Source organism: Cryobacterium sp. TMT2-18-2 (assembly GCF_004402245.1).
In the GTDB taxonomy this organism is placed as follows: domain Bacteria; phylum Actinomycetota; class Actinomycetes; order Actinomycetales; family Microbacteriaceae; genus Cryobacterium; species Cryobacterium sandaracinum.
The window spans coordinates 1-413843 of the sequence record NZ_SOFU01000036.1 but is presented as its reverse complement, the minus strand read 5'-3'; the positions used below and the strand labels follow the sequence as shown (position 1 = coordinate 413843).

Below are 413843 nucleotides of genomic sequence, written 5' to 3'. Positions count from 1 at the left end.
TGGAGCCGTTCGGCGACCCGGGCTTGAGCCCAACCGTCGTTCACGACGAGCTGAACCAGCTTCAGCCGGCCTCCCGGGGTCAGCGGGGCGTTGGCATGAGTAACGTAAGAGATGAGCGCCTCCGTTGCATCGTGTTGAGTGTGGTAACCCAATCGATACTGGAGGTCCTCACCTTTTTAGCTCACGCCACGCTCACAACCTGTATGGGAACAACATCTAGGCCGCGAAGTCACCATTTGTTGCCCAGCTCTCTTGCAGCGCACCGGCACCGATCACCCAGCACCTGGCTCGGGGTCTCGCTCTTGATATGGGTGTAGGGCTGGCCGTGGGTCAGATCCATGGATATACGAACAGCGCCCGGCCCTGACGCGTGATAACCCTTGGGACTTCGTCATTGCCCATAACGACTCGAAGGGCGCGGACCGTGCCGATATCCGGATGACGGGTTGTATCGGCCCAGTCACCGTCAAAAATTTGCGGTAGAAACCTGACGGGGTTTCCCCTCATCTTGACTAAGTTTCCCCGGCCAGCTTCATCGACCGGCACCTCCTGCGGTGAAAACTTCTGGCTCTCGACGAACCTCTGAATTATTTGATCCAGTTGATTCAAAGTCCTATCCATCAGTTCGACCTTTCAATCATCAAGATCCCAGCGTCGACGAGGGTAGTTACGTCGCCGAGCTTGCGAGCATCCTCGAGTAACGAGCCGTAGTTGGGGCCGAAGCCTGGTGTGAGCAGATACTCAACACCAGGAATCATGGCGGGGATCGCGGCACTCTGCAGAATAATCTGATCAAGCAAGGAGTACTGGGCTACAATCATCCGTCTCTTCTCATGCACCTCAAAGGTGGCACCGCGGTATTCCAGCCACTCGTCGGCCACGAGACCGATAAGCACGCTTTGAACGTCGGTTCCCGGGGCGGAGTGGTCCGCGATCTCCTTGGTGAGGTTTACTTTATTCACGCAACCCTCGTAGACCCGAAGGGTGACGTCAAGCGGTGTGACTATCTTAGATTTCTGCATTATTCGCCGGAGTCGCACAGGGATGGAACGAAGTTGGAAGAAGTCGTCGGTGTCGGCCGCGAAGAGCAGGTGCGTCAGGTCCTTCCGGAGAGAGGAGCAGTAACCTGCTCCATCCACGAGCTCGACAAAACGAGCATCGGGGAACAAGCGTGCAGCGTAGGCACGCGCTGCACTTGCCTGATCAACGTTTTTGTGGGACACGGATCCCGAGTCACCCGCATAGAACTGAGACTGGACGAATATTCGATCGGTCGCGCCTGGCTTGAAACAAGGTATGACGAAATCGAATCCCCGAGTCTTGTCATCGGTGACAGGCTGCAATACCCGAGTTCCCTGATCGCCGTTCACGACCAGCCAATCTGAAAGTGCAATCGCTGTCACATCACTGACATTGAAATGCATTCCCGGTTCCAAGCCCCAGACCAGCAAGGACTGTCGGACGAATGCTTCGGGGTCGTGCCCCCCGGAAGCTGCCACCGATCCACGCACCTGGAATGCAACCAGCGGGGCGAGAAGTAGTGCACCGCCACCATCCGCCACTTCTTCTGCATGGCCAAACGCATCGACCAGTGCCGCGAGTTGAGAGACGTCGGTCTCGTGGGCGAGAAGAAAATCCATGTACTCGGCGATAAGGGCGGCTGCAACCGCTCTGTCACGCTGCTGAAGGCGCACGGCCATTTTTACAATGTCGACACTCTTTATCGTGAACGGCACCGCTCCATACTTCACACCGCCAGCCCTGGCCATGGGGAATCGCTCGCCATGTCGTTTCCGGAAAGAGATCGGGTATTGACACTTGACGGCGTTGTCTGACTTTGCAGTTGCCAGGTATATCGCCGTTACCAGTGCCGCGAGTCTTTCTTCAGCAATAGCGGCGTCTGGTTCCGCAAGACACGATTCAATTTCTGCCCGCACTGACTCGGCATGACCCGAACCGTTTCGCGCCGTGTGCCAGGAAAGGGCTGCCATAACCCCGACCAACGAGGCTAGTTCATCTCGGAACTTATCGGTTTGCCTAATATCGCCAAGACTCGGTGTCACCCATTGGTCAAATTCTGCAATTATTTCTTCGCGCGAAAGAATAACATCTGGCAACCACATCTAGCTTTTAGAACCTGCCCTCTACGCGGCTATGTCGCGTACCTCAGCCTCGCATATTGCAAGTACCGTCGAAGCGATCTGCTCCGCCAACAACGGTGGCACCGCGTTTCCAATGAGCCGATATGCATCGACCCTATCGATCCCTGCCTCCTCGAAGCAAAACGAGTCCGGGAACGTCTGAAGGCGAGCGACTTCTCGGACCGTGAAGGCTCGATTCTCGACCGGATGGACGAAGAAACGCGGGTTATGGAAGTTAGTCAACACCGTGGGTGAAGGTTGGTCCGCAAGTGGTCGCTTATAGATACCTGATGCAAACATCGCCCCCGAAACCTCCCATTTTTCCCCCAAACGCTTCAAGAACTTGCGTGCGACGAGCGCATCCAGCTCAAACGCCATCAGATCAGAGCCCACCAGTTCCCGAAGCGTGTCCAGGGATAACGGATTGCCATTCGGAATGGAGCCATACTTTCGATGGCGACGATTCCTAACGACTGTTTCCAGAATGGTGCGTTCCCGGGCTGTGGTAGGTCCGAAAGCCTCTGGGATGTCCCATGTACGAACGCTGTTCTGATCGTGGCGGGCGTTGCATAGTTTCTGCCCGGGACCAATGGCCCGGATGATGGTCAAGTTCTTCTTGTTTACGACTGTCTCCATCTCATGATCGGGCATGCCGGGCCTCAGAGAGTCGATTGCGTCTGCGATCGATCGAGGCGAAAGTAGATTTGAGGCCCAGCTGGGATAGTCGTAATGAATGACCTTTTCCCCGTTCCGATTCAGCCAACGGTGAGTGGCGATAGGCCAAGGTATGTGCTGGTCCTGTGAGGCATCATCAAGGACACCGATGATCACAACTCTCCGTCTGTGCTGGGGGATACCGAACCATGCGGCGTCAACGACCTTCCACTCAACTTTGTAGCCCACCTCTGCGCAGTCCGCCACGATCTGGCGCAAGAAAGAGCCTTGAAAATTTTGCGCCAGGCCATCAACATTCTCAGCAACGAAAACCCTCGGTCGGAGAACCCCCAGGGCAGTAATCATTGCCTTGTAAAGCTGGTTACGAACGTCGCCTTGCAACTTTGGACCAGCCTTTGAGAAGCCTTGGCAAGGAAAACCGCCCAACAGCACATCGCACCTGACCAGCTTTCTCAGCCGGTCATCGAAAGTTGCATCAGTTACGTCCAATAGCTCCGCATCGTGACCCAGGTTGTACCTGTACGCACGCACGGCAGCTTCGTCATTGTCCGACGCGAAAGTGATATTGAAACTCGGGTTTTGAAACCCGAGATCGAGGCCCCCGCACCCCGAAAAAAGACTGACGACATTCAACGGTTCCATTCCTGAACTCTAACGTTTCGCCCTGACATACCCGGTCCGAACCGGCTCCCAGTAGCCTCGCGGCCAAGACAAACAACACGGCAAGCCCCCACGGGCCGTTCTTTCGGGTCAGAGCAAATCGATCAAGCTAGTTCCCGACACATGCACGAGGAGAGCGCCGGTTGACCCTTGACAAGGGTGTCATCACGGGAGGTACGGGCCCAGAACGCGGGCCGTGGTGAGGGCGAGCTTGCGGTCGATGTACTCGTAGGCCGGCATCAGTTCGGTCGCGCCCATCACTGTGTGGATCACTCCGGCCGCATCGAAGATCGCGATCGGCTCGAGGTTGCGCAGCAACGCCCAGAACGGCTGGAAGAAGTGGATGCCGCGTCCGGTCGCCACAACCTGCTGGAGCGCCGCTCGCGCGTACGCATCGCGCGCCTCGAGCGCGGTCGGGAACGACCGGAAATACGGGCAGTCGGGGTCGTCAGTCGGCATCATCGGGGCCGGCACTGCGTACCACTCGTGCCGGTCGTCGACCGCGGTGGCGAGCGCACTGGCGATCACCCGGTAGGTGAGCGACCGCGGCGTGGTGACCGGCGTAGCCTTCGGGATGCCGAGGCCGGTCGCCACCTCGATGCGCTTGACGGTCTCGTGCGGGCTGATGGCCGCCATCATCCCGATCCAGCTGATGCGGGTCACGACGCCGTTGACCAGGAACTTGCAGCCGCCGACGAGATCCCACTGGATTCTCATGCCGTCCTGCTCATCGTGCACGATCACCAGGCGGCCGTCGCCGGGGACCTCATGGCCCGAGATGCGCAGGTGCGGATGCCGCCGCACCAGTTCGCTCGCGATCCACCACACCTGCGCGGTGAGGAAGCGGTCGGCGGGCGGGTTGTACTCTTCGAAGCCGTCGCCCCCGTCTTCGCCGTCGTCGTCGTTGGTGACGAAGTTGTTGCCGGAATCGTTTGATGCCGCGTCGCTCATGCTGTTGTCTCCTCGGTGGTCACGTGTGCAGCGGCATCCGTCTCTGGGAATGGTTCGGTGTCGGTGGCGCTCAGCCGAACGATGGCCTCGCGCAGGAACCGCTTCGGCGCCGCCGCGGGCAGCGCTGACACGATCTCGGCGAGCGCCCGCCCGATGGGCACGCCCCGGTGCAGGGCCGCATAGAGCGCTGCGACCGACGGGGTGCGGCTCTGCGCCTGCGCGCAGTGCAGCAGCACCGTGTGTCCCTCCGCCCGCAGCGCGGCGATGGCGTTCACGGTGTCGACGAGAACGACGTCGAGATCGGGGTTTTCCGCGGGGTCGTCCTTGTCGATCAGGCGCACCTGCAGGTGATGACGGATGCGCGCCGGCACCTGCCTGCTGCCCACCCGGCAGAGCGAGACCACCGCGTCGATCTCGTCAGGCAGGGTGTCGAGCGCCCCGGCCGCGCCGAGCCAGGTGCCATCGTCGTGGGGGTGGCGGATCAGCGTGGAGACGTCACCGAGGTAGGCGTAGTCGAAGCGTTCCGGACGTGTGAGAGTCATGCGTGCCCCCCGGCGATTTCCAGCTGCGGGTGGGCGGTGTTGGTTCATCTGGTCCCCTTTGATTCGGGTTTTGATTCGATCAAACTTGATCTATTCCCAACATAGATCAACCCTGCGACAATTAGCTAGTGACCGCAATTAGAGACAGTTCAGACAAGCTTCTGACCGACTATCCGCGACCGTCGGTGGCGGTGGACACGGCGGTACTCACGGTGAAGAACGGCGCGCTCTGCGTGGCGCTCGTGCAGAACAAAACGGGCTGGCGGCTGCCGGGAACCTTTGTGCACGAGCGGGAGACGCTGGCGGAGGCTGTGCTGCGGTCCCTGCGCGATAAGGCCCGGATCGAGGGGCTGCGCCCGCGCCAGTTGCACGTCTTCGATGACCCCGACCGGGACGACCGGGGCTGGGTGATGTCGGTGGCGCATTTTGTGGTGGTGCCGGAGGCATCCGTCGCCCAGGTCGACCTGACCCCCGTGGCCGAGGTGCACGGCCCGGTGTACGACCACAAGACGATCATCGAGATGGCGGTGGGCACCCTGCGCGGGTCGTATCGCGCGTTCGCCGACCCCGAACGGCTGCTCGGGCCAGAGTTCACGCTGCTCGAGCTGCTGCGGCTGCACTCGGCGATCGCGGGCGAGCCGCTCGGCAAGGACACGTTCCGCCGGCACATGCTGGGGCAGCTGGTGGAGACGGATGCCTACCAACAGGGCGTGGTCGGCAAGCCGGCGAAGGTGTTCCAGCACGCGGCGGGGTGAGGCGGCCTGCTCCTGGCAGCGCCGTGAGATTCCGACCGGATGGACCTCGCTGACCACAGACTCAGAAATGGTGCGCGTGTGATGCATACAGGGTTTCGACGAGCACTGCGGTTTCGCTCCCAAGATTCCTGATCATTGCGGCCCGCCCGTCAGGACGGCGCCGAGCACGGCCGGCAGCAGCAGCCACGCGCCGAAGGCTGCGGCGCAGAGTGCGAGTGTGCCGCTGAAGCTCCACACTCTCCGCCGGGTTCGCGCCGCGAGAACCTCGGCATCGAGCGCGTTGAAGCGAGCCAGCACGTTTTCCGTGGGCGGGAACAGCGGGGCCGGCCACGTCGCCGGGTCGTCGATGATCGCGGCAAGCTCCGCCAGGTCACCGGCGTTCAAGACCACGGGACGCTTCACAAGCCAGCGGCGCAGGCCAGCGGCGGCGGTGACTTTCACCTGTTCCGGCTGCACCTTGACGGTCAGCGACTTGGGGTTGACCAACGCGAGCACGGGTTGCGCGGCGGGGAGCAGCGGCATCCGTTCTCGCAGCAGTTTTGTGACCCGACCTGCCTCGGATTCGGACTTGGAAATGTAAGGATGCCTGTGCCCGGCCACCATGATGGTGCGCCCGGCCACCCAGACGGTCTTGCCCGCGTGGTGCTTCGTGTTGATCGTGAAGATGCCGCCCGGGCCGATGACGATGTGGTCGATGTCCGAGCCCTTCTTGCCGATCGGCAGGGCGTGGAAGGACGTCCACTCCGGAGGCAGAGTCGCGAGGATCTGGCCGACCACGATCTCGCCTTTGGCACCCAGATACCAGCTGACGCTGTCGCTGCGCAACGGAGAGTTGCCGCAGAGCCGCGCGAACGTGCTGCTCGGTGGCGTATCGGCGTGCAGCCGCAGCAACTCCTCGATGACCGCCTGGGCCGCAAACTGCTGCCTCATTGTTTGCGCGTGAATAGTCATCGTTCCCCCGTTCCCCCGCGTCGAATCTAGCGGTTGGTGTGGTCTGGTATCGCGTGGGCGGCATCCCCAGAACGGGCTCGCAACGCCAGCCACCCAACTCTGAGAGACTGACTGGCGGGGGGACTGGCGCGATGCTCGTCACCGGCATCGACCCAATGAGGAGCAACGGATGGCTGAGCAGTCCCGCGAACGAGTCGGCGTCTACCTGGACTTCGACAACATCGTCATCTCGCGTTACAACCAGTTGCACGGCAAGAACCAGTTTGCCAAAGACAAGGCGCGCAATCACGTGTCGTCGAATCCCAGGGCCGACGCTGAGGTGACCGCGCGCATCCACCAGGCCATGATCGACGTGGGCGCCGTGCTGGATTATGCGTCGTCGTTCGGGTCAGTCGTGGTCAGCCGCGCCTACGCCGACTGGTCGGCGGCGGTCAACGCGAGGTACCAGCGCCAGCTCACCGACCGCGCTGTCGACCTGACGCAGCTGTTCCCGACCGTCTCGTCGCTGAAGAACGGCGCAGATATCCGGTTGGCCATCGACGTCGTCGAGGACGTGCTGCGGCTCACCGACCTCACCCACGTCGTCATCGTCGCCGGGGATTCCGATTATGTCCCGCTCGCCCAGCGCTGCCGGAGGTTGGGCCGCTACGTCATCGGCATCGGCGTGTCCGGCTCGACGAGCAGTACTCTCGCGGCCGCCTGCGACGAGTTCGCCGACTATGACTCCCTGCCCGGTGTCACGAGTGCGGCCACGCTGATTTCTATGCCGACTGCGGCTCCGGCCTCGGCTGCGGCCCCGCCCGCGCCCCCGCCAGCGCCCCCGATCCCGCCGGCCAAGGAGGTTCCATCCAAGAAGACGGATGCCGCCGCATCCGTGGCTCCGCTTCCTCCCGTTTCGGCCGCAGTGCCCGCACCCACAACCGATGCCGCGGCCACGCCCACGGCCAGGAAGGCGGCGACTCCGCTGCTGCTGCGAGCGATGGAGCTGCTGGCAAAGAACGACCAGGAGTGGCAACACGCATCGGCGCTGAAGCTCCAGATGAAACGAATGGACCCGTCTTTTCAGGAGCGGGCGCTCGGCTTCACCCAATTCTCCGATTTTCTGAAATCTCGGTCTTCGGTCGTTGAGGTCGAGCAGAAAAGTCCGGCCAGCCCGGTTCTGCTTCGCCTGCGAGCCTGAGCCGGAGCCGGACGGTCTCTCACCAGCGTCGAGAGGGGTCGCCGGTGCCTCAGAAGACGAGCCCGTGCCGCTGCATCAGGGGCATGGTGCCTCGAAGTCGACCTCGCAGCCGTATTCGGCCGCCAGCGGCGGGAGCGTCACCGGGTCGTACTCGCCCCCCGGTTCGGCCAGCTGGCGGAAGAGCTGTTCGATTCCGCCAGGCACGATCAGCTCGAGCACCCGCAGAGGCTCTTCGCCGGCATTCCAGAAGGTGTGCCAGCGACCCCTCGGCTTGAAGACCAGGTCGCCCGGCGAGGCAACGACTTCGTCGCCGTCCTCGAAGACTCCGAGCCGCCCGGCAAGCACGAGACTGTATTCGTCTTCCCGGCTGTGCCGGTGGATCGGTGCCGCGAGGGTGCGCGGCGCCAGCAGGTGTTCCACGACCGCGATAGCTCCAACCGAGTCAGCACTGTCAATGAGGTACCGGTCCAGAGCGCTGGCGTCTCCGGTCGACTCGATGTCGCGGGCAGTCTTCACACGGATGCCGGCCGACCCGGCTCGGTTCACGTTCATGATTCCTCCTCCTAGTGCGGGGACAGCGGGGTTGACGCGTACAGTGCGAACGCTAGGCCGCCCCCAGCCGATTGGATACCGGGATGGCGCCCCGGTTGAGGTCATTTACGACCCGTCACGGGCGCGCTCAGGTCAGCGCAAGCGTGCTCTTGCACCGCGGATACCTGCGGCATCCCAGGAACGGCCCGCGCTCGCCGGTGCGCTCAGCCATGAACGCAGGGCCGCACCACCCGAGGGTTAGGCTGCAACGTGTGATATCAGCAGCCGTGCCCACCGCCACCGAACGGCTGCCGGAGCGCGCAGCCGTGATAGACCTCGACGCGATCAGACACAACGTTCGCCACCTCGTTGCGCTCGCCGCCCCAGCCCGGCTGATGGCGGTCGTCAAAGCGGACACCTACGGTCACGGGGTTCTCCCCGTCGCTCGCGCGGCGCTCGAGGCGGGAGCGGAGTGGCTCGGCGTGGCACACATATCGGAGGCACTGGCACTCCGCGCTGCGGCCATCCCGGTGCCGGTACTGGCCTGGCTGAACACCACAGACAGCGACTTCGCCGCGGCAATCGCCGCGGACATTGATCTCGGATGCTCCGGCTGGGAGTTGCCGCTCATCGCCCTGGCCGCGCAGCAGCAGCAAAAAACCGCACGCATTCATCTCAAGATTGACACCGGTCTGGGCCGCAACGGCAGCACCCCCACGGAGTGGGCCGACCTCGTGGCCCGCGCCCGACAGGCGGAAGCCAGCGGATCTGTGACCGTCGTGGGCATCTTCTCGCACCTCGCGGTGGCCGATGAACCCGACCGCGTCGAGACCGACGAACAGGTTGCGGCATTCACGACGGCCGTTGCTGTGGCGCAGGAGGCGGGGCTGAGCCCGATGGTGCGGCACCTCGCCAACAGCGCCGGCACGCTGTCCCGCCCCGACACGCACTTCGATCTGGTGCGGGCGGGGCTGGCCATCTACGGCCTGTCGCCGTTCGCCAACCAGACCTCGAACGACCTCGGATTGCGCCCGGCGATGACCTTGCGCACGCTCGTATCGGTGTGCAAAGACGTTCCCGCCGGACAGGGCGTCTCCTACGGGCTCAACTACCGCACCACGGCCCCGACCACGCTCGCCCTGATTCCATTGGGCTACGCCGACGGCATTCCACGCAGCGCCACGGGAGGCCCGGTGCGAGTCAACGGCGTGACCTATCCCGTGGTCGGGCGCATCGCCATGGACCAGATGGTCATCGACCTCGGTGACGCCGCACTCGTGGCCTCCGGCTCGTCGGTGATCGGTGCCGAAGCGGTGCTGTTCGGCCCCGGCGACGACGACGCATCCGTTGACGAGTGGGCGGCGGCCGCCGGCACCATCAATTACGAAGTGGTCACCCGCATCAGTCCCCGCGTGCCCCGCGTCTACCGAAACGTCTGAGACCAATCCGGGCAGGCCCGTCAGAGGCGCGGACGGCCAGCCCAGCGGTCGGCCTTGAGGGCCAGGTGCAGCTCAAGGCGCGCCTGCCCGCCGAGCGGGTCGACGCCCAATGCAGAACGGATGCGTCCCAGCCGGTTGTAAATACTGGTTCGGTGCAAATGCAGGTGCTCTGCGACCTCGGCCACAGACCCGTTCTTGTCGTAGAGCATCTCGAGCACGGGTAGCAGTTCCCCGTTTCGGTCGAGTGCCCGGAGTTCGGAGAAGAGCGCTGACTCGGACGGCAACACGTCTCGACTTGCGACGGCCAGGAATTGGTAGACCCCGGTAGCGCGAAACGATACGAGCGTGCCGAGCTGGGTATCAACCCTGGCCGCTTGCACGGCGCTCCGCGCCTCGGAGTAGGCACCGGGCAGCCGTCGCAGGTCGGTGAAGGGCTCGCTCAGCCCGATCAGGGCGGGTGCAGCCACCTGCCCACCGCGGCGGGACACCTCGAACTCAAAGCGCATTCGAACCTCGGACAGGTCGAAGCCGTCAATCTCGTCGTGGAGCAGCAGAACGGCATGCGTTTCGGTGCCGGCCGAGAACAGCACGGTATTGATGCCAAGCGTGGCATAGAGTGCGGCGAGACGGTGCAGCAGGCCGCTCTTGGCGGGGTCGCGCTGCGCGTTGTCACCACGCTCGAGCAGCGCGGCGAGCCGCCAGGGTCCGCGCCCGTGCACACCAGGCCAACCGTCCACCGCCACGCCGGCATCGCGGTCCCCCAGGCACGCGGCGAGGAATTGGGCCTCGTCGGTGCGCCGCGCTTTATAATCGGCGCTGGAACGGTTGAGCAGCATCTCTGCGAGGGCGTCCATCTCCGGGCGGATGAGCCGCAGCTCACGCAGAATCACCTCGGGCGTTTGCTCGTCGTCGAGCTGGAGGACCCACAGATACCCCACCCGGAATCCACGTGCCAGCAGCGGCACGCACACGCGGCCCAACATTCCGAGGTCGGCGTTGGCCGGCACGGGCACCGGCTTCACTGCCGAGGCGATACCGTGGCTGAGCTGCCAGGCGCTGACATCGGGCGGAACAACCTTGCTCAGCAGAAAGTTCGTGCGCACTCGGTCGGCCGTGGGTTGATGCGCGCTATACGCGAGCAGCCCGCCGTCGAGGTCTTCAAGCGAGAGAGCCCGGTCAATTCGCGCGGCGATGTTGACCACTGCTTGGTCAATATCGGCCGTTTTCATAGATTCAATCTAACGGAGCAGCGTGGACGTCAGGAGACGATCGACGCACCTGGGCGCTACAGATGTCGAGCCGACTGCGGGGTGTCTGCACGATGAATCCGCCCCCGACCACCGGCCTCGGGAAAGACAAATACCTGCGTAAACGGCAATTTTCTGCCTTGTGCACCGCGCGACGGAGTTGCCCTCGGCCTCCGTTGTCCCCATGGCGGAGCCGGGGCGGCCTTTAAATCCGGGTTTATCATTTTAAAGCTGACCAAAGTCGATCAGCAGGCGTCTACAAGAAGCAGGAGTTCCCCATGATCATTGGCGTTCCAACCGAAGTCAAGAACAACGAGTTCCGCGTGGCCATCACCGCCGCCGGAGTGCACGAAGCCAAGATTCACGGCCACACCGTGCTGGTACAGGCCGGCGCGGGAATCGCCTCCGGCTTCGCTGACACCGACTACGAAGCCGCCGGTGCAACCATCGTCAAGACCGCCTTCGAGGTGTGGGCCAGCGCCGACATGATCCTCAAGGTGAAAGAGCCGATCGCGGCCGAGTACTCGTACTTTCGTGAGGGCTTGATCCTCTTCACCTACCTGCACCTCGCCGCCGAGCCCGCCCTCGCCAGCGCCCTGCTCGAGTCCGGCGTGACCGCGATCGCCTACGAGACCGTGCAGAAGGCTGACCGTTCACTGCCGCTGCTTGCCCCGATGAGCGAGGTTGCCGGACGCCTCGCCGTTCAGGTCGGCGCCGCGTCGATGACCCGACCGGGTGGTGGCCCGGGCATGCTGATGGGCGGGGTGCCCGGGGTGCGGGCCGCCAAGGTGACTGTGATCGGTGCCGGCGTCGCTGGCTCCAACGCCGCCGCCATGGCCATCGGGATGGGCGCTGACGTCACCATCCTGGACATCAACATCGACCGCCTGCGCGAACTCGACGCCCAGTACGCCGGACGTCTGAAGACCATCGCCTCGAACGCCTACGAGATCAACCGTTCCGTCACCGAGGCCGACCTCGTGATCGGCTCCGTGCTGATCCCCGGCGCCAAGGCCCCCAAGCTCGTCACCAACGAGCTCGTGTCGCGCATGAAGCGGGGCTCCGTGCTCGTGGACATCGCGGTCGACCAGGGCGGCTGCTTCGAAGGCACACACGCCACAACGCACGAGAACCCCACCTTCCCCGTGCACGGTTCGATCTTCTACTGCGTCGCCAACATGCCCGGCGCCGTTCCGCAGACGTCGACCCTCGCGCTGACGAACGTGACTCTGCCCTACGCTTTGTCGATTGCCGACCGTGGCGTGCGTGCAGCATTCGAGCGGGACGCCGCCCTTGCCGGTGGCCTGAACATCGCCGCCGGAAAGGTCGCGAACCGCTCGGTCAGCGTCGCCCTCGACCTACCGCTCACGGATTGGACCGACCTCGTCTCAGAGGTCGAGCTCGCGCTGGTCTAGCAGCACTGGTCGCGGATGCCGGGTACGGCCTGATCGGTCGGCCCCGGCATCCGCGACCCACAATTTCTGCAGAGATCGGTGACCCCGACACTGTGCCCATTGCCTGGACTACAAGGAAGTATCTCCGATGTCGCAAGTGAAAACCAGCACGCATCCAGCGCCGAACGCGCAACCACACCTGGCACGATCGCTCTCGAACCGTCATATCCAGCTCATCGCCATCGGCGGTGCGATCGGAACGGGCCTGTTCATGGGCTCGGGGAAGACGATCTCCCTCGCGGGGCCGTCCGTGATCTTCGTCTATATGATCATCGGCTTCATGTTGTTCTTCGTCATGCGGGCCATGGGCGAGTTGCTGCTCTCCAACCTCGAATACAAGTCGTTCAGCGACTTCGCCGGTGACCTGCTCGGGCCGTGGGCCGCCTTCTTCACGAGCTGGACGTACTGGGTGTGCTGGATCGTCACCGCCATCGCCGAGCTGATCGCGATCGCGCTGTATACGAGCTTCTGGTGGCCCGATCTGCCGCTATGGATTCCGGCGCTCGTGGCGGTAACGATTCTGCTCGGCTTCAACCTCACGAGCGTCAAGGCGTTCGGCGAGACCGAGTTCTGGTTCGCGCTGATCAAAATCGTGGCAATTGTCACGCTTATCGTCGTGGGCCTCGTGATGGTGTTCACTCAGTTCCAGTCCCCCAACGGCACCCCGGCGAGTTTCACCAACCTGTGGAACGACGGCGGGATGTTCCCGACCGGCCCGATGGGGTTCATCGCCGGTTTCCAGCTCTCCGTGTTCGCGTTCCTCGGGGTCGAGCTCGTGGGCACCACGGCCGCCGAAGCGCAGCACCCGGAGAAGAACCTTCCCAAGGCAATCAACTCCATTCCCATTCGCATCATGCTGTTCTACGTTCTCGCCTTGATCATGATCATGACGGTCACGCCGTGGCGTGAGGTCCGCGCCGATGTGAGCCCGTTCGTGGCGATGTTCGCCCTCGCAGGGCTCGGCGGGGCCGCGGCCGTGATCAACTTCGTCGTGCTCACGAGCGCGACATCCTCAGCGAACTCCGGTCTGTATTCAACATCCAGAATGCTTTTCGGGCTGTCGGTCGAGGGCACGGCATCGGGGCGGTTCCAACGTCTGACCCGCCACAAAGTGCCGGCCAACGCCCTGCTGTTCTCGTGCATGTTCCTGCTCATATCGGCTGTGCTGCTGTATTCGAGTTCATCGATCATGGCCGTGTTCACCGTGGTGACAACAATGGCGTCGGTGCTGTTCATCTTCGTGTGGACCATCATCGTGGTGAGCTACATCGTGTATCGCAAGCGCCGCCCGGCGCTGCACGCAGCATCCAAGTTCAAAATGCCCGGCGGCGTGTACATGAGTTATGTCCTGCTCGCGTTCTTCGTATTCCTGATCTGGGCGCTCACCCAGAAGACGGATACGCTGCAGGCGTTGGTCGTGACGCCGGTGTGGTTCATCGGGCTCGGCATCGCCTGGCTCATCATCCGCCGTCGCCCCGAAATGGCCGCTAATCAAGAACTTCACCGGGCGAGTGTCGAGGCCGATCGGGCTTTGGCGCTCACCTTCCGCGACTGAGGGTCGAGACGAGCCGGTCAGTCCGAGGCAGCGCGGTGCTCAGCCGGCGTCACAGGGGAGACATCCGCATGTACTGCAGCCTGTCCGCCTCCCGCCGGGCGTCCCGGAGGAGCCTCACCGTTCGCAGCACGAACCCGATCAGCGCCAGCACAGTGGAGACCGCGACCAGGTAGAGGGAAACCGTGACAATGAGGGCCGGCCTCTCCATTTCCACTCCGGGGTAGCCGGCTCCGAACTGCCACAGGGCGTATCCGGCACCGGCAAGCAGAACCACCAGGCCCAGGCTGCCCAGGAACAGCTTCGGGCCGTCGCCTCGCAGAAGCTGCACGATTCCGTCCAGGAGGAACGACGCCGCGAACGGCAGACACTCCGTGCCCATCAGGATCCCGCAGTGCGCCACGACCAGCGCCCCCGTTGCGAGCAACACATTATCCGAACTCACGCTTCAGTCCCCCAACTGATTGGCTCTACTGCAAAGTTCAAGCCTAGGTAGGGGCGCGCCGCGAAAGATGGCTTTGGCCTGCTTTTTTGTCCCCAGTGGGGGTGTCGCGGCAGTGAATATGGATGCGTGCGGCAGGTCTGGAACAGACTCCACACCGGTTCGGAGGCTCCTGATTCGCCCTGCCGAAGCCGTGAGGGGTCACAAATCGACCTTCAGTCGACTCAGGAAGGTCGATTTGCGACCCCTCGCAGCCGTCTTCAGCCACCGTGGCGGTTGGCGCTATCGAAAGTCGGTGACTTTGGGCCGCCGCTAACGTCATGGAGATGCGGCGAACACCTCGTCAAGCGTGACCAGTTCGTTCCCGCCGAAGTATTTTTGTACGTCGGCGGGACATTCCACGGCAGCGATAGAAGGGGGCATATAGACATCAACCCGGTCGCCCACGAACTCGACCTCGATGCTGACGCAGACCAACACGTTGGCAACCCTCGAATTGAATCCACTTCCGGTGGAGCTTTGCCCCGATGCGGCGTAGCTAACCAGCACCTTCGGGTAGGACATTGATCGATCGACTACCGCGCCGAACGCCGCTCCGCGAGCCCAACCGGGTGTCTGTTCATCTGTGTCTTCGCGGATTGTGGCGAACGCCGGCTTGGGCCAGACGTCTCCTGTGGACACCGCATCCAAGTAGCTGTCGAGGTTGTGGCCAATGGCGCTTTCGATGGCTAGGGCGGAGACCTTCTCTATGGTGATCCTGGCCTCAAACATTGCCTCCTCTCGTATATTCGGACGCGAACCTGAGCACGCCGAAAGAGGGAGGATCAGGCACAAAACGAGAGCGGTCTCAACAACCCGTCGTGAATGCCACGGTGCATGTGTATCTCTGCTTGACAATCGATCTCCATTTTTCGCGGTGGGGCATCAGTAATGCGGCGCCTGGATGGTGCTTGGTGTTGATCGTGAAGACTCCACCCGGGCCGAATCTAGCGGGCGTGGCACCGCTGGCTACATCCCCAGAACGGGCGGGCCGTCCCTCGTGACGCGGACCTGGGGATCTTCAGGAAAATGTAGGGCAGCCTGGCGCACGGTAGAACGTAAGCCAGTTTCCGCAGGGTGCGCCTCGGCATCCGTCACGCGGCTATTTCTGCACCAACACCCTGGTCAGTCCTGCTGCTCCGGAGCCCGTCACACCATCGGGGCCGGCCTCCGCATCGGCCGACGACCGGCGCTTCGGGCGCCCCCACGCTCCGCGGCCCGCGATCGCGAGCAGCGCCGGCACGAGCACCAGCATCACGACGAGCGCGTACACGGCGATGGACATCGCCAGGCCGAAGCCGAACATGGTCACGGTGCGCTGGTCGTTGAGAATGAAGCTGCCGAAGACGACGACCATGACGGATGCCGCGGCCAGGATCACCCGGGCCGTCGCGGCCAGGCCGTCACGCACCGCCCGGTCGGCGTTTCCCGTGCGGGCGAGCTCCTCCTTGACGCGGCTGAGCAGGAACACGGTGTAGTCGGTGGACAGCCCGAACAGCACCGCGAACAGCATCACCGGAACGAACGATTCCACCGGGCCGGAGGACACCCCGAGCAGGCCGGCGGGCCACCATCCCCATTGGAACACCGCGACGACCGGGCCGTAGGCGGCACCGACCGCGAACAGGTTCATGATGACGGCCATGGCCGCGATGAACGGTGCCCGGAACTCGATCAGCAGAACGATGAAGGCCAGCACGACGACGATCAGGATGAACCAGCCGATCTGCGCCAGGAGCGTGTCGGCCAGGTCGATGCTGGTCGCGGTTGCCCCGCCGACGTGGGCGGCCGCGCCCGGTGCCGCGGCCGGCAGCACGGTGTCGCGCAGGTCGTGCACGAGGGTTTCGGTGGCGGCGTCATCCGGCGAGCTGGTGGGGATCACGGTGAACAGCGCGGTCGTTCCGTTCTCGGCCAGCCGCGGGGGTGTGAGCGCGCTGACGCCATCCGTTGCCGCCAGTTGCGTGTGCACGGCCATGCTTGCGGCCTGGCTCTCGGGCGGCGTGGAGTCGGCGCCGAAGTCGACCGTGACCAGGAGCGGGCCCGCCCACCCGGCGCCGAAGCCGTCGACGATGAGGTCGTAGGCCTTGCGCGGGGTGGTGTCGGCGGCCTGGGATCCACCGTCGGCGGTGCCGAGGCGAAGGGACAGCAGCGGCAGGGCGAGAATCGCCAGCACGAGCACGGCGGCGAGCGCCGAGACCCAGCGCCGACGCTGGATGCCGCCGACCCAGCCGCGCCAGCCGGAGGCGGGCCGCGGGTGGGAGGTGCTCGGGGCATCCGTCGCGGCATTCGTCACGGCCGTCTTCTTGCGGAGCTTGCGCACCCGCACGCGGTCCAGGTTGGTGCCGAAGATGGCCAGCAACGCCGGCAGCAGGGTGACGGCGGCGAGCATCGTGGCACTTACCACGATGGCGCTGGCCAGCCCGAGGGAGGAGACGAACGGGATGCCGATGGCGTAGAGGCTGAGGATGGCGATGATCACCGTGGCGCCGGCCACCAGAACGGAACGGCCCGCGGTGGTCATGGCCGCCTCGATGGATGCGTTCGGGGCCAGGCCCTGGGACATCCCCTCACGGTGCCGGGTGACGATCAGCAGGGCGTAGTCGATGCCCACGCCCAGGCCGATCATGGCGGCCACGATCGGACCGGACGTGCCGATGGTCACCGTCGAGGCGATCATGGTGATCGAGGCGAGCCCGATGCCGAGGGCCATCAGTGCGCTGACCAGGGTGACCAGCATCGCGAAGACGGAGCCGAACACCAGGAGCAGCACCAGGGCGGCGGCGAGCAGCCCGTAGGCCTCGCTTCCCGACGGCCCGGACTCGGCCTGGGCGGCGGGGCCGCCGAATTCGACCTGGACCCCGGCATCCTGCACGCCGTCGAAGGCCGCCTGCGTCTCGGCCAGCGTCTCGACGGGGATGTCCTTGGCCCGCTCGGTGAACTGGATGGTCACCATCGCCGTCATTCCGTCTTCGGAGACCATCGGCTGCGGAGGGCCGTACGGTGAGCGCACGGCGGCGACACCGTCGAGGGCGGCCAGCTCGGCCACGGCCCCCTCCACCGCGGTGCGGGTGGCCGGAGACGTGACGGGCTCCGCGGCATCCGTGCTGTGCACAATGGCCTGCATGCCGTCACCGGACAGTTCCGGGAACTGCTCGCGCAGGGTGTCGTAGGCGGCCTGCGAGTCGGTGCCGGCGAGGGTGAGGTCGTTGCTGAAGGTGCCGCCGATCGCCCGGCTGCCGACCAGGGCGCCGAGGAGCAGCACCAGCCACAGTCCGACCACGATCCAGCGGTGCCGGGTTGATATGCGAGCGAGTGCAGAGAGCACGGAGAGTCCCATCACGGTTCATCGAGTCCGGCAGCACCATTCGGGCTGCTGATCTGAGACTAAATGAAATGAGACAGCGTTGTCTAGTTTTGTGCCTGGGAGTTCTTGTTGCCTGTCGTCTTGTTGTCGGTCATCTTGTTGTCAGTCGTCTTGTTGTCGGTCGCGATGCCGCCGACCAGGGTGCGGAAGATGAGGTCGGACACGTCGGCGTCGGAGTGCTTCGTGGTCGGCGCGGCCCGAACGGCGGCGATGAGCAGGGAGGCCATGGCCGTGACGATCCACTCCGGTGACAGGTCGGAACGGATGTCGCCTTCGAGCTGACCGCGCTTGACGACGTCGACCACGGGGGCGAGCACCTGGTCGCGCTGGGTGAGGAATCGCGGGCTGGCGTCCGACGCCTTCATCAGGATGATGCGGAAGCGCATCCCGTGCTTGCCCAGCGCGCCGATGACGCGCCGGAGCACCTCGAGCGCGTTCCCATCGTCGAGGCGACACGCGAAGAGGGTCTCCGACGCGCGGGTGAGGGCCTCCGCCTGGATCGCCTTGAGCAGGGTCTGCCGGTTGCTGAAGTGGCGGTAGAGGGTGGCGCGGGTCAGGTTCGCGGCCTGCGCGACATCCGCCATCGATGAGTCGGGGTCGCGGGCGAGCACGTCGGCCGCCGCCGCAAGGAGGGCCCGCTGGTGGCGTTCCACGTCGATGCGCGGCACGGCTGGCTGTTTAGGGCTGGGCATGGAACCTTTCCGGGGAGTGCGTCGCTGTCGAGAATACGCGACGGGGGCATCCATGGCGGGCTGGGCCCTCGATCTGCTGGCCTGCTGTCGAGGTGCCGGTCAGTGTCCACTCGGACACCCCGACACCGTCGTTGCACACCCAGTGCCGGTCGTCACCGTAGTGCACATCGGAGATGCCCTCGAACCGCTTCGCAAGCCCCGGCTGCGCCTCCCACCAAGGCACGGACGCTCCCCCGCCAACGCGAAGCGGCTGCTCGAGAGCATTGCGCCGGCAAAGCGGCCGAGCGCCCGTTGGCCGAGTGAATCTCGTACTGGTCTCGCCGAATCACGGAGGAGCACCGCCTGGTCTATGCCGTGGAAGAGGAGCGGATCGTCGTGATGGCGACGAAGTATCACCACTCGGGGCGGTCGGGCATCCGTGCTGGTCAGAACGGGACTGGTCAGAACGGCGCATCGTCCGGCGGCAGTGGCCGGGCGGGTCTCGCCGTACGGGGAGGAGTCCACTACTCACCCGGTGGGGCGATCGGGGTGGCCGGCTGTACTTCGCCACGTATGCTCGCCATCCACGGTTCTACCGCCCAGGACGTTTCCGTCTTCCACCGATGCGGCGCCATGCGGCGCCATGCCGATGACACTATCGGCCGCACGAGCCCGGCCCTCCATACTCATGGCGTAGTCGAGATATTCCCCTCAGTGGCACGTGGCTCCTCAGCGACGCGAACTATTCATCTGAACGCCACGCGCCGTGTTCGGGGGCGCAGTTATCACCCCTAGTCTGGGGTTAGACAGATTCGATTCGTTGGATTCCAGCTCAGTGGGGCGCACTTTCTCGTGCGCGATGCCCGTCTTTCCTTCGCGGCTGGAGAGGTGCATTCCCGGCACACTTCCGCCAGTGAGCGAAACCCGGCCATCGTTCCGGGGACCGCCATGTTCAGCGGCCCTGCCCTCGCGTCCGCGCTCGCGGATGTGTCTCACGGGAAAGGCAATCACCATGTCCACTTTCACTAAGAAACCACACTCCGGCATCCGTCGTTGGCTGCCGGCAATGCTTTTCGCAGTCGCCATCGCAGGCGTCGGCACGGCCGGCCTCGGCACCGCGGGCGCCACCCCGGCGTCGGCAGCCGTGCCCATCGGGTCCGTGCGCGCGCCGATCGCGCTCGGCTCCGCCGGCACCTTCGCCATTCTTTCCCAGACTGGTGTGACGGATGTCTACGCGTCGGCGGTCAACGGAAACGTCGGCGCCAGCCCGATCACGGGTGCCGCCATCCACCTGAGCTGCGGCGAAGTGCAGACCGGCATCATCTACACGGTCGACGCCGCCGGCCCGGCCTGCGCGGTCACCGACCCGGCCTACCTGAACACCGTCGTCGGCGACATGGGCATCGCCTACCAGGATGCCGTCAGCCGCGGCCAGGCTGACGCGATCGACTTGGGCGCCGGTGAGATCGGCGGCCTCACGCTGAACCCGGGCCTCTACCAGTGGACCACCGGAGTCACCATCTCGAGCGACGTCACCCTGACCGGCGGCCCGAACGACGTGTTCATCTTCCAGGTCGCCGGCAACATCAGCGAGGCTAGCGCCAAGCAGGTCACCCTCGCCGGTGGAGTACAGGCGAAGAACGTGTTCTGGCAGACCGCCGGCTCCGTGTCAATCGGCACGGCGGCGCACTTCGAGGGCGTCGTGCTCTCCAAGTCGCTCATCGCGGTGAAGACCGGCGCGACGGTCAACGGTCGCCTGCTCTCGCAGACCGCCGTCACCCTGCAGATGAACACGGTCACCCAGCCCGCACTCTAGCGCGCACTCCGCGCCGCCAGGTTCGTGGCCGCACCGGACACCTGTGTCAGCCGCCCGGCCGCACTCGTCCGGTGCGGCCACAATCAGCTGCTTGGCGCCGTCACCGGCTGGCATCCAGCGAACACCGCTGCAGCGGCCAACCTGATCGGATGCGCGCTAGCCGCGGCTCAGCCGATGACTTTTCACCGTGCACAAGTTCTCCTGCGGTCGTGGCGCGTGGTGTGGAAGCGGGCGCACGGTAGAACATGCGCCCACTTCCATAGGGTGCGCCGCGGCATCCGTCACACGAGCCTGGGCGCCGTTGGCGTCACTCGACGATCTTCCAGAAGGAATCTTCGCGGGTGATCTTGGCGTGCTCGTGGAACTCGAGCAGGTCGAGCCCGCGCACCTCGATCTACTGGCCCGCGGTCGAGGTTCCGGTCAGCGTCCACTCGGACACCCCGACGCCGACGCCGTCGTTGCCCACCCAGTGCCGGTCGTCGCCGTAGTGCACATCGGGGATGCCCTCGAAGCGCTTGGCGAGCCCTGCCCTGACCGCCTCTTTGCCCACGAACCGGTCGCCGCGCGGCTTCGCACCCCTCGGCAGGGAGAAGACGCAGTCGTCGGCGAAGTAGCCCATGATGGCGTCCAGGTCATGCCGGTTGAAGGCATCCAGAAAGCCATTCAGCACTTCGCGTGTCACTTTGTCGCTCATGTGAACCTGCCTCCTCGTGTGCCGTGCGAGCCCACCGGGCTCGAGCGATGAATCTGTGCGAGCGTAACCAGCGACGCGCAATGCTTCAAGGACGCGCAATGCTTCAAGGATTACGCCCAGACTGCGCCTCCCAACACGGCTCGGATGCTCCCCCGCCAACGCGACCCGATCGCGGCGAGGTATCGCTACTAGGGGCGGTCAGGCATCCGTTCTGGTCAGAGCCGTGCCGGTCAGAACGGCGCCTCGTCGGGCAGTGGCGGCCGGGCGGGTCTGGACGTTCGGGGAGTTGTCGGGGGCGCACCCGGTGGGGCGATCCGGGTGGCCGGCTCCGTCACGAACTCGCGTCCGGACGGTGAATTCCAGGTGAGGATGCCGCCGGGTTCTTGTTTCACCGTCCACCCGGTCTCGGTCTTCAGCGCGTGACAGCCCGGGCAGAGATGGGCCAGGTTGTTGTGGGCGGTGTGACCGAGGTCTTGCCACTCATGGGTATGGTCGAGGTCGGCGGTGCGGGCCGGCTGATTGCAGCCGGCGAAGCGACAGGTTTCGTCGCGTAATCGGAGGAACCGCCGGAGCGCCTTCGGAACCTTGTACCGTTCGCGGCCGACCGAGAGCACGATCCCCGTCTCGGGATGGGTCAGGATGCGCGTGAAACTCGGCGCTCGCGAGGCCAGGTCGCGGGCTGTGTCGGGGTCGATCGGCCCGTAACCCTCGAGGTAGCCGGGTTCTTCGCTGTGGCCGAGGAGCGTCATCACCGGGACGGTGATCTGAACCGTGGCACGGATGCCCTTGCCGATGCCCGACGGGGTCACACCGTCGATCAGCAGGTCGCTGATCACGTCGGTGCGCACCTGGGTGAGGGACCGCTGCTCCCCCGGCCCCATCAGGCTGAGGGCGGCGTCGTTCGCCCGGGCGAAGATGGCGTGCACGGTGTCGGCGCTCGTGGTCACGGTCAGGGTCGCCATGCCGTCGGGTTCCGCCTGAAGATAGGAGGTGCGCTCCGCGAAGGATTTCTCTCGCCGGGCGGTGATGGATTCCGGGTGCAGGCGCTCGCGGAGCACGCGGGCCTTGTGCTTGAGCTTGGCCGCCGTCAGGGTGCGCGCGGCCGGCAGCAGCGCCTCCTCGAAGGCGGGTAGCGCCGCTTCGGGCACCGAGCAGGCCTGCCCGATCAGCACCTGGGCGTGACGGTAGCTGATCTCCCCGGCCTGCAGCGCCGCCCGGGTGCCGGGCAGGTCTTCGGCCAGGGCCCGGGACTCGGCGATCAGGCTCACTGCGGTGGGTTCGGGGATGCGCAGGGTGCAGGCCAGTTCGCTGGAGAATTCACGCCGGGCGATCTCGTCGGGCTCCCACCGGGCACCCGCTCGGCGGGGTGTTTTTGCGGCAAACTTCTCGCTGAAGCGGCGGGCCTCATCGATCATGTCGGCCCGCTGCGCGAACCCCCGCGCGAGACCCCGGTCGACGGCGGCGATCGCGTCGAAACGCGAGCCGAGCTGCGCCTGTGGGGTGCTCACCGAGGGGGTCATGGCACTCACGTTACGGGGTACCACTGACATTCTTTGAGGGTTTCTCAGTGGCTCGAACAAGCTGGTCAAAGTATTTTTGGGGAGGGATTGTCGGCAGCGACGCCCGCCTCGCCGGGCGGCTCGGCGAGGCCCTACGGGTGGAGACTGGCCGCCGCGACGCGGCCCACGGCATCCGTCACCTGGTCCAGCAGCCGGGAGGCGATGTTCCAGCGCTGCCAGTAGAGCACCACGTCGATCGGATGCCCCGGGGCCAGTTCCACGAGCCGGCCGTCGCCAATCTTGGTGAGGCATTGTTGCTCGGGCAGCAGCCCCCAGCCCAGGCCGAGCACCACCGCACGGGCGAAGTCGGCCGAGGTGGGGATGTGGTGACGCGGGACATCCGCGGCCCGGCCGCCGATGCTGTGCAGGAACCGGTGCTGCAGGTCGTCGCGACGGTCGAAGTTGACCATCGGGGCGGTGTCGAGACCGGCGAGGTCAGGACCGGCGAGGTCTGGCCCGGCGAGGTCTGGCCCGGCGGTGTCTGGCCCGGCGGTGCTTGCCACACCGCCCAGCTCGGCCTCGACGAACCGGGGGCTGGCCACAGCCCGATAGCGCATCGAGCCCAGCCGCGCCGAGCTGCACCCTTGCACCGCCTCCGCCGTGGAGGTGACCGCCGCCATTACGGCACCTGAACGCAGCAGCGAGGTGGTGTACTCCTGCTCCTCACGGTAGATATCGAAGACAGCGCCGCTGTCGGTGGGCACGGCGGCGAGCGCATCCAGGAACCAGCTGCCCAGGGAATCGGCGTTGACCGCCAGCGCCAGCGAGGTGCGGCCGCCCCTCTGCAGGCCCGCGCCGAGCTCGGTGGCCACGTCGCTCTCGAGCAACTGCACCTGCCGCGCATGCCGCAGCACGATGTCGCCGGCAACGGTGGGCAGAACCGGGTTCACCCGCTGGACCAGCACTTGACCGGCATCCTGTTCCATGGCCTTGACCCGTTGCGAGACAGCGGATGCCGTCAGCCGCAGCCGCTGCGCCGCCGCCTCGAACGTGCCCTCCTCGACGAGCGCAACCAGGGTGTGCAGGTGGTCCAGCTGGAACGCCATCATTAGCCTCGCTTAGGTATGCTTCGAAGGTTTAGCTGTACTGCGTGTTGAGCGCCTCCTAGATTTGCCACCATGGACCTCGCCACCACCCTCCTCCCCGCGCTGCTCGGGTTCGGCACCGGACTCGCCCTGATCGTCGCGATCGGCGCCCAGAACGCCTATGTTCTGAGGCTCGGGATCGAGGGGCGCACGCGCACCATCCTGCCGGTGGTGCTGATCTGTTCCATCTCGGATGCCGCGCTCATCTTCGCGGGAATCCTCGGCATCGGCCTGCTGGTGGAACAGACCCCGGTGGCGCTGATCGTGATCCGGGTTGTCGGGGCCGCGTTCCTGCTGGCCTACGGGGTGTTCGCCGCCGTACGGACCTTCAAACCGGGCTCCCTGGTGGCGAATGCTTCGCCGACCCCGATCGGCACCAAGGTGGCGGTGGCGACCATGCTCGCACTCACCTGGCTGAACCCGCACGTCTACCTGGACACCCTGATCTTCCTCGGGTCGGTCGCCAACCAGCAGGGCGAGGCCGCCCGCTGGTGGTGGGGCGCCGGCGCCATCACGGGCAGCTTCGTGTGGTTCTTCAGCCTCGGCTTCGGTGCCCGCCATCTGCGGCGGTTCTTCGCCCGCCCGCGTTCGTGGCGCATCCTCGACGGTTTCATCGCCGTCGTGATGCTCTCGCTCGGGGTACGGATGGCTTTCGGGGTGTAGCGGCGCCCGGGGTAGGGGTTTGTTTGCCGCCCGCCGCGCCGCCGCCCGTTCCACACCGCCCGCCGCCCGCCGCCCGCCGCCCGAACGAATTCGACGGAGATTTTGGCTCAAACGCCCGAAAAAGGCACTTTCAGGCACGTTTGGGCGAGAATCTCCGTCGAATTCGTTAGGGGCTGGGCGGGGGAATGGGTCAGGGGAACGAACGGGGAGTCGGAACACGGACGAGCTACCGCGCGCACCAGACCCCGGCCTGCATCGTCGCCGTGACACACAGGCCCGCGTCGAGCACGATCAGGTCGGCGCGGAGGCCGGCGGCGAGCCGACCGCGGTCGGGGAGGCCGATCATGTCGGCCGGGTTCTGGGTGGCCGCCCGCACCGCGACGGCCAACGGCACTCCGGCGGTGTGCACGGCGTAGCGCACGGCTTCGCTCAGGGTCAGCACGCTGCCGGCGATCGTGCCGTCGGCCAGGCGCGCCACGCCGTTGGCGACGCTCACGTCGAGGCCGCCGAGCTTGTAGGCGCCGTCGTCCGCGCCGGCAGCGGCCATGGCATCCGTGACGAAGACGGGCCGCGACGGGCTTTCGATGATGAACCGCACGACGGCCGGATGCAGGTGCACGCCGTCGGCGATGAGCTCGGCGAAGACGTTCGGGTCTTCAAGCAAGGCGAGAGCCGGGCCGGGCTCACGCTGGTGAATCTGCCGCATCGCGTTGAATACGTGCGTTCCTGCCGTGGCCCCCGCCGCGATCGCCTGCCGCGTCAGGTCGTAGTTCGCGTCGGTGTGCCCGATCGCGGCCACGGCCCCGTGGCCCGCGATCTGCGTCACGGCCGCGAGCCCGCCCTCCAGTTCAGGCGCGATGGTGACCATGCGCACGGTGCCTCGCCCCGCCCGCATCAACCGGTCGACGGTCTCAGTATCAGGCTCGCGCAACAAGCTCTCGTCGTGGGCCCCGCGGTGAACCGGACTCAGCCACGGGCCCTCCAGATGGATGCCGGCCAGCACTCCCCGTTCGACCAGCCCGGCCAGGGCTGCCACGGTGCGCTCGAATGTGTCAAGGGGACCGGTGACGAGACTGGCCATCATCGTGGTCGTGCCGTGAGCCCGGTGGGTCGCGGTGATCCGCGCCACGGCGGCGTCGGTGTCGGCGTCGTTGAAGCTGCTGCCGCCGCCGCCGTGCGTGTGGATGTCGACGTAGCCGGGCGCCAGGGTGCTCTCCGCGAAGACGTGGTCGGGCGCGCGGGGCGGCTCGCCCGCGCCGCACGCCACGATCCGTCCCGCACGGATGTCCACCCACCCCGGCGTGTGCACCGCATCGGGTGCGATCACGGCCCGGGCAGCGAGGAGCGTCGAGTCGACCTGGGTGGGTGCGGGCGGGGTCATGAGGGTGTCTCCAGGAGTCAGCGAGTTGCACGGAACGGGGTGAGGAAACGCGTCAGGATTCGCGGCGCGTCAGATCCCCTGCCAGGCGTGCTTGTTGGCCCAGGCGTACTTGTAGTAGGCGAGGTTCTCGAGCCGGGAGGCGGCGGCCTCGTCGACGATGACCGTCACATGCGGATGCAGCTGGATGACGGATCCCGGCTTGCTCGACGTGATCGGTCCCTCGACGGCGGCGGCGATGGCATCCGCTTTCTCCTCGCCGAAGGCCAGCAGAATGAGGTGCCGGGCCCGCAGAATGGTGCCCAGACCCTGCGTCATGCAGTGGATCGGCACGTCGTCGGGGGATGCGAAGAACCGCGCGTTGTCAACGCGGGTCTTCTCGGCGAGGGTCTTGATGCGCGTGATCGACGCGAACGACGACCCCGGCTCGTTGAACCCGACGTGCCCGGTACGGCCGATGCCGAGAATCTGCACGTCGATGCCTCCGGCGGCGCGAATGGCTGCCTCGTAGTCGACGCCCGCGGTCTCAATTGTGGCCAGGTCGCCGTTCGGCACCTGGATGTTCCCGGGGGTGAGACCGATCGGCACGACGGCGTCGCGGGTGATCACGGAGCGGTAGCTTTCCGGGTGGTCGGCCGGCAAGCCGACGTACTCGTCCAGTGCGAAGCCGCGCACCCGAGAGACGTCCATCGGGTTCTCCGCCAGCGACGCGGCGAGCGCCGCATAGACCGAGAGCGGGGTCGAGCCGGTGGCCAGACCCAGCACCGCGTCGGGCTTCCGGGTGATGAGTGCGCGAATGGATGCCGCCGCGAGCGTTCCCGCCGCGGCCTCACTGTCAACAAAAACTACTTCAGCCATTATTCGTGCTCCAGACTCTGGATTGTGTGGACTAGACCGACGTCGAGGAGGCGGAGTCCGGCGCACTGGCGTCGGGCACCTCGTCGTCGCCGCGGCCGGGGGTCTTCAGATTCCACTTGCGGATCACGAAGCGGAACAGGAAGTAGTAGATCGCGCCATACGCCAGCCCGATCGGGATGAGCAGGAGCGGTTTCTCGGCGAGGCCGAAGTTGAGCACGTAATCGAACAGACCCGCGCTGAAGCTGAAACCGTCGCGAATGCCCAGTGCGTTCACCAGAGCCATCGACGTCCCGGTGAGGAACGCGTGGATGACGAAGAGGGGGAACGCCACGAACATGAACGAGAACTCGAGGGGCTCGGTGACGCCGGTGAGCATGGCGGTGAGGGCACCGGAGAGCATGATGCCGCCGACGATCTTCTTCTGGGACGGCTTCGCCTCATGCCAGATGGCGAGGGCTCCGGCGGGCAGGGCGAACATCATGATCGGGAAGAACCCGGTCATGAAGGTTCCGGCGGTGGGGTCGCCGGCGAAGAACCGCGCGATGTCGCCGCTGGCGCCGTTGTAGTCGCCGATCACAAACCACACCACGGAGTTGAGGATGTGGTGCAGCCCCACGGGGATGAGCAACCGGTTGGTGGTGCCGTACAGGAAGCCGCCCCAGATGTCGTTGGAGGTGACGACATCGCCGAAGGCCGTCAATCCGCCGGCGAAGGCCGGGTAGACGAAGCTGAGGAGAACGCCGAGTGCGAGCGCCACCACGGCGGTGATGATCGGGACGAAGCGTCGGCCACCGAAGAAGGCGAGATAGCTGGGCAAGGAGATGCGGTGATATTTCTGCCAGAGCACCGCAGAGACGATACCCATCAGGATGCCGCCGAGCACGCTGTAATCGACGAGAACCTGGGGGTCACCCTCGGCCGGCAGCCCCAGCACGAGAGGCGACATCGCCTCACCGACCTTGGAGAAGACGAGATAGCCGACCACGGCCGCGAGGGCGGTCGAGCCGTCGGACTTCTTCGCGAAGCCGATCGCGACGCCGACCGCGAAGAGCAACGGGAGGGCACCGAACAGCGCCCCGCCCGCCGAGGCGATGACGGCTCCGCCCGTTTCGAAGCCGGGAATGGCGCCGAGCAGGTCAGGCTGACCGATGCGGAGAAGCAGCCCGGCGGCAGGCAACGCCGCGATGGGCAGCATCAGGCTGCGGCCGACTCGTTGAGCCTGGCCCAGGCCCGGTATTTTTCGTCGCGTCCCGGCGTCTACGGTGATGCTGGACATGGATTTCCTCCTGTGATGGGTGTGGTGAGTGGGGCCCGGCCTCATGCCGGGCCGGAGTTCAGAGCTGGTGCTGGAGATTCAGGGTCATGTGAATCTGGTATCGATCGCCGCGGTACCAGGACGTGACGTACTCGATGGCGGCTGACCCCGCCGACGAGGTGCGCCGGAAGACGATGAGCGGCGCCCCCGCGGTGACGCCCAGCGTCTCCGCGAGTTGGGGACCGGCGGCATCCGCCCAGACCGCCTGCTCGGCGTTGTCGATGCGCAGGCCGTATTCGGTCGCGAACGTCGCGTACAGGGAGCGGGTGAGGTCTTGCTCGCCAAGATTCGGCAGCAGCTCCGCCGGATAGTAGCCGCGTTCGAGGGCCATCGGGGTGCCGCCGGCCAGCCGGAGCCGTTCGACGACCTGCACCCGGGCGCCCGCGCCGAGGCCGAGTGCCGCCCGCACATCGAGCGGTGCCTCGATCAGCGCGGTGGCCAGTAGGAGTGTTGCCGGAACAAGACCGCGACGGCGCATGTCCTCGGTGAAGGAGGCCAGGTGCAGATCGCTCTGCACACGCTCGCCCGCCACGAAGGTGCCCTTGCCCTGGATGCGGTAAAGCAGACCCTCCTCGACCAGCTGACGGATGGCCTCCCGCACGGTCGACCGGCTGACGCCGTATTTCGCCATCAGCTTGCGCTCGGGCGGAATCGCGGCGTGTGGAGCCAGGGTCTTCTCGACCAGATCCTGCAGGATCGAGCGCAGCTGCGTTTGCTTGGACACCGGCCCGGCTGCGAGCATTGAGTTCTCCTCCTGAGTCTGGCTCATGGCGTTGCCTTTCACTTGTTGATCGGTTCGGTCGGCGTCGAGCCCGAGTGGTGTAGTACCACTTCCACTGAGTGGTCCGTACTGGTACGATCCAATAGTTAGATCATGAAGGCAGGGCACCCCACTTGTCAACACCGAGTGCGGCCCGGGCCTTCGATCGAATCGCAGTCGATGAGCCCGTCGCAGTGCCCACCACAGAAGGAACAGAAGATGACTAGCAAAGCCGCGCAGATCCTGGCCGCCCTCGGCGGAAAAACCAACATCGTCGAAATCGAGGCGTGCATCACTCGCCTGCGCACCGAGGTGACCGACCCCGCGGTCGTGAACGAGGCGGCGCTCAAGGCCGCCGGAGCGCACGGTGTCTTCCGTTCCGGCACCATTGTGCAGGTCGTCGTAGGCCCCGAGGCCGACAACCTGGCCGAGGACATCGAGGACCTGCTGTGATCGTTCTCTCCCCCGTGCCCGGCCGCGCCGTGCCGCTCGCCGAGGTACCCGACCCCACCTTCGCCCAGGCCATCGTGGGCCCGGGCGCCGCGATCGACCCGCCGCGCGGCGTGGTCGACGCCATCGCCCCGATCAGCGGCACCCTGCTCAAGGTGTTCCCGCACGCCTACGTGATCGTCTCCCCCGACGGCCTGGGTGTGCTTGTGCATTTGGGAATCGACACCGTCGAACTGCACGGCGAGGGCTTCACCCTGCTCGCACAACAGGGCGACCACGTCTCTGCCGGCGACACCATCGTCAGCTGGGACGTGTCGGCGATCGAGGCCACCGGGCGCAACCCGATCGTGCCGGTGATCATCCTCGAACAGAAGGCGGAGAACATCACGCTGGCGGATGCCGTCACGGCCGGCGCCCAGCTCGAGTCGGGCGACGTCTTCCTGACGGTCACCCGCTGACCGTCCACCGCTGACCGTCGACCGCTGACGCATCCGCCGGGGGATTCATGGCGCTGGCGCTGGTACTGGTGCTGGTACTCGTGCTCATCGTGCCGCCGCCCGCGGCTCGCCTGCGGCCAGGTCGGAGGTTACGCGGGAGGCCGCGTCGCATATCTCGGAGAGCAGCACCGTCAGGCGCCGCCGGCACCCGTTTCCGGACGGTCGTCGCCGTGCTCGGCGTTGGCTCCCCGGGCCAGCACGAACATCAGGGACGACAGCCGGTTCAGGTACCGAGCGGTGAGCGGGTCCACGGAGGTCGGGTGCAGGTCGATGGCAACCCACACCGCTCGCTCGGCACGGCGCACGACGCCACGCGCCTGGTAGAGCAGTGCGGCTGCGACCGTCCCGCCGGGGAGTACGAAGCCGCTCAGGTCGGCGGCCTGCTGCGCAAAGTGATCGACGGCACGCTCGAGCCGGACACGGTGCGACTCGCGGATGCGTGCCGGTGCCGGCTCAGGGTCGTCGAGGGGCACGGACAGGTCGGCCACCAAATCGAACAGGTCGTTCTGCACGCTGGCGAGCGTACTGGTCACCTCGATGGGCAGGCCACCGGCAGCCATGGCCAAGCTGACGGCCGCGTTGGCCTCGTCGCAGGCTTCGTAGGCGGCGACACGCACGTCGGTCTTGGCCACGTCGCCGTGCCGGCCGGAGGTGGTGCGGCCGGAATCGCCCTTGCCGGTGTAGAGGGCCGGTTGGGCCGGTTGGGCCGGTTCGAATTCTCCGAGGTCAGCCATAGCGGCCACGATAGTAATCGCCGCGCCATCCGCGTCGCGTTTAGGCGAGCCGCAAGCAGTTTTCTGCTCGCACCTTCGGCGACAGTGACGTGACGGGAACTGTCCGATCGACGGGTGTTCGATCACCGAGGAGCGATATGTCCAAGGATTCAGCAGATGGTATCGAGTCGGAGCTCGGCGACGCGGTCAGTGAACCGCACCGAGAGGGCCTGGCCACCATCGACAAAACGGTTTCGGCGTTTCCGCCGGCATCGTCGTGGCGATCTGTCTGGTCGGGGTGCTGTTCACCGAGACCGTGGGCACCGTTTCGGCATCGTTGGTGCTGGCCTTCGGGAGGTACGGCAGCATTCCGCGCTCCCGAGAGGGGCAGAGCACCGAGTTCTCGACAGTCTCCTGGGTGTCGATGATGTTCAGTGCAGGCATGGGGATCGGTCTGATGTTCTTCGGCGTGTACGAGCCGGTCACCCACCTGGCGACGCCGCCACCGTTCGTCGACGCGCCGGCGAACAGCCCGGAGGCTGCCAACGCGGCCATGGCCTACACCTTCTTCCACTGGGGTCTGCATCCGTGGGCGATCTACTCGGTGGTCGGCCTGGCCCTGGCCTACTCGACCTACCGGATGGGCCGCGGCAACCTGATGAGCGCCCCGTTCCAGGCCCTGTTCGGCAAGGAGCGGATCGAGGGCAAGGGCTGGGGCAAGCCGATCGACATCCTGGCGATCATCTGCACCCAGTTCGGTTCGGCGACCTCACTCGGGCTGGGAGCGCTGCAGATCGCGGCCGGTGTCTCACTGCTTGGTTCCGGCCAATTCGAGGAGGATCCCGGAACGGTCGTGCCGATCATCATTATCTGCGTGCTGACCGTGGGGGTCGTGTTCTCCGCGGCGAGCGGGGTGGCGAAAGGCATCAAGTGGCTGAGCAACACCAACATGGTGCTGTCGGCCCTCCTGGTCGTGTTCGTCTTTGTGGTCGGCCCGACCGTCTTCATCCTGAACCTGTTGCCGTCGTCGATCGGCGCCTATCTGACCGATCTCGTACCGATCTCGTACCGATGAGCTTCCACTCGGCGGTGTTCGGCGGCGACGACTGGTTGGCGAGCTGGACGATCTTCTACTGGGCGTGGTGGATCTCTTGGACCCCCGTTCGTAGGCACCTTCATCGCCCGGATCTCCCGTGGCCGCACCATACGTGAGTTCATTCTCGGCGTGCTTCTGGTGCCGACGGGGGTCAGCATCCTGTGGTTCGTCGTCTTCGGCGGCACGGAGCTGCACCTGCAGCTGAACGGTGTCGACATCGCCGGCACCGGCAGTGCGGCGGCCGGCTTCTTCGCGGCGTTGCAGCAATATCCGTTCTTCATCGGCTCGGCTCTCGTAGTGATGGTGCTCACAGCCGTGTTCTTCGTCAGGGGGGGGAGGATGCGGGCGCTCTCGTGCTCGGGACGCCGTCGAGTCGCGGTCGTAAGGAGCCCTGGAAGCCGCTGGTGATCCTCTGGGCGATCCTCACCGGCGCCGTCGCTGCGGTTCTGCTGTTCGTGGGCGGGCTGGGTGCCCTGCAGACGTTCACCATCCTGGCGGCGACCCCGTTCGTTCTGATCATCATCGGGCTGTGCGTGTCGCTCCATGTGGATCTGCGTCGTGACCCGTTGCGCCAGCGCACCGTCGGGCCCGTGCGCACCTCCTCGGAGGCGCTCGGCGCGGTCCCGTTCACGAATCCGACCGCGGAGAGCACAGACCCGGGCGTACAACCGGATGCCGCGTCACCCCTCGACCCGGATGGCCATCGCCCCTGAGACCGGCCTGTTATTGCAGGCCGATCGCTTACGCCAGAGACGTGAGCGCCTGCAGGAACGCGGTGTTCGGATGCGCGTGCGGCAGGACATCCGTCACCTCGCGCAGCGCCTGCTCGATCGGGATCCCGCGGTGTCTCGCAGCGTAGAGCGCACCAACCGCGGGCGTGCGACTGACCGCTTGCACGCAGTGCACGAGCACGGTGCGTCCCTCGGCGCGCAGGGCCGCGATGACATCGACGGTGTCCGTGAGCACGAAGTCGAGGTTGGGGTTGGCCTTCTCCGCGGGCTCGTCGATCAGCCAGACCGCGACCTTGTTCTCAGCGCGGATGCGGCCGGGAACCTGTGTGCGGCCGACCCGGCAGAGCGACACGACGGCGTCGATTTCCACCGGCAGGTCACCCAGGATACCGATCGCACCGAGCCAGACGCCGTCGTCGTGCGGGTGCCGTACCAAGGTGGAAATGTCGCCGGAGGTGGAGTACGGCAGGTGATCGGCGGTAGGCCAGGTGGTGGCGGCACGGTCCTTGCGGGACCGACGGTCGAGTACGGCCACGTCGCGGGGCTTGGCTGCACCAGGCTCGTTCCGGTCGGTGCCGGCCCGGTCGCGGCGCTCGGCCAGCACCGGGGACCCCGACACGCTCGACCACCGGGATCGCCCACCGTTCGAGCGGGCGGCCAGCACACCGCGGCGCACCAGTTCGTCGGCGCGCAATCCGCCCGGCCAGCCGTGCACGATGCGGCGCCAGGCGGCCGGCACCGCGGATGCGCCGTAGCGCGCCCCGAGCAGCCCACCCGCGATCGCGGCGACCGTGTCGGTGTCGCGGCCGCCACGCACGGCGATCTCGAGGGCGTCCTGCAGGTGCCCGGCGGGGGTGGCGGAGACGGTTCCCGTGCCGGAAGCGCCACCCGGCGCGCTCCGCGGCTGAATGATCGCCGACCAGGCCGCCTGCAGCGCCTCCACGACCCAGCCGTTCCGGCCGAAGTCGGAGGGAACGCCGGCCTCGGCCACGACGAGACGGGCCTCCCAGAGCGCGCGGCGGTCGGCGGGCAGGGCGTCGAGGCCCACCCGAACGTCGAGGGCGCCCTCGAGCACCGCGTGCCGAATGGCCAGGCACCAGAGCACGCAGGCGTCGCCGGCATCCGTTTCATAATGGGTGAGCGTGCTGATCGTGCGGGCAACGCCGGCGAGCGCCACCGGGTCGTCGAGGTAGGCGAGCGCTACGGGCGCCGTGCGCATGAGCGAACCGTTGCCGCCGCTGCGGCCGTGCCGGTCGTGATGGGCGCGGGCAACGACGCGCACCGCGGATGCCGTGGGCTCGGTTCGGGAGAGCACCGCGCGCAGCTGGTTGCCCACGTCCGGTGCCGTGCGGGCCCACTCGACCCAGGCAGCCACGATCTCGTCGAGCACGGCCTCGTCGCGGAGGTCCTGACCGGCCGCGATCGCGTTGACGATCGGCACGGCCATGGAGGTGTCGTCGGTCCACTCTCCGGGAGCCCAGTCGAACCCGCCGCCGCCCCTCATCGTGACCACGGCGTCGCTCGCGAGCGGCGGGCCGAACTCGTAGCCGGCGCCGAGGGCGTCGCCACAGGCCATGCCCAGCAGAACGCCGGCGGCGCGGTCCAGTTGTGCGGACGTCAGTTTCAAGCGTTTCCCCCGTGCAATCGTGCGATCGTGCAGCCAATGAAGTCGGGCTCCGGCAGGCCCGTTTTCCGGGCCCCCGAGGCACAAACCCCCGCGTCGAGCCTACGGGCGAAACGCCGCATCCGTCGCCGCCGCGTTCGAGGGTCAGTGCCGGCCGTGAATCGGGGGTCGTCCGTTTCCCCGCCCGCGGCCCTGCAGCACCTCCGCCCCTAACGAATTCGACGGAGATTTTGCCCATAAACCCTGTTTTCGGCCTCAAACCGACCCTTTTCGGCAAAATCTCCGTCGAATTGGTTCAAGGCCGGGCACGGGACTCCGGATGGGGGCTCCTCGGGTTCTACGCCGCCGACAGCACCACGGCGATAATTATCTGGTCCCGGCCGGAATCCTTGGCCTGGTAGAGGGCCGCGTCGGCGCGCGCGAGCCAGTCCGCCACGGTCTCGCCCGGGGAGAGTTCGGCCAGGCCGACGCTCGCGGTGCAGGCCAGATCGGGCGCCAGGGCACCCCAGTGGTAGCCGCGAACGGAGGCCAGCAGGCGCTCGCACGCCTGCTCGGCACGGTCCAGGGTGGTGTCTGCGAAAACGAGTAAGAACTCCTCGCCGCCCACGCGCACGGCCAGATCACTGTCCCGGGTGACGGCGCGCAACAGGGTAGCCATGGCGTTCAGCACCTGGTCGCCGGTGGCGTGCCCGTGCTCGTCGTTGACCCGCTTGAAGTGATCCATGTCGATCATGGCCACGCAGATCGGTTGCCGGGTGTCGCGGGAGCGCCCCATCAGAGGCGGCAGTTGACGGTCGAGCGCCCGGCGATTGGGCAGTCGCGTCAGCGGGTCGGTGTTCGCCTGGTGGTCCAGATCGTCGGCACGGATGCGCAGCCGTGCCGCATCCAGTTGCGACCGCTCCGCCTCGTGGCGGGCCTGCTCGATCCCCAGGGTGTTGATCAGCATCTGGGACTGGATGCCGGCCGTCTCGGTCGTGCGTTTCAGGATCAGGGCGTGCAGCTTCTCGAAGTGTCCGAGCGCCTGCTCGAACCGGCCGGACTCCTTGTGCATCTCGAACAAGGCCTGCTGCAGCTTGATGTGCAGAGCCGGATCGTCGTCGAGGGCGGCGACCAGCAGCTGGGCGTTCATCATCGCGGTGGCCCCGTCGAGGTCACCCTCGGCCCTGGCCACCTCGGCCAGCTGCGCGTCGTTGTTCTCCTCGAGACTGCGGAACCCGTGCGCCTTCGCCAGACGGCGCGCCCGGCCGGCCTGCTCGCGGGCCTCTTCGTGCTCGCCGAGTTCGATCAGGATGCTGACCAGGTTGGTGCGGGCGATGCTCTCGTAGAAGTTGTGCCGTTGGGCGTGGGCCACGGCCACGGCCTCCCGCACGAGCAGGAGGGCCTGCTTCAGACCTATCTCCACGTTCATGCCCTGTGCGCTCTGCCGCTGAGCCTGGATCAGGCAGGTGTCACCGAGGTTGTTGAGACCCACGAACCGCGCCTCGGGGTCGTCGATCGTGCGCGCCAGGCCCAGCGCCTGCCGCCCCAGTTCGAGCGCCCGTTCGGACTCGCCCATGCCCTCGTGCACCATCGACGAACGGCTGAGCGCCCAGAATTCGGCCAGGGCGCTACCACTGCCGCGGGCCGTCTCCACTGCCGCGAGCACGTGGCGCAGCGCCGGTTCGTAGAGCCCCGTGTCGCTGTAGGCCAGCACCAGGGTGCAGTGCACCTTGGACTGCCGCAGCAGATCGCCGGTGCCGTCCAGGAACTCCAGCGCCAACAGTCCCTGCTGAACGGATGCCTCATAGTCGCCCAGTCGCAGCCGATGCAGCGCCAGCAGTTCACGGGCCCGCGCCTGCTGCAGCAGCGTCGCCCCGGTCCGGGCCAGCACCGCCTCGGCCTGCCCGACACCGTCGAGATGGCGCCCGCTCGCGCTCGATCGCTCGCAGTCGGCGAGGACGTCGTCGATCGAGGATTCGGGCGCCGGCTCTGGCGCCGGCTCTGGCGCCGGCGCTGCGTGAGGCGCTGCTGGTCGTGGCAGGTCGATGGCCGGTTTTCCCCCTGAGTCGTGTGCGGCATCCTGGTCTGAATGCATGTTCAGTCCCCCAACTGTTCGCGCTCAGAATGAACCTAGCAGTCGGCCTGCCTCAAAAAACCGGTTCTCGAGGGCATCGAAGATGGCGCTCCGCCCCAAAACGAGGCGCAGGCACGCCGACCCGCGGGGCACTCAGGGTGCCGACCTAGGATGAGATCATGTCCGACCTCGCCGCTCCCCCTGCTCCCGACGCCCAGCGCCTCACCATGTTCGGGGCGGAGTGGTGCGGCGACTGCCGCCGGTCGAAGAAATTCCTCGACGCGCGGAACGTCGACTACGACTACGTCGACCTCCTGCTCGTGGGGGACGGCGCCGACCGTGCCCTTGCGATCAGCGGCCGCACCCAGATCCCGGTGATCCTGTTCCCGGACGGCACCCACGTGGTGGAGCCCAGCGATTCGATGCTGCATGCGAAGCTGACCCAGCTCGGCAGCATCCGCTAACCGGCTCGCTTGCCCTCTCCGCAGCGGAGGCCGGCTCGCCTGTCCGAGTGCCCGCGCCCGGTTCAGGGGAAGTAGTCGGCGAGCACGTGCGCGGTCACGAGCGCGAGCTTGCGGTCGAGCCGCTCATACAGGGGCATCAGCGCCGTCGCGCCCGAGGTCGTGTGCACCACCCCGGCAGAGTCGAAGATCGCGATCGGCTCGAGGTCGCGCAGCAGCGCCCAGAACGGCTGGAAGAAGTACACGCTGCGACCGCCCGCCTCGAACTCATCGAGGGTCATCGCGACATACTCGGCCCGCGCCCGAACGGTGGAGGGGAAGTCGCGGAAGAACTCGCATCCGGGGTTCTCCGGATCTTCGTCGTGCAGCATGGGCGCCGGAACCGCGTACCACTCGTACCGGTCGTTGGTCGCGGTGGCCAGCGCGCTGGCGATCACCCGGTAGGTCAGCGCCCGGGCGGACGTGGCCGGTGTGGTCTTCGGGATGCCGAGTCCGGTCGCCACCTCGATACGCTTGACGATCGTGTGCGGGTTGAGCGCGGCCAGCATCTGGATCCAGCTGATTTTCTGCACAACCCCGTTGACCAGGAATTTGCAGCCGCCCTCGAGGTCCCACTGCACGCTCATGCCGTCCTGCTCGTCATGCACGATCAGGAGGCGGTCGGCCTCGTCGACCTCCACCCCGGAGATGCGGAGATGCGGATGCCGCCGCACCAGTTCGCTCGCGATCCACCACATCTGGGCGGTGAGGAAGCGGTCCGCCGGCGGGTTGTAGACCTCGTAGCCGTCGACCTCGCTCTCGCCGACGCCGCCGCTGTCGCCGCTGTCGCTGCCGCTGACGCCCCCGCTGTCGCCTCCGCTGACGTCGCCGCTGTCGCCTCCACTATTACCGCCGCTATCACCGCTGTCGCCGCCACTGTCGCCGTCGCGGCCGGGCAGAAAGTTCTCGCCGGAATCGTTTGACTCTGCATCACTCATAGTCGCGTCCCTCCACTCGATGCGGCTCTGCCCGCTCATCATCGTCGATCCGGGCCCCGAGCGAAACTCCCCGTTCGAGGTCGGTCGGCGCACGGGGTTCCTGCACAGCCGGACCCGTGCGGTGATTCTGCACACGCTGCGTCGGCCCCGAGGTCCCGACCCCGGCCCGCTCCTACGGTACCGGCATGACCACCGCCGAGAGCCGTTCCCGTTCCCGTCACCGCTTCTTCGCCGATTCCGTGGGCGCCTACCTGCACGAGATCGGCCGTGTGCCGCTCCTGACCCAGACGGATGAGATCGAGCTCGCCCAGCGCGTCGAGGTCGGGCTGCTCGCAGCGGAGAGACTCTCACGGCTGCGACCGGGTGCTTCCGACGAGGGGGCCGCCGACCTCGGGGACGAGCTCCGCTGGCTCGCGGCCGACGGCGGGCGGGCCATGAAGCACCTGATCTGCGCGAATCTCCGGCTGGTGGTGTCCGTGGCCCGGCACTTCACCGGCCGCGGGCTCGACCTCCTCGACCTGATCCAGGAAGGCAATCTCGGCCTGATCCGGGCGGCCCCGCGTTTCGACCACACCCGCGGTTTCAAGTTCTCGACCTATGCCACCTGGTGGATCCGCCAGAGCATTCAACGCGCGCTGGCCGACCAGGCCCGAACCATCCGTCTCCCGGCCTACCAGGTCGAGGCGCTCACCGCCCTCAACCAGGTGCAGCACCGGCTGCGGCAGCGGTTCGGCCGCGACGGCACCATCGCGGAACTCGGCCAGGCCAGCGGGCTCACCACGCAACAGATCCTGACGCTGCGAAACCGCACCGGCCAGCCGCGGTCGATCGACGCCCCAGTCTGGGCCGACCTCGGCAGCGGCCTCGAGAACGTGCCCTTCGCCGACACCATTTCGGATGCCACGGCGCTCGACCCGTGCGACGCCGCCGGCCGCACCCTCCTGCTGGAGCGCCTCGCCTGCCACCTCGCCCTCCTGCCCGACCGCGAAGCCAGCGTCCTGAGCATGCGGTACGGCCTCGGCGGCGACATCGCGAGGCCCCGGCGGGAGATCGGAGCGCAGCTCGGTGTGTCCAACGACCGGGTGCGGCAGATCGAGCTTCAGGCCCTGGCCCGGCTGCGGCCTCCGTTGGCCTCCGGGCGGGTTCCCGCGCGGGTCAGCGCCCGCGCGGAGACGACGGAACGGGCCGTCGGCAGGTTCGCGGCAGCATCCGTTTCTCGAAGTGCTTGACGGCGAATCCTCCGCGAGCGTACCGTCGAACTGTTGCCCCGGACCCCGGCGACCGCACTGGAAAAGCCGACTGAGGGGGTTCGATGTTTGGGAACGCGGGGGCACAACCGCCGACGGATGCCAACGGCCGGAATTCGAGCTCCGAGGCGTCGTCCTCGGTGCCGCCGGGGCTGGCGTGTCCCGCAGAGAGCAGCATCTCCCTGGTGAACGACAATTCGGTCGGGAACTGGCTCGAGGACCTGCCGGAGCGTTCCTGGGATGTCGGCCCGGGAGAGTAGTCCCGTCGGCCCGCCCGAGGCTGGGAATGAATCCACAGAAACATGTGTTTGCATAGAAGTCGGCGTCACGCCGGACTGCGCAGGTCAGAACGCGCATGCCAGACCCGACGCCAACAGCACACCGACCAGCTTCCCGCCAGAAAGGGACCCCGTGACTCCGCACACCTCCGGACTGCACCACGTCACCGCGATTGCCGGTGCACCGCAGCGCAACATCGACTTCTACGTGACCGGCCTCGGCCTGCGGCTCGTGAAGAAAACGGTCAACTTCGACGACCCCGGCACCTACCACCTCTATTACGGGGATGACGCGGGCCGCCCGGGTTCGCTGCTCACCTTCTTCCCCTGGACGGGCATTTCCAGCGGGCGCCCCGGCTCGGGCCAGTCCACGTCCACCGCGTTCTCGGTGCCGGCCGGCAGCCTCGGCTGGTGGGCCGGCCACTTCACGCAACTCGGCGTCGAATCCGAATTCGTGCGCCGCTCCGCCGACGAGGAACGCCTCTCCCTGCGTGACCCCGACGGCCTGCAGCTGGATCTCGTGGCCTCGTCGACGATTGATCCGCGCAATCCCTGGGACTCGGCATCCGTGCCCGCCGAGTACGCGGTGCGCGGCCAGCATTCCTCGGTGCTCACCGTCGCCGACCCGACCGGCACCGTCGAGGTGCTCACCCGCGACCTCGGCATGCACGTGATCGAGGAGACAACCGACCGCATCCGGGTGGGTGCCGGCGACGGAGCCCCCGGCAACATCGTGGACATCCTCGCCGACCCGAACGGACAGGTCGGCCTGACTGCCGGCGGCAGCGTGCACCACATCGCGTTCCGGGTGCCGGACAAGACCACGCAGGAGCAGTGGCGCCAGGAACTCGTCGCGCGCGGCTACGGCGTGACGGCGATCCTCGACCGGCAGTACTTCACGTCGATCTATTTCCGCGAGCCCGGCGGCGTCTTGTTCGAGATCGCGACGGACACCCCCGGCTTCGACATCGACGAGCCACTGCTGGAACTGGGCCGCTCGCTCAAGCTGCCACCGTGGCTCGAGCCCAGCCGGGACCAGATCGAGCGCGCCGTCGTTCCGATCACCCTGCCGAGCGAGAACAACCCGGCCCTCGTCGCGGGGAAGCAGGACCCTCGATGACCGAGCAACGCGACTCCCCACAGACCGATCTCGACTGGGTGCACGTTTTCCGGGCGGGTTCGTCGACGGCATCCGGCGACTCGGGCCCGCCCGGCTCAGACCCGACGGATGTCTCCGCCCCCGTGCTGTTGATGTTGCACGGCACCGGCGGCGATGAGCAGGAGATCCTCGCCCTTGCCGACACGCTCGATCCCGGCGCGACCGTGCTCGCCCCGCGCGGGCGCGTCACCGAGGGCGGCATGCTGCGCTGGTTCCGCCGCCTCTCCGAGGGCGTGTTCGATGTCGAGGACGTGGTGCTGCGGGCCGGAGAACTGGCCGGTTTCATTGCCCGGGCCCGGCAGCACTACGACCTCGGCGGGCGCCGCATTATCGCCGTGGGCTTCTCCAACGGGGCCAACATCGCCCTGGCCACGGCCCTGCTGCACCCCGACGTTCTCGACCGGGTCGTCGCGTTCTCCGGCATGTTCCCGCTCGACGATCGCCCGCTCGCCACGGACCTCGTCGACACGACGGTGCTGATGCTCAACGGACGCTCCGACTTGATGGCCCCGCTCGCGAGCGCCGACCGGGCCGCCGCCACCCTCATCGGGCGCGGCGCCCAGGTCGACCGCGAGCTGCGCGACGGCGGTCACGGCATCGCCGCCACGGATGTCGCCGCCGCCCGAGCCTGGCTGGCCCGCCCCCTGCAGACCCGCGCGTAGGCCTGCCGTGAGGGAGCAGCCCGTCGGGCCGGGACTCGATTTCGAGTATCGAACGCAGCGACAGCGCGTGCTCTTCGGCACCGGGCGGGCCGGCGAACTGCTCGCCGAGGTGCTCGGCAAGGTGCTCGGCGAGCAGCCGGCCACGGTGCAGGCCGGCGGCACCGGCACCGGCACCAGCACGGGGAGCGTGATCGCTCCGGCGGGCATCGCGGGTGCCAGCGGCACCCCCGGCGCCCCGCGCGTGATGGTGATCGCGACCCGGCGGGAACTGGAGCGGTCCGCGGCGGTGCTCGCCGGTATCCGTTCGGTGCTGGTGTTCGATGAGATCGTGCAGCACGTTCCGGCGGAGTCGGCCGAGCGCGCCCATCGGGCGGCCCAGGCGGCTCGCATCGACGTGGTCGTTGCCCTCGGCGGCGGGTCGGCGATCGGGTTGGCCAAGATTCTCGCGTTGCGCAGCGAGCGGACCGGCGGACTGCCGATCGTGGCGGTGCCCACCACCTATTCCGGTTCGGAGGCCACGGCGGTCTGGGGGCTGGTCGAAAACGGGGTGAAGACCACCGGGTTCGATCTGAGGGTCCTGCCCGGCACCGTGATCTACGACGCCGACCTCACGCTGTCCCTCCCCCGCGAGCTGAGCGTGTCCAGCGCGCTGAACGCCCTTGCCCACGGCGTCGACGCCCTCTGGGCCCCGGGCGCGAACCCGGTCAGCGCGCTGCTCGCCGCTGAGGGAATCCGGATGTTGGCCCACGCACTGCCGCGAATCGCCGTGGCTCCCGGGGCCGGCCCGCGCACCGCGGAAGCGGCCGGATCGGACACATCGGGGAGCGATCCGGTTCTGGGGGGCGGCGGCATCCACGGAGCTCTGGCCGGCCGGAAGGATGCCCTCTATGGCGCGTACCTGTCGGCGAGCGCGTTCTCCAGCGCCGGTTCGGGTCTGCATCACACGATCTGTCACGTGCTGGGCGGGACCTTCGGGCTGCCGCACGCGCAGACGCACGCGATCGTGCTGCCGCATGTGGTCGCCCTCAACGCGCCCGCCGCCACCGAGGCCGAGGCGCAGATAGCCGCCGCCCTGGGCTCCTGCACCGCCGTCGAAGGGTTACTCGCCCTGCGGGACAGCCTGCACGCACCGACTGCGCTGCGGGACTTCGGGTTTCAGGAGTCGGACATCGCCCGGGCCGTGGTACTGATCCTGCCGGCCGTCCCCGCGTCGAACCCGCGCGCGGTCACCCCCGACGACCTGACTCTGCTGCTGCGGAATGCCTGGTCCGGCGCCGCCCCGGGCGGGCGCTAGCCGCTGGGCGCGGGCGGCGCGGGCCCCGCCGACGCTCCCATTTGCCGCAGACACCTGCCGCGCTAGGCTGCCAGCGGGAAAAGGGAGACACGATGAGCAACACGGAAAGCGGCGACGGTGCCGAGCGGTACAACACCAACCAGAACGGGTCCGAGCAGAGCATGGTTCCCGTCGAACGGACCCCCGCGGAGGCCGCCGACCGCCTCTCGAGGAAGTTCGCGCAGGAATCGAGGCTGCGCATCCTGCGGAGCAAGGCCGCCGTCGCCCGGTCCGAAGTCGACGCGCTGGCTGCCGTGCACCTCGACCCCGACACCCTCGAGGACCTGCTCGACACGGCCAGCCCGCGGGCGGCCGAACGACTGCGCACATCCGAGCACGAGATCAGCGTGCGCGTCGCCGACGCCCGTCAGAAGGCGGAAGCCGCCGAGGCAGCATACGAGCAGGCCGTGCTCGACGACTTCGACGAGGCCGAGCGCTAACCACACCGAACACGTCACACGCAGACGGATGCCGCACACCGGCATCCGTCTTCTGCTGCCGCCTCTCGCCCGCGACAACGCGCCCTCCACCACCGCGACCCTCCGACGGCGTGTCCCGTGTCCGGCGCATCCCTCCGACGCCGTGTTTCGTGTACAGCGCGTCCCTCCTACGCCGTGTCGTGGTCCCGCTCCGCCTGCGCGATTCGGCCCACCGTTTTAAGGAAGCTGTCCGGGTTGAGCGAGATGGAGTCGATGCCCTCCTCCACCAGAAAGGCCGCGAAGTCGGGGTAGTTGCTCGGCGCCTGCCCGCAAATGCCGATCTTGATCCCGGCGGCGTGGGCCTTGTGTATGGCCTCGCGGATCATCTGCTTCACGGCGTCATCGCGTTCGTCGAAGAGGGCGGCGAGGTCCTCGGCGTCGCGGTCGACGCCCAGCACCAGCTGGGTGAGGTCGTTGGAGCCGATCGAGAAGCCGTCGAACCGGGTGGCGAAACGCTCCGCCAGGATCACGTTGGCCGGAATCTCACACATCATGTAGATCTGTAGCCCGGACTCGCCGCGCACCAGCCCGTTCTCCGCCATCACCGCGAGCACACGGTCCGCCTCGGTCACGGTGCGGCAGAACGGTACCATCACGATCACGTTGTCGAAGCCGATCTTCTCCCGCACCTGCTTGATCGCCCGGCACTCTAGGGCGAAGCCCTCCCGGTAGCGCTCGTCATAGTAACGGGAGGCGCCACGGAAGCCGAGCATCGGGTTCTCCTCCGAGTGCTCGAAGACCGACCCGCCGATCAGGTGCGCATATTCGTTGGTCTTGAAGTCGCTCATCCGCACGATCACGGGGTCAGGATGATACGGCGCGGTCAGCTTCGCGATACCGAGCGCGAGCGCCTGCACGAAGTATTCCTTCGGGTCCATATATCCCCGGGTGAGCTCCTCGATCTGACGGATGGCGGCCCGGTCGGTGACCCGCTCCGGGTGCACGAGCGCCATCGGGTGGATCTGGATCAGGTTGTTGATGATGAATTCCATCCGGGCCAGCCCCACGCCGTCGGCCGGCAACCGCCACCACTCGAAGGCGGCGGCCGGACTCGCGATATTGACCATGACCTTGGTGCGGGTCTTCGGCACGGTGCCAAGGTCGATCTCCTCGGTTTCAAAAGCCAGCTTGCCCTCGAAAACGTAGCCCTCGTCGCCCTCGGCGCAGGAGATCGTGATCATCTGGCCATCCGTGAGCGTGTCGGTGGCGATCCCGGTGCCAACGACGGCCGGCACGCCCAGTTCGCGGCTGACGATCGCGGCGTGGCTGGTGGGACCGCCGTGGTCGGTGACGATGCCGGCCGCGCGGGTCATGATCGGCACCCAGTCCGGATCGGTCATCTCGGTGACCAGGATGGCGCCGTCGACGAACTTCTCGATGTCGGCCGGGTCCTTGATCACGCAGGCCACGCCGCTCGCGATGCTGTCGCCGATCGCGACCCCGGTCACCAGCAGCGGCCCCGTCTCGGTCCGGGTGCTCACCGTGAACCGGGTGCCGCTCGCCTGCGAGTGCACGGTCTCCGGGCGCGCCTGCACCAGGAACAGTTCGCGGGTCAGGCCGTCTTTGGCCCATTCCATGTCCATCGGCCGGCCGTAATGGTTCTCCACGATCACGGCCCATCGGCCCAGCTTCACGATCTCCGCGTCGGTCAGCACGAACGCCTGTCGCTCGCGATCGGGGGTGTCGATAGTGCGGGTGCGGGCGCTGCCGCCCTTGGCGTAGACCATCTTGCGGGCCTTCTCGCCGAGAGTTTTCTCAATGATGGGCGTGGCGCCGGGCTGGTCGAGCAGCGCCTTGAACACCAGGTATTTGTCGGGATTGACCGTGCCCTGCACCACCGTTTCGCCGAGCCCCCAGGCGGCGCTGATCACGGCCACGCCCGGGAAACCGGTGTCGGTGTCGATGGAGAACATCACCCCGGAGCCGCCGACGTCGGCTCGGATCATCCGTTGCACGCCGATCGAGAGCGCCACCTCGAGGTGGTCGAATTTCTTGACCTCGCGGTAACTGATCGCTCGGTCGGTGAAGAGTGAGGCGTAGCAGCGGCGGCAGGCGTCGAGCAGATCGCGCTCACCCGTCACGTTGAGGAACGTCTCCTGCTGGCCGGCGAAGCTGGCGTCGGGCAGGTCTTCGGCGGTGGCGCTGCTGCGCACGGCCACGGGCAGGTTCGGGTGCCCAGCCTTCTCCGACAGTTCCCGATACGAGGCACGGATGCCGTCGGCGATGTTCGCGGGAAACTCACCCCCCAGGAACAGCTCGCGCAGGGCCTCGCCCGTGACGCGCAGCGAGGCGCGGCCGTCGTGGAACAGGTCGAGCTGGCGCCGCAGTGCCGGCTCGATCCCGTTCGCCGCGATGAACGCGCGATAGGCGTTCGCGGTCGTCGCGAACCCCTCGGGCACCTTCACGCCATCGTCGCTGAGGGCGCGCACCATTTCGCCCAGCGACGCGTTCTTGCCGCCGACCTGCGGAATGTCACCCAGTCCGATCTCGTTGAACCACACCACACTGCTCTCGAGCATTGTTCTTCCACCCCTCTGTGAGTTCTGCGACCCGGTGATCTGTGGCCCTACGGCCGCGTGGCCGCGTGGCCGCGTGTCACGCGGATTGTGCCACGTGGTGGCAACCTACTCCCCCCGAAAGTGTCTCCGGCTCGTTGAACCGCGCCCCGAACGAATTCGACGGAGATTTTGGCAAAATCCATCCTCCACACACCGGAAAGCCGGTTTTCGCCGGCATCTCCGTCGAATTGGTTCGACGTCGGGCAGCCGTGCTTGTCAGGCTCCGCAGGCCTGCGGGCTCGCGGAGAACGACAGTTCCGGTCGAGTTCGGCCCGCAGACCTGTCGTACTCGACCGAAGGTGTCGAAGTCGGCAACGGATGGCCAGAGCCGCACTGCACCACCACCGCCGCCGCCGCCGACGCACCACTGCCACGCCACTGCCGCACCACTGCCGGCACTGTCAGTGGCTCCTGAGACTCTGAAGTACTCCCCCACGAGGGAGCCTCAACCAGGAGGTACAGATGACTGATCCCAACTACACCGCTCTGCTTCTCGTGATCGACCGGAGCGGCTCGATGTCCGGCATCCGTGACGACATGGTCGGCGGCCTGACCGCGATGCTCGCCGCACAGGCCGCCGAGCCGGGCCTGCTCACCGTGGATATCGTGACCTTCGACGATGAAATCGAGCACACCCACACCCTCGCCGACCCAAGCGATATCACCGTCGAACTCGACCCGCGCGGCATGACGGCGCTGCACGATGCGATCGGCATCGCCGTCACGGAGTTCGGCGAGACGCTGCGGGCGCTGCCCGAGCACGCGCGTCCCGGCACCGTCCAGGTCGTGGTTGTGACCGATGGCGGCGAGAACTCGAGCAGCGAATACTCCGCGGATGCCGTGCGCGCGCTGATCAACCGGCAGACCGAATCGTACAGCTGGGACTTCGTCTTCCTCGGCGCCAACCAGGACGCCGTTCTCACCGGGGCCGCACTCGGCTTCGACGCCGCCAGCTCAATGACCTTCGCTGCCGCTTCGGGCGAGGTCGCCGCGATGAGCGCGAACCTCGGTCGCTACGTGACGGATGTGCGCAAAAAGGAGAAGCGCGGCTTCACCTTCGAGGAGCGCACCGAAGCCGGAGGTGATGGCGTGTAGGCAACGATTGGGTGAAATTCGGGGGGCCGACACCCCTCTTGGCGGAGGGCGTGAAAACTACCCCTAATCTGGGGTTCAGACAGATTCGATTCGTTGGAAGCGGTCCCGTGGGGCGTGCGATGGTGTGCGTGGAGGACGCCTGTTTGCCGTGAGACCGGGGGCTCTATTCGGGGTGAAGTCGGCCCTGACAGGCCCTGCCGGCGCGAAGAAACCCGACGTGTAGCGTCGGGGACCACTCCCACAGTGGCCCTGCCCCAGACCCGCATCGTGCGGGACTGGCGAAAGGAAGGACCACCATGTTCCACTTCCACGAATCATCCGTCCGCACGTCCCTAGCCCGCGCATCCACGGCCCGGAAGCGAGTTCTGGCACTGCTTGTCGTCGTCGCCGTGGTCGGCGTCGGCAGCGCCGGACTGGGCGGAGCGGCCGTCGCCGGCTCACTCCCCCAAAGTCCCGTCGAGCTCGGCACGGCGGACTCCTTCGCGATCCTGTCGAAGACCGGCGTGACGAACGTCTACGCGTCCGCAGTCAACGGCAACGTCGGGGCCAGCCCGATCACCGGCGCCGCGGTGCTTCTGACCTGCCCTGAGGTCATGACCGGCACCATTTTCACTGTCGACGCCGCCGGTCCGCCGTGCGCGGTGACGGACCCGAGCTTCCTGAGCACATCCGTCGGTGACATGGAAATCGCCTATTCCGACGCGGCTGGGCGCACGAACCCCGACTTCATCGACCTGGGTGCCGGCGAAATCGGCGGTCTCACTCTCAAGCCCGGCCTCTACAAGTGGAACACCGACGTGACCATCTCCAGTGACGTGCGCCTCACCGGCGGCCCGGACGACGTCTTCGTGTTCCAGATCGCCGGCAACATCGACCAGGCCTCAGCCAAAAACGTGACCCTGCTCGGCGGAGTGCAGGCCAAGAACGTGTACTGGCAGACCGCCGGTGCAGTCTCGGTCGGCACCACCGCGCACTTCGAGGGCACGATCCTGAGCAAGACCATGATCGCGATGAAGACCGGCGCGTCGATCACCGGCCGGTTGCTGGCCCAGACCGCCGTCACGTTGCAGAGCAACTCTGTGACGAAGCCGGCCCTGTAACCACCGGTCGGCCGTCTTCGGGAACCGGTTCGGCGGCATCCGTCGTCGCCCGGTTCTCGGAGACCAGGCCACAACCGCCCGCGCGGGTGTGGCTAACTCAGGAGAAACCGCCAACGCGGCCGAAACTTTGCCGCGTTTCTGGGGCTGCCGGGCAGCATCCGCCCGCATCTCCTGAGTTGGCCACGAACGCACCGGCTCCGCTCACGACGGATGCCGATGGGCGGCTCACGGGCGGCGTCGGAACCCCGCGCGGGGCTTACGCCGCTGCGCTGGAGGCGCGCCACGGGCGCAGCGGCGCAGCACCCGCGCAGCACCCGCGCGGCACCAGCGCACCACCCGCGCAGCAGCAGCGCAGGTCGAACAATTCGAGCACGAGCCTGGGCGCGGTGACCCACCGGATCGGCGGCGCAGCAGCCACAACCTTCCAGCCTCGGCGATCGGAACGGCGAAGCGGCCCGGTTGACCGGGAGGGGCCCGGCGTGTACGGAGGTCCTCGGCGGCGGGTTCTGTTGCCGGTCCTTGATTCTGCGGATGTGCGGTTCAATGCCTGCGTCGGTGCAGTCATCACGGGTGGTGTTCCCGGGTGAGCCGGTCGTTCTCGGATCGGCGGGCCGGGCTTCTCAGCGCGGGCCGTGCCAAGGTGTGAAACAAGCATGCGATCGGGAACCGAACCCGAATCGATTCCCGATCGCACTGCCAGATCAGGACGAGATCCCTAATCTCGCCCGGCTTCCACCGTTTCAGTCGTGCGCCTACCCAAGGGGACGACAAAACGGAGGTGTGTCCACCGCGCCACGAGACGACAGAGACGCGGCTGAGCGGCCGCATCTGGTGTCGGCCTCGAGGGAGGTGAGGTTCATCTGGGGCGGTTCCTTTTCATTCGGTAGGCCGGCTGACCCGAGGGTTCCGTGCCTTTGCGACCCCGCCTCACGACGGGTGTGCCCTTGCGATTGACGTGAAAGTGACCGTCTCTCCAGCGACCAGTCGGTCACCTGAGAAAAACTTATCAGTCAGGTTCGGCGCGCAACCGGCGAGGCTAAACTTTTCGCCGCTCAAGAGCCCCCCAAATCGAGGGGTGCGTCCGGCACAGACTCGGGGTGACGGATGCCGAGGCGCGCTTTCCCGGCGCCGATGTCCTAGCACCGGGCGGAGGCCCGGGCTAACGTTGCAGGCGTGGGCGGAGCCGCTCACACTGCTCTGTTCGTAATGCCAAGAGGGGGGTCTCCATGACAGTCACCACAGCCGATGCCTACGTCGCCGCTGCGAAAACAATCGCCACAACCGCACATCTGGGCCAGGTCGACAAGCTCGGCGCCGCCTACATCAACCATCCCCGTCGCGTTTCCGAGCGCCTCAACGATCCCCTCGAGCAGGCCACCGCTTGGCTGCACGATGTGCTCGAAGACTCGAACATCACCCGCCACGACCTGCTCAAAGCGGGCATCCCGGGTGGTGTGGTCGAGGCCGTCACTGTGCTCACCAGAACGGATGTCGTCAGCGACGCCGACTACTACGCCGGCATTCGCGCAAACCCGATCGCTCTCGCCGTGAAGCGCGCCGACATCGCCGACAACCTGGAGCCCTGGCGGGTGGAACAGTTGGACGCGAGCGCGCAGAAGAGGCTCGCGGCGAAATACGGGTCGGCGCTGGCGGCGCTGGGTTAGGCCGGCTCGGGGCTCCCCGCTGCGGTCGAACCGCGCTGCGGTTGTCTCACGCTGCGGTTGACTCACGCCGCGGGTTGACCCCTGCTGCGGGTTGACCCGCGTCGGCCTCAATGACGTCATCCAACACTGTCGGCGGAGTGCCGGTGACGCAGTGAACCCCGTGCACCAGCGGGTAGGAATCCGTCCGGACGAGGGGCTGGATGCAGTCCGTCCCGGTCGAGGCCTAGGCTTCCATGTCGTCGTGGGTGACGATGCGGCCCAGCTCGATGCCGCCATCCGGGAGCTGCCAGAAGTGCATTCGACGCGCGGCGGGGGTGTTCTGCTCGATCGAGACGCGCATGCAGCGGGCGCCGTCCCAGCGCAGCAGGTGCGGGTCGGCCGGCCCTGCGCCCTGGCGCAGCGCGTGCAGGTGCCGCCCCTTGAGGGTCTTCACCCGGCCGGTGAGCACGTCGACGGATGCCTTGAACGCCTTGGCCAGCTGCCCGTCGTCGAGCCCGGCGAGAGATTCGGTGAACCGCTCCCCCAGCACGTAACTGTGCGGCAGCTTCCATTCCTCGCGGTCCGACTCCGGAACCCGGTCGACCCAGGCGAGGAGGATCTCATGCCGCACCCAGCCGGAGGGTTCGTCCCAGGCGGCTCGCCGCGACTCGTATTCGCTGACCGTGGAGTGGGCGGGGACGGTGCGGCGGGATTCGCGCAGCATCCGTCGTTGGGCCCGCTGGTCGTCGCGCAGTTCCGCGACCGTGTGGCGCAGGGTGGCGAGTTCGACGAGGGCATCGCGCAGTTGCAACTGTGCGGAGCGGGCCTGCTCGCGCAGTTTGGCGAGGTCGGAATCGGTGGCGCCGGCCTCGGAAAGCTGATTCTCGAGCCGCACGATGCGGGACTTGGCCTCGGCGAGGGACAGCTGGGTCGATTGCAGCGCGGAGTGTGGCGCGGGAACGGGCGTGGGCGTGACCCGGAACGGGATGGCCCCCGTCGTGGCCGGACGCAGGGCGTGCACGCGGCCCGGACCCGGCGACGGGCGCGGGTGAAGGCGGTCCGATGTCGGGCCTGCCGTGATCAGGACCGTGACCCCGGAGACGCCGGCAGCATCGAAGACCCCGGCAGCACCGGAGAGACCGGAACCAGCGGAGAGACCGGAACCACCGGAAATGCCGATACGGGCGACCCCCGCGGCGCGGCGGGCCGATGCGGAGGCACCCACGAGCGCGGGCTGGCTGTCGAGTTCGACCACGGCGGCGGCGTCTTCCTCGACCTGAGGCAGCAGCGGACGATTCTCCTGCAGCCAGGGAGGTCCGTTCCGCACGGCACACAGCGACGGCAGAACGGTTTCGTCGTCGTCGACGTCGCTCAGGCACAGGTGCAGGGCACCGCTCGGCAGGTGGATGACCCGGGCCGCGACGACGTCACCCTCGGAGAGCAGGGCATCGACCTTGTCGAGCGGGTTGGCCGAGATATCGGCCCGGGTGATCGTGAGCGCCAGGTGCGGGTGCAGGGCCAGAACCGCTCGCTGCGCACTGACCTTCTGCACCAGAGCGAGCGTGATGCTGCCGTGCGGGTAGCGCTGTGCGATCGTGGCCACGGAGGGCGGCTTGATCTCGACATTGAGACGATGGGTGGGTGCGTCGAGCGCGCCCTGGATGCGCTGACCGGTCTGCAACGTCCAGTCGAGGGGCACCGGCGGGTAGGTCAGCTCCTGCCAGACGGTGGCCATGCCACCGCCGTCGAGTTCGATCAGTGCCCGGGAACCGCCCAGCATGAACCCCTTGACGGTGCCGTCCACGGTGATGACGGATGCCGGGGCGAGCGCGAAGAGGCCAGCCTGATGCGCGTGGGCGAGGGCATCCGTCACCAGCTGATCGGTGGCGTGCTGCGGGTCGCCGTGCGTGAAACGAAGCCGGGAACGGGCCAGGTCGGCAAACGCGTCGCCGACGGGGTAGGAACGGCCGGCGCTGCCGTAGACCTGGAACTGGGCCGGGAGCAGGTCGCCGAGCTGGCGGGTGAGCTCGCCCGTCTCGATCAGGAAGACGCGCGCGACGTCGCCGATCTGGCCGGCGAGTTGGTCGATTCCGATTTCGGGCAGGGTGGTGCCGAACGGCGACGACACCACAACCCAGGGACGATCACGGCCCGCATCGTGCAGACCGTTGGCGAGTTGTTGCACCGCGACGCTGGACTGCACGCGGGTATACACCACTGACTCCCCTTCCAACCTTCGTGAGAGGCTGTGCCTAGAGGGTACGCCTGTCGCCTGTGAGAATGACCCCGAGCGTTAAGGTTCAGGGTGTAGAGAGCCCGATATCACCTGTTGTCCCCCGGTCTCACGGGGACGCGAGTATCCCCACGACCATCGTCGTCGCCGAGTTCAGCACGATGAAGGCGGCCACCGCTGCCACCGCCAGCTCGAGCGGCAACAGCACCGTGCGCTGCAGAGCTGCGGCGCGCACCGCGGAGTCGAGCCGAGAGAAGCCTTCGATCAGGCCCTCGCCCGAACCCAGCGGAACATCGATCCACATGTCGGGGTCGTCGAGCAGTTCGATGACGCGCAGGCGATCCGCCGGGCCCAGCACGATCGGCAGGGACGTCAGCCACGGAACGAGCTCGGCGGCATCGAGAACAGTCACCGGCTTCGGCGATGACCGCACGTCGATGCTGCGCGCACCGACGAGGACGACCAGGGGGATCACGGGGGTCGGGAGCGGGCGGCGGTCTTCCAGCAGCGTCGTGACCCGTTCCGCCTCGAATTTCGCGTGACGCAGGTAGGGCACCGGCCGGCTGTCCACCAGAACGCTGCGTTCCTCCACGAGCACGCGCTGGCGGCGATGCTGTTTGGTATTGATGGTGATGACGCCGCCGGGGCCCACCAGCACGTGGTCGATGTCCCAGCCGTGTCCGCCGATCGGCAGCGCGTGGAAGACCGCCCACTCCGGCGACAGCGTCGCCAACTTTTCGCCGACCACGATCTCGCCCTGGGCGCCCAGGTACCAGCCCTCACAGTTCACGCCGAGCGGAGAACGCCCCAGAAACCGGGCCCACAGGGTTCGTGGAGGAATGCCGCTCTGCTCGCGCAGCAGCTTTTCGATCATGAACTGGGCCGCGAAGCGCTGGCGCATTCTGGTACTTTCCAACGTCATCTTTTCTGGTCCCCCACCGTCGATTGTAACGGCTCACCCCAACGGGTGGCACTCCCTCTGGGGGCGGGCCTGAACCGGCCACCTACGATGGTCGGATGGTAAATAACATGAGGGTCGTGCAAACCCAGCTCGGGCTGCTCGAAACCCACATCAACACGATCAAAGAGGACGCCGCGGCACCCCGCGGGGTGGAGGAGTCTCTGGTGGCCATCTGCACCGCGCTCGACGCGCTGACGGACGAGTTCCGCCGCCGCCTGCCCGAGTAGGCCCCCGCTTCGGGAGCGTCGTTCCGGCTCAGGCCGTCGCGAGCGCGGCTTCGATGAGCCGGAACACGACGTAACCGGCCGCGATGGTGCCCGCCGCGGCGAACAGGACCCACAGCATCCGTCGGATGCCCGCGGATCGCACCCGCGTATCGAGCGCCGTGAACCGCTCACGCACATCATCGGGAGTGGTGTCGGGCAGCACGTGCCACACGTGCGGGCTGTCGAGAAGGTCCGCCACCTCCTGCACCTCACCGGCCGACAGCACGGGGTGGAGCCTGACCAGCCACCGGCGCAGTTCGTCCGCGTCGAGCACTTTGACCTGCTCGGGCTTCTGCTCGATGGTGAGCAGCCGAGGCTCTACGAACACGATCACCGGCTGCACGGGCGCGACCAGGGGCATCCGTTCTCGCACCAGGCTCGTGACGCGCTCGGCCTCGGATGCGGCGTTGTGCAGGTACGGTACGGACTCGCCGTCGACCCGCAGCGTGTCCCGAGCGACACGGATGTCATTGCTCGGGTGGTGCTTCGTGGTGATCGTGAAGATTCCGCCGGGTCCGATCACGAGGTGGTCGATCTCGGCGGTCGAGGAGCCGACGGGCACGGCGCGCAACACCGTCCACTCGGGTGGCAGCGTCGCCAGGATGGAGCCCATCACAATCTCTCCTTTGGCCCCGCGATACCAGGACATGCTGTCAGCGCCGTGCGGGGACAGGCCGAAGAACCCCGCGAACCGCGACCGTCGGGGCACGCTCCCCTGAACCCGCAGCAGCTGCTCTGTGATTGACAGCGCCGCGAGGCTCTCCTGCAACGTGGCACTGTCCAGCGTCATCGCAATCCCCTTTGCTGACTCGAATCTAGCGACCGGGGACGGGGAGCACGCAGTCCCCGAAGGGGGGTGTCGACGGCGTGGCGACTGGCGCACCGGGTTCGCCCGCGGTCCCGGTGCCGATGCGGGTACCGGTGCGGCCTACGACCAGACGTCGCGGTGGTCCGTGGCGAACTGCCGGAAGGTGGTTGCCGGATCGCCCGAGAGCCGCCGGATCACCCGGTTCGGACACGCGGAAACCCCCAGGCGCACCACCCGGTAGATCATCTTCTGCACGGCGATGAAGTCGGCCTCTGCGCCCTGCACGGCCAACCGGGCGAGGTAGTCATCGACGCTCGGCCGCGCATAAACGATGCGCCGCCCGAGCACCGCCGAGAGGATGTCAGCCACCTGGTAGTAATCCAGCGACTGCTCGCCCGACAGCGTGTAGGCCCTGCCGAGGTGCCCCGGCTCGGTGAACACCCGCGCGGCGACGCGCCCGATGTCACGGGCGTCGACGAACGCGGTGCGCGCCCTGGCCGCCGGAAGATAGATCTCGCCGCGCTCCCGGATGCCAGCACGGTACACGGTCGACAAATTCTGCATGAAGAAGTTCGGCCGTAGAAACGTGTACGGGGCGCGCCGACGCCGCAGGTGCTTCTCCACGGCGTGGTGCGGAGTGGCCGGGTTGAACTGAACACCCTGCAGGGAGAGAAAGACGATCTGGCGGATGCCGTGCGCCAGCGCCGTGTCGATCACCGGGATCAGGGTGTCCGCCACGTTCGCGATCGCGGGCGGGCGCAGCAGAAACAGCCGGTCGACTCCGGCGAAGGCGCCGGCCCAGCCGGTCGGGTCGGAGAAATCGAAGGCACGGGGCGTGCCGGCCGGTGGGTTCAGGGCGAATTCGGAGCCGGCCGGGTTCCGCACCGCGGAGATGACGCTCTCGCCGGTGGACGCGAGCGCCGCGGCCACGGCCCGGCCGACGGTTCCGGAGGCACCGGTGACGAGGATGCGGCCCATCAGATGCCTTTGGAGTTTTCGCGAGCCGGAGTGGGAGAGGAGCCGGACATGAGTCACGCCTTTCGTCGAATGCATTTAGTTTAGCGACTAAGGCAAATTGACACGGTGGAGGGCGCGGTGGAGGGCGCGGTGGAGGGCACGGTGGAGGGCACGGTGGAGGGCACGGTGGCCTCCAGGCCGCCCGGAGTCCCCCAGACTGGGGGTGTGAATGCAATCAGGGTGCCCGGAATCCGACAGTCAACCTGGATCGCGGCTGCGGTGGCCGCCACGGTCGCCGTGGGTGCCGGCGCTGCCGGAATCGCGGCCGCCACGGGTCTCGGCGACGACGAGACCACCCTGACCGACACCGAGCTGGCGCGTGCGAGTCGCGCGGCCCTGACCGAGGTCGGGCCTGCCACGGTGACGGATGCTCAGCGCGGCCCCGCCCTGTCTCCCGCGCTTTCCGCGTCCTCCGAGTCCTACACGGTCGACACCCGGCTTCCGAACGGCGTCGAGGTCGCGGTTCAGCTCGATGAGACCTTCACGGTCGTGTGGGTGAGTGCGCCCGGCTGGAGGGGCGACGCGGCATCCGTGGCCGAGCCCCGGGTGCTGACCGCTGCGGAGCTCGCAAGCGTCGACCGCACGACTGCCGGACAGGCGGCCCTGGCCGAGGTCGGCAGTGGCACCGTGACGGACTTCCGCCGCAGCCGAGCGCTCGACCACGCCTTCGAGGTGGAGGTCACCCTCGACGACGGAACCCAGCGGGTCGTCGAGCTCACCGAGCGCAGCCAGGTCGTGAGCTCCGACCGCCCGACGCTGCGCTGAGCTGCGCCGCCGGATCGGTACGAATCGTTAGCTCGCAGATGGTGACAAGGCGACCAATGACGAAGTACCGTTGCGGAGTAGGTCCGAAACGGCGTATGTCGAACGAATCAACAGTGACGTTGGCCCCCGCACCAGCGGCTCCACCTGAGTGAGGTTCCTCGGGTGGCGCCGCGCGTCTTGCCGGGGCGCGTGCTGGGTCGCGTCCGCTGGGCGTCACCGCTCGACGAGGATCCCGTCCTCGTCGCAGTAAATCGTGCGGCCGGGGGTGAACGTCACGCCGGCGAACCGGGCGACGGCATCCGTGACTCCAGCGCCGGCCTTCGAGCTCTTGCGCGGGTTGCTGCCGAGGGCCTTCACGCCCAGCGGCATCGCTCCGATGGCCACCCGGTCGCGGATCGCGCCGTTGATCACCACGCCGGCCCAGCCGTTCTGCACCGCGAGGTCGGCGATCATGTCGCCCATCAGCGCCGTGTTCAGCGAGCCGCCGCCGTCGATCACGAGCACCTCGCCGGCCGCGGGCGTCGACAGCACCGCCTTGAGCAGGGCGTTGTCCTCGAAGCAGGTCACGGTGCGAATCGGGCCGCAGAACCGGGCGAGACCACCCAGGTTCAGGAACTGGAGCGAAACGGATTGCAGGTCTTCCCCGCGCTGGTCGTACAGGTCGGCGGTCAACAGCAATGGTGTCCTCCAGGAGTTCGGTGCGGTGCAGGTTTTCTCCCTCAGGCTAGCGGCTCGCTCAGGCGCGTTGCGCTGCGGGTGGCACTGCGGGACATCCGTCGACCGTCAGGTCTGGAACCTGATGTCGGTGACGGATGCCGTGACACCGGCCAGCACATCGGGCAGCACCTCCACGCCGATGCCCGGTCCCGTGGGAACGCGCAGGTGCCCGTTCTCGAGCACGAACGGCGCGGTCAGGTCCTGTTCGTAGTATCGACTGGAGGCCGAGGTGTCGCCCGGCAGCACGAAGTTCGGCAGCCCGGCCAGGGCCACATTCGCCGCCCGGCCGATGCCGGTTTCGAGCATCCCGCCGCACCAGACCGGCACGCCGTGCGCGGCCGCCACATCGTGGATGCGACGGGCCTCCAGGTAGCCGCCCACCCGCGCCGGCTTGACGTTGATGATGCTGCAGGCACCGAGGGTGATGGCCGTCGCCGCATCCCGGGCCGACTCGATTGACTCGTCGAGGCAGATCGGGGTTCTGATCCGTTGCGCCAGGTGGGCGTGGCCGAGCAGGTCGTCCTCCTTCAGCGGCTGCTCCATCAGGAGCAGGTCGAAGGGGTCGAGCCGGGCGAGGTGGCGGGCATCCGCGAGGGTGTAGGCGGTGTTCGCGTCGACCTGCAGCAGCATCTCGTCGCCGAAGCGTTCGCGCACGGCGCGCACCGGTTCGAGGTCCCAGCCGGGCTCGATCTTGAGCTTGACGCGGAGGTAGCCCTCCTCCAGGTAGCCGGCCACGGCCTCGAGCAGCTCGTCGATCGAGTCCATGATGCCCACCGACACCCCCGCCGGAACCGCGTCGTGCACGGCGCCGAGGTAGCCGCCGAACGAGACGCCGGTCTCCTTCAGTTGCGCGTCGAGGATGGCCGTTTCCAGCACGGCCTTGGACATCGTGTGCCCCTTCACCGGCTCCAGTGCCCCGGCGACGCGCTCGGCGGTGAGCCGGTCGCCGAGCCCCTGCAGCCGCGGGATCAGGTGGTCGCGAATGACGAGGTCGCTGCCGTCGAGGAACTCCGAGCTGTAGAGCGGACTCGTATCGGCGGCGCACTCGGCCCAGCCCTCGGCATCCGCGGTGGTCACCCGCACGATCGTGACCGCCCGTCCGGTCGACGTGCCGAACGAGGTGCGGAAGAGCCGCACGAGGGGAATGTGCACGCGCCGCAGTTCGATGTTCTCGATTTTCATGCCAGTTCCTTCGGTACGAGGGTGACCCGAGGAGCCGGTCTCCCCGAGGCGAGTGCTTCGATGAGGGTACTGCCCGGGGCTGGTGTTTCGGTGCCGCAACCCGACCGCAACCGGGTGAAACCTGCCACGACCTGCACCGCCCACCATGTGCGCCGAGAGTCGCCGCGTCTCGGTGCGCTGACGGCCCGGGTGACGGATGCCTGGTCAGTGACTATTCAGCGGTTGCAGTCGACCGCGTCGACCGTGAAGAGCGCGGCCTGCTCCGGGGCGAGCAGCGGCGCGGGCAGCCCGACGAGAGCGAGCACAGCCCCGGTCAGCGTCACTGAACCTTCGGCACCAAAGGCACCGGCGGCACCGGACGAGCCCGGCTCCGCCAGCCAGGCCGGCGGGGCATCCTGGATCGTGCGCGGGGGCGCGCCGAGCGAAAGCGGTGCCACCCGGTAGCGCCGCTCGGGCGCGAGACCGGGGAACCGCATCCGCTCCGGTAGCGCCGCGCGCGGGGCGGCGAGCGCCACCTGGGCGAACAGGGCCGAGTTCTGGTCGGGCGACACGACGCCGTGCAGCTCGAGGGCCGGGTCGCTGGGGTCGGCCCGAACGACGACACCGGAGTGCAGCAGCGGCCGCAGCTGCTTGTAGCGGGCGATCCAGGTGGCGATCTGCACCCGCTCGGCCTCGTTCGCGCGGGTCAGGTCCCACTCGATGCCGGCGCTGCCGAACAGGGCGGTCGCCAGCCGGAAACTGAGCTCGGAGGTGCGCCCGGTGGTGTGTGCGGTGGCGGCGCCGAGATGCCCGCCGAGGTACTCCGGTGGTAGGAGCACGCTCGAGTACCGCTGGATCTGCTGCCGCTCGAGCGGGTCGTTGGTGTCGCTGGTCCAGACCCGATCGACGCGCTCGAGAATTCCGAGATCGACCCGGGCTCCCCCCGACGCGCAGGACTCGATCTCGACGCCCGGGTGCTCGGCACGCACGGCATCGATGAGCCGGTACAGCGCCACCGTCTGCCGGTGGGAGGAGCCGGCCAGCAGGTCGCGATTGTGGTCCCACTTCAGGTAGGCGATGGGGTACTCGTTGAGCAAGGCGGTAAGGCGGGCGAACACCCAGCCGAAGGCATCCGGGTTGCCGAGGTCGAGCACGCGCTGGAACCGCCAGGTCAGCGCCGGCGACGAAACACCGACGGATGCCGAACCAGTACCGGCCCCAGAACCACCGACACCAGCCGCGTCCACCCCGCCGAGCACCCACTCCGGGTGCGCGCGGGCGACGTCCGAGTCGGCGCTGACCATTTCGGGTTCGACCCAGAGACCGAAGTCCATGCCGGCCGCGTGCACATGCTCGATCAGCGGGTGCAATCCGCCGGGCCAGGTGACCGGGTCGACGAACCAGTCTCCGAGGGCCCGCCGGTCGTCCGAGCGGCCGGTGAACCAGCCGTCGTCGAGCACGAAGCGCTCCACCCCGACCACGGCCGCCGCGTCGGCCAGGCGGGCCAGGGTCGGCAGGTCGTGGTCAAAGTACACGGCCTCCCAGGTGTTCAGCACGACCGGGCGGTGCCCGGTGATGGTCGACCAGGAACGGACCCACGGATGCAGCCGAGCCGAGAGCCCGTCCAGCCCGGCAGCCGAGTACACGGCCACCGTCCACGGGGTGGTGTGGCTCGCACCGGGAGCCACTCTCAGCTCGCCGGGAGCCAGCAGCTCGCCGCTGCCGAGCGCCGAGTAGCCCAGCGCGCTGTTCTCGGCCCAGACGTGTTTGTCGCCGCTCCAGGCCAAGTGGGTGGCCCATACCTCGCCGGTGCGGAAGCCGAACCCGGGCGTTCCGGCCGCCATCAGATAGGAGTCGTCGTGGCCGGGGCGGCCGTGACGGGACTCCCGGCTCCACACGCCGTGGCCGAGCGTACTGCGCTGCGGCCGACGCTCGTGGGTCCACAGCCCGGTGAAGTCGAGCAGTTCCCCGGCGCGGTCGGGCACCGGCAGGATGACGTCGAGCGAGCCGAGCTCGAAGGGTGCGGAGGCAGGGTCGTCACCGGTGTTGGTGAGGGTGTGGCGCAGTCGCAGCACACCTTCGACCGAGAGTTCGAGGTCGGTGCGCACGGCCACCCGGGCCGCGGTATCCGTCAGAAAGATCGTCAGGACTTGTGTGCCGGGCAGCGTGCGGCCGGAGGCAGACGGCACGCCCGGACGCACACCGCCCGACTGAACCTCGGTGAGGCGCAGGTCGAGGGCCACGCCGCCGCGCCCACCGGGCCGGAACCCGCTCACGCCCGGACGCCCGCTCCAGCCGGCCGCGAGGGTGGGCAGTAACGAGAGCCGTAGGGGCACGTCGATCGAACTCGGCGAGATGGCCGGCACGGATGCGTCGGCCAGCGTTTCCAGCAGTTCACCGTTCAGGTCACCCAGGTCGGCGCCCCAGTGCACGATGACGGGCACGCCCGTGCCGCGGGCATCCAGCACAAGGCTGGTGCCCGCGGCACGGAGGTAGGGAATCGACACAGTGGAGCTGATGCTACTTGGTGACCGGGATCGACTGAGCCTCGAGAGCGTCGATCGTGCTCTGCTGAGCGCTCGTGAGAGCATCCGTCAGAGTTCCGCTACCGGTGACGGCACCCTTGAAGCCGTCGGAGGTGTCGTTGTAGACCTGCGTCATGGTCGGGCCCCAGATGAAGTCGGGCGAGACATGACCGGATGCCTCGGCGAACACGTCGTAGATGGCCTGGCCTCCGTAGAACTCGATGCCTTCCTTGAGGGCCGGCAGTTCGAGGCCGCTCTTGGCGGCCGGGTACAGGTTGGCCGACTTGTTCAGCATCGTGAGCGCCTCGTCAGAGGTGTTCAGCCACAGCGCGAACTGGGCCGCCTCGTAAGGGTGCTCGGAGCCCTTGAAGACTGCGGTGGACGAGCCACCCCAGTTGCCGGCGGCGTTCTCGCCGGCAGCCCACTGCGGGGAGAGGGCGACGGACCAGTTGCCGGCGGTGTCCGGAGCACCGCTGGCGATGGAGTTCGCACCCCAGGCTGCGGAGTTCCAGGTCCAGTTGGATCCGGTGTTGTAGGCGTTGTTCCACTCGTCGGTCCACGGCGGGTTGGTCGAGACGAGGTCGCGGTCGATCAGGTCCTGCCAGTAGTCGGCGACCTTGACGGACTCGGGGCTGGTCAGGTCGATGGTCCAGTTCTCGCCGTCGTTCTCGAACCAGCTTCCCCCGGCCTGCCAGACGAATCCGGCGAACTGGTTGATGTCGCTCTGCGAGAAGTTGGTGATGTAGCCGCCGGTGGCGCGCACGGCTTCGGCGGCAACCGCGAATTCTTCCCAGGTGGTCGGGATCGCGATGTTGTTGGCGGCGAAGAGGTCGGCACGGTAGAACATCGCCATGGGCCCGGCGTCCTGCGGCACCGCGTAGGCCGCGTCTTCTTCACCGAAGTTGACCTGTCCCCAGGTCCAGTCCACGAAGTCGTCCTTGGCGTCGAGAACACCCTCACAGGCGGCGAGGTCCATCAGGCCGTCCTGCACGCGGAAGTTCGGGAGGGCGTCGTATTCGATCTGGCCGAGGTCGGGCGCGTTGCCCGCCTTGAGCTGGTTGAAGAAGTTCTGGTACGTGCCGCCGTTCCCGTTCGGGCCGGTCTGCACCTTCACCTGAACGTCGGGGTTCTCCTCATTCCAGACTGCGGCGACGTCTTCCATCCCGGGGATCCAGGTGGTGAACGTGAGGTCGACCTTGCCCTCGGAGGGTTCGCAGGCGGCGGCGTCGCCACCGCCGGACGACGTGCTCGAGCCCGACGCACAGCCGGTCAGAACGACCGTTGCTGCGGTGAGCAAGGCGACGGCGGCTGCTCTCTTCTTGATCTGCATTATTCTTCTTTTCTCTTGGGGGTGGGGGTGGTGCAGCTAGGGGGGGTGAGGTCGGCTACTTCACCGAACCGGCGCTGAGGCCGTTTCGCCAGAAGCGCTGGAGGAGCAGGAAGATGATGATCAGCGGGATGATCGACAGCAGGGCGCCGATCAGAACGTAATCGCGCAGCACGGGGATCTGGTTGACCTGCGAGTTCCAGGCGTAGAGGCCGAGCGTGACCGGGAACAGGGTCTCGTCGCGCAGCATGATCAGCGGCAGGAAGAAGTTGTTCCAGATGGCGACGAACTGGAAGAGGAAGACGGTGACCAGGGCCGGCACCATCATCCGCACCGAGACCGTGAAGAAGGTGCGCAGTTCGCCGGCGCCGTCGAGGCGGGCGGCCTCGATCAGTTCGTCGGGAACGCTGGCCGACGCGTAGATGCGGGAGAGGTAGACCCCGAACGGGCTGACCAGGCTGGGCAGGAACACCGACCAGAACGTGTTGGTCAGGCTGATCTGGCTGAAGATCAGGAACAGCGGCAGCGCCAGCGCCGTGGCGGGCACGAGCACCCCGCCGAGCACGACGTTGAAGATCAGTTCGCGTCCCGGGAAGTTGTACTTGGCCAGTGCGTACCCGCACATTCCGGCGATGAGCGTGCCCACGAGGGCGCCGCCACCGGCGTACAGCGCGCTGTTGAGCATCCACTTGAGGTACACGCCGTCGCGGTAGGCCACCAGGTTTCCGATGTTCTCGAACAGGGAGAAGTCGGCGAACCAGAGCGGGTTCGTGCTGTTGAACTGGGATCGGTTCTTCGAGGCCGCGACCAGCAGCCACCAGATCGGCACCAGGAAGTAGAGCGTGAACACGCCCATGACGACCATGGCGCTGACCCGGGCGAACGGGCTCTCGCGCTGGGCGCGCGGTGCCTTCGCCTCGGTTGAACGGATGCCGCGAGCCGGCTTGGCGGGGGTGGTGGGGGTCAGGGTGCTCACTGGGCTTCCTTCCGCTGGGTGAACTTCAGGAACGTGAAGGAGAGGATGAACGTCGCCAGGGCCAGCACAACGGAGAACGCGGCGGCCAGGTTGAAGTTCGGGATCGACGAGGTGGAGTACACCGTCAGGTTCGGGGTGAACGTGCTGGTCACGGCCGAGCTGAAGCTGCGGAAGACCTGCGGTTCGGCGAGCAGCTGCAGGGTGCCGATGATCGAGAAAATGGCGGTCAGGATGATCGCCGGCATGATCAGCGGAATCTTGACCGACCAGGCGATGCGCAGCTGGCCGGCGCCGTCGAGGCGGGCGGCCTCGTAGAGTTCGGTCGGGATCGCCAGCAGCGCGGAGTAGATGATGAGCATGTTGTAGCCCACGAACACCCAGGTGACGACGTTGGCGATGGCCCAGAGCACGAGGTCGGCCGAGAGGAAGTTGATGTTCTCGGTGATGGCGCGAAACGGCGACAGATTGGGTGAGTAGAGGTAGCCCCACATGATCGCGGCGATGACGCCGGGGACCGCGTAGGGGACGAAGAACGCCAGCCGGAAGAATTTCTTGCCGCGCACGAGCGGCGAGTCCAGCAACAGGGCGAACAGCAGCGCGAGACCGAGCATGATCGGCACCTGCACGGCGCCGAAGGCGAGCACCCGGGTGATCGACTCCCAGAACGGCCCATTCTGGAACACCAGGATGTACTGGGTCAGTCCGCCGAAGACCTCGGTGGCCTGGCCGAAGGTGCCCTCGCGCTCGATCACGAGCAATGACTGGTAGATCGCGTAGCCGATCGGGACGAGGTAGAACAGGGCGAACAGGGTGCCGAACGGGAGAACGAACGCGAGGATCGCGCCCGTGTGCTGCACGCGGGGCTTCGCTCCGGGGGCCCTGGCTGGCTTGGCGGCGCGGGGCCTGTTCCGGGCAGCGCTGCCCGGGGCATCCGTCAGGGGAACGGCAGGTGCGCTCATGATGAGGGGTCCTCTCTAATCACGCGGACGGCTCCGGCCGGCACGCGCACGATTCGACCGACGGGTTCGTCGGTGACGAGCTCGTGGCCGGCGGCCGGAAGCTCGACGTCGCCCGAACCGTGGTTGATGATGAACAGATAGCTGTGGGTGGAGCCCACGCGGCGCACGACCTCGATGGCTCCGGTGCGCTCCGGGCCGACCGCGGTGACCCGGGCCTCCTGGGAGATCGTGCGCAAGACGTCCCGCAGGCCGTCGGCCTCCAGCGCGGTGGCCACGTACCAGGCGGTGCCGCCTCCGTGCCGGTTGCGGGTGATGGCGGGGATGCCGGGCAGCGGCCCGTCGATGTAGCAGGCGACGACCTCGGCGGTGTCGACGCGCAGGCGTTCGCTCCACAGGCTCGCGGCGGCGCCGGTGTCGAGAGCGAGAACGTGGCCGGGCAGCAGCGGAGAGAACTCCTCCACCGTGATGCCGAGGATCTCGCGGAACGCGCCGGGGTAACCGCCGGTGCGCACCCGGTCGTCTTCGTCGACGATGCCGCTGAAGAAGGTGATCAGGGCGTGGCCGCCGGCGGCGACGTAGGCGTTGAGATTGTCGGCCTGCGCGTCCGAGACCAGGTAGAGGCACGGGGCGACGACGAGGCGGTAGCCCGAGAGGTCGGCATCCGGGGAGACGATGTCGACCGTGACACCGAGTTCGTGCAAGGCCGTGTAGGCGGCGTGCACCTGGTCGAGGTAGCGCACCGCGTGGGAGGGACGGGATTCACCGTCGCCGGCCCACCAGGATTCCCAGCTGAAGATGATTGCCGCATCCGCGACGACCCGGCTGCCGGTGACCTCGGCAAGACGATCCAGGGTTGCGCCCAGGGCCACGACCTCGCGCCAGAGCACGGTGTCGGTACCGGCGTGGGGCACCAGGGCGGAGTGGAATTTCTCCGACCCCTGCGGGGAGGCGCGCCACTGGAAGAAGCAGATGCCGTCCGCGCCGCGGGCGACGTGGGCGAGGGAGTTGCGGGTCATTTCGCCGGGCGCCTTGGCCAGGTTGTGCGGCTGCCAGTTCACAGCACCGGCGGCCTGTTCCATCAGGAGCCAGGGCTCACCCTGGGCGAGCCCGCGGGTGAGGTCCGCGGCGAAGGCGAGCTCGGTGGCCGGGTCGGCGAGGCGGTGGTCGAGGTAGTGGTCGTTGGCGACGATGTCCATGTCGCCGGCCCAGGACCAGTAGTCAAGGTTGCGGATGTGCGCGGTGACCATGAAGTTGGTGGTCACGGCCACGTTCGAGTGGCGGCGCAGCACCGCGCACTCGCGGCGATAGTAGTCGAGCAATTCGGCGGAGCTGAACCGGTGGAAGTCGAGCACCTGGCCGGGGTTGTGGCTGGACAGCGTGAGCCGCGGGGTGAGGATCTCGGCCCACTGGCCGTATCGCTGGCTCCAGAAGGAGGTACCCCAGGCTGCGTTGAGAGCATCGATGGTGCCGTAACGCGTCTGAAGCCAGAGACGGAACGCGGCGGCGGTGTCGTCGCAGTAACAGAGCGCGTTGTGGCAGCCCAGTTCGTTGGACACGTGCCAGAGGGCGATGGCCGGGTGGTGGCCGTACCGCTCGGCGACCTTTTCGACCAGGGCCAGCGCGTGCTCACGGAACACGGCCGAGCTCGGGCACCAGGCCTGGCGACCGCCGGGGAAACGGGTCGTGCCGTCGTGGGCGACCGGAAGGATCTCGGGGTGAAGTGTGGTCAGCCACGGCGGTGGCGACGAGGTGCCGGTGCCGAGGTTGACCCGGATCCCGTTGGCGTGGAGCAGCTCGATGATCGTGTCGAGGGTGGCGAAGTCGTACTCGCCCGCACGCGGTTCGAGGTGGGACCAGCCGAAGATGTTGATGGCCACCAGGTCGACGCCGGCCTCGCGCATGAGGCGCACGTCCTCGGCCCAGATCTCGGGACCCCACTGCTCCGGGTTGTAGTCACAGCCGTAGGCGATGCCCTCGTGCACGAACGGGTGGGCCGGGGCCGCACCGTTCGAAGTGGCTGCTCGCGAGTTCATGTGCTCCCTGACTGTGGCGTGCACTTCGTGGTGACGACACCGTGGTGACGACTCTGTGCTGACTGTTCTGTGAACGTGCACAGAGTCGGGAGCAAAACTCGCCGCTGGGTTTTCTGTGAACGTACACAGAGTATGTATCCCCCGTCGGTCGTGTCAAGCGCGGAGCGTGTGCGGGAGCGTTACAGTTATCGAATGGTGACAATCCCGTCTCGACGCAAACGCGCGACGATCCACGACGTCGCCGTGGAAGCCGGAGTCTCCCGCGGCACGGTCAGCCGGGTCGTGAACGACGAACCCTACGTCTCGGCGTCGGCCCGCATCGCCATCGAGGCGGCCATCGAGAAGGTCGGCTACGTGCCGAACAACGCCGCCCGAAGCCTGGTCATGCAGCGCTCGGAGGCCGTCGGTTTCATCGTGCACGAGCCGCACTCCCTGTTCCTGGACGACCCCAACATCGGCGGAATCCTACTCGGCGCCAACACCGTGCTCTCCCGCGCCGACTACCAGATGGTCAGCCTGGTCATCGACTCCCAGCGCGACACCGAGCGCGTCGCCCGCTACCTCAGCGGCGGTTTCGTCGACGGGGTCGTCATCGTCTCCGCCCGCCAGGAAGACCCGATCACCCGGGTGATCGAGAAGCTGCGCCTTCCGGCCGCCTTCGTGGGACATCCGCCCGACCTGCGCCAGCTTCCCTTCGTGGGCATCGACAACCGGGCGTCGGCGCGCGCCATCACCGAACGCCTCATGCAGACCGGCCGCACGCGCATCGGCATGATTGCCGCCGCGCTCGACCGAGACTCCGGCGCCGACCGTCTGGCCGGCTTCACGGATGCCCTCGGCGACCGCTTCGACCCGGCTCTCGTGGCCCGCGTTCCGCTGTACACCTTCACCGACGGGGCCCTCGGCATGCGTGCGCTGCTCGAGCGTGACCCGCTCATCGACGGCGTGTTCGCCGCCTCCGATGCGGTCGCGGCCGGAGCCATGGAGGCTCTGCGTCATGCCGGGCGCACCATTCCCGGAGACGTCGGCATCGTCGGCTTCGACGACAGCTCCTGGGCGCTGCGCACCCAACCGCACCTGTCCACCGTGCACCAGCCCGCCTTCGGCCTCGGTGAGCGGGTGGCGGAGTGCGTGCTGGGCCAGTTGCGCGGCGAGGAGCAGCCGGTCGGGGGCATCCTGCTCGAGACTCCGATCGTCTGGCGTGACTCCGCCTGAATCGGAGGTTGGCGGCGCAGGGCTACCGGCAGCAGCGGGCTTCGGGCTGGCCGGAGCACTCCGGCTGCGCGTCTCTCCACCGCGCGTGGCTAACTCCCCCCGCGCGTGGCTAACTCAGGAGAATGCTCGGGCCGGTTAGGGGCATCCGCGTGTTTCCGTGGGCTTTTCGGTGCACGACGGATGCCCGCGCTGGATCTCCTGAGTTAGCCACAGCGCGGGTCGGTGAACGGGCCGGGTGGGCGACGGATGCGGGCTCGCCTGCGGCGGGGCACACTGGAAGCATGGTTCGCAAGCAGGCCGTTGTGCGCGGGATGGTGCAGGGAGTCGGGTTCCGCTACTACACCCAGACCGAGGCGCGCCGACTCGGGCTCGCGGGGCATGTGCGCAACCGCGGGGACGGGGCGGTGGAGGTCGAGCTGGAGGGCGACGCGACAACCGTCTGGGTGATGCTCTCGTGGCTGCAGCACGGCCCGCCGTCGGCCCGGGTCGAGGCGGTCGAGGTCACCACGATTCCGCCGCTCGGCGAGACCGGGTTCCGGATCGGTTTCTGAGCGGAACGGCTGGCTGAGCGGCGGCATCCGGTTGACACCGAGGTCAGCGGGCACCCGACCGGCTGGCGTAGCGTGGGAGCATGTGCGCGCGAGCTGCCGATCCCGCTCGGACGGATCCCCCGAAGCGCGTCCACGCGGCGGCGACGAAATCGGGCGTGCACGCTCTCCCTGCGGCACCCGTTCGCCGGGCCCTCTCCCGAACCTCTCGGACGCCCCCCGTGCACACCGTGCGCCGCGGGTTCGGCATCGGCCGCCTGCTCCTCGCCGGCCTGGGCGTGGTGGCCCTCGCCGGCTACTTCGATTATGTGCTCGGTTTCGCCACGTTCCAGATCTACAACTACTTCAGCTATTTCACCGTGCAGAGCGGCATGGCCGCGATCGTCGCCTTCGCCGCCGCCGCATTCGTCGCATTTCGGCACACGACCGACCCACCCTGGCTGAACTGGTTCCGGTTGCTTGTGACGACCTACATCACCGTCTCCGGGATCGTATTCCTGACCATCGTCATCCAGTCCTCCTCGCTGGACTACACGATCGAGGTGCCCTGGTCGAGCCAGTTGCTGCACTTCTGGATTCCCACGATCGCACTCCTTGACTGGCTGACGGATGCCGGCAAGGCCCGCCTGCCCTGGAAAATCCTGGTCTGGGTTCTCGTGGTGCCCTCGATCTGGGGAGTGTTCACGCTCATCCGCGGGTCGATCGTGGGGTGGTACCCGTATTTCTTCCTCGACCCGGTGCAGGTGCGCGGCCCACTCGAGACCGTGATCTACTGCCTGGTCGCGCTGCTGCTCTTCACCGCGATCGCCGCCGTACTCACGGCCACGTCGCGGCTGCCCCCGCGAGCGCAGGAACGCGAACCTACAGCGGCGTGAAGGTGTATCCGCTGGTCAGGTGCTCGCCCTGGCAGGCGCCGCAGTAGAGCACGCCGGATGCCTGCATCGCGAGAACCCGGGGTGTGCACTGCACGACCTTGGGGCCGCAGCACGGAGAGACCACCAGGTAGGCGCCGGGGGCGGTGGGTTGGTGCCCGCTCAGGCCACGAATGTGGTGAGTGCCTTCACCGGGTTGGTCAGGGTCGAAGTCCAGAAGGACGACGGATTCGAGGTCGATGTCGATGAGGATATCCATGGGAGCACAGCAATCACACGGTCACGCAGAAAAGTGGAGCAGTCGCGGGCGGGGGTGGTGCATCCCGGTGACGACCGCGCTGGGATGGCCGGCGGAACGAGCCCGGCCTGGACCGGGGGTATTCACCCGTCAGAATCCGTCGGCAAGGCCAGTCAGGGTAACGACTGGACCTCTGGGCGCTGCACCACGACGGGCTGCGACTGCATGAGAACGTGCCCCCGAATGGGAGCCAGAATTCATCGACTGGACGTTGGCAGGACGATACACCACGAATCTCAGAATTGTGACGGGCCGACAATCGCGAGGGGCTGGCCCGGGCTTCGGGGAGCGGCGTGGTGAGACCTACTCCGGGGTCGGCTTGTCGGTCGGCACGGCCGAGTGGAACGGCTCGAGGCTGCTCAGGGCGGCGGCGAGGAACTCGTCGTCGTCGACCTCCGCGAGGCGCAGAGCGGTCTCCGCCGCCACCAGGCCCACCAGCACCGGTTCGCCGGTGAGCGGAACCATGTTGATCCAGACGCGGAAGTCGTCGTCGCCGCCGACCGTGGACCAGAGCGGGGCATCCGTGTCCCAGAACGGCTCGTCGAATTGCAGCCAGATCTTGTCGAGCGTGCCCATGCCCAGGGCCGATATGGCGCCGCGGTGCGTGAAGGGCAGCGGCGGGTCGAACTCCATCACCGTGGTCTTCAGCACCCCCAGCGGCACGGTGACGACGACCCGGTCGGCGGAGAGCGACTCGCCGGTGCCGAGCCGGAGGCTGGCGCCGGCGTCGCTGTAGGCGATCTTGGTGACCACGCTCGACCCGAGCACGTCGATGCCGTCGCTGAGGTCGGTAAGCAGGGTGGCGAAGCCGCCCAGCACGATTCGGTCCTCGCCGGGGTCGGTGTCGGGGTCGGGGTCGGCCTGACGGTTGGCGTCCGAGTACCAGGAGGACTGCTCCGGAACGGGGGCCCCTGCCTGTGGGTTGAGCACCACCGTGATCTGGTAGTCGAGCCAGTCGGCGTCGGAAACGCCGGTGTCGGCATCCGTCGTCGAGAGCTTGGAGGCCCCCGAATCGGCGAGGGCCTGCGCGATGGACACGTCGGTGGGCTGCTCGGCGGCCCAGGCCAGCGCCGTGGCGACCGCCTGAGCGCCGGTGTCGGGCACCTCCACGACCGTGCCGGCCGCGGTGCGGGCCTCGGGCGGATCGGTGAAGGGAGCCGTGGCGACGCCGCGGTCGGTGAGGTCCTCGTCGAGGGTGGTCTGGCCGGTGCGCCGGACGAAAGCCGCGCCGAGCTCGATCGGGAATGGCCAGTCCTTGTCGGTGACGGTGTCGATGCGGCCGCCGATGCGGTCGCGGGCCTCGACCAGGAACACGTCGAATCCGGCGTCCTGAAGGTCTCGGGCCGCGGTGAGTCCGGCGATTCCGGCGCCGATCACGGCGATGCGCTCCCCCTGGCTCGCCGCTGCGAGCACGTCGCGGGCGGCGCGCTTCCCGGAATCGCGGGCGCCCTGCACCGTGCCCGGTGCGTCGATGGAGGTGGCCTCACCGGCGAAGAACAGGCGGTCGTCGACGGGCTGGCCGAGCGCGGCGCGCTGCTCGGGCGTGGCCCCTACCGCGGGGTAACTGTAGGAGCCGCGGGCGAACGGGTCGGCCGACCAGGATGTGCGGCGCATGGCCGCCGGCTTCGGCACGAGCGAGGGTGTCGACGTCGGCTTGGGCGTGACGGATGCCGTGGGCCGCGGAGTCGGCGTCACGCACGCGGTGAGCGCGACCAGGCTCAGGCCGGAGACCGAGCCAAGCAGAAAGGTTCGTCGTTTCATCGCTGTGTCGGAGCCAGGTATGGCGCCGACGTCCTCCTCTCCGCGCGGGCCGGGCAGTACGACCAAGCTACCTCAGAGCGGGGGGAAGTGGCCGGTCGGGGGATGGGGGTGGGGGGTTGGGGTGCGCGCACGTTACTGCGGAGATTGTCGCGACACGCGGCATCCGGCGCCCTGAAATGCGGCGTGTCACGCAAATCTCCGAGTTTGCGTTCGCCGGTGACGCGCCGGCGGTCCAGCGTGCGTCGGGGGCGGGCGGGGTCCTCGTCAGCACGTCAGCTCACAGCACGTGGGGCGGCAGCAGACAATGGCAGCAGACGATGGCAGCTCACAGCGCGAATCACAGCGCGTCAGGCGAGCGGATGCTGCAGAAAGCCGTCCTCGAGCAGCTCCCGCACGCGCGGGAGCAGGTCCGCGGCGAGTTCGCTCTCATCGACGTCGAGCAGCTGGGCCAGCGCAGCGACGATCGAGCCGACGTCGAGCTCACCGTCCGAGGCGCCGACCAGGGCGGCGAGGCCGGTGTCCAGCGCGATCGACCGGCCGAAGCCGGTGCCCTGATGCAGCGTCAGCAGGGTGGGGTCCTCCTGGCCGGGCCAGTAGTGCCGTTCCTCGGTGACATCGGATGCGACGGCGAGCCGCGCGCGGGCGAGGCCGGCGTCATCCGTGGCCGCGTGCCAGTCGTGGGCGGCGAGGCAAGCGGCAAGATGGCTACCCATGCCTCCCGGATTGTGGCCGAGGGTGCCGGGGAGGCGTTCGAGCCGACGGAAGGTGGGGGTGCCGGCGGCCGGGCGGCGCAGCAGCATGTAGCCGAAGCCGACCTGGCTCACGCCGCGCGCCTCGAAGTCGTCCAGCCAGGCCCCGTAGAGAAGGTCGAAGTCGGCGGTGTCGGCGCGGGTACCGCCGTCGCGGATCCACGTCTCGGCGTAGAGCGTGGGAGCCTGCACCTCGCGTTCGATGATCCAGGCGTCCAGTGCGGCGGCATCCGTGGCCGGCGCGGTCTCCTGCTGGCCCCCGTGCGCACCCTCGGCACCGGCCCCGGCGGCGTGCCCGGCCCCCGCGGCACCCTCGTCCCCGGCGACACCCTCGGCCCCGGGCGTGTGCGAATTCGACGGAGATTCTGCTCCCAGAGGGACCATACGCGCCGAATTCGGGCTGTTTGGGGCAAAATCTCCGTCGAATTCGTCAGGGCGCAGCGGGGCGGAAGCTGGCGATGAAGGGGATGCGACGGGGGCGACGGGGGCGACGGGAGTGACAGGGGCGTCGAGCCAGGCGGCCAGACGCTCGAAGGCATCCTGGTCGGCGTGGTACTCCCAGTTCCCGAGCAGCTGGGCGACGCCGCCGGGGGTGAGATGTTCGGCAGCGCCGCGCACGACCGCCTCGACGAGCGCGTCGCCGACCAGGCCGCCGTCGCGGTATTCGTAGGCCGGCACTCCCGGCACACGCGGGGTGATCACGAACGGAGGGTTGGAGATGATGTGGTCGAAGCGCTCCCCCGCAACCGGTTCGAACAGGCTCCCGAGGCGAAACTCGATATTCCCGATCTCGTTCAGCTCCGCGTTGAGCGCGGCAAGATCCAGGGCTCGCACCGAGATGTCGGTGGCTACCACCCGGTCGGCGTGCCGGGACGCGTGCATGGCCTGGATTCCGCATCCGGTGCCCAGGTCGAGGGCGCTGGCCACCGGGGTCGGGAACAGCAGCCCGGTCAACGTGAGGGATGCCCCACCCACCCCGAGCACATGGCTTTCACCGAGCGGGTGGCCGAGTGCGAGCTCTCCCAGGTCGGACACGATCCACCAGCTCCCGGCGCCATGCGCGTCGACGAAGCTGTAGGGCCGCAGTTCGAGGAGCGGGCGGAGGGTTCCGGCCGCGACGGATGCACCGGAACCAACAGGGCCGACGCTCGGAAGGACATCGGCAACGACACCGGCGTCGACGGATACCACGAGGCCGAGCTCCTCGGCCCCGGCGGCACCCAGCGCGGGGAGGGCGGCATCGAGATCCGCACGGTCGACGGGCAGGCCGAGCACGAACAGGCGAGCCAGTGTGGCGCAGGGTTCGGCGTGCCCGAGCCTCTCCCGGAGACCGTCCAGCCCCCGCAGCGCCGGGACCCGCTGGTTGCGGCGCAACGCGGCATCCGCTTCGATCCCCCACAGGCCGGTGAGGGCCGAGACCGAGAAGTTGGCGGCGGCAAGGTCGGCGCGAAGCCGGTCGATCGGTGCAGAAGTCACCCGTCTATTCAACTGCACGGGCTGCTGCACCGGCTGACGGACCTGCTGCGCTACCGGCGCTCCTCCGCCACGCTGTTACCACCGTCGACGACGATTGTCTGGCCGGTGACGTATGACGCGCCGGGCGAGGCCAGCCAGGCGATCACGGAGGCCACCTCGGCAGCCGTGCCGCTGCGCCCGACGGGCACGAGCGCGCCCTCGACTGCCTCGCTCTCCAGCTGAGACCCGGTCTCGATCCAGCCCGGCGCGACCGCGTTGGCGGTGATGCCGAGCCAGGCCTCATCCACGGCGAGCGCCCGGGTGAGCCCGGCCAGACCGGCCTTCGCGGCAGCATACGTCAGGTCCCCGCGCGACGCCATCACCGGCCCTGACACGCTGGAGACTGTGACGATGCGCCCCCAGGCCGCCGCGTGCATGAAGCCGATCACGGTGCGCGTGGCGTGGAAGGCGGTCGATAGGTTGATCGCGAGGCCGCGGTCCCACTCGTCCGGCAACGTGGTGCTCACGTCGCCGTGCAGCATCTCGGCGTCGCCGACCGCGACCATGCCCGCGTTGTTCACCAGAATCGTGGGCGCCAGCCCAGCGGTCGCAAGGGAGTCGGCGAGCACCAGTGCGCCGGCCTCGGTGTGCAGGGTGCAGACGATGCCGGATGCCCTGATGCCCCGTTCCGTCAGCTCGGCCGCTCGCTCGTGCACGCGTTCGGTCGTGGCGGTGAGCACGACGTGTGCACCGAGCTCACCCAGCATCCGTGCCGCGGCGAATCCGATCCCGGAGGCGCTGCCGGCCCCGGTGACCAGGGCCGTATGACCGGCGAGGTTCCACGCGTCGGGCAGGGCGAAAGCGAGAGGGACTGGGACACCGACAGAAACAGGGAGTCCGACAACCTCGGGGAGCGTCATGGCGCCATGCTAGCGGCTACCGCGGCACGTCCATCGGGATAGCGGCGAACTCGCGCACGACCAGCCGGGGCGTGACCATCCGGTGCCGGGGTTCGGCCGACTCGGGGGCTCCGTGCACCTTGCCGCCGAACTCTCCTGTGAGCAGTTCGAGCACTCCGGCGGCCACCTCGTCCACTGCTTGGTCGACGCTGGAAAGCCCGATCGCGGCGGCGATGGGGGTGTTGTCGTAGCCGATGACCGGCACACGCTCGGGGTTCGCGATCATCGCCCCGAGGGCGAGCGAGTCGCTCGCGCAGAGCACGGCATCGATCTGGCCGGCGTTCTGCCGCAACTGCTGCATGGCCGCGGTGCCCTGGCTGACGCCGTCAGTGGTGACGATCTCCAGCCCGGCCAAGTCCCGCTCCGAGACGTCGCCGCGTTCGATCATCGCGTCGTACCAGCCTCGTCGGCGATCGTCGCCGGTGCCCGACGGGCTGGGCCAGCCGATGTAGGCGATGCGCCGGGCTCCGGCCTCTTGCTGCGTGCGCGTGGCGGCGTGCAGGCCGGACCAGCCATCCACATCCACCCACAGGTGCTGCGGGTCGTTCATATCGTCGACTCCCCACGGCCGCCCGAAGGTGACGAAGGAGATGCCGTTCTCGATCAGCCATCGGGTGCGTGGGTCGCCGGCGAACGTCGACGTGAGCACGAAACCATCGACGTCCGCTCCGTCGTTCAGGCGCCGGAACTGGATGATCTCGTCTTCGGGGCTCGTGGCCGTGAACAGCAGAACCCGCAGCCCCTGCGCGTCGGCCTGCTCGGTCACGGCGTGCAGAAACCGGTCGAGCACCGAACCGGAGATGCCGTCGATCATCGGATCCAGCCGGATGCCGATGGTCGAGCTGCGCCGCGTGCGCAGCCGGCGGGCGGAGGCGTGCGGCCGGTACCCGAGCTCGGCGATGGCAGCCTCGACCCGCTGGCGGGTGTCGGTGCGCACGATGCCGGGCGAATTCATCACATTCGAGACGGTCTGCCGGGAGACGCCGGCCGCGAGCGCGACATCCGTCACCGTGGGGAACCCACCCATCGCCGCTCCTGCCCCACGCCTTTGCCGGACGCGCCTGCCCCCGTGAATTGAACGATCAAATATTGTTCTGCACAGAATACCGCGTCTCGAGGGATCGCGGAAACACGGTGATTAGATCGATCAAAAGAAAAGTTTGATCGATCAAATAAATTCAGCTATCGTGACCTTTACACAAGCAAACGCGCATCGATGCGCGACTCAAGGAGAAACAAGATGCAACGACGCAACTCCCGCTGGCTGATCGGAACCGGGCTCGCCGTGGCCGGCGCCCTCACCCTCAGCGCGTGCGGTTCCGGATCCGGCTTCGGCGGCGACACCGCCGATTCGGGCGGAGAACTCACGAGCGATTCCACCCAGGGGCTCAACATTCTGATCGGTTCCAGCGGCGACGCCGAGACCGCCTCCGTCAACGCCGCCGTGGCCGCCTGGTCCGAGACCTCTGGCACCGACGCCAAGGTCAGCGTCGCCAGCGACCTCAACCAGCAGCTCGCCCAGGGCTTCGCGGCCCAGAAGCCCGCCGACGTCTTCTACCTGTCGACGGATGCGCTCGCCGGCTATGCCTCGAACGGCTCGCTCCTGGCCTATGGCGACGATCTGGCCAACAAGGACGACTTCTACCCGAGCCTGGTCAGTTCCTTCACGTACGAGGGCGACTTCTACTGCGCGCCGAAGGACTTCTCGACCCTGGGTCTGATCATCAACGACGACCTCTGGGCCCAGGCCGGGCTGACGGATGCCGACATCCCCACCACCTGGGACGAGCTCGCGGCCGTCAGCAAGACGCTCACGACCGACAGCCAGGTCGGCCTCGCCCTCGGCGGCGAATACGCCCGTCTGGGCGCGTTCATGGCCCAGGCCGGCGGCAGCCTGATGAGCGAAGACAACACCGAGGTCACCGCGAACAGCGCGGAGAACGTCGCGGGCCTCGAATACGCGCAGACCCTCCTGAACGACGGAGTGATGAGCTACGCCAGCGAAATCGGTGCCGGCTGGGGTGGCGAGGCGTTCGGCAAGCAGCTCTCGGCCATGACCATCGAGGGCAACTGGATCACAGGCGCGATGAAGAGCGACTTCCCCGACGTCAACTACACGGTCGCGGAGCTGCCTGCAGGCCCGGAGGGCCAGGGTACCCTGCAGTTCACCAACTGCTGGGGCATCGCCGCCGACAGCCCCAACCAGGCCGGCGCGCTCGAGCTCGTCGAACAGCTCACCAGCAAGGACGCCCAGCTCACCTTCTCGGAAGAATTCGGCCCGATGCCTTCTATCAAGTCGGCCGCCGAAGACTGGAAGAGCGCCAACCCCACCCTGGTGGCCTTCCTCGACGGCGCTGACTACGCCACGGGCGTGCCCAATGTGAAGGGCGCCGCTGACGTCACGAGCGACCTGAACGCCCAGCTCGAGTCGCTGAAGACCGGGGACGCGCAGGCGATTCTCGATTCCGTGCAGAACAACCTCGAAGCACTGCTGAAGTAGTCCACCATGTCGACGCCTGCACGCACGGCTCGCCGCTCCGGTATCCGGGGCGGCGAGACCGCCTCGGGGTGGCTCTTCACCGCCCCGATGATCATCCTGCTGGGCTTGTTCCTGGTCATCCCGGTGCTGATGGCCCTCTGGGTCAGCTTCTCCGACTGGAACGGCCGCGGCAGCCCCTTCAGCGGCACAGTATCGTTCGTGGGCCTCGACAACTACTCCGCCCTGGTCGGCGGCGGCGGCCTGGCCGAACAGGACTTCGGCACGGCGCTGCGTAACAACGCCTGGTACGTCCTCCTGGTCGTGCCGGCCCAGACCATGCTGTCGCTGCTGCTGGCCGTGCTGGTCAACCGGCAGATCCTGCGCGGCCGCGGCTTCTTCCGCACCGCGTTCTACTTCCCGTCGGTGACCAGCTCGGTGGCCATCACGGTGCTGTGGCTGTTCCTGTTCAGCGCCAGCGGCGCCGTCAACAAACTGCTGGCGTTCATCGGCGTCAACGGACCGAACTGGTTCAACGACCCCAGTGGCGTGCTGCACAACATCCTCGGAGCGTTCGGCGTCGAGACCGGCCCGGCCGCGCTCACCGGCAACACGTTCCTCGGGATCTCTTTCTGGGAGTGGCTCGCCGGGCCATCCGTGGCCATGAGCGCCTTCATCCTGATGGCCGTGTTCACCACCAGCGGCACGTTCATGCTGCTGTTCATCGCCGCGTTGCAGAACCTCAGCGGCGACGTCGTCGAGGCCGCCATGATGGACGGCGCCAACGGCTGGCAGCGGTTCTGGCGGGTCACCCTCCCCCAGCTGCGGCCGACCCTCTTCACCGTGCTCACCCTCGGCCTGATCGGTGCCTGGCAGGTCTTCGACCAGATTTACACCGGCACCCAGGGTGGACCAGGCAAGACCACGCTCACTCCGGCCTATCTCTCCTATCAGGCCGCCTTCACCAACCAGGCCTGGGGCCAGGGCGCCGCGATCGCTTTCATCCTGTTCGTCATCATCGTGGCCTTTACCCTGTTCCAGCGCGCTCTGCTGGCCGAACGCAAGGTCTCCAACCGGCGGATGCGTCCGTATCTGCCGATTCCGACATCCGGAGGTTCGAAATGAGCACCACGGTGAGAACCCGCGAGCGCACCGTCTCTCCCTCCCGACGTCTGCGCGCCCTGGGCCGGGAACAGTTGCCGAACCGCCAGATCGCCGGCCGATCGCTGCTGTACGCGATCCTGATCGTGCTCGCGATGATCTACATCGCCCCGTTTCTGATTCAGGTCGCCACCTCCTTCAAAACGGATGGCGATGCCGCCAGCAATCCCATATCGCTGCTGCCGCAGACCTGGTCCACGGCCGCGTACGAGAGGTTGTTCCTCAACTCGGACTTCCCGGTCTGGTTCCAGAACTCCGCCATCGTCACCGTCCTCGTCACCCTCGGCCGCGTCTTCTTCAATTCCCTGGCCGGTTACGCCCTCGCGCGGCTGCACTTCCGGGGCCGCACCGTGATCTTCGCGCTGCTCATCGCCGTGATGAGCGTGCCCGGGGTCGTGCTCCTGATCCCGAAGTTCCTGGTCATCAACCAGCTCGGCATCTACGACACCTACGTTGCGATGATCGTGCCGCTGCTCACGGATGCCGCGGGCGTCTTCATCATGAAGAACTTCTTCGAGTCGATTCCGGCGAGTGTGGAGGAGCAGGCCCGCATCGACGGGGCCGGCACCTTCCGGGTGTTCTGGTCGATCGTTCTGCCGATGGCCCGGCCAGCCCTGGTGACCATCATCATCCTGTCGTTCCAAGGGTCCTGGAACGAGCTGTCCCACTTCATCGTGGCCACGCAGTCCCCCGAGCTGACGACGCTGACCAAGGGCGTGGCGTCACTGGCCTCCGGGCAGCTCAGCCAGGGCACGCAATACCCGCTCAAGCTGGCCGCGGCGGCGATCATGACCATCCCGGTCGCGGTGATGTTCTTCATCTTCCAGAAACGCATCATGAACACCACCGATGGGGCGGTGAAGGAGTAGTCCTCCTCTCCACCCTTTTCCTCCCGTTCCTTCACTACTTCCATTCCTCCCGTTCCTTTTGTTCCTTCCGCAGATCCGCACCACAACCCCTCTGGAGTCGTACCTCGCTTATGTTCTCTCACCCCGTCCAGCCTCTGCTCCATGACTCCGCCATCGTTCTGGCGGCCCCGACCCAGGCGTGGTCGCGGTCCGACGGACAGACTGACAAACCCATCCACGGCTTGTACCACGCGGACACCCGGATCCTCTCCGGCTGGTCCCTGCTGGTCGGCGGCCGAACCGGCGAAGCGATCGGACACGCCCAGCGCGGCGCGGGAGAGGTCACCTTCACGTCGCTGCTCCGTCACCTCGACGACCGCACCGCCGACCCCCGACTGCGGCTCGAAGTCACCCGCACGGTCACCGCGGGCCGCCTGACCGAACGGATCGAGATCATCTCGGGACTCGAGCAGGCTGTCGACACGACAGTGTCCGTGCGCCTGACGCCCGATTTCGCCGATATGCAGACCGTGAAGGCCGGCCTCGCGGGGGCCGCCGAGCGCGACGCTTTCGGGGGCGTGGACCTGCCCGCGGCACCGGATGTCGTTGTGACGGAGGCGAGCGGGGGCATCCGTCTGTCGACCGACACCGTGGCGGCGCTGGTGGGGGTGAGCGACGACGGGGTGCTGACCGGCTCGACCGCCGAGGCTGACACCGAGGTCACCGGCACCTGGTCGGTCACCGTGCCCGCGAAAAGCAGCGTCACCGTGGAGTGGACCGTCGAGATCGCGCACGCGGCCACCGTGGTGCAGGCCGCAGCGGGGCTGCCTGAGTGGTCCGGGGTGTCGGTGCGCTCCGGCGATGCACGCCTCGGCCGCTGGGTGGCACGTGCGCTCGACGACCTGACCGGTCTGCGGATGGCCACCACGACGAGTCCGGCCGAGCCGTTCCTGGCCGCCGGCGCCCCCTGGTTCTTCACCCTGTTCGGCCGGGATTCCCTGTGGGCGGCGCGCTTCCTGCTGCCGCTCGGCACCGAGATCGCTGGCTCCACGCTGCGCCTGCTCGCGCAGCTGCAGGGCACCAAGAGCGACACCGAGACCGCGGAACAGCCCGGCAAGATCATGCACGAACTGCGCCCCGATGTGTACTCGATGCCCGGCGAGAGCCTGTCGCTGCCGCCGCTGTACTACGGCACCGTCGACGCCACCCCGCTCTGGATCTGCCTGCTGCGCGACGCCTACCGTTGGGGTTTGGCCACCGAAGAGGTCGAGGCTCTGCTGCCTGCCCTCGAAGCGGCCCTCGGCTGGATGCGCGACTTCGGCGACAGCGACGGCGACGGCTTCCTCGAATACGTCGACATCACCGGCCACGGCCTCGCGAACCAGGGCTGGAAGGACTCCGGCGACTCGATCCAGTGGCGCGACGGCAGCCTCGCCGATGGACCGATCGCCCTCTGCGAGGTGCAGGCCTACGCCTACGAGGCCTATATCGGCGGCGCCGAACTGCTCGACGCCTTCGGCAGGGCCGGCGGCGACGCCTGGCGCGCCCGGGCGGCCGCGCTCCAGACCCGGTTCCGGGACTCGTTCTGGATCGACGCGCCCGCCGGCCGCTACCCGGCCGTCGCCCTCGACGCCTTCAAGCGCCCGGTCGACACCGTGACCAGCAACATCGGCCACCTGCTCGGAACCGGGCTGCTCTCCGCGGAGGAGTCCGCCCTCGTGGCCGCCCGGCTCGTGTCCCCGGAGTTGAACTCCGGCTACGGTCTCCGCACGATGTCGACGGACTCCGTCGGCTACTGGCCGCTGAGCTACCACGGCGGCTCGGTGTGGACCCACGACACCGCGATCGCGATCGCCGGTCTGGGGCGCGCCGGTTTCGGCGCCGAGGCCGGCATCCTGATCGAGGGGCTGCTCGCGGCGGCCGAATCATTCGACTACCGCATGCCGGAACTGCACTCGGGCGACGCGTCCTCCCTGGTTGCCGCCGCGGTTCCCTACCCGGCCGCCTGCCGCCCGCAGGCCTGGTCGGCGGCGGCGGCGGTCTCCGTGCTCGGCACCGTGCTCGGCCTGGAACCCGATCCGGTCACCGGCCAGGTCACCTCCACCCCGATCATCCCCGCGATCGTCGGCGACGTTGCAGTGCGCGGCCTCCGGACCCCACCGGCCAGCGTCGGCTAGCCGCGGCCCGGCCCGGCCCGGTCGGCCCGGCCGGTGCGGCCCGTCGCGGCCCGGCCTGTGCGGCCCGGCTCTGCGCACACCCAGCTGAGCCTTCCATTCCGTGGCTAACTCAGGAGATTCCACGAGCTGCGGTTCCAGCTCCGCAAAGTTCCGCATGAATCTGCGGGCAGGCCGCGCCGTGCGCTCGTTTCTCCTGAGTTAGCCCCAACGACCTGCCCGACCGGGCCAGCCCCGCCCGGCCCGCACCACCCGGCCGGCCCGGGTCATCCGTCGCCCCGGTGCATAACTCCTACAAATTCTGGTGCGTGCCCGGAACCTCCCAGGCGTTCCGGGCATCCGTACCGCAGCTCCGCCGAATTGACGGAGTTGTGCACGAACCGACCTGCACCCCGAATCGGGCAGCAGCATCAGCATCCGCGCACACGTTGTGGCCAACTCAGGAGACTCCGGCGAGCGGCGGCCACGCCCGCGCAGATTTCCGAATATTTGCGCGAAGGGAGGCCCTCGATCGGGGTGAAGCGTCGCCCTGTTCCATCCAGTCGGAACCTGCAGCGGCCAGAGTTGTGTGGGTTGTGCGTGTCCCCCTACGACGACGGGCGTCCCCGACAGGATCGCGATTGGGCCATCAGGGGGGTGTTCGAGAAGAAAATGGCAAGAATTGAGTATTATGGGCGGCAGTGCCCGGCTGAGTCGGCCACGTCCCGCTGAGAGGTGGAGAGATCTTCACAAGCGGTTCGCCACCCTTGTAATCGAGTGCGTGACAACCATGCGCGGAAAACGAATGCGCGGGCACGATCTTCCCCGAGAACCGACAGGAACATGACACTCAGCCCAACCCGCTAGCCCAGGTCCGTCGCCGTCCGTATGCTTCAAGAATGACAGACTTCAGCACAGGCGACCGGGTGAGTTGGGCAACGTCTCAGGGGCGAACTCAGGGGGAGGTAATCGAGAAGAAGACGAGCGATTTCGACTTCGCGGGCAAAACGTTCCACGCCTCGAAAGATGACCCTGCGTTTATCGTGAAATCTGAGAAGACGGATGCCGAAGCTGCGCATAAAGCCAGTGCCCTTCGCAAGCTGTCGCCACGTTAGGGACAACTGAGCGCGCGGCCGCCACCAGGTGAAAACGGAGCCGGAGTGCCCCTGGAATGTTGAAGAAATCGTCGGCCCTGGAAAACTCAGGCTTGGCCCGTGGCGAATCTAAATACGGTTTTGAACAACTGAACAAAGGACCAGCGATACCGATTCACGCGGCGGCGCCGGGGTAGGCCTGCACGGTCAAACTCGGCTCAATGTCTCTGACAACCTGCCAAGCGCTGCGAGCGTCGCGTCACCTCAAGCGGTCGAACTCTGGTGTGAGGTCCGGACTATCTCGAGTCGTGGGTTGGTCTTCAGGCAGCGTCAGGCCTGCACATCTCCGCGCCATCCACCATCATCGGTTCCCTTCGCCTCGATGAACTCCTTAAAGTTCGTGAGGTCTTTCTTAATGGCGTGATTGTCGATACCGAGAGCGGCCCCAGCTTTCTCAAGCAGCCCTGTCGCCTCCCAGTCAAGTTGTACCGTCACCCGTGTCTCGTTCGCGGCCAACTTATGGAACGTGACAACTCCCGCGTGGTCAACCTGGCCGCCGGTGCTGTTCCAGGCAACACGCTCATCAGGGTGCTGCTCAGTTATCCGAGCCTCAAACACGCGCTCCACGCCGCCGACTTTAACCTTCCACTCGGTGAGAGTGTCGGTCACCTGCGTCACGGATTCAACAAAACTAAGAAACTTTGGAAACTCCTCGAATTTTGTCCACTGGTTGTACGCGACGGTAACGGGAACGTTGACGTCGACAGTCTCGATGGCGTTGGGCATGATGACCTCCTAATGCGAATTCGACGGATGAAATAGATTCTGCAATCCCATTCACAGTACCGAAGGTTAATCCAAGGGCAACCCCGGGTAAGGAACATCGCCTCCCAGCGTGTACTCGTCAAAGCAAAGTCCCTCGAAACTTCCCGGTCAAGTCAGGCCATCTCTTACCGACGACATCGAGCACCTGCGTGTCCATCTCGGCCTTGATCGCGTCGTTCTGATGGCTCACTCAGCGGGAACAAGATTGGCCCTTGCCTGCGCGGCGCAGTTCACACTCAGTGTTGCCAGGTTGGTGCTGATCACTCCTCCGGCGGCATATCTCGTCGATGAGCCGTCCGATGCTCACACGCTCATTGGGAAGCGGCGCGGAGATCTGCTTTTCGAGGCCGCTTTCGCAGCTTTGGAAGCGGGGCGCCAGACGGTTGACGATGACGGCTTCAACGCCTGGCAACAGGAGTCGGCGCCGGCCGGATACGCAACCTGGGGTCGCAACAGAACGATCCCACGGCGTCAGTCAGCGGAGGACGGGCGCGGGCAATGAGTTGTTTTCCTGCGATGGTCACCAGAAACGATCGCGATAAGGGCACCGATCACCAAGATTATGATCAGCGCCGCATGCGGGCCCAATCGACTGCTGACCCAGCGGGTAGCCCGCGCGAGGAGACGGCCAGACCAGGTCCGCTCGATGGGGACGGTACCGCCGTGCTGCACCAGGGGGGACGATGTCTTTACCGAGCTGATCAGCAGGACTCGAACACTTTCGTGTAACACACACGCCATTCATCGCCGGATCGAAGAGTCGCCGCGCGAAAGTATGGCGGGCCGATCACCTGCGCGTTTTTGACTGAGCGTCGGGGAGATCGTCTCCGCCGGCCATGTTTGAGGGACCTCTCCCCGTCGTCGGGCAGGGGCTGCCCTCGATTCCGGCCGAGGTCGTAATCCGGGCGTCTGCGGCGGAATGGGCAGGGCAAAAACAACGAGAACTGGGAGCAGCGAACGCGGTCCGTGTGGTTGGGTCCCCTGATAGAGTCAGCCGACGTATGGGCGTTTGCTCATCATGCAGGCAAACCCGGCGCGAGCCGGGGACGCAGAGCCACGGGGACACACGCTGTCAGCCGGGCTACCGAACAGCAAAGGCCACGCGCATGCTCATGGAAGCTGGGCCGCCCTCGCCCGAGGAGGCGACTGTTGCCGTTGAAGAGCTCTCGGCTGTCTCGCGGCGCAACAATGTAACGGTGAGTGGTAACCCGAACGGACGTGCGATCGTGTTCGCACACGGCTTCGGGTGTAACCAAAGCGCATGGCGACTGGTCACCCCGGCCTTTCTCGCGGACTACAAGGTCATCGTGTTCGACCACGTTGGAGCAGGCAGTTCCGACGCATCTGCCTACAGTCTCTGGAAATACGACTCGTTGCTCGGGTACGCGGACGACCTGCTCGAGATCCTTGATGAGCTGGACGTGACCGACGTGGTGTACGTCGGTCACTCTGTCAGCGCGATGATTGGTGTGCTCGCCGCGAACCGTGACCCGTCCCGCTTCGGCGCTCTCGTCCTGATCACCCCATCCCCTCGATACATCAATGCGCCGGGCTACGAGGGCGGATTCGAGGTCGAGGACATCAACTCAATGTTGGATGATCTGGATTCGAACTATTTCGGCTGGTCGTCGGTCATGGCACCACTGATGATGGGCAACCCGGACCGACCGGAGCTAGGAGATGAGCTGACGGAGAACTTCTGCAGCACCGACCCGACGATCGCCCGCCATTTCGCTCGTGTCACGTTCCTTTCCGACAACCGGGAGGACCTCCCCCTGGTCACCAGGCCGACTCTGATCCTGGAATGCACCGCCGACATCGTCGCTCCCGCCGCCGTGGGGCGCTACGTTCACCAACAGATAGCAGGGAGCACCCTGGTCACTCTCACAGCCACCGGCCACATCCCTAACCTGTCGGCACCCGACGCTCTAACGGATGCCATTCTTGCCTACCTGAAATGACTGACGGTGGCGAACGTGGGGTCGAGGGCATATTCGAGGACCTCTACGAGCACGCGCCGTGCGGGCACCTCTCCACAACGATCGACGGCATCATCATCCGAGTCAACAAGACTCTGCTGAAGTGGACGGGGTATCAGCGCGAAGAGCTCGTCGGCCAGCCGTTCGTCTCGTTCCTCCGACCCGGCAGCCAGTTGATGTTCGAGACTCGATATCTCCCGGTGCTCCACCTGCGAGGTGAAGTGAAAGAGGTGGCGGTGTCGTTCCGGCACGCGAACGGCACCGCGCTGCCAATGATGGTCAACAGCACTGTGACCACCGATGAAAATGGGGAACCCGTCACCATCCGGACGGCCGTCTTCGATGCCAGCGAACGCCAGGAATACGAGCGAGAGCTCCTCGCCTCCCAACGCAAGGCGGAGGCGTCGGAAACTCGGATCAGGGTGCTGCAGAACGCATCGAAAGTGTTGACCGGAGCCACTACCGACACCGCGCTGGCGTATCAGCTGACGAAGATCATCCGTGAGGCATTCGCTGCGTCTAACGTCTCGATGTACCTCCTGAGCGCCGAGGGGAAGCTGGACCTGACATCGGGAAATCCGGCGCTGGGACTGCTCGATCTGTCCGGCGACGGACCAGCCACGGTACTGGCCCGCACCGAGGACACGATGATTCTTTCGCGCGCTGATCCCATGGCCAAGTCATCAGGGCTCGCCGAAGTGATGCGAAGCGCCCAGGTGGAGACACTCGTGTCCGTGCCGTTGTCGGAAGAAGCATCTCCGCTCGGTGTCCTGATCAGTTCCTTCGCACGTTCAAGAAGTTTCGAAGCGGACGACATCGGGCTGTACGAAGCACTCGCACGTCAGTCCGCCCAGGTGCTGACGCGCATCCATCTCCACCAACGACTCGAACGACTAACACTCATCGACCAGCTCACGGGCCTTGCCTCCCGTCGCCTCATTCAACAACGCCTCAGCGACGCGGTGACCCTCTCACGACTCAACCGCCGTTCGATAGCACTTCTCCTCATCGATCTCGACGGTTTCAAACTCATCAACGATGAACTGGGACATGCCACCGGTGACAGCGTGCTCAGCGAGATCGGCGCCAGACTGTCGTCGGTCGTCCGTCACGGCGACCTCGTAGGCCGACTCGGCGGGGACGAGTTCGTGGTCCTTTGCGAGGACGTGAAACCCGAAGAGGTGGACCGTGTCGTCGAACGACTCCATGCCGCCCTCCGCGAGCCGCTCACCGGGCGCGCGAGCCAGAAACGGGTCACCGGGAGTATCGGCACCATCCTGTATCTCGGCGGAGTCCCGGATCACATCCCTCCCGACCTGATACTCGAACAAGCCGATGAGGCGATGTACCGGTCCAAGCGCGCGGGGAAGAACCAGGACACCACCGTCATAGTCGGAGACATCTCGCCCGCGGAGAACCACCCGATCCTCTAGTCGGCGACACGGTGTGCTCATCAGAGCTCGATCCCGTCACCCGGGCCTGTCCCGCCCTCGTCCACCCCTGTCAGTGTCAGGGCACCTCCAAGAGCCATGCCAGCGAGTGTCAAGGAATGAAGAAACCGACGATATCTGACGTCAGTTCTAGACTCCGACCTGACGTCCAGCTGGGGTGCACTCCAACGAGGCGTGTTCATCGGGCGCCCCCCTGATCACCACCATCTCGCCCTGAGTACTTCAATATTAACGTTTACATGCGATTGATGAAGCATGAAATCTCGTGACGTGCTTCGTACCGCGCAGGATCTTGCCTCCTCACAGTGACGTTTGGTGACCACACCGCAGGCCCGTCGTCTTGGTGCTACTGCCGCTCAGCTGGCCAGGTTCTCGGAGCACGGCGCCCTGGTGCGGCTGCAGCATGGCCTGTATGTGGTTGCCGGTGTCCCCGCAGCCCGAGGAATCGATTTGCCCCGCGCCATGCACCTGCCATCCCCGTCCTGGACCACCGGTTACAAAGCAGAAATGCGACAATTCTCAGCAATCCCCCAGGCCTGTCACGACTTCGACGCCGCACTCGAATTCACTGCAGCATGCCTGAACCCGCTCCTGAACGGCGAGATCATCTCCGGTTCATGGGACGCCCAAACAAGACTGTGGCGGGACTCCACACCAACATCCCCCTAGCCGGTATCTCTCGGTGCGGCTGACCAGAGACCGGGCCGCCCGGCGGCGGCGAGCTACAGCCAGCGCATGGTGAAGGCGCGGGCGAGCACGGCGCTGGCGGGCGGCGCCGCGAGGGCGCGCACGAGGCCGTTCCGCGCGCGCAAGCGAAGCCCCTGCACGGGTCCGCCCATCGCCATGTTGAAGTCGGCCTGCCGGGCGGCCATCCGAGCGCTGCGCCGGCGGCGGCGGTCGTAATCCCCGAGCACGCCTGAAGCGGCCTCCGGATCCCGCAGCGCCCGTTCCAGCGCCGGGGCCAGCTGCAACGCGTCGAGCCAGCCGAGGTTCATGCCCTGCCCGCCGATCGGGCTGATCTGGTGCGCCGCGTCGCCGATGAGCACGACCCGTCCCGCTACAAGACTCGTGGCGAGGCGCTGCTGCACCGAGAAGGCGCTGGCCGCCGCGGTCGTCGGAGGCAGCTGCGTGCCGGTGCGGGCACGGATGAGCGCAGCCAGGTCGTCGGACGTCGCATCCGTCTGCAGGGTCGGGGTCATGGCCACCCAGCGGCGCCGGCCTCCCGGCAACGGGAACGACTCGACCACACCACCCCGCTCGAAGAAGAGCACGGCCTCCCCGGGATGCTCCCCCGTGTCGGGGTAGTCGCTCATCAGGTACGTCTCGCCGCCGGTGCGCGCGGTGCAGCGGATGCCGAGTAGGTCGCGCACGAGACTGCGGGCGCCATCGGCGGCGACCACGTAGCGAGCCTCGAGAATCTCGCCGCCCGTCCCGACCGTCCCGACCCCCTCGACCGTCCCACTCGTCCCGCCTGGCTTCACCGTCTCGACTGTCGTAGCCGTCTCGACCGCGACCCGATCACCGCGCTCCGACACCCCGGTCACCGTTACGCCGCCGCGCAGCCGGCCGGGCGCGAGTTCGGCGAAGCGCGCGCGCAGCACGGCCTCGGTCTCGAACTGAGGCAGAGAGATCACGCTTTGCATCCGGTCGACGGTTTCGGTGAACGCCAGCCGGCCCAGCGTGCGCCCGTCCGAGCGCACCACGCCGCCGCGGATGCGCACCGCCCGGGCCAGCACCTCCTCCGCCACACCCAGTTGATCCAGTGCCCGCAACGACGGCGGGTGGATGCCGATGGCCCGGGATCGCAGCGACGGCTTGCCGCGCTGCTCGATCACCTCCACGTCGACACCGCGCACCGCCAGCAGTCCGGCGAGCAGGATGCCCACCGGTCCCCCGCCGACCACGATCACATCCCGAACCCGTGCCTCGCTGTCGTTCGCCTGCCCCCGCTCGTGCACGTGCGCGCCTTCCGGTTCCCCCGATCGAGAGCGCCCGTTGCGCCGGTCCCTCCTGACCGGAAAGGACACGCTCGCCGACGCCGTGTCAGCAAGAACCGACCCAGACGCCGACACGGCCGACGCGAGCCCGGCAGACGCCGGTCCGGCCGGCACCTCCCGGCGCAGCACGAGGCGCGACGGATGCTCCCGCGTCACCTGCCACCCGGGCGGCACCACCTCGCGCAGCTCGGCCGCCGTAAAACTGCGGCGAATGGAGGTGAGCCCGTCGTCGCGGATGAACGACCGGCGAAAGAGCGGCCAGGTGCCGAGCCCGAAGCCGAGGTACGCGAACCGGCTTCGTTCGATGTCGGCGTGCAGCACCCGGTGCGCGGCGAGCCGTTCCGAATCGGCGAGCAGTCCGCCGAGCTGTTCGCCGGTGAGGTGGTGCAGCACATGGTTGGAGACGACGACGTCGAACCGGCGTCTTTCTGCGACGAGATCGGAACTGAGCGCCCGCCGAAACGTCAGTCCGGGCAGAGGGGGCAGGCTCGTCGCGTAGGCGTGCGCGCGGGCATCCGGGTCAACGGCCGTGATGCGCAGGCGCAGGCCGTCCCGGGCGGCCCAGCGGGCCAGCGCCCGCGCCACGTCGCCGCCGCCGCAGCCGACGTCGAGCAGGGTGTTCTCCCGGGTTTTCGACAGCAATGGCCGGATGTCGCGCCGGTACATCCCGCGCCACCCCGACACCACGGCGTTCACAAACCGGAAGTTCGCGTAGGTGCTGGCAAGTTTGTCGGGGTCGCAGTCGGGGTCGTCCATGAGCTCGACGGCGTCACTCGCGCGCCGGCGCAGCGACGGAACGCGCAACGACGAGACGCCCAGGAAGGGTCGACTCCGCGACGATCGGCGCGCCGAAGCGAAATGCATCGACGGGATGCCCACTTCCGCTACCCGGCGGTGACGGTCATCAGCCCGGATTCGACCGTGAGCCCCGGGCCGAACGCCATCGCGCAGACCCGCTCGCCGTCATCCGTGGCCGGGGAGTCGAGGATGGCCTTGAGCACGAACAGGATCGTCGCGCTGCTCATGTTGCCGAAGCTGCGGAGAGTCTCCCGCGAGGGCACGAGCTGCGCCTCGCTGAGCCCGAGTTTCGCCTCGGTCTTGTCCAGGATGCTGCGCCCGCCCGGGTGGATCGCCCAGTGCGCTATCGCGGTGGCCGGTGTGGTGACCAGGACGACGTCAACCGGGGCGACCAGGGTTGCGACCGACCCGGCCGAGACACCCTCCGACACTCCGGCAGGCAGGAGCGGCGGCACCCTGGAAGGCACCAGCGCCGGCGCCAACACTGCGCTGAGCGCGACGTCCCGCGCGAAGAGGGGCGCCAGCGCCCCCTCGATGTGCTGGTCGATGATGTGCGGCACGTAGGTGCTGAGGATCATCTCGAACCCTTCGTCGCCGATCTTCCAGGCCATGTCCCCCTCTCCGATAGGCGTGATCACGGTCTCGAACAGGTCGAGGTTGAGGGCCTTCTCACCCGCAGCGGGGGCGCGGGAGCTGACGATCCCGGCCGCAGCTCCATCCGAGAACAGCGAGGAGGCGACGATCGTGTCCGGGTCGTCCGAGGTGCGCAGGTGCAGCGAACACAGCTCGGCGCTGACGACGAGCACGACGGCGTTCGGGTCGGCGTCGACGAACTGCTTCGCCGTGCGTAGGGCGGGCATCGACGCGTAGCAGCCCATGAAGCCGAGGTGGTAGCGCTGGGTCGCGGGGTTCAGGCCCAGCTCGCGCACGAGCATATAGTCGGGTCCCGGAGCGTAGAACCCGGTGCACGACACGGTCACCACATGCGTGATGTCCGAGGCCTCGATGCCGGGGCACGCCTCGAGGGCCCGCCGCCCGGCCTCGACGAACAGCTTCGTCGCCTCCACGATGTAGAGCTCGTTGCGCACCCGGGTGCTCGGCTTGAGCAGCTGCTGCGTGGCGGCGTCGAAGAACTGGGGATCGGACGACGCGCCGTCGAGGGTGAGCTCGTCGATGACGGTGTGCCGGGTGTCGATCCCGGACAGGTTGAACGACGCGGTCACCAGGCGCTGGGCCAGGCGACTGAGTCCCGGCTGGGCGGCGAAGACGTCGCGCACCTGATCCTGGATCAGTACTGTCGGGGGGACCACGGTCTGGAGCGCTCTAAGAGTGACGGACATAGCCCCAGTGTTACACGTGGGCACGGCCCGGCACACCCCCGTAAATGCCGTCAGATCAGGGCAGCGGGGCGAACAGACGGATGCCCGTGAGCCCGATCCCGAGCCCCGCGGCAACGATCGCGGTGACGCCGCCGATGTACGCGACGAGGGTTCCCGGGGTATCGCCGAACGCGCGGAAGTACGTGACCAGGAACGCGGCGACCGCGACCGCGGCGAAGGGGATCAGGATGCGTCGCTGCAGGCGGTCGACTCTGGGCGGGCGGGCGTTCTTCCCGCCGCGCGGCGCAGCGCCCATCGACCACGGGCCGCGGGTCAGCACCAGGCCGGCCACGCAACCCCAGACCGCCACGACGAGCAGGGCCGCGATGACATCGCTGGGCCGGTGCCAACCGTTCGCCAGCGTGGCGACCCCGGCCAGGATGGCGAAGCCGGAACCGCCGAGGGCGGCGAGGCCGCGCGTGCGGGGACTCGCGACCAGGAAAACGGCGAGCGCGGATGCCGCCGCCACCGTTGTGTGTCCCGAGGGGAACGAATTGCCGTCGTAGCCCTCCACCCCGAGGTCCGGCCGGGTCAGGAGCATGATCTTCAGCAGCTGAGTGCTCAGCACGGCGGCCAACGCTACCCCGCTGGCCACGATCAGGGTCCTGACGTTGCGCCGAACGACGGTCACCACCCCGGTGAGCAGAAGTCCCGCGATGACGGAGACCAGCGGAACGGCATCCAGCAGCTCCTGCGCGAGCGGGGTGACGCTGCGGCGTCCGAACTCCGCGCCGTCGAAGGCAAGCTGGTCCATGGCTTGGCCGGAGAGGGTGCGCACGAAGTAGAGGTAGAGCCCGGCGAACAGGATGATTGCAACGAACGCCCCCACCAGGTAGCGAACGGGGCTGATCGACGAAGAGGTGCGCACGCTCTAGCTTCGCACGCGGCGGCGCGGTTGACTCCGTTCGGTATCGGCGTAGCTTCTGAAAGATGGTCGGGAAAAAGCTGGGGCAGGCACGGGTCGCCCGAAATTCGCGCAGAAAGAGCGAAGCACAGATCGGCGGTTTCACGGGTCTGGAGGGAGACTTCGGGGCGGAACGGCGTCGCGCCACGGAGGCCGCCCACGAGCACACCGGGCCCTACGAGGACGACAGCTTCGACAAGTCGGTCTTCCCCGATTCGACCTCGGGTCTGACCCATCCCTAGGTGAGCCACCTCGTCCGAGCAGCCGTTGCCGGTGCACGAGGGCACGAAGAAGACCACGTCCTGATCTCGCGGTGACGACGGGCCCGGAAGTGAAACCTCCGGGCCCGTCAGTGTGTTCGCGCTCCATTCACCTAAGGTTCAGCCCATGCTGCTTAAATAATCAGAGTAGAGTCGGCGAACTCAACGAAGAGTCCTTAGCCCCAACGAATGGATGCTCCGTGAACATTCGAACGGCCGAATACCCCAGGCCGGATCATTTTCTGCTCCACCTCAGCGACACCCACCTGCTTGCGAACGGCGGTCGCCTGTACGATCAGGTCGACAGCACCGCCCATCTCGCGCAGCTGTTCGCGGAGGTCGAAGCCTCCTCCGGTCGACCCGACGCCATCATCATCACGGGCGACCTGGCCGACAAGGGCGAACCGGATGCCTACCGGGCCGCTCAACGGATCGTCGAGCCAGCCGCGGCGCGGCTCGGTGCCCGCGTCTTCTGGGTGATGGGCAACCACGACGATCGGGCGGCATTCCGCACCACGCTGCTGAACGAGCCGGCGACCACAGAGCCGATAGACCATGTCGACTACATCGGCGGCCTGCGCCTGATCACGCTCGACACCTCCGTTCCCGGCCACCACCACGGCGCCGTGACCGACGACCAACTGCGCTGGCTGGCCGGTCAGCTGAGCGTTCCAGCGCCGGACGGCACCATTCTGGCCATGCACCACCCGCCCGTGCCGAGCGTGCTCGACCTGGCCGTGTCGGTCGAGTTGCGCGGCCAGGCCCGTCTGGCACAGGTGTTGCGCGGCTCGGATGTGCGCAGCATCCTCGCCGGGCACCTGCACTACTCCTCGACCGCGACGTTCGCGGGCATTCCGGTGTCGGTGGCGTCAGCCACCTGCTACACCCAGGATCTGAATGTGCCGGTCGGCGGCACGCGCGGCCGCGACGGGGCACGCACCTTCAACCTCGTGCACGTGTTCGCGGACACGGTGCTGCACTCGGTCGTTCCGCTGGGCGACTACCCGGCGCTGGACTACATCGACGCGACGGAGAGCGCGCGCCGGCTCGCCGGCGACGGCATCCGGATCATGCCCGCGGGTACTCTGCCAGCGTTCCGCGAACCCCCGATGACCACACCGATCCCGGTTCTGCACTAGACGGCGGCGTGTGCCCGGCCTGGCCGGGAACGAGCTGGTTCTCGCGTTCCCAGGGGGCGACGATCGGGAAATAACGTTCGAGGAAGTCGGTCACGGCAGCGCGGCGAACCTCGTCGGAGATCTCCGGGTTGCTGCCGTCGTTGAGGCAGAACATGTCCTGGTCGCGGCGCTTGCGCAGGGCGTTCATCTGACGCAGCGCCAGCTTGAGCGTGGTTTCGATGTACAGCGAGCGCGCCTGGGTCTGCTCGACCGCCCGCCCCGTCATCAGCGCGTAGTAGTGGTACAGCGAGTTCGTGACCGAGATATCGGTCGCGGAGCGGAACTGGCTGGCCGCGGTGCGGGCGAAATCGTCGGGGAACTCCGCTTCGAGTTCCTGCATCACAGTCCTGCGGAGCGGCGCCGCCGTGTGCTCGAGGTGCCGCGTGGTGACCTTGCCGAAGCGATCACGCAGCAGGGCGCGGTTGACCCGGGCGCCGTTCTCGAACCCACTGCGGCTAATGTTGTTCTCGCCGAGGCCGATCCGGGTGGATGCCTCGATGAACTTGGTCACGCCGCCCGGCGAGAAGAACAGCTCCGGTCCGACCGGGCGGCCGAAAAACATGTCGTCGTTGGAATAGAGGAAATGCTCGGCCAGTCCGGGGATGCGGTGCAGCTGACTCTCCACGGCGTGCGAGTTGTGCGTGGGCAGAACACTCAGGTCGGGGAAGAAATCCTCGCTGCGCATGATGGTGACGCGCGGGTGCTCAGCCAGCCACACCGGGGCCGGCGAATCCGTGGCGATGAAGATGCGGCGCACCCAGGGCGCGAACATGTAGACGCTGCGGAGGGCGTACTTGAGCTCGTCGATCTGGCGGAAACGGGCATCCGAATCGTCGCCGTCACCGACGACATAGGCCTGCATGCGCTTGGCCCGTTCACGCTGGAAATCACTGGACGAGCCGTCGACCCAGGAGAAGACCATGTCGATGTCGAAACTGACGTCGCTGGCGAGGTCGTCGAACATGTGTTGCAGGGTGCGCCAGGTGCGCCCGAAGAGGTCGATCGTGGTCTCGCGGGCCTCCGCACGCGGCAGACGTGCCCGCATCAGCGAGTTCTCGACGGGCGCGACGATCTCATCGTCGCCGAAGTGCCAGAGCTCGAACTGGAAGGCCGTCTCGGCGCCGTAGCGCAGGCGGCCGATCGGCTCGATGCGCGGTCGGTAGACCCGGAAGACGGATGACTCACGCAGCGTCGTCAGGGCGCCGTCCGCCAGGAGCAGGGCCGGGGTCAGATTCCCGTCGAGGGGCTTGGCGTAGAAGGGTTCGTTCGCGAAAGCCTCCGCAAGGATGCGGGTGAGGTTCTTGCGGCGTTTGCGGTCGACCGCGATCACCGGGCGGTCCCCGTCGCCGCGCACGAGCAGGAAGTCGATGCCGGCCCGTTCGAGCGCGTCGCGGACCGCGAGGAGGTCCTTGACCATCGACTCGTGGGGGGTGAAGTGACCGTTGATCAGGTTGATCTCGCCCTTGCGCACGACCACGTCATCACGGTCGAAACGGCGGGTGCGCGGGTCGGGTGAGAGCAGCACGAGCTCGGGTTCCTGACTCAGCGTCAGCACGGGCAGGTTGTCTGCCGGTTCGTTCGAGGAGCGACGCTCGGTTTCCGGGCGATCGAACGTGGCCATGGTCCTCCTCGAGAAGAATTGGGAACGCTCATTCACGAGGCAACCACACGCAGTGCCGGGGAGAGTGCGTCCGTTGATGCCGGACAGCAACGACCGGTTCAGAGACCGGAGCGAAGCAGCCGGCGGAACGCGGTGGCGCCGCTCCTATTCTACGTCTTCTGCGTCCCCCGCTCGCCGCGGTGACGGGACCGCCCGGTGATCGCGGTCGAGCTTGTGCGCAGGCTCTCCTCGTCGTGGCCGACGGCTGTCAGCCAGGAGGTACCGAACGCCAGGCGGGAGTACCCGATCGCGCCGACGACCATGCTGGACGCGGTCGCCAGGAGTCCGGCCCCGATGGTGATTTCGGGGACCATCGCCGGAGTCCGTCCGGTCGTCGGCGCCGACCGGTGAGGTCGGCTGGTATGAGGTCACCGGCTTGAGGATACCGGCTTGAAGTCACCGGCTTGAGGTCACTGCGGAGGCCGGACGGCCGGCGCGATTTCCGCTCAGGTGCCGGGTCAGGCGGACGGGTCAGGCCTTGTCGATCAGATAGTCGGCCAGGATCCGGGCGTGGTTCACCATCGGGTCCCGAGCACCGTAGAGCAGCGTGGTTGTCGTTCGCGTCTCCTCGTCGCGGGCGATGAGCGTGCGGAGTTCCTGCACGGCCGCCGTCGTCTCGGGCGCGGTGTCGAGTTCGGCCCGGTAGCGCACCGCGAACTCGTCCAGCCGGGCCCGGTCGTGGTTCCACCACCGGCGCAGGTCCGGGCTGGGCGCGATCTGCTTGAGCCAGGCGTCGAGCCGGGCTCCCTCCTTCGAGACGCCGCGCGGCCACAGCCGGTCGACCAGAACCCGGGTCCCGTCGGTCGCGGAAAGTTCGTCGTAGACCCGCTTGATCTGTATACCCATCTGTCCATTCTGTTCCCGGCGCGGCCACCGGCCGACCAGTCTCCGTCCGGTCAGGCCATCGGCAGGTCGGCCGGATCGGTGATGGGCAGGCGGCAGACGAAGTCACGGCAGAGGTAGGCCGTCGGCAGACCCTGGTGTGCGACCCGGTCGCGGAACAGTTCGAAGCCGGCGTCGGCGAAGGCCTGCGCCTGGACCTCGGTGACGGATGCGACGAGCCCGCTCCCGCGTCGGCGCACCGCGTCGAGCAGTGCGGCGGGTTGCCCGGGGGCGGCCCCGTCCGGCCCTGCCCCCGGCCCGACCACGTCCGCCCCGACCACCACGAGTTGTTCCACGGGGCCGGTCAGAATGCCGGACAGTCGCAGGGCCGCCCCGAAGGCGAGCGGGCGTTCGAGCGCGCGCTCGGCCAGGGCCGCCATCGCGGCAACCGCGGCCGCGCGGTACCGGTCGTCGCCGGTCAGCAGGTAGAGCAGGTTCGCCGCCTCTGCGGTCGCCGTGATCCCGGACGGATAGGCCCCCTCCGACGGGTCGACGTCCAGGGCGAGTCCCTGCGCGGCAAGCACCGGGTCGGGCCCGTCGGGAGCGCGAAACGGCATCCCGCCGGCGTTAGTGCCGAGAGTGACAGTGCCGGCGGTGGCGGCGTCGGTGGGAGCACTGGTGCCGGGAGTGCCGGTGCTAGGGATGTCGGCGGCGGGCGGTACCGTTTTGGCATCCGTTCCCCCCAGCGTGCCGTCGATGAGCCGGCGCGCGGCCGCGGCATAGCGCACCTCGCCCGTGGCCAGAGCAAGCTCGAGGAGACCCTGTGCACACATCCCGAAGTCCTCCAGGGTGGCCTGAGCGGCAGACGTGCGCCCCGCGATGGAGGCCCGCACGAGGCTTCCGTCCCGGCGCAGGTGACGCGTGAGCAGGTAGTCGGCGGCCCTCGCGGCCGCCGTCGTGAGGTCAGGATCAGCGAGGGCGAACCCGGCGCGGGCCAGGGCTCTGATGGCAAGGCCGTTCCAGCCGGTGAGCACCTTTTCATCGAGCGCGGGAGGCTCCTCCTGCAGCCGGGCGTCCTCGTCCAGGGTGTAGTAGACGCCTTCGACGCGGCGACCGGCAACGGTGCTCTCGGAGTCCTGCGCGCTGGCGAACCCGCCGCCGGGCAGGCGCAGCACGGTCGTGAGGAACCCGGCGACACCCTCGGCGACCGTCTGCGCCCATTTCTCGCCGGTGAGCTGCCAGGCCTGGGTGTAGAGGTCGAGCAGCTGCGCGTTGTCGTAGAGCATCCGCTCGTAGTGCGGGTCGCTCCAGTCCCGGTTCACGGCGTAGCGGAAGAAACCGCCCTCCACCGGGTCGCGCAGGGGCGAGGCACCCATGCGCTTCAGGGTGCGCAGGGCGAGGGCCTGCGCTTCCGGAGCCTGGCCCACGGCGCCCGGCCGGCCGAGCAGAAACCCCAGCACCGGCGCTACGGGAAACTTGGGCGCGCCACCGAATCCGCCGAAGCGGGGGTCTTCCAGGCCCACGAGTTCGACCTGGACCCGGTCGAGCGCGGCGGGGCTCGGTAGCGCTCCGCCGTCACCCCGCTGCACGGCGGCGGCCGCGAGCGCCTCGGCGACGAGGGACGCGCTTGCGGTGACCTCGGCGCGGCGGTTCGTCCAGGCATCCGTCACCGCTTCGAGCACCTGCCGGAACGACGGATGCCCCGGCAACGGCAGCGGCGGAAAGTAGGTGCCGGCGTAGAAGGCCTGCCCGTCGGGGGTGACGAACACGTTGAGCGGCCAGCCGAGCCCGCCCACGAAGGCGCTGGCCGCGGCGAGGTAGCTGGCGTCGACCTCGGGATGCTCCTCCCGGTCGACCTTGATGCTCACGAAGTGCCCGTTCAGGTAATCGGCGAGTTCCGGGTCGCTAAAGCTCTCCCGGGCCATGACGTGGCACCAGTGGCAGGTCGAGTAGCCGATCGAGACGAGCACGGGCAGATCGCGCAGCCGAGCCTCCACGAAGGCCTCCGAACCCCAGCCGTACCAGGCAACGGGATTGTCGGCGTGCGAGCGCAGATAGGGGCTGATTGCGTCGACGAGGTGGTTGGACATGCCTCCATTGTGCCGCTGTCCCCGGCCCGACGCTCCCTGCGTCTTTCTTCAACGAACCTGAGCGGAGCAGGTCAGGGCAGGTCAGAGCCGGGCGGCCGCCAGGTCGACGGCGAGGGTTCTGCGGGCGCGGCGCTGCACGCGCATCCAGACGAAGAAGCCGGCGAGGGTGAACGCGCCGTAGAAGATGTAGAGGATGGCCGAGGCGTAGTAGCCGGCGCTGAGCAGCAACGGCACCCCGACGATGTCGACCACCACCCAGATCAGCCAGAACTCGGTCCAGCCCTTCGCCATGCCGTACGTGGCCAGCAACGAGCCGGTGAAGATCCAGGCATCGGCCCAGACGGGCTCGAACGAGCCGAGCGCACGGAAGACCGGCGTGAGCACCAGGGTGCCCGCGACGAGCCCGAGTCCGAGCAGGATGCGCGCGCGAGCACCGGCCCAGTGCGGGGCCACGGCAGCCTGCGCGCTCCCCCGACGATGGGTGGACCACTGGACCCAGCCGAAGATCGACACGACGATGAACATGATCTGCCGCCCGGCCTGGCCGAGCAGATTGATCGGGTTGGGCGTGCCGAACACGGCGCCGAGGAACACCGTGAACAGCAGCACGTTGCCCGCGATTCCGATCGGCCAGGCCCACACCTTACGGCGCATCCCGCCGACGGCGCTCAGGATGCCGAAGGCGTTGCCGATGATCTCGCGCCAGAGAATGGTCTGGGTTCCGATCTGCAGCTGTGCGTCGAAAAGCCACTCGATCGGGTTCATCCGTCATCTTCCTCGCCGGGCGGTTCCCGCCCTCCCCAACCTAACCCTCCTCCCGGGCCGTTATTCCCAGTGGCGGCGGGGCAAAGCGAGACGGCGCGAGGCGGAGCGCGTCAGTTCACGTCGTCGGGCTGCGCGCTCACTCGGCCGGCGGACTCGGCTCGGCCCACTCACTTCCGAGGTGCAAGTGGCACAGCTCGGGACCCACGAACGGGCGCAGCCCGACCTGGTCCGGGTCGTGGCCGAGCTCGCGGGCGACCCCGCGCACGAGGCCCAGGTGCACCGAGCAGATGACGTCGGGGGCGTCCCGCGCATCGGCGCGAAACGGGCAGGCCAGCAGGGTGATCAGCGGGGCGGAAACGTCGGCGACACCGTCGGAGGCACCGGCGTCCGCCGCGGACTCGGCTTCCGCAGCCGGAGCCGGCTCCACCGCCGAAACCAGCTCCGGATCGAAGCCGAGCCGGTCGAGGATACTCAGCAGCGGCGCGATGCCCTCTGCGGCGCTCCCCCGCAGCTCGTCGGCGTAGCTCTCGGCCCAGGTCTCACCGGCGCGGATCGCCCGGGCCCGCCCGCTGTCGGCGTCCTCGGCGAGCGCGGTGGCCAGCACCCGGCTCAAATCGTGCTGGGCACCGCCTTCCCGGGCGGCGGGTCCAGCGGTGAAGAGGATTCGCGGGCGGCCACGCGTTCCCGCGCGCCCGACGGCGCGCCGGATCAGGTCGGCGTTCTCGAGCTGATCGAGATGGAACCGGGCGGTCGTCACGTGCAGCCCGATGCGCGCCGCGACCGCGGCGGCGTCGAGCGGGGTGGCCGATCCCATCAGGAGGTCGAGCACTTGGCGGCGCGCGTCGGAGGCAAGGGCGGCGTGCCGGTCCCCCGTCCCTTCGTCGTTGATCATTCTTTGATGCTAACATCGTGCGGTTAAAAACGCGCCGGTACATCCACAGCCGTCGGGCCGATCACCAGGCGAACCCGGGCAGCATCCGTCGTTCACCGCGAGGTCATACGATGGAAGGCTCATGATCCCCGTCGAAGTCACCTTCCCGCCCGAGCTTCCGGTCAGCCAGCGCCGGGAGGACATCGCGCGCGCCATCCGTGACAACCAGGTGGTCATCGTCGCCGGCGCGACGGGTTCCGGAAAGACCACCCAGCTGCCGAAGATCTGCCTCGAGCTGGGCCGGGAGAACATCGGCCACACGCAGCCCCGCCGTCTCGCCGCGCGCACGATCGCTGAACGCATCGCCGAGGAGCTCGGACAGGAGGTCGGCCAGACGGTCGGCTACCAGGTGCGGTTCACCGACCAGGTCGGCCCGGACACCCGCATCAAGCTGATGACCGACGGCATCCTGCTCAACGAGATGCATCGCGACCGTCTGCTGCGAAAGTACGACACGATCATCATCGACGAGGCGCACGAGCGCAGCCTCAACATTGACTTCCTGCTCGGCTACCTGCGGCAGCTGCTGCCGCAGCGCCCCGACCTCAAGCTCATCATCACGTCCGCGACGATCGACCCGCAGAGCTTCGCCGAGCATTTCGCCACGCCCGACGGCACGCCGGCCCCGATCATCGAGGTCTCCGGGCGAACCTACCCGGTGGAGATCCGCTACCGGCCGTTGGTCGCCGAGGCGATGGACGGGGACGACGACGACACGACGGATGCCGCGCCCACGGTGGACAGGGACTACATCGAGGGAATCTCCGCCGCGCTCGATGAACTCGAACGGGAGTCCAGCGGCGACGTTCTGGTCTTCCTCAGCGGTGAGACCGAGATTCGGGACGCCGCGGACGCCCTGCAGGGCAAGTACGCCTCCTCGGGGCGCACCAGCCCCACCGAGATCCTGCCGCTGTACGGGCGGCTCTCCTCCGCCGACCAGCACAAGGTGTTCCAGCCGTCGAAGGTCGCCGGCGTGCGACGCCGCATCGTGCTGGCGACAAACGTGGCCGAGACCAGCCTGACCGTGCCGGGCATCCGTTACGTCATCGACGCCGGGACCGCCCGGATCAGCCGGTACAGCGTGCGCTCGAAGGTGCAGCGGCTGCCGATCGAGGCCATCTCGCAGGCCTCCGCGAACCAGCGCTCGGGCCGAAGCGGCCGCACCAGCGACGGTATCGCCATTCGCCTCTATTCGGAGGAGGACTTCACCCGCCGGCCCGAGTACACCGAGCCGGAGGTACTGCGCACGAACCTGGCCGCGGTCATCCTGCAGATGATCTCGCTGGGCCTCGGCGACATCGCCGCGTTCCCGTTCCTCACCCCGCCCGACTCGCGCGGCATCAAGGACGGCCTCGACCTGCTCGCCGAGCTCGGCGCGGTGGCTGCTGTCACGGCCGGCCACAAATCCGGCATCTCCAAGCCCGGTATCTCCACACTGACCCGCATCGGCCAACAGCTCGCAAAGCTGCCCATCGATCCTCGGTTCGGACGAATGGTGATCGAGTCCAAGACGCAGGCGGTGAGCCGCGAGGTGATGGTGATCGTCTCCGGGCTCACCATCCAGGACCCGCGCGAACGGCCCCTCGAGCGCCGCGCGCAGGCCGACCAGCAGCACGCCCGGTTCACCGACCCGACGAGCGACTTCCTGAGCCTGCTGAACCTCTGGAACTACCTCGAGACGCAGCAGAAGGAGCTCGGTTCCAGCGCCTTCCGACGCCTCTGCAAGAACGAGTTCCTCAACTATCTGCGCGTGCGCGAATGGCAGGACGTGTACAAGCAGTTGCGCCAGATGGCCAAGCCGCTCGGTCTCCACATCGGGGATCCCAGCGTGAATCCCGATGGGATCCACCGTTCGCTCCTCGCCGGTCTGCTTTCCCACATCGGTCTCAAGGACACCGCCAAGAAGGACTACATCGGCGCGCGCCAGCAGCGTTTCGTGATCTTCCCGGGCTCGGCGCTGGCGAAGAAGCAACCGAACGCCGTGATGAGCGCGGAACTGGTCGAGACCAGCCGCCTGTTCGCCCGGATGAACGCGGTCGTCGACCCCGCGTGGGCCGAGCCGCTCGCCGGCGACCTCTGCAAGCGCAGCTACTCCGAGCCGCACTGGGAGAAGAAGCAGGGCGCGGTCGTCGCCTACGAGCGGGTCACCCTGTACGGGGTGCCGATCGTGCCGCGCCGCCGGATCCAGTTTTCCCGGGTCGACCCGGCGTACGCTCGCGACCTCTTCATCCGGCACGCGCTCGTCGAGGGCGAATGGGACCTTGACCGAATCGACCAGCGCGTCACGGCCTTCGACCGGGCGAACACGAGCCTGCGCAAGGAACTCGCCGAACTCGAGGAGCGCACGCGGCGCCGCGACATCCTGTTCGACGACGAGGCCGTGTTCGAGTTCTACCAGAAACGCATTCCGGCCGACGTATGCTCGTCGCGCACGTTCGAAACCTGGTGGCGCCAGGCGCGCACCCAGACGCCCGATCTGCTCACGATGACCGCCGAGGCACTGGTGCCCGAGGACGCGCCGGAGATCGACGAGGCCGTGTTCCCGCCGATCTGGCGCCAGGGCGACCAGAAGTTCGCGCTCGGCTACCGGTTCGAGCCCGGTGCGGACGACGACGGCGTGACCGTGCAGATCCCGCTGGCTCTGCTCGCGAGGCTCTCTCCCACCGGCTTCGACTGGCAGGTACCGGGCCTGCGCGCCGACCTGGTGACCGCACTGATCAAGTCGCTGCCGAAGAGCATCCGTCGCAACGTGGTGCCGGCGGGGGACTGGGCCAAGCGACTGTTGAACGAGTTGCCGCCGGCGCCGGGTGAGGTCTCGGTCGGGGTGTCGGGCCTGGGCGAAGCCACCCGCGGCTCCATGTTCGACCGCGACGATGTCCCCTTCACCGAGACGCTCGCCGCCCTGATCCAGAAGCTCACCTACGTGTCCGTGAAGGCGAACGACTTCGAGCTGGTCCGGGTTCCGGCCCACCTTCGCATGACGTTCCGTGTCGTGGACGAACGCGGTCGCCCGAGCGCCTCCGGCAAGGACCTGCTGGAGCTGCAGCGCCGGCTCGGCACCCAGGCCCGCGAGAGCGTGGCCGCGGCATCCGCTGCCACCCCCACCAACGCGATCGAGCGCTCCGGCCTCACCACCTGGGACTTCCCCGAGCTGCCCAGGTTCCTCGACACCAAACAGGGCGACAACACCATCCGCGGTTACCCGACCCTCGTCGACGAGGGCACCTCGGTGGCGATCCGCATGATGAGCACGGAGGCCGAACAGGCCCGCACCCTGCCCGGCGGGGTGCGCCGACTGCTGCTACTCGCCACGCCCTCCCCGGTGGCCTACGTGCAGCAGCACCTCACGGGGGCCGAGAAGCTCAGCCTGGCCACCAGCCCGTACCGCAGCACCCAGGCGCTGTTTGACGACTGCCTCGCGGCGAGCGTCGACGACGTGCTGTTCCGGGTGAAGCCGGGCGGTCAGGTGTTCATGCGCGCCGAGTTCGACACCATCCGCGACCGGGTGTCCGGCGTGGTGATGGACTCCATGTTCGACACGGTGGGCCTCGTCGCCCGCATCCTCGCCGCCGCGCGCGTCGCCGACAAGGCGCTCAAAGCCTCCACCAGCATGGCCCTGCTGCCGGCCCTGACGGATGCCCGCGCGCAGCTGGCCGGGCTCGTCTACCCCGGTTTCGTGAGCGCCACCGGCCTCGTGCAGCTGCGGCACCTGCCACGCTACTTGGCCGGCATCACCGCCCGCATCGTGAAGCTCGGCGACAATCCCAGCCGCGACCGGGTCTGGATGAACGAGAGCCAGGCAGCCACCGGACGGTTCGAGGATGCCGGCGGCAGGATCCCCTTGCAGGCGAACGCGGCCGCCAATCTGGTGCGCGGGCGCTGGCTGATCGAGGAGCTGCGGATCAGCCTCTTCGCCCAGGAGCTCAAGGCCGCCGAGCCCGTGTCCCTGCAGCGGATCCACAAGGCCCTGACCGGCTGAGGTCTCCGTCGTTCTCGGTATCCGGCACCGCTGCGCTGGATCATCGGTAGCCCACCTGCCCGAAGTCAGCGTTGAGATGGTCCTCCCAACGATCCCTCATCGATACGGTTCCGGGCGGGGCTCCTAGCGGGGCTCCATTAGGAGGCGTATATAACTACGATATATCTCTAGTTTTTTCTAGGCTAGCATGGTTTATTTGTTCACAATGAGGTAAACTCGGGTTTGTGATCAACCTCCTGGAACACCCCGAAGCGGACGCCGCGCACGGCCTGTCCGCGGCGGCTCGGGCGGTCGCGGAGCTGCATGCTCTCGCGGCGGGGCTCGGGGAATCCCTGCGGTGTTCGGCGGTGCGCGGTCTCGACGACGACGGCCTGCTGCAGGTGACCGCGGCGGTCGAGGTCCTCGGCCGGCGAGTCTACGCGCTGCGGGTGGCGGCCGCGGCGGAGGTCGCCGACCGGTGCCGGCCCGAGCTCGGCACCGGGCAGCTCTCGGCGAAGCGGGGCTGCCGCACCGCCGGAGAACTACTCGAGCGCCTGACGCTCGTCTCCGGGCCGACCGCGGGGCGACGGATGCGGTTGGGCAGGCAGCTGCGCACCGATCGCTCCCTCGGCGGCGAACCGCTGCCGCCCACCTTCCCCGCCACGGCCATCGGCCTGGCCACCGGTGCCATCGGCGTCGACACGGCCGACGCGATCCTCACCGCGTTGACGCCGACACTGCGGTGCACCGACCTGGACTCGGTACAGGCCGCGGAGAGCGAGCTGGTCGCCTCGGCCACCGGCACCAGCTCCGAAACCCCGGTGCCGGCGTCGGCGGATGAGATCCGGTTGCAGGGTGCGGTCTGGAGGGCCGTGCTCGCACCCGACGAGTCCCCGCCCAACGACCACGCCCTGATGATGCGCGGGATCCGGCTCGGCCGCGAACGCGACGGCATCGTGCCGGTCTCGGGGCGTTGATGCCCAAGATCGCCGGCAAGCTCCGCCGCCTCTTCGACGCGTACCTGTCGCCGCACGAGCGGGACGGTCGCCTTCCACCAGGCAGACGCAGCCGACCGAGAGGCAGAACGGGAGCAGGCGCCGCACGAGCGGGACGACCGTACGCCCGACCAGCGGCGCCACGACGTGCTCGCCGTGATCCTCGACGTCGCCTCCCGGGCCGGGGAGGCCCCGACCATCGGCGGCGCCCCGGCCACGGTCCTGGTCAATGTGCGGGAACAGGACCTGAACGCGGACTTCAGTCAGGGCCGCGGCGTCGGCTGGATCGACGGCGTCGACACCCCGATCTCGATCAGCGCCGTCACAGACCTGATCAGCACCGGCGGACAACAGAAAGTCGTCATCACCGACGAGGGCCGCATCATCGCCCTCGGCTCACCCGAACGGTGCTTCACCGCCGCGCAACGCCGGACGCCAGGGCGGGTCGCCAGGGGCTCGACAGACATCCGCTTAGGCTGTAGGCATGGAATTCCGCTATCTCGGTTCATCAGGCCTGAAAATCTCCGAAATCACCTACGGCAACTGGCTCACCCACGGTTCGCAGGTCGAGAACGACATCGCCACGCAGTGCGTGCATGCCGCGCTCGACGTGGGGATCACCAGCTTCGACACCGCCGACGTCTACGCCAACACGAAGGCGGAGTCCGTTCTCGGCGACGCTCTCAAGGGCCACCGCCGCGAAAGCCTCGAGATCTTCACCAAGGTCTATTGGCCGACCGGCCCGCGCGGCCACAACGACGTCGGGCTGTCCCGCAAGCACATCATGGAGTCGATCAACGGTTCTCTGACCCGGCTGCAGACCGATTATGTCGACCTTTATCAGGCCCACCGCTTCGACACCGAGACCCCACTGGAGGAGACGATGCAGGCCTTCGCCGACATCGTTCGGCAGGGCAAGGCGCTCTATATCGGCGTCAGCGAGTGGACCGCCGCGCAGCTGCGAGCCGGCCACGCCCTCTCCCAGGAGTTGGGCTTCAGCCTGATCTCGAGCCAGCCGCAGTACTCGATGCTGTGGCGCGTCATCGAAGACGAGGTCGTGCCGACTTCGCGCGAGCTCGGCGTCGGCCAGATCGTCTGGTCCCCCGTGGCCCAGGGTGTGCTCACCGGCAAGTACAAGGCAGGCCAGGCCCCGCCGGCCGGCTCGCGCGCCACCGACCTCAAGGGCGGCGCCGACATGATCAGCCGCTTCATGAACGACGACGTGCTCACCCGGGTGCAGAAGCTTGAGCCGATCGCCGCCGACCTCAACCTGTCGATGGCGCAACTGGCTGTGGCCTGGGTGTTGCAGAACGACAACGTCTCGGCAGCCCTCGTCGGAGCTTCCCGCCCCGAGCAGGTGCGCGAGAACGTCGAGGCCGCGGGAGTGAAGATCCCGGCCGAGAGCATGAGGCAGATCGACGAGGTACTCGGCGACGTCGTGGAGCACGATTCCGCGATGACCGCGGCTACCGCACCGCAGAGCCGCCCGGCGTAGGGCAGGCTCGGCGTCACACTGCTCGGCCCGAACGAGAATCGCCGTTCGTACCGAGAGTCGCCGCCACTGCGGGGACTCTCGGTACAAACGGCGACGGTCGCTGCGGTGTTCCTAGAGCAACATTCCTAGAGCACCGTTTCTAGAGCACCTTCGACAGAAACGCCTGCGTGCGGCGGTGCTGCGGGTTCGTCAGGATCTCGTCCGGGTCGCCCGCTTCGACGACCACACCGCCGTCCATGAAGACGAGCGAGTCGGCGACCTCCTTGGCGAAGCCCATCTCGTGGGTGACCACGATCATGGTCATGCCCGATTTGGCCAGACCCTTCATCACGTCGAGCACCTCGCCCACGAGCTCAGGGTCGAGCGCGCTGGTCGGCTCGTCGAAGAGCATGAGCTTGGGTTCCATCGCGAGTGCGCGGGCGATCGCCACCCGCTGCTGCTGCCCACCCGACAGGTGCGCCGGGTAGTAGTCGGCGCGTTCGGCCAGACCCACCCTGGCCAGCAGATCGAGAGCGCTCCGCTCCACCTGGGCCTTCGGCAGCCCCTTCACCCGGATCGGCGCCTCCATCACATTCTGTAGCGCCGTCATGTGCGGAAACAGGTTGAACCGCTGGAACACCATGCCAATGTCCCGTCGCTGACGGGACGCTTCCTTGGGCGCCATCTCGTAGAGCTTGCCGTTGGTCTCCCGGTAGCCGATCAGCTCGCCGTCGACGCTGAGCCGACCGGCGGAGAGCACCTCGAGGTGGTTGATGCAGCGCAGGAACGTGGACTTGCCCGACCCACTGGGCCCGACCAGGCACATCACCTCGCCACGCTTCACCTCGAGGGAGATGCTCTTGAGCACCTCGTTCGAGCCGAAGCTCTTCGATACCTGCTCGGCCAGAACCATGGGGGGAATCGTGACGGATGCCCCGGCCTGCGTGTTCACGTCGGTCATTTCACGCCTCCGGGGTTGGCTGGTGGATCGTTCTCGCGCGGCGGTGCGATCACCGACGGCTGCCCGGAACCGATGACGGGGACGACCCCGGTGAGGGTTCCCGTTCCGGTGCCGACGGCATCCTTGCGATCCGGCTGCCGGTCGCCCACGCCGCGGGCGAACCGCTTTTCGAGGAAGTACTGGCCGACCATCAGGATGGACGTGAAGAACAGATACCAGATCGAGGCCACGATCAAAAGCGGGATCGGGTTGAACGTCTCCGCGGAAATATCCCGCGACCGGGTGAACAGCTCGAAGCTGAACGGCACGGCGGTGACGAGCGACGTGGTCTTCAGCATCGAAATGACCTCGTTGCCCGTCGGCGGGATGATCACGCGCATCGATTGCGGCAGGATCACCCGCGTCATGGTCTGCGACCAGCTCATTCCGAGCGCCGTCGCAGCCTCCTCCTGGCCGCTGTCCACGGCCAGGAGGCCGGCGCGCACGATTTCAGCCATGTAGGCCGCTTCGTTCAGGGCCAGCCCGATGATGGCGATGGTGAACGTGCTCAGTGCCGCGTTGGTCGAGAAGGACACCCACGGGTCCATGAACGGGATGCCGATGTCGATGCTCGAGTAGATCAGCGAGATCAGACCCCAGATCGTCAGCTGCACGTAGACCGGGGTGCCACGGAAGATCCACAGGTAGAACCAGGCCAGGCTCTTCACCACGGGGTTGGGCGAGAGCCGCATGACGGCCAGGATCACCCCGAGGACGATCGCGATGACCATGGAGTACACGGTCAGCTGCAGGGTCACGACGGCCGCCTGCGAGATGCGGCGGTCGAAGAGGTACTTGCCGACGGCGGGCCAGTCGTAGGCCGGCCGGAGCGCGGCGTCGACGACGATGGAGACGAAGACCACCACGAGCAGAATGGCGAACACCATCCTCCACGGATGCCGCAGCTTGATGGCCTTGATCGGCACCGATGGGGCCGGTTCCGCGGGCGGGCGGGTTGCCCCGCCCGCTTTCGGTGGAGTCGTGGTGCTCATACGTTATCCGTTCGACGCGGCGTTGATCGTGATCGTCTCGATCGCACCATCCGCGACGCCCCACTCGTCGAGGATGTCACCGTAGGTGCCGTCGTCGACCATGGACTGCAGCGCAGCCTGCACGGCCTTGGTCAGCTCGGAGTCCTTGGCGACCACGATGCCATAGGGCGCCACGTCGAAGGTCTCTCCGGCCGGCTGCAGCTTGCCCTCGGTCTGGGCGATCGCGTAGAGAGTGACGGGCGAGTCGGCGCTGAGCGCGTCGGCCTGGCCCAGCACGACCGCGTTGGTGGCCTGGTCCTGGGTGTCGTACTTCAGCTTGTCGATCGCCGGCTTGCCGGCCGCGACGCAGGCGTCACTCTTGGCCGGCACTTCGTCGGTGTCCTCATATGTGGTGGCCTGCACGGCGACCTTCAGCCCGCAGGCGTTGTCCGGGTCGACGTCGTTGCCGACGGCCGAAGCCCACTGGATACCGGCGACGAAATAGTTGACGAAGTCGACCTGCTTCTCCCGCTCGACGTTGTCGGTGAAGGAGGACACGCCGATATCGGCCTTGCCGCCGGTCACGCTCGGAATGATGTTGTCGAATTTCGCGACCTGGAATTCCGGCTCCAAGCCGAGCTTGGCTGCGACGGCCTCAGCGATCTCGATGCCCCAGCCGATCGGCTCACCGGCTTCGTTCTTGAACTCGTTGGGAGCGTAGGTCGGGTCGGTCCCGATGACGAGCGTGCCGGAGTCGGCGACCTCGGAGGGAAGCATCGCGGCGGCGGCGTCGTCCACGGCGATCTCGCTGGCGGAGGAGTCGGCCGTCGCTCCGCCCGTGGTGTCCGTGGAGTTGTCCACGCAGCCGGTGAGCAGGAGTGCCGTGACGGCGGCGAGAGCCGGGAGCAGGTATTGAGCGCGCATTGCGTAACCTTTTTCGTGGTTGTCGGATGTGTCTGGTTCGTCTTTGAGGTCCGTTAACGGAATTCGACAAAAGCGAGCATATAACAGCACGCTCACGCGGATTCCGTGCGCAGATAACGTTTTGGGCCAGCCCTACTGAGCGTGGACAGGCTTCCCCGTGTCTCAGTATGACCGGAAGCGTGTTTCGCGCGGATTTCGCGCCCGCGGGTCGCCCGTCGCGACCGGGCGGCCCGGCAGGTTGGACCATTGCGACCACGAGCCGGGGTAGAGCGCCGGTGAGAACCCGGCGATGGCCAGAGCGGCCGCCTCGTGCGCGGCGGTGACGCCGGAGCCGCAGTAGACGCCCACCGTGCCGCCCGCCGTGACTCCGAGCGCCTCGAACCGGGCGCGCAGTTCGGCGGCCGGGAGGAAACGCCCGTCGAGGGTGAGGTTGTCGGCCGTGGGCGCGCTGATCGCGCCGGGGATGTGGCCGGCACGAGGATCGACCGGCTCCGTGTCACCGCGGTAGCGCTCCGCAGCGCGGGCGTCGAGGAGCGCGCCGGTCTGCGCGAGCGCGGCGGCGGCATCCGTGTCGAGCACAGGCAGCACCCCGTCGGAGAGGGTGATCGTGCCCGGACGGACCGTTTCCGCGCTCAGCTCTGTTGCGGCCAGTCCGCCGGCCGCGAGCGGCAGGCCGGCAGTGCGCCAGGCGGCGAGCGACCCGTCGAGAAGCAGCACGTCGCGCACCCCGGCGTGACGCAGCAGCCACCAGGCACGGGCTGCCGTCATCCCGCCCAGGTCGTCGTAGACCACGACCGTGTCGCCGTCACGAAGCCCCCAGCGGCGCGCGGCTGCCTGCAGGGTCGCACGGGTGGGCAACGGATGCCGCCCGTCGGCCGGTTCGCCGGGCCGGGCCAACTCGGTCTCCAGGTCGACGTACACGGCGCCGGGGATGTGGCCGGCCCGGTATTCGTCCGGCCCGGGCGGGCCACCCAGCTTCCAGCGCACGTCCAGCACCCGAACGTCGCTTCGGCACTCGAGCATGGCTGCCAATTCGTCGGCCGTGATCAGTATTCGCACGCGCTCACGCTACCTCGGCGGACGTAGACTTGAGTAAGTGAGCAGCTATTGGACCCTTCTGAAGACTCCGGGCGTTGCTCGCGTCATCGCGGCACAGCTGACCGCTCGGTTCCCCTTCGGGATGCTGTCGCTCGCGTTCCTGATCCACATCGAGCAGGTCTTCGACTCCTACGGCGCCGCCGGCCTCGTGCTGGGCGCCATGAGCATCGGCCAGGCCGTCGCCGGGCCACTCACCAGCCGCCTGATGGGCCGCTGGGGCATGCGTCCGGTGATCACGGCCACCCTCGTCGTCTGCGCGACCTCCATCGTGACAATGGCTCTGGTCAGCATGCCCATTTACGTTCTGATGGCCGTGGGGCTCATCGCCGGGTTGTCCACACCGCCGATTCAGCCGGCCGTGCGCACCATTTACCCGAAGATCGTCAACTCCCGCCAGCTCACGCCGCTGTTCTCGCTCGACGCGTCGGCCCAGGAGATCATCTGGGTGCTGGGCCCGGTAATTGCCACGTTCGTGGCCATCCAGGTCAGCCCGGTCGCCGGCATCCTGCTCGCCGCCATCTTCCTCATCGGCGGCGGCGTCTGGTTTCTGGTGCTGCCCGAGGTCGGCCGGGTGCGCATCCCCCGTAGCCGCCGCAAACTCGGCGTCGTTCTCAAACGCCCGGCGGTCATGCTCAGCACCATCGTCGGCTTCATGCTGGTAGCCGCCTGCGCCTCCGTCGAGGCGGGTGTGGTGGCCGCGTTCGGGCACGGCAGCGCGGACTCGGGCTGGGTGCTCGGCATCTTCGCTCTCGGCTCGCTGATCGGCGGGCTCGCCCTCGGCCACGCCCCGATCGGCCCTTGGGCGTTGGCCGCACGGATGCTCATCGTCACCGTCGGCCTCGGTCTCGCCACCCTTGGGCTCAGCTTCTGGTGGCTGGCAGCCACCCTGCTGCTGGCGGGAATCGGAATCGCGCCGGCCTTCGCCGTCCTCTTCGGCATCGTGTCCGCGAGCGTCAAGTTCAGTGACACCGCGGAGGCCTACGGCTGGGTGGGCACCGGCCAGCTGATGGGCGCCGCCCTGGGTTCCGCCATCGCCGGTTTCATGATCGACCAGAGCGGCGCCACGGCGGCCATCGCGGTCGCGGCCGGCTTCGCGGGCCTCGGCACGATCATCCCCGCGCTCGGCCGGCGTTGGCACCCCGACCTCCGCGGCCGCGATGCGAGCCCGCTCCCCGACACCGCACCGATCCAGGTGCAGGTCTCCTAGCCGCCATCGCTCATCGCGCGGTGAACCGTCACCATCGCGGGGTTGAGCGTCGCGCGCACCCCTCAATCGTGTCGTTTCACGCCTCGGCGCAGGAGGACGAGGTTAGATGGGAGGATGACGCTTTCACCGGTACTTCCCCTGCATGACGGACACGGTATCCCCCAGCTCGGGCTCGGCGTGTACAAGATCGCGGATGCCGCGGCGGCCGACGCTGTGCAGGTCGCCCTGGAGGCCGGTTACCGCCACATCGACACCGCGGCGCTCTACGACAACGAGACCGGCGTCGGCCAGGGCGCCGCCCGCTCCGGCCTGCCCCGTGAGGACGTGTTCGTCACCACGAAGGTCTGGAACGACCAGCACGGCTACGACACGACCCTGCGCGCCTTCGACGTGAGCCTCGGCAAACTCGGCTTCGACTACGTCGACCTCTATCTGATCCACTGGCCCGCACCCCGCCAGAACCGCTTCGTCGACACCTGGCGCGCCCTCGAGACGCTGCGCGCCTCTGGCCGCGCCCGGTCGATCGGGGTGTCCAATTTCCAGCCGCACCACCTGGACCGCCTGCTGGCCGAAACGGATGTCGTTCCGGTCATCAACCAGGTGGAGCTGCACCCGTGGCTGCAGCAGTCCACCGTGCGCGAGTACGACGCGGCCCACGGCATCCTCACCGAGGCCTGGTCGCCGTTGGCCCGCGGCCGCGCGATCGGCAACGAGACCCTCGACGCCATCGGCGCCCGGCACGGCAAGACGGCCGCACAGGTGGTCATCCGCTGGCACCTCGAGCTGGGCAATGTGGTGATTCCGAAGTCGGTGACACCGGTGCGCATCCGGGAAAACTTCGACGTCTTCGACTTCACACTCACCGCCGGCGACCATGCCGCGATCGCCGCCATCGACGACGGCCAGCGCACCGGCAAAGATCCCGACGACCTGGACTGAATCTCAGCTCGACCCGGAGCGGTGCCCGCGGGTCGCGCTCAGGGCCCTGCGTCCCTCTCCCGCGCCCCTCTCCCGCGCCCCTCTCCCGCGCCTCTGACGAATTCGACGGAGATTTTGGCTGAATCCCGCCCAAACGACACGAAAACCGGCTTCAACCCAAAAATCTCCGTCGAATTGGTTCGCCGGAGCCGCAGTGCCTTGCGACAATGCCGCCTCCACAGGTCCGCGCGAGAGTCCCCGTTCCGGTCGAGAGCGACCCGCGGAACGGGCACTCCCGACCGGACAGGTGCTACCAGCGGCGGTGGATCTGGTCGCGCAGCATCCGGTCGTAGATATCCTGCACGCCCTCGTTGAACCCGACGCTGAGCGGGGCGACCGAACCGGCAGCGGCGTTGCCGCGAGCCTGCTGCACCGATCGGGCCCCGGGGATGACCGAGCTGATGCCGTCAATCTGGGCGACCCAGGCCAGCGCGGCCTGCGCGGGCGTGAGCTCCTCGGTCAGGGAACCCACGAGCGCCGCGAACTCCGCGGCGGCTGCCAGACCGGTCTCATAGTCCACACCGGAGAAGGTCTCGCCGACGTCGAAGGCGCTGCCGTCGCGGTTGTAGTTGCGGTGGTCGTTCGCAGCGAAGGTTGTCTCCCGGGTGTATTTTCCGGTCAGCAGGCCGCTCGCCAACGGAACGCGGGCGATGATGCCCACACCGGCGGCGCGCGCGGCCGGCACGACGGCCTCGAGCGGCTTCAGCCTGAACGCATTCAAGATGATCTGCACGCTGGCCAGGCCGGGCCGTTGGATGGCTGCGAGAGCCTGGTCGCAGGTCTCGACGCTCACCCCGTAGCCGGCGATGGCGCCCTCGGCGACGAGTGTGTCGAGCGCGTCGTAGACCTCGTCGGATTCGATCACGTCGCTCGGCGGGCAGTGCAGCTGCACGAGGTGCAGGGTGTCCATGCCGAGGTTCGTGCGGGACCGGTCGGTCCAGGCCCGGAAGTTGGCGAGCGTATAGTTCTCGGCCAGCTGGTCGACCCGTCGGCCCATCTTGGTGGCCACGGTGATGCCGGCGGCGGCGCTGCCGGCCAGGAATCGACCGATGATCTGCTCGCTGCGGCCGTCGCCGTAGACGTCGGCGGTGTCGAAGAAGGTGACGCCGGCGTCGACGGATGCCGCGAGCACCGCGGTCGCGTCGGCCTCCGACACGTCACCCCAGTCCGCTCCCAGCTGCCAAGTGCCCAGCCCGATCACGGAGACGGTTCGGCCGGTTTTTCCGAGGGTTCGTGTGTCCATTTCTCCAGCCTAGCCACGGAAGCTATAGCGGAAGCAGCGACCGACGGGGCAGCATCCCCGGACAAGGCCCCAGCCCCGACATTGTCGTCCGCGTCGATGACCCGGGCCAGTGCCCGGGCGAGCCGCGGACGGATGAGATGGTCGTTCGCTTCGACGCGGTGCATGGTGACGTGGCGCATCCGTTCGATCACCGTCATGGAGCCGGTCGCGATGAAGGCGTCCAGCACACCGTAGACCACGTCGACCGGCACCTGCACGGCCGCGATGTCGCTGACCACGGTCTGCGATTCGATGCAGTGCTCCAGCGATTTCACGAACGGGGTCCAGTTGCGCTCCGTCAGCTCGAAGATGCCCTTCGGCAGCAGTCGTGCGATGATGGCCGCGTTCGCGAGAGTGAACTCCTTGTTCAGCCGCAGGAAGTCGTAGGCGCGCAGGTAGGCGTTCACCCGGGCCCGCACCCAACGGTCACCGATGTCGGTCGGCGACAGGTAGACCGGCGGCCCCACGAGCACCACCCGGGACACCTGGGTTCGACGGGACGCGCGGGTGCGGGGCATCGCCGTCATCCGCGCCGCGATCAGGCTGCCGAGGGAGTGGCCCACCAGGATGAACGGCTCGCGGAGCTTCAGCGACCGGATCGTGGTGGCCAAGGCCTCGACGTGGTCCTCGAGCCGGTACTCGCACCCCTCGGGGATCGGCGATTCGCCGAAACCCAGGATGTCGACGGCGATGACCCGGTGCCTGGGCACAAGCAGTGGCACCAGTTCCCGGAACGTTTCCGAGGAGGAGGCGATGCCGTGCACGAGGATCACGACCGGACCGGTTCCCTCATCGATCGCGATATGCAGCAGCGGCGGGCGTGACCAGCCGAACCGTTCGCAGAGGGTCGCCCACCAGGTCATGGTTCCAGTATCGCCGTGAACGGCGTTCCCGATCCATTCGGCGACCGGTGTAGGCGGCGCATGCACGCGACGCGCGCGCCGCATGCCGAGACTCGATTGTGATCCAGAGCCGGCGACAGCGGTCGTACAGTGGGGCCATGAAGCGTTTACCCGCGATCGCCGCGGTACTCCTCAGTACACTGCTGCTGGCCGGATGCTCCGTGCCCGGCGTTTCCACCGACTCCGGCGGCTCCGCCACGTCCCCGGGCCTCGCCGAACCGGGCGTCGTCAATCCGGGGACCGTCACACCCGGCGCCGAACCCGGCGCCCCAGGCGAGTCTCTCGACTCGCGCACCTTCCCGGACGGCAGCACGGGCGAAATCGCCTCCAGCCAGCGCGACGTGATCACCACAGGGATGGTGTCGATCACCGTGAAGGACCCGATCGCATCCGTGCAGGATGCCGTCACCATCACCGAGCAGGCCGGTGGTCGGATCGACAGCCGCACCGAGAACCCCGCCACCGGCAACCAGCCGGCGAGCGCGAACCTCACCCTGCGCATCCCCTCGGATGAGCTCGACCGCACGCTGGCGGAGCTGAAGCAGCTCGGCACCGTCAACTTCGTGTCGCTCAACGCGTCGGACATCACTCAGCAGACCCAGGACCTCGATGCCCGGATCACCTCGCTGCAAACCTCGGTCGACCGGTTACTTGCCCTGATGACGAGCGCCACGAACACGACCGACCTGATCGCCGTCGAGAACGCGCTGGCCGAGCGGCAGAGCGAGCTCGAGGGGTTGCAGGCGCAGCGGGACTACCTGTCCGACCAGGTCGATTTCTCGACCATCACGCTCGACCTGTACTCGACCGGCACAGTGGATCCCGGCACCCCGGACGACTTCTGGGATGCCATCGCGGCCGGCTGGAACGCCCTCCTGACAGCTCTCGGTACCGCGATCGTGGCCATCGGCTTCGCGCTGCCCTGGCTGCTCGCTCTCGGACTGGTCGCAGCAATCGTCTACCTGGTGATCCGGTTGGCACGCAAGCGGCGCACGCCTGCGTAAACTTATTTGGTGTACACGACCGCCGAACTCTCCCCGCTCGGTGACGAGCTTCTCGAACGTATCCGTTCTCGTGCCGCGACGCATGACCGGGACAATACGTTCCCCGCCGACGATCTCGCCGACCTGATCGCCTCCGGTTACCTCCGCTCGCTCGTGCCCGTCTCCCATGGTGGCCTCGGGCGCAGCGTGCAGCAGGTCGCCGACGACCAGATCCGGCTCGCCGCCCACGCCCCGGCCACGGCCCTCGCCGTCAACATGCACCTCGTCTGGACGGGCGTGGCTCTCACCCTGCATCAGCGCGGCGACGACAGCCTCGCTTGCGTGCTGCACGGCGCCGCCGCAGGCGAGATCTTCGGCTTCGGCGTGAGCGAGCCGGGCAACGACCTCGTGCTCTCCGATTCGATCACGACGGCCGCCCCGCAGCCAGACGGCGGCTACCGGTTCACCGGCACCAAGATTTTCACCACGCTCTCCCCGGCGTGGACCCGGCTCGGCACCATGGGCATCGACCGGGACTCCGTTGACGGCCCGAAAATCGTCTGGGCGTTCATCGACCGGGGCGACCCGGGCGTCAGTCAGCAGGATGACTGGGACACCCTGGGCATGCGGGCCAGCCAGAGCCGCAGCACCGTGCTCACCGGCGCATCCGCCCGCCCGGAGCAGGTCTTCCGGCGGCTGGATCCCGGGCCGAACCCTGACCCGCTGATCTTCGCGATCTTCGCCAATTTCGAGATCCTGCTGGCGGCCGTGTACACCGGCATCGGCCGGCGCGCGGTCGAGCTGGCCGTGCTGGCGGCGAAGCGGCGCACGTCGCTCAAGCACGACGGCCGAACCCTGGCGCAGGACCCGGACATCCGTTGGCGCGTCGCGGAGGCCGCGATGATGATGGATGGCCTGTACCCCCAGCTCGACGCCCTCGCCCACGATCTCGCCACTCAGGCCGACCACGGCCCGCAGTGGTTCCCGCTCCTGTCGGGCCTGAAGTATCGCGCCACCGAGACCGCGCGCCTGGTCGTCGACCAGGCGCTGCGGGTCAGCGGCGGCTCGTCGTACTTCGCCGGGAACGAGCTCGGGCGACTGTACCGCGACGTTCTGGCCGGGCTCTTCCACCCGTCCGACGCCGAATCGGCGCACGCCACCGTGGCTGCCGCCTGGCTGGGTCCGCTCGATGTCTGATGTCACCCGCGCGATCAACGTCTTCGACAGCGCCGCCTACACCCGCTCGGTCCTCGACCTCACCATGCGGCTCGCGGAGGTCATCTTCGCGGCCGGTGCCGGAGCCGAAGACGCCACGGCCGCCATGGAGGCCATCACCCGCGCCTACGGGCTGAGGGGAACCGAGGCCAACGTCACGCACACGATCATCGCGCTCACCCACGAGGACCCGGCCACGCACGAGTCCATCACCCGGAGCCGCAACGTCAAGTACCGCTCGCTCAACTACAGCAAGCTCGCAGCCACCTCCGAGCTGATCGCCGAGATCCTCGACTCGCCGCCGGACGTCGCCGATGCCCGCAAACGCCTGGCCACCATCGTCAGCGCCAAGCCGCAGGTACCGGCCCTGTACCGCCGGCTGGGCTGGAGCCTCGTCGGAGCCGGGGCCGCCGTGCTCATCGGCGGCGGGCTGGTCGTCTGCGTCGCCGCCTTCGTCGCCACCTTCTTCATCGACCTGATCACGACCTCGCTCGACCGCCGGCAGGTTCCCGTGTTCTACCAAAACGTGGTGGGCGGGGCGATCGGGCCGCTTGTCGCCGCGATCGTCGCACTCATCGACACCTCCGCGAATCCGTCCCTGGTCGTCATCGCGACCATCATCATGCTCCTGGCCGGCGTCACCACCTTCGGCGCGGTCCACGACACACTGTCGGGCTTCTACCTGACCGGCACGGCACGGATGATGGAGGCCCTGTTGATCACGGGCGGCCTGGTCACCGGCGTGGCCGGGGCGTCACTACTGGTGGCCCGCTTCGGGTTCCAGTTGCGCGTCGATGCCAACCTCACGCCGACCCTGGCCGACGTGCCCGTGATGCTCGCCGCCGCCATGGTCATCGTCGCCGGTTTCGGCCTCGCCGTGCAGGTGCCGTGGCGGGCGTTCTGGGTGGTCTGCCTGCTCGGCGCCGTCGCAGAGCTGCTCTATCTGGGTGGGGCGAGCGCCGGCTTCGGCCTGGTCTGGTCGTCTGCTCTCAGCGCCATGGGTGTCGGTCTGCTGGCCGCGATCGCGGCCCGGATCGTGCGCACTCCCCCGCTGGTGATCGTCGTTTCCGCGCTCGTCCCCCTCGTTCCGGGGCTGATCCTGTTCCGCGGCCTGCTGCAGCTGTCCGACGGCAACATCGACGGCCTACTCAGCATGCTGACCGCCGGTGCCGTGGCCGCCGCGCTGGCGGCGGGCGCCATCCTCGCCCAGTACGTGGTGCAGTTCGTCTGGGGTCCGGCGCGCAGGCTACAGCGCCGCTTCGTGGGGCCGCTGATGGCTTTGCCCATTCGGCTTGGCCGCGGCCCCGGCACCCGGATCTGACCCGGTGGACGAATCAAGCGGTTCCGGCTAGTTGGGAATATCCGCTTCGCCCTGCAGGTCTTCGATCTCCTCCTCAACGAAGCGGTAAGGGATCGGTTCCTCTGTTTCGTGGCCGATCCGGAAACGGCGGCGCACGGTTGAGCCGTCTTCCGTCTCCTCAAGCACGACCTCCTGCTGATACTCGCCGTTCACGTACTCGAGTTTCCGGGGCGTGCCGGCGGCGATCACGTTGGGTCCGTAGAAAATGGCCTCGTAGGTGGTCATGTCGCTCATATTTGGATCCCTTTCTCCGGGTGGAGACGTCTGCCTCCCTGGCGGGGCGCGTCGGTCTCAGCCTACGGCCGGGCGCGCAAGTTGCACAGGGCCGGGTGCCGGTGCGAGCGGGAAGGTGCCGTTTCGCGGCAACCCGCGTAGGGTCGAAGTCACGGTGCCGCTGGGGCTCGGTTCGAAGGAGTACACATGGCTGACAAATCACCCAAGAAGGACGCATCCAAAAAGGTTGCCGGCAAGTCCTTGAAAGAAAAGCGTGCCGACAAGCACGCGAAGGCGAACGAGACGACCGAGAAGGCCCGCAAGGCCTAGCGCCTGCTCCACGAATAAACTCAGGGTGTTGCCGCGCTAGCCGCGGCAACACCCTTTTATAGTCCGAAAGGACCTGCCGATGACCCTTCCCGTTATGGACACCCAAGTGGGCTACCCGGCCGGGCAGACCGAGGGCACCGCGACGGTGCTGCACGTCGAGCCGCTTCCGACCGGACTGCTTGCCGTGCTCCTCGACACCACCCCCGTGCACCCGGTCGACGCAGGCTGGCCCGACCAGGGTCCCGACCGGGCCGTGCTGCGCGCCCAGGGAATCGAGCTGCCGGTGCTGGACTGCGTCGTCGGAGCAACGGACGGGTCGGCGCTGCACCTCGGCCGGGACATCCCGGTGCCGAAGGGAACACCCGGCTGGGCGTTCGTCGTGGCTCACATCGTGCAGCCCCATGCCGCGCTGGTCGAGGGGCAGCCGGTCGACGCCGTCGTCGACACCGGCTACCGGCGGCGAATGTCCGCGGGCCACACCGCGTGCCACCTCGCCTCCCTCGCCCTCAACCTGGCTCTCGCAAACCGGTGGAAGAAGGACGTGCGCACCGACGCCCTCGGCAGCCCCGACTTCGACGGCACCGCGATCGACGTGTCCCTCATCGGCGAGAACGGATCCGTGGACGCCTACCGGCTCGGCAAATCCCTGCGCCGCAAGGGCTTCGTCACCGAGGAACTGGCCGACCAACTGGCCGAGATCGAATCGATGCTGAACACCGCTCTCGCCGGGTGGGTGGCTACGGACGCAAGCGTGCGCATCGACCGGGACGGCCCACTGCTGACCGACCGCCGGTACTGGGTCTGTGAGCTGCCGGTACACGACGTGCGCATCCCCTGCGGCGGCACCCACGTTTCCTCCCTGACCGAGCTCGGTGCTGTGCGCGTGGCGCTGTCGACAACCGACGTGGAGGGCACGACCGTGCTCACCATGGAGACGTTCGTCGGCCGATCGGCGCTCGGCGGCTGAGGCCGGTGCAGGTCGGCACGTGAACTCGGCCTGGATCAGAAACTTTCATTTCGGAGATTTTTGCGACACGCCGTTCACCCCGGCGCAACACGCCGCATGAACCGAAACGTCCGCGTTTGGCGACGGAATGGCTCGTCGGCCTGAAGACGAGAACAGAAAGACGAAGACAGAAAGACCGTGACAAAGAAGAAGGCCCCCGGTTTCCCAGGGGCCTGCGACTGACGATTATCACTATCTCGGTGGAGCTAAGGAGATTCGAACTCCTGACCTTCTCATTGCGAACGAGACGCGCTACCAACTGCGCCATAGCCCCCAACCGCTTATGCAGAATATCACGCGCGGCGACCGAGTTTCGCCGAACCGCCCGCTAGAGCCCGAATCCGCCCGGGTTCGGTCAGCCGACGGCGCGGCGACGGCGCAGCACGTCGTCGAGGTCGCTCATGCCGGGGGCGGTGTCTCCGACGACGCCCATCGACGCGAACCGGCTCGCTGCGGGCACGACCGGAGCGTTCTCGCGACCGGGCACCGCACGCGTGAGCGGGGTGACGGCCACCTCGAGGGCCGCGGCCCGGCGGGCGAGTTCAGCCTCTGCGGCTACCTTCCGCAGCTCGGCGGCGGCATCCACGGATGCCATCGCCGCCTGGGCGACGGATCCGCGCGACAGGTGCATCGGCCGAGGCAGCGGCAGCGGCGTCCAGCTCGGGGCGACGACCGGCGTCTCCTCGAGGTGCACGGACTCGAAGGCCTGCCCGACGCGGGCGGAGGGGGAGCTGACCTCTGAGCCATTCGCGGCGGCGGCGTGCTGGTGGGCGCGGCGAGATGTGCGGGCGAGGCGCGACAGCGCCCCGACAGCGAGCGCGACCGTGGCCAGGCCGCCGAGGACTGCGGTCCAGGCTCCGCCCGCTGCGACCGCGACAACCCCGGAGACGAAGAAAAGGATGCCCCCGAGCAGGATCAGGGAGGTCAACGCTCGCACCCGGCGCAGACGCAGAGCGCGAGCGCGACCCGGCGAGCCGGCCACAACCGCGGCACCGGCGGCGCCGGCACGCACGGCGGAAGCCTGGGCAGCGACCTCTCGGGCGGCAGCGGCACGATTTATGGCGGCCAGGGCCGCGGCGGAGCGCCGGGCGGACGCGGCGGCATCCGTCACCGCCTTCGCCTCGGCTCGGGCATCGTCTTCGGCCTGGGCCAGCAGCTTGCGTTGGTTCAGGACGGTTCGGGCGTTCGCTTCGAGCCGCACCTGCTGGGGCACCTCCGACGTTTCCGCCAGAATGCGCAAGGTCTGCTGCAAGCGAACGGCGTTGCGCTCGGTGGTGAGGTACTGGCGTCGGCGCGCCCAGGTCGGCATGAGGTAGGTCACCCACAGGGCAGCCGCGACCGCAATCATCACTCCCCCGCCCAGGACCTCGCTACTCATAGTCTCTAAGGTAGGAGGGCCGTAGCCACGCGGTGATGATTATCGAGGGTGTGTCACGGGCAATTCCCGCACTCATCGGTCACTCACCGTCAACGGATGCGCGGCCGCGGCCCGATCGACGTCCGTCACCCGGGCGGCGTCGGCCGGCACCTGGCCGAACTGCCAGCGATGCAGCACGCCCTGGCGCACCTCTTCGGCCACCAGCCCGAAGCAAAAATGGTCGCGCCAGTCGCCGTTGATGTGAATGTACCGGCGGCGCAGACCCTCGTAGCGGAAGCCGAGTTTCTCGACGACCCGCAGCGAGGGCACATTCTCGGGTCGGATGCAGATCTCCATGCGGTGCAGCCCGAGCTGGCCGAAGCAGTAGTCGGTGGCCAGGGCTACGGCTGTGGGCGTGATCGCCTTCCCCGCGAATTCCTCGCCCACCCAATAGCCGATGGTGGCCGACGACAGGGAGCCCCAGGTGATCGACGACACGTTGAGCTGGCCGGCCAGCTCGCCCTGGTGTTCGATCAGGAACGGCAGCCCGCTGCCGACACGTGAGTGCGCAAGCAGGCTGCGGATGCTGGCGCGGGTGTCGAAGGACATCGGCGCATAGGGACTGGTGGCCTCCCAGGTGCGCAGCCAGCCCCGGTTTTCCATCAGGGAACGGTCGAGGTTGCGGTCGTCGCGCAATCGAATCGGTCGCAGTGTGACGGGACCCTCATGAAGCGTCGGTATTGCGATCGCCACAGTGTGCCCGTCTACTCAGTGCCGAAATGGTGTTTCCTTAATCTACCGCGCGTGTTCTAGTCGAGAGTGGCGACGAACTCGTGCAGCCAGGGCCGCAGGTCCGGTCCGAGGTCCTCGCGGTCGACGGCAAGTTGCACAATGGCCTTGATGTAGTCGAGGCGGTCGCCGGTGTCGTAGCGGCGGCCGCGGAAAATGACCCCGTACACGCCGCCGCTGGTGGCCGGGTTCAGCGCCATCTCCTGCAGCGCGTCGGTGAGCTGGATCTCGTTACCCTTGCCCGGCTGGGTGCGCTCGAGCACCTCGAAGACCTCGGGGCGTAGCACATAGCGGCCGATGATGGCCAGGTTCGACGGGGCATCCTCGGTGCTGGGCTTCTCGACCAGCCCGGTGACCCGCACCACGTCGGGATCGTCGGTGGCCTCGACCGCGGCCGCTCCGTAGAGGTGGATCTGGGAGGGCTCCACCTCCATCAGGGCGATGATGCTGGTATTGCGCGTGCCCTGCTCGGCGAGCATTTTCGCCAACAGCGGGTCGCGCTCGTCGATGATGTCGTCACCGAGCAGCACCGCGAACGGTTCGTTGCCAACATGCATCTTGGCCCGCAGCACCGCGTGGCCGAGGCCCAGCGGGTCACCCTGGCGTACGTAGTGGATGTCGGCCAGGTCGGTGGCGTGGTTGACCTTCTCCAGTCGGCTGTGGTCACCCTTTTTCTTCAGGATCGCCTCGAGTTCGGTCATGCGGTCGAAGTGGTTTTCCAGCGCGTTCTTGTTGCGCCCGGTGACCATCAGCACGTCGGTCAGGCCCGCGGCCACGGCCTCCTCCACCACGTACTGGATCGCTGGTTTGTCGACGACCGGCAGCATCTCCTTCGGCATGGCCTTGGTGGCCGGAAGAAAACGAGTGCCCAGTCCTGCAGCAGGAATGACGGCTTTGGTAATTGATGTCCCCATGGTCCCTACGATATCGGCATCTAGGATGAGATATATGGATTCCGATATCGGTCACCGAAAGCGCGCGCTTCGCGCCGAGCTGCGGGAGCGCCGCCAGAACCTGACCTCGGTCGAGCGGGATGCCGCCACGGCCGGATTCACCCAGAATCTGCAGAGCATCACCCTGGATCTGTCGGCCCGGTCCATCTCCTGCTATCTGTCCTCCCGCAACGAACCGGACACCCGCCCGTTCGTGAACTGGGCGGAGGCCCAGGGCATCCGGGTGCTGTTTCCGGTATCCCGCGATGACGGACTCCTCGACTGGACCGTCGGCGAGGACCAGACCGAATTCGAGGGTCTCTCGGGCGCCCCCGAGGCAGGCGGCAGCCTGTTGGGCCCGATCGCGATCAATGACGTTGACCTCATCATCGTGCCGGCCGCCGCCGTCGATGCAACCGGCCTGCGCATGGGCTGGGGTCGCGGCTACTACGACAAGACCCTAGGCTCGATGGAGAAGTGCCCGCCGGTGTATGCCGTCGTCTTCGAGAACGAATACGTCGACGAGGTGCCCCGCGAGGTTCACGACCAGCCGGTCGACGGCTTGGTCACCCCGACGCGCATCATCGCGTTCTGATCGGCCCGCCCCCTACTTCCTGTTCAGCGAAAGCCATTTCATAATCGGAGATTCCGGCCCGTGGGCCGGTCCCCCATCGGAGTTCCAGTGCCTACCTATTCCTACCGCTGCACCGAGTGCGACACCGCGTTCGACATCCAGCAAGCATTCACCGACAACTCGCTCACCACCTGCCCGACCTGTGCCGGCAAGCTGCGCAAGGTCTTCTCGTCCATCGGCGTGACCTTCAGCGGTTCCGGCTTCTACAGCAACGACGCCCGGTCGGATGCGAAGCGCTCGCTCGAGCGCTCGTCGAAGACCCCAGACAAAAAGTCAGACAAGAGCTCAGACGCGAAGTCGGGCGATTCCGGCACCGGTTCCGGCTCCTCCAGCGAGAAGTCCGCGGCCCCCGCGAGAGACAGTTCCGGCCCGAGAAAAGTCGCAAGCACCAGCACCAGTAACACACCCGCGCCCGCGCCCGCCGCGAAGGCCTCCTAGCCCCAGCACGTCAGAGCGTCAGCACACCAGCACACCAGCACACCACTCGCCTGTCCCGGCGCCGAGACCTCACCGGAGTATCACCATGATTCAGGGCTTCAAAGAATTCATTATGCGCGGCAACGTCATCGAGCTTGCTGTTGCCGTGGTCATCGGCGCGGCGTTCACCGGGGTGGTCAGCGCGATCGTCACGGGCATCTTCAACCCGCTGATCGCGGCGATCTTCGACTCGGAGAGCCTGGCGGAGGCGATGGTCATCGGCCTTCCCGGCGGGGGCGGTCTGTCGTTCGGACTCGTGCTCGCCGCGGCCATCAACTTCCTGCTGGTCGCGGCCGTCGTCTATTTCGTCTTCGTGATGCCGCTCAACCACCTCAAGCACGCGCAGGAGCGTCGCCGTGCAGCCGGGATTCCCTCCACCGCCGATGCCGCCGCCCCCACAACGGAACTCGACCTCCTGACCGAGATCCGCGACCTGCTGGCCGCCGGCGCGACGCTCGACCAGGGCTCGAAGCACACGCTCTAGCTGGCTGAGGCCTCATCGCCTGGTTACCGCTCTCGGCAAACCAAATCTGACCGGCCCCGGTTGACGCTGCTCAGTACAGGTGGAAGGCCGCGTCCGGAGCGTGTGGCGGATACCGAACGGTACAAGCGCTGCTGCACAGCGGGCAGGGGTCGTGGCCAACTCAGGAGATCCGTCCGGCCGGGTCGGGCATCCGCGCCGGTTCCGCACTGCTCCGCGGCGGCTCGTGAATGCGGCCGGCGGATGTCCTGAGTTAGCCACACACACACACACACACACACACACGGACTCGGGCTCGGGCTCGGCGGGTCCATCGCCCACGACGATGAGGCCTCACTCATCCACGGCAGTCACCAACTCCGTCCCTTCGGCTACCAGTGCGGCGGGCGGTCCTGACGGAGCCGTTCGTCGTTGACGCCGCGGGTTCCCGGTCCGGTGGGATCGGCGGGCACGATGCCGCCCTCCTCGCGCAGAACCGGTGGGTGCGGATCAGGGTCGGTGTCGGGCGCGGGCGTCAGCCGAGCACGCCGGGACGTGCCGGCCGATTTGACGACGAATTGCCGGGGAACGACGGATGCGTCCAGGTGGCCGACCTTGTCCCGGTGGTCGAACTCGTCGAGACCATCCCGCTCGGGTACGCCGCGCTCAGGCACCAGGTCGGCGCACCGGACCGGACGAACCACGCCCCGTCGAACCTGGCCCCGTCGAACCATGCCCCGTCGAACCATGCCCCGTCGAACCCTGCGCGGCCGAGCCATGCGCGGAGGATCCGGCAGCCGCCGACGGCACCGACAGGCCGACGAGTGCCGCCACGCGGGCGGCCACCGCGTCCGGGTTGCTGAAGAGTTCGAAGCTGTGCACCCGCAGGTAGTGCCAGCCGAGGCGGCGCAGCACTTCGGGGCGGAGCCTCAGGGACTCGCGCAGGCTCGACCGGCCGACGACGGCATCCGTTTCGACGACGACGGCACGGCCCGCGTGCGAGCCGGCGAGGGCCAGCTTGCCGCGGTGGCCGAGCGACACGGTGAGGCCAAGCCGTTCCAGGCGGCGGGCCAGGTCGACCAGCATTGCCTCGCTCACGTCGGGAACCTGTGCCTCATTGCGGCGCGCCTCGGTCTCACTGAGTACCTGCGAGAGCGCGAGGATGCCGTGGCGCTGGCGATCCTCGTCGATGTCGGAGGGGCGGAAGCAGGAGACGATGTCCATGGCCCGGCGGGCGCGGGTCATGCCGATGGCCAGCAGCCGCTCGCCGCCCGGTTCACCGAGCGAACCGAAGTTCGTCAGGAGACGGCCGTGCGGGGTGCGGCCGTAGCCGATGGAGAAGATCACCCGGTCGCGGCTCTGCGCCACGGCCTGCTCGAGGGTGAGCACAGTGAATGGCTCGGCCCGGTCTTTCAGGATGAAGTCGGAGAGGTCGGTGCGCTTGGAGAAGGCGGACAGCACGGCCTGGTGCACACGCACGGAGTGCCGCGCGCTGGCCGTGATGACCATGAGTGATTCCTTCGGGCGCTTGACGGCGTGGTCCATGACGAGTTCGACGACCTTGGCCACCTCGGCGTCGACGCTTTCCACGGCCCCGGAGTCGGCGTCGGGCATGCCGTGCCCGCCGGCCACGTAGTTGATGGTGAGGCTGCCGTGCCCGAGGTAGCTGCCCGCCCAGGGCAGTGAGTCGATGCGTCCGCCGTAGAAGCGGTGGTTGACGAGTTCCGCGAGGTCTTCGCCGCCGGCGCGGTAGCTGCGGGTCAGGGTCAGGGTCGGCAGCAGCTCGCCGAGGCGGGCCAGGGCCGAGTCGGCGTGCAGGGCGTCGACGTTGGTCTCCTGCTCGACGCGGTCGTCGGCGGCGGCCGTGATGCCGGTCTCGAACGACGACGGTGTCTGCGTGACCGGGTCGCCGAACGCGACGATCTGCCGGCCGCGACGGATGGCGCCGACGTTCTCGGCCAGGGTGGTGGCGCCGGCGTCGACGAGCAGTACGGTGTCGAAGCTCATCTGGTCGTCGAGTGCCGCCACCTCGTAGGGCGAGGCCAGCCAGACCGGGGCGAGCACGCGGCCCAGGTGTGGGGCGGCCTTGTGCAGGCGGGTGGGGGTGGCCCGGTCGGCGCGCAGCAGGCGCCTGAGGTTGTCGGCCTCCTCGGGCCAGTCGACGACGCCGATCTTCCAGGTCTCGGCGAGCAGCCAGGCGAGGAGCTGCCCGGTGGTCGAGGCGTGCGCCTCGTCGACCAGGCGGAAGTCGGCCTCGAGCCGGTCGAGAACCTGCGTGTTGGCGTTCAGGAGGGCCTTGTCGCCGCTGAGCATGCTCTCGAGCACGGACTGCCACCAGGCGAGTTCGAGCTCGTCGGCGACGTCTCTCTCGGACACGTGTCGCTGGGACAGGTCGGTCATCAGCGGGTCGAGATTGTGCGCGCGCAAAGTCGCGAGCAGCGCGGTGCGCTCATGCAGGTTCGCCAGTACCTCGCTCTCGGCGGCCAGGCCGGAGATCACGTAAATGAGCTCCTTCACCGGGCGGTTCGACAGCTGACGGGTGGTTCCGGCCGCTCCGAGCGGAATGTCGAGGCTCGCGAGGTCTTCCGAGACGCGCTGGTAGGCCACGTGCACATCCGAGATACCCACGGGCACCTCGGGGGTGACGCCGGCGACTACGAAGCGCTGCCACAGGGTGCGCTGCTGCTGGATGCGGCGCAGGCTCTCGTTCATGTCGCTCACGTGCACGCCGGGGCGCAGGTATTCCACAGCGAGCTTGCGCAGACGGCGACGGTTCGCGCCGGTCATCTCGGGCGACTCCCGGCGAGACGCGGTCGCGGAGATCAGTTCGGTCAGGGACCGGTCGAAGACAGCCGGCTGGAACTTGTCGAGCGTCTCCCGGATGTCGAGCAGCAGCCGCAGGTAGACGCCGAGCTCGGCGATGGTCTCGAACGGTCGCAGTCGGGTCTGGCCGACGAGTCCGGCGGCACGCTCGAGTAGGCGCGGGAGTTCGATCTGGTTGACCCGTTTGGCCAGCTGGTGCGCCGCCGAGGCGTCCGCGGTGGAGGTGAAGGAGGCTCCGTACCAGGGCGAGTCGCCGGGTCCGTAGCGGAATTCACCGAGTGCAGCCGCCTTGATCAGGGTGGCGGCGGCGGTCGGCCGACCCTGCGCCAGGCGTTCGAGCGCGCGTCGGTCGAGCCTGGCCGTGGTCGAGGGAGGTGAGGGCAGCTGCGCGAGGCGTGCCAGTTCACCGAGGGCGTCGAGAACGGACACCCCGAGCGCCGGGTCGCGGCGGGTGAGCGCCGACCGGTAGTCGAGCAGCACCTTGCGCAGGCGCACGAGCGCGTCGTCGACGTCGCCGACCATGGGCTGGGTGGCCTTCTCGTTGCGGGTGATCGACTGGATCAGGTCCCGGCGCAGGGTGCGGGGGGTCACGGCGACCCCGGGCAGCCCGACCTGCACTAGGCGGTGCGCGATACCGTCGAGGCTGGAGCGGCGGGCGCTGACAACGAGCACGCGCTTGTGCTGAGCGATGAGCGAGCCGATCGCGTTCACAATCGTCTGCGTGCCTCCGGTGCCGGGAAGGGTCTTCACGACGAGCGAGTTGCCGGCCGCGATCTGCGCGACGACGTTCTCCTGCTCGGAGTCGGCGTCAAGCAGAAGGATGTCGGTGGCCGGTGGCCGGGAGTCCTGACCGATCGGGACGACCGGGTTGTACGCGGTCTCGATGGCACGCCGGGCGTTGGTGTTGCCACCGATCGCGTCGAGCAGCGGATGGTCCAGACTGGCCGCATCGGCGGCGAGAGCGCGGCCGACGTCGGCGAACACGGAGGCCACGAGGCGCGGTACCACGTTGAACCAGGGCAGGTGCGAGGTGAGGCCGCGCAACCGGTCGATCACGGGCTGCGGTTTGAAGGCGCCGTTGGTGACGGCCAGCGCCACGAACGCATCGGCATCCAGAACGATCTCGAACTGGTCCTTCAGCGCGCGGCCCAGTTCCGGGTTGAGGAACGGCTGGCCCTTGAGCTTGAGTTCGAAATCGCGGCCGTAGCGGCGGATGGCGAGGGGGCGCAGTAGTACGGGTGCGCTGTAATTGACATCGTTGTGGCACCACTCGGCTAGGCCGATGGCCAGGTGCACCGATTCGATGCCGCGCATGGAGCGCAGTTCGATGCCCTTCTGGGTGATCTCGCCGGCCGCCAGACGCGCGTTGCGCAGGGCCAGCTCGTCGCGGATCAGGTTGGAGAGCAGAGCCGTCTTGCCGGTGATGAACTGGGGCAGACCGCCCGGATGGGTGGCGCTCAGTTCGATCCGCGTGCGGGGTCCGTCGCTGAAGTGCAGCAGCGGGGAACGCCCGCCCACTTCGGCGAGTTCGTCGCGCCAGCGCTGCCAGACCGGGTCGGCCACATTGCCCACGGTGAGGGACGGATCGCCCAAGCTGACCGCGTGCGGAGCCGCGGAATCGTGCGGGTCGGCGGGCGGAGCATCCTGAATCTCCGTCAGGATGCCGTCGTCATCTAGTTTCTTATCGAGGCGCCACACACTCGACACCATAAGCCAAATCCCTCCGATTCCCCGGCAGGCGGCCCGGAATTGCACGGATTCAGCCCCGAATTGTCTTAAAGCGGGGCTTCCGGATCCGCGTGCGGCCGTCAGCGATTCGGCTCGCCTCGGCGAGAATGGTGCAATGAAACTCCCCCTCGTCGAACTCCACCTGCACATCGAGGGAACCCTCGAACCGGAGCTGCTCTTCGAGCTGGCCGCGCGGAACGCGGTGACTCTGCCGTGGGCGTCGTTGGCGGAGCTGCGCGCCCAGTACGACTTCGCCGACCTGCAGTCGTTCCTGAACCTCTACTACCGGGCCCTGGACGTGCTGCGCGAACGGATCGACTTCACCGACCTGACCCGCGCCTACCTGGCCCGCGCCCGCACGGCCGGGGTGCGGCACGCGGAGCTCTTCTTCGACCCGCAGGCGCACACGAGCCGGGGCGTCCCGCTGGTCACCGCCCTAGCGGGGGTGCGCGACGCCTTGGACCGGTCGGTCGACGAGTGGGGCATCAGCACGAAGCTAATCGTGACGTTCCTCCGGGACCGTCCGCCCGCCGAGGCCCTGCAGATCCTTCGAGAGATTCTCGCCGGTGGGGTGCCGATCGACGGCATCGGGCTGGACTCGGCCGAGGTCGGCTATCCCCCGGAGCTCTTCACCGAGGTCTTCGCTCTGGCCCGCGAGAACGGTTTGCGCCTCGTGGCGCATGCGGGCGAGGAAGGACCGCCCGACTACGTCTGGCAGGCTCTCGACCTGCTCGGGGTGGAACGCGTCGACCACGGCATCCGCAGCCTGGAAGACGAGGTGCTGCTTGACCGGCTTGTGCGGGACCGCATCCCGCTCACGGTCTGCCCGTTCTCGAATGTGCGGCTGCGCGTGATCGACACCCTCGCCGATCACCCCATCGTGCGGATGCTCGACCGCGGGCTGCTCGCCTGCATCGCCTCCGACGACCCGGCCTACTTCGGCGGCTACATCGACGACAACCTGGCCGCGGTCGATGCGGAGTTCGGCCTGGGACCGGACCGGCTGGCCCTGCTCGCACGGAACGGGATCGAGGCGTCGTTCCTGACGAACGGGGAGAAGGCGGCCCTGGCTGCCGAGGTCGATGCCTGGCGTGCTGCCCAGCCGGCGCCGGCTACAGCCATCCGTTCTTCTTGAAGACGCCGAAGAGGCCGACGCCCATCGCGAGCATCAGGGCGAGTGCGAACGGGTAGCCGAACACCCAGGTGAGCTCGGGCATGTGGGTGAAGTTCATGCCGTAGATGGTGCCCACGAGCGTGGGAGCGAAGAGGATGGCCGCCCAGCTCGAGATCTTCTTGACCTCTTCGCTCTGGACGAGGCTGGTCTCGGACAACCGCCGGGTCTCCTCGTTCTGGCGCTGGGTGACAAGGGTGCTGTGCACGGTGAGGGCATTGTCGAGGAGCTGGCGGAACGCGTCGCCGCGCTCGACAACCCGCAGGGTGTGGTCGAGCACGTCGCGCAGGTGGTGGCTGAGCTCCGCGGGGACGTTGTAGGTGGTGAAGCCCTTCTGCAACGACTCCAGCATGCCCACGAGCGGCTGCGTCGCACGCTGGAACTCGATCACCTCCCGGGAGAGGTCATAGATGCGCCGGGCGACGGCCTGATCGCCGTCGAAGAGCTGGTCCTCGATCTCGTCGATGTCGTTCTCCAGCCCGGCGACGACCGGCCCGTACTCGTCGACGATCTGGTCGAGGATGGCGTAGAGCACGGCCTCCGGCCCGAGGGCCAGCAGCTCCGGCGTCTTCTCCATGCGCTCGCGCACCTGTGCGAGGTCTGGCGACTCGGCATGGCGGATGGTGGCCACGAAGTCGGGGCCCACGAAAACGTGCAGCTCACCGAACTCGACGCGTTCTTCCTGGTCGAGGTAGCGGGCCGGACGCAGCACGACGAAGAGGATGTCGTCGAAGCGTTCCAGCTTCGCCCGCTGGTGGCCCTTCAGCGCGTCTTCGACCGAGAGGTGGTGCAGGCTGAATTCGGCCGCGACCGAGCGCACCTCGTCGGGTGAGGGCCGGTACATCCCGATCCAGGCGAAGCCCTGGTGGGCCTTCATCACCTCATAGGTCTCGTCGAGCGTCGTCGGGTTCGCGGCCCTGCGGCCCTTCACATATACAGCGTTGTCGATCAGTGCCACGCGCGCTCCCTAACTACCAGATACCAGTGTCGCACCGGTAACGCCCGACGCTGACCGGCACCGGCGGCGGCGGGCGGTACGTTGGGGGCGTGAACCCTGAACCAGACGGTGACGACGTCGTCATCGTCATCGCTCCCCGCGGGGCCACGGATGCCGCAGACCGCCGGTTCCTGGCCGCCGCGGCCGCCGTGGTGCTCGGCGTCGATCCACTCTTCGTGCGCATCGACCGGCGCTGCTCGCACTGCGACGGCCGGGACCACGGCCGGCCCCAGGTGGCGGTTCCGCCGGGCACCACGTCAGGCTCCCGCGCCGCCTCCCACCCTGCCTCCCGCCCGCTGCACGTCAGCCTCAGCCGGGCCGGCAGGTGTGTCGCGTACGCCCTGACGTTTCTCGGGCCGGTCGGGATCGACATCGAGAGCGTCGCGGATGTCTCCCGGGCCAGGTTCGACGCCGTCGCGTTCGGACCGGCGGAGCTCGCCGTCCTGGGCGAGCTGTCGGGCGTCGACGCCGCCGAAGCGCGGGCCCGGCTGTGGACCGCGAAGGAGGCCGCACTGAAGTGCACCGGCGACGGGCTCCGGGTGGACCCCCGCGACCTCACCATCACCCTGCCGGGCCGCCGAAGCCCGGACGCACCGCGCCTCGCTGGCTGGCACGGGGCCCGCGTCCCCATCGATGCGATCATGCTCCGTGGCGTCGAGCCCGGCCCGGGACTGGTCGGAACAGTGGCTGTGCTCACCGAGGGCGTGCTCACCTCGGGCGAGCCGACCGTTCGCCTGGTGCCGGCCGCGGACATCCGTCACGACGCGAACGCGCCGGCTTAGAGCTTGGGCAGGGCGCTCCGGTAGATCCAGCGGTCGACGATGCGTCGGATGTCGCTGCTGTCGGTGTGCACGGAGAAGAACTCGACGAGGTCATCGGTGGAGATCCACCCGTGGCGGCGCGCCCGCGTGTAGGCGCGCACGGCGCCGAAGAAGGCGTCGTCGCCGAGCGACCGGCGCACCGCGTGCAGGGCCAGGGCGCCGCGCTTGTAGACCCGGTCGTCGAACATGGCGTGCGGCCCCGGTTCGCCGATGACGATGTCCCGCGGCAAGGCCTCGATCTCGGTCCGGTGCACGGCGGCACTCGCATCGGCCGTTGGTCCACCGCCGGCCTCCGCCCACAGCCACTCGGCGTAGCAGGCGAACCCCTCGTGCAGCCAAATGTCCTGCCACCGCACGACGGTCAGGCTGTTGCCGAACCACTGGTGGGCCAGTTCGTGGGCGATCAGCCGGTCGCTGCCGTGCGCACCGTCGACGTGGTTGCGACCGAAAATGGCAAGACCGTGGGCCTCGAGCGGGATCTCCAGCTCGTCGTCGGTGACCACGACCGAGTAGGCGTCGAACGGGTAGGGACCGAAGAGGTCGGCGAAGAGGGAGATCATCTCCGGAAGTCGGGCGAAGTCCACCGCCACCTCGCGAGCGAGGTTTGCCGGGAAGAAGATGCGTTGGGCCACCGGGGCGGCGGCGGCGTCGGCGCGCCGGTAACGGCCGATCAGCACCGTGGCCAGGTAAGTGGCCATCGGCTCCTTCACCTCGTAGGTCCAGCTGGTGCGGCCAGACCGGCTCGTGCGCGCGATCAACGTACCGTTCGCCACGACCGTGTAGGGGTCCTCGCAGCTGACCCGGATGCGGAACGAGGCCTTGTTGCTGGGGTGGTCGTTGCAGGGGAACCACGACGCCGACCCCGTGGGCTGGCCGGCCACGAGCACGCCGTCGTCGAGTTCCTCCCAGCCGACCTCGCCCCAGATGCTCTTCAACGGATGCGGCGCGCCGCGATACCGCACGGTCACCTCGAACAGCGCCCCGGCCTCGATCGTCGCCACCACCGTGATGGTGAGCTTGCGCGCGCTCTGGCTCACCTTCAGCGCCCGCACCCCGTCGACGGTGACCCGGTCCACAGTGAGACCGTCGAAGTCGAGGCTGAACCGGTCCAGCCTCATCGATGCCCGGGCCTGCACGGTGGCCGTGGCCCGCAGCTGATTGGTGGCCACCCGGTAGTCGAGGTTCAGGTCGTAGTGCAGGGCGAGGTAACCGCCATTCCCGTTGCCCGGCAGGTACGGGTCGCCCGCGGTGGCGGCGCCGTGGGTCGGAGCCCCTCGAACGCCGGCCGGGCCGAGCGCGGGTGTGGGTGGCAGCGGGGTGAGGCTCTGAGTGGGGCTCTGAGTGAGGCAATGAGCGGGGCCTGAGGGTGGTGGGGTGCGAGGCATGGTGGGCATCAAGTCTGCCACGGCAGACGGCGCCACGGCGAAATGGGGTTGCCCGACCACACCGACCCGGCCGGCACGCGTTCCCCGCGCATCACCAGCGAGGCAGGCCCCACAGTGGCGCCCTCCTCGATGTCGGCAGCCGGCAGGATCACGCTGTGCGGCCCCAGCGTGGCGCCCGCCGCCAGGGTGACCCTGTCCAGTTGCATGATGCGGTCGTGGAACAGGTGCGTCTGCACCACGCAGCCCCGGTTCACGGTCGCACCGTTTTTGATGCTCACCAGGTCCGCCTCCGGCAGCCAGTAGGACTCGCACCACACGCCGTACCCGATATGCGCGCCGAGAGTGCGAAGCCACACGGCGAGTGCCGGCGTGCCGGCCGCCTTCGCCGCGAACCAGGGTCGGGCGACCATCTCGACGAAGCTGTCCGACACCTCGTTGCGCCAGATGAACGACGACCAGAGCGGATGTTCCGTGGCGTCGATCCGGCCCACCAGCAACCACTTCGCGGCCGTGGTCACCAGGGCGGCGACGGCCCCCGCGGCCAGCAGCACCAGACCCGAAAGCGCGATCGTCCACCCCAGGCCGACCGTGAGCCAGAGCGCATCAAGGGCGACGAGCACGCCGAGGGCGATCAGGACCGTGACGATGACCGGCACGATCCGGAGCATCTCCCACAGCGCCCGCATGGTGACGAGCCGGACCGGTGGGTGGAAGGTGCGGGCCTCGTCGACATCCGTCACGGTGCGGCGCAGCCGTTCGGGCGGGTTGCCCAGCCAGGACGACCCGCGTTTCGCCTTCCGCGGCGTGCTGGAGAGCACCGCGACGAGCCCGTTGCGCGGCACCGTGCGGCCCGCGCCCGCCATGCCGCTGTTGCCGAGGAACGCCCGGCGGCCGATCTTGGCCGGCCCGATGTGCAGCCAGCCGCCGCCGAGTTCGTAACAGGCGACCATGGTGTCGTCGGCGAGGAACGCGGCCGGGGCGATGGTCGTCAGGGCGGGGATGAGAAGCACGGTGGAGGCTTCCACGCCGGCGCCCACCTTCGCGCCGAGCAGGCGCAGCCAGATCGGGGTGAGCAGGCTCGCGTAGATCGGGAACAGGAGCGTTCGGGCGCCATCGAGGATGCGCTCGGTCATCCAGACCTGCCAGCCGATCCGGCTGCGCACGGGGTAGTACCCCTCCCGCAGGCCCACACCGAGCAGCCGAACGGAGCCGAGCACCAGCAGCGCGTAGACCAGCCCGGCTGCCACGACCGCGAGCGGGATGGCCAGGGCGGCCCGCGCGGCCGCGTCGGCCAGGGTAGCGGCGTCGCCGATGGACGCCCCGACGATGAGCGCACCGACAAGCACCGCGATCGCGGGCAGGGCCGTCATGGCGATGGCCCCGGTCGCGAAGGCGGTCAGCCAGCGGGTCCCGCGCGGCGGGCGCTCGGCCGGCCAGGAGCCGCGGGCGGCGCCCATGCGGGCGGCCGGGGACCCGGCCCAGCGTTCACCCGGCGGCACCAGTCCGGAGACGGCCGAGCCCGGTTCGATTACGGCGCCCCGCCCGATGTCGGCGCCGCCGAGCAGTGCGCTGCGGGAGCCGACCGTGGCGCCGGCGCCGATCCGCACCGGCCCGATGCGCAGCACGTCGCCGTCGATCCAGTAGCCGGACAGGTCGGTCTCGGGTTCGATGGCTGCCCCGGCACCGATGTCCAGCATCCCGGTTACCGGCGGCAGGGAATGCAGGTCGACGTCGGTGCCGATGCGGGCGCCGAGGGCCCTGGCGTAGTAGCTGATCCAGGGGGCACCGGCCAGGCTCACGGCATCCGAGAGAAGTGCCACCTGTTCGGCGAGCCAGAGGCGCAGGTGCACCGATCCGCCGCGCGGATAATTGCCCGGCTCCACGCCGCGCAGCAGCAGCCGGGCGGCGACGACGGAGATGGCCATCTTGCCGGGCGGGGTGACGAAGAGTACGAACCCGAGCGCCACCCACCACCAGGAGATGGTGGGCGCGAAGGAGGCGCCTGCCCAGCCCGCAAGCAGGTTGTTCGCCGCCGCGAGGTAGACCAGCCAACGCGCGCCGACCAGCACGTGCAGCGGCACTCCCAGCAGGGTGATGGCGAGGCGGCTGCGCCGGGGCACCGGCTGAACTTCCCGCACGATACGCGCCGCCGCGGGTGCGCGTCCGTCGAGCTCGTCGGCGAGGGAACCGATCCGGGGGTAGTCGTAGATGTCGGAGACTCGGGTGTCGGGGAACCGCTCGCGGATGGTCGACACGAACTGGGCCGCGGAGAGCGACCCGCCGCCGTGGGCGAAGAAGTCCGCGTCGGGGCCGTCGGCCGACACCCCGAGGATGGCGGCCCAGCCGGCGGCAAGCCACGCCGCCGTCGGCGAGAAGGTCTCCGCCTGCTCACCCCCGGTGGCGGGAAGGGGCCAGGGCAGGGCACCGCGGTCTACCTTGCCGGAGGTGCGCGTGGGCAGCTCATCGACGACGTGCAGCAGCGGCACGAGCGCGGCCGGCAATTCTTCGCGCAAACGGATGTTGGCGGCCGCCCGGTCGAAGAGGGCCCCCTCCACCTGGGCCAGGTAGCCGACCAGGATCTGGTTGCCGGCCGGGGTTCTCTGCACGACCGCGGCCGCTCCGGCCACCCCCGGGAGCGCGCGCAGGGCCGCCTCGATCTCGCCGAGTTCGATACGCCGGCCGCCGAGCTTGACCTGGTCATCGGCACGGCCGACGAACACGAGACCCTCGCGCTCGTAGCGCACCAGGTCGCCGCTGCGGTAGGCGCGGTGCCAGCCCAGCTCGGTATGCGGGGCGTACTTCTCGGTGTCCTTGCCGGCGTCGAGGTAGCGGGCCAGCCCGACCCCGCCGATAATGAGTTCCCCGGTCTCGCCGTGGGCCACCCGGGCACCGGCGGCATCCACCACGGCAAGGTTCCAGCCGGCCAGAGGAAGCCCGATCCGCACCGGCCCGCGGCCGTCGAGCAGGGCGGCGCAGGCGACGACGGTGGCCTCGGTCGGGCCATACGTGTTCCACACCTCCCGGCCGCGCACGGCGAGGCGCGAGGCGAGCTCGGGTGGGCAGGCTTCGCCGCCGAAGATCAGCAGCCGCACCCGCTCCAGCGATTCCTCCGGCCACAGGGCCGCGAGGGTCGGCACGGTCGACACCACGGTGATGCCGTGCTTGATCAACCACGGGCCCAGGTCGACCCCCGAACGCACCAGGGAGCGGGGCGCCGAGACGAGGCAGGCACCGTTCCGCCAGGCCAGCCACATCTCCTCGCAGGAGGCGTCGAAGGCCACGGAGAGGCCGGCCAGCACCCGGTCCGCGGGACCGATCGGGTCGGACCGGAGGAACAGGTCGGCCTCCGCGTCGACGAACGCGGCGGCGGAGCGGTGGGTCACCGCCACCCCCTTGGGCACCCCGGTGGAGCCGGAGGTGAAGATCACCCAGGCATCGTCGTCGGGGGCCGGCATGGCGCCGATCGTGCCGGCGAGGGCCAGGTCGTCCCCGGGCGCCAGCATCCGTTCGGCGAACATCTCCGCGTCGATGCCGGTGCGCACTTCGAACACGCCGCGCGCCCCGATCACGCCCACGACCCGGGCCTCGCCGAAGACGAGCCGGGCGCGTTCCTCGGGGTCGTCGGCATCGACGGGCACGTAGGAGGCGCCGACCAGGAGGGTCGCCAGAATGGAGAGATACAGTTCCCGGGTTCCCGACGGGATCCGGATGCCGACGGTGTCGCCGCGGCGCACCCCACGGCGACTGAGCTGCTCCGCCTGCTCGGTGACCAGGCTCACCAGGTCCCGGTAGTTAATCGCCCCGTCGACGTCTTCGAGGGCGAGCGCGCCCGGATGACGGCCGGCGGTCGCGAGCATGATGTCGACCAGGGTTCGGGCCGGTGCCGCGCGGTGTCCGGCCTCGAGCACGTCCTGGCCGGGCTCAATCGGGGTCAGGGTCACGCAGGCTCCTCGTCCAGGTCGCGGTGCCAGCCACCGCGCGCCACCAGTTTAGAACCCGCAGGTAACAGGGAGGTGTCCGTGCACGGTGACACCGGCGATGGGTGCCGCGACGCGTCAGATCAGACCGTGGCGGCGGAAGGCGTTCCAGACGCCGTCGCCCTGCACGGAGGTGGTGACCTCGTCGGCGTAGGCCTTGACGGCATCCGAGGCGTTGCCCATGGCGATGCCGACCCCGCAGACCTGCAGCATCTCGATGTCGTTGCTGCTGTCACCGATGCCGAGGGCGGATGCCGCGTCGAGGCCGAGCCGGTCGAGGAGCCGCAGGATCGTGGAGCCCTTGTTCACACCATTCAACGTCACCTCGCCACTGCCGCGCCCCATGTGCGGGATGGTTCCGGTGATGACATGGAAGTCTCCGCTGAGCGCGTCCGACACCCGGTCGTACGCCCGGAGGTCGCCGGCGAGGAACACCGACTTCGCGATGCCCGTGAGACTGAAGGGGCGCACATCGACGAAGGCCTTCAGCGCCGGGTGTGCGACGGCACCGGTGACGGATGCCGTCGCATAGCCGGCTCCCGTCTTCCGCTTTTCGTCGGACGCGTAGTACTCCGCGAAGCGGTCATGCACGCCGGGGCTCGGGTACAGCTCGTCAAAGGACTGTAAGTAGAAGTCGTACCCTGACTCCTCATAGAAGCTGATCATCCGGGCCACGGCCGCTTCGGGCATCGTGCGTTCGATCACGAGCTCATCGCCGATCTCCGCGAACCCGCCGCCGGAGCTGATGAAACCGTCGAATCCGATGTCGCGGATCGCGGGGTAGATCTCCACGGACGCCCGTCCGGTGCTGAGGTACACCAGGTGCCCGTTGTGCCGGGCGGCGCGCACCGCGGCGATCGCCGACTCCGCGATCACCGAGCCCGTCTCCATGAGCGTGCCGTCGACGTCGACGAATGCGATGCGGGGGGAAATCATGAGGTGCTCCAGACGAGGTCGTCTCCGGGACGTTGCATCATCGGAGACGACCGGAGCGGTGTGATCGTGCATAACGACGCTATCTGAGATTGAGTTCCATGCTTCACGACGGCACCCGCTCTGCCGACGACCACGCACACTCGCCTGACGAAAAGTGGCATTCCTTTCCGATGACCCTCGTCAGGTGATTACTGTTGATCCGGGGGTGCACCCCGCCTTCGGGGGCCCTCCTTCGGAGACACTGGATCTGAAGGAGATGGCCATGGTGAGCAAGACTCCGAAAATAGAGGAAGCCGACGAGAGCCAACTCGAGGTCAGTAAGCCCAAGGAATGGGCCGCAGGAATCCCCGGCGTAGTGCATTCCCTCGTGCCGGCGCTCGAGCACATGGGTGTCGACCGCACCCGGAAGACATTGCTTGCCATGAACCAGAAGAAGGGCTTCGACTGCCCCAGTTGCGCCTGGCCTGATCCGCACCACCGCAAGGCGTTCGAATTTTGCGAGGAGGGCGCCAAAGCGGTCACCTGGGAGGCGACTCCCGTCGTCATCGGTCCTGACTTCTGGGCCGAGCATTCCGTGAGCGACCTGCGGGGACGAAGCGAGTACTGGCTTGGCATGCAGGGCCGACTGACCGAGCCTGTTTACAAGCCCGCCGGCGAGGACCACTACCGCCCCATCCCCTGGGACGAGGCAATCGACCTGGTCGCCACGAAGCTCAACGCCCTGGCCTCCCCGGAGGACGCGGCCTTCTACACCAGCGGCCGCACGTCCAACGAGGCGGCGTTCCTGTACCAGCTGTTCGTGCGCGGTTACGGCACCAATAATCTGCCGGACTGTTCGAACATGTGCCACGAGTCCTCCGGCTGGGGCATGGGCCAGACGATTGGCATCGGCAAGGCAACGGTCACCTTTGACGATTTTGCGGCGGCGGACCTGATAATTTTGATGGGTCAGAACCCGGGCACGAACCATCCCCGAATGCTCAACGAGCTGGAGGCCTGCAAGCGCAATGGAGGCTCCCTGGTCGCTGTGAACCCCCTTCCCGAGGCAGGGCTGAAGCGGTACAAGAATCCGCAGACAGTTCGCGGCGTCGTCGGCAAGGGCACCGAATTGGCCGACCAGTTCCTGCAGATCAGGCTTGGCGGCGACATGGCCCTGCTTCAGGCCGTTTCCAAACGGGTACTCGAGGCTGAGGCCAGGAACCCCGGCACGGTCTTAGACCACACGTTTTTGGCGGAGCACTGCGAAGGCCTTGAAGACCTGAAAGAGCACCTTGCTCAGCTCGACGAGCAGGAGGTGCTCGAGGCGACCGGTTTGCGGATCGAGGAAATCGACGAGCTCGCCGAGCGTTACCTGAAGGCGGACAAGGTCATCATCACCTGGGCCATGGGTATCACGCAGCAGAAGAAGGGGGTCGCCACCATCAAGGAGATCATCAACCTGCTGCTGCTGCGCGGCAACATCGGCAAGCCTGGGGCCGGCGCGTCCCCGATCCGCGGCCACAGCAACGTCCAGGGCGACCGGACCATGGGCATCTGGGAGCAGATGCCCCCGGCGTTCATGGACGCCCTGGGCAAGGAGTTCGACTTCGAACCTCCGCGGCAGCACGGTGCCGACGCCGTGGAAACGATCCGTCGCATGCAGGAAGAAAAAATCAAGTTCTTTCTGGCCCTCGGTGGAAACTTGGTGGCGGCGATTTCGGACACACACGCAGCGGAAGCGGCGATGGAGAATTGTGACTTCACCGCCCAGATCTCCATCAAGCTCAACCGGTCTCACACCGTCACCGGCAAAGCAGCCCTCATCCTGCCCACGATGGGCCGGACTGAGATCGACGTGCAGGAGACCGGCACGCAGTTCATCTCCGTCGAGGACACCGTGTGCGCGGTGCACGCGTCCTGGGGCAGTGTGGAACCTGTGGCCCACACACTCCTGTCCGAAGTCACGATCATCTCTCGGCTTGCCAAAGCGACCCTCGGTGACAGGATCAACGCCGACTGGGACGGCTTCGAGAAGAATTATGACTTGATCCGCGATCACATTTCCCGGGTCGTGGAGGGGTGTGAGAACTACAATGAGCGGGTCCGGGAAGACGGCGGCTTCATCATGCCGAACGGCCCGCGCGATTCCCGCACCTTCAACACACCCACGGGCAAAGCCGTGTTGACCGCGAACGACCTGGAGCCGGTGGAACGGCCCATGGGGACCCTGATTCTGCAGACCCTGCGTTCCCATGATCAGTGGAATACGACCATCTACGGGTTCAACGATCGATACCGCGGTATCCGGAAGGGCCGCGACGTCATCATGGTCAACGCCGAAGACATCACCGAACTCGGTTTAGCCGACGGGCAGCTGGTGGACATCGTGGGCGAGTACAAGGACGGCAAGGAGCGCGTACTGCGAAAGTTCCGCGTGGTCTCCTACCCGACGCCACGCGGGTGCGCCGCTGCTTACTATCCGGAGGCAAACGTCCTGGTGCCGCTCGATCACGTCGCGGATGGCAGCAACACGCCGGTCTCGAAGGCGGTCATCGTTCGCCTCAAGCCGTCCGGGACCGTGCCTGAACCGGCTGGTCCGGCGGCGACGACCAGTGCCGGGACAGTCGCTCCGGCCTAGCGCCCTTACTGGGCTGAGTCCACCCAGCCCGTGTTGTCCGGGCCGCCCTGAGTGCCATCGGCCACGAGCCCGTGGACCTTCTTCAGAGCGGTCTCAACGGCGGACTGAACGTTCTTCTTGCCGCTATTGGTTGCCTGTCCGGCAGCGAAGCCCACAATGAAGGTACTGACGGGCCCGGCGGAGGGACTCACCGACCGTGATTCCTCGGCCAGCTGCAGGATCGCCTGGGTGTCGACTTCGAGGTCCAGGAGCTGCAGGGCCTGCGTCAGCCGTCGACTCCACTGGGCCAGGGCGAGCTCTTCATCGGATGAAAGGGTCATCGGTTCTCCTCATCTGGTGGCTCATCCCGGAAGGCCCCGAAACAGCATCCGTCAAGACTGGCACCGCCGGCGGCAATGCACAACGCAGGACGCAGGGCGGTGGGTGACGACGTCCTCCACGGCGAGCGGGTCGGTCGGTTCTTCTCCAACGCCAGGTGCACACCGGCCAGACGCCCTCCATTCCCACGACACATATGGTTTCGTGGGCTTGTGGATTTCGGGGTTGGTCACCGCCGTGATCTAGACCTTTTTCGGGGCTCGCCTGGTGAGTGCTTTCACTGCTGCTTCGTCGCTTCGGGGTCGTCACTCGTCTTGCTTTTCAGCCGCAGACGTCGGCCGATCGTGATGTCCTCGCGTACCTTGTCGGCGGCCTTGTCGCTCTTGCGGGTGTCCCGCGGCGGCAACTGAAGTTCTTCTTCTGCGGCGATGCCCGCCTGCAGCTCACGGCCCCGTTCCAGCTCGGCGTCTAATTCGGCACCGAAGAGCAGGGCGAGGTTGGCTATCCATAGCCAGAGCAGGAACACCACGATACCGGCCAGGGAACCATACGTGCGGTCGTAGTTGGAGAAGTTGGTGACGTAGAGGCCGAACAGGAATGAGGAGATCACCAAGGTGAGGAATGCGAGTAACGCACCCAGGCTGATCCACCGGAACTTGGGTTGCTGGGCGTTGGGAGTTGCGTAGTACAGGATTGCGATGATCGATACGGCGGCTACCGCCAGGATGGGCCACTTGATGACGGACCAGACGAACTGGACGACCGGCCCCAACCCGAGAGCGCTGCCGAGCGCATCGGTGACCGGACCCGACACGATCAGAACGACAAGCGCCACCACTATCAGCAGGATGCACACCACGGTCACGCCCAGCTGCATCGGGCGCAGCTTCCAGAACGGTCGGCCCTCGTCGATCTCGTAGATGCGGTTCATGGACCGGCTGAACGCGCCGACGTACCCGGATGCCGACCACAGCGCCAACAGGATCCCGATGACGAGGGCGACGCCGGCCGCCGGCGACGCGCTGAACTGCTCGAGCGGGCCGCGCAGAGTGTCGACCGTGTCGCCGGGCGCGACCTCGTCAACGAGCGACAGGATAGAGTTCGTCGAGTTTGAACCCTGACCGAACACTACCAGGAGCGAGACCAGCGCAATCAGTGCGGGGAAGATCGACAGTACGGCGTAGTAGGTGAGGGCGGCGGCGAGGTCGGGGCACTGGTCTGCCGTGAACTCCCGCAGGGTCTTGCGCAGCACATACCGCCAGGACGGCTTGGCGATCTCGCTCAGCGAGTCGGGTTTGCGGGAATCGTCAGGCGCCGGTGCTCGCTCGCATTTTTTCGCGCGCGCTATTTCCAACCGTGGGTGCTCTCCTCGGCTTCGCCAGCGATCGATTCGTGCGCGCATCCGTTGCGCCGCCGCTGAGTGAGTGCGATTAGTTTCATTGACTCCGGGAAGGACTTCAAGCCAATTCTGCACATCAGGTCAATCACACTATTTCCGTGACGAAACGCGAATTTCCCCGTCTCTAAAGGAAGAAGTCGACCGCTCCGTGGAAACGTCGTCACACGGGCTATGTGCTGGCCGGTCGGCATCGACGGATGACTCGTGGTGCCCCTGGAGGGATTCGAACCCCCAACCGTTTCCTTAGGACGGGACATGGAATTGCGGCCCCTGCTTATCCCGTAGACCCCACGGCATAAGGGATGCATCGGGTACCCGGGTAATGCGATGTCCTGGAAGGACACCATTGGCGCCCCTCATTGTCCCCACATTTAGGACTGGTAAACGTGGGATTCGATCGGCAGCAGACGCAGGGCATTAGAGCAATAAAGCACTTCCAGGTCTGGCGAATCAACGCATAAACCTAGGCGGCTGTTCCAGCCCTGGCGCAACATGCTGGCCTTCACGAGGTGCCCAACGGTCGAGGCTCAGCTAACCAGATTCTGATGAGTCGAATAGTAGGCGTGGCGAGAATGGTCGGATTGGCCAGTGAATCCCTTAAACGCACCGAGTTTGAACGTAGCCTCACCGGCGGCTTCTGACTCCTCAAGCTCAAAGTCCCGCCGGATCGCGGTCAACTTGCTCTCAAGGTGGGCCTGATTGTCCTCGCTCAGCGCCCGTAGCAACTCGCTCATCGGGACGGCCGAGCCACGGGCGAGCGCTCGATAGATAGGGTCATGGACGTCCGTCGAAAGCTGGAGGTCGACTTGCTGGACCCCCTCGTGACGCAGCGCTGACACGATACTCCGCCCTACCGCCTCTGCGACGGGCGGTGGAAACGCGTTGCCGATTTGACGATATTTTGACGTCTTTCCGCCAAAGAATTGCCAGCCATCGGTGGCCCGCCAGCCTTGCACACGAGCCGCCATCTCCAGCGTCAGGCGCGGCATCACTACTTTCGAAGACAACGAGCTGGCCGACGGTGGATTGTCCGCGATCCCCTTGCCGTCGACGTGCAGTCGCGCCCAAGCCGCTTTCGCTCTTGTCGGCCCGAGGTCGGCGCCGCCGTGCCGCTTGCTTCCGCCAACCAAAGTCGGCCCCACGGCGTTTGCCAATTCTCGCCACTCATCCGCGTGCTTCCAGCCATCTGCGGCCATTAGATCGTGGAGAGCGGAGCCAACTGTCACCGGTTCTGAAGCTGGTTCCGGCCACCTGAAATATGCGGCATCGTCGGGTCGCATCGCGACAAGTACGAACCTAGGCCGCAATTGCGGCACTCCGAAATCAGCTGCCTGAAGGAGTCGCCAGGTCGCGACATATCCAGACTCGCCGAGACGGTCGAGAATCCGTTGCCGGTACGCCGAGAACCGGGCCGATGAGAGCCCTCTGACGTTCTCCAGCAGCACCGCGCGAGGACGAATGATTGAAACTTGTTCAATTGCCCACGCGAACAGGTCGCGTTCGTCGCTGGCTCCAAGTTGTTGCCCCGCAATGGAGAATGGCGGACACGGAACGCCACCGGCGAATAGGTCCACACCCGAATAATCCTCTGGCTTCCAAACGTTCCGATCGGCAACGTCACCGATCGCGACCTTCCATCCACGCTGTCCAAGGCTAGAAGCAGCTACTGGATCCAGCTCCACAGCTAGATCATGTCGAAAACCTGCTCGGTGAAGCCCGAGGGATTGACCGCCCGCGCCCGCACAGATTTCGACTAACGAGAAGGTAGATTCCTTACTAATGGCCACGCCCCATGGTAGCTGTGACCAACGACTACGTGACGCGATCGACACGAACATGCGCACCTTCACGGTGAAGACATGTCGCGCGTTGTCGTAACCTGCTCCCGGAGGACAAAATGAACGAGGCACCTACGCTAGACATCACCCCTGATCCCAAGGTACTCCTCGCCTTGACGCAAACGCCATTGCGCCCAGTCGATGCTTTGTGCGAGCTGATTGACAATGGGATCGACGCCTTCGCCGCAGCCCGCAATGAAGGACATGAATTGCCTCACCGGCTGATCGAGGTGAGCATTCCTCCGGCTGCTGCGATCAGGCGAGGCGAGGGCGCAATTCGTGTTTACGATCGTGGTGCGGGACTAGATCGAGAGGGACTCGAAAATACACTTCGGGCTGGCTTCAGTGGCAAGAATCGGTTTGACACCCTGGGTTTGTTCGGAATGGGATTTAACATCGCGACCGGCAAGCTAGGGCGCCGAACAGTGGTTACAACGGCACGGACAAGGGACGACGTCGCACTCCGCGTCACGCTGGACTTGCCCACCATTGTTAGCCAGCGATCGTTCAACGTCCCCGTCGAAACAATTCCGAAACCGGTCGGATTCGAGCACGGCACCATGGTTGAGATCGATCATTGGTGGCCAGATGGCGACGCCAATGCTGGCTTTGCCGCGCAGCTTGCCGGGGCGAATCGCGTAAACCTTCGGCAGCAACTCGGCCGCCGATACGCAAGCATCTTGCGGCAGTCGACTGCGAACACAGTCCGCATAATCGTAAACCAAGAGCCTCTGACTCCGTTCGAACACTGCGTGTGGTCTGCGGAACGATTTGTCGAGCGCAAAGGCTGGGGAAACATTCCGGCGCGCATTGAATTCAATGAGGTGATCCATTCACAACGCAGGTGCTTGCGAGACGGATCGATAATTCCATCGGACGCTCCGGCGTGCCTCGAATGTGACGCGCAAGAGTTTCGAAGCGTTGATGAGCGAGTTCGCGGATGGGTGGGCATTCAACGGTTTGATGACAACAACAAGTTCGGAATCGACCTAGTTCGCAACGGTCGGACTATTCGCGTCGCCGAGAAGGAGGGGTTCTTCAACTACCTCGATCGCGTGGGTGAAAACGTCAAGGAGTACCCGACGGATCAGCAGACCGGCCGTATCGTCGGTGAAATCCATCTCGACCACATACCAGTGGATTTTCAGAAGCAAGATTTCCAGCGAACGACTGACGAATGGGAGAGGGCTGTTCGCTTCATTCGGGGTGAGTCGTTACTGCCCAGCAACTGGGCGGAATCCGAGTCCAATCTGAGCCCAGTGTCACGCTTGTTTCAGGGATATCGCAAGGTTCGAACACCTGGCCGCGCGGATATGTATATGGGTCGCTGGGATGAGGCGGCCGGCAAAGCTGTTCGAATATCTCGGCAAGTCGAGGAAGATTTCTATGCTCGCTTTCTGAACCACGAGGTTGGCTACAACGACGACGCCAACTGGTGGGAGCTTGTCGAGTCGGCATCAACAATGCCCACAATGGATTTGCCGGAATGTGCCCACTGCGGTTACCAGAACCTTCCAGCCGCCGAGGTCTGCGAAGGCTGTGACGCGCTCATCCGCGCAAAGGCATGCATAGCTTGCTCGAAGATGATCCCGCTCAGCGCGATACTTTGCCCCTTCTGCGCGACTTCGCAAGTCCCGGAGGTGCTCGAGCCTTGGCGGTGCGAGGTGTGCGGCGCAACAAACGTGATGGAGTCCGACTCTTGTTTGAAATGCGATGCAATAAGGGGTAGCCAGGATCCAATGTCGTTTCAGTTGCTGACCACGACTAGCGACGAAGACGACAGCTACTCCTTCATCGGGAAGACGTTCGCTATGTCCGACGGTAGGCAAACCGAGCCGTTGACCGTTGTGGGGTATCGCGCGCGCGAGTTGAAACCTTCATGGGACGGTCTATCCGTGCCCACCGTTGCGTTTCGTAGTCCTGGCAAAATTCATGTATTCGTTCATGAAGCACACCCTGCGTTCAGTCGGCTCGGTGTCAAACCGCAAGAACTGATCGCAACCGAGGCAGCGCACTACTTGTGGACATTGCGCAGTGACCTCGCGGGGCAACCAGGGCATTCGGTAGCGGCGATAACTGCCACCATTTTGAGTAGCGTGTGGGCGGATGAGTTGGCTGCCAGTCCTGAATCGACGGTGGACGGCATCCGCTCGTTGTTCGACCGTGTCAGCGAGCGTTTACAGCTTGCCGATGACGTGGCGGACTTTTATGGTGAGCTCGATGAATATGAGCAGCGAGAGCTAGCAGATCGCCTCATCAGCGTGGGTCGGCTCGGAGAGCTTGGTGAGCTAATCCGTACCGGCGGCTACATTCGATTTGCGGGTCCAAGCGCGATCGCTCGGCACTTCAAGTATCACGGCGACTCTTGGTTTGGTTTTATCTGGGACGAGACACTTCCTAGTGAAGCATCGGTGGGCGCAGCCGCGGCGACGGCTAGGGAGCAAATAGTCGGGATCTATCTCCGATGCCTCGAAGATTGCGCTGCATATGCGCGGTTCGCCTACGCAGACAGTCTCGTGGTGGCACGGGCAGAGGCGTCGCGTGTGTTCCTAGAGGCGCATATCTTGTGACGGAGTTCCTGAGTGACTGGGCGCTATCGACAACTTCGTGGCAGGCGTACGAACGGGCCGTGACCCGGCTGCTGCCGCTACTCGGCTACGAACACGTTTCGCTGATCGGTCAATCAGGCGACGGCGGAGCAGACGTCCTGGCTACGAAAGCCGGCAAGCGATGGTTGTTTCAGGTCAAGAGGTATGCACAGCCCGTTGGCCCGGAGGTAATCGACCGCACCATCGCCGCCGCTCGAACATATGACGCCGACATTCCGGTCATCGTTAGCCGAAAAGGCTTCACGCAATCTCTCATCGATCAGCGCCAGATGCTGGCTTCGCAGGGCGTCAATGTCCAGTTATGGGATGACGTGACATTGAGACGCAGATTCGGTCTGGTCGATGTCGAACCCCTCGCGCACCGCGAATCCTCGTCATTTGGCTTGCGTGATTATCAGGCTCAGGCCTGCGACCGAATCGTTGGAGATTGGCAGCGCACTGAGTCGACCTCTTCACTGGTCGTTCTTGCGACAGGGTTGGGCAAGACATTTGTAGCCGGAGAGGTGCTTCGGCGACTATCGATCCTGAAACCCTCGCTGCGCGTACTCGTCCTCGCACACACCAACGAGCTCGTGTATCAGCTCGAACGCGCGCTCTGGCCGTTCTTACGTGCAGACCAAGCGACCGCAATCGTGAATGGCATCGAAAGACCTGCCTGGATGGACCTTGGACGATTCGACGTTGTTGTGGCGTCGCGCGACACGATGGCCAATGCAGCTAGCAACAATGTTGACTTGCCTGAATTCGACTTGATTATCGTGGACGAGTGCCATCACCTTGAGTCCGCAACCTATGACACCTTGTTGGAGTCTCTTGGAACCACGCTTCCGCACGGCCCCCACTTGATCGGACTCACTGCTACTCCGTGGCGGCCGGGAGGTTCGCATCTCGCGAAGTGGTTCGATGGTCCTGTGGTTAGCATCGACCTGGTTGAGGGCTTGAGGTCGGGTTTTCTTGCCAACGTGAACTACCGCATGTACACGGACAACGTCAATTGGGATGGACTTCGTGCGCTGCGCGGAGACAACTTCTCGCCGCGTGCGATCAACCGAACACTGTTCATAGATGAGTGGGACGACGCGGTCGTGAAGCGCACGAGCGAAGCGTGGGCGGAAATAGAACGCCCGCGGGGCATTGTATTTTGCGGCACGGTATCGCACGCCGATCGTATGGCGGAGCGCATCAACAGTCTCGGGTTCACTTCTGCCCGAACACTGTACTCGCGAGGAGCTGATGGGCGCGCGGTGGGTCCAATCGAGCGGAATCGAGTGCTGTGGGATTTCGCGGATGGCAAGATTGGGATTTTGTGTGCAGTTGACGTCTTGAACGAGGGTGTGGACGTACCTGATGTGAATCTAATTGTCTTTCAGCGGGTTACGCACAGTCGTCGCATCTTTGTTCAGCAGCTCGGCCGTGGACTTCGATTAGCTCCTGGGAAGGCGTCAGTGGTTGTGCTCGACTTCGTGTCAGACATCCGTCGTTTTGCTGCCGGCCTTGAGCTGCAAAAGTCGATCGACGGGCACGGGCCACGGCCGGGCAACGAGGTACGCGTGCGACTGCGCAACACTGTGGAGTTCTTTCGAGCTAGCGAACCGGACCTGTCGGCTGAAGTATTCTTACGCGAATGGCTGGGTGACCTAGAGGAAGTCGAGGAAGCGGGTGAGGACACGAGCATCTTGAGGTTCCCGCCAGAGTTCCCTGCAGTTGGTGCCCCCCGGTGAGCGTGGACTGGGGAAAGTCGCGCCACTCAGCTATCACTGCAACGAGGATCCTACTTGAGCTGATGGAATCCTCCGACGCGGACCATTCCCGCCTCATTGCCGGCTACCTCGATGCGAAACGCCAATTGGCGCTTGCATTTCAGGCCTTTGTGATCGAAGAAGGGGCAGACGACGAGCCATTTGTCGCATTCGCGACGCGTCTTGAGGTGGCCGCTACGGCGGTCTATCCGCGAGTCCCGGCCCGATACCGAAATGTGGCGGGATTCGGAGCGGCTCATCGGAGATTGTTTGGCTACCTTGCGGAGCGCGAGGATCGGGATGTTCCAATCGAAGAACTCCGGCTCCTGACGCGTGACGCGGTACACACTGAACGGCGGCTTCGTGAGCTTCGTGACCTAGGCGCGCTCGTTACGATGTCGGAGGTTGGCGGCCAGCGTACCTGTCGAATGCAGCTTCCGACCGACCTAAGTGCCGCCGCACATCAATGGATAGCCAGAAAGATAAATGCCGACGGGTCCTTGGACGAGGTTGCCAAGAACGATCTCCTTCACGTCCTCGATTCCCCAAACTAGATTCCTTCAAGCATTTCAGCCAGGTCGTCATCACGTCGCCCTCGCAAAGCCGAGATGAGTCCTGCAACTCCCACATCCGCGCGCAGGCCTATCGACACGGCGAGCTTGCCGAGCGGCGAGCCCTGGCTGTCGGCGCTCAAGCCAGCTGTGGCGAGGATTTCGTCAAGAATATTCACTGCTGGTTTGCGCGGTTCGACGTGGAACGAAGCGTCATCAGAGAAGATCAGGAAGATGTCCTCATCGGGGCTGAACTGAGTAATGAGTCTGCGGATGCTTCCGAGCGTCGGCTGGGATGATTTCCACGACACGAGCTGTTCACCATCCGTCGTGGCGAACATTTTCGACGTGGCACGCTCAATGCCAAGTGCGCGTGCGAGGGCCGATGGTAGTGGACAACCGCTACCACGCAAGTGGTCTGACGTTATCCTCGTCCGCAGAATCCAGCACCCATCGCCTCGATGCAATCGGGGTGTCTGCCATACGCTCCTTCCGCTCAAGTCCATATCCTCCGATGTCAAACGTCGGACTTGTCCGTTCTCCATTCGATATGGATGCGAATTCCCGTAAATAACCACGCTGCTGGCGCTGACGCTATATCGAGTGGTGAGGGTGTCCACGAGGTCGGACAATGAAATCTGGCCCCCTTTCGCGTCTACTTCGACTCCAATCAAGTCTCGAATTGACTTGTATTGGGATAGTCCCCACTGCGCTAAACCCCATGCGTCCCGATTCACCCGCACGAAACGAGGGTCCAGGCTGAGAGCATTCTTGGCGCTCCGAATCGAGCGTTCGATATCCAGTCGCGCTACTATTTCGGCTCCCGACATAGGGTGGCCCTCTGCCTCCAGCACAACTGCGGCGCGGTCTGCGATGCCAGCCGAACGAGGAAGTAGGTACCCCTCGAGTTCAACAAAGCCGCAATATGAAAGCCAATCCGCTTGCTCTTGCTCGCTCAATCTCCGCACACCCTCGTCCGACTCGATCAGACGAGAAACTGTGGTGTACCCGGTGTCGGTGGCTAATTCACGTAGTTGAGTGTGAGTTCGATCGACTTGTGCGCCAACGGATGGTATTCCGCACCATCTGTCTCTTATTTCGTATGAGTCGTCGAGGCGATCTAGCACTCGCCAAACCGGCTGGTTGGCCTGGTCCACCGTTTCGCGCATCGCCGGAAGGCTACTCAGCAATCCGCCGAGCGAGGAAATCGTTCCGATGTGCTCACGGATCGCGTCGCTGAGACCGGCGAGGAGCCCTGCAGATGAGTCCTCTCGAAGACCCAAAAATGCCCGTACCTCAATTTGACGTACTCGTTCTCGCGTTATCCCAAATGCGACGCCCAAGGCGTCTAGTGTCATCGGTGAATCAGAAAAATTTCGATCACGTAGAAGCTGAATCTCACGCGGATCCAGGTTGGCTAGTGCGGCGCCAATTAAATCTGCGGCCGACTCGGGCGCGCTTTCGAAAACATCACTCGCTGTGACCTGCGCTAGTCGGTGGCGCGCATGTTCGACAGCGCTCGGTTCTGCCATCGATGGGTCGCGCTGGAGGAGCGACGAGTGGGGACGGCCAACGAGGAAGTTCCATTTGGCTAAATCACGGAGGTCGCTCGCAATCTGTCGAAGCCAGCCCAGAGATGCATCATTTTGTAGATTCACATTTGTCTGATGTTCGCGAACCGCGGCAATCAGCAACCGAGACACAAGGTCCTGCACTGAACCCACGCCGACGTTTCGCCAGTTGAGAAGGTCAGCAACCGAGACTGCAGAAATGTCAGAAAGCGTGTCGCACCGCCTGTCGCTCAGTGCGTTTGTCATGCGCGTGCCGACGTTCAGCTCCGCTAGCAGTAGGTCAGTTGCCAAACCAGGAACAAGCTTTCCCACCGTGACACCCGACCGCAACTCCACCAGCTCCCGAGCAATGAAATTCAAAAAATCCTCGACCTCGGGTGACTCGTCAATATCTGATCCAGACTCTAAGATCGCGTGAGCTCGACGTCCGGCGACCGGTAGGCCGGCAAGCCACGGAAACAAATCGGTCCAATAGTTCGCCGAAGAAGACAGCTTTGCCGCACCCACGTACTGACTCGTCACTACTTCTCACAACTCCTTTTCCGTAGCCGGACTGAAGCGTCTGCAGCATCCAAGAGGAAGTTGGAACGCAGCTCAATCAACATTTGAGGAGCGTTGAGCAATGGCTTCGTGGTGCTCCACGTGATCGACCAATATTTGTTCGACCGACTTGCCGACTAGCGCCAGCGTCGCGACATTCACGTGTACTGGGCTACTCGCGGTAGTGAAGGGCGAATCCACGAAGAAATCGACCAGCTGCATTTGCGAACGGTCAGGAATGTTCACGGTGTAGGTGAACAGCACACCACTTGACGTCAATAGGTCAAACATTCGGCCTCCCAGAGCGACCATCGTTCATAACGATACCGGCGTAATGACGCTTCAGATTGCGTTGGCCCATGCACCGGCGCGGTGTTCGATGCCGACGGTGGTGCTCCAGCGGACTGCACACGCGTATGGCATCCAGGCGACGAGTCCGGCTTTGGCCTGCAGTTGAATGATTGGGTAGTGGGACAGAACCGGATACTCCGAGGTCAGAGTATGTCGTCGTGACGTCAACGGTGGCCTGTAGTGGACACGGTGTTATGCGGCTTTAGCGAAGACCGCGTTCCGCTTTGAGTATTGCAGCTCGAAGTCGACAGGGCTGACATGGCCGAGGGAGGTTTTTTTTGGGAACGCCCGGTCCAGTTTCAGGTCGGCGTTCTCTTTGCGTAGCCGCAGTAGTTCGGCCTTCTCGGTCTCCGTAATCCCGGCTTCGCCGTCGTCTTGGCTGGCCTTGAACATGTTCACCCACCGGCCGAGGGTAGCTTCGATGACGCCGAGCTCGCGGGCGACGGTTGACGCTGCCCGACCGGTGATCACCAGCTTCACGGCCTCGTCTTAAAACTCAAGAGTGAACTCCCGGCGTGTGTTTCCCATGATGAACATTCTCTTTTGAGAGGTATCCACCAACCGGGGTCAGGGCCAAAGGCAGAGCAGTTAGAAATCGCCCTGCACGAATTCGCCCTAGCTATCCGTCACTACTTGGGTGTCGACGAAGAACTTGGAGTAGGCAACTACCAGGTCATCCAATCGCATTAGCTGTCTTCACTCTTGGCCTAGTCCTTACGCCAGAACAGGAACATGGGCTCAGTTGGGTAACTTTGGCTGACCGAGACGAGTGTCCAACCTCGCACGCGGGTGCTGGATAGCAGGTAGTCCACGTCATAGCCGTGTACGGGTGCGGCAATAGTAATGACCTTGTGCTCCATGTGGTGAACGTACCCGGAAGCTACGGAACCAGGTAAGCGACGTTGCAAGACGGACAGTACCAGTACGGCGACTCCGCAAAGCCAGCGACTTCTAGGCGGTGCAAGCAACTCGGACGATTCAATTTCATCCACGCCGGACACCATACTCAGCCAGGTAGCGCGCTGCTACAGTTCGGTCTGACCCCGATTCCCAGCCCCTCACCCACCATTGAAGCCGTTATCGCTGGATAGTCACCACCCTCGCGAGGGACACTGCTGACTCAACGGCCAGTCAGGCGAGTACGCCGATCTCGTCCTCAGGAGGCATTCGCATGCCAACGGCATCCTGAACCGCCTTCAGACCCAAACTCGTCACAGATTCATCCGCCGACTCGAACCCTGGTTGCCAAGCGCCACCTTTCGACTCAACGATCAGACGAGCGACCTGTGCAGCCGAAGAATTCGCGGACGGAAGATCGACTGCCTCCGCGACGCGGTGAAGAAACTCCACCGGAACGGCATCCTTCGGATCTATGGCGGGAGGCTCCAACCTGAGATTCGCTGCGATGTCGTCAAGTAGCAGGGCCCGGAGCCGGAGAGCGGCCCACCGCGGCTGCTTCCGCGTGCCCTTATTCATCGTCCAACCTTGGCGCCTGGCTTTCGTCAACAGGTTCGTTAACCATGCCGCGTCCAAGGGTTCGTTCCGCACCAAGCTGAAATGACGCTCGATCTGAAAGCGGTCCGCCTCACCGACGCTGTCGAGGAACTGAGTCAGGTTCCGCATGTCGGGGTCGTCAGGCACGTATGACCGACGCAAAGCGTCGAGGCTCTCGAGAACTGGGGAGAGAGCTTTTTGGAAGCCCTCAAAGTCGAATTGAGACGCGAGCGCCAGAACCCTCTCGTCAAGGTCTGGCTGATGGCCCGTGCTGAGTGTCACCAGATCCGGATAGATGCGAACTTTATCGGGGCCGGGGGGCCGATACTCCCTCTGCAATGTTCGACCCGGGTTGGCAAACCACTCGGCCCGCCGGGGAAGCGCCTCAAATCTGATGGAAACGACTTCGTCAGTGAAGGAGTCGATTGAGACACGTTCAACCTTGTAGCCAGCCCCCCACCATGCGCTGATCTGGGGACGACCTTCAATCTTCGCGCCGCTTCCCGCCCACCACGATCTGCCCTTCCGCGCGCTATCGGGCAAGCCCAGCTCGCCAGCATCAAGAAGAAAGCGGTCAATCTGGGTTAACGCATATTCAGGACGATCCCTGGCGTCGGCCGCGAGCACCTCGTAGAACGACGAATATCGACCACCAAGTGCTGGAGCGCGATAGTCGTCAAGATCCGGCGACTGTCCCGCATCAACGGTTAATCGGGGAAGCCTTTTCTCGATACTCGTTAGATTCTCCAGCGTGAGGAAGCGCAGGCGGTTCCCGATCGCACTGGCACGGACCGACAGATCGATTCGACGTGCCAAGAGTCGCGGATCGTCGATGACCCAACCACCCGCGAACTCCAACCGAAGTGCGTCGCAGAGCCTGACAATGACACCGAACGAGAAGGGGGTGAGCCCGTCCAGCATTCGCTCAAGTTCCAGTTGAGACAAGGAGACGGACCACACGAGGTGGGTCTTGACCTCTTCCACGGTGCGGCTAACTTCCCGAGCTATCGACTCAATAATATTTTGGAAGCGTATAGCGACAATGTGGCGTCGCCTTTCTCGGCAGCGATCGACCGCGCGGCTCGCTGCTTCGAGATAACCATTAGCGTCGGCTAGATGGTGGCTTGGGAGTGCTCTCTTCAACAGCTCCTGGTCTTCTTGCAAGGCGGCGGCGAACGGATCGGAGCCTGGCCGGTGGTCCTCGGTTGGCCAGAGCCAGGCGACGATCGAGGTACCTTTTTTCGAGCCCAGCAGTTCCGTGTCCGCACGCACTTCATCATCCGGAGGCCACATTCGATCGAGGTAGGCAACCTCATTTTGGAAGCGGAGAAGTCGTTGAGGGTCAGCGACTACGTCATCCGGTGTCATGGTGGCATCCTATCCTGCGCATATGTGTCGCTAGTAAGGAAAGTGTGATACTTTCACCTGAAAAGTTATCTTGCACATATCGTGTGCTAATAAGGAGAAGGACCATTGATCGCGACCATGACGATGACTAGAGATGCTAGGAGGGCTAGGTCGGGGTACCTCCCGAGCGAGCCCGGGCGGTTTGCCGCGATCATCGACCTCGAAAACATCGCGATCCTGCGAGATGGTCGCGTTTCGCAGGACGAAATGAAGGTCCTCCTGAGCGCCATCGGTGCACACGTTTCCGGAATGCCCGTCCGTGTGGCAACTGGAATCAACATATTGCGCCCCTACATGGACCTAGTTGACCTCCAACGTTGGGGGCTGACACTCGTCCGGACAGAACCCAACGCTGCTGACGACGCACTTTGCGAGGCAGCGCGCGACTTTGTTCGCTGCGGTGGCACGGACATCGTTGTCGTTAGCGGGGATCACTCATTCATCCCGCTCTCTGCGCACGCCAATCTTCACGTCATCAGCCACGCCGACCATCTCAGCAACTCCCTTCGCTTGGCCGCGACGACGGTGAAGTACCTCCCCGATCTCCGGGCTGAAGCCCGGGCCGCAAGCTAACCGGGCCACTGATGGCAATTTTTACGTTCGGCTCGGCACCTGACCTCCAACCGAACTCCGCTTCTCCTCAAAAGAATGGTTCACCATGACTCGCTCCAACTCTTCTCGAACTCTGGTCACCACGCTCACAGCTCTAAGGAAGCAGGCGATTCGCTTCCTGCCAGACCCTGCGGTTCATGATGCGTGGCGCGAGGCGGCGAGCACCTGCTCAGGAGTTCCCGACTCAGTCGTGGGGGCCGTGAGATCGGTTGCGACGGCCGTCGCCTCGGTCGCGACGGCCGGCAGGGAGACCGCCGCATCCTGGCGACGGCATGGTCGGACTGCTCCTTAGGTGCACCACCAAGACTGTCTAGTCGTCGTCTGAGGGGAGTTTGGCAGCGCGTCTTCCAGACGGCAACGCATGCTGACTCCACAATTACTATTCACCAATCCATGCCGAACATGACCGTGATGCACATTGCCCCGGTGTAGTCGAACGGGGCTGCGACGAGCAGGAGTTCGACGGCCTCGGCTGTCTTCGCGGAGCCGCGGCCACGGAATGCACGTACCTGGAACGGGACATGACTGCCGGGGTTGCGAAGTGCGTGGAGAGTGGCAGGTCCAGCCATGCCGAGCACGTCAACAGTGCCGTTTGGACCGGCAGGCGGGCAGTCCCAATTCTTGATGTCTTCCAGGACGTCCCTGGTCAGGAGAACTCGAACGGCGATATCGCGGGTTTTCTGCTTCATAGTTTTCTCGATTCTGGTGAGAGTGGCATCCTCCTCCAGCCAGACTGGGGCGAACCCCTTGCAGAGGCCCGTCCCGGTGTCGCCGAGATGGAAGGTGAGAAAGCCGGTCGGCTACCTCACGGAGTACAGGCGCGGCAGGAAGTCGAACAGTGGCTGAAATGGGCGACGCCCCTCCTGCCGTGTCCGATAGAGCTGTCGTCTCGGACACTGAGGCCCCAGAGAGGTGGGGCGACGGGGATTCGTTAATGCGACGGGTGCAGTAACCACGTTCGTACCCCAGTTATGGGCTCATTCATTCTCGTTGCATCCGCTCGCCCGTAGTCTGGGGCCGGTGCTCGGCGACGGCGTCGAAACATGCTGAAGGGCCGACAGTGAACAGACGAACTCCCGAAGATTACCCGGAGTATCTCGAGTGGAAGCGGCGCCGAGATGCGGCGGGTTCTTCGGACCCAACCAGACCGCAGAACACTGCGCTGCCGACCGTCCATCCGGCGCCTCTGAACCTGTCAAACCATGTCCCGCCACGCGGACTTGCTATTGATCAAGATCCGAACCGTACGGCGATGCTCACTGTGACGGGGGCGCCGGGACATCATCCCATTGACGGAGAGACGACCTTCGACCAGTTCAAGGCATCCCTCGGCAACACCTACGCCCGCGGCGTGCTGGGGTTCACAATGAATCAAGCAGAGGCGAACTGGGTCCTCTCGTCTGACACGATCGCGCATGCGTACTACACCAAGTGGCGGGCCGACCCGCTGACGGTCAAGCAGGCTGACTCCCGTGTTACGCCGCCTGTCGCGGACAAGGCCGCTTGGGCTGCGGGTCCCAGCCGCACAATAGCCACCGCCGGTTTGACGCCGGCTTGGTTCACAGACCCGAGCGGTGCACCTCGAATACCCACCACGTCACAGTTTCAATCAGACGACTTGACCTTCGGGCGCGCAGTCACAACTGTTTTCGCAAAGTACGCCCAGTTCGGAGGGATAGCTCGGCGATCCGAATACTGGTGGTGGTACCTGTTCGTCAACTTGGTGGGCGTCGGCACCCTCTTGATCGACAGTTTCGCGACATTCGGAGCCCTGACCGCACTCTGGCTCCTCAGCACGATAGTCCCGAGCCTCGCGGTGGCAGTCAGACGACTCCGTGACACAGGTGTTGCGTGGCCAGTCCTCCTGCTGTCATTCGTGCCCTTTGGCGGGCTGGTCTTGGTCATTTTCTTGTGCCAACCAAGCCAAACAGCGTCGCTAGTGCGGCGCCTCTCCTAATATCAGTGGGCGGTTGCCGACCCGGAGCGAGATCGCGATCACGCCTGTTTAGGCCGACGCCGCGCATGTACTTCACATGCCCACCAAATCAGACCCCCGTGCCTTCAACGCCTTCCGCATCACGACGACCACCGAAACGATCATCTTCCTTCGTCATGATGCTTCCGCCCGCTCTGAGGCCTCCATCGGCGAGACCGAGCCGTACCGAGCGTGCGTCGGCGTCTCTTTCGAGCTCGGGGAGCCCGCTGCCCTGAACTGGGTAGGAGGCCGAGGCTTCACCGGGGGCCTGGTGCTCAGCGTCGAGCAGGTGCCCGGCCCGTTCTTCGTTCCGACACCATGATGGATGACGGGCTCGGCCCGAGCCGGGCGGATATTTCCTCTCCCCGCTTCCAGTACATCGGGGTCACCGAACTGGAGGTCATGAAAATCCGGCTCCACAATGACGGCACCATAACCGGCGGCATCCAGCGTCTCCGTGGCGCTATGGGCCCACACGCCAGCTACATCGGACACATTCTCCCGCTCCTCCTATTTGAGATGGTGGTGGGTGAGGTGGGCTGGCTGCGGTTCAAACCGCGTCGGCCTTGGGTTGGTGAGGAGCTCACAGCCGTGACGCTCGCCCCGGTCCTCTGGATCGATGCTCAACCGCTCCCCTATTGACAGTCGGCGCCGGTGACCTGCGACTGGCGGGAGTCCCTCGCGTGGATCTTCGCCAGCGCCTTATCCGGAGTGGTCTCGCCGGTGAGGATCCGGCGTGCACGATCCATCGCTTCAGCCGAGGGGAAGTGGCCAGCCAACTGCTAGATCTTCTGAATCGCGACGAGCCGTGCCGCAACTTGAGGTGGGGTTAGGGCGGCCCGATCATGTCCGGCGGTGGTCATGTTCTATTTTACCTCCGCTGGCATCATGCGCGGGGGACGGGGGCTGCCGCGGTGTACCTGATCGAATGGAGGCCACCCAGCGAAGTTGGCGTAAGTGGCTGGCCGCTGCCGCGCGTGTAGCAGGCAGGGAAACCCTGACGTCCCTTTCAGACCCCGGCCTCTACGCGGGCATTCTCGCGGTCATCGAGATTGGTACTCACGGCCTCGGGCACCTCTGGACCGCCGTTGTGTGCATCGCGGCCGACCCCGGCACTCAGATACTCGGATGGTTGGGTGCTCTGCTCAGGCGGCTCGTGCTGCACCTCAGCAAGCGGCAGGTGCGGATTGCGGCCGGCTTTGGGATCGACCGCCCCGGGCTGCCGGTGTAGCCTGCGGGTCATGGAACACACTGACGGCAGCAAGCCGCGCCACCTGCCAGTGGCCGATGAGGCGTGGGGCGATGCCGTGGAGCTGACCGGTGATGAGCCGTGGCTCTCCACCGAGCCGCAACTCGGGCTGGATGGCGAGCCTGAAGGCTAGACGCCCAGGCCGCGAGACGTCTAACGTATGCCCCGGAACGCCGGGAATGCCGAGAGCAGCAAAAGTCGAACCAGGACAGAGACACCGAGTGATGAATGCCGTCACGCGAAGTTTCGGCCGTCGTAGAGAAACCAATGCAGCTCAGCTCAAAGAGCACGCCAAGCTGAGCTGCATCCCTCTCAGTCCTCGTTCGGCAGCAGGATGGTGATGCAGGGGTCGCCGGACCGGTTGTACGGCTGTGCGACCACGTGGAGGCAGATGCGCTCCCATGACAGTGAGGTGCTGATGCGACCATCCGACGTGCGGTTTTCGATGCGGTGCATGGTGTAAGGGAAGCGCTCCCCAGGAGCGTTGAGAGCGTTGAGTGCCTGACGCTTGGCCATCCAGAGGACGTCGTACCCACGCGTGTCTTCGGTTTCGTTTAGCCCGCGCTCCCAGAGGACCGCGTCCTCATAGGCGGCTCGGGTCAACACGACCGGCAAGTCATATAGGACTTCGGCCGCCAGCGGCTTCGGAAGACGAACGAAGGTGCCGTCCGCAACTGCGTCGGCCGGCGTGAATGAGTACACGACGGGGCCAAACTCGTCGAGCTTCGGGTTGGAGCGAAACTTCACGCCACGTCCGACGCGTGCAGTTGCACGCAAGTTGGTTTCGATTGAGAGGTGGTTGGCCAGTTCCTGAGTGCCGCCCACGAGAATAATAATTGTCATTTTTGGTGCCTCGCTTGTTCGATTACGGTTATCCGCCTCAAGCCAGGGCGGGGCGAACCCCGTTAGAGGCCCGCCCCGGTGTAGCCGAGTTGGAAGCTGAGGGAGCCGGTCGGCTACCTCACCGAGTACATGCGCGGCACGATGTCGAAGAATGGCAGAAATCGGCAACGTCCCTTCTGCCGTGAACAATGAAGCTGTCCGTTTGGGCCGTCTGAAAAGCCACCGAGACTCGCTCGCTCCCGAATCCGCGGGGCGCCTCGCATTCGTCATAGGAAACGAGTGAAGCAATGGTGGCGGCTGCGGTAACCACACGCGCACCCCAGTTATGGGCGCATTCAATCCCCGTGCCTCAGCTCGCCCGTAATGTGGGTCGGTGGGGGGCGACGGCCTCGAACTCAGTGAAGGGCCGACAGTGGATAAACAAACTCCCGAGGATTACGCGGAGTACCTCGCGTGGAAGCAGCAGCGTGAGACGGGGGGAACCGGCGACCGAACACGACCGCAGAATCCGAACCATGAGGCCACACTCCGTGCAACGGGGACACCGGCACGTCCCCCTGTTGGAGGCTGGACAACGTTTGACCATTTCAAAGCATCTCTCGGCGATGAACATGCCCGCGGCGTGCTGGGAATCAAAATGAATCAAGCGTTGGCGGACCAGATCCTGTCATCTGAAACGAACGCCTGGGCATACTATTCCGGGTGGCGCGCCGACCAGCCGACCGTGCAACAAGCCGGTGCCCGAGTTTCGCCGCCAGTCGCTGAGCAGGCCGCTTGGGCTGCGGCTCGGGCTGACCTTGCGCTGCGTCCGACTGTGACAGTGGATCCCGGCAGGACGGTGGGAGCTAACCCAGCTAGTGCACCTGCCAAGAAACATGACAGATTCAAGTCCTTCAAGTTCGGATTCGGGTTTGCAGCGCTCTTCCTTCTTGGATTCGTGTCATGGGGCGCCCAGTTCGTCGCCGCATCTACCTTCGGCATCACCGAATACTTCCGTTGGGACTTTCGCTCCACCGGTGGCCTGATCGCAGTCATCGCCGGCATCGCAATGTGGGCGAAGTGCCGGAGCTGGGAATCTTGGAGGAAATGGATCTGGCTCCCAATCCTCATCACCGTCACTCTCGCGTTCATTTATATGGGCTCCGCGGCGCAAACGATTGCACGCGAAGAAGAGATCCTGCAAAAACAAGAGTTACGTCAGGAAGAGGACGCGCGCCAGGCCGAGATCGCCCAGGCTTGCGAGGTTCTGTCGCAGCAGATCGACGCCAAGGCCAGCGAGATCGAACGTTCGCGGTCCGAGAGCGTGGTGAAGCGACCCTCTTGGGCTACCTCAGAACGCCCCTCCTGGGCTACAGCACCCACCAGCGGGGCCGACGAATTGGCCGTGATGGAGATGCGCGCTGAGTACGACGCGTCATGCTAGGCGCCACCCGCCACGGGCAGCACATGGCCTTGGAGGGGTTTGGCAATACGCCCTCATGGGAACGCCCTGTTCGGCGGCTCAACGCCCGAGCGACATTGGATGCGCTGGGACCCGTTTGTTTAGGGGCCTCCCCAGGGGCCGTCAAATTCAATTTGACCTCCGAGGGCATCATGCGCGGTGGTCGAGCGACCGGTGCAGCATGCGGCACATTGAACGCGTCGAAAAACGCACAACGCCCCACCTGCCATCGAAAGATAGGGCATGGTGCGAGTGTGTTGAGCTCACCGGGACGGAACCGTGGCTCACAACAGAGGATCTAGGACTGGACGACCAAGCGTTCTTCCGTTCGATCTCCTGCAGCTGCTCATTTATGGCTCGACTAGCGCGACATGTGACGAGCGCAGCAGGTGCGACGGTCGACCGGCAACTCACCGACAGCATCTTGGCTTGCGGCAGCAGCACCGGTAAGAACGCAGCCAGCGCTGTCCTCACACAGTCTCGCCGAACAACTCCTGGGGCAGTGCCGCAAGCGGTCGGCCAGGGGAACGCCAACCCCGACGCGGGAACTAGATCCTCACACGAGCCCAGTTACTTTTGGCCGACTTCAGATCTGCTCAATCTCGGCATCAAGGGCACGTGAACGGCTTACCGTTGCCGACATAGGACACTGAAATTGTCTGTTCCGCACCCTCCACCACGTTTCCAACGTTGTCCGTGACGGTCGGGGTCAGGAACATCGCGGAACCAGCCGGAAAGTTGCGGCATTCGGCAAGGTAGCTGATACTCCATCTTCCTTGGAACTTGGTTCCCGACACCAAACCGGCTGAGAGTGGTCCGGAGCTTCCTGTGGGAGTTCTGACGCGGAGGGCCACGTACGACACCCCCTCCGCTGCTGTGACATCGGTATATATGTTGACGGTTATCTGCGGCGACTGAAACTGCAAACCAGGGAAGGCGCCCGTGCGGGTGATCGTCGGTGGACCCAAGGGCTGAGGTGGTAGGTCAACGGGTACCGCCGGGACCGGTGCGGCCGGGACCGGTGCCGCAGGGACCGGTGCCGCAGGGACCGGTGCCGCAGGGACCGGTCCCGCGGGTACCACCGGCTGTATTGCGGGTTGATCTTTGGGCTGCGGCGCTGCAGCTGGTTCGGACGCGGGTTGGGCGGTCGATTCCTGCCCGGTCACGGTGTAGGACGAGATCCCATCGGTGGAGGCCGCCCCCGAGCTGCATCCCGTCAGCGCGACCAGAACTGTGGCCGCAAAAGCCCACGTCGCCGCGCGCGAAATTCGCCGTTCAATCGCCACTCGCTCTCGCTCTCGGGCAAGATCGTGCAATGGCTGGTTTGTCATGGGTAACCTTTCATCCGTGCCCGGAAGCTATTGGTGTGCGATGTCTAAACGACGTCCGGTGCGTAAACGGGACGTTACGCAGAGCAGACGGTAGGGCGGCGAGTATCCGCGCCAAGATCTTCACGAGGCGGCATAATCCATTGGGATAGGTATTGGCATCTTCCTCAAGTGGAACCGGGCGACTCCGAAGAGTCGCCCGGTTGTTTCACTACTCAGAGGAGAGCCAGCCGCGGGGGTTTCGCTGCCACGGCGTGCATGCGCGGCACACACCTGAACTCCGATAGAAGTCACCTACCCCGCATCGCGACCGGTTACATGGCGCCATCACGCGAGCCGATGATCCTGACCACGGCTCGCGTTCAAAGCGGAACGTGCTCGACTCGGGTACCGCACCGCTGGCACGTCGGTGGCGCAATGGAGACCATGTCCGTCCCGGCGTGGAAACACTGGCGGCAGTCGTACGAGATGTAGGACTTTTCGTCCGAGGGGCCCGGGACGCTCGGAGGGCGCAGGTGCGGCCACGGCCAGTAGGAGGTTGCCTCCCGATGAGCGAGTGCGAATTCCTTGGCCAGTTCCCAGTAGTCATCTGCCAAGGCACGGTTGTGGCGCTGCGCCTCGCTGAATCCGACGTAGACCTTGGCGTCCAAGCGAGCGACGGTTTCCCGGAGCTCGATGGTGCGCGAGTTCATGGCCTGAAGCTTGGTGATGTGCGCTTCGATGTCACTTTGCATCTTTTCTCTTTCTGGGTTGGGTTGCGGTTGGGCACAGGTCGTCATGTCGAGTGGGCGAAGGTCATCGTGCTGTCATAGGTCCGCGTGAAGCCTGCATCCGTCGAGAGACGCACGAGTGTGAGAAGCCGCCGCGACGCGCCAGGTGACTCCAGACCTTGTACAAGCTCGGTGACTATTCCTCTGGCAGGGCGGACTGCGAGAACTGTTATGTCACTCCCGAGGTCGGAATCCATCAAGCTTCCCAGGGTGCGGGGCATGGTCTCCTGCGGCTCTTCTCTAGCGGTGTTGTCGCGGCTGACATTCCACGGCTCCGCTCGCGGCGTTCTGGATACCGGAACTTCGAGGGGTCGTTCACGACGGTTCTTGATGGTCTCGGCCCTAAGAGTCCACGACTGGGTGTTAACGCAGCGCCGCGGCACATTGCCGACGTCGAGACCGAAAACTTCTCCTATGCCATATGCAATCGAGCCGAGCCCATCATCGATCGCGGAGAGACTGAAACCACCGTGGCCGAAGCAATCGAGCGTTACTCGGACTTCGTGCTGGACGTGACTACCGAGCACACCGAGCCGAACTACAGCAACCGGGTGATCGGCGTCGTTCAAGACGGAGATCCTGGCGCAGAACGTGACGGTCCTGCCAGCCAGCGTCCTGGCGCAGACGTCGTTTTCAACTGCTTCGAGCCCCTCGGCGAGGATGTCGTAAACCATGTGCTGCTCACTTCCAATCGAGTCTTCCGGGAGGACGTTGCTCCCTTGGTTGGTAGTGGGGTGAGCGGCACCGGAAACGCAACGTCAGGACAGAAAGTCTTTGAGAATGATTTCCAGGGCTGCGAGAGCGCGCTTGCGCCTAGCCCGGACCGCCTGCTCGGAGATGCACAGGACCTTCGCCGCCTCCGCACTGGTCAGGTCCGCGTCGATGACCAACGCGAGGACCTGCTGGTACATTGCGCTCAGGCTCCTGACGGCCGCCCGAATGTACAGCTTTTCCTCGATCGAGAGCGATGAGGGAGAGGCGGCGAGGCGATCTCGGAGAGGAGCGTTCTCACCGTCGTCATGATCGAATGAGACCGTTTTGGACCAGGCACCAGCGGCAGCTTTCTGAGCTTCCGAACCACGCGGCGTGGCGCTCACCAGATCGGTGGGGATGGAGACGTGACCGTGCATCTCGCCTGCCTGATCTCGAATCGAGCCCCAGATGTCGTGCTTGGCATACGCGACGAAGGGACCCTTTCGAGGGTCGAAGGTCAGAGCAGCCATCGCCGCTCCGAGCCGGGCTGCCTGCAGGAGGTCTTCTCTTTCCAGCTGCGGGTTGGCGGCAGTCCAGCGAGCGACTGCCTTCTTCACGGCGCCTTCAGCGTACGAAGCGAGTCCCCAAGCAACGGGCGGAATGGCCGGTTCCGGCTCGCGGTCACTGCTGGCGCGCGCATCGTTGCGCTCCTTTCGAGCCGAACGCTGCGACGCTGTTTCGTGCGGGCCGGCGGCCTGGATTTTTGCAGCCAGTTCCGCTGCATGCTCCGCGGTGAGGATTTCTTTCGACATTTTTGTGTCCCAATGCGCCGGGGTTGGACGGCGTCAGAAGGGAGACATGCGGCGAAAGTGCGGGAAGAGCTTCGGAAAAGGGCAAATTCAGAAATCACCTTCTGAAGGGCGGTGCCGCCGGCGAAGCGCCGCCGGCATGCTGCGTAGGCCCGCGGCAACGCAGAACGGCCCGTCCACCAGTGAGATGGACGGGCCGTTCGGTTTGGGCGTTTAGGAGTTCTTCTCAGCTTCGGATCCCCTCATCGCCATGAGTGCTGTACCTGGAAGGTCCAGCAGGTCCGCAGCAACGACGTAACCGCGCTTTCGGTTCAGCCCAAGTGGGACGGGGCTCTTGCCTCCCGGATCGGTCCCGGCGACCACGACTGACGCAAACCCGGCGTCGACCTGCCCCATAGGCACGGTGGCGACGGCCGTGAATCGCTTCAGATCTTTGATGGCGGCGCCGTAGAGAAGGACGTACTTCCCATCCATCGAGATGAGCCCGGCTGCCGTTCGCGAAGGTACCGCCTCGTGATCCCCGTACTGGTTCCGGCGTACCGTCCAGCCCAGCCGACGGGCCTCATCGAGAACGGGCACGCCGCCGGTTGCGAGTTCGAGGTACACGTTTCCCGCGGCGATCGCGTCCCGGACTGCGCGAACCAGAGTGCTTGCCGGGTTCGTGTTCCGCGCCCGCTCCCCCGATGACTCGGCGAGGCGGGCCACCACGACGTTGACGTCCGCCATCGTTGGCAGGAGATCGGCAATACCGGCCTCTTTTGCGAAGGCCAGGAACCGCGACCAGCCGGTAGCGATGACCGCGGCCGTCTCTGCCGACCGGCCGCCGGTCTTCTGCATCAGCTTCGCTTTGAGTTCGTCGTTGGCAGTTGTCCACTCGGCGAGGCCGCGAGGTAGCGCATCGATCTGCCGGGCGAGCCAGGAGACGTACGCACCGAACAGTCTGTTGGCGTCGACCGGACGGGACTTCCGCCATTTGTCGATGGGAGCGTCACCCATCGGAAGCATTGCGACGTCCCCACGGCCTTCTTCCAGCGCGATGGAGACGACTCGGGAGGCGATGCCCTGCTCCTCGCTGAGGGCCTCGCCGGAGACAATTGATGTCGTCGACGCGTCTGAGGAGCCTCGGAGGCCACCGTTCTGGGTTCCCTTGGCCTCGCCGGACACCGCAGTGTAGGAAGCTTGCAACACCCGAGCCAATGCAGCCTTGACGCGGGCAGCGTCCGTGGGGGTCTCGGGGACGCGGTAGTCATCCCAGAATCCCGTCGCCGAGGACAAATAGGAGGCGAGGACGCCGCAGCCGGAGGCAGAAGACGAGATCAGTGTGCCGCCCGTCCACCCCGCACGCCAAGCCGGCGTGAGAAAGGACTGCATCGCTGACAGCAGCAGCGTTTTCCCCATGTCCGGCGGGCTTGCGATCATCAGTGTGGCCCGGCGGCTGAGGCTGAGCGGGGCACTCGCCATCATTCCGAACCCAGCCAGCGCGACGGGCGCTTCAGGGTTCGGACTCAGCTTGATGAACTCAGCCAACGCCAGCGCACCTTCACGCAGCTCCTCAGCGGTCGTTGCGATTTGACGCCACCCGTGCGCCTCATGCGTCGAGGTCAGCGAATCGATGTCCGACTTACCCGGAACGCCAACCGCCAGGCCAAGCACAGGCCCTATTCCGTTGACCGATCCGCCGGGCGCAGCGTAGGTGACGCCAGCACGAACGCCGATCTCGCCGACGAGCCAGCCCATCGTCGTCAGTTCCTGGATCCGTGTGGCGGTATCGTCGGAGCCGAGCTCACGGAGCACGTTCGCCAAATGTTCCTTCTTGGTGCTGCCGATCGGCAACGCCACTCCCATGTCGAGGCGCTGCACGACCGCGGCCGGGTTGGTAGCGTCCTCCGGCGAAAAACCGGGAGCCGAGCGGACAACACGGTCGGCCCGGGCAATGGTGACGGTAACCATCTTCTCGCCGCTCTCGACGGGCACACCGTTCTTGATCGTGGCGCGGGATACGACCATCGAACGCCACGGGACCCAATCACAGATCTTGGTGGCCTTCCACGCCACTTTGCCTTTGTTGTCGACTGTTTTCACCATCTCGTAGACCCCGTGGTCGTCCCCTTCCCACAAGCGGACCTCGACGTTGTTGGACAGCTCGAAGGTCGCCGACGTCTTCGTCTCAATGGCCGAGGCGACGGTGAGTTCTGCCTTCGCGGGCTGACTCGGGGGGCTTGAGTCTGGACGAACTGCGGCACTCTCCGGAGCAAGGACGATCACGGTGCCAACTGGCGTGGGCAGCGTTTCGTAGGTGGCTAGGAGTGCGTCCAGGGTGGCCCGCTCGGTGGCGGCGGCCGACCGGTGGAGGGCAGGCTGCGTCGGCTCCTGCACGACGACGGCGGCTGGCAGGGCGTGGTCGTACTCCGGATCGTATGGGGGGGCGTCGGAGTGCGGGATTCCGTCGTATGAGGTAGGTGCCGGCAGCGGGAGCGGGCCCGCCGAGGAGACGGGCCTGACTACTCCGAACGCTTCCGCGACTTTGGGGCGCATCGCCGCGTGAACTGCGTGCACCAGATCTGCGTTGACCCACTCACGGTCGAACGGGCGGATAAGGGCAGCGGCTTCCTTATACCCGCCGATTGAGTGCGCGAGTACGTCGAAGCTGGTGTAGGAGTGTGCGTCGTCGTCCAGGCCGAATGCGGCCTGCGCGGTCGACGAGAAAAAGGTCACGCGCTGCACGTCGCCAGATTCGAAGAAACGGCCGGAGTCGCGGTCGGCAATATCGCCGGAGGCGTCCGGCATGGACACACCTGATCCACGTAGATTCGCGCCGAAAACTTCCTGAAGGAAAGTGTCGACTGGGAATGCAGCCGCGAACAGATCGCCCAGACGCGGTTCGGCATTCGGGTCGCGCGGGGCTGGCAGGGTTGATGAGCCAGCGATTGAGCGGTTACGGATGGCGGCTGCGGCATTGGCGGGGAGGGGCGGGTAGATGTTCAGGAGATCCTGATGGCTGTACACGGGGCCGCTGGCCGTGACCAGTGTGACGGCCCGCGGTTCCACGCCCTTGGCGTTGACGGTGCCGGCCGGTCGAAGTACCTGAGTGAGGGTGGCAAGGGGGCCGGCGTCGATGTTACGGCCGCGAGCAGCACCGGAGGCCAGCCAGAAGGCTTTGTGGCGGGCAATGAGCTCAGCACCTTCGGCGGAGTGCGGGTCGATGGGCGTGTCCAGGGCGAACCACCAGTGAAAGCCGCCGCCGCTGTCTACGGAGACGGTCGGGGCGGGGAGCTCGCCCAACCACTCTTCGACCTCGGCGCGGGTTGGGTTGCCGGACACTCGGTGTTCCCCGTCGGCGGTATCGATGTCTACGACCAACGCGACGAGCCCGAGCACGTCCGACTTCTTCCCCCGGCCGCCGGCGATTGCAACTTGTGCATCCATGATTCCGACTGAAACCCAGGTGTCGCCGCCCTTGGCCGCCTCACGCTCGATGAGCTTCCACGCGGACTCGGCGTCACCAGGAACGGCAAAGCCTGCCGTGCGGAAGACGCTGGACCCTGCGCTGCGCGCGCAGATGCTGATTGCGGCGCCGGCAGGGTAGGCCTCAGCGTGGCGGGCGTATATGGCGTGGTGGTGCGCAAGCCAGTCGGCCTTGCACAAATTGGTGGTGCTCATCGTCTTGTACCCCTAGGGCTCGTTCTTCGTGCCGGTAGCAACCGGGAGCTGATCAGCTCGACGAGTAGTGGCGGAAGAGCAGCAGGAAACGCAACGGCGGTACCGAGAACTTCTGGCGGGTCTGGCCAGGGATTGCCGGGGATTGGACGATTGGCCAGCATCGGCCAGGGCCTGCCCAGAGGCAGATCGGGGCTATGACTGGGATGCGAGAGCAGGTACGTGACAATGCCCGGAAAACGGAAAAAGGAGAGACCCTGAGGGAAATAGCCACGAAGACGTAGAGAGGCAAAACGCTCAGAGAGGCCTATCTACTTACATAGAACTGGTCATATATCTCTAAATGTCTCTGCATCCCAGTCATAGCGCGGAACTGGGCCTGGCCAATCGCTGGCCAATCCCCGGGCATCTCCGGGCAGTGTGGCCAGCGAAGGCGAGTGGCCGGCGAGGCCCCTGCCACCCAGATACTCGATCGCACACGCGCGAGCACCTATATGCGCATATGCGTTGCGTTCCGACCGCACTTTCCTCCACTACCCCAGTGAGCATCAGCTCTCCCCATTTCGGTGCCGCCATCCAGAGGAAGAACGAATGGATACCAAGACCGCAAGACCAATACCCAAGTCCCACCCGATTCACCCAGCCCCGCGCGGGGTCGCCCTCGACCAGGCGATTCATTCGCTCCTGATCGTTCAGATGGCCGCCGGCAGTCGCATCGCCGCCACCGAGACGACTCAGACCATCGCCCGCACTGCCCGCAACAACTTGCTCACCGCCTACACCCCATGGATCATCGACCTGGCCACCCTCGGCCGGCACGGCTTGCAGGGTTCGGATGACCGGGCGGGCCAGGCACTCCTGGCGTGTGTTGAGGTGATCGGCAACTACGACCCGACCACGAACGTTCCACTGCATTCCTACCTCCGGGCGAACGCCGCACTTGAAGGGGAGGCGGTGGCGGGGGCTGAGATGCCCGCCGATCATCTCAACCGGAAGCAGCATCGACATGCAGCGAAGGAGGACATCACGATCGCCCGTTCCAAATCGTCGAGGAGGCCCATCAGCAACGACGCTCTCACGTTTGCCGACCTCCTCCCAGGTGAGCATTATTGGCCGGCAGAGGAAGCTCCTGACGATGAGAAGCGGACTGCTGTGGCCAATGAACTGAAGAGGATTTCTAAGTTCCACCGCGCCCTGCTCGTGGATCGATGGGGGTTGGAAGGCGGCATGCCACGCAGCCTGAAAGACCTGGCCGCCTCCCGTGGGATCACCGTCCGCGCCGCCAGAGTAGCTGTGAATCAGGCGGAGAAAGCCCTGGCGGCAACAGCCCCGAACCTTCACGAATACCTGAACCGCGCTGACGAGGAGGGGCAGGCGGCAGCGTGAAGGCTGCGCTAACCGCACCTCCGGGGCTGAGGCCGTCACCGCACGGTGCATCGTTGGAATCTCGATATCTCAGTGCAAGAAGTTGCTGTCTCATGTTGCGATTCAGCCCCCTGTCACACCACTACCTGTCAGAGCCTCGCCGGTTCCCCGAACAGCCGATGAACCTGACCCAGAAGGAATGCAATGCCTAACTCGTCCGAACGCACCACCGCCCCCATTACTCCGAACATGCCAAACATCAGCCTCGAAGCCCGGACCCCGGCAAGCGATCCCTTTCTGTCGGCTTGTTTGTCCTGGGTCACCCGCCAGGCGATGTCAGGCAGCCTCGGTAGTCAAGATTCAAAGGATGCGGCCGCCGAGTCGTATCTGACTTTGTTGCTCGCGATGAACGGTTTCAAGCAGGCCTCAGGAATCCTGCTCGGTGCGTGCCTGCGATCATGGGGAGCACTCGTCGAGGAAGGGCCACAGGGATCAGCAGCAATCCAACGATCCGCGGTGCAGGACACGGCCATCCGGGACGAGGACGGACTCACGTTCGGCCATGCTCTTTCCCAGGGAGCTCATCGCACCTCTAGCGTCGAAGCGCGCACAACTCCCCACGAGCCCAAGGGAGAGCATCCCCTGTACGCATCGATCCCGGCAACCCAATCCCGCAAGATCCAGCGATACCTCGAAGAACTTGACGCCGCGTCGCGTACGAATCTCGAGCGCCACCTCAAGAACCCTGCCGTATCGAGCACAACGATCTGTGATTCGCTGCGTGGAAACGGCTTCGTCGTTGGCAGAACGACCATCAAGGAATACCGCCGCCAGATGGCAGGCCGCATTCGGAGCTAGCCGGATATCGCTCAGCGACCAGCGGAAGCAGTGAAGATCAACCTCGACGTGCATCGCAGCCCAATGCCCGAGGCGATCAGCGGTGCTTCAGCTCGTCCCGGCCGCCCACCCCGGCGCGCAGACACTGTGGTATCCCTGCGCCACAAACGCGTCGAAGAGCGGCAACCGGCAGTACACGCAGGGAGGGTTCGTAGCCTGTTCCTCCACTGATCGAACACCGGCAGCTCTCATCTGGGCGGCGATTCTCTCCGCTTTCGTCTGAACGGTTTCCGCTGTGCTCAACACGACGTTGACCTGTCGCATCACGCTAAGCCGTGATGTCTCCGCGCGTTCGGTGGCGATCCGCGTGATCTTCTCAGCCAAGGTTTCCGGCGGAATGAACTTACCCCCGACGAGTTGGTCCGGGCGCGGCGGAAGGCGCACGGCGAACCTTGCATTCTCTTTGTCAGACCCAGGCACCAGCTGCTGTCCGCTGACATGCCCGGACCTGCTGAGCGAGACGAGCCATTCACGGACCACGGTCTCCACATCCCACAGCCGCATTCCGGGTATCGACAGGTGTTTCGCGCACTCCGCCGCGGTGACCGAGAAGCCGACCGGTCGACCGTCGATGAAGTCCGCAGCCAGCGCGGCCTGCCACTGTCCGCGGGGCAGAGGGATGCCTGCTCCCCACACTGGTGTCACGTTCAGGTGTGCCGGCCACTGGCCGCCAAACCGGGCGAGGGTGCGCGCGTAAAGTTCGCTGGCCTCCCACTCCGGTCGCAGCAGCTCGGCCATGGCCGCCGCTTCAGCACGTCTCCGCTCATAGTCAGCGGCCCTGGCAATCTTCGCCAACCTCTGTATCTCGGCGGCGGCCTCAGCCTGCGCTTGGCGCTCCGCCTCCTGTTGCGCCGCCAGGAGGCGGAACGCGGCGACAGCGTCACGGTTCCCGGCCAGTTCCTCGAGCCGGTCACTGGTGAGTCCCGTGCCACCGAGCCTAAACACGTTCAGGTCGCTGAGGTCCAGGTAGCCGACGCCACTGGTGGCCGGGACATCCACGGATCGGTCACCGGCACCGCGCGCTTGAACAATCGCTGTACCCAACTGCCCGGTGTACGCGTTGATCCAGAGCAGCGGCAGCCCCGCCTCTATGACCTGCTCATGGGTCGGGTTCAGGAGCACACCGCCAGGCTCGCGTCGGGCGGGGGTCAGCTGATCCCCGTGATGGCCGAATAACCACACATCCTGGATCCCTTGCGCCTTGTAGGAGTCGTGGCGCGCTTGCCATTTTTCCGGGGATAGACCGGCGTACTGAATCTCAACGGCGATCCGAATGCCCGTTGGGTGCGTGATCATGACGTCCGCGCGCCGCTCCCCCGCGCTGTTTGAACGCTCCTCCTTCTGCACACGACACTCCGGGTACTTGCTGCGAAGCCAGACAGCGACGAATTCTGAGGCCTGCATGTGAAAGACACCTTCGGGCCCGTGACCGCCGGCCCCCGGGAAGTGCCGGAACCCATCCCGACGGTGTTTCCGGCTAACCGTCATCAGTCGGGGTGACCCGCACTCACGGATCGGACACCGCAGGTGCAGAGCCGTGAACTTCCGCTGCTCCTCCGCTTCACCGTCGGGGAGCAGGAACAGGGCACCGGACTCCGTATCGCGCGCGAAGATGAGCCGAACTTCACCGTCCTGGAACTGAGCGAGAACCTCTTTACTATGGGCCACAGACGCAGAGTATCGGGCGGCACCGACCCGGGTGAGTCACCATCATGCCGGGTCTGCAACCGGTGTCACGGCCGAGACGACTAGCGGCGCCCTCCGCGCCGATCTTATGCGCGGCCTATTGGCTATCCACGTCTGCAATCGGTCCGGCTCCGGCCGGGCGATCCGTGCGTGCCGCGCGGCAGCAGATGGCCCTTCCCTCGTCCGGGATTTGGCAACCGCCGCGCATGCAGTAAGTGCACGGACACCACCCTTCAGAAAAAAGACGGCTGCCGCGCATGCAGTAAGTGCACGGACACCACCCTTCAGAAAAAAGACGGCTGCCGCGCATGCAGTAAGTGCACGGACACCACCCTTCAGAAAAAAGACGGCTGCCGCGCATGCAGTAAGTGCACGGACACCACCCTTCAGAAAAAAGACGGCTGCCGCGCATGCAGTAAGTGCACGGACACCACCCTTCAGAAAAAAGACGGCTGCCGCGCATGCAGTAAGTGCACGGACACCACCCTTCAGAAAAAAGACGGCTGCCGCGCATGCAGTAAGTGCACGGACACCACCCTTCAGAAAAAAGACGGCTGCCGCGCATGCAGTAAGTGCACGGACACCACCCTTCAGAAAAAAGACGGCTGCCGCGCATGCAGTAAGTGCACGGACACCACCCTTCAGAAAAAAGACGGCTGCCGCGCATGCAGTAAGTGCACGGACACCACCCTTCAGAAAAAAGACGGCTGCCGCGCATGCAGTAAGTGCACGGACACCACCCTTCAGAAAAAAGACGGCTGCCGCGCATGCAGTAAGTGCACGGACACCACCCTTCAGAAAAAAGACGGCTGCCGCGCATGCAGTAAGTGCACGGACACCACCCTTCAGAAAAAAGACGGCTGCCGCGCATGCAGTAAGTGCACGGACACCACCCTTCAGAAAAAAGACGGCTGCCGCGCATGCAGCAAACGACTTCGACACCGAGTTGCGGTCGCCCATCAGTCAACAAACCATGGAAAGGCAACACCAATGAGTTCAATCACCCCCAGGCCCGCCACGATGCACGAGCCCGAAACGTCCGACGAGCAGAACCCCACCACCGGGTCAATGTACGACGCAGACGGCTACGACAAGGCTGGCCGTTCCAGCTACGGGTACGACCGCGCCGGATTCTTCGGCAACGGGTGGAACGTCGACGGCACCAACCGCGACGGCAACCACTTCGACGCGAACGGCTTCAACGAAAACCACATCCACCAGACAACCGGCACCTACATCGACCCCGACGGCAAGAGGTTCTACGACTACTTGCCGGAACTCGACGCCAACGGCTTCGGCCACGATGGGTTCAACGTCGCAGGCATCAACGTCCGTGGCTTCGACCGTTACGGCATCCACCAGCAGACCGACACCGAATACGACCCGGCTGGCTACGACTATGAGGGCCTCGACCGTGGCGGCTTTGACGAGCGCGGCTACTACTTGGATTTCTACAGGACGCCGGGCCGGTCCGAGGACTACGAAATCGGTTCGCACAGGGACACCCGAACGGACTTCTCCCCGGACGGGTTCTGCATGTCTGGGCTGGACGAGAACGGCGTCGACTCAACTGGGGTCTTCTGGGGCTGCGAGTAAGGCAATGCGCGGTCATCGGCAGTAATTTGCCGAGACCTCGACCGCGCACCATGCCATACCGACAACAAAGTGGTGACTTCGACAACTCGTTGAATTTCACCGCGACCAACAAACTCGCTCAACCAGAAAAGAAGGCTCAAAAATGACCACTATTCCGCTCACCAATTTCCCCGACTTCGCCGACGTACGGAGGAGGGCAATTGCCCGATGGATTACTCACTACAGTGTCCAGCCGGGTTCCGACCCGGTTACGGCGTTCGTGCTGTCCTGCGACAGTCTCCTCACGGCCGCGCTTGCCAACGGGCCGCAGTTCACAGAAGACGAGGCTCTTGGAATGCTCGCCATGTATCAGGGCACCACTCCCTCAGCGTTCATCTTCGGGACGCTTCTCGCACAGGACATGCAGGATGACCCTGATATCTACGAACCCACGGCCCAGCTCATGGCGAAACTCAGCTCCCTCACGCTCACACAAGACTGGGCGCTTCGGCAACTGCTCGCCGTCCATGAGGAACGTCGACGTAATGAATCGGGACTCACACTCCAGGAGCTCGGCTTCCCAATCAAGTAGTCGGAAGTGAAGTGGTGGGGCGCAAAAGCGAGGCCTGGCGCGCCCCACTATTCTTCGGCGGTTGGTGCCTGAAGAAGATTCCTACGGATGTTGCCGTGATCCAGCGCACGTTCGCCACCGACCCTACGGAACCCGCCTACTGTCCAATTCGGAATCGACGGGCGAGGAGGCATCCAGATGCCCTCTCAGCGGTCGGCTCCGCGGATCCGGTGCAGAGTTGAGCTGAGGTACCCATGCCGCGCTCTGTCTGGATTGCCCGCCGACTTCTGACCGGCGGACCAGGATATGGACATTGTTAGAGGCTGATCTCTATCAAGACCGGATCGGCCAAGGTCAGGTAACGCAGATTTGGTCAACGGACGTCTCAACCTCAGCTTCGACGCGTTCCGCAAGATTGGCAGCCTGTCCTACGACCATCACGCGGACCTGCTCGGCCAAGCCCGGCCCCACGGCGAGACGATCTCCCAGGAGCTCGATTCAGAGTAGCTGCTCGGGTTTACGAGGCACCGTCTCGCCGCTGCAGCGAGCTGCGTTCGTCTGCCGGCGACCGTCTCAAGGCCGCTGGTCGAGGGTGGCGCGACGGCGCGACGCGTGGCGGGTGACCGCAGCAGCGACATGCACCACATCGGACAGGTCAGGCTTAGCTCGCCCACTCATCCGGCCATCCCGCGCGCTTGAGCGGGAATTTGTCTGCCGGCATTTCCAGACCCGTACGCACTTCGTTGCTCGCGTCCCGCACCATCTCGAAATAGTCTCTGTCGGTTCCGATGACCGTCCAGTGGTTCCCGGCCTCATCGTCGCAGAAGAGCATGTAGTGGTCAGACGCCGGCAGGCCAATTGATTTGGAGATCTTTGGGTTTGCAGCTGCGAATTCGCGGGGTGTGAGTGCCATTATTTGAGGCTAGCGGTGTTTGTCCTGTCGACCTCTTAGTCCACGGTCGACCCTGACCTGGATCCTGCCGGTCACCGCATCCTTTCACAGTCCACGATTCGCTTGACAGTTTCTTTTCAGCGGCTGCCACCACACCACATGAGCGGCTGCTCGCGATGAGATCGACGAGCGACTGTGGATACAAAATGGCGGCGGAGTCATGCAAAATCCCCGGTTCACAGACGTGCGCCCCGATGTCACGCACGACGAAAATCGGGCTGAAAACTCATGCCACGCAAAAATTGTTCGAGGCGGGCCTCCGCACCGTGAATATCGCCCACCCGGTCGCATTCCGAGGTGTCGGTACTCCCTCCTCTTTTCGAGCACCTCACGCATTTCAACTCAGTCATGCTCACCCAGACGTGATCTGCCCGCTCAACGACCTCATACGACGACGTAATCCCCTCGTCAATTCCTGCCGACGATGACCCGCACCCGAACCTCCGCCCGCGCGCTTCATGTATCCGGCATGCGCCCCGTCCCGAACCCTGACCGATGTGCACCTCACGGGTTCCACCAAGGATCGCGCCGCGGGCAGACCGTCGCGCCAGTCCGCCCGCCGTGGCTACTCCGTGCGTGAAAGCGGCTTAGCGACAGACCCACACCGCATCTCCCCGCCAGCAGCGTTCCGCCGCACATCGGATGCCGAAACGTTGGACGGGGCCTACGCGGTAAGGGCCGCGCCAGGAGAACCGCGCCGCCCGCAAGAAGGCCATCGATCAGGGCAACTCGCCGGCGGTGGGTGTTGCGGGCCGGGAAACGTGGAGTGCAGCGTTGCTCGGAGGAGGTGAGCAAAGATGCGAGTGGGCGTATTGCGGAAGGTTGAACGGGACGACTCGCGTGCCGGCTTGCTGCCCCCGGCGAGGACGCCGGAGCGAAGCGGAGGTGGGTGGCGAGCGGCGCCCGCCAGGGCGCCGCGAGGGTGCGGTACCAGTTGCGGTCGGGCAGCCTTCTGGTCTCGGTCGCGCTTCGACGTACAGCCACAGTATTCGCCTCCGTGCGGGTCCGGCCGACGCTCATTCTGTCGGCCCTCAGCCCGGCGACCCCGCTTCGTCATCGCCCTATCCCTGCCTTGCCGCTCCATCTCCACGACCTCGACACCGTCACCGCGATCGCGGTCGTGTGCTTCGTCCCACAAACGCTGCCCTGCTGTCACGGGTCAAACGAATGCGACCGCTTGCCGGTCAATGGACCGCGCTCCGCATGACTAGTTTTGTCACATGACGAACGTGATCATGTATTTCAGGAACGACAGCCGACCAAAGGCGGAGAGAATCCCCGGTGATCGCAAGAACGAATCGCCCGCTGAGGGCAGTGCCGAATTAAGCGTCAAGGACGCTGTCAATTTGCCACGTGTCGGCGAGATGGTCATTTTTTGGTTTAGGGGGCTCCACAACGACAGCGGCGTACCTGGAGAGGAAGTCATGGTGGATTTCAGCGACGGAGCCACCGTGGAGAGCGTGGAATGGTCTCTCGATCTCGACGAAGTCTCGATATTCCTTTCCACCTGCCTGAAAGAAGCCGAGTTCAACAGTGCCGCGGAAGTGGGCCAGTGGACTCTACATGTTCACTAGTCTTCGCGTGATTTCTTCGATGATCCTTCCCTCCTTCGGAATCCGACTACCGGCGGCTTGGAACTCTTCGGACCCCGTCAGCCATCCCTGCCGGTGCTTGGCGGGAAGCGAACACACGACCCGTTCCATCCGCGTCCCTATCCAAAGTCCGAGGTTCTCGGAGTGGGTGTGCGCGAACCTGCAGAACTGCCCGAACTACGGCAGGCGCTCCCCATGCTTTTTCAAGGCCAGGGAGCACCGTCACCGCTGACGGGTCATTTCATCTCAGCGCTCCCTGCGCGTGCCGGCGTTCGGCTGTCGTCACCCAGAACTCCGTCATCGACGGTTTGAACACCTCGGCACCTGCATAGCCCGCGGCCCTAGCATCGGCCTGGTCCACGCCGCGAACCAGGAGTACGGCGTTGTTCCTGCCGATGGTGGGGCAGTGGCCCGAACCCGACGTTGCCCGGAATCCACCTTTCACCAGGGAGACGTCACGGCCGAGGGACGGCTCGTGACCGTGCTCCAGCTGCTCGATGATGACACGGTCAGCGACGGTGATGACACAGGCGTCGGCCCGGTCGGAAATGTCGATGAGGATATCGACAAGCTGCGGGATTGCCTCGGATGAGCTGAGGACCGACACCGTGGATTCCGTGGTGGCGTCTGCCATAGCGGCAGTCTCGGTCTGAAGGGGGAGATTGAACATTGTGGTTCCTTTGTTAGGAGGGGGTGTAGAGCAAGTCGCCTACTCTCTCTCTATGCGCGGCACTGAGAATCGGCTGGAACCAGATCGTTGAGGACGAGTGTCGCGTGACAGCCCAGTCTGGAGCGGTCCGACAAATGCCCATGTCTGATCACTACCTGCTGTCGCTGCTTGCCACCGACACGGTCGCAAGACGGGCGGTGCAGCGTCCATTAGCGCTTTCCGGCATGCGGGCAGGCGTCTCCCGCTCAGTCACTTTTGGAACTTTCGACGCCACGGTTGGCGGCCCTCGACCCTGTTGGCCCCAAATTGGAGTCTGTTGACGACGCCTCGAATCGTTGTAGCCTCGCAGCTGTGCCTCGCCGAGGCACCAGCACAATTAGGAGCATGATGGCAGGCGACTTCGATCCAACCACCGCACCGGCTTACCAGCAGGGAGCCGCAATGTCCGGCACGCCGGCCGGGACGACCCTCGTTCGGGATCAAACCCACGAGGAAATCGTCCGCAGCAGGCTTGCGTGGATCCAAGCGGGAATCTGGGTCATCGCAGGCGGTGTGATTTTGAACTTTGTTTCTGGCTTCATCATTGGGTTCGCAGCTTCCTACCGCTGAGACCAACGAAACGCGAGCGATGCCCACCACCGCCGACATTGCCAAGCGCTTCACTTTCCTCCTCCACTTGGTGAGTATCGGGAAAGTCGGACGCTGCGCCAGAGGTGGTCTAGGTATAGACGCGTCACGTCGGCGACGCGATCGCTAACGTGGCCGCCGACCTGCGCTCAACGGGACGATTGGACTGCTCGAGCTCTTCAACGACTCGGCGCTGAAGCTTAACAACCCTGAGAGCGTCGAGAAGCTCGCCCCTTAGGCGTCGGATCAAACTCAATAGTTTCGTGGACCCGCGGCAGCGGGGCCTCAGAGTCTGGGACCGAATGCTGACCTCTAGCACTCTCAGGTGGCGGACCGTGGGCGCTCGAAGGTAGCGGCATGAGGCTGTGGGCGTTGGTTCCGGCCACCGGGATCTGTCGTCAGCGGCGTCAACGACGCGATAAAGCCTTTTCCCGCGTCGGCCGCCACTTGGAAGAGCCAATTTCATCGACCACGATCAAATCGATGGGGATGTTGAGGACAACGACACGGCCGGGTGGATCGGCGAGCCCTTGGGGAACTGGCACCCGCGCTCCCATTTTTGGGGGTGTCGCCGACTCCATAACCCGCGCTGAGCGACGATAGCCTCACAGAAGACCCATCAATCCGGAGGCCAGGGATGTCGAATCCACGAATGCAAAGTCGAAGCTTCAGAGTTGTGGGCGCGGCTGTCGTCGCGGTGCTTGCCCTCGCCGGGTGTTCAAGCCCAACACCGACTGCAATTTCCGCCGCGCCGGCAACAGGTGAGACCCTCTTTGGAGGCGGTTACGACCTCACGGTTCCCAGAGGCTGGTCCGTGCCCAAAGACGTGACGCTACCCGACGATGTAGACGTGATAGCTGCGGACTTGGCGGATGCAGACGGCTTCGTGGATAATGTCAACGTTATAGTGTCCCCGGCAGGGGGAATGACGCCCGACCAGGCGGAGTCGAGCGCTGTCGACGAGTTTGAGGGCGCAGGCGTGAACGTGACAATACGCGACCGAATCATGGTCGCCGAGACTGAATCCGTTCACCTTTCAGCCAAGGGGTCTATCAACGGAGCAGACTACCAAATCGAGCAGTTCCACATCCCGGTCACTGATTGGAATACGTTCGTCGTTACGTTCTCCTTCAGCCCGACCGTGTCTGAAGCGGACAGGAACAAGCTTTCGGAATCGGTACTGGCGACTTGGTCCTGGACTTAGAAGCCACACTTAAACGCCGCGGACCACGCGCCTCCTCTAACGAGGTTTGAGAAGATCCGAAGTTGATTGCTCAGTCTCCCTGCGTGCGTCGGCTCATCTCCGGCGCCCATAGACTCTGCCCATGCCCTGTATGCGTGATGATTTAACACTGGTCATTGCCGACATCGAGGAAGCGCTTCAGGCGATTCCCGACTCCTCTCTCGCCGGCGCAATTCTCGACCCTCCATACGGTCTGGGCTTGAGCGGAGTGAACTGGGATCGAAGTGTGATCGCTTTCGACGCAGGCTTCTGGGGCCTAGTGCGGTCCAAGCTCGCTCCGGGCGCGACTCTCGCCGCATACGGGCATTCCCGGACCTTCGCGAGGCAGAGCACTGCCGTCGAGGACGCCGGGTTCCAAATCGTTGATCACCTTTCCTGGGCCAAGTCCTTCTCACACGCGACGTCGAGCCGTCACATTGACTCAGAGCTCCGAAATATCGGTGTCACCGATCAAGTCGCCGACCGATACGCGGGCTGGGAAACTCAGCTTCGCGGCGCTTTCGAACCAATACTGATCGCCCGGAACCTCGGACCAAGAGACTCTCTCATCGGGGCGATCGCTGGCGGCGGGGCTGGCGGCTTCAACGTCGGTGCCTCGCTCATCCCCGCAGACCCTTCCGAGAATAGGAGTAGGCGGAACGGGCGTGTGGGCGAAAACACAAACCGCTCAATTCGACGTCCCGATGGCTCAATGTCGGTGGCCACTGAAGGTGGACGCAAGACGGGGAACCTGATCCTGGAGCACAACGAAGCTTGCTCGATATCTGCGTGCTCGCCCGGCTGCCAGGTCACGCTCATCGACGCCCAAGGCCGCGCCAAGTACGCGCCGGGGAAAGAGCTTCCAAGCCGGTTCTTCACGCAAATTAAGTATTCGCCGCGTGCGCACTCATCAGAATCCCCCCGGCCAGAGGGCGTAAGGGGCCACCCGACGGTGAAACCGATGAATCTTGTCAATTGGCTCTGCGGCCTCATCGTGATGCCAGGTGAAACCTACCTGGATGGCTTCGCCGGCTCCGGCGCGATCTCCGAAGGGATCATCCGCGCCGGGGGTCGCTCCTTGGCAATCGAACGCGAGCCCGAGTATGCCGAATTAATCGAGTACCGCTTCGCAGCGTTGGACAGCGCTGCTAACTAGTTCATTTCTCGAGCTGCCGCGCATGCATCAACTCCTACCCCTTGGAGGTACAAGATATGCATTTCTCGGTAACCAAACGAACTCTCGACGTCCAGTACATCGACGTCGAGTACGACTTCTCCAAGACAGAGGATGTCCTAGTCTTCCGGCGGCCTGAAATTTCAAGGGCCGAGAGCCTGGTGAATAACCCGCGCGGGCCGAAGGGCGGTCGACAATGGGCGCCACCCGTGTTTCTTCCCAGTTTCGAGCGCTGATGGGCGGCGAAGCGCAAGACCTCAATCGTCTCAGGGACCGCGTAGCGGAAGTTGTCGCAATGAGCGGACACAGCGACACTCGTACTAGGCACGAGCAGATCGACTGGATCACCGAGGCAGCCTTGCGCGCTGTCGCCGGCATACATCCTGACTCTCATGAAATGGCTGAACTGGCCGTCGCACTCCTCGACCTTGAACAGGCTGAGGAGTGGGAACGTTGGTACTCCTGAACACCTGAACGACTCAGCAAGGCGCCACTGTTAACGCCGACTGAAAACAGGGCCACTTCTGCCAACTGAAAACAGGGCCACTCTCGTGTGGTTCTAGTGTGCCGTAGCCGCCGCGGGTTGGTGTTGCTTGAGCCGGTAACTGTTGCCCTTGAGGCTGATTACGTCGGCGTGGTGAACGATGCGGTCGATCATCGCGGAGGCGATCGTGAGGTCGCCGAACACGTCGCCCCAGCGGGCGAAGGGCAGGTTGCTCGTCATGATCAGCGAGGCGTGTTCGTAGCGGGATGACACGAGCTGGAAGAACAGATTCGCGGCGTCTTGGTCGAAAGGGATGTAGCCCACCTCGTCAACGATGAGCATGCTGTAACGGCGTAGCCTGATGAGCTCGGCGGCGAGTTTGCCCCGTGAGTGGGCTTCTTGGAGTCGAGTCACCCAGCCCGTCGCGGTGTCGAAGAGGACCCGGTGGCCGGCCTTGGCGGCCTTGATTCCGATGCCGACGGCGAGGTGTGTTTTCCCGGTTCCGGGTGGTCCAAGGAGGACGACGTTCTTCGCTTCGGTGAGGAACACGCTCGTGCCCAGGTGCGCGATCAGGTTTCGGTCGGCGGAGGGCTGATGGTCGAAGTTGAAGTCCTCGAGGGTCTTGTGACCCGGGAACCGGGCGGCCTTGATCCGCAGCGCAGCCCCGGAGGCTTCGCGTTCGGAGACCTCCTTGGAGAGCACCGCGGCGAGGTATTCCTCGTGAGACCAGCCCGCGTCGCGGGCCTGATCGCCCAGGCGTCGGAAGGCTTCGCTGATCCGTGGCGCCCGCAGCGCGCGGGCGTAGTACTCGATCTGCGAGGCCGCTTCCGAGCCGGTCATGACGCGACCGCCAACACGGTCGGCGCGGCGTCGATGTCAACGCTGAAGAGCTCGTCGTAGCGGGCCAGTGAGGCCATCTCGACGACGGCCGTGATCGTGGGCCGGCGGGCGCGTTGGGCTTGGAACTGGGCGCGCAGCTCGGCCGCGCGGCGGACGTGTGCCGGGTCGGTGACGGTCAGTTGCCGAGCCCACTTCCGGCGATGCTCGGCGATGAGGACCCCGTCGTGGTGGACGGTCACGCGCTCGAGGCTCGCCGCCACGTCAACAACCCGGCCGATCATGGTCGGGTCGACGGAGTAGTCGTTGCTGAGCGCGCGAACGTAGTAATCCCTTGGGAGCCGGACGCTGTTGCGGAACATCACCTCCGGCGCCATCGGCGGCAGTCCGCGCATCGCCGCCCGATCGATGCGGACCAGGTCTCCTGGTCGCCCTCTCCGCGACCGGGAGAGACGGTTGTTCGCGATGGGGAGCCAGCCGGCCAGCTGCTGATTGAAGTCATCGGGAGAAGTGAAGGCGCGACCCGACATGAAGCGGCTGCGGAAGAAGCGGTTCATCCGCTCGACCATGCCCTTGGACTCGGGATCGCGGGCCTTGAGGAGCTTGATCTGCGTGCCAAGGGTGCCGGCGAACGCGGCGGCGGGATCGGTGAGTTTTCCGCGCCCGATGCCGGTCTCGTTGTCCCAGGTCAGCCGGGCGGGAACAGCCTCGGCCTCCTGCAGCAACGACCACATCCCGCCCAGCAGATCCGGCGTCGTCCGCGAGGGCAACATGCGGGCCTGGATGAATCCGGAGAACGTCGACGTCATCACCAATACCGGCGGCGCAGCAGCCTGGTCATGGCCCAGCGGCAGGTCTTCGTGCGGGAACCAGAGATCACACTGGACCTGGAATCCGGGCGGGTGCACCAGCCGATCCGCGGGATCCGGCACCGCATACTCCGGTCGGAGCTCGGCGATCTTGGCCCGAAACAGCGACGGTGACCCCGACCAGCCCACCCGCTCGGCGGCGGTCGCGGCCGGCATCGTTGGCGTTGCCGCGAGCAACACCCGCACCTGGCCGGCGAACGCGTCGAAGCTCGACCCCGTCGGCTCACGCTGATACGTCGGCGACCGATTCACGCCCAAGGCCCGATCTACGGTTCCCCGGGACACTCCGACCAGCCGCCCTATCTCCCGCTTCGAATGCTTCCCCGTCGAATGCAGGTGGCGAATCTCTGCCCAATCATCCAATTTGATCACCTTCCATGATGGTTGGTGGCCCTATTTTCAGTTGGCGTTTCTGGCCCTGTTTTCAGTTGGCGTTAACAGCCACTGGAGCAAGCGCAGCGAGTGCTGGAAAATGTGCTGACCAGGCCGCCGGGGCGGGACAGGCCATTGAGCAATAACCGTTCAGCGCGGAAGGCACGGTGCCATGGCATGCCGACAGGGCAGACCACGCACTCCGGGCGGACACCCGCCGTGTAGTGCCCGAACGGATCCGGCCGAACCAGCGCGGATTACGAAAGGCAAGTGACGACCGACCAAACAGAACGAGGCCTTTGGACGTTGGAGAGCGAACTTCTGACGCAGAGGACTAAGCCCAACACGGCGGTTTGTTCGCGTACTAATTTCGCGACTCCTCGACACCGCGCACCCCAGCGATGAAGCGCACAAGGCGGATACGCCGTTTCAACCGGTCCCGGTCGGGGTACCTCGTTTTGGGCTCACCCTCGTAATGCGATCGCTGGGACCAGTACGGAGCCAGCCTGCACATCAGACAGCTTTCCCAGGCCTCAGTCGTGCCGTGGATCAGTAGGTAGCAGCAGCGTGGGCAGTAGAGGGCATCCATACCCAGTACATGCGCGGCACTTCATCAGTTCCTGCCACGACGGACACGAGCCCAGAACCGGCGGAGGTCAGAAACGAAGTTAAAACGTGCGCTTCGCAGCCGACCGAGTCGACGCTCGGTGTCGTGGCGGATTGCGGACCGGCCGCCCGGTTCGCGATCACTGTTAAGCCAGCCTGTCTCGATGGCATCGCGCCAACAGAAGCCGAGGGGTGCAGGGTACCCGCACCGGCGACAGCCGCCGCGGCGCTCTATTTGAGTCACGACCGAAGAACGGTGCGTCGTCGCGCCGTACAGGTCGGAGCCGTCGGAGACGACTATGCAGAAGGGGCTACCCACCGCGATCGGGCCGAGCCGCGTGAGACGCACGAAACGGTCGTCATAGAAGGCGGCGCCGGAACCTGGGGCCAGGATTCGGCGCCAGTACAGCGTTTCCCAATCCTTGATTTCGTGGGAGGCACCGCCCACTGTGGTCACCAACCAGTGTCCGGGTCCATCGATCGAGGCATGGGGTTCAGGTTTTCCTGTCATGCCTCCTACACGCGCGGGACGGTTCGATTGCCGGCGCGGTCAACATGCCGCGCATGGAGCAAGTATGACAAACGAACACGCACCTAGTTTCTGGATGACCGGTGATCTCACGGATGGCGAACTGAGGGTGGCGGATTCCCCGGCCGGCCTGATCGCCTCTCTCCTCGAAGGATACGGAGCGCTGCCGCTCATGCCAACTGGCGGCGGAGAGCCGGGTCAAATGTTCCTGACGTGGAATCAGATTAAGCTGCACGACCGGTTCGCGTATGCCTGCCAAGTGGCAACTGAGTACCAAGCACGGGCCTTGGTCGCCGCTGAGCAAGCGGGCGAATGGTCCTTGGGCGGAGAGTCCGATGAGAACATCGATCGTCTCTACACGACCCGCAGCCGTGTACCTGACAACAGTCCGTGGCCCCAAGGCAACGTGCGTCTCCTAATCGTTCATCCGGTGCTCGAAGCTGTGGAATGGGATCCACCGGTCACCAACCGAAATTTGGTGATCATCGACCCCCGGACTGAGGTCAACCTTCTGCGCGGTCTCGAGGCTTGCGGCGCGCTCAGTTCAGCTGGCCGGCTCGACCTGCACAGTCGATATAAGCATCCCTTGGGATTGTGAGAGGAAACGAGAATTATGCCTGATCCCAAGCTATTTAAAACGAAAACTATATACTTAGCGTCGCTAATCAAGAATCGATGCCGCGCATGGGAGATGCGAACCAGCAGACGCTGGTCCCAAACCCCAACCGAAAGACCCACCCATGACCCAGGTATCCACAACAACAGCACAGGAACCATCACCATTCCTCACCGAAGCTCAGGCCGCCGCCCGCATCGGCGTCGTGCCGAAGACCCTGCGCAACTGGCGCTCGGCCGGCACCGGCCCGACCGCACTCCGGCTTGGCCGCTCCGTTCGGTACCACATCGACAGCCTTGACGGCTGGGCACTCGGACAGGCTGCCTGATGGGCCGCCCTTCATTGGTAATCGGCGAACGCGGAGAAATCTCGTTCAGCGGTGAAAAAGGTAAGTACCGAGCGCGCTGCCGCTACCGCGGCGGTGATGGCAAGACTGTCCTGATGGAACGCACGGGGCCGACCAAAGCTTCTGCTGAACAGCGACTCAAAGACGCAGTCAAGGGCCGGGCGAGTTCAGGTGACGCAGACCTCAACAGTGAAACAACCATCGAGGCACTGATGCACACCTGGTGGCCGTGGAAGCTGGAAACTACAAAGCTCAGCGAAGGGTCTAAGGGCAACTATGCCGACGTAATCAACCGAATCATCGTGCCCGGACTCGGCAAGGTCAAGCTACGGGAAGCGACCACCGGCCGCATGGACCGCTGGCTGGTGAAGGAGCGCCGGACGCGCTCCGGGCAGGCGGAGATTGCACGCACGCTCCTCAACCAGGCATTCACGTTCGCAGCCCAACGCGACGCGGTGACCGGCAACCCCATCGCCAACGTCAGCAAGCCCATCACGACCAAACCCGTTCCACGCGCCCTGACCACGGACGAACTCGTATCGCTCCGCGACGCGGTCCGCGGTATGCGTCAGAACACTTGGCTCGCTGACGCCTTCGAAGCACAGCTCGGTCTGGCTGGGCGCATTGGCGAGGTTGCCGCGCTCATGGTGGAGGACCTCGACCTCGACCACGCAGTCAGCCCGCGCGTCCACATCGTCGCGACCGTCATCACGCCGAACGGAAAGAAGCACTCACGGCAGCTGCACACCAAAGATGGTGAGGACGGCCGTCGCACGGTCATCATCCACGACTGGCTGGTGGACATTCTCCGTAACCGCGCACTGCTCGCCGGCCCCAGCGGCCTGCTCTTCGCCTCGCGGAATGACACGCTGCTCGACCCTCACAACATGCGGGAGAGCTGGAGGAACATCAGGGACGGGGCCCGCCTCGGCTGGATGAAGCCGCACCACCTGCGGAAGACAACGCTCTCTAAAATCGCCGAGGTATTCGACTTGGAGACGGCGAGCAAGTTCGCTGACCACAAGGGAACGGATGTGACCACGCGGTACTACATCGAAAGGGCCGTCGTCGCGGGGCCGGATGTCCGCACGGCGTTCACAGATTTGGCACCGAAGCCGCACCTTCGGCTTGTTGAGAAGGCCTTATAGAGTGAATTTTTGAATCGTTTACCAAGGGTAAAAGTGGGATGCAGGGAAAATCCGGTGAAATTCGGACCCTGCATCCCTTTGTTTGTGGTGCCCCTGGAGGGATTCGAACCCCCAACCGTTTCCTTAGGACGGAACTGCTCTTCCGTTGAGCTACAGAGGCTGGCCACTGAAGTTTAGCGGTTGTCTGCCGGCGCCGCAGCGCACCGCTGCGACGCGCTTACGTCGGCGGGTACAGGAAGAGCGGAACCTCACTGGCCGACACGGTGCGCGTGTTGTACGCATGACTGCCGTTCCAGTTGTATTCCTCGAGAATGACCGAGCCGTCGCTGTTGACCGACTGCACGTAGGCCACGTGGTTGTAGTTGAACCAGGCGACCGCGCCGACGACGGGAGTGTCGCCGGTGGCCCAGCCCTGATCGGCCCAGGCGCTGGCCCAGTTGCTCGCGTTGCCGCCGCTGGGGGTGAGCTTGCTCCAGGTCCAGGTCCACGGGGAGCCGGTCGACCCGGCGTCGCGGTTGAGCCGGTATGCCACGAAGTCCACGCATTCGCGGTAATAGTAGCCGAGCGGAGACAGTCCGCCGCCCTGGGTGTCGGTGGCCCGGTCGAACCACGGGTAGTCGTCGCCCTTGGCGCGCACGCTGTATACGGCGAAGTCGGTGGCAGCCGATCGGGCGGCCTCGGCGGTCTGCTGGGCGGCCAGTGCACGCTTGGCCTCGGCATCCCGCTGGGCGAGTTCCTCGCTCGTGGTCGCCGTGAAACCGTCGCGAGCGACGGTGATGGCTGCGGCGCCACTGTCCACCGTGACGCCCTGCGTGTCGGCAACCCGTGACGTCGATGAGGCGGTGTCGCTCGCACCGGGCGCGAACGCATACGCCGGAAGGCCGGCGGTGAGGAACAGTCCCGGAATGGCCAACAGGGTCACCGCGATTTTCATGGGCCGTCGGCGGCGCGACCGCGGCACCGGGCGGCTGACGGCCGGAGCGACCCGAGGCGAAACGACCTGATTGAGCCGGTTGCTCCGCGTCACGATCGACGCCTTTTTGAGATCCAGAATCTTGGTTTCCGCCACCCCAACCGCATCGGGAATGCGCACAGCCACCGGCGCGTCCATACGCACCGAAATGTTCACGGTGGCGTCGGCTCGAGCCTCTGCCGCCTCACGCTGCGCACGCAGTTCGCGGCGCGAGAGCGGAAAAATCGGGGTCTCCGGCGAACCAGAAGTGCCGGGTACGCCGGATTGGGGCAACAGATGATCCTCTAACACACCGAGATCGAGGTTCGGCGCTCCTCAACCCTAGGCGACGGCGACCAGGAAGTCACCTTCTGGCGTTACATCCCTGTTACATTCGCGGGTCAGGCGGCAGGAGCAAGGAATTCATCCCACTGCGGCAACGGCCGCTCCGCGCCGCGCACCACCCAGGTCGTGCCGACCGGCAATCCCGGGTGGAACAGGAGTTTCCAGCCCATCTCGGCCGGCGTCCGGTCGCTTTTGAGGTTGTTGCAGCGCAGGCAACAGGCCACGAGATTGTCCCAGGTGTCCCGGCCGCCGCGCGACCGGGGCATTACGTGGTCGATCGTGCTGGCGGTCTTGCCGCAGTACCCGCAGCGATGCTCGTCCCGGCGCAGCACCCCGCGACGGCTGACCGGCACGGCCCTGGACCGAGGGATGCGCACGTAACGCGTGAGCAAGATGACGCTCGGCCGCTCCCAGGAACCGGAGGCGGCACAGATCGGATGCCCCTGGTCGGCCTGCACGATCGTTGCCTTATGATTCATGACCAGCACGAGTGCTCGTTTGAAGGACACCACGGCAAGGGGCTCATACCCCGCATTGAGGACCAGTGTGCGCATGCGTTCCCTTTCGAAAAGGGCTGGACGGCTTCCAGCCATTCGAACTACGACAGTCAGTGAGAAGGAGCGAACAGGCAAACAAAAAGGGCGCTGTCACCATGACAACGCCCTACCGGCCACACGATGTCCCTGACACGCGCAACTCAAGTTTGCTCGACTGCTCTGCCGCAGCGCAGAGCGGCAGCGCACATCCATGGTGTGGATCGTGCGCCGCTCGCGCATGGGCTCTCCCGAAGACTCGCAAAACATCAGAGCAACAGGTTAACCCACATTCGGCGCCACCGCGAAGTGCGGGACGCCGAATGTGCTAGGTGTTACGAAACATTCATCTGGCGGGCGGGCGGCTCGGACCTCCGGCAGGCTCAGATGCCGAGCCGCACGATGTAGTACGAGCTGGTCCAGATCGGCTGCACGCGCACGGCCGCCCCCTCATACGGCGCGTGCAGGATGTTGCCGTTGCCTGCATAGAACCCGTCGTGGCCGTCCATGATGACGAGGTCACCCGGCTGAGCCTCAGATTCGGGGATTCGGGTGCCCGCCGCCCCCTGCCCGGTCGAGGAATGTGGCAGCGAGATGCCGAACTGCGCGTAGACGTACATGATGAGCCCGGAACAATCGAAGCCGGCCGGGGTGGCCCCGCCGTAGACATAGGGAACACCCTGGTAGCCGGCCGCGACACTGTAGACGGATGCCAGGTCGAACTTCGGGTATGCCGGGGCAGCCAGGTAGTCGGCCGACGACGGGCCGGAATACGACGCGGCGTAGGAGGTCATCGCGGCCGCGGCTTCCTGTCGGCGCCCCTCGGCGGCCGCTGCCTCGGACGCGGCAACCGCCGCCGCAGCTGCGGCCGCTGCCGCCGCCAGCTCCTCGGGGGTGGTGGCCGTGAACCCGTCGCGCGCGACGCTCACAGTATCGGCCGCGGCGCCGACCGCCACGGACTGCGCACCCGATTGGGTCAACTCGGCCGAGGCCGTGGACGCGTACTCCGCTTCGGTCGGCGCGAACGCATACGCCGGGATGGCCATGGTCGCGACGAGGCCGCCGGCGAGAGTCATGAACACGATGTTCGCCACGGCGCCCCGGCGGCGTGACCGCGCGCCGGAACTGGGGCTGGCGGCCCGATAGTGGCTGAGCTCGGCGTGCTCGGCGTCGTTGGGGAGGGAAGCGCGGGTGATGGAACCGCGGGTGATGAACCCGGTGGTGGCTATCGAGTTCGGGGCTCGACGGAAAATCTTCTTACCTAATGCGGCCAAAGTGTTTACCTCCGGCGCCTCGACAACACTAGGTAGTTGCCCCGTCCACTGCGCTCGTCGCGTGTGTGAGGAACGAATCAAGAGACGGGAAAGAAAGGCGTCTTGATTCGTGTCCGGCGACCGGAATCTGGACTGTGGACGGATCCAAGCTAACTGACGCCCATCCGTTTGTCACGCCGCAGGCCACATTTTCTAACATATTGATAACAAAATCGTGGGGGCGAGGGCACAACGACAACGGGGCCGGAGGGGTCCGCCGAATGGCTAGGCGACCGCTGCCGGTGTGGCGACGAAGATGTGGCCGGCGACCTCGTTGGGCAGTTCCAGTCCGTCCTCGAACCCATGCACCTGCACGAGCACATAGGAGCCCACGGCGGAGAAAACCCCCGTGGCCCCGGGGAGCACACCGGAGTTCTTCAGCTGGGCCAGGAGCTCGGGGTCGACCTGAACGGGTTCGCCCAGACGGCGCACCACGGCGGCGACCGGTCCGGCAGTTCCGGCGACCAGGTCGACAAGGCTCGTCACCCCGGCCATGAACGCGACGGCCGGCGAATCGCCCAGCTCATCGAGCCCGGGGATGGGGTTGCCATACGGAGACTCGGTCGGGTGATCGAGCATCTCCAGGATCTTGCGCTCCACCCGCTCACTCATCACATGCTCCCAGCGGCATGCTTCGTCGTGGACGAATTCCCACTCGAGCCCGATTACGTCGCTGAGCAGGCGTTCCGCAAGCCGATGTTTGCGCATCACATGCACGGCCTTACTGCGCCCGTCGACGGTGAGCTCGAGATGCCGGTCGCCGGAGACGACTACGAGACCATCCCGCTCCATCCGGGCCACGGTCTGCGATACGGTCGGCCCGGAGTGCCCGAGGCGTTCCGAGATGCGTGCCCGGAGGGGAACGATGTGCTCCTCTTCGAGATCGAGAATCGTGCGGAGGTACATTTCGGTGGTGTCGATGAGATCCGTCATGCCCAGCGCTCCTCTCGGCTCGGTACGTACTGCCCAACCTTATCGCCGCGAGAGCGGCCGTTAGAATCGCCCTATGTCGAACCTGAAAATTCCCACGGAACTTCTGCCCGATGATGGACGATTTGGCTGCGGCCCGTCGAAAGTCCGAAAAGAACAACTCGAACACCTCTTAAAGTTCAGCGCGAGCGTGATGGGCACCTCCCATCGCCAGGCACCCGTCAAAAACTTGGTCGGTCGCATGCGCACCGGCCTCGCGGACCTCCTTCGCGCCCCGGCCGGTTATGAAGTCATTATCGGCAACGGCGGGTCCACAGCGTTCTGGGACGCCGCCGCGTTCTCCCTTATTCTCCGCCGCAGCCAGAACCTCGTCTTCGGCGAGTTCGGCGGCAAGTTCGCCGCGGCCGCGGCCGCTCCGTTCCTCGAAGCGCCCGACGTGGTCAAGGCCCCGGCCGGATCGCGCAGCGAGTTCGTCGTGACCGAGGGTATCGACGTCTACGCCTGGCCCCAGAACGAGACCTCGACCGGCGTCATGGCTCCGGTCACCCGCGTGGTTGCCGACCCCAACGCCCTGACGGTGATCGACGCCACGAGCGCGGCGGCCGGTATCGACTACGAGGCCGACCAGGCGGATGTCTACTACTTCGCGCCGCAGAAGAACCTCGCCTCCGACGGGGGCCTGTGGATGGCGCTCTTCTCCCCCGCCGCAATCGAGCGCGTCGAGCAAATCGCCGCGAGCGGGCGCTACATTCCCGAGTTCCTTAGCCTGAAGAACGCGATCGACAACTCGCGCCTCAACCAGACTCTGAACACTCCGGCCGTGGCCACGCTTCTTTTGATCGAGAACCAGCTCGACTGGATCAATGGAAGCGGCGGCCTGGCGTGGGCGTCCGCGCGCACCCTCGAATCGTCATCCGTTCTCTACGACTGGGCCGAGAGCGTGCCGTTCGCGACGCCGTATGTCACCAACCCGGAGCACCGCTCACAGGTGGTCGCGACGATCGACTTCGACGACGCGATCGATGCCGCCGCCATCGCCAAGACCCTGCGCGCCAACGGGATCTCCGACACCGAGCCCTACCGCAAGCTCGGCCGCAACCAGTTGCGGGTTGCCACCTTCACCGCGATCGAACCCGAAGACGTGCGCCAGCTCGTCCGCTCGATCGAGTTCGTGGTGCAGAACCTGGGCAAGTAGGCCTCGGCATGCGGCTCTGGCTGAGAGACAGTGAGCGTCGGCCAGACCCGCTGCCGGCTCGAACGGATGCCCGCAAGGCTTTCCTTGCGGGCTCCGCCGGCTGGCTAGTGGCGCTCGCGCTCGCGCTCGTCTTTCGGGGCGAACTCGCCGCCGCCGGAGTGGGCTGGTGGCTCTGGGCTGCCCTCATCGGCCTCGGTCTCGGCCTGCTCGGGATTGTCTGGGTATGGTTCCGGCGCCGTTAGCGCCTCACCGAAGTCGATCCCGTCAAGCACATCTTCGCCGCGGTCTTCGTCGTCGTCTGACTCGTCGTCTGACTCGTCGTCGTCGTCCGATTCGTCATCATCACCCAATGCCTCAGCGACGGCCACGGCCACGGCCAGTTCCTGGGCCGTGCGGTAGTCGGCCAGGCGGTCAGACCACGGCACCCACTCCGGCGCGATCAGGGCGTCGTCGCCCGGCGTGAGCTCGGCTTCCAGAACCGACGGCTCGGAGTTCTCGTCCACCCGGGCGAGGGTGACCGTCCAACGCCAGCCCGGGTAGCCGGACAGGTTGCAGTCGAACAGCAGCGAGAGCACATGCTCGCCTTCGACAAAATGGCCGAGGGGTTCGCCGATGCTGTCGGCCGGCGTGATCTCTAGCAGCGCGGTGCGCGCCTGGTCGACCGCGGACAGCAGGCGCTCGTCGGCAGCGACCTCAGGCATCGAGTTCCTCCGCGACCTTGCGCAGCATGGCCGCGATCTTGTGGCTGTGGGTTTTGTCGGGGTAGCGGCCGCGACGCAGGCTCGCTCCGATGCCGTCGAGGAGTTTCACCAGGTCCTCGACGATGACGGCCATGTCGTCAGCCGGCTTGCGGCTGAGTTTGACCAGGCTCGGCGGTGCCTCGAGAACGCGAACGGACAGCGCCTGAGCGCCCCGCTTGCCGTCGGCGATGCCGAATTCGAGCTTCGTTCCTGTCTTGACCGTGACTCCGGCGGGCAGTGCAGAAGCGTGGAGAAAGACCTCGTGGCCGTCATCGGAGGTGATGAAGCCGAAACCTTTCTCCTCGTCGTAGAACTTGACCTTGCCGGTGGGCATCTGGACCTCGCTGGATTCCGGGCGCGCGGAATGCGCGTCAACCACCCTCAGCCTATTCGGTCGGACCGGTTCCCGCCCCGTATCCTTGAGACTGTGACCAATCGAACTCCACCCGCCGTGAGCCGGCTCGAACGCATCCTTGCTTACATGGTTGCGGGTGTGGTGGGTCTGTCCATCCTCGCGTTCCTTGCCGTCATCCTCGGCACAGCGGCCGGGGCCGGGGCGGACAACGGTTTCGGCCAGGGGGTCTGGCCGGCGGTGCTTGCTTTGCCGCTGTTTGGATTGCCTCTCGGATTCGTGCTGATCATCGTCCTCATGGTGATGTCCGGCACGCGTCGCGCTCGTGAGGCACGACAGAATAAGGAGTAGCAATGCTCACACTCGCTTCGCGCCTTCGGGCGCTAGATGACGCAACGTTGCGTCGCACGATCGACATCCGCATGGTCTCGGCCACGGGCATCCGTGATTTCTTCGACCTGGCCGAGGCTCTCCTCGAGCCGGTCGCGATCCAACGGGTGCTGGCACGGCTCGACCGGGCCACCCTCGCCGTTCTCGCCGTCGCCGGTGAGCTCAGCCAGGGAACGGAGGTCGGCACGGCTGCCACGCCGTCGCTGTTCGACCTCGCCGAGCGCCTGTCCGAACTGGCTGGTTCGCCCGTCGACGTGGCCGAGGTCGCCGGCCGTGCCGCCGAACTGGACTCACTCATGCTCGCGCGCCTGACCGACGGGCGGTTCAGTCCGTACCCGGCGGTGGCCGCGCAACTGCTGACCTGGCCGGACCGGAGCCTGCCGACCGCGCTCGAGCTGGCTTCGACGCCCGCACCCGCGGCGCTGGCCAGTATCGACGCCACCGATACCCGCTTCACAGACCGTCTCGCGGCGGAGCGTGCCTTCGCCGCGGTGTCCTCCATCGCCGAACTGGTCTCCGAGCTCGCCCGCGAGCCGGCCAGGGAGCTCAGCCGGGGCGGGCTTGGCCTGCCCGACACCAAGCGCCTGGCCGCCGTGATGGGAGTCGAACTCGAATTCGTGCCCTCCTTCGTCGCGACCGCGGCCCGAGCCGAACTCATCGCCCATTCCGACGGCTACTGGAATGAAACCGAAGCCGGCGAGGCCTGGCTGCTCGAGAGCACCGCCCGCCGCTGGGCCACCCTGGCCGCCGCCTGGCATGCGGCCCTGCCGCCGGATGTGCGCGGGATCCTCGCCCGCCGGCCCGGCGTGTCCTGGGGCGACGTGCTGCGCAGCTTCGTGGCCTGGCTCTACCCGGCCGGTGGCCAGTGGATGGACGACCGGGTCACCGAGTTCGCCGAGGACGCCGAACTGATCGGCATCACCGCCCACCAGATCACCAGCCCGGCCGGTGCTTCGGTGCTGGCCGGCGACCTCGAGGCGGCCGTCGCCACCATGGCGGCCGCGCTGCCGGCGACCGGCGGTGCAGTGTACCTGCAGAACGACCTGTCGATCGTGTCCCCCGGACCGCTCGCTCCCTCGATCGACAGCCGCCTGCGTGGGCTCGCCGACGTGGAGAGCCGGGAACTCGCCCTGAGCTACCGCATCAACGCCAACTCCGTGAACCGCGCCCTGGCGGCCGGCGAAAGCGCGGAGTCACTGCTCGATTTCCTGCGCACGGTCTCCCTGACCGGCATCCCACAGCCCGTCGACTACCTGATTCGGGAATCCGCCGCCCGCTATGGGCGCGTGCGCGTCGGCCCGACGGAACCGATGGAGTCGCCAGCCCAGGCCTATGTCCAGTCCGACGACGCAGCCCTGCTGAGCACCATTGCCGTGGACCAGACGCTCGCCTCCCTCGGCCTTGTGCCTGCCGAGGGCAGCAGACTGACCAGCCGGTTCCCCTCCGACGTGGTCTTCTGGGCGCTCAGCGATGCGCGCTACCCGGTCGCCGCGGAGGACGGCACACATGAGATCGTGCACCTGCGCCGCCACCAGCTCGCTCGGGTCGTGCCGGTGGATGCCCCGGATCCGGCCGTCGCCCTGGTCGAGAGGCTGCGTGCCGCCGATGGCGGAGAGGGCCAGGCAGCGGATGCCTGGCTCGCCCGCCAGCTCGACTTGGCGATCAAGGCGAAGCAGACCGTCGTCGTCAGCATCGCCATGCCCGGCGGTGTGGTGGTTGACTATCTGCTCGAGCCGGCCAGTGTGGGCGGCGGGCGCTTCCGGGCCAGGGACCGCCGCGCCGACATCGAACGCACGCTGCCTCTGTCCAGCATCATCAGCATCACGCCGGCGCCGTAGGTGCGGGCCTTCACGCTGACCGGGCGTAGGATTAACGGCTATGTCTGATGGCCCACTGATCGTCCAAAGTGACCGTACGGTTTTGCTCGAAGTCGCCCACCCTCTCGCCGAGGATGCGCGCCACGACCTGGCCGTGTTCGCCGAGTTGGAGCGTGCCCCCGAGCACATCCACACCTACCGCATCACCCGGCTGGGGCTGTGGAATGCCCGCGCCGCGGGGCACGACGCCTCCAACATGCTGGCCACGCTCGAAAAGTACTCGAAGTTCGCCATCCCGCAGACCGTCAGCGTGGACATCACCGAGACGGTCGGCCGGTATGGCCGGCTCATCATCGAACGTGACGCCGAGGGTCAGCTCATCCTGCAGAGCACCGACCAGGCCGTGCTCACCGAGATCGCCGGGGCCCGGCGCATCGCGCCCCTCCTGATCGGGCATCCGTCGCCGGACTCGTTCCTGGTCGAGCCGTGGGCGCGCGGCCAGCTCAAACAGGAACTGGTGAAACTGGGCTGGCCGGCCGAGGACCTCGCCGGCTACACGCCGGGAACGCCGCATCCGATCGGTCTTTTGGAAGACGGTTGGGCGCTCCGGGACTACCAGAACAAGGCCGTCTCCAGCTTCTTCGACGGCGGCTCCGGCGTGGTCGTGCTGCCCTGCGGGGCCGGAAAGACGCTGGTCGGCGCCGGGGCCATGGCCACCGCCAAGACCAACACGCTCATCCTCGTCACCAACACGGTCTCTGCCCGTCAGTGGCGCGACGAACTTCTCAAGCGCACGACCCTCACCGCCGACGAGATCGGCGAGTACTCCGGGCAGGTCAAGGAGGTCAAGCCGGTCACGATCGCGACCTACCAGATCCTCACCGCCAAACGGAAGGGCGAATACGCGCACCTCGAGCTACTCGACGCCATGGACTGGGGCCTCGTCATCTACGACGAGGTCCACCTGCTGCCGGCCCCCGTGTTCAAGCTGACCGCGGAGTTGCAGGCCCGCCGCCGCCTGGGCCTCACCGCCACCCTGGTGCGCGAGGACGGCCGCGAGGGCGACGTATTCAGCCTCATCGGCCCGAAGCGGTTCGACGCACCCTGGAAGGAGATCGAGGCCCAGGGCTTCATTTCCCCAGCCTCCTGCTTCGAGGTGCGCATCGACCTGCCCCAGTCCGAGCGACTCAGCTATGCCGCCGCCGCCGACGACGAGCGCTACCGGATGGCCGCGACCGCACCCGCGAAGCTCGAAGTCGTCAAGCGCCTGGTGGCCAAGCACCCCGGAGAACGCATCCTCGTGATCGGCCAGTACCTCGACCAGATCGACGAGCTCGCCGAGGCCCTGAATGCCCCCAAGCTCACCGGTGCGACCCCTGTCGACGAGCGCGAGCGCCTCTACCAGGCCTTCCGGGTCGGCGAGGAGAACCTGCTCGTGGTGTCAAAGGTCGCGAATTTCTCGGTCGACCTGCCGGAGGCCACCGTCGCCATCCAGGTCTCGGGTTCCTTCGGCTCACGCCAGGAGGAGGCGCAGCGCCTCGGCCGGCTTCTGCGGCCGAAGGAGTCAGGCCTGTCCGCGAACTTCTACACGCTGGTGGCCCGCGACACCGTCGACCAAGACTTCGCCCAGAACCGCCAGCGCTTCCTCGCCGAACAGGGCTACAGCTACACGATCCTTGACTCGCAGAATCTGGACGCGCAGGTCGTCGCCGTCTGACCGGCGGTGAAACGGCCGGTCAGACGCTCGGAGAGGACGCCCTCCGGCGGGCATAGCGCAGGAAAAGCATGTCCCCGGCGGTCAGCACGTGCAGCAGGGACATCCCCCGGGTGATGGCGGCGGCACCGGCGGAGATCCGTCCGGCCGGGCCGCCCTCGAGCACGGGGCTGACGGTGAGGCACAGCTCGTCGACGCAGTCGGCGTCGATCAGCGCACCGAACAGGTTCGGCCCACCCTCGCAGAGCATCTGCGCCAGACCGCGCCGAGCCAGCTCCGCCCGCATCAGCCGCGGGTCCACGGCGGCCTCCCCGCAGACCAGCACGTCCGCCACCTCTGCGAGCTCTGCGCGTCGCCGCAGCGGTGACGTCGCGTGCGTCACGACCAGCGGCCGCACGGCGGCGTCCGCGAATAGCGCGTGGCTCGGTTCGAGGTCCAGCCGTGAGGACACGATGGCGACGGGCAGCTGCGCCGGAAGTCCGTGCCGGACCCGCCACGCGGCATCCGCGGGGCCCTGACGGATGCCGACGTACCCCTCGGCGCGCACCGTGCCCGCACCGACCACGATCACGTCGGCGAGCATCCGAAGGGTATCGAAGACGAGCCTGTCGTCGGCGTTCCCGAGCCCGCCGCTCACGCCCTCCCGGGTGGCGGCGCCGTCGAGGCTGGCGATGAAATTCACTCGCAGGTGGGGCAGAGTGCGGTCAGGCACCCGGTAACGGATGTTCAGCTCGTCACGATCCAGCATCATCTGGCCAGGTTGTGGCGCACGTACGCCGGTTCGCGGAAGCCCAGGATCGCCTCGGTCATCCGCACGGCGTCGACCGCGGCGACGACGTTGTGCATCCGCACGATCCGGGCGCCCTGCAGGATGCTGTAGACGGCGGCGGCGAGCGATCCCGCGATCCGGTCGCCCCGCTCACGGTTCAGCGTCTCCCCGATGAAGTCCTTGTTCGACACGGCGACCAGAGTGGGGTAGCCGAGCGCGGTGATCTCGCCGAGCCTCCGGGTCAGCTCGAGCGAGTGGTAGGTGTTCTTGTTCAGGTCGTGCCCAGGGTCGACGATGATGCGGGATGCCGGGACGCCGCGACTGCGGGCCAGCTCGACCCGTTCATCCAGGAAGGCTGCGACCTCGTGCACCACGTCGCCGTAGGTGGGCCCCGGCCACGGTGTGCGCGGCGGCGCGAGGCTGTGGGTGATCACCAGCGTCGCGTCGCTGTCCGCGACGACATCAGCCATGGCCGGGTCGTGCACCCCGGTGGTGTCGTTGATCACGTGGGCGCCAGCGGCCAGGCTGGCGCGCGCTACGGCGGGATGAAAGGTGTCGACGGAGATGACGACGCCCGAGCCGCGCAGGGCCTCGACCACCGGGACGACCCGGTCGATCTCCTCCTCGATCGGAATGGCCGGGCCGGGCGCGAATTTCGCCCCGCCGATGTCGACCCAGTCGGCGCCGTCCAGGATGGCGCGCCGGGCGGCCGTGACGGCCTCGTCAAGAGCGAAGGTCGCTCCCTTGTCGTAGAAGGAATCCGGCGTGCGGTTGACGATGGCCATCACGGCCACCTCACGGGAAAAATCGAACAGTCTCCCGCCGATCAGTCGCCGTGGATGGAGCAGGTCGGGCAGCGCCGGGCCAGGTCGAGTGGTCACGTTGTCCATGTCAGGTCCTTCAGTCGGGTGCTCCGGCGAGAAGTTCGTCCAGTTCAATGCTCTCATCCGCGAGCCGGGTCGTGTCGACCCGCACCTCCGTCCGGATGAAGCGCTGCACCGTCTTGTTGACGTCCCACACGTTGACGTTCATGCCGGCGACGACCCTGCCGTCCAACACCCAGAACGCGATGAATTCCCGCCTCGCCGGGTCACCGCGAAACACGACCTCCGCATCCCGTGCAAGTGCGCCGTACCCCGAGTACTCCATCCCGAGGTCGAACTGGTCCGTGTAAAAGTACGGGATCGCGTCGTAGCTGACCGCCTGGTCAAGCATCGAGCGGCCGGCCGCGGCGCCGGCCCGCTCGGCGTTGTCCCAGTGCTCGACGCGCAGATGGTGCCGCAGCACCGGGTGGAAGACCGTGGCGACGTCACCCACCGCGTAGACGTCCGGGTCGATGGACCGGAACGCCGCGTCGACGACGATGCCGTCGTCGACGGCCAGGCCCGCGTCCCGGGCCAGGTCCGTGTTCGGCACCGCGCCGATGCCGATGACGACGACATCGGCCGAAACGACCTCGCCGCCGGGGAGTCCTACTCCGGTAACCCTCCCCTGCGTCCCGATCAGTCGTTCGACGTTGGTTTCCATCCGCAGATCCACCCCGTTCACGCGGTGCAGCTCCGCGAACACCGACCCGACCTCGTCGCCGATCACCGGGGCCAGCGGCACGCCGTCCCGCCCGAGCACCGTGACGGTGTTGCCGTACCCGCGGGCGGCCGCGGCGACCTCGAGACCGATCCAGCCGGCCCCGACGATCACGACCCGGCGGTTTCCCGGCTCCAGCTCGGCTCGCAGCGCCTGCGACTCGCCGACCGTGCGCAGATGGTGCACCCCGGCCAGGTCTGCGCCCGGGCCGGGAAAGCGCCGTGACGACGCCCCCGTCGCGAGGAGCAACCTGTCGTAGCGCACCGATTTGCCCTCCCGCAGGGTCAGCTCGTGGGTGTCGAGCGCCAGCCCGGTCACCCGGGCACCCAGCCGCACGTCGATGCCCCGCTCGTCGTACCACGGTGCCGGGTGCACGTCGATCGTGTCCCGGGCGGCCCGCCCGGCGAGGTAGTCCTTGGAGAGGGGCGGCCGCACGTAGGGGTAGTCGGTCTCCCCGGCCAGCAGGACGATGCTCCCGTCGAACCCCTCGGAACGGATGGCCTCGGCCGCTCTGGCCCCGGCCAAGCCGGCCCCCACAATCGCAAAAGTCGGAATGCTCATTCTGGTCTCCCCACGCCGCGGCAGTCTGGTTTGCTTCTCAATGTACTCGCCAGCGCGCATACCGGGCATTTTCAGTAAACCTTCAGCTAACGCGCAGATACTAGCTTTATGACTGACGGCCCCCGCATCCTTATTGTCGACGACGAACCCAATATCCGGGATCTCCTCACCACCAGCCTGCGCTTCGCCGGATTCGCCGTGCGAGCCGTCGGAAACGGCGCCCAGGCGATCTCCGCCGTCCTCGAGGAAGAACCCGACCTCATCATCCTTGACGTCATGCTGCCGGATATGAACGGTTTCGGAGTGACCAAGCGCCTGCGGTCCGCCGGCTACACGGCCCCGATCCTCTTCCTCACGGCGAAGGACGACACCGAAGACAAGATCACCGGCCTGACGGTCGGCGGCGACGACTACGTCACCAAGCCGTTCAGCCTCGACGAGATTGTGGCCCGGATCAAAGCCATCCTGCGCCGGACCATGCACGCCGACGAAGACGCGGTCATCCGCGCCGGCGAACTCACCATGGACCAGGACACCCACGAGGTCCTGGTCGGCGACGCCCCCATCGAACTCAGTCCGACCGAGTTCAAGCTTCTGCGCTACCTCATGCTGAACCCGAACCGGGTCCTGTCGAAGGCTCAGATCCTGGACCATGTCTGGGAGTACGACTTCAACGGAGACGCCGGCATCGTCGAGTCCTACATTTCTTACCTCCGCCGCAAGGTGGACGCCCACTCGACCGAACCCCTCATCCAGACCAAACGCGGCTTCGGCTACATGCTCAAGGCCGCCAAGGCGTAGTCACAGGCTGCGCTCATACACTGGCCTCCTATGCATCAGTCACTCATGGAGCGGTGGAGCCGCATTTCCCTGCGTTCCAAAATCACGGGCGTCACGGTCCTGATGCTGACGCTCGGCCTGCTCGTGTCCGGCATCGGTACGATGGCCATGCTTCGCCAATACGTGATCCAGCAGGTCGATTCGCAGCTGCAGATCGACGCCCAGTCCGCCTCGAACAGCTATTCGGCGGCGGCTCTCGGTCAGGGCACCACAGCCGTGGTCTCTTCGGACTACTATGTCGCCCTGTATGACGAGCACGGCAGCCTCAAGGACCACACCTGGCGGGATGTCCCGCGCAGTGAGCTGCCGATCCTGACCGCACCGCTCGATCTGCAGACCGTGATGGAACTCGACGGCAAGACGATGACTCTGGTCGACTCGGCACACGACACCGAGTTCTTGGCGGTCGCCGTGCCGCTCGTGATTTCGCCGCAGGGAACCCTGGGCACTCTGGTCATGGCGGTCTCGTTGAGGCCGACCGAGAACACCATGGCCACCTACCTCACCATTTTCCTGGGGTTCGGGCTCGGGGTCGTGTTGGTGGGCGCCCTGCTCACCCGGCTGCTGGTGACCACTACCTTTGCACCACTGCGAGAGGTGGAGCGCACGGCCGCGGCCATCGCCGATGGCGACTTCAGCCAGCGGCTCGGCGGTGCCACGCCCAACACCGAGGTCGGACGCCTCAACCGATCGCTCAACACCATGCTGAGCCGCATCGACCGCCTCTTCAAGGACCGCGCCCGCACCATCGACCAGATGCGCCGATTCGTCGGCGACGCCAGCCACGAGCTGCGCACTCCCCTCGTTTCGGTGCGCGGCTACGCCGAGCTCTACCGAATGGGTGCCCTGCAGACCCCGGAAGAAATCGCACAGGCCATGGAGCGCATCGAGAAGGAAGCGATCCGCATGGGCGGCCTCGTCGAAGACCTGCTCGAGCTGGCCCGGCTCGACGAGACAAAGCCCCTTGCCCTCGCGCCGGTCGACCTGATGCCGCTCGCCCGTGACGCAGCCCTCGACGCCATGGCCTCCTCCCCCGGTCGCACCATCACCGTCGTCACTCCGATCCCCGCCGAGATCGAGGACAGCACCGAACGCCCCGCCATCGACCTCGCTCACTCGACGGGAGAAGTCCCCTCCGCTGCCGCACCAGGTTCGAAGCCCGACGAGCCGAACCACCCGGCGGGCGGATCCGTCTCCTTCGCCGGGGCAACCCTGGCGCGGCTGCGCACCCGCAAACCACGCAAAGCGGATGTTGCGCCGCCGGCTCCGGAACAGACTCCGGTGACCGAGCCCGCCACCGTGCAGGCCGTGGTGATGGCCGAGGAGAACAAGATCCGCCAGATCATCACGAACCTGATGGGCAACGCGCTACGCTTCAGCCCGACGGACAGCCCGGTCGAGCTCGAGGTCGCAGTCGACCGCCGAAACCAGCGCGCCTCCATCGCCGTCATCGACCATGGTGAGGGTATCCCGCCGCAGATCAGGGAGAAGATCTTCCAGCGGTTCTGGCGTGCGGACACCTCCCGTGCACGGGAGACCGGCGGCAGCGGGCTCGGCCTGGCGATCGTCGCCTCGATCGTCGCCAGCCACAACGGCACCGTCCAGGTCGTGGACACCCCCGGCGGCGGAGCAACGTTCCGGGTCTGGTTCCCACTGGCCTGTTCTCCGAGCGCGCCCCAGCGCGTCGCCCCCGTCATCACGTCGTAGCACGTGCGGTGCCATCAAACCCTTGCGGTTCCTCCCCCGCCGTCCGGGGGGATGACTTGTCAGGGCACAACGGCAGCCAACGGAAGCGGCTGCAGGCGCCTCCGTAGTCTGATCGGCATCTTCCCCTGCCGAAAGGACCCCCATGACCCGCTATCAGGTCGACAGCGAAGCAGTGCTCCACACCACCTCCGTGGCGCGCGCCACGATCGGGCGCATCCAGGGCGAGGTCGCCGGGCTCATCACCCAGCTGACCGCACTGGAGGGCTCGTGGACGGGCCAGGCAGCCACCGCGTTCCAGGCGGCGGTCTCGGACTGGCGCGCCACCCAACACCAGGTGGCCCAGAGCGCGGAGGGATTGAATCTGGCCCTGAACCAAGCGGGCCAGCAGTACGCCGAGATCGAGCAGGCCAACGCGCGCCTCTTCCTGCGTTAGCCGCGACCGCCTGCGCATTGTCCGCTGTATTGACGACGGCCGTTTTAACGATGCCTGCATTAACGACACAGGGCCCCTCCCGGAGGAGGCGCCCTGTGTTGTGAAGCGGTGAAGCGGTGAAGCGGTGAAGCGGTGTGGACCTAGAAGTCCATTCCGCCGCCCTGGTCGCCGGCCGGAGCAGCGTTCTTCTCCGGCTTGTCGGCGACTACGGCCTCGGTGGTGAGGAACAGTCCGGCGATCGACGCTGCGTTCAACAGCGCGGAACGGGTGACCTTCACCGGGTCATTGATTCCGGCGGCGAGCATGTCGACGTACTCACCGGTCGCGGCGTTGAGGCCCCAACCGATCGGCAGGTTGCGCACCTTGTCGGCAACAACACCCGGCTCCATGCCGGCGTTGAGGGCGATCTGCTTGAGCGGAGCGTCGATGGCAACCTTGACGATGTTCGCTCCGGTTGCCTCGTCGCCGACCAACTCGAGCTTCTCGAACGCGGTCTTGCCGGCCTGGATCAGCGCAACGCCACCACCGGCGACGATGCCCTCTTCGACGGCAGCCTTCGCGTTGCGGACGGCGTCCTCGATGCGGTGCTTGCGCTCCTTGAGCTCAACCTCCGTCGCGGCGCCGGCCTTGATGACTGCGACTCCGCCGGCGAGCTTGGCGAGACGCTCCTGGAGCTTCTCGCGGTCGTAGTCGCTGTCGGTGTTTTCGATCTCGCTGCGGATCTGCTGGACGCGTCCGGCGATGGCTTCGGGGTCTCCGGCGCCTTCGACGATGGTGGTCTCGTCCTTGGTGATGACGATCTTGCGCGCGTTGCCGAGAAGGTCAAGCGTGACGTTCTCAAGCTTGAGACCGACCTCTTCGCTGATGACCTGTCCACCGGTGAGGATGGCGATGTCCTGCAGCTGGGCCTTGCGACGGTCACCGAAGCCGGGAGCCTTGACGGCGACCGACTTGAAGATTCCGCGGATCTTGTTCACCACGAGCGTGGCCAGGGCCTCGCCGTCGACGTCCTCGGCGATGATGAGGAGCTGCTTGCCGGTCTGGATGACCTTGTCCACGATGGGGAGCAGGTCCTTGATGTTGGAGACCTTGGAGTTAACGATCAGGATGTAGGGGTCTTCGAAGACCGCTTCCTGACGGTCGGGGTCGGTCACGAAGTAGGCGGACAGGAAGCCCTTGTCGAAGCGCATGCCCTCGGTGAGCTCGAGCTCGGTGCCGAGAGTGTTCGACTCCTCGACGGTGACAACACCCTCCTTGCCGACCTTGTCGATGGCCTCGGCGATGATCGCGCCGATTTCGGCGTCGCCGGCAGAGATCGATGCGGTGGCCGCGATCTCTTCCTTGGTCTCGACCTCTTTGGCGTTGGCGATCAGCTCGGCGATGACAGCAGCCGTGGCCTTCTCGATGCCGCGCTTGAGGCTGATCGGGTCTGCTCCGGCCGCGACGTTGCGCAGGCCCTCACGAACGAGCGCCTGAGCCAGGACGGTGGCGGTGGTGGTTCCGTCGCCCGCGACGTCATCGGTCTTCTTGGCGACCTCCTTGACGAGCTCGGCACCGATCTTCTCGTAGGGGTCGTCGAGTTCGATCTCCTTGGCGATGGAGACGCCGTCGTTGGTGATCGTGGGGGCACCCCACTTCTTTTCCAGCACCACGTTACGTCCGCGCGGGCCGAGGGTGACCTTGACAGTGTCAGCGAGGATGTTCAGGCCACGCTCAAGGCCGCGACGGGCCTCTTCGTTGAAAGCAATGATCTTTGCCATATGTGTTTCTCGTCCCTCCCGGACGTTACCAAAACGATGATGGGTTGGCACTCAAACAGAGAGAGTGCCAAGTCGATTCTGGCACTCTGGGGTCGAGAGTGCAAGTGAACGGCAGGGTGCTGCTGCTACGGCTACGGGACCAGCACGACCGTGCCTCGGTCCGACGGCACCAGCTCGATCCAGGTGTTACCGGCGGCGAGCCGAATCGTCACGCCGAAGTCATCGACAAGACGGATGGGGGCGGTTTGGTCGGCCTTGGACCAGACCGCATGCACGGACTTGCCGCCGGCCGACACCCAGGCTTCCCCCGAACCGATCATTGTCGTCGTGGGAACATCCCCGTAGGTGCCGTCGATCGCGACCCGCAGGACCAGGACGTTGGTCGCCCGCAGCTGCTCACCGGTGGCGTCGAGATCAGGGGCGCCCTCCTGCGAGCGCAGGTAGGCAGCACTGGCCGCATCCCACGTCCAGCCGGGCCAACGGGCGGTGGAGAAGGTGGAGTTGATCGCCGCGACAGGGGCGCCGTCGACGGCCGCGGACGATCCCTGCACGGTCGCGGAGTAGGCAAATTGCTGGTTCGGCGGCGGCACGGTGGCGTTCCGCGCGACGAGCGCTGAGGCCTGGAGGGTGACGTTGTGAGGGGCTTCCCGGTCATCCGAACGCGCGAAGAGACCGGTGTCGTCGGTATCGAAGGCGGCGCTGACGACATCCGTCGCGTCCATCAGGTCGATGAATTTCTGTTGGCCGCCGGAATAAGCCGCGATCCCGCCGAAGGGCGCGATGATGTCCGGGTCCATGGGTCGGATCGATCGCACCGGCCCGACGAGTTCGGGCACGTCGGAATGCCAGACCGCGACATAACGGGTCAGCCCGCCCTCGACCAGTTCTTCAAAGACGATGTCGGCGCGCTCGAGAGAGATCTGTGGCCTGGCCGCTTCGTGGTTGTCGATCTTCACCGAGAGGGCCGGGTTCTGGAGGCTCCCGGTCGGCACACTCGTGCCGCGCAATGGGGCGACCGCCGGGTCTGCGGCCGACTCGAAGGTGGAGTTCCAGGGCGTGCCGGTTGAGCTTGCCGACGGCTTCGGCGCGTCACTGGCGCATGCCGAGACCAGCAGAAGTGCCGGCAGAAGGACGACCCCGAGCATCCGGATGGACCGAATTCTCGGTGCCGCACTTCGTCGCTGCGCTTGAACCACTAGTTTCGCTGTCACGCCCCCAACCTAACGCGGCTGCACTGCCGCGCACACTCACCCCGGAGCGACCCGCCCCTTCGGTCGACCGCTGGGGCCTCCCCCGCTGGATCAGATCGGACGAACCGCTTCTGCCTGGGGCCCCTTTGCCCCTGTACCCAGTTCGAAGATGACGTGTTGTCCCTCTTCCAGAACCTTGTAGCCGTGCATATCGATGGCCGAGTAGTGGACGAAAACGTCCTGGCCACCTCCATCGACGGTGATGAAGCCGAAACCCTTTTCAGCGTTGAACCATTTGACGGTTCCGTTCGCCATGTGTAACTCCTTGTTGCTGAATTCGTCGACACGCGCCCGTTGGCCGTACCGGGCCTGGCGCAGGGATTGCGTCCATTGCATTCGCCCGATGGAATACGTCTCCTGCGAGAACGCCCGGGCAAACACGATGAAGGACCATTTCTCAATTTACGGAAGCTCCGGAAGAACGAAAGGGGGTTGACGCGCGAGCGCCCGACGTATAAGCGACGGCTATTCGGCCGGCTCGTAGTCGGCGCCGACGACAACGGTCAGGTCCGCCGCGGAATCGGCGAAATCGCTTGAGAGCAGCACCTCCGAGCCGGGCAGTGACTCCGCGACTCCGCGGGCCGCTCCCTCCAGGGCCGCGTCGGCGTAGTAGACCGTCGTGGTCTGCACATCCTCCGTGCTCGCGTTGTCCAACTCTTCGATCGTCCAGCCCTCCGCCTCGAGGACATCGCCAACGGACCGGGCGATCCCCTCACCAGCGGTCCCGTTCAAAACGGTCACGGTCGAGTCAGGGTCCACGGTCGCGGCCGGCGTCGGCACCGACTCCGACGCCGACGCCGACGCCGACGCCGGAGTGTCACTCGGAGTGGCGCTCGGCTCGGCCGCGCTGTCAGTACTCGTCGCGGTGCCCGGCAACTCGAAGTTCAGGTTGTTGTTCAGGACGGCCAGGCCGACGACTCCGCTGCCGACCAGCAGCACGGTTGCACCGAGAGACCACCACACCGCAACCCAGCCGCGCCCTTTCTTGCCGGGCGCGCGGTGGGCCCCCACCCGCTCCAGGGAATGCGGGAGGTGGTCGAAGCGGTCTTTCGCGTAGGAGTTCGGCATCGTGAGGCTGGTCAGATCCTTAGTGGGCGGTGATGAGACACGGGCAGGGTGCGGGTCAGGGAGTCAATCGGTGGACTGTAGCGACCGGCTCTCCCGCGCCTGCGACCGGGCGTCGCGCATCCGCTGCAGGCGTTTCACCAGCATCGGGTCGTGGGCCAGGGCCAGCGGCGAGTCGATCACAGCGCCCAGTAGTTGATAGTACCGGGCGGCCGAGAGGGCGAACTCGGCCCGGATCGCCTGTTCCTTGGCACCGGCGTGCTGCCACCCCTGCCGCTCGAAGGCGAGGATCGACCGGTCGCGGGCGGACAGGCCTGCCGGGGAGGAGGACTCCGAGGCAGGCTCCGCGGGAGTCGACGAACCGGGAGTTCCGTCCACGTGCCACCTCCCTCGATCTCTGCAATCCTATTTGTCGATGCCTGCGTACTCGCTGGGCCGTTGTGCCGTGCTGTCCACGGTGGAAAAACCTGCCTGCCTCCCGATCGAGGAATACCGCCGCGGTCTGGCGAGTTTAGTGTTGGTACGGACAGATTTCGGCCTCTCCGGGGTCGAGCAGGAAGGAATGGAACATGGACTACGAGGTCGAGAAGTCGGATGCGCAGTGGCGCGCTGAGCTGAGCCCCGAGCAGTACGCCGTACTTCGCGGCGCCGCCACCGAGCGGGCGTGGGCCGGCGAGCTCCTCGATGAGGGCCGCTCCGGGATTTACACCTGCGGGGCTTGCAATGCCGAGCTGTTCAAGAGCGGCACGAAGTTCGACTCCGGTTGCGGCTGGCCGAGCTTCTACGAATCGGTGCGTCCCGAGGCCGTTGAACTCCTCGAAGACCGAACCCTCGGGGTTGTGCGCACCGAGGTGCGCTGTGCGAAGTGCGGCTCGCACCTGGGCCACGTCTTCGACGACGGATTCGGAACGCCCACCGGCGACCGGTACTGCATGAACTCCATCTCGCTCAATTTCAAGCCGGTCGAGTAAGCGTTGTCCGACCTCCTCGATACGGTCGGTCATCGACGCTCCCACTCCAAGGTCACCGGGCAGGTGCCGAGCCATGCGGAACTGCTGCCTGTGGTGGCTGCCGCGGCCCGTGTCGCCGACCATGGCGCTCTGCGCCCGTGGCGGCTGATCGAGTTGCGCGGTGACGCGCGGCGTCGCCTGGGCGAGGCCATGGTCGAGGCCGCCGGGCTGAACGGCACCGAAGCCGCCAGGCTCGCCGCTAAGCCGCTGCGCGCCGAACTTCTGATCGCCGTGGTCGCGAGCCGTCGCGAAAGCGACACGGTGGCGGTCTGGGAACAGGACGCCGTCGCGGCGGGTGTCGCCCACATGCTGAGCCTTCTCCTCGCCGCCCAGGGCTGGGGCGTCATGTGGCGTTCCGGCGCCCTGGCCCGCACGCAGCCGGTGAACGACGCCCACGGCCTCGCGGCCGCGGAAGAATTGCTCGGTTGGCTGTACGTCGGGGGCATTCCGGCCGATGCAAAACCGGGCGTGCGCTCACCGATCGATCCGACAAATTTTCTCAGCGCCCTCGAGGACACCGTCACCGAGAAAACCACGATCTGAAGCGATGAAAGTAGAGGGCCGGCCACGGGACTTGAACCCGTAACCCCCACTTTACAAGAGTGGTGCGCTACCAATTGCGCCAGGCCGGCATGAGGCGATCGACGCCTCGACTCACCATCCTAAATGACGAACCCGTGCTGCGCCGCCATCAAAGCGGGGCGCCTACCCGGCCGGTGCCGGCTCGGGGGTTGGCGTCGAAGTGGAGTAGGTCGCGCCGGCCGCCTGTAGCACGAAGGCGGCGAACTCCCTCGGGTCGTCGAGTGCGCCGACGTACTGCTTTCCGTTGACGAGCACGGTGGGTGTGCCGGTGATGGCCTCGACCTCGGTGTTCGGCAACGGACCGGACAGAGCCCGGTCCGTGGATGCGATGACCCACGATTTGAAGGTCGTGTCGTCAATGCACTCGTTGATCTGCGACACCCGGTCGCTCACGCCGGCGTCCTTCACGAGGCCCTTGATGGCCGCGTCGTCGTGACCGGCGGTGCCCTCCTTGGGCTGTTCCTGGAACAGGATGGCGTTGAAGTCGTAGAAGTTTGCGGGGGCGTAATTGGCCACACATGCGGCGGCGTTTGCAGCCCGAAGCGAGTATTTCGTGCCGGAGGACTTGTGGGTCAGGATCGAAACCGGGTGGATCTCCACGGTCGCGGCACCCGACGTGACCCACTGGCTGATCTGGTCACTGTTGGCGGCCTCAAACTCGCTGCAGAACGGGCAGAGGTAGTCGGCGTAGACGCGGATGTCAGCCACCGTGCCGGTCGCATCCGGCTTGGACGGTATCGGCTTGGCCTCGGGCTGGAGCGCGGAGGTCGTGACCGGGGTCATCCCCTCGGAGATCAGCACGCCGTCACTGGCCATGTTCGCCGGACCGGGGCCGATGGGGGGAATCGAGTTGATGATGACCACGGCGATGACCGCGGCAATGGCGACGCCGGCGGCGGCGATTCCGCCGCGCAGGGCGACCCGGTAACGGCGGTCCTTTTTCTTCTGCTCCTCGCGGATCCGCTTGGCCTTGGTGCGCACCGCGTCACGTCGCTGATTCTTAGAAGGACGGCCGTCGCCCGATCCGCCAATAGTCATGAATGCTCGCTCCGAGTAGTTAGTGCAGAGGCAAGCCATTTGCGAATGCCTCCCAAATAGTAGGTCCCCTTTCTGGGAAACGGCCAGACGGGGCCTGCGGGCGGGCTCCGCCGCAGAATTCCCGCCGTCGCCGCGATCCCCCGACATGACATACTGAGGAAGTTGACCTGTCGCACATGACGCGTGGCAGGCGTAGTAACCCATCACAACGGATCGTCCGGCACGTACCTGCCGGTGAAGGAGAAATCAACCATGGCTTCAGTCACGTTCGACAAGGCGACCCGCCTCTATCCGGGTTCCTCTATTCCCGCCGTTGACAAGCTCGACCTGTCGGTTGCCGACGGCGAGTTTCTCGTGCTGGTCGGCCCGTCCGGCTGCGGCAAGTCCACGTCCCTGCGCATGCTCGCCGGCCTCGAAGAAGTCAACGAAGGCAACATCTTCATCGGTGAGCGCAACGTGACGGATGTCCCGCCGAAAGACCGCGACATCGCCATGGTCTTCCAGAACTACGCTCTGTACCCCCACATGACGGTCGCCGAGAACATGGGCTTCGCGCTCAAGATCGCCGGAGTCAACAAGGATGAGCGCGCCGCCCGCGTTCTCGAGGCCGCCAAGCTGCTCGACCTCGAGCCGTACCTGAGCCGCAAGCCGAAAGCTCTCTCCGGTGGCCAGCGTCAGCGCGTCGCCATGGGCCGGGCCATCGTGCGTCAGCCCCAGGTGTTCCTGATGGACGAGCCTCTGTCGAACCTCGACGCCAAGCTGCGCGTGCAGACCCGCACCCAGATCGCTTCGCTCCAGCGCCGCCTCGGCGTCACGACGGTCTACGTGACCCACGACCAGACCGAAGCCCTCACCATGGGCGACCGCATCGCAGTCCTCAAGGATGGCGTGCTCCAGCAGGTCGGCACGCCTCGCGACCTGTATTCGAAGCCGAACAACGTCTTCGTTGCCGGCTTCATCGGCAGCCCGGCCATGAACCTGTTCCTGGCCGACACCGTCGACGGCGGCGTCAGGTTCGGCACCGCCACGATTCCCGTGCCCCGCGAGACCCTGGCCGGCTCCACCGGCACGAAGGTCACGATCGGCGTTCGCCCCGAGGACATCCACCTGTCCACCACGCATGGCGAGGGCCTCGAAGTTGCCGTCGACCTGGTCGAGGAGCTTGGCGCCGACGGTTACCTCTACGGCCACTCCACGGTCGAGGGCAAGCGCACCGATATCGTCGCTCGCGTCGATGGTCGTTCGCACCCGTCCGCCGGCGACACCGTTTACCTCACCCCGACGCCGCACCACATGCACGTGTTCGACGCCGAGACCGGCCTGCGCCTCGGTGGAGCAGTCGCCGACTAGGCACCCGCTCGTCAACGAACGGCCGGATGGAGCATGATCCATCCGGCCGTTTTGTCGTTCCCCGACTGTGGAGCACACCGGTAAACTCGACGGATGAGCGGTTCACTCAACATCACATCGGCCACTGCCGATCCAGCCCTACTTGACCTTCCCTGGCACCTCCCGCTGGACGCCTGGCCGAACGAGAACATCGCAGCGTTGCCCAAAGGCATCTCGCGCCACCTCGTGCGCTTCGCTCATTTGAGCGGCCGTGTCGTCGCCATCAAGGAGACCACCAGCGAGATGGCCAAGCGCGAGTACGAGATGCTCCGTACCCTGCAGGGCCTGGAAATTCCCTGCGTCGAGCCGCTCGCCGTGATCACGAACCGCACCGATGACGACGCCGAGCCGCTGAACTCGGTGCTCGTCACCCGGCACCTCAAGTTCTCGCTCCCCTACCGCGCGCTCTACTCGCAGACCCTGCGGCCCGACACCGCCACCCGGCTGGTCGACGCCCTGGCCCTGCTGCTGGTACGCGTGCACATGGCCGGCCTCTTCTGGGGCGATGTGTCGCTGTCCAACACCCTCTTCCGCCGTGACGCCGGCGCGTTCGCCGCCTACCTGGTCGACGCGGAGACCGGGCAGCTCTATCCCGGCGGGCTCTCCAACGGCCAGCGCGAAAACGACCTGGAGATCGCGCGCGTCAACATCGCCGGTGAGCTCATGGACCTCGAGGCCGGCGGCCGGGCGGCCGACGAGCTGGACCCCATCCGGGTCAGCAATGGGATCGTGGCCGCCTACCGGCTGCTCTGGAAAGAGCTCACCGGGTCGGAATCCTTCTCCAGCTCCGAGCGCTGGCGCATCACGGAACGCGTCGAACGCCTCAACGACCTCGGGTTCGACATCGAGGAACTGGCCATCAAGACGGACAACACGGGTACGACCGTGCGCATCCAGCCGAAGGTCGTCGACGCCGGCCACCACCAGCGGCGCCTGCTGAGGCTGACCGGGCTCGACGCCGAGGAGAACCAGGCCCGGCGCCTGCTCAACGACCTCGACTCCTACCGGGTCTCCTACGGCGACCCGGAGGCCGACGAGGAGATGCTGGCGCACGAGTGGCTGGTGCGCGTCTTCGAACCCGTCATCCGGGCCATTCCCCGCGATCTCAAGGGCAAGCTGGAGCCGGCCGAGGTCTTCCACCAGCTGCTCGACCACCGCTGGTTCATGGCCCAGAACCAGTCCAGGGATATCCCGCTGGCCGAGGCCGTCACCTCCTACGTCAAGGACGTACTCCGGCACCGCCGCGACGAGGCCACCGTGATCGAGCCGGCCACCGGCGAGATCACGATCCCGATCGACGTGACCGACGATGAGACCGCCGCCCTGGCGGACGCGGCCGAGTCGGCCGCCGACGACGAGGCCGACTGGCGCCTCAAGGTCTGATCCGACCGGCGTGCCGCCGGGTCCGTGTAGCCCGCCGAACCGTGAGAAAAGCCCGCCGATTGTGGGATTAGGAAGCTTTTCTCGCGGTTCGGCCTACCGGGCGGGCGCCCGGCGGATCGGGTTAAGAGGCTGCGGAGGCGGCTGCCGCCGTCGCGGCGGCTACCTGCTTCGCGACCTTGGCGGCCTTGGCGGCCGCGCGCAGTCGGGAGACCTCGTACAGTGTCACGCCGGCCGCGATCCCCGCGTTGAGGGATTCGGTCGAGGCGCTGATCGGGATCGACACAATCGCGTCGCAGGTCTCGGTGACGAGGCGGGACAGCCCCTTGCCCTCGCTGCCGACCACGATCACGATGGGGCGCTCGGCGAAACCGATGCCGAGCTCGGGCAGCTGGGTGTCGCCGTCGCCGGCGAGTCCGATGACGAGCACGCCGCGCTCCTTGAGCGCCTTGAGCGACTGGGTCAGGTTGGTGGCCATGGCGACGGGAAGTCGGGCAGCGGCTCCGGCCGACGTCTTCCACGCCGATGCGGTCACGCCGACGGACCGACGCTGCGGCACGATCACGCCGTGTCCGCCGAACGCGGCCGTCGAGCGGATGATGGCGCCGAGGTTGCGGGGGTCGGTGATGCCGTCGAGGGCGACGAAGAGCGGCTTGTGGCCGCGGCTGATCGTCAGTTCCAGCAGCTCGAGGGGCTGGGCGTACTCGTAGGCCGGCACTTTGAGCGCGAGACCCTGGTGCACCGAGTCCCGGCCCGCCAAGCGGTCGAGCTCCGGGCGCATGACCTCGAGGACGGGGATGCCGCGGGTCGTCGCGAGGGTGAGGACCTCCTTCACCCGTTCGTCCATTTCAATGCGCGTGGCGATGTACAGGGCCGTGGCGGGGATCTTCGCCCGCAGCGCCTCCAGTACGGAGTTGCGCCCGGTCACAACCTCATGCTCGTCGATCTGCTTGGCCCGGCGGGTGGACGCTCCGCCGCCGCCGGTGTTGCCGGTGGTGGCGCTGCGCGGCGCGCTCTTGGGACCAGCGGAGCCGCGGCTGCGGCCGCCGCCGGCCGCGACGAAGCGGTCCTGGGCGAGCTTGCGTTTGCCGGCGGGGTGGTAGGGGCGGTCTTCCGCTTTGGGCGTGGGCTTCTTGCCCTCGAGCGCCTGGCGTCCCTGGCCGCCGGAACCGACCTGTGGTCCCCGGCTGCCCTTGCGCACGGCCCCGGTGCGGGACTTACGGTCTGTGTTCTTCATCAGTCAAAACTCCAATGGGCACCCGAGGGGGTGTCTTCGATGGTAATTCCGGCGGCGACGAGCTCGTCCCGGATACGGTCTGCGGCCGCATAGTCGCGGCCCTGCCTTGCGATTTCGCGATCGTCGAGCAGGCGCTCGACGAGGGCGGTGAGTGCGATCATGGCCGGTTCGTCCGTGGCCACGGACCAGCCCGGTGAGAGCGGGTTGATGCCGAGAACCTCACTCATGGCGAGCACGTGACCACGCGCGGCGGCGGCAGCGTGCAGATCTTCGGCGTCCAGCGCCGCGTTGCCGGTACGCACGGTGTCGTGCAACACCGCCAGAGCCTGAGGCACGGCCAGGTCGTCGTCCATGGCGGACGCGAATTCGTCCGGGACGATCTCGACGCCGGATCCGGCGAAGCGGGTGTCCGCCAGGCGGCGGTCGGCGCGGTCGAGGAAGCTCTCGATTCTTTCGAGGGCCGCTTCGGCCTCCACGAGGGAACCCTCGTGGTAGTCGATGGTGGAACGGTAGTGGGCCGCCCCCAGGTAGTAGCGCACGACGATGGCGCGCGCCTGGTCGAGCAGCTCCGTCGCGAAGACCGAGTTGCCCAGCGACTTGGACATCTTCTGCCCGTTCACGTTGACGAGACCGTTGTGCACCCAGTAGCTCGCGAAGCCGTCGCCGGCGGCGGCGGACTGGGCCAGCTCGTTCTCATGGTGTGGGAAGCGCAGGTCGAGCCCGCCGCCGTGGATGTCGAAGTGGGAGCCGAGGTAGCGGGACGCCATGGCCGAGCACTCGATGTGCCAGCCGGGACGGCCGGCTCCCCACGGGGACGGCCAGGAGGCGGACTCCGGTTCATCGGCTTTGCGACCCTTCCACAGGGCGAAGTCGCGTGGGTCGTTCTTGCCGCGCAGGTCGGCATCCGCTGCCGGTTCCATGTCGCCATGCCGCTGGCGGGTGAGGTCACCGTAGTCGGGCCAGCTCGCCGTGTCGAAGTAGACGTCGCTGGAGGCGTCATCGGCCGGGTAGGCGTGCCCGAGTTGGATCAGTCGGGTGATCAGGTCTTGCATCTGCTGGATGCTGGCGGTCGCCCTGGGTTCGTAGCTGGGGGCGAGGATGCCCAGCCGCTGGTAGCCGGCGGTGAACTCCAGCTCGTAGCGGTAGGCGAGCGCCCACCACTGCTCGGCGCCCCCGACCGCGTGGGCCAGAATTTTGTCGTCGATGTCGGTCACGTTGCGCACGAAGGTCACGTCGAAGCCGCGGTAGGTGAGCCAGCGGCGCAGCTGGTCGTAGACGAGGGCGCTGCGCAGGTGGCCGATGTGGGGCGAGGACTGCACGGTGGGTCCACAAACGTAGATACCCACCGCGCCGGGCGTGAGGGGTATGAAGTCGCGGAGGGCCTGGGCCCTGGAATCGTAGAGTCGCATGGTCACGCTTCCCAGCTTAGGTCAGGGTCTGCCGGGGGGTCGGGGAGAATGAGCGCCGTCGCGATGGCGGCGAGGCCCTCGCCGCGACCGGTGAAGCCCAGGGCATCCGTCGTGGTCGCCGACACGGCGACCGGCGCCTTCAGCAGCGATCCGAGCAGCGCCTCCGCCTCCGCCCGGCGCGTGCTGAGTTTGGGCCGGTTGCCGATGATCTGCACCGTGACGTTGCCGACCCTGAACCCGGCGGCCGCCAGCAGGCGCAGGGTCTCGCCGAGGAATACGTCGCCGTGGGCGTCGACGAGGCGCGGATCGGATGTGCCGAAGACACCACCGAGATCGCCCAGCCCGGCGGCGGAGAGCAGGGCGTCGCAGATGGCGTGCACGGCGGCATCGCCATCGCTGTGCCCGGACAGTCCGCGCTCCCCCGGCCAGTGCAGGCCGGCGAGCCACAGTTCGGAGTCGTCGTCGAAGGCGTGCACATCGAGCCCGGTGCCCACGCGGGGCGCGGTGTCGGTGCGGGGCGCGGAGTGGGCCGGCATGCGTCCGCCGAGCAGGGCCTCGGCCCGGCCCAGGTCCCACGGGGTTGTGATCTTGAAGGCGAGGGGGTCCCCGGCGATCACGCTGACCGGGTAGCCGGCGGCGGCCACCACGCCCGCGTCATCGGTTGCCGCGAGCGACGAGCCGGCGGATGCCGCGGCGGCCGCGGCGGCGAGCATCTCCCTCGGGAAGCCCTGCGGGGTCTGCACGGCCGAGAGTGCGGCGCGGTCCACCGTGCCCAGGATCTCGCCGGCAGCGGAGATGTTTTTGATGGTGTCGACCACGGCCAGGCCGGGAACGATGCCGTGACCGGTGGACTGCACCGCGTCGACGACGGCGTCGCAGAGCGCGGCGGGCGTGAGGGCGCGCGCGGCGTCGTGAACCAGGACGGTGCGCACGCCGGGGTGCACCGCGGCCAGGCCGCGGTTCACCGATTCCTGTCGCGTGGCGCCGCCGGCCACCACGTCGACGGATGCTGCCCCGCCCGCCCTCGAGGCGACCCGGCGAGCGTGGGCCAGGTGGGTGTCGGGCGCGACGACGATGACCTGCACCGGGTCCCGCATCGCGAACACAGAGGCAAGCGCGCGTTCGAGCAGGGTGCGTCCGGCCAGCGAGACGAACGCCTTCGGCTCGGCGTGCCCGAGCCGGCTGCCACTCCCGGCGGCGACGACGATGACTGCGACCTGGGGCGCGGGGGTTTCAGTCATATCTGGAGGCTATCTGGTGAGGTCGGCGACGAATAGACGCGAGACGGTGAGTACGAAGCGGTGCGGGAAGTGGTGCGGGAAGAACTGCGGCATGAGACCGCGTCGGCGCGGGCGTCAGAGGCACGAAATACGAAAGGCGGCACCTCGCGGCGCCGCCTTCCCTCGAAAGCAAGTCTGGTTACGTCGGTTCTGATTCTGCCGATCCGGCTATGCCGGTTAGGACGCCAGGACCTCGTCGAGGACCGTGGAGGCCTTCTCTTCGTCGGTCTTCTCCGCCAGTGCCAGCTCTGAGATAAGAATCTGACGGGCCTTGGCCAGCATCCGCTTCTCGCCGGCGGAGAGGCCCCGGTCCTGATCGCGGCGCCACAGATCACGAACGACCTCCGACACCTTGATGACGTCGCCGGATGCGAGCTTTTCCAGGTTGGCCTTGTACCGGCGCGACCAGTTGGTGGGCTCTTCGGTGAAGGGAGCGCGCAGCACCTCGAACACCTTGTCGAGACCCTCTTGACCGATCACATCGCGAACGCCGACCAGGTCGACGTTCTCGGCGGGCACCTCGATGGTCAGATCGCCCTGGGTGACATTCAGCTTCAGGTACAGTTTCTCTTCACCCTTGACCATGCGCGTCTTCACCTCGGTGATCGTCGCAGCACCATGGTGGGGATAAACGACAGTTTCGCCAACCTCAAACAGCATATGAATATCCCTTCAGCAACGTCGAGGATACCACAGCGGCCAGTGGTAGGGTGCGCCGCGCCCGGGCGCGCGCGGCTCAGCCCGACGGGAGCCGGTAGGCTGAAGGGGAAAGCTTAATGTGCAGCGTTTGGCCGTCAGGCGGAACGGTGATCTGTTGGAGGCGTTGTGAAAGCTCGTATCATCGTGTCCGTCGTTGTGGCGGCCGGCATCCTTCTGGGGACCAGCGGCTGCAATCTGCTGGCACCGCAGTCGACGACCGCGAAATACGACGCAAGCGACGGAGTCAGCGGCAATGTCGGCGACCTCGCCATCCGCAACGCCATGCTCCTGTCGGACGACGGCAACATCGCCAACCTCGTGGTCACCGTCGTCAACTCGGGCGATTCGGCACACAGCCTGAACGTGCAGTACGACGATGGCACCGAGAAGTTCACCCAGGAGGTGAACGTGGACGCGAACTCCAGCGTCACGTTCGGCACACCGGATTCCCCGACCGTCACCGTCACGGCCGACGTCGCGCCCGGGTCGCTGTTCCCCGTCTTTTTCCAGTACGGCAACGAGACCGGCGTCGAGGTTCTCGTCCCGGTACTCGACGGCTCGCTCGAGGAGTACTCGACCCTGCTGCCGACCTCCGCCCCGTAGGGCGAGGCCGACCGGCCGCTCCGGATCGCGGGACGCATTTCCGCGCGGGCGTGCTTGTCGCGCCCGGCCTCAGGCGTCGAAGCGGTAGCCCAGGCCGCGCACGGTGACCAGCATGGTCGGATCCGAGGGGGCGGCTTCGATCCGCGACCGGATCCGCTTGATGTGCACGTCCAGGGTCTTGGTATCCCCGAAGTAGTCGCTGCCCCAGACCCGGTCGATCAGCTGACCTCGGGTGAGCACCCGGCCGGCGTTGCGGAGCAGGAACTCCAGCAGCTCGAATTCCTTCAGCGGCAGGTTCACGATCTCGCCGGACACTGTCACGGTGTGCCGCTCGGTGTCCATCCGCACGGTGCCCGCCGACAGCAGGCTCAGGTCCTCCCCGACCTCGTCGGTGCGGCGCCGGGAAACGGCACGGATGCGGGCGAGCAGTTCCCGGGTCGAATACGGCTTGGTGACGTAGTCGTCGGCGCCGAGCTCGAGCCCGACCACGATGTCCACCTCGGAGTCCTTGGCGGTCAGCATGATGATCGGCACAGACGACCGCGTGCGAATCTCCCGGCACACCTCCGTGCCCGGGATGCCGGGGAGCATGAGGTCGAGCAGAATCAGGTCTGCGCCGGTGCGGTCGAACTCGCTGATGGCGCTCGGACCATCCTCGGCGACGGTGACCTCGTACCCCTCCCGCTCGAGCAGGAAGCTCAGCGGCTCACTGAGCGCGCTCTCGTCTTCGACCAGAAGGATGTGGGTCATGGGGTGTCTCCTATCGCCGCCGAAGCGGGGTGCGGCGCCTCCGGGAGGCGGATGGTGAAGGTCGAACCGCTGCCCGGCTGCGACCAGACGCGGATGTCGCCGCCGTGGATCTGAACGATGTGCTTGACAATCGCGAGGCCGAGGCCCGTACCGCCGGTGTGCCGCGACCGGGCCTGGTCGACCCGGAAGAAGCGTTCGAAGATCCGATCAAGATCGGCTTCCTCAATACCCACGCCCTGGTCGGTGACGCTGATCTCGACGACTCCGGCGTTCTTGCGCACCCCGACCCCGACGCGGGAACCCTCTGCTGAGTAGTTCACGGCGTTGGCCACGAGATTGTGCACGGCCATCACGAGGAGCCGCTCGTCGCCGCTCACCTCGGCCCCCGATTTCTTGCCGAGGGCGATCGTGATCCGGTCCGCCTCCGCGGGGACCCGGCTCTGGTCCACCGCCGTGGCCACGATGACGTCGACGTTGACGATCTCGGGCTCGGTTAGGGAATCCTGCGCCTGCAGGCGGGACAATTCGATGATCTCCTGGGTCAGGCGGCTGAGGCGACCGGACTCAGTGGTGAGGCGGTTCGCGAAGCGGCGCACCTGCGCCGGCTCGTCCGCCGCCTGGGTGAGCGCCTCGGCCAGCAGCCCCACGGCGGCGATGGGGGTCTTCAACTCATGGCTGATGTTGGCGACGAAGTCCCGGCGCACCTCGTCGAGCCGGAAAGCCTCGGTGCGGTCCTCCGCCAGCACCAGGACGTACCGTGTTCCCAGCCGGGCCAACCGCACCCGCACCCGCATGCTGGCATCACCGAAGGGCCCGCGGGAGAGGACGAGGTTTTCCGAGATCGGCTCGCCGGAACGGCGCACCTGGCTGATCAGGTCCAGGAGCTCGGAGTGCACCATCTGCCGATTCCAGACCAGTCCCATCGACACCGCGGCCTGGGATGCCTTGATCACGTTGTTGGACGGGTCGACGACGGCACCGGCCGTCTCCAGCGCGTCGAGCACCTGGTCGATTCCGTCGGGGACGGCCGGGTTCACGACCTCGGCGGCGCGCCGACCGTGGCGCTCGGCCACGTGCAGCAGCGTCATGAAACCGGCCCCGACAGTCAGGCCGAGGGCCAGCGCCAGAAGCACAAGCCCTGTCGATTCCATTCATCCAGAATACTGACGTTTATTCCGGGTGGGTGACAGGGCCGTCCCGGCGCGCAAGCTACTTTAGGTAGAGTTCAAGACCACGGCACCTGCCGTTAACCTCCCTCCCCCATGATTCGGTGGGGCCAGGTGGGTCTCACGTGTCTGCGTGTTACGCGCGCCCAGGAAGGACCACACACCATGCGTGAAGTATTCCAGCAGGAACTCGCCGAAGTGCAGGATCGCCTTGTCGAGATCTCCCGACTCGTGGCGATCTCCATCGACAAGGCGACGCGCGCCTTCAACGAGTCCGACGTCGGTCTGGCGGAGGAAGCGATTTCCGAAGACGAGAAGATCGACGAGCTGACCATCGAACTCGACGAGCTGGCCATCACGATCCTGGCCCGCCAGCAGCCGGTCGCACGCGACCTGCGCATCGTCGTCAGCGCCCTGCGCATCAGTGCGTCGCTCGAACGGATGGGCGATCTGTCCACGCACATCGCCCAGCTGGCCCGTTATCGGTTCCCCGACAAGGTCGTGCCGAAAAGCCTGCGCGCCACCTTCGCCGAGATGGGCACGCTCGTCACGGCGATCGCGCACATGCTCACCGCGCTTCTGACCAATGAGGACATGAAGCTGGCCGAAACCATCCGCAACGAAGACGACAAGGTCGACGCGCTGCACCTCAGCGTGTTCGACGCCGTGCTCGGGGCGACCTGGAAGGGCCAGGCGGCCGATACGGTCGACTCCACCCTCGCCAGCCGCTACCATGAGCGCTTCGCCGACCACGCGGTCTCGATCGCGAAGAAGGTGCAGTACCTCGGCACCGGCGCCTGGCAGCAGAACACGAGCGCCTAGAGTCCAGGCGTTCCGGCCTCATGAGGAACGAGAAAGCCCCGGAAGCAGTCGCTTCCGGGGCTTTCTCGTTCCTGGTGGGTTGGACGCTACTTCTTGTTTCCCTGGGCCGCAACGGCGGCGGCACCGGCGGCGGCAGCCTCGGGGTCCAGGTAACGGCCGGGGCCCAGCGGCATCATGTCCGCGCCGAGGCGGTAGACCAGCGGGATGCCGGTGGGGATGTTCAGCTCGGCGATGTCCGCGTCGCTGATGCCATCAAGGTGCTTGACCAGCGCACGCAGCGAGTTGCCGTGGGCGGTGACGAGAACCGTCTTGCCCGCACGCAGGTCGGGGGTGATGTCGGATTCCCAGTAGGGCAGCATCCGGTCGACGACGTCGCTGAGGCACTCGGTGCGGGGCAGGTCGTCGCCGAGCGCCGCGTAACGCGGGTCGTGCGCCTGAGACCAGCGGGAATCGTCGGCCAGCACGGGCGGCGGAACGTCGAAGGAGCGGCGCCACAGCTGGAACTGCTCGGGCCCGAACTTGGCGAGGGTCTCCGCCTTGTCGAGGCCCTGCAGGGCGCCGTAGTGGCGCTCGTTGAGCCGCCAGGAGCGCTTGACGTCGATCCACAGCCGGTCTGCCTCTTCCAGAGCGATGTTCGCGGTCTGGATGGCGCGGGTAAGTAATGAGGTGTGCAGGATGTCGGGCAGCAGGCCCGACTCGGCGAGAAGCTCGCCGGCGCGCTTTGCTTCGCCCGCGCCCTGCTCGCTCAGCCTGACATCCACCCAGCCGGTGAAAAGGTTTTCCTGATTCCATAGGCTTTGGCCGTGACGGAGAAGGATGAGATTGTATGCATCTGACATGCGTCCAACTCTACCGACGTGGCGAGCGCGCCGGGGCTGGGTCGCCGGCCCGGGTCAGTGGCCGGCGTCAGTGGCCGGGCGTCAGTGGCCGGGCGTGCGGATGCCGAGCCGGGGCAGGCGCGGGATATCGGCCACCGAGCCCGCCGACTGAGGCACGATCACCTCCTGTGCGGCCGCGACGAGGATGTCCTGGGAGGCCACGTACAGGGTGACCGTGGCGGGAACGGTGCGCTTCACCGTGGCGAGCGCGATCGGGCCCAGCTCGTAATGGATGGCGCTGGAGGTGATCCGGCCGATCCCGCGGTGCTCGGTGGTTCCATCGGCCAGCTGCTTCACGGCCTGCACCTCGTCCCCGTGCACGGGGAGCACCGCGTCGGAGCCGTCCAGGTGCAGCAGCACCAGGCGGCGGGGCGGATGCCCGAGGTTGTGCACCTTGGCCACGGTCTCCTGGCCGCGGTAGCAGCCCTTGTTCAGATGCACGGCGCTGCGCAACCAGTCGAGTTCGTGCGGCAGGCTCTTCTCGTCGACCTCCGTGGCCCGCCGCGGGCGCCACGCCGCGATCCGGAGGGCCTCGACGGCGAGGAGGCCGGCCGCGGCGACCCCTCCGTCCCGCACGGCGTCGCGCAGAGCCGGCAGGGACGCGCGGGGGACGAGGGTCTCGGCCCAGTGCCACGCGGCGGCCGGGTGCACCGGTCCAGGCGCGTACTGGTATCCGCCCGCGGAGACCTGGGTCCAGGGGTCGTGCCACACCAGAGGCACTCCGTTCGGCGCGGCCGGTGTGAGCGGCAACACCGACGGGTCACCCATCGACCCGATCACGGCGTAGGCGAGAGTGTGGTCGACGACCTGCACCCGCAGTGTGAAGCGCATCGTGTCGAGCCAGGCGTGCAGCCCGGGCAGTTGGGCTGCCTCGACCAGCAGCCAGGTCTCCACCCCGTCGTCGATGACGGCCATGGCGTATTCGACGTGGCCGTTCGGGTCGAGCAGGAGCGTCTCGGTGGACTCCCCCGGCGCCAGGCGGCGCAGCTCCTGGCTGGAGATGGAGTTCAGCCAGGTCAACCGGTCCGGGCCGGCGACGCTCAGCACGCCGTGGTGGGACAGGTCGACGACGGCTCCGCCGGCGAGGAGCCGGCGCTGCTCCGTGAGGGGTCCGCCGTAGTGCGCGGCCACGCCGGCGTCGATGCCCTCGGCCTGCACCGCGCCGTCGAGTTCGAGCAGCGGGGATCTGAGCGGCGAGGACGGGAGAGGGGACACAGGTGCATCGGTCATGGGAACTCTTTCCAACGGACGGTTCGGCGCCGGGGCGCCCGGATGTGAGGCGCAGGGATGCCCGTTTACTCGACGCGCTTGAGGCGGCCGGACGCGTGGGTGCGCAGGCTCTGACCTAAGGCGGCCATGTCCCAGGCCCAGAGCAGATGACCGTCGACCAGACCATAGAGCCTCGTCGCCGCCGAGTAGGGTTTGGCACCCTGGGTGCGCATCACGGCATCCGTCGCTAAATCGATGCGCGGACCCTTGACCTGGCCGAGGTAGATTTCCGCGACTCCGCCGGGGTGCACGATGGTCACGTCGATATCGAAGCCGTTGTCGGCGTTGCGGAGGGTTTCGACCGCCGCTGCGGTGACGAACGGATGCTCACCCACGGCCGGCAGCAGACCCGGACCGGGATCGCCGAGCCCTTGGGCACGGCTCAGCCGCCAGTACCCGGTTTCCGTCATCAGCGGCGTCGACTCACCGCCGTCGGAGTCGGGCGTGGGCTCGAGCCAGGTGTAGGAGCTGTAATTCAGGTGCGGCAGGCCGTCGTGGCTGAAGCTCAGCCGGTGACCGAACTCCCGGCTGACGGACTCCTCGCCGATCTGGTAGTCGATGACTCCCGAACCTTCCCACACTCCGAGGAGCCACGACAGCGGCACGAGTTCGGAGGGGAGCTGAGGGGGCAGCTCAAACATCGAGGGCTACCGCTGCCCCCGGTACAGCTTGAACAGAACCAAGCCGGACACCCAGGCGATCGACAGGCTCGCCAGCGCGAGCAGCCCCAGGAAGAAGATTTCGATAGCGAGGATAGACATGTCCCTTATTCTAGCCCGCTCGCGCGCGATAACCCCTCGGCACGCCTCAGCAGAACCACATGAGCACGGGCTGACGCAGATCAGAGTCAGAGGACCCCGGCGAGAGCGAAGATTCCGGTGGCGGCGGCGAGCACGGCCACGGCCCCGACGAGGCTGGTCGTCACCCGGTCCACGTAGCCTTCTTTGCGTCCGGTCGCGAGCTGTACGCTCAGGGTTCCGATCGTGCAGCCGGCGAAGGAGAGGCTGATCCAGATCAGATGTTGGCCGGGCAGAGACAGCCATCCGGTCAGCACAGCGCACGCGAGCGCGAACAAATACACCACGACGACGCTCTTCCACTGCCAGCTCACCCTCTCATTCTGCCCTGCCCGGGACCCTTTCCGCGGCACGCTAGGATTGAGCGCACAATCCTTGGAGGGTGAGTGTGGCCCAGTTGTTGATCCTGACCTCGGCGGTCAACAGTGACGTTCTTCCCGCCCTCGCCCTGCTGTCACACGGCGCGCGCACCATCCCCGCCCAGCCGGACCAGCTCGTGACGGCGCCCGACGCCGACCTCATGCTCGTCGATGCCCGTTCCAATCTGATGGCGGCCAAGTCGCTCTGCCAGATTCTGCGTACCACGGGAAACTCCGTTCCGCTGCTGCTCGTGATCACGGAGGGCGGCCTGGCCGCGGTGAGCCCGGACTGGGGCGTCGACGACGTCATCCTCGAGACGGCCGGGCCGGCCGAGGTGGATGCGCGCATCCGTCTCGCCGTCGGGCGCGTGCCCCGCGCGGAGGAATCCGCCACCATCCGCGCCGCCGGGGTCATCATCGACGAGGCCAGCTATTCCGCCAAGGTGCACGGCCGGCCGCTGGACCTCACCTACAAGGAATTCGAGCTCCTGCGCTTTCTGACCGCGCATCCGTCGCGGGTCTTCACCCGGGAACAGCTCCTCAGCGAGGTCTGGGGCTACGACTACTTCGGCGGCACCCGCACGGTGGACGTGCACGTGCGACGGCTGCGGGCCAAGCTCGGCGACCAGGAATCCCTGATCGGCACCGTGCGCAACGTGGGCTACCGCTTGAATGTGCAGGAGCAGGACGGTACCCGTGGCATTCATCCGGTTTTCGCCTGATCTGACGGATGCCGCCTTTGCGGCCGAGTTCCACCGCGTCAGCGCCGCCGCCACCCAGGGCGACGGCTACGCGCCGTTCAACGAACAGTCCCTTTTCGACGTGGCCGCGGGGCACCGCGCCCCGTTCCTGGTCGTGGAGAAGGACGGGAACGTCGTCGTGGGTGCGGGCATCCTCGGCGCCGGCGAACTCGACCTCGTCGTCGACCCGGCCCGACGCCGGCACGGGCACGGCGCGGCCGCCCTGGCCGAAATCCTGGCCGCCGCGCCCGGGGAGCTGACGATCTGGTCGCACGGAGACCACCCCGCTGCCCGGGCGCTCGCCGACCGGTTCGCTTTCACGGCCGAGCGCACCCTGCTGCAGCTGCGGCTGGACCTGACGGCGGAGTCAGCCGGCAGCGCGCCGGCCGAGCCCGGGGTCCCTGACCGCACCGGCATCCGTGCCGCCATCCGGATCGACGCGTTCCGGCCCGGACCGGACGACGCGGAGTGGGTGGCGCTGAACGCGCTGGTGTTCGCCGCGCACCCGGAGCAGGGGTCTCTGACCGCGAGCGATCTGGCCGCCCGCTGTGCCGAACCGTGGTTCTCGGCCGGTGATTTCCTGGTGGCCCGCGACACCGGCTTCGGCACCGGCACCGGCACCGGCACCGGTACCGGTCGGATGATCGGCTACAACTGGTTGAAGGTCGAGTCAGGCTCCCCGGTGGGTGAGATCTACGTCGTCGGCGTGCACCCGGATGCCGCCGGCCGCGGCGTCGGCCGCCGTCTCATGCTGGCCGGGCTCGATCGCCTCCGCGAGCGCGGGTGCCGTACCGCGGACCTGTATGTGGAGGCCGACAGCGCCGCCGCGGTGGCCCTGTATCGTTCGCTCGGGTTTACCGAGCGAACGATCGATGTGCAGTACCGTCGGAGCCCGCGTTGACCAGTGTTCATCCAAGATCGTCGCATTCGCGCGGTCTGCAGTGTCAAGATGGTTGAATGGACGGCGACAACATCCAGACCGACTCGGGCCTGGGCAGCGACTTTGACGATGATTTCGATCCCCTGATCGGCGTGAACGATCCGGCGCTCCCCACCGAGCGCTACCTCGACCGGGAACTGAGCTGGCTGGCCTTCAACCAGCGGGTGCTCGAGCTCGCGGAGGACTCCGATCTCCCGGCTCTGGAACGGGCGAACTTCCTGGCCATTTTCGCCAGCAACCTCGACGAATTCTTCATGGTGCGGGTCGCCGGCCTGAAGCGCCGCATCCTCACCGGGCTGGCCGTGCCGACCAACATCGGGCGCGCCCCGCAGGACGCCCTCTCCGACATTTCCACCACGGCCCACGTTCTGCAGGCGCGGCACGCGCACGCCTTCCAGGACCTCGTCAGCCCGGCCCTCGCCGAAGCCGGGATCGACATCGTCAACTGGGACACCCTGGACGACGCCGACCGCCGTTCCCTGCGCGACTACTTCTCGAACCAGATCTTCCCGGTGCTGATGCCCCTCGCGGTCGACCCGGTGCATCCATTCCCCTACATCTCCGGTCTCTCGCTGAACCTCGCGGTCCGGGTGCGCAACTCCAAAACCGGCAAGCAGGAGTTCGCCCGGCTCAAGGTGCCCACCATGCTCCCCCGCTTCGTGCGCGTGGACCGCCGCGAGAAGGCAGACAGCGTGCGCTTCATCACGCTCGAGGACCTGATCGCGAACCATCTCGGGGACCTGTTCCCGGGCATGGACATCCTCGAGCATCACGTCTTCCGGGTCACCCGCAACGAAGACGTCGAGATCGAAGAGGACGAGACCGAGAATCTGATCAAGGCCCTCGAGAAGGAGCTGCTGCGCCGCCGGTTCGGCCCGCCCATCCGTCTCGAGATCACCGAAGACATGGACGAGGTCACCCTCGGCCTGCTCGTGCGCGAGCTGGACGTCACCGACCAGGAGGTGTATCGCCTGCCGGCCCCGCTCGACCTGGGCGGCCTGTTCGACCTGCGGATCGACCGCCCGGACCTTCGCTACGTGAAGCACGTGCCGACGACGGCCGTTCAGCTGCTCGCCCCGGAACCGAACGCGGAACCGGACATCTTCAGCGCCATCTCGCGCCGGGACATCCTGCTGCATCACCCGTACGAATCGTTCGCGACCAGCGTGCAGGCGTTCCTCGAGCAGGCCGCGGCCGACCCGGACGTGCTCGCCATCAAGCAGACCCTGTACCGTACCTCGGGTGACAGCCCCATCGTCGAGGCGCTGATCGCAGCCGCCGAGTCGGGTAAGCAGGTACTCGCCCTGGTGGAGATCAAGGCCCGCTTCGACGAACAGGCCAACATCACCTGGGCCCGCAAGCTCGAGAAGGCCGGCGTGCACGTGGTCTACGGCCTCGTGGGCCTGAAGACGCACTGCAAACTCGCGCTCGTGGTGCGGAACGAAGACGGCGTTTTGCGCCACTACAGCCACATCGGCACCGGCAACTACAACCCCAAAACCAGCCGCCTCTACGAAGACCTCGGGCTCCTGACCGCGGACCCGCAGGTGGGCAAGGACCTCACCCGCCTGTTCAACGAACTCTCCGGCTACGCGATCGAGAAGAAGTTCAAGCGCCTGCTGGTGGCGCCGCTGCACCTGCGCCGCGCCCTGCTCAAGAGTATCGCGACGGAAACCGCGGCCGCCCAGGCCGGCAAGCCGTCGGGCATCCGGATCAAGGTGAACTCCATGGTCGACGAGGCCATCATCGACGCCCTGTACCGGGCCAGCCAGGCGCGCGTGCCGATCGAGATCTGGGTGCGCGGCATCTGCAGCCTGAAGCCCGGGGTCCCCGGGATGAGCGAGACCATCAAGGTGCGCTCGATTCTCGGGCGATACCTGGAGCACTCCCGGATCTTCTCGTTCCACACCAACGGTGACCCGCAGGTCTACATCGGCAGCGCCGACATGATGCACCGCAACCTCGACCGCCGGGTCGAGGCGCTGGTGCGCCTCGTCGACCCTGACCACCTGACCGAAATCGACGCCCTCTTCACCCGGGCCATGGACGACCGCACCTCATCGTGGTGGCTGGACAGCTCGGGCGAATGGACGCGCCACCACCTGGACGGCTCCGGCCATCCGCTCGACGACATGCAGAACAGGCTCATGCAACAAATCTCCCTCCGCAAGCGCCCGACGGGGCGCCGATGAGCGACCCTGCCATCTACGCTGCGGGCGCCGTCTGCTGGCGCCTGATCGACAGCAAGATCCACGTTCTCCTGATCCATCGCACCGTGTACGGCGACGTGACCATTCCCAAAGGGAAGGTCGACCCAGGCGAGACCCTGCCGCAGACGGCCGTGCGCGAGATCGGAGAGGAGACCGGCCTCGCCGTGGCCCTCGGCGTGCCACTGGGCATATCCGCCTACTCGCTGCTCAACGGCCGCGAGAAGATCGTGCACTACTGGGCCGCGGAAATCACGCCCGAGGCCATCCAGCACTCGACCTTCGTGCCCAACGGCGAGGTCGCGGCGATCGAGTGGGTCACCATCAAGAAGGCCCGCACCTACCTCAGTTACACGCCCGATGTGGAGATCATCGACGCGTTCGCCAAGCTCGTCGACACCGGTGTCACCCGCACCTTCGCCCTGATCGCGCTCCGCCACGGCAAGGCCGTGCAGCCCGGCAGCTGGGACGGCCCCGACTGCAGCCGGCCGCTGACCGAGCGCGGCGTCAAGCAGGCCGCCGCCATCGTGCCCACGATCACCGCCTGGCAGCCCCTGCGGATCGTGTCGAGCACGGCGACCCGCTGCGTGACCACCGTGGCCCCGCTCGCGGCGGCCACCGGCATCCAGATCAAGCGCACCGAACGCTACAGCCAGGACGCGTTCGAGCAGGGCCTGGCGGATGTCCGTTCCGGCATCGGCAAGCGGGTGCGGTCGCGGAAGACTGCCGTGATCTGCAGCCACGGGCCGGTTCTCCCCGAGATCCTGCACGAGATCGCGCTGGCCACCGGCACCACCCACGGTGCGTACATCTCCGACGCGGCGGCCCTCGACACCGGGTCGTTCTCGGTGGTGCACCTCTCCGCCGACAATCCGAGCGCGGGAATCGTCGCGATCGAAACACACTCGCCGGCCCTCTGACCACGGTATTCGGTGCATGCCCCGCTGCTTCTTTCGGCCTGCCCCGCCGCGTTCACCTTCCGTTAACCTTTTCGCAGGGGTGTCGTTAACCAGGCGGAATATGGTCACGGTGAGGCCAGCACCGGCCTCGAACCAGCAGTCACTTGTTATGAAGTCAACCCTCGAAAGGGATATCTGTGAATTTCATGCGTTTTGGCCGACCCGCGGTCATCGCCGTCGTCGCCGCACTGGCACTGTCTTCCTGCGCCGCGAACGAAGGCGCCGCACCGGAGTCCGACTCCGCCAGCGCCCTCACCGGCACGATCAACGCCGGCGGCGCGTCCTCCCAGGGCTCAGCCCAGGAAGCCTGGATCTCAGCGTTCCAGACCTCGAACCCGGACGTCACCATCAACTACGACCCGTCCGGTTCCGGCGCAGGTCGCGAGGCGTTCATCGCCGGTGGTTCCGACTTCGCAGGCTCCGACTCCTACCTGAGCGACGACGAGCTCGCCGGAACCTTCGGTTCCTGCGCAGCGGACACCACCGCGGTCGACCTTCCCGTCTACATCTCGCCCATCGCCGTGATCTTCAACGTCGATGGGGTCGACGACCTCAACGTCGACGCCGACACGCTGGCCAAGATCTTCTCCGGCGCCATCACCACCTGGAACGACCCGGCCCTGGTCGCCCTGAACGAGGGCGTCTCGCTCCCGTCGACCGCGATCACCGCCGTGCACCGCTCGGACGACTCGGGCACCACGAAGAACTTCGCGGACTACCTTGGCCAGAATGCCCCGGACGTGTGGACCGAGAAGGCTTCCGATACCTTCCCGTTCCAGACCGGTGAGGGTGCGCAGGGCACCTCGGGTGTCGTCGACGCCGTCACCAACGGCGTGGGCACGATCGGCTACGCCGACGCGTCGCGCGCCGGAGACCTCGGGGTCGCCAAGCTCAAGGTCGGTGACGAGTTCGTCGCGTACAGCGCCGAAGCCGCCGCCGCCGTCGTCGACGGTTCGCCTCTCGTCGAGGGCCGCGAAGCCAACGACCTCGCGTTCGACCTCAACCGCATGACCGACAACCCGGCCGAGTACCCGCTGGTCCTGGTCAGCTACGCGATCGTTTGCACCGAGTACGCCGACCCCGCCCAGGCTGAGCTCGTCAAGGCCTACGTCGGCTACATGGCCAGCGCCGAGGGCCAGGCCGAAGCGGAAGCATCCGCCGGCGCGGCACCGATGACGACCGAACTTCAGGACAAGGTCGCAGCGGTTCTCGAGACCATCAAGTAGCACCTGCTTCACCGTTCCTCAGCTGCCCGATCCGGGACTCGCATGGCTTGCGAGCTCCGGGTCGGGCAGACTGGGGTTCGTGGCCTGTGACCCGAACCTCTCTTTCTCAGCTTTCGCCCCAACCCTCCCAGGGAGATACCCGGCATGACGACCGCAGTAGAGCGACCCTCGCTCAAGGCCAAGGAACGCCCCGGCGACCGCATCTTTTCCACGAGCACGATTGTGGCCGGCAGCCTCATCCTGGCGATTCTCGCCGCCGTCGCGGCCTTCCTGGTCGTGCAGAGCCTGCCGGCCTTTCTCGCCGACCCGGAGGAGTTCAAGGGTGACACCAGCAACTTCTGGTCGTATGTCTGGCCGCTCGCGTTCGGCACACTCTGGTCGGCGTTCCTCGCGCTGATCATGGCCGTGCCCGTCGCCATCGGCATCGCGCTCTTCATCTCGCACTATGCCCCCCGCAAGCTCGCGCAGGGCCTGGGCTACCTGATCGACCTTCTCGCCGCCGTGCCCTCCGTCGTCTTCGGGCTGTGGGGCATCGGCGTGCTCGCTCCGCTCGTGCAGCCGTTCTACACGAACCTGGTCGAGTGGTTCGGCTGGATCCCCCTCTTTGCCGGCCCGGTTTCCGGCACCGGGCGCACGACGCTCACGGTCGCCATCGTGCTGGCCGTCATGGTCTTGCCGATCATCACGGCGCTGTCCCGGGAGATCTTCCTGCAGACCCCCGTGCTGTACGAGGAGGCCTCACTGGCCCTCGGCGCAACTCGCTGGGAAATGATCACCATGGCCGTGCTGCCCTTCGGCCGCGCCGGGATCATCTCCGCCTCGATGCTCGGCCTCGGCCGGGCCCTGGGTGAAACCATGGCCGTCGCCATGGTGCTCTCACCGAGCCGGGACGTCATCTTCCAGCTTCTGACCTCGCAGAACCCCACCACAATCGCCGCGAACATCGCCCTCAACTTTCCGGAGGCGCACGGGGTCGGCGTCAACATTCTGCTCGCGACGGGCCTCATTCTCTTCGTCATCACGCTCGTGGTGAATATGATCGCCCGCGTCATCATCAACCGCCGCAAGGCATTCTCCGGAGCGAACTGATGAGCCTGACGACCACGAACACGGCCGCGCCCCTGACGAACTCCCTCACCGCGGGCAAGCTTCCTCGGCACACCTCTCTGGCAGTGCTCCTGGCCAGCTGGCTGGTCACAGGCGCGTTTTTCTTCGTGGTGATGCTCTCCGGCGCCGCCGAGGGATTCAACGTCGTCGGAACGCTCTTCTTCGGCACCGCCGTCTACTGCGTCGCCATCTACCTGCTCTCGTACTTCGTCGAGGGCGTGCGCAAGGCCAAGGACCGCCTGGTCACCGCCCTCGTGACCGTGGCCTTCGTGGTCGCCCTGCTGCCGCTCTTCTCGCTCGTCATAACCACCCTGGTCAACGGACTGCCGGCGTTCCTCACCCCGAGCTTTTTCACGCAATCCCAGCGCAACGTCGTGGGCGAGGGCGGCGGAGCCTTGCACGCCGTCATCGGCACGCTGCTGATCACCGGTGTGGCCACGCTCATTTCGGTGCCGATCGGCCTCCTCGCAGCGATCTACCTCACCGAGTACGGCCGAGGCCGGCTCGCGCGGGCGATCACGTTCTTCGTCGACGTCATGACCGGCATCCCGTCGATCGTCGCGGGACTCTTCGCGTTCGCCCTGTTCTCTCTCCTGTTCAACGACCCCGGCATCCGTTTCGGATTCGGCGGCGCCATCGCCCTCACAGTGTTGATGATCCCCGTCGTCGTTCGTTCGAGCGAGGAAATGCTGAAGCTTGTTCCCAACGAGCTGCGCGAGGCGGCATACGCGCTCGGTGTGCCGAAATGGCTGACCATCGTCAAGGTCGTGCTGCCGACATCCCTCGCCGGGATCGTGACCGGGATCATGATCTCGATCTCCCGCGTGATCGGTGAGACGGCGCCGCTGCTGATCATCTCCGGGTTCACGGCCAGCATGAACTACGACCTGTTCAACGAGCGCATGATGACCCTGCCCGTGTTCGTCTACACCCAGTACGCCAACCAGGGCGCAGACACTCAGTCCTACCTCGACCGTGCCTGGGCCGGCGCTCTGACGCTCATCTTGATCGTGATGCTATTGAACCTGGGCGCGCGCGTCATCGCCAAAATCTTCTCCCCCAAGCTCGGCCGCTAGGCTCCACCTCCCGGCCTCGGCCGTCTGATCCAAAGGAATGCATGTCCAAGCGCATTGAAGTCAACGACCTCAACGTCTACTACAGCAAGTTTCTGGCTGTCGAAGACGTGTCGTTGGTGATCGAGCCTCGTACCGTGACGGCCCTGATCGGCCCCAGCGGATGCGGCAAGTCCACGTTCCTGCGCACGCTGAACCGCATGCACGAGGTCATCCCCGGGGCCTACGTCACGGGCGATGTACTCATCGACGGCAACAACCTCTATGGCCCGGGCGTCGACCCGGTGCTCGTGCGCCGCCAGGTGGGCATGGTGTTCCAGCGCCCGAACCCATTCCCGACCATGTCGATCGGCGACAACGTGCTGGCCGGCGTGAAGCTCAACAACCGCCGGATGGCCAAGTCCGACGCCGACGATCTGATCGAGAAGTCGCTGCAGGGCGCGAACCTCTGGAAAGAGGTCAAGGACCGCCTCGACAAGCCCGGCTCGAGCCTCTCCGGAGGGCAGCAACAGCGCCTCTGCATCGCACGCGCGATCGCGGTGCAGCCCGACGTCATCCTGATGGACGAGCCGTGCTCGGCCCTCGACCCGATCTCGACGCTGGCGATCGAGGACCTGATCGAGGAGATGAAGGCCGACTACACGATTGTGATCGTCACTCACAATATGCAGCAGGCATCCCGGGTCTCCGACCGCACCGGATTCTTCAACATCGCCGGCACCGGCAAGCCCGGCAAGTTGATCGAGTACGACGACACGACCACGATCTTCTCCAACCCGAGCGAGCAGGCCACCGAGGACTACGTCTCCGGCCGCTTCGGCTAGGCCCGGTTCCGTGCCTGGCGCGCGAACAGCACTGCGCCCTGGCTCCGTGCCCCGAACGAATTCGACGGAGATTGGTTAGCACGCGGGCTGCCGGGCGACGGGCTGCGGCTGGTGCGTCAGACGGTGCGGGCCAGCAGGGCGGCGTTGAGGGTGCGGGTGCGCTCGGAGTCGACGGGCATCGGTCTGCCATCGAGTTCGGTCACGTGCACGGCCAGGCGCAGGCTGGAGAGCAGCCACACGGAATCCGCCGACCGTAGCTCGTCGACGCTCACGTCGCGGTATTCCGTGCGCTCCCCTGCGGCCCGAAGATGCTCGAACGCGCTCTGTTGGGTGGTGCCGTGCAGGATTGCTCCGCTCGGCAGGGGAGAGACGTAGACGTCGCCCCTGCAGAGCATCACGCTCGAGGTGGGCCCCTCGAGCACGAAGCCGTCGTGGGTGAGGAAGATCGCGTCGTCGGCGCCGCGGCGGCGGGCCTCCCTGAGGGCGGCCATGTTGACCGCATAGCTGAGCGTCTTCGCGCCCATCAGGAGCCAGGGCGCCTGCTCTGCGACGCCGTGCGGGTAGCCGCGGTCCAGCGTGACCGCCCGGATGCCGTCCTCGCGGACGACGGCGAAGTCGGGCGCAGGTGTCGCGTGAAGCCAGGCCGTGGGTGCCGGGCCGGAGTCGACACCGCGGCTGTAGACGAGTTTGAGCACGACTTCACCCTCGTGCGGGACGCGGTCGACCACGTGCGCGATCGCGGCCCGCCACTGGGCCGTGTTCGGCTCGGGCAGCTCACAGGTCGCGGCCGAGGTGCCCAGCCGGGCAAGGTGTGGGCCGACCGCCTGCGGGTGGCCGCCGACCACGCCAAGGGTCTCGAAGACGCCGTCGCCCCGCTGGGCGCTCAACTCCCCCACCCGCAACGCCGGGGCGTCCGAGTCCACCTCGTGGAACGTGTCGTCGAATTCCGTCTGCGGCGCGTCGGCGGGAACCGGGTCGAGGAGCAGGGTGAAGGGCAGCGTCATTCGCCGAACAGTCATTTGACGAGCATAGAGGATCGGGTCAGGAACAGGTCAGGATCGGGGTCGGGTCGGGATCGACTCAGCTCGAGCAACTCAGGAGCTCTGGATGGCGAGGATCGGGTCGCTGGTGGGCTGCTCGGAGCCGCCCTTCGGCTCGACCGTGACGCCGATCGTGTCGCCGGCGGTGAGGCTGCCGTCGAGCACGCGCCAGACGGTGCCGGTGCCGGACGAGTCGAAGATTCCGGCGGGAACCGCGCCTGAGCCGCCGATGTACCAGAGCTGGTAGTCCCGGTCGGACGGCAAGTCAGGCAGGTCGTCGACCAGGAGCGCTGAGAGTCCGCTCTCTTCGGACCAGACCAGGGTGGCTTCCTGACCGTCGGCGGTGGTCGCCGACGCGCGCTGGATGTCAGCGGCCGCCGTGATTTGCACGAGACCGGCCGCCTGGTCCTGTTCGAATTGGTCGGACTCCAGGGATTGGCCGGCGAAGGTGCCGCCCGCGAAGAGGGCGACGGCCGCGGCGGCCGCCGCGAGAACGCCGACGGGTCGCTGGAACCAGCGCAGGCGGGCGCGCTCGGTGGCGCTGCCCGCTGCAGTGGCGCCCTGGATCGGCGCGGGATCGACGCGCGGTGCGGGGGTGGCCGGTGCCGTCTGATCTGCCGGCCGGGGCGCGAGCTGCGGCGTGGCGGCGAGTTTAGCCATCAGGGAGGCCCTGAGTCCGGCCGAGGGTTGCACGGGGGCGGCGGCAAGGCCCAGCGCCACCGCGGTGTCACTCAGCTCGGCCGCCTCGATGCGGGCCGGCTCGGATGCCTTGAGGTGCTCCTCGTAGACGGCGGCCTCTTCCGCGCCCAGGGCGTGGAGGGCGTAGGCGCCGGCGAGCTCGCCCGGGTTCTGCGCGGCGGCGCTGCGGGGGTCGTCATTCCGGTTGTTGTCACTCATGACGCCACTCCCAACTCGTCGCGCAGGCGGATCATGCCGTCGCGCAGCCTCGTTTTCACAGTTCCGAGTGGGATCTGCAACCGCTCGGCGACTTCACTCTGGCTGAGGCCGCCGTAGTAGGCGAGGCTGATCGCCTGGCGTTGCAGTTCCGTCAATCTGGACATCGCTTTTTCCACCCTTTCGTGCTCGATTCGTACTCCGACCGTTTCGGACACCTCGTCGTAGGCAACCGCAAGATCCCGGATGCCGATTTTGATATCCCGGTCGCGGCTGGCCTGCGACGACCGAATCCGGTCGATCGCCCGGCGGTGCGCCATGGTCAGGATCCAGGTCGACGCCCCGCCGCGCTGGGCCTCGTACCTCGTCGCCGTCTGCCAGATCTCCAGGAAGATCTCCTGCGTCACTTCCTCCGACTGCGAGGGATCAACCAGCAGACGTCGAACGAGACCAAGAACACGCGCGGCCATCCGGTCATACAGCTCTCCAAATGCTCCTTCGTCTCCCTGCGCCACCCGGCCCATCAATTCCTCATGGGAGACAGGAACAGTCCCCTCCCGGTTGACGTTGAATTCAGCACTCATGAGAACAAGCATCTCAGGTCTTGTCCACGTCCATGGTTCGACGCGGAGCCCGAATCGGATTGGTGTGTCACAACAGGCGGAGGGAGAGTGAAGGCCGGACCGCAGAACGCCTCTCGGCGCGAGGCCGCTCACAGCGGCGAATATTGGAGCCCGGGGTTACTGCGGCCCGACCAGAGACCAGTGTAAACGACTCGGATGCGGATCGCGCACCCGGCGGGACGGCTCGCGGCCGATCAGTCCACACGGGTCAGGTGGACCGATCAGTCGGACGGGTCAGTCCAGCGAGTCACTGCGCCAGAGCCGGGCGCAGGAGCCGAACTCCTGGGCGGTGGTGGAGAACCGGAGGGCGCGGGTGGTCAGTTCGGTGGACCGGAGCGGTTCGGTCGTCTCCAGGTCGTCCGCGACGCTGGTGCAGCCGACGGAGACGACGCGGCAGAACGCCGCTGCGCGGTCGAGTGCCACGGCGAAATCCCCGGTGAAGATCCCCCGCAAGATCTGGTCGGCCAGGACGATGATCTCCGCCGTGCCCGTGGGCACTGCCGCCCCGGCGACGACCGGGTCGATCGCCACGGTGACCTCGGTTCCGCGCTGGTAGAGGAACGCCGTGCCCTCGGGATCCTGGCGGATGAGCAACCGCACCAGGTAGATCCGCCAGAGTGCCCCGGGCAGGCTGCGCGGCGTTGCCCGCGACCAGAGTTCGGCCACCGCGTCGACGCCGTTCTCGTCGGTGTAGGTCACGAGCCGCTCGACGATGTCGGGGTCAGGGTCGCTGCGCACGCGGGCCAGAAGCGCGTGCGCGGTTTCATGCGCCACCCGGCTGATCATTGCCGGGTCTTCGCCCCCCTGGAAGGACTCGAATTTGCTGCCGGAGAACTGGGTCGGCTTGTGGAAATTCTCGGCCATGGCATCCTCCTGGGCTCGGTTTCGTGTTCGCTGTGGGCACATCCGTCTCGTCTGCAGAAAACCCTCTCCCACGGTACCGAGAAAAACGGATCCGGAATCCCCTGTACATTATTAACCGCGGGCCTCTAGCTCAGTTGGTAGAGCAAAGGACTTTTAATCCTTGGGTCGTCGGTTCGAGCCCGACGGGGCCCACTCTCAGGATCAGCGTCGGTGCAAACCCGGGTCTCGGCGTGTCGCCCGGGCCCGGCGTCGACTCCGGACTCCCGGCGAGCACCCAGCGATGATTCGGGCGGCGTTCGGGTAGCTCCTCCATACTTCTCTGACATGGTGCCGGCATGCCCGATGCCGACGACCTGAGAAGGAGGCCCCGTGGGCAGAGTGAATGAAGAAGTTGAAATCGAGACCGGGATCATCACCCGATACCGGCGTCACCCCAACGGACGCGGACTGGTGTCCCCCAGCGCGCGCGTGCATCCCGAGGCGTTCGTGTCCCGAACCGCCTACGTGGAGAGCGGTGCGCGGGTTGGGGCGGAGGCGTGGATCGGCCCCGGCAGTTGGATCGACCTGGGCGCGGTCATCGGTTCTCACGTGTTCATCGGCCAGAATGTGCACGTCGGCGCGGACGTCGTCGTCGGCAGCGCCGCGCGGCTGGGCAGCTATGTGCGGATCGGTCGCGGGGCACGGCTCAGCCCCGGAGCGGTCGTCGAACGCGATCTGCGGGTCCCGGACAAAGCCGTAATCGGCGCGGCCCCGCGCACGCGCCTGTCGCCCGGATCGGCACCCGCCGGTGTCGCCCACGCCGCCTAGGGGCGCGTTCACGAGCGTGTTTACGGGCGCGTTCGCTACTCGGCGGTGAAGGGGCTTGCGAGTTCTCGCTGCACCATCAGCGCCAACTCCCGCAACAGCACGAGGTCGACGGTTCCTGCCGCCCTCGGCTCCGAGTCGAACACGCAGAGGGCCCCGATGAGCTCCCCCGACGGCGACTCGATCGGGAATCCGGCGTAGAACCTGATCTGCGGCTCACCCACCACGAGTGGATTGCCTCGGAAGCGCTCGTCGAGGAGGGCATCCGGGATCACCATCGCCGCGGTGCCCTGGATGGTGGTCGCGCAGAACGAATTGGACCGCAGTGACTCGGCATCGGCCACGCAGATGCGGGCCTTATGCCACTGGCGATCGCCATCGATCACCGTGAGCGCCGCGGACTGGGTGCCGAACAGGGTGCGCGCCAGTGCCGCGATGCGGTCGAAGCGCTCCTCCGGTGGGGTGTCGACGATCCCGAGCTGGTCGACCGCGAGCTGGCGCCGCGCCTCCTTCGCCCTCGCCTGGTCGTCGGAGGGCACCGGTTCGGCGTCAGGGGTCGGGACCCGGTCGGCGCCGAGGAGCGGCGCCATCCGGGAGGCGAGAACGTCGGCCCAGTGCGCATACGTCTCCGTGGACCGGTACCGGCCCGGCGGCGGCGTCGGCGCCGCACTGGACGGCACGAACAGGACCTCGTCGCCGCAATCGGCAACGAGCCGTACCGTCACCCGGTTCAGGAGGCGGCCGTGGTGCTCTGCCAGATTTCCCAGCCTGGAATCGAACACAGGGATCGACCGGATGGGCTGGATTCCCGCCACGATGATGCGGGTGCTGCGGGACGATGACGCCGTGAGGAACCGGAGCAGATTCGCCAGATCGCGCCGCCAGGCCCGGAGGGAAACCAGGTTCACGGCCTCGTTCACGCCCAGGACCAGCACGATCGCGTCGAACCGGGTGAGCCGCACCCCGGTCAGCTCGAGGAGGGCCGTGGCGACGGTCATGCGGGGATTGACGATGAGGTCGACGTCGACCCCGCGGCCGGTCTGCGCGGACAGGGCGCGGGCGAGCGAGCCGGGTAGTGCCAGGTTGTGGCTCATGACCCCGCGGCCGACCGCCAGCCCCGAGCCGAGGATGAGGATCCGGTCGGGATCAATGCCCGCGGAGTGCGCTTGCGGAGCATCCGTGGGCATGGGGACATTGCCGAAGCCGCGCTCGGACGCGGCGGCCCAGGTGCGCATGGCGGGAGCCAGCGCCCATCGTATAAGTTCCCGCACAGATGCCCCTTTGTTGCTAAGACACAAGGGTGTATCCAAGACCGGATTTCAAGTATCCCCCATTCGGGGCGGGAGTACAGGGCCGCGTTACACCAGTGCCACAACGGCCTGGGCGAGCGCGAAAATGACCAGGCCGGCGAGCGCGCCCACCACGGTGCCGTTGATGCGGATGAACTGGAGGTCCTTTCCGATCTGCAGTTCGATCTTCTCGGCCGTCTCGGCCGCGTCCCACCGCGCGACGGTTTCCGTGATCACCTCGGCGATCTCGTGCCGGTACCGGCGCACGATGTAGCTTGCACTGTCGGCCAGCCACCGGTCGATGCGGGCGCCGAGGGCCGGGTCGGTGGACAGCCTCCCGCCGACCTCCATGACGGTCGAGCGGATGCCCGTGCGCAACCCGCTCGAGGGGTCGTTCAGAGCCGCCGTCAGGGAGACCTTCGCGGCCTCCCAGGTTTTGCTCGCGAAATCGCGCAGCCGGGCGCTGTCGAGCAGGTCGAGCTTGAGCGCCTCCACCCGCTCGATCATCGCCGGCTCGTGCTGCAGGTCGTCGGTCACCTCGACGAGGTAACGATCGATGGCCTGGCGGAGCGGATGCGCGGCATCCGCACGCACGGTGGCCACGAAGGCGAGCACCTCCCGGTGCGCCTTGTCGTCGACCAGCTTGTCGACGAAACCGGGGAGCCAGGTCGGCAGACGCTGGGACACGGCCCGCCCGAAGGCCTCCGGATGCTCCAACAGCCAGCCCTCGGCCCGTTCCAGCAGCAGGTCGACGGCGGCGTGCTGCTGCCCCGATTCGACCAGCCGCGCCCCCACGTGCCCGATTGTCGGACCCCATTCCGGCTTCAGCAGGTTCTCGCGGGCCACGGTTTCGATCAGCTCCTGGATCGCGTCGTCGCTGAGCAGGTTGAGCAGGCCGGCGCCCGCCACCGCGACCTCGTCGGTGAGCCGACGCGAGTTCTCCTCCTGGGAGAGCCACGCGCCGAGCCGACGGGACGCACCCAGCGACTCGAGCTTGCCACGGATGACCGCCTCGGACAGGAAATTCGTCTCGACGAATTCACCCAGGCTGGCACCGATCTCGTCCTTGCGGCTAGCGATGATGTTCGTGTGCGGAATGCGCAGGCCGAGCGGGTACCGGAACAGGGCCGTCACGGCGAACCAGTCCGCTATGGCGCCGACCATGCCACCCTCGGCCGCGGCGCGCACGTACTGCAGCCACGGGTAGCTCTCCTGCAGCGCGAACGAGGTGGCGAACACCACCGCCATCAGGACGAGCAGGCCGATGGCGAGCCGCTTCATGCGGATCAGGGCCGTCAGGCGTACGGCGTCCGGCAGGCTCAGCGGCGGCCGGGCGGCGCCTGCCACCCGTGCTGCACGGGGACCGGTCTCGGTCTGGTTGTTCTGCACCATCTTCTCGGCCATCCTCCCAGACTGCCGGATCGCGGCCGGGGAGGGAAACCCCGGCTCCCCTCGACCCCGGCGCGCCGAATACTCAGCAGTGGCAGTGTCCCTCTTCGACGGGCGTCGACGGCGGCACATCGAGCACCGGGCTGCGGTCGAAGAAGCCATCGGGCCTCAGCTTGAATCCGGCGGTGTCCACGGGCATGATCGGCCAGTCCTCGATGCGCGGATAGTGGGTGAGGCCGAACGTGTGCCAGAGCACGATGTCCTGGCCGTCGATGTCGCGGTCGGCTTCGATGTAGGCAGGCAGGCCGGCGCCGCCCGCGTGCTGATTGACGAAGTCGCCGGTCGGGTAGCGCTCGTCCTCGGCGTACCGGGTCACCCACAGGTCCTTGGTCGCGAAGGCCGCCCGGCGGGCCACGGACGAGTTCTCGTCGGCCAGCAGGGTCGGCTGGCCCTCCGGGTACAGCTTGTACCCGACCGGTTCACCAAGCCGGTTCAGCACGTTCGGGTTGGAGACGAGCCAGGTGCGCCCGCTGCGCATGTCGGCCTCGCGAACCCCTTCGGATTCCCGGGCCAGGAGGGTGCGCCGACGCGTGAAGGCGTTCCCGCGCTCGTTGCCGGGCCCCATCGGCACGCGCACGGCCTCCTCCTCCTCGACCCGGTTGGTGTTGCCGTCAAGGGCCATGTCCAGGCGGGCGCTGAACAGGTGCTGGTGGAACGGCGCACCCAGACCCGGGGCCAGCTCCGAGGCATACGGATAGTCCTTGCCGGGGTAGGCGCTGGTGAACACGACGCCGGTGGCCTTGGCCTCGAGCTCGATCGTGCCGTCGAGGTAGAGGTACCAGTAGAAGCCGTAGTCGTAGTTGCCCACGGTCGTGAAGAAGGAAATCACCAGGCGCCGGTTGCGTCGGGTGTATTCGATGCCCGACCAGAGGTCGCTGTGTTTGGCGAGGATGCTCCAGTCCTCCTCGTGCATGCAGATGCCGTTCCGGATCGTGCGCGGGTTGCCGAAGCCATCCGTGATGACCGGGCTCAGATAGGTGATGTCGCCGAGGCAGTCGCAACCGAGTTCCAGCGAATTGGCGTACTGGCCGACCAGGTACTCGCCCGTGTCGAAGTAGTTCTGCCAGGACCGCACGGGCGCAGGGTCTCCGTAGGGCACGACCATCTCCGCGATCGACGCCCGATTGATCACAGACCGCCGGACTCCGTTGTCGTCAAAGCCGATGTTGTGCAGCACGACCCCTTCACGCACGTCGAAGCCCACATCCAGGCTCCACTTCTCCCACTCGACGTGGTTGCCGCCGGTCACGGTGAAGCTTGGACCCTCCGGCTGGGTGATCTCGATCGGCTTGAGCGTCTCACGCAGCGGCCCGGTCAACACGGGATCGGTGTAGTTGCCGTGCTCGGCCGGGATCGGGACGACGCCGAAGTCGATCACCTGATCGACGGTCCTGCTGACGATGTCCACGTAGGCGACAAGGCCGTCGATGGGGTGCGCCCAGGCGCTGTCCTCGGGGAAGTCCTGTACGAAGGCGAGGCCGCGCAGGATGCGACGGCCCTTCTCCTCCGGGTATTCGAAGACCCCCGCGGACAGCGGCGCCACCCGCACGGTGGCCACGTCGAGGCCGCGGTCGGCCAGGGCCATGAGCCAGCGTTCATCGTGGGTGAGCAGTTCCTCGACCGCGGCGAATTCCTCCTCGAGCACCGGGAGCTCTCCGGTCACCGCGGTGTCGAGCACGACCACGGACTCGACCGACTGCCGGGTGGCGGACACGGTCACGTCCCGGGGCGCGCTGCAGCCCGACACGTCGTGCAGGAATACCCGGAACCGCCGGTCGCACTCCCCCGCGGCGCCGCGGGGCGGGTCGAGCAAGCCCAGATAGGCCACCCGGATGCTCTCATCGAGCAGGCCGGCATCGGCCAGAAGACTGCGCACCGAGAGGATCTCCTCCGCGGACGCGAGGGCGTACGCGGCGGTGACTGCGAGTGAAACGGAAGTCATGGTTACCCTTTCCGGGGCTGTGAGCGGCCGGATGGAGGCATCCATCCGCAATCTATTTTCTATAGTTGTAGAACCATAGGCGGTCGCTAAGCTCGCTGGCAAGGGCTTTTTTTGCCCGATGCAGCGGGAGGGCAGTATGCCGAAGGTTGTCGACCACGACCGGCGACGAGTGGAATTGGTCGAGGCGACCTGGCGGATCATCGCCCGCCACGGCATCGAAGGCGCGACCATGCGGGACATCGCCGCCGAGGCCGGCTTCGCCAACGGCGCCCTGAAACCGTATTTCCCGACCAAGGACGACCTCCTGGCCTTCGCGTTCAGCCACGTTTTCAGCCAGACGGGCCGGCGCATGACCGACGCCACCGTCGGCAGCTTCGGGCTGGGCGCTCTCCGGGCCTACTGCCTCGAAATCCTCCCGCTGGATGACATCCGGGTCAGCGAGGCCCGCATCGTCATCCCGTTCTGGCAGAAGGCGTTGACGAATGCCTCGAAAGCCGAGCTGCACGCGACCGCGATGTTGCAGTGGCGCGACACCATGTGCGGGCATCTCCGGGAAGCCAGGGCCGCCGCCGAGCTGCGCACTCCCATTCCGGACGAGGACCTCGCGGGACTCCTGATGAACCTCGTGCTCGGCGCCCAGATCACCGCCGTGCTCTCCCCGATCGAGAACTCCCCGGCCCGGCTCGTGGCGCAGCTGGATGCCTGCCTCCGGCTGATCGCCGAGGGACACTGAGCCTCCACCTTTTTTCGACAGACGTGGAAAAAAAGTGACAAACGCTGCGTGCCTGGGCTAAATTACTGGAAATATGTGTACGCGTTCACGCTGGCAAAGGAGCTACCCGTGACCCTGACGACCGTAACCGTCCCGCCAAATCGGGTCTTCGACCCGGTGCAGTGCGCCCGGGCGGACACCTTCGCCGAGTGGCGCACACTGGTCTCCGACTCTTTCGTTCCGCTGGAGGTGCGTTCGGATGCGACGGAGTTCCAGGGGACGCTGCGTTCCCGCGTGCTCGATGAACTCTCGATCGTCGAGGTCACCGCCAACGGCCATCAGGTTCTGCGCACCCCCGCGCTCATCTCCCGGTCGGACCGGCACTATTTCAAACTCAATCTGCAGCTCTCCGGGCACGGCATCTTGATCCAGGACAACCGGGAAGCCCACCTGCGCCCCGGCGACCTCGCGGTCTACGACACGCACCGCCCCTACACTCTCGCGTTCGAGCAGAATTTCCGGACCCTGGTGCTGATGTTCCCCCACGAGGCCCTCGACCTGCCGGTCGAATCGGTCGGCCAGCTCACCGCACGAAGAATGGCCGGAGACGCGGGACTCGGCCGGATGATCAGCCCGTTCATGGTGCAGCTCGCCGAGAACCTCGAGGCCTTGTCCGGCACGACCGGATACCGCCTGGCCTACAACGCCGTCGACCTCGTCGCCACGATGTTCGAGAGCGAGTTGAGCATTCGCCGCGAACCCGTGGCCGGAACGCATGGGGACCTGCTCACCAGCATCCGTCAATACATCGAGGCCGAACTCGGCGACCCGGAGCTCTCCCCCGCCGGCATCGCCGCCGCGCATTTCATTTCCACCCGCCAGCTGCACAAGGTGTTCCATGAGGCCGACACGACGGTGTCCAGCTGGATCCGCGCACGCCGGCTCGAACGGTGCCGTCGGGACCTGCGCGACCCCATCCTCACGGACCGGTCCGTCGGTGTCATCTCCGCGCGGTGGGGTTTACTCGACCCCGCGCACTTCAGCCGAATCTTCCGCACCGCTTTCGGCGAACCCCCCAGCACGTACCGGCGCGGCTGAGGGCCGCGGGAGAGCCGTCGCGCTCCGGCAAGTTCCGTTCGTTGAAAAACAAGTCCGCGGCCCGCTCGTCGGCGAGAGTCGTGACACTGGCTCCCACAGGCGGAGCCGCTCAACGAGGAGCCCCCATGACAACGAAGCTATTCATCAACGGCGAGTGGACCAGCGCGACGGGCGGATCGATCGCCACCCTGAACCCGGCGACCGAGGAGATCCTCGAGGAAGTCGGCTTCGCCAGCACGGTGGATGTCGACGCCGCCGTCGATGCCGCCCGCGCCGCCTTCAACGGCGCCGAATGGCGGGACCTGCTGCCGGTGACCCGGGCCCGCCTCCTGTTCCGGCTCGCCGACCTGATCGAGGCCCACGCCGACGAGCTCGCCGAGCTGGAGACCCGCGACCAGGGCCAGCCACTCGGCATCTCCCGCAACATCTCCGTGGCCGGGGCGGCCGAGCACTTCCGCTACTACGCCGGCTGGGTCACCAAGATCGAGGGGCGCACCTCCCCGATCTCGTTCCCGGACACGCACCACTACACCCGGCGCGAACCAATCGGGGTCTGCGCACTGATCACCCCCTGGAACTTTCCGTTGATGATCCTGGCCTGGAAGCTCGCCCCAGCCCTCGCCACCGGCAACACCGTGGTGATCAAACCGGCGGAGCAGACCCCGCTGACGGCGATCCGCCTGGTCGAGCTGGCCGCCGAGGCCGGTTTCCCGGCCGGCGTGGTGAACCTCGTCACGGGCGACGGCAGCACCGGCCAGGCCCTCGTGGACCACCCGCACGTCGACAAGGTCTCGTTCACCGGTTCCACCGCCGTCGGCCGCTCCATCGTGGCGGGCTCCGCCGCCTCGAACCTCAAGAAGATCACCCTCGAACTCGGGGGCAAGGCCCCCTCCATCATCACTGCGGACGCCGACATCGACGCGGCCGTCGGCGGCAACCTGGCGGGCGGCATGCTCAATTCCGGGCAGGTCTGCGCGGCCTACACGCGGTTCTATGTCAACAAGAAGCGCGAGGCCGAATTCGTCGAGAAAATGGCGGCCGGGGTCTCCGGCATGAAGCTTGGCGCCGGGATGGACCCCAGCACTCAGCTGGGTCCTCTGGTCTCTCGAAAACACCTCGACCACGTCGAACGGATGGTCACGGTCGGCCGTGCCGAGGGCGCGGAACTCGTGACCGGTGGCGCCCGGGCCGGCGAGGTCGGCTTCTTCTTCCAGCCGACGGTGTTCGCCGGTGTGCGCGACGACATGGCCATCGCGACCGACGAGGTCTTCGGGCCGGTGCTCTCGATCATGTCCTACGACGATGACGACGACCTGCAGGAGCTCATCAACCGGGCCAACGACACCGACTATGGGCTCGCCGCCACGGTCTGGACGAAGGACCTCGAGAAGGCACACCGACTGGCCAACGGCATCCGTGCCGGGGCGATCTTCGTGAACATGCCACCGGTGCCGGACATGGCCGCGCCGTGGGGCGGGTTCAAGACCAGCGGCTGGGGCAATGAGATGGGCCCGTATTCGATCGACGCGTACACGCAGGTCAAGGGCGTCTGGATGCACTACGGCAGCTAGCCGCACGGGTTTTTCGCGGCATCCGTTCATTTTCGCGCACTCGTCAACTCGCGCACTCGTCAACTCACGCAATCGTCAACTCAATGAGGAGTAAACCCATGACGACCACTCGCGGTACCCCTCAGTCCGACTCCCAGACCACCCTGCGCACGGGACGCCTCGGTGTGATCGGCATCGTCTTCTTCGTGGTCGCGGCGGCCGCGCCGCTCGTGGGCATGACCGGCGCGGTCCCGGTCGCGATCGTTCTCGGTAACGGCGCGGCCGCCCCGGGCGCCTACCTCGTGGTGGGCATCACCCTGCTGCTGTTCAGCGTCGGCTATGCCGCGATGAGCCAGCGCGTCACCAATGCCGGTGCCTTCTCCGCCTACATCGGCCGAGGCCTCGGTCGCCACCTCGGCAGCGCGTCGGCCTTCGTCTCGATCCTCGCCTACCTCGCCATCCAGCTGGCGATCTACGGGTTCTTCGGCGGCCTGCTCGGTGCCCAGGTCGGCCTGCTCCCCTGGTGGGCGTGGGCGCTGCTGGCCTGGGCAACCGTCACGCTGCTCTCGCTGCTGAGCGTGGACGTCGGCGCCAAGGTGCTCGGCGTGCTGATGCTGCTCGAACTCCTGGCACTGGTCGTCACCTCGGTCGCCATCCTGGCCGACGGCGGGCCGGAGGGCCTGAACTTCTGGGCTTCGTTCAACCCGGCCGCGATCCTCGCCGGCGGGCTGGCCGGCTCGGCGGGCATCGCGTTCGCCTTCGCGTTCGCGTCCTTCATCGGCTTCGAGGCCACCGCGATCTACGGCGAGGAATCCAAGGATCCGAAGACGGTGGTCCCCCGCGCCACCTACCTGGCGGTCGGAGTGATCACGGCGCTGTTCGCGCTGACGGCGTTCGCCATGGTCACGGGAATGGGTGCATCCTCGGTCGTCGAGAAGACCGTGGAGCTGTCGAGTCTCGACGGGGTTCCCCTGGCCGACCCGGCCGCGGTGCTCTTCTCCCTCGCGACCCAGTACGTGGCCCCGTGGATGGCCACCGTGATGGGCGTCCTGGTGGTCTCGAGCCTGTTCGCCGGACTGCTGGCCTTCCAGAACGCGGCCAGCCGGTACCTCTTCGCCCTCGGCCGCGGCGGCGCGCTGCCCGCGCCGCTCAGCCACGTCAACGGTCGCGGCGCCCCGAGCACCGCCTCCCTCGCCACGTCGGTCCTCACGGGTCTCGTCATCGTGACCTTCGCCGTCTTCGGGCTCGACCCGGTGCTCAACATGTTCTACTGGTTCAGCGGCCTCGCCGTGGTGGCGATCGTGCTGATCGAGATCCTCGTCTGCATCGCGGTGATCGCGTTCTTCCGCCGCAATGCGGGCAGCGAGAACGTGGTCCAGACCATCATCGCCCCGGTGCTGGCCACCATCGGTCTGGTCCTCGGCGAGTACCTGCTGATGAGCCGCTTCGGACTCCTCGCCGGCACGGTGGCCGAGGGCGTGGACCCGACGATGTCCTCGTGGGGCCTGAGCCCGATCGGCTGGGTACTGGTGTCCCTGCCCTTCGTGCTCCTGCTCGTCGGCTACCTGCACTCGCTCTGGTCTCACACCGAGAACGAGGCTCTGGTCAAGGACGTCCTCTCGTAGCCGGCAAGCCGTGAGACGGGGTGATGCCGGGTCAGAGGCGGAAACCCTGGTGACGGATGCCCCAGCGCACAGACCAGGACTCCCCCGGTTCGACCCAGCGCAGCCCCGCGCCCGAATTGAAGGCATTCGCAGGGGCGGTCATCGGCTCGATCGCCACCGCCAGTCCCAGAAACGGGCCGCCCGGCCCCGGGAAGGGGAAGTTGCGCGGCGTGAAGACCTGAACGTTGCGGATGTTCCGGTCGCCCCAGATCGTGACGCTGCGGCCGTCGGGCGCGGTCAACGAGGCCACGCTGGGGGTCCCGGATTCCTCGCCGGTCACGTCGGACCGCACCTCGGGAGCCTCAGGGCCCACCCCGCCGAAGCCGTCGTCGAGGTCGACGTCGCCCACCCGGCACCCCGCGCGCAGGTCGAACCGGGTGCTGACGACGGAAGATTCCCCGACGGGGTTCTGCCGGTCGTCGACGTCGACATGGGTACGCGCCGCGATCGTGAGCACGAGGTCCTCGGTGGGAACGCCGCCGATCTTCGGGTACGGATGCGCGCCGATCGCGACCGGGGCCGCGTCAGGGCCCACGTTCCGCACCGTGTGGGTGACCGCAAGACCGTCGTCGGTGAGCGCATACCGCACGGTCGTGTCGAGCAGGAACGGGTATCCGGCCTGCGGGAAGACCGTGGCGGCCAGAGTGACCGCCCTCGGGCTGCGGTCGAGCATACGGTAGGACGAATACCGAAGCAGGCCGTGGATGGCGTTGTGCTGTTCCGGCTCGGTGAGCGGCAGCCGCTGCGCGACGCCCTGGTGCTGCCAGAGGCCGTCCCGGATGCGGTTGGGCCACGGCATCAGCACGATGCCGGCGCCCCACGGCGGGGTGGCCTCTGCCGCGAACGGCTCGACGAGGTCTATGCCGTCCACGGAATACAGCCGGAGGCCGGCGGCCACCTCGGTGACGATCGCCAGCGCAGGCCCACTCGGCGTGGCTGCCCTCAATTCATACTGGAAACCCGTTGCAGCGCGCATAGTATCAGCCTACTCCGGCTGCAGAACGGTCAGGCCGGCCTCGCGGAGGGGTGCCAGCCTGACCTCGTCGGCCGCGGCATCCGTCACCAGGGTGTCGAACGCTCGCAGCGGGCCGACCTGCCCGAGGTGCACCTGGCCGAGCTTGGAGGCGTCGGCCACGACGACCGCCCGGGTCGCGGCGGCCAGCATGAGCGTTTTGACCCCAGCCTCGGGGAGGTTGATGTTCGTGACCCCATAGCCTGCATCGACGCCGTTGCAGCCGATGAAAGCCAAATCGGCGTGAACCTGACTGAGCACCGTCCGTGCGAGCGGCTCGACCAGGGAGTGCTGCAGCGGGCGAAGCGAACCACCCGTGACGATCACGGTGAACCGCGGGATGGCCGGTTCGAGGGCGAGGGCGATGCTGAGCCCGTTCGTGATGATGACGACATCGGTCAGATCGGTGCGGGCCAGCAGCGCGTGGGCGAGGGAGAGGGTGGTCGTACCGACGTCGAGGAGGATGCTCTGCCCGCTCGTGACGAGGGCCGCGGCGAGCACGCCGATCTGCTGCTTGGGCAGCACGGATGACGCGAGGGCCTCCTCGAAGGAGAACTCCCGCAGCGGGCGGCCGCTGGGTGGCGCGGCCGGAACCGCCCCGCCGTGCACGCGCTGCACGGTCCCGGCGGACTCAAGCACGTCGAGGTCGGCCCGCGCCGTGACGCCGGACACTCCGAACGCCTCGCGCAACTCGCGCACTCGTACGAAACCGCGCTCCCCGACGAGGCGCTGGATCTGCTCCCGCCGCTGGTGGGCCGGGAGCGTGTCGCGGTCGCCGGGCCCGTCGCTCACGCCGATGAGGTCGGTCGTGGCGGCCGATTGGGTCGATTCGGTCGATTCGCGAGAAGCCATGCCTAATCTTCGCTTAGTTTACTTTTGTTATCAACCTGAAAGATCTGGTTTCACATGTGCAAATCAGATATTGTTGCTTTCGCCATGAACACACCAGAATTCGTAGCCGACACCGGCATCATCCGTCACCGCCACACCCTCGCCGATGGTCGCGACCTCATCTACTTCGATGACCCGCAGACCACCCTGCCGCCGGATCGGGCAGCCGACCTGCGCGAACTCGACCCGCGCCCGGCCACCGCCCGGATGCGCCAGGACCCGCTCAGCGGCGAATGGGTCTCGATCGCCGCCGCCCGCCAGAACCGCGTGTTCCTGCCGCCCGCGCACCTGGACCCGCTCGCCCCGTCGACGCCGGGGAACCCGTCCGAAGTGCCCAGCAACTACGACGTGGCCGTGTTCGAGAACAAGTCGCCGTCGTTCGGGCCCCTCCTCACCGACGCCGACGCCCCCGCCGGACTCGACGACCTGAACACCATCGGACTGAACCGCGTCCGCACCTCGGTCGGCCGCTGCGAGGTCGTCTGCTTCAGCCCCGAGAACGAGGGGTCGTTCGCGAGCCTGTCGGTCGTGCGCGCCCGCACGGTGATCGAGGCCTGGGCCGAACGCACGTACGCCCTGTCACAGCTACCCGGCGTGGAACAGGTCTTCCCGTTTGAAAACCGCGGTGAGGAGATCGGTGTCACGCTGCGCCACCCGCACGGCCAGATCTACTCCTACCCCTACGTCACGCCGCGCACCCAGCGCGTGATCGCCTCCCTCGACCAGTACGGATCAAACCTGTTCGCGGACATCCTCGCCAGCGAGCAGGCCGGGGGCCGGGTCATTCTGACCGGCGAGCACTGGACCGCCTTCGTGCCGTTCGCAGCCCGCTGGCCCATCGAGGTGCACATGCTGCCGCACCGGCACGTGCCCGACTTCGCGGCGACCAGTCTGGCTGAGCGCGATGAGCTCGCCGTTCTCTACCGGCGGCTGTTGCGCGGCATCGATGCCCTCTACGACACCCCGACGCCGTACATCGCGGCCTGGCACCAGGCCCCGGTCTCGGTGCGCCGCGACGAGATCCGGCTGATGCTGCAGGTGACGAGTCCTCGCCGGGCCGCCGACAAGCTGAAGTTCCTGGCCGGGTCGGAGGCCGCCATGGGCGCCTGGATCGGGGACGTCACGCCCGAGCAGGCAGCCGACAACATTCGCCGCGCGGTCGAACGCTCCGCCGAGACGGACGCGACCAAAGCGGCGGCCGGCGCCGCGACGGCCGTTTCCGCTATCAGCACCGCACTCGAAGGGCAGGCCCACGCATGACCGATCTCATCCAGACCGTGACGGATGGCTTCACGAGCCGCTTCGACGCGGCCCCGGCCGGACTCTGGTCGGCCCCCGGCCGCGTCAACCTGATCGGCGAGCACACCGACTACAACGACGGGTTCGTGTTTCCCTTCGCGATCAACCGGCGCACGCTCGTCGGGCTCGGCCTGCGCGGCGACCGCCAGCTGCGGGTGGCGAGCTCGTTCGCCGCGGAAACCGTGGAGCTCTCCCTCGACGACCTGACTCCGGAGAACCTGGCCGGCTGGTCGGCGTATCCGCTCGGCGTGGCCTGGGCCCTCGGCCAGTTCGGCGCCGACCTGGCCACCTTGACCGGTTTTGACGTGTTCATCGACTCTGACGTGCCGATCGGGGCCGGACTGTCGTCGTCCGCCGCGATCGAGAGTGCGGTTGCCGTGGCCCTGAACGACCTCTGGCAGCTCGGACTCGACCGGCGCGTGCTCGCCCGGGTGGGCCAGCTGGCCGAGAACCGGGCCGTCGGGGCTCCCACCGGCATCATGGACCAGTCCGCGTCCCTACTGGGCGAGGCCGACTCCGCCGTCTTCCTGGACTGCCGCACCCTCGAGGCCGAGGTGATCCCGCTCGGCTTCGACGGGGCCGGCCTCGACCTGCTGATCATCGACACGCGGGTGAGCCACGCCCACTCGACCGGCGGGTATGCCTCGCGCCGGGCATCCTGCGAACTGGGTGCACAAATGCTGGGGGTCCCCTCCCTGCGCGACCTCACCGTGGACGACCTCGGCCGGGCCGCCGACGTGCTCGACGACGAGACGTTCCGACGGGTGCGGCACGTGGTCACCGAGAACCAGCGCGTGCAGGACACCGTGCGCACCCTGCGCGAGCAGGGACCGACCGCGATCGGCGCCCTCCTGGACGCCTCGCACCTGTCAATGCGAGACGACTTCGAGATTTCCGTGCCCGAACTCGACCTCGCCGTGGAGATCGCGCGCGGCACCGGGGCGATCGGCGCCCGGATGACCGGCGGCGGCTTCGGCGGCGCCGCCATCGCCCTTACCCCGCGCGCCCTGATCCCCGCGGTCACGGCGGCGGTCACGGCCGCGTTCGCAGCCCGGGGCTTCGCGGTCCCGGACCTGTTCGTGGTGCGCGCGGCCGACGGGGCGGTACGGGAGCAGTAACGCAGCGGGGACTCGCCCAACGTGGCTAATTCAGGAGAAGTCGTGCCGCCGCCCGTACGCATCCGCAGACCTGTGCGGGTGCGGAGGAGGTTCGGCGGGGATCTCCTGAGTTAGCCACGCAGGCGACGGCCGAAATCGCTGCCCGGGGTCGAGGCGGCGCGCAGAGGCGGCGAGGTGCCTAGCCCCTCGCGCCGGCGTTGAGGGTGATCGTGTCGAGACCGCCGTCGACGACCCCCCAGTCGTCCAGAATCTCCTCGTAGGTGCCGTCGTCGACCAGCGACTGCAGCGCGGCCTGCACGGCCTCGGCCATCCCGGAGTCCTTCTGCACGGCCATACCGTATGGTGCCGCCTCAAACGTCTCTCCCGCGGTCTGCAGCTTGCCCGTCAACTGAGCGATCCCGTAGAGGGTGACCGGGGAGTCGGCGCTGAAGGCGTCGGCCTGGCCCAGCGCGACGGCATTCGCCGCGGCATCCTGCGTGTCGAGGGGGACCTTCTGGATCGGCGGTTTACCCGCGGCGACGCAGGCGTCACTCTTCGCCGGGATCTCGACGGTGTCCTGGTAGGTGGTGGACTGCACGGCGACCTTGAGGCCGCACGCATCGTCGGGGTCGACGGTCGTGCCCGCGGGCGAGGCCCACTGGATGCCGGCGAGGTAGTAGTTCACGAAATCGACCTGCTTTTCGCGCTCCGCCGTGTCGGTGAAGGACGACATGCCGACGTCGATCTTGCCGCCGGCGACATTCGGGATGATGTTCTCGAATTTGGCCACCGTGTACTGGGCCTCGAGCCCGAGCTTGGCGGCGATCGCATCACTCAGGTCGATCGCCCAGCCGATCGGTTCACCGGCATCGTTTTTGAACTCGTTCGGCGCGTAATTCGGGCTGGTGCCGAAGACGAGCTTGCCCGGGGTCGCGGTCGTTTCCGGGAGGAGCGCGGCGGCCTCCTCGTCGGTGGTCACCACCTCGGCCGCGGATCCCTCCGTGACGCCAGTCGTCGGAGTGGAGTTGTCCACGCAAGCGGTAAGCAGGAGGGCGGCCACTGCGGCCAGGGCCGGAAGAGCATGTCGAGCGCGCATTGAGCATCCTTTGTGAATTTTTCGTCATCGAAGTGATCAGAGGTGCAACTCTGCCGAGTCTATGTTCGGTACCGGTCGCGCCCGGGACGTGCCGGGCATCCGTCGCCGTACGCCGCCGAACTGTGACTTCGCCCATCGGCGAGGGAGCCATCCTCCCGGTCGGCGGTGCGCACGTGGCGGAGATGAGGCCGCCGAGATCTAAGGCGCGACGGCGGTGGGCTCGCCGCCGGTGATTCGCACGAGTTCGTCGAACGTGGTCGGGAACACGGTGTGCGCGTGGCCCGCAGCCGCCCAGACGACCGGGAATTCGGCGAGGGCGTCGTCGACCAGGGTGCGCAGTGGCGACGGATGTCCCAGCGGCGCGACCCCGCCGATCACCTGACCGGTGGCCCGCCTGACGACATCCTTCGAGGCACGTCCGATCGTGCCGCCCAGCCGGTCCCCCAGCCACACCGCATCGACCCGGTGAGCCCCCGAGGTGAGCACGAGCAACGGCTCACCATCGAGGGTGAAAACGAGCGAATTCGCGATGGCGCCGCGCGAAATGCCGAGCGCCTCCGCGGCGGCGGCCGCGGTTGTCGCCGCATCGTCGAACCAGCGAATTTCCGGGTCCAGGCCGTGGGCGCGGAGAGCCTCCCGAACCCGGTCGACGGACGGATGCGCGAAATTGACCATGCCGAAATCCTAGAGCCTGCACGCGAAGCAGCCCGATAGGCTGACGCGTATGACTGCCGACAGCGCCGCCCGCATCATCACCCTGCCCGACCGACCCGGACCGGTCGTGGCCGAGACCGCCTACGTCGCCCCGGGCGCCGTGGTCGTCGGCAACGTCACCCTGGCCGAACACGCCAGCGTCTGGTACAACGCCGTGCTGCGCGCCGAGGCGGAACCCATCCGGATCGGCCCCGGCTCCAACCTGCAGGACAACGTCTCCTGCCACGTGGACCACGGATTCCCGCTGATCGTCGGCCGGAATGTGTCCGTCGGGCACGGGGCAGTGCTGCACGGCTGCACGGTCGAGGACGGCTCGCTGATCGGCATGATGGCGACGGTGCTGAACGGCGCCGTCGTCGGTTCCGGGTCGCTCGTCGCCGCCGGGGCTGTCGTGCTCGAGGGCACCGTCATCCCGCCGAGGTCGCTGGTCGCCGGCGTTCCCGCCAAGGTGCGGCGGCCCCTGACGGATGAGGAGGTGGCCGGCCTCGGCCACAACGCAGAGGAGTACCTGCGTCACTGCGCCCTGCACGCCTCGGTGACGGCGCTGCCGCAGCGCTGAGTCGGCCCGCCTCACGTTCGCGGCGCAGGCCGTGGCGCCCGGCTACCCGCTGAGCGACAGCTCGGCTGCCTTCACCACGTTGCACAGCAGCATGGCCCGGGTCATCGGGCCGACGCCGCGCGGATTCGGGGACAGGAAGCCGGCGACGTTCGCGACATCCGGGTGCACGTCACCGGTCAGGGTGCCCTTGCCGGTGATCGGGTCGGTCACCCGGGTGATGCCCACGTCGAGCACGGCGGCGCCGGGCTTCACCCAGTCCGCCTGAATCAGGTGCGGCACGCCGACGGCGGCCACGACGATGTCGGCGCGCCGAACCTCGCCGGGCAGGTCGACCGTGCGGGAGTGCGTCAGGGTGACGGTGGCATCCAGACCCTTGCGGGTGAACAGCAGTCCGAGCGGGCGCCCGACGGTGAGGCCGCGCCCGACGACGACGACGCGCTGGCCGACGATCGGCACGTCGTAGCGGCGCAGCAGCTCGACGATGCCGGCCGGGGTACAGGGCAGCGGCGAGTCCAGCTCGCCCTCGATGCCGAGCACCAATCGGCCGAGGTTCGTCGGGTGCAGGCCGTCGGCATCCTTCGACGGATCGATCAGTTCGAGCATGGCGTTGTCGTTGTGGCCGACCGGCAGCGGCAGCTGAATAATGTAGCCGGTCACCTCGCGGGCGGAGTTCAGGTCGGCGATGGCGGCGCGCACATCGGCGCTGGTCGCCGACGCGGGCAGGTCGACCCGGATCGATTCGATGCCGACCTCGGCGCAGTCGCGGTGCTTGCCCGCGACATACGAGCGCGAGCCCGGGTCATCGCCGACCAGGAGCGTGCCGAGCCCGGGCACGATCCCGTGCGCGCGCAGCTCCGCGATCCGGTCGATGAGCTCGGTCTTGACCACGGATGCGGTCGTGACACCGTCGAGGGTTATTGCCGTCATTGTGGATCCATTCAGTCGGAGGTTCTGACGTTTGCAGGCGCTCAGGCGTTCAGGCGCCGGAGTCACGTGCGAATCACACGCCGTACGCCAGGGTGCGGAGCCTGCGGGGTGTTGGCATCCGGGCCGCGGGCGGCCGGGTGCGCGGCGGGCGTTACTGCTGCAGGCCGGGGTACAGCGGGAAGGCCTCGGTGAGCACCTTGACGCGGGCGCGGAGGCCCTCGATGTCGGCGTCGGGCTTGAGCGCCTCGGCGATGACGTCGGCGACGACCGTGAACTCCTCGTCGCCGAAGCCACGGGTGGCCAGGGCAGGGGTTCCGATGCGCAGGCCGCTGGTGACCATCGGCGGGCGCGGGTCGAACGGCACCGAGTTGCGGTTGACCGTGATGCCGACCGCGTGCAGGGCGTCCTCGGCCTGCTGGCCGTTGATCGGCGAGTTGCGGAGGTCCGCGAGCACGAGGTGCACGTCGGTGCCGCCGGTGAGCACGTCGACGCCGCCGGCGCGCGAGTCATCCGCCATCAGACGGTCGGCGAGGATGCTGGCACCGCGCAGGGTGCGCTCCTGACGTTCCTTGAACTCGGGCTCGGCCGCGAGCTTGAACGCGGTCGCCTTGGCGGCGATCACGTGCATCAGCGGGCCGCCCTGCTGGCCGGGGAACACGTTGGAGTTGAGCTTCTTCGCCAGCGCCATGTCGCGCGAGAGGATCAGACCGGACCGGGGACCGGCGAGGGTCTTGTGCACCGTGGTGGACACGACATCCGCGTAGGGAACCGGGGACGGGTGCAGGCCCGCGGCGACGAGTCCGGCGAAATGGGCCATGTCGACCCAGAGCACGGCGCCGACCTCGTCGGCGATGCTGCGGAACGCCTCGAAGTCGAGGTGGCGGGGGTAGGCGGACCAGCCGGCAATGATGACCCGGGGGCGGGACTCGAGCGCCTTCTCACGCACGACGTCCATGTCGACGAGGAACGTTGTCGGGTCGACGCCGTAGGCGACGGGGTTGTAGAGCTTGCCGGAGAAGTTGAGCTTCATGCCGTGGGTGAGGTGGCCGCCGTGGGCCAGTTCCAGCCCGAGGATGGTGTCGCCGGGCGTCGCGATGGCCGACAGCACGGCGGCGTTCGCGGTGGCGCCGGAGTGGGGCTGCACATTGGCGTAGGCGGCGCCGAAGAGGGACTTGGCCCGGTCGATGGCGAGCTGCTCGGCGACGTCCACGTACTCGCAGCCGCCGTAGTAACGGCGTCCCGGGTAGCCCTCGGCGTACTTGTTGGTGAGCACCGAGCCCTGCGACTGCAGCACTGCACGCGGCACGAAGTTCTCGCTGGCGATCATTTCGAGGTAGTCGCGCTGGCGTCCGAGCTCCTGCTCGAGGACGGCGGCGATCTCGGGGTCGACGACCTCAAGAGGATCGTTGAACGTGGACCGCAGAACGGTGGATGGCACGGAATCGGGCACGGGGGTCTCCTCAGACTTTGTGATTACGACGTGATGATCAATCGTCGTGGCCCAGGCGTGCGGTCACTAACCGTGTCAGTCGCTCCCCGATGGTGACCCATCTTTCGTGCTACGCCAGTCGCGACAGGGTCGATCTTATCAGTCGGGCCGGGTGCCCAGCTCATCGATTATGAGCACGTCGACGCGCACATGGTGCGTGTCATAGGCGGCCCGGCCCACCATGTGCGCGGCCACCGGGGCGGTCAACGCCTGGAACACGACGATCGCGATGACGAGGGTGACGGTGCCCACGGTGAAGTTGTTCAGGGCCACATCGGCCGTGATCGCCATCAGCCCGAAGATCTGCGGCTTGGTGGCGGCGTGCAGCCGCGACAACACGTCGGGGAAACGGATGACGCCGATCCCGGCCGCGAGGCACATCACGGCCCCGGCGAGCACCAGAACCGCCGAGATCACGTCTTGCAGGTCGTCGCTCATTCGCTGTCCTCCACGGGAAGGAAGCGTGCGACGCTGAGCGACCCGAGCACCGCGAAGAGGGCGAGAACGAGCAGCACCGGCAGCGTGTCGGTGTGCCGGTTGAACGCCATCTCAGCGCCCATCGCGCAGATCACGGTCGCGACCAGGACATCCGAGGCGATGACCCGGTCCAGCACGGTCGGGCCGCGCACGATTCGAAGGAGGGCGCACAGGGCGCCGGCCCCGAACAGCACCCCGGCAATAACGGCGACGATGTGCATCAGGCGGTTCCTCCCCGCTTTCGTTTCTCGTGCGCATGCTGGTCGCGTGCGCGTTGGTCTTGCTCGCTCCGGTCCTCGCCACGGACCCGGCGGAGACGTTCCATGTCTTCCCGGGACCCGAGGGCCATCACGATCCGGCGTTCCTCGTCCAGGACGCCGTTCCGGAACCGTTCCACCTGGTCCGGCCGATGCACGTTGAGCACGTGCAGGTACAGGGTCGACCGCACCCGGTCCACATCGACCACGATCGCGCCCGGGACGATGGACGTCGACACCCCGGTCAGCGTCAGGATGAAATCGCTGCGGGTGCGCAGGTGCACGGCGACGATGGCGTTGCTGGGCGTGTAGCGCGGGGAGAGCGCGAGGACGGCCACCTGCAGCGAACCACGCACGATGTCGAAGCCGAGTCGGCCCAGGAAGATGAGCGTGTACCAGAGGTTCAGGCGCAGACCGAGTTCCACCGCGGGCAGGTAGAAGCCCACGGAGACGATGGCGGCCAGCAACATTCCGGTGAGCAGGTTGAGCCAGGAAAAGGAGCCCCAGAGCAGCATCCACAGCAGCACGAGCCCCAGGAAGAAAGGCACCTGATTCGCGAACGTGGCGAGGCGCTGCTTCGGGGTGCTCATGGCGTGCCGTTCGGGAAGACGACGTCGATGTAGGTGGCGGGGGTCTCGATGTTGGCGGCGGCGCGGGTGGTGAGTGCGAAAACCGGCCCGGCGAACACGGTGAGCGAGACGGTCAGCAGCAGCAGCGCGGTCGTCGCGGCGGTCATCAGCGGCGAGATGGTGCGGGTCGTGACCGCGCCCTCGTCGTCGGGATCCTCGAGGAGCGCATCGAGCATCGGCGACTCGTAGTCCTCGACCTCGCCTGCCCCGCGCCAGAAGGCGATGTTCCAGACCCGGGCCAGGGCGTAGAGCGTGAGCAGCGAGGTGGCGGCTCCGGCGCCCATCAGGATGTACGTCACCGGTTCGGCGATGTCCGCGCCGGCCTGGAAGAGGGCGATCTTGCCGAGGAAACCGGAGAACGGCGGGATGCCGCCGAGGTTGAGCGCCCCCACGAAGAACAGGAAGGCCACGAACGGCGCCGCTTTCAGCAGCCCGCCCAGCCGTGCCAGCGAGGTGGTGCCGCCCACCCGCTCGATCAGCCCCGCGCAGAGGAAGAGGGTCGTCTGCACCGTGATGTGGTGCACGACGTAGAAGATGGTGGCCGCGATCGCCAGGGGCGTGCCCATCGCGATGCCGAAGATCATGTAGCCGATGTGGCTCACCAGAGTGAACGACAGCAGTCTCTTGATGTCCGCCTGCGCGAGCGCCCCGAGGATGCCCACGATCATGGTCAGGAACGCCACCACCATCAACGGCACCGACAGCACGCTGTCGGGGAAGAGCAGGGTCTGCGTGCGGATGATCGCGTAGATGCCGACCTTCGTGAGCAGACCCGCGAACACCGCCGTGACCGGGGCCGGAGCGGTGGGATACGAGTCGGGCAACCAGAACGACAGCGGGAAGACCGCGGCCTTCACGCAGAAGGCGAGCAGGAGCAGCAAGTTGAGGATCAGCTGCACGTCGGGCGGGAGGTCCGCCACCCGGTCGGCGATCAGCGCCATGGTCACGGTGCCCGTGGCGCCATAGATCAGGGCGATCGCACTGAGGAACAGGATGGAGGAGACCAGGCTCACCACGATGTAGGTGACGCCGACGCGGATGCGCGCACCCGTGCCACCGAGCGTCAACAGCACGTAGCTGGCCGAGAGCAGCATCTCGAAGCCGACGTAGAGGTTGAACAGGTCCCCCGCGATGAACGCGTTGAACAGCCCGGCCGCCAGCACAAGGTAGGTGGGGTGGAAGATCGACACCGGTGTTTCCCGGTCGCCGTCCACGATGCCCTGCCCGACGGCGAACAGGAGCACACCGAGCAGCATCAGCGCCGAGACCAGGAGCATGATCGCGGACAGACGGTCGACGACGAGCACGATGCCCCACGGGGCATCCCAGCCGCCCACGTGCACGACGGCGGGGCCGGTCTGATCGACCTGCACCAGCAGGACGGCACCGATAATCGCCACCAGCGTCAGGGCGATCACGCTGACCACGATCTGCTGAGGGCGACGGCGGCCGAAGGCGAGGGTCAGAGCGCTTCCGAGCAGCGGGATCGTGACAACCAGAGGAACGAGGAGATTCATAGCTTCATCCCCTTGCCCGGCGCGTCGGCAGGGGCATCGAGCTCGCTCTCGCGCTCGCTCGCGTCGAGGTCTTCCTGGCTGGCTGCCTCGTCCTCGGTGACCGAGCGGAAGGACTTCTCCGTGCCTGCCACAGTCTCGGTCGCATGCTCGTCGGTGACCGTGTCACCCTCGTCGCCCAGCCGGGCCAGCCACCAGGACCGGTAGATGAGCGCGAGGATCAGCGCCGTGATACCGAAGTTGATCACGATGGCGGTGAGCATGAGCACCTGCGGCACCGGGTCGGCCATCGCGGCGTCGGCGGCCGTTCCGGTGACGATGGGCGCGTTGCCCGGGCGGCCGCTCATGATGAAGATCAACAGGTTCGTCGCGTTGCCCACCAGCAGGAATCCGATCAGCACCCGGGTGAGGCTGCGCTCCAGCATCACGTAGACCCCGGCGGCGTACATGACCGCCATCACGATCACGAGGGTGAGGGAGGCGCTCATGCCGAGGCCTCCGCACCCTGCTGCGACTGCGAGCGGGGCTCGGTCTCGCCGGCTTCCTGCTGGCGGTCGACCTCGCTGCCGAGGCTGCGCAGGATGTCCAGCACCAGACCGACCACGACCAGGTATACGCCGACGTCGAAGATCGTCGAGGTGCCGAAGGACAGGGGACCGAGCACGGGCACCGTGGTTTCGAAGTAGGCGGATTCCAACGGGATGCCGCTGAAGAAGAGGGAGACCACGGCCATCCCGACCGCCAGCACGATGCCGAGCCCGAGAATCTTGCCGGGGTGGACGGGCACCGCCTCGCCCAGTTCGTAGCGGCCTCCCGCGAGGTAGCGGGAGACGAGGGCCAGGCCGGCGATCAGTCCGCCGGCGAAACCGCCGCCGGGCGCGTTGTGCCCGGCGATCAGCAGGTATACCGAGACGATCATGGCCGGGTGAAAGAGCAGGCGAACCAACACCTCGAGCATGATCGAGCGGTCCTTCTCGGCGACCGTGCGACCGGCCAGGAGCCAGGACTGGCGGGTGACGGCATGCCCCTCGGAGGGCGCGGCCGGGTCGGCGACCACCGTGCGCCGGTGCGGCAGAGACCGGAGCTTCCGCGATTCGCGCAGCCGCGGCACGACCGTGTTGCGGCCCGAGACGAACAGCAGGCTCGCGACGCCGGTGGCCACCACGATCAGCACGGAGATCTCGCCCATCGTGTCCCAGGCACGGATGTCCACGAGCATCACGTTCACGATGTTGTGTCCGTGCCCCTCCTCGACCGCGAGTCGCGGCAGCTCCGCGGCGATGCTCGGGGCCTGCCGGGCGCCGAGCGCGATCACACCGATGGTGCCCATCACGGCGCCCACCAGCACGCCGATCACCGCGCGCCGCCGCGGGTGAACGGGCCGGTTGCGCTGGTCGATCTTCTGGGGCAGCCGACGCAGCACCAGCACGAAGACGACGATGGTGATGGTTTCCACGAGCGCCTGGGTCAGGGCCAGATCGGGGGCGCCGTGGAACGCGAACAGAGCGACCAGGCCGTAGCCGGTGACTCCGGCCAGCAGCACGGCGGTGATCCGCTCGGCGACGCGCGCGGCCATCACCGCGGCGATGCCCATGGTGAGGGCGATCGCCACCTGGCCGGGGTAGTCCCAGAGCACGACCTGGTCCGGCCAGCTGCGGTTCACGAAGGCCGCGAACCCGAGCGCCAGCACGAAGACGACGAGGATGGTGGACAGGTACTGCGGCAGTCCGCCGATCTGGGCGAAATGGGTGATGCGCGCCGCGGCCCGGTCGATGCCGCGCACGGTGTAGCCGTAGCCCTGGCCGGCGTCGACGTAGGCCGGCACGGTGCCCTGCAAGCGGGCCACGCCTCGCCGCTTCCAGAACAGTGCGAGGCCGAGAACGACCACCGCGGCGCTCAGGGCGAGCGCCGGTTCGAAGCCGTGCCAGAGCGCGAGGTGGTAGTCGCCGTCGCCGGGCACGGTGTCGGCATAGGAGGCCAGCACGGGGTCGAGCAGGAAGACGAGTGGGCCGAGCAGGAGGGTGGCCACGGCCAGCAGCCCCGGCGCCAGCTGGAAGTCCCAGCGGTCGGGGTGCAGCGCGGTGTCCGCGAGGGTCACCCGGGTTCCGAAGGCACCCCAGAAGAAGCGGGCGCTGTAGGCGACCGTCAGCACCGAGCCGAGCACGGTGCCGATCAGGGCGACCCAGCCCCATCCGTCGCCGGCCAGTGCGGCTTCCAGGAACGCCGTGAACACGGCTTCCTTCGCGACGAAGCCGAGCAGCGGCGGGATGCCCGCCATGGAGGCGACCGACACCAGGGCGATCGCGGCCAGCACGGGCGCGTTGCGCCCCACGCCGGAGAGCTGCCGCCAGTCGCGGGCGCCGGCGCGGTGGTCGATGATGCCCACGGTCAGGAACAGCGCCGACTTGTAGAGGGCATGCGCGAGGAGCAGCGCGACCCCGGCGAGCGCCGCGTCCCGGGTGCCGAAGCCGACGACGACCATCAGGAACCCGAGCTGGCTGACCGTGCCGTAGGCGAGCACCAGCTTGAGGTCGTACTGGCGCAGCGAACGCCACGCACCGACCAGCATGGTGCCGACGCCGAGGGTGACGAGCACCGGCATCCAGCCCGGCGTGTCGGCGTAGCCCGGTGCGAGACGGGCGACCAGGTAGAGGCCGGCCTTGACCATCGCCGCCGCGTGCAGGTAGGCGCTGACCGGGGTCGGCGCCGCCATCGCGGCCGGGAGCCAGAAGTGGAAGGGCACGAGCGCGGACTTCGACAGCGCGCCGACCAGGATGAGCAGCACCGCCCAGGTGGCAGCCGGGCCGGTGACGGGGTCGGCGACGATGGCGGCGAGCGACGTGGTTCCGGCCTCCACCGCGAGGATGACGACCCCGACCAGCATCACCAGCCCGCCGAACGTGGTCACCAGCAACGCCTGCAGGGCGGCCCCGCGGCTCGCCCGCTTGAACGTGTAGTGCCCGATCAGAATGTAGGAGAGCACGCTCGTGATCTCCCAGAAGATGAACATGACGACGATGTCATCGGATGTCACCAGTCCATACATCGCGCCGGCGAATGCCAGCAGGACCGCCGCGAAACGTCCGAGCGCCGGTTCGCCGGCGTTGAAGTAGCGGGCGCAGTAGACGAGCACGAGGGCGCCGACCCCGGTCACGACGAGGGCGAGCAGCCAGGCGAGGGTGTCGACGCGGAACGAGAGCGAGATACCCAACGCGGGAATCCACGGGACGCTCTCGGTGATCGCTGCGCCGGTCGACACGGCCCGGGTCTGAGAGAGGGTGTAGCCGAAGGCGGTCGCGGGGAGCAAAGCGATGACGTAGAAAACGCGCGTCGAGAGCCACCGCGTGAGGATCGGGGTGAGCGCGGACAGGGCAGCGAAAGTCAGGAGGATCGTCGCCATGCGGCCTCCCGGCTCTCGTGAAGTCCGAATGTCGAAGACAGTCTACCGGAGGCCGTGGACGCCAGCCCCGTCCGGGGGCCGCTAGGGTTGGCCAAAACCCGTTAATCGTAAAGAGCCCCATGACGCGTGCAAGCCGGGGGACTCAACTCCCCCATAAACCAGACCACCCCGAGTACCACGGTCGGGGCGTGGAGACGCCGTTCGAGCACATCTCGGATGCCCTCATCGTGCACGAGGACGAGGGTCTGCACAAGGGCCTCAAGGCCCGACAGGTGCAAATGATCGCCATCGGCGGGGCCATCGGCACCGGCCTGTTCCTCGGGGCAGGCGGACGCCTGGCCACCGCCGGGCCCTCCCTCGTCTTCGTGTACGCGATCTGCGGTTTCTTTGCGTTCCTGATCCTGCGCGCGCTCGGCGAACTCGTGCTGCACCGCCCCTCGTCGGGCTCGTTCGTCTCCTACGCCCGCGAGTTCTTCGGCGAGAAGACGGCGTTCGTCACCGGTTGGCTGTACTGGCTGAACTGGGTGATGACCGCGATCGTCGACGTCACGGCCGTGGCGCTGTACATGAACTTCTTCGCCAAGTACTGGGCCCCCTTCGGCGACGTGCCGCAGTGGCTGTACGCCTTCGCTGCCCTTGCCGTCGTCCTCTCCCTGAACCTCCTGTCGGTGAGCGTGTTCGGCGAACTCGAATTCTGGTTCGCCCTGATCAAGGTGCTTGCCATCGTGGCCTTCCTGCTGGTCGGCACCTGGATGGTCATCTTCGGCACTCCGATCCCCGGCCAGGAGGCGGGCTTCAGCCTGATCGGGGACAACGGGGGCTGGCTGCCGAACGGGCTGATCGCATCCGTTCTCGTGGTGCAGGGCGTCGTCTTCGCCTACGCCTCGATCGAACTGGTCGGCACGACCGCCGGGGAGACCGAGAACCCGGAGAAGGTGATGCCGAAGGCGATCAACACCGTCATCATCCGCATCGCCGTGTTCTACGTGGGCTCGATCCTGCTCCTGTCGCTGCTGCTGCCGTACACCGCGTACAAGGCCGGCGAAAGCCCGTTCGTCACTTTTTTCGGCACCATCGGTGTCGGCGGCGTCGACGTGATCATGAACCTGGTCGTGCTCACGGCCGCCCTGTCCTCGCTCAACGCGGGCCTGTACTCGACCGGGCGCATCCTGCGGTCGATGGCGCTGGCAGGGTCGGCGCCGCGCTTTGCCGGCAAGGTGAGCCGGACCGGCGTGCCGTTCGGCGGCATCCTGCTCACCGGCGTGGTCACCCTGCTCGGCGTCGGCCTGAACGCCGTCGTGCCCGACAAGGCCTTTGAGATCGTGCTCAACATGGCCGCCATCGGCATCATCAGCGCCTGGGGCATGATCGTGCTCTGCCAGCTGCGCCTGCACGCCTGGTCGAAGCTCGGCATCCTGCAGCGACCGGCGTTCCGGATGTTCGGGGCTCCGTATACGGGGTACGCCAGCCTGGCCTTCCTGGTCGCCGTGCTCGTGCTGATGGCCTTCGACTGGCCGGTCGGCACGCTCACCATCAGCTCACTCGTGATCATCATCCCGCTCCTGATCGTGGGCTGGTACGCCTGCCGCGGCCGTATTCTCGAGATCGCCGCCGCCCGTGAGGGTTTCACCGGCCAGGTGCCGATCCTCCCCAGCCGCCCGCTGTCGGACCAGCTGCTGGGCGCCGATCAGAAAGACGCCGACCACCAGCAGTAGCCGCCACGCCACCGATCTCCGTTTCCCCGTGTCGAGAGGCGGGGCGGCTAGCATGGCCGATTGATCACTGCGCGGCAGATTGTCTCGCGATTTACGGAGAACCCTATGACCACCGAATCGGTGTGGCTGCCACCCCGCTCGCTCGCCCTCCTGATCGAGGAGCTCGCTGTGCTGGGCAGCGACCCCAACCCGAACGCGGCCACAACCGAGCGAATCCGGGAGCTGCGCACGACCCTCCGCCAGGCCGAGGCCTCGGTCAAACCGGACGACGGCCTGGTCGAGCCCGGGATGAGGATCACCGCGATGCTCTCCGGCGACACCCGGGCGACCGTGTTCCTCCTTGGCGAGCGTGAACTCGTCTCCCTCGACCCGGAGGTGAAGGTGGACGTGTACTCCCCGTCCTCACCGATCGGCCAGGCCATCATCGGAACCCACGTCGGCGACACCGTCGCGTACACGACGCCGACCAACGTCAGCATCCAGATCGAGATCCTCGCAGCGGTCCCGTACATCGGCGGCCGGTGAACCGACGCGATTGAGGGGTGCGGATGCTTCCGCGCCCCTCAATCGTGTCGTCTCAGCCGTGTCAGATCGGCACGCCGTCGGTCAGGCCGCCCGGCGGCGCACGACGACGTCGCTGACGATCACCAGCACGAAGGCCAGCGCCAGGATTCCGACGTAGACCAGCGGCACGGCCTGCATCCCGGCCGAGCCGAGCAGCGCGGCGCCGAGGAGGGCGCCACCGCCGATCCCGGCGTTGAACGCGGTCGTGTAGATGGCGCTGGCGGTGTCGCGGATGCGGAGCGAGGCCGTACGCAGCAGCCGCGTCTGCAGCAGCGGCGGCAGCATGCCGAAGGCCAGACCCCAGAGCACGAAGGCGGTGATGGCAACCGGCAGCGTCGCCGCGAAGAGTGCCAGCACGGTCACGCTCAGCGCCGACACGGCGATGCCGATGACGAGCCCGAGCTGCGGCCGGGGGCCGAAGACCGTGCCGGAGAGCACCAGGCCGACCGCGCCGGCAATCCCATAGGCGAACAGGAGCGGGGCGACCGCGCCGGAGTCCACGCCCATCTCGTCGATCAGGAACGGGGCGATGTAGGTGTAGAACGTGTAGTGCCCGACCATGGTCAGGCCGGTGATCACGGAAAGCAGGATCACGGCGCGCATGGTCGGATCGCGACGCGGTTCCGCGATAGCAGTGGCGGCATGAGCGGCGGCGGCCCCCGCGGTGCCGGCCGCGGTCGGATCGCTTGCCGCGGCATCCGTCACGCGAGCACCATAGTGCGACACCGGCGGCAGGAACCGCCAGACGACGACCGCGCCGATCAGCATGAGGGCGGCGAGGGCCAGGAACGACAGCCGCCAGCCGAGCAGGTGCCCGGCGGCGGTGGCAATGGGCACCCCGAACACGAAGGCGAGCGTGCCGCCCGAGACGGTGATGGCCACGGCGCGGCCGATCTGTTCCCGCGGCACGAGGTGCGCGGCGTAGGCGCCGACGACGGCCCAGAACAGGCCGTGGGCCATTCCGCCGATGATGCGCCCGCCCACCATGAAGGCGTAGTTGGGGGCGATGGCAGTGAGCACATTGCTGATCGCCAGCACCACGAGCACGAGCACAATCAGGCCGTGCCGCGGTAGGCGCCGGGTGAGGTGGGCGAGGGAGGTGCTCGTGAGCACCACGGTGAACGCGAACCAGGAAACGAGCAGGCCGACCTGTCCCTCGGTGACCCCGAGTGCCCGGCTCATGTCGGGCAGAAGGCCCGTCGGGAGCATTTCGGAGGTGACGGAGAGGAAGACGGCGGCGGCCAGGGCGAGTAGGCCCACCCAGGGGAAGGGTCGGGCGGCGGCCGTGATGCTCTCCGGCGCGTGCGGCGCGTCCGGCGCGTCCAGCGAGGGCAGGTTGATGGGTGCGGTGAATGACATGGCTCTGTGGCTCACAGACGGGAACAGGGGCAGCGCGGGTGTGCCGCGGGCCGGTCCGGATCGACTGCGCGCCGACGTGCGCGCCCGGGGCCGGCGTGCTGCGCCGACCGCTTTACAGCCTAGCCGACGGGCGGAGTGTGCGGCAGGGGGCCGGTAACCTAGTCCGATGACCTCTTCCCTCGCACCGAACCCGCGCCACCATTGGGTGATCACTCTCGTCTGCGTCGACCAGCCGGGTATCGTGCACGCGGTCAGCGGCGCGATCGTGCGGGCGCGCGGCAACATCACCGAGAGCCAACAGTTCACCAGCGCCGACACCGGCCGGTTCTTCATGCGGCTGCAGGTGGAATCCGCGGCGAGCCAGGCTGATCTCGAAGACGAGCTCGCCCCGGTCGTGCGCAGATACGCCATGGAATCCGTCATCGATGTCGTCGGGCGTCCCAAGCGCACCCTGATCCTGGCCTCGACCGCCGGGAACTGCGTCAACGACATGCTCTTCCGCCAGCGCGGGGGCCAGCTACCCATCGAGGTTCCGCTGGTGCTGAGCAACCACGGCACGCTGCGCGACCTGGTCGGCTTCTACGGGGTGCCGTTCGAGTCGCGTCCGGTGACGGATGCCGCCAGCAAGGCGGCCTTCGAGGCTCGCGTCGTCGAGGCCATCACCGAGCACGACATCGAGCTGGTGGTGCTCGCCCGGTATATGCAGATCCTCTCCCCCGCACTCTGCACGCTGCTGGAAGGCCGCGCCATCAACATCCACCACTCCTTCCTGCCCGGGTTCAAGGGCGCCAACCCCTACAAGCAGGCGCACGCCCGCGGGGTCAAATTGATCGGGGCGACGGCCCACTTCGTCACGGGCGACCTCGACGAGGGTCCGATCATCGAGCAGAACGTCATGCGGGTGGACCACTCGCGCAGCCCGGCCGAGCTCGTCGCCATCGGACAGGACGAGGAGAGCCGCACCCTGACCCAGGCGGTCACCTGGTTCGCCGAGCACCGCGTTCTGCTGGACGGCGCCCGCACCATCATCTTCAGGTAGCCTCCCGCCTCTCGGTAGGATGGGGCGAGTGACCGATACGAGCGCGACGACCAGTACCAGCCCCAACAACATCGTGCGCTTCCTGCTCGAATTGTTCGCGTTCATCAGCCTGGGCATCTGGGGCTTCGCCGCCTGGCCGCTGCCCTGGCCGGGCCTGCTCGTGGGCATCCTTGCCCCTGCCTTCGCCATTGTGCTCTGGGCGCTGTTCCGCTCCCCCAAGGCGGTTTTCCGCCTCGACCCGTTCGGCAAGGCCATCATCGAGATCAGCGTCTTCGGCGCCGCGGCTCTGGCCTGGTGGGACCTCGGCCTGCCGCTGGTCGCGGTGGTCTTCGCCCTGGTGGCCACGGTCAGCGGCGTCATCTCCGGTCGCGCGGAACTGCGCTAGAACCACCGACGCAGCACTGCCGGCGCACTGCCGGCGCACTGCCGGTTCGCCCCGGTGGTTGAGCTTGTCGAAACCAGGGACCAGAGACCTGGAACCACGGGCCGAACCCTCTGCCCACATCTCCGCCCGCTTGCTCGGCAGTGCGATCCGCGTCTGTTCCGGGTCGACCTCCGCCGGTGGCCGGAGCCAATATTGCGTGCCGGTTCGGATGATCGTCCAATGCTGGTTGTGCAGCAGCAGATGGTGCGGGTGGCAGAGGAGTACTCCGTCGGCGAGGTCGGTGTGCCCGTTGTCTCTCAACCATTCGTTGATGTGGTGCGCTTCGCTCCACGCCGGTGGTCTGTCACAGTCGATCCAGAGGCATCCGCCGTCACGAACGGCCATCGCGGCCCGCTGTGCCTCCGTGAAGAGTCGTTCGTCGCGGCCGACGTTGATGATCTGGCCGTCGGCGTCGAACGTGATGCCGCGGGAGCCGGTCTCGCAGAGGAGACGGCCGATGCTCTCCTGGGAGATGGGGACCGGGTTGCCCTCGATCTGCCCGTGCGCGGCCGGTTTGCCCGGGCCGTGCTCGTTGACCTGCTCGGTCTGACCCGACTGATCCACCTGACCCGACTGAGCCGCCTCACCGCTCTCGAGCGCTTTCTCGGTCACGATCACCCGCACCGACGGCCGGCGCCCGCCGAAGACCCGGCCCGGATCGGCCTCGCCGGCGATCTTGAGCAGCTGCACGAGTGAGTCCGCGGCGATCTGCTCGTTGCTGCGCGGGTCGTCCTGCATTTTCTTCGCCCAGACGGCCCGCTCCGTGTCGACGAAGCGCACCCCTCCACGGCGGGGAGCGGTAATGGAGTCGAAGGTGGAGAGCACGACCTCGCCGTCTTCCGGCGAGAAGAGCCCGTTCAGGCGGACATTGCCGTTGTTCAGCCGGTACACACGCAGGTAGCGGTCGTCGTAGGCCTGCTTCTCCCGGGCGGCGATGCCGGCCTCAGCGAGCGTGTCGCGCATCCGTCTCGCGCGTGTGAAGACCTGGTCGGCATTCAGCGACGACGCCTCGACCAGCAAGGCTTCGAGTGCCGCCGCGAGCTTTTCCGCGGTCACCGCGGCGTCGATCTGACCGAGCCCAGCCCGGATCGACTCCGCCGCGTCGACGGAAAGGGTTCCGGCCGTGACGTCCCGGGCGATCGGGGCCTGCCACGGCACCTTCGCGACGAACGCCGCGACCTCGGCGGCATCGGCATCGAGCGCTGAGACCGCCTCCTCGACGAGTTTCTCGGCCGCCTCCGCATCGGCCATCATCGTGCCGACGGCCACCAGCTTGTAGGCGTCACCCTTCGACGACCCGGTCCACTTCTGGATCAGGGCCTCCGGCGAGAGGAACCCCTGCTGAGCGGCCAACCCTGAGTGCCCGAGTTCCGGCCGGGACCGGCGGGCGATGGTCGCCGCCATCCAGGCGGCATAGGTGTCAAGGAGACGGCGGGCCGACGCGATTCGCTTCTGACCGGCCAGCGCTTCGTCATCAGGCAGGCAGCAAGATCGGCGCTCGAGGAGCCCAGCAGGGCCACGGCGTCGGCCGCCTGCCTGAGGTCTTCCGCGAGGTTGGTCATGTTCCAATTTTAGCCCATGACGCACGTATAGTTGAGAGTTCGTCACTTTCTGTGCAAGAATTTTCGAAGTCAACTCTGAGCCAATCCCTCGGCCGGACTATGCCGGGCGGGCCCGCCGCGGCATCCGCAGCGCGTAGGCGGAGGTTACGAAGAACAGCAGGGCGCCGACGCCGAAGGCCACCGGGTAGGAGACGCTGTCGACGAGGAACCCGGCGGCGAGCGGGCCGACGATGGCACCCAGGTCGGAGAACATCGAGAAGACCGACACGGGGCGTCCGCCGCCGGCCCCGGCCGCATCGCCGACGGATGCGGCCGGAGCGGTGCCCATAAACGCCGAGGCCACGCCGTAGAGGCAGAGAAGTGCGGTGAGCACGATGATGTTCGGCGCGAACGGGACCGCGAGGATGGTGAGTCCGGCGACCAGGAATGCCCCGATGATGGCCGGGCGGCGGCCCACGATGTCGACGAACCGCGCGGCCGGGGCGAGTGCCACCGTCTGCGCGACGGCCGCGAAGGCGAAGGCGATGCCGGTCCAGGCGGTCGGACCCCGCAGCACCTCGACGACCAGCACGGGGATCAGCGCGTTGCGCACGCCGAACGAGTTCCAGCCGGTGGAGAAGTTGGCGATGCACGCCGCGCGGAACCGGGTGTCCCGCAGCACCGTTCGGAGCGGGATGCGCTCGGGCACCGGGCCGGCCGCGGCGACGACCCCACCCCGCACCGGGCGCAGCAGCACGAGCCCGAGGATGCCGGCAACGGCGAGCGTCGCGGCGTAGAAGAAGAACGGTGCGGTGAGCGAGATCGTGGCGAGGAGTCCGCCGAGCGCGGGGCCGGCCATCCCGCCGAGCAGGAACCCACCCTGGTAGAACCCGATGGCCCTGGCCCGGAATCCCGGTGCCGTGGAGCCGAGCAGGAGAGTCATGGCCGCCACCGTAAACATGGCCGAACCGACGCCGCCGGCCCCGCGCAGGAGCAGCAGCTGCGGATAGTTCTGGGCCACGCCGACCAGCCCGCTGGAAACGGCGACGATCCCGATGCCGGAGGCCAGGATCACGCGTTCGCCGGCCCAGTCGATCAGGCGCCCGGTGAACGGGCTGGAGACGAAGCGCATCAGCGCGAACGCGGAGACGACGGCGCCGATTTCCAGGTAGCCGACCCCGAAGCTGCGCACGTAGACGGGCAGCACCGGCACGACGACACCGAAGCCCACCATCACGAAGAACGCGATCACGCCGAGCACGTAGACCTCTCGGGACAGCCGCGGCCGGCTCACGCCGGGGGGCTCGCCGCCTCGGCGCATTCGTGCGAATCGCATTACCTCAGGGTAAGCCTTCGGTCGGTGTCCGTCCGCCGCCCGCCCAGAACCGCACCCCTGACGACTTCGACGCCGGACGCGGCGGGCGAGTCCGCCCTCGCCGACGAACCTGGCGGCCGCTAGTTCTCCACCGCCACGACCGTCGAGAAGCCAGTGTCGCCGTAGCGCACCAGCCCGAGGTAATCCGTGCCCGCGGCCAGACCACTCCACGAGGCCGTGTAGGTCGCTTCAACGCCCTGCACTCCCGGGAGAGGGTTCGGGGCAACGGTGAACGCTCCGGCGCCGGCACCCGGAGCGACCGTGAAGGTGGTCAGGTCGTACCGGTCGGTGCCACTGAAGACCGACGCGACAACCTGGTAGTACCCGGCCGTCGGGTTCAGCAGATCGACGTGTTCGTCCGTCGCCGCCGTGGCCGACTGCCAGCCTTCGATCGGCGTGCCGCCCTTGCCGCTCAATCGGTTGACCACCAGGTCAAGGTCGGCGGCGTCGGTCAGTGAATCAAGGTCGAAGCGCTGCACCACCGTTCCCGCCGGAACCTGCACGGTGAAGACGATCTCCGTTCCGGGGAGCCCCGTTCCGGTGTAGGCCTTGCCCGGGCCGCCCTTCTTCTCCTTGAGCAGCACGCCGGCCGCGAGGCCGTCGGTCGCCAGGGGGATGTCGGCGGTCGTGCCGGGCGTCACGCGGATGCCGACGGAGCCGGCCAGACCGGTTCCGTCGGCGGCGATCGGCGACTCGAGGGTGACGGGCTTGACCGCCACCGGGCTGTGCACGACGGTCGCGCCACTGGTCCAGCTGAGCGAGCCGGTCGCGAACGTGTCGACGGGCGCATCCGTTCGGGAGAACGTCGCCCTGTAGGACTGAGTCTCCCCTGCCGCGCCGAAGGTCAGCGTGGACGGCTCGATCGTCACGTCGATGCCGGCGAGTCCGGACACCGAGGCGTCGAAAGTGCCTGCCTGGGTCGACGTCACCGTGCGGGTGATCGTCTCCGGCCGGGTGAGCGAACCGATGCCGATCGAGGCCAGGTTGAGGTTCGACGGGTCGACCGCGGTGACGGCGTCCAGGCCGCCCCCGGTGTAGCCGGCGCCCTTGATATAGGACATCCAGTCGCTCTCCCCGTTCAGGTAGACGAGCCCCGGCGTGAAGAACTTCGTCGGGTCGACGTGGCCGGCGCCCTGCAGGAACGGGTCGGTCACGGCAGCGCCGGAGCCGGCGACCGTGTCGTAGGCGGTGGTCATGAAGGCCGATTTCACCTCGGCCGGGCTCGCGCTCGGCGTCTGGCCCAGGTAGAGGGCAGCAAGGCCCGCCACGTGCGGCGACGACATCGACGTTCCGGACAGGAACTGGTACGTGCCTGCCGCACCCGCGGCGTTGGCACCGCCGGCGAGAATCGCGACCCCGGGCGCCGAGACGTCCGGCTTGATGATGTCACTGCCGTCGGCAAGTACCGGTCCGCGCGAGGAGAACCCGGCGACCTGCGGGGCGGGCGGAGTGGTCCCGAGCGCGTTGCCCGGCGTGAGGGTCACGGTCGCCCCGGCGGTGCCTGCGTAGGCGAAGGCCGTCACGAACGCTTCGGCGTTGAGGTGCACCGTCGGCACCGCGTGCTGGTCGAGGTCGAGCGAGCTGGCCGTCTTGTTCACCAGCACCATGCCGATACCCCCGGCACGCTTCACCTCGACGGACTTGGCGACCCGGTCATAGACGCCGCGCTGACAGAACACGACCGTGCCGGTCACCTTGGCCGGGTCGAGCGAGTTCGGCCCGCAGAGCAAGGGGTCTGTTCCGCGCCGGGCGGCGACGAGGTCACCGCGCACCAGCGCACCGGTCACGCCGACGGCGGGGACCGTGATCGAGCCGCCGCCATAGCCCAGGCCGCTGCCGAGGGTGGCGGTGGCCTCGTAGCTCGGAATGGTGCTGGCCGCCACGGTGGTGATCCACGGCGACGCGTTATCGAGCGTGGAGGCGTCGGGACCGGCGTTACCGGCCGACGCCGCCACGAAGATGCCGGCGGATGCCGCGCCCAGGAAGGCGACGTCGGTGGCGGAAACCGTGGTCTGGGCCGCACCGCCGCCGATCGAGAAGTTGATCACGTCGACACCGTCGGCCGTGGCCTGGTCGATCGCCGAGAGGAGGTCGCTGGTGGCGCATCCGTCGTCGTCCTGGCTGACCGGGTCGGGGCCGGACCAGCAGACTTTGTACGCGGCGATCTTCGCCCCGGGCGCAACGCCCGAGATGGTGCCGAAGTCGATGCCACCGACCGACGCGGCGACGGCGTGGTTGCCGGCTGCGGTGCCGCCGGTGTGTGAGCCGTGGCCGTCGCCGTCGCGCGGCGAAAGGTACTCGCCGACGCCTTCGGCGCCGATCCTGGAGGCGCCGAACCCGTCGACGTAGTACCGGGCACCGACGATTTTGGTGCTGCAGTCGTCCGCGGTGAACTGCACACCCACGATGCAGGCGCCGGTGAAGGTGCCGCCGTCGGACTTGCCGAAGCGGATGCCGCCGTCGGCCGTGCGAAACGGAGCGTCGCCGGAGTCGGTGCCGAGGGGGTCGCCGGCGAAGGAGCCATTCTCCGGGGCGATGCCGGTGTCGATGATACCGACGACGACGCCGGCGCCGGCCGCGTCAACGCCGCCGACCGTGTCCCAGACGCCGCCGGCGCCGGCGGCATCACCGAGCCCGAGGAAGTCGGTCGAGGACTGCGCCGTGACCCGGCGGATCGCGTCCCTTTCGATGGCGAGAACCTCTCGGTTCGCGGAGAGCGCGGCGGCCTGGGCCGCGGTGAGGTCAGCGGCGAATCCGTTGAGTGCGGTCGTGTAGGAGACGCTGACGCTCACCCCGGCGGCCGCGGCGACCTTTCTCTGCTCGGCCGCGAGGTGCGCGGCGTAGGCGGTCGCGTTCTTCGATCTCGCGTCGAGCTGCCGGCCCGGGGCCGGCTTGGTGGCGTCGAAACCGGCGACGCCGCCGGAGTAGGCGGCGACCGCGCTGGCGGCCAGCGTGACGACGTAGCGGCCGGCCTCGAACGCGGTGGCCGGCTTTTCGATGGCCGCCAGCGGAGCCTGCTGCGGTGCGGCGCCGGCTGCGACGGTGCCGCCGACGAGGGCCGCGGTAGCCACCAGCCCGACGGTCAGGGCCACCGCGGTGGCCCGGCGCAGTGCGCGCGGCGGCCGGGGGTCGAGGTCCCAGGGTGAGAAATGCCGATTTCGTGAGTTCACGTGCATCATCCAATCCGTTCAACGACGAAAGGTTGACCCCCAACGGAGGGACATGAACTTGAAGTTAGCTGAATACGACCTCAGACTGTGCAACTTGCACGCGTTGACACCTGAACTGGGGGCATCCAGCACAATAGGGCGACGCGACTCAGCGACTCAGTGCGCCGGCCGCCGCCGGCTCGCGAGCGGCGATCTGGGCCTGCACCGAGGCGTCCCGGCGTCCGCCGATCGCCCGCAACGCGTTCAGGATCGTGGCCAGGTCGACGAATTCCTGCAACAGCGCCCCCGCGGTGGCGGGAATGAAGCCGAACGCGGCCAGGACCATCAGGCCGAGGCTCAGAGCGATGCCGAGCCAGATGCTCTGCAGCGCGATCCGGATGGTGTCCTGGCCGATCGCGACCGCGCGGGCGGCGCGGGTCAGGTCGTCGATCAGGATGACGACGTCGGCCGATTCGCTCGCGGCCGTGGCTCCGCGGGCTCCCATGGCGATACCGACTTCGGCGACGGCCAGCACGGGCGCGTCGTTAACTCCGTCGCCGACCATGATCACCGGGCGGTGGGCAAGGCCACGCACGGCGTTGACCTTGTCGGCGGGCAGGCAGTCCGCCTGCACCTGCCCGATCCCCACCAGCGCCGCGATGTGCTCGGCGGTGGGCCGGGCGTCGCCGGTGAGCATCACCGTATCCCGCAGGCCGAGGGCCCGCAGATCCGCCAGAGTCTGCGGTGCGTTCTCCCGCAGCGTGTCACTGGCGACGATGCTGCCGGCGAAACGACCGTCGACGGCGATGTAGATGGCCAGTTCGCCGCCCTCGAGCGGGGCGGCCACGGCATCCGTCGCCCGTTCCCGGATGAACGACAGCTTGCCCACAGTGACCTCGCGGGCGCCCAGCCGGGCCACGACGCCGTGCGCGGGAACCTCGTTCGCGGTCTCCGACCCGATCAGCTCCAGCCCGCGGGTCCGGGCCGCCGCGATCACGGATGCCGCGAGCACGTGCGACGAGTACTGCTCCGCCGACGCGGCGAGTGCGAGCAACTCGTCCTCGTCGAAGCCGGGCTCGGGAAGCACGCGGGCGATGGTGGGGCTGCCGTGGGTGAGCGTGCCGGTCTTGTCGAAGACCACGGTTTTGGCCCGGGAGAGCATTTCGAGCACCCCACCGCCCTTGACGATGATGCCGTTGCGGGCGGCCCGGCTCATGCCGCCCATGAAGGCGACCGGTGCGGAGATCAGGAGGGGGCAGGGGGTCGCCACCACCAGCACCTCGGCAAACCGGGCCGGGTCGCCGCTGACGATCCAGGCCAGGGCGGCGATCGAGAGCGAGACCGCAGTGAACGGCACGGCGTAGCGGTCCGCCAGGCGCACCACGGGGGCCTTGCTGGCCGATGCCTCCTCGACCAGCGCGATGATCTGCTGGTACTGGCTGTCCGCGGCGGTCGCGGTGGCTCGGATGGTGGCGGCAGCCTGGCCGTTGATCGACCCGCTGAGCACGGCGTCGCCGGCTTCGCGCTCGACCGGGAGGCTCTCCCCGGTGAGCGAGGACTCGTCGAAGGCTGCGCTGACGGAGACCAGAGCGCCGTCGACCGGCACGATCTCGGCGGGGCGAACGAGGAGCAGGTCGCCCGGCCGCACATCGGTGGCCGGCACGTCCTCGACCTCGCCGTTTCCGGTGTCGGTATCGGTATCGGTATCGGTATCGGTATGGGTATCGGTGCCGGTACCGGCGACGAGCCGGTGCGCGATCTGCGGGGCCCGCCGGAGCAGGGCGTCGAGCTCGCGCTTGGCCCGGTTCACGGCGAAGTCTTCGAGGGCCGCGCCTCCGGTGAGCATCAGCACGATGATCAGGGTGGCCACGTATTCGCCCACCAGCACCGTGGAGACAATGGCCGTGATCGCGAGCACGTCGATACCGAGGGTGCCGCGCAGCAGCCGGCGTACCATGCCGATCATTTCGTAACCGGCGACCAGCAGGCCGAATCCGCTGAACAGCCAGCGCACGGCATCCGTCTGACCGCCCAGGGCGAGCACCGCGCCGGTGAGCCCGAGCAGCACGGTCGTGGCGACGAGCGGGTAACGACGAGCGGCGGCGACCAGAGACGACATGGTCATATTCTTGCCTCACTCGCCGGGCTCCGCCAGCAAGGAAAGCCTCCCCTCAAGGGCCGGGATAACCCCGGGAAAACGCCCAAACACGAGCGGCAGCCTCACACCCCCCACCCCCGGGGTAAGACTGCCGCCCTGGCGCTGCGAGTCAGGCCATGCGGGCCTGGAGGTTTTCCGCGATGGCCGCGAGGAACTCCTCGGTCGTCTGGAAGGGCTGCTCCGGGCCCACGAGAAGCGCGAGGTCCTTGGTCATCTTGCCGCTCTCGACGGTCTTGATGACCACGTCTTCGAGCGTGTTGGCGAACTCGGCGAGCGCCGGGTTGCCGTCAAGCTTGGCGCGGTGCGCGAGGCCGCGGGTCCAGGCATAGATCGAGGCGATCGGGTTGGTCGAGGTGGCCTTACCCTGCTGGTGCTGGCGGTAGTGGCGCGTCACGGTGCCGTGCGCGGCCTCCGCCTCGACGACCTTGCCGTCCGGCGTGGAGAGCACGCTGGTCATCAGGCCGAGCGAGCCGAAGCCCTGCGCGACGGTGTCCGACTGCACGTCACCGTCGTAGTTCTTGCAGGCCCAGACGTAACCGCCCTCCCACTTCATGGCAGAGGCGACCATGTCGTCGATCAGGCGGTGCTCGTAGCTGAGGCCGGCCGCGTCGTAGCGGGCCTTGAACTCGGCGTCGAAGATCTCCTGGAAGATGTCCTTGAAGCGGCCGTCATACGCCTTGAGGATCGTGTTCTTCGTCGACAGGTAGACCGGGTACTTGCGCTCGAGGCCGTAGTTCAACGACGCGCGGGCGAAGTCGCGGATGGAGTCGTCGAGGTTGTACATCCCCATCGCCACGCCGCTGCCGGGGGCCTGGAATACCTCGAACTCTTGCGGGGCCGAGCCGTCCTTCGGGGTGAAGGTCATGCTGAGCGTGCCCTCGCCCTCGAAGCGGAAGTTGGTGGCCTTGTACTGGTCGCCGAACGCGTGGCGGCCGATGATGATCGGCTTATTCCAGCCCGGCACGAGGCGCGGGATGTTCGAGATGATGATGGGTTCGCGGAAGATGGTGCCGCCGAGGATGTTGCGGATGGTGCCGTTGGGCGACGCCCACATCTTCTTCAGGCCGAATTCCTCGACGCGCGCCTCGTCGGGCGTGATGGTCGCGCACTTGACGCCGACGCCGTGCTTCTGGATGGCGCGGGCCGAGTCGATCGTGATCTGGTCGTCGGTCTCGTCGCGCTTCTGGATCGACAGGTCGTAATACTCGAGGTCGATGTCGAGGTACGGGTGGATCAAGGTCTCCTTGATCGCGTGCCAGATGATGCGGGTCATCTCGTCCCCGTCGAGCTCGACGACAGTGCCTTCAACCTTGATCTTCGCCAATGGAAATCTCCTCAGAATATCGGGGGGCAAGAATAGCCACATCGATTCTAGTGGGGCGACGTAACTATCTTGACATCGAGACAGTTTCCGGATCTTCCGGATGGGGCGGCTCACACGCCCTGTCGTCCGAAAACCCGACTACCCGACTGGCTCCGGTGCACGTTAGCCTGTTCGCATGGGTGAACTACGACTGGAAGAACTGTCCGCGCGCAACATCGTCGCGGCGAATAGCCTGAGCCTGAAACCGGGCCAGGAGCAGTTCATCGCCCCCGTCTCTTACGCGGTCGCGGCGTCCGTCATCAACCCTGCTACCGCCTGGCAGCGCGTCGTTCTGCTGGACGGCGAGGTTGCCGGCTTCATCCACGGAAACTTCGACCCCGACTCACCGCACGAAGAATTCCGTGCCTGCATCTGGCGCATCAACGTGGACGCGGAGGCCCAGGGCAAGGGTGTCGGCAAGTTCGCCGCAGACGCACTCGCCGCCGAGGCCCGCAAGCGCGGCTTCGACCACATCACCGTGATCTGGGAACCCGGCGAAGAGGGGCCGGAGTCATTCTTCCACCGCCTCGGCTTCAGCGACATCGGGCAAACCGTCTACGGCGAGACCATCGGCGCATTGCAGCTCTGACCCGCAGCCGATGACGGATGCCGGCACCCGGGAACCTGCTTTCGTCACGCACGTTCTCGGAATCGTGGAGTCGATCCCGGCCGGTCGCGTGATGACCTACGGCGACGTCGCGGCCGTGCTCGGCTCCCGTGGAGCCCGCCTGGTCGGGCAGATCATGGCGCGCCACGGCGCCGCCCTGCCCTGGTGGCGTGTGATCCGGGCCGGCGGATACCCGCCGATCGGGCACGAGGAGCGCGCGCTCCCCCATTACACCGCGGAGGGCACCCCGTTGAAGCCCGGGGTAGACGGCTACCGCATCGATTACGCGGAGGCGCGCTGGAGCCCCGCGTAGCGATCGCCGCCCGGGGTTGCCCGCAATGCTTGGTTCGAGGCTGCGCCGGATGTTACCGTTTTTCATGGACAGCGAAAGCACAGCCGCACACACCGCACTCGATCCCGTCGTCACCGACCCAGGCGCCTACCGAGTACTGCTGGAGAATGACCGCGTTCGCGTGCTCGAGTTCCTCGACGCTCCCGGCGATGAGACCAATCCCCACGAGCATCCCGACAGCGTCATGATCACGCTCAGCGCCTATGCCCGGCGCCTGTCGTCGGAGGGCCGCGAAATCGACGTCGAGCTGCCCGCCGGCGAGACCCGCTGGCTGCCGGCCCAGGCGCACGCCGGCGTGAACATCGGCCGCACGCCGACACACGCGATCTTCGTCGAGCTCAAGGAATCGTCCGCGATCCCGCGGGATCCCAGCTACCACCCGCTCGGACCGGTCGCCTCCAACCGCCCCCTGACGGGCACGCCGCTCTCCGACGACTCGAGCGACGAGGAGAAGGCCTGGGGGTTCGCCTAACCGCTCGCGCCGTCGCGTCGCCGATCAGACGAGCGAGTCGCGCCAGGCGGCGTGCAGCCGCGCGAACCGGCCGGTACCGGCGATCAGCTGGCCGGGCGTGCCGTCTTCGACGATGCATCCGTGCTCCATCACGAGCACCCGGTCGGCGATCGCCACGGTCGACAGGCGATGCGCGATGATCACGGCGGTGCGTCCCCCGAGCAGTGTCTGCAGCGCCTGCTGCACGAGGCGTTCACTCGGGATGTCCAGACTCGAGGTGGCCTCGTCGAGGATGAGCACCGCCGGGTCGGCCAGGAACGCCCGAGCGAACGAGATCAGCTGCCGCTGCCCGGCGGAGACACGCCCGCCGCGCTTGTTCACGTCGGTGTCGTACCCGTTCGGCAGACCCTCGATGAAGTCGTGCGCACCGACAGCGCGAGCCGCGGCCACGATCTCGGCGGGCGTCGCATCCGGTTTGCCGATCGAGATGTTGTCGGCGACCGAACCGCTGAACAGGTAGGCCTCCTGGGTGACCATGACGATCGCTCGGCGCAGGTCCTTGGGGTGCAGGTCGCGCAGGTCGACGCCGTCGAGGGTCACCCGGCCCTCCGACGGGTCGTAGAAACGCGCCATCAGCTTGGCCAGGGTGGACTTGCCTGCCCCGGTCGACCCCACCAGGGCGATGGTCTGCCCGGCCGGGATCGTCAGGTCGAACTGCGGCAGGATGACCCGGTCGCTCTGGTATTCGAATTGCACATTCTTGAACGAGACCGCACCCTGTGCCGCCCAGAGGTCGACCGGCGTCACCGGGTCCGGCACTCCGGGATGCTCCTCGAGCACCCCGGAGATCTTCTCCAGCGCCGCGGCGGCCGACTGGTAGGAGTTGTAGAACATCGCCATCTCCTCCATCGGGTCGAAGAACCGGCGGGTGTAGAGCAGGGCCGCGAGCAGCGCGCCGATGGCAAGCTGGCCGTCGACGACGCGGAACCCGCCGACCAGGAGAACGACCGCGACGGCCACGTTCCCGATCAACACGAGACCCGGATCGAAGATGCCGAACAGCTGGATGACCCGCTCATTCACCGTGCGGTAGTCCTCGACCAGTTCGCCGAACACCTTCTCGTTGCGTTTCTCCGCCCGGAAGGCTTTGACCGCACGGATGCCGGTCATGGTCTCCACGAACTGCACGATCAGGCTCGCCGACGCCGTTCTCGACCGGCGGAAGAGCGTTTGCGAGCGCACCTGGAACCAGCGGGTGAGCAGCGCCAACGGCACGATCGACGCGAGCAGGACGAGCCCGCTCGTCCCGTCGAGCAGGAACAGGGCGATCGCGGTGAACACCATGTACAGCAGCCCCTGCACGAGCTGGTTGATGCCCGAGTCCAGCAGTTCCCGGATGGCGTCGAGGTCGCTGGTCTGCCGGGAGATGATGCGCCCCGAGGTGTACGACTCGTGGAATTCGAGACTCAGCCGCTGCGTGTGCAGGAAGACCCTCTTGCGCAGGTCGATCAGCACGGCCTGGCTGATCCGCGCCGACATGATCGTGTACCAGGCGATCAGGATGGCCCCGACCACGCCCGTGGCGAGGTAGACCACCCCCGTGGCGGCCAGCGGCACCCAGTCCTGCTCCATCAGCGCGGGCAGACCGCGGTCGATCCCGAACGCGATCAGGGCCGGGCCGGCCACCTGCGCGGCCGTGGACACGACCACGATCAGCATTGCCGCGAGGACCGAAAAGCGCACCGGGTTTAGCAGCGACCCGAGCAGGCGCAGCGACCGGCCCCGGATCTGCTTGCTCTCCGCCGCGGTGAAGTTGCTGCGGTCTTCGCCCTCGACACCGGTGACGCTCATCGCGTCGCCTCCTCTCGTGCGGACTCTCGTCGTTCCTCGTCTTCCAGGCTCGAGATGACGAACTTGTAGTGTTCGCTCTCGCGGAGTAGATCGGAGTGCCGTCCGATCGCGGTGACACGCCCGTTCTGGAGCAGCGCCACCCGGTCGGCGAGCATCACGGTGGACGGCCGGTGCGCCACGATCAGCGCCGTGGTCGCGGAGAGCACCTCGCGCAGCGCGGCTTCGACAAGGGACTCGGTGTTCACGTCGAGCGCTGACAACGGGTCGTCGAGCACGAGCACGGCGGGTTTCGCCGCCACCGCCCGCGCGAGCGCGATCCGCTGCCGCTGGCCGCCGGAGAGGCTCATCCCTTCCTCTCCGACGAGCGTGTCCACGCCCTCCGGGAGGTCGTGGGCGAAGCCGGCCTGGGCGACCATGAGCGCCTCCTCGAGTGCGGCATCCGCTTCGGGCGAGCGCTCGGCCCACTCCGGGCGGCCGAGCAGCACGTTGTCGCGCACGGATGCCGAGAACAGCGTCGCATCCTCGAACGCCATCGACAGGTGGCGACGCAGTTCCTCGCGGCCGAGGGACCGCACGTCAACCCCGTCGAGGGTCACCGCCCCCTCCGTCACGTCGTAGAGGCGGGTGGTGAGCGCCGTCAGGGTGGACTTGCCGGAGCCGGTCAGACCGACGAGCGCCATGGTCTCCCCCGGTTCGAGCACCAGGTCCACGCCGTCGAGCAGGTCCGGGAAGCGGCTCGGCGAGTCGGGGTAGCGGAAGTGCACGTTCTCGAACGCGAGGCGTCCGCGGGGCCGGTCGACGGTGACGGGATGCTCGGGGTCCGTGATCGCGTTCGGCGCGTCGAGCACGTCGAAGAACCGGTCGGTCGCGGTGCGGGCATCGAAGGTCATCGACAGCAGGAACCCGACCGACTCGATCGGCCAGCGCAGCACGGTGGCCGTGGCGAAGAAGGCCACGAGCCCACCCACGCTGAACTCGCCCTGGCCGGCCAGCCAGACACCGGCGACGAGGCAGAGGGCGAAGGCCACATCCGGGATCATCAGCAGCCACAGCCAGATGCCGGCGATGGCGCGCGCCTTCTCGATCTCGGTGCCGCGCAGGCTCTCGGCCTGGTCGGAGAAATTCTTCAACGCGAACTTGCCGCGCCCGAAGGCCTTCAGCACCCGAATGCCGTGCACCGACTCCTCGACGGCCGTCGCGAGGTCGCCGGCCTGGTCCTGGCTGCGCCGCGCAACGACGGAGTATTTCTCCTCGAACAGGTAGCCGACGATCCACAGCGGCATGGAGCAGACGAGGAAGATGAGGCCGAGGATCCAGTTCATCGACACCAGGATGGCGGCGCCGATCACAACGGTGACGACGTTCACGATGAGCAGCACGAGGCCGAACGAGATCCACCGGCGGATGAGGTTGAGGTCGCTGACGGCGCGGGAGAGCAGTTGGCCGCTCGGCCACTTGTCATGGAATGTGACCGGGAGGTCCTGCAGCCGGGCGTAGAGCGCGTTGCGCATCCGCGCCTCGATGTGGGTGCCGGGGCCGAGAACGAACCAGCGGCGCAGTGCGATCAGCACCGCCTCGATCACACCGAGGGCGAGTACCACGATGACGGCCGGCCAGATCTGGGCGGCGTCCTGCTGGGTCAGGGCACCGTCGACGAGGTGCTGCAGCACCTGCGGGATGGCGAGCGCCACGAGCGCCGCCAGTAGGGCGGCGAGCATGCCGAGAGCAAGGCGCGGCAGGGCCGGCCGGGCGAAGGGGTAGAGGCGCAGCAGCACCTGGAGGGTGTTCCTCCGGGGCAGGGCAACAGGATCGGTTCCCGCTGCGGGGTCGGGGTCGGGCGGATGGCTGTGGTCGGTGAGCGTGGTCACGAGTGAGTCCTGAACGAGTCTGGTTCCGGTGAACGGCGGCGCGCGGCGCCGGGAAGCCGACGACAAGCACGTCGGTCGGCGGGGGTGGAAGCCGTAGCTTCCGGGGGCAGCATGGCTGCCGGCCTGCGGGCGGAGCCGGTCGCTGGGTGTCAGCGGCCCGGCGTCAGACCCGAGGCGGGGCGGGAGATCGCGGGAGGCGGCCGGCTAAGCGGCGCGCGGGAACGAGGTGGCTGCGCCAAAGCGCGCGCCGTCGTTCGCAGACGTTGCGATCGTGTACGGTGCTGTCTTGGTCATGTCGGCCTCCTGAGCGCGTGGTATCTAAGCTGTGCCCCCCTGATCAGGCAGCCTTTCAGACTACGGTTCCGGGGCCTCGGGCGCAAGCGCCGAATCTGGGGATTCAGCGCACCCGGACGCCCAGGCAGGTGACGCAGCCCTCGAGCTTCTCGACGTCGGAAATGGGTGGCCCGGATTCGGCGCGCCGGTCATGCGCCGCTCCGCGCGTGGCGTGCCGTGCGCGGAGCGGCGCAGCACGCGCGCAACGCGCGCAAAGCGACCGGGGAGCTGCCCGGGCGGCTACCGCGGGCGGCCGGAGTCCAGCCGCGCGGCAGCGAGGCGCTCGGCGGCGGCGAGCGTTGTGATGCCTTGCTCGCGGGCATCCGTGAAGATCTGCGCGACGACATCGCCGATCGCGGCGACCCGCTCGGCCACGACGGCCCGTTCGGCGTTCGGCTCCGAGGCCAGGGCCAGATAGATGACGCCGCCGGCGTTCACGACGAAGTCGGGTGCCCAGAGGATGCCCCGCGCGTCCAGCTGAGCGGCACCCTCCGGCTGGGCGAGCTGATTGTTGGCGGCCCCGACGACCCCGAGCACGTTCAGTTCACCGATCACCCGGGCGGTGAGCACCCCGCCGAGCCCGCAGGGCACGAACAGGTCGGCCGGCACATGGTGCACCTCGTCGACGGGGACCCAGGTCGCGCCGAGGTCGGCGGCGAACTGCTGCTTGCCGAGGTTGACGTCGCTGACCGTAAGGCGAGCCCCGGCGGCGGCGAGCTCGCCGGCAAGGCGGCCGCCAACCTGGCCGAGGCCGGAGATGACGATGTGCCGGCCGGACACCTCGCGGCTGCCGAACAGGGCGTCCAGAGTGGCAAGCACGCTGGCGTAGACGCCGGCCGCGGTCGCGTCGGCCGGTTCGCCCACGCCGCCGCTGGCGGCCGGGAGACCGCAGACGTGGTCGGTGCGTTCCTTCACGATGGCCATCGACTCGGCGTTCGTGCCGACGTCCTCGGCCGTCATGTACGCGCCGTCCAGACTCTCGATGGCGTCGCCGAGGTCGAGCATGACGTCACGCCGCTCCGCCTCGCTCAACTCGGTGCCGAGCGGCACGTGGATCACAGACTTGCCGCCGCCCAGGTTCAGCCCGGCGGCCGCGTTCTTCAGCGTCATGGCCGCGGACAGGCGCAGCGCGTCGGCGACGGCATCCGTCCAGTTCTCGTACTGCCACAGGCGGGCGCCGCCGAGGGCCTGGCCGAGCCGAGTGGAGTGCACGGCCACGGTGATCACGAGGCCCGAACGGATGCCGGTGGTGATCAACACGCGCTCGTGCGTGAATGCGAGGCCGATCAGGGCGTCCAGCGAGGTGGTGGGGTGAGTGAGCGTCATGGGGTGGTTCTCCTCGCTGGTCGGCCTTGTGGGCTGGCTGTGCCGCCGCGATCGTGACGCGTCGACTGCATCAGAATAGCCGCGCGACTCCCTGACTGCGCGTTGTGGCCGGCGGCGCGTCAACGCTTCTCGGCCGGACCCTCCTGCACGGGGATGGTCGCGGTGAACTCGGCTGCCCGCGCCTTGGCGTTCTCGTCGCCGGAAAACAGCCCGACGGGCGCGGTGACGGGGTGGGCCGGCTGCGCGGCGCGCGCGGGAACCTCCGCACGCGGGGGCTCCCGCCGCAGTTCCATCCGTCCCACCGGCAGTGCCTCGGGGTTGTGCGTGTTGAGCCAGTCGATCAGGTTCTCGCGCACGAGGCAGCGGAGGTCGAACAGGGTGGGAGCGTCGGCGGCGGAGACCAGCACGCGCACACGCACGAAGCCGCCCACGGCATCCGTCACCTGGAGCACGACCACGCGGCCGTCCCAGAGCTCGGTCTGCGCGACGATGCGGTCGAGTTCCACGCGCATGCCGGCTGGGTCGACACGCCAGTCGAGGTCGAACTCGACCGCGCCGAGCAACTCGCTGTTGTGCCGGGTCCAGTTCTGGAACGGGTTGGTGGTGAAGTAGGTCGACGGCAGCACCATGCGGCGGTCGTCCCAGATGTGCACGACCACGTAGGTGAGGGTGATCTCCTCGATCTTGCCCCACTCGGTCTCGACGATCACCACGTCGTCGACCCGCAGGGCGTTGTTGAATGCCAGCTGGATGCCGGCGAACACGTTCGCGAGGGTGGATTGTGCGGCCAGGCCGGCCACGACGCTGAGCAGACCGGCTGAGGCGAACAGGCTCGCGCCCAGGGTCGCGGCGCCGGGGATGCTGAGCAGCACGGCCCCGATCGCGCAGATGACGATCACGACGACGCCGATGCGCCGCAGCATCCGCAGCTGGGTACGCACCCTTCTCGCGACGCGGTTGTCGCGCACGTCGATGCGGTAGCGGGCGGCCGCCACCTCCTCGAAGAAGTAGAGCAGCGCGCAGACCAGCCAGGTGGACGCGGCGATGAAGAGGGCCCGGAAGAAGAAGTCGACCAGTCGTTCGATCTCCTCGGAGGTCTGCAGGAACAGCGTGTGAACGGTCCAGATCGCGCCCACCAGCAGCGTCAACCGGAACGACACCCTGACCAGGCCGACCAGCGTGCGCGCCCAGGCTTCCTTGCGGCCCACCACCCGGAAGACCAGGGCGAGGATCGCTGTGAGCGCCACCGCGGCCACGACCGCGACCGCCAGGGCGACGAGGTAGTCGGTCTGGATGAATCCCTCGAGGTCTGGCACGGCGTTCCTTCCTGCCGGGGCGGGTCCGGCGAAGCCACGGTTCCTTCAATCGTGCCAGATTCCGTGGCCGCACCGGGGCTGCCCCGATGAACGCCTAGTGGAAGAAGTGGCGCTCCCCGGTGAAGTACATGCTGACGCCGGCATCCGCGGCCGCCTGGATGACCTCGGCGTCACGCACGGAGCCGCCGGGCTGCACAACGGCGGTGACGCCCGCGTCGAGCAACACCTGCAGGCCGTCCGCGAACGGGAAGAACGCGTCCGAGGCCGCGACCGAGCCGGCCGCCCGGTCGCCGGCGCGCAGCACCGCGAGGTGGCAGGAGTCGACCCGGTTGACCTGGCCCATTCCGACGCCGACGGATGCCCCGCCGCGCGCCAGCAGGATGGCGTTCGACTTCACGGAGCGGCAGGCCTTCCACGCAAACTCGAGGTCCGCCCGGGTGGCCGCGTCGACCTCGTCGCCGGCCGCGAGGGCCCAGGTCGACGAGTCGAGGTTGTCGAACGTGTCGGACTCCTGTACGAGCAGGCCGCCGGAGATCTGACGCAGTTCGAGCGAGGATCGGTGGTAGTCAACCGGAAGCTCGAGTAGGCGGATGTTCTTCTTGGCGCTGAGCAGCTCGAACGCGGCCGGCTCGAAACCCGGGGCGACGAGCACCTCGGTGAAGATCTGACTGACGGTCTCGGCCATGCCGAGGGTGACCGTGCGGTTGGCCGCGATGACGCCGCCGAACGCGGAGATCGGGTCGCAGTCGTGCGCGCGGTGGTGCGCGGAGGCGATCGCGTCGGGCGCCTTGGGGTTGGCGACGGCGATGCCGCAGGGGTTGGCGTGCTTGATGATGGCGACGGCCGGTGCGACGAAGTCGTAGGCGGCGCGCACGGCGGCATCCGCGTCGACGTAATTGTTGTACGACATCTCCTTGCCGTGGCGCTGCACGGCCTGCGCGATGCCTTGGCCGCCCTCGCCGAGGTAGAGGGCCGCGGCCTGGTGCGAGTTCTCGCCGTAGCGGAGCACCGCACTGCGGGTGGCCTCGATGACGAGGTTCTCGGGGAACGGCATCTCCTCGGAGAGGGCGTCGCCGATCACGGCGTCAAACTCCTCGAGGATCTCCTCGTCGAGGGCCGCGGCGTCGTCCTGCCACTGGTCGTAGACATTCTCCGTGAACCAGGCGGAGACGCTCAGGTCGTAGCCGGCGGTGTGCTCGAAAGCGAGCGAGGCCAGCTTCTGGCGCAGCGTCAGTGGGGTGCCGCCGGCCTCGACGGCTGCGATGATCTCGTCATAGTTGTCGGGGTCCACCACGATGGCGACGTTGGCGTGGTTCTTGGCCGCAGCGCGCACGAGGGCCGGGCCGCCGATGTCGATCTGCTCGATCACGTCGGCCGGGACCGCACCCGACAGGGCGGTCTCGACAAACGGGTACAGGTTCACGACGACGAGCTGGAATGCGGCGATGCCGAGGTCGGCGAGCTGCGCCTCGTGCGCCTCGAGGCGCAGGTCGGCGAGGATACCGGCGTGCACTCCCGGGTGCAGGGTCTTGACCCGGCCGTCGAGGGATTCGGGGAAGCCGGTGATGGCGGAGACATCCGTCACGTTGTGGCCGGCGGCGCGGATGAAGGCGGCCGTCGAACCGGTCGATACGATTTCGACGCCGGTCGCCGCGAGAGCTGCGGCCAAATCGACCAGACCCGTCTTGTCGCTCACCGAGATGAGGGCGCGCTGTACGGGCACGACGTCGCGGTGGCGGTACAGGCTCGGGGCGTTAGTGGGACCGCTCATATGTGGGGATGCTCCTTGAGATCGACGTGTCCGTTGGCGATATCGAGCACGGCCTGCACCAGCAGGCGACGCTCGACGATTTTGATGCGGTCGTGCAGGGATGCCTGGGTGTCACCGTGCAGCACCGGCACCCGTTCCTGCGCGATGATCGTTCCGTCGTCGACGCCGGTGTCGACCACGATCAGACTGGCGCCGCTTTCGGCGACCCCGGCGGCGAGCGCGTCACGCACCCCGTGCGCCCCGGGGAATTCGGGCAGGTAGGCCGGATGCGTGTTGAGCAGGTTCGGGGACAGCGCCGCCACCACCCGGGGCGGCAGCAGGCGCATGAAGCCGCTGAGCACGATGAGGTCGGCGTCCCACTGCTGGATCTGCGCGAGGAGCTCGTCGCCCCAGGCCTCCCGGGACGGATGCGACGTGTACGGCACCGTGAACGTGGAGATGCCGTATTCCTCGCCGAGCACCAGCCCGTCGGCGTCCCGGTCGGAGCCGATGGCCACCACGCGGGCCGGGTATTCGGCGTCGCGGCAGGCCTCGAGCAGGGAGCGAAGGTTGGATCCCCCGCCGGAGATCAGTACGACCAAGTTCAGCACGGGAGAAGCCTACCGGCGAGGGAGCGCGTCGCGCAGCCGGCCGAGGAGACGACCGACCCCGGTAGCCCCACTGCGCGCGGCACGTGACGCGGTTCCCGGCTTGGTTCCCGGCTTCGTTCCCGGCAATCCGCCCGTCGCACCGCGTCCGGAGCCGTTCGCGCCGACCGGGGGCGCGGGAGTCAGGAGACCGAGGCAGGCCGCGATGCCGACCTCGAGCGCGACCAACGCCCCGACCAGCAGCGGGTTCGGACCGACCTCGACAAGACGGCCCGGGCCGAGAGCTCCGCCCGACCACCAGGCCAGCAGCCCGAGCAGCACACCGGCGACGAACCCGGCGCCGAGGCCCGTGAGGAGCCGTTCCGTGACGGAAGGAGGGACATCCGCGGTCGCCCGCTGCCTCAGGATGACGGCGGCGAGGAAACCGACCAGCAGCGGCACGAGCAGGCCGACGAACCCGAACGCCAGGCTGCCCTGCGGCAGCACGCCGAGGATCGGCAGGCCCGGTACGGCGCCGAGCGAGGTGCCGACCGGGGACACGCTGGTGCCCACGCCTACCGCGATGCCCGGTCCGGCAAACCAGGCCGCGGCCCAGATGACCAGGTTCGGGATCAGCGCCAGCTGCAGGAGTGTGAGCGCGATGCCGCCCAGGACGCCGGCCTGCACGGTCTCGTAGAGTCCGATGATGGTGGCGTAGCTGGTTAGGATCAGCACGAAAACGGTGATCCCGGAGACGAAGAGGATACCGGCGGCCGCGGCCGTTCCGCTCCGCAGCGCCGCGGCGGCGCCCGCGCGCACCGCTACCGGGAGCAGGCCGGCTGCGGCACCCGTGCTGCTGGTGTAGCTGCTGGTGTTGGTGCTGGGGCCATTGAGGCCGTGGACGGTCTTGCCGGCGCTGTCGGCACTGCTGCCGGCTGCGCCGCGGCCCGCGCCCCGGACGACTCCCGGGAGGCGGCCGGGCAGCCCGGGGATGCTGCCGATCAGGTGGCCCAGCTGACCCTGGGCGGCGCCGATCAGAACGCCGGCGGCGAAGATGAGCGGGGGCAGAACCAGACCCTGTACCGTCTGGGGGCGCACGGCATCCGTGCCGGCCGACAGCACGAGCAGAGCGGTCAGCAGTGCGTAGCCGGCGATGGCGCCCGTCACCCCGACCCAGCGGTAGGGGGTTTCCGCCGCCCGGCGGCCGGTGCGCAAGCCGAAGAGCACCGCCATCAGCGCGAAGCCCAGCAGTGCGATCGTGATCGGGAACGCGGCGTCCGAGCCGGGCAGGTTCAGGGCGGCGACGAGGGTCGGGTCGAGTTGGACGACCAGGTCGACGCCGTTGCCGACGAGCCAGACGTCGACCGCGGCACGCCAGAACACGAGCCAGTTGACGGCCATGTCGAACTGCGTGGCCCACAGAACCGTGAGCGGAACGAGCGCGATGCCGACCCCGATGGCTACGACAATGAGCGCGTCGAACGCGGCGAGCAGGGCGGTCGTTAAGCGTTTCATCCGATCGGAGCCTACCGTTTCCGCCGCCCCGGCACCCCTGCCCCCGCCGCGGGCTGACGATTTCGACGGAGATTTTGCTCGATCCAGGTTGAAACGGATGTTTCCGAGCCGGTTGTGACCAAAATCGCCGTCGAATTCGTTCGGGCTACGGGCACGGCAGAGGCACGGCAGGCAGGCTCGCCGGCCGCGGACGACGACGAGACGGGGCCCGCCTGGTGAGGCGGGCCCCGTCGTTCGGTGCCGGTGCAACGATGCCGGTTACAGCGCCGCGAGAACCTCACGCAGCAGGGTGGCGGTCTCGCTCGGCGTCTTGCCGACCTTGACCCCGGCGGCCTCGAGGGCCTCCTTCTTGCCCTGGGCGGTTCCGGCCCCGTTGGAGACGATGGCGCCGGCGTGGCCCATGGTCTTGCCCTCGGGGGCGGTGAAGCCGGCTACGTAGCCGACGACGGGCTTGGTGACGTGGGCCTTGATGTACTCGGCCGCCTTCTCCTCGGCGTCACCGCCGATCTCACCGATCATGACGATGGCGAGCGTCTCGGGGTCAGCCTCGAACGCCTCGAGCGCGTCAATGTGCGTTGTGCCGATGATGGGATCGCCGCCGATGCCGATGGCGGTGGAGAAGCCGAGGTCGCGCAGTTCGTACATCATCTGGTAGGTCAGGGTGCCCGACTTGGAGACGAGGCCGACCGGGCCCTTGCCGGTGATGTTCGCCGGTGTGATGCCCACGAGCGCCTCACCGGGGGTGATGATGCCGGGGCAGTTCGGACCGATGATGCGGGTCTTGTTGCCCTTGGCGTTGTTGTAGGCCCAGAACTCGGCCGAGTCCTGCACGGGCACACCCTCGGTGATGATGACGAGCAGCGGGATGCCGGCGTCGATGGCCTCGATGACGGCGTCCTTGGTGAAGGCCGGCGGCACGAACGCGATGGAGACATCCGCGCCCGTCTTTTCGATGGCCTCGGCAACCGTGCCGAACACGGGCAGCTCGACGCTGCCGTGCACGACGGTGGTGCCGGCCTTGCGAGCATTCACGCCGCCGACGACCTGGGTGCCGGCCCGCAGCATGAGGGCGGTGTGCTTGGTGCCCTCACCTCCGGTGATGCCCTGCACGATGACCTTGGAGTCCTTGTTGAGGAAGATTGACATGTTCGAAAATCCCTTACTTCGCGGCGTGGGCGAGTTCGGCGGCCTTGGCGGCACCCTCGTCCATGGTGGCGGCCAGTGTGACGAGCGGGTGGTTGGCCTCGGTGAGGATGCGACGGCCTTCCTCGACGTTGTTGCCGTCGAGGCGCACAACGAGCGGCTTGTTGGCGGCACTGCCCAGTTCGGCGAGCGCGCCCACGATGCCCTTGGCCACCGCGTCACAGGCGGTGATGCCGCCGAAGACGTTGACGAACACGGCCTTGACCTGCGGGTCACCGAGGATGACGTCGAGGCCGGCGGCCATGACCTCGGCGGATGCTCCGCCCCCGATATCGAGGAAATTGGCAGGCTTGACGCCGCCGTGGTTTTCGCCGGCGTAGGCGACGACGTCCAGGGTGCTCATCACGAGTCCGGCGCCGTTGCCGATGATGCCCACTTCGCCGTCGAGCTTGACGTAGTTGAGGTCGTTCTCCTTGGCCTTCGCCTCGAGTGGGTCGGCAGCGGCCGCGTCTTCGAGGAGGGCGTGTCTCGGGTGGCGGAAGCCGGCGTTTTCGTCGATCGTGACCTTGCCGTCGAGGGCGATGACGTCGCCCTCTTCGGTCAGCACAAGCGGGTTGACCTCGACCAGGGTCGCGTCCTCACCCGTGAATACGTTGTAGAGCTGCACGAAGACGGGTGCGACCTTGTCGACGAGGTCGGCCGGGAACTTCGCGTCGACCGCGATCTGACGGGCCGTGTCCAGGTCGATCCCGGCAATCGGGTCGATGGCCGTGTAGGCGAGCGCTTCGGGCTTCTCGACAGCGAGAACCTCGATCTCCACGCCACCCTCGTAGCTCGCGAGCGAGAGGTAGGAGCGGTTGGTGCGGTCCAGCAGCACGGAGAAGTAGAACTCCTGCGCAATGCGGGCTCCGCCGGCCACCATGACCCGGTTGACGGTGTGGCCCTTGATGTCGAGTCCGAGGATGGCCCGCCCGGCGGCTTCAGCGTCGTCGGGGGTCTTCGCCACCTTCACGCCGCCGGCTTTGCCGCGGCCGCCGACCTTGACCTGGGCCTTGACGACAACAACGCCGCCCAACTTCTCGGCCGCGGCACGCACCTCCTCCGGAGTGTCCGCGATGATGCCCGGCAGAACCGGGACTCCATACTGTTCAAACAGGTCTCGTGCCTGATATTCGTAAAGATCCACGCTGCTCTTCCAATCCGCGTCGTAGCGTTCCTGCAAGGTCTTGAGGGGCAAGGGCACGGATGACCGCGCCGCAGATAGCTCGACATCAAGACATACGTACCATTTGAAACTCTATCGGTCCCCGCGGACATCGCGAACACGCCGTGCGCCGCACGTCGGTCGCCGTGAAGTTGCCGCCGTGAGGCAAGCCAGTCCTTGCTGGCGCGGCACGCATCCGCCTGCTTGGATTCAGTCATGACTGAACCCGAACACGGCGTCGATCCCCACTCCGCCGACCATGCCTCGCGCCTGAACTGGCTGCGGGCCGGCGTGCTCGGAGCCAACGACGGCATCGTGTCGGTGGCGGCCCTGGTGGTCGGCGTCGCGGCGGCGACCACGGATGCCTCGGCGATCCTGATCGCGGGCGTCGCCGCCCTGCTCGCCGGCGCGATCTCGATGGCCCTGGGCGAGTACGTCTCGGTGAGCAGCCAGCGCGACACCGAGCGCGCTTTGATCGCCAAGGAGACCTGGGAACTCGAGAACATGCCCGAGCAGGAGCTCGCCGAACTGGCCGACCTTTACCAGGCCAAGGGGCTCACCCCACGGACGGCGAAGCAGGTGGCACTCGAGCTGACCGCACACGACGCCCTCGCCGCGCACCTCGAAGTGGAACTCCACATCGGCGCCGACGAGCTGTCGAACCCGTGGCACGCCGCCTACGCCTCCGCCATCGCGTTCACGGTCGGCGCGATCCTGCCGCTGCTGGCGGTGCTGCTGCCGCCGCCCGAGTGGCGCCTGCCGGCCACCTTTTTCGCCGTCGCGATCGCCCTGGTCATCACCGGCTGGCTGAGCTCCTACCTCGGCGGCAGTCCGAAAGCCCGCGCGATCTCCCGTGTGCTCGTCGGCGGCCTGCTCGCGCTCGGAGTCACCTGGGCGATCGGCTCCCTGCTCGGCACCGCGGTCTGATCGGCACCGCGGTCTGACCCTCCGGGCCCCCGTAGGCTGCAGACATGGCAATCCAGCAGAACAGTCGGTCCGGTCTCCTCCTTGCGGCGGGGCTCGACGCCGCCCTGGTGCTGGTCTTCGTGCTGATCGGCCGGGCCAGCCACCAAGAGGAGATCCTCGGCACCCTGATCACCGGGCTGCCCTTCCTTGGCGGTCTCCTCGTGGGCTGGCTCATCATGCGCGCCTGGCGCAGCCCGCAGAAGATCGTCTGGACGGGTACCGGAATTTGGCTCTTCGCCGTCGGCGTCGGGATGCTGCTGCGCACCGTGAGCGGGCAGGGTACGGAGTTCAGCTTCGTCGTCGTGGCGACCGTCGTGCTCGGGGTGTTCCTGCTCGGCTGGCGCGGGCTCGCGGTGTTCCTCCGCCACCGGCAGGCTCGCACCCGCGCCGTCGCGTAGCCGCGCCGACGCACGTACGCTCGCCGAACGGTGAGCAGAGCTCCTCTCCCCACGGCCCACAGGGTGAGAATCTCCGTCGAATTGATTCGCCGCGGGCACGGCGCCCCTCTGGGGGTGATCGGCGCCCACGCGGTGCGGTCGGCTCTGATCTTCCGAGAGCGACAGAACCAATCCGTTCGTCGTGGCCGGCTACTCCCGGGGTCCGGGCTCGCCGGGCTCCTCGGTTTCCCGGTCGTCGTCCTCATCGTCAAGTCCAACCGGGCGCTGGTCGGCGTCGATCATCCACTCCGCATCGCCGTCCTCGGCGAGCGGCGCATCCTCGTCGAGGGTCAGTTCGATGTCATCGATCTCGCGGTCTTCGTCGAGTCCGTCGCTCGCCGCGTCCGCTCGCCGCGGCGAGAGTCCGTCCGGGTTGCTCGCCATGATGACACCTCCAGCTCGATGGGAGCCGCCCCGTTTGGGCATCCCCGCGGCGGCAACGCTACGCTCCCGAGCCGCAAGCGACAAGGAAGGGCGTCATGGCAGGGCGACAGGCCCCGCGCCCGCGAGCCCGGTCAGGCCGACGCCGCCCGCAGGCCCGGCGTGGCCAGCAGCGAACCGTCGCGCAGCACCGCCAGCACATCCGCGGTCACGATGTCCCGGGCGAAGACGGTGACCTGGCGGTAGGCCAGCGCGTAGCCCACGATCACAAGCCCGGCGTGCGCGAGGATCAGGGAGAGCGCCGGCTTGCCGAACGACTGGTGCAGGGCCATGGCACTGTCGTGGCCGAAGGCCCGAAGCGCCGCCATCAGCCAGGAGCAGGGCGATGACGAGGGCGACGGAGAGACGGTACAGAGAACCTGCAGGGTGTCGGCCAGCCGCATCCGGTGCCGGTATTCGGGGCGCACGCGCGGCGCGGGAGCAGTGCGCCGCCGCGGCGGGGTGGTGCGGATGTCGATGCTCATGCGAAGAGCCTCGCGAGCGTACCCATCGACGGGCTATCGAAATGCTGGGAGCAACCTGTGCAATTCCTACGCGTTCAGGGGTGGACGCTGTCCACCGAGCCGACGCGAACGCTGCCGGGCGAGGCCGCGCGCCACGAGCACGATCAGCACCGCGACCACGCCGCCGAGCGCGGTTTCCGCCACCCGGTCGACCAGCAGCGTCGGCACGGCGACCGGGTCGGCCAGGTGAGCCACGGTCAGGGCCAGCGGGGTGACGAACAGCAGGGCGGCGCCGTAGTGCCTGCCGATCAGGATTTCCGCGCCGAACTGGCCGATCGCGATCACCGCGATCAACACCCAGACGGATGGCCCGGGCAGCAGCACGAGGGCGGTCACCGCCACCCCGAGCGCGGTACCGATGATGCGGTGCACCGCCCGGGAGATGGAGTGCGCGGCGCGGGGCGGCGGGAGCACGGCGACCACGCTCACCACTGCCCAGTAGGGGTGCCCGATGCCCACGAAGAGGGCGAGCCCTCCGGCCAGCAGTACGCCGACCAGGTTCTGCAGGATGGTGAGCCACACCTGGACGTCGCGGAACGCGGCCGGTCGCAGCAGCGGCGTGCGCGGCAGTTCCTTGAACAGGTCGCCGGAGCGGTCGCCGGCCAGGCGCCGAAACGCCCAGCCGGACATGGTGAGCAGCCAGGCCAGTGCGGCGCTCGCCACTGCCACCAGCAGGCGCGGCAGCATCTCGTCGACCGGCGCGGGCACTTGCGCACAGACCAGGTAGGCGAAGACGAAGAAGATCGGCGTGCCGGGGAACAAGCCATACGTCGATGCCAGCAGGATCCCCGCCGTGATCACGAGCAGAAGCCCGAGCACCAGGGCCGGCAGGGTTGCCTCGGCCACGCTCATCACGAGCCCGGCAGCGACGCTGACCAGCAGAAAGACCGCGGCGACGCTGACCGTGCGCGCGCGAATCCGGTACGGCTCGCTCCGGCCGTAGAGCGACGTCATCGCCCCGAACGACGCGTAGGCGGCCCAGTCGATCCGGCCCAGCAGAACGAGCACGACGAGTGGCACGACCACGGCGATGCTGGCCCGGGATGCCACCTCGAGGTCGAGGGCGCGCACCGATTTCACGCGTTCGAGCAGGGTCTCCGGTCTGCCCGGTTCCGGCGCGCCGGGGCCTGCGGCACGCGGCTCCGCCACTAGAGCTTCTCGATCGGCGCGATCTTGATCAGAAGCTTCTTTGCGCCCGCCGTGTCGAACTGGACGTGCGCGATGCGCTTGGTGCCGTCACCGGTGACCTGGTTGACGCGGCCGTCGCCGAAATCGACGTGACGGATGCGGTCGCCCTGCATCAGGGTGAGGTCACCGTTGTCGCGCACCTGGCTCGGCACCCGGCTGGCCCATTCGGTCTTCTTCTTCGGCGCGGGCGGCAGCGCCTGCGGGTCACCGCGCCCCGCGAACCCGCCGCCGAAGCCGTCGCGTCTCGCGTTCAGCGCCCGAGGCTGGGTGCCGCCGCGGGAGTTCGCCATGCCCGGGGACTGCTTCCAGTCGATCAGGTCGACGGGGATCTCCTGCAGGTAGCGGCTGGGCATGGCCACGTTGATGTCACCGAACTGGGCCCGGGTCATCGCCAGGGAGAGGTAGAGCCTCTGGCGGGCGCGGGTGATGCCCACGTAGAACAGGCGCCGCTCCTCGGCGGGCCCGCCGGGCTCGTTGGCCGACATCTGGTGGGGCAGCAGGCCCTCCTCCACGCCGGTCAGGAACACGGCCTCGTATTCGAGTCCCTTCGCCGTGTGCAGGGTCATCAGGGACACCGTTCCGGAGGCGTCGTCGAGGTCGTCGGCGGCGGCGACCAGGGACACCTGGGTGAGGAAGTCGACCAGCCCCGAGTCGGGGTTCTCCTTGTTGAAGTCCTTGGTTTGGGCGACGAGTTCCTCGATGTTCTCGGCGCGCGCCTCGTCTTGCGGGTCGCGGCTGCCTCGCAGCAGGCTGAGCAGTCCGCTGCCGTCGAGCAGGAAGGTGAGCAGCTCGGACACGTTCGCCGTGCCGGCCGGGTTCTCCGGGTCGAGCTTCAGTGCCGCCTCGTCGAGCAGGGTTGCCAGCTTCAGGATGGCCCCGGTCACCTTGGGGCCGAGGCCCAGCGATGCGCAGTCGCGCATCGACTGCCGGAAGCTGATCTGGTTCGCCTCCGCGAAGCTCGCCAGCGCCGTCTCGGTGGCCGGGCCGATCCCGCGCTTGGGGGTGTTCAGGATGCGACGCAGCGCCAGTTCGTCGTTCGGGTTCGCGACGGCGATCAGGTACGCCAGCGCATCCTTGATCTCAGCCCGCTCGTAGAACTTGGTGCCGCCGACGACCCGGTAGGGCACCGCGGAGCGCACCAGGATTTCTTCAAGCGCACGGGTCTGCGCGTTGGTGCGGTAGAACACGGCCATGTCGCGGTAGGCCATGCCGGCGCGGTGCAGCACCTCGATCTCGTCGGAGACGAACTGGGCCTCGTCGTGACCGGAATAGGCCGTGTAGCCGACGATCTTCTCGCCGTCGCCGCCCGCGCTCCACAGTTTCTTGTCTGTGCGGTCGAAGTTGTGGCCGATCACCGCGTTGGCGGCCGAGAGGATGTTCTGGGTCGAGCGGTAGTTCTGCTCGAGCAGGATCACCCTGGTGCCCGGGAAGTCGCGCTCGAACTCGCTGATGTTGCGGGTGTCCGCGCCGCGGAAGGCGTAGATCGACTGGTCAGAGTCGCCGACCACGGTGAGCGAGGCTCCCGGGATGCCGCCGGAGGCGTCGCGCAGGTTGCGCACGTGCACACCGGTCGCCTCCATCTCCTCGGCCAGATCGGGCTCGACGGGACGGGTCAGCTCGCGCACGAGCGAGTACTGCGCGTGGTTGGTGTCCTGGTATTCGTCGACCAGGATGTGGCGGAACCGTCGCCGATAAAGGGCCGCGACCTTCGGGAACGCGCGGAACAGGTAGACCGTCTCGCCGATCAGGTCGTCGAAGTCGAGGGCGTTGGCCGCGCGCAGCCGATGGGTGTACTGCCGGAAGATCTCGACGAACATGACCTCCTGCGGGTCGCTCATGTTCGCGTTGCGGGCGTAGGAGTCGGCGTCCGCGAGCTCGTTCTTGAGCTTGGAGATCTTCGCAGACGCATTGCCGGGCGTGAAGCCGAGCGTGTCGGCGTCGAGTGCCTTGATGATGCGCTTGAGCGTCACCTTGGTGTCGGCCGAGTCATAGATGCTGAACGTGGCGGAGAGGCCCGCGCTTTCCGCTTCGCGGCGCAGGATGCGCACGCAGGAGGAATGGAAGGTGCTGATCCACATGCCGTCGGCCCCCTGGCCGAGGATCGCCCGCACCCGCTCGCGCATCTCCGCCGCGGCCTTGTTGGTGAAGGTGATGGCGAGGATCTGGCTCGGCCAGGCCTCGCGGCTCTCCAGCAGGCTGGCGATGCGGCGGGTGAGCACGCTGGTCTTCCCGGAGCCGGCGCCCGCGATGATCAGCAGCGCCGGTCCGCGGTACAGCACGGCCTCGCGTTGCTGGGGGTTGAGCCCTTCGAGCAGCGGACTCTCTCGGTCGCGCGGAGCCGCTCCGTCCAGGATGATGGGCACCGCGGAGGGAACCTGGCGGGCGGGCGGGTGATCCGGGTCGAAGAGGGTCGTCATATCGCTCCCAATTCTACGTGCTGCGTCTGACACCGCCCCGGTGCGGCGCAGCGCCTCGGTCAGTCCTCCGCGGCCAGCTCGTCCCGAATGAGCACCGCCAGGTCGGGGTGATCGGCGAAGACCCCGTCGATCCCGGTGCCGAGGATGGTGCGGAACTCGGCCTGCCAGTTTCCGAAGTCGGCCCGAAGCCGCCCACGGCGGAACGTCTTCGCAAGGTACCGGTTCTCCGGGCGCAGCGTCCAGCAGTAGATCTCCAGGTCCGCGGCGTGCGCGGCGTCGACCAGGTCGGAGGCGCCGGAGACGTGACCGTCGGCATCCGTGGCGAGGATGAGCGATTTGGGCACGCTGATCCCGTCGACCGTGCCGCTCATTCCGTAGAGCCCGGTGTCGGAGAGGTAGTCGGCGTAGTGGGGCGCTTTCGGCCCGAGCAGCGCGACCTCGTCGAAGGGTTTGCCGCGCGCCTCGAGCAGGAAGACACGCTTGCCGTAGATGCCGCGCGCGTAGATCTTGTCGAGGAGGCTGCGCTCGAAGCTCTCGATGGTGAGGCGGCCGTCGCCGGCGTTCCAACCGGCGTCGTTGACCTCGGCGGCGAACAGCTCGTCGAGCGGAAGCCCGATCGACTCGAAGTAGGTGGCGTGCTTGAGCTCGGCGACGACGCCGATGGGCCGGCGCGCCCGTCCGGAGACCCGGTCCATCAGCTTGAACACGTCCCGCAGGCGCAGCAGGGGGAACCGGCCGTCGAAGGTGGCGCTTGCCTTCCGAACCTCGGGCAGGCGCTCCCGCGCGCGCAGGGTGCGCAGCTCGGCCCAGGTGAAGTCCTCGGTGAACCAGCCGGTGAGCCGGATGCCGTCGATCACCTTGGTCGCCCGGCGGCCGGCGAACTCGGGGTGCGCTGCGACATCTGTCGTCGCCCCGATCTCGTTCTCGTGGCGCACCACCAGGACGCCGTCGCGGGTGGCGACGATGTCAGGCTCGACCGCGTCCGCGCCGAGAGCGACGGCCAGTTCGTAGGCGGAACGGGTGTGCTCTGGCCGGTAACCGCTCGCCCCGCGGTGACCGATCACAATCGGCTGCATTTGCCAACCCTACGCGTGCAACTGCCAGAATCGAGGCGATGACACCCTGGACCGTTCCACCGACCCGCCTGCACCGGTGGGGCAGCTACCGCGCCCGATACCTGACCGGACTGACGCTGGTCGTGCTCGGGGTGCTCGCCACGAACTTCACCAGCACCTACAGCCTGTTCTTCCTGGCCATTGGCCCGCCCCTGCACGTGCTGGGCTGGCTGATTCTGCCTGGGGCCCTGTGGCGGCGGCTCACGGTTCTGGTTCCGGCCCTGCTGTGCAGCATCCTGCTGCTGGGCGGCGCCCACTTCAATGGTGTCTTCGCCGTGTTTCTGGCCTGCTGGTTGCTCGTGCGGCACCGCCCGTGGCTGAGCTATCTCGCTCTGATCCCGTCGATCACGATGAGTTTCCTGCTCAAGGACGCGCTGAACAATTACGACCAGAACTGGGTGGGCTATCTGGTCGGTTTCATCACCACGGCGGCCGCCTCCTGGCTCGCCTGGTGGCTGGCCGGCTGGTCGGCGGGGCGCCGCCCCCGGTCACCGCGAACCACGGGCGCCAAATTGGGCGGATCCCCAGCAGATCTGCATAGAATCTAGGAACTGGTCAGCACCTACCGGTGTTGGCTCCGCTACCTACCCACTTGATTGTGAGCTACGGCAACCATGGCATCTTCCAACCCCGCGTTCTCCCGAAACGCCGCGTTCGGCGCTCCAGGCGCCACTGCCGGCGGCAAGGTGCTCTCCGACAGCGACCTGCAGAGCATGTTCAATGCTCCCTCGGCCGGCTCGCAGGAAACCGACCGGATGAGCTACGACGACACCATCCGCAAGACGGTGCTCAGCTTCGCCCTGCTGCTGGTGACCGCCGCCATCGGTTGGCTCGTCACCCCGGTGACGATGCTGCCGCTGATCGTCGGTGCGATCGCGGGTCTGGTCCTCGGACTGGTCAACGCGTTCAAAAAGGAGCCGTCGCCGCCCCTGATCCTCGCGTACGCCGCGGCCCAGGGCCTCTTCGTCGGTGGCATCTCGATCGTCTTCGAGCAGATCTACCCGGGTGTCGTCACCCAGGCCGTGCTCGCCACGCTCGTCGTCGTCGGTGTCACGCTGGCCCTCTTCGCCAGCGGCAAGATCCGCGCCTCCAAGAAGGCCACCAAGGTCTTCATGATCGCCATGATCGGCTACGGCGTGTTCTCGCTGATCAACTTCGGCATGATGGTCTTCGGCGCCACCGACAACGCGTTCGGTCTCCGCAGCGCCGAGATCTTCGGCATCCCGATCGGCCTCCTGATCGGCGTTCTCGCCGTGATCATGGCCGCGTACTCGCTGGTGCTCGACTTCGACTTCATCCAGCGCGGCGTCAACAACCGCATCCCCCGCAAGTACGGCTGGACCGGCGCCTTCGGCATCATGCTCACCGTCGTCTGGCTCTACGTCGAGATGCTCCGCATCTTCGCCATCGCCCGCGAGTAGCACACCACCCCGCACGCAGAAGGGCCGCCCCATCGGGGCGGCCCTTTCGTCGTCCTCCCCCCACAGTTGCTTCTCCCTCAGCGACCGCGAAGCGGGGAGCGGGCGTGTCGCGGGGTGCCGGGTTATGGGCGGCGGAGCGACACGCCCACTCCCCGCGTCACAACCGGGAGCATTCCCCTACTCCCATTCGATGGTCCCCGGCGGCTTGGACGTGACGTCGAGCACGACGCGGTTCACCCCGTCCACCTCGTTCGTGATCCGGTTCGAGATCCGCGCCAGCAGGTCGTACGGCAGGCGGGTCCAGTCGGCCGTCATGGCGTCTTCCGACGACACCGGGCGCAACACGATCGGGTGACCGTAGGTGCGGCCGTCTCCCTGCACGCCCACGGACCGCACGTCGGCGAGCAGCACCACCGGGCACTGCCAGATCTCACGGTCGAGGCCCGCGGCGCTCAGCTCGGCGCGCACGATCGCATCCGCGTGGCGAAGCAGGTCGAGCCGGTCCTGGGTGATCGAGCCCACGATGCGGATGCCGAGGCCGGGCCCGGGGAACGGCTGGCGCTGCACGATCTCGGCCGGCAGTCCCAGCTCGGCGCCGATCGCGCGCACTTCGTCTTTGAACAGGGTGCGCAGCGGTTCGATCAATTCGAACTGCAGGTCTTCCGGCAGGCCCCCGACGTTGTGGTGGCTCTTGATGTTGGCGGTGCCGCTGCCGCCGCCGGACTCGACGACGTCTGGGTACAGGGTGCCCTGCACGAGGAAGCGGATCGGGTCTTCATTCGTTGCCGCCGCTTCCCTGATCAATTCGGCCTGAGCCTGCTCGAAGGTTCGGATGAACTCACGACCGATGATCTTGCGCTTGGTCTCCGGGTCGCTGACGCCCTCCAACGCGGTCAGGAACTGCTCACGCACATCGACGGTGACCAGACGCACGCCGGTGGCCTTGACGAAGTCTTCCTCGACCTGACGGCGCTCGTCCTGGCGGAGCAGGCCGTGGTCGACGAACACGCAGACGAGCTGGTCGCCGATGGCCTTGTGCACGAGCGCAGCGGCCACGGCGGAATCGACTCCGCCGGAGAGCCCGCAGATGACCTTGCCGGTGCCGACCTGGGCCTGGATGCGGGCCACCTGTTCGGCGATGACGTTGCCGCTGTTCCATTCGGCGGGGATGCCGGCGGCGCGGTGCAGGAAGTTCTCGAGCACCTTCTGGCCGAATTCGGAATGCTTGACCTCGGGGTGCCACTGCACGCCGTAGAGCCGGCGCGTATCGTTCGCGAAGGCGGCGACCGGGGTGGAGCTCGTGGACGCGAGCACCGAGAAGCCGGCGGGGGCCTTCGACACGGAGTCACCGTGGCTCATCCACGCCGTCTGCTCGGCCGGCTGCCCGGCCAGCAGCGCGTTGCCGCTGTCGGTGACTCTGACCGGGGTCGCGCCGTACTCGCTCAGGCCAGTGCGGGTCACCTCGCCGCCAAGGGTCGTGGCCATCACCTGAAAGCCGTAGCAGATGCCCAGGATCGGGATACCCAGGTCGAAGATGGCCGGGTCGAAGGTGGGGGCGCCCTCGGCGTAGACGCTGGACGGCCCGCCGCTGAGCACGATGCCGAGCGGGTTCTTCTCCGCGACCTCGGCCGCGGTGATCGAGTGGGCCACGATCTCGGAGTAGACGGATGCCTCGCGCACCCGGCGCGCGATCAGCTGCGCGTACTGGGCCCCGAAGTCGACCACCAGAACGGGGCGGGCGCCGGTCGAGGCGCTCACAGCGGCGCTCACGAGCGGGCCTCGGCCCCAGCGGCAGCGGCAGCGGCAGCGGCAGACGAGTCGGCGTGCGTCGCCAGGAAGGCGTTGACCTCGCGCGCGACGCGAACCTCGAGGAAGAAGGACAGGGTAGGAATGATGCCTCCGAGTGCGATCAGCAGAAACTTGGGGAATGACCAACGCATCAGGCTCCAGAGCTGGAAGTCACTGAACAGGTAGAGCACGTACAGCCAGCCGTGCACGATCAGGATGCCGGTGCTCAGGTTGAATGCGGTCACCGAGTCCCGGGCGACGAGGGCGATGATCCCGTTCGGGCCGCCGACTTCGATTTCGAGCTGCAGCACGAACTTCAGGAAGACCTCGACGCAGAGCAGCAGCAGGAAGACACCGGTGATGACCGAGGAGACCTTGTAGAGCCGGAGCGCAGCGGGGATTTTGGGGATGTCGGCAGGCTTGGGGTCAAGTGGCATAGGCCAATTCTAGACGGCCTCCGCCGCGTCGATAGCGGCCTGCTCCTGCTGACGCTCCCAGTCGTCCCGAACCAGGCGGTACCAGAGGAACACCGCGAACCCGGCGAAGACTGCCCATTCGAGGGCGTAGAAGATGTTCAGCCAGTTGACCGATGCGTCGTTGCCGGGCACGGGCGAGTCGATCACGGTGAGGTTCGCGGCAGCATCCGTGTCGACGATGTAGCCGGCGTAGACGGACTGGTCGGTGAAGTCTGCCCACCGGTTGATCAGCGCGGCGGTGGAGACCGTGGTCTGGGTGCGCGGGTCGCTGTCCTCGTCCGGCACGACGGGAGCCTCGGAGGGAACGAAGCGGCCGGTCACGGTCTGCTGCTGCGCGGCCTGCGCCGAGAGCGCCTCGATCGCCGACCTGGCCTCCTCCTCGGTGGCGGCCCAGCCGCGAGCCACGGCGATGGTGGAGACGGGCACGGATGCCGTTTCCACCGTCGACAAGCGGCTCACCACCCAGAAACCGCTGTCGCCCCCGTTGAGGCGTTCGCTGATCAGCACGTCGTCCCCCGGCACGAATGAGCCGTCCACGGTGACTAGCTGGCCGGTCGCAGACTCGCGCGGCGGCCCGTCCGGCGACACCGCCTCGTGGAGCGGCTGCACGGTCTCGGTGCTGCGCTCCACGACTTCGCCGGACGCGATGGCGCGTTCGAGCTGCCACCGGCCGAGCAGGGCGAAGGCCGCGGCGATCGCGAGCGCCAGCAGCAGCGCGATCAGCCAGCGCGGCCGGAGCATGGTTGTGATCATGAGTAGTCCCCTGACGCGGTGTCACGCACCGGCTTGTCGACCGGGCCGGTTTCGGCCGGGCGCCGGCCGGAGATGAAGTCGAGCATGGAGTCCCGAGCCTCGGACGCCGGTCCGTCGGCCGCGGCGGCGTCTGCCTCCGCGTCGGCGGTCGCGTCGGCAGGCGCCATGGCCGGCACTGCGCCGGGTGCCGCGGCGGCCGGGCGCTGGCGGTGTTCGGCGAGGAGACGGTCGGCGGCGCGTTGGGCATCCGTGCCGGTGTCTGCGGCGGTGGCCGCCTCGACCAGGGCGATTTCCTCCGCCAGCATCACGTCGTGGGCGCGTTTCCCGGCCGGGACGGCCTTCCGGCGTCGCCGCAGGGCCGCGCCGATCTTCTCGGAGTTCGCCGCGAAGAGCGGCCCCAGGATCGCCATCGTGAGCACGTAGAGGCCAGCGAAGGGCTGCAGCCGCTGGTCGAGACCCGCGGTCACCGACAGGGTTGCCAGGATCAGCGTGAACTCGCCGCGGTTGACGAAGATGGCCGCGGTGTTGAGTCCCTCCCGCGGGCCCATGCCGTGCAGTTTCGCCATCAGCATTCCGGAGATCAGGCTGAGCACGAAGGTCATGCCGACGGCCGCGAACACGATGGTGATCACCGACCCGAATTCGGCCACGTTCAGCGCGAGGCCGAAGTTGAGGAAGAAGAAGGCCCCGAACACGTCGCGCAGGGGCACGGCGACGCGCTCGATCCGGCCGCGGTACGTGCTCGCGCCGAGCACCACCCCGATCAGGAAGGCCCCGATCGCATCCGTCACGCCGATGATCTCACCGATCCCGGCGAAGAGCACGGCGAGCCCGAAGAAGAGGATGGTGAACAGTTCGTCGTCCTTGGTGCGCATCAGCCGGGAGACGACTTTGGCGCCCCAGCGGGCCACCGAGAACATCACGACGAGAAAGAGGAAGGCGATGCTCAGTTGCAGCACGATCGGCCAGACCTCGGTCTTGCCACTGAGCACGACGGAGACGATCGCCAGGTAGACCGCGATGAAGATGTCGCCGACGACGGTCACGCCGAGGATCATCGGAGTTTCCTTGTTGGCAAGCCGGCGCAGTTCGATCAGGAGCTTGGTGATGATGGCGCTCGAGGAGGTGCCGGTCATTCCGGCGATCACGAGGGCCTCCCGGCTGCCCCAGCCGACCATCAGGCCGAACGCGAAGCCGACTCCCATGTTGATCAGAACGTAGGAGCCGCCGGAAATCAGGAGTTTTCCGGCGTCGCCGAAGAATGCCTCCTGGTCGAATTCGAGGCCAAGGCTGAACAGGAGCAGGATCAGCCCGAAAATGGCGATCAGTTCGATGTCCGCCGACTGGAAGTCCAGCGGGAACCAGCCGGTGTTCGGGCTGGCCAGGAGCCCGACGATCATGTAGATGGGGATGGACGGCAGCCCGATCAGCTTTCCGGCACGACCGAGGAGATAGGCAACGACGAGCAGGATGCCAAGAGTGATGAGGTCTTCGCCGAGGTGCATGAACTAGCCCCCGGGCGGCGCGTCGACGGACTTGGCCTTAACCTCGCCGGTGCGGAAGAAGGCGAAGGCCTTCGCGACCTTCTCGGGCGAGCCGGCGACGACGAGCGTGTCGCCGGGGAAGACACGGAAGTCGTGGGCGGGCGCCGGGTTCGCGGACTCCCCGCGGACGACGGCCACGACCGTCAGACCGGCTATGCCGCGGTCGGCGGGGTTGCCGAGCGCCTGGCCGGCGATGTGGTCTTCGTAGTCGACGGTGAACCAGTCGATGCTGAGGCCGGGGATCTGGTCGAGCGCGGTGAGCGACTCGGTGATCTGGGTGCCGCCGAGGAGCTCGGCGAGTGTGTGCGCTTCGTCTTCGTTCAGCCGCAGGGACACCTTGGCGGCGTCGGGGCCGCCCTCATCGTCCGCGAAGGTGATGAGGTCGCTGTGCCCCGAGCGGTGGGCGATGACGCCCACTTTGCCGCCGTCATCCGTGATGAAGGTGTGCAGCACTCCCACCCCGGGAAGTTTGACCCGCCGAACGTCAACCATGGTGCAACTCCTGAGGTTTATGGGCAGTCAGCCCAGTCTACCGGAGCGAGTTTGCGTGCCTCCCGCCCGCAGTCGCGCCGCCAACCCCGCGGCCCCGCGCCCCGCGACCCCCGCCGCGCCGCCGCGCCGCCGACTGCTCTCACCAATTCGACGGAGATTCTGCTCCCGAAGGTGCTGTCGGACGCTTTCTCCTCCGCACCGGCCACAATCTCCGTCGAATTGCTACGGGCTGGGGCTGAGTGTCTGGCGGATGCCCGAACCGCACAGGCGCTGCGGCACATCCGCTCGGTGTTGCGGCTAACGCAGGAGATCCGTCCGGCCGGGCCCGGGCACCCGCACGAGTTCCGCTCTGGTCCGTGTCGGGCGGGCAGCCCAGGTGACGGATGTCCTGAGTTGGCCACACGCGTGCGCTCGGCCGGCCTAACCAATTCGACAGAGATTTGGCTCTGAACGGCGCTGTCGGGTCACCCCAGCATTTTTCAGGCCCCACAGGGCAGAATCGCCATCGAATTCGTTCACGCACCGGCGGGGTGCGGGCGGACAAGCGGAGGCAGGGAGTGGACGCCGGGCGAGGGTGGCGGCAGGAGAGGCTCGCTCCTATTTCGTAGCGGCGATGTCCGGAGCCTCGAGCCGCACGCGGTCGGCGGACTCGTCGTCGGGCTGCTGCTGTGACGCGCGTTCCGCCGCCACCCGCTTGAGGTAGGTGCCCACTTCGCGCGTCTCCCGGGCCTCGTCCCAGCCGAGCACCCCGGCCATCAGCCGCGCGGCAACGGGCGCCGCCGAGACGCCGCGGTCCCAGGCCTCGATCGAGATGCGAGTGCGGCGAGCCAGCACGTCCTCGAGGTGCAGGGCGCCCATATGCGTGGCCGCGTACACGACCTCCGCCTCGATGTAGTCGTCGGCCCCCGGCAACGGGTCCGCGAGTGACGGGGTCTTGCGGATCAGGTCGAGAAGCTCGTCGGTCAGGGTGCCGTAGCGGTTCAGCAGGTGCTCGACGCGGACGGTGTGCAGGCCGAACGCCCGCGCGATCCGGCCGCGCTTATTCCAGGCCGCCTGGTAACCCTCGGCGCCGAGCAGCGGGATGTCCGCCGTGGTGGAGGCCGGGACCCGTTCGTCGAAGGCGTCGACGGCCGCATCGATCGCATCCTTCGCCATCACCCGGTACGTGGTCCACTTTCCGCCCGCGATCACCACCAGGCCGGGCACGGAGTGTCCGACGAGGTGTTCGCGGGACAGCTTCGAGGTGCTCTCCGACTCCCCGGCCAGGAGCGGCCGCAGGCCCGCGTAGACCCCCTCGACGTCCTCCCGGGTCAGCGGCACCCGGAGCACGGCGTTCACGTGTTCGAGCAGGTAGTCGATGTCGGCGGCGGTGGCGGCCGGGTGCGCCTTGTCCAGGTGCCAGTCCGTGTCGGTCGTGCCGATCAGCCAGTGCCGTCCCCAGGGGATCACGAACAGGACGCTCTTCTCGGTGCGCAGCAGCAGCCCCATGGCCGACTGGAACCGGTCCCGGGGCACGACCAGGTGGATGCCCTTCGACGCGCGCACCTTGAACGTACCGCGTTCGCCGACCATGCGCTGCGTGTCGTCGGTCCAGACCCCGGTGGCGTTCACGACCTGCCGGGCCCGCACCTCGAACCGTTCATCGGTCTGCAGGTCGTGGGCGTGCACGCCGACCACCCGCTCACCCACCTTGATGAATCCCTCGACCCGCACCCGGCTGGCCGCGTGCGCCCCGTAGAACGACGCGGTGCGCACGAGCGAGGCCACGTAGAGCGCGTCGTCGACCTGCCCGTCGTAGTAGGTGATGCCGCCGACGATCGTGTCGGTGTTCAGGCTGGGCAGCAGCCCCTTCACCTGCCGCTTGGACAGGTGGCGGTGGTGCGGCACACCGGGGGCGCGCCCGCCGGTATACGAGAACAGGTCGTAGAGGAGCATGCCGGCGCCCACGTAGAAGCGCTCGGTGACGCGCTTCCTGAGCGGGTACAGGAACCGCACCGGCTTTACCAGGTGCGGGGCGATGCGCTGCAGGAGCAGGCCACGCTCCGTCAGAGCCTCGCGCACCAGCCGGAAGTCGGCCTGTTCCAGGTAGCGGATGCCGCCGTGCACCAGCTTGGACGACCGGCTCGACGTTCCCGACGCCCAGTCCCTGGCCTCGAGGATGCCCACGCTCAGGCCGCGGGTGACCGCGTCCAGGGCGGCCCCGGTGCCGACGATGCCGCCGCCGACCACGAGGATATCGAGCTCCTTGCCCTTCAGTCGTTCGAGGGCCGCAGCTCGTTCCTCCGGACCCAGTTTCGTGGATCGCGACGCCGAATTACCTGATGCCATGTGCTCACTCCCATTCCGGATGGTGTGGTGCTTACCTGACGCTAATTCATACCGACGCTAGTTCACTCGTCGCGGCGCGACAACCGTCTAATTCCCCCGGTACGGGGCGACGACCACCTCGACGCGCTGGAATTCCTTCAGGTCGGAGTAACCGGTGGTCGCCATCGACCGGCGCAGCGCGCCGACGAGGTTCGCGGTGCCGTCGGCGATCGGCGTCGGGCCGTACAGGATGGTCTCGAGCGGTGCCAGGGCGCCCACCTCGACCCGCTTGCCGCGGGGCAGCTTCGAGTGGTGCACCTCGGCGCCCCAGTGGAAGCCGCCGCCGGGGGCATCCGTCGCCCGGGCCAGCGCGGTGCCGAGCATGACGGCGTCGGCGCCGCAGGCGATGGCCTTGACGATGTCGCCGGAGGTGTTGAGTCCGCCGTCAGCGATGACGTGCACATAGCGTCCACCGGACTCGTCCATGTAGTCCCGGCGGGCACCGGCGACATCGGCGACGGCCGTGGCCATGGGCGCGTGGATGCCGAGGGAGGCGCGCGTGGTCGAGGCAGCGCCGCCGCCGAAGCCGACGAGCACGCCGGCCGCACCCGTGCGCATGAGGTGCAGGGCCGCGGTGTAGGTCGCCGCCCCGCCCACGATCACGGGCACGTCGAGTTCGTAGATGAACTTCTTGAGATTGAGGGGCTCCTGGTTCTGCGAGACGTGCTCGGCAGAAACGGTGGTTCCGCGGATGACGAACAGGTCGACGCCGGCGGCGACGACGGTCTCGTACAATTCCTGCGTGCGCTGCGGCGACAGGGCGCCGGCCACGGTCACGCCGGCCGCGCGGATCTCCGCGAGGCGGGCGGTGACGAGCTCGGGCTTGATCGGCTCGGAGTACATCTCCTGCATGCGCGCGGTGGCCCGGTCGGCGGGCAGCTCGCGGATCTCGGCGAGGAGCGGCTCGGGGTTGTCGTAGCGGGTCCAGAGGCCCTCGAGGTCGAGCACGCCGACACCGCCGAGCTGACCCATCATGATGGCCGTCTGCGGGGACACCACGGAGTCCATCGGCGCCGCGAGGAACGGGATCGAGAACTGATAGGCGTCGATGGTCCAGTTGACCGACACATCCTCCGGGTCGCGGGTGCGCCGGCTGGGCACAATCGCGATGTCGTCGAAGGCGTACACGCGGCGGGCGCGCTTGGAGCGGCCGATCTCGATTTCCATGATTTCAGTTTAGGTGCCGCGGCGCTCCTCGACGACGGATGCCGCGGGGTGCATCCTGAGGTGATGGACGTCACCGCCGACCCTCTGTCCCTCCTGCGCGAGCGCACCAGCATGAAATGGCGCAGTTTTCCCGCCGATGTGCTGCCGCTATTCGTCGCCGAGTCCGACTTTCCGCTCGCCGAACCCATCCGGGACGCGTTGACAGCGGCGGTGCGGCGCAGCGACACCGGGTATGTCGCACCGGTCAACGGGCTTGGCGCGGCCTTCGCGGGATTCGCCGGTCGCCGCTGGGGCTGGCAGGTCGACCCGGAGCAGGTGACCACCACGACGGATGTCAGCGTGGCCATCGTGGAGACCCTGCGAATGCTGATCAGGCCCGGCGACCGGGTTGTGATCACTCCCCCGGTCTACCCGCCCTTCTTCGACCTCGTGCCCGAGGCCGGCGGGGTGCCGCACGCCGTGCCGCTCCTCGCCGGTCAGACCGGCTGGACCCTCGACCTGGACGGCCTCGAGCGCGCCTTCCAATCGGGCGTGCGCTGCGTCCTGCTCTGCAACCCGCACAACCCGATCGGGCATCCGCACACCGTCCAGGACCTCACGGCGCTGTCCGGGCTCGCCGCCCACTACGGCGTCACGGTCGTCAGCGACGAGGTCCACGCCCCGCTGACCTACACCGACGCCGCTTTCACGCCCTACCTCACCGTCTCCACCGAGGCCGCAGACCACGGCGTCTGCGTGACGAGCGCGAGCAAGGCCTGGAACCTGGCCGGCCTCAAATGCGCGCTTCTCGTCACCGCCGGCGAACGGATGCGCGCCGAGCTCGCCGCCCTGCCCCAGGAGGTATCCTGGCGCACAAGCCAGTTCGGGCTGATCGCCGGCATCGCGGCGTTCCGCGACGGGGAGCCGTGGCTGGACGGGGTGATCGCGGCCCTCGACGACAATCGCCGCGAGCTCGCCGCCCTGCTCGACGCGCAACTGCCCGGGGTCGGCTACCGGCAGCCAGGGGCCGGCTACCTGGCCTGGCTTGATCTGCGGAGCCTCGGCTGGGGTGACGACCCGGCGCTGATCGCACTCGAGCAGGCCCGGGTCGCACTCAGCCCCGGCCCGATGTTCGGCGAACCGGGCCGGGGCTTCGCGCGTCTCAACTTCGGGTGTTCACCTGAGGTGCTCGCGGAAGCGGTCTCCCGGCTGGCCGCGGCCACCTAGTCACCCTCGAGTACTGTCAGCGGCGGTAGTTGGGCGCCTCGACCACGATCTGCACGTCGTGCGGGTGCGACTCCTTGAGCCCGGCGGACGTGATCCGAACGAACTTACCCTTCTGCTTGAGCTCGTCGATCGTACGCGCGCCCACGTAGAACATGGACTGGCGCAGGCCGCCGATCAGCTGGTAGGCCACGGCGGACACCGGTCCGCGATACGGGACCTGGCCCTCGATGCCTTCCGGGATGAGCTTGTCGTCGGAGGGGACATCCGACTGGAAGTAACGGTCCTTGGAGTAGGAGGTCTTCGTGCCGCGGCTCTGCAACGCGCCGAGCGACCCCATGCCGCGGTAGGTCTTGAACTGCTTGCCGTTGACGAAGACGAGTTCGCCGGGGCTCTCGTCACAGCCGGCGAGCAGAGAGCCCAGCATGACGGTGTCCGCGCCGGCGACCAGTGCCTTGGCGATGTCGCCGGAGTACTGCAGCCCGCCGTCGGCGATGACCGGGATGCCGGTCTCCCGAGCCGCGAGCGACGCCTGGTAGACGGCGGTGATCTGCGGCACGCCGACGCCGGCGACGATGCGGGTGGTGCAGATCGAGCCGGGGCCGACCCCGACCTTGATCGCGTCGGCGCCGGCGTCGATGAGGGCCTGGGCGCCGGAGCGGGTGGCCACGTTGCCGCCGATCACGTCGACCCCCTCGAAGGCAGGGTCGGACTTCAGGCGACGGATGATCTCGAGCACCCCGGCGCTGTCGCCGTTGGCGGTGTCGACCACGAGCACGTCGACGCCCGCCTCGAGAAGTGAGGTGGCGCGCTGCCAGGCGTCGCCGAAGAAGCCGATGGCCGCGCCGACGCGCAGTCGTCCGGCGTCGTCCTTGGTGGCGAAGGGGTATTCCTCGCTCTTGTCGAAGTCCTTGACCGTGATCAGGCCCGTCAGGCGGCCGTGGTCGTCGACGAGGGGAAGCTTCTCGATCTTGTGGGTGGCGAAGATGGCGACGGCGTCCATCGGGGCCATGCCGACCTTGCCCGTGATCAGCGGTGCCGTCGTCATCACCTCGCGCACCCGGGTCGTGTGCTTTTTGGTGGTGGAGACGAACCGCATGTCCCGGTTTGTGATGATGCCCACGAGCACGCCGTCGCCGTCGACGACGGGGAGACCGCTGATCCGATACTGCCCGCAGAGGGCGTCGACCTCCGCAACGGTGGCGTCGGGCGAAGTTGTTACCGGATTGGTAATCATGCCGGATTCGCTGCGTTTGACGAGGTCGACCTGCTCGGCCTGGTCCGCGATCGAGAGGTTGCGGTGCAGCACGCCGAGGCCACCCTCACGGGCCATCGCGATGGCCATCCGGGTCTCGGTGACGGTGTCCATCGCGCTGGACAGCAGCGGCGTGGCCACGCTGATCCGGCGCGTCAACCGAGACGTTGTCTCGGCTTCACTGGGAATGACGTCGGTGTGCCCCGGAAGGAGAAGGACGTCGTCGTACGTGAGCCCGGTGAAACCGAACGGATCTGGCTGATCCATAAAACCCCTTTTAATAATGCAGGAAAGTGGAGAAAACGCGGCCATCCAACTTGATTACCGGCTTCTCAATGTTAAGCGACGTTGCGCTCCGCGCATTCCTCAGCAGAGAATCTAGGGAGTGTCGGCCGTCGTCGTTACATATGCGACATAATCTTCACTTACTGTCAACAAAGATGTTGGTAGGTGAGACCCGGGGCACGCTCGGTCACAGACCCAACGGTGCCGCCATGGAGGTGCAGTGAATTCCCCTGAAGCTGTTCGCAGATTCTCACCCAGAATGCTGGTGATCTTTCTCGGCCTGCTCTTTGCAGCCCTGACGATGTCCACATTCGCCACCGTCTCGGCCAGTCCGGCTCATGCCGACGAGGTCGGAACCGACGAGTACGAGTTCGTCCTCACCGGCAATGTGCAGTTCGACCAGAAACCACTCGACAATGTGCTGATCACCGTCGAGGGGGCCGGCTATGAAGCATCCGTGGAAACGGGTGCCGACGGCAAGTGGAAGGTCGGCGTGCCCGAGAAGGCCACCTACACCGTCACCCTCGATGAGGAGACCCTCCCCGAGGGCGTCGTCGTCGCCAAGGGCGGCAGCGTGATCGAGGCGGAGTTCGCGCTCACGAAGGTGAAGTCGGTCAACTTCTTCCTCGGTGAGGGCACGCGCACGACGGTGAGCTTCTTCGACCAGTTCATCAATCGGTTCGTCAATGGGCTGAACTTCGGTCTGCTCCTGGCCCTGGCCGCGATCGGGCTGTCCCTGATCTTCGGCACCACCGGGCTGAGCAACTTCGCGCATGCGGAGATGATCACCTTCGGCGCGCTGATGTCCCTCCTCTTCTCGGTCACGCTCGGCCTGCCGATCTGGCTGGCGATCATCATCGCCGTCGTGCTGAGCGCGGGCTTCGGCTGGAGCCTGGACGCGGTGATCTGGAAGCCGCTGCGTCGCAAGGGCGTCGGTCTGATCCCACTGATGATCGTGAGCATCGGTCTCTCGCTCGCCCTGCGCTACCTGTTCCAGATCTTCGTCGGCGGCGGAACGAGCCAGCTTCCGGGATCCGGCCTCGCCGACATGCAGCTGGGTCCGATCCGGCTCTCGATGATCGACGTGGCCAGCATGGGCATCAGCATCGTGGTGCTGTTGGCCGTTTCCTACTTCCTGCTGCGCACCCGCATCGGCAAGGCCACCCGCGCGGTCTCCGACAATCCCAGCCTGGCCTCGGCCAGCGGGATCGACGTCGACGGCGTCATCCGGATCGTCTGGGTGCTCGGTGGGGCCCTCGCCGGCCTCAGCGGAATTCTGTGGGCCTACTTCCGTCCGGGCGTCAGCTGGGACATGGGTTTCCAGATCCTGCTGCTCGTCTTCGCGGCCGTGACCCTCGGCGGTCTCGGCACCGCTTTCGGCGCCCTGATCGGTTCGATCATCGTCGGCCTGTTCGTCGAACTGTCGACGCTGTGGCTTCCCTCCGACCTTAAATACGTCGGTGCACTTGTCGTGTTGATCCTGGTGTTGCTGCTTCGGCCGCAAGGCATCCTGGGTCGCAAAGAGAGAATTGGCTAGAAGGGCATCCGATGATCGACTGGGGAGCAATCTTTAGCAACGCAGCCGTCGAGCTGATCAGCCCGACCACCGCCGCCTACGCCCTCGCGGCACTCGGGCTGGCGATCCACTTCGGATACACCGGCCTCCTGAACTTCGGCCAGGCCGGCTTCATGGCCCTCGGAGCCTACGGGTTCGCCATCTCCACCCTCAGCTTCGGTTTCCCCGTCTGGGGTGCCGTGCTGGTGGGGGTCGGCGCATCCATCGTTTTCGCCCTGGTCCTGGGCATCCCGACGCTCCGCCTGCGCGCGGACTACCTCGCGATCGTGACGATCGCGGCGGCCGAGATCGTGCGCCTCCTGTTCACGACGAACACGTTCCAGTCCATCACGGGTTCCGCGAACGGCCTGAGCGGCTACAAGGGCGGTTTCGCCGGCCTCAACCCGATCCCGGAGGGGCGCTACGGCTTCGGCCCCTTCGAGTACAACGAGTATGACTGGTGGCTGCGCATCGTGGCCTGGTCGATCGTGGCCCTCGCCTGCCTGTTCACCTGGCAGATCATGCGCAGCCCGTGGGGTCGCGTGATCAAGGGAATCCGTGAAGACGAGGATGCTGTGCGCGCGCTCGGCAAGAACGTCTACTCCTACAAGATGCAGTCCCTGATTCTCGGTGGCGTGTTCGGCACGATCGCCGGAATGATCTTCGTGCTTCCCCGTGCCGTGGTGCCCTCGAATTATCAGACGTCCCTGACGTTCTTCATCTACGCGATCCTCCTGCTCGGCGGCGCGTCGACGATTCTCGGGCCGGTCATCGGCTCGATGGTCTTCTGGGTTCTGCTCTCCTTCTTCTCCGGGTTCATCGCCCGAGCAGTGGAGGCAGGCTGGATCCCGTTCATCACCAGCATCCAGGCCGGCCAGCTGCGCTTCATCCTGGTTGGAGTGGCGATCATGCTTATAGTCATCTTCAGACCGCAAGGCATCTTCGGAAACAAGAAGGAGTTGGCCTTTGTCAAATAACACCGTTCCCAGCAACAAGCCGGTCAAGTCGACCGACCTGCACATCGGCGAGGCCGAACCGGGCTGCAAGAAGCGCGACCCGATCTTGGTTGCCGACGGCGTGAGTCGAACCTTCGGCGGTCTCAAGGCCGTCGACGTCGACCACGTCGAGATCCCGCGCGGCGCCATCACGGCGCTGATCGGGCCCAACGGAGCCGGCAAGACCACCCTGTTCAACCTGCTGACGGGCTTCGACAAGCCCGACACCGGGTCGTGGACCTTCGAGGGTCGCCCACTGTCGGGGATGCCCGCGTTCAAGGTGGCCCGGATGGGCCAGGTGCGCACTTTCCAGCTCACCAAGGCGCTCGGCCTGCTGACCGTCATGGACAACATGCTGCTCGGCGCCAAGGGCCAGGCCGGCGAGAACCTGTTCCGGGCGATCTTCCCCTTCTTCTGGGCCAAGCAGGAGGAGGCGAATAGGGTGCGGGCCCTCGATATCCTCGAACGGTTCAAGCTCGACACCAAGAAGGACGACTACGCCGCCAGCCTCTCCGGCGGGCAGCGCAAACTGCTCGAGATGGCACGGGCGTTGATGAGCGAGCCGAGCCTGGTGATGCTCGACGAGCCGATGGCCGGGGTGAACCCGGCACTGACGCAGTCGCTACTGGACCACATCCTCAACCTGAAGGCGGAGGGCATGACGGTTCTCTTCGTCGAACACGACATGCACATGGTGCGCCACATCGCCGACTGGGTCATCGTGATGGCCGAGGGCCGCGTGGTCGCCGAGGGCGACCCGCACGAGGTGATGCGTAACCCCGCCGTGATCGACGCCTACCTGGGTCAGCACCACGACGAGGACCTCGGCGAGGATCCGGCCGCCGAAACAGAACGTGTGGAAGCCATTAAGGAGTTGCTCGATTGACGAACACCAGCCCTGCCGCCGCGCCGGCCTACACCCCCACCGGGCAGCCCGTCGTCGAGGTCAAGACGGTGACGGCCGGCTACCTGCCGGGCGTCAACATCCTCAACGCCTGCTCCCTGACCGCCTACGACGGCGAGCTGATCGGGATCATCGGCCCGAACGGCGCCGGCAAGTCCACGCTGCTCAAGTCGATCTTCGGCCAGGTCAAGGTTCGGGAGGGTGAGATCCTGCTTCGCGGCGAGAACATCACCAACCTCAAGGCGAACAAGCTCGTGGCCAAGGGCGTCGGTTTCGTGCCCCAGACGAACAACGTCTTCCCCACGCTCACGATCCAGGAGAACCTGGAGATGGGCATGTTCCTGAAGCCGAAAGGCCTGACCGAACGCCTCGAGTTCGTCACGGAGATCTTCCCGGAGCTCGGGAAGCGTCTGCAGCAGCGCGCCGGATCGCTGTCCGGCGGGGAACGCCAGATGGTGGCCATGTCGCGGGCGCTGATGATGGGCCCGCACGTGCTGCTGCTCGACGAGCCGAGCGCAGGCCTCTCCCCCGTGCGCCAGGACGAGGCTTTCCTGCGTGTCAAGGAGATCAACAAGGCCGGCGTGACCACGATCATGGTGGAGCAGAATGCGCGCCGATGCCTGCAGATCTGCGACCGCGGTTACGTGCTCGATCAGGGCCGTGACGCCTACACGGGCACCGGCCGCGAGCTGCTGAACGATCCCAAGGTGATCGGCCTCTACCTCGGCACCCTCGGCCAGGACGACTAGCCGGAGCCGCCCGCACCGACTGCCCCGCACGACGAAGCGGCGCCCGAGATCTTCGGGCGCCGCTTCCGTGTGTCCGGTGCTCCGGATCCGGTGACGCCGCTGGTGTCCGGGAGGGGCGTCACCGGGTGACGGCCGTCACCGGGCGAACGAAGAAGGGCCCCGACCGAAGTCGGGGCCCTTCCAGATCGAATGCTGGTCAGCGACGAATCGTGACTAGTTGATGCGCTTGTACGTGTTGTCTTCGAGGTACTCGTAGACGCCGATGGTCGCCTCGGTCGGGTCGCCGTTCTCATCGAACGTGACCGGGCCGGAGAAGCCGTCGTAGTCGACCTGGTCGCCGTCCGCGAGGGCCTTAGCCGCCGCGGTGAAGTCGGAGACCGTGGTGCCGTCGCCGGTTCCCCCAGAGACCTGGCGGAGGTGCTTGGAGATGGCCTCACCCGAGACGTCGTTGGCCGCGTAGGCCGCCAGCGCGACGAGCATGACGGCGTCGTAAGATTCTGCCGCGTAGCTGAAGTCGGTCAGGGTGGGGTCGATCTCCTTGAGACGATCGGTGAAGTCGCCGAGCGTTCCCACGTCGAGGCCGGGCAGCGTGCCCTTGGCACCGGTGATGATGCCGGCGTCGAAGTCCTTGCTGTAGTCGGACAGGTTGCCGTCCACGAAGTACAGGTTGCCACCGGGGAAGCCGGAGCCGACCAGTGCGGGGGTGATGACCTTGGCCTGGTCGAACGTGATCAGGGCGATCGCGTCGGGGTTGGCGGCGGTCACTTCGGAGATCTGAGCGGCGAAGTTGGAGTCACCCTCGTTGAACAGGGACGTGGCGACGACCTCGCCGCCCGCAGCCTCGAAGGCGGTCGTGGTGGACTCGGCCAGGCCGGTGCCGTACGAGTCGTTGAGCACGATCAGGCCGAGGGTGCTGTTGCCGTCGTCGGCGATCTGGGTGCCCAGGACTTCACCCTGCAGCAGGTCGGACGGGGCGGTGCGCCAGTAGAGGTCCTTGTCGGCATACTTCGTGAAGTCCGCCGAGGTGTTGGCCGGGGAGAACTGCACGACGCCCGCGCCGGTGATCTGGTCGATCACGGTCTTGGAGACGCCGGAGGATGCCGCGCCGATGATGGCGGAAACCTTCTGCGAGAGAAGGTCGGTCACCGAACCGGTCGCGGTGTCCGTCGTGGTGTCGCCGGAGTCACGGAAGATGGCCTCAACGGTCAAGCCGAGGTTCGCGTCGTTGATGTCCTTGACGGCCAGGGCGACGCCGGCTTCTTCGGGCGGGCCGAGGAAAGCCAGGGCACCACTCTGGGGAAGGATGGTGCCGATCTTCAGGGTCAGGTCGCGGTCGCCGGCCGTGATGGCCTGGGCGTCTCCGCTCGCGGCGGGGGCTTCCGATGCAGCCGGCTCAGCGGTGTTGCTGCTGCAGCCGGTGAGCAGAAGTGCACTGACGCCGACGAGGGCGACTCCAGTGACGACTGCCCGAACTGAGCGGGAGGCCGAGGCCTTCGCGAATACGCTCATGTTGCTCCTTGGGACTAGGAATGAGAAATGACAGCGGTCGATTGACTGCCGTTCTGTCACATTATTGACAGGAATCGCGCGAAACAAGGCAACCGGGTTACATCCGTGTAACGCAGACCAAATCGTTACGATCGGCGGCCGGTGACGCCCTGATAGGCGATCTGTTGCGCATCGGCCAGCGCGGCCGCACATTCTCCCCAGGATGCGCAGGCGAACGCCCCGGTACTCACCTGGTCGAGAGCGGGCCTGATCGACGCCGCACCGTCGTCTCCGGCCCGTGCTGCTGCCAGGGCGCTCAGGACAACTCCGTCATAGGCTTCACCGCCGCCGGCAGTGTCGACCAGCCCTGGATCGAGGGTGCGCAGGCGCGCAGCGAAGCCGTCACTGGCGGCCAGCGGCGTGCCCCCGTTTGCGAAGTCGCCGAGCCACAGCAGTACCACCGGCGCCGCCGCGACGGCGGCGGCCAGATCGCCCGGCATCGGAACGGTGGCGTCCCACAGCACGACGTCGACGCCACGGGCCAACAAGTCGGTCAGCGACGTCGCCGGGTCGACGGCGGAGTCGCGGTGGATGATCTCGATCGGAGTGCCGAGAATGCGGCCCTGCTCGGTGATCTCGCGGGCGGCCAGTTCGGAGCCGGCCACCTGTGCCGCACCACTGGCCGCCGACGGGCCCGTCATGGGGAACAGGGTTCCGAGGCGCACGGTACCGTCACCGGACGGAGCCACCACGACGGACGCGGCGGCAGCGGGCTCGACTACGGGCGGCGCGACCTCGGCCCTGCATCCGGACAGCAGGAGCACGCAGGCGAGCGCCCCGACGAGGTGGACGGGCAGGGAAGTCGACGCAGTGCGCATCCGGTGTCCTTTCACGTACGAGGTGCGTCCCCGAGCGTAGCGGGGCTCAGACCGGTTCAAGGGACGCACGCCGGGGCGCGCGTCCGGTGAGGACCATGTCGGTCGTGAGAAGGACCAGCGCCACCCAGACCAGTGCGAAACCGACCCAGCGCTCGGGAGGCATGGGCTCGAGCAGCACGAAGACGCCGACCAGGAACTGCAGGATCGGAGCGAAGTACTGGATCAGACCCATGTAGGTCAGAGGCAGGCGCCGGGCCGCGGCGGCGAAGAACAACAGCGGCACGGCGGTCACAACACCTGCTGCCAGCAGCCCCACGGTATGCCAGGTGGACACGCTTCCGAAGGTGAGACCGGAGACGGAGGCCACCACGATCAGCTGCACCACGGCGATGGGTGCGAGCCAGACCGTTTCGAGGGTGAGTCCGGCGACGGCATCGACGTCACGGCCGACCCTTTTCTTGATCAAACCGTAGAAGCCGAACGAGAACGCGAGGATGAGTGACACCCACGGCAGCGAGCCGTAGCCGACGGTGAGCACGACGACGGCCCCGAGGCTGATTCCCACGGCTACCCACTGCAGCAGGCGCAGACGCTCGCGCAGCAGAATGACGCCGAGGAACACGGTCACGATCGGGTTGATGAAGTAGCCGAGGGCTGCCTCGACCACGTGGCCGCTGAGGGCGGCGAAGACGTAGGTCTGCCAGTTGACGAAGATCAGGAGGCCGGCCAGACCCATCGTGAACACGATGCGGGGCCTCCGCAGCAGCGCGAGGAAGGACTTCCACTTGCGCGTGACCGTGATCAGCAGTGCGCAGAACACCAGAGAGAAGAGAACCCGCCAGGCCACGATCTCGAAGGCACCACTGGGCGCGAGGAGCAGAAAGTAGAGCGGCAGGGCGCCCCAGAGGGCGTAGGCGAGGACCGCGTAGATCAGTCCCTTGCTTTGCTCCGACCGCGCCGGGCGGGCCGCGCGGATTTTCCCGGGTGAAAGAGGGTCTTGCGCCACAGCGGACCTTTCTTAACGACGAATCCCGGATGGCCAGGGCCATCCGGGATTCTACCGTTGCGTGGGTGTGGCTAGCGAACGACGACTGCGAGCACGTCGCGGGCCGACAGGACGAGGAGGTCCTCGCCACCGAACTTGACTTCGGTTCCACCGTACTTGGAGTAGATCACCTTGTCGCCGACGGCGACGTCGAGTGGAATGCGGTTGCCGTTGTCGTCGATGCGGCCGGGGCCGACTGCGACAACTTCGCCCTCCTGGGGCTTTTCCTTGGCGGTGTCAGGAATGACCAGACCTGATGCGGTGGTCTGCTCTGCGTCGACCTGCTTGATGACGATGCGATCCTCGAGCGGCTTGATGGAGACCGACACGGTTGACCTCTTTCTTAGCTAAGACATAGTTAGCAGACTCACAGCGAGAGTGCTAAGACGAGTTTAGGGCGCATCTGGCACTCACGCAACGTGAGTGCCAGATGCGCCGTGTTGATAGGTTTGCACGATGGAACGCTCAGAGCTCGTCGAGCTGTTATCGCCGGGCGGTTTGCGCCTGCTGGACTCGTTGCCGCCGTACGACCCGGCCGCCGACGTCGTGCGGGTGGTGAGCGAACTCCGCAAGGCCGGACACAGCCCCGACCTGGTCACCGCGGTGCTCAGCCAGTCCCGGCTCCGCGCCAGGGCCGTGCCCAAGTTCGGCGAGTTCGCCGGCCGCATGCTGTTTACGGAGGCCGGCCTCGAGCAGGCCACCCGGTTGAGGGTGGCGGCGCTGCACGCCGGCCGCTTCGCGGGCGCGTACCTGGACCGGGTCGTCGACCTCGGCTGCGGCATCGGAGGCGACGCCATGGCCCTGGCCGCCATGGACCTCACGGTCACGGGGGTGGACGCCGACGAGGTGACCGCGACCGTCGCCAGCTACAACCTGGCTCCGTTCGAGAACGCGAGCGTGCTGCACTCGTCCGCGGAAGACATCGACCTGGCTGGCTTCGACGCCGCCTGGCTCGACCCGGCCCGGCGCACCGCCGGGCACTCCAACACCTCGCGCCTGACCCGGCCGGAGGACTACTCCCCCCACCTCGATTTCGTCTTCGGTCTCAGTGAGCGGATGCCCGTCGGCGTCAAGCTCGGGCCGGGCCACGACCGCGAGCTGATCCCCGCGGAGGCCGAGGCGCAGTGGGTCTCCGTGGACGGCAAGCTCGTGGAGATGGGGCTGTGGTTCGGAGCACTGGCACGCGCCGGCATCCGTCGCTCCGCCCTGTTGCTCGGCCGAACCGGGATTCACGAACTGACCGCGCCCCACGACAGTACGGATGCCCCGGTGGGAGTGCTGGGCGACTACCTGTACGAGCCGGACGGCGCGATCATCCGTGCACGTCTGATCGGGGACCTGGCCCGGTCGCTCGACGCGTCGATGCTGAGCGAGGGGATCGCGTACCTCACCTCCGAGACCCTGCACCGCACGCCCTTCGCCACCGCATTCCGGGTGCTCGAGGTGCTGCCCGTCGACGAGAAGAAGCTGCGGCTGGCCCTACAGGAACGCCGCATCGGCACTCTCGAGATCAAGAAACGCGGCGTGGACGTCGACCCGGCCACCCTGCGCACCCGACTGAAGCTCAAGGGCCCCGAGTCGGCGACGCTCGTGCTCACCCGGGCCGCCGGTCACCGGGTGGCTCTGCTGGTGGAGCGGGTTCCGCCACTCGACTAAGGCCAGCGGCGAAGGACAGCGCGGCTCAGCCGGGCACGACCGTCAGCACCTGCGTGACGATCAACACCCACCCGACCGCGAGGACCAGCCCCGCCAGCCCGGTCCACAGCCCGTAGGCCCACACGGTGCCGGCACGGCGCTCGGTCAGGCGGGCCATCACGGCCAGCACGACCGCGGCCAGGGAGAGCGCCGCGCCCCAGACGCCGAAGACCGCGATCAGCAGCCCGAGCAGCCCGAAGACGAGCGATGCGATGGACAGCCCGCTCCGGTCTGCCTGCGCGCTCAGCTCGCTGTCGGTGTAGACGTACGGCACCCATTCGGTGGGGGCTGTGATGGTCGACGCGTAGTCCAGCTCCCCCGGAGCGGGCGCCGGAGGCCGGGTGAGGTCGACCCGGAAGTCATCGTTGCGGGACCAGTCCCGTTCCTCCCCAACCATCCCCGCTGCTATCTTCCGCTCAGTACGACGAGGTAGGGATGGTGGCGAAGAAGACAGACCAGATCACGATACTGACCAGTGCCAGCCCGACGCCGATGAACCCCGTGATCAGCCCGGTCAGCCAGAAGCCCCTCGCCTGCGGCTCCTTCGACTTGCCGAGGAAGCCCAGGACGACCGCGGCGGCGGGGATGAATAGTCCGAGGATGCCACCCACAATCGGGAGGAACACGATCGGCGAGCCGAGCACGCCGATAACGCCGGCGACCAGCGCCAGGATGCTGAGAATCGGCTGCTTCGCGGCGACCGCACCGTAGGGCGACGAATACGCGTCGCCATAGGCAGGTGCCTGGGTCATCGTCGGGGCGCCGTAGCCGGGCGGCTGGGTCGGGCCGCCGTAGGAGGGCGGGACGGAGGCCGGCGGGGTCGGGCCGTTGTACGCCGGCGGGGCGGCAGACGCCCCCTGCTCGTCGCGCGGGATATCGGGGACCTGTGGCACGTCGGGCACCTGCGGTACGCCGGGCACCTGCGGCACGTCAGGCACGCGGGGCACGTCAGGGTTGCTGGGGTTGTTGGAATCGCTCATGCGAATTCATTCCTTTCCGGACGACGGGGTGGCGTCGCTGGTTGCATATCGGGTCACGGGCCATCGACGCGCAGGGTTTCTGCCCGTGGCCACCGGGTCAGTAGGTATTGAGCAGGGTCGGGTCGTTCGCGATCGCGATCATCAACGGGATCAGCAGGACGACGGCCAGGAGCTGAGCCGCCAGGCCGGCGTAGCCGACAATGAGGCCGGCGATCGCGAGTCCCCGTCCCTTTTCTCCGGTCTTCCCGATCTGACTCAGACCGATGTGGCCGGTGATGATGCCGACCAGGGAGATCCCGAGCACCGAGGTCACGAGCGACACGATGGACAGCACGTTGTACTTCTCGGACGGGCCCTGCGGCGCGTAGGGCTGGGGGTAGCCCGGCTGGGCGTAGGCCGGAGCGGCCTGCGCCGCCGGCGGCTGGAACATGGGCGGGCTAACCGGCGGCTCGTTGGGGTCGGTCATGTCGATTGCTCCTTCGGGAATGGTGCATCTGGGCTGCCGATCTGGCTCCCAGTCGGACAAGGTGTTGATCGCACGAACAAATGTCGCCTGCCGAAGCCAGAATACCCGTCCGGTGGCGAAATACCGGTGGGAGGGGGTTTCAGACTTGGATCTCGGAGACCGGAAGAGTGGAGTCCGCCCCGAACTCCAGTGACGACGGCGCATGCCCGGCCATGATCAGCTGCGCCCCGAGGGCCGCGATCATGGCGCCGTTGTCGGTGCAGAGCGACAGAGGCGGGATGCGCAGGGCGATGCCGGCGGCGTTCGTGCGCTCCTGGGCCACCTGACGCAGCCGAGCGTTGGCGATCACGCCGCCCCCGAGCAGGAGCCTCGGCACACCGAGGTCGACGCAGGCAGCGACGGCTTTGGTCAGGAGGATGTCGACGACCGCCTCTCGGAAACTGGCGGCCACGTCGGCCAGCGGCACCGGCTCATCCGCGTCGCGTCTCTGCTCGACCCAGCGCGCGACCGAGGTCTTGAGCCCGGAGAACGAGAAGTCGTACCGGTGTTTCGCCATGTCCTTGGTCTGGCTGAGACCGCGGGGGAAACGGATGGCGGCGGGATTGCCTTCCCGCGCGGCCCGGTCGATCTGGGGTCCGCCCGGGTAGGGCAGGCCGAGCAGGCGGGCCACCTTGTCGAAGGCCTCGCCGGCCGCGTCGTCGATGGTCTCGCCGAGCAGTTCGACATCGGAGACCAGATCGCGCACCAGCAGCAGTGAGGTGTGACCGCCGCTGACGAGGAGTGCAACGGTGGGGTATTCCAGCGGCTCCGTGGAGTCGTCTGCGCCGAGTCGAAGCACATCGGCCCCGACGTGACCGACCAGGTGGTTGACCGCGTAAATCGGTTTGCCGAGAGAGATGGCGAGTGCCTTGGCCGCGCCGACCCCGACCATGAGCGCGCCGGCCAGACCGGGGCCGCAGGTCACGGCCACCGCATCGATGTCCTGCAAACGGATGCCGGCCTCCAGCGCGGCCGCCCGGATCGCCGGAACGAGCTCCTCCAGGTGCGCGCGCGCGGCCACCTCCGGCACGACTCCGCCGTAGCGGGCGTGTTCGTCCATCGACGACGCGATCGTGTTGGAAAGCAGGGTGGTTCCGCGGACGATTCCGATTCCGGTCTCGTCGCAGGAGGTCTCGATGCCGAGCACGAGCGGGTTGGCGGGGTTCTGCGCGGTCATCGCGTTCAGGGTGGTCTGCGCGTTCAGGGTGGTCATTCGGTGGCCTCCGGTGCGGCCTCTGCCGGTGTCATCTGCATCTCGGCGTCAGGCACGTGCAGTCGCATCACGATCGCGTCGACGTTGTCGGGCTGGTAGTAGCCAGGGCGGATGCCCAACTCCTCGAAGCCGAGCCGGCGGTAGAGCTCCTGGGCCGGCGGGTTGTCGGCCCGCACCTCGAGGAACACCTCGCGCATGCCCCGCTTCCGGGCCTCGGCGATCAGGCTGAGCATCAGGGTTCGGCCGAGGCCGTGACCGCGGGCCTCTTCGGTGACCGCGATGGTCTGAATGTCGCCCTCGCGCGCTCCCTGCAGGGCCTGCAGCCCGGCGTAGCCCTCGATTCGGTCGGGCTCATCGGGGGGGAAGGCCACCAGGTAGTAACAGTTCGGATTGACCACGTCCTGGGCCATCGCCTCGGCGGACCACGCGTCGTTGACGAAGATACGGGTCTCGAGCGCCATGATGGCGTCCACATCGGCGGCCCGGGCGCGCCGCAGCTGCCACATGATCAACTCACCCGTTTCGGGCCGTTGGACACGGTGACATCCGGCGAGCGCAGGTAGAGCGCCGTGTCGGCGGCGAACGGGCGCTGGTGGGCCCACATCAGTTCGGCGACCTGCCCCAGCTCCCCGGCGGACACGGCGACCGCGTCGAAGCGGGGCACCCCAGCATGCGCCCAGTCGGGCTCCCGCAGCACGGCCGGCCGGGCCACGCCAGGACCGTCGACCCGGATCGGAAGACCCACGGCATCCGCCCCACTGTACACAGACCAGTTCACCTCGCGGCGACGGGCATCGGTGACGACGACGAGCGGACCGGTGTGGCCGGCCTGATAGCGGCCGAAGGCGAGCGCATCGTGGCTGACGACGGGCACGAAGGGAACCCCGGCGCCCAACGCGAAGACCCGCGCGGCGGCGATGCCCACCCGGAGGCCGGTGAAGGGGCCGGGACCCATGCCGCCGACCACCGCGGAGAGGCTGCTGATCGGCACGGCCGCGTCGCTGAGGCAGTCGGCGATCAGGCGGCCGACCACCTCGGCGTGGCGCATAGTGTCGTCGGTGGCGTGTTCGGCGATGACGCCTCGGGCGAGATCCACGACCGCGACGCTCGTTCCGGCGGAAGTATCGATGGCGAGAAGCACGTTACCAGCCTATTCGCTGTGTCCAATGCGCTGCGCCGCCGATGTGCTGTGCCGCCGATGCCTGCTCGTCGGCCGCCGTGAACGAATTCGACGGAGATTTTGGGCTCTAGAGCCGAATCGTGCCCGTCATGGGCCTGTCGGAAAGCAATCTCCGTCGAATTCGTTCGGCCAGCGGGGGCCGTGCGGTGTGACCGTGACCGTGCGCGGCTCGTCGAGGTCGAGCACCTCGGCCTCGTCGGCGACGACGGATGTGGCCGCCTGCGAGGCCCCGACGGGCCGTTCGATCTCGATATCGAGCCAGGATTCGGCGATACCGTTGAGCATCCCGCGACCCCACTCGACCACGACGATCGACCGGGCGAAATCGATGTCGAGGTCATCCAGCTCGAGGGCGCTCCCGAGCCGGTAGGCGTCGACGTGCACGAGCGGGGGTCCTCCGATCGTGCTGGGGTGGGTGCGGGCCAGTACGAAGGTGGGGCTGGTGACCGAGCCGCGCACCTGCAGACCCTCCCCCAGGCCGCGGGTGAAGGTCGTCTTTCCGGCGCCGAGGGGCCCGGTCAGCACGATCAGGTCGCCGGCCTGCAGCAGCCCCGCGACCGCGCGGCCGAACTCGTGCATGCTGTCGGCGTCGGGGATGACGGCGCGCATCAGCGCGAACCGCCGCCGGGACGAACGCAGCCACCGGGCCGGGTGCCGCCCGCCGCGCCGTCGACCGCGTTCCGGTAGCTGCGGGTAACTCGGCGGCCGATCCGGGTAACGATCTCGTAGTTGATGGTACCGGCGGCGTCGGCCCAGTCGGTCGCGCTCGGCACACCGGTCTCCGGGTTGCCGAACAGTACGACCTCGTCGCCGACCGTCACACGTTCCTGGCCGACGCTGACGACGAACTGATCCATCGCGATGCGCCCGACCAGCGGATGCGAGCGTCCAGAGATGTCGACCCACGCGGTTCCGGAGGCCTGGCGGGGCACGCCGTCCGCGTAGCCGAGTGGCACGAGGGCGAGGTAGCCGTCGACCGGTGCCCGCCACAGGTAGTCGTAGGACACCCCGGCCCCCGCAGCCACGCGGCGCACGGCGGCGATGCGCCCCCGCAGCGTCATCACCGGGATGAGGCCCAAATCCTGCGACGTCTGGTCCGCGAACGGCGACAGACCGTAGATGCCGATACCCACCCGCACCATCGAGAAGCGGGCGGCCGGCACGCGCAGCGCCGCCGCGGTGGACGCCAGGTGGATCAGAGCCGGGGCCAGCCCGGTGCCGGCGGCGAGAGCAACACCGCGTTCGAAGCGCTCGATCGCCTCGGCGTCGTCGACCGGGGACGCATTCGACAGGTGGCTGAAAATACCGGTCACGGTCAGGCGGCCGGCCCGCTCGAGCTGGGCCGCCAGAGCGAACGTCTCGGCCCAGTCCGGTTCGTTCACGCCGTTGCGGTTGAGCCCGGTCTCGAGCTTGAGGTGGACCTCGGCCACGCGACCGAGAGCGGCAGCGGCCTCGGCGACCTGGCGCAGCTGCCGCGCCGAGGACAACCCGAGGGTGATGTTCCGGGTGATGGCGACGGTGAAGTCGGCATCCGGATCGTGCAGCCAGGCCAGGACGGGCGCGTCGATGCCGGCGGCCCGCAGCTCGAGCGCCTCGTCGACGTCGGCCACCCCGAGCCAGTCTGCGCCCGCGGCGAGCGCGGTACGGGCGACCGGCACTGCCCCATGACCGTAGGCGTTCGCCTTGACGACGGCCATCAGGTGCGGGGTGCCGGCCACCTGCCTGAGGTGCGCGACGTTGGCGTAGACCGCGCCCAGGTCGACGACGGCCTCGCGGTATCCGGTCATGCCCCGCCCTCCGCGACCACGAACGCACAGGCCACCCCGGCGTCGTGGGTCATGGTCAAGTGCACCGTGTCGATGCCGCGGGCCGTCAGTGCCGCCGCGGCAGCCCCGTGAAGCACGAATCCTGGGTTGCCGTGCGCGTCGGTCACGACGTCCATCTCCTGCCAGCTGGCGCCGGCACTGTCGCCGAGCGCTTTGATCAGTGCCTCCTTGGCCGCGAAGCGCGCGGCCAAGGAGTGCATCGGCAACCCGCGCTCGGCTTCCGTGAAGAGCCGGGGAATGAGCCCAGGCGTGCGCAAGACCTGCCGTTCGAAGCGAGCGAGGTCGACGATGTCGACCCCAATGCCCCGGATCATCCGGCCAACCCTTGCACCCTGTGCTGCACCCTCCGGCTACTCCGACTCGAGGACTGGCGCTACTCGACCGTGACGGACTTCGCCAGGTTGCGCGGCTGGTCGACGTCGAGGCCCTTCACCGTGGCGAGCTCCATGGCGAAAATCTGCAGCGGTACGACCGCGAGGAGCGGTTCGAACAGCGGCGAGGCCAGCGGGATGCGGATGACGGTGTCCGCGAACGGCAGCACCGCGACATCCCCTTCTTCGGCGATCGCGATGATGCGCGCGCCGCGGGCCCGGATCTCCTGGATGTTCGAGACCACCTTGGGGTGCAGGTGGGCGGAGCCGCGTGGGCTCGGCACGATGACGAAGACGGGCTGGCCGGGCTCGATCAGCGCGATCGGGCCGTGCTTGAGCTCACCGGCGGCGAAGCCCTCCGCGTGGATGTACGCGAGCTCCTTGAGCTTGAGCGCACCCTCGAGCGCGATCGGGAAACCCACGTGGCGGCCGAGGAACAGCACGGCGCGCGTGTCGGCCATCCAGGTGGCCAGCTCGTGCACGGTCGACTCCTGCAGCAGCGTGGTCGCCAGCTTGTCCGGGATGGCCTGGAGCTCGGCGATCTGCACGGCGCACTCTGCTTCGCTGAGGCTGCCGCGCACCCGGGCCAGGTGCAGGCCGAAGAGGTAGAGGGCGGCGATCTGGGCGGTGAAGCCCTTCGTCGAGGCCACGGCGACCTCCGGGCCGGCGTGGGTGTAGATGACGGCGTCCGACTCGCGGGGGATGGTGGCACCCTGCGTGTTGCAGATCGAGATGGCCTTCGCGCCCGCTTCTCGGGCGAACTTGACCGCCATCAGCGTGTCCATGGTTTCGCCGGACTGGCTGATCGAGATGACCAGGGTCTCAGGGTTCAGCACCGGGTCGCGGTAACGGAACTCGTGGCTGAGTTCGATGTCGACCGGAACCCGGGTCCACTTCTCGATGGCGTACTTGGCGACGTAGCCGGCGTTCGCTGCGGTGCCGCAGGCGACGACCACGATGCGACGGATGCCGGCGAGCACGTCGTCTCCGAATTCGGTCAGCTCGGGAACGACGGCCTGGCCCTCATGGATGCGCCCGCGCAGGGTGTTGCGCACGGCATCCGGCTGCTCGGAGACTTCCTTGGCCATGAAGCTGGACCAGCCGCCCTTCTCGGACGCGGAGGCATCCCAGGCGATGTCGAACTCTTCGACTTCGACGGCGTTGCCGTCGAAGTCGGTGACGGTGACGAGGTCCGGCGTGATCGTGACGATCTGGTCCTGGCCGATGGCGACCGCGCGGCGGGTGTACTCGACGAAAGCGGCGACGTCGGAGCCGAGGAAGTTCTCTCCGTCGCCCAGGCCGATCACGAGTGGTGAGTTGCGGCGGGCGCCGACGACGATGCCGGGCTGGTCTTGGTGGACGGCGAGCAGGGTGAAGGCCCCGTCGAGGCGGGAGACGACAGCCCGGAACGCTTCGCCCAGGTCGCCGACGCGCTGGTATTCCCGGCCGAGCAGGATCGCGGCGACCTCGGTGTCGGTCTCACTCTCGAAGGTGAATCCCTCCGCGAGGAGTTCGTCCTTGAGCACGGAGAAGTTTTCAATAATTCCGTTGTGGATAAGGGCCAGCTTGCCGTTGTCACCCAGGTGCGGGTGCGCATTCACGTCATTCGGCGCCCCGTGGGTGGCCCACCGAGTGTGTCCGATACCGGTGTTCCCATTATTAATCGGGTTCGCCTCGAGCTCGGCGGCAAGAACGGCCAGTTTGCCCGCCCGCTTAGCGGTATTGAGAGTACCTTCGCTGTCGATGACAGCGATCCCCGCGGAGTCGTACCCCCGGTACTCGAGTCGCCGCAGACCTCCCATCAGGACCTGAACGCTCTTGTTATCTCCGACGTATCCAACGATTCCACACATGACTGCGATATTAGTCCGAGTAAGCTCGGTGAAATGTCCGATCCGGTTGCGAGTCCCTGGAACAACGGCCACAGCACTCCTTTCGTCGAACTGGACCGGGCTGACTGGGCCGCCCTCGCGCCAACCACCCGGCTTCCGCTGCGGGAGACGGAGATCGTGCAGTTGCGGGGGCTGGGTGAGCCGCTCGACCTCAATGAGGTGACGGATGTCTACCTGCCGCTCAGCCGCCTGCTCAACCTCTACGCCGCCGGTGCACGGCAGCTGCACCGCGCCACGAGCGACTTCCTCGGAGAGCGCGCCCAGCGCACGCCGTTCGTGATCGGGGTCGCCGGATCGGTCGCGGTGGGCAAGTCCACCATCGCCCGCTTGCTGAGGGAGCTGCTGGCCCGCTGGGAGGACACCCCGCGGGTCGAACTGGTGACCACCGACGGTTTCCTGCTGCCTAACGCCGAACTCACCCGCCGGGGCCTGATGGACCGAAAAGGGTTCCCGGAGTCTTACGACCGGCGGGCCCTGCTGCGCTTCGTGGCCGCGGTCAAGAGCGGTGCCGCCGAGGTGCGGTCGCCGTTCTACTCACACCTCAGCTATGACATCGTGCCCGACGCCCAGATCGTGGTGCGGCAGCCGGACATTCTGATCGTCGAGGGCCTCAACGTGCTGCAGCCGCCCGGACCCGGCCATGGCCTCGCCGTCAGCGACCTCTTCGACTTCACCGTATACGTGGACGCCCGCACGCAGGACATCGCCCGCTGGTACGAGGAGCGTTTTCTCAAGCTGCAGCGCGGCGCATTCAGCAATCCGAAGTCGTACTTCCACCGGTACGCGAGTATGACCGAGGCCGAGGCGCGGAGCCGCGCCCGGGAAATCTGGACCGAGATCAACGAACCGAACCTGCTGCGAAACATCCGTCCGACCCGCTCTCGGGCGACCCTCGTGCTGCGCAAGGATCCGAACCACTCCGTCTCCAAGGTGCTGCTGCGTAAGGTGTGACCCGCCGTGTGCCACCGCACAGTGTGCTCCGCCGTGTGTCACCGCACGGGCATCCTCGACGTCCGGGCACTCCGGCTGTGAACCAATTCGACGGAGATTTTGGCGAAAAGCCGGTTTCTCTGGCTGTTTCGGAACGATTCGGGCAAAATCTCCGTCGAATTCGTCAGGGGTGCGGGGCAGAGCGGGCGCGCGGGGCGCGGCCGAAAACGAGAGTGCGGGGCCCGCGGCCGAGAACGAGGGTGCGGCCCCGGGTGCGGCCGCGGCCCCGGGTGCGGCCGCGGCGAGAACTCTCTAGAGGGCGAGCTGCAGGCGCACGATGTCGGCCAGCTCGTTCGCGAGCCGGTCGGCGGTGCCCTGATCGGCCGCTTCGACCATGACGCGCACCATGGGCTCGGTGCCCGACGGGCGCAGCAGCACCCGTCCGGTGTCCCCGAGCTCGGCCTCAGCGGCGCGGATAGCCTCCGCGATGACCTCGTTCGATTTCAGCCCGTGATGGTCGATGCCGCGCACGTTGACCAGGATCTGCGGGTAGACCGTCATCACCGAGGCGAGCTCTGCGAGGGTCTTGCCGGTGCGTGCCATTTCGGCGACCAGGTGCAACCCGGTCAGGATGCCGTCACCGGTCGTGGCGAACTTGGTCATGATCACATGACCGGATTGTTCGCCGCCGAGGGACAGCCCGTCGACGTTGAGTTCTTCGAGCACGTATCGGTCGCCGACCTTGGCCTCGATCATGCGGATGTCGTTGGCCGCCATGGCCTTACGCAAACCGAGGTTGCTCATCACCGTGGCCACGAGCGTGCGGTCCTTCAGAACCCCGCGCTCGGCCATGGAGACAGCGAGGATCGCCATGATCTGGTCACCGTCGACGACGTTGCCGTCGCGGTCGACGGCCAGGCACCGGTCCGCGTCGCCGTCGTGGGCGATTCCGACGTCCGCACCGGCCTCGAGGACGGCACGGGAGAGGTTGTCGAGGTGGGTGGAGCCCACCCCGTCGTTGATGTTGTTGCCGTCGGGGTCGGCGCCGATGACCGTGAGCGTGGCACCGGCATCCGTGAAGACCTGCGGCGATACGCCGGCGGCGGCACCGTGCGCGCAGTCGAGCACGACGTGGATGCCGTCCAGGCGGTGCGGCAGCGTTCCGAGCAGGTGCACGACATAGCGGTCCTCGGCGTCCGCGAAGCGGCTGATGCGACCGACGTCTCCGCCGATCGGCGTGAGCATGTCGAGCGACAGATGCTCTTCAATGCGGTCCTCGACGTCGTCGGGAAGCTTGGTTCCCCCGAAGGCAAAGAACTTGATGCCGTTGTCGGGAGCGGGGTTGTGCGAGGCGGAAATCATCACGCCGAAATCTGCGCCGATATCGGCGATCAAGAAAGCCGCGGCTGGAGTCGGAATGACGCCCGCGTCGAGCACGTCCACACCGGAGCTCGCCAGGCCGGCCGCGACCGCGGCCGAAATGAATTCACCGGAGATCCGAGGATCCCGGGCGAGCACCGCGACGGGACGACGGCCCTCTGCGCGACGCAACTCCGCGCGGCGGCCCTGCGTGAGGACCGCCGCACTGGCCTGGGCGAGGGCCAGAGCCAGGCCAGCCGTGAGATCACGGTTGGCCAGACCCCGGACGCCGTCCGTGCCAAATAGTCGAGGCATTTTTTCTACGGTGCCAATCGACTTAACGCTTGGAGAACTGAGGAGCCTTACGGGCCTTCTTGAGTCCGGCCTTCTTGCGCTCCTTGACGCGAGCGTCACGGTTGAGGAAGCCGGCCTTCTTGAGGATGGCGCGGTTGTTCTCTTCGTCGATCTGGTTCAGTGAACGAGCGATACCGAGGCGCAGGGCACCGGCCTGGCCGGAGGGGCCACCACCGGTGATGCGGGCGATGACGTCGTAGCTGCCGATGAGGTCGAGCACCTTGAACGGGTCGTTGATGAGCTGCTGGTGCAGCTTGTTCGGGAAGTAGTCCCCGAATTCGCGGCCGTTGACGGTGATCGTGCCGGAGCCGGGGACGATGCGCACGCGGGCGATGGCCTGCTTGCGGCGTCCGACGGCTGCGCCGGGTACGTTGAGGATGGCGCGGGGCGCCTTGGTTACAGTCTCGGTCGGAGTCTCGGTCGAGTAGCTCTCCGGAGCCTGGTCAATCTGATCTGCGATTTTCGCCACGATGGTGTGAATCCTTTTTTCTTAGAGTCGAAAAGTCTGGAGGCCGGCGCTACTGAGCGACCTGGGCGAGGGTGTACGGCTTCGGCTGCTGCGCAGCGTGCGGGTGCTCCGGGCCGGCGTAGACCTTGAGCTTGGCCAGCTGGGCGCGGCCGAGCGTGTTCTTCGGCAGCATGCCACGGATGGCCTTCTCAACCGCACGGGTCGGGTGCTTCTCGAGCATCTCCGAGTAGTTGGTGGCCGTGAGGCCGCCCGGGTAACCGGAGTGGCGGTACGCCATCTTCAGGTCGAGCTTCTTGCCGGTGAGGGCAATCTTCTCGGCGTTGACGATGATGACGAAGTCGCCCATATCCATGTGGGGAGAGAACGTTGCCTTGTGCTTCCCGCGAAGGAGAATTGCGGCGTGGCTGGCAAGACGACCGAGCACGATGTCTGTGGCGTCGATGACGACCCAGTCGTGCTGGACTTCGCTTGCCTTGGGAGTGTAAGTGCGCGTCACTATTAAGCTGCTTTCTTGTTCGAACGGAGGTGTTCGTGAATCCCGCTCCGGGTGTGTTCCCAGAGAGGGAACACGATCGATGGAGGGCTCACGTTCGTGTGTCTGGCTGCAACGCACAGACACCAAGGAGTAACTCTAACGCCGTCGGCCTGGCAGCGCAATTCAACCATCACTCGGTGTCGTCGATGAGCTCCCGGCGCGCGCGGGTTTCGCGGGCCCGCAGGGCGAGCAGTTCGTCGGCCGGATAGCCGACCTGAAGCAGCGTGAGACCCTGGGCGGGCATCACCTTGAACTCGCTGGTGCGGGCCCGCTCGATTCGGAGGTCGACCAGACGGTCCCCGGACAGCCGCCCCTCCCCCACCGCGACGCAAGCCCCGACCAGCGCGCGCACCATACTGTGGCAGAAGGCGTCAGCCTGAACGGATGCGACGAGCACACCATCCGGATCGCGGTACCAGCGGAACTCCTGCAGGGTGCGGATCGTGGTGGCCCCGGGCCGCGGCTTGCAGTAGGTGGCGAAATCGTGCAGGCCGATCAGCGTCGCGGCAGCCGCGTCCATGGCGTCCACGTCGAGGGCGAAGCCGTGCCAGGTGGTACGGAACCGCTGCAGCGGGTCGTGCCCGACGACGGAGTCGGCGATCCGGTACTCGTAGCGCCGGTACAGCGCGGAGAACCGGGCGTCGAACCCGGGCGGGGCGAGCACGGAGGATGTGATCACGATCTCGGGCTGGGTGACGAGGATGCCGCTGAGCCGCCGCTGCACCATGACCGCCAGGGGTGTCGGGGGCCGCCCCTTGCCGCGGGAGATGCGCACGAGGCCGTCGGCCTGGTCGGGGTTCAGATCGAAGTGGGCGACCTGCCCGGTCGCGTGCACACCGGCATCCGTTCTCCCGGCCACGGTCAGGATCGGGGTCGGCGGGTGGCTGTGCAGGATGCCGGCCAGCCCGGCCTCGATCTGACCCTGCACGGTGCGGAGGCCCGGCTGCGTCGCCCAGCCGCTCATGCCGGTGCCGTCATAGGCGATGTCGAGCCTGATCCGGGTGGTGCCCGCTGCTTGGGTCTCGTCGGGCGCAGGGGGAAGAATCACGGAGGTAAGTGTACGGTCCGGTCCGGGTTATCGTAGAACCCGGGCTTCGGTCCCCACCTGTCATGAAAATTTGCCGCCCCCGCCCTCTGACGCTCATCCGTACTCCGTGAACGTGCCCACCAAACGCCTGGCCGGTCTCGACGGCCTGCGTGGTATCGCCGTGGTTCTGGTCGTGGTGTTCCACTTCTTCCCCGCGGTCCTTCCCGGCGGATTCATCGGGGTCGACGTCTTCTTCGTGATCAGCGGGTTCCTGATCACGGGCCTCCTCATCACCGAACGAGACGAAACCGCGCGGATCGCGCTCGGTCGTTTCTGGAAACGGCGGGCGCTGCGCCTGGTGCCGCCACTGGTCCCGCTGGTGCTGATCCTGTGCACTGCCGCCTGGCTGATCGGCGGCGACGTGCTGGTGGGCCTCGGCTGGCAGCTGCTCGGCGCGATCACCTTCGGCTACAACTGGGTGTCGATCGCCGGGTCGGCGAGCTATTTCAGCGCCACGGCGCCGGAACTGTTCCGCAATCTGTGGTCGCTGGCGGTGGAGGAGCAGTTCTACCTGATCTGGCCGTTCGCTCTCCTCGGCCTGCTGCTGGTGAGGAGCGGCCGGCTCCGCCTGGCACTCGTCGCCGGCCTGGCCCTGGCCTCTGCCGTCTGGATGGGGCTACTGTACGACCCCGCCGACCCCACCCGGGTGTACTACGGCTCGGACACGCACAGCTTCGGGCTCTTCACGGGTGCCGCGCTCGCGCTACTGCTGCGCCGTTCGGGCCTCCCGGGCGACACGGCACCCCGCCTCGCCGCCCTGCGCGACCGCTGGCGGCCGTGGCTGGGTCGGCTCGCCCTGGCCGGGGTGCTGGCGGCGGCGTTCGCCCTGCCCGACACCGGCCTGGCGACCTATCGAGGCGGACTGATGCTGGTGAGCCTGCTGACCGCGGTCGTGATCTGGGCGGCCGTGCGCGGGCCCGGCTTCGGCCCGGCGCTGGACACCGCGCCGCTGCGCTACCTGGGTGAACGCTCCTACGGCATCTATCTGTGGCACTGGCCGGTGCTTGTGCTCGCTCAGGGGGCGTGGCCGGCGGCCGCCGCATCACCGACCGTGCTGACGAGCATCGGAGTCGGGGTGCTGGCGGGCGCGCTGACGCTGCTGGCGGCCGGTGCGTCGTACCGCTGGCTGGAACTTCCCGTGCGCACGAAGGGCGTGCGCGGCAGCATCCGTCGCCTGCGGCAGAGCACGAGCGGCGCGCGCACGATCCGCACGCCCGGCGGGCTCGTCTGGTTCGGCCTGTTCGGCGCCGCCGCGCTGTTCCTGGCGACCGGCACGATCGCGGCCCTGCTCACCGCTCCCGCCCAGACGAGCGCGCAGAGCGAGATCGAACGCGGCCAGAAGGCACTGGATGCTGCGCAGCGGCAGGCCGTGCAGAACGCACGGCGCGCGTCCCGGCCGGCCGCCAGCGCCATCGAACGCGCGGCGCCCGGGGACCTGATCACGGCCGTGGGCGATTCGGTGATGCTCGCCTCGGCCCCCGAGCTGCAGGCCGGCTTCCCGGGGATCGCGATCGATGCCACCGTCTCTCGGGGCATGGGGGCTGCCCCCGACATCCTGGCCACCCAAGCCGAGGCCGGCGCGCTCCGGCCGGTGGTCGTCGTGGGCCTCGGCACCAACGGGCCGATCCGTTCGAGTCAGCTGGCGGCCATCCGCGCGGTGATCGGTCCGGACCGGGAGCTGATCCTGGTCACTGCCTTCGCCGAACGTGACTGGACGGCCGGGGTGAACGCCAGCCTGGCCGAGTACGCGGCCCGGCACCGCGCGGTCGAGCTGGCCGATTGGAGCACGGCGATCGCCTCGCACACGGATGTGCTCGCAAACGACAACATCCATCCCGGTCCGGCCGGCGGTCGGATCTATGCCGACGTCATTCGGGCCGCTCTGGAACGGCTGGCCCAGCCGCCGCCGCAGCCGGGCCTCGAGGCGTATCGCCTGCCCGACCCTGCCGGGTCACCCTCTCTCCGGCCGCCGCTGCTGCCGTGACAAAGTCCGGGTCGGCCGGGTCGGCCGGGTCGGCGGGTGCGGGACCCGGGTGGGACTAAAGCTCAATGGTGAAGGCGAGACTGCGGGTGGTGGGCGTGAAACCCATGCCGAGGTACAGGTTCAGCGCGCCGGTGGGACTTTCGGAGTCGACGACCAGGGTCGCCCGGGCCAGACCCTCGGCGCGTGCGGCACGCAGATGCAGGCCCAGCAGGTTCCGCGCGATGTGTTTGCCCCGCCATCCGTCGATGACGCCGACGAGGTCGACGTGGCTGCCGGTGTAGCCCTGGTTCAGCCAGTCGTCCTCGTTGACCGTGGCCAGGGTGAAGCCCACGACCTTCGGGGTGCCGTCGGGGCCGGTCGCGAGGGCCAGGTATGAGAGGTCGGGGCGGAATTTGCGACTCGTCACGAAGGAGTCCCAGGCATCGTCGCTCATCGGTTGGCTGGCCCAGTGATCCCGGAACGACGAGTCGCGCGCTTCGTGAACGGCCGCAGAGAACTCCGTGGTGAATTGGATGACGCGAATGTCAACCGGAAGGTCGATCTCGGGGACCGGCTCGTCGAGGCGCCGCTCGAGGGACTGGAAGTACCGGGCGCACTCCATGCCGAGGCGCCGGAACAGACGGATGCTGCGGTACGCGGTCTCCTCGGTGTACGCGAGGATCCAGCGTGGAACCGAGGGATCGTCGGTGGCGAGCTGCTGCTCGGCCCGGCCCAGCTGCCACGCGAGCAGCTCGCGGCCGATTCCGCGTCCGCGGTAGTCGGGGTGAACCCCGCCGACCAGGATCGCGCGGGCCAGCGTCTCGCGCCGCGGCGGCGCCATCACCATCCCCATCGCCACGAGGGTGCCGTCGGCGGTGAACCCGATCAGGGAATCCCGCTCCGGATGGAAGTACGACAGACCGAAGTCCCGCTCGATGCCCTCCCGCGTCGTCAGGTGGTACGGATGGTCCGCCTTGCCGACCGCTCGGGTGAGTTGCCACAGGTCGTCGGCGTCCGACACCGTTGCCGGACGCCACCGGGCGATCTCAGGGTGGGCGGGCCCCGGCGCGTCGGGCGGCAGGGCCGCACGGCGCCGCGGACCCTGATTTTGGATTCCGGTCAGGCGTTCCATGGCGTAGATCGTAGCCGGGGCCCCGCGAGGGCGCTAGCCCGTCGCCGGGGCACAAAAAGAGGGGCCCGACCGAAGTCGGGCCCCTCTCAATTCAACACAGCGATTCAGCTGAGTCGATACAGCACAGAGTGCCTACTTGGATTCCTCAGCGGCAGCGACATCATCCTCGACGACGTCAGCTTCGTCAGCAGCATCCTCGACGACGACCTCGGCCGGAGCCTCGGCAACGGGCGCTGCCGCGGCGGGCTTGGAAGCAGCCTTGGCGGAGGAGCGCTTGACCTTCGGGGTGACGGGCTCGAGAACGAGCTCCATCTGCACCATCGAAGCGTTGTCGCCCTTGCGGAAGCCGAGCTTCGTTATGCGGGTGTAACCACCCTCGCGAAGGGCAACCTGAGGTGCGATCTCGGTGAAGAGCTCATGCACGACGGTCTTGTCGCCGATGGTGGCAAGCACGCGACGACGGGCGTGCAGGTCACCCTTCTTTGCGAAGGTGATCAGTCGCTCGGCGACCGGACGCAGGCGCTTGGCGCGCGTCTCGGTCGTCTTGATGGACTTGTGGGTGAATAGGGATGCGGCCAGGTTGGCGAGCATGAGGCGCTCGTGGGCCGGTCCGCCTCCGAGGCGGGCTCCCTTAGTGGGCGTAGGCATTGGTTATCTCCAGTATCAAAGTCGAAAGTCAGTCTGAACGACTGCTTTAGATGGTTTCTTCGTCGTAGCCGCTGTAGAAGTGGGCGCCGTCGAATCCGGGCACCGAGTCCTTCAGGGACAGGCCGAGCTCAACGAGCTTGTCCTTGACCTCATCCACCGACTTCTGTCCGAAGTTGCGGATGTTCATCAGCTGGGTCTCCGAGAGGGCGACCAGTTCGCTGACGTTGTTGATGCCCTCGCGCTTGAGGCAGTTGTACGAGCGCACCGACAGATCGAGGTCTTCGATCGGAATCGACAGCTCGGTCGACAGCACGGCATCGACCGGCGCCGGGCCGATTTCGATGCCCTCGGCGGCGGTGTTCAGCTCACGGGCCAGACCGAACAGCTCGGTCAGCGTGCGACCGGCGGATGCGATGGCGTCGCGAGGCGAAATCGCCGACTTGGTCTCCACGTCGACGACGAGGCGGTCGAAGTCGGTGCGCTCACCGGCACGAGTTGCCTCGACGCGGTAGGTCACCTTGAGCACGGGCGAGTAGATCGAGTCGACCGGAATCTGGCCGGCCTCGGAGTACTCGTTGCGGTTCTGGGTGGCCGACACGTAGCCGCGGCCGCGTTCGATGGTCAGTTCGAGTTCGAACTTGGCCTTGTCGTTCAGCGTGGCGATGACCAGCTCGGGGTTGTGCACCTCGACACCGGCCGGAGCCGAGATGTCGGCGGCCGTGACCTGGCCGGCACCCTGCTTGCGTAGGTACGCGGTGATGGGCTCGTCGTGCTCGCTGGAGATGACGAGGCCCTTGATGTTGAGGATGATCTCGGTGACGTCTTCCTTGACACCGGGAACGGTGCTGAACTCGTGCAGCACACCGTCGATCCGGATGCTGGTGACAGCGGCTCCGGGGATCGATGACAGGAGGGTGCGGCGCATCGAGTTGCCGAGGGTGTAACCGAAACCAGGCTCAAGAGGTTCGATGACGAACCTGGATCGGAACTCCGAGATGTTCTCTTCGGTGAGCGTGGGGCGCTGTGCAATAAGCACTGTTGATTCCTTTCGGCTAAGTGTCCGCTATATGACACTTGCGTGGCGAGGTTTTGAGTTGTGTGTCTCTCGACAAGCCCGACAATCGAGCACATCGTCGAACGAGGGAGGGGTGATGCCCCACGACCCGCCACAGCCGGGCCCGTCTTGTGACGGGCCCGGCCGATGGCGAGATGCCGGTTGGTTAGACTCGACGACGCTTGGGCGGACGGCATCCGTTGTGCGCCTGGGGGGTGACGTCGTTGATCGAACCGACCTCGAGGCCGGCGGCCTGGAGCGAACGGATCGCGGTCTCGCGGCCCGATCCCGGTCCCTTGACGAAGACGTCAACCTTCTTCATGCCGTGCTCCTGCGCCTGGCGGGCAGCCGACTCGGCAGCCAGCTGTGCGGCGAACGGGGTCGACTTGCGCGAACCCTTGAAGCCGACTCCACCCGAGGACGCCCAGCTGATGACCGCACCGGTGGTGTCAGTGATCGAGACGATGGTGTTGTTGAAGGTGCTCTTGATGTGGGCCTGGCCCACAGCGACGTTCTTCTTTTCTTTCTTGCGCGGCTTCCGAACGGCCGACTTTGGTGCTGCCATGAATTTCTCCTGAGTCCTAAAGGCGAGACGGGCCAGGCCGAGGCCTAGCGCGCCTTCTTCTTGCCGGCTACGGTGCGCTTCGGGCCCTTGCGGGTGCGAGCGTTGGTCTTGGTGCGCTGGCCGCGAACGGGCAGGCCCTTGCGGTGGCGGATGCCCTCGTAGCTGCCGATCTCGACCTTGCGGCGGATGTCAGCGGCAACCTCACGGCGGAGGTCACCCTCAACCTTGAAGGTTCCTTCGATGTAGTCACGGAGGGCGACGAGCTGCTCGTCACTCAGGTCCTTGACTCGGATGTTTCCATCGATTTCAGTGTCGGCGAGGGTCTTGAGTGCCCTCGTGCGGCCAACACCAAAGATGTAAGTCAGTGCAACTTCCACGCGCTTATCGCGGGGAATATCAACGCCGGCTAGACGTGCCATTGTGGCTTCTCCTGTATATGAGTGGAGGTCTGTGACAGTGCCTGTTCATCGGCCTCCAACCGATGGTGTCCCCCCGAAGGGTTCCCGGCACTGCTATTTTCTGTATTCAGTTGCATCTCGTCCGACTCGACCGTGATCGAGCCTGCCGAGATCAGCCCTGACGCTGCTTGTGACGAGGGTTCTCGCAGATGACCATCACGTTGCCATTACGGCGGATGACCTTGCACTTGTCGCAGATCTTCTTGACGCTGGGCTTGACCTTCATGGTGTGTCCTTGTATTCGCTGTCTTCGTACCCCAGGAACGCCTCGGGCCGTTACTTACAGCACTCTCTACTTGTAGCGGTAAACGATCCGGCCGCGAGTCAGGTCGTACGGGCTCAGCTCCACGATCACGCGATCCTCCGGGAGGATACGGATGTAGTGCTGACGCATCTTGCCTGAAATGTGGGCAAGAACTTTGTGGCCGTTGCTCAACTCGACGCGAAACATCGCGTTGGGAAGAGCTTCGACTACCGCGCCCTCGATTTCGATGACACCGTCTTTTTTGGCCATAACTCACTATCGCTAGGGTATTGATTGCTGGTCGTGCGTGGATTGTGGTGCACTGGTACGCCGCATACGTGCGCGCAAGACACCAAGGATTTACTCTATGGTACGGAGTTGCCTTTTGGCAATTCTTCCCTATAATCCCTCGCGGGATTCTCCGCTCAGAGGGCCTTCTGCACCGCGGCCACGACCAGGACCACGTCGGCGAACAGCGGATGCGCGGCGTCCAGGCCACACACCGACGCGGTGAACGATTCGGCCGTCTCGGCGCGCAGCATCCGTTGCAGCAGGGCGCTCTGCTCATCGTCGGCGACGTCGAACCGGAGTGCGGCTTCGACGGCTGCGAGCAGCGCGACCGGGCGGGTGCCGTGCTCGGCGATCTCGGCGGCAGGGCCGATGAACCGTTCGTGGCGGCTGAGCTTACGCAGCGGCTGGCGGCCGACGCGCTCTACCGTGTCGGGCAGGGACGGGTTGGCGAAGCGCACCAGGATCTTCTCCCGGTAGGCGCGCTGGGCGTCCACGTCGAGGCCGTGCTTGGCCACGAGCAGGGCCGAGGTTTCCTCGAGCACCGCTCGGACGCCGTCCAGCACCGCCGGCACCAGGAGCGCGTCGGAGATCTTGGAAGCCCCGGCAACACCGCCGAGATAGGCGACGGTCGCGTGTCCGGTATTCACCGTGAACAGCTTGCGCTCGATGTAGGGCGCGAGATTGTCGACGAAAGTGGCACCCGGGATGACCGGCACGGCGCCGTTGAAGGCGCCCTGCTCGATAACCCACTCGTAGAAGGCCTCGACGGTTACGTCGATGCCGGCACCCTCGGCCTGGCCGGGCACGATGCGGTCGACTGCCGTGTTGGCGAAGACGACGCGCTCGGCCACAGCCGCTCGTTCCGGCTCCGGCACGTTGGCCCAGACCTGTTCGGCGAGGACATCCGTGGCGTTGATGGCGTTCTCGCACGCCATCACGGCCAGGGGCGGCAAATCGGCCGACCGCCGCCCCAGTCCGGCCGCGATGACCGGAGCCACGAAGCGGAGGACGGTGGGGCCGACCGCGGTGGTGACGATATCGGCCGTCGCGATCTCGTCGATCAGTGCGGCCTCATGCGTGACGCTGTTGATGGCCCGGAAAGTGTCGACCACGCGGGTGGTCGACACGTCCCCTGCCTCGTGCACGGCGTAGCTGCCGGCAGCCTGCAAAGCGTCTATCAGGGAGACATTCACATCGGCGAAGACAACCTCGTATCCGGCATCGTGAAGCAGGAGGCCGACAAATCCGCGGCCGATGTTCCCTGCACCGAAGTGAATGGCCTTCATTCTGCGTTTACCTCCTCGAGGAGCATGAAGATGTCCTCTGCTGTGACGGCGTCAATCAATTTCTGCACTTCGTCCTCGTCCGAGAAGACGATCGCGATCTTCTGCAGGATTTCGAGGTGCTCATTGTTGAGCCCCGCGATCCCGACGGCGAAACGCACCTGCTGGCCGTTCCAATCGATCGGTTCGGCGTAACGCACGAGCGACAGAGCCGACCGGACGATCGACTCCTTGGCGTCGTTGGTCCCGTGCGGGATCGCCAGGAAATTTCCCATGTAGGTCGACACGCTGGCTTCGCGGTCGAACATCGAGTCGACGTAGTCTTCGCGCACGGCGCCTGCGGTGACGAGCAGGGCGCCGGCCTCACGGATGGCGCCCTGCTTCGTGGTGGCCGCCCCCGCGGCCACGACGTTGCCCAGTTCCAGAATGCGGTCGGTCATCGCGCTACCTCCTCGGCCGCCTGGCCCTGAATCAGGGCGACGACATCATCGTATTTCGGGCTGTTCATGAAATTCTCGACCGAGACATGCGTCGAGTCAGGAGACTTCGACTGGGCCCGGGCGGTCAGGTCCTGATGCGTGATGACCAGATCGGCCGTGCCGTCGAGGTTCGCGATCGCCTGGTTGGTCACGGTGATTCCGTCGAGACCGGCCTTCTTGATCTTGTTGCGCAGCACCGAAGCGCCCATGGCGCTGGAGCCCATTCCGGCGTCGCACGCGAAGATGATGGTCTTCACACGGCGAGCGGTAGTGACCGAAGTGCCGGAGGCTCCGAGGCCGCCGAGGATGGTACTGGCCTTGCCCTTGTTTGCTTCGGTCTTGGCGATGGCCTCGGCCATGTCACCGGTGTCGCCGGCGGTCAGGTCGCGCTTGCGGCTGGCACGGAGGATGACGGCTGCGATCAGGAATGACACCGTGGCGGCGCCGATGACGGAGAGGATGACGCCGACGTAGCTGCCCGGGGCGGTCTGGATCAGGATGGCGATGATGCTGCCGGGTGAGGCAGGGGCGCGCAGGCCGGTTGCGAAGGCCACGTTGATGGCGACACCGGTCATGCCGCCGCCGACTGCGGCGAGGAGCAGTGCCGGCTTCATCAGCACGTACGGGAAGTAGATCTCGTGGATGCCGCCGAAGAAGTGGATGATGATGGCGCCCGGTGCGCTGGCCCGTGCGATGCCGACTCCGAAGAAGGAGAACGCGAGCAGGATGCCCAAGCCGGGGCCGGGGTTCGCCTCGAGCAAGAACAGCACCGACTGGCCGTTTTCCGCAACCTGCTGCACACCGATCGGCGTGAGCACGCCATGGTTGATGGCGTTGTTGAGGAACAGGATCTTGCCGGGCTCGATGAAGATGCTGGCGATGGGCAGCAGGCTGTTGGAGACGAGCCAGTCGACGATCATCTCGAGGAAATTGCTGATCCCGGTCACGAGCGGGGCGATTCCGAAGAACGCACCCAGCGCGAGGATCATGCCGAGGATGCCGGACGCGAAGTTGTCGACCAGCATCTCGAACCCGGGCTTGATCTTGCCGGCCCAGAGGCTGTCAAGCTTCTTCAGCAGGTACGCGGATCCCGGGCCGACGATCATGGCGCCGATGAACATCGGGATCTCGCTGCCCACGATGACACCCATGGTCGCGATCGAGGCGATGACCGCACCACGCGTTCCGTAGACCATCCGGCCACCGGTGTTGGCGATCAGAAGCGGCAGTAAGTACACGATCATCGGTCCGACGAGCGTTTCCAAGGTCGCGTTCGGGGTCCAACCGGTCGGAATGAAGAATGCGGTGATCAATCCCCACGCAATGAATGCAGGGATGTTGGGCATGACCATTCCGCTGAGGAAGGTGCCAAAGCGCTGAACGTGCACACGGGTTCCTCCGCTCTTGGTCTTGGTAGCTGACGTCGTCGTCATTTCTCTGCCTTTCGTAGGGATGCGATGAGGAGTTGCCCCGTCACGTTGCGACTGATTCAAGTCTGATCAAGACGGTCTTGCGGGGCCACCAGAGACTTTTCCGCACCCCCGGAAATCTCGTGGCAGTTATCCGGCCGGGAGCGGCGTGGGAGACTTACTTTTTACTTGGGAGTTTCATGCGATGAGCGACAAACAGACACGGATGCTGGATTTTCTGTCGCAGACACCGGCCTGGGTCACCGCCGGCGAGCTTGCCGACCTCCTGGGCGTCACGCCCCGGACCGTGCGCAGCTACGTCACGAACCTGAAACTGGCTGCCGGGCCGCTCGAGATCATCGAGTCGGGTCCGGCCGGGTACCGGCTGGACCTCGAGGCGTTCGCCGTGTACCGCGCCAGGGGGCGCATACACTCGGACGAAGCCGAGACCCCGACGGATCGCCTTTACGCTTTGGTGCGCCGGCTCACGGAGTCCCACGAGGGGCTCGACGTCTACGCTCTGTCCGCCGAGCTGTTCGTCAGTGACTCCACGATCGACTCCGACCTGACCAAGGTGCGGCAGCTACTGCCCGACACCGGGCTCACGCTCACCCGCCACGGCAGCGTGGTCACGCTCGCCGGCTCCGAGACCGACCGGCGGCGGCTGCTCAGCCGGCTGTTCCGCGAGGAGAGTTCGCGCGGTCTGCTCGAACTCGAGGCGATTCAGCGCGAGTTCGCCTCCGAGAGCCTCGGAGAGTTCAAGACGGATCTGATCGCGATGCTCGACTCGCAGGGGTATTTCGTCAACGAGTACGGCACCAACGACGTTCTACTCCATGTCGCCATCGCCATCGACCGGGTCACGAGGCGCACCTCTCCCGTGGTGGCCGAGACCGCGGCATCCGTCGGCTCCCCCGATGCGATGACCCTCGCCCTCTCCGGGCTGATCGTGCGCCACTTCCACGTCGAACTGGGTGCCGGTGACCTCGACTACATCGCACTCCTGCTCAAGACCCGGGTGATCACCCCCGGGCAGGACCAACCGGCGCAGGTTCTGATCGAGAGCTTCGTCCGCCCCGAAGATCTCGACGCCGTGCGCCGGATCGTCGGCCAGGCCGGGGACGAGTTCCTGCTGGACCTCGCGGAGGAGAACTTCATCGTGCGGCTCACGCTGCACGTGCGCAACCTGATCAACCGGGCGACCGACCGCTCGTACTCGCACAACCCGCTCACCCGGTCGATCAAGACGTCGTACCCGATGATCTATGAGGTCGCCGTCTACATCGCCAGCCAGTTGCAGCGGCAAGAGCAGATCGTGATCAACGACGATGAGATCGCGTACATCGCGATGCACGTCGGTGCCCACCTTCAGCAACAGTCCCGGCGCGAGGACCTGGTCACGTGCGCCCTGATCTGCCCGAACTATTACGACATGCACGTGCTGCTGCGCGAACGGATCGAGCGGGTCCTCGGTGACGAGCTCGAAGTTGTGTCGGTGGTCACCCGCAGCGACGTCGACTGGAAGGCCCTGGATGCGAAACTCGTGCTCACCACCATCGAACCGCAGTCGCCGGCCGAGTCCGTCATCGTGATCCAGCCGTTCCTGACCGAGGCCGACATCGACCGTGTGCGGAAGGCCGCGAGCCGCATCCGTCGACTTCGCCGTCGCGCCGACCTCAAGGACGAGCTGCTGCAGTTCTTCGACGAGTCTCTGTTCGCGCACAACTTCCACGCCGCTGACGAGACCGCGATGATCCGCGCTCTCGGCGAACGGATGATCGCACACGGCGATATCGACCAGAGCTACATCGACGGCGCGATCGAGCGCGAGCTCATGTCGTCGACGGCGTTCACGGACAACGTGGCGGTGCCGCACTCGATGTCGATGACGGCAATCCGTACCTCGATCGCCGTCGTGATCAACGACACGCCCATGGCGTGGGGCGAGAACCGGGTCAACGTGGTGGCGATGGTCGCCTTCAGCGCCGCCGGGCGCAAGAGCTTCCAGACCGTCTTCGACCAGTTCGTGGAGGTCTTCTCGGACCGGGCCGACGTGCAACGGCTGGTCAAGCGGTCGGTGGACTTCGCATCCTTCATCGACGAGCTCGTGCACCTGATGGACCAGTAGGCCACCGGTCAGCTACTTTTTCGTTTCGGCCCAGTCACGCGTCTTGTAGGCATAGATCGCGGCATCGAGCGCTTCGTCGCCGTTCTGCGAGGCGAAGACGGTCTCCTCCAGCAGGGCGATGCCGACCCCGGCGTGCACGGCCTGAAGGCGGATCTTCTCAAACCGAGGTGCCAGGTGGGGACCCACCAGAAGCACGTCGACCGGGCCGAGGGAGGCCGGCAGATCCGATTCGCTCCCCGCGAAGACGTGGACATCCAGACCGCGGGCCGCGGCCGTGTGCCGAACCCGATGTGCGACAAAGGCACTGGAGGCGCCAGCACCGCAGACGATGAGAATCTTCATGGAATCGCTCTTTCCCTGAGCCGAGACGGACGGTTTGTCCTCTCCACCATCCTCCCGCCTCCGGAGTCCCGAAGAGACCAGATCCCCTCCCCCGAGTGCGGCTGGTTCGGGCCGTGTGCGGCTACGGGAGCGGGTTCCGATTGCCGCGGGTGAGGGGCGATCGCGGGTGGCGGGTGAGTGGCGATTGGTCCATGTCTCGGACAGGCGAGAAGTTGACCGCAGCGCGGGGTGGATGCCCGCTGCAACCGCCGTCTCGTACGATTCCGGAGCCCGGGGACGACTCACCCCGAACGAATTCGACGGAGATTCTGCCCAAAACACCGCTTTCGGGCACGAAAACGGGTGTTTGACCCAAAATTTCCGTCGAATTGGTTTGGCATCGGGCACGGCATTTCGCATGCGGAACGGCGTCCACGCAGTGCGGTGAGATCCGACGTTCCGTGTGCGGCTGGTTCGGGCCGTGTGCGGCTACGGGAGCGGGACGGGCGTGATGCCGAGCGGGGCCAGCCCCGCAGCGCCGCCGTCGGCGGCGGTGAGCACCCAGATGCCGTCCTTGTGCACGGCCACGCTGTGCTCCCAGTGCGCGGCGGCCAGGCCGTCGCTGGTGGCGACGGTCCAGTCGTCGTCGCGCACGAACGTCTCGATGGATCCCATGACGACCATGGGCTCGATCGCGATCACGAGACCAGGCTTCACGTCCGGACCCTTCTGGCGCACGCGATAGTTGAACACGGGCGGGGCCTCATGCATGGACCGGCCGATGCCGTGACCGACATAGTCGGTGAGGATTCCGTAGTCCCCCTGAGACTCGACGTAGTCTTCGATGGCATCGCCGACCTCGTTGAGGTGACGCGCCACCGCGAGCCGGGCGATCCCGTGCCACAGCGACTGCTCCGTGACGTGCGACAGTTTCTCGCGCTCGGCGACGACCTCGGGCCGGGCCGGGTCCGGAATCACGAAGGAGAAGGCCGCGTCGCCGTTCCAGCCGTCGATGATGGCGCCGCTGTCGATCGACACGATGTCGCCGGCGGCGAGCACGCGAGCCCCCGGGATGCCATGCACGACATCCTCGTTGACAGAGGCGCAGACCGTGTGGTGGTAGCCCTGCTCCAGCTTGAAGTTCGGCAGGCCGCCCCGAGCCACGATGGCCGCCTCGGCGGCCGCGTCGAGCTCGAGGGTGGTCCCACCGACCCGGATGGCCGCCCGGGCCGCATCCAGGGATGCGGCCGTGGCCAGTCCGGGCGCGATCATCAACCGCATCTGCGCCGGCGACTTGTAGATGGATCGTCGAAGGCTCATGGTGAAGATCTCTGCAAACTGCTGAGGACGCGCACGCTGGGCGTGCACGACCGGGTTAGGAGGCGCTGGCTGCGTCTCCGCTGGTGACGGGAACGCTGGTGACAGGCGCGCTGGTGACGGGCACGGAGAGTCCGCGCTCGGTCAGTGCCGCAAGGATGCGCCCGGTCACCTCGTCGACGGCGCCGAGGCCGTCGACCGTGACCACGAGACCGCGGGAGGAGTAAACGTCGATCAGAGGAGACGTCTGCTCCTCGTAGACGGAGAGGCGGTGCCGGATGACGTCGGCGGTGTCGTCCGCACGCCCCTGCTCGGCGGCACGTTTGAGGAGTCGGGCGACGACCTCTTCGGTGTCGGCGACGATCAGCACGACGGCGTCGAGTGCGTCACCGTCGGCCTCCAGTATCCGGTCCAGTTCCAGAACCTGTTCCTGCGTGCGCGGGTAGCCGTCCAGCAGGAATCCCCCGGTGGCGTCGGGCTGCTGCAACCGATCGGACACGATCGCGTTGGTGAGGGAATCGGGCACGTACGCGCCGGCATCCATGAACGCCTTGACTTGAAGACCCAGTTCGGTGTCGTTCTTCACGTTGAAGCGGAAGATGTCACCGGTGGAGATGGCCGGAACGTCGAAGGCATCGGACAGGCGCTCGGCCTGGGTTCCCTTGCCCGCGCCGGGCGGGCCGATCAGCAGCAAACGGGTCATCGGAGAAGCCCTTCGTAGTGGCGCTGCTGGAGTTGTGCGTCGATCTGTTTGACCGTCTCGAGTCCGACACCGACCACGATCAGGATGCTGGCGCCACCGAACGGGAAGTTCTGGTCGGCTCCGATCGCGGAGAACGCGATCAGCGGCAGCAGGGCGATCAGGCCCAGGTACAGGGCACCGGGCAGCGTCACCCGGGTGAGAACGAAGTCCAGGTACTCGGCGGTCGGACGACCGGCACGGATGCCCGGGATGAATCCGCCGTACTTCTTCATGTTGTCGGCGACCTCTTCGGGGTTAAAGGTGATCGCGACATAGAAGTAGGTGAATCCGACGATGAGGAGGAAGTACAGCGCCATGTAGAGCGGATCGTTGCCCTGCGTGAGGTTGTTGGTGACCCAGGTGACCCACGCCGCCGGCGCCTGTCCGGCCGCCGGCTGGTTGAACTGCGCGATCAGGGCCGGCAGGTACAGCAGTGACGACGCGAAAATGACGGGCACAACGCCGGCCATGTTCACCTTGATCGGGATATACGTGTTGTTCCCGCCGTAGGTGCGGCGTCCGACCATCCGTTTGGCGTACTGCACCGGAATGCGACGCTGGGACTGCTCGACGAAGACCACGGCGGCGACCACGACCAGACCGACCGCGATCACGATCATCAGGATGTCGAGGCCCTTCTGCTGACCGATGGAGGCGAGCGATCCCGGGAAGAGGGCTGCGATCGAGGTGAAGATCAACAGTGACATGCCGTTGCCGATGCCGCGCTCGGTGATGAGCTCACCCATCCACATGATCAGGCCGGTGCCGGCGGTCATGGTGATGACCATGAGCATGATGGCGTACCAGGCGTCATTGGTGAGCAGCTGCGAGCACTCGGCGCTGGCGGACGTGCCGTAGAGTGCTCCGCTGCGGGCCACCGTGATCAGCGTCGTCGACTGAAGGATCGCGAGGGCGATGGTGAGGTACCGCGTGTACTGGGTGAGCGTGCCCTGTCCGGACGCGCCTTCCTTGTGTAGTGTCTCAAAATGTGGGATGACCACGCGCAGGAGCTGCACGATGATCGAGGCCGTGATGTACGGCATGATGCCGAGCGCGAAGACCGACAGTTGCAGCAGGGCGCCCCCGCTGAAGAGGTTGACGAGCTCATAGAGGCCGCTGGCGTCCTGGTTCGCCGCCAGACACGATTGAACGTTTCCGAAGTCGACGAAGGGGGCAGGGATGAACGAGCCCAGTCGGAACAGGGCAACAATACCCAGGCTGAACCCGATTTTCCTGCGCAGGTCGGGTGTGCGGAATATCCGCGCGATGGCGCTGAACACAATGCCTCCAGTTAATAACGTGAAAAACGAGCTTGTCGAGACCAGCATCGAAAGATTTCGATTGGTGGCCTCGACAAGCTCGCTCAGCGTCTACGGACTTACTTGATTGAGCCACCCGCAGCGACGATCTTCTGCTCTGCTGAGCCGGAGACCTTATCCACTGCAATGTTCAGCTTAACCGCAATGTCACCATTGCCGAGAACCTTGACCTTCTCGTTGTCGCGAACGGCACCCTTGGCGACCAGATCGGCGATGGTTACATCGCCGCCGTTCGGGTAAAGCTCCGCGAGCTTCTCGAGGTTGACGACCTGGTACTCGACGCGGAACGGGTTCTTGAACCCGCGCAGCTTCGGAGTACGCATGTGCAGTGGCATCTGGCCACCCTCGAACCCGATGCGCACGTTGTAGCGCGCCTTCGTGCCCTTGGTTCCACGGCCGGCGGTCTTACCCTTGGATCCTTCACCACGACCGACGCGCATGCGCGACTTCTTGGCTCCGGGGGCGGGGCGAAGGTGGTGAACCTTCAGAACCTGCTCGCGCTTCTCGGTCGGAGCAGCCTTCACTGCGACCTTGGCGGAGGCAGTCTTCTTGGGGGCTGCCTTCTGTGCAGTGGCGGGCTTGGCGGCTGCCGTGGCAGCTTCCTTCTCGTCAGCCATTAGTCAATCTCCTCGACCTTTACGAGGTGAGCAACGGTGTTGACGTAGCCACGGTTCTGCGAGTTGTCCTCGCGAATCGTGACTGCGCCAATGCGCTTGAGACCCAGGCTGCGAAGCGTGTCGCGCTGGTTCTGCTTCTCACTAATTTTGGACTTGATCTGTGTCACTTTGAGGCGAGCCATCAGGCACCTGCCTTTGCTGCCGCTGCAGCTGCTGCGGCGTCGGCACGCAGGAAGCGCGCCGGAGCGACGTCTTCGTACGCGAGGCCACGACGAGCCGCAACCGCACGCGGCTCTTCGAGCTGGTGCAGGGCCTCGACCGTGGCGTGAACGATGTTGATGGTGTTCGACGAACCGAGCGACTTGCTGAGGACATCGTGGATGCCCGCGCACTCGAGAACGGCGCGCACCGGGCCACCGGCGATAACGCCGGTACCGGCCGCGGCGGGACGCAGCAGGACGACGCCGGCTGCGGCTTCACCCTGCACGGGGTGCGGGATCGTCAGACCGACGCGGGGAACGCGGAAGAAGTTCTTCTTCGCTTCTTCGACGCCCTTGGAAATGGCGGTCGGCACCTCGCGGGCCTTGCCGTATCCAACGCCGACGAGGCCGTTTCCGTCACCAACGACGACGAGAGCGGTGAAGCTGAAGCGACGACCACCCTTCACCACCTTGGAAACGCGGTTGATGGTGACGACGCGCTCCAGGAACTGGCTCTTGTCGGCATCGCGGCTTCCGCGGTCCTTGTTCGGGTTGCGCTCACGACCGCCACGACGAGCCTCACGAGGCTCGTTCTGGGCAGGTGCCGTTGAGGCAGCGGTTTCGACGGGTGCCTCTGCGGCCACCACGGTCTCCTTGGTTGCTGTGTTAGCGGTTTCAGTGCTCACAGGTTCAATCCACCCTCTCGAGCTCCATCGGCGATCGCAGCGACGCGTCCTGCGTACTTGCTTCCGCCACGGTCAAATACGACGGCGTCGATGCCGGCGGCCTTCGCACGCTCGGCGACGAGTTCGCCGACCTTGCGGGCCTTGGCGGTCTTGTCACCATCGAAGGTGCGCAGACCGTCTTCGAGCGTGGACGCCGAAGCAAGGGTGAAACCCTTGCTGTCATCGACGACCTGCACGAACACGTGGCGAGCCGAGCGGGTCACGACGAGACGCGGACGAAGCGCGGTCCCCTCGATCTTCTTGCGAAGACGTGTGTGCCTGCGTCCGCGGGCAGCGGCCTTGCTCTTACCTCTAGTTCCTAGACCCATGGTTACTTACCACTCTTTCCGGCCTTGCGGCGAACAATCTCGCCGGCGTAACGCACACCCTTGCCCTTGTAGGGCTCCGGCTTGCGAATCTTACGGATGTTGGCGGCGACCTCGCCGACAGCCTGCTTGTCGATGCCACCGACCGTGAGGCGGTTGACGCTCTCCACGGTGAGGGTGATGCCGGCAGGTGCCTCGACGAGGACCGGGTGCGAGAAGCCGAGGGCGAACTCGATCGAGCTGCCCTTCTGGGCGACGCGGTAACCGGTACCGACGATCTCGAGGGACTTGGTGTAACCCACCGTCACCCCGATGATCTGGTTTGCGATCAGCGTGCGAGTCAGTCCGTGCAGCGAACGCGAGTTGCGCTCGTCGTTCGGGCGTGTGACGACGACGTGGCCGTCCTCGATCTTGACCTCGATGGGGTTCGCGACGGTGAGCGCGAGCTCGCCCTTCGGGCCCTTGACGTTGACGCGCTGGCCTTCAGTGGCGACCGTGACATCCGCGGGAATCGGGATGGGAAGTCTTCCAATACGTGACATTGTCGGCTACCACACGTAGGCGAGAACTTCTCCGCCTACGCCCTTCTTCTCAGCCTGGCGGTCGGTGAGCAGACCGCTGGAGGTGGACAGGATGGCAACGCCGAGACCACCGAGAACGGTGGGGATTTCGGTCGACTTTGCGTACACGCGCAGGCCGGGCTTGGAAACCCGCTTGATGCCGACGATGGAACGCTCGCGGTTCGGACCGAACTTGAGGTTGAGCGTGAGGGTCTTGCCGACCACTGCATCCTTGACATCCCAAGCCGAGATGTAACCCTGGGCCTTGAGAATGTCTGCGATGTTCGCTTTGAGCTTGCTGTGCGGCATGGACACGGTGTCGTGGAACGCCGAGTTAGCGTTGCGCAGTCTGGTCAGCATGTCTGCGACCGGATCTGTCATTGTCATTTGTGGTGCCTTTCTCGCCTGGTTTCGTTCATCCGTTACACGGGTGACGACCTTGGTCGTGGTGGGGCTGGACGGTTGTCCAGCCCCGGGTGTGTACTACAAGAGCCAAAGAGCTACTTTACTTGGTGTTTTCGGCCGTCTTGAACGGGAAGCCCAGCGCCTTGAGCAGCGCGCGGCCTTCTTCGTTGTTCTTGGCCGTCGTCACAACCGTGATATCCATACCGCGGATACGGTCGATCCGGTCCTGGTCGATCTCGTGGAACATGACCTGCTCGGTGAGACCGAAGGTGTAGTTACCGCTGCCATCGAACTGCTTGTCGCTCAGACCGCGGAAGTCGCGGATGCGCGGAAGCGCCAGGCTCAGGAGCCGGTCGAGGAACTCCCACATGCGGTCGCCACGAAGTGTGACGTGCGTGCCGATGGGCTGACCTTCACGCAGTTTGAACTGCGCGATCGACTTACGGGCCTTGGTGACCTGCGGCTTCTGACCGGTGATCTTGGTGAGGTCGGCGACGGCGCCATCCATGATCTTGCCGTCGCGTGCTGCCTCGCCGACACCCATGTTCACAACGATCTTGACCAGGTTCGGAATCTGGTGAACGTTGGTGAAGCCGAGGTCCTTGCTGAGCTGGGCCATGATCTCATCGCGGTACTTCTGCTTGAGACGCGGCAGGACGGCCTCAACGGGCGCTTCTGCTGCTGCAACTGAAGTGTCGGTCATCAGAGGTCCTTCCCTGACTTCTTGGCGTAACGGATGCGGACCGTCTTGGTGACGCCGTCCTTCGTTACTTCTTCGAGGCGGAAACCGACGCGAGTCGGCTTCTTGGTCTCCGGGTCGACGAGGGCCACGTTGGACACGTGAATCGGCGCCTCCATGGTTTCGATGCCGCCGGTCTTGGTGCCGCGCTGGGTCTGGCCAACGCGAACGTGCTTGGTGACGAAGTTGATGCCCTCAACGAGGACCCTGTTCTTCTCCACCAGGACGGCAATGACCTTGCCCTGCTTGCCACGGTCTCCGCCGCGGGCCTGGGTGCGGCCGGTGATGACCTCTACGAGGTCACCCTTTTTGAGTCTGGCCATGATTTAGATAACCTCCGGTGCCAGCGAGATGATCTTCATGAACTTCTTGTCGCGAAGCTCGCGACCGACCGGTCCGAAGATTCGGGTGCCGCGGGGGTCACCTTCGTTCTTCAAAATCACTGCGGCGTTCTCATCGAACTTGATGTACGAACCGTCTGAACGACGGGTCTGCTTTTTGACGCGAACGACGACGGCCTTGACGACGTCGCCCTTCTTGACGTTGCCGCCCGGGATCGCGTCCTTGACGGTGGCGACGATCGTGTCGCCGAGGCCTGCGTAGCGACGGCCGGAACCGCCGAGCACGCGAATGGTCAACAGCTCCTTGGCACCCGTGTTGTCGGCAACCTTGAGTCGTGATTCTTGCTGAAGCACTTTTTATACCCTTCTATCAAGTAAGCGCGAGGCCTACTTGGCCTTCTCGAGGATCTCGACCAGGCGCCAGCGCTTGGAGGCGCTGAGCGGACGGGTCTCACTGATCAGGACCAGGTCGCCGACGCCGGCGATGTTCGCCTCGTCGTGAGCCTTCAGCTTGGACGTACGGCGGATGACCTTGCCGTACAGGGGGTGCTTTACGCGGTCTTCGACCTCGACAACGATGGTCTTGTCCATCTTGTCGCTGGTCACGTAACCACGCAGCGTCTTGCGGTAGCCGCGAACGAGAGCCTCAGCCTCGGCAGCGACGACCTTTTCGTCAGTCTTCGCCATGACTAGGCCTCCTTCGTCTGGGCGGCGTCGGCCGCAGCGGAGTCGTCAACGGACTTCACTGCCGGCTTGGCCTTCTTGGTCTTCTTCTCAGCCTTGGCCGGAGCCTCGACTGGTGCGGGAGTCGGACGAATGCCCAACTCGCGCTCACGGAGCACCGTGTAGATGCGAGCGATGTCGCGCTTGACCGCGCGGAGGCGGCCGTGGCTCTCGAGCTGGCCGGTGGCCGACTGGAAGCGAAGGTTGAAGAGTTCTTCCTTCGCCTTCTTCAGCTCATCGAACAACCGCTCGTTTTCAAAAGTGTCGAGCTCGACTGAGGCGAGCTCCTTGGATCCGATCGCCATTATGCGTCGCCCTCCTCGCGCTTGATGATGCGTGCCTTCAAGGGCAGTTTGTGGATAGCGCGGGTCAGCGCTTCCTTTGCGACGATGTCGGTGACACCGCTGAGTTCGAAAAGCACGCGACCGGGCTTGACGTTGGCAACCCACCACTCGACGGAACCCTTACCGGAACCCATGCGGGTTTCGGCCGGCTTCTTGGTGAGCGGTCGGTCCGGGTAGATGTTGATCCAGACCTTGCCGCCGCGCTTCATGTGACGGGTGATCGCGATACGAGCGGACTCGATCTGACGGTTGGTCACATAGGCGGGCGTGAGGGCCTGGATGCCATACTCACCGAACGACAGCTCGGTACCACCGGTTGCGTGGCCGGTACGGCCCGGGTGGTGCTGCTTGCGGTGCTTGACTCTGCGTGGAATCAACATGGTTATGCCTCAACTCCTGCTGCAACCGGTGCCGCTGCCTCTGCGCGGGGCGCACGACGCGGTCGGTCGTCACGACGCTCGGGGCGGGTCGACTTAGCGTTGGCCTGCTCGCGAGCGAGTTCCTTGTTGGTGATGTCGCCCTTGTAGATCCAGACCTTCACGCCGATGCGGCCGAAGGTGGTCTTGGCTTCGTAGAACCCGTAGTCGATGTTCGCGCGCAGAGTGTGCAGCGGCACACGGCCTTCGCGGTAGAACTCCGAACGGCTCATCTCGGCGCCACCCAGGCGACCGGAGACCTGGATGCGAACACCCTTGGCACCGGCGCGCTGGGCACCCTGCAGGCCCTTACGCATCGCGCGGCGGAATGCCACGCGAGCGGAGAGCTGCTCGGCGATGCCCTGAGCGACCAGCTGAGCGTCGACCTCGGGGTTCTTCACCTCGAGGATGTTCAGCTGGATCTGCTTGGCGGTGAGCTTTTCGAGGTCGGAGCGAATGCGCTCGGCCTCCGCGCCGCGGCGGCCGATCACAATGCCCGGACGGGCGGTGTGGATGTCGACGCGAACGCGGTCACGAGTGCGCTCGATCTCGATGCGGGAAACGCCGGCGCGGTCGAGACTGGTGCTCAACAGGCGGCGGATCTTGACGTCTTCAGCGACGAAGTCGCTGTAACGCTGGCCCGGCTTCGTGCTGTCAGAGAACCAACGCGACACGTGGTCGGTCGTGATTCCCAGACGGAAGCCATAGGGGTTTACTTTCTGACCCATTACTTCGTACCCTCCTCAGGAGTGGCGAGCACAACCGTGATGTGGCTCGTGCGCTTCTTGATCTGGAATGCGCGACCCTGTGCACGGGCCTGGAAACGCTTGAGGGTCGTACCCTCATCAACGAACGCCTGGCTGACGAACAGGTCCTGCTCGTCGAGGAAGGTGTTGGCTGCATCAGCCTTGACTCGCGCGTTGGCGATTGCCGAGGCAACCAGCTTGTACACCGGGTCGCTCGCGCCCTGCGGCGCAAACTTCAGAATTCCCAGGGCCTCGAGGGCCTGCTTGCCGCGGATCAGGTTGACAACGCGACGAGCCTTCTGGGGGGTAACGCGGATGTGACGCACGCGTGCGATCGACTCCACCATTTCTTATCCTCCTTCACGTCCCCGCGTTAGCGGCGACGGCCCTTCTTGTCGTCCTTCACGTGTCCACGGAAGGTGCGGGTGGGCGCAAACTCGCCGAGCTTATGCCCGACCATGCTCTCGGTGACGAACACCGGGATGTGCTTGCGCCCGTCGTGCACGGCGATGGTGTGCCCGAGCATGCCGGGGATGATCATCGAACGGCGCGACCAGGTCTTGATTACGTTCTTGCTGCTGGCTTCGTTCGCCTTGACAACCTTGCGAAGCAGGTGGTCGTCAACGAACGGGCCTTTCTTGAGACTGCGTGGCATCGTCTACTCCTACTTACGCTTCTTGCCGACGGTACGGCGACGAACGATGAGCTTGTCGCTTTCCTTGTTCGGGTGGCGGGTACGCCCTTCTTTCTGGCCCCAAGGGCTGACGGGGTGACGTCCACCGGACGTCTTACCCTCACCACCACCGTGCGGGTGGTCGACCGGGTTCATGGCAACACCACGAACGGTCGGGCGAACGCCTTTCCAGCGCATCCGGCCGGCCTTGCCCCAGTTGATGTTCGACTGCTCGGCGTTACCGACCTCGCCGATCGTGGCGCGGCAGCGGGCGTCGACGTTGCGGATTTCTCCGGACGGCAGGCGCAGCTGGGCGTAGATGCCATCCTTCGCAACGAGGCGAACGGATGATCCGGCGGAGCGGGCCATCTTGGCGCCACCGCCCGGACGCAGTTCGACCGCGTGGATGATGGTACCGGTCGGGATGTTCTTTAGCGGCAGGTTGTTGCCGGGCTTGATGTCAGCACCGGCGCCCGACTCTACGATGTCGCCCTGGTTCAGCTTGTTCGGGGCGATGATGTAGCGCTTGGAGCCGTCCATGAAGTGCAGGAGCGCGATGCGCGCCGTGCGGTTGGGGTCGTACTCGATGTGAGCAACCTTGGCGTTGACGCCGTCCTTGTCGTTACGACGGAAGTCGATCAGACGGTACTGGCGCTTGTGTCCACCACCAATGTGACGGGTGGTGATGCGACCCTGGTTGTTACGGCCACCGGTCTTGGACAGGGGGCGAAGCAGGGACTTCTCCGGCGTGGACCGGGTGATCTCTGCGAAGTCTGCAACAGATGAACCGCGACGACCGGGAGTCGTGGGCTTGAACTTACGAATAGCCATTTCTTATTCCTCTAGTCCGCGCCGCTTAGCCGACGGCCGTGAAGATGTCAATGGAACCGGACTTGAGCGTGACGATGGCACGCTTGGTGTCCTTGCGCTTGCCCTGACCGAACTTCGTGCGACGCGTCTTGCCGATGCGGTTCATGGTGTTGATCGAAGCGACCTCCACCTTGAAGATCTTTTCGATCGCGAGCTTGATTTCGGTCTTGTTCGAGCGCGGGTCCACGATGAAGGTGTACTTGCCTTCGTCGATCAGGCCATAGCTCTTCTCAGAGACGACCGGAGCGATGATGACGTCGCGGGGATCCTTGTTGATCGGGGTAGCCATTATGCGGACACCTCTTCCTTCTTGGTCTTGCTCGCCACGAACGCGTCGAACGCGCCCTTGGTGAAGACGATGTCGTCGCTGACGAGAACGTCATAGGCATTCAGCTGGTCCCACGGCAGAACGTGCACCGTCGGCAGGTTGCGGATGCTGCGCAGGGTCAGTTCGTCGGTGCGCTCCAGGACGACCAGCACGTGCTTGCTGCTGGCGATCTGGCTGAGCAGCTCGATGGCGCCCTTGGTGCTGGGCGTCTCGGCGCTGAAGAGCGCGGTCACGACGTGCAGGCGGTCACCACGGGCGCGGTCAGAAAGGGATCCACGCAGTGCTGCCGCAATCATCTTCTTGGGGGTGCGCTGTTCGTAGTTACGCGGGGTCGGTCCGTGGACGATTCCACCACCGGTCATCTGAGGGGCGCGGATCGAGCCCTGACGAGCGCGACCGGTTCCCTTCTGCTTGAACGGCTTGCGGCCGGAACCGGAAACTTCGCCACGACGCTTGGTCTTGTGAGTTCCCTGACGTGCGGCAGCGAGCTGCGCGACGACGACCTGGTGGATCAGCGGGACGTTGGTCTGAACGTCAAAGATTTCGGCGGGCAACTCAACGGAGCCGGCCTTCTTACCCTTGGCGTCGATGAGATCGAGTGAGGTAGTCATACGACTAGGCTCCCTTCACTGCATTGCGGACGAATACGAGGCGGCCCTTGGCGCCGGGAACGGCACCCTTGACCAGCAGGAGGCCCTTCTCCGCATCCACGGCGTGAACCTTGAGGTTCAGCACAGTGACGCGCTCGCCACCCATACGACCGGCCATGCGCATGCCCTTGAAGACACGGCTCGGGGTCGAGGAAGCACCGATGGAACCGGGCTTGCGGTGGTTGCGGTGCGAACCGTGAGAGGAGGAAACACCCTTGAAGTTGTGACGCTTCATAACACCGGCGAAACCCTTGCCCTTGCTGGTGCCCATGACGTCGACCTTGGTACCGGCAGCGAACACACCGTCAACGGTGAGTTCCTGGCCCAGGGTGTAGTCAGCGGCGTCCGCAGTGCGGAGCTCGGTGAGGTGGCGGCGAGGCGTGACGCCTGCCTTTTCGAAGTGTCCGGCGGAAGGCTTGTTGACCTTGCGCGGATCGATGGCCCCAGCAGCGATCTGGACGCCGGCGTAACCGTCGATGTCCTTGCTGCGGATCTGCGTGACAACGTTGGGCGAGATTTCGATGACGGTGACGGGAACGAGCTTGTTGTTCTCGTCCCACACCTGCGTCATGCCGAGCTTCTTGCCGAGGAGACCCTTGGTGGTCTTGGTATCTGCGTAAGACATCGCGGGCCCTAGAGCTTGATCTCGATATTGACGTCGGCCGGCAGGTCGAGACGCATAAGCGAGTCGACGGCCTTCGGGGTCGGGTCAATGATGTCGATCAGACGCTTGTGGGTGCGCATTTCAAAGTGCTCCCGGCTGTCCTTGTACTTGTGAGGGGAACGGATGACACACACCACGTTCTTCTCGGTCGGAAGCGGCACGGGGCCGACGACAGTCGCACCCGCGCGGGTCACTGTGTCGACGATCTTGCGCGCCGAGATGTCGATGACCTCGTGGTCATACGACTTAAGTCGAATGCGGATTTTCTGTCCCGCCATGTCGAACTCGCTTTCTTGTCAAGGCTTCGTACATCCCGAGGGGCTGCATTGGACGCCGTAGTAGCACTGCTGCTGTCGCACCACTGTTCATCTGTCAATTTCGGCAGGGCCGCGGAGCGGTCATGCCGAGCCAACCCGCTTCTCCACACTCGCGCGTGGGGGAGGCATGGATTTACCCAGCTTTCCCGGCTGTTGGTTTGAGCTATGTTCTGCTACCCGCGGCCTAACTGTGCACCTGGCGCCTTTCACGGCGAACGGCACAAGCTATGCACTGCCTGGCAGTGATCCCGACACCGCGTGCAGCGCGGCAGTCGAAAGTGTTGAACTAGAAGAGTCTGCCACAGGGTTGGGTCATTGTGCAACCCGGGCGTGTCGCGGGCGGCGTGTCGCCACATCCGCGTCGTTCCGCGGCTCGGCCGGCTCTCGCCCCGGGCGCGTCGCCGCCACCATTCACGCCGCGCGCACCGGCACCTCACCGAAACTGGAGTCGCGGGCGCCCGATCAGCAGCCCCAATTGCAGCAGTCGAGCGCGCAGCCGGCTCTGACTCATCCCGACCGGGAAGTCCCACCGGGTGAACGCGTGCACCTGGCGCCGCACGCCATCCTCACGGCGTTTCTCGTCGTCGACCACCTCGGCGGTGGTGCGACCGCCTCGCATCGAGGGGTCGAAGTATTTGCCCTTGCCATCGGCCTCCCCCACCGAGTCCTCGTCGATCCAGTAGAAGTCCGTGAAGACGGTCTTGCCTTCAACGACGAACGGATGCTGCAGCACCGGCTCCGGAAATCCGTTCAGTGCTATGTTGACGCGGCTTCCGGACTCGTTGGGGGAACCGGACAGCGTCGAAGAGAAGTCGATCACGGCCCGCGCCCGCACGGACCGCGGAAAGGAAGCAACCCTTCCCAGGTCTCAAGCAGCCTGGCTCTGGTGGTCAGAGGCAGAATGCGCCCCCTGCGATCCACCGCAATGGAGCGGTCGGCCATGGCGACCGCGGACTTCAGATCCAGAGTGGCGGCGAGGTCGACGACCGTGCGTTCGACGCTGGTGACCAGGAGTCCGTTCACCACGGCGATATCCCGCGTGTCGAGTCCCGATGCATGCTTGCGGATACCCGGCGTCGAGCGTCCGCCGCGGGTGCGTTCGGTGAGGGAGAGGACCTCGGGCGGCCAGCCGGCGAGAGTGGGGAGTCCCCACGGGACAGCCGCGGACCCGTTCGCAGGTGGCATGCCATGCGCGAACCGGCGCACGACCCGCGCCACGGTGCGCTCGGTCACCGAAGTGAGCTCGACCAGCGGTTACCTGGCGTCGGGGCCAGTGCCTCGAGCGTCGCGGTCGGTCGGACCGTCACCGCGACCGAGGTGTTTGTCCGCCGCCGCTCGGGCATCCTTGATCTTGTCGGCGTGCTTGTTGCCGGTGACCTTGTTCGCGGCGGCGGCGCCCCCGTCGAGGATCTTGTCGGCGATCTTCTCGCCCTTCTCTGTTTTGAGGAACTCCTGCGCTTTGCGGCTGATGTCGTTGAAATTCACGGGGTGCTCCGATCTGGGGCGGTTGAGGTTCATGTCAAGGCTAGTTCTTGGGCGATTCGGGATCAACTGGCCCCGCAAGTCGGGGACGAAAAAGGGGCCGGCCCCGAAGGACCGACCCCATTTTCTGAAGGGAACTACTTGATGATCTTGGTCACCGTTCCGGCGCCGACGGTGCGGCCACCTTCACGAATGGCGAAGCCGAGGCCCTCTTCCATGGCGATCGGCTGGATCAGCGCGACGTTCATGTCGGTGGTGTCGCCGGGCATGACCATCTCGGTGCCCTCAGGCAGCGTGATGACGCCGGTGACGTCCGTGGTGCGGAAGTAGAACTGCGGGCGGTAGTTCGCGTAGAACGGGTTGTGACGCCCGCCCTCATCCTTGGACAGGATGTACGCGGTGCCCTCGAAGTCGGTGTGCGGCGTGACCGAACCCGGCTTGACGACAACCTGGCCGCGCTCGACGTCTTCGCGCTTGGTGCCACGAAGAAGAAGGCCACAGTTCTCGCCGGCCCATGCCTCGTCGAGCTGCTTGTGGAACATCTCGATACCCGTGACCGTGGTCTTGATGGTCGGGCGGATGCCGACAACCTCGACCTCGGAGTTGATCTTGAGGGTTCCACGCTCGGCGCGGCCGGTGACGACGGTTCCACGACCGGTGATCGTGAAGACGTCCTCGATCGGCATCAGGAAGGGCTTGTCCTTGTCGCGGACGGGCTCCGGGAAGTAGTCGTCGACAGCCTTCATGAGCTCAAGGATGTTGCCGACCCACTTCTCGTCGCCTTCAAGCGCCTTGAGTGCGGAAACGCGCACGACGGGAGCGTTGTCGCCGTCGAAGCCCTGGGCGGAGAGGAGTTCGCGAACCTCGAGCTCAACGAGCTCGAGGATCTCTTCGTCGTCAACCATGTCGGACTTGTTCAGTGCCACGAGCAGGGACGGCACGCCGACCTGCTTCGCGAGCAGAACGTGCTCACGGGTCTGAGCCATCGGGCCGTCAGTAGCGGCAACCACAAGGATCGCCCCGTCCATCTGAGCAGCACCGGTGATCATGTTCTTGATGTAGTCAGCGTGGCCCGGTGCGTCTACGTGCGCATAGTGACGCTTTTCGGTCTCGTACTCAACGTGCGAGATGTTGATCGTGATACCGCGCTGGCGTTCTTCCGGAGCAGAGTCGATCGACGCAAAGTCGCGCTGAACGTTCGTCTTGGACGGGTACGTGTCGGCAAGGACCTTGGAGATCGCTGCAGTCAGCGTGGTCTTTCCGTGGTCAACGTGACCGATCGTTCCGATGTTTACGTGCGGCTTGGTCCGCTCGAACTTGGCCTTGGCCACTGTGGGTCCTCCTCAGGACTCATGGCTCCATCGACCGCTGGTTTGCGGCCGGTGAAACTGCTGGATTTGTGTACTTATGCTACTCGGGCCGGGAGGCCGAAGCGATTTGGGCCCGAAGGCCCGGAGAGACCGGAAGCCTCAGGCTATTCGCCCTTGTTCTTCTGGATGATCTCTTCGGCCACGGCCCGGGGGACCTCCGCGTAACTCTCGAAGGTCATCGAGTACACCGCGCGGCCCGAGGTCTTCGACCTCAGGTCACCGATATATCCGAACATCTCCGACAGCGGCACGTTGGCGCGAATTACCTTCACGCCCTGAGCGTCCTCCATGGTCTGGATCTGTCCACGACGCGAGTTGAGGTCGCCGATGACGTCGCCCATGTATTCCTCGGGCGTACGAACCTCGACGGCCATCAGCGGCTCGAGCAGAACAGGGTCAGCCTTACGAACGGCTTCCTTGAAGCCCATCGAACCGGCAATCTTGAACGCCATCTCCGAGGAGTCGACGTCGTGCGCGGCGCCGTCAAGCAGGCTTGCCTTGACGCCCACCATCGGGTAGCCGGCCAGGACGCCAACGTGCAGCGCATCCTGGATTCCTGCGTCCACCGAGGGGATGTACTCCCGGGGGATGCGGCCACCCGTGACCTTGTTGACGAACTCGTAGCTCTTCTCGGCAGTGATCTCGAGCGGCTCGATCGCGATCTGAATCTTCGCGAACTGCCCGGATCCACCGGTCTGCTTCTTGTGCGTGTAGTCGTGACGCTCGACCGCCCTGCGGATGGTCTCGCGGTAGGCGACCTGAGGCTTGCCGACGTTGGCTTCGACGTTGAATTCACGTCGCATCCGGTCGACCAGGATGTCCAGGTGAAGTTCACCCATTCCCTTGATGACCGTCTGACCAGTTTCCTGGTTCTGCTCGGTGCGGAAGGTCGGGTCTTCTTCGGCCAGTTTCTGGATCGCAAGACCCAGCTTTTCCTGGTCCTGCTTCGTCTTCGGCTCGATCGCAACCTCGATGACCGGGTCAGGGAAAGTCATCGACTCGAGCACGACCTGCGCGTTCGGGTCGCACAGGGTGTCGCCTGTGGTGGTGTCCTTGAGGCCGATGACCGCGTAGATGTGACCGGCGGTCACGAAGGCCACCGGGTTCTCCTTGTTGGCGTGCATCTGGAAGATCTTGCCGATGCGCTCCTTCTTGCCCTTGGTCGAGTTGACGACCTGGGCGCCGGAGTCAAGGTGACCGGAGTACACGCGAACGTAGGTCAGACGACCGAAGAACGGGTGAACGGCGACCTTGAACGCGAGGGCCGTGAACGGCTCCGTCGCGTCGGGGTGACGCATGATGACCTTTTCCTCGTCGCGCGCGTCGTGGGCCTCGATGGCCGGCACATCGAGCGGGGTGGGGAGGTAGTCGACGACTGCGTCAAGCATCGGCTGAACGCCGCGGTTCTTGAACGCGGAACCGCAGAGGACCGGATAGATCTCGCTGGAGACCGTGAGCCCCCGAATCGCGTGCTTGATCTCGGAGACGGTGAGCTCTTCGCCCGAGAAGTACTTCTCCATAAGGTCGTCGTCGGTCTCGGCGACGGTTTCGAGGAGCAGCTTGCGGTATTCCGCGGCCTGCTCGGCGAGGTCGGCCGGGATCTCCTCGATGGCGTACTTGGAGCCCATCTCGACGTCACCCTTGGAGTCGCCGCGCCAGGTCAGTGCACGCATTTCGACGAGGTCGACGACACCTTCGAAGGTGTTCTCGGCGCCGATGGGCAGCTGGATGACAAGCGGCTTCGCGCCGAGGCGCTTGACGATGGTGTCGACCGTGTAGAAAAAGTCGGCGCCGAGCTTGTCCATCTTGTTGACGAAGCAAATGCGGGGCACGTCGTACTTGTCGGCCTGGCGCCAGACGGTCTCCGACTGGGGCTCAACGCCCTCCTTGCCGTCGAACACTGCGACGGCGCCGTCGAGGACGCGGAGCGAACGCTCCACCTCGACGGTGAAGTCGACGTGGCCGGGGGTGTCGATGATGTTGATCTGGTTTGAGGCCCAGAAACAGGTCGTCGCGGCAGACGTGATGGTGATGCCACGTTCCTGCTCCTGCGCCATCCAGTCCATGGTCGAGGCGCCGTCGTGCGTCTCGCCGATCTTGTGATTGACACCCGTGTAGTACAGGATGCGCTCAGTGACGGTGGTCTTGCCAGCATCAATGTGAGCCATGATGCCGATGTTGCGGACCTTACTCAGGTCGGTGAGCACGTCAAGTGCCACGGGGGTCCTCCGGAAGTTTGCTTATGGATCTTGGGGCGAAACAGGGCATCCGGTAACCGGGCCCATCGAGATCTGATCTCGACAAGCCCGGATTCCGGAACGCGACTACCAGCGGTAGTGAGCGAAGGCCTTGTTCGCCTCGGCCATCTTGTGCGTGTCCTCGCGGCGCTTCACAGCGGCGCCGAGGCCGTTGGATGCGTCGAGGATTTCGTTGGTGAGACGCTCGGTCATCGTCTTCTCGCGACGAGCCTTGGCGTAGCTGGTCAACCAGCGCAGAGCCAGGGTGTTGGCGCGGTGCGGCTTGACTTCGACGGGCACCTGATAGGTGGAACCACCGACGCGGCGCGAACGCACCTCAAGGGTCGGGCGCACGTTGTCGAGTGCCTTCTTCAAGGTGACGACGGCATCCGCACCGTTCTTGGCAACGACGCCTTCGAGTGCATCGTAAACGATGCGCTCGGCGAGGCCCTTTTTGCCGTCGAGGAGGATCTTGTTGACGAGCTGGGAGACGATGGGGGCGCCGTATACCGGGTCAGCGATAACGGGACGCTTGGGCGCTGGGCCTTTACGAGGCATTACTTCTTCTCCATCTTGGCGCCGTAGCGGCTACGAGCCTGCTTGCGGTTCTTGACGGCCTGGGTGTCCAGTGCGCCGCGAACGATCTTGTATCGAACACCGGGGAGGTCCTTCACACGACCACCGCGGACGAGCACCATCGAGTGCTCCTGCAGGTTGTGACCCTCGCCGGGAATGTAGGCGGTGACCTCGGTACCGTTCGACAGCTTGACGCGGGCGACCTTGCGGAGGGCCGAGTTCGGCTTCTTCGGCGTGGTCGTGTAAACACGGGTGCACACGCCGCGCTGCTGGGGGTTGGACTTCAGGGCGGGCGCCTTGGTCTTGGTGACCTTGGGGCTGCGGCCCTTTCGTACCAACTGCTGAATGGTGGGCACTAATTACTCCTTGTTTGTGCTGCACGGTGACAGCTCATTGATGGTTAGCATTCGAATCGCTCCGTTTCCGGCCCGATCGAGTTCATCTGGACCCACCGAAACACGCGGAATGAGTTTCGCGGGCCGTAGTGGGTATGCCGTGGGGGCTGCTCGGAGAGCACACCCTGTGTGAGTGCCACATCAAGGCGCCTAAGGTGCGGCACGACAAGATCGCGGTGGCATGACTCAAGCGCACGACAAAGCGCACACCTCGAAAGGATATCCCGGAGGTGACCGCTGGGTCAAATGGATCACGCGGCCCCAGGGGTTCGTTCAGGTGTTGTTCACGGGCCGCGCGGCCAGAGCGGGGAATCGAGCGCGGTATCGAGGTCGGCGAGGAGAGCGAGCACCCAGGGCTCGACGAATTCGGTGACGGCGCTGCGCATCCGTTCACGGTGCCGGGACAGTTCGGCGCAGACCCGACCGCCGACCAGTGCCGCGTGTTCGTCGGCGCGTGTGACCTCGGCGCGGATGGCCGCCTTCTCCTCGTCGGTCAAGGGAGGCGGGTCAACGGGCAGGGCCACGGATGCCTCGGGCCGGGCGAGTTCGGCGAAGGTGAAGAGGTAGGGGGCGTCGGGCATGGCCGGCGGGTCGAGGTCGAGGCCGGTGTAGGCCGGGTCCAGACCCTCAGCGGGGCGGTAGGTCAACGCGGCCTGCTTGCGCTCCTCGTTCAGGCGGATCTCCCGGAGCAGCAGGGGGAGGTGCGTCTCGGTGAACTCGTCGACCTCGGCGTCGATCAGGTGCTTCAGGCGCATGGCGAGGGCGTGCTGCACGGCGTGCGGGACATCCGTGGCGAGGCCGGCGGCGGCGATGACCGGCGACCCGAAGCAGGTGCGGCACAGGCGTGAACGGCCGCGATGCGTGCCCGGGCGCCAGCGCGGCAGCCAGTTGAGCCAGTCGTCAACCTGTTGGCTGACCCGCAACTCGATGGAACCGCCCATGAAAGACAAGGGTACCCGATCGGAGTGCTCCGCAGTCAGCGACTTTCAGGCCGGCGGTGTTTCAGTCTTCGCCGTGCTCCCACGGCCATTTCGGGGGGCCGCGTTCGGGCATCCGTGAGGCGAGGACCAGCGAGTACAGCAGGGTGACGATGAAGGAGAGGATGCCGGTGGTCACCGCGAACGGGCCCAGCAGCACGGAGGCTGCGAACCCGACGCTATCGCCCGGGAGCCCGGCGGTGTCGGCCGGCACCCCGGTGCCGAGCGCGTAGAGCACCCCGCCCACCAGAACGAAGACGACAAGCGCGGCGACCCCGGTGCCGAGGGAGTACCCGACGGCGATCCGCTGGTTCTCCGGTCTGGTGCGCAGCCCGAGCAGCAGCATCAGGGTGAACACCAGCACCACGGCGGCGGCGGTCATGATCGGGCCGACGAGAGGTCCGGCGTTGGGGTCACTGATGACATCCGTGTCGGTCAGCAGGCTGATCATTCCGAAGGCGGCGACGAGGAGCGCGGCAAGGAGCACTGCCGCGAAGACGGCGACGATCGTCGCGTACTTCTGGTAATTTCGCATCGCTTCCCCTTAATGGCGTACCTGCTGGGGCCCGGCACGCTGAGCGCCGGGCGTCGACCGACTAGTTGCTGCGGATGCCCTGCGGTCCGGCGGCGAGGACGCGGTCGTATTCGGCCTTCGCTGCAGTGTTGCGTTCGGTGACGGCACGGCCGTTGCGGGCGATCCAGGCGCCGGCCCAGATCGGCACCTCGCGGGCGACGACCGCAGCGGCGATGGCCCCCGGGTTCAGCCACTGCTGGCTGATGAAGCGCGCCGCCTGGTCGGGCGTGAAGTTCCAGGCCTGCACGCTCAGGAGCGCCGCACCGATGTAGGAGAAGTAGACGGCCACGGCCACCAGGAAGCCGAAGAGCACGTAGGCCCACCAGCCGCCGCGGTTCACGATCAGCACCAGCAGGGCGAACGCGACGAAGAAGAAGATGACCGGCACGTAGAAGATGGGCAGCACGATGAAGTCGGTGAACTTTGAGGCCGTGTCCGCAATGGACAAGCTGCCGATGCCGGACAGCACGAACGCGACCACGGCGTAGAGGGCGGCGAAGATGACGGTGGAGAGCAGGGCGATCAGCACGCCGGGTCCGCGGTTGCTCTTGTAGCGGGGAGCGGTCGGCGCCTGGATGTAGACGGGGGGCTGCACCGTGGTGTTCGTGGGGGCGTAGGCCTCGGCGGGCGGGGCCTCTGATGGGGTCGCAGCCGGGTTCTCGCCGGGCTCGATGCGCCGGGTCTCGGCGGTGGTGTTCACCGGGGCGATGTTCACGGAGGCGGCGGGCACGTAGGTGGGCGTCGCGGGCTCGAGGGAGGTCGCGGAGGTGTCATAGGAGATCGGCTCGCCGACGGGGGTGGCCGGGTAGTGCGCCGGTGTCTCAGCGGCAGCATCGGTCGCGTCGCCGGACTCGGCCGGAGCGGAGTGGGAGCCGGTGCCGGTGTAGTCGGGGGCATCCGTGCGCTCTTCATGCCCGGCGTAGTCGACCGGTTCAGGATTCGGGTCGTTGTTACGGTTGCGGTTGCCCTCAGGGGACGTTGTGTCGCTCATGGTGCGCTCCTTGTGGCCTAGGCCGTGACTGTCAGATGCAACTGTAGCAATGCGAACCCCCCAGCCGAGGGAGGCTCGACCAGGCAGGGCATGCCTATTTTCCGGTGACAGTTGTCGGGGCAGATGAGGCCACGATCGAATAGATGAGGCCCGAGATCGACCCGTCGACCAACCTGTCGTTTCCGGAGGCAGCAGGCGGCTTCGCTTCCGTTGTGCTGTCAACCGGCGCCGAGCTCTCCGTCGCAGCAGTCGTGGTCAAACCAGTCACGAGGAATAGTCTCGGGCCCGTCTGCAGCCCGTTGACGAATTTGAGTACGTTGCTATAGGTCCCGGACACAGTGATCTGAACCGAGAGCGACGCAAAATTCGTTGCCGTTATGCCCGGATTGGTTACCGGCGGGGACCCCGGCGCTGCGATCGGAGCCGGCGTAGCTGTTGGGGCAGGGCTGGGCTCGAGGGCCCCGGCTTCAGCCACCGGCGCAACGGGGGCCACAAGCGCAACCGGCGTGTAGGCCTCAGCATCGGCGATCGTGAGGCCCTTCAGAGCAACCTGGTTCGCGTTCGCGAGGGCGTCGAGTTGATCAACGTAGTCAGGCGCATTGGTGCCAGAAGGAACGGACTTGGTCAGAGACGCAAGTTCCTGATTAAGGCCGTCGATTCCCTTGAAATCCTCCTTGAGCTTTGCCAGCGAAGCCCGGTGGCCCGCGTTCGTCTGTTCAACTGATACACGCTGATCGCTCGCAGTTGAGATCGCGGCAACCTGGGGTTGGATGCCAACGACCCAGCCGAGCGCAACAACGAGAACCATCATCAGCGCGGAACCGATGAGCCAGAGCCGGTTCTTGTCCATGGCTACTTACCTTCCGTCGCGAAGCGCTTCGAGAAGGCGGCATCGTTGATGTGCATAGTGATATTCACTTTGTAGGTATTGGTTGCCTCGTCCAGGTTGGCCGAACTCGGGAGAGCGTCGGCATACCCTGGCAACGTCGCGAGCGCGTTCAGCCAGGTTGGAACGTCGGGAAGAACCGCGCTTGTCGCGGTGAAGCCAACCGTTGCGACGCGCGCACCCTGTAGTGGCAGGGTCGGCTGGTCATAGATCGCGAGCGGTGAGGCCGAATCAACGGTTATCGCGTCTATCGTCACTCCCGCGGGCAAGGTCGCTTGAACGTTCTCAAGATATTTCTTCCAGTCAATTTCCGTTGAAGAGCCAACCTGCTGAGCCGCCTCGACGAGGGTGACCTGGTCTTGCACTTTCCGGACTTCGATGTACTTCGACTGCTCTACCAAGAGACCGGCCGTACGCGCCTGCTCGTCTGCCAAGCGCATTTGAGCTTCCAAGGACAAGGCCGTTGCTGCGACAGATCCGACGATCACGAGAGCAAGCACGCCCACCACGCCGAGAGCGAGGCGCCTGCGCATGACCTTCGCTGTGCGTTCCTTGCGTACCTCAAGCGGAAGCAGGTCTACCCGCGGTTCGCCGCCGATGGCCAGTGTCTCTTTGCTTTTGTCGCCACTCATGCCGCGCTCCCCAACGCAAGGCCCAGCGCAACCGTGAACGCTGAGCTACTTCCTCGCAGTGCATCCTCGTCAACCGAACGGGCCAAAGACACCGTCGAGAACGGATCCGCCATCGACACGTCCAGGTGCGTCAATTCCGCCAAGGCCGCGGCAAAGCCACGAAGAAGCGATCCTCCCCCGCTGAGTAAGATCCGCTGCACCTGATCAGTCGGCCGGGTATTTCCGTAGTAGTTAATTGTGTTGCGGAGGCTCGTCAGCAGTTCGCTCGTCACCTGATAGATGATCTCGATTGCCGGTTGGTCCGCCGGCGGGACGGCGCCCGTGGCTAACCCCCGGGTCCGTTTGATCGATTCGGCCTGCACCGCGTCCACTGCAAGCCCATTGCGGAGAGCCTCGGTGAGGTCGTTACCGCCCGTCGGAATGATCCTCACGAACTGTGGAACGCCATCCTTGACGATCACGACGCTGCTGGTGTTTCCCCCCAAATCAAGAAGGGCCACTGTGCCCGTAATTTGCGGGCGAGTCACCAGCACCCGGCTGAGTGCGAACGGGATGAGGTCAACGTCAACTGTCGTCAGCCCGGCTAGCTGGGCGGCCTTGACGTTGCCCAGCACTGCTTCTTTCACGGCCGCAATGAGCAGACCATTGACAACCGGCCCGTTCTCTCCGGTCGATTCAGAGATGGGATAGAAGTCAAGGAGGGCGTCCGCGACGGGAACTGGAAGCATGTCCTGCACTTCGAAGGGCAATGACTCACGGATGCGTTTCAGCGACATCTTCGGAACGGTCAGGTCACGGGCGAGCACCCGTTGATTCCCCATCCCGAGCACGACGTCCTTCGACTTGAATCCGCCCTGAGACCACAACTGCTTGAGTGCGCCCGCGACGGTATTCGGCTCCATCACCTCACCGCGGCTGACGGCACCCTCCGGCAGGGGTACCTCGAAGTATCTCAACAAAGTCGGCTTGGCCTTGGCCGGGTCTGCCAATTCCACGGCTCGAAGCGCGGCGCTGCCGATGTCAATCCCTACGACGCTCGTTGCCACTGGATCCCGCTCTCTCTAACCGATTTGATAGTCATTTCTACGCCACACCGAAGAGCGACAAGTAGCCCTCCCACAGCTGATCCCCGAAGAAGATCCCGACCCAGGCCCCGACCAGCATCCACGGGCCAAACGGAATCGCGCTCTTCCGACTGGCGCGTTTCGTGAGTACCAGTCCAAGGCCGAAGATGCCCCCCAGCAAGAATGCCGCAAAACCCCCAACTATGAGCTCTCCCCAGCCGAGGTAACCAAGAAATAGGCCGAGGACGCCGGCAAGTTTGACGTCTCCGAAGCCCATTCCGCCTGGGTAGATCAGCGCGAGGCCCAGGTAGATGGCCCAGAGTATGGCGAGCCCCACTATCCCCCGTAGCAGCGCGGAAGGATCACCGCCAGCGACCGCTGCCCCTCCGAGCAGCCCGAGGCCAACCAGATAGCTCGGCAGAACGATCCGGTTAGGCAAAGTGTGGGTGTCGAAGTCGATCAGTGCGAGCGTGACGCTGACTGCAGCCAGATACAGGTATGCAAGTACCGTGAAAACCGCGGCGCCTGCACCGGGAACGTCGGATGGTCCGCTGAGAAAGTGAATCCCAACGACCACGAAGAACAGAGCCGTGCCCAGTTCGACAAGGGGGTACCTTGCAGAAATGGATGCCGCGCAATTCCGGCATCGACCACGCAGAAGCACCCACGAGAGCACGGGAATGTTATCCCAAGGGCGGATACCGGCACCACATGATCCGCACGCGCTGGGAGGTGTAACGATGGACCGCCCGGCAGGAACGCGGAAAATCACAACGTTGAGGAAAGAGCCGATCAATGCTCCGAAGATTCCCGCACCGACCAGCGGGACTACTGCGTAAATCACCCAACATCCAGCGTGCTGAGAGGATCGCCCAACTTCGCTCCCGTTTGGACGGGATTCGTCAGGCCGCCACTGAGATCGATCCCTTGCACGCCAACCGGTACGAATTCGAGGGAGGCCTGTTGGTTGAACTCCGCCTCCCCCCCATACAACTGACCCCGGAAGCCATTGCGATCGCTCCGGATCTTGCATGGCGTGTAGACCATGGCTGCGATATTGGTTCCGAAATCTGTTTCATTTGTCAGGTAGATATCGCCCTTGAGGGTGCTCGGAGCGGTAGGGATGCAGGTCGGTTGCCCATTAGGCACGTCATCAGGAACAAGGAAGGTCAGCGTGCGTGCGGTCGTCGCGCTGAAATACAGCTTGTCGAACGTGAACTCGTTCGCCACCAAAACAATGTTGGATTTCAGAGCGACGTAGTCCATGCTGTTGCTGGTCGTCACTGGGTTGTTGGGGCACGCGTTCAAGAAATTGACGACGGTTGGCGTGATGTAGGTCGCGATCTGTGCCCACTTTGTTCCCGCCGCGTTGTTCTTGCTGATATCACACGAGCCCGTCCAGTTGACGATGTTGTACCCCATCCCGGTCCAATGCGCGGGATCCCACTTGATATCGGTCCAGTTCGGGATCGCAGGAATGGGCACGGTTGCGCCGGACCTAACGGTCGCACTGTTGTAGGTACTGCCCGCAATGGAGACCGTCCCGGTCGCCCAAATTGACCCGCCGACGTTGCTCGCGTCGATGACGACGTTTCCATTGACGTGAATTTTCCCCGCTACGTCGCATGCATTCAGCTTCGCGTTGCCATCACCCAAGATCAGGTCACCGCCGATCTTTGCGTTGTTCGTGCATTCGACGTCGCCCGTTTTTACCATCACAGACGTCGCAACGCTGTTGTCCGCCGAACTAAGGTTGAACTTTTTGAGGACCCCATCGACGGAGTTGGCGTAAACGGCGGCTCCATCGATGGGTACCTGAACGATGATCGGCACCCACTTGTAGATGGCCTGGACTGTGCTTTTGTCCCCTGAGCTGGCCCCGGCTGCGCCGAGCTGTTCGGCAGTTCCGACCGACGTAATGCGAACGTGGGTCGCGCTGTTCGGCGGACACGCGTCTGTCCAGGTGGACCCGCTGTTCAGCGAGTAACTGATTGTCGAAGTGAAGATGGGCACCACGGTCGAGGTCAGAACGTTCCCACCCGTCGTGCAGCCGTTCGTAGTCTTCAGCCGTGCGAGGGCAACATCGAGGCCGGCATCTGCGGCCGCATGGGATTGAACACCGGCGCGGGACGAGGTCGTCGTTCCTGCTGCTTGAACAGTCACCGCGCCAATCGTTATCGTGACGATCGCGAGGACGATCATGAGACCCAACACCGCCACAAGCGCACTCCCCCGCTCACCACGACGGACTTGAGACAGTTCTCTGGTCATGAACATGGCGTGCTCACTCCTGGGCCTGGTGTCGGCATCGGTTGACGGCTGGCCGCAGTCGTTTGTATGAGAACGGGCGCACCGGAGGCGCCAGCAACCCTAAAACTGAGCACAACCTGAGAGCCACTCGCGCTGAACACCGGCGTTGAAGCTGCCCGGCTAACTCCGGAAGCAAATAACGTCCAAGTCGCGACGTCACTTGGGGAAGCCGGAACCGCGATCGCGGACGTTGAACGCGTGGAGCGAATTTCCCCATTGCCGAAATACCAGGCCACATAGCGCACTGATACGGGCGTCGTGAGGGCGTTACTAACAACGGTGAGGCGCAACAGGCATGTTCCGGCGGAAGGAGATGTAGCCCTGAACTCACGCGCCGCGCGCACGTCGCGGGTGAGCGCTTTGGAGACGAGCTGGCCAGTGTTACTTGATTGAGCTGCCTCTCGAACACTTGTTTGCGCTTGTATCGTGCTCACGAACATGCCTCCAACAATCACCAGCACGAGAAGTGCAAGGGCAGTCGATATCACTAGTTCAATGAGCGTGAACCCGCGATCAGCATCGGCGTCGCGGCGCATCACGGTGCAGCTTTCTCGAGCAGCACTAGTGTTGTTGCTTTCGCCAGTATGGGAGTCGGAACGCCCAAATTTCTAATTTCTACGCTGACACTCACGACGCCCGGGTAGTCGGTAACGGCCGGGCAGGCGCCGACAAAGCGAATAATCTCCAGGGAGATCCCGCGTGCATCGGTTGCGACCTGTGAAGGCCCGTCATCAAACGCACTAACGGCGGTGCAATTAGGGCTGAGAGTACGAACCAGGTCAAGTTCCTGGCCGGCGAACTGGTTCGCCGTGGCCCGTGTCGCATTGTTGCTGGCAGATCGCAGCCCCTGCACAAGAACTGGCAGAACAGCGACGGCCAAAAGCGCGAGGATCATCATGGAGACGAGAATTTCGACTAGGCCGAGCCCCGTGTCAGGGTCGTCGCGGAACCTCACCGAGGTGCGGAGGACCTTCATGATTCACCTCGCTCGGACTATGGGTAACGGCAGCTCCGGCGCGGGTCCGGCCGGGCTAGAGAGCAGTGCGCTCTTAACCCTTCAGGGCGGGGCTTCGCTATGCGCGACGCCCCGCCGAGAGGATGTCGAATGCTAGCTGCAGGCCGATGCCTTCAAAACACCCTTGTTGTCGCTCACGACGAAAGTTGTAGTTGTCTTGCTCAGACCGACGATGCAGAACTTGGAGACTGCCGTGCCAAGCGTGAGTGACGTTGTGTTGTCGCTCAGCGTCACCCCGTACTTCGTTCCAGCCGTTGTTACAGTCTTGCCAGTTGCGTCGATGAGCGCGGCGTATGACTCAGCAGGAGTCGCAGCGGTGTTGTCGGTGGCGTACGCAACCATTGCGATCTTGAAGCTGGCGAGGTCCGACTTCGTGGCGCTTTCCTTCGCGCTGTCCTGCACACCCAGGTACACCGGGATGGCGATTGCGGCGAGGATGCCGATGATGATGACGACGACGAGGAGCTCGATCAGGGTGAAGCCCTTTTCGTTCGCGTCGGGGTTCTTGCGACGGGCGTTGAGTGCGTTGAGGCTGCGAGTGAGCACGATGGGATCCAATCGGATAGAGGAAGGAGAATCGGCCTTCGGGAACCGATCAGGACTTTACTGTAGTGGCAGGAACTCCAGGCCAAGACCCACTTGAGGGGGTCATTTGCGTCCGACACGCCCCCAATGCTGGGGGCACAGCGTTCTTCCCGGTAGGCTCGAGTCTCGCAACGGCGTACGGGGGCTGTTAGTAGGGCGGGGAACGTTACTTGACTACGCTGGCGATGCTGAAAATCGGCATGTACAGTGCGACTACCATGCCGCCGATCACGACGCCGAGGAATGCGATCATGAGGGGCTCGATCATGGCTGTCAGCTGTTCCGTGGCGGCCTGCACCTCATCGTCGTAGAAGTCCGCAATCTTGTCGAGCATGACCTCGAGCGAGCCGGCATCCTCTCCGACCGCGATCATTTGGGTCACCATCGGAGGGAAGACTGGCTGCTGCAGGAGTGGCCCGGAAATCGACCGCCCCTGGCGCACAGACTCCGCAACCTCGTTGAGAGCGTTTTCGATCACCCAGTTCCCGGATGTTTCACCGACGATCTTCAACGCCTGCAGGATTGGCACACCGGCGCCGATCATGTTGGAGAAGTTTCGGGCGAATCGTGCAACTGCGATCTTCTTCAGAAGCGGGCCGAACACAGGCAGCTTGAGCTTGAGCGGGTCGACGAATTTGCGAACTTGATCCGTGTTCTTGTTCTTCCTCCACCAGACGCTGAAAGCGATGATGGCGATGGCAGAAATTGGGGCCACCCAGACCATGGAACGGGAGACGTAGACCAACAGCATCGTCGCAGCGGGGAGCCCACTTCCGAGACCCGAGAACATCTTCTCGAAGATCGGAACGATGAAGATCAACATGATCATGACGGCTACCAAAGACATGAGCAATACCATCACGGGGTAGGTCAACGCCGATTTGATGGTGTTGCGGAGTTTGACCTCCTTCTCGAAGTTGGCCGCAATCGATTCGAGTGCCCCGTCGAGAAACCCGCCGATCTCGCCTGCACGAACCATATTGATCATGATCGGGGGAAACGACTCGCTGTGTTTGGCCAGCGCGTCGGAGATCGACGTGCCGGTCTCCACGTCGTCGCGGACCTGCACGAGCAGTTTCGCGAGTGGTGCGCTTTCGGTTTGTTCCGCCAGAATGTTCAGCGCGCGCAGCAGGGACAAGCCCGAGCCGATCATGGTAGCCATCTGCCGGCTCATGATGGCGAGGTCCTTGAGTCCGACGCCCTTGCTGAAACCGGGGATCGTGATCTCCCGACTGAGTCCGGTTCCGTCAGGCGACGCGCTGATCGAAATCGGAGACAAGCCCATTGAATTGAGCCGGGACGCCGCAGCTGCCTCGCTCGAGGCATCCAGCTTTCCCTTGACGATCTTTCCGGCCGAATCGCGCCCCTTGTAGGTGAATGCGAGGACGGTCGCCATCAGTGCTTGTCCCGGGAGTAGGAGTCACCAAAATCGATGCCGCCGGAGGCTATCGCGCGGCCGACCTCGTCACTTGGGGATTCCGACCGTTGAATCAACTGGCCGATGGCGTCAGGCTCCTGCGCCTTTTCAAGAGCCGCTTCACGGGTGATCTGGCCGGCATCGACGAGCTCCGCCAAGTGCTGGTCCATCGTGTGCATGCCCAGTCCTCGACCGGCCTGCATCATCGAGGTGATCTGGTAGGTCTTGCCCTCGCGGATCAGGTTGCCGATGGCGGGGGTCGTCACGAGCACTTCCGTTGCCACGACACGGCCGCTTCCGCTGGCCTTCTTCACCAGGGTCTGACAGACCACGCCCTGCAGGGTGGCGGCCAGCTGAGCGCGCACCTGACCCTGCTGATGGGGCGGGAAGACGTCGATCACGCGGTCAATGGTCTGTGCTGCGGACTGCGTGTGCAACGTGGCGAAGACGAGGTGGCCGGTCTCAGCCGCGGTCAACGCAACCGAGATCGTCTCCAGGTCGCGCAGCTCGCCGATCAAGATCACGTCGGGGTCCTGACGCAGAACGTGTTTCAGAGCGTTTGCGAAGCTGTGCGTGTCGTGGCCGACCTCCCGCTGGTTGACCAGCGATTTCTGGTGCCTATGGAGAAACTCAATCGGGTCTTCCACGGTCATGATGTGGTCGGCTCGGGTGCGGTTGACGAGGTCGATGATCGCAGCGAGCGTCGTTGACTTGCCAGAGCCTGTTGGCCCGGTCACCAGTACGAGCCCGCGAGCGAGGCCAGCGAATTTTCCAATGGAAGCCGGCACTCCGAGCTGATCCAGCGGCTTGATCTCTTGGGGAATCAGACGGAAAGCTCCGCCAATGGAGTTGCGCTGCTGGTAGAAGTTGACGCGGAAGCGTGCCCCGCCCGCGGTGTAGGCGAAGTCGAGTTCCTGTTCACGCTCGAACCGCTCACGCTGCTCGGGAAGCAGCAGACTGTAGAGCGCCTTTGAGACCTTTTCCGGCATCCATCGTGGCGCGCCCTCAATGGGCCGCAGACCGCCGTCCACTCGGATGCTGGGAGGCGCACCAGCCGTGACGTGAAGGTCGGACGCATTGCGCATCACGACCTCCTCGAGCGCCGACACCAGGTCCGGATCTGCATTGCCGAGGGCGGCACGCTCTTCAGGGGTGAGCCGTGCTTCCGCCCGGGCAACCTGCGGAGCGATGGCCGGGGGTTCAGCGGAGCGACGACGTCCTGGCGATGTGAATTCATCGAGGGAGTAGACCTTGGTGGTGGCCTCATCGACCGTCGTAGCGTCAACTACGGGCGTAGCGACCGGTGCGGCTTGGCGCCGGTCGGGATCGCCGAAGGACCAGCTGCCGTCAGCTGCGCCCGGAGGCGTCACCGGGATTTCGTAGATGGGCTGGCTCATGCAGATATCCCCTTTTGCACTATGCGACCACTCGCAAGATTTCTTCGATCGATGTCAAACCCATTTGAGCCTTCGCCCAGCCATCCTCGCGGAGGGTGATCATGCCCTGTTCGCGGGCAACCCGGCCGATGTCGGCGCTCGACGAGCGTGCCACGGCGAGGCGCTCGATCTCCTCGGTCACGGTCATCACCTCGTGCACGGCGATGCGGCCACGGTAGCCGGTCTTCGAACACTGCGTGCAGCCGACCGCCTCGAAGATCGTGGGAAGCGGGCCCTCCGGGTCGAACGCGAAGCGGAGGCGCGTCAGGTAGTCCGCGGTGAGCACGGATGGCGTCTTGCACTTATCGCAGAGGCGCCGCGCCAGCCGCTGGGCGACCACGCAGTCAAGGGCGGAACCCACGAGGAACGGCTCAATTCCCATTTCCGTCAGCCGGGTGATCGCGCTCGGCGCGTCGTTGGTGTGCAGGGTGGAAAGCACGAGGTGGCCGGTCAGCGAGGCCTCAATGGCGATCTGCGCGGTCTCGTGGTCGCGGATCTCACCCAGCAGAACGACATCCGGGTCGCTCCGCAGGATGGAACGCAGCGCACTCGCGAAAGAGAGACCTGCCTTCGGGTTCACCTGCACCTGGTTGATGCCGGCCATGCGGTATTCGACCGGGTCTTCGACCGTGATCACGTTGATCTCGGGGCGGGCGACCGCGCCCAGGGTCGTGTAGAGCGTGGTGGACTTGCCCGAACCGGTCGGACCGGTGATCAGGATCATGCCGTAGGGCTTGGAGTACGAGGTCTTGTAGGCCTCGAAGTTGTGCTCGAGCAGGGCCAGCGCGCGCACGTCGAGGGTCGTGTTCGAGTTGTCGAGAATTCGCATGACGACCTTCTCGCCCCACACGGTGGGGAGAGTCGCGACGCGCAGGTCGATCTGGCGGCCGGCGTGGCGCACGGTCATCCGGCCGTCCTGCGGTTTTCGCCGCTCGGCAATGTCGATATCGCTCATGATTTTGAGCCGGGAGATGACGCCGTTCTGGATGCTCTTGGGTGCGGTCTGCATCTCGTGCAGCACCCCGTCGATGCGGTAGCGCACCCGCAGGCTGTGCTCGCCGGGTTCGATGTGGATGTCCGAGGCCAGGTCCTGGATGGCCTGGCTGACCAGCAGGTTAACGAACCGCACGATCGGGGCGTCGTCGTCGATGGAGTCCGAGACTCCGAACGAGGAGCTCTCGGTGGCGGCGTTCTCTTCCTCGAGTGTGGAGGTGAGGTCGCTGAGCTCGTCGTCGGCGCGGTGGTAGCGGGTGATAGCCGCGAGGAGGTCGCTGCGTTCGGCGACAACCTGGGTGACGCGCATCCGTGATGCTTCGCGCACGTCGTCGACGGCGAAGACGTTGCCAGGGTCGACCATGGCGAGGATGAGGCGACCATCGGTGACTGCGATCGGGAGCACTTCGTGGCGTTTGCAGACGGCCACCGGCACGAGAGCCACGGCGAGGCGATCGACCGGGTAGTCGATCAGCTCGACGAAGGGCAGGTTGGCCTGCTGGGCCCGAGCCTTGGCGAACTGTACCTCGGTGATGACGCCCTTGGCGACGAGGGCGCGGACGGCGCTCTCATCGGCGGGGTCGCCGGCCATCAGGTGGTCGAGCTCCTCGATCGGCAGCAGACCGTGCAGGATCAAGATTTCGGTGAGGCTGGCCACGCGATCCTCTCGAACAGGCTCGGTAAGTAAGTAACGGATAACGCTATCTCGGGGGCACGGAATCCGGCCAGACCCACAATGAGGGGGACACGGTTCAAAAAAATGCCTCTGTTCAGTGATCCTAACGGGGCGGGGCTTCGACCCGACATCGACACGGTATCGACCGGTGTCGACACGGCATCGACACGGTTGCTGCCCGCGGGGCGGCAGGCGGAATGCGGCCGCTGCTGGGCGATGCCCGGGGCGGTCTCGGCCTGCTCGAAACGGTCTAGACACCCATCCAAAGGTTGTCGATGATGCTCTGTGTGTAGCCCAGCGGGCGGGCATTCGTGTACTTCGTGGCGAGCCAGATGCCGCCCCTCAGAAAGTGGGACTCACCGAAAGCGCCGTCTGCCGTGTTCGTCTGGATGACGCAGCGGCGGCCCTCCGACTAGGTGAAGCACTCCAGTCCGTTTGCGACGAGCCGGGCCTCCACCGCGGCGCTCTCTTCCCGGATCACCCAGACCACGGTGGTGATGATCCCGGTGTCGGATCCCCCGTACGGGCTCGCCCAGACGCAGGTCAGGTGGTCGAGAGTGTCGATCTGGACGCGCAGTTCGGCATCGTCGGTGCCGTGGGACACGCCGGCATCCGGGTCCTGGTTCCAGAAGGGGTTCAGGGTCAGGTCGCCGAGCGCCTCGACCATGGCCGGGCTGTAGAGCTGCGTGCACGCGGTCGGCCGTGGAACGCCCGGCGCCGCGGTCTGCCCGGGTTCGGATTGCGTCGGCTTGAGGGTTGCCGGGGGCGTGGTGGTCGTGGTCGGAGAACCTGTAGCGGTGGGTGCGTTGGTCGGGGCGGGCGTCACGGTGCCGGTTCCGGTGGTCTCGCCTGCGCCCGGGAAACCTTCGCCGTCCCGCCAGACCACTGCCACCACGAGGATCACGAGGAGTGCGGCTCCGAGGACGGCCAGCCCGATCCAGGCCCGGCGACCGGCGGGCGGCCGGCCCGACGTCGGGGGCTCAGGCCCGGTGGCGTTCTCGTTCTCGGCCGCATTCTCTGGACTCATCGGCGCATCCTCCGAGGTTGTGCCTTCCACCGTAGCCGGGGTCTCCATTGAGGCAACCGGCGGCCTTGCACGGCTTCGAAGCGGCCGGAGTTGCTCAGAGATAGATTCGATCATTCTCTATAATTATGTGAGTAACTCTCGACACTGGGTGCGAGTTGAGGTATTCTTTTAACATGACCAACCTCGCGGATGACCTCAGGCAGGCGGCCGATGCCGTGGCCCTGCTGGGCTCGTCATGCGCTGACTTCTCGGCCCTTCCTGATGCCGAGGTGTTGGCCGGTCAGAAGCGAATCGCTTCGATCCGCCGTCTCGTCGATACCTATGCCGCCTGGATGGCGGCGACCATCGCCGAGCGTTCCCGGCCGGAGCTCGGGCACTCGGGTTTGGCGGCGCGGCAGGGGTACCTCTCCCCGGAGGCCCTGATCCAGAACTCGACCGGCTCGTCGAAGGGCGACGCGTACAAGCTGGTCACGGTCGGCACGATGATGGCCGATGCCGAGGCGGCCGACAGGCTGGTCGAGGCGGCGCTCTCGACGCCCGACGCGGATGCCGCCGAGGTCGCCGAGGTCGAGGCGAAGGTGCCCTGGCAGGCACCGATCGCCCGGGCCGTCACCGCCGGCACCCTCTCCGTCGACGCGGCCGAGTCGATTCGCGCCGGGCTCGGCCAAATCGATACCTCGGTCACCGCCGAGAAGCTCGCGGTGGCGCTGGAAGCGCTCCTGGCGGAGGTGTCGTCGCTGAATGCCGATCAGGTGTTCAAGCAGGCGAGACGGATGCGCGACCGGCTCGATGAGGCCGGCATTGCCGCCCGCGAGAAGCAGTCCCACGACGACCGCTACCTGCGGGTCTACCGGCTGGGCAACGGCAACGTACGACTCAGCGGGCTGTTTGCCCCCGAAGACGGCGAGTTCGTGCTCTCCACCTTCGACTCCATCACCAGCCCCCGCCGCGGCGGGGTACGGTTCGTGGACCCGGACCGCGCAGCCTGGGCAAAGAAGAAGCAAGACGACCCCCGCACGACCGAACAGATCAACGCGGACTCCCTCGTGCAGCTGCTGAAGATCGCCGGCGAGGCCGACCCGGGCCGGGTCTTCGGCGGCCGCCGTCCCTCGGTGCGCGTGATCGTGACCGAGAAGGCATTGAAAGGTGGCCAGGCCGGTCAGACCGGTCAGACCGGGCAGCAGGGCCAGACCGGGCCGGCGCCGACGACCGTCCAGACTGAAACGGGCGAATCTGGGCCCGTCGAACCCGCCGAAGGGGCCGCTCACGGGCAGATCGAGGGCAACCCGGTCCCCATCTCGCAGGAGACCATCGACCGACTCCTCTGCGACACCGGAACCCGCGGCATCAAGTTCGACGCGGACGGCCAAATCATCAATGTCGGCCGCGACGAACGGCTCTTCACCGAGCACCAGCGCGCCGCAATGGCAGTCCGCGACGGTGGATGCCTCTGGGTCGACTGCGACAGGCCACCGGCGTGGACTGAGGCCCATCACGTCAACGAGTGGCTCAAAAACAACGGATGTACGGACCTTGCTGACGGGGTACTCCTCTGCCATCCCCACCATCTGCTGCTGCACAACCAGCACTGGACGATCAGCCGCACCGGAACGCAATATTGGCTCCAGCCACCGGTCGAGGTAGATCCGGAGCAGACGCTGGTGGCACTGCCGAGCAAGCGGGCAGCGCTGTAGCTCTTGGTCTCGACCAGCGTCACGGGCAGGGGCGCGTCAGGGGGCGAGGAGGAGGGCGGGGGACGCGGTTGGGGCGGGCTTCGAGAAGAGGTAGCCCTGGCCGTAGCGGCACCCCATTTTCTGCAGCAGGTCCCGCTGGCTCGTCGTCTCGATGCCCTCGGCGACGACATCCAGGTTCAGGGAATCGGCCAGCCGCAGGATTCCCTCCACGATCGCGCGATCGTGATCGGAGCTCTCGACGTCGCGAATGAACGTCAGGTCGATCTTGAGCAGGTCAACCGTGAACGCGCGCAGGTGGGTGAAAGATGAATACCCCGTGCCGAAGTCGTCGATGGCCAGCCGCACGCCCAGGTTACGCAGCTCCTGGAAGGTCCGAGCCGCGGAATCGATGGCGTCGAGCACCGCACTCTCAGTCAGCTCCAGCCAGAGCTGTTCCGGCGGCAGACCCGACTCGGCGAGGGCCCGCTTGACGACGTCACCGAAGTCATCCTGCACGAATTGCCGCGCGGACACGTTGACGCTGACCGCCATTCCCTGAGCCAGCCCCGTGGCCGCCCGGCACGCCTGGCCGAGCACCGTCGATCCGATTCCCTTGATCAGACCCACTTCCTCGGCCAGTGCAATGAAGTCTCCCGGCATCACGAGCCCGCGCTCGGGCCGCCGCCAGCGTGCCAAAGCCTCGGTCGCCACCACCTTATGGTCCTGCAGATCCACGATCGGCTGATACCAGGTTTCGATCTGGCCCAGTTCCACCGCGTCGCGCAGGGCCAACTCGCTGTCGAGCCGCTGATGGATGCGGTACCGCAGGTCGTCGTCGAAGACCTCGTAGCGGGCGCGCCCACGGTCCTTCGCCAGGTACATGGCCTGATCCGCATTGCGCAGGAGTAGTTCGGCATCGTCGTGCCCGAGGCCAAAAGCAATCCCGATGCTGGCATCGACGGATGCCGACTGGTCACCGATCGTGATCGGCCGCGCGATGGCCGCCTGGATCGAATCGGCGATCCGGTGCACATCCTCACTGCCACCGACATCCGGGCAGATCACGACAAACTCGTCGCCGCCGATCCGGGACACCGTGTCGCCGGCGCGGATGCTCTGCCGGAGGCGGATGGCAACCTCGTTCAGCACGGTGTCACCGGCGTGGTGCCCAAGACTGTCATTGACGAACTTGAACCGGTCGAGGTCGATGAATAGCACCGCAACGCCGCGCCCCTGGCGCGACGCCTGCAGAAGCGCCTGCTTCAACCGGTCGAGCAGGAGCAGACGGTTGGGCAGGTTCGTCAGCGGGTCGTGGAATGCCAGGTGCTCAACCCGCGCCTCGGCCAGGCGTCGGGCGGTGATGTCCTCCAGCTGGTACAGCAGTCCCCCAGCCTGGTCTCCCTCGAAGATCTCGGCGATGCTGACCTTGACCCAGGTTTCCTGATTGCCTTCGTGGCGCATCCGTCGGTCGATGCGTTGTCGGGTCGACGGACCTTCCAGGCCAGCGCTCTCCGACTCCTCATCGTCACCGTCCTCAGCCGGCATGAAGATCGTCTCGATATGGGCGCGGACGAGCGGGTTCTGGTGACCCGCCAGTTCCAGAAGCCGCCTGTTGGCGGCCACTACCTGTCCGTCGAGCGTCACGATGGCCGTTCCCAACGGCGAGGAAGCGAAGGCAGCCTCGAACCGGGCCGCGGCGGCCGTAGCCGCGTTCTCGGCCTCACGCTGCGCGGTGACATCGGTGACGCTGGCCAGGTGCCCGATGATGCCCTTCTCATCACGCATCGGGGCGGTGTTCACCTGCACCCAGTTGATGTGGCCCTCAGGGGTGCGGAACCGCAGGGTGGTTTCGTAGGGCTCGCCGGCTGCGGCGCTCGCTTCCCAACCGAGGAGCACCCGTTCCGCGTCGTCCGGATGAAGCGCGGTGGCCCAGCCGTCGCGGCGCGACTGACTCTTCGTGAGGCCGCTGAGTGCCAGCCACTGGTCGTTGGCGGACACGAGCCCGCCCGCGGCATCCATCTGCACGATTCCAACGGGTGCGATCTTGATGAGGGTGTGCAGCGTGTCGGCCGTCTCCGCGAGCTGGCGGGTTCGGTTCTCGACCGTCGCCTCCAACGTGTGGTTGGCCTCAGCGAGAGCCTGCATCGCGCCATCACGCTGACGATCGAGGTCACGCAGCCGGCGGGCGGCGACCCACGCCAGCACGCAGCTGAGCACTGTCATGCCGAGGATCAGGATGGCGACGCCGAAGGCCGTGTCGTACCAGCCCTGGCGCTGTCCCCACAGCCGCAGCCAACCGAGGATGAACGGTCCCAGAACTAGGAATGGAATGACCTGGCGGAGGAGCCGACCCGCACTGCCACCGTCTCGGAAGAGGCCGATCAGACCGGCATCGGGGCGCTGAACCAACAGGGCCGTGGCGAGGATTCCGACGCCCAGGGCCGTCTGCCAGGCCATACTCGTGTAGCCGCCCAGCGAATACAGCGAGGAGACGCCGTAGGCGTAACCCAGGATCGCGACCAGGCTGACGCCCAGAGCCGCGAATGCGAAGCCGAGCATCACGGCGGATCGAGCGGCCCGGCTGGCGATGACGGACGCACCGAGCAGAACCAGCGCCACCGACGTGGACGGCGCCATCCGCTCCGACCGCCCCCCGAAGTCGATTCCCGGCAGGAGCACATCGATGCCGAGTGATCGGCCGACGACGAACTCCGCGATCGTGAGAGCGCCGATCATCAGTGCCAGCAGACCCAGGGTCACGGTCAACCTGCGACGATCGACGGCCAGCACGGCAACCGCCACCAGCACGAGCCCCAGGGCTGCCGTCGGCTTCATCGCCAGCAAGTCGCGGAGCACGGGCGGCAGGGCGTCGACTCCAACGTACCAACTGACCAGCACCAGGAGACCCATGGCACCGACTAGCGCTCCACCGAGCTGCCCGACCAACCGCATACTGTTCCTCTGCTCCCGAAAAGCAGGTCTGCCGGTCGTTGCTTCTACCCTACTTTGTGCGCGGATTGCGGATCTCCCCGGCGACTACTCGTCGGCCCACACGTTGGCGATGATATCGTGCGTGTAGCCGTCCGGTCCGGTATTGACATATCTGGTGGCCAGCCAGATGTCGTCGCGAAGAAAGTGCGACTCACCGACGAGTTCACCGTCCTTCGTTGTCTCGATGACGCAACGCATTCCGCCGAGTTCCTCGTAACAGTTCATACCTGCGGCGGTCAGCCGGCTTTGAATCTGAGTCGACTGTTCCGGGGTCACCCACACCAGCTCCGTGGTCAGTCCCAGGCCGGACCCGCCGTTGGCGTTCGCCCACACGCAGGTGAGGCGCTCCCCGTCAGCGTCGATCAGGGCGATCAACTCCGGGTCCCCGGACCCCCGGTTGACGTCCGAGTTCTCCTCAGCGACCCAGGCCGGGTTGAGCACCAGGTCACCGAAAGCGGCCACGATCGCCGGGCTGTAGAGCTCATCACAGGTCGACGGATGCGGCCCATCCGTCGTGGCCGTCGGAGCAGGCACACTGGCGAGGGCCAGGGGTGCAGGGGACGAGTGCGGCTGCGGCCGCCCGACCGCCTCTCCCTCCGGCGCGCCCGCGCCGCCCCGCCAGACAATGAGCAGGACAATGAGGGCGATGACCAGCAGGGAGCCGACGGCGCCGAGGAGCACCCACATCCGTCGACGCGTCATTGCCGAAGCGGACACCGGACCTGCACCCATGCGATACCCCCAGAAAGATTCTGGGCCAGCCTATCGCGGGTCTCGGCAGGGTCGGGTCTCGACAGGCTCGGGCAGCGGGCGTAAAAGCGGAACGGCCCCCTGCCGAGGCAGGAGGCCGTCCGTGGAACCTATCGCTAGTGACTAGTTGTAGGTGCCGGGGGTGAAGTCATCCGACGAAAAGCTGTCGAAGTCGACGAAGCTCAGGTCACCCTCGTTGAACGCTGCATCATCGGTGAAGATGCGGTTCGGGTAACGCTCAGCCTTGGCTTCATCCGTTGCCTCGACGGTGACGTCGCGGTAGCGGGGAAGGCCGGTGCCGGCCGGGATCAACTTACCGATGATCACGTTCTCCTTGAGGCCCATCAGCGGGTCGCTCTTGCCTTCCATGGCCGCCTGGGTCAGAACCCGGGTGGTTTCCTGGAAGGAAGCGGCCGACAGCCAGGACTCGGTCGCCAACGAAGCCTTGGTGATACCCATGACTTCTTGACGAGCCGACGCCGTCTTCTTGCCCTCGGTGAGCGCGGTGCGGTTGAGATCGTTGTACTTCAACCGGTCAACGAGCTCGCCGGGGAGCAGGCCGGTGTCGCCGTGCTCGACGACGGTCACCTTGCGCAGCATCTGGCGAACGATGACCTCGATGTGCTTGTCGTGAATCGGCACACCCTGCGACCGGTAGACATCCTGCACGCCCCCGACGATGTGCTTCTGCACGGCGCGAACACCCTTGACGCGAAGAACTTCCTTCGGGTCGACGGCGCCGATGATGATCTGCGTGCCGAGCTCGACGTGCTGGCCATCCTCGACGAGGAGGGTGGAGCGCTTGAGCACCGGGTAGGCAATCGGCTCATCGCCGTTGTCGGGGGTCAGGATAACCTTCCGGCTGCGGTCGGTGTCCTCGATGGTGATGCGACCGGCGGTGTCGACGATCGGCGACGCACCCTTGGGGGTACGGGCCTCAAACAGTTCCTGCACACGAGGCAGACCCTGGGTGATGTCGTCGGCGGATGCCGATCCACCGGTGTGGAAGGTACGCATCGTGAGCTGGGTACCCGGTTCACCGATGGACTGTGCGGCGATGATACCGACGGCCTCACCGATGTCGACGAGCAGCCCGGTGGCGAGCGAGCGGCCGTAGCAGACCGCACACACCCCAACAGCCGACTCACAGGTCAGCACCGAGCGCACCTTGATGGTCTCGACACCGGCCTCGACCAGCTTGTCGATGAGCACGTCACCCACGTCGTCGCCGGCGTCAGCCACGATCTCACCCTTGGCGTTGACCGCCGGGGTGGCCAGGCTGCGAGCGTAGACCGCGTTTTCCACGTTGGGGTGGCGAACGAGCTCGCCCATCGGGTTGACCTCGGCGATCGGCAGTTCCAGACCCTTGGTCGTGCCACAGTCGTCTTCGCGGATGATGACATCCTGCGAGACGTCCACGAGACGACGCGTGAGGTACCCGGAGTCGGCGGTACGCAGAGCCGTGTCGGCCAGACCCTTACGAGCACCGTGAGTAGCAATGAAGTACTCGGCGACGGACAGGCCTTCGCGGTAGCTCGAGATGATCGGGCGAGGAATGATCTCACCCTTCGGGTTGTTGACCAGGCCTCGCATACCGGCGATGTTGCGCACCTGCAGCCAGTTACCACGGGCACCGGAGGTGACCATGCGGTTGATGGTGTTGTCGGCCGGGAAGTTCTCCTGCATGGCCGCGGCGACGTCTTCGGTTGCCTTGGTCCAGATCTGGATGAGCTCCTGGCGACGCTCGAGGTCGGTCGTGAGACCCTTCTCGAACTGCGACTGCACCTTGGCGGCCTGCTTCTCATAGCCGGCAACGATCTGCGGCTTGTTCGGCGGGGTCAGGATGTCGCTGAGCGCCACGGTCACACCGGACCGGGTGGCCCAGTAGAAACCGGCGTCCTTGACGCGGTCAAGCGTCGCGGCGACTTCCACCTTCGGGTACCGTTCGGCGAGGTCGTTGACGATCGCCGAGAGGCTGCCTTTGTCGGCGACCTTTTCGAAGTAGGGGTAGTCAACCGGCATGGCCTCGTTGAAGATCGCGCGGCCGAGCGTGGTGGTCACCAGCACGGTTCCGACGGCCTGGCCGTTGACGAGTTCGACGCCTTCGGGCTGCGTGCCCTCTTCGAAGTACTTGTCGGCCAGACGGATGCGCACCTTGGCGTTCAGGTCGAGGCCCTGGTTCGCGTCCTTCTTCTGGTCGAAAGCGAGAATCGCTTCCGCGATCGAGGAGAACGCCCGGCCCTCGCCGATGACGCCTTCCTTGAGCGTGGTCAGGTGGTGCAGACCGATGATCATGTCCTGGGTGGGCAGGGTCACCGGGCGACCGTCAGACGGCTTCAGGATGTTGTTCGAGGCGAGCATCAGGATGCGCGCTTCGGCCTGGGCTTCCATCGACAGCGGCAGGTGAACTGCCATCTGGTCACCGTCGAAGTCGGCGTTGAACGCGGCACAGACGAGAGGGTGCAGCTGGATCGCCTTACCTTCCACGAGCTGAGGCTCGAACGCCTGGATGCCGAGGCGGTGAAGCGTCGGTGCCCGGTTCAGCAGCACGGGGCGCTCGCGGATGATCTCCTCGAGCACGTCCCAGACCTGCGGGCGTGAACGCTCGACCATGCGCTTGGCTGCCTTGATATTCTGAGCGTGACTCAGGTCGATCAGGCGCTTGATCACGAACGGCTTGAACAGCTCGAGTGCCATCTGCTTGGGCAGACCACACTGGTGCAGCTTGAGCTGCGGGCCGACGACGATGACCGAACGGCCGGAGTAGTCGACGCGCTTGCCGAGCAGGTTCTGACGGAAACGACCCTGCTTGCCCTTGAGCATGTCGCTCAGCGACTTGAGAGCGCGGTTGCCGGTACCCGTGACGGGGCGGCCACGACGACCGTTGTCGAAGAGTGCGTCAACGGCCTCCTGCAGCATCCGCTTCTCGTTGTTCACAATGATCTCGGGGGCACCGAGGTCGAGCAGACGACGCAGGCGGTTGTTGCGGTTGATCACGCGACGGTAGAGGTCGTTGAGGTCGGAGGTCGCGAAGCGGCCACCGTCGAGCTGCACCATCGGGCGCAGTTCGGGCGGGATCACGGGGACGACGTCGAGCACCATCGCGGCCGGCGAGTTGCCGGTGATGATGAACGCGTTGACCACGCGGAGGCGCTTGATCGCACGGATCTTCTTCTGGCCCTTGCCCTCGGCGATCTGCAGGTGCAGGTTTTCGCTCTCGGTGACCAGGTCGAAGGCCAGCAGGCGCTTCTTGATGGCTTCGGCGCCCATGTAGGCCTCGAAGTACATGCCGAAACGGTCCTGCAGCTCGTGGAAGACGGAGTCTTCGGGCTTCAGGTCGCCGACCTTGAGGGTGCGGAAGTCTTCCCACACGCGCTCAAGGTGAGCGATCTGCTCGTCGAGAGACTTGCGGACCTGGCTCATCTCCTTTTCGGCGGCGTCCTTGGTGCGCTTCTTCTGGTCGCTCTTGGCGCCTTCGGCCTCCAGTGCTGCGAGGTCGGTTTCCAGGCGCTGCAGACGGTCGGCGATGCGGGAATCGCGCTGGCCCTCGATGGTCTTGATCTCGAGGCGGAGCTCGTTCTCAAGGCCGGGCATGTCCTGGTGGCGGCCGTCTTCGTCAACCGTGATGACCATGTACGCGGCGAAGTAGATGACCTTTTCGAGGTCCTTCGGAGCCATGTCCAGCAGGTAGCCGAGACGCGAGGGAACACCCTTGAAGTACCAGATGTGGGTGACCGGGGCGGCGAGCTCGATGTGGCCCATGCGCTCACGGCGCACCGACGACTTCGTGACCTCGACGCCACAGCGCTCACAGACGATGCCTTTGAAGCGCACTCGCTTGTACTTGCCGCATGAGCATTCCCAGTCCCTGGACGGGCCGAAGATCTGCTCGCCGAACAGGCCGTCTTTTTCCGGCTTGAGCGTGCGGTAGTTGATGGTTTCGGGCTTCTTGACCTCACCGTGAGACCAGCGACGGATGTCGTCGGCGGTCGCAAGGCCAATGCGAAGCTCGTCAAATGTGGTTACGTCGAGCAATTTCTCTCCTTGGAAAGTATTCGAAGTGTTCGTCATCGGCCGGGCCTAGATGTCGTCGATCGAAGACGACTCAAACCGGGTGGAAATGTTGATGCCGAGCTCTTCCGCAGCGCGGAACACCTCGTCATCCGTGTCGCGCAGGCTGACGGCGGTGCCGTCGCTCGACAGCACCTCGACGTTCAGGCACAGCGACTGCATTTCCTTGATCAGAACCTTGAAGCTCTCGGGGATACCCGGCTCCTGAATGTTCTCGCCCTTGACGATGGCCTCGTAGACCTTCACCCGGCCGAGGATGTCATCGCTCTTGATGGTCAGGAGTTCCTGCAGGGCATAAGCGGCTCCGTATGCTTCGAGCGCCCACACCTCCATCTCACCGAAACGCTGTCCGCCGAACTGCGCCTTACCACCCAGCGGCTGCTGCGTGATCATGGAGTAGGGGCCGGTGGAACGGGCGTGGATCTTGTCATCGACAAGGTGGTGGAGCTTCAGGATGTACATGTAGCCCACGGAAACCGGGTTGGGGAACGGCTCGCCGGAGCGGCCGTCGAACAACTGGGTCTTACCGGTGCGGTCGATCAGGCGGTCGCCGTCACGAGTCGGGGTCGTCGAGTCGAGGAGACCCTCGATCTCGACCTCGAGCGCGCCGTCGAATACCGGGGTCGCGACCTTGGTGTTCGGAGCTGCGCTGTGCGCGGCCTCGGGCAGACGGCCGGCCCACTTGGGCTTGCCTTCCACCTGCCAGCCCTGCTTGGCGATCCAGCCCAGGTGGGTTTCCAGGACCTGACCGAAGTTCATGCGGCCCGGGATGCCCAGCGGGTTGAGGATGATGTCGACCGGGGTTCCGTCGGCGAGGAACGGCATGTCCTCGATCGGCAGGATGCGGGAGATGACACCCTTGTTGCCGTGACGGCCGGCGAGCTTGTCACCCTCGGTGATCTTGCGCTTCTGCGCGATGAAGACCGCGACGCGCTGGTTGACGCCCGAGCCGAGCTCGTCGTCGCCGTCCTGCGAGTCGAAGACCTTGACACCGATGATGGTGCCGCGCTCACCGTGGGGAACCTTGAGGCTCGTGTCGCGAACTTCGCGGCTCTTCTCGTTGAAGATGGCGCGCAGCAGGCGTTCCTCGGCGGACAGCTCGGTCTCGCCCTTGGGCGTGACCTTGCCGACGAGGATGTCGCCGGGGCGAACCTCGGCGCCGATCCGGATGATGCCGCGTTCGTCCAGGTCTGCAAGCAGATCAGGCGACACGTTGGGCAGGTCGCGGGTGATCTCTTCCTTGCCCAGCTTGGTGTCGCGAGCGTCAACCTCGTATTCCTCGATGTGAATCGACGAGAGGGTGTCGTCTTTGACCAGGTTCTGGCTCAGGATGATCGCGTCCTCGAAGTTGTAGCCTTCCCACGGCATGAACGCGACGAGCAGGTTCTTGCCGAGAGCGAGCTCTCCGTTTTCGGTGGCGGGGCCGTCGGCGATGACTTCGCCGACTTCGATCCGCTCGCCGGCCTGCACGATGACGCGGTGGTTGTAGCTCGTGCCCTGGTTGGAGCGCGCGAACTTGCGTAGGTAGTACTCCTGCGTGCCCCCCTCGTCGAGCTGGATGGTGACGACGTCGGCCGAAACCTCCATCACCACGCCGGCCTTGTCGGCGGTGAGCACGTCACCGGCGTCGATGGCCGCGAAGACCTCCATGCCGGTACCGACGAGCGGGCTCTCACTCATCAGGAGCGGGACGGCCTGACGCTGCATGTTGGCACCCATGAGGGCGCGGTTCGCATCGTCGTGCTCGAGGAACGGGATGAGCGAGGTGGCGACAGACACCATCTGGCGAGGCGAAACATCCATGTAGCCGATGTCTTCCGCGGGGAAGAGGTCGACCTCTCCACCCTTCTTGCGGGCGAGAACACGGGCGTCGGCGAAGTGCCAGTCCTTGGTGAGGGGGGCGTTCGCCTGGGCGACGATGAACTCGTCTTCTTCGCTGGCGGTGAGGTAGTCGATCTGGTCGTTCATGACCTTGCCATCGACGACGCGACGGTACGGGGTCTCAATGAAACCGAAGGCGTTGATCCGCGCGAACGAGGCGAGCGAACCGATCAGGCCGATGTTCGGGCCTTCCGGGGTTTCGATGGGGCACATCCGGCCGTAGTGCGAGGGGTGAACGTCTCGCACCTCGACGCCGGCACGGTCACGGGACAGACCACCCGGGCCCAGCGCGGACAGGCGACGCTTGTGCGTCAGTCCGGCGAGCGGGTTGTTCTGGTCCATGAACTGCGACAGCTGGCTGGTACCGAAGAACTCCTTGATCGCGGCGACGACGGGGCGCACGTTGATCAGGGTCTGCGGGGTGATCGCTTCGATGTCCTGCGTGGTCATGCGCTCGCGAACGACGCGCTCCATGCGGGACAGGCCGGTGCGCACCTGGTTCTGGATGAGCTCGCCGACGGCACGGATGCGACGGTTGCCGAAGTGGTCGATGTCGTCGATGTCGATGCGGATGTCGGTCTGCTTGCCGTCGCGGACGCCGGCGATCGTGGTCTGGTTGTCGTGCAGCGCAACCAGGTACTTGATCGTGGCCAGGATGTCCTTGAGCGTCAGCACGGAGTCGCTGAGCGGCGCTTCGAGTCCGAGCTTGCGGTTGATCTTGTAACGACCGACCTTGGCCAGGTCGTAGCGCTTGGAGTTGAAGAAGAAGTTGTCCAGGAGCGCACGCGCGGCCTCGGCGGCAACCTGCTCGCCCGGGCGCAGCTTGCGGTAGATGTCCTTGAGGGCTTCTTCCTTGGTGAGGATGTTGTCCTTCTCCAGGGTGAGCTCGATCGACGCGAAGCCCTTGAACTCCTCGAGGATCTCTTCGCTCGTAAGGCCCAGGGCCTTGAGGAAGACGGTGACGGACTGCTTGCGCTTGCGGTCGATGCGTACGCCGACCTGGTCGCGCTTGTCGATCTCGAATTCGAGCCAGGCACCGCGGCTCGGGATGACGCGAGCGGAGTAGATGTCCTTGTCGGACGTCTTCTCCTGCTGGCGGTCGAAATAGACGCCCGGGGAGCGGACCAGCTGTGAGACGACGACACGCTCGGTGCCGTTGATCACGAAGGTGCCCTTGGGGGTCATCAGCGGGAAGTCACCCATGAACACGGTCTGGGTCTTGATCTCACCGGTGAGGTGGTTCATGAACTCAGCGTTCACATAGAGGGGTGCGGAGTAGGTCTTACCCTTTTCCTTGCACTCGTCAATGGTGTACTTCTCCGGCTCGAGCTCCGGGTTGGTGAACGACAGCTGCATCGTTTCGCCGAGGTCCTCGATGGGTGAGATCTCTTCGAAGATCTCGTCGAGCCCGGTGCGAGTCGGCAGGTCCTGTCGACCGGCCGCCTGGCCTTCTGCGACACGCTGTTTCCAGTTGTCGTTACCGACGAGCCAATCGAAGCTCTCGGTCTGCAAAGCAAGCAGATCCGGAACAGTCAGATTGTCGGTGATCTTCGCGAACGAAAGACGGCCAGCGGCACGTCCGTTCTTGGGTGAGTTGGTGGTTGCGTTGCGCGCAGCAGCCAAGGAAATAACCTCCGTGGACCCCGTCAGGTCTAGTCACTGTTAGTAAGGAATACCGAGTACGAACTCCTCAGACCCTCGCGTTCTGAAATTCCGGTGTTCTGAAATCCTGGAACGAGGTATGCGTCAAGGTGGCTTGAGCACGCAAAGCCGACCGCAATATGAAGGCAGAGTTTAGTCTGGGAGCGCAAAGAACAACTATATGCCGGATAGCTCACCATGTCCACTCAATTCTTGACGTGCCATAAATTCTCAGGTATAACCCGGTTTCGGGCCGCTCCGGTTCAGACTGCGGAGGGCGCAGACTTGAGGGATGAGCAGGCCTGTAGCGCAACATCCGTCGATCACCTTGAAACTGAGCGGCCACCATGCCGTCATCGAGCCCGACCGATTCACCCCGGGCAGCTTCAACCTGATCGTGGACGGCACGCCGCAGTCGCACGTGAACCTGGACGACCCGGGCGAGCTGTTCTTTGAATACGTGCAGCGGATCGGCCACGTGATCGACCTGATCGGCGAGGTGGGCGAGCCGATCACCGCCGTGCACCTCGGCGCCGGCGCGCTGACTCTCCCCCGGTACGTGGAGGCGACCCGGCCGGGCTCCCGTCAGCAGGTCGTGGAGCTGGAGAGCGACCTTGTCGATTTCGTTCGCGGTGAGCTGCCCTGGGACAAGCGGGCGCAGCTGCGCGTGCGGCACGGTGATGCCCGCGAGGTGCTGGCCAAGTTGCCGGCCGGGCTGCACGGCGCGGTGGACCTCGTCGTCGTCGACATCTTCTCCGGGGCCCGCACCCCGGCCCACGTGACCAGCCGCGAGTTCTACGAGTTGGCCGCTCCCCTTCTGTCGCCGCGCGGGGTGCTCGTCGTGAACGTCGCCGACGGGCCCGGTCTGCCGTTCGCCCGTTCACAGGCCGCGACGCTGTCCGCCGTCTTCGGACACGTGCTCGCCCTCGCGGAGACCCAGGTGCTCAAGGGGCGCCGGTTCGGCAATATCGTCTTCGTTGCCGCGCACACCCCCATCGACACGAGCTGGGTGTCGCGGCTGCTGGCGGGCGGGCCGCATCCGTCGAAAGTGGTCGAGGGTGCTGAGCTCACGCACTTCATGGCGACCGCGATGGTGACGACGGATGTGACGGCCACCCCGTCCCCGCTGCCCGGCCGCACGGTGTTCCAACTCGGCAGCTGAGCCGCGGTTACGCCGGGGGTCACGCGCCGGGCGTCGCGCGCCGGGCGCCGCGCGCCGGGTGTCGCGCGCCGGGTGATGTGTGGCCAACTCAGGAGATCCGGGGTCCAAGTGTTGCGGGCGTCCGTGTTCACGCGGCTTTATGTGCTCACGCGCTGGGATCTCCTGAGTTGGCCACGTGTGCTGCTCGCGGCGGGGCGACGGATGCCGGTAGGGCGGGCCGGATCGGGGCAGATGGCGGTGGATCGCGGCGGATCGGGGACCGGCCCGGCCCGGCCCGGCTACGCTGAACGGGACCACGTTTACTCCGCGGCATGTGCCGCCTTCGCCTCAGGACCACACCCTGCCCATCATCATTGGCTACGACGCCGTCACCCTGCGTGAGAAAGTCGACCTCTCTGCTGCAGAGTTGCGCCTCGAAGAACTCGGCGAGCTTCGCAGCCTGTCCGCCCTCAACGAGAAGGTCGTGCTGTTGCGGCTGACCGGACGCCTGGACGAGGCCTGGGACATGGCGAACACTGCGCTGCGCCAGTCCCGGTTCACCGGGTCGCGGGAAGAACTCGCGTTCAGTCGCATCCGTCGCGCCCAGGTGCAGCAGTACCGAGGCAAGCTCGACGAGGCGGTGACCGAGTTGACCCATTGTGTGCTCGAGTCCGAGACGCACGAGTGGGGTGCCGTCGCGGCGTTCGCCCGGGAAAGCCGCGGCAAGGTGCACTTCGAACAGGGCGACCTCGACGCCGCCCTGGCAGACTTCACGGCCTCGGTGACGCTGCGGGAGCAGGCCGGCGCCACGCCCGCCCTCCTTGAGAGCGCGCTCGTCGCCGTTGCGGTGGTCGAGTCCTTCATCGCCGAGCGGCGACAGTCCCGCCTGCAGCAGTAGCACTTCGGCGCCGCGGGGTGCCGGCCGGCAATTGACCGGCCCGCGCTTGACCGGCCCGCTGCCTCCGGACATCGATTTGCAGGAGTTATGCACGGAAGGGGCCACTCACCCCGAAGCAGGAATTCGGGGCATGCTGGACACAGCGCCGGCGAGCGTGCCGGTGCGAAGGAGGTGGAAGATGAGCGGGCGGATGCCACCACGCAGCGGCGCGACCGGGGTGCTGGCCCTGGGCGCGCTCCTGCTGCTCAGCGCGTGCACGGCGACCGCGCCCGGGCCCGCGGCAGAAACCTCGACCCCCGCCCGGCCGGTTCCGTCCGACACCGTTGCACCCGGGCCGACCGGCACCGCCGGGCCATCGGTGCGGCCGGTCGACGCCCCGGTCGTGATCGCCTCCGGGCTGGATGCTCCCTGGTCGATCCTGCGCCTGCCGAACGATGGCACCCTGATCAGCGAACGCGACACGACCCTCGTGCGCGAACTTCTGCCCGACGGCAGCCTGCGCGACGCCGGCCGGGTCGCCGAGGCGAGCCCGGGCGGTGAAGGCGGGCTGCTCGGCCTCGCCGCACTGGCCGACCCGGCCGCACCGGGCGGAACCGGGTGGGTCTACGCCTACTTCACGTCCGCCGACGACAACAAGATCGTACGGATGCCGCTGCTCGGCACGGTCGGAAGCCACACCCTCGGCGCATCCGAACCGGTGCAGGGCGGCATCCCGAAGGCCGGTAACCACAACGGCGGTCGGCTCGGTTTCGGCCCGGACGGCCTGCTCTACGCCACGGTCGGCGACGCCGGGAACCCCGAGAACGCTCAGGACCTGGGTTCCCTCGGCGGCAAGATCCTGCGGATGACGCCGACCGGCGCCGTGCCGGACGACAACCCGTTCGGCACGCTCGTCTACTCCTACGGCCACCGCAACCCGCAGGGGATCGCCTGGGACTCCAACGGCCGGCTCTGGGCGAGCGAGTTCGGACAAAACACCTGGGACGAGCTCAACCTCATCACCCCGGGCGGCAACTACGGCTGGCCGATCGTCGAGGGCCGGGGACAGAGCGCGGACTCCGGCTACCTCAAACCGGAGCAGCAGTGGCCCACCAGTGAGGCCAGCCCGAGCGGTCTCGCCATCGTGAACGACACCATCTTCATGGCGGCCCTGCGCGGCGAGCGGCTCTGGCGCATCGATCCCTCCACAGGCGAGGTCGATGACTGGTTCGGGAACAGCTTCGGGCGGCTGCGCGATGTGGTGCCGGGGCCCGATGGCACACTGTGGTTCGTGAGCAATAATACGGATGGCCGCGGCACCCCTTCCGCCGGCGACGACCGGCTTTACCAGGTGGCGGTGGCACCCTGATGGCCGACCTCGACCGGGTGCGGCACTGGGCGGACTCGTTGATCACGCTGCACCTCGACCCCAGCTGGACCTTCGCCTTCGACAACGCGAAGAAGCGAGCGGGGCTCTGCAACTTCTCCGTGCGGCGCATCACCGTGTCCCGCTACCTGGCGGCGCGCTACGAAGACGATGACGTGCACCAGATCCTGCTGCACGAGGTCGCGCACGCCCTGGCCGGACCGCGCGCCGGCCACGGGCCGAAGTGGAAGGTGATCGCGCGGAACCTCGGCTATGACGGGAAGAGCACGCACGACGGCGAGATCGCCGACGAGCTCGCGCCGTGGGTCGGCACCTGCCCGGCCGGCCACGTGCACTACCGTTACCGACAACCCACCCGGGCGTTCGCGTGCGGGCTGTGCGTGCGTGGATTCGACAAGCGGTTCCTGATCCGGTGGACACGGCGCGAGATCACGGCCGCCGCCCGGCGACAGGCTGCGGCGGCGGCCAAGCCCTAGGTGTGCCCTGTGGTCTTGACAGGCTCGACCACCGATTACTCGGGCCGGCCGTGCGGCCCGGAGCGGGCTACTCGGAGACCTGGACCTCTTTCCAGAAGGCGACGTAGTTGCTGTAGTCCTGGCCGACCCGGTCGAAGGAGGCCGAGGGCGGAGTCGGGTAACTGAAGGCGCGATCCTGCAGCAGAGTCTCGCCGTCCTTGACGCTGAAGTACTGGCACGCGCCCTTCCAGGAGCAGGTGTACTGCGTGGGGCTCTCGACGAGGAACTCGGAGTTCACGCTCGCCGGTGGGAAGTACCAGTTGCCCTCGATCTTGAGGAGATCTGCCTGCGGTGCTTCGGCGATGACGGTGCCGTTGAGTACTGCCTTCATGGGAGTTGCTCCTTCAGTGAGATTCAAACAGTGAAATTCGAACAGTGAGGGTCAAACGAGGGGTTCGGCCTCAGCGGCCGTGCCAGGTTCAACCTCAGCCCGGAAAGGCGAATTCCCGCAGTCGGGAGATTCCCGGGGAGCGCGCCGGGGCATCCGTCGCCGGGGCCTCGAGACGTACCGCAGCCTGAACCTCGGCCGACCGCCCCTCGGCGACGAGAGCCTGGGCGGTTTCGGACGCGGTGACCAGATGCCGCACGGCCCGGGTGAGACCCGCGAATCCCGCGGCGGCCGCGGCCGCCTCCGGCGAGCAGTGGTCGATGCCGCGGGCGGCGAGGGCGTCGATCACGGCGCCGGCGGCGAGGAAGTCCTCCACCGCGAACCGGGGGGCGCCGCCCTGGCGTCGCTCGCCCACGGCGATCACGGCCACGGAGAACCGGTCTCCCTTCTCCGCCTGGCGGGCGAGCACCCAGTCGGCCACGCTCTCACGGTTGGCGAGGCTCGCGGCGATGACCTGGTGCTCGTGCAGGGCAGTCGGGAGAACGACCTCGGAGCCGGGCGACGGCAAAGCGTCGGCCAGGATGACCACGTCGGCCTCGGCGGCCAGAGCCTGGAACCCGGCCAGGCCGACATCGAAACGGACCTGGTACTTCTGTTGGGGCGCGTCTTTGTTCACGCCCCAAGGGTAGCGGCGGCGCTACCGGACGTCGAAGCGGGCGAGCGCGTCGGCATCCGTGGCATGGGCCATCGCGCTGCGCGCGGTGTCCAGTGCGGACACCGGGTCGGCCTCCGAAGCCGCCAGGCTCAGCTTGCGTTCGGCCTCCGCGAGGCGGGTGCGCGCCACAGCGCCCACGCGGCCGGGATGCGCGGTGATGAAGTCGCGGGTCACGGTGATCTGGCTCCGCGCGGCCAACAGAGCGCCGGTCAGCGCGCCGCGGGCGTTGTCGAGCCGCAACTGGCGGTTGCGGGCCTCGGAACGGATCAGGTCGAGACCGTCCATCGCCGTGCGCAGTCGGGCCTGGTCAGCGGCAGGGTCGCTCAAGCGCGACGGCTGCCGCAGCTCGCCGACCACCCGGTCGGCCTCCGCAATAACGCGGTTCAGTTCGCCGCGGGCCGTGGTCTCCTCGTGGGTGTCACGCAGCGCGCGCACCTCGGACAGCTCGGCGTCCGCCGCGTCAAGCGCTCGGGCCAGGGATGCGAATCCGACGTGCAACTGGTCTTCGCCCTGTTCGATCGCGTCGAGCAGGGTGCCGGCGCGGTGCAGGGCCTGCTCGGCCGCGAGCAACTGGTCACCCACGGGGTCGGTGGCTTCGCGGGCGAGACGGGTGGCCGCGGCATCCGCTGCCCGGCGGGCGTCATCGACGGCCTCTTCGGCGCGGGAGACGTTGCCGCTGATCGGGGCCAGGGCGTGCGCGGCATACGTGCGGCTGAGCCGGGAGAGGCTGGCGGTGCCGGCCGCGACGCGGTCGGCGACCCGGTCGAGGCGGCGACGCAACTTGTCAAGTAGCAGCGGGGCATCCCGTTCGACGCCGCGCCGGGAGTCGAAAGTGCGGGTCTGCGCGCCGAGGCGCTTGACGGCCTCGTCGGCGAGCACGATGATCTCCTCGGTCCAGCGGCGACGCTCACCCTCGGAGTCGGGCACGCTGTCGTCGAGCCTCTGCTGCAGCAGGAACGCGTCACGTACCTGCCGCCGGGAGGCGTCGAGCGCGGCGGCGAAGTCGCTGGTGGCGTTCTCCCCGAACTGGGCGACCGCGAAACCGAGCTCGTCGGTGGCGACCTCGATCAGGTCATCCGCACGCACGAGGGCGATTGCGGCGGCTCGGGTGCGATCCGCGGCCAAAGTGCGGTCGACGCGCGCGCGCGCCCGGACCCGGCGCCGCATGATCATCACGATCACCACGACGACCGCTGCCGCCCCACCGAAAACGACGACCGAGGGCACCCACCAGAACTCGCCAGTCATGCGTTCAGTGTACCGAACGGATGCGCCTCACCCCGGCGCCGCACCCGGCGGCACGTCCTCGAAAATCGCCGGTCCCACCCACAATCGCCGCGGGGACGGGTCGCCTCGGCATCATCGGCGAAGAACGGCTGGTTCCAGCGCTACTCCCGGCGCATCTGCCGCCGGATCACCTCGAAGTCGTGCCGGGAGATCTCGAGCAGCCCCCGGCGCAGCTGGTAGCCCCAGTCGGGGTTGCTGCGCGTGAACTCGAGCACCGACAGGAGCGGGCGGATGGAGGCGGCAACGACATCCGTTTCGTAATCGATGTGACGTCGCCACGGGCGGTACGAGCTCGGGGCGTCGGACTCGCCCTGATGCACGATTCCAGGGGCGATGCGACCGATCGCGGTGAACTCGCGCAGCGCGAGCCCGTCGATGTGCGTCTTCGGGGAATAGTAGACCACCCCGTCGGACTCGCCCATCTGCTCGAGCGCCACCCGGGCCCCGTGGCTGGCCTGCACGAGCCCCACAGCGACGGCGCGCAGCACGTGTTCGCGCGAGGCAACGCCCAGCCAGTATCGAATTGCCACCCTCTTAGTTGTACTGCATGCCCCAGCACCACAGACTGGGGTCATGCGTGTTCTTCTAAAAGAGATCCTCGACTGCTCCCCCGATGCCGCCTGGCGCGCCCTGCGGAGTCCGGCCGTGTTCCGCGAGGTGAGTTCGCCCGTGGTGAGCGTCGAATCGCTCGAGATGGATGGCTTCCCCACCATCTGGGAGCCGGGTGAGCATCCGGTCAGCCTGACCGCGCTCGGCCTGGTGCCGATGGGCGACCAGGTGATCCGCCTGACCATGGCGACCACCCGGAAGGATGGCGTGCGCATCCTGCGTGACACCGGCCGCGGGGTATCGGGGCCGCTCGCCTCGGTCACCCTCTGGGACCACCGGATGGCCGTGTCTCCCGACCCGGCCGGCACCGGCAAGACGCTTTTTCGAGATCAGCTGATCTTCCGCACCGGCGCGCTCACCCTGGCCAGCTGGCCCGTTTTCTGGGCGCTCTGGCAGTGGCGGCTGCACCAGCTCAAGCGCCTCGCGCCGAACTGGAGCCTCGACCTCGGCGTCGATGAGTCCGGCGCGACCTCGTGAGCACCACCCTCGGCGCCCTGCAGGTGGCCGACTGGCGTCGGCGCGTGTTCGGGCTGTACGGCGGCGTACGCCAGCTCAGCGCGCACGACCCGGCCGCCGGCCACGAACTGTGGCGGAGCGGCAGGGACGACCTGTTCGGCGGGCATTCGGCGTCGCCGTTGATGCCCGACGACCGGGCCGGCTTCACCGGGCTGCCGGTCGCCGCCTACGACCCCGACTGGCGGTTCGAGGCCGAGGTGCACCGCGCGGAACATCCGGTGCGCATCTCGGTTGACACCGGCACCGACGGGAAGGTGCAGTTCGACCTCGTCGGAACCGTGCGGTTGCCCTACCTCGGACCGATCGACCTGTGGCGGCTCTCCAGCTACGGCGGCGGGCTCTTTCTGCCTGTGCGCGACGGCCTGGCCGGCAAGCCCGGCGGAACCTACGGTGGCGGTCGCTACCTGCTCGACACGGTCAAGGGCGCCGACCTGGGCGCCGGGGCCGACGACGACAGCATCATCCTCGACTTCAACTTCGCCTACAACCCGTCCTGCGCGTACGACCCGATGTGGGCCTGTCCGCTGCCCCAGGCCGGCAATACCGTGGCCGCGGAGGTGCCCGTCGGCGAGCTGACCCCCGGTGCGGAGCGCCACCCCACGGCTTCCGTCGGGCGGGCGTTCGACCCGAAGGCTTGACAGCATCCGCTAAGATGGAAGCTTGCGAGTGCGTAGTTGTGCTCGCTGCGTCGTAGAACGCCCTCTTCTTATTGCGGCAGCCCACCCGGGCCGGCCCGATTTTTCGAATCAAACCTTCTTACGGCGAACGGATGTGCCCATCGGCACCTTCGCCATGTGAAACCTCTGAGGCTCCGAGTTGCCGCCCGTGCGGAACGGATGCCTGGGGAATCTGATGCCCGAAAGGCACCACTTTGTCTGAAACTTCCTTTAGCGCGCTTGGCGTGCCAGCCCCTCTCGTTGCCATCCTGACCGAGCAGGGCATCGACAGCCCGTTCCCGATCCAGGTGGACACGCTGCCCGACACCCTCAACGGCCGCGACGTGCTCGGCCGCGGCAAAACCGGCTCCGGCAAGACCCTCGCGTTCGCACTGCCCATGGTGTCGCGCCTCGGCGGCAAGCTCGCCGGCGGCCGACGTCGTCCGGGCCGCCCGCTCGGCCTCATTCTCGCCCCGACCCGCGAACTGGCCACGCAGATCACCAACGCGCTCACGCCGCTGGCCGAGGCGTACGGTCTCAACACCACCACAATCTTCGGTGGCGTCTCGCAGGGCCGTCAGGTCTCCGCACTCAAGGCCGGCGTCGACATCGTCGTGGCCTGCCCGGGTCGCCTCGAGGACCTCATGAAGCAGGGCTTCATCAGCCTGGACGCCGTTGAGATCACCGTGCTCGACGAGGCAGACCACATGGCGGACCTGGGCTTCCTGCCCGTCGTCACGCGCATCATGGACAAGACGCCCAGCAGCGGCCAGCGCCTGCTGTTCTCGGCCACGCTCGACAACGGGGTGGACAAGATCGTGCGCCGTTTCCTGCACAACGAGGTCATGCACTCGGTCGACGAGGCCAACAGCCACGTCTCCGCGATGACGCACCACGTCTTCGAGATCGACGGCGTCGAATCGAAGAAGGCGCTTGTCGAGAAGCTCGCGAGCGGTTCCGGCCGGCGCATCCTCTTCATGCGCACCAAGCACCAGGCCAAGAAGCTCGCCAAATCGCTCACCGACGCCGGGATCCCTTCCGTCGATCTGCACGGCAACCTCTCACAGGTGGCCCGTGACCGTAACCTCGCCGCGTTCAGCGCCGGCGACGTGAAGGTTCTCGTCGCCACGGATGTCGCGGCCCGCGGCGTGCACGTCGACGACATCGAACTCGTCATCCACGTCGACCCGCCGGCCGAGCACAAGGCGTACCTGCACCGCTCGGGCCGGACGGCCCGCGCCGGCAGCGCCGGTGACGTCGTGACTCTGGTTCTCCCCGAACAGCGCCGCGACACCGACGCGCTGCTGCGCAAGGCCGCCATCAAGGTGACCCCGCAGCGCGTGACCGCGTCCTCCCCCGCCGTGGACGCCCTCGTCGGCGACGTCGCAGCGTACGTCAAGCCGCTCCCCCGCGTGGAGCAGCCGCACGGCCAGTCCCAGGGCGGTCGCTCACAGGGCTCCAACGCCCAGCGCAAGCGCGTCAACCGCGATGAGCGCGACTCCGGCGCCCGTGACTCCGGCGCCCGCGCCAGTGGAGCACGCGGCAACCGCGGACACCGCGGCAGCGACGCAGTGGCACCCGCCGGCGGAGCGCGCCAGGAGCGTTCGGGCCGCCCCGCGGCATCCGGTCGCGGCCAGGGATCGGGCAACGCCCAGAGCCGCCCGGCCCAGGGTGGTCGCTCCGGCGGCCTCCAGGTCGGGGGCCTCGTGCGCGGCGCCGGTGCCACCGGCGGCGCTCGTCGCTCGGCCCCGCGCCGCGCGCAGGGCTAGTCGCTCGGCAGCATCTGCACGTTAGTTCCCCGGTGAACGGGCCGGCCTCTCCCGAGGCCGGCCCGTTCTGCGTTGTGGCCAACTCAGGAGAAACATGTCCGTGACGGATGCTCGGCCCCGGAATCACGTGGCGCCGTACCATGGCGCCACCAGATCTCAGGAGTTAACCACTTGTTATCCGACTCATCGGCAGGGTCTGGAGCAGCCATAGACCGGGAAGTCGCGGGTCGGACGGGAGCCGTCGGTGCAGCGACCACGGGTAGAACCCGGCAGCGTCAACCGGGTGCCTGCGGCTGAGCTAGTCTCGGGTCATGGCCACCACAGCAGTACTTCGTCCCGTCGCAGAAGCGGATGCCGACAGCCTCGGCCGCGTGCATGCCACCTGCTGGCACGAAACCTACGACCAGTTGCTCAGCGAGGCCGCCCTCGAGCAGCTGCAGCCCGCACGACTGGCCGCCATGTGGCGCCGGTTCAGCGCCCAGGGACCGAACCACCGCCAGGTTGCGGCCCTCGTCGACGGCGAGATCGTCGGATTCGCCGGCAGCGGGCCGTCCCGCGACGCCGACAAGCCGGCCCCGATGGAGCTCTACTTCATCTACCTGCTCGACGCCTACCACGGCACCGGCATCGGCCAGCAGCTCTTCGACGCGGTCGTCGACGAGGGCCCGTCCTACCTGTGGGTCGCCGAAAACAACCCCCGGGCGCACTCGTTCTACAAGCGCAACGGCTACGCCCCCGACGGCCACGAGCAGGATCAGGAAGTGCTCGGCGAACAGCTCCACGAAGTGCGCCTGGTGCGACCGCGCTCGCTCGCACGTCGGCTGTCACTCGTCACGACCGAGTAGCTCGCAGCGGCGGCCCGCAGGATCGGGCCGCCATCAGGCGGCTTAGCGCAGCTGGCCGACCGAGGCGAGCGCCATGCGCAGCAGCGCCCCGCGCCCACCCTCCATCTCGGCTGCCACCGCGTCGGAGGCAGCCTCCTTGGGGGTCATCCAGGTCAGTTCGAGGGCGTCCTGGCGCGGGTCGCAGGTGCCGGTGACGGGAACGACGTAGGCCATCGAGACGGCGTGCTGGCGGTCATCCGTGAACGCGGTGATGCCCGGCATCGGGAAGTATTCGGCCACCGTGAACGGCACCGGGCTCATCGGCAGCTGTGGGAAGGCCATCGGGCCGAGATCCTTCTCGAGATGCCGGAAGAGGGCGTCGCGCAGGGTCTCGCCGTAGAGAACGCGACCGGACACGAGCATCCGGGTCATCTCGCCGGTCGACCGGGCGCGCAGGAGCACGCCGACCTCCACGACCTGACCGAGGCCGTCGACGCGCACGGGCACCGCCTCGATGTAAAGGATCGGAAGTCGGCGCCGGACTTCGGCCAGCTCGACGTCGCTCAGCCAGCCCGGGTTGGTGTGGGGTGGCCCCGCGCCCTCGGGGCCAGGCGTCCAGTCCGGATCGGGGTCAGGGGTGCGCACGCTCATGAGGCTATTCTGTCGTACCCTGCGCCCGGATACGCCATGGGCGCCCCGCTGCGGATCGGACGGAACGGGCGTGGCCCGGCGCGCGTGCGGCTACGGCCTGCGCGTGGTGGGGCAGAGAACTGCGGCGGCGGGCCACGTCCGCGCACTGGGCGCCGTCACCGGCTAGACCTCGGCGATGCACTCGGGATGCCGACGCAGGACCTGTCCCGGACCCAGATCGAGGCCGACTACGGTGCCACTGAGAGGTTTTCGGGACCCCGGACCGCACCCGCCGATCGCCGTCGGGTGGCCCGCCGGGTCGATCACGGATGACACGGAGCGGGCCAGTCTGCTGGCCCGCTCCTGATCGATTGTCACGGCCAAAGCGACCCCGGCGTCTTCGCGAAGCGGCTTCTCGACTAAGTGGTGCGGGTGCGGGCGCGCGGCTCACTCGATCTGCTCGGACCCTCGACGACGCTCGAGCGCCTGCGATCCGGTGAGTCATCCTTCGAGGCCGGGTGCTTCGGCACGACCGACGGCACGACCAACGGCGCGGCCATGCGCCTCACCCCCGCGGGGATCTCCTTCGGCCTCGCTCTCTTCGCCGGATTCATCGACCGGGTGGCCCGGGCCGGCGCAGTCCCCCACAACATCGGACTGGGGTTCGCCGGCCGTCTCTGTCGGGCGACCAGCCACCTCGCGGGGCTCACTCCGGCGGCGCGGGGCGAGACGGCGGACCAGCCGACCGGGACATCCGCCGCCGGTCGAGCAGGGTGATGGATGCCCGGGCCGGCCGGGGCAGGCCAGGCGGTGCGAGTGCGGTGAGGCTAACTCAGGAGAAACGGGTGACTGGCGCGGCCGCCTCGCGGAACTACGCGGCACCACGCGGAAGTCTGCGGGGGGTGCGCCCGCCGCTCCCGGAATCTTCTGAGTTGGCCACGGGGGGGGCCGCGGATGCCGCCGCCACGGGGGAAGTACCAGCCGGTGGTGTGCATGACTCCTGCAACTCGGCGGAGCGGTGGCACGGTTCCCGGAAGTACGGGCATCCTTCCGGCTTCTCGCAGCGGATCGCCGGAGTTGTGCACGGGGTACGACGGATGCCGACCGATTTTGCCGCGTCCCCGGAAGTGGAAAGATTGACCCGTCGGCGTTTCCCGGTGTCGACCTCGAACAGGAGGACCACCATGGGCCCGAACGAAACCAATCCCGGCGGCGACGCCTCCACCGAGAGCAGCATCGTCGGCGCCGCCGCGTGCGCCGAGCCCATCGACCCGGATGCCGTGCTGTGGAGCGCGTCTGGCGCTGACCGCGCCGGGCGACCGCTTCTGCTGATTCTGCACGGCTACGGTTCGCACGAGGGGGATCTCTTCTCGCTGGCGCCACACCTGCCGCTGCATCCGGTGATCGCCGCGCTGCGGGCCCCGCTCCCGGCCGGTCCGGGCTGGGCCTGGTTCCCGATCGGGGCCGCCGGCGCCAAGGTCAACCCGGGCTCGCCGAGCGCCGACGCTCTGGATGCCGCCGCCGCCGGGGTGCTCGAATGGCTGGACGGCCTTCCCGAGCAGCCCGGGTCCGTCGGACTACTCGGCTTTTCGCAGGGTGGGGCGATGGCGCTGCAGCTGCTGCGGCAGGCACCCGACCGGTTCGCGTTCGCGGTGCAACTGTCCGGTTTTGTGGGGCGCAGCGAGCACACTGGTGACGAGCGCCTGCGGGAGCGGCGCCTGCCGGTCTTCTGGGGTCGCGGCACGGCCGACCCGGTCATCCCGCAGGATGCCGTCGACCGCACCCGGGCCTGGCTTCCCGAACACTCCACACTCACCGAGCGCATCTACGAAGGCATGGGCCATTCCATTTCGCAGGCCGAACTGGGCGAGATCGTCACGTTCCTGCGCGCGCAGTACGACGCCTAGGTACCCCGCACCCGACACCCGACACAGCAGCGTCTCCCGCAGCCGGAATCGACGTCCTACGAGCAAAACCTCCGTCGAATTGGTGAGACGACGGGGAGGGAGCGACGTGCTTGCGGGCCGGCGGCGCTAGCGGCCGCGACCGGCCTTCTCGTTCTGGGCTGCCTGGCGGGCGACGTGAGCGATCTTGCGGGCGCGCTCGGCGTCGCGGTCTTTGACCCGGATCTGCTCCTCGCGCACCTCATACTGGGTGGCGCGCTCGGTCACGAGCCAGGCTGGCGGCTGCTGCAGCAGAGCCTGAATCTCGGCGGAGGTGAGCGGCTCCGTCACGGCGCCGCGCACGAGGCCGGAGATCGAGACGCCGAGCTTGGCGGCGACGACCTGCTTGGGATGCGGGCCGTTCGCCCGCAGTTCGACCAGCCAGGCCGGCGGTTTCGCTTCGAGCGCGGCCAGTTCGGTACGCGACACGGGCGCGCTCTGGAATTCTTCCGGGGCTGCTTCGAGCAGAATCCCGAGCTTCTGGGCCGCCGTGGCGGGCTTCATGGTCTGGGTCTTCTTCTCGCTCATCAGTCAAGCGTATAGCCTGAGAGCACCCGCATAGCCTGAGAGACAGCCGCTCCCCACGGATCTCCGTTCGCAGTGCCATCACGAGAAAGGATGCCGGTGACCTTTTCCCTTGCCTTCGTCGCCGGTGTGACCCCCACCAAGTGGACCCGCACCTGGGCCGATCGACGCCCCGACCAGCCACTCGAGGTCTTCCGCACCGACCCGTCCGAACAGGACGAGGTGCTGCGCGACGGCCGCGCCCAGGTCAGCCTGGTCCGCCTACCCGTCGATGAGACCGATCTCAGCCTGATCGCCCTCTACCGGGAGATCCCGGTGGTCGTCGCGGCCAAAGACCACTTCATCGCCGACGCCGACAGCGTGCTGGTCGCCGACCTGGCCGAAGAACACCTGCTGCAGGACCCCGACGATGTGCCCGAGTGGCGCCTCGTGGCCACCGAGATCAAGAACGGCACCCGCCGCCCGCTCCCGGCCATGCGCGACCTCGACGACGCGATGGCGCAGGTCGCGGCCGGGGTCGGCATCCTGATCGTCCCCCATTCGATCGCCCGACTATACGGCCGGAAGGATGTCGTCTCGCGCCCGGTCGAGGATGTCGCCGAAAGCCAGGTGTCCCTGGCCTGGCTCTCCCGTGAGACCACGGAAGACGTCGAGGAGTTCATCGGCATCGTGCGCGGCCGCACGAAGGACAGTTCGCGGGTCGACTCGCTGCCCGCCGGCACCGAAAAGGTCAAAAAGGAGAAGAAGACCGACAAGGCCAAAGCAGCGGCGAAGGCCGTGCGGGTCGCGGCGGCGAAATCCAAGCCGGCCGTGGCGAAGAAGGCGACGAGCGCCCCGGGCCGCACCCGCAACACCCCCAGCCCCCGGGCGGGCAAGCGCCGCGGCGGCCGGTAGCCCTCCGTGCCGCAACTCCTGCGGTGGGTGCTGGTACCCCTGATGCGAGCCTGGTCGGCCGCCGTGACGCGCGACTACGACGACATCCCGCGGCCCCGGGACACTCCTCAGTCGCATTCCCCGGGAACCGACAGCGACCGCGTGCTCCTCTTCGGCAGCGGACCGGCCGTCGGCTGGGGTGTGCTCAGCCACAACGTGGCCCTGCCCGGATCTCTGGCGCGGGCGTTGTCGTCTCGCACCGGGCGGGGCACGGATGTCGACGTCATCCCGAACCCGTTGGTCACCATCCGCACATCGCAGGCCGAACTCGACGGGCTGGGACTCTGGCGCTATGACGCGGTCGTCGTGAGTCTCGGTACGACCGACGCCGTCACCCTCCTGTCAGCCCTGGTCTGGCAGCGCGAGCTGTCCGCCCTGCTCGACCGGATCCGGCACGAGTCCTCGCTCAGCACCAGGATCTTCGTGCTCGGCATGCAGCCGATCCGGTCCATCGCAGCCTTCGACTCCGGGCTGGGCTCCGTGGCCGAGAAGCACGCCCGCAGCCTGAACGAGGCCAGCGCGGCGATCTGCGCGGGGCAGGAGCGGAGCTGCTTTGTGCCCATGGCCGCAACCCTCGCCTCAACGCCGGGGCGGGTGCGCACGGCCGCGCAGTACGTGCAGTGGGCCAATCTCCTCGCCGACAAGATGGCGCCACCGCTCGATGCCGAGTACCTGGCTGCTGCCCGAGGAACTTCCCGAGGAACGGCCGAGGGCCCCGCGGAAGCGTGGGGTGCCGAGCCGCTCTCGCCTGCCCCCCGCCGGGCGGTCGCCAGGCTGGGCATCCTCACCGCCGACACCGAGATGCGCTGCGACCACATCGTCGCCCTGGCCAGAAGCGCCTACGGCACCCGGTCGGCCGCCCTGACGCTCATCGACGGCGACCGGCTCTGGGACCTGGTGAGCGTGGGCTTCACTCCACGCATCTACTCGTTGGCCGGGTCGATCACGGCCCTCGCCGTGAGCGGGGCCGGAGCGTTCGTGGTTTCCGACGTGCTCCTGGACGACCGGCTCACCGCGCGTCCGCCCCGTCTGGGCCAGGAGCAGACCCGCTTCTACGCGGGTTTCCCGATCGAGGCCGACTCCGGCGAGCGGATCGGCGTCCTGTGCGTGTTCGACTCGGAACCCCGGCGCGCCGCCGAGGTCGACCCCGTGCTGTTGCGGGAGTTCGCCCTCCTGATCCAGGCCGACCTCGGCCAGCGTCAGGAGTAGGCGGCGCCGCCCGGCCGGCGCGGGTCAGACCGGCGCGACCGGCTGTCTCAACACCGTCTTCAGCTTCGCGGGCGCGGCGCGGCGCGGGTCGCCGAGATAGATCTCGTGGTGCCGGCCATTCACCCGCAGCCCGTTGCCTGCCAGGAACTCCCCGTGCAGGCGGGCGAGCGCGGGTGCCTCGGCGGCGTAGGGCCCGACATGCAGTAGCTGCGCCGACAGCCCCTCGTCGAGCCTCTCCACCCGCGCCCGGGCGAGCGCGGACAGCTTCTTCTTCGCGAGCGCGCCGGTGGTGGCCTCGGCGATGAAGGCATCCGTCACCCAGTCCGGCTGGCTCATCAGCAGCGTCCATTTCCACTCCGCCTTCGCGCCGGCGGTGAAGACGGAGGCATCGTCGGCGTACCAGAGACCTTCGAGCGGTGCGATGACCATCTCGCGACCGAGCGAACGCTTGGCCGCGAACTTGACCGCGTAGGCGATGGCGTAGAGGGCCTCGACGGCCTCGGTGTAGGCCGGCGCCGTGTCCGGGTCGCCGGCCCCGTCGAGGGCGACGAACCGCTGGGCCGGAACCTCGATCAGCTCCCAGTCCCCGTTGGCAGGCCCGTAGAGCGACGGATGAACGCGCTTCACGTCCCAGGGGCCGGCCCCGCCGGGCGCGGTGTTGCGGGGCGCGCGCAACTCTCCGGTGCGCCGATCGGTGCGGAACGGCACGGGGTCACTCATGGGCACTCTCCAGGGGATTCACTGACTCCTGCTAGCGGGAGCTGATGGACGCGAACTTGCGCACGCAAAGCGGAACGAACACGACCAGCATGACCGTGGTGCCGATCAGCACCGTGGCAATCGGGTTCTGCATGGTCCAGATGTCGGGCACCGGAGCTGTGCCCTCGTTGCCGAACAGCTCCCGTGCCGCCTGCACCAGCGACGAAACCGGGTTCCACTCCGCGAAGACGCGCAGCGGGGTCGGCAAGGTGTCGCTGGGCACGAAGGCGTTCGAGATGAAGGTCAGCGGGAAGAGGATCAGGAAGGAGGCGTTGTTGATGACCTCGGGAGTCTTCACGCTCATGCCGAGCAGCGCCATCACCCAGCTGAAAGAGTAGCTGAACAGCAGTAGCAGTCCCACGCCGGCGAGGAATTCCGGCACCGAAGAGTTCACCCGCCAGCCCACGAGCAGCCCGGTCAGCATCATGATCACCATGGAGATCGTGTTCAACACCAGGTCACTGTTGGTGCGTCCGATCAGCACGGCGGAGGAGGTCATGGGCAGGCTGCGGAAGCGGTCGATGATCCCTTCCTTGAGGTCCTGCGCCATCGCCGCGCCGGAGAAGGTCGACCCGAACACGACGGTTTGAGCGAAGATCCCCGCCATGAGGAACTGGACGTAGTCGGTGCCTTCCACGGAGATCGACCCGGCGTAAACCTGGCTGAACAGCAGCACGAACATGATCGGCTGGATCACCGCGAACACGAGCATGTCGGGTGAGCGCTTGATCTTGATCAGGTTGCGCTTGGTGACGGTCCAGCCGTCGGAGTACCAGAGCGAAAGCGGGTTCCAGGTGGGGAGGGTGGCAGCGGAGCTCATTTCGACTTCTCCAATTCCACGTCGTCCGCCTGGCCGGCGGCCTTGTCCGCCTTATGCCCGGTGAGTTTCAGGAACACGTCGTCGAGCGTGGGCCGGCGCATGCCGGCGTCGTGCAGACGGATGTCCGCGTCACCCAGCGCCGCCAGCACGTGCTGCAGCGCCCGCGGCCCGTCGACCACCGCGACCTCGAGGCCGCGGCCGTCGCTGGTGATCGCCGGTTCTCCCGAGCCGTAACGGGCGAGGATATCTCGGGCCGCCACGCCGTCGCCGGCCTCGACCAGGGCCACCTCGAGGCGGTGGCCGCCGATCTGCGCCTTGAGCTGGTCGGACGTGCCCTCTGCGATCACCCGGCCGTCGTCGATGACGACGATGTCGTCCGCGAGCTGGTCGGCCTCCTCGAGGTACTGGGTGGTGAGGAGCACGGTGGTGCCTTCGGCGACCAGGCGCTTGATGACGGCCCAGAGCGCGATCCGGCTGCGCGGGTCCAGCCCTGTGGTGGGCTCGTCGAGGAACAGCACCTTCGGGTTGATCACCAGCGCCCCGGCCAGGTCGATCCGGCGGCGCATCCCGCCGGAGAAGCCCTTGACCGGGCGGTTGCCGGCCGCGGTCAGCTCGAAGAGGTCGATCAGCTCCTTGGCCCGGCGCCGGGATTCGGCGCCGCCCAGGTGGTACAGCCGACCGACCATCTCGAGGTTCTCGAAACCGGTCAGGTTCTCGTCGACGGCCGCGTACTGTCCCGAAACGCCGATAATGCGCCGTACGCCCTTGGGGTCGGCGACGACGTCGATGCCGTCGACGAACGCGGTGCCGGAGTCCGGCCGGATCAGCGTGGTCAGCATCTTGACGACGGTCGTCTTACCGGCACCGTTCGGGCCGAGCAGCGCCTTGACGGTCCCGCGCGGCACGGACAGGTCCAGCCCGGCGAGCGCATGCACCGGTCCGGATTTGGAGCGGTACATCTTGGTCAGACCTCTGGCCTCAATGATGGTCATGGGACATCCCTGCCTGGTCGGGGGAAAAACGAGGGAAACGAGCGGCGCCACGAAATCAACATTTTATGGGCGTTGACCGGCTCGGACAAGCGCCACACCTGAACGCACGGATGCGCCCGGCACGACGGCCGTCCGTCCCAAATAACCGGCCGGTTCGAGCGCAGCCGAACGGCCTGCTAACCGGCGGCGAGGATGTCGACGACGAAGACGATCGTGTCGGTACCCGAGATGCCGGCGTCGGGCTGGCCCTCGGCACCGTAGCCGAGTTCCGGCGGAATCGCGATCATCACCTGGGAGCCGACCGTCTGGCCAACGAGACCCTGGGCGAAGCCGGGAACGACGGCGGCCAGGGAGATCGGGGTCGGACCGCTCTTGCCCCAGGTCTGGTCGAACACCTCACCAGTGGACCAGACGACGCCCGAGTAGTGCATGACCACGGTGTCCGCTTCGGCGACTGTGGCACCGTCACCCTTCTTGAGAACCGAGGTCTTCAACTCGGTCGGAGCGTCGGTTTCCGGGATCGTCACGGTCGGAGCGCCATCCTCGGCCAGCTTGACAGTCGGGAAGCCATCCTCCGGCTTCTGGTCCTCGCCGTTCGCGCGAGGGAGGATTTCGCTTTTAACGTCGATGACGAAGATGATGTTGTCTTCGGCCCCGACTTTAAGCTCCTCGTTGCCGGTCTCGCCGAACGCGTCAGCCGGCGGGGCCACGACCGCGACGCGCGATCCGTAGTTCGCGCACGCGACACCCTTCATCAGCGCCGGGAATACACTCGAGTCCTTGGCCAGGGTGATGGGAGCGCCGAGGTCGTCACCGAAGCCGCCGGCGTTCATCTTCTCGCCAGTGTTCGCGTTGTAGACGGAGAACCCCAGTTCGACGATGTCGTCGGTCTTGACGGCGTCACCCTTGCCCTCGGTCACGACGGAGACCTCGGTGGCCTTCGTGGTCAGCGGCGACTCGAATTTCACTTTGGGCTCGGCGCCGGCCTTGCCGGAGACCTTCACGGCCTCCGACGCCGTGCCGGAATCGACGCAAGCGATTCCCGCCGCTCCGGTGTTGTCGGAGGGAGACCCGCTGCACCCGGCGAGGGCGAGCACGGCAACCGTGGCTATGGAGATGAGGGCAGGAAGTTTACGCACGCTGATCTTTCTTCTCGACAGTGATCTATTCACAATGATCGTTTCGACCACTGATCTGTTCGGCAGGATTCGATGCACACACTGGTTCGCGGGGCATCTGAGTCGATGGCATTCGTTCGGGCCTTCGCCAGTATGCCCGACCGACATCAGTGCCGCCTGACTCCCGGCTGGCACACTGTCGGCCGGGCGGGCTCAACACCGGGACGCCGCCGGGTCAGAGACCTTCGGCGATCGCGGCCGTGGCAACGAGCCACGCTTCACGGGTGCGCGGTGCGAGCGCGTCGTAGTTCAGCGATCCCCCGGCCACGAGGGCGGAGTCATACGGCACGTCCACGACGGTGCGGGTCAGCTTGCTGAAGTGGTCGTGGAGCCGCACGGAGAGGTGACGATCGGCCGTCTTGGCCGGTGACGCCAGGATTGTGACCGCCTGCGCGACCTTGTCGGCGTGGCCCTTCTGACGCAGGCCGTCGAGCAGCGAGGCCGCGCCATACGCGGTGTCTTCGCGGATGGTGGAGACGACGACGAGCTGGTCGGCCGCGTCGACGGCCGCCTCCCAGTTGGACGCCCGCATATTGTTGCCGGTGTCGATGATCAGCACCCGGTAGAACCGGCTGAGCGCGGCATGCAGTTTGCCGAAGGCCACGTCGTCGATACTGGCGGCCCCGGCAGGGTCGAGGTCGGAGGCAAGCGCGTCGAACCGGGCGTCACCCTGGTTGCGCACGTAGTTGTCGAGGTCGCCGACCCGGGCGGAGCTTGAATAGGCGAAGTTGTCGAGGTCGCGCAGCAGGTCGACCGCGGTGTTGGTGTGGGCGGCGGTCTGCGCCCGCACGCCGAGGGTGCCCATGGTCTCGTTGTTGTCCCAGGCGAGGGTGTACCCGCCGCGATGGATGCCGAAGGTCGCGGCGATGAGCAGGGTCGCGGTGGTCTTGTGCGCGCCGCCCTTCGGGTTGAGCACGACGATGGTGCGCGGGCCGACCAGGCTGCGCTGCACGGACGCGACCGCCGCGCGGTGCGACATCTCGCCGGTTCCGGGGGCCGGGGAGACGAGTCCGCCGGTGAGGCGTCGCACCGTGCCCTGCCAGCCCAGAAGGGCAGGCCCTGCCACGAGCGGCGGACGGGAATTCATGAAGTCCGCGAGGTTCGGACCACCACCGGCGAGCGCTGCGGAGGCGATCGAGGGGTCGTCGGCGGGCACCTCGGCGAACGTGCCGCCCGGCACCGGTGCCGGGCCGACGAGGTTCGTGGCGGCCCGGGGAGCGGAGAAGGGCGAGGCCGCGAGGTCCTGCTCCTGGTCGTCCTCATCGTCGGTGTCGGCGTCGAGATCGAGGACGAGGCCATCGAACGCGGTGAGGGGCGGGACATGGGCCCGTGCCGACGGGGCCGGTTCGATCTGCTGGATGACATCGGCATCGCGCATGGCTTCCTTCAGCGTTGCCGTGTCAAGCGCAGCCGTGCCGAGCCCAGCGTCATCGAGCCCGGCGGCCTGGAGTTCGGCGGTGTCGAAACCTGATTTCTGCTGTTCGGCGGGCACGACCAGCGCGATCAGTTCGACGTCCTCGCTTGCGGAGACGGCGGCGGAGACGGCAGCAGGCGCGGTCGATACCGGCTCCGATGCCGGTCCTGGTTCCGAGGAGGTCGGGATGAAGGCCCCATCGTCTTCCACGTCCCCGTTCGGGTGAACGATCAACGGCGACTTGCCCTGCTCGTCTTCCGCGGTCAGGCGCACCGCGCGATCGATCGCGCGCGCGGCATCCGTGACCCGGTTGATGATTTCCTCGCGCACGCCGGCCTCGTCGGCGGCGGTGACGCGCGAGCTGACACCGTCGATGACGAGCTCTCCCGTTCCGTCGCTTCGGATCATCGCGCGGATGCGGGGAAGTTCGGAAATGTTCTGCGTCATATTCGGCCTTTTTTCGTCGAGCTCAGCTCAGCAAGCGTGAGCACGTCGAATTTCGGTTAAGCGTGCCCCGTTCAGCCTACGGGGTAGCGGCGTCCACCCCTCGTTTGGCCGGGTGACGCATATAAACGAACTTTTCGGAGTTTCTGGCATTGATTCGGGAATGATCTCCGTCGAATTCGTTCGGGGCACGGGCGTGTGACAGGGCGGGCCGGGGTCAGGCGTGCTCGGCTAGGCCGCGTGTGGCTCGGGCACGGCCCAGCGGATGGCGCGTAGGCCGGACCTGGTGGCGTGCGTGTCGTCGTGGCCGCTCTGCCGTCGGCATTCCACGAGGTCATTCGTCGGGGTGATGTGCGGGTCGCGGCACGAGCTCGCGTAGCTGGTGTAATCCGTTTCGAGCAACAGCTGATCGTCGGTGAGATGTTTGTCGGTCATCGATCTGCGTTCCTGGTTCAGGCGCACGGGCCGAGTCCCCCACGACGGTTGCGCGCAGTGCTGCCCGTGTTCTCTGGCTCGTTCCGGTGCGGCCGGGCTGAGTGATTGTGTCACAGCGTACGTTGGCAGACGCCGAATGTCTCCACAATGTCGAGTATTGGTCATTTTGCTCGCCTGACCCACACCCGCCCGAGCCGCGACGGCGACATCCGTCGACCACAGGTCGACCAAGTCCTGAGCCGAGCAATCGGGTCAGCGGAAGGCGCTGATCCCGGTGAGGTCCCGCCCGATCAGGAGCGACTGCACGCTTTCGGTGCCCTCGTAGGTGTGCAGCGACTCGATGTCGGCGAGGTGCTGGATGATGTGGTTTTCGAGCAGGATGCCGTTGCCACCGAGCATGTCACGGGCCATCGACGCGATCTCCCGCGCCGCCCTGGTGTTGTGATACTTCGCCAGCGACGCCTGGATCGGGCGCAGCGTACCGGCGCCGTCGAGCTCAGCCAGGCGCACGCAGTGCAGCTGCATTGACGTGAGCCGGGACAGCATCATGGTCAGGCGCTCCTGCACGAGCTGGAAACCGGCGAGCGGCTTACCGAACTGGATGCGCTGGGTCGAGTAGTTCAGAGCCGCCTCGAACACCGCCGTGGCGTGGCCGAGGGCCGACCAGGCCACTCCGAGCCGGGTCGCGAAGAGCACCGTGGAGGCGTCCTTGAACGTGTGGGTGCCCGGCAGCACGGCGTCCAGCGGGATCCGCACATCCGTGAGGGTGATCCGGGCCTGGTGGATGGCGCGCAGGGACCCCTTCCCGGTGATCGTCACTCCGTGATATCCGGGGGTGTCCTGTTCCACCAGGAAGCCGCGCACATTGCCGTCGTCGTCACGAGCCCAGACCACCGTCACGTCGCCGACCGAGCCGTTGCCGATCCACTTCTTCTCGCCGTTGAGCACCCATTCGTCGCCGTCGCGCTGTGCGGTGGTCTCCAGGCCGACCGAGTCCGAGCCATGGTCGGGTTCGGTCAGGGCGAAGGCACCAAGTTTCTCGGCGCGGGCCAGCGGCACCAGCCAGCGTTCTTGCTGCTCCGGGCTGCCGAACAGGGCGATGCTGCGCAGGGCCAGCCCGCCCTGCACGGCGACCACGGTACCCATAGAGCCATCGCCGCGGGAGATCTCCATGTTGACGAGCCCGGCCGCGAGCGGCGACATGGGGCTCAGTCCGGGGCCGACGACACCGTCGGTGAGGAGGTCGAGCTCGCCGAGTCTTCGGGCCAGGTGCAGCGGGTAGTCGGCTTTGTCCCACGCGGTCGTCAACTCGTCCAGCGACTCGGTGGCGAAATTGCGGGCGCGGTCCCAGAAGGCCCGGTCAGCTTCAGGTACGTCGGCGAATACGCCGTAGTAATCGGTGTCGAGGGGCCTGGATACGTCGTAGTCGGGCACGGTTTCCCTTTCGTGGAGGACAGCGAAGTCGGGCAGGCCCGATCGGCTGATGTCGTCCGGCACCAGGGAATGAATTCCCTCGTGCGCCGGTCAGAAAATGCCCAGGTACAAGTTCTATCTGACACTCAGTCCCAGGTCAAGTGATACTGAGTCTCAGCAGGAGTGCGTCTGGGCGCGCAGCCGCTCCTCGATGGCGCGGGCCAGTTCGGTGGGATCCGTGGCGGCCGGGAATACGGCGACGACCACGTCGCCCGCGGGTCGCGCCTCGGGACCTGGCGCCGCGGCATCCAGATGGAAAAGCCGTCGCACCTCGGTGAGTTCGGCGGCCAGCGAATACGGGCCGACGCTGTCTGTCGCCCGGATCAAGCGCCGCAGCACGAAGTTGTGGGTGGCCGTCACGGCGGCCGCGAAGCGGATGGCAGTCAGGGGCGGCACACCCGGCACGGTGCTGCGCAGGTAGCTGGCGAACATCCGTTCATACCGGATCGCCATGATGGTCTCCCGGTCCCGGAGCACGGGGGTCTCCCGCAGGACCCGGTCCCGGATGCGCACGATCTCCAGACGCTCGCGGAACCGCTCGAAGACCATGGCGGCGGCCTCGCACACGGCCAGCCAGGGATCCGAATGCGTCGCAGCGAAGTGCTCGTCGATGCGGGCGACCAGCTCGTCGTGGTCGGCGAAGATCACGTCGTCCTTGGACCGGAACTGCCGGAAGAAGGTGCTGCGCGAGACCCCGGCCGCCTCGGCGATGTCCACGGTGCTCGTGGCCTCATAGCCGTGCTCCTGGAACAGGCGAACCGCGATGTCGGCAACCTCGACCCGCGAGAGCGGTCGCTGGGGCCCGGGCGGCTCGGCAGGCCGGGAGGATTCGGCGGATGCGGCAGGCAGGTCTGACATGGTCAGGCGAAATTATCATGGAACACGCAGGACCGGATGCCCCGCGCGGGCCGGTCATTTCGTGTCCGGATCGGCAGCGCCTCCGTCATCTCGGTTCTGGTCGCGGCAACCAAATCGGAGTAATGTCACCGTCACGGTCAATGAGGACCTGTCGTCCCCACGAAAGAGAGCGCTCCATAGATGGACTTCAATCCCGAATGCCGCCAGCGCGCGTGCGCCGGACACATGCGAACTCGGGCCGTCACAACCGACACCCTGGCCGATGAAGAGATCTGGTTCCAGTGCGACGTGTGCGGCTGCGAGAAGCACTTGACGAACCTCAGGGACTGAGTGAGTCTCAATGGTCGTAGGCGATGAGGGGTCGTTTGTTGGGGCTTACGAGGAGCCAGGTGTGCCAGTTTCTGTCTGCGTGGGCGATTGGTCGGCCGGCGACGCGGGAGTAAAGGCCCGGGATGGTGCGTGCGCCGTGGACTTCTAGGGCGAGTTGGCCTTTGCGGGTGTCGAAGTCCAACTCGACCCACTGGCGCATTCCGCCGAGTTTGCCGAAGCGTTTCTTCTCGTCCTTGCGGTCGGGTCGGATCAGGTGCGCGCCGAGTTCGTTGGTGGTGAACCCTTCGAACTCGCGGCCGGCGAACCCTTTATCGCCGATGATGACTTGGCCCTGCTGGATCAGGTGTCGGTCATGGCGGAGCATGGCGTGGGCAGGGACTTGCCGCAGGGCACCGGGGTGGTGTCGATTAGCCGCATGATCTCGCCCCAGGACGGGGTATCCCGGGCCAGTTCGGTGATCATTGCGGAGAGGTTAGGACTCACTCATCTCGGGCGCCCGCGACTCTGGAAGCGCCGAACAGGTTGGATTTGGTGGGATATACTTTCGAATTCTATTTCTCCACAACCTGATATAGTCTCGTCTCTGTGTCTGATTCCTGATAAACTCGGTCTTGTGAACAACTTCACCGAAACCCTCGCACCGGATGCCGCGCCCGGCCCGTCCGGCGCGGCGCGGGCGGTCACGCTTGTGCACGATTTCGCGGCGGGGCTCGGGGAGTTCCTGCGGTGTTCGGCGGTGCGCGGCTTCGACGACGACGGCCTGCTGCAGGTGACCGCGGCGGTCGAGGTCCTCGGCCGGCGAGTCTACGCGCTGCGGGTGGCGGTGGCGGCGGAGGTCGCGGACCGGTGCCGGCCCGAGCTCGGCACCGGGCAGCTCTCGGCGAAGCGGGGCTGCCGCACCGCTGGAGAACTACTCGAGCGCCTGACGCTCGTCTCCGGGC

At 66.6% G+C, this 413843-nt stretch carries 390 protein-coding genes, 4 tRNA genes, 5 pseudogenes and 3 riboswitches; of the genes and pseudogenes, 144 read left to right on the top strand and 255 right to left on the bottom strand.

Going from position 1 to position 413843, the window contains the following annotated elements:
• The 5 genes and pseudogenes from E3O22_RS16455 to E3O22_RS13045 all read right to left on the bottom strand — a co-directional run.
• Positions 1 to 113: pseudogene (locus tag E3O22_RS16455) on the bottom strand (IS481 family transposase); the annotation flags it as partial.
• A gap of 507 nt (positions 114 to 620) precedes the next feature.
• Positions 621 to 2123 carry a hypothetical protein gene (locus E3O22_RS13060; RefSeq protein WP_134397108.1) on the bottom strand — a complete coding sequence of 501 codons (1503 nt, stop codon included), beginning with the start codon at positions 2121 to 2123 and terminating at the stop codon, positions 621 to 623.
• Positions 2124 to 2144: 21 nt separating this feature from the next.
• Positions 2145 to 3458, bottom strand: coding sequence for a DNA cytosine methyltransferase (locus E3O22_RS13055; RefSeq protein WP_134393762.1), 1314 nt, complete (start codon positions 3456 to 3458; stop codon positions 2145 to 2147).
• 183 nt (positions 3459 to 3641) lie between these two features.
• Positions 3642 to 4427, bottom strand: coding sequence for a hypothetical protein (locus E3O22_RS13050; protein WP_134393761.1), 786 nt, complete (start codon positions 4425 to 4427; stop codon positions 3642 to 3644).
• Positions 4424 to 4969, bottom strand: coding sequence for a hypothetical protein (locus E3O22_RS13045; RefSeq protein WP_174722065.1), 546 nt, complete (start codon positions 4967 to 4969; stop codon positions 4424 to 4426). Before E3O22_RS13045 ends, E3O22_RS13050 begins: the two co-directional genes overlap by 4 nt.
• Positions 4970 to 5097: 128 nt before the next feature.
• Here E3O22_RS13045 and E3O22_RS13040 point away from each other — a divergent pair, with 128 nt between their 5' ends.
• Positions 5098 to 5724, top strand: a complete 627-nt coding sequence (locus E3O22_RS13040) for an NUDIX domain-containing protein (RefSeq protein ID WP_134393760.1) — start codon at positions 5098 to 5100, stop codon at positions 5722 to 5724.
• Positions 5725 to 5856: 132 nt separating this feature from the next.
• Here E3O22_RS13040 and E3O22_RS13035 read toward each other — a convergent pair whose 3' ends face one another.
• Positions 5857 to 6654, bottom strand: a complete 798-nt coding sequence (locus E3O22_RS13035) for a nuclease-related domain-containing protein (RefSeq protein ID WP_166784650.1) — start codon at positions 6652 to 6654, stop codon at positions 5857 to 5859.
• 190 nt (positions 6655 to 6844) lie between these two features.
• On the opposite strand from E3O22_RS13035, the gene E3O22_RS13030 reads away from it, so the two are divergent.
• On the top strand, positions 6845 to 7855 hold the full coding sequence (locus tag E3O22_RS13030; RefSeq protein ID WP_134393758.1) for an NYN domain-containing protein: 1011 nt from the start codon (positions 6845 to 6847) through the stop codon (positions 7853 to 7855).
• A gap of 75 nt (positions 7856 to 7930) precedes the next feature.
• Here E3O22_RS13030 and E3O22_RS13025 read toward each other — a convergent pair whose 3' ends face one another.
• Together E3O22_RS13025 and E3O22_RS16780 are read right to left on the bottom strand one after the other, a co-directional pair.
• Positions 7931 to 8407, bottom strand: a complete 477-nt coding sequence (locus tag E3O22_RS13025; RefSeq protein WP_198410615.1) for a cupin domain-containing protein — start codon at positions 8405 to 8407, stop codon at positions 7931 to 7933.
• 127 nt (positions 8408 to 8534) lie between these two features.
• On the bottom strand, positions 8535 to 8618 hold the full coding sequence (locus tag E3O22_RS16780) for a topoisomerase DNA-binding C4 zinc finger domain-containing protein (RefSeq protein ID WP_104171472.1): 84 nt from the start codon (positions 8616 to 8618) through the stop codon (positions 8535 to 8537).
• 40 nt (positions 8619 to 8658) lie between these two features.
• Here E3O22_RS16780 and alr (E3O22_RS13015) point away from each other — a divergent pair, with 40 nt between their 5' ends.
• Complete coding sequence (alr, locus tag E3O22_RS13015; RefSeq protein ID WP_241976643.1) at positions 8659 to 9825, top strand: alanine racemase; 1167 nt, start codon at positions 8659 to 8661, stop codon at positions 9823 to 9825.
• 20 nt (positions 9826 to 9845) lie between these two features.
• Here alr (E3O22_RS13015) and E3O22_RS13010 read toward each other — a convergent pair whose 3' ends face one another.
• Complete coding sequence (locus tag E3O22_RS13010; protein ID WP_134393755.1) at positions 9846 to 11054, bottom strand: CdaR family transcriptional regulator; 1209 nt, start codon at positions 11052 to 11054, stop codon at positions 9846 to 9848.
• 296 nt (positions 11055 to 11350) lie between these two features.
• On the opposite strand from E3O22_RS13010, the gene ald reads away from it, so the two are divergent.
• Together ald and cycA are read left to right on the top strand one after the other, a co-directional pair.
• On the top strand, positions 11351 to 12487 hold the full coding sequence (gene ald, locus E3O22_RS13005; protein WP_134342789.1) for an alanine dehydrogenase: 1137 nt from the start codon (positions 11351 to 11353) through the stop codon (positions 12485 to 12487).
• A 127-nt stretch (positions 12488 to 12614) separates the two neighbouring features.
• Entirely contained in the window at positions 12615 to 14081 is a 1467-nt protein-coding gene (gene cycA / locus E3O22_RS13000) for a D-serine/D-alanine/glycine transporter (RefSeq protein ID WP_134393754.1), read from the top strand.
• Between the two features lie 49 nt (positions 14082 to 14130).
• On the opposite strand, the gene E3O22_RS12995 is transcribed toward cycA, so the two are convergent.
• The 4 genes from E3O22_RS12995 to E3O22_RS12980 form a co-directional block, all read right to left on the bottom strand.
• Positions 14131 to 14523: a hypothetical protein gene (locus E3O22_RS12995; RefSeq protein WP_134393753.1), complete on the bottom strand. Its 393-nt coding sequence runs from the start codon at positions 14521 to 14523 to the stop codon at positions 14131 to 14133.
• 315 nt (positions 14524 to 14838) lie between these two features.
• Positions 14839 to 15291 (bottom strand): hypothetical protein, encoded by a 453-nt coding sequence (locus tag E3O22_RS12990; RefSeq protein WP_104099486.1) that lies wholly within the window; start codon positions 15289 to 15291, stop codon positions 14839 to 14841.
• Between the two features lie 370 nt (positions 15292 to 15661).
• The gene (locus tag E3O22_RS12985; protein WP_166784649.1) at positions 15662 to 17884 is read right to left on the bottom strand and encodes an MMPL family transporter; all 2223 of its coding nucleotides are present in this window, start codon (positions 17882 to 17884) and stop codon (positions 15662 to 15664) included.
• Positions 17885 to 17967: 83 nt separating this feature from the next.
• Positions 17968 to 18615 carry a TetR/AcrR family transcriptional regulator gene (locus tag E3O22_RS12980; RefSeq protein ID WP_166784648.1) on the bottom strand — a complete coding sequence of 216 codons (648 nt, stop codon included), beginning with the start codon at positions 18613 to 18615 and terminating at the stop codon, positions 17968 to 17970.
• A 303-nt stretch (positions 18616 to 18918) separates the two neighbouring features.
• On the opposite strand from E3O22_RS12980, the gene E3O22_RS16775 reads away from it, so the two are divergent.
• Both E3O22_RS16775 and E3O22_RS12970 read left to right on the top strand, forming a co-directional pair.
• Positions 18919 to 19389 (top strand): type II toxin-antitoxin system YoeB family toxin, encoded by a 471-nt coding sequence (locus E3O22_RS16775; RefSeq protein WP_134393769.1) that lies wholly within the window; start codon positions 18919 to 18921, stop codon positions 19387 to 19389.
• Positions 19390 to 19606: 217 nt separating this feature from the next.
• Positions 19607 to 20410 (top strand): ice-binding family protein, encoded by an 804-nt coding sequence (locus E3O22_RS12970; RefSeq protein WP_198410614.1) that lies wholly within the window; start codon positions 19607 to 19609, stop codon positions 20408 to 20410.
• A 394-nt stretch (positions 20411 to 20804) separates the two neighbouring features.
• Here E3O22_RS12970 and E3O22_RS12965 read toward each other — a convergent pair whose 3' ends face one another.
• From E3O22_RS12965 to E3O22_RS12955, 3 genes are all read right to left on the bottom strand, one after another.
• The gene (locus E3O22_RS12965) at positions 20805 to 21104 is read right to left on the bottom strand and encodes a nuclear transport factor 2 family protein (RefSeq protein WP_198410613.1); all 300 of its coding nucleotides are present in this window, start codon (positions 21102 to 21104) and stop codon (positions 20805 to 20807) included.
• Positions 21105 to 21334: 230 nt separating this feature from the next.
• A complete protein-coding gene (locus E3O22_RS12960) occupies positions 21335 to 22624 on the bottom strand; it encodes an HNH endonuclease signature motif containing protein (RefSeq protein ID WP_166784647.1) in 1290 nt (429 codons plus the stop codon).
• A gap of 131 nt (positions 22625 to 22755) precedes the next feature.
• A complete protein-coding gene (locus tag E3O22_RS12955; protein WP_198410612.1) occupies positions 22756 to 23712 on the bottom strand; it encodes a LysR family transcriptional regulator ArgP in 957 nt (318 codons plus the stop codon).
• Positions 23713 to 23781: 69 nt separating this feature from the next.
• On the opposite strand from E3O22_RS12955, the gene E3O22_RS12950 reads away from it, so the two are divergent.
• Complete coding sequence (locus E3O22_RS12950; protein WP_134393749.1) at positions 23782 to 24411, top strand: LysE/ArgO family amino acid transporter; 630 nt, start codon at positions 23782 to 23784, stop codon at positions 24409 to 24411.
• Between the two features lie 226 nt (positions 24412 to 24637).
• Here the strand turns inward: E3O22_RS12950 and nagA are convergent, their stop codons facing one another.
• The 4 genes from nagA to E3O22_RS16630 form a co-directional block, all read right to left on the bottom strand.
• On the bottom strand, positions 24638 to 25792 hold the full coding sequence (gene nagA, locus E3O22_RS12945; RefSeq protein ID WP_134393748.1) for an N-acetylglucosamine-6-phosphate deacetylase: 1155 nt from the start codon (positions 25790 to 25792) through the stop codon (positions 24638 to 24640).
• A 69-nt stretch (positions 25793 to 25861) separates the two neighbouring features.
• The gene (locus E3O22_RS12940; RefSeq protein WP_134393747.1) at positions 25862 to 26647 is read right to left on the bottom strand and encodes a glucosamine-6-phosphate deaminase; all 786 of its coding nucleotides are present in this window, start codon (positions 26645 to 26647) and stop codon (positions 25862 to 25864) included.
• Positions 26648 to 26678: 31 nt separating this feature from the next.
• Complete coding sequence (locus tag E3O22_RS12935) at positions 26679 to 27923, bottom strand: PTS transporter subunit EIIC (protein ID WP_134393746.1); 1245 nt, start codon at positions 27921 to 27923, stop codon at positions 26679 to 26681.
• 58 nt (positions 27924 to 27981) lie between these two features.
• Entirely contained in the window at positions 27982 to 28731 is a 750-nt protein-coding gene (locus E3O22_RS16630) for a GntR family transcriptional regulator (RefSeq protein WP_304988607.1), read from the bottom strand.
• 171 nt (positions 28732 to 28902) lie between these two features.
• Between E3O22_RS16630 and E3O22_RS12925 the strand changes: the two genes are divergently transcribed.
• Both E3O22_RS12925 and E3O22_RS12920 read left to right on the top strand, forming a co-directional pair.
• Positions 28903 to 29175 (top strand): glucose PTS transporter subunit EIIB, encoded by a 273-nt coding sequence (locus tag E3O22_RS12925; protein WP_255570053.1) that lies wholly within the window; start codon positions 28903 to 28905, stop codon positions 29173 to 29175.
• Entirely contained in the window at positions 29172 to 29630 is a 459-nt protein-coding gene (locus E3O22_RS12920; RefSeq protein WP_134393744.1) for a PTS glucose transporter subunit IIA, read from the top strand. Before E3O22_RS12925 ends, E3O22_RS12920 begins: the two co-directional genes overlap by 4 nt.
• 170 nt (positions 29631 to 29800) lie before the next feature.
• Here the strand turns inward: E3O22_RS12920 and E3O22_RS12915 are convergent, their stop codons facing one another.
• Positions 29801 to 30403: a cob(I)yrinic acid a,c-diamide adenosyltransferase gene (locus tag E3O22_RS12915; RefSeq protein ID WP_134393743.1), complete on the bottom strand. Its 603-nt coding sequence runs from the start codon at positions 30401 to 30403 to the stop codon at positions 29801 to 29803.
• A 256-nt stretch (positions 30404 to 30659) separates the two neighbouring features.
• Here E3O22_RS12915 and E3O22_RS16130 point away from each other — a divergent pair, with 256 nt between their 5' ends.
• The 4 genes from E3O22_RS16130 to E3O22_RS16115 are packed head-to-tail and all read left to right on the top strand — an operon-like array spanning position 30660 to position 32191.
• On the top strand, positions 30660 to 31457 hold the full coding sequence (locus E3O22_RS16130) for a BCCT family transporter (RefSeq protein WP_198410611.1): 798 nt from the start codon (positions 30660 to 30662) through the stop codon (positions 31455 to 31457).
• Positions 31454 to 31594 (top strand): BCCT family transporter, encoded by a 141-nt coding sequence (locus E3O22_RS16125; RefSeq protein ID WP_166784898.1) that lies wholly within the window; start codon positions 31454 to 31456, stop codon positions 31592 to 31594. The genes E3O22_RS16130 and E3O22_RS16125 overlap by 4 nt, the downstream gene beginning before the upstream one ends.
• A gap of 13 nt (positions 31595 to 31607) precedes the next feature.
• A complete protein-coding gene (locus E3O22_RS16120; protein ID WP_198410610.1) occupies positions 31608 to 31886 on the top strand; it encodes a BCCT family transporter in 279 nt (92 codons plus the stop codon).
• On the top strand, positions 31832 to 32191 hold the full coding sequence (locus E3O22_RS16115; protein ID WP_198410609.1) for a BCCT family transporter: 360 nt from the start codon (positions 31832 to 31834) through the stop codon (positions 32189 to 32191). Before E3O22_RS16120 ends, E3O22_RS16115 begins: the two co-directional genes overlap by 55 nt.
• Positions 32192 to 32219: 28 nt before the next feature.
• Here E3O22_RS16115 and E3O22_RS16440 read toward each other — a convergent pair whose 3' ends face one another.
• Positions 32220 to 33836 carry an ADP-ribosylglycohydrolase family protein gene (locus tag E3O22_RS16440; RefSeq protein WP_241976641.1) on the bottom strand — a complete coding sequence of 539 codons (1617 nt, stop codon included), beginning with the start codon at positions 33834 to 33836 and terminating at the stop codon, positions 32220 to 32222.
• Positions 33837 to 34170: 334 nt separating this feature from the next.
• Positions 34171 to 35907 (bottom strand): diguanylate cyclase, encoded by a 1737-nt coding sequence (locus E3O22_RS12900; protein ID WP_134393742.1) that lies wholly within the window; start codon positions 35905 to 35907, stop codon positions 34171 to 34173.
• Between the two features lie 158 nt (positions 35908 to 36065).
• Between E3O22_RS12900 and E3O22_RS12895 the strand changes: the two genes are divergently transcribed.
• Entirely contained in the window at positions 36066 to 36350 is a 285-nt protein-coding gene (locus E3O22_RS12895) for a glutaredoxin family protein (RefSeq protein ID WP_134393741.1), read from the top strand.
• A gap of 62 nt (positions 36351 to 36412) precedes the next feature.
• Here E3O22_RS12895 and E3O22_RS12890 read toward each other — a convergent pair whose 3' ends face one another.
• Positions 36413 to 37324: a hypothetical protein gene (locus tag E3O22_RS12890; RefSeq protein ID WP_134393740.1), complete on the bottom strand. Its 912-nt coding sequence runs from the start codon at positions 37322 to 37324 to the stop codon at positions 36413 to 36415.
• Between the two features lie 185 nt (positions 37325 to 37509).
• On the opposite strand from E3O22_RS12890, the gene E3O22_RS12885 reads away from it, so the two are divergent.
• From E3O22_RS12885 to E3O22_RS12860, 6 genes are all read left to right on the top strand, one after another.
• Positions 37510 to 38553, top strand: coding sequence for an RNA polymerase sigma factor RpoD/SigA (locus E3O22_RS12885; protein WP_134393739.1), 1044 nt, complete (start codon positions 37510 to 37512; stop codon positions 38551 to 38553).
• Between the two features lie 83 nt (positions 38554 to 38636).
• Entirely contained in the window at positions 38637 to 38831 is a 195-nt protein-coding gene (locus E3O22_RS12880) for a hypothetical protein (RefSeq protein ID WP_134393738.1), read from the top strand.
• A 151-nt stretch (positions 38832 to 38982) separates the two neighbouring features.
• A complete protein-coding gene (locus E3O22_RS12875) occupies positions 38983 to 39969 on the top strand; it encodes a ring-cleaving dioxygenase (RefSeq protein ID WP_134393737.1) in 987 nt (328 codons plus the stop codon).
• Positions 39966 to 40670 (top strand): alpha/beta hydrolase, encoded by a 705-nt coding sequence (locus E3O22_RS12870; protein WP_134393736.1) that lies wholly within the window; start codon positions 39966 to 39968, stop codon positions 40668 to 40670. Before E3O22_RS12875 ends, E3O22_RS12870 begins: the two co-directional genes overlap by 4 nt.
• Positions 40671 to 40677: 7 nt before the next feature.
• Complete coding sequence (locus E3O22_RS12865; RefSeq protein WP_241976640.1) at positions 40678 to 41964, top strand: maleylacetate reductase; 1287 nt, start codon at positions 40678 to 40680, stop codon at positions 41962 to 41964.
• A gap of 92 nt (positions 41965 to 42056) precedes the next feature.
• A complete protein-coding gene (locus tag E3O22_RS12860; RefSeq protein WP_134393735.1) occupies positions 42057 to 42443 on the top strand; it encodes a hypothetical protein in 387 nt (128 codons plus the stop codon).
• A gap of 167 nt (positions 42444 to 42610) precedes the next feature.
• Here E3O22_RS12860 and ppsA read toward each other — a convergent pair whose 3' ends face one another.
• Positions 42611 to 45001 (bottom strand): phosphoenolpyruvate synthase, encoded by a 2391-nt coding sequence (ppsA, locus tag E3O22_RS12855; protein ID WP_134393734.1) that lies wholly within the window; start codon positions 44999 to 45001, stop codon positions 42611 to 42613.
• Positions 45002 to 45502: 501 nt separating this feature from the next.
• On the opposite strand from ppsA, the gene E3O22_RS12850 reads away from it, so the two are divergent.
• From E3O22_RS12850 to E3O22_RS12840, 3 genes are all read left to right on the top strand, one after another.
• Positions 45503 to 46135 carry a vWA domain-containing protein gene (locus E3O22_RS12850; RefSeq protein ID WP_134393733.1) on the top strand — a complete coding sequence of 211 codons (633 nt, stop codon included), beginning with the start codon at positions 45503 to 45505 and terminating at the stop codon, positions 46133 to 46135.
• Between the two features lie 296 nt (positions 46136 to 46431).
• A complete protein-coding gene (locus E3O22_RS12845; RefSeq protein WP_134393732.1) occupies positions 46432 to 47235 on the top strand; it encodes an ice-binding family protein in 804 nt (267 codons plus the stop codon).
• An 879-nt stretch (positions 47236 to 48114) separates the two neighbouring features.
• Positions 48115 to 48188, bottom strand: a riboswitch (cyclic di-GMP riboswitch).
• Positions 48189 to 48461: 273 nt separating this feature from the next.
• Positions 48462 to 48899: a phosphohydrolase gene (locus tag E3O22_RS12840; RefSeq protein ID WP_134393731.1), complete on the top strand. Its 438-nt coding sequence runs from the start codon at positions 48462 to 48464 to the stop codon at positions 48897 to 48899.
• A 223-nt stretch (positions 48900 to 49122) separates the two neighbouring features.
• Here the strand turns inward: E3O22_RS12840 and E3O22_RS12835 are convergent, their stop codons facing one another.
• Positions 49123 to 51096 carry a hypothetical protein gene (locus tag E3O22_RS12835; protein WP_134393730.1) on the bottom strand — a complete coding sequence of 658 codons (1974 nt, stop codon included), beginning with the start codon at positions 51094 to 51096 and terminating at the stop codon, positions 49123 to 49125.
• 124 nt (positions 51097 to 51220) lie between these two features.
• Positions 51221 to 52012 carry a nuclease-related domain-containing protein gene (locus E3O22_RS12830; protein ID WP_166784646.1) on the bottom strand — a complete coding sequence of 264 codons (792 nt, stop codon included), beginning with the start codon at positions 52010 to 52012 and terminating at the stop codon, positions 51221 to 51223.
• A gap of 116 nt (positions 52013 to 52128) precedes the next feature.
• On the opposite strand from E3O22_RS12830, the gene E3O22_RS15965 reads away from it, so the two are divergent.
• On the top strand, positions 52129 to 52299 hold the full coding sequence (locus tag E3O22_RS15965; protein WP_166784645.1) for a hypothetical protein: 171 nt from the start codon (positions 52129 to 52131) through the stop codon (positions 52297 to 52299).
• Positions 52300 to 52327: 28 nt separating this feature from the next.
• Here the strand turns inward: E3O22_RS15965 and E3O22_RS12825 are convergent, their stop codons facing one another.
• On the bottom strand, positions 52328 to 53128 hold the full coding sequence (locus E3O22_RS12825; RefSeq protein WP_134393728.1) for a nuclease-related domain-containing protein: 801 nt from the start codon (positions 53126 to 53128) through the stop codon (positions 52328 to 52330).
• A gap of 138 nt (positions 53129 to 53266) precedes the next feature.
• On the bottom strand, positions 53267 to 54124 hold the full coding sequence (locus E3O22_RS12820; RefSeq protein ID WP_166784644.1) for an SDR family oxidoreductase: 858 nt from the start codon (positions 54122 to 54124) through the stop codon (positions 53267 to 53269).
• A gap of 204 nt (positions 54125 to 54328) precedes the next feature.
• On the opposite strand from E3O22_RS12820, the gene E3O22_RS12810 reads away from it, so the two are divergent.
• The gene (locus E3O22_RS12810) at positions 54329 to 54928 is read left to right on the top strand and encodes a hypothetical protein (RefSeq protein ID WP_134393726.1); all 600 of its coding nucleotides are present in this window, start codon (positions 54329 to 54331) and stop codon (positions 54926 to 54928) included.
• Positions 54929 to 55141: 213 nt separating this feature from the next.
• Here the strand turns inward: E3O22_RS12810 and rraA are convergent, their stop codons facing one another.
• The 7 genes from rraA to E3O22_RS12775 form a co-directional block, all read right to left on the bottom strand.
• A complete protein-coding gene (rraA, locus tag E3O22_RS12805) occupies positions 55142 to 55600 on the bottom strand; it encodes a ribonuclease E activity regulator RraA (RefSeq protein WP_370448392.1) in 459 nt (152 codons plus the stop codon).
• A 111-nt stretch (positions 55601 to 55711) separates the two neighbouring features.
• Positions 55712 to 56827: an o-succinylbenzoate synthase gene (menC, locus tag E3O22_RS12800; protein ID WP_134393724.1), complete on the bottom strand. Its 1116-nt coding sequence runs from the start codon at positions 56825 to 56827 to the stop codon at positions 55712 to 55714.
• Positions 56828 to 57042: 215 nt separating this feature from the next.
• Entirely contained in the window at positions 57043 to 59313 is a 2271-nt protein-coding gene (locus E3O22_RS12795; protein ID WP_134393723.1) for an alpha-galactosidase, read from the bottom strand.
• Between the two features lie 13 nt (positions 59314 to 59326).
• Positions 59327 to 60661 carry an ABC transporter substrate-binding protein gene (locus tag E3O22_RS12790; RefSeq protein WP_134393722.1) on the bottom strand — a complete coding sequence of 445 codons (1335 nt, stop codon included), beginning with the start codon at positions 60659 to 60661 and terminating at the stop codon, positions 59327 to 59329.
• A gap of 55 nt (positions 60662 to 60716) precedes the next feature.
• Positions 60717 to 61634, bottom strand: a complete 918-nt coding sequence (locus E3O22_RS12785; protein ID WP_370448391.1) for a carbohydrate ABC transporter permease — start codon at positions 61632 to 61634, stop codon at positions 60717 to 60719.
• Positions 61631 to 62593: a carbohydrate ABC transporter permease gene (locus E3O22_RS12780; RefSeq protein WP_134393721.1), complete on the bottom strand. Its 963-nt coding sequence runs from the start codon at positions 62591 to 62593 to the stop codon at positions 61631 to 61633. Before E3O22_RS12780 ends, E3O22_RS12785 begins: the two co-directional genes overlap by 4 nt.
• Positions 62590 to 64626 (bottom strand): beta-galactosidase, encoded by a 2037-nt coding sequence (locus E3O22_RS12775; RefSeq protein ID WP_134393720.1) that lies wholly within the window; start codon positions 64624 to 64626, stop codon positions 62590 to 62592. Before E3O22_RS12775 ends, E3O22_RS12780 begins: the two co-directional genes overlap by 4 nt.
• 192 nt (positions 64627 to 64818) lie before the next feature.
• On the opposite strand from E3O22_RS12775, the gene E3O22_RS12770 reads away from it, so the two are divergent.
• The 3 genes from E3O22_RS12770 (at position 64819) to E3O22_RS12760 (ending at position 67264) form a co-directional block, all read left to right on the top strand.
• Entirely contained in the window at positions 64819 to 65841 is a 1023-nt protein-coding gene (locus E3O22_RS12770; RefSeq protein ID WP_134393719.1) for a LacI family DNA-binding transcriptional regulator, read from the top strand.
• A 281-nt stretch (positions 65842 to 66122) separates the two neighbouring features.
• Positions 66123 to 66392 (top strand): acylphosphatase, encoded by a 270-nt coding sequence (locus E3O22_RS12765; protein WP_134393718.1) that lies wholly within the window; start codon positions 66123 to 66125, stop codon positions 66390 to 66392.
• 218 nt (positions 66393 to 66610) lie between these two features.
• Entirely contained in the window at positions 66611 to 67264 is a 654-nt protein-coding gene (locus E3O22_RS12760; protein ID WP_134393717.1) for a Pr6Pr family membrane protein, read from the top strand.
• Here the strand turns inward: E3O22_RS12760 and E3O22_RS12755 are convergent.
• The 5 genes from E3O22_RS12755 to E3O22_RS12735 all read right to left on the bottom strand — a co-directional run bounded on the left by E3O22_RS12755 (position 67251) and on the right by E3O22_RS12735 (position 73510).
• Positions 67251 to 67520: a hypothetical protein gene (locus E3O22_RS12755; RefSeq protein ID WP_134393716.1), complete on the bottom strand. Its 270-nt coding sequence runs from the start codon at positions 67518 to 67520 to the stop codon at positions 67251 to 67253. The genes E3O22_RS12760 and E3O22_RS12755 overlap by 14 nt on opposite strands.
• A gap of 342 nt (positions 67521 to 67862) precedes the next feature.
• The gene (locus E3O22_RS12750; RefSeq protein WP_134393715.1) at positions 67863 to 69320 is read right to left on the bottom strand and encodes an NAD(P)/FAD-dependent oxidoreductase; all 1458 of its coding nucleotides are present in this window, start codon (positions 69318 to 69320) and stop codon (positions 67863 to 67865) included.
• Positions 69321 to 69667: 347 nt separating this feature from the next.
• Complete coding sequence (locus E3O22_RS12745; RefSeq protein ID WP_241976639.1) at positions 69668 to 71545, bottom strand: methyltransferase; 1878 nt, start codon at positions 71543 to 71545, stop codon at positions 69668 to 69670.
• Positions 71546 to 71595: 50 nt separating this feature from the next.
• Entirely contained in the window at positions 71596 to 72444 is an 849-nt protein-coding gene (locus tag E3O22_RS12740) for an SDR family NAD(P)-dependent oxidoreductase (protein ID WP_134393713.1), read from the bottom strand.
• Positions 72445 to 72460: 16 nt separating this feature from the next.
• Complete coding sequence (locus E3O22_RS12735) at positions 72461 to 73510, bottom strand: LacI family DNA-binding transcriptional regulator (protein WP_134393712.1); 1050 nt, start codon at positions 73508 to 73510, stop codon at positions 72461 to 72463.
• Between the two features lie 213 nt (positions 73511 to 73723).
• On the opposite strand from E3O22_RS12735, the gene E3O22_RS12730 reads away from it, so the two are divergent.
• The 5 genes from E3O22_RS12730 (at position 73724) to E3O22_RS12710 (ending at position 80236) form a co-directional block, all read left to right on the top strand.
• A complete protein-coding gene (locus E3O22_RS12730) occupies positions 73724 to 74983 on the top strand; it encodes an extracellular solute-binding protein (protein WP_134393711.1) in 1260 nt (419 codons plus the stop codon).
• 6 nt (positions 74984 to 74989) lie between these two features.
• The gene (locus E3O22_RS12725; RefSeq protein ID WP_134393710.1) at positions 74990 to 76084 is read left to right on the top strand and encodes a carbohydrate ABC transporter permease; all 1095 of its coding nucleotides are present in this window, start codon (positions 74990 to 74992) and stop codon (positions 76082 to 76084) included.
• Positions 76081 to 76989 carry a carbohydrate ABC transporter permease gene (locus tag E3O22_RS12720; protein WP_134393709.1) on the top strand — a complete coding sequence of 303 codons (909 nt, stop codon included), beginning with the start codon at positions 76081 to 76083 and terminating at the stop codon, positions 76987 to 76989. Before E3O22_RS12725 ends, E3O22_RS12720 begins: the two co-directional genes overlap by 4 nt.
• A gap of 110 nt (positions 76990 to 77099) precedes the next feature.
• Positions 77100 to 79145, top strand: coding sequence for a glycogen debranching N-terminal domain-containing protein (locus tag E3O22_RS12715; protein ID WP_134393708.1), 2046 nt, complete (start codon positions 77100 to 77102; stop codon positions 79143 to 79145).
• 875 nt (positions 79146 to 80020) lie between these two features.
• Positions 80021 to 80236 carry a DUF2945 domain-containing protein gene (locus E3O22_RS12710; protein ID WP_104194386.1) on the top strand — a complete coding sequence of 72 codons (216 nt, stop codon included), beginning with the start codon at positions 80021 to 80023 and terminating at the stop codon, positions 80234 to 80236.
• A gap of 309 nt (positions 80237 to 80545) precedes the next feature.
• On the opposite strand, the gene E3O22_RS12705 is transcribed toward E3O22_RS12710, so the two are convergent.
• Entirely contained in the window at positions 80546 to 81001 is a 456-nt protein-coding gene (locus E3O22_RS12705) for an SRPBCC family protein (protein ID WP_134394939.1), read from the bottom strand.
• A gap of 109 nt (positions 81002 to 81110) precedes the next feature.
• Between E3O22_RS12705 and E3O22_RS12700 the strand changes: the two genes are divergently transcribed.
• The 4 genes from E3O22_RS12700 (at position 81111) to E3O22_RS12685 (ending at position 85139) form a co-directional block, all read left to right on the top strand.
• Positions 81111 to 81542, top strand: a complete 432-nt coding sequence (locus E3O22_RS12700) for an alpha/beta fold hydrolase (protein WP_134394940.1) — start codon at positions 81111 to 81113, stop codon at positions 81540 to 81542.
• 511 nt (positions 81543 to 82053) lie between these two features.
• Positions 82054 to 82129, top strand: a riboswitch (cyclic di-GMP riboswitch).
• A gap of 17 nt (positions 82130 to 82146) precedes the next feature.
• Positions 82147 to 83001 carry an alpha/beta hydrolase gene (locus E3O22_RS12695; protein WP_347232340.1) on the top strand — a complete coding sequence of 285 codons (855 nt, stop codon included), beginning with the start codon at positions 82147 to 82149 and terminating at the stop codon, positions 82999 to 83001.
• Positions 82998 to 84452, top strand: a complete 1455-nt coding sequence (locus E3O22_RS12690) for a diguanylate cyclase domain-containing protein (protein ID WP_134394941.1) — start codon at positions 82998 to 83000, stop codon at positions 84450 to 84452. Before E3O22_RS12695 ends, E3O22_RS12690 begins: the two co-directional genes overlap by 4 nt.
• Positions 84453 to 84785: 333 nt before the next feature.
• Complete coding sequence (locus E3O22_RS12685; RefSeq protein ID WP_166784643.1) at positions 84786 to 85139, top strand: type IV toxin-antitoxin system AbiEi family antitoxin domain-containing protein; 354 nt, start codon at positions 84786 to 84788, stop codon at positions 85137 to 85139.
• Positions 85140 to 85192: 53 nt separating this feature from the next.
• On the opposite strand, the gene E3O22_RS16435 is transcribed toward E3O22_RS12685, so the two are convergent.
• The 3 genes from E3O22_RS16435 to E3O22_RS12665 all read right to left on the bottom strand — a co-directional run bounded on the left by E3O22_RS16435 (position 85193) and on the right by E3O22_RS12665 (position 89512).
• Entirely contained in the window at positions 85193 to 87271 is a 2079-nt protein-coding gene (locus E3O22_RS16435) for an FAD-dependent monooxygenase (RefSeq protein ID WP_241976638.1), read from the bottom strand.
• A gap of 80 nt (positions 87272 to 87351) precedes the next feature.
• Complete coding sequence (locus E3O22_RS12670; protein ID WP_241976637.1) at positions 87352 to 88605, bottom strand: type III polyketide synthase; 1254 nt, start codon at positions 88603 to 88605, stop codon at positions 87352 to 87354.
• A gap of 55 nt (positions 88606 to 88660) precedes the next feature.
• Positions 88661 to 89512 carry a phosphatase PAP2 family protein gene (locus E3O22_RS12665; RefSeq protein ID WP_134394943.1) on the bottom strand — a complete coding sequence of 284 codons (852 nt, stop codon included), beginning with the start codon at positions 89510 to 89512 and terminating at the stop codon, positions 88661 to 88663.
• A gap of 62 nt (positions 89513 to 89574) precedes the next feature.
• Between E3O22_RS12665 and E3O22_RS12660 the strand changes: the two genes are divergently transcribed.
• Positions 89575 to 89790, top strand: coding sequence for a hypothetical protein (locus E3O22_RS12660; RefSeq protein ID WP_134394944.1), 216 nt, complete (start codon positions 89575 to 89577; stop codon positions 89788 to 89790).
• A 218-nt stretch (positions 89791 to 90008) separates the two neighbouring features.
• A complete protein-coding gene (locus E3O22_RS12655; RefSeq protein WP_134394945.1) occupies positions 90009 to 90947 on the top strand; it encodes a phosphodiesterase in 939 nt (312 codons plus the stop codon).
• Here the strand turns inward: E3O22_RS12655 and E3O22_RS12650 are convergent.
• The 6 genes from E3O22_RS12650 to E3O22_RS12625 all read right to left on the bottom strand — a co-directional run bounded on the left by E3O22_RS12650 (position 90877) and on the right by E3O22_RS12625 (position 97215).
• The gene (locus E3O22_RS12650; protein WP_134394946.1) at positions 90877 to 92607 is read right to left on the bottom strand and encodes a stealth family protein; all 1731 of its coding nucleotides are present in this window, start codon (positions 92605 to 92607) and stop codon (positions 90877 to 90879) included. The two genes, E3O22_RS12655 and E3O22_RS12650, sit on opposite strands and share 71 nt — an antisense overlap.
• A 149-nt stretch (positions 92608 to 92756) precedes the next feature.
• Positions 92757 to 92960, bottom strand: coding sequence for a hypothetical protein (locus E3O22_RS12645; RefSeq protein WP_134394947.1), 204 nt, complete (start codon positions 92958 to 92960; stop codon positions 92757 to 92759).
• A 157-nt stretch (positions 92961 to 93117) separates the two neighbouring features.
• Complete coding sequence (locus E3O22_RS12640) at positions 93118 to 93492, bottom strand: DUF488 domain-containing protein (RefSeq protein ID WP_134394948.1); 375 nt, start codon at positions 93490 to 93492, stop codon at positions 93118 to 93120.
• Between the two features lie 50 nt (positions 93493 to 93542).
• Positions 93543 to 95558 (bottom strand): thioredoxin domain-containing protein, encoded by a 2016-nt coding sequence (locus tag E3O22_RS12635; RefSeq protein WP_134394949.1) that lies wholly within the window; start codon positions 95556 to 95558, stop codon positions 93543 to 93545.
• An 81-nt stretch (positions 95559 to 95639) separates the two neighbouring features.
• Entirely contained in the window at positions 95640 to 96323 is a 684-nt protein-coding gene (pnuC, locus tag E3O22_RS12630) for a nicotinamide riboside transporter PnuC (protein WP_134394950.1), read from the bottom strand.
• A gap of 136 nt (positions 96324 to 96459) precedes the next feature.
• The gene (locus E3O22_RS12625; protein WP_134394951.1) at positions 96460 to 97215 is read right to left on the bottom strand and encodes a metalloregulator ArsR/SmtB family transcription factor; all 756 of its coding nucleotides are present in this window, start codon (positions 97213 to 97215) and stop codon (positions 96460 to 96462) included.
• A 121-nt stretch (positions 97216 to 97336) separates the two neighbouring features.
• Between E3O22_RS12625 and hrpA the strand changes: the two genes are divergently transcribed.
• The 3 genes and pseudogenes from hrpA (at position 97337) to E3O22_RS12605 (ending at position 103702) form a co-directional block, all read left to right on the top strand.
• Positions 97337 to 101233, top strand: a complete 3897-nt coding sequence (gene hrpA, locus E3O22_RS12620; RefSeq protein WP_134394952.1) for an ATP-dependent RNA helicase HrpA — start codon at positions 97337 to 97339, stop codon at positions 101231 to 101233.
• A 224-nt stretch (positions 101234 to 101457) separates the two neighbouring features.
• Positions 101458 to 102579: pseudogene (locus E3O22_RS16430) on the top strand (DUF222 domain-containing protein); the annotation flags it as partial.
• 112 nt (positions 102580 to 102691) lie between these two features.
• The gene (locus E3O22_RS12605) at positions 102692 to 103702 is read left to right on the top strand and encodes an aldo/keto reductase family protein (protein WP_104099560.1); all 1011 of its coding nucleotides are present in this window, start codon (positions 102692 to 102694) and stop codon (positions 103700 to 103702) included.
• A 139-nt stretch (positions 103703 to 103841) separates the two neighbouring features.
• Here E3O22_RS12605 and E3O22_RS12600 read toward each other — a convergent pair whose 3' ends face one another.
• The 4 genes from E3O22_RS12600 to E3O22_RS12585 form a co-directional block, all read right to left on the bottom strand.
• Positions 103842 to 104642: an amino acid ABC transporter ATP-binding protein gene (locus E3O22_RS12600; protein WP_370448410.1), complete on the bottom strand. Its 801-nt coding sequence runs from the start codon at positions 104640 to 104642 to the stop codon at positions 103842 to 103844.
• Positions 104639 to 105673, bottom strand: a complete 1035-nt coding sequence (locus tag E3O22_RS12595; RefSeq protein ID WP_134397107.1) for an amino acid ABC transporter permease — start codon at positions 105671 to 105673, stop codon at positions 104639 to 104641. The genes E3O22_RS12600 and E3O22_RS12595 overlap by 4 nt, the downstream gene beginning before the upstream one ends.
• A gap of 3 nt (positions 105674 to 105676) precedes the next feature.
• A complete protein-coding gene (locus E3O22_RS12590) occupies positions 105677 to 106576 on the bottom strand; it encodes an ABC transporter substrate-binding protein (protein ID WP_134397106.1) in 900 nt (299 codons plus the stop codon).
• Between the two features lie 162 nt (positions 106577 to 106738).
• Positions 106739 to 107635, bottom strand: coding sequence for a sulfurtransferase (locus tag E3O22_RS12585; protein WP_134394954.1), 897 nt, complete (start codon positions 107633 to 107635; stop codon positions 106739 to 106741).
• Positions 107636 to 107672: 37 nt separating this feature from the next.
• On the opposite strand from E3O22_RS12585, the gene E3O22_RS12580 reads away from it, so the two are divergent.
• Positions 107673 to 108881, top strand: coding sequence for an MFS transporter (locus E3O22_RS12580; RefSeq protein WP_134394955.1), 1209 nt, complete (start codon positions 107673 to 107675; stop codon positions 108879 to 108881).
• A gap of 114 nt (positions 108882 to 108995) precedes the next feature.
• The gene (locus E3O22_RS12575) at positions 108996 to 109820 is read left to right on the top strand and encodes an aldo/keto reductase (RefSeq protein WP_134394956.1); all 825 of its coding nucleotides are present in this window, start codon (positions 108996 to 108998) and stop codon (positions 109818 to 109820) included.
• A 289-nt stretch (positions 109821 to 110109) separates the two neighbouring features.
• Here the strand turns inward: E3O22_RS12575 and E3O22_RS12570 are convergent, their stop codons facing one another.
• Together E3O22_RS12570 and E3O22_RS12565 are read right to left on the bottom strand one after the other, a co-directional pair.
• Entirely contained in the window at positions 110110 to 111102 is a 993-nt protein-coding gene (locus tag E3O22_RS12570) for an aldo/keto reductase (protein ID WP_134394957.1), read from the bottom strand.
• On the bottom strand, positions 111057 to 112004 hold the full coding sequence (locus tag E3O22_RS12565) for an alpha/beta fold hydrolase (protein WP_134394958.1): 948 nt from the start codon (positions 112002 to 112004) through the stop codon (positions 111057 to 111059). The genes E3O22_RS12570 and E3O22_RS12565 overlap by 46 nt, the downstream gene beginning before the upstream one ends.
• 137 nt (positions 112005 to 112141) lie before the next feature.
• Between E3O22_RS12565 and E3O22_RS12560 the strand changes: the two genes are divergently transcribed.
• Genes E3O22_RS12560 through E3O22_RS12550 form a run of 3 tightly spaced genes read left to right on the top strand, consistent with a single transcriptional unit; the run spans position 112142 to position 115562 of the window.
• The gene (locus E3O22_RS12560; RefSeq protein WP_134394959.1) at positions 112142 to 113047 is read left to right on the top strand and encodes a DUF4349 domain-containing protein; all 906 of its coding nucleotides are present in this window, start codon (positions 112142 to 112144) and stop codon (positions 113045 to 113047) included.
• 9 nt (positions 113048 to 113056) lie between these two features.
• On the top strand, positions 113057 to 114223 hold the full coding sequence (locus E3O22_RS12555) for an acyl-CoA dehydrogenase family protein (protein WP_241973372.1): 1167 nt from the start codon (positions 113057 to 113059) through the stop codon (positions 114221 to 114223).
• A complete protein-coding gene (locus tag E3O22_RS12550; protein ID WP_134394961.1) occupies positions 114216 to 115562 on the top strand; it encodes a threonine/serine exporter ThrE family protein in 1347 nt (448 codons plus the stop codon). The genes E3O22_RS12555 and E3O22_RS12550 overlap by 8 nt, the downstream gene beginning before the upstream one ends.
• Positions 115563 to 115589: 27 nt before the next feature.
• Here E3O22_RS12550 and E3O22_RS12545 read toward each other — a convergent pair whose 3' ends face one another.
• Positions 115590 to 115835: a hypothetical protein gene (locus E3O22_RS12545; protein ID WP_134394962.1), complete on the bottom strand. Its 246-nt coding sequence runs from the start codon at positions 115833 to 115835 to the stop codon at positions 115590 to 115592.
• Between the two features lie 186 nt (positions 115836 to 116021).
• Here E3O22_RS12545 and E3O22_RS16575 point away from each other — a divergent pair, with 186 nt between their 5' ends.
• Together E3O22_RS16575 and E3O22_RS12540 are read left to right on the top strand one after the other, a co-directional pair.
• Positions 116022 to 116144 (top strand): hypothetical protein, encoded by a 123-nt coding sequence (locus E3O22_RS16575; RefSeq protein ID WP_255408599.1) that lies wholly within the window; start codon positions 116022 to 116024, stop codon positions 116142 to 116144.
• A gap of 79 nt (positions 116145 to 116223) precedes the next feature.
• Complete coding sequence (locus tag E3O22_RS12540; RefSeq protein ID WP_134394963.1) at positions 116224 to 117111, top strand: metal-dependent hydrolase; 888 nt, start codon at positions 116224 to 116226, stop codon at positions 117109 to 117111.
• Positions 117112 to 117351: 240 nt separating this feature from the next.
• Here E3O22_RS12540 and E3O22_RS12535 read toward each other — a convergent pair.
• The 4 genes from E3O22_RS12535 to galU form a co-directional block, all read right to left on the bottom strand.
• Positions 117352 to 117424: transfer RNA gene (locus E3O22_RS12535), tRNA-Ala, on the bottom strand.
• 81 nt (positions 117425 to 117505) lie between these two features.
• Entirely contained in the window at positions 117506 to 118528 is a 1023-nt protein-coding gene (locus E3O22_RS12530) for a hypothetical protein (protein WP_134394964.1), read from the bottom strand.
• 72 nt (positions 118529 to 118600) lie between these two features.
• Positions 118601 to 119260: a GNAT family N-acetyltransferase gene (locus E3O22_RS12525; RefSeq protein WP_134394965.1), complete on the bottom strand. Its 660-nt coding sequence runs from the start codon at positions 119258 to 119260 to the stop codon at positions 118601 to 118603.
• Between the two features lie 56 nt (positions 119261 to 119316).
• Positions 119317 to 120210, bottom strand: coding sequence for a UTP--glucose-1-phosphate uridylyltransferase GalU (gene galU, locus E3O22_RS12520; protein WP_134394966.1), 894 nt, complete (start codon positions 120208 to 120210; stop codon positions 119317 to 119319).
• A 34-nt stretch (positions 120211 to 120244) separates the two neighbouring features.
• Here galU and E3O22_RS12515 point away from each other — a divergent pair, with 34 nt between their 5' ends.
• The 3 genes from E3O22_RS12515 to mscL all read left to right on the top strand — a co-directional run bounded on the left by E3O22_RS12515 (position 120245) and on the right by mscL (position 121823).
• Entirely contained in the window at positions 120245 to 120823 is a 579-nt protein-coding gene (locus E3O22_RS12515; protein WP_134394967.1) for a 5-formyltetrahydrofolate cyclo-ligase, read from the top strand.
• An 87-nt stretch (positions 120824 to 120910) separates the two neighbouring features.
• On the top strand, positions 120911 to 121300 hold the full coding sequence (locus E3O22_RS12510; RefSeq protein ID WP_134394968.1) for an FmdB family zinc ribbon protein: 390 nt from the start codon (positions 120911 to 120913) through the stop codon (positions 121298 to 121300).
• A gap of 85 nt (positions 121301 to 121385) precedes the next feature.
• Positions 121386 to 121823 (top strand): large conductance mechanosensitive channel protein MscL, encoded by a 438-nt coding sequence (gene mscL / locus E3O22_RS12505; RefSeq protein ID WP_134394969.1) that lies wholly within the window; start codon positions 121386 to 121388, stop codon positions 121821 to 121823.
• Positions 121824 to 122191: 368 nt separating this feature from the next.
• Here mscL and E3O22_RS12500 read toward each other — a convergent pair whose 3' ends face one another.
• Entirely contained in the window at positions 122192 to 122503 is a 312-nt protein-coding gene (locus tag E3O22_RS12500; protein WP_241976636.1) for a hypothetical protein, read from the bottom strand.
• Entirely contained in the window at positions 122466 to 126332 is a 3867-nt protein-coding gene (locus E3O22_RS12495) for an AAA family ATPase (RefSeq protein ID WP_241976635.1), read from the bottom strand. The genes E3O22_RS12500 and E3O22_RS12495 overlap by 38 nt, the downstream gene beginning before the upstream one ends.
• 133 nt (positions 126333 to 126465) lie before the next feature.
• On the opposite strand from E3O22_RS12495, the gene E3O22_RS12490 reads away from it, so the two are divergent.
• Positions 126466 to 127485, top strand: coding sequence for an adenosine deaminase (locus E3O22_RS12490; RefSeq protein WP_134394970.1), 1020 nt, complete (start codon positions 126466 to 126468; stop codon positions 127483 to 127485).
• On the opposite strand, the gene E3O22_RS12485 is transcribed toward E3O22_RS12490, so the two are convergent.
• Positions 127463 to 128479: a magnesium and cobalt transport protein CorA gene (locus E3O22_RS12485; RefSeq protein WP_134394971.1), complete on the bottom strand. Its 1017-nt coding sequence runs from the start codon at positions 128477 to 128479 to the stop codon at positions 127463 to 127465. The two genes, E3O22_RS12490 and E3O22_RS12485, sit on opposite strands and share 23 nt — an antisense overlap.
• A gap of 89 nt (positions 128480 to 128568) precedes the next feature.
• Between E3O22_RS12485 and E3O22_RS12480 the strand changes: the two genes are divergently transcribed.
• Positions 128569 to 129300 carry a 4'-phosphopantetheinyl transferase superfamily protein gene (locus tag E3O22_RS12480; RefSeq protein WP_166784642.1) on the top strand — a complete coding sequence of 244 codons (732 nt, stop codon included), beginning with the start codon at positions 128569 to 128571 and terminating at the stop codon, positions 129298 to 129300.
• On the opposite strand, the gene E3O22_RS12475 is transcribed toward E3O22_RS12480, so the two are convergent.
• The 3 genes from E3O22_RS12475 to E3O22_RS12465 form a co-directional block, all read right to left on the bottom strand.
• Complete coding sequence (locus E3O22_RS12475) at positions 129297 to 130733, bottom strand: M1 family metallopeptidase (protein WP_241976634.1); 1437 nt, start codon at positions 130731 to 130733, stop codon at positions 129297 to 129299. The genes E3O22_RS12480 and E3O22_RS12475 overlap by 4 nt on opposite strands.
• A complete protein-coding gene (locus tag E3O22_RS12470; RefSeq protein WP_370448411.1) occupies positions 130733 to 134665 on the bottom strand; it encodes a Pls/PosA family non-ribosomal peptide synthetase in 3933 nt (1310 codons plus the stop codon). The genes E3O22_RS12475 and E3O22_RS12470 overlap by 1 nt, the downstream gene beginning before the upstream one ends.
• Before the next feature lie 114 nt (positions 134666 to 134779).
• Positions 134780 to 135637 carry a Cof-type HAD-IIB family hydrolase gene (locus E3O22_RS12465; protein WP_166784641.1) on the bottom strand — a complete coding sequence of 286 codons (858 nt, stop codon included), beginning with the start codon at positions 135635 to 135637 and terminating at the stop codon, positions 134780 to 134782.
• Positions 135638 to 135899: 262 nt separating this feature from the next.
• Between E3O22_RS12465 and E3O22_RS12460 the strand changes: the two genes are divergently transcribed.
• Positions 135900 to 138254, top strand: coding sequence for an FdhF/YdeP family oxidoreductase (locus tag E3O22_RS12460; protein ID WP_134394974.1), 2355 nt, complete (start codon positions 135900 to 135902; stop codon positions 138252 to 138254).
• A gap of 5 nt (positions 138255 to 138259) precedes the next feature.
• Here the strand turns inward: E3O22_RS12460 and E3O22_RS12455 are convergent, their stop codons facing one another.
• The 3 genes from E3O22_RS12455 to E3O22_RS12445 form a co-directional block, all read right to left on the bottom strand.
• Positions 138260 to 138574 carry a DUF6457 domain-containing protein gene (locus E3O22_RS12455; protein WP_134394975.1) on the bottom strand — a complete coding sequence of 105 codons (315 nt, stop codon included), beginning with the start codon at positions 138572 to 138574 and terminating at the stop codon, positions 138260 to 138262.
• Positions 138575 to 138849: 275 nt separating this feature from the next.
• Positions 138850 to 139926 carry a YihY/virulence factor BrkB family protein gene (locus E3O22_RS12450; RefSeq protein ID WP_134394976.1) on the bottom strand — a complete coding sequence of 359 codons (1077 nt, stop codon included), beginning with the start codon at positions 139924 to 139926 and terminating at the stop codon, positions 138850 to 138852.
• A gap of 572 nt (positions 139927 to 140498) precedes the next feature.
• Complete coding sequence (locus E3O22_RS12445) at positions 140499 to 141758, bottom strand: DNA cytosine methyltransferase (protein ID WP_241976633.1); 1260 nt, start codon at positions 141756 to 141758, stop codon at positions 140499 to 140501.
• A 110-nt stretch (positions 141759 to 141868) separates the two neighbouring features.
• Here E3O22_RS12445 and E3O22_RS12440 point away from each other — a divergent pair, with 110 nt between their 5' ends.
• The 3 genes from E3O22_RS12440 (at position 141869) to E3O22_RS12430 (ending at position 146711) form a co-directional block, all read left to right on the top strand.
• A complete protein-coding gene (locus E3O22_RS12440; protein WP_134394977.1) occupies positions 141869 to 144379 on the top strand; it encodes an ATP-binding protein in 2511 nt (836 codons plus the stop codon).
• Entirely contained in the window at positions 144274 to 146139 is a 1866-nt protein-coding gene (locus tag E3O22_RS12435; RefSeq protein WP_255570052.1) for a DEAD/DEAH box helicase family protein, read from the top strand. Before E3O22_RS12440 ends, E3O22_RS12435 begins: the two co-directional genes overlap by 106 nt.
• Before the next feature lie 62 nt (positions 146140 to 146201).
• Entirely contained in the window at positions 146202 to 146711 is a 510-nt protein-coding gene (locus E3O22_RS12430) for a hypothetical protein (RefSeq protein ID WP_134394979.1), read from the top strand.
• Here the strand turns inward: E3O22_RS12430 and E3O22_RS12425 are convergent.
• From E3O22_RS12425 to E3O22_RS12410, 4 genes are all read right to left on the bottom strand, one after another.
• The gene (locus tag E3O22_RS12425; protein ID WP_134394980.1) at positions 146708 to 148801 is read right to left on the bottom strand and encodes a sigma factor-like helix-turn-helix DNA-binding protein; all 2094 of its coding nucleotides are present in this window, start codon (positions 148799 to 148801) and stop codon (positions 146708 to 146710) included. The genes E3O22_RS12430 and E3O22_RS12425 overlap by 4 nt on opposite strands.
• Before the next feature lie 72 nt (positions 148802 to 148873).
• Positions 148874 to 149110, bottom strand: coding sequence for a hypothetical protein (locus E3O22_RS12420; protein WP_134394981.1), 237 nt, complete (start codon positions 149108 to 149110; stop codon positions 148874 to 148876).
• Between the two features lie 252 nt (positions 149111 to 149362).
• Positions 149363 to 149650 (bottom strand): transposase, encoded by a 288-nt coding sequence (locus E3O22_RS12415; protein ID WP_134394982.1) that lies wholly within the window; start codon positions 149648 to 149650, stop codon positions 149363 to 149365.
• Positions 149651 to 150301: 651 nt separating this feature from the next.
• Entirely contained in the window at positions 150302 to 152032 is a 1731-nt protein-coding gene (locus tag E3O22_RS12410) for a hypothetical protein (protein WP_134394983.1), read from the bottom strand.
• A 105-nt stretch (positions 152033 to 152137) separates the two neighbouring features.
• On the opposite strand from E3O22_RS12410, the gene E3O22_RS12405 reads away from it, so the two are divergent.
• Positions 152138 to 152644 (top strand): NYN domain-containing protein, encoded by a 507-nt coding sequence (locus tag E3O22_RS12405; RefSeq protein WP_134394984.1) that lies wholly within the window; start codon positions 152138 to 152140, stop codon positions 152642 to 152644.
• A 422-nt stretch (positions 152645 to 153066) separates the two neighbouring features.
• Here E3O22_RS12405 and E3O22_RS12400 read toward each other — a convergent pair whose 3' ends face one another.
• A complete protein-coding gene (locus tag E3O22_RS12400; RefSeq protein ID WP_134394985.1) occupies positions 153067 to 153372 on the bottom strand; it encodes a hypothetical protein in 306 nt (101 codons plus the stop codon).
• 563 nt (positions 153373 to 153935) lie between these two features.
• Between E3O22_RS12400 and E3O22_RS12395 the strand changes: the two genes are divergently transcribed.
• From E3O22_RS12395 to E3O22_RS15960, 5 genes are all read left to right on the top strand, one after another.
• Positions 153936 to 154640, top strand: coding sequence for a DUF805 domain-containing protein (locus E3O22_RS12395; RefSeq protein ID WP_134394986.1), 705 nt, complete (start codon positions 153936 to 153938; stop codon positions 154638 to 154640).
• A gap of 76 nt (positions 154641 to 154716) precedes the next feature.
• Positions 154717 to 154980, top strand: a complete 264-nt coding sequence (locus E3O22_RS12390) for a hypothetical protein (RefSeq protein WP_134394987.1) — start codon at positions 154717 to 154719, stop codon at positions 154978 to 154980.
• A complete protein-coding gene (locus tag E3O22_RS12385; RefSeq protein WP_134394988.1) occupies positions 154977 to 155300 on the top strand; it encodes a hypothetical protein in 324 nt (107 codons plus the stop codon). The genes E3O22_RS12390 and E3O22_RS12385 overlap by 4 nt, the downstream gene beginning before the upstream one ends.
• 286 nt (positions 155301 to 155586) lie before the next feature.
• Positions 155587 to 155889 (top strand): hypothetical protein, encoded by a 303-nt coding sequence (locus tag E3O22_RS12380; RefSeq protein WP_134394989.1) that lies wholly within the window; start codon positions 155587 to 155589, stop codon positions 155887 to 155889.
• Positions 155890 to 155899: 10 nt separating this feature from the next.
• Positions 155900 to 156040 carry a hypothetical protein gene (locus tag E3O22_RS15960; protein ID WP_166784640.1) on the top strand — a complete coding sequence of 47 codons (141 nt, stop codon included), beginning with the start codon at positions 155900 to 155902 and terminating at the stop codon, positions 156038 to 156040.
• A gap of 179 nt (positions 156041 to 156219) precedes the next feature.
• Here E3O22_RS15960 and E3O22_RS12375 read toward each other — a convergent pair whose 3' ends face one another.
• Positions 156220 to 156750: a DUF6573 family protein gene (locus E3O22_RS12375; RefSeq protein ID WP_134397105.1), complete on the bottom strand. Its 531-nt coding sequence runs from the start codon at positions 156748 to 156750 to the stop codon at positions 156220 to 156222.
• Positions 156751 to 157162: 412 nt separating this feature from the next.
• Here E3O22_RS12375 and E3O22_RS12370 point away from each other — a divergent pair, with 412 nt between their 5' ends.
• Positions 157163 to 158173, top strand: a complete 1011-nt coding sequence (locus tag E3O22_RS12370) for a hypothetical protein (RefSeq protein WP_134394991.1) — start codon at positions 157163 to 157165, stop codon at positions 158171 to 158173.
• Positions 158174 to 159881: 1708 nt separating this feature from the next.
• Here E3O22_RS12370 and E3O22_RS12360 read toward each other — a convergent pair.
• The 4 genes from E3O22_RS12360 to E3O22_RS12345 form a co-directional block, all read right to left on the bottom strand.
• Positions 159882 to 160253 (bottom strand): hypothetical protein, encoded by a 372-nt coding sequence (locus tag E3O22_RS12360; RefSeq protein ID WP_134394992.1) that lies wholly within the window; start codon positions 160251 to 160253, stop codon positions 159882 to 159884.
• A 41-nt stretch (positions 160254 to 160294) separates the two neighbouring features.
• A complete protein-coding gene (locus tag E3O22_RS12355) occupies positions 160295 to 160963 on the bottom strand; it encodes a hypothetical protein (RefSeq protein ID WP_134394993.1) in 669 nt (222 codons plus the stop codon).
• An 84-nt stretch (positions 160964 to 161047) separates the two neighbouring features.
• Positions 161048 to 161794 (bottom strand): sigma-70 family RNA polymerase sigma factor, encoded by a 747-nt coding sequence (locus E3O22_RS12350; protein WP_134394994.1) that lies wholly within the window; start codon positions 161792 to 161794, stop codon positions 161048 to 161050.
• Positions 161795 to 162004: 210 nt separating this feature from the next.
• Positions 162005 to 165451, bottom strand: coding sequence for a hypothetical protein (locus E3O22_RS12345; protein WP_134394995.1), 3447 nt, complete (start codon positions 165449 to 165451; stop codon positions 162005 to 162007).
• A 588-nt stretch (positions 165452 to 166039) separates the two neighbouring features.
• Here E3O22_RS12345 and E3O22_RS12340 point away from each other — a divergent pair.
• Positions 166040 to 166834: a hypothetical protein gene (locus tag E3O22_RS12340; RefSeq protein ID WP_134394996.1), complete on the top strand. Its 795-nt coding sequence runs from the start codon at positions 166040 to 166042 to the stop codon at positions 166832 to 166834.
• A gap of 183 nt (positions 166835 to 167017) precedes the next feature.
• Positions 167018 to 167671, top strand: a complete 654-nt coding sequence (locus E3O22_RS12335) for a hypothetical protein (RefSeq protein ID WP_134394997.1) — start codon at positions 167018 to 167020, stop codon at positions 167669 to 167671.
• A gap of 87 nt (positions 167672 to 167758) precedes the next feature.
• On the opposite strand, the gene E3O22_RS12330 is transcribed toward E3O22_RS12335, so the two are convergent.
• Positions 167759 to 169198 carry a competence protein CoiA family protein gene (locus E3O22_RS12330; RefSeq protein ID WP_134394998.1) on the bottom strand — a complete coding sequence of 480 codons (1440 nt, stop codon included), beginning with the start codon at positions 169196 to 169198 and terminating at the stop codon, positions 167759 to 167761.
• 222 nt (positions 169199 to 169420) lie between these two features.
• Positions 169421 to 170356: a hypothetical protein gene (locus tag E3O22_RS12325; protein ID WP_134397104.1), complete on the bottom strand. Its 936-nt coding sequence runs from the start codon at positions 170354 to 170356 to the stop codon at positions 169421 to 169423.
• Between the two features lie 30 nt (positions 170357 to 170386).
• Here E3O22_RS12325 and E3O22_RS12320 point away from each other — a divergent pair, with 30 nt between their 5' ends.
• From E3O22_RS12320 to E3O22_RS15955, 3 genes are all read left to right on the top strand, one after another.
• On the top strand, positions 170387 to 170992 hold the full coding sequence (locus tag E3O22_RS12320) for a hypothetical protein (RefSeq protein ID WP_134394999.1): 606 nt from the start codon (positions 170387 to 170389) through the stop codon (positions 170990 to 170992).
• Between the two features lie 142 nt (positions 170993 to 171134).
• Positions 171135 to 171563 carry a hypothetical protein gene (locus E3O22_RS12315; RefSeq protein WP_134395000.1) on the top strand — a complete coding sequence of 143 codons (429 nt, stop codon included), beginning with the start codon at positions 171135 to 171137 and terminating at the stop codon, positions 171561 to 171563.
• 348 nt (positions 171564 to 171911) lie between these two features.
• The gene (locus E3O22_RS15955; protein ID WP_166784639.1) at positions 171912 to 172049 is read left to right on the top strand and encodes a hypothetical protein; all 138 of its coding nucleotides are present in this window, start codon (positions 171912 to 171914) and stop codon (positions 172047 to 172049) included.
• A 154-nt stretch (positions 172050 to 172203) separates the two neighbouring features.
• On the opposite strand, the gene E3O22_RS12310 is transcribed toward E3O22_RS15955, so the two are convergent.
• Complete coding sequence (locus tag E3O22_RS12310; RefSeq protein WP_134395001.1) at positions 172204 to 172455, bottom strand: hypothetical protein; 252 nt, start codon at positions 172453 to 172455, stop codon at positions 172204 to 172206.
• 1259 nt (positions 172456 to 173714) lie between these two features.
• Between E3O22_RS12310 and E3O22_RS12305 the strand changes: the two genes are divergently transcribed.
• Complete coding sequence (locus tag E3O22_RS12305) at positions 173715 to 174068, top strand: hypothetical protein (RefSeq protein ID WP_134395002.1); 354 nt, start codon at positions 173715 to 173717, stop codon at positions 174066 to 174068.
• A gap of 259 nt (positions 174069 to 174327) precedes the next feature.
• Here E3O22_RS12305 and E3O22_RS12300 read toward each other — a convergent pair whose 3' ends face one another.
• Entirely contained in the window at positions 174328 to 174720 is a 393-nt protein-coding gene (locus tag E3O22_RS12300) for a hypothetical protein (protein ID WP_134395003.1), read from the bottom strand.
• A 420-nt stretch (positions 174721 to 175140) separates the two neighbouring features.
• On the opposite strand from E3O22_RS12300, the gene E3O22_RS12295 reads away from it, so the two are divergent.
• The 4 genes from E3O22_RS12295 (at position 175141) to E3O22_RS12280 (ending at position 178245) form a co-directional block, all read left to right on the top strand.
• Positions 175141 to 175365, top strand: coding sequence for a hypothetical protein (locus tag E3O22_RS12295; protein WP_134395004.1), 225 nt, complete (start codon positions 175141 to 175143; stop codon positions 175363 to 175365).
• 670 nt (positions 175366 to 176035) lie between these two features.
• Positions 176036 to 176587: a hypothetical protein gene (locus tag E3O22_RS12290; RefSeq protein WP_134395005.1), complete on the top strand. Its 552-nt coding sequence runs from the start codon at positions 176036 to 176038 to the stop codon at positions 176585 to 176587.
• A gap of 121 nt (positions 176588 to 176708) precedes the next feature.
• The gene (locus E3O22_RS12285) at positions 176709 to 177761 is read left to right on the top strand and encodes a DNA methyltransferase (protein WP_134395006.1); all 1053 of its coding nucleotides are present in this window, start codon (positions 176709 to 176711) and stop codon (positions 177759 to 177761) included.
• 214 nt (positions 177762 to 177975) lie between these two features.
• Positions 177976 to 178245: a hypothetical protein gene (locus tag E3O22_RS12280; protein WP_134395007.1), complete on the top strand. Its 270-nt coding sequence runs from the start codon at positions 177976 to 177978 to the stop codon at positions 178243 to 178245.
• Between the two features lie 93 nt (positions 178246 to 178338).
• Here the strand turns inward: E3O22_RS12280 and istB are convergent, their stop codons facing one another.
• From istB to E3O22_RS12265, 3 genes are all read right to left on the bottom strand, one after another.
• Entirely contained in the window at positions 178339 to 179103 is a 765-nt protein-coding gene (istB, locus tag E3O22_RS12275; protein WP_134395008.1) for an IS21-like element helper ATPase IstB, read from the bottom strand.
• Positions 179100 to 180149 (bottom strand): IS21 family transposase, encoded by a 1050-nt coding sequence (locus E3O22_RS12270; RefSeq protein WP_241976632.1) that lies wholly within the window; start codon positions 180147 to 180149, stop codon positions 179100 to 179102. Before E3O22_RS12270 ends, istB begins: the two co-directional genes overlap by 4 nt.
• Positions 180150 to 180954: 805 nt before the next feature.
• Positions 180955 to 181458, bottom strand: a complete 504-nt coding sequence (locus E3O22_RS12265; RefSeq protein WP_134395009.1) for a hypothetical protein — start codon at positions 181456 to 181458, stop codon at positions 180955 to 180957.
• A gap of 64 nt (positions 181459 to 181522) precedes the next feature.
• On the opposite strand from E3O22_RS12265, the gene E3O22_RS12260 reads away from it, so the two are divergent.
• From E3O22_RS12260 to xerC, 3 genes are all read left to right on the top strand, one after another.
• A complete protein-coding gene (locus E3O22_RS12260) occupies positions 181523 to 182074 on the top strand; it encodes a hypothetical protein (RefSeq protein ID WP_134395010.1) in 552 nt (183 codons plus the stop codon).
• A 142-nt stretch (positions 182075 to 182216) separates the two neighbouring features.
• Positions 182217 to 182420: an AlpA family transcriptional regulator gene (locus E3O22_RS12255; RefSeq protein WP_134395011.1), complete on the top strand. Its 204-nt coding sequence runs from the start codon at positions 182217 to 182219 to the stop codon at positions 182418 to 182420.
• A 113-nt stretch (positions 182421 to 182533) separates the two neighbouring features.
• Positions 182534 to 183586, top strand: coding sequence for a tyrosine recombinase XerC (xerC, locus tag E3O22_RS12250; RefSeq protein WP_166784638.1), 1053 nt, complete (start codon positions 182534 to 182536; stop codon positions 183584 to 183586).
• A gap of 85 nt (positions 183587 to 183671) precedes the next feature.
• On the opposite strand, the gene E3O22_RS12245 is transcribed toward xerC, so the two are convergent.
• The 5 genes from E3O22_RS12245 to E3O22_RS12225 form a co-directional block, all read right to left on the bottom strand.
• Positions 183672 to 183746, bottom strand: a tRNA-Arg gene (locus E3O22_RS12245).
• A gap of 57 nt (positions 183747 to 183803) precedes the next feature.
• Positions 183804 to 184832, bottom strand: coding sequence for a CHAP domain-containing protein (locus E3O22_RS12240; RefSeq protein WP_134395013.1), 1029 nt, complete (start codon positions 184830 to 184832; stop codon positions 183804 to 183806).
• A gap of 107 nt (positions 184833 to 184939) precedes the next feature.
• Positions 184940 to 185437: an HNH endonuclease gene (locus tag E3O22_RS12235; RefSeq protein WP_104100118.1), complete on the bottom strand. Its 498-nt coding sequence runs from the start codon at positions 185435 to 185437 to the stop codon at positions 184940 to 184942.
• A 362-nt stretch (positions 185438 to 185799) separates the two neighbouring features.
• A complete protein-coding gene (locus E3O22_RS12230; RefSeq protein ID WP_241973368.1) occupies positions 185800 to 186690 on the bottom strand; it encodes a C40 family peptidase in 891 nt (296 codons plus the stop codon).
• 264 nt (positions 186691 to 186954) lie between these two features.
• Positions 186955 to 187662 (bottom strand): metal-dependent transcriptional regulator, encoded by a 708-nt coding sequence (locus E3O22_RS12225; protein WP_134395014.1) that lies wholly within the window; start codon positions 187660 to 187662, stop codon positions 186955 to 186957.
• A gap of 73 nt (positions 187663 to 187735) precedes the next feature.
• Here E3O22_RS12225 and serC point away from each other — a divergent pair, with 73 nt between their 5' ends.
• Complete coding sequence (gene serC, locus E3O22_RS12220) at positions 187736 to 188854, top strand: phosphoserine transaminase (RefSeq protein ID WP_134395015.1); 1119 nt, start codon at positions 187736 to 187738, stop codon at positions 188852 to 188854.
• Positions 188855 to 188862: 8 nt separating this feature from the next.
• Positions 188863 to 189021: pseudogene (locus tag E3O22_RS16425) on the top strand (DUF2530 domain-containing protein); the annotation flags it as partial.
• On the opposite strand, the gene E3O22_RS12215 reads toward E3O22_RS16425, so the two are convergent.
• Together E3O22_RS12215 and E3O22_RS12210 are read right to left on the bottom strand one after the other, a co-directional pair.
• Positions 188959 to 189555, bottom strand: coding sequence for a DUF3027 domain-containing protein (locus tag E3O22_RS12215; protein WP_134395016.1), 597 nt, complete (start codon positions 189553 to 189555; stop codon positions 188959 to 188961). The pseudogene E3O22_RS16425 and the gene E3O22_RS12215 sit on opposite strands and share 63 nt — an antisense overlap.
• The gene (locus E3O22_RS12210) at positions 189548 to 189928 is read right to left on the bottom strand and encodes a cold-shock protein (RefSeq protein ID WP_134395180.1); all 381 of its coding nucleotides are present in this window, start codon (positions 189926 to 189928) and stop codon (positions 189548 to 189550) included. Before E3O22_RS12210 ends, E3O22_RS12215 begins: the two co-directional genes overlap by 8 nt.
• A 93-nt stretch (positions 189929 to 190021) precedes the next feature.
• Between E3O22_RS12210 and E3O22_RS12205 the strand changes: the two genes are divergently transcribed.
• Genes E3O22_RS12205 through E3O22_RS12195 form a run of 3 tightly spaced genes read left to right on the top strand, consistent with a single transcriptional unit; the run spans position 190022 to position 193870 of the window.
• Positions 190022 to 190297, top strand: a complete 276-nt coding sequence (locus E3O22_RS12205; protein WP_134395017.1) for a hypothetical protein — start codon at positions 190022 to 190024, stop codon at positions 190295 to 190297.
• A 2-nt stretch (positions 190298 to 190299) separates the two neighbouring features.
• On the top strand, positions 190300 to 192174 hold the full coding sequence (locus E3O22_RS12200) for a helicase-associated domain-containing protein (RefSeq protein ID WP_134395018.1): 1875 nt from the start codon (positions 190300 to 190302) through the stop codon (positions 192172 to 192174).
• A 40-nt stretch (positions 192175 to 192214) separates the two neighbouring features.
• A complete protein-coding gene (locus E3O22_RS12195) occupies positions 192215 to 193870 on the top strand; it encodes a DNA repair helicase XPB (protein WP_134395019.1) in 1656 nt (551 codons plus the stop codon).
• Positions 193871 to 193889: 19 nt separating this feature from the next.
• On the opposite strand, the gene E3O22_RS12190 is transcribed toward E3O22_RS12195, so the two are convergent.
• Genes E3O22_RS12190 through E3O22_RS12180 form a run of 3 tightly spaced genes read right to left on the bottom strand, consistent with a single transcriptional unit; the run spans position 193890 to position 196781 of the window.
• Positions 193890 to 194618 (bottom strand): pyrimidine reductase family protein, encoded by a 729-nt coding sequence (locus E3O22_RS12190; protein WP_134395020.1) that lies wholly within the window; start codon positions 194616 to 194618, stop codon positions 193890 to 193892.
• Entirely contained in the window at positions 194615 to 195526 is a 912-nt protein-coding gene (folP, locus tag E3O22_RS12185; RefSeq protein WP_134395021.1) for a dihydropteroate synthase, read from the bottom strand. The genes E3O22_RS12190 and folP overlap by 4 nt, the downstream gene beginning before the upstream one ends.
• 10 nt (positions 195527 to 195536) lie before the next feature.
• Positions 195537 to 196781: an NAD(P)/FAD-dependent oxidoreductase gene (locus E3O22_RS12180; RefSeq protein WP_134395022.1), complete on the bottom strand. Its 1245-nt coding sequence runs from the start codon at positions 196779 to 196781 to the stop codon at positions 195537 to 195539.
• Between the two features lie 108 nt (positions 196782 to 196889).
• Between E3O22_RS12180 and E3O22_RS12175 the strand changes: the two genes are divergently transcribed.
• The 3 genes from E3O22_RS12175 (at position 196890) to E3O22_RS12165 (ending at position 199761) form a co-directional block, all read left to right on the top strand.
• The gene (locus tag E3O22_RS12175; RefSeq protein WP_134395023.1) at positions 196890 to 197582 is read left to right on the top strand and encodes a response regulator transcription factor; all 693 of its coding nucleotides are present in this window, start codon (positions 196890 to 196892) and stop codon (positions 197580 to 197582) included.
• A gap of 30 nt (positions 197583 to 197612) precedes the next feature.
• Complete coding sequence (locus tag E3O22_RS16625; RefSeq protein ID WP_134395024.1) at positions 197613 to 199328, top strand: cell wall metabolism sensor histidine kinase WalK; 1716 nt, start codon at positions 197613 to 197615, stop codon at positions 199326 to 199328.
• Positions 199329 to 199470: 142 nt separating this feature from the next.
• Complete coding sequence (locus tag E3O22_RS12165) at positions 199471 to 199761, top strand: WXG100 family type VII secretion target (RefSeq protein ID WP_134395025.1); 291 nt, start codon at positions 199471 to 199473, stop codon at positions 199759 to 199761.
• 140 nt (positions 199762 to 199901) lie between these two features.
• On the opposite strand, the gene groL is transcribed toward E3O22_RS12165, so the two are convergent.
• The 5 genes from groL to E3O22_RS12140 all read right to left on the bottom strand — a co-directional run bounded on the left by groL (position 199902) and on the right by E3O22_RS12140 (position 204214).
• A complete protein-coding gene (gene groL, locus E3O22_RS12160; RefSeq protein WP_104100131.1) occupies positions 199902 to 201521 on the bottom strand; it encodes a chaperonin GroEL in 1620 nt (539 codons plus the stop codon).
• A gap of 131 nt (positions 201522 to 201652) precedes the next feature.
• On the bottom strand, positions 201653 to 202732 hold the full coding sequence (locus tag E3O22_RS12155) for a DUF3048 domain-containing protein (protein ID WP_134395026.1): 1080 nt from the start codon (positions 202730 to 202732) through the stop codon (positions 201653 to 201655).
• 90 nt (positions 202733 to 202822) lie between these two features.
• Positions 202823 to 203026, bottom strand: coding sequence for a cold-shock protein (locus E3O22_RS12150; protein ID WP_104100133.1), 204 nt, complete (start codon positions 203024 to 203026; stop codon positions 202823 to 202825).
• Between the two features lie 210 nt (positions 203027 to 203236).
• Entirely contained in the window at positions 203237 to 203839 is a 603-nt protein-coding gene (locus E3O22_RS12145) for a LytR C-terminal domain-containing protein (protein WP_134395027.1), read from the bottom strand.
• 63 nt (positions 203840 to 203902) lie between these two features.
• On the bottom strand, positions 203903 to 204214 hold the full coding sequence (locus E3O22_RS12140; protein ID WP_134395028.1) for a DUF3263 domain-containing protein: 312 nt from the start codon (positions 204212 to 204214) through the stop codon (positions 203903 to 203905).
• A 191-nt stretch (positions 204215 to 204405) separates the two neighbouring features.
• Here E3O22_RS12140 and msrB point away from each other — a divergent pair, with 191 nt between their 5' ends.
• On the top strand, positions 204406 to 204807 hold the full coding sequence (gene msrB, locus E3O22_RS12135; protein WP_104100136.1) for a peptide-methionine (R)-S-oxide reductase MsrB: 402 nt from the start codon (positions 204406 to 204408) through the stop codon (positions 204805 to 204807).
• Positions 204808 to 204810: 3 nt separating this feature from the next.
• Complete coding sequence (locus E3O22_RS12130) at positions 204811 to 205389, top strand: nitroreductase family protein (RefSeq protein WP_134395029.1); 579 nt, start codon at positions 204811 to 204813, stop codon at positions 205387 to 205389.
• A gap of 16 nt (positions 205390 to 205405) precedes the next feature.
• Here E3O22_RS12130 and E3O22_RS12125 read toward each other — a convergent pair.
• Positions 205406 to 205478, bottom strand: a tRNA-Thr gene (locus E3O22_RS12125).
• 73 nt (positions 205479 to 205551) lie between these two features.
• Positions 205552 to 206466 carry a thioredoxin domain-containing protein gene (locus E3O22_RS12120; protein ID WP_134395030.1) on the bottom strand — a complete coding sequence of 305 codons (915 nt, stop codon included), beginning with the start codon at positions 206464 to 206466 and terminating at the stop codon, positions 205552 to 205554.
• Between the two features lie 252 nt (positions 206467 to 206718).
• Between E3O22_RS12120 and E3O22_RS12115 the strand changes: the two genes are divergently transcribed.
• Complete coding sequence (locus E3O22_RS12115; protein WP_134395031.1) at positions 206719 to 207816, top strand: ABC transporter ATP-binding protein; 1098 nt, start codon at positions 206719 to 206721, stop codon at positions 207814 to 207816.
• A gap of 93 nt (positions 207817 to 207909) precedes the next feature.
• A complete protein-coding gene (locus E3O22_RS12110) occupies positions 207910 to 209238 on the top strand; it encodes a DUF4032 domain-containing protein (RefSeq protein ID WP_134395032.1) in 1329 nt (442 codons plus the stop codon).
• 121 nt (positions 209239 to 209359) lie between these two features.
• Here E3O22_RS12110 and rlmB read toward each other — a convergent pair whose 3' ends face one another.
• The 4 genes from rlmB to E3O22_RS12090 form a co-directional block, all read right to left on the bottom strand.
• On the bottom strand, positions 209360 to 210472 hold the full coding sequence (gene rlmB, locus E3O22_RS12105) for a 23S rRNA (guanosine(2251)-2'-O)-methyltransferase RlmB (RefSeq protein WP_134395033.1): 1113 nt from the start codon (positions 210470 to 210472) through the stop codon (positions 209360 to 209362).
• Positions 210472 to 211887, bottom strand: a complete 1416-nt coding sequence (gene cysS, locus E3O22_RS12100) for a cysteine--tRNA ligase (RefSeq protein ID WP_134395034.1) — start codon at positions 211885 to 211887, stop codon at positions 210472 to 210474. Before cysS ends, rlmB begins: the two co-directional genes overlap by 1 nt.
• Positions 211884 to 213122 (bottom strand): 2-C-methyl-D-erythritol 4-phosphate cytidylyltransferase, encoded by a 1239-nt coding sequence (ispD, locus tag E3O22_RS12095; RefSeq protein ID WP_134395035.1) that lies wholly within the window; start codon positions 213120 to 213122, stop codon positions 211884 to 211886. The genes cysS and ispD overlap by 4 nt, the downstream gene beginning before the upstream one ends.
• A gap of 216 nt (positions 213123 to 213338) precedes the next feature.
• A complete protein-coding gene (locus E3O22_RS12090; RefSeq protein ID WP_104100144.1) occupies positions 213339 to 213821 on the bottom strand; it encodes a CarD family transcriptional regulator in 483 nt (160 codons plus the stop codon).
• 165 nt (positions 213822 to 213986) lie between these two features.
• Here E3O22_RS12090 and E3O22_RS12085 point away from each other — a divergent pair, with 165 nt between their 5' ends.
• Positions 213987 to 214463, top strand: a complete 477-nt coding sequence (locus E3O22_RS12085; RefSeq protein WP_134395036.1) for a hypothetical protein — start codon at positions 213987 to 213989, stop codon at positions 214461 to 214463.
• A gap of 69 nt (positions 214464 to 214532) precedes the next feature.
• Here E3O22_RS12085 and E3O22_RS12080 read toward each other — a convergent pair whose 3' ends face one another.
• Together E3O22_RS12080 and E3O22_RS12075 are read right to left on the bottom strand one after the other, a co-directional pair.
• On the bottom strand, positions 214533 to 215213 hold the full coding sequence (locus E3O22_RS12080) for a response regulator transcription factor (RefSeq protein WP_104100146.1): 681 nt from the start codon (positions 215211 to 215213) through the stop codon (positions 214533 to 214535).
• Positions 215210 to 216364 carry a cell wall metabolism sensor histidine kinase WalK gene (locus E3O22_RS12075; protein ID WP_134395037.1) on the bottom strand — a complete coding sequence of 385 codons (1155 nt, stop codon included), beginning with the start codon at positions 216362 to 216364 and terminating at the stop codon, positions 215210 to 215212. The genes E3O22_RS12080 and E3O22_RS12075 overlap by 4 nt, the downstream gene beginning before the upstream one ends.
• A gap of 180 nt (positions 216365 to 216544) precedes the next feature.
• Here E3O22_RS12075 and phoU point away from each other — a divergent pair, with 180 nt between their 5' ends.
• Positions 216545 to 217201 carry a phosphate signaling complex protein PhoU gene (gene phoU / locus E3O22_RS12070; RefSeq protein WP_134395038.1) on the top strand — a complete coding sequence of 219 codons (657 nt, stop codon included), beginning with the start codon at positions 216545 to 216547 and terminating at the stop codon, positions 217199 to 217201.
• An 86-nt stretch (positions 217202 to 217287) separates the two neighbouring features.
• Here the strand turns inward: phoU and E3O22_RS12065 are convergent, their stop codons facing one another.
• The 4 genes from E3O22_RS12065 to E3O22_RS12050 all read right to left on the bottom strand — a co-directional run bounded on the left by E3O22_RS12065 (position 217288) and on the right by E3O22_RS12050 (position 220459).
• Positions 217288 to 218040 (bottom strand): phosphoglyceromutase, encoded by a 753-nt coding sequence (locus E3O22_RS12065; RefSeq protein WP_104100149.1) that lies wholly within the window; start codon positions 218038 to 218040, stop codon positions 217288 to 217290.
• An 81-nt stretch (positions 218041 to 218121) separates the two neighbouring features.
• Complete coding sequence (locus tag E3O22_RS12060; RefSeq protein ID WP_134395039.1) at positions 218122 to 219309, bottom strand: folate-binding protein YgfZ; 1188 nt, start codon at positions 219307 to 219309, stop codon at positions 218122 to 218124.
• Between the two features lie 65 nt (positions 219310 to 219374).
• Complete coding sequence (locus E3O22_RS12055; RefSeq protein WP_134395040.1) at positions 219375 to 219989, bottom strand: FABP family protein; 615 nt, start codon at positions 219987 to 219989, stop codon at positions 219375 to 219377.
• Between the two features lie 206 nt (positions 219990 to 220195).
• A complete protein-coding gene (locus E3O22_RS12050; RefSeq protein WP_134395041.1) occupies positions 220196 to 220459 on the bottom strand; it encodes a hypothetical protein in 264 nt (87 codons plus the stop codon).
• A gap of 74 nt (positions 220460 to 220533) precedes the next feature.
• Between E3O22_RS12050 and E3O22_RS12045 the strand changes: the two genes are divergently transcribed.
• The 8 genes from E3O22_RS12045 to pstB all read left to right on the top strand — a co-directional run bounded on the left by E3O22_RS12045 (position 220534) and on the right by pstB (position 229580).
• Complete coding sequence (locus E3O22_RS12045; RefSeq protein WP_134395042.1) at positions 220534 to 221226, top strand: response regulator transcription factor; 693 nt, start codon at positions 220534 to 220536, stop codon at positions 221224 to 221226.
• Positions 221201 to 222145, top strand: coding sequence for a mycothiol synthase (gene mshD, locus E3O22_RS12040; RefSeq protein ID WP_241976631.1), 945 nt, complete (start codon positions 221201 to 221203; stop codon positions 222143 to 222145). The genes E3O22_RS12045 and mshD overlap by 26 nt, the downstream gene beginning before the upstream one ends.
• A 56-nt stretch (positions 222146 to 222201) precedes the next feature.
• Entirely contained in the window at positions 222202 to 224376 is a 2175-nt protein-coding gene (locus E3O22_RS12035; RefSeq protein WP_134395044.1) for an RNA degradosome polyphosphate kinase, read from the top strand.
• Positions 224373 to 225311, top strand: a complete 939-nt coding sequence (locus E3O22_RS12030; protein ID WP_134395045.1) for an NUDIX domain-containing protein — start codon at positions 224373 to 224375, stop codon at positions 225309 to 225311. The genes E3O22_RS12035 and E3O22_RS12030 overlap by 4 nt, the downstream gene beginning before the upstream one ends.
• 176 nt (positions 225312 to 225487) lie before the next feature.
• Positions 225488 to 226576: a phosphate ABC transporter substrate-binding protein PstS gene (pstS, locus tag E3O22_RS12025; RefSeq protein ID WP_370448412.1), complete on the top strand. Its 1089-nt coding sequence runs from the start codon at positions 225488 to 225490 to the stop codon at positions 226574 to 226576.
• A gap of 144 nt (positions 226577 to 226720) precedes the next feature.
• A complete protein-coding gene (pstC, locus tag E3O22_RS12020; RefSeq protein ID WP_134395047.1) occupies positions 226721 to 227665 on the top strand; it encodes a phosphate ABC transporter permease subunit PstC in 945 nt (314 codons plus the stop codon).
• Positions 227665 to 228759, top strand: coding sequence for a phosphate ABC transporter permease PstA (pstA, locus tag E3O22_RS12015; RefSeq protein ID WP_134395048.1), 1095 nt, complete (start codon positions 227665 to 227667; stop codon positions 228757 to 228759). The genes pstC and pstA overlap by 1 nt, the downstream gene beginning before the upstream one ends.
• 41 nt (positions 228760 to 228800) lie before the next feature.
• Positions 228801 to 229580, top strand: coding sequence for a phosphate ABC transporter ATP-binding protein PstB (gene pstB, locus E3O22_RS12010; protein WP_134395049.1), 780 nt, complete (start codon positions 228801 to 228803; stop codon positions 229578 to 229580).
• A 116-nt stretch (positions 229581 to 229696) separates the two neighbouring features.
• Here the strand turns inward: pstB and E3O22_RS12005 are convergent, their stop codons facing one another.
• From E3O22_RS12005 to E3O22_RS11990, 4 genes are all read right to left on the bottom strand, one after another.
• Complete coding sequence (locus E3O22_RS12005; protein WP_241976630.1) at positions 229697 to 230599, bottom strand: aminodeoxychorismate lyase; 903 nt, start codon at positions 230597 to 230599, stop codon at positions 229697 to 229699.
• Positions 230600 to 230674: 75 nt separating this feature from the next.
• A complete protein-coding gene (locus tag E3O22_RS12000; protein WP_134395050.1) occupies positions 230675 to 231517 on the bottom strand; it encodes an anti-sigma factor domain-containing protein in 843 nt (280 codons plus the stop codon).
• Positions 231514 to 232098: an ECF RNA polymerase sigma factor SigK gene (gene sigK / locus E3O22_RS11995; protein ID WP_134395051.1), complete on the bottom strand. Its 585-nt coding sequence runs from the start codon at positions 232096 to 232098 to the stop codon at positions 231514 to 231516. The genes E3O22_RS12000 and sigK overlap by 4 nt, the downstream gene beginning before the upstream one ends.
• Positions 232099 to 232371: 273 nt before the next feature.
• Positions 232372 to 233001: a DNA-directed RNA polymerase subunit beta gene (locus tag E3O22_RS11990; protein WP_134395052.1), complete on the bottom strand. Its 630-nt coding sequence runs from the start codon at positions 232999 to 233001 to the stop codon at positions 232372 to 232374.
• 119 nt (positions 233002 to 233120) lie between these two features.
• Here E3O22_RS11990 and E3O22_RS11985 point away from each other — a divergent pair.
• Both E3O22_RS11985 and E3O22_RS11980 read left to right on the top strand, forming a co-directional pair.
• Positions 233121 to 233193, top strand: a tRNA-Lys gene (locus E3O22_RS11985).
• Positions 233194 to 233370: 177 nt separating this feature from the next.
• Positions 233371 to 233808 carry a hypothetical protein gene (locus tag E3O22_RS11980; RefSeq protein ID WP_134395053.1) on the top strand — a complete coding sequence of 146 codons (438 nt, stop codon included), beginning with the start codon at positions 233371 to 233373 and terminating at the stop codon, positions 233806 to 233808.
• A 35-nt stretch (positions 233809 to 233843) separates the two neighbouring features.
• Here E3O22_RS11980 and E3O22_RS11975 read toward each other — a convergent pair whose 3' ends face one another.
• From E3O22_RS11975 to E3O22_RS11965, 3 genes are all read right to left on the bottom strand, one after another.
• Positions 233844 to 235040: a GAF domain-containing protein gene (locus tag E3O22_RS11975; protein WP_134395054.1), complete on the bottom strand. Its 1197-nt coding sequence runs from the start codon at positions 235038 to 235040 to the stop codon at positions 233844 to 233846.
• A 123-nt stretch (positions 235041 to 235163) separates the two neighbouring features.
• A complete protein-coding gene (locus E3O22_RS11970; protein WP_241976629.1) occupies positions 235164 to 236498 on the bottom strand; it encodes a DUF445 domain-containing protein in 1335 nt (444 codons plus the stop codon).
• Between the two features lie 70 nt (positions 236499 to 236568).
• Positions 236569 to 238485, bottom strand: a complete 1917-nt coding sequence (locus E3O22_RS11965; protein WP_134395055.1) for a primary-amine oxidase — start codon at positions 238483 to 238485, stop codon at positions 236569 to 236571.
• 136 nt (positions 238486 to 238621) lie between these two features.
• Between E3O22_RS11965 and E3O22_RS11960 the strand changes: the two genes are divergently transcribed.
• The 4 genes from E3O22_RS11960 to E3O22_RS11945 all read left to right on the top strand — a co-directional run bounded on the left by E3O22_RS11960 (position 238622) and on the right by E3O22_RS11945 (position 243470).
• Entirely contained in the window at positions 238622 to 239218 is a 597-nt protein-coding gene (locus E3O22_RS11960) for a TetR/AcrR family transcriptional regulator (RefSeq protein ID WP_134395056.1), read from the top strand.
• 114 nt (positions 239219 to 239332) lie between these two features.
• A complete protein-coding gene (locus E3O22_RS11955) occupies positions 239333 to 240295 on the top strand; it encodes a helix-turn-helix domain-containing protein (protein WP_241976645.1) in 963 nt (320 codons plus the stop codon).
• A 125-nt stretch (positions 240296 to 240420) separates the two neighbouring features.
• Entirely contained in the window at positions 240421 to 241866 is a 1446-nt protein-coding gene (locus E3O22_RS11950; protein ID WP_134395057.1) for an aldehyde dehydrogenase, read from the top strand.
• A gap of 98 nt (positions 241867 to 241964) precedes the next feature.
• Positions 241965 to 243470 (top strand): APC family permease, encoded by a 1506-nt coding sequence (locus E3O22_RS11945; RefSeq protein ID WP_134395058.1) that lies wholly within the window; start codon positions 241965 to 241967, stop codon positions 243468 to 243470.
• 31 nt (positions 243471 to 243501) lie between these two features.
• Here E3O22_RS11945 and E3O22_RS11940 read toward each other — a convergent pair whose 3' ends face one another.
• Together E3O22_RS11940 and E3O22_RS11935 are read right to left on the bottom strand one after the other, a co-directional pair.
• Complete coding sequence (locus E3O22_RS11940) at positions 243502 to 244485, bottom strand: aldose 1-epimerase family protein (RefSeq protein ID WP_134395059.1); 984 nt, start codon at positions 244483 to 244485, stop codon at positions 243502 to 243504.
• 9 nt (positions 244486 to 244494) lie between these two features.
• Entirely contained in the window at positions 244495 to 245373 is an 879-nt protein-coding gene (locus E3O22_RS11935; RefSeq protein ID WP_134395060.1) for a DeoR/GlpR family DNA-binding transcription regulator, read from the bottom strand.
• A gap of 84 nt (positions 245374 to 245457) precedes the next feature.
• Here E3O22_RS11935 and galT point away from each other — a divergent pair, with 84 nt between their 5' ends.
• Both galT and galK read left to right on the top strand, forming a co-directional pair.
• Complete coding sequence (galT, locus tag E3O22_RS11930; RefSeq protein WP_134395061.1) at positions 245458 to 246672, top strand: galactose-1-phosphate uridylyltransferase; 1215 nt, start codon at positions 245458 to 245460, stop codon at positions 246670 to 246672.
• Positions 246669 to 247829 (top strand): galactokinase, encoded by a 1161-nt coding sequence (gene galK / locus E3O22_RS11925; protein ID WP_134395062.1) that lies wholly within the window; start codon positions 246669 to 246671, stop codon positions 247827 to 247829. Before galT ends, galK begins: the two co-directional genes overlap by 4 nt.
• A 178-nt stretch (positions 247830 to 248007) precedes the next feature.
• On the opposite strand, the gene E3O22_RS11920 is transcribed toward galK, so the two are convergent.
• Both E3O22_RS11920 and E3O22_RS11915 read right to left on the bottom strand, forming a co-directional pair.
• Positions 248008 to 248904, bottom strand: coding sequence for an ABC transporter substrate-binding protein (locus tag E3O22_RS11920; RefSeq protein ID WP_134395063.1), 897 nt, complete (start codon positions 248902 to 248904; stop codon positions 248008 to 248010).
• A 198-nt stretch (positions 248905 to 249102) separates the two neighbouring features.
• Positions 249103 to 249579 carry a YbaK/EbsC family protein gene (locus E3O22_RS11915; protein ID WP_134395064.1) on the bottom strand — a complete coding sequence of 159 codons (477 nt, stop codon included), beginning with the start codon at positions 249577 to 249579 and terminating at the stop codon, positions 249103 to 249105.
• Between the two features lie 49 nt (positions 249580 to 249628).
• On the opposite strand from E3O22_RS11915, the gene E3O22_RS11910 reads away from it, so the two are divergent.
• A complete protein-coding gene (locus E3O22_RS11910; RefSeq protein WP_134395065.1) occupies positions 249629 to 250177 on the top strand; it encodes a gamma carbonic anhydrase family protein in 549 nt (182 codons plus the stop codon).
• A 42-nt stretch (positions 250178 to 250219) separates the two neighbouring features.
• Here E3O22_RS11910 and E3O22_RS11905 read toward each other — a convergent pair whose 3' ends face one another.
• From E3O22_RS11905 to E3O22_RS11870, 8 genes are all read right to left on the bottom strand, one after another.
• Positions 250220 to 251104 (bottom strand): bifunctional methylenetetrahydrofolate dehydrogenase/methenyltetrahydrofolate cyclohydrolase, encoded by an 885-nt coding sequence (locus tag E3O22_RS11905; RefSeq protein WP_134395066.1) that lies wholly within the window; start codon positions 251102 to 251104, stop codon positions 250220 to 250222.
• Positions 251105 to 251255: 151 nt separating this feature from the next.
• Complete coding sequence (gene glyA / locus E3O22_RS11900) at positions 251256 to 252554, bottom strand: serine hydroxymethyltransferase (protein WP_134395067.1); 1299 nt, start codon at positions 252552 to 252554, stop codon at positions 251256 to 251258.
• Between the two features lie 42 nt (positions 252555 to 252596).
• Positions 252597 to 252686, bottom strand: a riboswitch (ZMP/ZTP riboswitch).
• A gap of 6 nt (positions 252687 to 252692) precedes the next feature.
• Entirely contained in the window at positions 252693 to 253031 is a 339-nt protein-coding gene (gene mnhG, locus E3O22_RS11895) for a monovalent cation/H(+) antiporter subunit G (RefSeq protein ID WP_134395068.1), read from the bottom strand.
• On the bottom strand, positions 253028 to 253291 hold the full coding sequence (locus tag E3O22_RS11890) for a monovalent cation/H+ antiporter complex subunit F (RefSeq protein WP_134395069.1): 264 nt from the start codon (positions 253289 to 253291) through the stop codon (positions 253028 to 253030). The genes mnhG and E3O22_RS11890 overlap by 4 nt, the downstream gene beginning before the upstream one ends.
• Positions 253291 to 253917, bottom strand: coding sequence for a Na+/H+ antiporter subunit E (locus tag E3O22_RS11885; RefSeq protein ID WP_134395070.1), 627 nt, complete (start codon positions 253915 to 253917; stop codon positions 253291 to 253293). The genes E3O22_RS11890 and E3O22_RS11885 overlap by 1 nt, the downstream gene beginning before the upstream one ends.
• Entirely contained in the window at positions 253914 to 255473 is a 1560-nt protein-coding gene (locus E3O22_RS11880; protein ID WP_134395071.1) for a Na+/H+ antiporter subunit D, read from the bottom strand. Before E3O22_RS11880 ends, E3O22_RS11885 begins: the two co-directional genes overlap by 4 nt.
• A complete protein-coding gene (locus E3O22_RS11875) occupies positions 255470 to 255958 on the bottom strand; it encodes a sodium:proton antiporter (protein ID WP_134395072.1) in 489 nt (162 codons plus the stop codon). Before E3O22_RS11875 ends, E3O22_RS11880 begins: the two co-directional genes overlap by 4 nt.
• A complete protein-coding gene (locus tag E3O22_RS11870; protein WP_134395073.1) occupies positions 255955 to 258870 on the bottom strand; it encodes a Na+/H+ antiporter subunit A in 2916 nt (971 codons plus the stop codon). Before E3O22_RS11870 ends, E3O22_RS11875 begins: the two co-directional genes overlap by 4 nt.
• A gap of 119 nt (positions 258871 to 258989) precedes the next feature.
• Between E3O22_RS11870 and E3O22_RS11865 the strand changes: the two genes are divergently transcribed.
• Positions 258990 to 260585: an amino acid permease gene (locus E3O22_RS11865; protein ID WP_134395074.1), complete on the top strand. Its 1596-nt coding sequence runs from the start codon at positions 258990 to 258992 to the stop codon at positions 260583 to 260585.
• Positions 260586 to 260690: 105 nt separating this feature from the next.
• The gene (locus E3O22_RS11860; protein ID WP_134395075.1) at positions 260691 to 261110 is read left to right on the top strand and encodes a GreA/GreB family elongation factor; all 420 of its coding nucleotides are present in this window, start codon (positions 260691 to 260693) and stop codon (positions 261108 to 261110) included.
• An 81-nt stretch (positions 261111 to 261191) separates the two neighbouring features.
• Here E3O22_RS11860 and E3O22_RS11855 read toward each other — a convergent pair whose 3' ends face one another.
• On the bottom strand, positions 261192 to 262508 hold the full coding sequence (locus E3O22_RS11855) for an MFS transporter (protein ID WP_134395076.1): 1317 nt from the start codon (positions 262506 to 262508) through the stop codon (positions 261192 to 261194).
• A 166-nt stretch (positions 262509 to 262674) separates the two neighbouring features.
• Between E3O22_RS11855 and E3O22_RS11850 the strand changes: the two genes are divergently transcribed.
• Both E3O22_RS11850 and E3O22_RS15950 read left to right on the top strand, forming a co-directional pair.
• Positions 262675 to 263547: a formyltetrahydrofolate deformylase gene (locus E3O22_RS11850; protein ID WP_134395077.1), complete on the top strand. Its 873-nt coding sequence runs from the start codon at positions 262675 to 262677 to the stop codon at positions 263545 to 263547.
• A gap of 19 nt (positions 263548 to 263566) precedes the next feature.
• Entirely contained in the window at positions 263567 to 263932 is a 366-nt protein-coding gene (locus tag E3O22_RS15950) for a YrdB family protein (RefSeq protein WP_166784651.1), read from the top strand.
• Positions 263933 to 264313: 381 nt separating this feature from the next.
• Here E3O22_RS15950 and E3O22_RS16410 read toward each other — a convergent pair.
• From E3O22_RS16410 to E3O22_RS11825, 5 genes and pseudogenes are all read right to left on the bottom strand, one after another.
• A pseudogene (locus E3O22_RS16410) lies at positions 264314 to 265375 on the bottom strand (DUF222 domain-containing protein); the annotation flags it as partial.
• 255 nt (positions 265376 to 265630) lie between these two features.
• Positions 265631 to 266848, bottom strand: a complete 1218-nt coding sequence (locus E3O22_RS11840) for an MFS transporter (protein ID WP_241976627.1) — start codon at positions 266846 to 266848, stop codon at positions 265631 to 265633.
• A gap of 119 nt (positions 266849 to 266967) precedes the next feature.
• Complete coding sequence (locus E3O22_RS11835; protein ID WP_241976626.1) at positions 266968 to 270057, bottom strand: S8 family serine peptidase; 3090 nt, start codon at positions 270055 to 270057, stop codon at positions 266968 to 266970.
• Positions 270058 to 270205: 148 nt separating this feature from the next.
• Positions 270206 to 272155 carry a heavy metal translocating P-type ATPase gene (locus E3O22_RS11830; RefSeq protein WP_134395079.1) on the bottom strand — a complete coding sequence of 650 codons (1950 nt, stop codon included), beginning with the start codon at positions 272153 to 272155 and terminating at the stop codon, positions 270206 to 270208.
• 148 nt (positions 272156 to 272303) lie between these two features.
• Positions 272304 to 273518: an NADP-dependent isocitrate dehydrogenase gene (locus E3O22_RS11825; protein WP_134395080.1), complete on the bottom strand. Its 1215-nt coding sequence runs from the start codon at positions 273516 to 273518 to the stop codon at positions 272304 to 272306.
• 175 nt (positions 273519 to 273693) lie between these two features.
• Here E3O22_RS11825 and E3O22_RS11820 point away from each other — a divergent pair, with 175 nt between their 5' ends.
• The 3 genes from E3O22_RS11820 to E3O22_RS11810 all read left to right on the top strand — a co-directional run bounded on the left by E3O22_RS11820 (position 273694) and on the right by E3O22_RS11810 (position 274988).
• The gene (locus E3O22_RS11820) at positions 273694 to 274146 is read left to right on the top strand and encodes a GNAT family N-acetyltransferase (protein WP_134395081.1); all 453 of its coding nucleotides are present in this window, start codon (positions 273694 to 273696) and stop codon (positions 274144 to 274146) included.
• Positions 274147 to 274156: 10 nt separating this feature from the next.
• On the top strand, positions 274157 to 274477 hold the full coding sequence (locus tag E3O22_RS11815) for an MGMT family protein (protein WP_134395082.1): 321 nt from the start codon (positions 274157 to 274159) through the stop codon (positions 274475 to 274477).
• 64 nt (positions 274478 to 274541) lie between these two features.
• On the top strand, positions 274542 to 274988 hold the full coding sequence (locus E3O22_RS11810; RefSeq protein ID WP_241973361.1) for a cupin domain-containing protein: 447 nt from the start codon (positions 274542 to 274544) through the stop codon (positions 274986 to 274988).
• Positions 274989 to 275012: 24 nt separating this feature from the next.
• On the opposite strand, the gene E3O22_RS11805 is transcribed toward E3O22_RS11810, so the two are convergent.
• The 9 genes from E3O22_RS11805 to sucC form a co-directional block, all read right to left on the bottom strand.
• Entirely contained in the window at positions 275013 to 276818 is a 1806-nt protein-coding gene (locus tag E3O22_RS11805; RefSeq protein ID WP_134395083.1) for an ABC transporter ATP-binding protein, read from the bottom strand.
• A complete protein-coding gene (locus E3O22_RS11800) occupies positions 276815 to 278536 on the bottom strand; it encodes an ABC transporter ATP-binding protein (protein ID WP_134395186.1) in 1722 nt (573 codons plus the stop codon). The genes E3O22_RS11805 and E3O22_RS11800 overlap by 4 nt, the downstream gene beginning before the upstream one ends.
• Before the next feature lie 723 nt (positions 278537 to 279259).
• On the bottom strand, positions 279260 to 280345 hold the full coding sequence (locus E3O22_RS11795; protein ID WP_134395084.1) for a Glu/Leu/Phe/Val dehydrogenase family protein: 1086 nt from the start codon (positions 280343 to 280345) through the stop codon (positions 279260 to 279262).
• A 119-nt stretch (positions 280346 to 280464) separates the two neighbouring features.
• Entirely contained in the window at positions 280465 to 281661 is a 1197-nt protein-coding gene (locus tag E3O22_RS11790; RefSeq protein ID WP_241973360.1) for a mechanosensitive ion channel family protein, read from the bottom strand.
• 94 nt (positions 281662 to 281755) lie between these two features.
• Positions 281756 to 283432, bottom strand: a complete 1677-nt coding sequence (gene purH / locus E3O22_RS11785; protein ID WP_134395085.1) for a bifunctional phosphoribosylaminoimidazolecarboxamide formyltransferase/IMP cyclohydrolase — start codon at positions 283430 to 283432, stop codon at positions 281756 to 281758.
• On the bottom strand, positions 283429 to 284022 hold the full coding sequence (purN, locus tag E3O22_RS11780; protein WP_134395086.1) for a phosphoribosylglycinamide formyltransferase: 594 nt from the start codon (positions 284020 to 284022) through the stop codon (positions 283429 to 283431). Before purN ends, purH begins: the two co-directional genes overlap by 4 nt.
• 9 nt (positions 284023 to 284031) lie before the next feature.
• A complete protein-coding gene (locus tag E3O22_RS11775) occupies positions 284032 to 285513 on the bottom strand; it encodes a DUF6350 family protein (protein ID WP_134395087.1) in 1482 nt (493 codons plus the stop codon).
• A 258-nt stretch (positions 285514 to 285771) separates the two neighbouring features.
• A complete protein-coding gene (gene sucD / locus E3O22_RS11770) occupies positions 285772 to 286659 on the bottom strand; it encodes a succinate--CoA ligase subunit alpha (RefSeq protein ID WP_134395088.1) in 888 nt (295 codons plus the stop codon).
• 13 nt (positions 286660 to 286672) lie between these two features.
• The gene (sucC, locus tag E3O22_RS11765) at positions 286673 to 287842 is read right to left on the bottom strand and encodes an ADP-forming succinate--CoA ligase subunit beta (protein WP_134395188.1); all 1170 of its coding nucleotides are present in this window, start codon (positions 287840 to 287842) and stop codon (positions 286673 to 286675) included.
• Between the two features lie 234 nt (positions 287843 to 288076).
• Here sucC and E3O22_RS11760 point away from each other — a divergent pair, with 234 nt between their 5' ends.
• Positions 288077 to 288787 (top strand): VIT family protein, encoded by a 711-nt coding sequence (locus tag E3O22_RS11760; protein WP_134395089.1) that lies wholly within the window; start codon positions 288077 to 288079, stop codon positions 288785 to 288787.
• Between the two features lie 44 nt (positions 288788 to 288831).
• Positions 288832 to 289224: a DUF3054 domain-containing protein gene (locus tag E3O22_RS11755; RefSeq protein ID WP_134395090.1), complete on the top strand. Its 393-nt coding sequence runs from the start codon at positions 288832 to 288834 to the stop codon at positions 289222 to 289224.
• A 189-nt stretch (positions 289225 to 289413) separates the two neighbouring features.
• Here the strand turns inward: E3O22_RS11755 and E3O22_RS11750 are convergent, their stop codons facing one another.
• From E3O22_RS11750 to E3O22_RS11730, 5 genes are all read right to left on the bottom strand, one after another.
• A complete protein-coding gene (locus E3O22_RS11750; RefSeq protein WP_134395091.1) occupies positions 289414 to 289647 on the bottom strand; it encodes a hypothetical protein in 234 nt (77 codons plus the stop codon).
• 131 nt (positions 289648 to 289778) lie between these two features.
• Complete coding sequence (locus E3O22_RS11745) at positions 289779 to 290168, bottom strand: hypothetical protein (RefSeq protein WP_134395092.1); 390 nt, start codon at positions 290166 to 290168, stop codon at positions 289779 to 289781.
• A 66-nt stretch (positions 290169 to 290234) separates the two neighbouring features.
• Positions 290235 to 291356, bottom strand: coding sequence for an FUSC family protein (locus E3O22_RS11740; RefSeq protein WP_241976625.1), 1122 nt, complete (start codon positions 291354 to 291356; stop codon positions 290235 to 290237).
• Positions 291356 to 293812: an ATP-dependent helicase gene (locus E3O22_RS11735; protein WP_134395093.1), complete on the bottom strand. Its 2457-nt coding sequence runs from the start codon at positions 293810 to 293812 to the stop codon at positions 291356 to 291358. The genes E3O22_RS11740 and E3O22_RS11735 overlap by 1 nt, the downstream gene beginning before the upstream one ends.
• Positions 293813 to 293871: 59 nt before the next feature.
• Positions 293872 to 294888: a glycerophosphodiester phosphodiesterase family protein gene (locus E3O22_RS11730; RefSeq protein WP_134395094.1), complete on the bottom strand. Its 1017-nt coding sequence runs from the start codon at positions 294886 to 294888 to the stop codon at positions 293872 to 293874.
• A 38-nt stretch (positions 294889 to 294926) separates the two neighbouring features.
• On the opposite strand from E3O22_RS11730, the gene E3O22_RS11725 reads away from it, so the two are divergent.
• Both E3O22_RS11725 and E3O22_RS11720 read left to right on the top strand, forming a co-directional pair.
• Positions 294927 to 295475, top strand: coding sequence for a hypothetical protein (locus tag E3O22_RS11725; protein ID WP_134395095.1), 549 nt, complete (start codon positions 294927 to 294929; stop codon positions 295473 to 295475).
• A 66-nt stretch (positions 295476 to 295541) separates the two neighbouring features.
• Positions 295542 to 296348, top strand: coding sequence for a Bax inhibitor-1/YccA family protein (locus E3O22_RS11720; protein ID WP_134395096.1), 807 nt, complete (start codon positions 295542 to 295544; stop codon positions 296346 to 296348).
• Between the two features lie 177 nt (positions 296349 to 296525).
• Here the strand turns inward: E3O22_RS11720 and guaA are convergent, their stop codons facing one another.
• From guaA to E3O22_RS11685, 7 genes are all read right to left on the bottom strand, one after another.
• Positions 296526 to 298118: a glutamine-hydrolyzing GMP synthase gene (guaA, locus tag E3O22_RS11715; RefSeq protein ID WP_241976624.1), complete on the bottom strand. Its 1593-nt coding sequence runs from the start codon at positions 298116 to 298118 to the stop codon at positions 296526 to 296528.
• On the bottom strand, positions 298115 to 298573 hold the full coding sequence (locus E3O22_RS11710) for a DUF3817 domain-containing protein (protein ID WP_134395097.1): 459 nt from the start codon (positions 298571 to 298573) through the stop codon (positions 298115 to 298117). The genes guaA and E3O22_RS11710 overlap by 4 nt, the downstream gene beginning before the upstream one ends.
• A 9-nt stretch (positions 298574 to 298582) precedes the next feature.
• Complete coding sequence (locus E3O22_RS11705; protein WP_134395098.1) at positions 298583 to 299365, bottom strand: SURF1 family protein; 783 nt, start codon at positions 299363 to 299365, stop codon at positions 298583 to 298585.
• Complete coding sequence (locus tag E3O22_RS11700) at positions 299362 to 300870, bottom strand: cation:proton antiporter (protein ID WP_134395099.1); 1509 nt, start codon at positions 300868 to 300870, stop codon at positions 299362 to 299364. The genes E3O22_RS11705 and E3O22_RS11700 overlap by 4 nt, the downstream gene beginning before the upstream one ends.
• A gap of 3 nt (positions 300871 to 300873) precedes the next feature.
• On the bottom strand, positions 300874 to 301401 hold the full coding sequence (locus tag E3O22_RS11695) for a cation:proton antiporter regulatory subunit (RefSeq protein WP_104100916.1): 528 nt from the start codon (positions 301399 to 301401) through the stop codon (positions 300874 to 300876).
• Between the two features lie 597 nt (positions 301402 to 301998).
• On the bottom strand, positions 301999 to 303729 hold the full coding sequence (locus E3O22_RS11690; RefSeq protein ID WP_134395100.1) for a glycerol-3-phosphate dehydrogenase/oxidase: 1731 nt from the start codon (positions 303727 to 303729) through the stop codon (positions 301999 to 302001).
• Between the two features lie 87 nt (positions 303730 to 303816).
• On the bottom strand, positions 303817 to 304935 hold the full coding sequence (locus E3O22_RS11685; protein WP_134395101.1) for a GuaB3 family IMP dehydrogenase-related protein: 1119 nt from the start codon (positions 304933 to 304935) through the stop codon (positions 303817 to 303819).
• Positions 304936 to 304998: 63 nt separating this feature from the next.
• On the opposite strand from E3O22_RS11685, the gene E3O22_RS11680 reads away from it, so the two are divergent.
• The gene (locus E3O22_RS11680; RefSeq protein WP_134395102.1) at positions 304999 to 306141 is read left to right on the top strand and encodes a MalY/PatB family protein; all 1143 of its coding nucleotides are present in this window, start codon (positions 304999 to 305001) and stop codon (positions 306139 to 306141) included.
• 16 nt (positions 306142 to 306157) lie between these two features.
• On the opposite strand, the gene guaB is transcribed toward E3O22_RS11680, so the two are convergent.
• Positions 306158 to 307660 (bottom strand): IMP dehydrogenase, encoded by a 1503-nt coding sequence (gene guaB / locus E3O22_RS11675; protein WP_134395103.1) that lies wholly within the window; start codon positions 307658 to 307660, stop codon positions 306158 to 306160.
• Positions 307661 to 307937: 277 nt separating this feature from the next.
• On the opposite strand from guaB, the gene E3O22_RS11670 reads away from it, so the two are divergent.
• The 4 genes from E3O22_RS11670 to E3O22_RS11655 are packed head-to-tail and all read left to right on the top strand — an operon-like array spanning position 307938 to position 311881.
• On the top strand, positions 307938 to 309215 hold the full coding sequence (locus E3O22_RS11670; protein ID WP_134395104.1) for a branched-chain amino acid ABC transporter permease: 1278 nt from the start codon (positions 307938 to 307940) through the stop codon (positions 309213 to 309215).
• Between the two features lie 14 nt (positions 309216 to 309229).
• Positions 309230 to 310210 carry a branched-chain amino acid ABC transporter permease gene (locus tag E3O22_RS11665; protein WP_134395191.1) on the top strand — a complete coding sequence of 327 codons (981 nt, stop codon included), beginning with the start codon at positions 309230 to 309232 and terminating at the stop codon, positions 310208 to 310210.
• A complete protein-coding gene (locus E3O22_RS11660) occupies positions 310200 to 311114 on the top strand; it encodes an ABC transporter ATP-binding protein (RefSeq protein ID WP_104171788.1) in 915 nt (304 codons plus the stop codon). The genes E3O22_RS11665 and E3O22_RS11660 overlap by 11 nt, the downstream gene beginning before the upstream one ends.
• Positions 311111 to 311881 carry an ABC transporter ATP-binding protein gene (locus tag E3O22_RS11655; RefSeq protein WP_104171787.1) on the top strand — a complete coding sequence of 257 codons (771 nt, stop codon included), beginning with the start codon at positions 311111 to 311113 and terminating at the stop codon, positions 311879 to 311881. Before E3O22_RS11660 ends, E3O22_RS11655 begins: the two co-directional genes overlap by 4 nt.
• Positions 311882 to 312094: 213 nt before the next feature.
• On the opposite strand, the gene E3O22_RS11650 is transcribed toward E3O22_RS11655, so the two are convergent.
• The 4 genes from E3O22_RS11650 to groES all read right to left on the bottom strand — a co-directional run bounded on the left by E3O22_RS11650 (position 312095) and on the right by groES (position 315621).
• Positions 312095 to 313390 carry an ABC transporter substrate-binding protein gene (locus tag E3O22_RS11650; RefSeq protein ID WP_134395105.1) on the bottom strand — a complete coding sequence of 432 codons (1296 nt, stop codon included), beginning with the start codon at positions 313388 to 313390 and terminating at the stop codon, positions 312095 to 312097.
• Between the two features lie 125 nt (positions 313391 to 313515).
• Positions 313516 to 314247, bottom strand: coding sequence for an ABC transporter substrate-binding protein (locus E3O22_RS11645; RefSeq protein ID WP_134395106.1), 732 nt, complete (start codon positions 314245 to 314247; stop codon positions 313516 to 313518).
• 46 nt (positions 314248 to 314293) lie between these two features.
• Positions 314294 to 315223 carry an EamA family transporter RarD gene (rarD, locus tag E3O22_RS11640; RefSeq protein ID WP_134395192.1) on the bottom strand — a complete coding sequence of 310 codons (930 nt, stop codon included), beginning with the start codon at positions 315221 to 315223 and terminating at the stop codon, positions 314294 to 314296.
• Between the two features lie 101 nt (positions 315224 to 315324).
• Positions 315325 to 315621 (bottom strand): co-chaperone GroES, encoded by a 297-nt coding sequence (gene groES, locus E3O22_RS11635; RefSeq protein WP_066597535.1) that lies wholly within the window; start codon positions 315619 to 315621, stop codon positions 315325 to 315327.
• Between the two features lie 127 nt (positions 315622 to 315748).
• On the opposite strand from groES, the gene E3O22_RS11630 reads away from it, so the two are divergent.
• Complete coding sequence (locus tag E3O22_RS11630) at positions 315749 to 316948, top strand: methyltransferase domain-containing protein (protein WP_134395107.1); 1200 nt, start codon at positions 315749 to 315751, stop codon at positions 316946 to 316948.
• A 25-nt stretch (positions 316949 to 316973) separates the two neighbouring features.
• Here the strand turns inward: E3O22_RS11630 and E3O22_RS11625 are convergent, their stop codons facing one another.
• From E3O22_RS11625 to glmS, 10 genes are all read right to left on the bottom strand, one after another.
• Entirely contained in the window at positions 316974 to 317384 is a 411-nt protein-coding gene (locus E3O22_RS11625; RefSeq protein WP_134395108.1) for a DUF4190 domain-containing protein, read from the bottom strand.
• Positions 317385 to 317403: 19 nt separating this feature from the next.
• Complete coding sequence (locus E3O22_RS11620; protein ID WP_134395109.1) at positions 317404 to 317967, bottom strand: DUF4190 domain-containing protein; 564 nt, start codon at positions 317965 to 317967, stop codon at positions 317404 to 317406.
• A gap of 97 nt (positions 317968 to 318064) precedes the next feature.
• Positions 318065 to 318433, bottom strand: coding sequence for a DUF4190 domain-containing protein (locus tag E3O22_RS15945; protein WP_166784637.1), 369 nt, complete (start codon positions 318431 to 318433; stop codon positions 318065 to 318067).
• A gap of 139 nt (positions 318434 to 318572) precedes the next feature.
• The gene (tsaD, locus tag E3O22_RS11610) at positions 318573 to 319685 is read right to left on the bottom strand and encodes a tRNA (adenosine(37)-N6)-threonylcarbamoyltransferase complex transferase subunit TsaD (protein WP_241976623.1); all 1113 of its coding nucleotides are present in this window, start codon (positions 319683 to 319685) and stop codon (positions 318573 to 318575) included.
• Complete coding sequence (gene rimI / locus E3O22_RS11605; RefSeq protein WP_134395111.1) at positions 319682 to 320191, bottom strand: ribosomal protein S18-alanine N-acetyltransferase; 510 nt, start codon at positions 320189 to 320191, stop codon at positions 319682 to 319684. Before rimI ends, tsaD begins: the two co-directional genes overlap by 4 nt.
• A 2-nt stretch (positions 320192 to 320193) precedes the next feature.
• Positions 320194 to 320826 (bottom strand): tRNA (adenosine(37)-N6)-threonylcarbamoyltransferase complex dimerization subunit type 1 TsaB, encoded by a 633-nt coding sequence (gene tsaB, locus E3O22_RS11600; RefSeq protein ID WP_134395112.1) that lies wholly within the window; start codon positions 320824 to 320826, stop codon positions 320194 to 320196.
• Positions 320827 to 320952: 126 nt separating this feature from the next.
• Positions 320953 to 321474: a tRNA (adenosine(37)-N6)-threonylcarbamoyltransferase complex ATPase subunit type 1 TsaE gene (tsaE, locus tag E3O22_RS11595; RefSeq protein WP_134395113.1), complete on the bottom strand. Its 522-nt coding sequence runs from the start codon at positions 321472 to 321474 to the stop codon at positions 320953 to 320955.
• Complete coding sequence (gene alr, locus E3O22_RS11590) at positions 321474 to 322652, bottom strand: alanine racemase (protein WP_134395114.1); 1179 nt, start codon at positions 322650 to 322652, stop codon at positions 321474 to 321476. Before alr (E3O22_RS11590) ends, tsaE begins: the two co-directional genes overlap by 1 nt.
• The gene (locus E3O22_RS11585) at positions 322649 to 323005 is read right to left on the bottom strand and encodes a holo-ACP synthase (protein WP_134395115.1); all 357 of its coding nucleotides are present in this window, start codon (positions 323003 to 323005) and stop codon (positions 322649 to 322651) included. Before E3O22_RS11585 ends, alr (E3O22_RS11590) begins: the two co-directional genes overlap by 4 nt.
• A 59-nt stretch (positions 323006 to 323064) precedes the next feature.
• Positions 323065 to 324915 (bottom strand): glutamine--fructose-6-phosphate transaminase (isomerizing), encoded by a 1851-nt coding sequence (gene glmS / locus E3O22_RS11580; protein WP_134395116.1) that lies wholly within the window; start codon positions 324913 to 324915, stop codon positions 323065 to 323067.
• A gap of 33 nt (positions 324916 to 324948) precedes the next feature.
• On the opposite strand from glmS, the gene coaA reads away from it, so the two are divergent.
• On the top strand, positions 324949 to 325905 hold the full coding sequence (gene coaA / locus E3O22_RS11575) for a type I pantothenate kinase (RefSeq protein WP_134395117.1): 957 nt from the start codon (positions 324949 to 324951) through the stop codon (positions 325903 to 325905).
• A 291-nt stretch (positions 325906 to 326196) separates the two neighbouring features.
• On the opposite strand, the gene glmM is transcribed toward coaA, so the two are convergent.
• The 4 genes from glmM to E3O22_RS11550 all read right to left on the bottom strand — a co-directional run bounded on the left by glmM (position 326197) and on the right by E3O22_RS11550 (position 329565).
• A complete protein-coding gene (gene glmM / locus E3O22_RS11565; protein ID WP_134395119.1) occupies positions 326197 to 327558 on the bottom strand; it encodes a phosphoglucosamine mutase in 1362 nt (453 codons plus the stop codon).
• A 22-nt stretch (positions 327559 to 327580) separates the two neighbouring features.
• A complete protein-coding gene (rpsI, locus tag E3O22_RS11560) occupies positions 327581 to 328066 on the bottom strand; it encodes a 30S ribosomal protein S9 (RefSeq protein ID WP_104100939.1) in 486 nt (161 codons plus the stop codon).
• A 49-nt stretch (positions 328067 to 328115) separates the two neighbouring features.
• The gene (gene rplM, locus E3O22_RS11555) at positions 328116 to 328562 is read right to left on the bottom strand and encodes a 50S ribosomal protein L13 (protein WP_134363342.1); all 447 of its coding nucleotides are present in this window, start codon (positions 328560 to 328562) and stop codon (positions 328116 to 328118) included.
• A 169-nt stretch (positions 328563 to 328731) separates the two neighbouring features.
• Positions 328732 to 329565 carry a tRNA pseudouridine(38-40) synthase TruA gene (locus E3O22_RS11550; RefSeq protein ID WP_104171773.1) on the bottom strand — a complete coding sequence of 278 codons (834 nt, stop codon included), beginning with the start codon at positions 329563 to 329565 and terminating at the stop codon, positions 328732 to 328734.
• 196 nt (positions 329566 to 329761) lie between these two features.
• Between E3O22_RS11550 and E3O22_RS11545 the strand changes: the two genes are divergently transcribed.
• The gene (locus tag E3O22_RS11545; RefSeq protein WP_241976622.1) at positions 329762 to 331672 is read left to right on the top strand and encodes an acyltransferase family protein; all 1911 of its coding nucleotides are present in this window, start codon (positions 329762 to 329764) and stop codon (positions 331670 to 331672) included.
• A gap of 55 nt (positions 331673 to 331727) precedes the next feature.
• On the opposite strand, the gene E3O22_RS11540 is transcribed toward E3O22_RS11545, so the two are convergent.
• The 10 genes from E3O22_RS11540 to E3O22_RS11495 form a co-directional block, all read right to left on the bottom strand.
• Positions 331728 to 332783, bottom strand: a complete 1056-nt coding sequence (locus tag E3O22_RS11540; protein WP_134395121.1) for a GNAT family N-acetyltransferase — start codon at positions 332781 to 332783, stop codon at positions 331728 to 331730.
• A 132-nt stretch (positions 332784 to 332915) separates the two neighbouring features.
• Entirely contained in the window at positions 332916 to 333431 is a 516-nt protein-coding gene (rplQ, locus tag E3O22_RS11535; RefSeq protein ID WP_134395122.1) for a 50S ribosomal protein L17, read from the bottom strand.
• A gap of 46 nt (positions 333432 to 333477) precedes the next feature.
• Complete coding sequence (locus tag E3O22_RS11530; RefSeq protein ID WP_134365630.1) at positions 333478 to 334467, bottom strand: DNA-directed RNA polymerase subunit alpha; 990 nt, start codon at positions 334465 to 334467, stop codon at positions 333478 to 333480.
• Positions 334468 to 334651: 184 nt separating this feature from the next.
• On the bottom strand, positions 334652 to 335050 hold the full coding sequence (rpsK, locus tag E3O22_RS11525; RefSeq protein ID WP_022883249.1) for a 30S ribosomal protein S11: 399 nt from the start codon (positions 335048 to 335050) through the stop codon (positions 334652 to 334654).
• 44 nt (positions 335051 to 335094) lie between these two features.
• Positions 335095 to 335469, bottom strand: coding sequence for a 30S ribosomal protein S13 (gene rpsM, locus E3O22_RS11520; RefSeq protein ID WP_104100946.1), 375 nt, complete (start codon positions 335467 to 335469; stop codon positions 335095 to 335097).
• Positions 335470 to 335620: 151 nt separating this feature from the next.
• Positions 335621 to 335734, bottom strand: coding sequence for a 50S ribosomal protein L36 (gene rpmJ, locus E3O22_RS11515; protein WP_035834639.1), 114 nt, complete (start codon positions 335732 to 335734; stop codon positions 335621 to 335623).
• A gap of 66 nt (positions 335735 to 335800) precedes the next feature.
• Positions 335801 to 336022, bottom strand: a complete 222-nt coding sequence (gene infA, locus E3O22_RS11510; RefSeq protein WP_055965022.1) for a translation initiation factor IF-1 — start codon at positions 336020 to 336022, stop codon at positions 335801 to 335803.
• A gap of 155 nt (positions 336023 to 336177) precedes the next feature.
• Positions 336178 to 337329 carry a mannitol-1-phosphate 5-dehydrogenase gene (locus E3O22_RS11505; protein ID WP_134395123.1) on the bottom strand — a complete coding sequence of 384 codons (1152 nt, stop codon included), beginning with the start codon at positions 337327 to 337329 and terminating at the stop codon, positions 336178 to 336180.
• Positions 337326 to 337766, bottom strand: coding sequence for a PTS sugar transporter subunit IIA (locus E3O22_RS11500; protein ID WP_134395124.1), 441 nt, complete (start codon positions 337764 to 337766; stop codon positions 337326 to 337328). The genes E3O22_RS11505 and E3O22_RS11500 overlap by 4 nt, the downstream gene beginning before the upstream one ends.
• Positions 337763 to 339238, bottom strand: coding sequence for a PTS mannitol transporter subunit IICB (locus tag E3O22_RS11495; RefSeq protein WP_134395125.1), 1476 nt, complete (start codon positions 339236 to 339238; stop codon positions 337763 to 337765). Before E3O22_RS11495 ends, E3O22_RS11500 begins: the two co-directional genes overlap by 4 nt.
• Positions 339239 to 339419: 181 nt before the next feature.
• On the opposite strand from E3O22_RS11495, the gene E3O22_RS11490 reads away from it, so the two are divergent.
• Complete coding sequence (locus tag E3O22_RS11490) at positions 339420 to 341342, top strand: BglG family transcription antiterminator (RefSeq protein ID WP_134395126.1); 1923 nt, start codon at positions 339420 to 339422, stop codon at positions 341340 to 341342.
• A gap of 12 nt (positions 341343 to 341354) precedes the next feature.
• On the opposite strand, the gene E3O22_RS11485 is transcribed toward E3O22_RS11490, so the two are convergent.
• The 46 genes from E3O22_RS11485 to E3O22_RS11265 all read right to left on the bottom strand — a co-directional run bounded on the left by E3O22_RS11485 (position 341355) and on the right by E3O22_RS11265 (position 375328).
• Entirely contained in the window at positions 341355 to 341684 is a 330-nt protein-coding gene (locus tag E3O22_RS11485) for a PTS sugar transporter subunit IIB (protein ID WP_104171764.1), read from the bottom strand.
• A gap of 468 nt (positions 341685 to 342152) precedes the next feature.
• The gene (gene map / locus E3O22_RS11480; RefSeq protein WP_134395127.1) at positions 342153 to 342983 is read right to left on the bottom strand and encodes a type I methionyl aminopeptidase; all 831 of its coding nucleotides are present in this window, start codon (positions 342981 to 342983) and stop codon (positions 342153 to 342155) included.
• A gap of 55 nt (positions 342984 to 343038) precedes the next feature.
• Positions 343039 to 343683: an adenylate kinase gene (locus E3O22_RS11475; RefSeq protein WP_174720119.1), complete on the bottom strand. Its 645-nt coding sequence runs from the start codon at positions 343681 to 343683 to the stop codon at positions 343039 to 343041.
• Positions 343680 to 345002 carry a preprotein translocase subunit SecY gene (gene secY, locus E3O22_RS11470; protein ID WP_104171762.1) on the bottom strand — a complete coding sequence of 441 codons (1323 nt, stop codon included), beginning with the start codon at positions 345000 to 345002 and terminating at the stop codon, positions 343680 to 343682. The genes E3O22_RS11475 and secY overlap by 4 nt, the downstream gene beginning before the upstream one ends.
• Before the next feature lie 98 nt (positions 345003 to 345100).
• Positions 345101 to 345658: a 50S ribosomal protein L15 gene (gene rplO, locus E3O22_RS11465; protein ID WP_134395128.1), complete on the bottom strand. Its 558-nt coding sequence runs from the start codon at positions 345656 to 345658 to the stop codon at positions 345101 to 345103.
• Positions 345658 to 345840 carry a 50S ribosomal protein L30 gene (gene rpmD, locus E3O22_RS11460; protein ID WP_174235710.1) on the bottom strand — a complete coding sequence of 61 codons (183 nt, stop codon included), beginning with the start codon at positions 345838 to 345840 and terminating at the stop codon, positions 345658 to 345660. Before rpmD ends, rplO begins: the two co-directional genes overlap by 1 nt.
• Complete coding sequence (gene rpsE / locus E3O22_RS11455; protein ID WP_134395195.1) at positions 345840 to 346505, bottom strand: 30S ribosomal protein S5; 666 nt, start codon at positions 346503 to 346505, stop codon at positions 345840 to 345842. The genes rpmD and rpsE overlap by 1 nt, the downstream gene beginning before the upstream one ends.
• Positions 346506 to 346540: 35 nt before the next feature.
• Entirely contained in the window at positions 346541 to 346912 is a 372-nt protein-coding gene (rplR, locus tag E3O22_RS11450) for a 50S ribosomal protein L18 (protein WP_104171761.1), read from the bottom strand.
• 2 nt (positions 346913 to 346914) lie between these two features.
• Positions 346915 to 347451, bottom strand: coding sequence for a 50S ribosomal protein L6 (rplF, locus tag E3O22_RS11445; RefSeq protein ID WP_104100956.1), 537 nt, complete (start codon positions 347449 to 347451; stop codon positions 346915 to 346917).
• 6 nt (positions 347452 to 347457) lie between these two features.
• The gene (gene rpsH, locus E3O22_RS11440) at positions 347458 to 347856 is read right to left on the bottom strand and encodes a 30S ribosomal protein S8 (protein ID WP_104100957.1); all 399 of its coding nucleotides are present in this window, start codon (positions 347854 to 347856) and stop codon (positions 347458 to 347460) included.
• 118 nt (positions 347857 to 347974) lie between these two features.
• Positions 347975 to 348577, bottom strand: coding sequence for a 50S ribosomal protein L5 (gene rplE, locus E3O22_RS11435; protein ID WP_134395129.1), 603 nt, complete (start codon positions 348575 to 348577; stop codon positions 347975 to 347977).
• A complete protein-coding gene (gene rplX / locus E3O22_RS11430) occupies positions 348577 to 348936 on the bottom strand; it encodes a 50S ribosomal protein L24 (protein WP_134369268.1) in 360 nt (119 codons plus the stop codon). Before rplX ends, rplE begins: the two co-directional genes overlap by 1 nt.
• A gap of 3 nt (positions 348937 to 348939) precedes the next feature.
• Complete coding sequence (rplN, locus tag E3O22_RS11425) at positions 348940 to 349308, bottom strand: 50S ribosomal protein L14 (protein WP_104100960.1); 369 nt, start codon at positions 349306 to 349308, stop codon at positions 348940 to 348942.
• A 33-nt stretch (positions 349309 to 349341) separates the two neighbouring features.
• Positions 349342 to 349641: a 30S ribosomal protein S17 gene (rpsQ, locus tag E3O22_RS11420; protein ID WP_104100961.1), complete on the bottom strand. Its 300-nt coding sequence runs from the start codon at positions 349639 to 349641 to the stop codon at positions 349342 to 349344.
• Positions 349642 to 349643: 2 nt separating this feature from the next.
• Positions 349644 to 349982 (bottom strand): 50S ribosomal protein L29, encoded by a 339-nt coding sequence (gene rpmC / locus E3O22_RS16620; RefSeq protein ID WP_134395130.1) that lies wholly within the window; start codon positions 349980 to 349982, stop codon positions 349644 to 349646.
• Positions 349982 to 350401: a 50S ribosomal protein L16 gene (rplP, locus tag E3O22_RS11410; RefSeq protein WP_104100963.1), complete on the bottom strand. Its 420-nt coding sequence runs from the start codon at positions 350399 to 350401 to the stop codon at positions 349982 to 349984. The genes rpmC and rplP overlap by 1 nt, the downstream gene beginning before the upstream one ends.
• Positions 350402 to 350403: 2 nt before the next feature.
• Positions 350404 to 351165, bottom strand: coding sequence for a 30S ribosomal protein S3 (rpsC, locus tag E3O22_RS11405; protein WP_104100964.1), 762 nt, complete (start codon positions 351163 to 351165; stop codon positions 350404 to 350406).
• Entirely contained in the window at positions 351165 to 351530 is a 366-nt protein-coding gene (gene rplV, locus E3O22_RS11400) for a 50S ribosomal protein L22 (protein WP_134395131.1), read from the bottom strand. Before rplV ends, rpsC begins: the two co-directional genes overlap by 1 nt.
• Positions 351531 to 351556: 26 nt before the next feature.
• A complete protein-coding gene (gene rpsS / locus E3O22_RS11395) occupies positions 351557 to 351838 on the bottom strand; it encodes a 30S ribosomal protein S19 (protein ID WP_104100966.1) in 282 nt (93 codons plus the stop codon).
• A gap of 9 nt (positions 351839 to 351847) precedes the next feature.
• A complete protein-coding gene (gene rplB / locus E3O22_RS11390; protein ID WP_104100967.1) occupies positions 351848 to 352687 on the bottom strand; it encodes a 50S ribosomal protein L2 in 840 nt (279 codons plus the stop codon).
• A 25-nt stretch (positions 352688 to 352712) separates the two neighbouring features.
• Positions 352713 to 353015 carry a 50S ribosomal protein L23 gene (gene rplW, locus E3O22_RS11385; protein ID WP_104100968.1) on the bottom strand — a complete coding sequence of 101 codons (303 nt, stop codon included), beginning with the start codon at positions 353013 to 353015 and terminating at the stop codon, positions 352713 to 352715.
• Entirely contained in the window at positions 353015 to 353665 is a 651-nt protein-coding gene (gene rplD / locus E3O22_RS11380) for a 50S ribosomal protein L4 (RefSeq protein ID WP_104100969.1), read from the bottom strand. Before rplD ends, rplW begins: the two co-directional genes overlap by 1 nt.
• 4 nt (positions 353666 to 353669) lie before the next feature.
• Positions 353670 to 354329: a 50S ribosomal protein L3 gene (gene rplC / locus E3O22_RS11375; RefSeq protein WP_134363320.1), complete on the bottom strand. Its 660-nt coding sequence runs from the start codon at positions 354327 to 354329 to the stop codon at positions 353670 to 353672.
• 8 nt (positions 354330 to 354337) lie between these two features.
• The gene (gene rpsJ / locus E3O22_RS11370) at positions 354338 to 354646 is read right to left on the bottom strand and encodes a 30S ribosomal protein S10 (RefSeq protein WP_035834607.1); all 309 of its coding nucleotides are present in this window, start codon (positions 354644 to 354646) and stop codon (positions 354338 to 354340) included.
• A 472-nt stretch (positions 354647 to 355118) separates the two neighbouring features.
• A complete protein-coding gene (locus E3O22_RS11365) occupies positions 355119 to 355505 on the bottom strand; it encodes a hypothetical protein (RefSeq protein ID WP_134395132.1) in 387 nt (128 codons plus the stop codon).
• Entirely contained in the window at positions 355502 to 355918 is a 417-nt protein-coding gene (locus tag E3O22_RS11360; protein ID WP_134395133.1) for a hypothetical protein, read from the bottom strand. The genes E3O22_RS11365 and E3O22_RS11360 overlap by 4 nt, the downstream gene beginning before the upstream one ends.
• A gap of 21 nt (positions 355919 to 355939) precedes the next feature.
• Entirely contained in the window at positions 355940 to 356170 is a 231-nt protein-coding gene (locus tag E3O22_RS11355; RefSeq protein WP_241976621.1) for an Rv0909 family putative TA system antitoxin, read from the bottom strand.
• 134 nt (positions 356171 to 356304) lie between these two features.
• Positions 356305 to 357498 (bottom strand): elongation factor Tu, encoded by a 1194-nt coding sequence (tuf, locus tag E3O22_RS11350; protein WP_104171753.1) that lies wholly within the window; start codon positions 357496 to 357498, stop codon positions 356305 to 356307.
• Positions 357499 to 357641: 143 nt separating this feature from the next.
• A complete protein-coding gene (gene fusA, locus E3O22_RS11345) occupies positions 357642 to 359756 on the bottom strand; it encodes an elongation factor G (RefSeq protein WP_104100974.1) in 2115 nt (704 codons plus the stop codon).
• A gap of 105 nt (positions 359757 to 359861) precedes the next feature.
• Positions 359862 to 360332 (bottom strand): 30S ribosomal protein S7, encoded by a 471-nt coding sequence (gene rpsG / locus E3O22_RS11340; RefSeq protein ID WP_066597688.1) that lies wholly within the window; start codon positions 360330 to 360332, stop codon positions 359862 to 359864.
• On the bottom strand, positions 360332 to 360706 hold the full coding sequence (gene rpsL, locus E3O22_RS11335) for a 30S ribosomal protein S12 (RefSeq protein WP_055811472.1): 375 nt from the start codon (positions 360704 to 360706) through the stop codon (positions 360332 to 360334). The genes rpsG and rpsL overlap by 1 nt, the downstream gene beginning before the upstream one ends.
• A 323-nt stretch (positions 360707 to 361029) precedes the next feature.
• Positions 361030 to 361686 (bottom strand): spermidine/putrescine ABC transporter substrate-binding protein, encoded by a 657-nt coding sequence (locus E3O22_RS11330; protein ID WP_134342137.1) that lies wholly within the window; start codon positions 361684 to 361686, stop codon positions 361030 to 361032.
• A gap of 61 nt (positions 361687 to 361747) precedes the next feature.
• Positions 361748 to 362257: a DUF6121 family protein gene (locus tag E3O22_RS15940; RefSeq protein WP_166784636.1), complete on the bottom strand. Its 510-nt coding sequence runs from the start codon at positions 362255 to 362257 to the stop codon at positions 361748 to 361750.
• 61 nt (positions 362258 to 362318) lie between these two features.
• The gene (locus E3O22_RS11320; RefSeq protein ID WP_134395135.1) at positions 362319 to 363287 is read right to left on the bottom strand and encodes a hypothetical protein; all 969 of its coding nucleotides are present in this window, start codon (positions 363285 to 363287) and stop codon (positions 362319 to 362321) included.
• Positions 363288 to 363381: 94 nt separating this feature from the next.
• A complete protein-coding gene (locus E3O22_RS11315; RefSeq protein ID WP_134395136.1) occupies positions 363382 to 364137 on the bottom strand; it encodes a hypothetical protein in 756 nt (251 codons plus the stop codon).
• Positions 364138 to 364139: 2 nt separating this feature from the next.
• Complete coding sequence (locus tag E3O22_RS11310) at positions 364140 to 364805, bottom strand: hypothetical protein (RefSeq protein ID WP_134395137.1); 666 nt, start codon at positions 364803 to 364805, stop codon at positions 364140 to 364142.
• Positions 364802 to 365851 (bottom strand): type IV pilus assembly protein PilM, encoded by a 1050-nt coding sequence (gene pilM, locus E3O22_RS11305; protein ID WP_134395138.1) that lies wholly within the window; start codon positions 365849 to 365851, stop codon positions 364802 to 364804. Before pilM ends, E3O22_RS11310 begins: the two co-directional genes overlap by 4 nt.
• Positions 365852 to 365888: 37 nt before the next feature.
• A complete protein-coding gene (locus tag E3O22_RS11300; RefSeq protein ID WP_241976620.1) occupies positions 365889 to 366713 on the bottom strand; it encodes an A24 family peptidase in 825 nt (274 codons plus the stop codon).
• Positions 366710 to 368140, bottom strand: a complete 1431-nt coding sequence (locus E3O22_RS16400; protein WP_241976619.1) for a hypothetical protein — start codon at positions 368138 to 368140, stop codon at positions 366710 to 366712. The genes E3O22_RS11300 and E3O22_RS16400 overlap by 4 nt, the downstream gene beginning before the upstream one ends.
• Positions 368137 to 368715 (bottom strand): type II secretion system protein J, encoded by a 579-nt coding sequence (locus tag E3O22_RS16770; protein WP_370448415.1) that lies wholly within the window; start codon positions 368713 to 368715, stop codon positions 368137 to 368139. Before E3O22_RS16770 ends, E3O22_RS16400 begins: the two co-directional genes overlap by 4 nt.
• Positions 368715 to 369155 (bottom strand): type II secretion system protein, encoded by a 441-nt coding sequence (locus E3O22_RS11290; RefSeq protein ID WP_134397103.1) that lies wholly within the window; start codon positions 369153 to 369155, stop codon positions 368715 to 368717. Before E3O22_RS11290 ends, E3O22_RS16770 begins: the two co-directional genes overlap by 1 nt.
• A gap of 132 nt (positions 369156 to 369287) precedes the next feature.
• Entirely contained in the window at positions 369288 to 369740 is a 453-nt protein-coding gene (locus E3O22_RS16615; protein ID WP_134395142.1) for a type II secretion system protein, read from the bottom strand.
• Between the two features lie 205 nt (positions 369741 to 369945).
• Positions 369946 to 371175 (bottom strand): type II secretion system F family protein, encoded by a 1230-nt coding sequence (locus E3O22_RS11280; protein WP_166784635.1) that lies wholly within the window; start codon positions 371173 to 371175, stop codon positions 369946 to 369948.
• Positions 371175 to 372593, bottom strand: a complete 1419-nt coding sequence (locus tag E3O22_RS11275; RefSeq protein WP_134395143.1) for a type IV pilus twitching motility protein PilT — start codon at positions 372591 to 372593, stop codon at positions 371175 to 371177. The genes E3O22_RS11280 and E3O22_RS11275 overlap by 1 nt, the downstream gene beginning before the upstream one ends.
• Positions 372594 to 372612: 19 nt before the next feature.
• On the bottom strand, positions 372613 to 374283 hold the full coding sequence (locus E3O22_RS11270) for a GspE/PulE family protein (protein ID WP_134395144.1): 1671 nt from the start codon (positions 374281 to 374283) through the stop codon (positions 372613 to 372615).
• Between the two features lie 430 nt (positions 374284 to 374713).
• Positions 374714 to 375328: a hypothetical protein gene (locus tag E3O22_RS11265; RefSeq protein ID WP_134395145.1), complete on the bottom strand. Its 615-nt coding sequence runs from the start codon at positions 375326 to 375328 to the stop codon at positions 374714 to 374716.
• A gap of 173 nt (positions 375329 to 375501) precedes the next feature.
• Here E3O22_RS11265 and E3O22_RS11260 point away from each other — a divergent pair, with 173 nt between their 5' ends.
• Entirely contained in the window at positions 375502 to 377022 is a 1521-nt protein-coding gene (locus E3O22_RS11260; RefSeq protein ID WP_134395146.1) for a DUF222 domain-containing protein, read from the top strand.
• Positions 377023 to 377058: 36 nt separating this feature from the next.
• On the opposite strand, the gene E3O22_RS11255 is transcribed toward E3O22_RS11260, so the two are convergent.
• From E3O22_RS11255 to rpoB, 4 genes are all read right to left on the bottom strand, one after another.
• A complete protein-coding gene (locus E3O22_RS11255) occupies positions 377059 to 379953 on the bottom strand; it encodes a bifunctional diguanylate cyclase/phosphodiesterase (RefSeq protein ID WP_134395147.1) in 2895 nt (964 codons plus the stop codon).
• 84 nt (positions 379954 to 380037) lie between these two features.
• A complete protein-coding gene (locus E3O22_RS11250) occupies positions 380038 to 380694 on the bottom strand; it encodes a hypothetical protein (protein WP_134395148.1) in 657 nt (218 codons plus the stop codon).
• Between the two features lie 171 nt (positions 380695 to 380865).
• Positions 380866 to 384777 (bottom strand): DNA-directed RNA polymerase subunit beta', encoded by a 3912-nt coding sequence (locus E3O22_RS11245; RefSeq protein ID WP_134395149.1) that lies wholly within the window; start codon positions 384775 to 384777, stop codon positions 380866 to 380868.
• A gap of 45 nt (positions 384778 to 384822) precedes the next feature.
• Complete coding sequence (rpoB, locus tag E3O22_RS11240) at positions 384823 to 388317, bottom strand: DNA-directed RNA polymerase subunit beta (protein WP_104100993.1); 3495 nt, start codon at positions 388315 to 388317, stop codon at positions 384823 to 384825.
• Between the two features lie 310 nt (positions 388318 to 388627).
• On the opposite strand from rpoB, the gene E3O22_RS11235 reads away from it, so the two are divergent.
• The 4 genes from E3O22_RS11235 (at position 388628) to E3O22_RS11220 (ending at position 392216) form a co-directional block, all read left to right on the top strand.
• Positions 388628 to 389497: a spermidine synthase gene (locus tag E3O22_RS11235; protein WP_134395150.1), complete on the top strand. Its 870-nt coding sequence runs from the start codon at positions 388628 to 388630 to the stop codon at positions 389495 to 389497.
• Between the two features lie 313 nt (positions 389498 to 389810).
• Complete coding sequence (locus tag E3O22_RS11230; RefSeq protein ID WP_241973353.1) at positions 389811 to 390374, top strand: hypothetical protein; 564 nt, start codon at positions 389811 to 389813, stop codon at positions 390372 to 390374.
• Between the two features lie 178 nt (positions 390375 to 390552).
• Positions 390553 to 391722: a sorbosone dehydrogenase family protein gene (locus E3O22_RS11225; RefSeq protein ID WP_241976618.1), complete on the top strand. Its 1170-nt coding sequence runs from the start codon at positions 390553 to 390555 to the stop codon at positions 391720 to 391722.
• Positions 391722 to 392216: a SprT-like domain-containing protein gene (locus E3O22_RS11220; protein ID WP_134395152.1), complete on the top strand. Its 495-nt coding sequence runs from the start codon at positions 391722 to 391724 to the stop codon at positions 392214 to 392216. The genes E3O22_RS11225 and E3O22_RS11220 overlap by 1 nt, the downstream gene beginning before the upstream one ends.
• Before the next feature lie 67 nt (positions 392217 to 392283).
• Here the strand turns inward: E3O22_RS11220 and E3O22_RS11215 are convergent, their stop codons facing one another.
• The 4 genes from E3O22_RS11215 to E3O22_RS11200 form a co-directional block, all read right to left on the bottom strand.
• Positions 392284 to 392586 carry a DUF427 domain-containing protein gene (locus tag E3O22_RS11215; RefSeq protein WP_104100997.1) on the bottom strand — a complete coding sequence of 101 codons (303 nt, stop codon included), beginning with the start codon at positions 392584 to 392586 and terminating at the stop codon, positions 392284 to 392286.
• Positions 392587 to 392680: 94 nt separating this feature from the next.
• Positions 392681 to 393259 (bottom strand): 2-phosphosulfolactate phosphatase, encoded by a 579-nt coding sequence (locus tag E3O22_RS11210; protein WP_134395153.1) that lies wholly within the window; start codon positions 393257 to 393259, stop codon positions 392681 to 392683.
• Between the two features lie 21 nt (positions 393260 to 393280).
• On the bottom strand, positions 393281 to 394546 hold the full coding sequence (locus E3O22_RS11205; protein ID WP_134395154.1) for a hypothetical protein: 1266 nt from the start codon (positions 394544 to 394546) through the stop codon (positions 393281 to 393283).
• A gap of 140 nt (positions 394547 to 394686) precedes the next feature.
• Positions 394687 to 395115 (bottom strand): EVE domain-containing protein, encoded by a 429-nt coding sequence (locus E3O22_RS11200; protein WP_241973351.1) that lies wholly within the window; start codon positions 395113 to 395115, stop codon positions 394687 to 394689.
• A gap of 43 nt (positions 395116 to 395158) precedes the next feature.
• On the opposite strand from E3O22_RS11200, the gene E3O22_RS11195 reads away from it, so the two are divergent.
• From E3O22_RS11195 to E3O22_RS11180, 4 genes are all read left to right on the top strand, one after another.
• Positions 395159 to 395671: a hypothetical protein gene (locus E3O22_RS11195; protein WP_134395156.1), complete on the top strand. Its 513-nt coding sequence runs from the start codon at positions 395159 to 395161 to the stop codon at positions 395669 to 395671.
• Positions 395668 to 396348 (top strand): DUF1684 domain-containing protein, encoded by a 681-nt coding sequence (locus E3O22_RS11190; RefSeq protein WP_134395157.1) that lies wholly within the window; start codon positions 395668 to 395670, stop codon positions 396346 to 396348. Before E3O22_RS11195 ends, E3O22_RS11190 begins: the two co-directional genes overlap by 4 nt.
• 233 nt (positions 396349 to 396581) lie before the next feature.
• Complete coding sequence (locus E3O22_RS11185) at positions 396582 to 398135, top strand: DEAD/DEAH box helicase (RefSeq protein ID WP_134395158.1); 1554 nt, start codon at positions 396582 to 396584, stop codon at positions 398133 to 398135.
• Between the two features lie 311 nt (positions 398136 to 398446).
• Positions 398447 to 398980 (top strand): GNAT family N-acetyltransferase, encoded by a 534-nt coding sequence (locus tag E3O22_RS11180; RefSeq protein ID WP_104101003.1) that lies wholly within the window; start codon positions 398447 to 398449, stop codon positions 398978 to 398980.
• 42 nt (positions 398981 to 399022) lie between these two features.
• On the opposite strand, the gene E3O22_RS11175 is transcribed toward E3O22_RS11180, so the two are convergent.
• The gene (locus E3O22_RS11175) at positions 399023 to 399610 is read right to left on the bottom strand and encodes an NUDIX hydrolase family protein (RefSeq protein WP_134395159.1); all 588 of its coding nucleotides are present in this window, start codon (positions 399608 to 399610) and stop codon (positions 399023 to 399025) included.
• 411 nt (positions 399611 to 400021) lie between these two features.
• On the opposite strand from E3O22_RS11175, the gene E3O22_RS11170 reads away from it, so the two are divergent.
• Both E3O22_RS11170 and E3O22_RS11165 read left to right on the top strand, forming a co-directional pair.
• Entirely contained in the window at positions 400022 to 400366 is a 345-nt protein-coding gene (locus tag E3O22_RS11170; protein ID WP_134395160.1) for a hypothetical protein, read from the top strand.
• Positions 400367 to 400773: 407 nt separating this feature from the next.
• The gene (locus E3O22_RS11165; RefSeq protein ID WP_134395161.1) at positions 400774 to 401496 is read left to right on the top strand and encodes an alpha/beta hydrolase; all 723 of its coding nucleotides are present in this window, start codon (positions 400774 to 400776) and stop codon (positions 401494 to 401496) included.
• A 126-nt stretch (positions 401497 to 401622) separates the two neighbouring features.
• Here E3O22_RS11165 and E3O22_RS11160 read toward each other — a convergent pair whose 3' ends face one another.
• Positions 401623 to 402060: a DUF5997 family protein gene (locus E3O22_RS11160; protein ID WP_174720118.1), complete on the bottom strand. Its 438-nt coding sequence runs from the start codon at positions 402058 to 402060 to the stop codon at positions 401623 to 401625.
• Positions 402061 to 402156: 96 nt separating this feature from the next.
• Between E3O22_RS11160 and E3O22_RS11155 the strand changes: the two genes are divergently transcribed.
• Positions 402157 to 402951 carry a LysR substrate-binding domain-containing protein gene (locus tag E3O22_RS11155; protein ID WP_198410605.1) on the top strand — a complete coding sequence of 265 codons (795 nt, stop codon included), beginning with the start codon at positions 402157 to 402159 and terminating at the stop codon, positions 402949 to 402951.
• Between the two features lie 6 nt (positions 402952 to 402957).
• Positions 402958 to 404199: a GAF domain-containing protein gene (locus tag E3O22_RS11150; protein WP_134395163.1), complete on the top strand. Its 1242-nt coding sequence runs from the start codon at positions 402958 to 402960 to the stop codon at positions 404197 to 404199.
• Between the two features lie 24 nt (positions 404200 to 404223).
• Here the strand turns inward: E3O22_RS11150 and E3O22_RS11145 are convergent, their stop codons facing one another.
• The 9 genes and pseudogenes from E3O22_RS11145 to E3O22_RS11105 form a co-directional block, all read right to left on the bottom strand.
• Positions 404224 to 404919 carry a GyrI-like domain-containing protein gene (locus E3O22_RS11145; RefSeq protein WP_134395164.1) on the bottom strand — a complete coding sequence of 232 codons (696 nt, stop codon included), beginning with the start codon at positions 404917 to 404919 and terminating at the stop codon, positions 404224 to 404226.
• Positions 404920 to 404950: 31 nt separating this feature from the next.
• Positions 404951 to 405778: an ABC transporter permease gene (locus E3O22_RS11140; RefSeq protein ID WP_134395165.1), complete on the bottom strand. Its 828-nt coding sequence runs from the start codon at positions 405776 to 405778 to the stop codon at positions 404951 to 404953.
• Positions 405775 to 406770, bottom strand: coding sequence for an ATP-binding cassette domain-containing protein (locus E3O22_RS11135; RefSeq protein ID WP_134395166.1), 996 nt, complete (start codon positions 406768 to 406770; stop codon positions 405775 to 405777). Before E3O22_RS11135 ends, E3O22_RS11140 begins: the two co-directional genes overlap by 4 nt.
• 176 nt (positions 406771 to 406946) lie before the next feature.
• On the bottom strand, positions 406947 to 407909 hold the full coding sequence (locus E3O22_RS11130) for an FKBP-type peptidyl-prolyl cis-trans isomerase (protein ID WP_134397946.1): 963 nt from the start codon (positions 407907 to 407909) through the stop codon (positions 406947 to 406949).
• 214 nt (positions 407910 to 408123) lie between these two features.
• Positions 408124 to 409809 (bottom strand): chromosome partitioning protein, encoded by a 1686-nt coding sequence (locus E3O22_RS11125; RefSeq protein ID WP_134395168.1) that lies wholly within the window; start codon positions 409807 to 409809, stop codon positions 408124 to 408126.
• Between the two features lie 228 nt (positions 409810 to 410037).
• Positions 410038 to 410241 (bottom strand): hypothetical protein, encoded by a 204-nt coding sequence (locus E3O22_RS11120; RefSeq protein WP_104171714.1) that lies wholly within the window; start codon positions 410239 to 410241, stop codon positions 410038 to 410040.
• Positions 410242 to 410493: 252 nt separating this feature from the next.
• Positions 410494 to 411675 (bottom strand): acyl-CoA dehydrogenase family protein, encoded by a 1182-nt coding sequence (locus E3O22_RS11115; RefSeq protein ID WP_134395169.1) that lies wholly within the window; start codon positions 411673 to 411675, stop codon positions 410494 to 410496.
• Between the two features lie 153 nt (positions 411676 to 411828).
• Positions 411829 to 412572 (bottom strand): TetR/AcrR family transcriptional regulator, encoded by a 744-nt coding sequence (locus E3O22_RS11110; RefSeq protein WP_134395170.1) that lies wholly within the window; start codon positions 412570 to 412572, stop codon positions 411829 to 411831.
• Between the two features lie 337 nt (positions 412573 to 412909).
• Positions 412910 to 413379: pseudogene (locus E3O22_RS11105) on the bottom strand (IS982 family transposase); the annotation flags it as partial.
• Positions 413380 to 413515: 136 nt separating this feature from the next.
• Between E3O22_RS11105 and E3O22_RS11100 the strand changes: the two are divergent.
• The coding region (locus E3O22_RS11100; RefSeq protein ID WP_370448475.1) for a hypothetical protein at positions 413516 to 413843 on the top strand (328 nt) is incomplete at its 3' end.

Bases quoted from the DNA above. Each gene is read 5' to 3' on its own strand.
- coaA (WP_134395117.1), top strand. From the start codon at position 324,949: ATGTCCGATCCGGTTGCGAGTCCCTGGAACAACGGCCACAGCACTCCT.
- E3O22_RS11490 (WP_134395126.1), top strand. From the start codon at position 339,420: ATGAGCGACAAACAGACACGGATGCTGGATTTTCTGTCGCAGACACCG.
- E3O22_RS11475 (WP_174720119.1), bottom strand. From the start codon at position 343,683: ATGACCCGTTTGCTGCTGATCGGCCCGCCCGGCGCGGGCAAGGGAACC.
- E3O22_RS11175 (WP_134395159.1), bottom strand. From the start codon at position 399,610: ATGAGCGTGCGCACCCCTGACCCCGATCCGGACTGGACGCCTGGCCCC.
- rplO (WP_134395128.1), bottom strand. From the start codon at position 345,658: ATGGCTGACGAGAAGGAAGCTGCCACGGCAGCCGCCAAGCCCGCCACT.
- E3O22_RS12845 (WP_134393732.1), top strand. From the start codon at position 46,432: ATGTTCCACTTCCACGAATCATCCGTCCGCACGTCCCTAGCCCGCGCA.
- E3O22_RS12200 (WP_134395018.1), top strand. From the start codon at position 190,300: ATGCTCACACTCGCTTCGCGCCTTCGGGCGCTAGATGACGCAACGTTG.
- E3O22_RS13050 (WP_134393761.1), bottom strand. From the start codon at position 4,427: ATGAGCGACGCGGCATCAAACGATTCCGGCAACAACTTCGTCACCAAC.
- E3O22_RS11315 (WP_134395136.1), bottom strand. From the start codon at position 364,137: ATGGACAAGAACCGGCTCTGGCTCATCGGTTCCGCGCTGATGATGGTT.
- E3O22_RS12885 (WP_134393739.1), top strand. From the start codon at position 37,510: ATGACCACCGCCGAGAGCCGTTCCCGTTCCCGTCACCGCTTCTTCGCC.
- E3O22_RS11805 (WP_134395083.1), bottom strand. From the start codon at position 276,818: ATGAGCGTCACCGGTGTCGAGGGCGAAGACCGCAGCAACTTCACCGCG.
- rplP (WP_104100963.1), bottom strand. From the start codon at position 350,401: ATGTTGATTCCACGCAGAGTCAAGCACCGCAAGCAGCACCACCCGGGC.
- E3O22_RS12395 (WP_134394986.1), top strand. From the start codon at position 153,936: ATGCTCACTGTGACGGGGGCGCCGGGACATCATCCCATTGACGGAGAG.
- E3O22_RS11205 (WP_134395154.1), bottom strand. From the start codon at position 394,546: ATGACTGGCGAGTTCTGGTGGGTGCCCTCGGTCGTCGTTTTCGGTGGG.
- E3O22_RS12455 (WP_134394975.1), bottom strand. From the start codon at position 138,574: ATGACCCTTTCATCCGATGAAGAGCTCGCCCTGGCCCAGTGGAGTCGA.
- E3O22_RS12225 (WP_134395014.1), bottom strand. From the start codon at position 187,662: ATGACGGATCTCATCGACACCACCGAAATGTACCTCCGCACGATTCTC.
- E3O22_RS13030 (WP_134393758.1), top strand. From the start codon at position 6,845: ATGGCTGAGCAGTCCCGCGAACGAGTCGGCGTCTACCTGGACTTCGAC.
- E3O22_RS12755 (WP_134393716.1), bottom strand. From the start codon at position 67,520: ATGGATATCCTCATCGACATCGACCTCGAATCCGTCGTCCTTCTGGAC.
- E3O22_RS12145 (WP_134395027.1), bottom strand. From the start codon at position 203,839: ATGCCGAACTCCTACGCGAAAGACCGCTTCGACCACCTCCCGCATTCC.
- E3O22_RS12320 (WP_134394999.1), top strand. From the start codon at position 170,387: ATGAGTTCAATCACCCCCAGGCCCGCCACGATGCACGAGCCCGAAACG.
- E3O22_RS12435 (WP_255570052.1), top strand. From the start codon at position 144,274: ATGCCTCGAAGATTGCGCTGCATATGCGCGGTTCGCCTACGCAGACAG.
- E3O22_RS12075 (WP_134395037.1), bottom strand. From the start codon at position 216,364: ATGGAATCGACAGGGCTTGTGCTTCTGGCGCTGGCCCTCGGCCTGACT.
- E3O22_RS11135 (WP_134395166.1), bottom strand. From the start codon at position 406,770: ATGACCATCATTGAGGCCAGAGGTCTGACCAAGATGTACCGCTCCAAA.
- E3O22_RS11855 (WP_134395076.1), bottom strand. From the start codon at position 262,508: ATGTCATTCACCGCACCCATCAACCTGCCCTCGCTGGACGCGCCGGAC.
- E3O22_RS12260 (WP_134395010.1), top strand. From the start codon at position 181,523: ATGACAAACGAACACGCACCTAGTTTCTGGATGACCGGTGATCTCACG.
- E3O22_RS11225 (WP_241976618.1), top strand. From the start codon at position 390,553: ATGAGCGGGCGGATGCCACCACGCAGCGGCGCGACCGGGGTGCTGGCC.
- E3O22_RS12495 (WP_241976635.1), bottom strand. From the start codon at position 126,332: ATGGTGTCGAGTGTGTGGCGCCTCGATAAGAAACTAGATGACGACGGC.
- E3O22_RS12935 (WP_134393746.1), bottom strand. From the start codon at position 27,923: ATGTCCAGCATCACCGTAGACGCCGGGACGCGACGAAAAATACCGGGC.
- E3O22_RS11140 (WP_134395165.1), bottom strand. From the start codon at position 405,778: ATGAGCTCCGCTGCCACCCTCCCCACCTGGAACCCGCTTTCGCTCTGG.
- infA (WP_055965022.1), bottom strand. From the start codon at position 336,022: ATGGCCAAAAAAGACGGTGTCATCGAAATCGAGGGCGCGGTAGTCGAA.
- E3O22_RS12255 (WP_134395011.1), top strand. From the start codon at position 182,217: ATGACCCAGGTATCCACAACAACAGCACAGGAACCATCACCATTCCTC.
- istB (WP_134395008.1), bottom strand. From the start codon at position 179,103: ATGACCGGCTCGGAAGCGGCCTCGCAGATCGAGTACTACGCCCGCGCG.
- E3O22_RS11505 (WP_134395123.1), bottom strand. From the start codon at position 337,329: ATGAAGGCCATTCACTTCGGTGCAGGGAACATCGGCCGCGGATTTGTC.
- E3O22_RS11870 (WP_134395073.1), bottom strand. From the start codon at position 258,870: ATGGCGACGATCCTCCTGACTTTCGCTGCCCTGTCCGCGCTCACCCCG.
- E3O22_RS11705 (WP_134395098.1), bottom strand. From the start codon at position 299,365: ATGATCACAACCATGCTCCGGCCGCGCTGGCTGATCGCGCTGCTGCTG.
- E3O22_RS12375 (WP_134397105.1), bottom strand. From the start codon at position 156,750: ATGACAATTATTATTCTCGTGGGCGGCACTCAGGAACTGGCCAACCAC.
- E3O22_RS12080 (WP_104100146.1), bottom strand. From the start codon at position 215,213: ATGACCCACATCCTTCTGGTCGAAGACGAGAGCGCGCTCAGTGAGCCG.
- E3O22_RS11760 (WP_134395089.1), top strand. From the start codon at position 288,077: ATGACTGAACCCGAACACGGCGTCGATCCCCACTCCGCCGACCATGCC.
- E3O22_RS12540 (WP_134394963.1), top strand. From the start codon at position 116,224: ATGACCCTTCCCGTTATGGACACCCAAGTGGGCTACCCGGCCGGGCAG.
- E3O22_RS12980 (WP_166784648.1), bottom strand. From the start codon at position 18,615: ATGCCCAGCCCTAAACAGCCAGCCGTGCCGCGCATCGACGTGGAACGC.
- E3O22_RS12990 (WP_104099486.1), bottom strand. From the start codon at position 15,291: ATGTTTGAGGCCAGGATCACCATAGAGAAGGTCTCCGCCCTAGCCATC.
- E3O22_RS11875 (WP_134395072.1), bottom strand. From the start codon at position 255,958: ATGAGCGCCTCCCTCACCCTCGTGATCGTGATGGCGGTCATGTACGCC.
- pstC (WP_134395047.1), top strand. From the start codon at position 226,721: ATGACGACCGCAGTAGAGCGACCCTCGCTCAAGGCCAAGGAACGCCCC.
- E3O22_RS12750 (WP_134393715.1), bottom strand. From the start codon at position 69,320: ATGAAACGACGAACCTTTCTGCTTGGCTCGGTCTCCGGCCTGAGCCTG.
- rplC (WP_134363320.1), bottom strand. From the start codon at position 354,329: ATGTCTTACGCAGATACCAAGACCACCAAGGGTCTCCTCGGCAAGAAG.
- E3O22_RS11750 (WP_134395091.1), bottom strand. From the start codon at position 289,647: ATGGCGAGCAACCCGGACGGACTCTCGCCGCGGCGAGCGGACGCGGCG.
- E3O22_RS11850 (WP_134395077.1), top strand. From the start codon at position 262,675: ATGACCTCTTCCCTCGCACCGAACCCGCGCCACCATTGGGTGATCACT.
- E3O22_RS11110 (WP_134395170.1), bottom strand. From the start codon at position 412,572: ATGTCAGACCTGCCTGCCGCATCCGCCGAATCCTCCCGGCCTGCCGAG.
- E3O22_RS12355 (WP_134394993.1), bottom strand. From the start codon at position 160,963: ATGGTTTACGACATCCTCGCCGAGGGGCTCGAAGCAGTTGAAAACGAC.
- E3O22_RS13045 (WP_174722065.1), bottom strand. From the start codon at position 4,969: ATGACTCTCACACGTCCGGAACGCTTCGACTACGCCTACCTCGGTGAC.
- E3O22_RS11690 (WP_134395100.1), bottom strand. From the start codon at position 303,729: ATGGCATCAGGTAATTCGGCGTCGCGATCCACGAAACTGGGTCCGGAG.
- E3O22_RS12090 (WP_104100144.1), bottom strand. From the start codon at position 213,821: ATGCTGTTTGAGGTTGGCGAAACTGTCGTTTATCCCCACCATGGTGCT.
- E3O22_RS12595 (WP_134397107.1), bottom strand. From the start codon at position 105,673: ATGAGCACCACGACTCCACCGAAAGCGGGCGGGGCAACCCGCCCGCCC.
- E3O22_RS12900 (WP_134393742.1), bottom strand. From the start codon at position 35,907: ATGCATTCAGACCAGGATGCCGCACACGACTCAGGGGGAAAACCGGCC.
- E3O22_RS11935 (WP_134395060.1), bottom strand. From the start codon at position 245,373: ATGGCTTCTCGCGAATCGACCGAATCGACCCAATCGGCCGCCACGACC.
- E3O22_RS12955 (WP_198410612.1), bottom strand. From the start codon at position 23,712: ATGATGGCGTTCCAGCTGGACCACCTGCACACCCTGGTTGCGCTCGTC.
- E3O22_RS11960 (WP_134395056.1), top strand. From the start codon at position 238,622: ATGCCGAAGGTTGTCGACCACGACCGGCGACGAGTGGAATTGGTCGAG.
- E3O22_RS12335 (WP_134394997.1), top strand. From the start codon at position 167,018: ATGCCTAACTCGTCCGAACGCACCACCGCCCCCATTACTCCGAACATG.
- E3O22_RS11680 (WP_134395102.1), top strand. From the start codon at position 304,999: ATGGACGTCACCGCCGACCCTCTGTCCCTCCTGCGCGAGCGCACCAGC.
- E3O22_RS11670 (WP_134395104.1), top strand. From the start codon at position 307,938: ATGCTGGTGATCTTTCTCGGCCTGCTCTTTGCAGCCCTGACGATGTCC.
- alr (WP_134395114.1), bottom strand. From the start codon at position 322,652: ATGACCGGATACCGCGAGGCCGTCGTCGACCTGGGCGCGGTCTACGCC.
- rpsS (WP_104100966.1), bottom strand. From the start codon at position 351,838: ATGCCACGCAGTCTCAAGAAAGGCCCGTTCGTTGACGACCACCTGCTT.
- E3O22_RS12460 (WP_134394974.1), top strand. From the start codon at position 135,900: ATGGTGAGCAAGACTCCGAAAATAGAGGAAGCCGACGAGAGCCAACTC.
- E3O22_RS11585 (WP_134395115.1), bottom strand. From the start codon at position 323,005: ATGATCCGGGGCATTGGGGTCGACATCGTCGACCTCGCTCGCTTCGAA.
- E3O22_RS12440 (WP_134394977.1), top strand. From the start codon at position 141,869: ATGAACGAGGCACCTACGCTAGACATCACCCCTGATCCCAAGGTACTC.
- E3O22_RS11220 (WP_134395152.1), top strand. From the start codon at position 391,722: ATGGCCGACCTCGACCGGGTGCGGCACTGGGCGGACTCGTTGATCACG.
- rpsC (WP_104100964.1), bottom strand. From the start codon at position 351,165: ATGGGTCAGAAAGTAAACCCCTATGGCTTCCGTCTGGGAATCACGACC.
- E3O22_RS12380 (WP_134394989.1), top strand. From the start codon at position 155,587: ATGGAGGCCACCCAGCGAAGTTGGCGTAAGTGGCTGGCCGCTGCCGCG.
- E3O22_RS11320 (WP_134395135.1), bottom strand. From the start codon at position 363,287: ATGAGCGACACAACGTCCCCTGAGGGCAACCGCAACCGTAACAACGAC.
- E3O22_RS11755 (WP_134395090.1), top strand. From the start codon at position 288,832: ATGGCAATCCAGCAGAACAGTCGGTCCGGTCTCCTCCTTGCGGCGGGG.
- E3O22_RS11990 (WP_134395052.1), bottom strand. From the start codon at position 233,001: ATGGCCGAGAATTTCCACAAGCCGACCCAGTTCTCCGGCAGCAAATTC.
- E3O22_RS12890 (WP_134393740.1), bottom strand. From the start codon at position 37,324: ATGAGTGATGCAGAGTCAAACGATTCCGGCGAGAACTTTCTGCCCGGC.
- rpsQ (WP_104100961.1), bottom strand. From the start codon at position 349,641: ATGGCGAAGACTGACGAAAAGGTCGTCGCTGCCGAGGCTGAGGCTCTC.
- E3O22_RS16125 (WP_166784898.1), top strand. From the start codon at position 31,454: ATGAGCTTCCACTCGGCGGTGTTCGGCGGCGACGACTGGTTGGCGAGC.
- hrpA (WP_134394952.1), top strand. From the start codon at position 97,337: ATGATCCCCGTCGAAGTCACCTTCCCGCCCGAGCTTCCGGTCAGCCAG.
- E3O22_RS12565 (WP_134394958.1), bottom strand. From the start codon at position 112,004: ATGACCTGGTGGGCGACCCTCTGCGAACGGTTCGGCTGGTCACGCCCG.
- E3O22_RS11710 (WP_134395097.1), bottom strand. From the start codon at position 298,573: ATGCCACTTGACCCCAAGCCTGCCGACATCCCCAAAATCCCCGCTGCG.
- E3O22_RS12830 (WP_166784646.1), bottom strand. From the start codon at position 52,012: ATGCGCCAGCGCTTCGCGGCCCAGTTCATGATCGAAAAGCTGCTGCGC.
- E3O22_RS12550 (WP_134394961.1), top strand. From the start codon at position 114,216: ATGTCTGATGTCACCCGCGCGATCAACGTCTTCGACAGCGCCGCCTAC.
- xerC (WP_166784638.1), top strand. From the start codon at position 182,534: ATGGAACGCACGGGGCCGACCAAAGCTTCTGCTGAACAGCGACTCAAA.
- E3O22_RS11945 (WP_134395058.1), top strand. From the start codon at position 241,965: ATGACGACCACTCGCGGTACCCCTCAGTCCGACTCCCAGACCACCCTG.
- E3O22_RS12650 (WP_134394946.1), bottom strand. From the start codon at position 92,607: ATGGCCACGTTCGATCGCCCGGAAACCGAGCGTCGCTCCTCGAACGAA.
- E3O22_RS12770 (WP_134393719.1), top strand. From the start codon at position 64,819: ATGGTGACAATCCCGTCTCGACGCAAACGCGCGACGATCCACGACGTC.
- galK (WP_134395062.1), top strand. From the start codon at position 246,669: ATGACCGATCTCATCCAGACCGTGACGGATGGCTTCACGAGCCGCTTC.
- E3O22_RS11950 (WP_134395057.1), top strand. From the start codon at position 240,421: ATGACAACGAAGCTATTCATCAACGGCGAGTGGACCAGCGCGACGGGC.
- E3O22_RS11975 (WP_134395054.1), bottom strand. From the start codon at position 235,040: ATGCGCACCTGGGCCGCCGCGTCCGAGCGCGGCTTCGGCAATGTCCCC.
- rlmB (WP_134395033.1), bottom strand. From the start codon at position 210,472: ATGAAGAACACAGACCGTAAGTCCCGCACCGGGGCCGTGCGCAAGGGC.
- E3O22_RS12330 (WP_134394998.1), bottom strand. From the start codon at position 169,198: ATGACGGTTAGCCGGAAACACCGTCGGGATGGGTTCCGGCACTTCCCG.
- E3O22_RS12310 (WP_134395001.1), bottom strand. From the start codon at position 172,455: ATGGCACTCACACCCCGCGAATTCGCAGCTGCAAACCCAAAGATCTCC.
- E3O22_RS11905 (WP_134395066.1), bottom strand. From the start codon at position 251,104: ATGACGGCAATAACCCTCGACGGTGTCACGACCGCATCCGTGGTCAAG.
- E3O22_RS11120 (WP_104171714.1), bottom strand. From the start codon at position 410,241: ATGACCGACAAACATCTCACCGACGATCAGCTGTTGCTCGAAACGGAT.
- E3O22_RS15960 (WP_166784640.1), top strand. From the start codon at position 155,900: ATGGAACACACTGACGGCAGCAAGCCGCGCCACCTGCCAGTGGCCGAT.
- E3O22_RS12780 (WP_134393721.1), bottom strand. From the start codon at position 62,593: ATGAGCGCACCTGCCGTTCCCCTGACGGATGCCCCGGGCAGCGCTGCC.
- E3O22_RS12285 (WP_134395006.1), top strand. From the start codon at position 176,709: ATGCCCTGTATGCGTGATGATTTAACACTGGTCATTGCCGACATCGAG.
- E3O22_RS11500 (WP_134395124.1), bottom strand. From the start codon at position 337,766: ATGACCGACCGCATTCTGGAACTGGGCAACGTCGTGGCCGCGGGGGCG.
- E3O22_RS12940 (WP_134393747.1), bottom strand. From the start codon at position 26,647: ATGGCTGAAGTAGTTTTTGTTGACAGTGAGGCCGCGGCGGGAACGCTC.
- rpmD (WP_174235710.1), bottom strand. From the start codon at position 345,840: ATGGCTCGCCTCAAAGTGACACAGATCAAGTCCAAAATTAGTGAGAAG.
- phoU (WP_134395038.1), top strand. From the start codon at position 216,545: ATGCGTGAAGTATTCCAGCAGGAACTCGCCGAAGTGCAGGATCGCCTT.
- E3O22_RS15940 (WP_166784636.1), bottom strand. From the start codon at position 362,257: ATGCGAAATTACCAGAAGTACGCGACGATCGTCGCCGTCTTCGCGGCA.
- E3O22_RS12150 (WP_104100133.1), bottom strand. From the start codon at position 203,026: ATGGCGAACGGAACCGTCAAATGGTTCAACGCTGAAAAGGGTTTCGGC.
- E3O22_RS11235 (WP_134395150.1), top strand. From the start codon at position 388,628: ATGAGCAGGCCTGTAGCGCAACATCCGTCGATCACCTTGAAACTGAGC.
- rpmC (WP_134395130.1), bottom strand. From the start codon at position 349,982: ATGGCGATCGGATCCAAGGAGCTCGCCTCAGTCGAGCTCGACACTTTT.
- E3O22_RS12740 (WP_134393713.1), bottom strand. From the start codon at position 72,444: ATGACGCTCCCCGAGGTTGTCGGACTCCCTGTTTCTGTCGGTGTCCCA.
- E3O22_RS11865 (WP_134395074.1), top strand. From the start codon at position 258,990: ATGACGCGTGCAAGCCGGGGGACTCAACTCCCCCATAAACCAGACCAC.
- pnuC (WP_134394950.1), bottom strand. From the start codon at position 96,323: ATGAACCCGATCGAGTGGCTTTTCGACGCACAGCTGCAGATCGGAACC.
- rplX (WP_134369268.1), bottom strand. From the start codon at position 348,936: ATGGCCAGACTCAAAAAGGGTGACCTCGTAGAGGTCATCACCGGCCGC.
- rpmJ (WP_035834639.1), bottom strand. From the start codon at position 335,734: ATGAAGGTCAAGCCCAGCGTCAAGAAGATCTGCGACAAGTGCAAGGTC.
- E3O22_RS11255 (WP_134395147.1), bottom strand. From the start codon at position 379,953: ATGCGGTTGGTCGGGCAGCTCGGTGGAGCGCTAGTCGGTGCCATGGGT.
- E3O22_RS11550 (WP_104171773.1), bottom strand. From the start codon at position 329,565: ATGAGCGGCTGGGCGACGCAGCCGGGCCTCCGCACCGTGCAGGGTCAG.
- E3O22_RS12390 (WP_134394987.1), top strand. From the start codon at position 154,717: ATGCCCACCAAATCAGACCCCCGTGCCTTCAACGCCTTCCGCATCACG.
- E3O22_RS11180 (WP_104101003.1), top strand. From the start codon at position 398,447: ATGGCCACCACAGCAGTACTTCGTCCCGTCGCAGAAGCGGATGCCGAC.
- rplF (WP_104100956.1), bottom strand. From the start codon at position 347,451: ATGTCACGTATTGGAAGACTTCCCATCCCGATTCCCGCGGATGTCACG.
- E3O22_RS12575 (WP_134394956.1), top strand. From the start codon at position 108,996: ATGACGCTTTCACCGGTACTTCCCCTGCATGACGGACACGGTATCCCC.
- E3O22_RS12690 (WP_134394941.1), top strand. From the start codon at position 82,998: ATGACTGACGGTGGCGAACGTGGGGTCGAGGGCATATTCGAGGACCTC.
- E3O22_RS12545 (WP_134394962.1), bottom strand. From the start codon at position 115,835: ATGAGCGACATGACCACCTACGAGGCCATTTTCTACGGACCCAACGTG.
- E3O22_RS12725 (WP_134393710.1), top strand. From the start codon at position 74,990: ATGTCGACGCCTGCACGCACGGCTCGCCGCTCCGGTATCCGGGGCGGC.
- E3O22_RS11920 (WP_134395063.1), bottom strand. From the start codon at position 248,904: ATGCGCGCTCGACATGCTCTTCCGGCCCTGGCCGCAGTGGCCGCCCTC.
- E3O22_RS12705 (WP_134394939.1), bottom strand. From the start codon at position 81,001: ATGCCCAACGCCATCGAGACTGTCGACGTCAACGTTCCCGTTACCGTC.
- E3O22_RS11650 (WP_134395105.1), bottom strand. From the start codon at position 313,390: ATGAGCGTATTCGCGAAGGCCTCGGCCTCCCGCTCAGTTCGGGCAGTC.
- E3O22_RS11890 (WP_134395069.1), bottom strand. From the start codon at position 253,291: ATGCACATCGTCGCCGTTATTGCCGGGGTGCTGTTCGGGGCCGGCGCC.
- folP (WP_134395021.1), bottom strand. From the start codon at position 195,526: ATGGACAACGTGACCACTCGACCTGGCCCGGCGCTGCCCGACCTGCTC.
- E3O22_RS11965 (WP_134395055.1), bottom strand. From the start codon at position 238,485: ATGACTTCCGTTTCACTCGCAGTCACCGCCGCGTACGCCCTCGCGTCC.
- E3O22_RS11125 (WP_134395168.1), bottom strand. From the start codon at position 409,809: ATGACGCAGAACATTTCCGAACTTCCCCGCATCCGCGCGATGATCCGA.
- rpsJ (WP_035834607.1), bottom strand. From the start codon at position 354,646: ATGGCGGGACAGAAAATCCGCATTCGACTTAAGTCGTATGACCACGAG.
- E3O22_RS11280 (WP_166784635.1), bottom strand. From the start codon at position 371,175: ATGGCGACCGTCCTCGCATTCACCTACAAGGGGCGCGATTCGGCCGGA.
- E3O22_RS12165 (WP_134395025.1), top strand. From the start codon at position 199,471: ATGACCCGCTATCAGGTCGACAGCGAAGCAGTGCTCCACACCACCTCC.
- E3O22_RS12880 (WP_134393738.1), top strand. From the start codon at position 38,637: ATGTTTGGGAACGCGGGGGCACAACCGCCGACGGATGCCAACGGCCGG.
- E3O22_RS11485 (WP_104171764.1), bottom strand. From the start codon at position 341,684: ATGAAGATTCTCATCGTCTGCGGTGCTGGCGCCTCCAGTGCCTTTGTC.
- sigK (WP_134395051.1), bottom strand. From the start codon at position 232,098: ATGAGTGCTGAATTCAACGTCAACCGGGAGGGGACTGTTCCTGTCTCC.
- E3O22_RS11625 (WP_134395108.1), bottom strand. From the start codon at position 317,384: ATGGTTGGGGAGGAACGGGACTGGTCCCGCAACGATGACTTCCGGGTC.
- rpsK (WP_022883249.1), bottom strand. From the start codon at position 335,050: ATGGCAGCACCAAAGTCGGCCGTTCGGAAGCCGCGCAAGAAAGAAAAG.
- E3O22_RS11820 (WP_134395081.1), top strand. From the start codon at position 273,694: ATGGGTGAACTACGACTGGAAGAACTGTCCGCGCGCAACATCGTCGCG.
- E3O22_RS12000 (WP_134395050.1), bottom strand. From the start codon at position 231,517: ATGAGTGACAACAACCGGAATGACGACCCCCGCAGCGCCGCCGCGCAG.
- mnhG (WP_134395068.1), bottom strand. From the start codon at position 253,031: ATGAGCGACGACCTGCAAGACGTGATCTCGGCGGTTCTGGTGCTCGCC.
- E3O22_RS12950 (WP_134393749.1), top strand. From the start codon at position 23,782: ATGGACCTCGCCACCACCCTCCTCCCCGCGCTGCTCGGGTTCGGCACC.
- E3O22_RS12790 (WP_134393722.1), bottom strand. From the start codon at position 60,661: ATGCAGATCAAGAAGAGAGCAGCCGCCGTCGCCTTGCTCACCGCAGCA.
- E3O22_RS12410 (WP_134394983.1), bottom strand. From the start codon at position 152,032: ATGACACCGGATGACGTAGTCGCTGACCCTCAACGACTTCTCCGCTTC.
- E3O22_RS12895 (WP_134393741.1), top strand. From the start codon at position 36,066: ATGTCCGACCTCGCCGCTCCCCCTGCTCCCGACGCCCAGCGCCTCACC.
- E3O22_RS12120 (WP_134395030.1), bottom strand. From the start codon at position 206,466: ATGACTATTGGCGGATCGGGCGACGGCCGTCCTTCTAAGAATCAGCGA.
- E3O22_RS16625 (WP_134395024.1), top strand. From the start codon at position 197,613: ATGCATCAGTCACTCATGGAGCGGTGGAGCCGCATTTCCCTGCGTTCC.
- E3O22_RS12295 (WP_134395004.1), top strand. From the start codon at position 175,141: ATGATGGCAGGCGACTTCGATCCAACCACCGCACCGGCTTACCAGCAG.
- E3O22_RS12730 (WP_134393711.1), top strand. From the start codon at position 73,724: ATGCAACGACGCAACTCCCGCTGGCTGATCGGAACCGGGCTCGCCGTG.
- E3O22_RS12280 (WP_134395007.1), top strand. From the start codon at position 177,976: ATGGGCGCCACCCGTGTTTCTTCCCAGTTTCGAGCGCTGATGGGCGGC.
- E3O22_RS11970 (WP_241976629.1), bottom strand. From the start codon at position 236,498: ATGGCCGAGAAGATGGTGCAGAACAACCAGACCGAGACCGGTCCCCGT.
- E3O22_RS13055 (WP_134393762.1), bottom strand. From the start codon at position 3,458: ATGGAACCGTTGAATGTCGTCAGTCTTTTTTCGGGGTGCGGGGGCCTC.
- E3O22_RS11215 (WP_104100997.1), bottom strand. From the start codon at position 392,586: ATGAAGGCAGTACTCAACGGCACCGTCATCGCCGAAGCACCGCAGGCA.
- E3O22_RS12175 (WP_134395023.1), top strand. From the start codon at position 196,890: ATGACTGACGGCCCCCGCATCCTTATTGTCGACGACGAACCCAATATC.
- E3O22_RS11695 (WP_104100916.1), bottom strand. From the start codon at position 301,401: ATGGTTGACGTTCGGCGGGTCAAACTTCCCGGGGTGGGAGTGCTGCAC.
- E3O22_RS11265 (WP_134395145.1), bottom strand. From the start codon at position 375,328: ATGAGTCCAGAGAATGCGGCCGAGAACGAGAACGCCACCGGGCCTGAG.
- E3O22_RS12350 (WP_134394994.1), bottom strand. From the start codon at position 161,794: ATGTCGAAAGAAATCCTCACCGCGGAGCATGCAGCGGAACTGGCTGCA.
- E3O22_RS11810 (WP_241973361.1), top strand. From the start codon at position 274,542: ATGGACAGCGAAAGCACAGCCGCACACACCGCACTCGATCCCGTCGTC.
- E3O22_RS12600 (WP_370448410.1), bottom strand. From the start codon at position 104,642: ATGACCGACGTGAACACGCAGGCCGGGGCATCCGTCACGATTCCCCCC.
- E3O22_RS11725 (WP_134395095.1), top strand. From the start codon at position 294,927: ATGACACCCTGGACCGTTCCACCGACCCGCCTGCACCGGTGGGGCAGC.
- E3O22_RS12820 (WP_166784644.1), bottom strand. From the start codon at position 54,124: ATGGGCCGCATCCTCGTCACCGGTGCCTCCGGAACCGTCGGCCGGGCC.
- E3O22_RS12850 (WP_134393733.1), top strand. From the start codon at position 45,503: ATGACTGATCCCAACTACACCGCTCTGCTTCTCGTGATCGACCGGAGC.
- rplB (WP_104100967.1), bottom strand. From the start codon at position 352,687: ATGGCTATTCGTAAGTTCAAGCCCACGACTCCCGGTCGTCGCGGTTCA.
- E3O22_RS13060 (WP_134397108.1), bottom strand. From the start codon at position 2,123: ATGTGGTTGCCAGATGTTATTCTTTCGCGCGAAGAAATAATTGCAGAA.
- E3O22_RS12055 (WP_134395040.1), bottom strand. From the start codon at position 219,989: ATGTTTGAGCTGCCCCCTCAGCTCCCCTCCGAACTCGTGCCGCTGTCG.
- E3O22_RS13035 (WP_166784650.1), bottom strand. From the start codon at position 6,654: ATGAGGCAGCAGTTTGCGGCCCAGGCGGTCATCGAGGAGTTGCTGCGG.
- ispD (WP_134395035.1), bottom strand. From the start codon at position 213,122: ATGACTGAAACCCCCGCGCCCCAGGTCGCAGTCATCGTCGTCGCCGCC.
- E3O22_RS12060 (WP_134395039.1), bottom strand. From the start codon at position 219,309: ATGACCGATGCACCTGTGTCCCCTCTCCCGTCCTCGCCGCTCAGATCC.
- E3O22_RS11745 (WP_134395092.1), bottom strand. From the start codon at position 290,168: ATGAGCATCGACATCCGCACCACCCCGCCGCGGCGGCGCACTGCTCCC.
- E3O22_RS11160 (WP_174720118.1), bottom strand. From the start codon at position 402,060: ATGAGCGAGAAGAAGACCCAGACCATGAAGCCCGCCACGGCGGCCCAG.
- E3O22_RS12475 (WP_241976634.1), bottom strand. From the start codon at position 130,733: ATGCCCACCATGCCTCGCACCCCACCACCCTCAGGCCCCGCTCATTGC.
- E3O22_RS12735 (WP_134393712.1), bottom strand. From the start codon at position 73,510: ATGGGTGGGTTCCCCACGGTGACGGATGTCGCGCTCGCGGCCGGCGTC.
- E3O22_RS12715 (WP_134393708.1), top strand. From the start codon at position 77,100: ATGTTCTCTCACCCCGTCCAGCCTCTGCTCCATGACTCCGCCATCGTT.
- E3O22_RS12300 (WP_134395003.1), bottom strand. From the start codon at position 174,720: ATGGCAGACGCCACCACGGAATCCACGGTGTCGGTCCTCAGCTCATCC.
- E3O22_RS12210 (WP_134395180.1), bottom strand. From the start codon at position 189,928: ATGCCCACCGGCAAGGTCAAGTTCTACGACGAGGAGAAAGGTTTCGGC.
- E3O22_RS12925 (WP_255570053.1), top strand. From the start codon at position 28,903: ATGAGCCCGTCGCAGTGCCCACCACAGAAGGAACAGAAGATGACTAGC.
- cycA (WP_134393754.1), top strand. From the start codon at position 12,615: ATGTCGCAAGTGAAAACCAGCACGCATCCAGCGCCGAACGCGCAACCA.
- E3O22_RS12605 (WP_104099560.1), top strand. From the start codon at position 102,692: ATGGAATTCCGCTATCTCGGTTCATCAGGCCTGAAAATCTCCGAAATC.
- E3O22_RS11795 (WP_134395084.1), bottom strand. From the start codon at position 280,345: ATGACGCTCACTCACCCCACCACCTCGCTGGACGCCCTGATCGGCCTC.
- E3O22_RS11145 (WP_134395164.1), bottom strand. From the start codon at position 404,919: ATGAGTGACCCCGTGCCGTTCCGCACCGATCGGCGCACCGGAGAGTTG.
- E3O22_RS12290 (WP_134395005.1), top strand. From the start codon at position 176,036: ATGCAAAGTCGAAGCTTCAGAGTTGTGGGCGCGGCTGTCGTCGCGGTG.
- E3O22_RS12110 (WP_134395032.1), top strand. From the start codon at position 207,910: ATGAGCGGTTCACTCAACATCACATCGGCCACTGCCGATCCAGCCCTA.
- E3O22_RS12340 (WP_134394996.1), top strand. From the start codon at position 166,040: ATGGATACCAAGACCGCAAGACCAATACCCAAGTCCCACCCGATTCAC.
- tsaE (WP_134395113.1), bottom strand. From the start codon at position 321,474: ATGCGCGCCGTCATCCCCGACGCCGACAGCATGCACGAGTTCGGCCGC.
- tsaD (WP_241976623.1), bottom strand. From the start codon at position 319,685: ATGACCACCCTGAACGCGCAGACCACCCTGAACGCGATGACCGCGCAG.
- E3O22_RS12635 (WP_134394949.1), bottom strand. From the start codon at position 95,558: ATGTCCAACCACCTCGTCGACGCAATCAGCCCCTATCTGCGCTCGCAC.
- rpsG (WP_066597688.1), bottom strand. From the start codon at position 360,332: ATGCCTCGTAAAGGCCCAGCGCCCAAGCGTCCCGTTATCGCTGACCCG.
- E3O22_RS11195 (WP_134395156.1), top strand. From the start codon at position 395,159: ATGCGTGTTCTTCTAAAAGAGATCCTCGACTGCTCCCCCGATGCCGCC.
- ppsA (WP_134393734.1), bottom strand. From the start codon at position 45,001: ATGCTCGAGAGCAGTGTGGTGTGGTTCAACGAGATCGGACTGGGTGAC.
- E3O22_RS11620 (WP_134395109.1), bottom strand. From the start codon at position 317,967: ATGAGCGATTCCAACAACCCCAGCAACCCTGACGTGCCCCGCGTGCCT.
- E3O22_RS12265 (WP_134395009.1), bottom strand. From the start codon at position 181,458: ATGACAGGAAAACCTGAACCCCATGCCTCGATCGATGGACCCGGACAC.
- E3O22_RS16630 (WP_304988607.1), bottom strand. From the start codon at position 28,731: ATGAGCCAGACTCAGGAGGAGAACTCAATGCTCGCAGCCGGGCCGGTG.
- E3O22_RS11885 (WP_134395070.1), bottom strand. From the start codon at position 253,917: ATGAGCACCCCGAAGCAGCGCCTCGCCACGTTCGCGAATCAGGTGCCT.
- rimI (WP_134395111.1), bottom strand. From the start codon at position 320,191: ATGTGGCAGCTGCGGCGCGCCCGGGCCGCCGATGTGGACGCCATCATG.
- purH (WP_134395085.1), bottom strand. From the start codon at position 283,432: ATGAGCGGTCCCACTAACGCCCCGAGCCTGTACCGCCACCGCGACGTC.
- E3O22_RS12695 (WP_347232340.1), top strand. From the start codon at position 82,147: ATGCTCATGGAAGCTGGGCCGCCCTCGCCCGAGGAGGCGACTGTTGCC.
- glmM (WP_134395119.1), bottom strand. From the start codon at position 327,558: ATGCCTCGACTATTTGGCACGGACGGCGTCCGGGGTCTGGCCAACCGT.
- E3O22_RS12065 (WP_104100149.1), bottom strand. From the start codon at position 218,040: ATGTCAGATGCATACAATCTCATCCTTCTCCGTCACGGCCAAAGCCTA.
- E3O22_RS12860 (WP_134393735.1), top strand. From the start codon at position 42,057: ATGAGCAACACGGAAAGCGGCGACGGTGCCGAGCGGTACAACACCAAC.
- rplQ (WP_134395122.1), bottom strand. From the start codon at position 333,431: ATGCCTACGCCCACTAAGGGAGCCCGCCTCGGAGGCGGACCGGCCCAC.
- E3O22_RS11800 (WP_134395186.1), bottom strand. From the start codon at position 278,536: ATGCTCGCCGCCCTACTGGCGGCGCTCGTGGCGCTCGCCATCCCGCAG.
- E3O22_RS12490 (WP_134394970.1), top strand. From the start codon at position 126,466: ATGAAACTCCCCCTCGTCGAACTCCACCTGCACATCGAGGGAACCCTC.
- E3O22_RS12190 (WP_134395020.1), bottom strand. From the start codon at position 194,618: ATGATGCTGGATCGTGACGAGCTGAACATCCGTTACCGGGTGCCTGAC.
- E3O22_RS12645 (WP_134394947.1), bottom strand. From the start codon at position 92,960: ATGGTCCCCGAAATCACCATCGGGGCCGGACTCCTGGCGACCGCGTCC.
- E3O22_RS11260 (WP_134395146.1), top strand. From the start codon at position 375,502: ATGACCAACCTCGCGGATGACCTCAGGCAGGCGGCCGATGCCGTGGCC.
- E3O22_RS11630 (WP_134395107.1), top strand. From the start codon at position 315,749: ATGGAACGCTCAGAGCTCGTCGAGCTGTTATCGCCGGGCGGTTTGCGC.
- E3O22_RS11290 (WP_134397103.1), bottom strand. From the start codon at position 369,155: ATGAAGGTCCTCCGCACCTCGGTGAGGTTCCGCGACGACCCTGACACG.
- E3O22_RS13025 (WP_198410615.1), bottom strand. From the start codon at position 8,407: ATGAACGTGAACCGAGCCGGGTCGGCCGGCATCCGTGTGAAGACTGCC.
- glmS (WP_134395116.1), bottom strand. From the start codon at position 324,915: ATGTGTGGAATCGTTGGATACGTCGGAGATAACAAGAGCGTTCAGGTC.
- E3O22_RS12640 (WP_134394948.1), bottom strand. From the start codon at position 93,492: ATGGGTATACAGATCAAGCGGGTCTACGACGAACTTTCCGCGACCGAC.
- E3O22_RS12590 (WP_134397106.1), bottom strand. From the start codon at position 106,576: ATGCGCGCTCAATACCTGCTCCCGGCTCTCGCCGCCGTCACGGCACTC.
- E3O22_RS11775 (WP_134395087.1), bottom strand. From the start codon at position 285,513: ATGAAACGCTTAACGACCGCCCTGCTCGCCGCGTTCGACGCGCTCATT.
- E3O22_RS11830 (WP_134395079.1), bottom strand. From the start codon at position 272,155: ATGTCGTCTCTGGTCGCCGCCGCTCGTCGTTACCCGCTCGTCGCCACG.
- E3O22_RS12305 (WP_134395002.1), top strand. From the start codon at position 173,715: ATGACGAACGTGATCATGTATTTCAGGAACGACAGCCGACCAAAGGCG.
- serC (WP_134395015.1), top strand. From the start codon at position 187,736: ATGTCGAACCTGAAAATTCCCACGGAACTTCTGCCCGATGATGGACGA.
- E3O22_RS12345 (WP_134394995.1), bottom strand. From the start codon at position 165,451: ATGAGCACCACCAATTTGTGCAAGGCCGACTGGCTTGCGCACCACCAC.
- E3O22_RS12315 (WP_134395000.1), top strand. From the start codon at position 171,135: ATGACCACTATTCCGCTCACCAATTTCCCCGACTTCGCCGACGTACGG.
- ald (WP_134342789.1), top strand. From the start codon at position 11,351: ATGATCATTGGCGTTCCAACCGAAGTCAAGAACAACGAGTTCCGCGTG.
- E3O22_RS12570 (WP_134394957.1), bottom strand. From the start codon at position 111,102: ATGGACACACGAACCCTCGGAAAAACCGGCCGAACCGTCTCCGTGATC.
- E3O22_RS12710 (WP_104194386.1), top strand. From the start codon at position 80,021: ATGACAGACTTCAGCACAGGCGACCGGGTGAGTTGGGCAACGTCTCAG.
- E3O22_RS11165 (WP_134395161.1), top strand. From the start codon at position 400,774: ATGGGCCCGAACGAAACCAATCCCGGCGGCGACGCCTCCACCGAGAGC.
- nagA (WP_134393748.1), bottom strand. From the start codon at position 25,792: ATGACCCCGCCCGCACCCACCCAGGTCGACTCGACGCTCCTCGCTGCC.
- E3O22_RS12840 (WP_134393731.1), top strand. From the start codon at position 48,462: ATGACAGTCACCACAGCCGATGCCTACGTCGCCGCTGCGAAAACAATC.
- E3O22_RS11495 (WP_134395125.1), bottom strand. From the start codon at position 339,238: ATGACGACGACGTCAGCTACCAAGACCAAGAGCGGAGGAACCCGTGTG.
- E3O22_RS11840 (WP_241976627.1), bottom strand. From the start codon at position 266,848: ATGCGATTCGCACGAATGCGCCGAGGCGGCGAGCCCCCCGGCGTGAGC.
- rplD (WP_104100969.1), bottom strand. From the start codon at position 353,665: ATGACTACCTCACTCGATCTCATCGACGCCAAGGGTAAGAAGGCCGGC.
- E3O22_RS12400 (WP_134394985.1), bottom strand. From the start codon at position 153,372: ATGAAGCAGAAAACCCGCGATATCGCCGTTCGAGTTCTCCTGACCAGG.
- rpsM (WP_104100946.1), bottom strand. From the start codon at position 335,469: ATGGCACGTCTAGCCGGCGTTGATATTCCCCGCGATAAGCGCGTGGAA.
- E3O22_RS11720 (WP_134395096.1), top strand. From the start codon at position 295,542: ATGGCATCTTCCAACCCCGCGTTCTCCCGAAACGCCGCGTTCGGCGCT.
- E3O22_RS12515 (WP_134394967.1), top strand. From the start codon at position 120,245: ATGGATTCCGATATCGGTCACCGAAAGCGCGCGCTTCGCGCCGAGCTG.
- rplV (WP_134395131.1), bottom strand. From the start codon at position 351,530: ATGGTGGAGTCGATCGCACGCGTGCGTCACATCCGCGTTACCCCCCAG.
- E3O22_RS12005 (WP_241976630.1), bottom strand. From the start codon at position 230,599: ATGACTGTTCGGCGAATGACGCTGCCCTTCACCCTGCTCCTCGACCCG.
- E3O22_RS12670 (WP_241976637.1), bottom strand. From the start codon at position 88,605: ATGTCCGTCACTCTTAGAGCGCTCCAGACCGTGGTCCCCCCGACAGTA.
- E3O22_RS16770 (WP_370448415.1), bottom strand. From the start codon at position 368,715: ATGCGCCGCGACGCCGATGCTGATCGCGGGTTCACGCTCATTGAACTA.
- E3O22_RS15950 (WP_166784651.1), top strand. From the start codon at position 263,567: ATGGGGCGAGTGACCGATACGAGCGCGACGACCAGTACCAGCCCCAAC.
- E3O22_RS12530 (WP_134394964.1), bottom strand. From the start codon at position 118,528: ATGAGTAGCGAGGTCCTGGGCGGGGGAGTGATGATTGCGGTCGCGGCT.
- E3O22_RS15945 (WP_166784637.1), bottom strand. From the start codon at position 318,433: ATGACCGACCCCAACGAGCCGCCGGTTAGCCCGCCCATGTTCCAGCCG.
- E3O22_RS11700 (WP_134395099.1), bottom strand. From the start codon at position 300,870: ATGCACCTCGGCGAAGACCTCATCACTCTTGGCATCCTGCTCGTCGTT.
- rpsH (WP_104100957.1), bottom strand. From the start codon at position 347,856: ATGACAATGACAGATCCGGTCGCAGACATGCTGACCAGACTGCGCAAC.
- E3O22_RS12765 (WP_134393718.1), top strand. From the start codon at position 66,123: ATGGTTCGCAAGCAGGCCGTTGTGCGCGGGATGGTGCAGGGAGTCGGG.
- sucD (WP_134395088.1), bottom strand. From the start codon at position 286,659: ATGTCAATCTTCCTCAACAAGGACTCCAAGGTCATCGTGCAGGGCATC.
- E3O22_RS11540 (WP_134395121.1), bottom strand. From the start codon at position 332,783: ATGGAACGCCTGACCGGAATCCAAAATCAGGGTCCGCGGCGCCGTGCG.
- E3O22_RS12430 (WP_134394979.1), top strand. From the start codon at position 146,202: ATGGAATCCTCCGACGCGGACCATTCCCGCCTCATTGCCGGCTACCTC.
- menC (WP_134393724.1), bottom strand. From the start codon at position 56,827: ATGAAAATCGAGAACATCGAACTGCGGCGCGTGCACATTCCCCTCGTG.
- groL (WP_104100131.1), bottom strand. From the start codon at position 201,521: ATGGCAAAGATCATTGCTTTCAACGAAGAGGCCCGTCGCGGCCTTGAG.
- E3O22_RS12385 (WP_134394988.1), top strand. From the start codon at position 154,977: ATGATGGATGACGGGCTCGGCCCGAGCCGGGCGGATATTTCCTCTCCC.
- galU (WP_134394966.1), bottom strand. From the start codon at position 120,210: ATGGGGACATCAATTACCAAAGCCGTCATTCCTGCTGCAGGACTGGGC.
- E3O22_RS12560 (WP_134394959.1), top strand. From the start codon at position 112,142: ATGAAGCGTTTACCCGCGATCGCCGCGGTACTCCTCAGTACACTGCTG.
- E3O22_RS11685 (WP_134395101.1), bottom strand. From the start codon at position 304,935: ATGGAAATCGAGATCGGCCGCTCCAAGCGCGCCCGCCGCGTGTACGCC.
- E3O22_RS12965 (WP_198410613.1), bottom strand. From the start codon at position 21,104: ATGAGCGACAAAGTGACACGCGAAGTGCTGAATGGCTTTCTGGATGCC.
- E3O22_RS12660 (WP_134394944.1), top strand. From the start codon at position 89,575: ATGGTCGGGAAAAAGCTGGGGCAGGCACGGGTCGCCCGAAATTCGCGC.
- E3O22_RS11645 (WP_134395106.1), bottom strand. From the start codon at position 314,247: ATGCGCACTGCGTCGACTTCCCTGCCCGTCCACCTCGTCGGGGCGCTC.
- E3O22_RS11880 (WP_134395071.1), bottom strand. From the start codon at position 255,473: ATGAATCTCCTCGTTCCTCTGGTTGTCACGATCCCGCTGCTCGGAAGC.
- E3O22_RS12465 (WP_166784641.1), bottom strand. From the start codon at position 135,637: ATGATTTCCCCCCGCATCGCATTCGTCGACGTCGACGGCACGCTCATG.
- E3O22_RS12180 (WP_134395022.1), bottom strand. From the start codon at position 196,781: ATGAGCATTCCGACTTTTGCGATTGTGGGGGCCGGCTTGGCCGGGGCC.
- E3O22_RS11910 (WP_134395065.1), top strand. From the start codon at position 249,629: ATGACTGCCGACAGCGCCGCCCGCATCATCACCCTGCCCGACCGACCC.
- E3O22_RS12360 (WP_134394992.1), bottom strand. From the start codon at position 160,253: ATGCAAAGTGACATCGAAGCGCACATCACCAAGCTTCAGGCCATGAAC.
- E3O22_RS12030 (WP_134395045.1), top strand. From the start codon at position 224,373: ATGAGCGACCCTGCCATCTACGCTGCGGGCGCCGTCTGCTGGCGCCTG.
- E3O22_RS12195 (WP_134395019.1), top strand. From the start codon at position 192,215: ATGTCTGATGGCCCACTGATCGTCCAAAGTGACCGTACGGTTTTGCTC.
- E3O22_RS12720 (WP_134393709.1), top strand. From the start codon at position 76,081: ATGAGCACCACGGTGAGAACCCGCGAGCGCACCGTCTCTCCCTCCCGA.
- msrB (WP_104100136.1), top strand. From the start codon at position 204,406: ATGGACTACGAGGTCGAGAAGTCGGATGCGCAGTGGCGCGCTGAGCTG.
- E3O22_RS11250 (WP_134395148.1), bottom strand. From the start codon at position 380,694: ATGACGCGTCGACGGATGTGGGTGCTCCTCGGCGCCGTCGGCTCCCTG.
- E3O22_RS12215 (WP_134395016.1), bottom strand. From the start codon at position 189,555: ATGCCTGAGGTCGCTGCCGACGAGCGCCTGCTGTCCGCGGTCGACCAG.
- E3O22_RS11940 (WP_134395059.1), bottom strand. From the start codon at position 244,485: ATGCGCGCTGCAACGGGTTTCCAGTATGAATTGAGGGCAGCCACGCCG.
- E3O22_RS12325 (WP_134397104.1), bottom strand. From the start codon at position 170,356: ATGGGCGACCGCAACTCGGTGTCGAAGTCGTTTGCTGCATGCGCGGCA.
- E3O22_RS12870 (WP_134393736.1), top strand. From the start codon at position 39,966: ATGACCGAGCAACGCGACTCCCCACAGACCGATCTCGACTGGGTGCAC.
- E3O22_RS12625 (WP_134394951.1), bottom strand. From the start codon at position 97,215: ATGATCAACGACGAAGGGACGGGGGACCGGCACGCCGCCCTTGCCTCC.
- galT (WP_134395061.1), top strand. From the start codon at position 245,458: ATGAACACACCAGAATTCGTAGCCGACACCGGCATCATCCGTCACCGC.
- mscL (WP_134394969.1), top strand. From the start codon at position 121,386: ATGATTCAGGGCTTCAAAGAATTCATTATGCGCGGCAACGTCATCGAG.
- guaB (WP_134395103.1), bottom strand. From the start codon at position 307,660: ATGGATCAGCCAGATCCGTTCGGTTTCACCGGGCTCACGTACGACGAC.
- E3O22_RS12235 (WP_104100118.1), bottom strand. From the start codon at position 185,437: ATGCGCACACTGGTCCTCAATGCGGGGTATGAGCCCCTTGCCGTGGTG.
- rplW (WP_104100968.1), bottom strand. From the start codon at position 353,015: ATGGCTACCCCGATCAACAAGGATCCCCGCGACGTCATCATCGCTCCG.
- E3O22_RS11275 (WP_134395143.1), bottom strand. From the start codon at position 372,593: ATGAGCCAGCCCATCTACGAAATCCCGGTGACGCCTCCGGGCGCAGCT.
- E3O22_RS12915 (WP_134393743.1), bottom strand. From the start codon at position 30,403: ATGGCTGACCTCGGAGAATTCGAACCGGCCCAACCGGCCCAACCGGCC.
- E3O22_RS11310 (WP_134395137.1), bottom strand. From the start codon at position 364,805: ATGAGTGGCGACAAAAGCAAAGAGACACTGGCCATCGGCGGCGAACCG.
- pstA (WP_134395048.1), top strand. From the start codon at position 227,665: ATGAGCCTGACGACCACGAACACGGCCGCGCCCCTGACGAACTCCCTC.
- E3O22_RS12825 (WP_134393728.1), bottom strand. From the start codon at position 53,128: ATGACGCTGGACAGTGCCACGTTGCAGGAGAGCCTCGCGGCGCTGTCA.
- rplE (WP_134395129.1), bottom strand. From the start codon at position 348,577: ATGACCGACACTTCAGTTGCAGCAGCAGAAGCGCCCGTTGAGGCCGTC.
- E3O22_RS11860 (WP_134395075.1), top strand. From the start codon at position 260,691: ATGACCACCGAATCGGTGTGGCTGCCACCCCGCTCGCTCGCCCTCCTG.
- pstB (WP_134395049.1), top strand. From the start codon at position 228,801: ATGTCCAAGCGCATTGAAGTCAACGACCTCAACGTCTACTACAGCAAG.
- E3O22_RS12420 (WP_134394981.1), bottom strand. From the start codon at position 149,110: ATGTTTGACCTATTGACGTCAAGTGGTGTGCTGTTCACCTACACCGTG.
- E3O22_RS16575 (WP_255408599.1), top strand. From the start codon at position 116,022: ATGGCTGACAAATCACCCAAGAAGGACGCATCCAAAAAGGTTGCCGGC.
- E3O22_RS12960 (WP_166784647.1), bottom strand. From the start codon at position 22,624: ATGACCCCCTCGGTGAGCACCCCACAGGCGCAGCTCGGCTCGCGTTTC.
- E3O22_RS13010 (WP_134393755.1), bottom strand. From the start codon at position 11,054: ATGAAAACGGCCGATATTGACCAAGCAGTGGTCAACATCGCCGCGCGA.
- E3O22_RS11915 (WP_134395064.1), bottom strand. From the start codon at position 249,579: ATGGTCAATTTCGCGCATCCGTCCGTCGACCGGGTTCGGGAGGCTCTC.
- E3O22_RS11815 (WP_134395082.1), top strand. From the start codon at position 274,157: ATGACGGATGCCGGCACCCGGGAACCTGCTTTCGTCACGCACGTTCTC.
- E3O22_RS16780 (WP_104171472.1), bottom strand. From the start codon at position 8,618: ATGGCTGAGCGCACCGGCGAGCGCGGGCCGTTCCTGGGATGCCGCAGG.
- E3O22_RS12970 (WP_198410614.1), top strand. From the start codon at position 19,607: ATGTCCACTTTCACTAAGAAACCACACTCCGGCATCCGTCGTTGGCTG.
- E3O22_RS11735 (WP_134395093.1), bottom strand. From the start codon at position 293,812: ATGACGACCCTCTTCGACCCGGATCACCCGCCCGCCCGCCAGGTTCCC.
- E3O22_RS12035 (WP_134395044.1), top strand. From the start codon at position 222,202: ATGGACGGCGACAACATCCAGACCGACTCGGGCCTGGGCAGCGACTTT.
- E3O22_RS11730 (WP_134395094.1), bottom strand. From the start codon at position 294,888: ATGCAGCCGATTGTGATCGGTCACCGCGGGGCGAGCGGTTACCGGCCA.
- E3O22_RS15965 (WP_166784645.1), top strand. From the start codon at position 52,129: ATGGTAAATAACATGAGGGTCGTGCAAACCCAGCTCGGGCTGCTCGAA.
- E3O22_RS11330 (WP_134342137.1), bottom strand. From the start codon at position 361,686: ATGGGCGGTTCCATCGAGTTGCGGGTCAGCCAACAGGTTGACGACTGG.
- E3O22_RS12115 (WP_134395031.1), top strand. From the start codon at position 206,719: ATGGCTTCAGTCACGTTCGACAAGGCGACCCGCCTCTATCCGGGTTCC.
- E3O22_RS12775 (WP_134393720.1), bottom strand. From the start codon at position 64,626: ATGAACTCGCGAGCAGCCACTTCGAACGGTGCGGCCCCGGCCCACCCG.
- rplR (WP_104171761.1), bottom strand. From the start codon at position 346,912: ATGGGTCTAGGAACTAGAGGTAAGAGCAAGGCCGCTGCCCGCGGACGC.
- map (WP_134395127.1), bottom strand. From the start codon at position 342,983: ATGAGCCTTCGACGATCCATCTACAAGTCGCCGGCGCAGATGCGGTTG.
- E3O22_RS16400 (WP_241976619.1), bottom strand. From the start codon at position 368,140: ATGACCAGAGAACTGTCTCAAGTCCGTCGTGGTGAGCGGGGGAGTGCG.